The organism is Variovorax sp. 38R, assembly GCF_014843395.1.
GTDB classification, from domain to species: Bacteria; Pseudomonadota; Gammaproteobacteria; order Burkholderiales; family Burkholderiaceae_C; genus Variovorax; species Variovorax paradoxus_H.
Genome location: NZ_CP062121.1, coordinates 1709146 through 2168102, shown reverse-complemented (window position 1 = coordinate 2168102; position 458957 = coordinate 1709146). Strand labels below are relative to the sequence as shown.

At 66.8% G+C, this 458957-nt stretch carries 425 protein-coding genes, 1 other RNA gene and 3 pseudogenes (2 of these 429 only partly in view); 252 read left to right on the top strand and 177 right to left on the bottom strand.

Annotation, left to right across the window (positions count from 1 at the left end):
* The 3 genes from kdgD to IG196_RS09695 all read right to left on the bottom strand — a co-directional run.
* Window positions 1-332, bottom strand: the 5' portion of a protein-coding gene (gene kdgD / locus IG196_RS09705; protein ID WP_192195977.1) for a 5-dehydro-4-deoxyglucarate dehydratase. The gene continues 580 nt to the left of window position 1, outside the view; the window shows 332 of its 912 coding nt (coding positions 1-332); it begins with the start codon at window positions 330-332; its stop codon lies beyond the left edge, outside the window.
* A gap of 150 nt (window positions 333-482) precedes the next feature.
* Window positions 483-1472 (bottom strand): Bug family tripartite tricarboxylate transporter substrate binding protein, encoded by a 990-nt coding sequence (locus tag IG196_RS09700; RefSeq protein ID WP_192195976.1) that lies wholly within the window; start codon window positions 1470-1472, stop codon window positions 483-485.
* Window positions 1473-1597: 125 nt separating this feature from the next.
* On the bottom strand, window positions 1598-2458 hold the full coding sequence (locus IG196_RS09695) for a FadR/GntR family transcriptional regulator (RefSeq protein ID WP_225616995.1): 861 nt from the start codon (window positions 2456-2458) through the stop codon (window positions 1598-1600).
* A 109-nt stretch (window positions 2459-2567) separates the two neighbouring features.
* Here IG196_RS09695 and IG196_RS09690 point away from each other — a divergent pair, with 109 nt between their 5' ends.
* The 18 genes and pseudogenes from IG196_RS09690 (at window position 2568) to IG196_RS09605 (ending at window position 23552) form a co-directional block, all read left to right on the top strand.
* Window positions 2568-3392, top strand: a complete 825-nt coding sequence (locus IG196_RS09690) for an NAD-dependent epimerase/dehydratase family protein (RefSeq protein WP_192195975.1) — start codon at window positions 2568-2570, stop codon at window positions 3390-3392.
* A 14-nt stretch (window positions 3393-3406) separates the two neighbouring features.
* The gene (locus IG196_RS09685; protein ID WP_192195974.1) at window positions 3407-4294 is read left to right on the top strand and encodes an SMP-30/gluconolactonase/LRE family protein; all 888 of its coding nucleotides are present in this window, start codon (window positions 3407-3409) and stop codon (window positions 4292-4294) included.
* A gap of 44 nt (window positions 4295-4338) precedes the next feature.
* A complete protein-coding gene (locus tag IG196_RS09680; RefSeq protein ID WP_101492117.1) occupies window positions 4339-5316 on the top strand; it encodes a TRAP transporter substrate-binding protein in 978 nt (325 codons plus the stop codon).
* A gap of 136 nt (window positions 5317-5452) precedes the next feature.
* Window positions 5453-5941 carry a TRAP transporter small permease gene (locus tag IG196_RS09675; protein WP_192195973.1) on the top strand — a complete coding sequence of 163 codons (489 nt, stop codon included), beginning with the start codon at window positions 5453-5455 and terminating at the stop codon, window positions 5939-5941.
* 8 nt (window positions 5942-5949) lie between these two features.
* Entirely contained in the window at window positions 5950-7245 is a 1296-nt protein-coding gene (locus IG196_RS09670) for a TRAP transporter large permease (protein ID WP_192195972.1), read from the top strand.
* A gap of 22 nt (window positions 7246-7267) precedes the next feature.
* Entirely contained in the window at window positions 7268-8839 is a 1572-nt protein-coding gene (gene garD, locus IG196_RS09665) for a galactarate dehydratase (protein ID WP_192195971.1), read from the top strand.
* A gap of 26 nt (window positions 8840-8865) precedes the next feature.
* Window positions 8866-9627, top strand: coding sequence for an SDR family NAD(P)-dependent oxidoreductase (locus tag IG196_RS09660; protein ID WP_192195970.1), 762 nt, complete (start codon window positions 8866-8868; stop codon window positions 9625-9627).
* Window positions 9628-9682: 55 nt separating this feature from the next.
* Window positions 9683-10663: a tripartite tricarboxylate transporter substrate binding protein gene (locus tag IG196_RS09655; protein WP_192195969.1), complete on the top strand. Its 981-nt coding sequence runs from the start codon at window positions 9683-9685 to the stop codon at window positions 10661-10663.
* Window positions 10664-10689: 26 nt separating this feature from the next.
* Complete coding sequence (locus IG196_RS09650; protein WP_192195968.1) at window positions 10690-11682, top strand: Bug family tripartite tricarboxylate transporter substrate binding protein; 993 nt, start codon at window positions 10690-10692, stop codon at window positions 11680-11682.
* 349 nt (window positions 11683-12031) lie between these two features.
* Window positions 12032-12877, top strand: coding sequence for an archaetidylserine decarboxylase (gene asd / locus IG196_RS09645; protein WP_056582945.1), 846 nt, complete (start codon window positions 12032-12034; stop codon window positions 12875-12877).
* A 189-nt stretch (window positions 12878-13066) separates the two neighbouring features.
* A pseudogene (locus IG196_RS09640) lies at window positions 13067-13369 on the top strand (winged helix-turn-helix transcriptional regulator); the annotation flags it as partial.
* Between the two features lie 204 nt (window positions 13370-13573).
* Complete coding sequence (locus IG196_RS09635; protein ID WP_099796131.1) at window positions 13574-13924, top strand: FKBP-type peptidyl-prolyl cis-trans isomerase; 351 nt, start codon at window positions 13574-13576, stop codon at window positions 13922-13924.
* Between the two features lie 223 nt (window positions 13925-14147).
* Window positions 14148-14720 (top strand): nucleotide exchange factor GrpE, encoded by a 573-nt coding sequence (grpE, locus tag IG196_RS09630; RefSeq protein WP_101492110.1) that lies wholly within the window; start codon window positions 14148-14150, stop codon window positions 14718-14720.
* A 115-nt stretch (window positions 14721-14835) separates the two neighbouring features.
* Window positions 14836-16776 (top strand): molecular chaperone DnaK, encoded by a 1941-nt coding sequence (dnaK, locus tag IG196_RS09625; protein ID WP_192195966.1) that lies wholly within the window; start codon window positions 14836-14838, stop codon window positions 16774-16776.
* A gap of 99 nt (window positions 16777-16875) precedes the next feature.
* Window positions 16876-18015, top strand: a complete 1140-nt coding sequence (gene dnaJ / locus IG196_RS09620; RefSeq protein WP_101492108.1) for a molecular chaperone DnaJ — start codon at window positions 16876-16878, stop codon at window positions 18013-18015.
* Between the two features lie 658 nt (window positions 18016-18673).
* Window positions 18674-20596, top strand: coding sequence for a PrkA family serine protein kinase (locus IG196_RS09615; RefSeq protein ID WP_101492107.1), 1923 nt, complete (start codon window positions 18674-18676; stop codon window positions 20594-20596).
* 83 nt (window positions 20597-20679) lie between these two features.
* On the top strand, window positions 20680-21972 hold the full coding sequence (locus IG196_RS09610) for a YeaH/YhbH family protein (RefSeq protein WP_192195965.1): 1293 nt from the start codon (window positions 20680-20682) through the stop codon (window positions 21970-21972).
* On the top strand, window positions 21969-23552 hold the full coding sequence (locus IG196_RS09605) for a SpoVR family protein (RefSeq protein ID WP_225616994.1): 1584 nt from the start codon (window positions 21969-21971) through the stop codon (window positions 23550-23552). Before IG196_RS09610 ends, IG196_RS09605 begins: the two co-directional genes overlap by 4 nt.
* Before the next feature lie 7 nt (window positions 23553-23559).
* Here IG196_RS09605 and aroQ read toward each other — a convergent pair whose 3' ends face one another.
* Both aroQ and IG196_RS09595 read right to left on the bottom strand, forming a co-directional pair.
* Complete coding sequence (gene aroQ / locus IG196_RS09600; RefSeq protein ID WP_192195964.1) at window positions 23560-24000, bottom strand: type II 3-dehydroquinate dehydratase; 441 nt, start codon at window positions 23998-24000, stop codon at window positions 23560-23562.
* A gap of 46 nt (window positions 24001-24046) precedes the next feature.
* Window positions 24047-25045: a LysR family transcriptional regulator gene (locus IG196_RS09595; protein WP_192195963.1), complete on the bottom strand. Its 999-nt coding sequence runs from the start codon at window positions 25043-25045 to the stop codon at window positions 24047-24049.
* A gap of 171 nt (window positions 25046-25216) precedes the next feature.
* Between IG196_RS09595 and IG196_RS09590 the strand changes: the two genes are divergently transcribed.
* The 10 genes from IG196_RS09590 to IG196_RS09545 are packed head-to-tail and all read left to right on the top strand — an operon-like array spanning window position 25217 to window position 32380.
* Window positions 25217-25900, top strand: a complete 684-nt coding sequence (locus IG196_RS09590; protein ID WP_192195962.1) for a Rieske (2Fe-2S) protein — start codon at window positions 25217-25219, stop codon at window positions 25898-25900.
* Window positions 25901-25916: 16 nt separating this feature from the next.
* On the top strand, window positions 25917-26762 hold the full coding sequence (locus IG196_RS09585; protein WP_192195961.1) for an aromatic ring-hydroxylating oxygenase subunit alpha: 846 nt from the start codon (window positions 25917-25919) through the stop codon (window positions 26760-26762).
* A complete protein-coding gene (locus IG196_RS09580) occupies window positions 26759-27409 on the top strand; it encodes a glutathione S-transferase family protein (protein WP_192195960.1) in 651 nt (216 codons plus the stop codon). The genes IG196_RS09585 and IG196_RS09580 overlap by 4 nt, the downstream gene beginning before the upstream one ends.
* 52 nt (window positions 27410-27461) lie before the next feature.
* Window positions 27462-28568 carry an S-(hydroxymethyl)glutathione dehydrogenase/class III alcohol dehydrogenase gene (locus IG196_RS09575; RefSeq protein WP_101492101.1) on the top strand — a complete coding sequence of 369 codons (1107 nt, stop codon included), beginning with the start codon at window positions 27462-27464 and terminating at the stop codon, window positions 28566-28568.
* A gap of 19 nt (window positions 28569-28587) precedes the next feature.
* Complete coding sequence (locus IG196_RS09570; protein ID WP_192195959.1) at window positions 28588-29520, top strand: alpha/beta fold hydrolase; 933 nt, start codon at window positions 28588-28590, stop codon at window positions 29518-29520.
* Window positions 29517-30401 carry an S-formylglutathione hydrolase gene (fghA, locus tag IG196_RS09565; RefSeq protein ID WP_192195958.1) on the top strand — a complete coding sequence of 295 codons (885 nt, stop codon included), beginning with the start codon at window positions 29517-29519 and terminating at the stop codon, window positions 30399-30401. The genes IG196_RS09570 and fghA overlap by 4 nt, the downstream gene beginning before the upstream one ends.
* A gap of 45 nt (window positions 30402-30446) precedes the next feature.
* Window positions 30447-30941, top strand: a complete 495-nt coding sequence (locus tag IG196_RS09560) for a GNAT family N-acetyltransferase (protein WP_225616993.1) — start codon at window positions 30447-30449, stop codon at window positions 30939-30941.
* 25 nt (window positions 30942-30966) lie between these two features.
* On the top strand, window positions 30967-31362 hold the full coding sequence (locus IG196_RS09555; RefSeq protein ID WP_225616992.1) for a VOC family protein: 396 nt from the start codon (window positions 30967-30969) through the stop codon (window positions 31360-31362).
* Entirely contained in the window at window positions 31359-31751 is a 393-nt protein-coding gene (locus IG196_RS09550) for a TfoX/Sxy family protein (protein ID WP_192195956.1), read from the top strand. The genes IG196_RS09555 and IG196_RS09550 overlap by 4 nt, the downstream gene beginning before the upstream one ends.
* Window positions 31748-32380: a 3'-5' exonuclease gene (locus IG196_RS09545; protein WP_192195955.1), complete on the top strand. Its 633-nt coding sequence runs from the start codon at window positions 31748-31750 to the stop codon at window positions 32378-32380. Before IG196_RS09550 ends, IG196_RS09545 begins: the two co-directional genes overlap by 4 nt.
* An 18-nt stretch (window positions 32381-32398) precedes the next feature.
* Here IG196_RS09545 and IG196_RS09540 read toward each other — a convergent pair whose 3' ends face one another.
* Entirely contained in the window at window positions 32399-33127 is a 729-nt protein-coding gene (locus tag IG196_RS09540; protein WP_192195954.1) for an alpha/beta fold hydrolase, read from the bottom strand.
* A gap of 167 nt (window positions 33128-33294) precedes the next feature.
* On the opposite strand from IG196_RS09540, the gene IG196_RS09535 reads away from it, so the two are divergent.
* The 6 genes from IG196_RS09535 (at window position 33295) to IG196_RS09510 (ending at window position 38714) form a co-directional block, all read left to right on the top strand.
* Window positions 33295-33612, top strand: coding sequence for an ArsR/SmtB family transcription factor (locus tag IG196_RS09535; protein WP_192195953.1), 318 nt, complete (start codon window positions 33295-33297; stop codon window positions 33610-33612).
* A gap of 296 nt (window positions 33613-33908) precedes the next feature.
* On the top strand, window positions 33909-35195 hold the full coding sequence (locus IG196_RS09530) for an arsenic transporter (protein ID WP_192195952.1): 1287 nt from the start codon (window positions 33909-33911) through the stop codon (window positions 35193-35195).
* A gap of 35 nt (window positions 35196-35230) precedes the next feature.
* Window positions 35231-35662 (top strand): arsenate reductase (glutaredoxin), encoded by a 432-nt coding sequence (gene arsC, locus IG196_RS09525; protein ID WP_192195951.1) that lies wholly within the window; start codon window positions 35231-35233, stop codon window positions 35660-35662.
* Window positions 35646-36365: an arsenical resistance protein ArsH gene (gene arsH, locus IG196_RS09520; protein WP_192195950.1), complete on the top strand. Its 720-nt coding sequence runs from the start codon at window positions 35646-35648 to the stop codon at window positions 36363-36365. Before arsC ends, arsH begins: the two co-directional genes overlap by 17 nt.
* Before the next feature lie 148 nt (window positions 36366-36513).
* Entirely contained in the window at window positions 36514-37551 is a 1038-nt protein-coding gene (locus IG196_RS09515; RefSeq protein ID WP_192195949.1) for an AraC family transcriptional regulator, read from the top strand.
* Between the two features lie 71 nt (window positions 37552-37622).
* Window positions 37623-38714 carry a hypothetical protein gene (locus tag IG196_RS09510; RefSeq protein WP_192195948.1) on the top strand — a complete coding sequence of 364 codons (1092 nt, stop codon included), beginning with the start codon at window positions 37623-37625 and terminating at the stop codon, window positions 38712-38714.
* Between the two features lie 26 nt (window positions 38715-38740).
* Here IG196_RS09510 and IG196_RS09505 read toward each other — a convergent pair whose 3' ends face one another.
* A complete protein-coding gene (locus IG196_RS09505) occupies window positions 38741-39928 on the bottom strand; it encodes an ABC transporter substrate-binding protein (RefSeq protein WP_101492088.1) in 1188 nt (395 codons plus the stop codon).
* A gap of 187 nt (window positions 39929-40115) precedes the next feature.
* On the opposite strand from IG196_RS09505, the gene IG196_RS09500 reads away from it, so the two are divergent.
* From IG196_RS09500 to IG196_RS09475, 6 genes are read left to right on the top strand one after another with little or no spacing between them, the layout of a single operon-like run.
* Complete coding sequence (locus IG196_RS09500) at window positions 40116-41378, top strand: dienelactone hydrolase family protein (protein ID WP_192195947.1); 1263 nt, start codon at window positions 40116-40118, stop codon at window positions 41376-41378.
* On the top strand, window positions 41375-42244 hold the full coding sequence (locus tag IG196_RS09495) for a PDR/VanB family oxidoreductase (RefSeq protein ID WP_192195946.1): 870 nt from the start codon (window positions 41375-41377) through the stop codon (window positions 42242-42244). Before IG196_RS09500 ends, IG196_RS09495 begins: the two co-directional genes overlap by 4 nt.
* Before the next feature lie 23 nt (window positions 42245-42267).
* The gene (locus IG196_RS09490; RefSeq protein ID WP_192195945.1) at window positions 42268-43611 is read left to right on the top strand and encodes an aromatic ring-hydroxylating dioxygenase subunit alpha; all 1344 of its coding nucleotides are present in this window, start codon (window positions 42268-42270) and stop codon (window positions 43609-43611) included.
* Complete coding sequence (locus tag IG196_RS09485; protein WP_192195944.1) at window positions 43608-44096, top strand: aromatic-ring-hydroxylating dioxygenase subunit beta; 489 nt, start codon at window positions 43608-43610, stop codon at window positions 44094-44096. The genes IG196_RS09490 and IG196_RS09485 overlap by 4 nt, the downstream gene beginning before the upstream one ends.
* Window positions 44093-44686 carry a cysteine hydrolase family protein gene (locus tag IG196_RS09480; protein WP_192195943.1) on the top strand — a complete coding sequence of 198 codons (594 nt, stop codon included), beginning with the start codon at window positions 44093-44095 and terminating at the stop codon, window positions 44684-44686. The genes IG196_RS09485 and IG196_RS09480 overlap by 4 nt, the downstream gene beginning before the upstream one ends.
* A complete protein-coding gene (locus IG196_RS09475; RefSeq protein ID WP_192195942.1) occupies window positions 44683-45468 on the top strand; it encodes an SDR family oxidoreductase in 786 nt (261 codons plus the stop codon). Before IG196_RS09480 ends, IG196_RS09475 begins: the two co-directional genes overlap by 4 nt.
* A 7-nt stretch (window positions 45469-45475) precedes the next feature.
* On the opposite strand, the gene IG196_RS09470 is transcribed toward IG196_RS09475, so the two are convergent.
* The gene (locus IG196_RS09470) at window positions 45476-46471 is read right to left on the bottom strand and encodes a helix-turn-helix domain-containing protein (RefSeq protein WP_192195941.1); all 996 of its coding nucleotides are present in this window, start codon (window positions 46469-46471) and stop codon (window positions 45476-45478) included.
* Window positions 46472-46604: 133 nt separating this feature from the next.
* On the opposite strand from IG196_RS09470, the gene gnd reads away from it, so the two are divergent.
* Entirely contained in the window at window positions 46605-48026 is a 1422-nt protein-coding gene (gene gnd, locus IG196_RS09465) for a decarboxylating NADP(+)-dependent phosphogluconate dehydrogenase (RefSeq protein WP_192195940.1), read from the top strand.
* 13 nt (window positions 48027-48039) lie between these two features.
* On the opposite strand, the gene IG196_RS09460 is transcribed toward gnd, so the two are convergent.
* The gene (locus IG196_RS09460) at window positions 48040-49134 is read right to left on the bottom strand and encodes a PA0069 family radical SAM protein (RefSeq protein ID WP_192195939.1); all 1095 of its coding nucleotides are present in this window, start codon (window positions 49132-49134) and stop codon (window positions 48040-48042) included.
* Window positions 49135-49268: 134 nt separating this feature from the next.
* Between IG196_RS09460 and IG196_RS09455 the strand changes: the two genes are divergently transcribed.
* The 6 genes from IG196_RS09455 (at window position 49269) to IG196_RS09430 (ending at window position 53377) form a co-directional block, all read left to right on the top strand.
* Window positions 49269-49862: a GbsR/MarR family transcriptional regulator gene (locus IG196_RS09455; RefSeq protein WP_192195938.1), complete on the top strand. Its 594-nt coding sequence runs from the start codon at window positions 49269-49271 to the stop codon at window positions 49860-49862.
* 69 nt (window positions 49863-49931) lie between these two features.
* A complete protein-coding gene (locus tag IG196_RS09450; RefSeq protein ID WP_192195937.1) occupies window positions 49932-50363 on the top strand; it encodes a thiol-disulfide oxidoreductase DCC family protein in 432 nt (143 codons plus the stop codon).
* Window positions 50364-50392: 29 nt separating this feature from the next.
* Window positions 50393-51334, top strand: coding sequence for an SAM-dependent methyltransferase (locus tag IG196_RS09445; RefSeq protein ID WP_192195936.1), 942 nt, complete (start codon window positions 50393-50395; stop codon window positions 51332-51334).
* 30 nt (window positions 51335-51364) lie between these two features.
* The gene (locus IG196_RS09440) at window positions 51365-52405 is read left to right on the top strand and encodes an SRPBCC domain-containing protein (RefSeq protein ID WP_192195935.1); all 1041 of its coding nucleotides are present in this window, start codon (window positions 51365-51367) and stop codon (window positions 52403-52405) included.
* The gene (locus tag IG196_RS09435) at window positions 52402-53022 is read left to right on the top strand and encodes a DUF4166 domain-containing protein (protein ID WP_192195934.1); all 621 of its coding nucleotides are present in this window, start codon (window positions 52402-52404) and stop codon (window positions 53020-53022) included. Before IG196_RS09440 ends, IG196_RS09435 begins: the two co-directional genes overlap by 4 nt.
* Window positions 53023-53029: 7 nt before the next feature.
* Window positions 53030-53377 carry a DOPA 4,5-dioxygenase family protein gene (locus IG196_RS09430; protein ID WP_192195933.1) on the top strand — a complete coding sequence of 116 codons (348 nt, stop codon included), beginning with the start codon at window positions 53030-53032 and terminating at the stop codon, window positions 53375-53377.
* Here IG196_RS09430 and IG196_RS09425 read toward each other — a convergent pair.
* The 3 genes from IG196_RS09425 to IG196_RS09415 form a co-directional block, all read right to left on the bottom strand.
* Window positions 53374-54021 (bottom strand): phosphoribosyltransferase, encoded by a 648-nt coding sequence (locus tag IG196_RS09425; protein WP_192195932.1) that lies wholly within the window; start codon window positions 54019-54021, stop codon window positions 53374-53376. The two genes, IG196_RS09430 and IG196_RS09425, sit on opposite strands and share 4 nt — an antisense overlap.
* An 83-nt stretch (window positions 54022-54104) precedes the next feature.
* Complete coding sequence (locus tag IG196_RS09420; protein WP_192195931.1) at window positions 54105-55439, bottom strand: aromatic ring-hydroxylating dioxygenase subunit alpha; 1335 nt, start codon at window positions 55437-55439, stop codon at window positions 54105-54107.
* A 29-nt stretch (window positions 55440-55468) separates the two neighbouring features.
* Window positions 55469-56452 (bottom strand): Bug family tripartite tricarboxylate transporter substrate binding protein, encoded by a 984-nt coding sequence (locus IG196_RS09415; RefSeq protein WP_192195930.1) that lies wholly within the window; start codon window positions 56450-56452, stop codon window positions 55469-55471.
* A 115-nt stretch (window positions 56453-56567) separates the two neighbouring features.
* On the opposite strand from IG196_RS09415, the gene IG196_RS09410 reads away from it, so the two are divergent.
* Window positions 56568-57395, top strand: a complete 828-nt coding sequence (locus tag IG196_RS09410; protein ID WP_192195929.1) for a helix-turn-helix domain-containing protein — start codon at window positions 56568-56570, stop codon at window positions 57393-57395.
* Between the two features lie 10 nt (window positions 57396-57405).
* On the opposite strand, the gene IG196_RS09405 is transcribed toward IG196_RS09410, so the two are convergent.
* Window positions 57406-58062, bottom strand: a complete 657-nt coding sequence (locus tag IG196_RS09405) for a glutathione S-transferase (protein ID WP_192195928.1) — start codon at window positions 58060-58062, stop codon at window positions 57406-57408.
* A gap of 91 nt (window positions 58063-58153) precedes the next feature.
* Between IG196_RS09405 and IG196_RS09400 the strand changes: the two genes are divergently transcribed.
* The 3 genes from IG196_RS09400 (at window position 58154) to IG196_RS09395 (ending at window position 60475) form a co-directional block, all read left to right on the top strand.
* Window positions 58154-59374: a polyhydroxyalkanoate depolymerase gene (locus IG196_RS09400; RefSeq protein ID WP_192195927.1), complete on the top strand. Its 1221-nt coding sequence runs from the start codon at window positions 58154-58156 to the stop codon at window positions 59372-59374.
* A gap of 73 nt (window positions 59375-59447) precedes the next feature.
* On the top strand, window positions 59448-59573 hold the full coding sequence (locus tag IG196_RS32200) for a hypothetical protein (protein ID WP_257214726.1): 126 nt from the start codon (window positions 59448-59450) through the stop codon (window positions 59571-59573).
* Between the two features lie 212 nt (window positions 59574-59785).
* Window positions 59786-60475, top strand: a complete 690-nt coding sequence (locus IG196_RS09395; RefSeq protein ID WP_225616991.1) for a GNAT family N-acetyltransferase — start codon at window positions 59786-59788, stop codon at window positions 60473-60475.
* Here IG196_RS09395 and IG196_RS09390 read toward each other — a convergent pair.
* Window positions 60472-61374, bottom strand: a complete 903-nt coding sequence (locus IG196_RS09390; protein WP_192195926.1) for a LysR family transcriptional regulator — start codon at window positions 61372-61374, stop codon at window positions 60472-60474. The genes IG196_RS09395 and IG196_RS09390 overlap by 4 nt on opposite strands.
* Window positions 61375-61459: 85 nt before the next feature.
* Here IG196_RS09390 and IG196_RS09385 point away from each other — a divergent pair, with 85 nt between their 5' ends.
* Together IG196_RS09385 and IG196_RS09380 are read left to right on the top strand one after the other, a co-directional pair.
* Window positions 61460-62572: an adenosine deaminase family protein gene (locus tag IG196_RS09385; protein WP_225616990.1), complete on the top strand. Its 1113-nt coding sequence runs from the start codon at window positions 61460-61462 to the stop codon at window positions 62570-62572.
* 8 nt (window positions 62573-62580) lie between these two features.
* Window positions 62581-63564, top strand: a complete 984-nt coding sequence (locus tag IG196_RS09380) for a Bug family tripartite tricarboxylate transporter substrate binding protein (protein ID WP_192195925.1) — start codon at window positions 62581-62583, stop codon at window positions 63562-63564.
* 25 nt (window positions 63565-63589) lie between these two features.
* On the opposite strand, the gene IG196_RS09375 is transcribed toward IG196_RS09380, so the two are convergent.
* The gene (locus IG196_RS09375) at window positions 63590-64048 is read right to left on the bottom strand and encodes a CBS domain-containing protein (protein WP_099796075.1); all 459 of its coding nucleotides are present in this window, start codon (window positions 64046-64048) and stop codon (window positions 63590-63592) included.
* Between the two features lie 148 nt (window positions 64049-64196).
* Here IG196_RS09375 and IG196_RS09370 point away from each other — a divergent pair, with 148 nt between their 5' ends.
* Both IG196_RS09370 and IG196_RS09365 read left to right on the top strand, forming a co-directional pair.
* A complete protein-coding gene (locus tag IG196_RS09370; protein ID WP_099796074.1) occupies window positions 64197-65507 on the top strand; it encodes an O-acetylhomoserine aminocarboxypropyltransferase in 1311 nt (436 codons plus the stop codon).
* Window position 65508: 1 nt separating this feature from the next.
* Window positions 65509-66315 (top strand): alpha/beta fold hydrolase, encoded by an 807-nt coding sequence (locus IG196_RS09365; RefSeq protein WP_192195924.1) that lies wholly within the window; start codon window positions 65509-65511, stop codon window positions 66313-66315.
* A gap of 27 nt (window positions 66316-66342) precedes the next feature.
* Here the strand turns inward: IG196_RS09365 and IG196_RS09360 are convergent, their stop codons facing one another.
* The gene (locus IG196_RS09360; RefSeq protein WP_192195923.1) at window positions 66343-67008 is read right to left on the bottom strand and encodes an NmrA family NAD(P)-binding protein; all 666 of its coding nucleotides are present in this window, start codon (window positions 67006-67008) and stop codon (window positions 66343-66345) included.
* Between the two features lie 25 nt (window positions 67009-67033).
* Window positions 67034-67417, bottom strand: coding sequence for a thioredoxin family protein (locus IG196_RS09355; RefSeq protein ID WP_192196967.1), 384 nt, complete (start codon window positions 67415-67417; stop codon window positions 67034-67036).
* A 98-nt stretch (window positions 67418-67515) separates the two neighbouring features.
* Between IG196_RS09355 and IG196_RS09350 the strand changes: the two genes are divergently transcribed.
* Window positions 67516-67866, top strand: a complete 351-nt coding sequence (locus tag IG196_RS09350; protein WP_192195922.1) for an Mpo1-like protein — start codon at window positions 67516-67518, stop codon at window positions 67864-67866.
* A 5-nt stretch (window positions 67867-67871) separates the two neighbouring features.
* On the opposite strand, the gene IG196_RS09345 is transcribed toward IG196_RS09350, so the two are convergent.
* Window positions 67872-69083, bottom strand: coding sequence for a YihY family inner membrane protein (locus IG196_RS09345; protein ID WP_192195921.1), 1212 nt, complete (start codon window positions 69081-69083; stop codon window positions 67872-67874).
* A gap of 120 nt (window positions 69084-69203) precedes the next feature.
* Between IG196_RS09345 and IG196_RS09340 the strand changes: the two genes are divergently transcribed.
* Together IG196_RS09340 and IG196_RS09335 are read left to right on the top strand one after the other, a co-directional pair.
* Window positions 69204-69572, top strand: coding sequence for a DUF2069 domain-containing protein (locus IG196_RS09340; protein ID WP_263864233.1), 369 nt, complete (start codon window positions 69204-69206; stop codon window positions 69570-69572).
* Window positions 69569-71005: an FAD-binding oxidoreductase gene (locus IG196_RS09335; RefSeq protein WP_192195919.1), complete on the top strand. Its 1437-nt coding sequence runs from the start codon at window positions 69569-69571 to the stop codon at window positions 71003-71005. Before IG196_RS09340 ends, IG196_RS09335 begins: the two co-directional genes overlap by 4 nt.
* A gap of 142 nt (window positions 71006-71147) precedes the next feature.
* Here the strand turns inward: IG196_RS09335 and IG196_RS09330 are convergent, their stop codons facing one another.
* The 3 genes from IG196_RS09330 to nthA are packed head-to-tail and all read right to left on the bottom strand — an operon-like array spanning window position 71148 to window position 72822.
* Window positions 71148-71525 (bottom strand): nitrile hydratase accessory protein, encoded by a 378-nt coding sequence (locus IG196_RS09330; protein ID WP_192195918.1) that lies wholly within the window; start codon window positions 71523-71525, stop codon window positions 71148-71150.
* On the bottom strand, window positions 71522-72187 hold the full coding sequence (nthB, locus tag IG196_RS09325) for a nitrile hydratase subunit beta (protein WP_192195917.1): 666 nt from the start codon (window positions 72185-72187) through the stop codon (window positions 71522-71524). The genes IG196_RS09330 and nthB overlap by 4 nt, the downstream gene beginning before the upstream one ends.
* A complete protein-coding gene (gene nthA, locus IG196_RS09320; RefSeq protein ID WP_192195916.1) occupies window positions 72184-72822 on the bottom strand; it encodes a nitrile hydratase subunit alpha in 639 nt (212 codons plus the stop codon). The genes nthB and nthA overlap by 4 nt, the downstream gene beginning before the upstream one ends.
* Before the next feature lie 36 nt (window positions 72823-72858).
* Between nthA and IG196_RS09315 the strand changes: the two genes are divergently transcribed.
* From IG196_RS09315 to IG196_RS09300, 4 genes are all read left to right on the top strand, one after another.
* A complete protein-coding gene (locus tag IG196_RS09315) occupies window positions 72859-73698 on the top strand; it encodes a thymidylate synthase (protein WP_192195915.1) in 840 nt (279 codons plus the stop codon).
* A 5-nt stretch (window positions 73699-73703) separates the two neighbouring features.
* Window positions 73704-74222: a dihydrofolate reductase gene (locus IG196_RS09310; RefSeq protein WP_192195914.1), complete on the top strand. Its 519-nt coding sequence runs from the start codon at window positions 73704-73706 to the stop codon at window positions 74220-74222.
* Window positions 74219-75346: a phosphatidate phosphatase App1 family protein gene (locus IG196_RS09305; protein ID WP_192195913.1), complete on the top strand. Its 1128-nt coding sequence runs from the start codon at window positions 74219-74221 to the stop codon at window positions 75344-75346. The genes IG196_RS09310 and IG196_RS09305 overlap by 4 nt, the downstream gene beginning before the upstream one ends.
* 165 nt (window positions 75347-75511) lie before the next feature.
* The gene (locus IG196_RS09300) at window positions 75512-75751 is read left to right on the top strand and encodes a hypothetical protein (protein ID WP_192195912.1); all 240 of its coding nucleotides are present in this window, start codon (window positions 75512-75514) and stop codon (window positions 75749-75751) included.
* Here IG196_RS09300 and IG196_RS09295 read toward each other — a convergent pair.
* The 4 genes from IG196_RS09295 to IG196_RS09280 form a co-directional block, all read right to left on the bottom strand.
* Entirely contained in the window at window positions 75738-76085 is a 348-nt protein-coding gene (locus IG196_RS09295) for a hypothetical protein (RefSeq protein ID WP_192195911.1), read from the bottom strand. The two genes, IG196_RS09300 and IG196_RS09295, sit on opposite strands and share 14 nt — an antisense overlap.
* A 33-nt stretch (window positions 76086-76118) precedes the next feature.
* Window positions 76119-77462: an NADP-specific glutamate dehydrogenase gene (gdhA, locus tag IG196_RS09290; RefSeq protein ID WP_192195910.1), complete on the bottom strand. Its 1344-nt coding sequence runs from the start codon at window positions 77460-77462 to the stop codon at window positions 76119-76121.
* 209 nt (window positions 77463-77671) lie between these two features.
* A complete protein-coding gene (locus IG196_RS09285; RefSeq protein WP_192195909.1) occupies window positions 77672-78691 on the bottom strand; it encodes a TRAP transporter substrate-binding protein in 1020 nt (339 codons plus the stop codon).
* Between the two features lie 45 nt (window positions 78692-78736).
* Complete coding sequence (locus IG196_RS09280) at window positions 78737-79519, bottom strand: IclR family transcriptional regulator (protein ID WP_101492046.1); 783 nt, start codon at window positions 79517-79519, stop codon at window positions 78737-78739.
* A gap of 217 nt (window positions 79520-79736) precedes the next feature.
* Here IG196_RS09280 and IG196_RS09275 point away from each other — a divergent pair, with 217 nt between their 5' ends.
* The 5 genes from IG196_RS09275 to IG196_RS09255 are packed head-to-tail and all read left to right on the top strand — an operon-like array spanning window position 79737 to window position 84482.
* Window positions 79737-80720, top strand: a complete 984-nt coding sequence (locus IG196_RS09275) for a TRAP transporter substrate-binding protein (protein WP_192196966.1) — start codon at window positions 79737-79739, stop codon at window positions 80718-80720.
* 40 nt (window positions 80721-80760) lie between these two features.
* Window positions 80761-81222: a type II 3-dehydroquinate dehydratase gene (locus IG196_RS09270; protein WP_192195908.1), complete on the top strand. Its 462-nt coding sequence runs from the start codon at window positions 80761-80763 to the stop codon at window positions 81220-81222.
* The gene (locus IG196_RS09265; RefSeq protein WP_159275161.1) at window positions 81219-81785 is read left to right on the top strand and encodes a TRAP transporter small permease; all 567 of its coding nucleotides are present in this window, start codon (window positions 81219-81221) and stop codon (window positions 81783-81785) included. Before IG196_RS09270 ends, IG196_RS09265 begins: the two co-directional genes overlap by 4 nt.
* Complete coding sequence (locus IG196_RS09260; RefSeq protein WP_192195907.1) at window positions 81782-83062, top strand: TRAP transporter large permease; 1281 nt, start codon at window positions 81782-81784, stop codon at window positions 83060-83062. The genes IG196_RS09265 and IG196_RS09260 overlap by 4 nt, the downstream gene beginning before the upstream one ends.
* A gap of 25 nt (window positions 83063-83087) precedes the next feature.
* Window positions 83088-84482 carry an ELWxxDGT repeat protein gene (locus tag IG196_RS09255; protein ID WP_225616989.1) on the top strand — a complete coding sequence of 465 codons (1395 nt, stop codon included), beginning with the start codon at window positions 83088-83090 and terminating at the stop codon, window positions 84480-84482.
* Here the strand turns inward: IG196_RS09255 and IG196_RS09250 are convergent.
* The 9 genes from IG196_RS09250 to IG196_RS09210 form a co-directional block, all read right to left on the bottom strand.
* Entirely contained in the window at window positions 84463-85395 is a 933-nt protein-coding gene (locus IG196_RS09250) for an alpha/beta fold hydrolase (RefSeq protein ID WP_192195905.1), read from the bottom strand. The two genes, IG196_RS09255 and IG196_RS09250, sit on opposite strands and share 20 nt — an antisense overlap.
* Window positions 85396-85407: 12 nt before the next feature.
* A complete protein-coding gene (gene pqqE / locus IG196_RS09245; RefSeq protein WP_192195904.1) occupies window positions 85408-86586 on the bottom strand; it encodes a pyrroloquinoline quinone biosynthesis protein PqqE in 1179 nt (392 codons plus the stop codon).
* Window positions 86564-86833, bottom strand: a complete 270-nt coding sequence (gene pqqD / locus IG196_RS09240) for a pyrroloquinoline quinone biosynthesis peptide chaperone PqqD (protein WP_062481654.1) — start codon at window positions 86831-86833, stop codon at window positions 86564-86566. Before pqqD ends, pqqE begins: the two co-directional genes overlap by 23 nt.
* Complete coding sequence (pqqC, locus tag IG196_RS09235; protein ID WP_192196965.1) at window positions 86830-87576, bottom strand: pyrroloquinoline-quinone synthase PqqC; 747 nt, start codon at window positions 87574-87576, stop codon at window positions 86830-86832. The genes pqqD and pqqC overlap by 4 nt, the downstream gene beginning before the upstream one ends.
* A gap of 7 nt (window positions 87577-87583) precedes the next feature.
* On the bottom strand, window positions 87584-88504 hold the full coding sequence (gene pqqB, locus IG196_RS09230) for a pyrroloquinoline quinone biosynthesis protein PqqB (protein WP_192195903.1): 921 nt from the start codon (window positions 88502-88504) through the stop codon (window positions 87584-87586).
* Window positions 88505-88561: 57 nt separating this feature from the next.
* Window positions 88562-88636 carry a pyrroloquinoline quinone precursor peptide PqqA gene (gene pqqA, locus IG196_RS32350; protein ID WP_013539171.1) on the bottom strand — a complete coding sequence of 25 codons (75 nt, stop codon included), beginning with the start codon at window positions 88634-88636 and terminating at the stop codon, window positions 88562-88564.
* Between the two features lie 36 nt (window positions 88637-88672).
* Window positions 88673-90895: a PQQ-binding-like beta-propeller repeat protein gene (locus IG196_RS09220; RefSeq protein WP_192195902.1), complete on the bottom strand. Its 2223-nt coding sequence runs from the start codon at window positions 90893-90895 to the stop codon at window positions 88673-88675.
* 91 nt (window positions 90896-90986) lie between these two features.
* Window positions 90987-92048 (bottom strand): ThuA domain-containing protein, encoded by a 1062-nt coding sequence (locus tag IG196_RS09215; protein ID WP_192195901.1) that lies wholly within the window; start codon window positions 92046-92048, stop codon window positions 90987-90989.
* Between the two features lie 155 nt (window positions 92049-92203).
* On the bottom strand, window positions 92204-93211 hold the full coding sequence (locus tag IG196_RS09210; RefSeq protein ID WP_192195900.1) for a TRAP transporter substrate-binding protein: 1008 nt from the start codon (window positions 93209-93211) through the stop codon (window positions 92204-92206).
* Between the two features lie 141 nt (window positions 93212-93352).
* Between IG196_RS09210 and IG196_RS09205 the strand changes: the two genes are divergently transcribed.
* Window positions 93353-94135: an IclR family transcriptional regulator gene (locus IG196_RS09205; RefSeq protein WP_192195899.1), complete on the top strand. Its 783-nt coding sequence runs from the start codon at window positions 93353-93355 to the stop codon at window positions 94133-94135.
* Between the two features lie 16 nt (window positions 94136-94151).
* Here the strand turns inward: IG196_RS09205 and IG196_RS09200 are convergent, their stop codons facing one another.
* From IG196_RS09200 to IG196_RS09115, 18 genes are all read right to left on the bottom strand, one after another.
* The gene (locus IG196_RS09200; RefSeq protein WP_192195898.1) at window positions 94152-101318 is read right to left on the bottom strand and encodes a hypothetical protein; all 7167 of its coding nucleotides are present in this window, start codon (window positions 101316-101318) and stop codon (window positions 94152-94154) included.
* Window positions 101319-101329: 11 nt separating this feature from the next.
* The gene (locus IG196_RS09195) at window positions 101330-108889 is read right to left on the bottom strand and encodes an OmpA family protein (RefSeq protein WP_192196964.1); all 7560 of its coding nucleotides are present in this window, start codon (window positions 108887-108889) and stop codon (window positions 101330-101332) included.
* A 238-nt stretch (window positions 108890-109127) separates the two neighbouring features.
* Complete coding sequence (locus tag IG196_RS09190) at window positions 109128-112064, bottom strand: DUF11 domain-containing protein (protein ID WP_192195897.1); 2937 nt, start codon at window positions 112062-112064, stop codon at window positions 109128-109130.
* Window positions 112065-112238: 174 nt separating this feature from the next.
* Window positions 112239-112841, bottom strand: coding sequence for a DUF11 domain-containing protein (locus IG196_RS09185; protein ID WP_192195896.1), 603 nt, complete (start codon window positions 112839-112841; stop codon window positions 112239-112241).
* Between the two features lie 900 nt (window positions 112842-113741).
* Window positions 113742-114455, bottom strand: a complete 714-nt coding sequence (locus tag IG196_RS09180) for a response regulator transcription factor (protein WP_192195895.1) — start codon at window positions 114453-114455, stop codon at window positions 113742-113744.
* A gap of 237 nt (window positions 114456-114692) precedes the next feature.
* On the bottom strand, window positions 114693-114923 hold the full coding sequence (locus IG196_RS09175) for a hypothetical protein (protein WP_192195894.1): 231 nt from the start codon (window positions 114921-114923) through the stop codon (window positions 114693-114695).
* Between the two features lie 74 nt (window positions 114924-114997).
* Window positions 114998-115861, bottom strand: coding sequence for an intradiol ring-cleavage dioxygenase (locus IG196_RS09170; RefSeq protein WP_192195893.1), 864 nt, complete (start codon window positions 115859-115861; stop codon window positions 114998-115000).
* Window positions 115845-116894, bottom strand: a complete 1050-nt coding sequence (locus IG196_RS09165; protein WP_192195892.1) for a branched-chain amino acid ABC transporter permease — start codon at window positions 116892-116894, stop codon at window positions 115845-115847. The genes IG196_RS09170 and IG196_RS09165 overlap by 17 nt, the downstream gene beginning before the upstream one ends.
* A gap of 23 nt (window positions 116895-116917) precedes the next feature.
* Complete coding sequence (locus tag IG196_RS09160; RefSeq protein ID WP_192195891.1) at window positions 116918-117781, bottom strand: branched-chain amino acid ABC transporter permease; 864 nt, start codon at window positions 117779-117781, stop codon at window positions 116918-116920.
* Entirely contained in the window at window positions 117774-118490 is a 717-nt protein-coding gene (locus IG196_RS09155) for an ABC transporter ATP-binding protein (protein ID WP_192195890.1), read from the bottom strand. Before IG196_RS09155 ends, IG196_RS09160 begins: the two co-directional genes overlap by 8 nt.
* 145 nt (window positions 118491-118635) lie before the next feature.
* Window positions 118636-119355 (bottom strand): ABC transporter ATP-binding protein, encoded by a 720-nt coding sequence (locus IG196_RS09150; protein WP_101492394.1) that lies wholly within the window; start codon window positions 119353-119355, stop codon window positions 118636-118638.
* Between the two features lie 12 nt (window positions 119356-119367).
* Window positions 119368-120621, bottom strand: a complete 1254-nt coding sequence (locus IG196_RS09145) for an ABC transporter substrate-binding protein (RefSeq protein WP_192195889.1) — start codon at window positions 120619-120621, stop codon at window positions 119368-119370.
* Window positions 120622-120669: 48 nt separating this feature from the next.
* Window positions 120670-121737, bottom strand: coding sequence for a maleylacetate reductase (locus tag IG196_RS09140; RefSeq protein WP_192195888.1), 1068 nt, complete (start codon window positions 121735-121737; stop codon window positions 120670-120672).
* A 20-nt stretch (window positions 121738-121757) separates the two neighbouring features.
* On the bottom strand, window positions 121758-122732 hold the full coding sequence (locus IG196_RS09135) for a tripartite tricarboxylate transporter substrate binding protein (RefSeq protein ID WP_192195887.1): 975 nt from the start codon (window positions 122730-122732) through the stop codon (window positions 121758-121760).
* A 37-nt stretch (window positions 122733-122769) separates the two neighbouring features.
* Entirely contained in the window at window positions 122770-124233 is a 1464-nt protein-coding gene (locus IG196_RS09130; protein WP_192196963.1) for an aldehyde dehydrogenase family protein, read from the bottom strand.
* A gap of 92 nt (window positions 124234-124325) precedes the next feature.
* Window positions 124326-125333 (bottom strand): hydroxyquinol 1,2-dioxygenase, encoded by a 1008-nt coding sequence (locus IG196_RS09125; RefSeq protein WP_192195886.1) that lies wholly within the window; start codon window positions 125331-125333, stop codon window positions 124326-124328.
* 26 nt (window positions 125334-125359) lie between these two features.
* Window positions 125360-125869 (bottom strand): hydroxyquinol 1,2-dioxygenase, encoded by a 510-nt coding sequence (locus IG196_RS09120; RefSeq protein ID WP_192195885.1) that lies wholly within the window; start codon window positions 125867-125869, stop codon window positions 125360-125362.
* 156 nt (window positions 125870-126025) lie between these two features.
* Window positions 126026-126976 (bottom strand): LysR family transcriptional regulator, encoded by a 951-nt coding sequence (locus tag IG196_RS09115; RefSeq protein WP_192195884.1) that lies wholly within the window; start codon window positions 126974-126976, stop codon window positions 126026-126028.
* A gap of 204 nt (window positions 126977-127180) precedes the next feature.
* On the opposite strand from IG196_RS09115, the gene IG196_RS09110 reads away from it, so the two are divergent.
* Genes IG196_RS09110 through IG196_RS09100 form a run of 3 tightly spaced genes read left to right on the top strand, consistent with a single transcriptional unit; the run spans window position 127181 to window position 127865 of the window.
* The gene (locus IG196_RS09110; protein WP_180839010.1) at window positions 127181-127348 is read left to right on the top strand and encodes a hypothetical protein; all 168 of its coding nucleotides are present in this window, start codon (window positions 127181-127183) and stop codon (window positions 127346-127348) included.
* 9 nt (window positions 127349-127357) lie between these two features.
* Window positions 127358-127603 (top strand): hypothetical protein, encoded by a 246-nt coding sequence (locus IG196_RS09105; RefSeq protein WP_192195883.1) that lies wholly within the window; start codon window positions 127358-127360, stop codon window positions 127601-127603.
* 10 nt (window positions 127604-127613) lie between these two features.
* On the top strand, window positions 127614-127865 hold the full coding sequence (locus IG196_RS09100; protein ID WP_192195882.1) for a general secretion pathway protein GspL: 252 nt from the start codon (window positions 127614-127616) through the stop codon (window positions 127863-127865).
* Between the two features lie 12 nt (window positions 127866-127877).
* Here IG196_RS09100 and IG196_RS09095 read toward each other — a convergent pair whose 3' ends face one another.
* The 3 genes from IG196_RS09095 to IG196_RS09085 are packed head-to-tail and all read right to left on the bottom strand — an operon-like array spanning window position 127878 to window position 131489.
* Window positions 127878-129638, bottom strand: coding sequence for a cytochrome c biogenesis protein DipZ (locus IG196_RS09095; protein ID WP_192195881.1), 1761 nt, complete (start codon window positions 129636-129638; stop codon window positions 127878-127880).
* Window positions 129639-129662: 24 nt separating this feature from the next.
* The gene (locus IG196_RS09090) at window positions 129663-131021 is read right to left on the bottom strand and encodes an ATP-binding protein (RefSeq protein WP_192195880.1); all 1359 of its coding nucleotides are present in this window, start codon (window positions 131019-131021) and stop codon (window positions 129663-129665) included.
* A 48-nt stretch (window positions 131022-131069) separates the two neighbouring features.
* The gene (locus tag IG196_RS09085) at window positions 131070-131489 is read right to left on the bottom strand and encodes an organic hydroperoxide resistance protein (RefSeq protein ID WP_192195879.1); all 420 of its coding nucleotides are present in this window, start codon (window positions 131487-131489) and stop codon (window positions 131070-131072) included.
* A gap of 193 nt (window positions 131490-131682) precedes the next feature.
* Here IG196_RS09085 and IG196_RS09080 point away from each other — a divergent pair, with 193 nt between their 5' ends.
* Both IG196_RS09080 and IG196_RS09075 read left to right on the top strand, forming a co-directional pair.
* Window positions 131683-132423: a response regulator gene (locus IG196_RS09080; RefSeq protein ID WP_192195878.1), complete on the top strand. Its 741-nt coding sequence runs from the start codon at window positions 131683-131685 to the stop codon at window positions 132421-132423.
* Window positions 132424-132793: 370 nt separating this feature from the next.
* Window positions 132794-133816, top strand: a complete 1023-nt coding sequence (locus IG196_RS09075) for an alpha/beta fold hydrolase (protein WP_192195877.1) — start codon at window positions 132794-132796, stop codon at window positions 133814-133816.
* 14 nt (window positions 133817-133830) lie between these two features.
* Here the strand turns inward: IG196_RS09075 and IG196_RS09070 are convergent, their stop codons facing one another.
* The gene (locus IG196_RS09070) at window positions 133831-134763 is read right to left on the bottom strand and encodes a formate dehydrogenase accessory sulfurtransferase FdhD (RefSeq protein WP_192195876.1); all 933 of its coding nucleotides are present in this window, start codon (window positions 134761-134763) and stop codon (window positions 133831-133833) included.
* Window positions 134764-134869: 106 nt separating this feature from the next.
* Between IG196_RS09070 and IG196_RS09065 the strand changes: the two genes are divergently transcribed.
* The 16 genes from IG196_RS09065 to IG196_RS08990 all read left to right on the top strand — a co-directional run bounded on the left by IG196_RS09065 (window position 134870) and on the right by IG196_RS08990 (window position 151889).
* Entirely contained in the window at window positions 134870-135460 is a 591-nt protein-coding gene (locus IG196_RS09065) for a DUF3305 domain-containing protein (RefSeq protein ID WP_192195875.1), read from the top strand.
* Complete coding sequence (locus IG196_RS09060) at window positions 135453-136079, top strand: DUF3306 domain-containing protein (RefSeq protein ID WP_192195874.1); 627 nt, start codon at window positions 135453-135455, stop codon at window positions 136077-136079. Before IG196_RS09065 ends, IG196_RS09060 begins: the two co-directional genes overlap by 8 nt.
* Entirely contained in the window at window positions 136039-138117 is a 2079-nt protein-coding gene (locus IG196_RS09055) for a 4Fe-4S dicluster domain-containing protein (RefSeq protein WP_192196962.1), read from the top strand. Before IG196_RS09060 ends, IG196_RS09055 begins: the two co-directional genes overlap by 41 nt.
* Window positions 138114-138731 carry a molecular chaperone gene (locus tag IG196_RS09050; RefSeq protein WP_192195873.1) on the top strand — a complete coding sequence of 206 codons (618 nt, stop codon included), beginning with the start codon at window positions 138114-138116 and terminating at the stop codon, window positions 138729-138731. Before IG196_RS09055 ends, IG196_RS09050 begins: the two co-directional genes overlap by 4 nt.
* Window positions 138732-138845: 114 nt before the next feature.
* The gene (locus IG196_RS09045; protein ID WP_070059792.1) at window positions 138846-139070 is read left to right on the top strand and encodes a formate dehydrogenase; all 225 of its coding nucleotides are present in this window, start codon (window positions 138846-138848) and stop codon (window positions 139068-139070) included.
* A gap of 9 nt (window positions 139071-139079) precedes the next feature.
* Window positions 139080-142055 carry a formate dehydrogenase subunit alpha gene (locus IG196_RS09040; RefSeq protein WP_101492009.1) on the top strand — a complete coding sequence of 992 codons (2976 nt, stop codon included), beginning with the start codon at window positions 139080-139082 and terminating at the stop codon, window positions 142053-142055.
* A 9-nt stretch (window positions 142056-142064) separates the two neighbouring features.
* A complete protein-coding gene (gene fdh3B / locus IG196_RS09035; protein WP_062470938.1) occupies window positions 142065-142685 on the top strand; it encodes a formate dehydrogenase FDH3 subunit beta in 621 nt (206 codons plus the stop codon).
* Between the two features lie 14 nt (window positions 142686-142699).
* Complete coding sequence (locus tag IG196_RS09030) at window positions 142700-142933, top strand: hypothetical protein (RefSeq protein WP_192196961.1); 234 nt, start codon at window positions 142700-142702, stop codon at window positions 142931-142933.
* Window positions 142934-142945: 12 nt separating this feature from the next.
* Window positions 142946-144196, top strand: a complete 1251-nt coding sequence (locus IG196_RS09025) for a formate dehydrogenase subunit gamma (RefSeq protein ID WP_225616987.1) — start codon at window positions 142946-142948, stop codon at window positions 144194-144196.
* Window positions 144193-144579: a hypothetical protein gene (locus tag IG196_RS09020; RefSeq protein ID WP_101492006.1), complete on the top strand. Its 387-nt coding sequence runs from the start codon at window positions 144193-144195 to the stop codon at window positions 144577-144579. Before IG196_RS09025 ends, IG196_RS09020 begins: the two co-directional genes overlap by 4 nt.
* A 149-nt stretch (window positions 144580-144728) precedes the next feature.
* Window positions 144729-145982 (top strand): gephyrin-like molybdotransferase Glp, encoded by a 1254-nt coding sequence (gene glp / locus IG196_RS09015; protein WP_192195872.1) that lies wholly within the window; start codon window positions 144729-144731, stop codon window positions 145980-145982.
* On the top strand, window positions 145979-147898 hold the full coding sequence (locus IG196_RS09010; protein ID WP_192195871.1) for a molybdopterin biosynthesis protein: 1920 nt from the start codon (window positions 145979-145981) through the stop codon (window positions 147896-147898). The genes glp and IG196_RS09010 overlap by 4 nt, the downstream gene beginning before the upstream one ends.
* A gap of 44 nt (window positions 147899-147942) precedes the next feature.
* Window positions 147943-148773: a substrate-binding domain-containing protein gene (locus IG196_RS09005; protein WP_192195870.1), complete on the top strand. Its 831-nt coding sequence runs from the start codon at window positions 147943-147945 to the stop codon at window positions 148771-148773.
* 76 nt (window positions 148774-148849) lie between these two features.
* The gene (locus IG196_RS32275; protein WP_192195869.1) at window positions 148850-150343 is read left to right on the top strand and encodes an ABC transporter permease; all 1494 of its coding nucleotides are present in this window, start codon (window positions 148850-148852) and stop codon (window positions 150341-150343) included.
* 224 nt (window positions 150344-150567) lie between these two features.
* Window positions 150568-151353, top strand: coding sequence for an exodeoxyribonuclease III (xth, locus tag IG196_RS08995; RefSeq protein ID WP_192195868.1), 786 nt, complete (start codon window positions 150568-150570; stop codon window positions 151351-151353).
* A gap of 5 nt (window positions 151354-151358) precedes the next feature.
* Window positions 151359-151889 carry a hypothetical protein gene (locus IG196_RS08990; RefSeq protein ID WP_192195867.1) on the top strand — a complete coding sequence of 177 codons (531 nt, stop codon included), beginning with the start codon at window positions 151359-151361 and terminating at the stop codon, window positions 151887-151889.
* A 26-nt stretch (window positions 151890-151915) separates the two neighbouring features.
* Here the strand turns inward: IG196_RS08990 and ntrC are convergent, their stop codons facing one another.
* The 12 genes from ntrC to IG196_RS08930 all read right to left on the bottom strand — a co-directional run bounded on the left by ntrC (window position 151916) and on the right by IG196_RS08930 (window position 165653).
* Window positions 151916-153439, bottom strand: coding sequence for a nitrogen regulation protein NR(I) (gene ntrC, locus IG196_RS08985; RefSeq protein WP_192195866.1), 1524 nt, complete (start codon window positions 153437-153439; stop codon window positions 151916-151918).
* A gap of 26 nt (window positions 153440-153465) precedes the next feature.
* On the bottom strand, window positions 153466-154545 hold the full coding sequence (gene glnL, locus IG196_RS08980; protein WP_101491999.1) for a nitrogen regulation protein NR(II): 1080 nt from the start codon (window positions 154543-154545) through the stop codon (window positions 153466-153468).
* Between the two features lie 11 nt (window positions 154546-154556).
* Window positions 154557-155081: a hypothetical protein gene (locus tag IG196_RS08975; RefSeq protein ID WP_192195865.1), complete on the bottom strand. Its 525-nt coding sequence runs from the start codon at window positions 155079-155081 to the stop codon at window positions 154557-154559.
* Between the two features lie 146 nt (window positions 155082-155227).
* Window positions 155228-156643 (bottom strand): type I glutamate--ammonia ligase, encoded by a 1416-nt coding sequence (gene glnA, locus IG196_RS08970; RefSeq protein ID WP_101491997.1) that lies wholly within the window; start codon window positions 156641-156643, stop codon window positions 155228-155230.
* Between the two features lie 147 nt (window positions 156644-156790).
* Window positions 156791-157591: a competence/damage-inducible protein A gene (locus IG196_RS08965; RefSeq protein ID WP_192195864.1), complete on the bottom strand. Its 801-nt coding sequence runs from the start codon at window positions 157589-157591 to the stop codon at window positions 156791-156793.
* Entirely contained in the window at window positions 157588-158487 is a 900-nt protein-coding gene (locus IG196_RS08960; protein ID WP_192195863.1) for an EI24 domain-containing protein, read from the bottom strand. The genes IG196_RS08965 and IG196_RS08960 overlap by 4 nt, the downstream gene beginning before the upstream one ends.
* Window positions 158488-158541: 54 nt before the next feature.
* A complete protein-coding gene (locus IG196_RS08955; protein WP_192195862.1) occupies window positions 158542-159516 on the bottom strand; it encodes a sterol desaturase family protein in 975 nt (324 codons plus the stop codon).
* 16 nt (window positions 159517-159532) lie between these two features.
* Window positions 159533-160363, bottom strand: a complete 831-nt coding sequence (locus IG196_RS08950; RefSeq protein ID WP_192195861.1) for a polysaccharide deacetylase family protein — start codon at window positions 160361-160363, stop codon at window positions 159533-159535.
* The gene (locus tag IG196_RS08945) at window positions 160347-161354 is read right to left on the bottom strand and encodes a YncE family protein (RefSeq protein WP_101491992.1); all 1008 of its coding nucleotides are present in this window, start codon (window positions 161352-161354) and stop codon (window positions 160347-160349) included. Before IG196_RS08945 ends, IG196_RS08950 begins: the two co-directional genes overlap by 17 nt.
* A 105-nt stretch (window positions 161355-161459) precedes the next feature.
* A complete protein-coding gene (locus IG196_RS08940) occupies window positions 161460-162200 on the bottom strand; it encodes a pseudouridine synthase (RefSeq protein ID WP_192195860.1) in 741 nt (246 codons plus the stop codon).
* Window positions 162201-162261: 61 nt separating this feature from the next.
* Window positions 162262-163998 carry a gamma-glutamyltransferase gene (gene ggt, locus IG196_RS08935; RefSeq protein WP_192195859.1) on the bottom strand — a complete coding sequence of 579 codons (1737 nt, stop codon included), beginning with the start codon at window positions 163996-163998 and terminating at the stop codon, window positions 162262-162264.
* 59 nt (window positions 163999-164057) lie between these two features.
* Window positions 164058-165653, bottom strand: a complete 1596-nt coding sequence (locus IG196_RS08930) for a class I SAM-dependent methyltransferase (RefSeq protein WP_192195858.1) — start codon at window positions 165651-165653, stop codon at window positions 164058-164060.
* A gap of 145 nt (window positions 165654-165798) precedes the next feature.
* Between IG196_RS08930 and IG196_RS08925 the strand changes: the two genes are divergently transcribed.
* Window positions 165799-166005, top strand: coding sequence for a hypothetical protein (locus tag IG196_RS08925; protein ID WP_192195857.1), 207 nt, complete (start codon window positions 165799-165801; stop codon window positions 166003-166005).
* A gap of 39 nt (window positions 166006-166044) precedes the next feature.
* On the opposite strand, the gene IG196_RS08920 is transcribed toward IG196_RS08925, so the two are convergent.
* Together IG196_RS08920 and IG196_RS08915 are read right to left on the bottom strand one after the other, a co-directional pair.
* Window positions 166045-166482, bottom strand: coding sequence for a PPC domain-containing DNA-binding protein (locus tag IG196_RS08920; RefSeq protein WP_192195856.1), 438 nt, complete (start codon window positions 166480-166482; stop codon window positions 166045-166047).
* 71 nt (window positions 166483-166553) lie between these two features.
* A complete protein-coding gene (locus IG196_RS08915) occupies window positions 166554-166865 on the bottom strand; it encodes a hypothetical protein (protein WP_101491988.1) in 312 nt (103 codons plus the stop codon).
* A gap of 277 nt (window positions 166866-167142) precedes the next feature.
* Here IG196_RS08915 and IG196_RS08910 point away from each other — a divergent pair, with 277 nt between their 5' ends.
* A complete protein-coding gene (locus IG196_RS08910) occupies window positions 167143-167853 on the top strand; it encodes a DUF899 family protein (protein WP_192195855.1) in 711 nt (236 codons plus the stop codon).
* Window positions 167854-167859: 6 nt separating this feature from the next.
* Here the strand turns inward: IG196_RS08910 and IG196_RS08905 are convergent, their stop codons facing one another.
* Window positions 167860-168414 (bottom strand): ureidoglycolate lyase, encoded by a 555-nt coding sequence (locus IG196_RS08905; protein WP_225616986.1) that lies wholly within the window; start codon window positions 168412-168414, stop codon window positions 167860-167862.
* Between the two features lie 188 nt (window positions 168415-168602).
* Between IG196_RS08905 and IG196_RS08900 the strand changes: the two genes are divergently transcribed.
* The 19 genes and pseudogenes from IG196_RS08900 (at window position 168603) to IG196_RS08815 (ending at window position 201380) form a co-directional block, all read left to right on the top strand.
* Window positions 168603-169928: an MFS transporter gene (locus IG196_RS08900; RefSeq protein WP_192195854.1), complete on the top strand. Its 1326-nt coding sequence runs from the start codon at window positions 168603-168605 to the stop codon at window positions 169926-169928.
* A gap of 73 nt (window positions 169929-170001) precedes the next feature.
* On the top strand, window positions 170002-170709 hold the full coding sequence (locus IG196_RS08895; RefSeq protein ID WP_192195853.1) for a FadR/GntR family transcriptional regulator: 708 nt from the start codon (window positions 170002-170004) through the stop codon (window positions 170707-170709).
* Between the two features lie 261 nt (window positions 170710-170970).
* Window positions 170971-171804, top strand: a complete 834-nt coding sequence (locus IG196_RS08890; protein WP_192195852.1) for a DUF6502 family protein — start codon at window positions 170971-170973, stop codon at window positions 171802-171804.
* Window positions 171801-173144 (top strand): DUF5666 domain-containing protein, encoded by a 1344-nt coding sequence (locus tag IG196_RS08885; RefSeq protein ID WP_192195851.1) that lies wholly within the window; start codon window positions 171801-171803, stop codon window positions 173142-173144. Before IG196_RS08890 ends, IG196_RS08885 begins: the two co-directional genes overlap by 4 nt.
* A gap of 378 nt (window positions 173145-173522) precedes the next feature.
* On the top strand, window positions 173523-173993 hold the full coding sequence (locus tag IG196_RS08880; protein WP_192195850.1) for a hypothetical protein: 471 nt from the start codon (window positions 173523-173525) through the stop codon (window positions 173991-173993).
* 375 nt (window positions 173994-174368) lie between these two features.
* Window positions 174369-176054, top strand: coding sequence for a sensor histidine kinase (locus IG196_RS08875; protein ID WP_192195849.1), 1686 nt, complete (start codon window positions 174369-174371; stop codon window positions 176052-176054).
* Between the two features lie 34 nt (window positions 176055-176088).
* Window positions 176089-176775, top strand: a complete 687-nt coding sequence (locus IG196_RS08870) for a response regulator (protein WP_192195848.1) — start codon at window positions 176089-176091, stop codon at window positions 176773-176775.
* An 845-nt stretch (window positions 176776-177620) separates the two neighbouring features.
* Window positions 177621-178394 carry a response regulator transcription factor gene (locus IG196_RS08865; protein ID WP_192195847.1) on the top strand — a complete coding sequence of 258 codons (774 nt, stop codon included), beginning with the start codon at window positions 177621-177623 and terminating at the stop codon, window positions 178392-178394.
* A 14-nt stretch (window positions 178395-178408) separates the two neighbouring features.
* Window positions 178409-178846: a hypothetical protein gene (locus IG196_RS08860; protein ID WP_192195846.1), complete on the top strand. Its 438-nt coding sequence runs from the start codon at window positions 178409-178411 to the stop codon at window positions 178844-178846.
* 496 nt (window positions 178847-179342) lie between these two features.
* A pseudogene (locus tag IG196_RS32345) lies at window positions 179343-181256 on the top strand (peroxidase family protein); the annotation flags it as partial.
* A gap of 84 nt (window positions 181257-181340) precedes the next feature.
* Window positions 181341-190337 carry a peroxidase family protein gene (locus IG196_RS08855; RefSeq protein ID WP_412556387.1) on the top strand — a complete coding sequence of 2999 codons (8997 nt, stop codon included), beginning with the start codon at window positions 181341-181343 and terminating at the stop codon, window positions 190335-190337.
* A 41-nt stretch (window positions 190338-190378) separates the two neighbouring features.
* Window positions 190379-190648 carry a hypothetical protein gene (locus IG196_RS08850; RefSeq protein ID WP_192195844.1) on the top strand — a complete coding sequence of 90 codons (270 nt, stop codon included), beginning with the start codon at window positions 190379-190381 and terminating at the stop codon, window positions 190646-190648.
* A gap of 30 nt (window positions 190649-190678) precedes the next feature.
* The gene (locus tag IG196_RS08845) at window positions 190679-192361 is read left to right on the top strand and encodes a type I secretion system permease/ATPase (protein ID WP_192195843.1); all 1683 of its coding nucleotides are present in this window, start codon (window positions 190679-190681) and stop codon (window positions 192359-192361) included.
* Window positions 192362-192396: 35 nt separating this feature from the next.
* Entirely contained in the window at window positions 192397-193734 is a 1338-nt protein-coding gene (locus tag IG196_RS08840) for an HlyD family type I secretion periplasmic adaptor subunit (RefSeq protein ID WP_192195842.1), read from the top strand.
* A 34-nt stretch (window positions 193735-193768) separates the two neighbouring features.
* Window positions 193769-195553, top strand: a complete 1785-nt coding sequence (locus IG196_RS08835; RefSeq protein ID WP_225616985.1) for a multicopper oxidase family protein — start codon at window positions 193769-193771, stop codon at window positions 195551-195553.
* Window positions 195554-195582: 29 nt separating this feature from the next.
* Window positions 195583-196236: an SCO family protein gene (locus IG196_RS08830; RefSeq protein WP_192195841.1), complete on the top strand. Its 654-nt coding sequence runs from the start codon at window positions 195583-195585 to the stop codon at window positions 196234-196236.
* 86 nt (window positions 196237-196322) lie between these two features.
* The gene (locus IG196_RS08825) at window positions 196323-197684 is read left to right on the top strand and encodes a TolC family outer membrane protein (RefSeq protein WP_225616984.1); all 1362 of its coding nucleotides are present in this window, start codon (window positions 196323-196325) and stop codon (window positions 197682-197684) included.
* A gap of 111 nt (window positions 197685-197795) precedes the next feature.
* The gene (locus IG196_RS08820) at window positions 197796-198452 is read left to right on the top strand and encodes a response regulator transcription factor (protein WP_192195840.1); all 657 of its coding nucleotides are present in this window, start codon (window positions 197796-197798) and stop codon (window positions 198450-198452) included.
* 177 nt (window positions 198453-198629) lie between these two features.
* Window positions 198630-201380 carry an NAD(P)/FAD-dependent oxidoreductase gene (locus IG196_RS08815; protein ID WP_192195839.1) on the top strand — a complete coding sequence of 917 codons (2751 nt, stop codon included), beginning with the start codon at window positions 198630-198632 and terminating at the stop codon, window positions 201378-201380.
* An 86-nt stretch (window positions 201381-201466) separates the two neighbouring features.
* Here IG196_RS08815 and IG196_RS08810 read toward each other — a convergent pair whose 3' ends face one another.
* Both IG196_RS08810 and IG196_RS08805 read right to left on the bottom strand, forming a co-directional pair.
* Window positions 201467-202084, bottom strand: coding sequence for a DUF4337 domain-containing protein (locus IG196_RS08810; RefSeq protein WP_192195838.1), 618 nt, complete (start codon window positions 202082-202084; stop codon window positions 201467-201469).
* A gap of 125 nt (window positions 202085-202209) precedes the next feature.
* Window positions 202210-202536 carry a LysR substrate-binding domain-containing protein gene (locus IG196_RS08805; protein WP_225616983.1) on the bottom strand — a complete coding sequence of 109 codons (327 nt, stop codon included), beginning with the start codon at window positions 202534-202536 and terminating at the stop codon, window positions 202210-202212.
* Window positions 202537-202861: 325 nt separating this feature from the next.
* Here IG196_RS08805 and IG196_RS08800 point away from each other — a divergent pair, with 325 nt between their 5' ends.
* The 4 genes from IG196_RS08800 to IG196_RS08785 are packed head-to-tail and all read left to right on the top strand — an operon-like array spanning window position 202862 to window position 205756.
* Window positions 202862-203911 (top strand): SAM-dependent methyltransferase, encoded by a 1050-nt coding sequence (locus tag IG196_RS08800; protein WP_192195837.1) that lies wholly within the window; start codon window positions 202862-202864, stop codon window positions 203909-203911.
* Window positions 203911-204702 carry a DUF1295 domain-containing protein gene (locus IG196_RS08795; RefSeq protein ID WP_192195836.1) on the top strand — a complete coding sequence of 264 codons (792 nt, stop codon included), beginning with the start codon at window positions 203911-203913 and terminating at the stop codon, window positions 204700-204702. The genes IG196_RS08800 and IG196_RS08795 overlap by 1 nt, the downstream gene beginning before the upstream one ends.
* On the top strand, window positions 204699-205328 hold the full coding sequence (locus IG196_RS08790; protein WP_192195835.1) for a DUF6134 family protein: 630 nt from the start codon (window positions 204699-204701) through the stop codon (window positions 205326-205328). The genes IG196_RS08795 and IG196_RS08790 overlap by 4 nt, the downstream gene beginning before the upstream one ends.
* The gene (locus tag IG196_RS08785; protein WP_192195834.1) at window positions 205325-205756 is read left to right on the top strand and encodes a DUF2177 family protein; all 432 of its coding nucleotides are present in this window, start codon (window positions 205325-205327) and stop codon (window positions 205754-205756) included. Before IG196_RS08790 ends, IG196_RS08785 begins: the two co-directional genes overlap by 4 nt.
* On the opposite strand, the gene IG196_RS08780 is transcribed toward IG196_RS08785, so the two are convergent.
* On the bottom strand, window positions 205719-206378 hold the full coding sequence (locus IG196_RS08780; RefSeq protein WP_225616982.1) for a ChrR family anti-sigma-E factor: 660 nt from the start codon (window positions 206376-206378) through the stop codon (window positions 205719-205721). The two genes, IG196_RS08785 and IG196_RS08780, sit on opposite strands and share 38 nt — an antisense overlap.
* The gene (locus IG196_RS08775) at window positions 206378-206962 is read right to left on the bottom strand and encodes a sigma-70 family RNA polymerase sigma factor (RefSeq protein ID WP_192195833.1); all 585 of its coding nucleotides are present in this window, start codon (window positions 206960-206962) and stop codon (window positions 206378-206380) included. Before IG196_RS08775 ends, IG196_RS08780 begins: the two co-directional genes overlap by 1 nt.
* Before the next feature lie 224 nt (window positions 206963-207186).
* Between IG196_RS08775 and IG196_RS08770 the strand changes: the two genes are divergently transcribed.
* From IG196_RS08770 to IG196_RS08760, 3 genes are read left to right on the top strand one after another with little or no spacing between them, the layout of a single operon-like run.
* Entirely contained in the window at window positions 207187-208536 is a 1350-nt protein-coding gene (locus IG196_RS08770; RefSeq protein ID WP_192196955.1) for an NAD(P)/FAD-dependent oxidoreductase, read from the top strand.
* Window positions 208533-209321 (top strand): DUF1365 domain-containing protein, encoded by a 789-nt coding sequence (locus IG196_RS08765; protein WP_192195832.1) that lies wholly within the window; start codon window positions 208533-208535, stop codon window positions 209319-209321. Before IG196_RS08770 ends, IG196_RS08765 begins: the two co-directional genes overlap by 4 nt.
* Window positions 209318-210544, top strand: coding sequence for an SAM-dependent methyltransferase (locus tag IG196_RS08760; protein WP_192195831.1), 1227 nt, complete (start codon window positions 209318-209320; stop codon window positions 210542-210544). Before IG196_RS08765 ends, IG196_RS08760 begins: the two co-directional genes overlap by 4 nt.
* 121 nt (window positions 210545-210665) lie before the next feature.
* On the opposite strand, the gene mrdA is transcribed toward IG196_RS08760, so the two are convergent.
* Window positions 210666-212642: a penicillin-binding protein 2 gene (gene mrdA / locus IG196_RS08755; protein ID WP_192195830.1), complete on the bottom strand. Its 1977-nt coding sequence runs from the start codon at window positions 212640-212642 to the stop codon at window positions 210666-210668.
* 530 nt (window positions 212643-213172) lie between these two features.
* Here mrdA and IG196_RS08750 point away from each other — a divergent pair.
* The gene (locus IG196_RS08750; protein WP_192195829.1) at window positions 213173-214066 is read left to right on the top strand and encodes an arginase family protein; all 894 of its coding nucleotides are present in this window, start codon (window positions 213173-213175) and stop codon (window positions 214064-214066) included.
* A gap of 402 nt (window positions 214067-214468) precedes the next feature.
* Here IG196_RS08750 and IG196_RS08745 read toward each other — a convergent pair whose 3' ends face one another.
* The 6 genes from IG196_RS08745 to IG196_RS08720 all read right to left on the bottom strand — a co-directional run bounded on the left by IG196_RS08745 (window position 214469) and on the right by IG196_RS08720 (window position 222089).
* A complete protein-coding gene (locus IG196_RS08745) occupies window positions 214469-214645 on the bottom strand; it encodes a hypothetical protein (protein ID WP_192195828.1) in 177 nt (58 codons plus the stop codon).
* A 733-nt stretch (window positions 214646-215378) separates the two neighbouring features.
* A complete protein-coding gene (locus tag IG196_RS08740; protein WP_192195827.1) occupies window positions 215379-216293 on the bottom strand; it encodes a LysR family transcriptional regulator in 915 nt (304 codons plus the stop codon).
* Between the two features lie 57 nt (window positions 216294-216350).
* The gene (locus IG196_RS08735) at window positions 216351-217157 is read right to left on the bottom strand and encodes an oxidoreductase (protein WP_192195826.1); all 807 of its coding nucleotides are present in this window, start codon (window positions 217155-217157) and stop codon (window positions 216351-216353) included.
* Between the two features lie 40 nt (window positions 217158-217197).
* Window positions 217198-220275 (bottom strand): efflux RND transporter permease subunit, encoded by a 3078-nt coding sequence (locus tag IG196_RS08730; protein ID WP_192195825.1) that lies wholly within the window; start codon window positions 220273-220275, stop codon window positions 217198-217200.
* Entirely contained in the window at window positions 220272-221387 is a 1116-nt protein-coding gene (locus IG196_RS08725) for an efflux RND transporter periplasmic adaptor subunit (protein WP_192195824.1), read from the bottom strand. Before IG196_RS08725 ends, IG196_RS08730 begins: the two co-directional genes overlap by 4 nt.
* A gap of 84 nt (window positions 221388-221471) precedes the next feature.
* Window positions 221472-222089, bottom strand: a complete 618-nt coding sequence (locus tag IG196_RS08720; protein WP_192195823.1) for a TetR/AcrR family transcriptional regulator — start codon at window positions 222087-222089, stop codon at window positions 221472-221474.
* Between the two features lie 97 nt (window positions 222090-222186).
* Between IG196_RS08720 and IG196_RS08715 the strand changes: the two genes are divergently transcribed.
* Window positions 222187-223650 (top strand): efflux transporter outer membrane subunit, encoded by a 1464-nt coding sequence (locus IG196_RS08715; protein WP_192195822.1) that lies wholly within the window; start codon window positions 222187-222189, stop codon window positions 223648-223650.
* A 120-nt stretch (window positions 223651-223770) separates the two neighbouring features.
* On the opposite strand, the gene IG196_RS08710 is transcribed toward IG196_RS08715, so the two are convergent.
* The 5 genes and pseudogenes from IG196_RS08710 to IG196_RS08690 all read right to left on the bottom strand — a co-directional run bounded on the left by IG196_RS08710 (window position 223771) and on the right by IG196_RS08690 (window position 229483).
* Window positions 223771-225123, bottom strand: coding sequence for an MATE family efflux transporter (locus tag IG196_RS08710; RefSeq protein ID WP_192195821.1), 1353 nt, complete (start codon window positions 225121-225123; stop codon window positions 223771-223773).
* A 157-nt stretch (window positions 225124-225280) separates the two neighbouring features.
* Window positions 225281-225634 carry a DUF4148 domain-containing protein gene (locus tag IG196_RS08705; protein WP_192195820.1) on the bottom strand — a complete coding sequence of 118 codons (354 nt, stop codon included), beginning with the start codon at window positions 225632-225634 and terminating at the stop codon, window positions 225281-225283.
* A gap of 593 nt (window positions 225635-226227) precedes the next feature.
* Window positions 226228-226725, bottom strand: a pseudogene (locus IG196_RS08700) (class I SAM-dependent methyltransferase); the annotation flags it as partial.
* Between the two features lie 185 nt (window positions 226726-226910).
* The gene (locus tag IG196_RS08695) at window positions 226911-228692 is read right to left on the bottom strand and encodes an AAA family ATPase (protein ID WP_192195818.1); all 1782 of its coding nucleotides are present in this window, start codon (window positions 228690-228692) and stop codon (window positions 226911-226913) included.
* Between the two features lie 149 nt (window positions 228693-228841).
* A complete protein-coding gene (locus IG196_RS08690; RefSeq protein ID WP_192195817.1) occupies window positions 228842-229483 on the bottom strand; it encodes an SMI1/KNR4 family protein in 642 nt (213 codons plus the stop codon).
* A 396-nt stretch (window positions 229484-229879) separates the two neighbouring features.
* On the opposite strand from IG196_RS08690, the gene IG196_RS08685 reads away from it, so the two are divergent.
* On the top strand, window positions 229880-230281 hold the full coding sequence (locus IG196_RS08685; protein WP_192195816.1) for a hypothetical protein: 402 nt from the start codon (window positions 229880-229882) through the stop codon (window positions 230279-230281).
* Between the two features lie 104 nt (window positions 230282-230385).
* On the opposite strand, the gene IG196_RS08680 is transcribed toward IG196_RS08685, so the two are convergent.
* Window positions 230386-230748: a bleomycin resistance protein gene (locus IG196_RS08680; protein WP_192195815.1), complete on the bottom strand. Its 363-nt coding sequence runs from the start codon at window positions 230746-230748 to the stop codon at window positions 230386-230388.
* A gap of 238 nt (window positions 230749-230986) precedes the next feature.
* On the opposite strand from IG196_RS08680, the gene IG196_RS08675 reads away from it, so the two are divergent.
* Window positions 230987-231376: a DUF5071 domain-containing protein gene (locus IG196_RS08675; protein WP_192195814.1), complete on the top strand. Its 390-nt coding sequence runs from the start codon at window positions 230987-230989 to the stop codon at window positions 231374-231376.
* A gap of 260 nt (window positions 231377-231636) precedes the next feature.
* On the top strand, window positions 231637-233826 hold the full coding sequence (locus IG196_RS08670) for an FG-GAP repeat protein (RefSeq protein WP_192195813.1): 2190 nt from the start codon (window positions 231637-231639) through the stop codon (window positions 233824-233826).
* A 458-nt stretch (window positions 233827-234284) separates the two neighbouring features.
* Here IG196_RS08670 and IG196_RS08665 read toward each other — a convergent pair whose 3' ends face one another.
* The 8 genes from IG196_RS08665 to IG196_RS08630 form a co-directional block, all read right to left on the bottom strand.
* Window positions 234285-235913 carry a tannase/feruloyl esterase family alpha/beta hydrolase gene (locus tag IG196_RS08665; protein WP_225616981.1) on the bottom strand — a complete coding sequence of 543 codons (1629 nt, stop codon included), beginning with the start codon at window positions 235911-235913 and terminating at the stop codon, window positions 234285-234287.
* A 132-nt stretch (window positions 235914-236045) separates the two neighbouring features.
* Window positions 236046-237542, bottom strand: coding sequence for a M81 family metallopeptidase (locus IG196_RS08660; protein WP_192195812.1), 1497 nt, complete (start codon window positions 237540-237542; stop codon window positions 236046-236048).
* A gap of 66 nt (window positions 237543-237608) precedes the next feature.
* Complete coding sequence (locus tag IG196_RS08655) at window positions 237609-238598, bottom strand: P1 family peptidase (RefSeq protein WP_101492458.1); 990 nt, start codon at window positions 238596-238598, stop codon at window positions 237609-237611.
* Between the two features lie 19 nt (window positions 238599-238617).
* A complete protein-coding gene (locus tag IG196_RS08650; protein WP_192195811.1) occupies window positions 238618-239391 on the bottom strand; it encodes an ATP-binding cassette domain-containing protein in 774 nt (257 codons plus the stop codon).
* Window positions 239388-240365, bottom strand: a complete 978-nt coding sequence (locus IG196_RS08645) for an ABC transporter ATP-binding protein (RefSeq protein ID WP_192195810.1) — start codon at window positions 240363-240365, stop codon at window positions 239388-239390. Before IG196_RS08645 ends, IG196_RS08650 begins: the two co-directional genes overlap by 4 nt.
* Window positions 240365-241201, bottom strand: coding sequence for an ABC transporter permease (locus tag IG196_RS08640; protein ID WP_225616980.1), 837 nt, complete (start codon window positions 241199-241201; stop codon window positions 240365-240367). Before IG196_RS08640 ends, IG196_RS08645 begins: the two co-directional genes overlap by 1 nt.
* Window positions 241202-241221: 20 nt before the next feature.
* Entirely contained in the window at window positions 241222-242178 is a 957-nt protein-coding gene (locus IG196_RS08635; protein WP_192195809.1) for an ABC transporter permease, read from the bottom strand.
* Between the two features lie 16 nt (window positions 242179-242194).
* Window positions 242195-243775: an ABC transporter substrate-binding protein gene (locus IG196_RS08630; RefSeq protein WP_192195808.1), complete on the bottom strand. Its 1581-nt coding sequence runs from the start codon at window positions 243773-243775 to the stop codon at window positions 242195-242197.
* 99 nt (window positions 243776-243874) lie between these two features.
* Here IG196_RS08630 and IG196_RS08625 point away from each other — a divergent pair, with 99 nt between their 5' ends.
* The 3 genes from IG196_RS08625 to IG196_RS08615 all read left to right on the top strand — a co-directional run bounded on the left by IG196_RS08625 (window position 243875) and on the right by IG196_RS08615 (window position 246422).
* On the top strand, window positions 243875-244996 hold the full coding sequence (locus IG196_RS08625; protein ID WP_225616979.1) for a P1 family peptidase: 1122 nt from the start codon (window positions 243875-243877) through the stop codon (window positions 244994-244996).
* Window positions 244993-245859: a MurR/RpiR family transcriptional regulator gene (locus IG196_RS08620; RefSeq protein ID WP_101492463.1), complete on the top strand. Its 867-nt coding sequence runs from the start codon at window positions 244993-244995 to the stop codon at window positions 245857-245859. Before IG196_RS08625 ends, IG196_RS08620 begins: the two co-directional genes overlap by 4 nt.
* A gap of 368 nt (window positions 245860-246227) precedes the next feature.
* Window positions 246228-246422, top strand: a complete 195-nt coding sequence (locus IG196_RS08615; protein ID WP_192195807.1) for a hypothetical protein — start codon at window positions 246228-246230, stop codon at window positions 246420-246422.
* 147 nt (window positions 246423-246569) lie between these two features.
* Here the strand turns inward: IG196_RS08615 and IG196_RS08610 are convergent, their stop codons facing one another.
* A complete protein-coding gene (locus IG196_RS08610) occupies window positions 246570-248360 on the bottom strand; it encodes a SulP family inorganic anion transporter (protein WP_192195806.1) in 1791 nt (596 codons plus the stop codon).
* 173 nt (window positions 248361-248533) lie between these two features.
* Between IG196_RS08610 and IG196_RS08605 the strand changes: the two genes are divergently transcribed.
* The 7 genes from IG196_RS08605 to IG196_RS08575 all read left to right on the top strand — a co-directional run bounded on the left by IG196_RS08605 (window position 248534) and on the right by IG196_RS08575 (window position 253068).
* Window positions 248534-249310 carry a hypothetical protein gene (locus IG196_RS08605; protein WP_192195805.1) on the top strand — a complete coding sequence of 259 codons (777 nt, stop codon included), beginning with the start codon at window positions 248534-248536 and terminating at the stop codon, window positions 249308-249310.
* 49 nt (window positions 249311-249359) lie between these two features.
* Window positions 249360-250250, top strand: a complete 891-nt coding sequence (locus IG196_RS08600) for a DUF3616 domain-containing protein (RefSeq protein WP_225616978.1) — start codon at window positions 249360-249362, stop codon at window positions 250248-250250.
* A gap of 177 nt (window positions 250251-250427) precedes the next feature.
* Window positions 250428-251081, top strand: coding sequence for an arsenate reductase ArsC (locus IG196_RS08595; protein ID WP_412556373.1), 654 nt, complete (start codon window positions 250428-250430; stop codon window positions 251079-251081).
* 103 nt (window positions 251082-251184) lie between these two features.
* Window positions 251185-251397, top strand: coding sequence for a hypothetical protein (locus IG196_RS08590; protein WP_192195803.1), 213 nt, complete (start codon window positions 251185-251187; stop codon window positions 251395-251397).
* A gap of 362 nt (window positions 251398-251759) precedes the next feature.
* Window positions 251760-251939, top strand: a complete 180-nt coding sequence (locus IG196_RS08585; RefSeq protein WP_101492468.1) for a DUF3606 domain-containing protein — start codon at window positions 251760-251762, stop codon at window positions 251937-251939.
* Window positions 251939-252184 (top strand): hypothetical protein, encoded by a 246-nt coding sequence (locus IG196_RS08580; RefSeq protein ID WP_192195802.1) that lies wholly within the window; start codon window positions 251939-251941, stop codon window positions 252182-252184. The genes IG196_RS08585 and IG196_RS08580 overlap by 1 nt, the downstream gene beginning before the upstream one ends.
* Before the next feature lie 623 nt (window positions 252185-252807).
* Entirely contained in the window at window positions 252808-253068 is a 261-nt protein-coding gene (locus IG196_RS08575) for a DUF1488 family protein (RefSeq protein WP_192195801.1), read from the top strand.
* A gap of 19 nt (window positions 253069-253087) precedes the next feature.
* Here IG196_RS08575 and IG196_RS08570 read toward each other — a convergent pair whose 3' ends face one another.
* Window positions 253088-253795, bottom strand: a complete 708-nt coding sequence (locus IG196_RS08570; RefSeq protein WP_192195800.1) for a Crp/Fnr family transcriptional regulator — start codon at window positions 253793-253795, stop codon at window positions 253088-253090.
* Between the two features lie 115 nt (window positions 253796-253910).
* Window positions 253911-254651: a Crp/Fnr family transcriptional regulator gene (locus IG196_RS08565; protein ID WP_101492473.1), complete on the bottom strand. Its 741-nt coding sequence runs from the start codon at window positions 254649-254651 to the stop codon at window positions 253911-253913.
* 185 nt (window positions 254652-254836) lie between these two features.
* On the opposite strand from IG196_RS08565, the gene IG196_RS08560 reads away from it, so the two are divergent.
* The 4 genes from IG196_RS08560 to IG196_RS08545 all read left to right on the top strand — a co-directional run bounded on the left by IG196_RS08560 (window position 254837) and on the right by IG196_RS08545 (window position 257219).
* Window positions 254837-255271, top strand: a complete 435-nt coding sequence (locus IG196_RS08560; RefSeq protein WP_192195799.1) for a hypothetical protein — start codon at window positions 254837-254839, stop codon at window positions 255269-255271.
* 8 nt (window positions 255272-255279) lie between these two features.
* Window positions 255280-255501 (top strand): hypothetical protein, encoded by a 222-nt coding sequence (locus tag IG196_RS08555; protein ID WP_192195798.1) that lies wholly within the window; start codon window positions 255280-255282, stop codon window positions 255499-255501.
* A 323-nt stretch (window positions 255502-255824) separates the two neighbouring features.
* Window positions 255825-256949 (top strand): sensor histidine kinase, encoded by a 1125-nt coding sequence (locus IG196_RS08550; RefSeq protein ID WP_101492476.1) that lies wholly within the window; start codon window positions 255825-255827, stop codon window positions 256947-256949.
* Window positions 256950-256985: 36 nt separating this feature from the next.
* Entirely contained in the window at window positions 256986-257219 is a 234-nt protein-coding gene (locus tag IG196_RS08545; RefSeq protein WP_101492477.1) for a hypothetical protein, read from the top strand.
* A gap of 684 nt (window positions 257220-257903) precedes the next feature.
* Here IG196_RS08545 and IG196_RS32000 read toward each other — a convergent pair.
* Entirely contained in the window at window positions 257904-258374 is a 471-nt protein-coding gene (locus IG196_RS32000; RefSeq protein WP_225616977.1) for a hypothetical protein, read from the bottom strand.
* A 127-nt stretch (window positions 258375-258501) separates the two neighbouring features.
* On the opposite strand from IG196_RS32000, the gene IG196_RS08535 reads away from it, so the two are divergent.
* From IG196_RS08535 to IG196_RS08520, 4 genes are all read left to right on the top strand, one after another.
* Window positions 258502-259599 (top strand): acetate/propionate family kinase, encoded by a 1098-nt coding sequence (locus tag IG196_RS08535; RefSeq protein WP_101492479.1) that lies wholly within the window; start codon window positions 258502-258504, stop codon window positions 259597-259599.
* Window positions 259596-261983: a phosphoketolase gene (locus IG196_RS08530; protein WP_101492480.1), complete on the top strand. Its 2388-nt coding sequence runs from the start codon at window positions 259596-259598 to the stop codon at window positions 261981-261983. Before IG196_RS08535 ends, IG196_RS08530 begins: the two co-directional genes overlap by 4 nt.
* A 576-nt stretch (window positions 261984-262559) precedes the next feature.
* Complete coding sequence (locus IG196_RS08525) at window positions 262560-262796, top strand: hypothetical protein (protein WP_192195797.1); 237 nt, start codon at window positions 262560-262562, stop codon at window positions 262794-262796.
* A gap of 3 nt (window positions 262797-262799) precedes the next feature.
* Entirely contained in the window at window positions 262800-263594 is a 795-nt protein-coding gene (locus tag IG196_RS08520; RefSeq protein WP_192195796.1) for a DNA-binding response regulator, read from the top strand.
* 40 nt (window positions 263595-263634) lie between these two features.
* On the opposite strand, the gene IG196_RS08515 is transcribed toward IG196_RS08520, so the two are convergent.
* The 3 genes from IG196_RS08515 to IG196_RS08505 are packed head-to-tail and all read right to left on the bottom strand — an operon-like array spanning window position 263635 to window position 274744.
* Complete coding sequence (locus tag IG196_RS08515; protein ID WP_192195795.1) at window positions 263635-264072, bottom strand: hypothetical protein; 438 nt, start codon at window positions 264070-264072, stop codon at window positions 263635-263637.
* 2 nt (window positions 264073-264074) lie between these two features.
* Window positions 264075-264944: an OmpA family protein gene (locus IG196_RS08510; protein WP_318646646.1), complete on the bottom strand. Its 870-nt coding sequence runs from the start codon at window positions 264942-264944 to the stop codon at window positions 264075-264077.
* Between the two features lie 17 nt (window positions 264945-264961).
* Window positions 264962-274744 (bottom strand): ESPR-type extended signal peptide-containing protein, encoded by a 9783-nt coding sequence (locus tag IG196_RS08505; RefSeq protein WP_192195794.1) that lies wholly within the window; start codon window positions 274742-274744, stop codon window positions 264962-264964.
* Between the two features lie 301 nt (window positions 274745-275045).
* Between IG196_RS08505 and IG196_RS08500 the strand changes: the two genes are divergently transcribed.
* The 3 genes from IG196_RS08500 to IG196_RS08490 are packed head-to-tail and all read left to right on the top strand — an operon-like array spanning window position 275046 to window position 279451.
* Entirely contained in the window at window positions 275046-275795 is a 750-nt protein-coding gene (locus IG196_RS08500; RefSeq protein ID WP_192195793.1) for a response regulator transcription factor, read from the top strand.
* Complete coding sequence (locus IG196_RS08495; protein ID WP_192195792.1) at window positions 275795-277084, top strand: FecR domain-containing protein; 1290 nt, start codon at window positions 275795-275797, stop codon at window positions 277082-277084. The genes IG196_RS08500 and IG196_RS08495 overlap by 1 nt, the downstream gene beginning before the upstream one ends.
* A 15-nt stretch (window positions 277085-277099) precedes the next feature.
* Window positions 277100-279451 carry a CHASE2 domain-containing protein gene (locus tag IG196_RS08490; RefSeq protein WP_192195791.1) on the top strand — a complete coding sequence of 784 codons (2352 nt, stop codon included), beginning with the start codon at window positions 277100-277102 and terminating at the stop codon, window positions 279449-279451.
* Between the two features lie 579 nt (window positions 279452-280030).
* On the opposite strand, the gene IG196_RS08485 is transcribed toward IG196_RS08490, so the two are convergent.
* Window positions 280031-280876, bottom strand: a complete 846-nt coding sequence (locus tag IG196_RS08485; protein WP_192195790.1) for a transporter substrate-binding domain-containing protein — start codon at window positions 280874-280876, stop codon at window positions 280031-280033.
* Between the two features lie 123 nt (window positions 280877-280999).
* Window positions 281000-281953 carry a LysR substrate-binding domain-containing protein gene (locus tag IG196_RS08480; RefSeq protein ID WP_192195789.1) on the bottom strand — a complete coding sequence of 318 codons (954 nt, stop codon included), beginning with the start codon at window positions 281951-281953 and terminating at the stop codon, window positions 281000-281002.
* Window positions 281954-282061: 108 nt separating this feature from the next.
* On the opposite strand from IG196_RS08480, the gene metC reads away from it, so the two are divergent.
* The 10 genes from metC to IG196_RS08430 all read left to right on the top strand — a co-directional run bounded on the left by metC (window position 282062) and on the right by IG196_RS08430 (window position 293172).
* Complete coding sequence (gene metC, locus IG196_RS08475) at window positions 282062-283219, top strand: cystathionine beta-lyase (protein ID WP_192195788.1); 1158 nt, start codon at window positions 282062-282064, stop codon at window positions 283217-283219.
* Between the two features lie 10 nt (window positions 283220-283229).
* Entirely contained in the window at window positions 283230-283880 is a 651-nt protein-coding gene (locus IG196_RS08470; RefSeq protein WP_192195787.1) for an amino acid ABC transporter permease, read from the top strand.
* On the top strand, window positions 283877-284656 hold the full coding sequence (locus IG196_RS08465; RefSeq protein WP_192195786.1) for an amino acid ABC transporter ATP-binding protein: 780 nt from the start codon (window positions 283877-283879) through the stop codon (window positions 284654-284656). The genes IG196_RS08470 and IG196_RS08465 overlap by 4 nt, the downstream gene beginning before the upstream one ends.
* A 353-nt stretch (window positions 284657-285009) precedes the next feature.
* Entirely contained in the window at window positions 285010-285927 is a 918-nt protein-coding gene (locus IG196_RS08460) for an MBL fold metallo-hydrolase (RefSeq protein ID WP_192195785.1), read from the top strand.
* Window positions 285928-286053: 126 nt separating this feature from the next.
* On the top strand, window positions 286054-286533 hold the full coding sequence (locus tag IG196_RS08455; protein WP_192195784.1) for a carboxymuconolactone decarboxylase family protein: 480 nt from the start codon (window positions 286054-286056) through the stop codon (window positions 286531-286533).
* 362 nt (window positions 286534-286895) lie between these two features.
* Window positions 286896-287195, top strand: coding sequence for a hypothetical protein (locus IG196_RS08450; RefSeq protein ID WP_225616976.1), 300 nt, complete (start codon window positions 286896-286898; stop codon window positions 287193-287195).
* A 44-nt stretch (window positions 287196-287239) separates the two neighbouring features.
* Window positions 287240-287989 (top strand): gluconate 2-dehydrogenase subunit 3 family protein, encoded by a 750-nt coding sequence (locus IG196_RS08445; RefSeq protein WP_192195783.1) that lies wholly within the window; start codon window positions 287240-287242, stop codon window positions 287987-287989.
* A 12-nt stretch (window positions 287990-288001) separates the two neighbouring features.
* A complete protein-coding gene (locus IG196_RS08440) occupies window positions 288002-289762 on the top strand; it encodes a GMC family oxidoreductase (RefSeq protein ID WP_192195782.1) in 1761 nt (586 codons plus the stop codon).
* A gap of 10 nt (window positions 289763-289772) precedes the next feature.
* Window positions 289773-290129, top strand: a complete 357-nt coding sequence (locus IG196_RS08435; RefSeq protein WP_225616975.1) for a c-type cytochrome — start codon at window positions 289773-289775, stop codon at window positions 290127-290129.
* A gap of 319 nt (window positions 290130-290448) precedes the next feature.
* A complete protein-coding gene (locus IG196_RS08430; RefSeq protein ID WP_225616974.1) occupies window positions 290449-293172 on the top strand; it encodes an ATP-binding protein in 2724 nt (907 codons plus the stop codon).
* Here the strand turns inward: IG196_RS08430 and IG196_RS08425 are convergent.
* From IG196_RS08425 to IG196_RS08395, 7 genes are all read right to left on the bottom strand, one after another.
* Window positions 293163-295871 carry an ATP-binding protein gene (locus tag IG196_RS08425; RefSeq protein WP_192195781.1) on the bottom strand — a complete coding sequence of 903 codons (2709 nt, stop codon included), beginning with the start codon at window positions 295869-295871 and terminating at the stop codon, window positions 293163-293165. The genes IG196_RS08430 and IG196_RS08425 overlap by 10 nt on opposite strands.
* Complete coding sequence (locus tag IG196_RS08420) at window positions 295864-296544, bottom strand: LuxR C-terminal-related transcriptional regulator (protein WP_192195780.1); 681 nt, start codon at window positions 296542-296544, stop codon at window positions 295864-295866. The genes IG196_RS08425 and IG196_RS08420 overlap by 8 nt, the downstream gene beginning before the upstream one ends.
* Window positions 296541-297170 (bottom strand): response regulator transcription factor, encoded by a 630-nt coding sequence (locus IG196_RS08415; RefSeq protein WP_192195779.1) that lies wholly within the window; start codon window positions 297168-297170, stop codon window positions 296541-296543. The genes IG196_RS08420 and IG196_RS08415 overlap by 4 nt, the downstream gene beginning before the upstream one ends.
* An 83-nt stretch (window positions 297171-297253) precedes the next feature.
* Window positions 297254-297502, bottom strand: a complete 249-nt coding sequence (locus IG196_RS08410; protein WP_192195778.1) for a hypothetical protein — start codon at window positions 297500-297502, stop codon at window positions 297254-297256.
* 37 nt (window positions 297503-297539) lie between these two features.
* Window positions 297540-298358: an alpha/beta fold hydrolase gene (locus tag IG196_RS08405; protein ID WP_192195777.1), complete on the bottom strand. Its 819-nt coding sequence runs from the start codon at window positions 298356-298358 to the stop codon at window positions 297540-297542.
* A gap of 132 nt (window positions 298359-298490) precedes the next feature.
* Window positions 298491-298835 (bottom strand): hypothetical protein, encoded by a 345-nt coding sequence (locus IG196_RS31995; protein WP_225616973.1) that lies wholly within the window; start codon window positions 298833-298835, stop codon window positions 298491-298493.
* Window positions 298836-298997: 162 nt separating this feature from the next.
* Window positions 298998-299771 (bottom strand): sensor histidine kinase, encoded by a 774-nt coding sequence (locus IG196_RS08395; protein WP_192195776.1) that lies wholly within the window; start codon window positions 299769-299771, stop codon window positions 298998-299000.
* Between the two features lie 556 nt (window positions 299772-300327).
* Here IG196_RS08395 and IG196_RS08390 point away from each other — a divergent pair.
* From IG196_RS08390 to IG196_RS08310, 17 genes are all read left to right on the top strand, one after another.
* Entirely contained in the window at window positions 300328-303198 is a 2871-nt protein-coding gene (locus IG196_RS08390) for an ATP-binding protein (protein WP_192195775.1), read from the top strand.
* Window positions 303199-303363: 165 nt separating this feature from the next.
* On the top strand, window positions 303364-304407 hold the full coding sequence (locus IG196_RS08385) for a LysR family transcriptional regulator (protein ID WP_192195774.1): 1044 nt from the start codon (window positions 303364-303366) through the stop codon (window positions 304405-304407).
* A gap of 119 nt (window positions 304408-304526) precedes the next feature.
* Window positions 304527-305495: an alpha/beta fold hydrolase gene (locus IG196_RS08380; RefSeq protein ID WP_192195773.1), complete on the top strand. Its 969-nt coding sequence runs from the start codon at window positions 304527-304529 to the stop codon at window positions 305493-305495.
* 40 nt (window positions 305496-305535) lie between these two features.
* Complete coding sequence (locus tag IG196_RS08375; protein WP_192195772.1) at window positions 305536-306411, top strand: hypothetical protein; 876 nt, start codon at window positions 305536-305538, stop codon at window positions 306409-306411.
* Between the two features lie 10 nt (window positions 306412-306421).
* On the top strand, window positions 306422-307123 hold the full coding sequence (locus IG196_RS08370) for a dienelactone hydrolase family protein (protein WP_192195771.1): 702 nt from the start codon (window positions 306422-306424) through the stop codon (window positions 307121-307123).
* A gap of 89 nt (window positions 307124-307212) precedes the next feature.
* Complete coding sequence (locus tag IG196_RS08365) at window positions 307213-307836, top strand: glutathione S-transferase family protein (protein ID WP_192195770.1); 624 nt, start codon at window positions 307213-307215, stop codon at window positions 307834-307836.
* 174 nt (window positions 307837-308010) lie between these two features.
* Complete coding sequence (locus IG196_RS08360; protein WP_192195769.1) at window positions 308011-309060, top strand: glutathione S-transferase family protein; 1050 nt, start codon at window positions 308011-308013, stop codon at window positions 309058-309060.
* A 112-nt stretch (window positions 309061-309172) separates the two neighbouring features.
* Window positions 309173-310579, top strand: a complete 1407-nt coding sequence (locus IG196_RS08355) for an amidase (protein WP_192195768.1) — start codon at window positions 309173-309175, stop codon at window positions 310577-310579.
* Window positions 310576-311463, top strand: a complete 888-nt coding sequence (locus IG196_RS08350) for a tryptophan 2,3-dioxygenase (protein WP_192195767.1) — start codon at window positions 310576-310578, stop codon at window positions 311461-311463. The genes IG196_RS08355 and IG196_RS08350 overlap by 4 nt, the downstream gene beginning before the upstream one ends.
* 169 nt (window positions 311464-311632) lie before the next feature.
* Window positions 311633-312313 (top strand): nitroreductase, encoded by a 681-nt coding sequence (locus tag IG196_RS08345; protein WP_192196948.1) that lies wholly within the window; start codon window positions 311633-311635, stop codon window positions 312311-312313.
* A gap of 31 nt (window positions 312314-312344) precedes the next feature.
* A complete protein-coding gene (locus IG196_RS08340) occupies window positions 312345-313295 on the top strand; it encodes a ring-cleaving dioxygenase (RefSeq protein ID WP_192195766.1) in 951 nt (316 codons plus the stop codon).
* Between the two features lie 48 nt (window positions 313296-313343).
* Window positions 313344-313973: an NAD(P)H:quinone oxidoreductase gene (gene wrbA / locus IG196_RS08335; protein ID WP_192195765.1), complete on the top strand. Its 630-nt coding sequence runs from the start codon at window positions 313344-313346 to the stop codon at window positions 313971-313973.
* 100 nt (window positions 313974-314073) lie between these two features.
* Entirely contained in the window at window positions 314074-314997 is a 924-nt protein-coding gene (locus tag IG196_RS08330) for a LysR substrate-binding domain-containing protein (protein ID WP_192195764.1), read from the top strand.
* 123 nt (window positions 314998-315120) lie between these two features.
* Window positions 315121-316251, top strand: coding sequence for an iron-containing alcohol dehydrogenase (locus tag IG196_RS08325; RefSeq protein ID WP_192195763.1), 1131 nt, complete (start codon window positions 315121-315123; stop codon window positions 316249-316251).
* A gap of 134 nt (window positions 316252-316385) precedes the next feature.
* On the top strand, window positions 316386-317621 hold the full coding sequence (locus IG196_RS08320) for a hypothetical protein (RefSeq protein WP_192195762.1): 1236 nt from the start codon (window positions 316386-316388) through the stop codon (window positions 317619-317621).
* A 30-nt stretch (window positions 317622-317651) separates the two neighbouring features.
* Window positions 317652-318425 carry a hypothetical protein gene (locus tag IG196_RS08315; RefSeq protein ID WP_225616972.1) on the top strand — a complete coding sequence of 258 codons (774 nt, stop codon included), beginning with the start codon at window positions 317652-317654 and terminating at the stop codon, window positions 318423-318425.
* A gap of 135 nt (window positions 318426-318560) precedes the next feature.
* Entirely contained in the window at window positions 318561-319097 is a 537-nt protein-coding gene (locus IG196_RS08310) for an acyloxyacyl hydrolase (protein WP_225616971.1), read from the top strand.
* On the opposite strand, the gene IG196_RS08305 is transcribed toward IG196_RS08310, so the two are convergent.
* A complete protein-coding gene (locus IG196_RS08305; protein ID WP_225616970.1) occupies window positions 319094-319834 on the bottom strand; it encodes an AraC family transcriptional regulator in 741 nt (246 codons plus the stop codon). The two genes, IG196_RS08310 and IG196_RS08305, sit on opposite strands and share 4 nt — an antisense overlap.
* A gap of 152 nt (window positions 319835-319986) precedes the next feature.
* Between IG196_RS08305 and IG196_RS08300 the strand changes: the two genes are divergently transcribed.
* From IG196_RS08300 to IG196_RS08240, 13 genes are all read left to right on the top strand, one after another.
* Window positions 319987-321177 carry an MFS transporter gene (locus IG196_RS08300; RefSeq protein ID WP_192195758.1) on the top strand — a complete coding sequence of 397 codons (1191 nt, stop codon included), beginning with the start codon at window positions 319987-319989 and terminating at the stop codon, window positions 321175-321177.
* Window positions 321178-321570: 393 nt separating this feature from the next.
* On the top strand, window positions 321571-322203 hold the full coding sequence (locus IG196_RS08295; protein ID WP_192195757.1) for a glutathione S-transferase family protein: 633 nt from the start codon (window positions 321571-321573) through the stop codon (window positions 322201-322203).
* Window positions 322200-322559 (top strand): hypothetical protein, encoded by a 360-nt coding sequence (locus IG196_RS08290; RefSeq protein WP_225616969.1) that lies wholly within the window; start codon window positions 322200-322202, stop codon window positions 322557-322559. The genes IG196_RS08295 and IG196_RS08290 overlap by 4 nt, the downstream gene beginning before the upstream one ends.
* Window positions 322560-322600: 41 nt before the next feature.
* Window positions 322601-323203 (top strand): NAD(P)H:quinone oxidoreductase, encoded by a 603-nt coding sequence (wrbA, locus tag IG196_RS08285; protein ID WP_192195756.1) that lies wholly within the window; start codon window positions 322601-322603, stop codon window positions 323201-323203.
* A 7-nt stretch (window positions 323204-323210) separates the two neighbouring features.
* Entirely contained in the window at window positions 323211-324137 is a 927-nt protein-coding gene (locus tag IG196_RS08280; RefSeq protein ID WP_192195755.1) for a pirin family protein, read from the top strand.
* A 16-nt stretch (window positions 324138-324153) separates the two neighbouring features.
* Window positions 324154-324540 (top strand): OsmC family protein, encoded by a 387-nt coding sequence (locus tag IG196_RS08275; protein WP_192195754.1) that lies wholly within the window; start codon window positions 324154-324156, stop codon window positions 324538-324540.
* Window positions 324541-324620: 80 nt separating this feature from the next.
* A complete protein-coding gene (locus IG196_RS08270; RefSeq protein WP_192195753.1) occupies window positions 324621-325751 on the top strand; it encodes a bifunctional alpha/beta hydrolase/OsmC family protein in 1131 nt (376 codons plus the stop codon).
* A complete protein-coding gene (locus IG196_RS08265) occupies window positions 325682-326263 on the top strand; it encodes a carboxymuconolactone decarboxylase family protein (RefSeq protein ID WP_412556372.1) in 582 nt (193 codons plus the stop codon). Before IG196_RS08270 ends, IG196_RS08265 begins: the two co-directional genes overlap by 70 nt.
* A gap of 155 nt (window positions 326264-326418) precedes the next feature.
* Window positions 326419-326838 (top strand): cupin domain-containing protein, encoded by a 420-nt coding sequence (locus IG196_RS08260; protein WP_192195751.1) that lies wholly within the window; start codon window positions 326419-326421, stop codon window positions 326836-326838.
* Window positions 326839-327061: 223 nt separating this feature from the next.
* A complete protein-coding gene (locus IG196_RS08255) occupies window positions 327062-327961 on the top strand; it encodes a glutathione S-transferase family protein (RefSeq protein WP_192195750.1) in 900 nt (299 codons plus the stop codon).
* 8 nt (window positions 327962-327969) lie between these two features.
* Entirely contained in the window at window positions 327970-329652 is a 1683-nt protein-coding gene (locus IG196_RS08250; RefSeq protein ID WP_192195749.1) for an electron transfer flavoprotein-ubiquinone oxidoreductase, read from the top strand.
* 89 nt (window positions 329653-329741) lie between these two features.
* Entirely contained in the window at window positions 329742-329999 is a 258-nt protein-coding gene (locus IG196_RS08245) for a ubiquitin carboxyl-terminal hydrolase 14 (RefSeq protein WP_192195748.1), read from the top strand.
* A gap of 49 nt (window positions 330000-330048) precedes the next feature.
* A complete protein-coding gene (locus IG196_RS08240; RefSeq protein WP_192195747.1) occupies window positions 330049-330684 on the top strand; it encodes a peroxiredoxin-like family protein in 636 nt (211 codons plus the stop codon).
* A 76-nt stretch (window positions 330685-330760) separates the two neighbouring features.
* Here the strand turns inward: IG196_RS08240 and IG196_RS08235 are convergent, their stop codons facing one another.
* Window positions 330761-331057: a hypothetical protein gene (locus IG196_RS08235; RefSeq protein WP_192195746.1), complete on the bottom strand. Its 297-nt coding sequence runs from the start codon at window positions 331055-331057 to the stop codon at window positions 330761-330763.
* Between the two features lie 290 nt (window positions 331058-331347).
* On the opposite strand from IG196_RS08235, the gene IG196_RS08230 reads away from it, so the two are divergent.
* From IG196_RS08230 to IG196_RS08210, 5 genes are all read left to right on the top strand, one after another.
* Entirely contained in the window at window positions 331348-331827 is a 480-nt protein-coding gene (locus IG196_RS08230) for a carboxymuconolactone decarboxylase family protein (RefSeq protein ID WP_192195745.1), read from the top strand.
* Window positions 331828-331892: 65 nt separating this feature from the next.
* Window positions 331893-332648: an SDR family oxidoreductase gene (locus tag IG196_RS08225; protein WP_192195744.1), complete on the top strand. Its 756-nt coding sequence runs from the start codon at window positions 331893-331895 to the stop codon at window positions 332646-332648.
* Window positions 332649-332729: 81 nt separating this feature from the next.
* Window positions 332730-333311 (top strand): YceI family protein, encoded by a 582-nt coding sequence (locus IG196_RS08220; RefSeq protein ID WP_192195743.1) that lies wholly within the window; start codon window positions 332730-332732, stop codon window positions 333309-333311.
* Between the two features lie 39 nt (window positions 333312-333350).
* Window positions 333351-333896 carry an Ohr family peroxiredoxin gene (locus IG196_RS08215; RefSeq protein ID WP_192195742.1) on the top strand — a complete coding sequence of 182 codons (546 nt, stop codon included), beginning with the start codon at window positions 333351-333353 and terminating at the stop codon, window positions 333894-333896.
* Window positions 333897-333955: 59 nt separating this feature from the next.
* Entirely contained in the window at window positions 333956-335413 is a 1458-nt protein-coding gene (locus IG196_RS08210) for a catalase (protein ID WP_192195741.1), read from the top strand.
* Window positions 335414-335425: 12 nt separating this feature from the next.
* Here the strand turns inward: IG196_RS08210 and IG196_RS08205 are convergent, their stop codons facing one another.
* Entirely contained in the window at window positions 335426-336313 is an 888-nt protein-coding gene (locus IG196_RS08205; RefSeq protein WP_192195740.1) for a LysR family transcriptional regulator, read from the bottom strand.
* A gap of 104 nt (window positions 336314-336417) precedes the next feature.
* On the opposite strand from IG196_RS08205, the gene IG196_RS08200 reads away from it, so the two are divergent.
* Window positions 336418-337167 carry an SDR family NAD(P)-dependent oxidoreductase gene (locus tag IG196_RS08200; protein ID WP_192195739.1) on the top strand — a complete coding sequence of 250 codons (750 nt, stop codon included), beginning with the start codon at window positions 336418-336420 and terminating at the stop codon, window positions 337165-337167.
* A gap of 39 nt (window positions 337168-337206) precedes the next feature.
* Here IG196_RS08200 and IG196_RS08195 read toward each other — a convergent pair whose 3' ends face one another.
* The 3 genes from IG196_RS08195 to IG196_RS08185 form a co-directional block, all read right to left on the bottom strand.
* Window positions 337207-337473: a hypothetical protein gene (locus tag IG196_RS08195; protein ID WP_225616967.1), complete on the bottom strand. Its 267-nt coding sequence runs from the start codon at window positions 337471-337473 to the stop codon at window positions 337207-337209.
* Between the two features lie 219 nt (window positions 337474-337692).
* The gene (locus IG196_RS08190; protein WP_192195738.1) at window positions 337693-338694 is read right to left on the bottom strand and encodes an acyltransferase family protein; all 1002 of its coding nucleotides are present in this window, start codon (window positions 338692-338694) and stop codon (window positions 337693-337695) included.
* 10 nt (window positions 338695-338704) lie between these two features.
* Window positions 338705-340588: a CocE/NonD family hydrolase gene (locus IG196_RS08185; RefSeq protein WP_192195737.1), complete on the bottom strand. Its 1884-nt coding sequence runs from the start codon at window positions 340586-340588 to the stop codon at window positions 338705-338707.
* Window positions 340589-341008: 420 nt separating this feature from the next.
* Here IG196_RS08185 and IG196_RS08180 point away from each other — a divergent pair, with 420 nt between their 5' ends.
* The 6 genes from IG196_RS08180 to IG196_RS08155 all read left to right on the top strand — a co-directional run bounded on the left by IG196_RS08180 (window position 341009) and on the right by IG196_RS08155 (window position 346166).
* Window positions 341009-342052: an alpha/beta fold hydrolase gene (locus IG196_RS08180; RefSeq protein ID WP_192195736.1), complete on the top strand. Its 1044-nt coding sequence runs from the start codon at window positions 341009-341011 to the stop codon at window positions 342050-342052.
* An 88-nt stretch (window positions 342053-342140) separates the two neighbouring features.
* Window positions 342141-342830, top strand: coding sequence for a glutathione S-transferase family protein (locus IG196_RS08175; protein WP_192195735.1), 690 nt, complete (start codon window positions 342141-342143; stop codon window positions 342828-342830).
* A gap of 1 nt (window position 342831) precedes the next feature.
* Window positions 342832-343176: an ArsR/SmtB family transcription factor gene (locus IG196_RS08170; RefSeq protein WP_162587716.1), complete on the top strand. Its 345-nt coding sequence runs from the start codon at window positions 342832-342834 to the stop codon at window positions 343174-343176.
* Window positions 343173-343631, top strand: a complete 459-nt coding sequence (locus IG196_RS08165; protein ID WP_192195734.1) for an SRPBCC domain-containing protein — start codon at window positions 343173-343175, stop codon at window positions 343629-343631. Before IG196_RS08170 ends, IG196_RS08165 begins: the two co-directional genes overlap by 4 nt.
* Before the next feature lie 440 nt (window positions 343632-344071).
* On the top strand, window positions 344072-345040 hold the full coding sequence (locus IG196_RS08160) for an SDR family NAD(P)-dependent oxidoreductase (RefSeq protein ID WP_192196946.1): 969 nt from the start codon (window positions 344072-344074) through the stop codon (window positions 345038-345040).
* 100 nt (window positions 345041-345140) lie between these two features.
* On the top strand, window positions 345141-346166 hold the full coding sequence (locus IG196_RS08155) for an alpha/beta fold hydrolase (protein WP_192195733.1): 1026 nt from the start codon (window positions 345141-345143) through the stop codon (window positions 346164-346166).
* A gap of 289 nt (window positions 346167-346455) precedes the next feature.
* Here the strand turns inward: IG196_RS08155 and IG196_RS08150 are convergent, their stop codons facing one another.
* The 16 genes from IG196_RS08150 to IG196_RS08075 form a co-directional block, all read right to left on the bottom strand.
* Window positions 346456-346683, bottom strand: a complete 228-nt coding sequence (locus IG196_RS08150; protein WP_225617068.1) for a 2-hydroxymuconate tautomerase — start codon at window positions 346681-346683, stop codon at window positions 346456-346458.
* Window positions 346684-346688: 5 nt separating this feature from the next.
* The gene (gene dmpH / locus IG196_RS08145; RefSeq protein ID WP_192195732.1) at window positions 346689-347477 is read right to left on the bottom strand and encodes a 2-oxo-3-hexenedioate decarboxylase; all 789 of its coding nucleotides are present in this window, start codon (window positions 347475-347477) and stop codon (window positions 346689-346691) included.
* Window positions 347474-348544, bottom strand: a complete 1071-nt coding sequence (dmpG, locus tag IG196_RS08140; RefSeq protein ID WP_192195731.1) for a 4-hydroxy-2-oxovalerate aldolase — start codon at window positions 348542-348544, stop codon at window positions 347474-347476. Before dmpG ends, dmpH begins: the two co-directional genes overlap by 4 nt.
* A gap of 10 nt (window positions 348545-348554) precedes the next feature.
* Window positions 348555-349484 (bottom strand): acetaldehyde dehydrogenase (acetylating), encoded by a 930-nt coding sequence (locus IG196_RS08135; protein ID WP_192195730.1) that lies wholly within the window; start codon window positions 349482-349484, stop codon window positions 348555-348557.
* Window positions 349485-349497: 13 nt separating this feature from the next.
* The gene (dmpE, locus tag IG196_RS08130; protein WP_192195729.1) at window positions 349498-350280 is read right to left on the bottom strand and encodes a 2-oxopent-4-enoate hydratase; all 783 of its coding nucleotides are present in this window, start codon (window positions 350278-350280) and stop codon (window positions 349498-349500) included.
* 44 nt (window positions 350281-350324) lie between these two features.
* The gene (locus IG196_RS08125; protein WP_192196945.1) at window positions 350325-351155 is read right to left on the bottom strand and encodes an alpha/beta fold hydrolase; all 831 of its coding nucleotides are present in this window, start codon (window positions 351153-351155) and stop codon (window positions 350325-350327) included.
* Between the two features lie 4 nt (window positions 351156-351159).
* Window positions 351160-352614: a 2-hydroxymuconic semialdehyde dehydrogenase gene (locus IG196_RS08120; RefSeq protein WP_192195728.1), complete on the bottom strand. Its 1455-nt coding sequence runs from the start codon at window positions 352612-352614 to the stop codon at window positions 351160-351162.
* A 13-nt stretch (window positions 352615-352627) separates the two neighbouring features.
* Window positions 352628-353560 carry a catechol 2,3-dioxygenase gene (locus IG196_RS08115; protein ID WP_192195727.1) on the bottom strand — a complete coding sequence of 311 codons (933 nt, stop codon included), beginning with the start codon at window positions 353558-353560 and terminating at the stop codon, window positions 352628-352630.
* Between the two features lie 31 nt (window positions 353561-353591).
* Entirely contained in the window at window positions 353592-353942 is a 351-nt protein-coding gene (locus IG196_RS08110; RefSeq protein WP_192195726.1) for a 2Fe-2S iron-sulfur cluster binding domain-containing protein, read from the bottom strand.
* Between the two features lie 13 nt (window positions 353943-353955).
* Window positions 353956-355014 carry an NADH:ubiquinone reductase (Na(+)-transporting) subunit F gene (locus IG196_RS08105; protein WP_192195725.1) on the bottom strand — a complete coding sequence of 353 codons (1059 nt, stop codon included), beginning with the start codon at window positions 355012-355014 and terminating at the stop codon, window positions 353956-353958.
* Window positions 355015-355032: 18 nt separating this feature from the next.
* On the bottom strand, window positions 355033-355395 hold the full coding sequence (locus tag IG196_RS08100; protein ID WP_192195724.1) for a phenol hydroxylase subunit P4: 363 nt from the start codon (window positions 355393-355395) through the stop codon (window positions 355033-355035).
* A gap of 92 nt (window positions 355396-355487) precedes the next feature.
* Window positions 355488-357071: an aromatic/alkene/methane monooxygenase hydroxylase/oxygenase subunit alpha gene (locus IG196_RS08095; RefSeq protein WP_192195723.1), complete on the bottom strand. Its 1584-nt coding sequence runs from the start codon at window positions 357069-357071 to the stop codon at window positions 355488-355490.
* Window positions 357072-357108: 37 nt separating this feature from the next.
* Window positions 357109-357399, bottom strand: a complete 291-nt coding sequence (locus IG196_RS08090) for an MmoB/DmpM family protein (protein ID WP_192195722.1) — start codon at window positions 357397-357399, stop codon at window positions 357109-357111.
* 25 nt (window positions 357400-357424) lie between these two features.
* Window positions 357425-358429 carry an aromatic/alkene monooxygenase hydroxylase subunit beta gene (locus IG196_RS08085; protein ID WP_192195721.1) on the bottom strand — a complete coding sequence of 335 codons (1005 nt, stop codon included), beginning with the start codon at window positions 358427-358429 and terminating at the stop codon, window positions 357425-357427.
* A 40-nt stretch (window positions 358430-358469) separates the two neighbouring features.
* Window positions 358470-358739 (bottom strand): phenol hydroxylase subunit, encoded by a 270-nt coding sequence (locus IG196_RS08080; RefSeq protein ID WP_192195720.1) that lies wholly within the window; start codon window positions 358737-358739, stop codon window positions 358470-358472.
* A 229-nt stretch (window positions 358740-358968) separates the two neighbouring features.
* Complete coding sequence (locus IG196_RS08075; RefSeq protein WP_192195719.1) at window positions 358969-360639, bottom strand: sigma-54-dependent Fis family transcriptional regulator; 1671 nt, start codon at window positions 360637-360639, stop codon at window positions 358969-358971.
* A gap of 434 nt (window positions 360640-361073) precedes the next feature.
* Here IG196_RS08075 and IG196_RS08070 point away from each other — a divergent pair, with 434 nt between their 5' ends.
* From IG196_RS08070 to IG196_RS08060, 3 genes are all read left to right on the top strand, one after another.
* On the top strand, window positions 361074-361487 hold the full coding sequence (locus IG196_RS08070; protein ID WP_225616965.1) for a hypothetical protein: 414 nt from the start codon (window positions 361074-361076) through the stop codon (window positions 361485-361487).
* Between the two features lie 44 nt (window positions 361488-361531).
* Complete coding sequence (locus tag IG196_RS08065; RefSeq protein ID WP_192195718.1) at window positions 361532-362521, top strand: DUF932 domain-containing protein; 990 nt, start codon at window positions 361532-361534, stop codon at window positions 362519-362521.
* A gap of 111 nt (window positions 362522-362632) precedes the next feature.
* Window positions 362633-363349 carry a YqaJ viral recombinase family protein gene (locus IG196_RS08060; protein ID WP_192195717.1) on the top strand — a complete coding sequence of 239 codons (717 nt, stop codon included), beginning with the start codon at window positions 362633-362635 and terminating at the stop codon, window positions 363347-363349.
* 10 nt (window positions 363350-363359) lie between these two features.
* Here the strand turns inward: IG196_RS08060 and IG196_RS08055 are convergent, their stop codons facing one another.
* The gene (locus IG196_RS08055; protein ID WP_192195716.1) at window positions 363360-363605 is read right to left on the bottom strand and encodes a hypothetical protein; all 246 of its coding nucleotides are present in this window, start codon (window positions 363603-363605) and stop codon (window positions 363360-363362) included.
* A 267-nt stretch (window positions 363606-363872) separates the two neighbouring features.
* Here IG196_RS08055 and IG196_RS08050 point away from each other — a divergent pair, with 267 nt between their 5' ends.
* The 3 genes from IG196_RS08050 to IG196_RS08040 all read left to right on the top strand — a co-directional run bounded on the left by IG196_RS08050 (window position 363873) and on the right by IG196_RS08040 (window position 365435).
* On the top strand, window positions 363873-364430 hold the full coding sequence (locus tag IG196_RS08050; protein WP_192195715.1) for a hypothetical protein: 558 nt from the start codon (window positions 363873-363875) through the stop codon (window positions 364428-364430).
* Window positions 364427-364657 (top strand): hypothetical protein, encoded by a 231-nt coding sequence (locus tag IG196_RS08045; RefSeq protein ID WP_192195714.1) that lies wholly within the window; start codon window positions 364427-364429, stop codon window positions 364655-364657. Before IG196_RS08050 ends, IG196_RS08045 begins: the two co-directional genes overlap by 4 nt.
* 553 nt (window positions 364658-365210) lie before the next feature.
* On the top strand, window positions 365211-365435 hold the full coding sequence (locus IG196_RS08040) for a hypothetical protein (protein ID WP_192195713.1): 225 nt from the start codon (window positions 365211-365213) through the stop codon (window positions 365433-365435).
* A gap of 355 nt (window positions 365436-365790) precedes the next feature.
* Here the strand turns inward: IG196_RS08040 and IG196_RS08035 are convergent, their stop codons facing one another.
* The 7 genes from IG196_RS08035 to IG196_RS08005 form a co-directional block, all read right to left on the bottom strand.
* Window positions 365791-365970 (bottom strand): phage head-tail joining protein, encoded by a 180-nt coding sequence (locus IG196_RS08035; protein WP_192195712.1) that lies wholly within the window; start codon window positions 365968-365970, stop codon window positions 365791-365793.
* Window positions 365971-366017: 47 nt separating this feature from the next.
* Complete coding sequence (locus tag IG196_RS32340) at window positions 366018-366290, bottom strand: Mor transcription activator family protein (protein WP_225617067.1); 273 nt, start codon at window positions 366288-366290, stop codon at window positions 366018-366020.
* A 49-nt stretch (window positions 366291-366339) separates the two neighbouring features.
* Entirely contained in the window at window positions 366340-368262 is a 1923-nt protein-coding gene (locus IG196_RS08025; protein WP_225616964.1) for a phage terminase large subunit family protein, read from the bottom strand.
* Between the two features lie 4 nt (window positions 368263-368266).
* Window positions 368267-368872, bottom strand: coding sequence for a hypothetical protein (locus IG196_RS08020; protein ID WP_192195709.1), 606 nt, complete (start codon window positions 368870-368872; stop codon window positions 368267-368269).
* A complete protein-coding gene (locus tag IG196_RS08015) occupies window positions 368869-369648 on the bottom strand; it encodes a hypothetical protein (protein WP_192195708.1) in 780 nt (259 codons plus the stop codon). The genes IG196_RS08020 and IG196_RS08015 overlap by 4 nt, the downstream gene beginning before the upstream one ends.
* Window positions 369638-369886, bottom strand: a complete 249-nt coding sequence (locus IG196_RS08010; RefSeq protein ID WP_192195707.1) for a hypothetical protein — start codon at window positions 369884-369886, stop codon at window positions 369638-369640. Before IG196_RS08010 ends, IG196_RS08015 begins: the two co-directional genes overlap by 11 nt.
* Before the next feature lie 287 nt (window positions 369887-370173).
* Window positions 370174-371115: a DUF5906 domain-containing protein gene (locus tag IG196_RS08005; protein ID WP_225616963.1), complete on the bottom strand. Its 942-nt coding sequence runs from the start codon at window positions 371113-371115 to the stop codon at window positions 370174-370176.
* 17 nt (window positions 371116-371132) lie between these two features.
* Here IG196_RS08005 and IG196_RS08000 point away from each other — a divergent pair, with 17 nt between their 5' ends.
* From IG196_RS08000 to IG196_RS07985, 4 genes are read left to right on the top strand one after another with little or no spacing between them, the layout of a single operon-like run.
* Entirely contained in the window at window positions 371133-371825 is a 693-nt protein-coding gene (locus IG196_RS08000) for a hypothetical protein (protein ID WP_192195705.1), read from the top strand.
* A 2-nt stretch (window positions 371826-371827) separates the two neighbouring features.
* Entirely contained in the window at window positions 371828-372301 is a 474-nt protein-coding gene (locus tag IG196_RS31990) for a hypothetical protein (RefSeq protein WP_225616962.1), read from the top strand.
* The gene (locus IG196_RS07990; RefSeq protein WP_192195704.1) at window positions 372298-374661 is read left to right on the top strand and encodes a DNA cytosine methyltransferase; all 2364 of its coding nucleotides are present in this window, start codon (window positions 372298-372300) and stop codon (window positions 374659-374661) included. The genes IG196_RS31990 and IG196_RS07990 overlap by 4 nt, the downstream gene beginning before the upstream one ends.
* Window positions 374658-375098, top strand: coding sequence for a hypothetical protein (locus IG196_RS07985; RefSeq protein ID WP_192195703.1), 441 nt, complete (start codon window positions 374658-374660; stop codon window positions 375096-375098). The genes IG196_RS07990 and IG196_RS07985 overlap by 4 nt, the downstream gene beginning before the upstream one ends.
* 80 nt (window positions 375099-375178) lie before the next feature.
* On the opposite strand, the gene IG196_RS07980 is transcribed toward IG196_RS07985, so the two are convergent.
* From IG196_RS07980 to IG196_RS07970, 3 genes are all read right to left on the bottom strand, one after another.
* A complete protein-coding gene (locus tag IG196_RS07980; protein WP_192195702.1) occupies window positions 375179-375739 on the bottom strand; it encodes a hypothetical protein in 561 nt (186 codons plus the stop codon).
* A 147-nt stretch (window positions 375740-375886) separates the two neighbouring features.
* Window positions 375887-376039 (bottom strand): hypothetical protein, encoded by a 153-nt coding sequence (locus IG196_RS31985; RefSeq protein WP_225616961.1) that lies wholly within the window; start codon window positions 376037-376039, stop codon window positions 375887-375889.
* 3 nt (window positions 376040-376042) lie between these two features.
* Entirely contained in the window at window positions 376043-376273 is a 231-nt protein-coding gene (locus tag IG196_RS07970) for a hypothetical protein (RefSeq protein ID WP_192195701.1), read from the bottom strand.
* 26 nt (window positions 376274-376299) lie between these two features.
* On the opposite strand from IG196_RS07970, the gene IG196_RS07965 reads away from it, so the two are divergent.
* Genes IG196_RS07965 through IG196_RS07950 form a run of 4 tightly spaced genes read left to right on the top strand, consistent with a single transcriptional unit; the run spans window position 376300 to window position 378777 of the window.
* Window positions 376300-377025 carry a hypothetical protein gene (locus tag IG196_RS07965; protein WP_225616960.1) on the top strand — a complete coding sequence of 242 codons (726 nt, stop codon included), beginning with the start codon at window positions 376300-376302 and terminating at the stop codon, window positions 377023-377025.
* The gene (locus tag IG196_RS07960) at window positions 377022-377249 is read left to right on the top strand and encodes an excisionase (RefSeq protein ID WP_192195700.1); all 228 of its coding nucleotides are present in this window, start codon (window positions 377022-377024) and stop codon (window positions 377247-377249) included. The genes IG196_RS07965 and IG196_RS07960 overlap by 4 nt, the downstream gene beginning before the upstream one ends.
* Window positions 377246-378400 (top strand): site-specific integrase, encoded by a 1155-nt coding sequence (locus tag IG196_RS07955; RefSeq protein WP_263864231.1) that lies wholly within the window; start codon window positions 377246-377248, stop codon window positions 378398-378400. Before IG196_RS07960 ends, IG196_RS07955 begins: the two co-directional genes overlap by 4 nt.
* A gap of 5 nt (window positions 378401-378405) precedes the next feature.
* Window positions 378406-378777: a phage protein NinX family protein gene (locus IG196_RS07950; protein WP_192195698.1), complete on the top strand. Its 372-nt coding sequence runs from the start codon at window positions 378406-378408 to the stop codon at window positions 378775-378777.
* A 188-nt stretch (window positions 378778-378965) separates the two neighbouring features.
* Here the strand turns inward: IG196_RS07950 and ssrA are convergent.
* The 4 genes from ssrA to ompA form a co-directional block, all read right to left on the bottom strand.
* Window positions 378966-379352, bottom strand: a transfer-messenger RNA (tmRNA) gene (ssrA, locus tag IG196_RS07945).
* A 12-nt stretch (window positions 379353-379364) separates the two neighbouring features.
* Complete coding sequence (gph, locus tag IG196_RS07940) at window positions 379365-380021, bottom strand: phosphoglycolate phosphatase (protein WP_412556371.1); 657 nt, start codon at window positions 380019-380021, stop codon at window positions 379365-379367.
* A gap of 14 nt (window positions 380022-380035) precedes the next feature.
* Window positions 380036-380764, bottom strand: a complete 729-nt coding sequence (gene ubiG, locus IG196_RS07935; protein ID WP_101492497.1) for a bifunctional 2-polyprenyl-6-hydroxyphenol methylase/3-demethylubiquinol 3-O-methyltransferase UbiG — start codon at window positions 380762-380764, stop codon at window positions 380036-380038.
* Window positions 380765-380893: 129 nt separating this feature from the next.
* Window positions 380894-381544 carry an outer membrane protein OmpA gene (gene ompA / locus IG196_RS07930; RefSeq protein WP_101492498.1) on the bottom strand — a complete coding sequence of 217 codons (651 nt, stop codon included), beginning with the start codon at window positions 381542-381544 and terminating at the stop codon, window positions 380894-380896.
* Between the two features lie 224 nt (window positions 381545-381768).
* Here ompA and gyrA point away from each other — a divergent pair, with 224 nt between their 5' ends.
* The 21 genes from gyrA to mnhG all read left to right on the top strand — a co-directional run bounded on the left by gyrA (window position 381769) and on the right by mnhG (window position 404353).
* Window positions 381769-384414 (top strand): DNA gyrase subunit A, encoded by a 2646-nt coding sequence (gene gyrA, locus IG196_RS07925; RefSeq protein WP_192195697.1) that lies wholly within the window; start codon window positions 381769-381771, stop codon window positions 384412-384414.
* Window positions 384411-385004, top strand: coding sequence for a DUF2059 domain-containing protein (locus tag IG196_RS07920; protein ID WP_225616959.1), 594 nt, complete (start codon window positions 384411-384413; stop codon window positions 385002-385004). The genes gyrA and IG196_RS07920 overlap by 4 nt, the downstream gene beginning before the upstream one ends.
* Before the next feature lie 6 nt (window positions 385005-385010).
* Complete coding sequence (serC, locus tag IG196_RS07915; protein WP_192195696.1) at window positions 385011-386141, top strand: 3-phosphoserine/phosphohydroxythreonine transaminase; 1131 nt, start codon at window positions 385011-385013, stop codon at window positions 386139-386141.
* Between the two features lie 24 nt (window positions 386142-386165).
* Window positions 386166-387287, top strand: coding sequence for a prephenate dehydratase (gene pheA, locus IG196_RS07910; protein ID WP_192195695.1), 1122 nt, complete (start codon window positions 386166-386168; stop codon window positions 387285-387287).
* An 18-nt stretch (window positions 387288-387305) separates the two neighbouring features.
* Entirely contained in the window at window positions 387306-388199 is an 894-nt protein-coding gene (locus IG196_RS07905; RefSeq protein ID WP_192195694.1) for a prephenate dehydrogenase, read from the top strand.
* An 89-nt stretch (window positions 388200-388288) separates the two neighbouring features.
* Window positions 388289-390307: a bifunctional 3-phosphoshikimate 1-carboxyvinyltransferase/cytidylate kinase gene (locus IG196_RS07900; RefSeq protein ID WP_192195693.1), complete on the top strand. Its 2019-nt coding sequence runs from the start codon at window positions 388289-388291 to the stop codon at window positions 390305-390307.
* Window positions 390308-390505: 198 nt separating this feature from the next.
* Window positions 390506-392194, top strand: coding sequence for a 30S ribosomal protein S1 (rpsA, locus tag IG196_RS07895; RefSeq protein ID WP_056582667.1), 1689 nt, complete (start codon window positions 390506-390508; stop codon window positions 392192-392194).
* Window positions 392195-392275: 81 nt separating this feature from the next.
* A complete protein-coding gene (locus tag IG196_RS07890; RefSeq protein WP_070064000.1) occupies window positions 392276-392602 on the top strand; it encodes an integration host factor subunit beta in 327 nt (108 codons plus the stop codon).
* A gap of 142 nt (window positions 392603-392744) precedes the next feature.
* A complete protein-coding gene (locus IG196_RS07885; protein WP_101492504.1) occupies window positions 392745-393080 on the top strand; it encodes a lipopolysaccharide assembly LapA domain-containing protein in 336 nt (111 codons plus the stop codon).
* Complete coding sequence (gene lapB / locus IG196_RS07880; protein WP_192195692.1) at window positions 393070-394257, top strand: lipopolysaccharide assembly protein LapB; 1188 nt, start codon at window positions 393070-393072, stop codon at window positions 394255-394257. Before IG196_RS07885 ends, lapB begins: the two co-directional genes overlap by 11 nt.
* Window positions 394258-394394: 137 nt before the next feature.
* Window positions 394395-394727 carry a ComEA family DNA-binding protein gene (locus tag IG196_RS07875; protein ID WP_192195691.1) on the top strand — a complete coding sequence of 111 codons (333 nt, stop codon included), beginning with the start codon at window positions 394395-394397 and terminating at the stop codon, window positions 394725-394727.
* Between the two features lie 193 nt (window positions 394728-394920).
* Window positions 394921-395889: a TRAP transporter substrate-binding protein gene (locus IG196_RS07870; protein ID WP_101492507.1), complete on the top strand. Its 969-nt coding sequence runs from the start codon at window positions 394921-394923 to the stop codon at window positions 395887-395889.
* Window positions 395890-395914: 25 nt separating this feature from the next.
* Complete coding sequence (locus tag IG196_RS07865; RefSeq protein ID WP_101492508.1) at window positions 395915-396424, top strand: TRAP transporter small permease; 510 nt, start codon at window positions 395915-395917, stop codon at window positions 396422-396424.
* Complete coding sequence (locus IG196_RS07860) at window positions 396417-397718, top strand: TRAP transporter large permease (protein WP_192195690.1); 1302 nt, start codon at window positions 396417-396419, stop codon at window positions 397716-397718. Before IG196_RS07865 ends, IG196_RS07860 begins: the two co-directional genes overlap by 8 nt.
* A 38-nt stretch (window positions 397719-397756) precedes the next feature.
* Window positions 397757-398137 (top strand): fluoride efflux transporter CrcB, encoded by a 381-nt coding sequence (crcB, locus tag IG196_RS07855; protein WP_192195689.1) that lies wholly within the window; start codon window positions 397757-397759, stop codon window positions 398135-398137.
* 77 nt (window positions 398138-398214) lie between these two features.
* A complete protein-coding gene (locus IG196_RS07850) occupies window positions 398215-401190 on the top strand; it encodes a monovalent cation/H+ antiporter subunit A (protein ID WP_192195688.1) in 2976 nt (991 codons plus the stop codon).
* On the top strand, window positions 401190-401540 hold the full coding sequence (locus IG196_RS07845; RefSeq protein WP_056582686.1) for a Na+/H+ antiporter subunit C: 351 nt from the start codon (window positions 401190-401192) through the stop codon (window positions 401538-401540). Before IG196_RS07850 ends, IG196_RS07845 begins: the two co-directional genes overlap by 1 nt.
* Window positions 401537-403243: a monovalent cation/H+ antiporter subunit D gene (locus IG196_RS07840; RefSeq protein WP_192195687.1), complete on the top strand. Its 1707-nt coding sequence runs from the start codon at window positions 401537-401539 to the stop codon at window positions 403241-403243. The genes IG196_RS07845 and IG196_RS07840 overlap by 4 nt, the downstream gene beginning before the upstream one ends.
* Window positions 403240-403731 carry a Na+/H+ antiporter subunit E gene (locus IG196_RS07835; RefSeq protein WP_192195686.1) on the top strand — a complete coding sequence of 164 codons (492 nt, stop codon included), beginning with the start codon at window positions 403240-403242 and terminating at the stop codon, window positions 403729-403731. The genes IG196_RS07840 and IG196_RS07835 overlap by 4 nt, the downstream gene beginning before the upstream one ends.
* On the top strand, window positions 403728-404006 hold the full coding sequence (locus tag IG196_RS07830; protein WP_056582692.1) for a K+/H+ antiporter subunit F: 279 nt from the start codon (window positions 403728-403730) through the stop codon (window positions 404004-404006). Before IG196_RS07835 ends, IG196_RS07830 begins: the two co-directional genes overlap by 4 nt.
* A complete protein-coding gene (gene mnhG, locus IG196_RS07825) occupies window positions 404003-404353 on the top strand; it encodes a monovalent cation/H(+) antiporter subunit G (RefSeq protein ID WP_101492513.1) in 351 nt (116 codons plus the stop codon). Before IG196_RS07830 ends, mnhG begins: the two co-directional genes overlap by 4 nt.
* A gap of 15 nt (window positions 404354-404368) precedes the next feature.
* On the opposite strand, the gene IG196_RS07820 is transcribed toward mnhG, so the two are convergent.
* Window positions 404369-405364, bottom strand: a complete 996-nt coding sequence (locus IG196_RS07820; RefSeq protein ID WP_192195685.1) for an ABC transporter substrate-binding protein — start codon at window positions 405362-405364, stop codon at window positions 404369-404371.
* Between the two features lie 119 nt (window positions 405365-405483).
* Here IG196_RS07820 and IG196_RS07815 point away from each other — a divergent pair, with 119 nt between their 5' ends.
* The 6 genes from IG196_RS07815 to IG196_RS07790 all read left to right on the top strand — a co-directional run bounded on the left by IG196_RS07815 (window position 405484) and on the right by IG196_RS07790 (window position 410809).
* Entirely contained in the window at window positions 405484-406152 is a 669-nt protein-coding gene (locus IG196_RS07815; RefSeq protein WP_192195684.1) for a TetR family transcriptional regulator, read from the top strand.
* Between the two features lie 80 nt (window positions 406153-406232).
* The gene (locus tag IG196_RS07810) at window positions 406233-407045 is read left to right on the top strand and encodes an ABC transporter permease (RefSeq protein WP_099795910.1); all 813 of its coding nucleotides are present in this window, start codon (window positions 406233-406235) and stop codon (window positions 407043-407045) included.
* On the top strand, window positions 407042-408091 hold the full coding sequence (locus IG196_RS07805; RefSeq protein ID WP_192195683.1) for an NAD-dependent epimerase/dehydratase family protein: 1050 nt from the start codon (window positions 407042-407044) through the stop codon (window positions 408089-408091). The genes IG196_RS07810 and IG196_RS07805 overlap by 4 nt, the downstream gene beginning before the upstream one ends.
* Window positions 408092-408095: 4 nt before the next feature.
* Entirely contained in the window at window positions 408096-408941 is an 846-nt protein-coding gene (locus IG196_RS07800; RefSeq protein WP_192195682.1) for a GNAT family N-acetyltransferase, read from the top strand.
* Window positions 408942-408953: 12 nt separating this feature from the next.
* Entirely contained in the window at window positions 408954-410021 is a 1068-nt protein-coding gene (locus IG196_RS07795; RefSeq protein ID WP_192195681.1) for a dihydrodipicolinate synthase family protein, read from the top strand.
* Window positions 410018-410809: an ABC transporter ATP-binding protein gene (locus IG196_RS07790; RefSeq protein WP_192195680.1), complete on the top strand. Its 792-nt coding sequence runs from the start codon at window positions 410018-410020 to the stop codon at window positions 410807-410809. The genes IG196_RS07795 and IG196_RS07790 overlap by 4 nt, the downstream gene beginning before the upstream one ends.
* Before the next feature lie 20 nt (window positions 410810-410829).
* Here the strand turns inward: IG196_RS07790 and IG196_RS07785 are convergent, their stop codons facing one another.
* The 7 genes from IG196_RS07785 to IG196_RS07755 are packed head-to-tail and all read right to left on the bottom strand — an operon-like array spanning window position 410830 to window position 418524.
* Entirely contained in the window at window positions 410830-411852 is a 1023-nt protein-coding gene (locus IG196_RS07785; protein ID WP_192195679.1) for an XdhC family protein, read from the bottom strand.
* 22 nt (window positions 411853-411874) lie between these two features.
* On the bottom strand, window positions 411875-412570 hold the full coding sequence (locus IG196_RS07780; protein ID WP_192195678.1) for a CoxG family protein: 696 nt from the start codon (window positions 412568-412570) through the stop codon (window positions 411875-411877).
* A 34-nt stretch (window positions 412571-412604) separates the two neighbouring features.
* Complete coding sequence (locus IG196_RS07775) at window positions 412605-413819, bottom strand: vWA domain-containing protein (protein ID WP_192196940.1); 1215 nt, start codon at window positions 413817-413819, stop codon at window positions 412605-412607.
* 21 nt (window positions 413820-413840) lie between these two features.
* Complete coding sequence (locus tag IG196_RS07770) at window positions 413841-414743, bottom strand: AAA family ATPase (protein ID WP_192195677.1); 903 nt, start codon at window positions 414741-414743, stop codon at window positions 413841-413843.
* Between the two features lie 58 nt (window positions 414744-414801).
* Window positions 414802-415593, bottom strand: coding sequence for an FAD binding domain-containing protein (locus tag IG196_RS07765; RefSeq protein ID WP_192195676.1), 792 nt, complete (start codon window positions 415591-415593; stop codon window positions 414802-414804).
* A 35-nt stretch (window positions 415594-415628) separates the two neighbouring features.
* Window positions 415629-418013, bottom strand: a complete 2385-nt coding sequence (locus IG196_RS07760; protein WP_192195675.1) for a xanthine dehydrogenase family protein molybdopterin-binding subunit — start codon at window positions 418011-418013, stop codon at window positions 415629-415631.
* Window positions 418014-418026: 13 nt separating this feature from the next.
* Window positions 418027-418524, bottom strand: a complete 498-nt coding sequence (locus IG196_RS07755; RefSeq protein WP_099795899.1) for a (2Fe-2S)-binding protein — start codon at window positions 418522-418524, stop codon at window positions 418027-418029.
* A gap of 191 nt (window positions 418525-418715) precedes the next feature.
* Here IG196_RS07755 and IG196_RS07750 point away from each other — a divergent pair, with 191 nt between their 5' ends.
* Window positions 418716-419873 carry a helix-turn-helix domain-containing protein gene (locus IG196_RS07750; protein WP_192196939.1) on the top strand — a complete coding sequence of 386 codons (1158 nt, stop codon included), beginning with the start codon at window positions 418716-418718 and terminating at the stop codon, window positions 419871-419873.
* 10 nt (window positions 419874-419883) lie between these two features.
* On the opposite strand, the gene IG196_RS07745 is transcribed toward IG196_RS07750, so the two are convergent.
* From IG196_RS07745 to IG196_RS07705, 9 genes are all read right to left on the bottom strand, one after another.
* On the bottom strand, window positions 419884-420261 hold the full coding sequence (locus tag IG196_RS07745) for a nuclear transport factor 2 family protein (RefSeq protein WP_192195674.1): 378 nt from the start codon (window positions 420259-420261) through the stop codon (window positions 419884-419886).
* Between the two features lie 91 nt (window positions 420262-420352).
* On the bottom strand, window positions 420353-421846 hold the full coding sequence (locus IG196_RS07740) for a M81 family metallopeptidase (protein ID WP_192195673.1): 1494 nt from the start codon (window positions 421844-421846) through the stop codon (window positions 420353-420355).
* A complete protein-coding gene (locus IG196_RS07735) occupies window positions 421843-422979 on the bottom strand; it encodes an ABC transporter substrate-binding protein (RefSeq protein ID WP_192195672.1) in 1137 nt (378 codons plus the stop codon). Before IG196_RS07735 ends, IG196_RS07740 begins: the two co-directional genes overlap by 4 nt.
* A complete protein-coding gene (locus IG196_RS07730) occupies window positions 422976-424265 on the bottom strand; it encodes a Zn-dependent hydrolase (RefSeq protein ID WP_192195671.1) in 1290 nt (429 codons plus the stop codon). The genes IG196_RS07735 and IG196_RS07730 overlap by 4 nt, the downstream gene beginning before the upstream one ends.
* A gap of 26 nt (window positions 424266-424291) precedes the next feature.
* Entirely contained in the window at window positions 424292-425005 is a 714-nt protein-coding gene (locus IG196_RS07725) for an ABC transporter ATP-binding protein (protein ID WP_192195670.1), read from the bottom strand.
* Window positions 425002-425769 carry an ABC transporter ATP-binding protein gene (locus IG196_RS07720; protein WP_101492529.1) on the bottom strand — a complete coding sequence of 256 codons (768 nt, stop codon included), beginning with the start codon at window positions 425767-425769 and terminating at the stop codon, window positions 425002-425004. The genes IG196_RS07725 and IG196_RS07720 overlap by 4 nt, the downstream gene beginning before the upstream one ends.
* On the bottom strand, window positions 425766-426728 hold the full coding sequence (locus IG196_RS07715) for a branched-chain amino acid ABC transporter permease (protein ID WP_192195669.1): 963 nt from the start codon (window positions 426726-426728) through the stop codon (window positions 425766-425768). The genes IG196_RS07720 and IG196_RS07715 overlap by 4 nt, the downstream gene beginning before the upstream one ends.
* 7 nt (window positions 426729-426735) lie before the next feature.
* Window positions 426736-427596 (bottom strand): branched-chain amino acid ABC transporter permease, encoded by an 861-nt coding sequence (locus IG196_RS07710; RefSeq protein WP_099795893.1) that lies wholly within the window; start codon window positions 427594-427596, stop codon window positions 426736-426738.
* A gap of 96 nt (window positions 427597-427692) precedes the next feature.
* Window positions 427693-428898: an ABC transporter substrate-binding protein gene (locus IG196_RS07705; protein WP_192195668.1), complete on the bottom strand. Its 1206-nt coding sequence runs from the start codon at window positions 428896-428898 to the stop codon at window positions 427693-427695.
* Between the two features lie 217 nt (window positions 428899-429115).
* On the opposite strand from IG196_RS07705, the gene IG196_RS07700 reads away from it, so the two are divergent.
* A complete protein-coding gene (locus IG196_RS07700) occupies window positions 429116-429880 on the top strand; it encodes a FadR/GntR family transcriptional regulator (RefSeq protein WP_099795891.1) in 765 nt (254 codons plus the stop codon).
* 163 nt (window positions 429881-430043) lie between these two features.
* Here the strand turns inward: IG196_RS07700 and IG196_RS07695 are convergent, their stop codons facing one another.
* The gene (locus tag IG196_RS07695) at window positions 430044-431012 is read right to left on the bottom strand and encodes a LysR family transcriptional regulator (RefSeq protein ID WP_192195667.1); all 969 of its coding nucleotides are present in this window, start codon (window positions 431010-431012) and stop codon (window positions 430044-430046) included.
* 106 nt (window positions 431013-431118) lie between these two features.
* Here IG196_RS07695 and IG196_RS07690 point away from each other — a divergent pair, with 106 nt between their 5' ends.
* Both IG196_RS07690 and IG196_RS07685 read left to right on the top strand, forming a co-directional pair.
* On the top strand, window positions 431119-432474 hold the full coding sequence (locus IG196_RS07690; protein ID WP_192195666.1) for an aspartate aminotransferase family protein: 1356 nt from the start codon (window positions 431119-431121) through the stop codon (window positions 432472-432474).
* Window positions 432475-432496: 22 nt separating this feature from the next.
* On the top strand, window positions 432497-434014 hold the full coding sequence (locus IG196_RS07685) for a CoA-acylating methylmalonate-semialdehyde dehydrogenase (protein ID WP_192195665.1): 1518 nt from the start codon (window positions 432497-432499) through the stop codon (window positions 434012-434014).
* Between the two features lie 19 nt (window positions 434015-434033).
* On the opposite strand, the gene IG196_RS07680 is transcribed toward IG196_RS07685, so the two are convergent.
* The 5 genes from IG196_RS07680 to IG196_RS07660 are packed head-to-tail and all read right to left on the bottom strand — an operon-like array spanning window position 434034 to window position 439444.
* Entirely contained in the window at window positions 434034-435422 is a 1389-nt protein-coding gene (locus IG196_RS07680; protein WP_192195664.1) for an FAD-dependent oxidoreductase, read from the bottom strand.
* 9 nt (window positions 435423-435431) lie between these two features.
* The gene (locus tag IG196_RS07675; RefSeq protein WP_192195663.1) at window positions 435432-436001 is read right to left on the bottom strand and encodes a phosphonate degradation HD-domain oxygenase; all 570 of its coding nucleotides are present in this window, start codon (window positions 435999-436001) and stop codon (window positions 435432-435434) included.
* A 2-nt stretch (window positions 436002-436003) separates the two neighbouring features.
* Window positions 436004-437452, bottom strand: a complete 1449-nt coding sequence (gene phnY, locus IG196_RS07670) for a phosphonoacetaldehyde dehydrogenase (protein WP_192195662.1) — start codon at window positions 437450-437452, stop codon at window positions 436004-436006.
* A gap of 17 nt (window positions 437453-437469) precedes the next feature.
* The gene (gene phnA / locus IG196_RS07665; RefSeq protein WP_099795884.1) at window positions 437470-438696 is read right to left on the bottom strand and encodes a phosphonoacetate hydrolase; all 1227 of its coding nucleotides are present in this window, start codon (window positions 438694-438696) and stop codon (window positions 437470-437472) included.
* 1 nt (window position 438697) lies between these two features.
* Window positions 438698-439444, bottom strand: a complete 747-nt coding sequence (locus IG196_RS07660) for a phosphonate utilization associated transcriptional regulator (protein WP_101492539.1) — start codon at window positions 439442-439444, stop codon at window positions 438698-438700.
* Window positions 439445-439610: 166 nt separating this feature from the next.
* On the opposite strand from IG196_RS07660, the gene IG196_RS07655 reads away from it, so the two are divergent.
* From IG196_RS07655 to IG196_RS07635, 5 genes are all read left to right on the top strand, one after another.
* A complete protein-coding gene (locus IG196_RS07655; RefSeq protein WP_101492540.1) occupies window positions 439611-440648 on the top strand; it encodes a putative 2-aminoethylphosphonate ABC transporter substrate-binding protein in 1038 nt (345 codons plus the stop codon).
* Window positions 440649-440725: 77 nt separating this feature from the next.
* Window positions 440726-441868: a putative 2-aminoethylphosphonate ABC transporter ATP-binding protein gene (locus IG196_RS07650; RefSeq protein WP_192195661.1), complete on the top strand. Its 1143-nt coding sequence runs from the start codon at window positions 440726-440728 to the stop codon at window positions 441866-441868.
* A 52-nt stretch (window positions 441869-441920) separates the two neighbouring features.
* Window positions 441921-443645 (top strand): putative 2-aminoethylphosphonate ABC transporter permease subunit, encoded by a 1725-nt coding sequence (locus IG196_RS07645; RefSeq protein WP_192195660.1) that lies wholly within the window; start codon window positions 441921-441923, stop codon window positions 443643-443645.
* 61 nt (window positions 443646-443706) lie between these two features.
* Window positions 443707-444837: a 2-aminoethylphosphonate--pyruvate transaminase gene (locus tag IG196_RS07640; RefSeq protein WP_192195659.1), complete on the top strand. Its 1131-nt coding sequence runs from the start codon at window positions 443707-443709 to the stop codon at window positions 444835-444837.
* Between the two features lie 78 nt (window positions 444838-444915).
* Window positions 444916-446358, top strand: a complete 1443-nt coding sequence (locus IG196_RS07635) for an MFS transporter (protein ID WP_192195658.1) — start codon at window positions 444916-444918, stop codon at window positions 446356-446358.
* Between the two features lie 7 nt (window positions 446359-446365).
* On the opposite strand, the gene IG196_RS07630 is transcribed toward IG196_RS07635, so the two are convergent.
* Entirely contained in the window at window positions 446366-447655 is a 1290-nt protein-coding gene (locus IG196_RS07630) for an SUMF1/EgtB/PvdO family nonheme iron enzyme (protein WP_192195657.1), read from the bottom strand.
* A gap of 163 nt (window positions 447656-447818) precedes the next feature.
* Between IG196_RS07630 and IG196_RS07625 the strand changes: the two genes are divergently transcribed.
* Both IG196_RS07625 and IG196_RS07620 read left to right on the top strand, forming a co-directional pair.
* A complete protein-coding gene (locus tag IG196_RS07625) occupies window positions 447819-448430 on the top strand; it encodes a TRAP transporter small permease subunit (RefSeq protein ID WP_192195656.1) in 612 nt (203 codons plus the stop codon).
* A 23-nt stretch (window positions 448431-448453) separates the two neighbouring features.
* The gene (locus IG196_RS07620) at window positions 448454-450316 is read left to right on the top strand and encodes a TRAP transporter large permease (RefSeq protein ID WP_192195655.1); all 1863 of its coding nucleotides are present in this window, start codon (window positions 448454-448456) and stop codon (window positions 450314-450316) included.
* Between the two features lie 142 nt (window positions 450317-450458).
* Here the strand turns inward: IG196_RS07620 and IG196_RS07615 are convergent, their stop codons facing one another.
* The 4 genes from IG196_RS07615 to xseB all read right to left on the bottom strand — a co-directional run bounded on the left by IG196_RS07615 (window position 450459) and on the right by xseB (window position 454737).
* Window positions 450459-451541 carry a TRAP transporter substrate-binding protein gene (locus IG196_RS07615; RefSeq protein WP_192195654.1) on the bottom strand — a complete coding sequence of 361 codons (1083 nt, stop codon included), beginning with the start codon at window positions 451539-451541 and terminating at the stop codon, window positions 450459-450461.
* Window positions 451542-451671: 130 nt separating this feature from the next.
* Complete coding sequence (gene dxs / locus IG196_RS07610; RefSeq protein WP_192195653.1) at window positions 451672-453516, bottom strand: 1-deoxy-D-xylulose-5-phosphate synthase; 1845 nt, start codon at window positions 453514-453516, stop codon at window positions 451672-451674.
* Window positions 453517-453538: 22 nt separating this feature from the next.
* On the bottom strand, window positions 453539-454459 hold the full coding sequence (locus IG196_RS07605) for a polyprenyl synthetase family protein (RefSeq protein WP_225616958.1): 921 nt from the start codon (window positions 454457-454459) through the stop codon (window positions 453539-453541).
* Between the two features lie 11 nt (window positions 454460-454470).
* Window positions 454471-454737 carry an exodeoxyribonuclease VII small subunit gene (xseB, locus tag IG196_RS07600; RefSeq protein ID WP_062468817.1) on the bottom strand — a complete coding sequence of 89 codons (267 nt, stop codon included), beginning with the start codon at window positions 454735-454737 and terminating at the stop codon, window positions 454471-454473.
* 270 nt (window positions 454738-455007) lie between these two features.
* On the opposite strand from xseB, the gene IG196_RS07595 reads away from it, so the two are divergent.
* The 5 genes from IG196_RS07595 to IG196_RS07575 all read left to right on the top strand — a co-directional run.
* Window positions 455008-456153 (top strand): aromatic ring-hydroxylating oxygenase subunit alpha, encoded by a 1146-nt coding sequence (locus IG196_RS07595; RefSeq protein WP_153285383.1) that lies wholly within the window; start codon window positions 455008-455010, stop codon window positions 456151-456153.
* 61 nt (window positions 456154-456214) lie between these two features.
* The gene (locus tag IG196_RS07590) at window positions 456215-457147 is read left to right on the top strand and encodes a DMT family transporter (RefSeq protein ID WP_225616957.1); all 933 of its coding nucleotides are present in this window, start codon (window positions 456215-456217) and stop codon (window positions 457145-457147) included.
* Between the two features lie 53 nt (window positions 457148-457200).
* Window positions 457201-458109 carry a sulfurtransferase gene (locus IG196_RS07585; RefSeq protein ID WP_192195651.1) on the top strand — a complete coding sequence of 303 codons (909 nt, stop codon included), beginning with the start codon at window positions 457201-457203 and terminating at the stop codon, window positions 458107-458109.
* Window positions 458106-458705: a DUF2796 domain-containing protein gene (locus IG196_RS07580; RefSeq protein WP_225616956.1), complete on the top strand. Its 600-nt coding sequence runs from the start codon at window positions 458106-458108 to the stop codon at window positions 458703-458705. The genes IG196_RS07585 and IG196_RS07580 overlap by 4 nt, the downstream gene beginning before the upstream one ends.
* Before the next feature lie 4 nt (window positions 458706-458709).
* A protein-coding gene (locus IG196_RS07575) for an ABC transporter ATP-binding protein (protein WP_192195650.1) crosses the window boundary here: on the top strand, window positions 458710-458957 show its start. The gene runs 502 nt beyond the window's last position; only the first 248 of its 750 coding nucleotides appear in the window; the start codon lies at window positions 458710-458712; its stop codon lies off the right edge, out of view.

Here is a 458957-nt window from a genome sequence, read left to right as displayed (position 1 = left end):
AGCAGCAGGATGCCGTGCGCGCCGGCCTTCTCTGCCGCTTGCGCGCATTGGATGGCGAAGCGCGTCGGGCCGCCGGCGCCGGCAATGATCGGCACCACGCCGCGGCAGGTGTCGACCGCGGTCTGGATGATCTCGGGGTACTCCTCACCCGTCAGCGAGAAGAACTCGCCCGTGCCGCCCGCGGCGAACAGCGCGCTCGCACCGTAGGGCGCCAGCCATTCGAGGCGCTCGACGTAGCCCTTCTTGTGGAAGTCGCCGTTGCTGTCGAAGTCGGTCAGCGGGAACGAGAGCAGGCCGGAGCCCATGATGGTCTTGAGTTCTTGCGGGTTCATCGGAGATTCCAATAAAAAAGTAAAAGGAAAAGATTCAGGGAGCGGGGAGGCGGCCGCCGCCGGGCCGCCCCAAGGCGAGCCGCGCCTCCCCCTCGGGGGGTGGCGAATGACACGGAGCGAAGCGAGTGCAAAGCCGGGGGGCCCACATGACTAGTCGAGCTTGAGATTGGCCTGCTGGATCACTTGCGCCCAGCGCGCGCGCTCCTTGGCGAAGAACTGGTCCTGCTCGGGCGCGGTCATGGTCACGACCTCGGCGCCCTGCCCCGCAAGGCGCGCCCGGATGTCGGGCGTGCGGATGATGCGGACCAGTTCCTTGTTGAGCCGGGCGATCACCGCGTCAGGGGTGCCGCGCGCCGCGACCACGCCCTGCCATGTGCCCGACTCGTAGCCGGGAACGCCCTGCTCCGCGATGGTCGGCACGTTGCCGATCAGCGGCATGCGCGTCGACTTGGAAACAGCGATGAGCTTGAGCTTGCCGCTTTGCACATGCGGGTAGGTGGCCAGCATGCCGTTCATGAGCACCTGCGTCTGGCCCGCGACGGTGTCGAGCACAGCCTGCACGCCGCCCTTGTAAGGCACGTACTCCCACTTGGCGCCGCTCTTGCGCTGCAGCTCGACGCCGGCCAGGTGCGCGGTGCTGCCGCTGGCGGTGACGGCGAAGTTGAGGTCGCTCTTCTTCGACAGCTCGACGAGTTCCTTCAGCGTGCTGGCCTGCACCGACGGATGCACCACCAGCAAGTGCGGCGAGTACGCCAGCATGGCCACGCTGCGCAGGTCTTTCGTCGGGTCGAAGGGCAGCTTGGGGTACAGCGACGGGCTGATGGCCAGCGCGCCGAGGTCGCACAGCATGAGCGTGTGGCCGTCGCCGGGCGCCTTGGCGAGCATGTCGGCGCCGAGGTTGCCGTTGGCGCCCGCGCGGTTCTCGATGACCACGGGCTGGCCCAGCGCTTCGGACAGCGGCTGGCCGATGGCGCGCGCAATGATGTCCGACGAGCCGCCCGGCGGGTACGGCACGATCAAACGGATGGGCTTGGAAGGCCAGGTGCCGCCCGCCCCTTGCGCGAAAGCGTGCAAGGGCAGGCTGGCAGCCAGTGTGGTGGCGAGGGCGGCGCCGAGCGCGCCGCGTCGGTTGACGGTCATGGGTGCTGTCTCCTGAAGTTCGATGCGGGGGCATGCGTGGCCGCGATGGCGTCGCATGTTATCAGTCATCGTACAACTAGAAAATCAGCTTGTCCAGACTTGAGCCCTGAAAACTCAGGGCGAACTCAACGCGAAGGGGTGTGGTCGGACGAAGCGGCGCCGTTGCCGGCCGCCTCCGTCTTGGCTTTTTGCTGTTGCGCGGCTTCCTGCGCCATGCGCAGCCGCTCGCGGCTGTTGGTCAGGTGGATGCGCATCGCAGCGCGTGCCGACTCGGGGTCGCGGCGCGCAATGGCCGCATAGATTTCTTCGTGCTCGCGGTTCACGCGGCTCAGGTAGCTGCCGTCCTGCACGCGGATCGCGCTGATGCGCGTGCGCGGGATGATCGTCGTGCCCAGGTGCCGCATGATGTCGGCGAAGTAGGGGTTGCCCGTCGACTGCGCAATCTCCAGGTGGAAGGCGAAGTCGGGCGCCACGGTGTCGCCGCCCACCGTGACGTTCTGCTCGAACGCGTCGAGCGCCTGGCGCATGGCGACCAGTTGCTCGTCAGTGCGCCGGCTTGCGGCCAGCCCGGCGGATTCGGTCTCCAGGCTGATGCGCAGCTCGAGCACGGCGAGCACGTCGACCGAGGTCGCGATCTCACCGGGATCGAGGCGGAACACCCCGCCCATGCCACCCGGGCGCGGCTGCAGCACGAAGGTGCCCACGCCGTGCAGCGTCTCGACCAGCCCGCCCGCCTGCAGCTTCGACAGCGCCTCGCGCACCACGGTGCGGCTCACGCCATAGGCCTGCATGATGGCCGACTCGGTCGGCAGCTTGTCGCCCGGCCGCAGCGACTGGCTGCGGATCTTCTCGCCCAGGTCTTCCACCAGCCCGTGCGCCAAGCCGCGCGCGCGCTGGCGCGGCCGCCCGACGAAGGCGGCGCTTCCCGCCGGGTTGTCGGCGGTCGTTTTCTGAACCTCGGGATTACCCGCAGTCGTTTGGGCCATGGCGACGATCATAATCCCCTCACAGTTGTACGACAACAGATAACTTATCACCTAAAAACGGTGACGAAGTTGTCCACTCCCTCCGCTTCCCATCACACATCTCGAAGACATGTCGACGCCTGAAGCCCCCTCCTCCCCACTCGGCCGCTTGCTGCTGACCGGCGCCGCCGGCGGCCTGGGCCGCGTGCTGCGCGAGCGGCTCGCACCGTTTGCGAACGTGATCCGCCTCTCTGACATCGCCGACATCGCGCCGGCCACGGGTGCGCATGAAGAAGTCGTGCCCTGCGACCTGTCCGACAAGGCCGCGGTCGATGCGCTGGTGGCCGGCTGCGACGCCATCGCCCACTTCGGCGGCGTGTCGGTCGAGCGCCCGTTTGAAGAAGTGCTCGAAGCCAACATCAAGGGCGTGTTCAACCTGTACGAGGCTGCGCGCCGCCACGGCGTGAAGCGCGTGGTGTTCGCCAGCTCGAACCACGTGATCGGCTTCTACAAGCAAGACGAACACATCGACGCGCACGCCGCGCGCCGGCCCGACGGCTACTACGGCCTGTCGAAGTCCTTCGGCGAAGACATGGCGCAGTTCTACTTCGACCGCTGGGCCATCGAAACGGTGAGCATCCGCATCGGCTCGTCGTTCCCCGAGCCGCTCAACCGCCGCATGATGAGCACCTGGCTCAGCTACCGCGACCTGACGACGCTGATCGAAAAGTCGCTCTTCACGCCCGACGTGAAGCACACGGTGGTCTACGGCATGTCGGCCAACCGCGACCTGTGGTGGGACAACGCCGCCGCCGCGCACCTGGGCTTCGTGCCGCAAGACAGCTCCGAGGTGTTCCGCGACAAGGTCGAGGCGCAGCCGAAGGTGGCGCCCACCGACCCGAACGCCATCTACCAGGGCGGCGCGTTCACCGCACAAGGCCCGTTCGGCGACTGAACGCGCGGCACCCGATGCAAGCCGAACTCGTTCTCGACGCGCGCAACGGCACGGGCGAAAGCCCCGTGTGGCTGGCCACGGAGCAGGCGCTCTACTGGGTCGACATTCCCGCGCGCACGCTCAACCGCTGGCACGCCGCCGAAGGCCATGCGACGTGGCAGGCCGATGAAATGATCGCCTGCATCGCTCCCCGTGCCGGCCAGCCCGGCGAGTGGATCGCCGGCATGGAAAGCGGCCTGTTCTCGCTGCGCCCGCGCGCCGACGGCACGCTCGCGGCCACGCCGCTCGCCCCGGTGGCGCACGCCGCGCCGGGCATGCGCTTCAACGACGGCCGCTGCGACCGGCAGGGCCGTTTCTGGGCCGGCACGATGTTGCTCGACATGGCCGCCGGCGCACGCGTCGGCCGCCTGTACCGCTACGGCGCCGGCGACGACAGCGCGACGCTGCAACTGGACGACCTGATCGTGCCCAACGGCCTGGCCTTCAGCCCCGACGGCCGCACGATGTACCTGTCGGACTCGCACCCGAGCGTGCAGGCCGTCTGGGCCTTCGACTACGACACCGACACCGGCACGCCCCACAACAGGCGCCTGTTCATTGACATGCAGCCCCTGCCCGGCCGCCCCGATGGCGCGGCCATGGACGTCGACGGCTGCTACTGGATCTGCGGCAACGACGCCGGCCTGGTGCACCGCTTCACGCCCGACGGCCGGCTCGACCGCTCGCTCGCCGTGCCGGTGAAGAAGCCCGCCATGTGCGCCTTCGGCGGCCCAAACCTCGACACGCTGTTCGTCACCTCGATCCGCCCCGGCGGCATCGACCTGTCGGACCAGCCGCTGGCCGGCGGCGTGTTTGCGCTGCGACCCGGCGTGGCCGGTGTGCCCGAGCCGGCGTTCGGCTGACCCCTTTCTTTCTGTTTACGACAACCACCAAGAGGACGAGACAAATGAAGCTCTACAAGACACTCATCGCACTTGCTGCCGGCGCTGCAGCCGCGTTGACCACACTGGCTGCAGGCGCCACCGAGTTCCGCTCGGCCGACATCCACCCCGACGACTACCCCACCGTAACCGCCGTGAAGTTCATGAGCGAACGGCTCAAGGCGCTGTCCGGGGGCAAGCACAGCATCAAGGTCTTCAACAACAGCGCGCTCGGCAACGAGAAAGACACGATCGAGCAGACCAAGATCGGCGCGCTGCAGATGGTGCGCGTGAACATCGCGCCCATGAACAACATCTGCCCCGAGACGCAGGTGCCGACCATGCCCTTCCTGTTCCGCTCGGTCGACCACCTGCACAAGGTGCTCGACGGTCCGGTCGGTGAAGAAATTTTGAAGTCGTGCGAGAAGCAGGGCTTCGTGGGCCTGGCCTACTACGACAGCGGCGCGCGCTCGATGTTCACGGCCAAGAAGGCCGTTCGCAACTTCGCCGACATGAAGGGCCTGAAGGTCCGCGTGCAGCAGTCCGACCTGTGGGTGTCGATGCTCGAAGCCATGGGCGCCAACGCCACGCCGATGCCCATGGGCGAGGTGTACACCGGCCTGAAGACCGGCCTCATCGACGCCGCAGAAAACAACTACCCCACCTACGAAAGCGCACGCGCCTTCGAGGTCGCCAAGTACTACAGCAAGACCGAGCACTCGATGGCCCCCGAGATGCTGCTGTTCTCCAAGCGCGTGTGGGACAAGCTCTCCACCGAAGAGCAAGGCTGGCTGCGCCAGGCCGCCAAGGAATCCGTGCCCTACATGCGCAAGCAGTGGCAGGAGCGTGAAGTGAAGTCGCTGGCCACGGTGAAGGCCGGCGGCGCCGAGATCATCGACGTCGACAAGGCCCCGTTCCAGGCCGCGATGAAGCCGGTGTACGACAAGTTCATCACGGACGCGAAGCTCAAGGATCTCGTGAAGCGCGTCCAGGACACGAAGTAAGCCCCTCGCCGTATTGGCTCCTTCCCCCGCCGGGGGAAGGCCGGGATGGGGGCACGACAGCGCTCATGCATGCGCCGCGTGCCCCCACCCCAACCCTCCCCCAGAGGGGGAGGGAGGAAGACACAGAAGAACCTTCATGTACACCAAACTTTGCCGCACGCTCGCCCGTGCCTGCATGTGGATGGGCATCCTCGGTCTCGTCGCGGTGATCTGCGCCGTGAGCTGGCAGGTGTTCGGCCGCTACGTGCTCAACAACACCCCCACCTGGGCCGAGAGCCTCGCGCTGCTGCTGGTGCTCTACGTGACCATGCTGGGCGTGGCCGTGGGCGTGCGCGACGCGGGCCACATCGGGCTTGAATCTTTCCTCGTGCTCGCGCCCGACTGGCTGCGCCTGAAGATGGAATACCTCATCCACGTGCTGATCCTGATCTTCGGCCTCGCCATGGCCTGGAACTGCGCCTCGCTCGCCGAATCGGTGTGGGACTACAGATTGCCCACGCTGTGGATTTCCGAAGGCTGGAAGTACGTGCCCGCCGCCGTGTCGGGCGTCCTCATCGTGATGTTCTCGATCGAACACATCATCGCGCTCGCTCAAGGCCGCGAAGTCGAACCCGCCTGGGGCTGAACCTCATCATGACGACCCCTCTTCTCATTCTTTGCCTCTCGTTCACGCTGTTCCTGCTGCTCGGCGTGCCGGTGGCGTTCTCGATCGGCCTCTCGGCCCTGGCTACGCTTCTGTACGAAGGCCTGCCGCTCGCGGTGGGCTTCCAGCAGATGACCTCCGGCATGGGCATCTTCTCGTTCCTCGCGATTCCGTTCTTCATCTTCGCCGGCGAACTCATGCTCTACGGCGGCATCGCGGACCGCATCGTCAACTTTGCGCGCAACCTCGTAGGCCACGTGCGCGGCGGCCTCGGCATGTCGAACGTGGTGGCCTGCACCTTGTTCGGTGGCGTCTCGGGCTCGCCCGTGGCGGACGTCTCGGCCATGGGCGCCGTGATGATCCCGATGATGAAGAAGGAGGGCTACCACGCCGACTACGCCGTCAACGTGACAACGCACGCGGCACTGGTCGGTGCGCTCATGCCGACGAGCCACAACCTCATCATTTACTCGCTCGCAGCGGGCGGCAAGGTGTCGATCGCGGCGCTGATTCTGGCGGCGCTGCTGCCGGCGGCCGTGCTCACCATCAGCAACCTCGCGGCGGCCTACCTCGTGGCCGTGAAGCGCGGCTATCCGGCCGGCAAGTTCCCGGGCTGGGAGATCGTGGCGCGTTCGTTCGCAGCCGCCCTGCCGGGCCTGTTCATCGTGGTGCTGATCCTCGGCGGCATCCTGTCGGGCATCTTCACGGCGACCGAATCGGCGGCGGTGGCGGTGCTCTATGCGCTGGCGCTCACGATCTTCGTGTACCGCACGCTGAAGTGGGAGCACTTCATCAAGGCTGCTGCGAAGGCGGTGCGCACCACGGGCGTGATCCTGCTGCTCATCGGCATCTCGAGCACCTTCGGCTACCTCATCAGCCTGTACGGCGTGGCCCAGCTCACGGGCGAGATGCTGTCGCAGGTGACGACCACGCCGTGGATGATCTTCCTGCTCATCAACATCATCCTGTTCGTGCTGGGCACCTTCCTGGACATGGCCGCGACGATCCTGCTGTGCACGCCGATCTTCCTGCCCATTGCCCAGCACTACGGCATGACATCGGTGCAGTTCGGCGTGGTGATGCTCATCAACTGCGCGCTCGGCCTGAACACGCCGCCCGTGGGCACCACCCAGTTCGTCGGCTGCGCCATCGGCGGGGTGTCGGTGGGCACGGTGATGCGAACGATCTGGCCCTTCTATGGCGCATTGATCTTTGCGCTCGGGGTGGTTACCTTTGTTCCCGCGTTTTCCACCTGGCTCCCGGGCCTGTTCATGGTGGTGAAGTAAAGACAGAAGAAAGGGCCTCACGATGGCCGATGCGAACACCCGACCGCCGCTTTACATCCGCATCCACGCGGCCGACAACGTCGCCATTGTTGCGAACGACGGCGGCCTCAAGGCGGGCACGGCCTTCGACGACGGCCTCGTGCTGGTCGACACCGTGCCCCAAGGGCACAAGGTGGCGCTGACCGACCTGGCCGAAGGCGCGGCCATCGTGCGCTACAACGTGGTGATCGGCTACGCGCTCAAGGCGCTGCCGCGCGGCAGCTGGGTGCACGAGCGCGTGATGCGCATGCCGGTCGCGCCCGAGCTCGACGGCCTGCCTATTGCCACGGTCAAGCCCCCTGCCCTGCCGCCGCTCGAGGGCTACACCTTCGAGGGCTACCGCAACGCCGACGGCTCGGTGGGCACGCGCAACATCCTGGCCATCACGCAGACCGTGCAGTGCGTGGCCGGCGTGACCGAGTTCGCCGTGGCACGCATCAAGGCCGAGCTGCTGCCGAAGTACCCGCACGTCGATGACGTGGTGGCGCTGGAGCACACGTACGGCTGCGGCGTCGCCATCGACGCGCCCGACGCCATCGTGCCGATCCGCACCTTGCGCAACATCAGCCTCAACCCGAATTTCGGCGGCGAGGTGATGGTCGTGAGCCTGGGCTGCGAGAAGCTGCAGCCCGAGCGGTTGCTGCCGCCCGGCACCATCCCGATCACCGACCAGCGCGGTGCGCCTGCCGAAGATCTCGACGTGGTCTGCCTGCAGGACGATGCGCACGTCGGCTTCATGTCGATGATCGATTCGGTGATGCGCCAGGCCGACGTGCACCTCGCGCGCCTGAACCAACGCCGACGCGAGACCGTGCCCGCCAGCGAACTCGTCGTGGGCGTGCAGTGCGGCGGCAGCGACGCCTTCTCGGGCGTCACCGCCAACCCGGCCGTGGGCTTTTGCACCGACCTGCTGGTGCGCGCGGGCGCCACCGTGATGTTCTCGGAAGTGACCGAAGTGCGCGACGGCATCGACCAGCTCACCTCGCGCGCGTCCACGCCCGAAGTGGCCGACGCGATGATCCGCGAGATGGCCTGGTACGACGCCTACCTGCACCAGGGCCGCGTCGACCGCAGCGCCAACACCACGCCCGGCAACAAGAAGGGCGGGCTGTCGAACATCGTCGAGAAGGCGATGGGCTCGATCGTGAAGTCGGGCTCGTCGCCGATCACCGGCGTGCTCGCGCCCGGCGAGAAGGTGAAGCAGAAGGGCCTCATCTACGCCGCCACGCCCGCCAGCGACTTCATCTGCGGCACGCTGCAACTGGCGGCCGGCATGAACCTGCACGTGTTCACCACCGGCCGCGGCACGCCCTACGGGCTGGCCGAGGTGCCGGTGATCAAGGTCGCCACGCGCAGCGACCTCGCGCGTCGCTGGCACGACCTGATGGACGTGAACGCGGGCCGCATCGCCGACGGCGAAGCCAGCATCGAAGACATCGGCTGGGAAATGTTCCGCCTGATGCTCGAGGTGGCCAGCGGCCGCAAGAAGACCTGGGCCGAGCACTGGAAGCTGCACAACGCGCTGGTGCTGTTCAACCCGGCCCCGGTCACCTGATCGACTCACCCACACGGAGCACAGCCATGGAAGACCTCAAGGACAAGACCGCCCTCGTCACAGGCGCCAGCACCGGCATCGGTGCGGCAGTGGCCATCGCGTTTGCCGCGCGCGGCATGCGCGTGGCGGTGCACTACAACAGTTCGGCCGAGGCGGCGACCCGTGTCGTCGACACCATCCGTGCCGCCGGCGGCACGGCCTTCGCGCTGCAGGCCGACGTGCGCGACACGGCCGCGGTCCGCGCCTGCGTGCAGGCAACGACGGCACAGTTCGGCCGCATCGACGTGCTCGTGAACAACGCCGGCAGCCTGGTCAAGCGCATGCCCATTGCCGAGTTCGACGATGCGCTGTTCGACGAGGTGATGCACATCAACGCGCGCTCGGTGCTGGCCTTCTGCCGCGAGACGGTGCCGCAGATGCGCAAGCAAGGCAGCGGCGCCATCATCAACGTGACCTCGGTGGCCGCGCGCACCGGCGGCGGCCCCGGCGCCTACCTGTACGCGGGCGCCAAGGGCTTCGTGAGCACCGCGACGCACGGCCTGGCCCGGGAACTCGTGGGCGACCGCATCCGCGTGAACGCGGTGGCGCCGGGCGTGATCCAGACGCCGTTCCAGGACCGCTTCTCGACGCCCGCAATGCTCGAGACCTTCAAGACCGGCATCCCGATGGGGCGCCTGGGCACGGCCGACGAATGCGTGGGCGCCTTCCTGTACCTCGCGTCCGAACAGCTCTCGGGCTACGTGACGGGCCAGGTGCTCGAGGTGAACGGCGGGCAGTACATGCCCTGACGCCTGCGCCCTCCCCTGCGCCACACAACAGATCAACAACGGAGACAGAGACACCATGCAAAGAAGCCAGTTCGTCCGCGGCATTGCCGCACTTTCGGCCACCGCCGCCCTCTCGTTCGGCCTGGCCGCGCCCGCCGCGGCGCAAGCCAACGACTTCCCGAACCGCACCATCGAGCTGCTCGTGCCCTACCAGCCCGGCGGCGGCACCGACGGCCTGGCGCGCGCGTTTTCCGAGGCGAGCCGCAAGCACATCTCGCAGAGCATCGTGATCGTCAACCGCCCCGGCGCGGGCGGCGCCATCGGTTGGACCGAGGTGATCAACGCCAAGCCCGACGGCTACAAGCTCGCGGTGCTCACCGTGGAGCTGCTCACGCTGCCGCACCTGGGCCTGGCCAAGTTCAACTACGACGACTTCCAGCCGATTGCGCAGCTCAATGCCGACCCGGCCGCGATCACCGTGAAGGCCGATGCGCCGTGGAACACGATCGAAGAGTTCCTGGCTGCCGCAAAGAAGTCGCCCGAGGGCATCCGCGTGGGCAACTCGGGCAACGGCTCGATCTGGCACCTGGCCGCCGCCGCCCTCGAAGACAAGACGGGCACCAAGTTCGGCCACATCCCCTACCAGGGCGCCGCGCCCGCCGTGCTGGCGCTGCTGGGCGGTCACATCGAGGCCGTGGCCGTGAGCCCCGCCGAAGTCACGACGCACGTGCAGGGCGGCAAGCTCAAGGTGCTGATGGTGATGGCCGACAAGCGCGTGAAGGGCTTCGAGAAGATCCCGACCGCCAAGGAGCGCGGCATCGACCTGTCGATCGGCACGTGGCGCGGCCTGGGCGCGCCAAAAAACACGCCGCCTGAAGTGATGGCCAAGCTGCGCGAGATCACCGCCAAGACCGCGGCCGAGCCGCTCATGCACGAGGTGATGGACCGCCAGAACCTGGGCTACGTCTACACCGACGGCGCCGTGTTCAAGGACACGCTGGCCAAGGACAACGCCTACTTCAAGGCGCTGATCACCAAGCTCAACATCAAGCCGTGAACGCCCCACGACAAGGAGACACTGCCATGCAACGCCGCACACTCATCCAGTCCGCCCTCGCCGTTTCGCTCGCCGCGGCCCTGCCCGCCTTTGCGCAAGGCGGCACCACCTGGCCCACGGGCAAGGCCATCACCTACCTCGTGCCCTTCCCCGCGGGCGGCACCACCGACGTGCTGGGCCGCCTCATCGGCCAGAGGCTCGGCACCGCGCTCGGGACGAGCGTGATCATCGACAACAAGGGCGGCGCCGGCGGCAGCGTGGGCTCCGAGATCGGCGCGCGCGCCGCGCCCGACGGCTTCACGCTGGTGGGCGGCACGATCAGCTCGCACGCCATCAACGTGAGCCTGTACCCCAAGCTGGGCTACGACCCGCAGAAGTCGTTCGCGCCCGTGACGCTGATCGGCACCAACCCGGTCGTGCTGGTGGTGAACCAGGCCAGCCCCTACAAGACGCTGAAGGACGTGATCGCCGCGAGCAAGGCCAAGGCCGGCGGCCTCTCGTCGGCCTCGGCGGGCACGGGCACTTCGCAGCACCTGGCGCTGGAGCTGCTGGGCTTCAAGTCGGGCGTGAAGTTCACGCACATCCCGTACAAGGGCAGCGGCCCGGCGATCCAGGACGTGATCGGCGGCCAGGTCGACATGATGTTCGACACCACCGTGGTGGCCGGCCCGCACATCCAGAGCGGCAAGCTGCGCGCCATTGCCGTCACCTCGGCCAAGCGCCTGGCCTCGATGCCCGACGTGCCCACGGTCGCCGAGTCGGGCGTGCCCGGCCTGCAGGACTTCGAGGTGGTGTCGTGGCAGGCGATCTTCGTGCCCGCCGGCGCGCCCGCCCCCGTGGTCGAGCGCCTGCACACCGAGATCCGCAAGATCCTCGCGACGCCCGAGATGCAGGACAAGCTCAAGGGCTTCGGCATGGAGCCCGCCGACCTGACGACCGCACAGATCGCAGCGTTCCAGAAGGCCGAAGTCGAGAAGTGGGCGCAGGTGATCAAGGCAGCAGGCATCAAGGCCGACTGACCCGCCCCCTCAGCAGCGGCGCCCGACAGCCTCCACACCCCCACAAGCGCCCGGTGGGCGGTGTGGTGCGGGCGGCCCCTCTGTGCCGCCGAGGCGCGCAGCGTTTCGCGGATCAGGGCTCGCAGCTGTTTGAGCCGCAGGCGAGTTCTGCGAGACCCCGCGAAACGCGAGCACCGCAGGGCAGCCGCGCAGCGGCCGGCACAGTGGGGCCGACCGCGCCGCGCCGCCCGCCGGGCGCGTGCCCCACAAAGAGCGCCCGCCTCGCGAACCAAGGGAAGCTTCCTACGCTCCCCAAGGGAAGCGCTTTATAGAATGCCCGTCCGATTCCGCATTCCAGGCCTTTCACAACGTGTCCGATCGCTCCGCAGTTCTGCCCCAATACCTGTTCCCCAAGCAGGCCCTGACCAATTTCGCCGGCTGGGTCGCAGGCAAGGAACGAGGCGCGGTCACCACCTGGATCATTCGCCGCTTCGTTGCCAAGTACGGCGTCGACATGGGCGAAGCGCTCGAGTCCGATATTCATCACTACAAGAGCTTCAACCAGTTCTTCACGCGTGCCCTCAAGCCCGGCATGCGCCCGCTCGCACAGGCCGACCTCGTCTGCCCCGTGGACGGCGCCATCAGCCAGTTCGGCGCCATCGAGGGCGACCAGATCTTCCAGGCCAAGGGCCACAACTACACGACCACCGCGCTGGTCGGCGGCGACGCGGCGCTGGCCGCCAAGTTCGCGCACGGCAGCTTTGCCACGCTGTACCTGAGCCCCAAGGACTACCACCGCATCCACATGCCCTGCGACGGGCGGCTGGTGCGCATGATCCATGTGCCCGGCGACCTGTTCTCGGTCAACCCGACCACCGCGCGCGGCGTGCCCGGCCTGTTCGCGCGCAACGAGCGCGTGGTGTGCGTCTTCGAATCGGCCAACGGCCCCTTCGTGCTCGTGCTGGTGGGCGCCACCATCGTGGGCAGCATGGCCACCGTGTGGCACGGCGTGGTCAACCCGCCGCGCGTGGGCGAGCTGCGCGAGTGGCATTACAACGACCAGCAGATCGACATCCGCAAAGGCGACGAGATGGGCCGGTTCTTGCTGGGCTCGACCGTCGTCATGCTGTTCCCGGCGCCTGCGCTGGCCTTCAACCCGGACTGGTCGCCCACCCGCGCGATCCGCCTGGGCGAAGCCATGGCCAACTACGCCTGATTTGTGAAGCTTTGTCTCGAAACCCGCATGCTGCATGCCTGCACAGCTATAAAACCAGTAGCATCCTGATCCTTCGCGCTATAGTCGTCGGCCAGTCAGACGGTCCATGACGACCAATCACAAACAAGAGTGCGCCGCCCCGGCCCGCCCCCGGCCGACGGTCCGCCCAGCTTCGAGGAGATGATGTCGATGAGTACCAAGGAAAACGCAGCCATCAGCCAGTTGCTCGCCCTGCTCGAAGCCCGCTATGCGCTGCGTGTGCTGTGGGCCCTGCGCGACGGCCATGCCCAAACCTTCCGGCTGCTGCAGGACAGCGTCGGCGGCATCACTCCCAACACCCTCAACACCCGCATCAAAGAGTTGCGCGAAGCCGGCGTCGTGAGCCACGGCAGCGACGGCTACTGCCTCACGCTGAGCGGGCAAGACCTGCTCAAGCGCCTGTCCGACCTGCAGGCCTTCGCCGCCAAGTGGCAGCTGGGGCAGAGCAAGAAGGCCGCAGGGCCGGCCGCCGCCCAGCCGACCTCTGCCGAGGCGTCCACACCGGTGACGCCCGCGCCTTCCGCACCCGACGCAACGCCTCCCGCAACGACGCCGTCCGGCTCCGACAGCCAGGGCTGAAGCGGGGGCGCTCCGAGCCTCGGTAAACTCCGCGGCTCCGATTCCTCTCCCATTTCATCGACGCAAGGAGCGTTTCCCATGCCTACCACCCCCTCCGGCCTGCAATACGAAGACACCGAAGTCGGCACCGGCGCTGAAGCCAAGGCCGGCCACCACGTGCATGTGCACTACACCGGCTGGCTCTTCAACGACGGCGTGCAAGGCGCCAAGTTCGACTCCAGCCGCGACCGCAACGACCCCTTCGCGTTCTCGCTGGGCGCCGGCCAGGTCATCAAGGGCTGGGACGAAGGCGTCGCCGGCATGAAGATCGGCGGCAAGCGCACGCTGGTCATCCCCGCTGCGCTGGGCTACGGTGCCCGCGGCGCCGGTGGCGTGATCCCCCCGAACGCCACCCTGAAGTTCGACGTCGAGCTCCTCGACGCGCATTAAGGGCTCGCCCCCAGGCTGCGCGGCACTTCGTGTCCGCTGCGCCAACCCCCTACCGGGGGCGACACCAGCGGCCCGGCAAAGCCGGTTCCGCGGTGTCTCTCGCGAAAGTCACTTCGCCCCCTCTTGCGGCCGTTTTGGCCGCATTTTTACGCTTGAAAAGCCCTAGACCAGCCCCAAGTGGCTGGCTGTGTTTGTTTTCCGGCGCACGCCGGTTCTTTGAAAAATGTCTGACCCGCAACAATCCGCACAGAATTCTCAAATGCTGCAAGGCGAGCCCAGTCCCGAAGAACTGGAGGCCGCGCACGCCGCCAACGAAGCCGAGGCGCTCGACGCCCTGGCCGTGGCACAAGGCGAGTTGGCTGCCCTGCAGGCCAAGAACGTCGAACTGGCCGACCAGTACCTGCGCGCGCAAGCCGACGTGCAGAACGCCCGCCGCCGCGCCGACGACGAGATCACCAAGGCCCGCAAGTTCGCGGTCGAGGCCTTTGCCGAGAGCCTGCTGCCGGTGACCGACAGCCTCGAAGCCGGCTTGGCCATCAAGGACGCCACGCCCGAGCAGATCCGCGAAGGCGCCGAGGCCACGCTGCGCCAGCTCAAGAGCGCGCTCGAACGCAACAAGGTGATCGAAGTGGCCCCCGCCGCCGGCGACAAGTTCGACCCGCACCTGCACCAGGCCATCTCGATGGTGCCCGCCGACCAGGAAGCCAACACCGTGGTCGGCCTCCTGCAAAAGGGCTACACCATCAACGAGCGCGTGCTGCGCCCGGCGCTGGTCACCGTGGCCGCGCCCAAGTAAAAGCGGCATCGGCCCACAAGATTCCCACAGGAAATCCCCGCGTCATCCCTTGAATCACGCCGGGTTATCCACAAGTTCATAACAACATATTTTTCCGAATTTCAGGAGTAAGAACATGGCAAAGATCATCGGCATCGACCTCGGCACCACCAACTCGTGCGTGTCGATCATGGAAGGCAACACCACGCGTGTGATCGAGAACTCGGAAGGTGCCCGCACCACGCCGTCGATCGTCGCGTACCAGGAAGACGGTGAAGTCTTGGTCGGTGCCTCGGCCAAGCGCCAGGCCGTCACCAACCCCAAGAACACGCTGTACGCGATCAAGCGCCTGATCGGCCGCAAGTTCGAGGAAAAAGAAGTCCAGAAGGACATCGACCTGATGCCCTACACCATCGCCAAGGCCGACAACGGCGACGCATGGGTGGAAGTGCGCGGCAAGAAGATGGCCCCGCAGCAGGTCAGCGCCGACATCCTGCGCAAGATGAAGAAGACCGCCGAAGACTACCTCGGCGAAACCATCACCGAAGCCGTGATCACGGTGCCGGCGTACTTCAACGACGCACAGCGCCAGGCCACCAAGGACGCCGGCCGCATCGCGGGCCTGGACGTCAAGCGCATCATCAACGAACCCACCGCTGCAGCCCTGGCCTTCGGCCTGGACAAGCAGGACAAGGCCGACCGCAAGATCGCCGTGTATGACCTGGGCGGCGGTACCTTCGACGTGTCGATCATCGAAATCGCGGACGTCGACGGCGAGAAGCAGTTCGAAGTGCTGTCGACCAACGGCGACACCTTCCTGGGCGGCGAAGACTTCGACCAGCGCATCATCGACTACATCATCGGCGAGTTCAAAAAGGAACAAGGCGTCGACCTGGGCAAGGACGTGCTCGCCCTGCAACGCCTGAAGGAAGCCGCTGAAAAGGCCAAGATCGAGCTGTCGAACAGCGCGCAGACCGACATCAACCTGCCGTACATCACGGCCGATGCGTCGGGTCCGAAGCACCTGAACATCAAGCTCACCCGCGCCAAGCTGGAAAGCCTGGTCGACGAGCTGGTCGAGCGCACCATTGCGCCTTGCCGCCTGGCCATCAAGGACGCCGGCATCAGCGTGAACGACATCAACGACGTGATCCTGGTCGGCGGCATGACCCGCATGCCCAAGGTGCAGGAAAAGGTGAAGGCCTTCTTCGGCAAGGAACCGCGCAAGGACGTGAACCCCGACGAAGCCGTGGCTGTCGGCGCCGCCATCCAGGGCCAGGTGCTCTCGGGTGACCGCAAGGACGTGCTGCTGCTCGACGTGACCCCGCTGTCGCTGGGCATCGAGACCATGGGTGGCGTGATGACCAAGATGATCACGAAGAACACCACGATCCCGACGAAGTTCGCACAGACCTTCTCGACCGCCGAAGACAACCAGCCGGCCGTGACGATCAAGGTGTTCCAGGGCGAGCGCGAAATCGCTTCGGGCAACAAGGCCCTGGGCGAGTTCAACCTCGAAGGCATTCCGCCGGCATCGCGCGGCACGCCGCAGATCGAAGTGAGCTTCGACATCGACGCCAACGGCATCCTGCACGTCGGCGCCAAGGACAAGGGCACCGGCAAGGAAAACAAGATCACCATCAAGGCGAACTCGGGCTTGAGCGAAGACGAGATCCAGAAGATGGTCAAAGACGCCGAGCTCAACGCCGAAGACGACAAGAAGAAGCTCGAACTCGTGCAGGCGCGCAACCAGGGCGAAGCCATGGTGCACAGCGTGAAGAAGTCGCTCGGCGAGCACGGGGCCAGCCTCGAAGCCGCCGAGAAGGACGCGATCGAAGCCGCGATCAAGGACGTCGAAGAAGCCCTCAAGGGTGAAGACAAGGCCGTGATCGAGGAAAAGACCAACACGCTGATGACCGCGAGCCAGAAGCTCGGCGAAAAGATGTATGCCGAATCGCAGGCCGCCGCGGCCAGCGCCTCGGCAGCCAGCGGCCCGGCAGGTTCGGAAGCCTCCGCCAGCGCGCAGGCCGACGACAACGTGGTCGACGCCGAAGTCAAGGAAGTCAAGAAGGGCTGATCTTCAGTCCCTTGCACAAGGCTGGAACACCTGAACAGGTGCTCCAGCCTTTCTCGCTTCCAGTCCCCGAGTTCCCGCCGCCCGACCGAATCTGCTGCCATGGCCACCAAACGCGACTACTACGAAACCCTCGGCGTTCCCAAGAACGCCAACGAGGACGAAATCAAGAAGGCTTATCGCAAGCTTGCGATGAAGCACCACCCCGACCGCAACCACGGCGACACCAGCAAGGACGCCGAGGCCAAGTTCAAGGAGGTGAAGGAAGCCTACGAGATGCTGTCGGACGGCCAGAAGCGCGCCGCCTATGACCAGTACGGCCATGCCGGCGTCGACCCCAACATGCGCGGCGGCCCGGGCGCGGAAGGCTTCGGCGGTTTCGCGGAAGCCTTCGGCGACATCTTCGGCGACGTGTTCGGCGGTGGCGGCCGTGGCCGCACCAGCAGCGGACGCCAGGTGTTCCGCGGCAGCGACCTGAGCTACGCGATGGAAGTCACGCTCGAGGAAGCGGCTGAGGGCAAGGACGCCCAGATCCGCATCCCGAGCTGGGACGACTGCGGCACCTGCCACGGCTCCGGCGCCAAGCCCGGCACCAAGCCCATCACTTGCACCACCTGCCACGGCGCGGGCGCCGTGCAGATGCGCCAGGGCTTCTTCAGCGTGCAGCAGACCTGCCCGACCTGCCACGGCAGCGGCAAGATCGTTCCTGACCCGTGCACCGTGTGCCACGGCCAGGGCAAGATCAAGAACAACAAGACGCTCGAAGTGAAGATTCCGGCCGGCATCGACGACGGCATGCGCATCCGCAGCACCGGCAACGGCGAGCCCGGCACCAACGGCGGGCCGCCCGGCGACCTGTACATCGAGATCCGCCTCAAGAAGCACGACCTGTTCGAGCGCGACGGCGACGACCTGCACTGCGTGGTGCCCGTGAGCGTCACCACCGCGGCACTCGGCGGCGAGATCAACGTGCCCACGCTCAAGGGCGCGGCCGCCATCGACATTCCCGACGGCACGCAAAGCGGCAAGCAGTTCCGCCTGCGCGGCAAGGGCATCAAGGGCGTGCGTTCGAGCTACCCGGGCGACCTGTACTGCCACGTGCGCGTGGAAACGCCCGTGAAGCTCACCGAGCACCAGCGCAAGCTGCTCAAGGAGCTCGACGAATCGCTCAAGAAGGGTGGCGACAAGCACAGCCCGACCGACAAGGGCTGGTTCGACAAGGCCAAGGAATTCTTCAGCTGAAGATATTGCTGCTGACGCGCTGACGGCCTTCGTCAGCGCCGGGCCGACGCCCTGTCGGCCCGCTGCGTGCCCTCTTTCGGCCAGCGCCGCCCTTTGGCGGCGCGCCAGGCACGCGAACGGTGCTCCCCGCACCGTTGCGGAACGCCGCCGACCGGCGCCCGCGCTGTCTTCCCACGTTTGCATGCGCCAGCCACCCGCTGTGGAAGTGGCGCGGGGATTGCTTTAATGTTTTTTTGGATATGCAATAAACCAAACGACAGGTCGTGCGTTATTGATGAAAGGCATCGGCTTTATTGAACCCGGGTTCAATTAGGAAACCTGTTCGCCGGAGAATTGCAATGAGGACGATAGCCATTCGGCATAGTCATTTCATCCGGGGACAATTACGCGAGCGCGAGCTTTTCAATTTAGCAGAAACGCCAAAAGCAGTTGCTCATTTTTCGAGGAACTTTACTTGGCAGAGGGGTTCAGAATAAATAAAACATTTGCCTGGTTCTTTCTTTGCTTTATGCTGATTGAACCGATTGTGTAGATAGTGTGTAAGGGAGTTTTCCACGGCATACGGCCATGGGCGGGGCCCCTCTTCCAAGAGGAGCGACGCAGTCTCTGGCTGTAGGCATCGGGGTCAAAAGCCCCGCCGACCTAAGGAGGCGCGACCATGGACGTGATCAGCAACTTTGCAGCCCGCTACGAACGCACCCGCGAGGAAGTTCTCTCGCTGCAGGAATATCTGGATATCTGCAAACGCGATCCGACGGCATATGCAACGGCCTCCGAACGAATGCTTCAGGCCATTGGCGAGCCTGAACTGGTAGATACCCGCAATGACCCCCGTCTTTCGCGGATCTTCGCGAACAAGGTCATCAAGATCTATCCGGCGTTCAAGGAGTTCTATGGCATGGAAGATGCCATCGAGCAGGTGGTGTCCTATTTCCGCCACGCCGCGCAAGGCCTGGAAGAAAAGAAGCAAATCCTTTACCTGCTGGGCCCCGTCGGCGGCGGCAAGAGCTCGATCGCCGAGCGCCTGAAGCAGCTCATGGAGCACGTGCCCTTCTATGCGATCCACGGCTCCCCGGTGAACGAATCGCCCCTGGGGCTGTTCGACACCCTCGAAGACGGCGAGATCCTCGAGAAGGAGTTCGGCATTCCCGTGCGCTACCTGAACCGCATCCTGTCGCCCTGGGCCGTGAAGCGGCTCGAGGAGTACGGCGGCGACATTCGCCAGTTCAAGGTGGTCAAGCGCTACCCCTCGGTGCTGCGCCAGATCGCGGTCGCCAAGACCGAGCCCGGCGACGAGAACAACCAGGACATCTCCTCGCTGGTCGGCAAGGTCGACATCCGCAAGCTCGAAACCTACGCCCAGGACGACCCGGACGCCTACGCCTACTCCGGCGGCCTGTGCCTGGCCAACCAGGGCCTGCTCGAGTTCGTGGAAATGTTCAAGGCGCCCATCAAGGTGCTGCACCCGCTGCTCACGGCCACGCAGGAGAGCAACTTCAAGGGCACCGAAGGCTTCGGCGCCATTCCCTTCGACGGCATCGTGCTGGCCCACAGCAACGAGAGCGAGTGGAAGGCGTTCCGCAACAACAAGAACAACGAGGCTTTCCTCGACCGGATCTACATCGTCAAGGTGCCGTACTGCCTGCGTGCCTCCGAAGAGATCAAGATCTACGAGAAGCTGGTGCGCAACTCGTCGCTGGCCAAGGCCCCGTGCGCGCCCGGCACCTTGCGCATGATGGCGCAGCTGTCGGTGCTCACGCGCCTGAAGGAGCCCGAGAACTCGAGCACCTTCAGCAAGATGCAGGTGTACGACGGCGAGAACCTCAAGGACACCGACCCCAAGGCCAAGTCGATCCAGGAGTACCGCGACTACGCGGGCGTCGACGAGGGCATGAGCGGTGTGTCGACGCGCTTCGCCTTCAAGATCATCTCCAAGGTGTTCAATTTCGACAGCACCGAGGTGGCCGCCAACCCGGTGCACCTGATGTATGTGCTCGAGCAGCAGATCGAGCGCGAGCAGTTTCCGCCGGAAACCGAGCAGAAGTACATCAGCTACATCAAGGAGCTGCTGGCACCGCGCTATGCCGAGTTCATCGGCAAAGAGATTCAGACCGCCTACCTGGAGAGCTACAGCGAGTACGGCCAGAACATCTTCGACCGCTACGTGACCTACGCCGACTACTGGATCCAGGACCAGGAGTTCCGCGACGTGGACACCGGCGAAGTGTTCGACCGGGCCTCGCTCAACGGCGAGCTCGAGAAGATCGAGCGCCCCGCCGGCATCGGCAACCCGAAGGACTTCCGCAACGAGATCGTCAACTTCGTGCTGCGCGCACGGGCCGGCAACGCGGGGCGCAACCCGGCGTGGACCAGCTACGAGAAGCTGCGCGCAGTCATCGAGAAGAAGATGTTCTCCAACACCGAAGAGCTGCTGCCGGTGATCAGTTTCAACACCAAGAGCAGCGCCGACGAGCAGAAAAAGCACGAAGACTTCGTGACCCGCATGGTCGAGAAGGGCTACACGGCCAAGCAGGTCCGACTTCTGTGCGAGTGGTACCTGCGCGTGCGCAAGAGTTCATAGCGGACAGCGGGAACAACGGGCGCGTGCAACGGACCTAACAACCAACGCACCGCCCACCGTTTTGCAAGGAGCTTGAAAACATCGTGGCCATCCTGCAGCAGATCATCGATCGTCGGCTCTCGGGCAAGAACAAGTCCATCGGCAACCGCGAGCGCTTTCTTCGGCGCTACAAGGGGCAGATCCAGGAAGCGGTGCGGCGCGCGGTCAGCGGGCGCAACATCCGCGAACTGGAGCAAGGCGAAGACGTGACCCTGCCGCGCCACGATGTCTCCGAGCCGGTGTTCGGGCATGCGCGCGGCGGCGACCGCGAGTACGTGCACCCCGGCAACCAGGAATACCTCAAGGGCGACCGCATCGCGCGCCCCGAAGGCCAGGGCGGCGGCGGCTCGGGCAGCGGCGAGGCCAGCGACAGCGGCGAAGGCGAGGACGACTTCGTCTTCCGCCTCACGCGCGAGGAGTTCATGCGCGTCTTCTTCGACGACCTTGCGCTGCCGCACCTCATCCGCACCCAGATCGCCGAAGTGCCCGAGTGGAAGAGCCACCGCGCCGGCTTCACCAGCGACGGCTCGCCCAACAACCTGCACGTGGTGCGCTCCATGCGCGGCGCACTCGCGCGGCGCATCGCACTCGGCGGCGAACCGCGCAAGGAACTCAAGCGCCTGGAGGCGCACCTCCTGGTCCTGAAAGTGCATCCGCAGGCCGAGACGGCGCTGATCCAGAAGGAAATCCGCGAGACCGAGGATCTCATCGCCGAGCTGCGCCGCACGATGCGGCACGTGCCCTACATCGACCCGATCGACCTGCGCTACCGCAACCGCGTGAAGACGCCCGTGCCCAGCGCCAAGGCCGTGATGTTCTGTCTCATGGACGTGTCGGGCTCGATGGACGAGGCGCGCAAGGACATGGCCAAGCGCTTCTTCATGCTGCTGTACCTGTTTCTCACGCGGCACTACGAGCGCATCGACCTCGTGTTTTTGCGCCACCACACGCAGGCGCAGGAAGTGACTGAGGAAGAGTTCTTTCATGCCACCGAAACCGGGGGCACCGTGGTGTCGAGCGCGCTGGTGCTCATGGACGAGATCGTCAAGGCCCGCTACGCCAGCGGCGAATGGAACGTGTACGGCGCCCAGGCCAGCGATGGCGACAACTGGCACCAGGACAGCGGCCGGTGCCGCGAACTGCTGGTCGACAACATCCTGCCCGTGGTGCGCTACTACGCCTACGTGCAGGTGGCCGAGACCGAGCAGAACCTGTGGCAGGAGTACCAGCAGCTCGAAGGCGTGGCGCCCAACTTCGCGATGCGCAAGGTGTCGGACGCACAAGACATCTACCCGGTGTTCCGAGATCTGTTCAAGAAGGAAGGGGTGCCCGCATGATCACCACCACCGAACGCCCTCCCGGTGCCCCCGTCCTGCCGCGCAGCACCGACCTCCCCACCTCGCGCCTGGAGCGCCTGCCCAGCCCGTCCGACTGGACCTTCGAGCTCATCGAGACGTACCACACCGAGATCGCGAAGACCGCGAGGAGCTTCGGCCTGGACACCTATCCGAATCAGCTCGAGGTGATCACGGCCGAGCAGATGATGGACGCCTACGCCAGCGTGGGCATGCCCATGATCTACAGGCACTGGTCGTACGGCAAGCAGTTCATCTCCACCGAGAAGAACTACAAGCGCGGCCACATGGGGCTGGCCTACGAGATCGTCATCAACTCCGATCCGTGCATTGCCTACCTCATGGAAGAAAACACCATGGCCATGCAGGCCCTGGTGATCGCCCATGCGGCCTACGGGCACAACAGCTTCTTCAAGGGCAACTACCTGTTCCGCATGTGGACCGATGCGTCGTCGATCATCGACTACCTCGTCTACGCGCGGCACTACATCGCCGAGTGCGAGGAGCGCCATGGCCTCGATGCCGTGGAAGACCTGCTCGACTCCTGCCACGCGCTCATGAACTACGGCGTCGACCGCTATCGCCGTCCGCAGAAGCGCTCGCTGGCACAGGAAAGCGCACAGCGCGCCGACCGCGAGCGCCACATGCAGCAGCAGGTGAACGACCTCTGGCGCACGCTGCCGCGCAAGAGCGAGCAGGCCGCCGAGTCGGAAGCCGAAGCCGCACGCCGCTTTCCGTCGGAACCGCAGGAGAACCTGCTCTACTTCATCGAGAAGAACGCCGCCCTGCTCGAACCGTGGCAGCGCGAGGTGGTGCGCATCGTGCGCAAGATCGCGCAGTACTTCTACCCGCAGCGCCAGACCCAGGTCATGAACGAAGGCTGGGCCACCTTCTGGCACTACACGCTGCTCAACACCATGTACGACCGCGGCCAGCTGGACGACGGCTTCATGATGGAATGGCTCAGCTCGCACACCAGCGTGGTGTTCCAGCCGCCCGTGGGCCACCGCGCTTACAGCGGCATCAACCCCTATGCGCTGGGCTTCAAGATGTTCACCGACCTTCGGCGCGTCTGCGAAAAGCCGACCGAGGAAGACCGCCGCTGGTTCCCCGACTACGCGGGCACCGACTGGGTCAGGACGCTCGACTACGCGATGCGCAACTTCAAGGACGAGAGCTTCGTCGGCCAGTTCCTCAGCCCGAAGACGATGCGCGATTTTCGCCTGTTCGCCATCCGCGACTACCAGAGCGAATCAGAGCTCGAGGTGTCGGCCATCCACGACGACAGCGGCTACCAGGCGCTGCGCGAATCGCTGTCACGCCAGTACGACATCGGCAACCGCGAGCCCGACATCCAAGTCTGGAGCGTCGCCACGCGCGGCGATCGCTCGCTGACGCTGCGGCACACGCAGCGCAACAACCTGCCGCTGAACGACAGCGCCGAAGAAGTGCTGAAGCACGTCGCAAGGCTCTGGGGCTTCGACGTGCACCTGGAGAGCGTCGACAGCGGCGGCCGGGTCAGCCGCAGCTGGAAGGCTGCAGCGCCCAAGCAGAACTACTGAGGAAGGGTCAGGGCACCAGCGCGGCGATGGCCAGCGTGTAACCCTTCACCCCGAGCCCCACGATGATCCCGCGCGCTGCAGGCGAGATGTACGACTTGTGGCGGAACTCTTCGCGCGCATGCACGTTCGAGATGTGCAACTCGATCAGCGGCACGCTCGCCCCCTTGATGGCGTCGTGCAGCGCAATCGACGTGTGGGTGTAGGCGCCGGGGTTCATCACCACGCCCAGCATGTTGCCCGCGGCCACTTCGCGGCCCGCCTCCTGGACCCAGTCGATCAGCACGCCTTCGTGGTTCGACTGGCGGCATTCGATCTCCACGCCGAGCTTGACGCCTGTTTCCTTGCACATGCGTTCGACGTCGGCGAGCGTGTCGCGACCGTACTGTTCGGGCTCGCGCGTGCCGAGCAGGTTGAGGTTGGGGCCGTTGAGAACGAGGATTTTCTTCATGATGGATCGGTGAAGGAAGCAACCGGATGCCGGCAGATGGCCAAGATTATGGGCGCGCCGCCGACCGCGCCCGCCGTGCCGAAGGCGACACCGCAGCAGTCGATCCCACGTAGTGGTTGTACGACCCGATGTCCGCCACGCAGCGCGCCATCAGGTCGACGAACGCGCGCAGCTTCTGCCCCATGTAGCGCTGCCGCTGGTAGGCGCAGTACAGCCGCCGCGCCTCCGGCGGCCACTGCGGCAGCACCGGCACCAGCACGCCCTGCGCCACCTCAGGCCCGGCAAAGAACACCGGCAGCGGCGCGATGCCCAGGCCGTCGATGCAGAAGGTCTTCATCACCCAGTGGTCGTTGGTCTCGAAGGCCGGCTCGGTGCGCACCACATGGCGCCCCGAGGCCTGCTGCGACACCAGCCGCAGCGGCGACGGCGGCCCCGACGGCTCGCGCATCGCGATCATCCGGTGCTGCGCCAGCGCCTCGGGCGTCTGAGGCGTGCCGTGCCGCGCCAGGTACTGCGGGCTGGCGTACAGGCCGTAGGCCAGCCGGCCCAGCAACTTGGCGACCAGGTCCGGCAAGTCGGGCGGCGCCGAGCCGACGTAGCAATCGACCTCGCCGATCTGCGGCGCCTGCGCACCGTTCGCCACATCGAGCTGGCAGCGCACGTTCGGATGCGATTCGAGAAAGATCCGCACCACATGGCAGACGAAGGAGGTGCTGAACTGCGTGTCGGACAGCAGCGTGAGCCGCCCCGACACCCCGCCCGTGAGCTCCTGGACCTCGGTGCGCGCCGTTTCCAGCCGGCCGCTCACCTCGCCGAGCAGCCCTTCGCAGCGTGCGAAGAACGCACGCCCGGCCTCCGTGGGCGCGATGCGGCGCGAGCTGCGCAGCAACAGCTGGGCGCCCAGCAGTTCCTCCAGCCGCGTGAGCTGACGGCTCAGCGTGGCCTTCGACACGCCCGACAGGCTCTCGGCCTTGGTGAGGCTGCCGCTCTTCATCACGAGCACGAAGGCCTCGACCAGCGCGAGGTCGATGCGCCCGGCGCTCATGAAAGCCACCGCGGTGGGCGTCGTCGTTGCAGGAATGAAAAGGAGCGTCTTGGCATGGGGCTTTCATCGGTGCGGCGGACACGCTACGGTAGGCGGCACCGCCGACAAGGGCATGGCCGATGCTATGCCGGTTTGCGGCGCCCTTTTCCGCCGCCCCCACGATCAAGACCCATGAATCCCTCCGCCGCATCACAGGCCTGGCACCCCGTCGTCCCCTCCGCCGAGGTGCGCGCCGGCGCCAACATCGTCGCCGGCTTCGCGCAAGGCCAGGAGCTCGCGCTGTGGCGCGCAGCCGATGGCACGCCGCAAGCCTGGGAGAACCGCTGCCCCCACCGCAGCGTGCGCTTCACGCTCGGCCAGGTGACCGGCGGCGACCGCCTGGCCTGTGCGTACCACGGCTGGCAGTACGAGGCCGGCAGCGGCGCGTGCGTGCGCATCCCGGCGCACCCGGCCATGCAGGCGCCGCGCAACGTCTGCGCCAAGGTGTTCGCCACGGCGGATGCGGCGGGCATGCTGTGGGTGCGCCTCGCGGCCGATGGCCCGCCCGCGCCGGCCGAACTGGCCGATGTCGTTCCCGCCGGCTGGCACCTCGCCCGCACGCTGACGTTGCGCGTGGCCGCGTCCGAGGTGCGCGATGCGCTGGCGCACCACGGCTTCGCATCGACAGGAATGCCCGATGCATGGCAAGGCACGCTGGGCGAATCGCCCGTCGCCGCATTGCTGCTCGACGCCCAGCCGCAGCTGAGCTTCCTGCACCTGTGGACCGACGCAGCGCCCGGTTCCGATGCGATGGCCCGATTGCACTTCGCAGCGCGCCAGCTGCGCAGCGAGATCGAAGCTGCTTCATCGCACTGACAAGAAGAAAGAAAACATGCCCTTCGTCACCGACGATCCCAACATGCTCGACGACTGGCTCGTCGTCGGCCCCGCCAGCGGCTTGCCACGCACGACACGCCTGCTCGGCGAAACCCTGCACCTGCACGCCGATGCCGACGGCACGCCGCACGCCCTCCTCGGCACCAACGCGCTGACCGTGCAATCGCGCTACGGCTTCCTCTGGGTCTGCCCCAGCGGCCGCCCCGCGCGCCCGCTGTTCGCTTTCCCCGAGCACGAAGAACCCGGCCGCCGCCTCGTCGATTGCGGCGGGCTCGGCGTGGCCGTGTCGGGCCTGCGCGTGATCGAGAACTTCCTGGACATGGCGCACTTTCCCTTCGTGCATCCCGACTACCTCGGCAAAGTGCCGCACACCGAAGTCGCCAAGTACAACGTCGAGGTCGACGCCGCCACCGACGAGATCTGGGCCACCGACTGCCGCTTCTGGCAACCGCGCGCCTCGGCCGCCCACGACACTGGCAGCGAGGTGTTCTACAAGTACCGCGTGATGCAGCCCTTCTCGGCCATGCTCTACAAGTCGAGCCACCGGCCCGACAAGCTCGACGCCATCGGCCTGTTCCTGCAGCCGGTGGACGACGAGCACGTCATCGCCCACACGCTGCTGGCCTACTTCGACGACGTGTCGACCGACGCCGAGCTCATCGCCTTCCAGCACACGATCTTCGGGCAGGACAAGCCCATTCTGGAGAACCACGCCTTCAAGCGCATGCCGCTCGAAGGCCGCGCCGAGACACCGACGCGCGGCGACACCACCTCCGTCACTTACCGCCGCTGGCTGCGCGAGCGCGGCATGCGCTTCGGCACCGCGAGGGCCGCCGCATGACCGTCAAACTCTACGACTACCCGCTCTCGGGCAACTGCTTCAAGGTGCGCCAGATGCTGCTGTGGCTCGGCGTGGACCACGTGAGCGTGCCGGTCGACTTCCATCCGGGGCGCGAACACAAGTCCGCAAGATTTCTCGAGCACGTCAACCCGCTCGGCCAGCTCCCGGTGATCGACGACGAAGGCTTCGTGCTTCGCGATGCGCAAGCCATCCTCGTCTACCTCGCGAGCCGCTACGACGACGCATCGCAGCACTGGTATCCCGCCGACCCGAAGCTGCGCGGCCAGGTCGCGACGTGGCTCGCCATGGCCGACGAGATCACGCGCACCGCCTCGGCCGCCCGGCTGCACGACGCGCTGGGCTACACGCACCTGGACATCGACGCCTGCCGGCGCGGCGCGCGCGCGGCCTTCCGCGTGCTCGACGACCACCTCGCCGAGCAGCACGCCGCCACCGGCCTGCGCTGGCTTGCCGGTGCGACCGAGCCGACCATCGCCGACCTCGCCTGCTTTCCGTACGTGGCGCTGGCGGGCGAAGGCGGCCTCTCGCTCGACGAGTTTCCCGCGCTGCGCCGCTGGGTCTGGGATTTCCGTCACCTGCCCGGTTTTGTGGGCATGTCGGGTATCTTCCCCGCTGGCCCCGCCTGAAGGCGCGCCTGAGTATCCTTGACCCCTTCCGCTCTCTGAAGAACCGAATCCCATGAAAACCAAAGCCGCCGTCGCCTGGCAAGCAGGCCAACCCCTCACCATCGAAACCGTGGACCTCCAGGGCCCGAAGTTCGGTGAAGTGCTGGTCGAGATCAAGGCCACCGGCATCTGCCACACCGACTACTACACGCTCTCGGGCGCGGACCCCGAAGGCATCTTCCCCGCCATCCTCGGCCATGAAGGCGCGGGCATCGTGGTCGACGTCGGCCCCGGCGTCACCACGCTGAAAAAGGGCGATCACGTCATTCCGCTGTACACGCCCGAATGCCGCCAGTGCAAGTTCTGCCTGAGCCGCAAGACCAACCTGTGCCAGCTGATCCGCGGCACGCAGGGCAAGGGCCTCATGCCCGACGCCACCTCGCGCTTCAGCCTCGACGGCAAGCCCATCTTTCACTACATGGGCACCAGCACCTTCAGCAACTACACGGTCGCGCCCGAAATCTCGCTGGCCAAGATCCGTGAAGACGCGCCCTTCGACAAGGTCTGCTACATCGGCTGCGGCGTGACCACCGGCATCGGCGCGGTGCTCTTCACGGCCAAGGTCGAAGCCGGCGCGAATGTCGTGGTGTTCGGCCTGGGCGGCATCGGCCTGAACGTGATCCAGGGCGCCAAGATGGTGGGCGCCGACAAGATCATCGGCGTCGACCTGAACCCCGAGCGCGAAGCCATGGCCCGCAAGTTCGGCATGACGCACTTCATCAACCCCAAGACCACCGAGAACGTGGTCGACGCGATCGTGCAGCTGACCGACGGCGGCGCCGACTACAGCTTCGAGTGCATCGGCAACACGCAGGTGATGCGCCAGGCGTTGGAATGCACGCACAAGGGCTGGGGCCGCAGCATCATCATCGGCGTGGCCGAGGCCGGCGCCGAGATCAGCACGCGCCCGTTCCAGCTGGTCACGGGCCGCAAGTGGGAAGGCTCGGCCTTCGGCGGCGCGCGCGGCCGCACCGACGTGCCGAAGATCGTCGACTGGTACATGGAAGGCAAGATCAACATCGACGACCTGATCACGCACACCATGCCGCTGGAAGACATCAACAAGGGCTTCGACCTGATGAAGCGCGGCGAGTCCATTCGCGGCGTGGTGCTGTACTAAGCCCGAGGAGGCGCCCGCCATGAACCGCATGGAACCCCTGCGCAAAATTGAAGCGGGCGTCCTCGAAGTCGCCTATTCCGAAACCGGCCCGGCCGACGGCCCGCCCGTGCTGCTGATGCACGGCTTTCCGTACGACATCCACACGTACGCCGAAGTCGCGCCGATGCTGGCCGCGCAAGGCTGCCGCGTCGTCGTGCCGTACATGCGCGGCTACGGCGGCACGCGCTTCCTGAGCGATGCCACGCCGCGCTCGGGCGAACAGGCGGCGTTCGGCGCCGACCTGCTCGCGCTGCTCGACACCCTGAAGATCGACCGCGCGGTGCTCGCCGGCTACGACTGGGGCGGCCGCGCCGCCTGCGTGGTCGCGGCGCTGTGGCCCGAGCGCTGCGCAGGGCTGGTCTCGCTCAACAGCTACAACATCCAGAACATCGCCACGGCGATGGAGCCGGACACGGCCGAGAACGAGCACAGCCTCTGGTACCAGTACTACTTCCACAGCGAGCGCGGCCGCGCCGGTCTTGCGAAAGACCGCAACGCCATCGCGAAGCTGCTGTGGCAGCTGTGGTCGCCGACGTGGCAATTCGACGACGCCACCTTCGCGCGCAGCGCCACCGCCTTCGACCACCCCGACTTCGTCGACGTGGTGATCCATTCGTACCGCCACCGCTTCGGCCTCGTGCCCGGCGACCCGGCGTATGCCGACATCGAACACCGCCTTGCCGCGCAGCCAACGATCACCATGCCCGCCATCACCTTCGACGGCATCGACGACGGCGTGCGACCGCCCGCCGATGCCTCGGCCCAAGCGCACCGCTTCAGCGGGCCGCGTTCGCACCGCCTCGTGCCCGGCGCGGGCCACAACCTGCCGCAGGAAGCGCCGCGCACCTTCGCGGATGCCGTGCTCGAACTCGTGCCCGCACTGATGCGCAGCCAGACGACCTCTTCTTCATGACCGACACCACCCCGACACTTCTTTCCGAACACCACGCCTTCGGCGGCGTGCAGCGCTTCTTCGAGCACCGCTCGAACGAAATCGGCCTGCCGATGCGCTTCTCGGTGTATCTGCCGCCGCAGGCCGCGACCGCGGGCAAGCCCGTGCCCGCCCTGCTCTACCTCGCAGGCCTGACCTGCAACGAGGAAACCTTCGCGGTGAAGGCCGGCGCGCAGCGCATGGCCGCGAGCCTGGGCCTGGCGCTCATCGCGCCCGACACCAGCCCGCGCGGCGCCGGGCCCGAAAGCCTGCCGGGCGCGAAAGACAGCTGGGACTTCGGCATCGGCGCGGGCTTCTACCTCGACGCCACCGCCGAGCCCTGGGCCACGCACTGGCGCATGGAAAGCTGGATCGTCCACGAACTGCTGCCGCTCGTGGCCAAGCACCTGCCCATCGACGGCCAGCGCCTGGGCATCTTCGGCCACTCGATGGGCGGCCACGGCGCGCTCACGCTGGCGCTGCGGCACCCGGGGCGCTTCCTGTCGCTCTCGGCCTTCGCGCCGATCTGCGCGCCCACCCAGTGCCCCTGGGGCCAGAAGGCCTTCGCCGGCTACCTGGGTGAGCCCGGCGACGACCGCGCGCAGTGGCTCGCGCACGACGCCAGCGCGCTGATGCAGTCGCAGACCGTCGCGCCCTATCCGCAGGGCATCCTCATCGACCAGGGCCTGGCCGACAAATTCCTCGCCGAGCAGCTGCACCCCGAAGTCTTCGAGGCTGCCTGCTTCGCCGCCGGCCAGCCGCTCACGCTGCGCCGCCATGCGGGCTACGACCACGGCTACTACTTCATCCAGAGCTTCATCGCCGACCACATCGCGCACCACGCGCAGACGCTGAACGGCTGACCACAAAGGGTGCAGCTCGCACCCGGCGTGGCTATCATGGTCCGCATGTCTGCCGCCCAGATTCCCGCCTTCGAGTTGCGTTCGCGCGATGGCGGCGCCGAAGAGAACATGGTGCTCGCCGGCATCTGGCGCCGCGCCTGGGTGTCGGCCAACCGGGGCGCCGTCCACGTCGAGCCCATCGCCCACTGGCTGCGCCGCGTGCAGACCGAATTCATCCCGCCCGCCGACGTGGTGCTGGCCGAGCGCGACGGCCAGGTGCTGGCCTTCATGGTGCTGCTCACGGCGCGCGAGTACGTGGCCCAGCTGTTCGTCGAACCGCACCTGCGCAGCCAGGGCCTGGGCAAGGCGCTGCTCGACGAGGCCTGTGTGCGCATACCGCGCGGCTGGCGGCTGCACGTGGCCGTCAGCAACACCGAGGCGCAGCGCTTCTACGAACGCTACGGCCTCGTGCGCGGCGTGGTCGACCGGCACCCGGGCAGCGGGCGCGAACGCATCGCCTACCATTGGTCGCCTGCCCGCGCGCCCTGGCGCACGGGCTGACACCGCCCTCCCTTCTTCTTTCCCCATGCGCATCCGCATCGATCACATCGCCCTCTGGACCACCGACCTCGAACGCTGCAAGCGCTTCTACGTCGACTACTTCGGCGCCACCGCCGGCGCGGGGTATGTCAACCCGACCAAGGGCTTCGCCTCGTGCTTCCTGAGCCTGGGCGACGGCGCGCGCATCGAGGCCATGACCACGAGCACCCAGTCGCCCGTCGTCGCTGAGCCTGGCGCGCAACGCATGGGCTGGACGCACCTCGCGATCTCGGTCGGCTCAGACGCCGAGGTCGATGCGCTCACGCAGCGGCTGAAGGCCGACGGCTACCCGCTGCTCGACGGTCCGCGCCGCACCGGCGACGGCTACTACGAGAGCGTGGTGCTCGACCCGGACGGCAACCGCATCGAGATCACCGCATGAGCGCATTCGTCCAGAGCCTGCACGAGACCTTCGAACGCTTCGGCCGCATCGAGACCCGCCGCATGTTCGGCGGCCACGGCGTGTGGCACGAGGGCCGCATGATCGCGCTCGTCGCCAAGGACACGCTGTACCTCAAGTCCGATGCCGACAGCGCCGCGCACTTCGATGCGCTCAACCTGCCGCCCTTCACCTACGTGCGCGCGGGCAAGGAGATGCCGATGTCGTACCGGCAGGCGCCAGCCGACCTGTTCGAAGACCGCGAGGAAGCCGCCCGCTGGGGCCGCCTCGCCTACGAAGCCGCGCTGCGCTCGGGCCAGCCGCCGAAGCAGAAGAAGCCCAAGCCCCAACCCAAGACACCTTCCAAGGCCGCGAAAGCGAAGACCCGGTGAACGAACAGAACAACGACAGCAACAACCCCAGCCACCGGCTCCCTCCGCTGCCCGAGCGCGAACAGATCGCGCTGCTCGATCCCTTCGACAGCCTCGACCTGAAAGACATCGTGGTCGTCGCCTCGCTGGCCGAAGCCGAGCGCGCCGCAGACGAATTGCTCACGGCCGGCGTGGCCGGCTTCGACACCGAGTCGCGCCCCACTTTTGCAAAGAACGAGGTGTCGACCGGCCCGCACGTGGTGCAGTTCGCCACACGCGATACGGCCTGGCTGTTCCAGCTGCACCGCGACGAGTGCAACCACGTGGTCGCGGGCCTGCTCGCCTCCACCGAGCTGCGCAAGGTCGGCTTCGGTCTCTCGAGCGACCTGTCGATGATCCGCCTGCGCCTGGCCATTGCACCGCAGGCCGTGTTCGACATCGACGACGAGTTCCGCCGGCGCGGCTACCGCCGCTCGGTCGGCGTGAAGACGGCGGTGGCGCTGATGTTCAACCAGCGCTTCGCCAAGTCGCGCAAGGCGACCACGTCGAACTGGGCCCACAAGCAGCTCAGCGAATCGCAGATCCGCTACGCGGCCAACGACGCCTATGCGTCGCTGCGCGTGTTCGACGCGCTCTTTCCGAACGGCTGACCGAACGCGCGACTGCCGTCAGTCGCGCCCCGCTTCGAGGATCGCCTGCGCCAACCGCAGCGGGTTCGAGAAGAACATCTCGTGGCTGCCCGGGCATTCCACGAGCCGGAACAAGCCGAGCCGCTCCGACAGCCGCGGATGCCACGGCAGGCTGTGCGGCAGCGCCGTGTCCTGCAGGCAATTGACATACGACTTGCCCAGCGCCAGTGCCGCCAGCGGCTGCTTCAGCTGGATCTTGTCGGTGAAGGTGCGGTACGGGTGCGGGTTGAGCTGGTCGTAGGCGGACTGCGCCAGCGCCAGGTCGGCGTCGTTGATGAAGGCCTCGCGCCAGATCTCGAACGGCAGCGTCACCGCGTTGCCGTTGGCTGCCGCCACCGCGTCGAACATGCTCACGTAGTGCGGCGGCACCATGTCGTTGAGCGCCTCGCCATCGAGCGGCACGAAGGCGTTGATGTAGACCAGCCGCCGCAGCCGCGCCGCGATGCGGTCGGCCACGCCTGAGATCACCATGCCGCCGTAGCTGTGGCCCACGAGCCGCACCTGCGTGAGGTCTTTGCCCTCGATGTAGCGGACCACCGACGCGATGGCGTCGTCCAGCCCGGTGTTCGCACGGCTGTCGCCGGGGTTGTTGCCTGCCACGGTGGGGCAATGCACGGTGTGGCCGGCCGCGCGCAGGCCGTCGGCCACGGCCTCCATTTCGGCGCCGGTGTGCCAGGCGCCGTGAACCAGAACATAGGTGTCGGACATGGGTGTCTCCTTCGTTGGATGCGTCGTTGGGGGATAGACCGAGGCGACTGTAGAAAAAACGATGCGTCGCGGATGGCCGTTGCCTGCCAACCTGATGGCCGATTCGCGCCACCGGTCTTTTTGTTGCGTGGGTTGCCTCGATTCAATAATTCAAAGATACTTGAATAATGGAAGAAAACGATGTGGTCCGCGCCTTGGGCGCACTCGCGCAACCCGTGCGCCTGCGGGTGTTTCGTGCCCTGGTGGTTGCGGGGCCCGACGGGCTGACGCCGGGTGCGCTCACTGAAGCGCTGGCGGTGTCGGCCACGGGCCTGTCTTTTCATCTCAAGGAGCTGGTGAACGCGAGCCTGGTCTCTCAGGAGCGGCAAGGGCGCAACCTCATCTACCGCGCGTCGTTCGACCGGATGAACGGCCTGCTCGGCTACCTCACCGAGAACTGCTGCCAAGGGGAAGCCTGCCTTCCGGCGACCGCCTGCGACTGCTGACATATGAAAGCCTGTGCTGTTGCACGCCGCGTGCGTGCGCTCTGGCGTGCTCCCGCCGACGGGGCACCTTGCTCCGCGAATGTCCTCCGGGCTTCGCCCTCCCCCTTGATTTCGCTGCGCAAGGCACCCCATCGACGTGAGCGTTGGGCAGTGCGGTCGTTGATCGGCGAGCACCAGCAGCGTGCCCCAGTGCACAGGGCACTGGGTGCTTCCCGCAGCGAAATCAAGGAGGAGCCGAAGGCGGGGGACATTCGCGGAGGGAAGTACCCGGTGGCCTGTGCACGCGCCCTGAAAAAATGACCACAGCCCTTCTCATCTTTGCTTGCACGTTGGTGCTGGTCATCTGGCAGCCCCGCGGCCTGGGCATCGGCTGGAGCGCCATGCTGGGAGCAGTCGTCGCATTGATCTTCGGCGTGGTGCAGCTCGCCGACATCCCCGTCGTCTGGGCCATCGTCTGGAACGCCACTGCAACCTTCATCGCCGTGATCATCATCAGCCTGCTGCTCGACGAAGCCGGCTTCTTCGAATGGGCTGCCCTGCACGTGGCCCGCTGGGGGCGCGGCAATGGCCGGCGGCTGTTCGCCTTCATCGTGCTGCTGGGCGCCGCGGTGTCGGCCCTCTTTGCGAACGACGGCGCGGCGCTGATCCTCACGCCCATCGTGATGGCGATGCTCGTGGCGCTCGGCTTCCGGCCCGCCGCCACGCTCGCCTTCGTCATGGCGGCGGGCTTCATTGCCGACACGGCCAGCCTGCCACTCATCGTGTCGAACCTCGTGAACATCGTGTCGGCCGACTTCTTCAAGATCGGCTTCAACGACTACGCGGCCGTGATGATTCCGGTGAACCTCGCCGCGGTCGCGGCCAGCCTTCTGGTGCTGACGCTGTACTTCCGCCGCGACATTCCGGCGAGCTACGACGTGGCACAGCTCAAGAACCCCGTCGAAGCCATCCGTGACCCGGCCACCTTCCGGGCCGGCTGGGTCGTGCTGGTGCTGCTGCTCGTCGGCTTCTTCGGGCTGGAGCCGCTGGGCGTGCCGGTCAGCGCCGTGGCGGCCGTGGGTGCCGCCCTTCTTCTGGCCGTGGCCGCGCGCGGACACGTCATCAGCACGCGCAAGGTGCTGCATGGCGCACCCTGGCAGATCGTCGTCTTCTCGCTGGGCATGTACCTCGTGGTCTACGGGTTGCGCAATGCGGGGCTGACGGGCCAGATCTCGTCGCTGCTCGACGTGTTCGCGCAAGGCGGCGTGTGGGGTGCCGCCATCGGCACCGGCTTCCTCGCCGCAGGGCTGTCATCGGTCATGAACAACATGCCGACCGTGCTGGTGGGCGCGCTCTCCATCGACGCGTCGGGTGCCACGGGCCTCGTGAAGGAAGCCATGATCTACGCCAACGTCATCGGCTGCGACCTTGGCCCCAAGATCACGCCGATCGGCAGCCTGGCCACGCTGCTGTGGCTGCACGTCCTCGAGAAAAAGGGCACGACCATCGCCTGGGGCTACTACTTCAAGGTCGGCATCGCGATGACGCTTCCCGTGCTGGCCGTCACGCTGGCCGCGCTCGCATTGCGCCTCAGCGTCGGCTGATTCATTTCATTTTTCTTTCGTCCACCGAGATTCCCATGAGCGACATCACGATCTATCACAACCCCGCCTGCGGCACGTCGCGCAACGTGCTCGCGCTGATCCGCAACACGGGCGACGAACCCACCGTCGTCGAGTACCTGAAGACCCCGCCCGACCGCGCCACGCTCACACAGCTGATCGCCGCGATGGGCGTGCCCGTGCGCGATGTGCTGCGCCAAAAAGGCACGCCGTACGACGAACTGGGCCTTGGCGATCCGACCTGGAGCGACGAACAGCTCATCGACTTCATGCAGCAACACCCGATCCTCATCAACCGCCCCATCGTCGTCACGCCGCTCGGAACGCGCCTGTGCCGGCCGTCCGAAGAAGTGCTCGACATCCTGCCGAAGCCGCAGCAAGGCGCCTTCTCCAAGGAAGACGGTGAAGCCGTGATCGACGCGAAAGGCCAGCGTGTCGCCAAGCCCTGACCTCCCCCAGCTCGACGCCGGTGCGTTCCGCATCCCCAGCCTGCAGGAGCTGCTGCCCACGGCACGCGCCATGCATGCACCGCGCATCCTGCTGCTGTACGGTTCGCTGCGCGAGCGCTCCTACAGCCGCCTGCTGACCGAAGAGGCCGCGCGCCTACTGCGTGCCATGGGCGCCGAGCCCCGCATCTACGACCCGCGCGGCCTGCCCCTGCCCGACGGCGAGCCCGAAGACCATCCGAAGGTGCAGGAGCTGCGCGATCTCGCGCAGTGGGCCGAGGGCATGGTGTGGACCTCGCCCGAACGCCACGGCGCCATGACCGGCATCATGAAGGCGCAGATCGACTGGATTCCTCTGGCCGTCGGCTCCGTGCGGCCCACGCAGGGCAAGACGCTTGCGGTGATGGAGGTGTCGGGCGGCTCGCAGTCGTTCAACGCGGTGAACCAGCTGCGCGTGCTGGGTCGGTGGATGCGCATGATCACCATCCCCAACCAGTCGTCGGTGGCCAAGGCCTTTCTCGAATTCGACGACGCGGGCCGCATGAAGCCCTCGCCCTACTACGAGCGCGTGGTCGACGTGATGGAGGAGCTGATGAAGTTCACGCTGCTCACGCGCGACTGCGCGGACCACCTGGTCGACCGCTACAGCGAGCGGCGTGAGAGCGCGGAGGCACTGTCGAAGCGGGTCAACCTGCGCAGTATTTAGACACAAGTCGGGCAAGCTTCTTGCAACGGGGACGCCCGTTGCCCGGGCAATTCCCATGGCGGCGCGCGGCGCACCGACGTAGATTCCAGCGTAGAAAAAAGCGTCCGTTTCCGTCGCTTTCCCCCACTTTGGCCCCGCAGGAGTGTCCATGGACGCATGGTCGAGTCAGCAACTGTCCCCGCTGTACAGGCGCGAGGTCTTCCGCTCGCGCGAGGCCGAAGAGACCGACGCGCGCGTGGCGCGCGAACTGAAGCCGCACCGCAGCGCATGGGGCGCGGGCGATGTCGATGCCATCTTCTGCCGCGCAGAGATGAGCGCACTGTCGCTGTGCATCCTGCGCTACGGCTGCGACGTCGACATCGAGCCCGACGCGCTCGGCAACTTCGTGCTGGTGCAGATGCCGCTGCGCGGCCATGCCGACATCCACACCGGCGGGCAGACGCTGCAGATCCATCCCGGGCAAGGCGCCATCATTTCCGCCCACAAGCCGGTGCGCCTGCGCTGGCATGCCGACTGCGAACAGCTGATGCTGAAGATCGAACTCAGCCGCCTGCAAGAAGTCGCTCGCCATGCCTTTGCCCTGCGCGGCACCGACACCGTGGGCGAGATCGACTTCGACATGCCCCTTCGGCTCGACGACGCGGCGGGCACGCAGTGGTGCCGCATGGTCGCGAGCCTGGCCTCGCTGCTGCCGGCGAACGAGTTCGAGCGCTACGACCCGCGCTGGCTCGCGCACTGCGAAGACAACCTCATGCTCTACCTGCTGTGCCACCGGCCCAACTCGGTGCTGCAGCGGCATGCCGACGCGCAGCGCGGCACCGAAGAAACCAGCCTGCGGCAGCTGCGGCGCGCCGAGGAGTTCATGCGCGAGCGGCTCGACTCGCTGCTGTCGCTCGAAGACGTGGCACAGGCCGCGGGCGTCACGCGCCGCGGCCTCGCCCTGCTCTTCCGTCGCTACCGCGACCTCTCGCCCGGCGAGGTGCTGCGCAACATGCGCCTCGATGCCGCGCACGCGCAGCTCGCGCGGCACGACGGCGCCAGCGTCACCGAGGTGGCGCTGAACTGCGGCTTCTCGCACCTGAGCCGCTTTGCCGCCTGCTACCGCGAGCGCTTCGGGCAACTGCCGCGCGACACCTCGCGTGACACCGTGCAAGGCAATTCGCGCCTTTCTGTTTCGAGGCATTGAGCGCAGGCGGGTGGCTCGGGTCGCGCTGCAGTCCTGCATCGCTGGCGGCGCGATGTCTGGTAGAAAACGCCATGACCGTCTCACTCGCGGCTTCCCTCCTCAATCTCGCGCTCGGACTGGCGCTCTCAGCGGCAGACAAGGCCGACGGCAACCGCTTCACGCTGGAGGGCGCGACATGCAAGCCCGGACCCGACGGCGGGCTCGAAATCCGGATACAGCGCATCGAGGCCACCGCGCTGCAGCTTGCGTCCGGGCCATTCGTGCTGGAGATCGGCCGCATCGCTGTGCACGACCTGGTGGCGCAGATACGAACCGACGCCGGCGTGCCGCGCCTGGATGCCGTGCAGGCGCGCGAAGTCGAATGTGCAGGCTTGAAGCTGCAGGGCCCCCTCAACATGGCGTCGCACGTGCGCAAGGCAGGCGACGCCTCGCTGACGCCAGACGATGCGTGGCGCCTTGACCCGCTCGGCCAGGCCGAAGGCACGGTCCGCGCACAGATCACAGATGCGCACCTGCTGTTCGACGCCGACGTGACAGTGCCGATACGGCACGGCCAGATCGACTTCAACGATGCGACCGTCGAGCACGTCGGACCCGACTCGCGCATGGGCATCAGCCGACTGGGCCTGTATGTCGATGCGCCCAACGGGCGAAGCTACCTGTACCAGTTCGCGTCGGCACCGCTCGCCGGTGTGGAATTCGAGCACCGCGGCGCCCTGCTCGGTTCGTGGGTCTCCGGGCGCGGCAAGCTGCAACTGCAGGCCTTCGCAGAGTCGACGCTGCGACAAGGCCGCGACAACCTCGACCCCGGGCTGACCGCGCAGGCGCGCCTGTTGATGGCCCGCACCGGGCTGTCGGGCGAGGTCCGGCTCGGCGATGGGTTGCTCGCCATGCCAGGCCTGCAAGTGCATCTGCAGGGGCGCCATGAAGGGGCCAATGCCATCGCGCTGCACTCGAAGTCCGCCGGCCGCGGCTTGACCGCGGACATCGCCTCGCTGTCGGCGCGCGACGCTGCAGCGAGCTGGAAAGGCGCGCAACTCGGCGTCGACGCGTTGACGGCGAAGCTCAAGGTGCAGCTGCTGGTCGAAGGGCCCCCGATGCGCTTCGTGCTCGAACTGGAAAACGCCACGCTCACGACGCCGCGATTTGCGTCGTCGCGCTGAGCGGCAGGCCGCGTCGTCGGCGCACTTCAGGACTTCATCGCGCACTGCACGGCCGTGCGGTCCTGGTAGCGCTCCAGCACGGTGCCGATCACCTTGTTGGCGATGCGCCCGTTCGCGTCCTTGGCGATCACGCGCAGGTAGTAGTTCTGGATCGGGAAGTTGTTCGACCCGTAGCGGAAGTCGCCGCGCACCGACTTGTAGTTCGCCGCCTTGATTGCCTTGAGCAGTGCGGGCTTGTCGGCCACCTTGCCGCCGACGTCGCGCACGGCCGCGTCCATCGCCATCAGCACGTCGTAGGCCTGGCCGGCATAGAACGACGGGTTGCGCCCGTTGTTCTGCTGGCGGAACGCCGTCACGAAGCGCTGGTTGGCGGCGTTGTCGAGGTCGAACGACCAGTGCGCGGTGTTGAACAGGCCGAGCATCGGCTCGCCGACCGCGGGGATCATGTCTTCATCGGCCGAGAAAGCGGTGGAGATCAGCGCCACGTCTTTCGACAGCCCCGCGCCGACGAACTGCTTGATGAAGCTCACGCCCATTGCGCCGGGCAGAAAGAAGTACAGCGCATCGGGTTTCGACGCACGGATCTGCGCCAGCTCTGCCGAGTAGTCGAGCTGCCCGAGCTTGGTGTACAGCTCGTCGCCCACGCCGCCCTTGAAGGTGTGCTTGAAGCCGTTGATGGCGTCCTTGCCGCCGGGGTAGCTGGGCGCGATCATCGCGACCTTCTTGAAGCCCTTGTCCGAGGCGAACTTGCCGGCCGACTCGTAGTACGCGTCGTTCGGGTACGAGGCGCCGAAGAAGTACGGGTTGCAGCCCGCGCCCGAATAGCCGCTCGGGCCGGTGTTGCTCGACAGGTAGGGCACCTTGGCCGCGAAGAGCGGCGGGCCCACGGCCAGCGCGACCGACGAGCCGACGGGCCCGGTGAACAGGTCGATCTTGTCGCGCAGCAGCATGCGCTCGACCACCTGGCGCGCCATCTCGGGGTTGCCTGCCGTGTCGGCCTCGACGAACTCCACCGGCACGCCGCCGAGCTTGCCGCCCAGTTGCTTCATCGCGACGGCGAAGCCGGCCTTGGCCTCCGCGCCGCCGACGGCGAAGGGGCCGGACAGGTCCATCGCCAGACCGACCTTCACGGTCTGCGCCTGCGCGGGTAAAGCCAGCGCGCCCACCAGGACGGTGAGCGCGCACAAGACGGATCGGGGCGTGGCCTGCGACATGAAAGATCTCCTCGGGGTGAGTTCGTTGAACGTGGGGGAGCAGCAAATGCAGGCCGCAGTCTCTGTGCGGCGGCGGCGCCCCGCTATCCGTTTCGTGCGGCGCAAACCGCTGCACGAAATGGACAGACAACAGGCCGGCGCGCTCCCCAGAATCGCCGCCGACCCCACCACTTCGAGAGACGAACCGATGAGCGACACCATCGACATTCCCACCGGCGACGGCACCCAGACCTTTCGCGGCTACCTGGCCCTGCCGGCCTCGGGGCGCGGCCCCGGCATCGTGCTGTGCCAGGAAATCTTCGGCATCAACGACTACGTGCGCGAGGTGGCCGACCTCTACGCCGAAGAGGGCTACGTGGTGCTCGCGCCCGACCTGTTCTGGCGCATGGAGCCCGGTGTCGATCTGGGCTACTCGCCCGACGACTGGCAGCGCGCCTTCGGCTTCTTCCAGAAGTTCGACATCGAAGCCGGCGTGGCCGATGTCACGGCGAGCGTGAAGGCGCTGCGCGTGCACCCGGCCTGCACCGGCAAGGTCGGCGCGCTGGGCTTCTGCCTCGGCGGCAAGCTGGCCTACCTGGCCGCCGCGCGCTCGGGCGTGGACGCGGCCGTGGGCTACTACGGCGTGGGCATCGAGGGCGCGCTCGACCTCGTGCCGAAAATCGAATGCCCGATCGCCCTGCACTTTGCGGAGCTCGACCAGTTCTGCCCGCCCGAGGCCCGCGTCCAGGTGCTCGAAGCCTTCGCCGGCAAGGCCGATGCGCAGATGTACGTTTACCCCGGCGTCGACCATGCGTTTGCACGCACCGGCGGCGACCATTTCGACAAGCCCTCCACGCTGATGGCGCACCAGCGCTCGATGGCGCTGTTCAAGGACGCGATCGGCCCGGTGTACGACCTCTCGGCGCTGTGGGACAAGCACTGCGAGTACGAGTTCGCCACGCGCGACGTGGTCGCCACCATGGCCACGATGGTGAGCGAGCCCTACGTGAACCACATCCCGACCATGACCGGCGGCGTGGGCGCCAAGGAGCTGTCGCGCTTCTACAAGCACCACTTCATTCCGAGCACGCCGCCCGACACGCGGCTCACGCCCATTTCGCGCACGGTGGGCGCGACGCAGATCGTGGACGAGATGCTGTTCAGCTTCACCCACACGGTCGAGATCGACTGGCTGCTGCCGGGCATCGCGCCCACCGGCAAGCCGGTGGAAATTCCGCTTGTGGCCATCGTGAAGTTCCGCGGCGACAAGCTCTACCACGAGCACATCTACTGGGACCAGGCCAGCGTGCTGGTGCAGATCGGCCTGCTCGATCCCAAGGGCCTGCCCGTGGCCGGCGCCGAGACCGCGCGCAAGCTGGTCGACGAAACGCAGCCGTCGAACACGCTGATGCCGCGCTGGGAAAAATCGACCGGGCTCACCATCGCCGACCCGGCGCTGCCCTTGGGATGAGCGGCGCTTCCGACATGCTGGCGCTGGTCGTGGACGCGGTCACGCCGCTCACGCCGGCGGCTGCGTGCGCGCACGGCCGCGACCGGCCGTTCGTGCGGCACCGCGTGCCGGCGCACGGAACTCGCTGCTGGTGCGAGCCCCAGGGCGCGGGCGGCTCGACCTGGATGCACGCGCTGCAACCCGGCGCGGCGCTGACCGCGCACGCGCCGCGCAACGACTTCGCGCTGCACGCGGGCAGCACGCCGCCGCTGCTCCTTGCGGGCGGCATCGGCATCACGCCGCTGCTGTGCATGGCGCGCTCGCTGGCGGCCGAAGCGCGCCCCTTCGAATTCGTCTATGCCACGCGCTGCGAAGAAGCCACGGCCTACCTGCACGAGGTGCGCGCGCTCGGCGGCACCGTGGTGCACGACGGCGGCGACCCGGCACGCGGCCTCGACCTGCGCGCGCTGCTGGCCGCGCCCGTGCCCGGCCGCCACCTGCATGTGTGCGGCCCGCGCGGCATGGTGCAGGCCGTGATCGACACCGCCCGCGCGCTCGGCTGGCCCGACGACCACGTGCACTTCGAACTCTTCGCCGGTGCCATCGAGCAGGCGGGCGATGCGCCCTTCGAGGTGCGCACGCTGCGCTCGGGCAAGACGCTGACCGTGGCGCCGCACCAGAGCCTGCTCGACGTGCTCATCGCCGCGGGCCTGGACCCGCTCTACGACTGCCGCCAGGGCGACTGCGGCGTGTGCGTGGTCGACGTGATCGAGGGCGTGCCCGACCACCGCGACCACAACCTCAGTCCGCGCGAGAAGGCGGACGGCAAGACCCTGTGCACCTGCGTGTCGCGCGCCAAGACGCCGCACCTGGTGCTCGACATCTGATGACGTTTCAGGAGACCTACCCGATGAATCCCGTGATCCCCATCATCCCCATCGCGGCGACAAACCCGATCGACATCCAGTCGCTCGTGCAGCCCGACCGCGTGCACAAGCGCGTCTACACCGACCCCGCCATCTTCGAGCTGGAGATGGACCGCGTGTTCGGCCAGGCCTGGATCTACATCGGCCACGAAAGCCAGGTGCCCAAGCCCGGCGACTACTTCACCACCCGCCTGGGCCGCGAGCCCGTGGTGATGGTGCGGCACACCGACGGCCAGGTGCACGTGATGTTCAACCGCTGCCCGCACAAGGGCGCCAAGCTCGTGCCCGACGGCAGCGGCAGCGCCGGCAAGTTCCTGCGCTGCCTGTACCACGGCTGGACCTTCAAGTGCGACGGCAGCCTGCTGTCAGTGCCGCTGCGCAGCGGCTACGAATGCACCGCGCTCGACCTGAAAGACCCGCAGTACGGCGTGCGCAAGGTGGCACGCGTGGCCACGCACCGCGGCTTCGTGTTCGCCAGCCTGTCGGAAGACGGACCTGAGTTGAAGGAATTCCTGGGCGGCGTAGCCACGTCGCTCGACAACTTCTGCGACCGCGCGCCGGAAGGCGAAGTCGAGGTCGCCGGAGGAGTGCAGCGCGTGATTCAGCGCAACAACTGGAAGATCTTCTTCGAGAACCTGCACGACACCATCCACGCCGTGGCCACGCACGAGTCGTCGTGGCGCGCGGCCAAGGAAGAGCACGAATCGATGCCGGCCGGCACGCCCAAGCCCTTCGAGGTGGTGATCGTCGACGGCAACGGCGAACCGCTGGAGTTCTGGGAGAAGCTGGAGCTCAAGGGCTACGACCACGGCCACGGCTTCATGGAAGGCATCTTCGTGCCGCCGACCGACCCCGTGAGCCTGGCCTACGTGGCCTCGCTCGAAGCCGCAAAGGGCGCCGAGCGCACCGACGAGATCCTGCGCGTGAACCGGCACAACACCATCGTGTATCCGAGCTGCTCGCCGCACACCTCGTTCCAGCAGATCCGCGTGATTAGGCCGCTGTCGGTGGACCGCACGCTGGTCGAGATCTTCAGCTTCCGCCTCAAGGGGGCGCCCGAGGCCACCTTCCAGCGCACGCTCAAGTACACCAACATCGTCAACGCGCCCTCGTCGAACGTGATGTCCGACGACCTGGAGGCCTACAACCGCGTGCAGGAAGGCCTGGGCTCCGACGGCGGCGACTGGGTCAGCATGCACCGCGCCGCGGGGCGCGACCAGCCGCTGCCGGGCGGGCGCGCGTCCAACGGCAACAGCGAGATGCCCTCGCGCAACATGTTCGCGGCGTGGGCCGGGTACATGGGCGTGCAAACCGGGAGCGCCGAATGAATTTCCGCGACTGGAACGAACAGCAGGACCTCACGCAGTTCCTGCACCACGAGGCGCGCCTGCTCGACGAGCACCGCTGGGACGAATGGCAGAAGCTCTTCACGCCCGACGGCCTGTACTGGGTGCCGCTGGTGCACGGCCAGGTCGACCACCTCAACCATGCGTCGCTGTTCTGCGAGGACGCGCTGCTGCGCTCGATGCGCGCACGGCGGCTCGAGCAGGCGCGTGCCTATTCGCAGCAGCCGCCCACGCGCACCGTGCACGTGCTGGGCAACATCGCACTCGAATCACGCGACGACGACGCAATCTGCACCGTGCGCTCGACCTTCCTGCTGCTGGAGTGGCGCAAGACCGAACAGCGCACCTTCGGCGGCAGCGTGCTGCACACGCTGCGCCGCGCCGACGACGGCTGGCGCATCCAGACCAAGCGCATCGACCTCGTCAACTGCGACGCACCGCACGAAGCCCTGCAGGTGTTCCTGTGAAGGCCGCGCTGCTGGCGATGCACTACCAGAACGACGTGCTGCACGTCGACGGCAAGGTACGCGTGGGCGTGGCCGCCGACGACCCCGCGCGCCCACGCCTCATCGCCTCGGCCGCACGGCTCATCGCCGGTGCGCGCGCCAACGGCGTGCCGGTGATCTTCGTGCGCATCGCCTTCGCGCCCGACTACGCGGACTGCCTGCGCAACTGCACGCTGTTCCGGCGCGTGGCCGAGAGCGGCGCGGTGCAGGAAGGCAGCTGGGGCGCCGGGTTCTACGACGAACTCGCGCCGCTGCCGGGCGAGGCCGTCGTCACCCACAAGCGCAACAACCCCTTCTGGGCCAGCGGGCTCGAAGAGGCGGTGCGTGCCACCGGTGCCAGCCGCCTGTACGTGGCCGGCATCGCGACCAACCACGTGGTCGAGCACGGCGCGCGCCATGCGAGCGACCTGGGCTACGACGTGGCGGTGGTCGCCGACGCCTGCAGCACCGCGCAGGCGCACCTGCAGGCGGCGAGCCTCGAAACCCTGGCGATGCTCGCGGACGTGGTGCACGTGGACGATGCCGTCGCGGAGATGGGAGGCCGCGCATGACCCCGCTGCAAGGCAAGGTCGCGATCGTGACGGGCGCCGCCGCGCTGCTGGGCAGTGCCATCGTGCGCGCCTTCGTGCAGGCCGGCGCGCGCGTGGTGACGGTCGATATCGACACGTCGCGCGGAGAAGCGCTGGCGGCCGATGTGGGCGCGGGCTGCCGCTTCGTCGCCTGCGACATCGCATCGGACGATGCGCTCGATGCGCTCGTGGCCGGCACGCTGCGCACCGAGGGCCGCATCGATTGCCTCATCAACAACGCCGTGGTCTACGGCGACGCAGGGTTGAATGCCGCGCGTGCCGACTGGCTGGCCGCGCTGAACGTCAACCTCGTTTCCGGCGCGATGCTGGTGCAGAAGACCGCCGACGCGCTGGCCGCGCACGGCGGCGCCATCGTGAACATGGGCAGCGTCGGCGGCAAGTTCGGCGCGGCGGGTCGGGCGCTGTACCCGGCGGCCAAGGCCGCCATCCTGCAGCTCACGCGCAACCAGGCCGCCACGCTGGCGCCGCGGGGCGTGCGGGTGAACTCGGTGTCGCCGGGCTGGACCTGGTCGGACGCGCTCTCGCGCATGACGAACGGCGACCGTGCACGCGCTGACCGCGTCGGCGCGCCGATGCACCCGCTGGGCCGCGTGGGCGACGGCGACGACGTGGCGCAGGTGGTGCTGTTCCTGTGCTCGGACGCGGCGCGCTTCGTCACCGGTGCGGACATTCCGGTCGATGGCGGCTTCTCGATGCTGGGGCCGGACCAGGGGCGGTCGGCGCGGGACTGGTTCGAGGCGTAGCAGCCGTTCAGCCGCGTGACTGCCGCAGCGCGCCCGGCGTGCCGCCCAGATGGCGGCGGCACAGGCGCACGAAGTGCGAGGCATCGGCCAAGCCGACGCGCAGGCCGATCTGCGCCACGCTCAAGCGGTCGAAGCGCGCATCGGCCAGCATGCGTTGCGCCACCTGCATGCGGCAGGCGGCCAGCGCGTTCGCGAAGGTGGTCGCGCCCTCGCCCTCGCCCGCTTGCGCGAGGCAGCGGTGCAGGCTGCGCTCCGAGATGCCGAGCCCCTGCGCCACGGCCGCGGCCGTGAGTCCCGGCTCTGCATGGCGCTCGCGCGTGGCGTCGAGCACGCGCTGGCGCAAGGCGGCGCGGCCACACGCGTCGGGCACCGCCACGCCGTCCGCCGAGCCGAGCGCCAGTGCCAGCAACCCGCCGAGCTGGTCGGCCAGCAACGCCGCCGGCAGTGGTGGCCGCAGGGCCACTTCGGGCGACAGTGCCCGGGCAAAGGCGCTGAGCGCCGCGCCCCAGCCGCTGTGGCCGTCGATGCGGCGCGCCACGTGGTCGCCGGCATCGGGCAGCCACGACTCGACCCACGCGGTCGGCAGCTCGATCGACACCGTGTCGGCCGACTGCTGCAAGTGAAAGGCATAGCAGCGCCGCGAATCGACCAGCACCGCGTCGCCGGGCAGCAGGCGCGCCGAGCGTTCTTCCTGCACCGCGACCCAGGGCGAGTCGGCCTTGCACAGCAGGTAGTAGTAGTTCTGACGGCTGTGGGCGATGGCGCGGCGCGTGCGGTAGACGTCTTGGGCGCTGCCGCGCACGCGGTTCACGTGCAGTGGCCCGAGCGGCGCGGATTCGAGCGAGGCGCCGAAGCCGCCGCTCACCGGGCTGCGCACGTCCATCTCGAGAAAGCCCTCGCAGACCGCGCCGATCCAGTAGTCCAGCCGCTGCGGCGGCGGCACCGCATCGGTCGACCAGGTGTGGATGGCGGCAGCGGCTGCGGGCACGGCGGCAGAAGTCATCCCGCCAACATAGCCAGCCCCGACCCGTTTGCCAAGCGGGTATAGACGCCCTCCGACGCCGCGCCGCACAGGTGCCCGGCACAATGACCGGCTACTTTTTTCCAACCGCACACGCACGAAGGGCCCGGCACACATGAGCAAGCAAAGCGATTTCGGATTGATCGGCCTGGCCGTGATGGGACAGAACCTGGTGCTGAACGTGGAAAGCCGCGGCTTCCAGGTCAGCGTCTACAACCGCACCGAGGCCACCACCGAGGCCTTCATTGCCGCCAACCCCGGCAAGAAGCTGGTGGGCGCCAAGACGCTCGAAGAATTCGTTCAAAGCCTGGCCAAGCCCCGCAAGATCCAGATCATGGTGAAGGCCGGTGCGCCGGTCGACCAGGTGATCGAACAGCTCATCCCCCTGCTCGACAAAGACGACATCGTCATCGACGGCGGCAACAGCCTGTACACCGACACCGAGCGCCGCGACGCCTACCTCGCGAGCAAGGGCCTGCGCTTCATCGGCGCGGGCGTGTCGGGCGGCGAGGAAGGCGCGCGCAAGGGGCCGTCGATCATGCCCGGCGGGCCGCTCTCGACCTGGGAGGTGATGAAGCCGATCTTCGAGAGCATCGCGGCCAAGGTGGACGGCGAGCCCTGCGTCATTCACATCGGCCCGGGCGGCGCGGGCCACTACGTGAAGATGGTGCACAACGGCATCGAGTACGGCGACATGCAGCTGATCTGCGAGGCCTACAGCCTGTTCAAGGCCGCCGGCTTCACGACCGACGAGATGGCCGCGATCTTCAACGAGTGGAACGAGGGCGAGCTGCAGAGCTACCTGATCCAGATCACCGCCAAGGCGCTCGAACAGAAAGACCCGGAAACCGGCCAGCCGGTGGTCGACCTCATCCTGGACAAGGCCGGCCAGAAAGGCACGGGCCAGTGGACGCTGCTGAACGCGGCCGAGAACGCGGTGGTCATCAGCACCATCAACGCCGCGGTCGAGGCGCGCGTGCTGTCGTCGCAGAAGAAGGCGCGCGTGGCGGCCAGCCAGCTGCTGCATGGGCCAGTGCCCGCGCTGTCGCTGGAGAAGCAGGCGCTGGTGGCCAAGGTGCACGACGCGCTCTATGCCTCGAAGGTGATCAGCTACACGCAGGGCTTCGACCTCATCCAGACGATGGGCGAGAAGAAAGGCTGGAAGCTCGACCTCGCGGGCATCGCGTCGATCTGGCGCGGCGGCTGCATCATCCGCGCGCGCTTCTTGAATCGCATCACCGACGCCTTCCGCACCGACCCGGCGCTGGACAACCTGATGCTCGACCCGTTCTTTCAAGACCTGCTGAACCGCACGCAGCAGAACTGGCGCGAGGTGGTGGCGCTGGCAGTGAGCAACGGCATTCCGGTGCCGGCCTTCAGCGCGTCGCTGGCCTACTACGACAGCTACCGCACGGCACGCCTGAGCGCGAACCTGCTGCAGGCGCAGCGCGACTTCTTCGGGGCGCACACGTACGAGCGGGTCGACAAACCCGAAGGCCAGTTCTTCCATACCGACTGGCCCGAGGTCATCGAGTAAGCGGCGTCCGGGCTCAGAACAGATTGCCCTGCCCTTGCGCGCCCGGCGGCCGGAAGGCCGAGGTGTCGAGCGCAATCCGCTCGCGATTGAAGCCCAGCCGGTTCGTCGCCTTCTGAAAGCGCTGATGAATCAGGTCGGCCCACAGGCCTGAGCCTTTCATGCGCGTCGCGAAGTCGGCGTCGTAGTCCTTGCCGCCGCGCATCTCGTGGATGCGCGCCATGACGCGATCGGCGCGCTGCGGGTAGTGCAGCTCGAGCCATTCCTTGAACAGCGGCGCCACCTCCCACGGCAGCCGCACCACGGTGTAGAAGGCGCTGCGCGCGCCGGCCTCCCAGGCGGCTTCGAGCACCTGCTCCATGTCTTCGGTGATGAACGGAATCTGCGGCGCCAGGCTCACGCCCACCGGCACGCCGGCCTCGGCCAGCGTGCGGATGGTGCGCAGCCGACGGTGCGGCGCAGCGGCGCGCGGCTCGAGCTTGCGCGCCAGCTCGCCGTCGAGCGTGGTGATCGTCACGTACACGGCCGCGAGCCGGTCGGCCGCCATCGGCGCGATCAGGTCGAGGTCGCGCTCCACGGCGCTCGACTTGGTGACGAGCGCGAACGGATGTCGCACTTCACTCAGCAGTTCGATCACGCCGCGCGTGAGCCGCAGCTCGCGCTCGATGGGCTGGTAGCAGTCGGTGGCGGTGCCGATGGCAAGGTTGCTGGGGCGGTAGCTCTTGCGGCCGAGTTCGGCGCGCAGCACCTCGACGAGGTTGCGCTTGGCGATGAGCTTGGTCTCGAAGTCGAGGCCGGGCGAGAGGTTCAGGTAGCTGTGCGTGGGCCGCGCAAAGCAGTAGATGCAGCCGTGCTCGCAGCCGCGGTACGGGTTGAGCGAACGGTCGAAAGGAATGTCGGGCGACTCGTTGCTGCTGAGCACCGACTTCACGTCTTCGAAGCGCACCTCGGTGGCCAGCGGCAGCAGCCCGGCGGCCTCAGCCTCGCCCTCTTCGAGCGTGCCCCAGCCGTCGTCGAAGGCGTCGCGCTCGTCTTTGGAGAACCGGTGCGCGAGCCGCGTGGCCGCGCCACGGCCCTTGATGATGTGGATGGGAACCTGGGCGGCGGGCATGGCGAGTCCTTGGAAGGAGGCAGGAAACAAGTCGAACAACTGTTTATTCATACAGTATTTCACTTTTAATCCTGCCGTGCAGTATTTTTTGTTTCTGTCTTGACAGAAATTCAGGAATTCCTAAACTCGACGCCATGGAACTCACCGACATTCAACGCAAGTTCGTCCTGCACTGGGGCGAGATGGGCTCCATGTGGGGCGTGAACCGCACGGTCTCGCAGATCCACGCCCTGCTGTTCGCCCATGGCAAGCCGATGCACGCCGAAGAGCTGTCGGAAACGCTGGGCGTGGCCCGCTCCAACGTCAGCAACAGCCTGAAGGAGTTGCAGGCCTGGAACCTCGTGCGCGTCACCCACACGCTGGGCGACCGGCGCGACTACTTCGAGACCAGCGTCGACGTGTGGGAACTGTTCCGCACCGTGGTGCGCGAGCGCAAGGAGCGCGAGTTCGACCCCACCATCCGCGTGCTGCGCGAGATCGTTTCCAGCCCCGATTTCCAGAAGGAGCCGCCCGATGCGCAAGACCGCATCCGCTCCACCATGGACCTCATGACCAAGCTCGCCACCTGGGCCGACGAGATGCTGCGGCTGTCGCCCGGCACGCTCGACAAGGTGCTCACGCTCGGCGCCAGCGTGCAGAAGTTCGTGCGCGGCGACAGCGCACCGCCACCGCCCCCAGACAAGGGCGACGACCCCGACGCGCACCACGCCAGCCTGCCGATGATCTGAGAAAGGCCGCGTCCTTTTTTTTGCCTTCTTATTTCTGTTTTGACTGAAATATCGAGAACCAAGAACGCCATGACCCGCTTCGCTCCCGCCACCTACCCGCTCACCGTCTATTTCGACGCCACCTGCCCGCTGTGCACGGCCGAGATGAGCGCCATGCAGGCGCGCGACAGCGCCGGTCGGCTGCACCTGGTCGACTGCTCGCCCACCGGTTTCGCGGACGGCCCGGCGCCGCGCGAGGCGCTGATGCGTTCGCTGCACGCGGTCGATGCCGCAGGCCGTCTGCGCGTGGGCGTCGACGCCATCCGCGCCTGCCGCGCCGCGGTGGGCTTGCCGGCCGGCGGCGCCGTGCTCGACCTGCCGGTGATCGGCCGGCTGGCCGACCGCGCCTACGCGGTGCTGGCCCGCAACCGCTACCGGCTGCCGCGCTGGCTGGTGCTGCGGCTCGCGGGGCACGGCGCGATCGCGCCAACCACCTGCGCCGACGACCACTGCAAGCTCTGAAAAAACTCACATCGCCTGAAGGAGTTTCGATGCCCGACGTCTTCCAGCCCGACTTCCGCCTCCCCGGCACCGCACGGCCTGCGCCGCCCGCGGTCGAAGGCCACGTGAGCCGCGAGGACACGCAGGACTATTTCACCGAGGTCGCCGACGACTATCGCGCCTGGAGCCCGAGCTACAACATGCACTTCGGCTTCTGGCGCCTGGGCCTGAACCCGCTGCGGCGCGAAGGCATGCTGATCGAGATGAACCGCACCGTCGGGCGGGCACTGCGGCTCGACAAGGCCACCACCGGCCCGCGTTGCGTGCTCGACCTCGGCTGCGGCGCCGGCGCCACCTCGCGCACGCTGGTCGGCGACGACCCTGCGCTGCATGCGGTCACCGTGACCAACGTGCCGGTGCAGAACGGCATCGCCGCGCGGCTCGACGCGCGGGCCGGCGTGGCCGATCGCGTCGCGCACGTCGAAGCCGACTACACCCGCACCGGCCTGCCCGCCGCCCAGGCCGATGGCGCCTGGGCGCTCGAAAGCGCCTGCTACGCCGAAGGCACCGCCAAGGCCGACTTCGTGCGCGAGTCCGCCCGGCTGCTCAAGCCCGGCGCGCGGCTGGTGGTGGTCGACGGCTTCCTGCTGCGCCACCAGCCGGGCCGCCTCGCGGGCTGGCTGCACCGCCTGTGGGCCGACAGCTGGGCCGTGCCCACGCTGGCCGTGCGCGAAGACTTCGTCGCCGCACTGCGCGCGCATGGCTTCGACGACATCGAAGTGAAGTCGCTGCGCTGGCGCGTCGCGCCCAGCGCGCTGCACATCCCGGTGCTGGCCACGCGCTTCACGCTGGCCGAACTCTGGAAGGCGCGCGGCAAGCTCAGCCCCTGGCGCCGCAAGCACATCGTGGCCAGCTACTGCGCGCTCGCGCTGGGCATGTTCTGGCGCGACTTCGACTACGCCATGGTGACGGCCCGGCGCAGCGCCGACTGAGACACCACAAGAAGAGGAGAAGAGATTTCCATGCGCACCGATCCCGAAGAAAGCAGGCTCGCCGACCTGGCCCTCAACGACGAAGTGCCGGCCAAGAAGCCCGTGCGCGGCATGCCCTTCGGCTGGTTCTGGCCCATGTTCGCCGGCGCGGCGATCGCGTTCGTGCTGCGCATCGTCTTCGGCGGCGGCCCCGGCGAGCCCTTCTCGGCCATGCTGGGCTCCTTCGTCTATCTCGCGCCCGCGGCGTGCGGCGCGGTCACGGTGTACATGGCCGAGCGCATCGAGCGGCGCAGCTGGGGCTACTACCTCTGGGCGCCGTGGGTGGCCACCGCGCTGTTCGTCGGCGGCACGCTGATGGTGTTCATCGAGGGCATCATCTGCGCCGCCTTCATCGTGCCGCTGTTCGCGGTGATGGGCAGCGTCGGCGGACTGGCCATGGGCATCGTGTGCCGCATCACCAACTGGCCCAAGCCCGCGCTCTACAGCTTTGCCCTGGTGCCGCTGCTGCTCGGCGGCATCGAGCCGCAATGGCCCAACCCGGACCAGTTCTCGAACACCTCGCGCACGCTCTTCATTGCAGCGCCGGCCGAGCGCGTGTGGCACGAGCTCAACGCCGCGCGCGACATCCGCCCCAGCGAAGTCGGCGACGCGTGGGCCTACCGCGTCGGCGTGCCGATGCCGGTGTCGGGCGTGACCGTCGACACACCCGAGGGCCGCGTGCGCCAGGTGCAGTGGCAGAAGAACGTGCACTTCGACGAGGTCGTCACCGAGTGGCAGCCCCACCGCCTGTTGAAGTGGCGCTTCCGCTTCACGCCCGACTCCTTCCCCGCCGGCGCACTCGACGACCACGTGATGATCGGCGGCCAGTATTTCGACCTGCGCGACGCCACCTACACCCTGACCCCGCGCGACGGTGGCACCGAGCTGCGCGTCGCGGTGTCGTGGCGGCTGAGCACACGCTTCAACTGGTATGCGGACCCGGTCATGCAGTTCCTGCTTGGCGATGCCTCCGAGAACATCCTGCGCTTCTACAAGGCGCGCAGCGAAACCACCGTGGCGGTGGCGGGATGAGCAGCGCGCCCCCCGTCTTCCAGCAGGCGCTCGGCCCCGCGTGGAACGAGCTCGGCGACGTCATCCGCCGCCACTACACGATGAGGCCGTTCTCCGACGACTACGTGTGCGTGCGCGGCACGATGAGCGAGGTCTGGCACGCCCCGTGGGCCGCGCTACTGATGCCCTTCGGCCGGCTGTTCGGCGCGCTGGTGCCGCACCAGGGCACCGACGTGCCGATCGAGGTGCACTACCGCTGCCACCCCGACGACGCCAATCTCTACTGGGACCGCGTCTTCCACTTCCCGGGCAAGCCGCCTTTCCATTTCCGCTCGCACATGGAGCACGACGCGGGGCAAGGCAGCGAGGTGATCGAATACGTGCGCTTCGGCATCGGCATGCGCCTGGCGGTGAGCGCGGAAGACGGCGCGGTGGTGTTCCGCGACAGGGGCTACATCTGGCGCATCGGCGGGCTGCGCATTCCGCTGCCGCTGGGCCTCTTTCTCGGCACCGCCTATGTCGAGGAGCGGCCCGACCCGACCGACCCCGATCACTTCACCATGAAGATGCTGCTGCGCCACCGCTGGTTCGGCGACGTGTTCCGCTACAGCGGACGCTTCCGCCTCGGTTCACAATGAGCGCACCATGCCACGCCGCCCCGAAAACCTCTACGCCCAGTACCACGCCCACATCTACTTCGCGCCCGATACGGTGGCACAGGCACGCGCCCTCTGCGAGCGGGCGGGCCACGAGCTGATGGTGGTGGTGGGCCGCGTGCACGAACGCCTCGTCGGCCCGCACCCGCACTGGAGTTGCCAGCTGGCCTTCGACGCCGCCGAGTTCGACGAGGTCATCGGCTGGCTCGACACGAACCGCAATGGTCTGGATGTGTTCGTGCACGGCGTGACCGGCGACGACTTCGCGGACCACACGACGCATGCGATGTGGCTGGGCGAAGAGAGCGCGCTCGATCTGCGGATGTTCCGACGCTAGACCGCTTCGCCGCGCGCCTGCGCCAGCAGCGCGCACACCTCGTCATCCGTCGTCTGCGAGAAATCGCCGTACCAGGCGCCAACCGCGCGAAACACCGTGGGGCAGCGCACGCACAACACATCGTCGGCTTCGCCCTGCAAGACCTCGCAGGCCTCGGGCGAGCCCACGGGCACGGCGGCGATCACGGTACCGGCGCCCTGCCGCCGCAGCCCGCGAACGGCCGCAAGCATCGTGGCGCCGGTGGCAAGCCCGTCGTCGATCACGAGCACCGTGCGGCCTTGCACATCACACACCGGGCGATCACCGCGGTAGACCCGCGTGCGGCGCGCCAGCTCCGCGCGTTCGGCGCGGACGACGGCATCGATCTCCGACGGACGCAGGTCCAGCGTGCGCACCAGGTGCTCATCGATCTCGGGCACGCCATCGCCCGCGAGCGCGCCGAAGGCGTACTCGGGTTGTTCAGGCAGGCCCAGCTTGCGGACCACCAGCACGTCGAGCGGCAAGCGCAACGCGCGCGCCACTTCGAAGGCCACCGGCACGCCGCCGCGCGGCAGCGCCAGCACCACGGCGTCCGGAAATCCACCGCGCCGCTGCAGCAACGCAGCGAGCTGGCGGCCGGCCTGTGCGCGATCACGAAACTTCACGGCGTGTGCTCCCGAGATGGGATGTTCACACGCTGTTCGCGACACCGCGAGCCCCGCCGCAAAGACCCGGATCGCAGCGTGCTTTACGCCGCCTCTTGCGCTTCCACCTCGGCGTCCGACGCGCCGCCGTGGACCTTGAAGAACTGCGCCCCTTCGACCTTCTGCCCAATGGCTTTCTCATACGCCGCGCGCACATCGTCGGGCTGCCCGGCCTGCCCGAAGAAGTCCTTCAGGTACGGCCCCAGCAGCGGATGCGCGGCCAGTTCCTCGCGCGGCAGGCCGTGCAGCATCTCGTCGCGGCAGGCCGACGGCAGGCACACGTCGCGGTTCTTCTCGGGGTCGCGGATGAGGCCCTTGGGCTCGTGCGACGGGTCGGACTGCATCGACTCGAGTTCTTCAAAAAAGCGCCGCCGCATCATCACGATGCCCTTGTCGCTCTGACCTAGCTTCTCGCGCGTGCGGTCGGTCACGGTGCCCTGCCCCACCCACACGACGAAGTCCTGGTTGGCGACATGGCTGGTGATCCAGCGGCCCGTGACCGAATCTTTGATGGGGCCGTACCACGAGGGAATGCGCTCCTGCACGTACGGTTCCTGTTCGGTGGGCACGCGGCTGAGCACCCACAGCACGCTCAGCGTGTGGTGGTCATCGATCGGCACGCGCCATTCGAAGTGGTGGCCGAGGAAGAAGCCGTTGGGCCACAGCGTGACGCGGCCGGTGGTCCACATGACGTTGTCTTCGCGCTCGCCGCCGCGCAGGCGCTTGTAGACGAAGCCGTGCTCGAACTCCTCGAAGGCCAGCTTCAGGTGCGTGGGCACATAAGGGCCTTCGTCGCCCTGCAGGCGTGTGGTCCAGTTGTTGTGCGTCCACTCGAAGTGCACGGGGTCGATGGAGTTCTCCTGGCACTGGAACCAGTTGCAGGGAATCTCGGCGAACACGGCCTGCGCAAAACCGTTCTTGCAATTGAAGAGTTCCCAGTCGGGCAGCAGCGGCGCGGGCTGCGGGCCCATGTAGGCCCACAGCAGGCCGGCCTTCTCCTGCACGGGGTAGGCCTTGATCTTCGTGTTCTTGCGCATGCGCGCATCGGGGTCCAGCGTTTCCTCAAAAGGCTGGTGGATGCACTGGCCGCTCGTGTCGTACTGCCAGCCGTGGTAGCTGCAGCGCAGGCCGCACTTCTCCACGTAGCCGTACGACATGTCGGCGTTGCGGTGCGGGCAGCGGCGATCGACGAGGCCGTAGTTGCCGCTCAGGTCCTTGTAGAGCACCAGGTCTTCGCCGAGGATGCGCAGCGGCTTCACGGCCTTGTCGTCGAACTCGCTGGCACCGGCGATCGGGTGCCAGTAGCGGCGCAGGTAGTCGCCCATGGGCTTGCCCGGACCCACTTCGGTCAGCAGGCGGTTCTTTTCTTCGCTCAACATGCATCGTCTCCTTGGGTGTCTGCTTGTCGTCAATCGGCGCGGATGCCGAACTCGCGCACCAGCTTGCCGAAGCGCTGGTCGTCGTCGCTGATCTGCTGCGCCAGCACGGCCGGCGCGCCGCCCACGGGCTCGATGCCGAGCGCGGCCATGCGGGCCTGCACGTCGGGCATCTTCAAAATCTCGTTGAAGTGGCGGTTGAGCGTCTGCACGACCTCGGCCGGCAGGGCCTTCGGCCCGAGCAGGCCCATCCAGGCGCTCACGTCCATGTCGCGGTAGCCCAGCTCGAGGAAGGTGGGCACGTGGGGCATCAGCTTCGTGCGCTGGCGCTCGGCCACGGCCAGCGGCACCAGCTTGCCGGCGGTGATGTGGGCCGCCACCGCACCGGGCGTGATCCAGCCCACGCTCACGTGGCCGCCCAGCGTGTCGTTGACCACCGGCGCCACGCCGCGGTACGGCGCATGCGCGACGGCAATGCCGGCGTCCTTGTTGAAGAGCTCGCCCGCGATGTGCATCGGCGAGCCCGCGCCCGGCGTGCCGTAGGTGAAGGCCTTGCCGGCCTTGGCACCGGCGACGAGCTGCGCCACGTTCTGGATGCCACTCGTGGGCGCCGTGACCATCAGCACCGGGATGTTGCCGGTCTTCACGATGGGGGTGAAGTCTTTCACCACGTCGTGCGCCACGCCGGGGCCGGCCTTCAGCACGTGCTGCGCGATGGGGAAGGTGCTGGGCGTGAAGAGCAGCGTGTAGCCGTCGGCCGGCGCCTTCGCGACCCAGGCGTTGCCGATCATGCCGCTCGCACCGGGGCGGTTGTCGATGAGCACCGGCTGGCCGACGCGCTGCGCGAGCTTCTCGGCATAGGCGCGTGCGATGGCGTCGGTGTCGCCGCCGGCCGGGTAGGCGACGACGATGGTGATCGGCTTCGCGGGCCACGACTGTGCCAGGGCCGCCGTGGCGGCACACAGCAAAAGAATGGCTCCTGCAGCGGCACGGAGCGCGTTTCGGTGGTGAAACATGATGTTGTTTTCCTTCTCGGTGGGACGACGTTGGGTGTCATCGGACTGTAGGAATGCCATCGCGCGGCCAGAAGATATAGTTTCACTGAGTGAACCTTTTTTCTTCGGAGGCGGCATGTCAGACACCACCGGCGCGCAGAGCGTGAAGTCGATCGACGCACTGCGCCGCGGGCTCGACGTGATGCTGGCGATCCAGCGCGCATCGGCCGTCACGCTGCAGGAGCTGCACCGGCAGACAGGCCTCTCGAAGGCCACGCTGCTGCGCATCCTGAAGACGCTGCAGCAGGCCGGATGGGTCGAGCGCAACGAGCTGGAGAAGCGCTACGTTCCCACCTCGGCCACCGGCCAGTCGGGCACCGCAGCGGCGTGGCGCACGCGGCTCACTGCCCTGGCGGCGTCGCCGCGCGCCACGCTGCAGCGGCTGGTGCCGTGGCCGATCGACCTCGGCGTGCGCGACGGCACGGCCATGCTGATCCTCGACACCGACCGGCCGCGCAACGGCCTCGCGGTGAACTACCGCGCGCTGGGCTTTCGCCCGCCAATGCTGTTGTCGTCGCTCGGGCGTTGCTACCTTGCGTTCTGCCCCGAAGACGAGCGCCGAGAAATCCTCGCCGCACTGGCGCGTTCACCGAACGACTTTGATCGCGGCGCGCGACGCCCCGACAGCATCCGCCGCATGGTGGCGCACGCGCGCGACCAGGGCTATGCGGCGCGCGACCCCACGTCCACCAGCCTCGATTCGCCCGACCGCTTCGGTGCGGTGTCGGTGCCGGTGCGGCTGGGCGATCAGGTGGTGGGTTGCCTCAGTTGCGCGTGGCTGCCGACGGTGAAGAGCGAGCGCGAGATCGTGACGGCGCACCTGGGCGAGCTGCAGCAGGCCGCGCAGAGCATCGAGCGACGGCTGCGGCAAGACGGCCTCGGCCTGCCGCCCGCGAGCCCCTGAAGAACAAGCGTCAGAACTCGGCCTCGAGCTCGTCGATCTCGTCGGGCTCCTGCAGCGCGGCGGCCACCCATTCCTTCATGGCGGGCAGTTCCATCACGCGCTTGCAGTAGGCGGCGCAGGCGCTGTCGAGCGCCACGTCGTAGCTCAGGAAGCGCGTGACCACGGGCGCGTACATCGCGTCGGCCATGCCGGGCTGCTTGCCGAACAGGAAGGGGCCGCCGTAGGCCTTGAGGCACTCGCGCCAGATGGCGACGATGCGGTCGATGTCGCCCTGCGCGCGCGACCACACCTTGAAGTTCTTGAAGCGGGCCTTGATGTTCATCGGCAGCGCGCCGCGCATCGAGGCAAAGCCCGAGTGCATCTCGCCGCAGATGGCGCGGCAGTGCGCGCGTGCCGCGGCGTCGGCGGGCAGCAGGCCGGCCTTGGGCTTGATCTCGTGCAGGTACTCGCCGATGGCGAGCGTGTCCCACACCTTGATGCCGCCGTGCTGCAGCGAGGGCACAAGCATCGACGACGACAGCAGCAGCATCTCGGCCTTCATGGCCGGATCGTCGGGCGGGATGACCTTCTCGCTGAAGTCCAGCCCCGCGAGCCTGCACATCAGCCAGCCGCGCAGCGACCACGCGCCGTAGTTCTTGCTGCTGATCGTGAGAACGGGTTTGGGCATCGCGACACTCCTTGGACGATGCCAAGTGTGTGCAAGCGCCGTGCCATGAGATGCCATGCGTGTTGGCCCGCAACTTGCCTGCACCCCCTGCATGCTGTACCGCGCTTACCAGAACCAGGCCGACCTGCTCTCGCCATGGCGACTCACCGCGCAGTACCTGGGCCGCGCACTCTGGCAGGACGGCGCCGATCGCACCGCGCTGCGGCGCATGGCCGCGCGCTGCGAGGTCTTCTCGCGCATGCGGCTCACCCACACGCGGCCCGACTACGGCATCGACTCGGTCATGGTCGACGGCACCGACGTGCCCGTGCATGAAGAGGTCGCGCTGGTCTCGCCTTTCGGCACCTTGCTGCACTTTCGCAAGGCGCACACCGATGCGGTGCACCCGCGCGTGCTGCTGGTCGCACCACTGTCGGGCCATTTCGCGACCTTGCTGCGCGAAACCGTGCGCACCCTGCTGCGCGACCACGACGTGTACCTGACCGACTGGCACAACGCGCGCGACGTGCCGCTGTGGCACGGCGGCTTCGGGCTCGACGACTACACGCTGCAGCTGGTGCGCTTCCTCGAGGCCATGGGCCCGGGCGCGCACATGGTGGCCGTGTGCCAGCCCTGCGTGGCCGCACTGGCCGCGACCGCGCTCATGGCCGAAGACGATCACCCGGCCACGCCGCGCAGCCTCACGCTGATGGCGGGGCCGGTCGATTGCCGCATCAACCCGACCGGCGTGAACGTGCTCGCAACCAGCAAGCCCATCGAGTGGTTCCGCCGCAACCTCATCAGCCACGTGCCGTGGCCGCATGCGGGCGCGATGCGGCGCGTGTACCCGGGCTTTTTGCAGCTCACGGCCTTCATGAGCATGAACCCCGAGCGCCACAAGAAGCAGTTCGAGGACATGGAGCGCCTGCTCGTCGAAGGCGAGCTCGACAAGGCCCGCACCATCGCCGACTTCTACGACGAGTACCTGGCGGTGAACGACCTGCCGGCCGAGTTCTACCTGGAGACCGTCGAGCGCGTGTTCCAGACCTACGACCTGCCGCGCGGCGTGCTCACCGTGGCCGGGCGCACCGTGAACCCTGCGGCCATCCGGCGCACCGCGCTGCTCACGGTGGAAGGCGAGCGCGACGACATCTGCGCGGTCGGCCAGACCGTCGCCGCGCAAGACCTGTGCACCGGCATCCGCCCGTACCTCAAGACGCACCACCTGCAGGCCGGCGTCGGGCACTACGGCGTGTTCAGCGGCAGCAAATGGAACACGCAGATCTACCCGCGCGTGCGCGAGACGATCCACGCGGCCGACGAACTTCATTGAACGCAACCCAATCTGGCAGAGACCGCGGGGGCTTTGGTTGCCCTGACACCTCCGGCCTCCTACAATCGACCCTATGAACGTCATGGTTTTCATTGCCGGTTTCGATCGCACGGCGGCCTGCGCGGCCCCGGGCGATGCGCGCGTGCGCGCGCCCGCCGCAATGACGGCGAGGTCGCAGCAGACCCTCGCACATCCCTGAGCCCGGCGGTCAGCCTCCTTTTTTCTTCAGCGCACATCGACCGTCGGGCACCTGCCCCGCGCGGTCGCGCGCCCTGGCCCTGATCGCTTGATCGATCGGCCCGGGCGACGCACCACTTCCCCAGCGTCCGACCTTCTTCCCGCCTTCGGCCCCGTGCCGCGTGGAAGAGCCTCGCCCGCTTCGTCGTCGTGTTTCGTCGTGAGGATTTCCCCGTGGTGGCTCTTGCCTGCTCCCCTTTCGTCCCTTCGCCTGCCCTGCCGCCCTGGCCCGCATGGCTGTCGTTCGACGCGCTGCGCCGCCGCTTCCTGCGGCCGGCCGAGCTGCGCATCGACGTCGATCCGAAGAAGGGTCGCCCGAGCGAGCCGCCGACGCCCGTGTACGAGCGCATGCGCGCCATGGGCGACCGCGTGCAGGACCTGCCCGCGCTGCGCCTGGACGACCCCGACCTGCGCGCGCGCTTTCGCGAGGCTGATGGCGAGACCTACGTGTACATCGAAGACGTGCGCCACCAGCGGCTGGTCGGCTACACCGTGTTCAACCGCCTCATCGAACTCGACCGCCGCGCCGACCGCCACATCCGTGCGCCGCATTCGCAGTACGACCCCGCCTACCAGCGGCGCGGGCTGGCCACGGCCGTGTACCGCTGGGCACTCGGCAGTGGCATGTGCCTGATGAGCGGCGCGCGCCAGTCGCCGGGCGCGCATGCGCTGTGGCTGCGCCTGGGGCGCGACTACACGACGGGTTTTGTCGACCTGCGCGAGAAGCGGCTGAGCTACCTCGGCGACGAGGTGGACGGCGACACGCTCTCGCAGCTGCACACGCGCATGTTCATGCTCGGCGAAGGCTGGACGCTGGAGCGTTTCAGTAGCGAAACGCGCATGGCGATGTTGGAAGTCGCCTAAGCCTGCGGCAACCGCTCGCGCAGGAACCCGATGAGCTCCTGCGCCGCCACATTGCGCATCGGCCCCGGCAGGTAGGCCAGCACCACGCGCCGCTCGATGCGCGGCGCCGACAGTGGCACCACGGACAGCTCGGGGTCGCGCAGCGACGAGGTGTACAGCTGCGGCATCAGCCCCAGCGCCTGCCCGCTGCGCACCAGCGCATAGAGCGTTTCGGAATAGCTCACGCGGTACGGCTGTGCGCCTTGCGCAAACTGCGCGCGCGCCGGATCACCCAGCGCCGGCATGCTGCCGCTTTCGAACAGCACGAGGCGCTCGCTGCCGATGGCCTCCCAGCGCGCCTCGCCGGCCGCCGCCAGCGCGTGGTCGCGGCGCACCACCAGCACCAGCGGGTCGCGGAACAGATCGATGCATGCCAGCCCGCCGGGCGGTTCGGTGATCGCGGCCACGGCCATGTCGAGCTGGCCGCTGCGCAGCTCGGCCAGCAGCACCGTGGAGGGCGCGTCGCGCCAGGCCAGCTCCACCTCGGCGCGCTGCTGCAGGAAGTCGGCCGCCGCCGCCGCGACGCGCGCGCTGGCCGAGGGGATCACGCCCACGCGCACGTAGGCCCGGCCGCGCTGCACCGTGCTTTCGATGTCGCGCAACGCCACCTCGAAGGTGTGGACCAGGAAATCGGTGCGCGCCAGCACCTCGGCGCCGACGGGCGTGAGCTCGAGCCGGTGGGTGGAGCGGGTCAGCAGCTCGGCGCCGAGCAGCTTTTCCATCTGCTTGATCGCGTTGCTCAGCGCGGGCTGCGTGATGGCAAGGCGACGCGCCGCGCGGCCGAAGTGCCCTTCCTCGACCAGCACCGAAAAACACTGCAGCTGGCGCAGCGTGAGCGCACGCAGGGGCAAGGCGGCCATGGGCGTCCTGGTTATCGATTCAATGAATCAAATTATAGAAATTCAAAATTTTCCTTATGAGCACGCACTGCCTAGACTGCGCCGCATGACCCTTGCCGCGCCCACGCCCACGTCCGCTCCTTTCGCGCTCGAAGCGATGCTGCGCGAGATTCCCAAGGTGGAGCTGCACTGCCACCTCTTCGGCACCGTGCGCCACGAGACCTTCCGCCAGCTCAACCAGCGCGCCGGCGCACCGCTGGCCGACGCGGAAATCGACGGCTTCTACACACGCGGCGAAAAGCCCGTGGGCGTGCTGCGCGTGCTGCGCGCGCTCGACGCCCAGCTGGTGCGCAGCGCCGACGACCTGTACCAGCTGACGCTCGAGTACCTGCAGGACGCGGCCTCGCACCAGGTGCGCTACGCGGAGTTCTTCTGGAACCCGACCGGCACGGTGCACGGCTCGAGCATTGCGTACCCGCTCGCGCAGGGCGCCATCGTCCGCGCAATCCACGATGCGCAGCAAGAGTTCGGCATCACCGGACGGCTCATTGCCGCCATCGACCGCGAGGCCAGCGCCGAAGCAGCCGTGGAGATGGTCGAGTGGGTAAAGGCCCAACGCTGCGACGAAGTGGTCGGCATCGGCATCGACTACCGCGAGAACGACCGGCCGCCCGAGCTGTTCGCGCGTGCGTACGCCGATGCGAAGAAGGCCGGCCTCAAGACCACCGCGCACGCCGGCGAGTTCGGCATGCCCTGGACCAACGTGCGCACGGCGCTCGAGCTGCTGCAGGTCGACCGCATCGACCACGGCTACACGGTGGTCGACCAGCCCGACTTTGCGCGCCAGTGCGCCGATCGCGGGGTGATCTTCACGGTCGTGCCGACCAACTCGTACTACCTACGCACGCTGCCGCCCGAACGTTGGGCTATTGACCACCCCATCCGCCGCATGCCCGGCCTGGGCCTGCGCATCCACCCCAACACCGACGACCCGACGCTGCACCAGGTCACGCCCACGGGCGCCTGGCTGATGATGGTGCGCGACTTCGGCTTCGGCCTGGACGACCTGCGCGGCTTCATGCACAACGGCCTGGACGGCGCGTGGATCGACGACACGCAGCGCCGCCAGTGGCGCGCCGAATGGAGCAACGCCTTCGACGCGCTGCGCGCCCGCCTGCCCTCCGAACCCACGCCTTCCGCCACACCCTTCCCCGGATGAACCCCGCCATGACCACGAACCGCCGATTGATCCTTGCCGCCGCCGCGCTCTGCGCCGCCCTGCCCGCGGGCGCCTTCGCCCAGCAGGCCTGGCCTGCTGCCAAGCCCCTCACGCTGATCGTTCCCTACACGGCCGGCGGCAGCGTGGACGTCAACGCCCGCCTCGTGGCGCAGCGCCTGGGCGAGCGGCTCAAGCAATCGGTCGTGATCGAGAACGTGAGCGGCGCGGGCGGCGCCATCGGCGTGGCCAAGGCCGTGAACGCGGCGCCCGACGGCTACACGCTGGTGGTCGGCCCCGACAGCGCCATCGCCATCGGTCGGCTGGTCAACCCCTCGGCCTTCCGCTTCGATCCGTTGAAAGATCTGGCGCCCGTCGGCCTGCTCAACACCGCGCCGATGGTGCTGGTGGCGCGCCCCGGCCTGGACGTGCGCAGCTACGCCGACTTCGTGAAGCTCGCCAAGGCCCAGCCCGGCCACTACAACTACGCCACCTCGGGCGTGGGCACCGTGCTGCAGCTGGCGATGGAACTGCTCAAGGAGCGCAGCGGCATCTTCGTGACGCACGTGCCCTACCGCGGCGGTGCGCAGATCGCCACCGACGTCATCGGTGACCAGGTCGACCTCGCGATGCTGGTGAGCACCAGCGCCATTCCGCATGTGAACGGCAAGCGCCTGAAGGCATTGGGCATCACCGGCAGCCAGCGCCTGCCGGCGCTGTCGCAGGTGCCGACCTTCAACGAGATGCCCGGCCTCAAGGGCTACGACATGGTGAGCTGGACCGGCATCTTCGCGCCCGCGAAAACGCCGCCGGCCGTGGTGGCGCGGCTCAACCAGGAACTGAATGCGGTGCTGCAGGAGGAAGGCGTGCGCGCCAAGCTGGCGGAGCAAGGCGCGTTGCCGGGCAGCGGAACGCCGGAGGCGTTCGGAAAGTTCGTGCAGGCCGAATACGCACGCAATCAAAAGATCGTGCAGACCGCCAACATCAAAGAGTAGCGGTCAGTCGGCCGGCCGGTCGGGCTCAGCCGGCCTTCTCGTTGCTCTCGTCTTCCGGCCAGTCGCGGATGTACGCCTTGAGCATCTTGTTCTCGAAGTTCTGCGCGTCGACCACGGCCTTGGCCACGTCGTAGAAGCTGATCACGCCCATGAGCATGCGCTTGTCCATCACGGGCATGTAGCGCGCGTGGCGCTCCAGCATGATGCGGCGGATTTCGTCGAGGTCGGTTTCGAGGGTGCAGGTGACCGGCGCGTCGTCCATGGCCTTGCGCACCAGCGTGGTCCCGACCTGGCCGCCGTTTTTGACGACTGCCATGATCACTTCACGGAACGTGAGCATGCCGACCAGGTCGCCGTGCTCCATGACCACCAGCGAACCGATGTCCTTGTCCGCCATGGTCTGGGCGGCTTCTGCCAGCGGGTCGTCGGGCGTGATGGTGAAGAGCGTGTTGCCCTTGACGCGAAGAATGTCGCTGACTTTCATGGTGGTGCTCCTCTCGGGGATTCGTCGTTCTCGGCGTCGTGCCAATTTGAATATAGCCCACAATCGACGCCGACCCGAACGCCCCTGTCGCCTGTGCATGCATTGCACGCGTAACGGGGCATTGCGAAGAGACAACAGAAAGGCCTTCATGCCCGGTTATTCCGACCCCGGTTTCGACACCCTCGCGCTGCACGCCGGCGCCGCCCCCGACCCCACCACCGGTGCGCGGGCCGTCCCCATCCACCTGACGACCTCCTTCGTCTTCGAATCCAGCGACCACGCGGCTGCGCTCTTCAACCTGGAGCGCGCGGGCCACGTGTATTCGCGCATCAGCAACCCGACCAACGCGGTGCTGGAGCAGCGCGTGTCGGCGCTCGAAGGCGGCATCGGCGCCATTGCCACGGCCAGCGGCCAGGCCGCGCTGCACCTGTCGGTGGCCACGCTGATGGGCGCGGGCTCGCACATCGTCGCCAGCACGGCGCTGTACGGCGGCTCGCAGAACCTGCTGCACTACACGATGCGCCGCTTCGGCATCGACACCACCTTCGTGAAGCCCGGCGACCTCGACGGCTGGCGCGCTGCAGTGCGCCCCGAGACCAAGCTGTTCTTCGGCGAGACCGTGGGCAACCCGGGCCTCGATGTGCTCGACATTCCCGCCGTGAGCGACATCGCCCACGAAGCCGGCGTGCCGCTGCTGGTCGACTCCACGCTCACCTCGCCTTACCTCATCAAGCCCTTCGACTGGGGCGCCGACCTGGTCTACCACTCGGCCACCAAGTTCCTGTCGGGCCACGGCACCGTCATTGGCGGCGTGGTGGTCGACGGCGGCAGCTTCGACTGGGAGAAGTCGGGCAAGTTCGCCGAGCTCACGCAGGCCTACGACGGCTTCCACAACATGGTGTTCAGCGAGGAAAGCACCGTGGGCGCCTTCCTGCTGCGCGCGCGCCGCGAAGGCCTGCGCGACTTCGGCGCCTCGATGAGCCCGCACACGGCGTGGCTGATATTGCAGGGCATCGAGACGCTGCCGCTGCGCATGGAGCGCCACATCGACAACACGCAGAAGGTGGTCGAGTTCTTGTCCACGCACCCGTTCGTGTCGCGCGTGGGCCATCCGCTGATCGAGTCACACCCCAGCCATGCGCTCGCGCAAAAGCTGCTGCGCCACGGCGCGCGCGGCGCCGGCGCGGTGTTCAGCTTCGACATCAAGGGCAGCCGCGCACAGGGCAAGGCCTTCATCGAGGCGCTCAAGCTGTTCAGCCACCTGGCCAACGTGGGCGACTGCCGCAGCCTGGTGATCCACCCGGCCAGCACCACGCACTTCCGCATGACCGACGAGGCGCTCGCGGGCGCGGGCATCTCGCAGGGCACGATCCGCCTGTCGATCGGCCTGGAAGACCCAGCCGACCTGATCGACGACCTCAAGCGCGCGCTGAAGGCTGCGGAAAAGGCGGGGGCCTGACATGCACTACACCGTCAACGGCCACGCCACCTACTGCTACACCGCCGGCAAGCCCTTCGATGCGGCCAAGCCCACGGTGGTGTTCATCCACGGCGTGCTCAACGACCACAGCGTGTGGATTTTGCAGAGCCGCTGGTTCGCCAACCACGGCTGGAACGTGCTGGCGGTCGACCTGCCGGGCCACTGCAAGAGCGCCGGCGCGCCGCCGGCCAGCGTGGAAGACGCCGCGCAGTTCGTCATTGCGCTGCTCGACGCGGCGGGCGTGCAGAAGGCCGCGCTCATCGGCCACAGCTTCGGCTCGCTGATCGCGCTCGAAACCGCGGCGCGCGCGCCCGAGCGCATCACGCAGCTCGCGATGGTCGGCACGGCCTACCCGATGGTGGTGTCGCCCGCGCTGCTCGAAAGCTCGGTGAGCGATCCGCAGCGTGCCATCGCGATGGTCAACACCTTCTCGCACTCGCTGCTGGCGCCGCCGCCTTCGTCGCTCGGCCCGGGCACGTGGCTGTACGGCAGCTCGCGCGCGCTGATGCGCCGCGTGCTCGCGAGCAACCGCGAGGCCAATGTGTTCCACATCGGCTTCAAGGCCTGCAACGACTACGCGAACGGCGAAGCGGCGATGGAGAAGGTGCAGTGCCCGGTGCTGTTCCTGCTCGGCGACGCCGACCAGATGACGCCGCCGCGCGCCACCAAGGCGCTGGTGAGCAAGGCGCGCAATGCCAAGGTGGTGACGGTGCACGCCGGCCATGCGCTGATGAGCGAGGCGCCGGACGAGGTGCTGTTCGCGCTGCGCGACTTCGTCGCGGGCTGAAAGAACGCGGGGCGGCTCAGCCGCTGCTCAGCTGCCCAGCGCGTTGATGTCCGCCGGGTCGAGCAGCACCTTGCGCGCGCCCTGGCGTGCCACCGTCAGCATCGCGCGGCCCAGTTTCTCGGTGGTGGTCACGCGGTCGGGCCACCAGCGGTGGGCCAGCCCGAGCACGGGCTTGAGCACGACGATCGCGGCGTCGTACAGCGGCGTCTTCGAGCGCACGCCGTGCAGCGGCTGGATCATCCCGGGCCGGAACATGTAGGACGCGCGAAACGGCAGGCGCATCAAAGCGTTCTCGGTCGCGCCCTTCACACGCGCCCACATGCGTTCGCCGCGCTCGCTGCTGTCGGTGCCCGCGCCCGTCACGTAGGTGAAGGTCATGCCCGGGTTGAGGCGCGCCAGCACGGTGGCCGCCGCCATCGTCAGGTCGTAGGTGACGCGCTTGTACTCGGGCTCCTTCATGCCGACCGACGACACGCCCATGCAGAAGAAGCAGGCATCGAAGCCCGTCAGCTGCGACTCGATGGCGCGGTAGTCATACATGTCCTTGTGGACCAGGTCCTGCAGCTTGGGATGCTGCTGCCCGGTGGCGCTGCGCCCCACGGCCACCACGCGTTCCACGTCGGGCGCCAGCAGGCACTCGCGCAGCACGCCCTGCCCCACCATGCCGGTGGCGCCAAAGATCAGGATGTTCATGGGAGGGAGACTCCGAAGGGGTCAGTCAGACCGCGAAGACCGCGGGCTTTTTCTCGAGCACGGCCAGCAGCAGGTCGACGTCGAGGCTGGAAGGCTGCGGCGGCTGCAGCGCGCCGAGCAGGCGCGACAGCGTCTCGATGTGCGGCAGCAGCGGACCCAGAAAGCGCGTGCCGTCGGCGCCCGCCACCAGCAGGGTCGGGAAGGTCTCGACGTCGAAGGCGTCGGCGATCTCGGCGTGGTCCTCGATGTCGACCCAGGCGAAGCGGAACTGCGGGTGCGTCTTTGCCAGCTCGACCAGCAACGGCCGGTAGTCGCGGCAGGTGCCGCACCATTCGGCGCACAGGCAGACGACCCACGGCGCGTTGGCATCGGAAGAAGAAGCGGCGGGGACGACGGGGACAGCGCTCAAAGTGGACACGGTGAAGGTGGGATGGCGAACCCGGGTGGTGCGTCCGCAGGCTCGTGGCTATTATCAACAAAGCCCCTGCGGGGCGCAGGAGACACACGATGAACACCTCCACCCCTGCCGCGCCGGACGCGCCGGCCACGGTCGATCCGCGCCGCTTCACGAGCTTTGCCGAGTTCTATCCCTTCTATCTGACCGAGCACGCCAACGTCACCTGCCGGCGGCTGCATTTCGCGGGCTCGACGATCTCGCTGCTGTGCCTCGTGGCCCTGGTGGTCACGCTGAACCCGTGGTGGCTGCTGGCCGGGCTGGTGGCCGGCTACGGCTTCGCCTGGGTCGGGCATTTCGGCTTCGAGAAGAACAGGCCGGCCTCGTTCAAGCGCCCGCTGTATTCCTTCATGGGCGACTGGACGATGTACCGGGACATCTGGGCCGGGCGCGTAAAAATCTGACGCTCCTAGATCAATAGCACGTCGCCCAGCCGCAGCGTGTGCAGCGGGCCCTTCTGCCACAGGTCTTCGAGCGGCTCGGCGCGCGGCATCAGCAGCTCGCGCAACAGCGGCTCGATGGGCGTCGACGGGTCGGCCAGCAGCACGTAGCGCGGGTCCTCGTTGGCGGGCTCCTCGGCCAGCGGCGCGATCCAGTCGAGCCGCACGAGCGTGTCGATCACCGGCACCAACTGCAGCCCGTCGACCCGCATGCGCGTCAGCAGCTCGCTCGCGCCCATGCCCTTGGCTGGCGTAGCCCGCGCGCGCGCCAGGTGCTGCAGCACCTCCATCGCGAGCTGCATCGGCCAGCCCGCCGCGCCGCCCCGGCGCGCCACGCCCACCAGCAGGCTCGGCAGGTAGGCCGCAATGACGGCGCCCAGCAGCACGATCACCCACGCCACGTAGATCCACACCAGCAGGATCGGAAAGGTGGCGAAGGCGCCGTACAGCACCGAGTAGGTCGGCACCAGGCTCAGGTAGTAGCCGAGCACGCGCTTGGCGATCTCGATGGCAGCCGCCACGAAGAGGCCGCCGGCCCAGGCATGCGACCAACGCACCGTGGTGTTCGGCACGTAGTGGTACAGCGCGGCCATGCCGGCCGCGAGCAGCACGAATTCGAAGGTGTCGAAAACCAGTTTCACGATGCTCACGCCCACCACGCCGCGCGAGGCGGTGAACACATACGAGGTGGTCGACAGGCTCACCGCCAGGATCAGCGGCCCCAGCGTGATGGTGGCCCAGTAGATGAGCACCCGCTGCGCCAACGGCCGCGGCGTGCGCACGCGCCAGATGCTGTTGAGCGTCTTGTCGACGGTGAGGATCAGCGCAATGGCGGTGATCAGCAGCACCACCAGGCCTGCGATGCCGAGGCCGCCGGCCTTGCTCGCGAACTGGTTCAGGTAGCCCAGCACCTGGCGCGCGATGTTGTCGGGAATCAGGCTCTCGATCAGCCAGCGCTGCAGGCGGCCCTGCATGGTGGCGAACATCGGGAACACGGTGAACAGCGCGAGCGCCACCGTGAAGAACGGCACCATCGCGATGGTCGTGGTGAAGGTCAGACTGCTGGCCGTGAGCCCGAGGCGGTCTTCGCGAAAACGCTCGCCCAGCACGGCTGCGGTGTTGCGCCAAGGAAAGCGCGAAAGATCCCTCCAAAGCTGCCGACGATTCATGCCCGGTATCATGCCATCCGCTCTTTCCAGAGGCGCCCCACACCCCGGTGCGCCCCCTCTTTCTCTTTCGCCGCCACTGTGTCCGACACCCCGCTTCCTCCCTCTTCCGTCCGCGCCACCCGATGGGCTGCCGTGGGCAGCCTCGTCGGCCTGATCGTGCTGGGCCTGGCCTGGGAGCTGTGGCTGGCGCCGCTGCGCCCGGGCGGCTCGCTGCTTGCGCTCAAGGTGCTGCCGCTGGTCATTCCGCTGGCGGGGCTCTACAAGAACCGCATGTACACCTACCGCTGGGTCAGCCTGATGATCTGGCTCTACTTCACCGAAGGCGTGGTGCGCGCCTGGAGCGACACCAACGGCGTGGGGCAGATCCTCGCGCTCATCGAGGTGCTGCTGTGCCTCGTGCTCTTCGCGGCCTGCGCGTGGCATGTGCGCCTTCGCCTGCGTCACGCCAAGGCCGCTGCTGCCGCTGCATCTGCCCGTCAACTGGAGGCTTCCGCCCAATGACTTCTTCTGCCACCCACACCGTATTGATCGACCAACTGCGCGCCATCGTCGGCGCCTCGCATGTGCTGAACGAGGGCGACCTCACCGCCTACGAGCAGGACTGGCGCAAGCGCGCGCGCGGCAAGTCGCTCGCCGTGGTGCGCCCGGCCAATGCACAGCAGGTGGCCGACGTGGTCAAGGCCTGCGCCGCGGCCGGCACGGCCGTCATTCCGCAGGGCGGCAACACCGGCCTGGCGGTCGGCTCCATTCCCGACGACAGCGGCACGCAGGTGGTGCTGAGCCTGCAGCGCCTGAACGCGATCCGCAGCATCGACGCCGCCAACCTCACGATGACCGTCGAGGCCGGCTGCATCCTGCAGACCCTGCAAGAGACGGCCGAGAAAGCCGGCTACCTGTTCCCGCTGAGCCTGGCGGCCGAGGGCAGCTGCACCATCGGCGGCAACCTGGCCACCAACGCGGGCGGCACGCAGGTCGTGCGCTACGGCAACACGCGCGACCTGTGCCTGGGCTTGGAAGTGGTCACGCCGCAGGGCGAAATCTGGGAAGGCACGAGCGGCCTGCGCAAGGACAACACCGGCTACGACCTGCGCGACCTGATCGTCGGCAGCGAAGGCACGCTGGGCGTCATCACCGCCGCGACCATGAAGCTGTACCCGCTGCCCGCCGCGCAGCTCACGGCCTGGGCGGCAGTGCCTTCGCTCGACCACGCGGTCACGCTGCTGGGCCTGGCGCACAAGCACCTGGGCTCGGGCCTCACGGGCTTCGAGGTGATGGGCAAGTTTGCGCTGAGCCTGGTCGACAAGCACATGCCGCAACTGCGCGTGCCCTTCATCCACGACGAGGCCGTGCCCTACTGCGTGCTGCTCGAGAACTCCGACAGCGAGTCCGAAGACCACGCCCGGGCGCGCTTCGAGGCGCTGCTCGAAACCGCGTTCGAAGACGGCTGCGTGAGCGACGCGGTCGTGGCCGAGAACCTCACGCAGGCGCACCAGCTCTGGCACATTCGCGAGAGCATTCCGCTCGCGCAGGCCGAAGAGGGGCTGAACATCAAGCACGACATCTCGATCCCGGTGTCGCGCATTCCCGCCTTCGTGGAAGCCACCGACGCGTTGCTCCAGCGCGAGATCGCCGGCGTGCGGCTCGTGAACTTCGGCCACCTGGGCGACGGCAACCTGCACTACAACGTGCAGGCGCCCGAGAACATCGACACCAAGGCCTTCCTGAAGAACGAGGAAGAGCGCATCAACACGCTGGTCTACGACGCGGTCGAGCAGTTCGGCGGCTCGTTCTCGGCCGAGCATGGCGTGGGTTCGCTCAAGGTCGACAAGCTCGAGAAGCACAAGTCGCCGGTGGCGCTGGAGATGATGCGGGCGATCAAGCGCGGTCTTGATCCGAAGAACATCCTGAACCCGGGGCGCGTCATTCGCGTTTAAGGCTCCCGGGTATTTCTCCCTCCCCTCCCGGGGGAGGGCCGGGGTGGGGGCACGCGGCGCTCGATGAAGCACTGCGCCGAACCAGCGCCGCTTTCCCCCATCCCAACCTTCCCCCAGCGGGGGAAGGAGCAACACCCAACACTCAGCCCGGAAAGTCTTCGCCCCGCAGCTCGATCGGCTGCCCATGCGGCGTGCGCTCCGCCGCATGGTCCCAGGCGTGGCGGTAGCGGGCCAGCTCGCCATCGGAACTCGCCCCCTTGCGGGCCACGAGCCCTTCGAGCGCCGCAAGCCAGTGGCGGTAGTAGGTGTCGCCCATGTCCGGGTCGCCCGCGGCTTGCGCGGCGGTGATCTGGCCGGCCAGCGCCTCGGCCCACTCGACCCAGCTGAACAGCCCGCGCTGGTGCAGTGCCAGCGTCATCGCGAAGGCCTGCGCCTCCCACGGCTCCCTGAACACCGGCCCGTCGGCGTCGCGCGGCATGCCCGGGGCGAGTGCGAGCGGTGGCATGTCGTTCGCCTTCATGCCGCGGCCTCCAGATAGCTTTCCCACGCATCGACCGACACGGCGAGGTTCTGGCGCGGCGCGTCGCAGCCCCACAGCTCGGCCTCGTCGAAGACCACGGTGTAGAGCCATTGCGGCTGCTCGCCCAGGCCCTGCGCATTCGCATCGGCGAACACGTGTGCGCCGTGGATGTGTTCGATGGTGCCGCGCTTGCCCTGCACATAGCCCGGCAGGCGCGTGTGGTGGTCGACGTGGCCGAGGTGCATGCGCACGGCCTGCCCGACCGCGAAGCGCGCGGGCGCCGGCGCGGGGCGTTCGGTGCCCGAGCCCTTGGCGAGCACGGCAGGCACGTTCGCGGCCTGCAGCACGCGGGCGACCGGCGCGGCCGGATGGCGCATCTCGCCAGACGCGATCTCGTCCGCAAAGACCTGGCCGCGCTGCAGCATCAGCTGCTCCAGCGCACCGAGCCAGATCTGGTAGTAGCTCAGGTCGCGGTAATCGGGCAGCGTCTCGCGCACGGCACGGCTCGCATCGATGTTCCAGGAGCCGGTCGCGCCCATGGCCAGCGTGAGCGCCAGCGCGCGCGACTCCCACGCGCCATGGAACAGCTCGCCCTCAGGCTCGGGCGTGACGGGGCCGAAACCAAGTTGCCCGCCGAGGTCGGCGTGGGTCGTGTAGGTCATGCGGCGCTCCTTGCCGAAGGGGCATCGACCACGCGCGTGCCGATCATCGAATCGCGCGAGACCAGCGCGGCCAGCGCGGCCTCGCTCCAGCCCTCGGTACCGGCGGGGCGCTGCGGGATCACGAGGTAGCGCACCTCGGCGGTCGAGTCCCAGACGCGGATGCGGGTGTTCTCGGGCAGCGTGGTGCCGAAGTCGGCCAGCACGCCGCGCGGATCTTTCACGGCGCGCGAGCGGTACGGCGCGCTCTTGTACCAGGTGGGCGGCAGGCCGAGCACGGGCCAGGGGTAGCAACTGCAGAGGGTGCAGACGACCATGTGGTGCTGGTCGTCGGTGTTCGCCACCGCGACCATGTGCTCGCCCTGGCGGCCCGTGTAGCCGAGCGAGGCGATGGCCGCCGTGGCATCGGTCATCAGCCAGTCGTGGAAGCTCTGGTCGACCCAGGCCCGCGCCACCACCCGTGCGCCGTTGCGCGGGCCGATGCGGGTCTGGTAGGTGTCGATCAGCGCGTCGAGCGCGGCGGGGTCGATGTAGCCCTTTTGGGTGAGCACGCTTTCGAGGGCGCGCACGCGCAGGTCCATCTCGCCGAGTTCGCTGTGGTCGTGGGAATGGTCGTGGGAGTGGTCATGGCCGGTCATCGGCCGATGCTAGCGCTGCCCCGTAAAATTCCCAACATGACCTCGTCCACCCGCCCCATCCGCTCCCAGTACGAAGACTTCATGCGCCATGTCGACACCCATGGCGTCTTCAAGAGCGACCGCACGGGCACGGGCACCAAGAGCGTGTTCGGCCACCAGATGCGCTTCGACCTGAACGAGGGCTTTCCGCTGGTGACCACGAAGAAGGTGCACCTGAAGTCCATCATCCAGGAACTGCTGTGGTTCCTGACCGGTTCGAGCAACAACAACTGGCTCAAGGAGCGCGGCGTCAGCATCTGGGACGAGTGGGCGCGCGAAGACGGCGACCTGGGCCCGGTGTACGGCGTGCAGTGGCGCAGCTGGCCCACGCCCGACGGCGGCCACATCGACCAGATTTCCGACGTCATCAAGACGCTCAAGACCAACCCCGATTCGCGCCGCATCATCGTGAGCGCCTGGAACGTGGCCGAGCTCTCGAAAATGGCGCTCATGCCCTGCCATGCGTTCTTCCAGTTCTACGTGGCGCCGCCACAGGCCGAAGGCGAGCGCGGCAAGCTCAGCTGCCAGCTCTACCAGCGCAGCGCCGACATCTTCCTCGGCGTGCCCTTCAACATCGCGAGCTACGCGCTCCTCACGCACATGGTCGCGCAGCAGTGCGACCTCGACGTCGGCGACTTCATCTGGACCGGCGGCGACTGCCACATCTACAGCAACCACGCCGAGCAGGTGAAGCTGCAGCTCAGCCGCGACCCGTACCCCTACCCCACGCTGAACATCAAGCGCAAGCCGGATTCGATCTTCGACTACCAGTACGAAGACTTTGAAGTGCTCGACTACAAGCACGGCGATCCGATCAAGGCGCCGGTGGCGGTGTGAACGCCATGAGTGCCGCCACGCCCCGCATCCACCTGATCTTCGCGCGCGCCGCCAACGGCGTGATCGGCGCGAACAACACCATTCCCTGGCACCTGCCGGAGGACATGGCGCACTTCAAGCAGCAGACGCTGGGCGCGCCGGTGATCATGGGGCGCAAGACCTGGGATTCGCTGCCGCCGCGCTTTCGCCCGTTGCCGGGTCGCCAGAACATCGTGATCACGCGGCAGGCCGACTGGGCCGCCGATGGCGCGCAGCGTGTGGGGAGCGTGCAGGAAGCGATCGCGCTGTGCGAAGCACTGAAGCTGCCCGATGCCTGGGTGATCGGCGGCGCACAGATCTACGCCGAAGCCGAGCCCCTGGCCCAGCGCGCCGTGGTCACCGAGATCGCACGCGACTACGAGGGCGACGCGCACGCGCCCGTGCTCGACGCCGTCGTGTGGCGCGAGACGCAGCGCGAATCGCACGTCTCGGCCAAGGACGGCCTGCCCTTCAGCTTCGTGACCTACGAACGCATCACTGCATGACGATCAAGCACCGCGCGCCCGGTACCTCGCCCCAACTCTCGCGGCGCACCGTGCTGGCCGGTGCCGCCCTGCTCGCCGGCCTCGCGCCGCTGCAGGCCCTGCATGCCGCCGGGCCGCTGGAGTCGGACGAAGAGGCGCTCTTCATGCCCGGCACCGCGCGCCCCACCGCCGACGGCCGGATCGAGGTCGACGTGCATGCCTGGGTGTTCGAGCGCGAGCACCGCTGGGGCCTGGACGCTGCGCTTGCGCGCTACCTCGGCATGAACCTGAAGAAGCTCACGCCGGCCGCGCGGCTGCGCTTCAGCCAGCGCACCGCCCTGTTCCACGCCGAGTCGGAAGAAGACAAGGTGATCGACGTCGTCTTCGACGGTTCGGCCACGCGCCTCACGATGCCGCCCTCGGGTGCCGACGGCCGCAGCAACCTGCGCGCGGTGGTCGAGGCCTCGCACATTCCGGCGTCGCAGGAGTGGCTGCCGTTCCACGGCGTGACCGGTCCGGGCGAACTGCTGCCGCGCTTTCGCGGGCGCGCGCAGATCGTGCCGGCGCAGGGCGTGTCGGTCATCTCGGACATCGACGACACCATCAAGCGCACGCAGGTGCGCGACCGGCGCGAGATGCTGCTGAACACCTTCGCGCGCCGCTTCGAGGCCGCGCCAGGCATGGCGGCGTACTACCGCGCGCTGGCGCAGGCGCCCGGCACGCGCTTTCACTACCTCTCGGGCAGCCCGATCCAGCTGTACCCCGCGCTCACGGACTTCATTCGCGACGCCGACTTTCCCGCCGGCAGCATGCACCTGCGCGAGAGCACGACGTGGCGCACGCTGATCCCCAGCGGCGAAGAATCGCGCGCACACAAGCTCGGCGTGATCGAGCGGCTGCTGGCCGAATTTCCGCAGCGCCGCTTCGTGCTCGTGGGCGATTCGGGCGAGGCCGACCCGGAAATTTATGCGCAGGTGTTCCGCGCGCATGCGCAGCGCATCGACGGCATCGTGATCCGCGACGTGACCGACGAAAACCGGCTGTCCGATCGCTACCGCGCGACCTTCGACGGCATCGATCCGGTGGTCTGGCACCTGCTGCGGCCCGACACCACGGCATGGCCGATGCAGGCGGCCCTGCGGTAAGCGGACACCGCAGAAACAAAGCGGCACACCGGGGTCGTTTGCGCTTGCAAAAAGAACACTTCGGTACACGCGACAAAGGCATGCCCGGCGCAGGGTTTACACAGCGCTAATTGTTTGTGCGCACAATGTCCGAACCGCCCTCCCTTCAACCCAAGGAGACGACCCATGTCCATGGAATTTCTTCGGACCATCGCCGAGCAGAAATTGCCATACGTCCTCCACACGCCCGCAGACATCGACAGGCTGCGCGTGCTGCGTGCCGCCGAGCTCGTGACTGCATTCATTCCGCCGTCGGAGCGCACGCCCGACGAACGCGCGATCCGTCAGCTGGCCCAGGTGGAATCGATCACCGCGAAGGGCCGCCTGGCACTGAACAAGGCGACCTCTTCGTTCATCGAGCTGTGACGCGCAGGCGTTGCAACGCCTGGCTGATCGCCTGCGACTTGTCGCTGCTGTCGTTCGGCTCGCAACGCTGCGACACCACGCGCTCGGGTTCTCGCGGATCGGGCCTGTAGAACAGGCGCTCGCAATCGCAACGCAGCCGGGCCTTCAGCACCTTCGTTCGCACGCTGCGCACCTGCGCCACCCAGCACGCATCGGCACAGCCGCAGGCCCGGTATTCGAGCACTTCGCCGCGCGTGTGCCAGGGCAACACCTGCGTGCCGCCCGCCGCGTGAACGCCGGAGCCGAACGCAGCCCCGAGCAGGGCCCAGGCGAGATGCAGCTTTCGACGGGGCACGCGCAAAGAGAGGTCGCGTTCAGCGGTGCGGCGTCAGACCACGCCCTGCGCCAGCATCGCATCGGCCACTCGCACGAAGCCGGCGATGTTCGCGCCGTCCACGTAGCTCACGCTGCCGTCGGCGCGCGAACCGTAGTGCAGGCACGACTCGTGGATGCCCTGCATGATCTGCAGCAGGCGCGCATCGACCTCGTCGCGCGTCCATGACAGGCGCGCCGCGTTCTGGCTCATTTCCAGACCCGACGTCGCCACGCCGCCCGCGTTGCTCGCCTTGCCCGGCGCATACAGCACGCCGTGGCCTTCGAGCACCTTCACGGCTTCGATGGTCGAGGGCATGTTGGCGCCTTCGGCCACGCAGACCACACCGTTCTTCACCAGCGTGCGCGCGTCTTCCTCGTTGAGCTCGTTCTGCGTGGCGCTGGGCAGTGCCACGTCGACCGGCACATGCCACGGCGTCGCACCGGCCACGAAGCGGGTGCCGGTGCGCTCGGCGTAGTCGCTCACGCGGCCGTAGAGGTGGTTCTTCACGTCCATCAGCACGGCGAGTTTTTCGGGCGTGAAGCCTTCCTCGTCGACCACGGTGCCGCTCGAGTCCGACACCGTGACCACCTTGGCACCCAGCGCCATGGCCTTCTCGATGGTGTACTGCGCCACGTTGCCGGCGCCCGAGACGCTCACGCGCAGGCCGTCGAAGCTGCGGCCCTTGCGCTTAAGCATTTCCTGCGCGAAGTAGACGTTGCCGTAGCCGGTGGCTTCGGGGCGGATCAGCGAACCGCCGAAGCTCAGGCCCTTGCCCGTGAACACGCAGTCGGCGCGGTTGGTGAGCTTCTTGACCATGCCGGCCATGAAGCCGACCTCGCGCCCGCCCACACCCACGTCGCCAGCCGGCACGTCGGTGTCGGAGCCCACGTGGCGGAACAGCTCGGTCACGAGCGCCTGGCAGAAGCGCATCACCTCGCCCTGGCTCTTGCCCTTGGGGTCGAAGTCGGCACCGCCCTTGCCGCCGCCCATGGGCAGCGTGGTCAGCGCGTTCTTGAAGGTCTGCTCGAAGGCCAGGAACTTCAGGATCGACAGGTTCACCGAGGGGTGAAAGCGCATGCCACCCTTGTACGGACCGATGGCCAGGCTGTGCTGGATGCGAAAGCCCCGGTTGACCTGCACCTCGCCGTGGTCATCCACCCAGGAGATGCGGAACATGATCACGCGCTCGGGCTCGACCAGCCGCTCCAGCAGGCTGTGGCTCGTGTACTTCGGGTGCTTTTCGATGTACGGCCAGAGGCTTTCCATGACCTCGGTCACGGCCTGCAGGTACTCGGGCTGTCCGGGGTTGCGTTGTGCGACGTGTGCGAGGAACCCCCCGGCGGATGCGTGCTTCATTCCAATCCTCTGTTTTCCAAAACGGTGCATAACCTTATGCGAATCCTGCATTTTGCCGGATTGGAGAACCATATTGAGGCGAAAAGCCCTCAGAAGGTGCGTCGTTTGGGGTATCTGATGTGGCAGCGCCCCAACTTGAAACACGGCGGGGGCCGGGCAACACACATGTCACCCGGCCCCCGCGGCTGCGCTCGGTGCCTTTTTTCCTGCTACTTGCGCGCCTTCTCGATCTCCGCCATCAGTTCCTTGACCGTGGCCTCGCCGACCGACGCGGTGTACTTCTCGATCACCGGCTTCACCTTGGCGCGCAGCTTCGCCATCTCTTCGGGCGGCAGCTCGGAGACCGTCATGCCGGCCTTCTTGAGCGCGTCGAGTGCGCTGTCGGCGGCGCCGCGCGAGGCCTGGCGCTGGAACACGGTCGCTTCGGCGGCGGCTTCGTTGACGATCTTCTTTTCGTCGGCGCTCATGCCGTCCCAGGTCTTGCGGCTGATGAGCAGCGCCTGCGGGTTGTAGATGTGGCGGGTCTGGGTGATGTACTTCTGCACTTCCGCGAACTTGGACGACAGGATGGTCGTGTTCGGGTTCTCCTGGCCGTCGACCGCCTTCTGGTCGAGCGCGGGGTACAGCTCGGGGAACGGCAGCGGCGTGGCGTTGGCGCCCAGCGCGCTGAACATGTCGATGTAGATCGGCGACTGGATCACGCGGATCTTCAGGCCCGCGATGTCGTCGGCCTTGACGATCGGGCGCTTGCTGTTCGTGAGGTTGCGAAAGCCTAGGTCCCAGTAGCCCAGGCCGTGCAGCGCCTTGTCTTCCAGCTTGGCCATCATCTTCTGGCCGAAGGGCCCGTCGGTGACGACGTCGGCTTCCTTGCCGCTGTTGAAGAGGAACGGGAAGTCGTAGGCCGCGAACTCCTTCACCTGCGCCGACAGGATGCCGGCGTTGAGCACGGTCATCTCCACCGTGCCGCCCTGCAACGCCGACACGGTCTGCAGGTCGCCGCCGAGCGTGCCGCCGGGGAACAGCTTCACGGTGATCTTGCCGCCCGACTTCGCGGCCACGAGGTCGGCGAACTTCTGCGCGCCCTGTGCCTGCGGATGGCCGGCCTGGTTCTGGAACGCGAACTTGATGGTGCGCTCCTTGAGCTGCGCGAACGCGCCGGGGGCGGCGAACGCGAGGGTCGCCGCCACGGCGGCCAGCAGCAAGGTGCGCTTCGATTGCTTCGTCTTCATGGTGATGTCTCCTTCTCTTTTTGGGGGTGGTGAAACCGGCAGGGCTTACGCCCTCTTCTTGAACAGCGCCGAGGCCCCGCTGGCGCGCGCCACCTCTTCGGCGGCCTGGCACAGCGCCGGCCCGAGCGCTTCCATGCGTTGCGGCGTGAGCCGCACCGACGGGCCCGCGATGGTGACGACCCCGATCGCCGTGCCGTCGGCGCCGAACACGGGCGCAGCCATGGCGGTCATCGCGGGGGCGAACACCTCGTTGATCATGCTGAAGCCGCGCTGGCGCGCCGCCTTCACGAAAGCCATCACGGCCTTGAGTGACGTGGGCGCCTTGGGGCCAAAGTCTTCGGGCTTGCCCAGCCCCTTCTTGGCGACGAGCGCCATGGCGTCGTCTTCGCCCAGGGTCGACAGCCACGCATGCCCGGCCGCACTGCACGAGAGCGCCACCGACAGGCCCATGTCGGGGTCGTAGCGCAGGCCGTGTGTGGCGCCCTGCGCCTTGGCGACGAAGGTCAGGTCTTCGCCGTCGACCACCGCCAGGCGCACGAGCTCGCCCGAGGTCGAGGCCAGCTGGTCGAGCAGCGGCTGCGCGATGTCGACGATGCCCGATCGGCTGAGGAACGACAGGCTGATCGACACCAGCTTGATGGTCAGCACGTAGTGGCCGTCGCGCGCCTCCTGCCGCACGTAGCCGCAGCGGATGAGCTCCGCAAGCAATCGGTGCGATGCACTCAATGGAATCTGCAATTCGCTGGCCAACGCCGACAGCGCGCACCCCTCGGGATGCTCCGCCAGATGTTCCAGCACCTTGAAGCTGCGCTCCAGTATTCCGCTCATTTCGTCCTCCGGGTGTCGTCTCGTCAACACGGGCACTGAGGCCCGCGGCTCGTGGGTCGCCAGCGTAGCAGAACTCGGGGAAGGGATTTCCATTATGGAAATTCTTTCCAACAAAAATACGATCGCCTTCGTCCTGCATTTTTTCCTCGCCTCTGTTCCCTCTTTTCTCCCCTTTTTTCTCCTTCCCGCCTGAGGACCCTTCGTGAAACTTCTTCGTATGCTTGCCGTGGCCGGCCTGTGCGCCGGTCTCACCGCCCCGTCGTGGGCGCAGCAGGAGCGCGTGATCCGCTTCGGCCACCTGAACAACGCCGACCATCCCGTGAGCTTCGGCGTCAAGCGCTTTGCCGAGCTGCTCTCGGCCAAGAGCGGCGGCAAGATGAAGGTGCAGGAGTTCCCCGCCTCGCAACTGGGCAACGAGATGCAGCAGCAGTCGGCGCTGCAAGGCGGCGTGCAGCAGATGTCGGCGCCGGCGACCACATCGCTCGCGGGCATCGTCAAGGAGTTCGGCCTCGTCGACTTCCCCTTCTCGGTGAACAACTTCGCGCAGGCCGATGCACTGCTCGACGGGCCGCTGGGCCAGGCGCTGATTGCCAAGCTTCCCGAGAAGGGTCTCGTCGCGTTGGGCTACTGGGACCTGGGCTTTCGCAACGTCACCAACAGCAAGCGCCCGATCACCAAGCCTGAAGACCTCGAGGGTTTGAAGATCCGTGTGATCCCCAACCCGGTGTTCCTCGAAACCTTCAAGGCCTTCAAGGCCAACCCGGTGCCGATGCCGTTCGCCGAGCTCTACGGTGCCCTCGAAGCCAAGGCGGTCGACGGGCAGGAGAACCCGTATGCGGTGATCCTGTCGAACAAGTTCTACGAAGTGCAGAAGTTCGTGAGCGCCACGAACCACGTGTACGCCGCCAACATCGTGCTGGTGAGCAAGAAGTTCTGGGACTCGCTCACGCCCGCCGAGCAGAAGATGATGAACGACGCGGCCAACGAGGCACGCGGTTACCAGCGGCAGGTGAGCCGCGCTGCGGCACAGAAGTCCGTCGGCGAACTGCAGGCCAAGGGCGCGCAGTTCAACGAACTCAGTGCCTCCGAGCAGAAGCGCATGCGCGACATCGCCAAGCCCGTCATCGACAAGTTCGCCGCCCAGTACGACCCCGCCATCGTCAAGCTCTACAACGACGAGCTCGCACGCATCCGCAAGTAAACAAGTCAGCAAGCCAGTCAGTCCCTCACCGAAGCTCCCCATGAAGATCCTCGTTCTCCACGGCCCCAACCTCAACCTGTTCGGTCGCCGCGAACCCCACATCTACGGCAAGACCACGCTCGCCGAAATCAACGCGCAGCTGCAGGCGCTCGCCGTCGAACTCGGCGTGACGCTCGAAACCATCCAGTCGAACCACGAAGGCGACCTGATCGACTTCCTGCACACGCACATCGACGATGCGCAAGGCGCGCTGGTGAACCCCGCCGGCCTCACGCAGCACGGCGTGCCGCTGCACGACGCGATCAAGGCCATGCCGTTCCCGACCATCGAGGTCCACATGTCCAACATCGCAGCCCGCGAGGCATGGCGCGCGCATTCGATCATCTCGCCGGCGGTGAAGGGCACGGTCCAGGGCCTGGGCCCGCTGTCGTACCTGGCGGCGTTGCGCGCGCTGGTCGACATGCAGCGCCAGGCGCAGGCGCAAGCACAGGCCTCCGCATGACCCGCTGGCTCGACCGGTGCTGCACCGGCATCGAGGCGCTGATCGCGGCCGCGCTCGCGGTCATGGTCGTGCTCGTGTTCGGCAACGTGGTGCTGCGCTACGGCTTCAACTCGGGCATCACGGTGTCCGAGGAAATCTCGCGCTGGCTCTTCATCTGGATGACCTTCCTGGGCGCCGTGGTGGCGCTGAAGGAGCACGGCCACCTGGGTGTCGACATGGTGGTGCAGAAGCTGCCCCCCATCGGCAAGAAGATCTGCCTGGCCGTCGGCCATGCGGTCATGCTCTACATCGTCTGGCTGCTGCTGCAGGGCAGCATCGCGCAGGCGCGCATCAACTGGGACGTGACGGCGCCCGTCACCGGCGCGTCGATGGCCATCGTCTACGCCGCGGGCATCGTGTTCTCGGTGCTCGCCGGGCTCATCCTCGCGCTCGACCTGCTGCGCCTGCTCACGGGCCGCATCGCGGACCATGAGCTGGTGATGGTGCAGGAGTCGGAAGAAGCCGTGCAACTCCAGCAGATCCTGGGTTCGCAGGACGGCAAGGAACCGGGGGCACGGCCATGACCATCGTTGTTTTCGTCGGCTCGCTGCTGCTTGCCATGGCGATGGGCATTCCCATCGCCTTCTCGCTGCTGGCCAGCGGTGTCGCGCTGATGTGGCACCTCGACCTGTTCGACGCGCAGATCCTCACGCAGAACGTGATCGGCGGCGCCGACAGCTTTCCGCTGCTGGCCGTGCCCTTCTTCATGCTCGCGGGCGAGATCATGAACGTGGGCGGGCTGTCCAAGCGCATCGTCGACTTCGCGCTCGCGCTCGTCGGCCATGTGAAGGGCGGCCTGGGCTACGTGACCATCATGGCGGGCTGCCTGCTGTCGGCGCTCTCGGGCTCGGCCGTGGCCGACGCCGCCGCGCTCACCGCGCTGCTGCTGCCGATGATGGTGCGCGCGGGCCACGACAAACCGCGCGCGGCCGGCCTCATTGCGGCCACCGGCGTGATCGGCCCCGTGATCCCGCCGAGCATCGGCCTCGTGATCTTCGGCGTGGCGGCCAACGTGTCGATCTCCAAGCTGTTTCTCGCGGCCATCGTGCCCGGGCTGCTGATCGGCGGCGCGCTGTGGATCACCTGGGCCTGGCTGGTGCGGCGCGAAAAGATCGTGCCGCCGCCGCGCAAGTCGTCGGCCGAGATTGCCGCTGCCTTCCGCAACGCACTGTGGGCGCTGATGCTGCCGGTGATCATCCTCGTGGGCCTGCGCATGGGCGTGTTCACGCCCACCGAGGCCGCGGTGGTGGCCGCCGTGTACGCGCTCTTCGTGTCGACGGTGGTGTACCGCGAGATCACCTGGAGAGACCTGTATGCCATCTTCGTGAACGCGGCCAAGACCAGCGCCATCGTGATGTTCCTGATCGCCGCGGCCATGGTGAGCGCCTGGCTCATCACGGTGGCCGACCTGCCCTCCAAGATCGTGGGCATGCTGCAGCCGTTCATGGGCAACCAGATGCTGCTCATGATCGCGATCATGGTGCTCGTGATGGTGGTGGGCACGGCGATGGACATGACGCCGACCATCCTCATTCTCACGCCGGTGCTCATGCCCGTGGTGAAGGCGGCCGGCATCGACCCCGTGTACTTCGGCGTGCTGTTCATCATCAACAACTCGATCGGCCTCGTCACGCCGCCGGTGGGCACGGTGCTCAACGTGGTGGCGGGCGTCGGCAAGATCTCGATGGACGACGTCACGCGCGGCGTGGTGCCGTTCATGCTGGCCGAGTTCGCGATCCTTTTCGTGATGGTGGCGTTTCCGCAGCTGGTGATCGTGCCGGCGCGGTGGTTCGGGGGCTGAGCCGGTGCGCGCCATTTGCCTCGCCGTGCTCGCCCTGCTCGCGGCCCTGCCCGCCGCTGCACAAGACCCCGAACGCGAGGTGCTGCCCGAGCAGCGCCAGCGGCTGGCCTTCATCGCACCCTCCGGCCTCGCGCCGCTGGGCAGCGGCAAGATGGTGTTCAGCGCCTTCCACGTCACGACCGGCCAGGAGCTGTGGGTCACCGACGGCAGCAACGCCGGCACCACGCTGCTGAAGGACATCCGGCCGGGCTTCCGGGGGTCGTTCCCCGCCGGGCAGGTCGCATTCAAGGGGCACGTCTACACCACCGCCACCGACGGCGCGAGCGGGCTCGAACTGTGGCGCACCGACGGCACCGCCGCCGGCACGGCGCAGGTGATCGACCTGCGCCCCGGCGAGGAAGGCGCGATGCCCAACGAGCTGACCGTGTTCCGCGATGCGCTCTACTTCGTGGCCGACGACGGCCAGACCGGCTTCCAGGTGTGGAAGACCACGGGCGACGCGAAGGGCACCACGCGCGTGTCCGCCGTCGACGCCGGGCCGCGCGCCCTCACCCGCCAGCTCACCGTGGCCGGCCCGCGCCTGTTCTTCACGGCAACCACGCGCACGCAGGGCCACGAACTCTGGGTGACCGACGGCACGCCCGAGCACACGCGCCTCGTGAAAGACATCCGGCCGGGCCTCGAGGACGCAGGCATCCAGAACCTCACGGCCGTGGGCAACGACATTTACTTCACCGCGCACGACGGCGAACACGGCGCCGAGCTGTGGAAGAGCGACGGCACCGAACACGGCACGCAACTCGTGAAAGACCTGCGCCCCGGCGCCGCGCCCTCGCGGCCGACGCACCTGGCGGTGCTGGGCCGCACGCTGTACTTCTCGGCCGACGACGGCGTGCACGGCATCGAGCTGTGGAAGACCGACGGCACCGCGAAGGGCACGGCGCTGGTGAAGGACATCCGCCCGGGCCCGAGCGGCTCCGTGTCGAGCGCGATCGCCGTGATGGGCGGCAAGCTCTACTTCGCCGCGACCGACGGCGTGTCGGGTGCGGAGCTGTGGCGCAGCGACGGCACGGCGGCGGGCACGGTGCGCGTGAAAGACATCGCACCGGGCGCGGAGAACGGCTCGCCGGCGCGCTTCGCCGTCATCGGCACGCGCCTGTGGTTCGCGGCGAACGGCGGCGGTGGCCGGGGCGTCGAGCCGTGGACCAGTGACGGCACGCCGGCCGGCACGCGCGCCGTGGCCGACCTTGCCGCGGGCGAACGCCACGCGATGCCGCTGGGTTTTCGTGCGCTCGGCGACGCAGTGCTCTTCGTGGCCGACGACGGCCATGGCAACGACCGGCTGTGGTCCTATCGCAAGGACGGCAAGGATGGCCGGGTGACGCTGATCGGCGATCCGCTCAAGGCGCGGCTGCGCTGAAACCGAAGGCCTGCGTGGCCGCGTAGTCGCGCAAGGCCTGCTGCATGGCCGCGGCGATGGCCGGATGCGTCGGGTCGTGGCCCGCGCCCTGCGCCCACTGCAGCGGCGCTCCCAGCACCTGCGCCAATGCCTGCGCGCCCTCGGGCGGACACAGCGCGTCCTGCGTGCCGTGCACGATCAGCGTGGGAATGGCGGGCAATGCTGCGCAGCGCTGCAGCAGCGTGGGCGCATCGAGCCAGCAGCAATGTCGCAAGTAATGGCTCTGCACGCGGTAACGCGCCACGAGCCGCGGCAGCATCGCCTCGTCGATCGGCGGCGCAGCGCCGCCGGTGGCGAGGCGCTGTTCCCAGTCGAACCAGTGGCGCGTCAGCGCGCACTGCCGCGCCCAGGTGCCGTGCGCGAAGACCTCGGCGATCGGCACCGTCACCGGGCATTGCCCGCGCTCGGCCTCGTCCCACAGTGCGCGCCATGCAGGGCCGTCGTGCCGCAGGGCGCCGGCGAAGAGCGCGTGGATGTCGCTCTCGCGCGCGAGGAACACATTGCGCAGCAGCAGGCCCGCGACGGCCTCGGGCGCATCGAGCGCATGCATCAGCGCCAGCGTGGCGCCCCAAGAGCCGCCCACCACCAGCCATCGGTCGATGCGCAGGTGCGCGCGCAGGCAACGCAAGTCGGCCAGCAGATCGGCGAGCGTGTTGTGTTCGATCGATCCTGCAGGTGTGCTGAGGCCCGAACCGCGCTGATCGGGGCAGACGATGCGGTAGTGCGCCGGATCGAAGTCCCGGCGCAACAGCGGCGAGCAGCCCGAGCCCGGTCCGCCGTGCAGCACTACCACGGGCAGGCCCGCCGGGTTGCCGTGCTCCTCGACGTGCATCACATGCCCGCCGTCCAGCGGCAGGCGATGGGTGATCGTCATGAGGGCAGCCGCTCAACTCGACGCGTTCGCGTCGGTGCGAAAGACGAGTTCACCCGCACGCCGCGCGCCCGGCACGAAGCGGATCGGCGTGCCAAGGTCGCGCGGATCACCCGCCGCCTTGACCATCGCCTCGACCTCCTCATGCCGCGGACTCTTCGGACACACCGGGTCCGTGGCCGCCGCATCGCCCGTCAGCAGGAAGGCTTGGCAGCGGCAACCGCCGTGGTCCTTCTCCTTCTCGTCGCAGCTCTGGCACGTGCTGCTCATCCAGCCCGTGCCGCGGTAGGCGCCGAAGGCCGGGCTCTCCTGCCAGATGCTGCGGATGCTGTGCTCGCGCACATTGGGAAAGTCGAGCCCGGGCAGCATGCGCGCGCTGTGGCACGGCAGCGCCACGCCGTCGGGCGCGACCACGAGGAACACGCTGCCCCACCCCGCCATGCAGGGCTTGGGCTTGCCCTCGGCGTAGTCGGGCACCACCCAGAGGATCTTCATGCGGCCGTCCAGGCGCGGGCGATGGGTTTCCACCACCGCCTCGGCCGTGGCCAGCATGTCGCGCGAGGGCATCAGCATCTCGCGGTTGCGCCAGGCCCAGCCGTAGTACTGCACGTTGGCGAGTTCGAGAAAGTCGGCTTCCATCGCCTCGGCCATCTCGATGATGCGGCCCACGTGCGGCAGGTTGTAGCGGTGCATCACGCAGTTCAGCACCATCGGGTAGCCGAGGTCCTTGATGGTGCGGGCCACGCGCTGCTTGAGGTCGAAGGTCTTCGTGGAGCTGAGGAAGTCGTTGAGCTCGCGGCTCGAATCCTGGAACGACAGCTGGATGTGGTCCAGCCCTGCCCGCTTCAACGTCTCTGCGCGCTGCGGCGTGAGGCCCACGCCCGAGGTGATCAGGTTGGTATAGAAGCCGAGCTCGTGCGCCGCCGCAACCAGCTCGGGCAGGTCGTCGCGCAGCAGCGGCTCGCCGCCCGAGAAGCCCAGCTGCACCGCGCCCATCGCGCGTGCCTCGCGGAACACGCGAATCCATTCGGCGGTGTCCAGCTCTTCGCGGTAGCGCGTGTAGTCGACCGGGTTGGAGCAGAAGGCGCAGTGCAGCGGGCAGCGGTAGGTCAGCTCGGCCAGCAGCCACAGCGGCGGCTTGGCGACCGCGCGGGGTGCGCGGGCCTGCAGCTCAGCGGATCCAGTGGCGTCCACGGGCCTGCTCCAGAAATTCAAGCACGTCGGCATGCAGATCGCTCTCGCCGAAGGTGCGCTCCAGGTCGGCCACGAGCGCGGCCACCGAAGTCTTGCCGTCGCAGCGCTGCAGGATCTCGGCCGCCGGCCCGTTGAGCTTGATCATGCCCTCGGGGAACAGCAGCACGTGGCACTGCTGCGCCTCTTCCCACTGCATGCGGTAGATCGAGGTGAGCGCCGGCTGGGCATCGTCGGTCCATGCGGTCATGGCTGCTGTTCTTTCGGAAGGTCGTCGGGGTAGGCCTTCTCGATCGCGTCGAGCATGGCCCAGAGGATGTCGAGCTTGAAGCCCAGGATGTGCAGCGCGCGCTGCTGCCGCTCGCGCGTGGTGCACCACTGCATCGCCACTTCGAGGCCGTGCTCGACGTCGCGGTCGGCCAGCGGAATGCGGCTGCGAAAGTAGTCCAGGCCCGAGGTGTCGATCCACGGGTAATGCGTGGGCCAGCCCGCGAGCCGGTCTTTGTGGATGCGCGGTGCGAACATCTCGGTGAGCGACGAAATCACCGCCTCCTGCCACGGCGCCGTGCGCGCGAAATTGACGTACGCATCGACCGCGAAGCGCACACCGGGCACCACGAGCGCATGCGACTCGAGCACCTCGCGCGACAGGCCGGTGGCGATGCCCAGCCGGGTCCAGATCTCGATGCCGCCCGCGTTGGCGCCTTCATGGTCGCCATGTCCGTCGTGGTCGAGCATGCGCACCACCCAGCGCCGGCGCGTGGCGCGGTCGTCGCAGTTGGACAGAACGGCCGCGTCCTTCACCGGGATGCGGCACTGGTAGTAGAAGCGGTTCGCCACCCAGCCGCGCACCTGGAAAGGCTGCAGCTCGCCCGCATTGAGCCGGCGGTTGAAGGGATGGTGGCTGTGATAGCGCGACTCCATGGCGCGCAGCCTCGCTTCGAATTCCTGCAGGGACCATGGGTCTTGTGTCTCTTGCCGTTGCTGTTGCATCACGTGTTCAGATCTCCAGGGCCATGCCGTCGAACGCGACCTCGATGCCGCGACGCACGAGCTGCGCGCGCTCCGGGCCGTCTTCGTCGAGGATGGGATTGCTGTTGTTGATGTGGATGAGCACCTTGCGTTGTGCAGCGCAGGCGTCGAGTGCTTTCAGCATGCCGGGGCCGTGCGGCCCGTCGCACTGCGGCAGGTGGCCCATGTCGGCCGCATGCTTCTTGCCGAGGCCGGTCGCGACCATTTCGTCTTCGGTCCAGAAGGTGCCGTCGACGAGCACGCAGTCGCAGGCATCGAGGCTGCGGCGCTCGGCCTCGCCGACCTGCGCCAGGCCCGGCGCATAGAGCACGCGCTTGCCGGTGGCGGGGTCTTCGATGAGCACTGCAGCGTTCTCGCTGCGCGCCTCGGTCTGGCGGCGCGGCGAATACGGTGGTGCCTTGCCGGGCACCGGCAGTGCTTGCAGCCGCAGCCCGGCGATGTCGTGCCAGGCACCGCCGCCAGGCTCGAGCGACAACGGGTGCCAGGTCACGCCGCAGTAGCTGTCGAGCGTGCGCAGCAGCGGCAGGCTGCCGCTGAGGTCGTCATGGGCCTCGGGCGTGCAGTACAGCTGCAGCCGCTGCCCTTCACGCAGGCTCAGCAGGCCTGCGACGTGGTCGATCTGGGAATCCATCAGCACCACCGCCTCGATCGGCGAATGGCGCAGTCCGTGGCGCGGCCACAGGGCCGGCGAGGCGCGCAGTTGCGCGCCGAGGTCGGGGGAGGCATTCAGCAAGATCCAGCGTTCGCCGTCGGCCGACACCGCGATCGAACTCTGCGTGCGGGGCGTGGCCCGCACCTGCCCGCTTCGCTGGCCGGCGCACAGACGGCAATTGCAATTCCATTGAGGGAAGCCACCGCCCGCTCCCGAACCCAGCACCAGAATCTTCATGGGGGCCCAACAAAAAAACGGCACCGGCGCAAGGCCGGTGCCGTGTGGGGGCCGCGCTCAGCGCGCGGAAATGTACATCGTGATTTCGAAACCGAAACGCATTTCTTCAAACTCAGGCTTGCACCACTTCATCGCATTGCTCCTTCAGGGTTGGGGTTGAGGGACATATCAATAAACGACGATCTTTCCCGTCGGGCGCGGGCTATGGCAGTCGTTGTAAAAGTATTCGCCCGGCGTGTCAAAGGTGTGGGTCTGCGACTGGCCCGGGTTCAGCCTCAGATTGAAGCGGCCTTCGAAGAACTGCGTGGCGCAATGGGTGTTGACGTTGGTGGCCGGATTCGTGAAGGTCACGACGGTGTTCACCGGCACGCGCATGAAGGTCGGCGTCATGGCATTGACGGCCGTCGACTCGGTCGCGCCGGGCTCGTTCGCCGGCGTTTGCACGCGCGCCAGGAACACGGTGTTCGGCGTCGGCAGTGCCGAGCCCTCCACCGCCTGGCCCGACACGGGCCGCCGCACCACGGGCGGTGTCGGCGTGGCGGCCGCGGTCACCGCGCCGCCGACCTTGAAGGCCCACAGCCGGTCGCCGCGCGGTGCCGAGTCGCCGTACGGAATGCTGGTGCCGCCCGAGAACACCGCGATGTACTGCTCGCCGTCGATCTCGTAGGAGACCGGGCTCGCGCTGATCGCCGCGCCGGTCTGGAAGCGCCACAGCTCGGTGCCGTCCTGCGCATCGAGCGCCAGCAGGTTGCCGTCGGGCTGCCCGATGAACAGCAGGTCGGAGGCCGTGCTCAGGATGCCGTTGCCGTGCGCCACCGAGTACGGCAGCGGCTTCTTCCACTTGACGAGGTTGGTGCTCGGATCGACCGCCACGACCGCGCCGGTCATGTAGGTGCCCGGCGGACGCAGGCCGTTGCTCGACTCGCTGAGCGAGTGCGCCGCCGACACGTAGCCCATGCCCGTGTAGACCAGGCCCGTGCGCTGGCTGAACGACTGGTGGTTCCAGTTGGCGCCGCCGCCGTGGCCCGGAATGGACAGGATCGGCACGTCCCAGTGCGCGTCGTACAGGCAGCCCTTGGTGTAGTTGGGCACCGCGCGGTTCGGGTCGCCCGGAATCGCCGTGCCCAGCGGCTGGTCGACGATGCAGGTCTCGGTCCAGGCGCCCTGGCGCGGCAGCGGCTGCGTGGGCCAGCTGGCCTGGCGGGCGTCCTGCTTCACGGGCACTTCGTCGATGCCCAGCGGCGCGCTGCCGTCCTTGCGATCGAGGATGTAGTACATGCCCGTCTTGCTGCCGTAGATGACGACCTTGCGGTCCTTGCCGTCGATCTTCACGTCGGCGAGCACGGGCGACATCACGTTGTCCATGTCCCAGATGTCGTGGTGCACCGATTGAAAGTGCCACTTGTACTCGCCGCTCTTGAGGTCGAGCGCGACGATGGAGTTGGCGAACAGGTTCTGGCCCGGGCGCGAGGAACCGTCTTGCGACGAACCGCCGCGCACGTTGCCGAAGGTCCAGTACACCAGGCCCAGCTCTGGATCGACCGCGGGATGGATCCACGGCGTGGCACCGGTGCGTGCCGCGTCGGGCGCGCCGCCCCAGGTGTCGTAGCCCAGCTCGCCCGCACGGGGCACGCCCCAGAACGTGGTCAGCACCTTGCCGGTGAGCGCATCGGCAGAGAACGCGGCGCCGCGGTTGCCGTCGTTGGTGCCCAGGTAGAGGCGCTTGTCGTGGTAGACCAGCGCGACCTTCTGCAGCGCGCCCTTGTAGTCGGGGTCGGTGCTGCTGGTCGGGTACTGCTTGATCCACTCGACGGCGCCGGTGTCGGTGCGCAATGCCACGAGGCGGTTGCCGGTGGCGACGGTGAACACCAGGCCCAGGTCTTTGGCGACGGCCACGCCGCGGCGGGTGATGCCGCCGTAGGGCGTGGTCCACTTCCACTTCGTGACGCCGGTCTTGCCGTCCACCGCGACCACGTTGCCGGGCGCCGACTCGATGTAGAGCACGCCGTCGACGACGACGGTGGTGCTCTGGTTGTTGCCGGTGGTCATGCCGCCTTCGATCTGGTTGACCCAGGCGCCACCGAGTTGCGTGACGAGGCCCTTGTTGATCTTGCGCAGGCTCGAATAGTTCTGGTTGCCCAGGTTGCCGCCGACCTTCGGAAAGTCCTTGTCGCCGGCGGTGCAGCAGTCCGACAGGTCAGACGCAGGTGCGGCGGCTGCGGGTGGCGATGCAGGCGGTGCGCCGGCAGACGGCGGCGGCGCGGGGGCCGGCACCACGGGCAGCACGGGCGTGCCACCTCCGCCGCTGGAGCCGCCGCAGGCGGTGATCAGCAACGGCGATGCGAGCACGCCGCACGAGATCAGCAGCGTGACCAATGATTTTTTCTTCATGGATGTCTCTACTCGGTGAACGTTGGAACAGGAATGTTCGAAACGACCGGTGCGGCGCGCACAGCGCGGCACCGGCCCCGGGAGGTCGTGCTTATTCGGTGGTGCAGAAAGGTGTCAGCCCCATCGCCGACTTCACGCCTTGCACGACGAGCTTCTGGAATTCGATGGCGCCCACGCCCGACAGGTCGGCGGTGAACGAGTGCGCGTTGTGCCCGAGGGTCGAGAGCCAGGCGCGGCCGCCGTCGTAGTACTGGCACCACGCGACCGGATGGAAGTCGGCGTGGCCCGGATGCGGCGCGGAGGTGAGCGGCTTCAGCGTCGAGGTGTCGACCTTGGCCAGGAACTTCACCTTCGTCGGGAAGGGCATCAGGTTGTACCACTCGTCCTGGAACGAGAAGCGCTTGGGCACGTCCTTCGTCGAGGGGTCGTCCGAGACGATCTCCACGTCGCCCGCGCGGTTCGGCCCGTGGTTGTAGAAGTTCGCGTTGCCCAGCAGGCCTTCGTAGTACGGCCAGTTGTATTCGGCGCCGAAGGCGTTGTGCAGGCCCACGAAGCCGCCGCCGCGGCGCATGTAGTTGCGCAGCGCAGTGCGCGCAGCATCCTGGCTGGTGCTCACGGCGCCGTTCCACAAGGTGTCGCGGTTCGAGCTCGCGAAGATGATCGCCTTGTAGTTGTTGATGCGGCTGCTCAGCACCGACACGTCCTCGGTCCAGTCGACCGTGATGCCTTCGGCCGACAGCATGCGCAGCAGGCCGGCCTGCATCACGTTGTCGGGGTTCATCGCGGGGTTCAGGCCGGCCGCCATCGGCGTGCCGAGCACGGCATGGCGTGGGCCCGCGGTGCGCGAGTAGATCAGCACGCGGTCGGGCGTGGTGGCGAAGGCACCCCAGTCGTTGTAGCACTTGGGGTTGGTGCCGCGGCACACGTTGTAGTACTCGTCGAAGCTGTCGTCGACTTCGGCCACCGGGTCGGTGGGCGGCGGCACTTCGTCGGTCGGTGCGGGCGGCGGTGCCGATGCAGCGGGCGCGGGCGCCACGGGCAGGAACGGCAAGGCCGCGCCGCCGCCGCCGTCGCCTCCACCGCAGGCAGTCAATGCCAGCGCAAGCGCGGCGGCCGATGCAAGTCCGAAGGGAATGGATCTGGAATGTTTCAACGGAGTCTCCTCTTGGTGGTCAATGGCGGAATCGGACGGGCGCACGCGCCCAGCACGTGTCGCTGCGCCGCGGGTGGCGGCAGGCGCAGACGTGGGAGTGACGGAAATTGCCGGCGTGAACGAAGAAGGAATTCGTCGTCAGCCGTGGGGGCGCGCTACTTGCGGATGCGCACGAGCTCGTCGTTGTAGAGCTTGACGATGGCGGGGTCGTACTGGGCGGCGAACTTGTCGATGACGGGCTTGGCGATGTCTCGCATGCGCTTCTGCTCAGCGGGCGAGAGTTCGTTGAACTGCGCGCCCTTGGCCTGCAGTTCACCGACGGCCTTCTGTGCAGCAGCGCGACTCACTTGCCGTTGATAACCGCGCGCCTCGTTGGCCGCGTCGTTCATCATCTTCTGCTCGGCGGGCGTGAGCGAGTCCCAGAACTTCTTGCTCACGAGCACGATGTTGGCGGCGTACACGTGGTTCGTCGCACTCACGAACTTCTGCACTTCGTAGAACTTGTTCGACAGGATCACTGCATACGGGTTCTCCTGGCCATCGACCGCCTTGGCTTCGAGGGCGCCGTACAGCTCGGCAAAGGGCATCGGCACCGGATTGGCCTTGAAGGCCTTGAAGGTTTCGAGGAACACGGGGTTGGGGATCACGCGGATCTTCAAACCCTCGAGGTCTTCAGGCTTCGTGATCGGGCGCTTGCTGTTCGTCACGTTGCGAAAGCCCAGGTCCCAGTAGCCCAGGGCGACGAGGCCCTTCTCGGGGAGCTTGGCGATCAATGCCTGGCCGAGCGGACCATCGAGCAGCGCATCGGCCTGCGCGAAGTTGTTCACCGAGAACGGGAAGTCGACAAGGCCGAATTCCTTGACGATGCCGGCGAGCGACGTGGTGGCCGGCGCCGACATCTGCTGCACGCCACCCTGCAGTGCCGACTGCTGCTGCATCTCGTTGCCCAGCTGCGAGGCGGGGAACTCCTGCACCTTCATCTTGCCGCCGCTCTTGGCCGAGAGCAGTTCAGCGAAGCGCTTGACGCCGAAGCTCACGGGATGGTCGGCGTTGTTCAGGTGGCCGAAGCGGATCACGCGCTCCTGCTGCGCTTGCGCAACAGCAGGAACGACCAGGGCGAGGGCGAGGCCGGCGGTGGCCAGCGAGCGGTAAAGCGTTCTCAAAGTTGTTCTCCAGCTTGCGATGTGAGCGATCCATGCCGGGGCGCCAAGAAGCGCCTCCGACCCCAGACGGCGCGATCTTATCGATTTAGTGGAAAATCTTTCTACTAGTGAAAACACTTGGCAAAATGCTAGAGTCGTCTCATGACAGCCATACTCGAACGCAGCTTCAAGGTGCTCGAACACCTCTCCGGCCACCCCGAAGGCCGCGCGCTTTCCGCGTTGTCTGCCGAGCTGGAAATGCCATTGAGCGCCACCCATCGCCTGCTGAGTGAACTGGTGCGCTGCGGCTACGTGCGGCAAGACCAGAGCCATGGCGACTACATGCTGACCATCAAGCTGGTGTCGCTGGGCCTGAGCTTTTTAAGCAACAGCGGCATCGTCGATGTGGCGCAGCCGCTGCTCGATCGGCTCGCGGTCGAATCGGGCGAACTGGTGCGCTTGGCGGTGGTCGACGGCGACGAACTCACCTTCGTCGCGAAGGCGCAAGGCGCCACGCGCGGACTGCGCTACGACCCGGACATGGGCCTGTCGGTGAACCTCTCGTGCAGCTCCGCGGGCCACGCGTGGCTCTCGACCATGACGGACGAACAGGCGCTGCAACTCGTCGCGAAACAAGGCTTCGGCCAGCCGGAAGATTTCGGCCCCAAAGCACCGACCACCATGAAGGCGCTGCTCGTGTTCCTGCGCGCCACGCGCAAGCGCGGCTTCTCGATGATCAACGAGGTGTTCTCCCCCGCGATGACCGCCATGGCCGCGCCGGTGCGCGGTGCGCACGGCGGCGTGATCGGCGTCATCACCATCGCGGGGCCGCTGGTGCGGCTCACGGAGGAACGCATGCTCACGCTGGGCCCGCAGCTGCTGGCCGCGGCGGACGACGTGGCGCGGGCCAGCGGCGCGTCCGCGCTGTTCAAGCGCCGGGCCTGAAGGCCCCGCCGGGTCGTCAGTCGACCTTCACCTGGAACAGCACGAAGCCCGTGCCGCCCGGCTCGACCGTGCCGGTGAAGCGCCAGTCGATCGCGCCCGTACCGCCTACGGGTTGAACCGTGGTGCAGGCCACCGCGCCGGCCGGCGGCGCATTCGCAGGCGTGTTCTTCACACAGCCCGTCAGCGACGCCGGCGTGGTGCCCGTCGTTGCACTCACGAAGGTCGTGTAGCCCGGCGTCATGTCGTTCACGACCATGCTGCGAATGGGCGCATCGCCGTTGTTCGTGTAGGTGATACGGTACTCGAGCGTCTCGCCCGACTTGGCTTGGTTGTTCACGCCGAAGGTGCCGCTTTGCGTGATGTTGCGCACTTCCTTCTTCAATTCCAGCGCCACGCCCGACACCGTCGTGAGGTCGTCGAGCGTGAAGCTGCCGCTGAGCGATGGCGCCGCGTTGGTATAGGTGAAGTCGGCGCGGATCGTCGCCTTGTTGCTCGAACCCAGCGGTGCCGTGGCAGGAATGAACTCCTGCACGATCACGCAGACCTTGCCTGCGAACACCACGGGCGTGGCCGCCGCGCTTGGCGGGTACAGCTGCGCGGCGCCGGCCTGCAGGCTGCCGGTGCAACCCACGTCCGCGAAGATCTTCGTCGTCCAGCCGGTGATGGCCGGCGTGGCCGTCTCGCTCGCCACGCTCAAGCGCACCTGCCCAGCAGTGCCGGCCGTGAAGGTGTGGGCGTAGGTCACGGTGCTGCCCGGCAAGCCGGTCTTGGCGCCGTCGGTGGCGAACGCGCTGTTGTCGACGTCGCCGAAGTTCAGGTTGCTGTGGCCCGTGCCGTTCCAGCTGAAGGCGATGCGGTCGGGCGTGCCGGTGCGCGTGTAGGTGTAGGTACCACCCGCTGCAGCGACGGCCGAGCCTGACGGCAACGCAACGTTGCCCACCGATGCGCCCGTCGACACGCGCGTGCCCGGGTTCGTTTCTTCCACGCACATCGCCGAACCCGTGGCCGTGCCAGCCGACACGCTCAGGCTGTAGCCGCCCGACGCGTCCGTCAGCGCGCTCGCGTACACGGTCGCGCCGCAGTTGGTCAGTCGCACGCTCACGCCCGCGAGCGGGCCTTCACCGCCATTGACGATGCCATCGTTGGCCGTGCCGCCGCCGATGCCGTTGTCCAGGAACACGCGACCGCTCACGATGGCGGCGAGCGTGTTGGTGAAGGTACAGACCACGGCGGTGCCGTTCGTCAGCCCGGCCGCGGGCAGCGTGACGGTGCCCGCCACCAGATCGACAGCGGCCGTCGCCCCGCCCGCCAGGCCTGTGCAGGTCGCGCCCGAGAACGCGAAGCCCCCGGGCATCGAGGCCGCGACTTCGGTCAGCACGGTCTGCGTGTTCGCCGTCGTCAGCGTCTTGATCGTGCCCACCACCGTCGAGCCCGACACCGAGACGTTGATGCTGTCCGCGCCGAAGCCGTTGGTGCCGCTGAACGAGAAGGTGCCCGTGCCGCCCAGCGCCTGCTTGCGGATCTGCACCGTCGGCAGTCGGTTGTTGCTGTAGGTACAGACGATGGCCTTGCCGGCATCGCCCGCGCCGATCACCAGCGTGTTGCTGGCCTGGCCGTTGGTGCCGCTCAGCGCGTTGGCCGTGGCGCCGCCATCGGCGGTACACGACAGCACGGTCGTGTAGTTCGCCAGCGTGCCCGTGGTCATCGTTTCCGCGGGGAAGGTGATGGTGTTGCCGACCGCTGCCACCACCGCCGCGCCGCTGTTGCCGGCCGTGGGCGCGGTCGCGGTGAACAGCGCCGTGTTGTTGGCCCCGCCCGTGGTCGCGCCGATGCTCGCGACGTTGCCCGTCTCGCTGTTCGCGCCCCAGGCCTTGCGCACCTGCAGGGTGACGGTCTTCTTCGCGTTCGTGTAGGTACACACGATGGCCTTGTTGGCGTCGGCTGCGTCGATCGCGAGCGTGTTGCTCACCTGGCCGTTGGTGCCGCTCAGCGGGTTCGTCGTCGCACCGCCGTCGGCCGTACATGCAAGCGCGGTGCTGTAGCTGGCGATCGAGCCCGTGGTCATCGTCTCGGCGGGCAGCGTGAGCGTGCCGCCGACGACCATCGCCACCGCCGTGCCGCTGTTGCCGGCGGTGGGTGCGGTCGCGGTGAACAGGGTCGTGTTGCTGCTGCCGCCCGAGGTGGCACCGATGCTGGCCACATCGCCGCTCGTGCTGTCCGCGCTCCAGGCCTTGCGCAGTTGCACGGTGACGGTCTTCGGCGTGTTGGTGTAGGTGCAGACGATGGCCTTTCCGGCGTCGCCTGCGCCGACCAGCAGCGTGTTGCTCACCTGCCCGTTGGTGCCGCTCAGCGCGTTGGCCGCGGCACCGCCGCCGGCCGTACACGCGAGCACGGTGGTGTAGTTGGCGAGCGTGCCCGGCGCCATCGTCTCGGCCGGCAGCGTGATCGTGTTGCCTGCCTGCACGCTCACGGCGGTGCCGCTGTTCGCACCCGTGGGCGCCGTCGCGGTAAAGGCCGTGGTGTTGTTCGATCCGCCCGTGCTCGCGGCGATGCTTGCCACGTTGCCGGTGATGCTGTTGGGGTTCCAGGCCTTCGCCAATTGCAGCGTGGCGGTCTTAGGCGTGTTGGTGTAGGTACAGGCGATGGCCTTGCCCGCATCGCCCGCGCCGACCAACAGCGTGTTGCTCGCCTGGCCGTTGGTGCCGCTCAGCGTGTTCGCCGTGGCGCCGCCATCGGCCGTACACGACAGCACGGTGGTGTAGTTTGCGAGCGTGCCCGTGGTCATCGTCTCGGCCGGGAACGTGAGCGTGTCGCCCGCGCCCACCGACACCGCGGTGCCGCTGTTGCCGGCTGTCGGCGCCGTCGCCGTGAACGCGGTGGTGTTGCTCGCGCCGCCCGTGGTCGCGCCGATGCTCGCCACGTTGCCCGTGGTGCTGCCTGCGGTCCAGGCCTTGGCCAGCTGCAACGTCGCAGCCTTGCGCGTGTTGGTGTAGCCGCAGGTCACCGCGCTGTCCGACGGCATCGTGAAGGTGCGGCTCAGGCCGCTGCCGGTCACCGTCACCGTGCTGCCGTCCGACACCTTGGTACAGGCCAGCGTCGTGGTGTAGTTGGCCGCGCTGCCAACCGTGAAGGCTTCGGCCAGCGTCACCGTGGCGCCGCTGGCCGCGGTGGCCGTGGCGTTGGTGATGGTGGCCGGCGCGGTCGACGTGCCGGCGGTCGCGCCCGTCACTTCGGCGGCAGCGCCGCTGACCGTCAGGTTGACCTTGTCGCCGGCGATGGCACCGCTCCAGCTCTTGGACAGCGTCACCGCCGCCGTCTTGCGCGTGTTGACGTAGGTACAGACGATGGCCGTGTCGGCCGCGCCGACCGTCAGCGTGCTGCCCGACAGGCCGCTGGTGCCGGTACAGCTCAGCGCGCTCGTGTAGTTGGCGGCGCTGCCGGTGGTGAAGCTCTCGGCCAGCGTGATGACGCTGCCCACGGGAACGGCCAGCGCCGTGCCGGTGTCGGTCTCGGCAGCCGTGTTGGCGATGGAGGCCAGCGTGGTCAGGCCCGTGCCGGTGACGCTCACCGCGTCGTTGACGATCGCGCCCGACCAGGTCTTGGCCAGCGTGACGTTCGCCGTCTTCGCGGTGTTGGTGATCTCGCAGACGATCGGCAGGCCGGCATCGGCGTTGCCCAGGGTCAGCAGGTTGCCGCTGAGCGATCCGCCGCCGGTGCAGCTCCAGGCGCTGGCCGTGTACGAGCCCGCGTTGGTGCCGAACGGCGTCTCCGACAGGGTGACGGTGTCGCCCACGGCCACGCGTTGCGGGCCGCCGGTGTCGGTTTCGTTTGGCGTGTTGGCCGTCGCCTGCAGGTTGAAGGCATAGCCGATGTTGTGGTTCGGGTGAACCGTGCCCGAAGCGGTCAGCGTGAAGGCATCGTTGACCAGCGCGTTGACCCACTTCTTGCGCAGCGCCACCGTCGGCGCCTTGGCGTTGGTGACCGTACAGACGACGTTCGAACCCGCTGCCGTCGCAGCCGCATCCAGCGTGAACTGGTTCTTGTTTTGCGCGGTTCCGCGCGTCACCGTGCCGCCGCTGCCCATGCCCGTGCACGAGACATCGGTGATCACGTAGTCGGGCACGCCCGTGGCCGGCGTGTAGGTTTCGGTGACCGTGGTGGCCGTGCCCGGCGTGGTCAGCGTCTGCAACGGCCCGTTGACGGCCGTGCCGGCCACGGTGGTGGTAATGGTGTGCGCGGCCACGCCGTTCGTGCCCGTGAAGTCGAAGCCGGCCGTGCCGCCGAGCGAGCGCTTGGCGATGGTCAGGGTCGAGGGCTTGCCGGTGTTGGCGTAGGTACAGACGATGGCCTTGCCCGCATCGGCCGCGCCGATCAGCAGCGTGTTGCTTGCCTGCCCGTTGGTGCCGCTCGGCGCATTGGCCGTGGGCCCGCCATTGGCCGTACACGACAGCGCCGTGGTGTAGCTCGCGAGCGTGCCCGTGGGCATCGTCTCTGCGGGCAGCGTGATGGTGTTGCCCGCGACCACGTTCACTGCGGTGCCGCTGGTGCCGGCCGTCGGCGCCGTGGCAGTGAACGCCGTGGTGTTGCTCGCGCCGCCCGTGCTCGCGCCGATGCTCGCCACGTTGCCGCTGATGCTGCCGGCGCCCCAGGACTTCGCCAGCTGCAGCGTCGCCGGCTTCGCCGTGTTGGTGTAGGTACAGAGGATCAGCTTGCCCGTGTCGGCCGCGCCGATCAGCAAGGTGTTGGTGTTCTGCCCGTTGGTGCCGCTCAGCGTGTTGGCCGTGGCGCCGCCACCGGCCGTGCAGGCCAGCACCGTGTTGTAGTTGGCCAGCGTCCCCGTCGTCATCGTCTCCGCGGGGAAGGTGATGGTGTTGCCCGCGACCACGGTCACGGCCGTGCCGCTGTTGCCGGCCGTCGGCGCCGTTGCGGTGAAGGCGGCGGTGTTGTTCGCGCCGCCCGACGACACGCCGAGGCTCGCCACGTTGCCGGTGATGCTGTTCGCACCCCACGCCTTGGCGATCTGCAAGGTCGCCGGCTTCGGCGTGTTGGTGTAGGTACAGACGATCGCCTTGCCGGCGTCGGCTGCACCGACCACCAGCGTGTTGGTGGTCTGCCCGTTGGTGCCGCTCAGCGTGTTGGCCGTGGTGCCGCCATCCGCGGTACACGCCAGCACGGTGTTGTAGTTGGCCAGCGTGCCCGTGGTCAGGGTTTCGGCCGGCAGCGTGATCGTGTTGCCCGTGGCCACGGTCACGGCCGTGCCGCTGGTGGCCGCCGAGGGCGCCGTCGTCGTGAACGCCGCGGTGTTGTTCGTGCCGCCCGACGACACGCCGATGCTCGCCACGTTGCCCGTGAGGCTGTTCGCGCCCCACGCCTTGGCCAGTTGCAGCGTGGAGGTCTTCGGCGTGTTCTTGTAGGTACAGACGATGGCCTTGCCCTCGTCGGCCGCACCGATCACCAGCGAGTTGGTCGCTTGCCCGTTGGTGCCACTCAGCGTGTTGGCCGTCGGCCCGCCACCAGCGGTACACGACAACACGGTCGTGTAGTTCGCCAGTGCGCCCGAAGCCATGGTTTCTGCCGGGAACGTGATCGTGTTGCCCGCTGCGACGGTCACGGTCGTGCTGGTGTTCGCCGTCGGTGCCGTCGACGCGAACGCCGCGGTGTTGGCCGCCCCGCCCGTGGTGGCACCGATGTTCGCCACGTTGCCCGTCACGCTGGTGGGGTTCCAGGACTTGGCCAGTTGCAAGGTCGCGGTCTTGCGCGTGTTGGTGTAGGTACAGACGATGGCCTTGCCGATGTCGCCGAGGGCGATCGTCAGCGTGTTGCTCACCTGTCCGTTGGTGCCGCTGAGCGTGCTGGCCATGGTGCTGCCGTTGGCGGTACACGCCAGCACCGTGTTGTAGTTCGCCAGCGTGCCCGAGGTCAGTGTTTCGGCGGGCAGCGTGATGACGTTGCCGATGTTCACGCCCACCGCGGTGCCGCTGTTGCCGGCTGCGGGTGCTGTCGCGGTGAAGGTCGCGGTGTTGCTGGCGCCGAAGAAGTTGGTGCCGCCCGTGGTGGCGACGATGCGCGCCACGTCACCGGTGTTGCTGCCGGTCGACCAGGCCTTCGCGAGCTGCAGCGTGACCACGTTGAACTGGATGACCACGAGGCCGTTGCCGCCGGTGTCCCCGGTCAACGAACTGCGCGACCCGCCCACGCCGACACCCGACTGGTAGGGCGCACCCGTGTTGCCCGGATTGGAGTTCGCCGAGTAGCTCCCGTTGGCCCCTGCAGTGAGCACGCCGCCGGTGACCCCCGTGCCGATGAAGCCCGAGCCGCCACCGCCCGGTCCGTTGTAGGAACAACCGGCCGTGCTGGGGTTGGGCGTGTTGCTGCACTGGGCCATGCCACCGCCGCCGCCGAACCAGCCGCCGCCACCGCCGCCGCCGCCTTCGTACTGGACAGCCGTCCCCCCAGAAGCTGAACACCCGGTGCCGCCCTGCAAGGCACTGCCGGCGGAACCGCCCGGGCACGCCGTCCCCGCAGTCGTCGGGGTTCCGATCGCGCCGCCGGCGGACTGGGTACCGCCTCGCCCGCCCGTGCCGGTGGACGACCCGCCGTTGGTGCCACCGCCGCCGCCCGGCACCGGGCTGCCGACGTCAGTCCAGAAGGCGCTGCCACCGCCACCGCCCGCGACCAGTCGCGCGGCGGCTGCCGAAAACTCCGTGCTGCCGCTCCACAGCGCACTCATACCGCCGCCGGAAGAGCCGGCGACGCCTGCGTTCGCGCCTGCGCCGCCGCCACCGCCGCGGCCGTAGGTCGCGCCGGTGCCCCCGTTCCGCCCGCCCTGCCCCACCGTCACCGCCATGGCGGTGCCCGGTGTGAGCGACACGGTCCCGTCGGCGAAGCCACCGGCGCCACCGTTGGCCGAATTGCCGCCTGCCGTCAGCGAGCCACCACCGCCTGCGCCCCACATCGTGACGCGCGCCGACGACACGCCCGCCGGCACCGTGAAGGTCTGTGCCGCGCCCGAATGGGTGAAGGCCACGCAGGTGTTGAAGCCGGCCTGCGGCGTACATGAGGTGACTGCAGCCTGCGCGCCCGTCATGGCGAGCAGCCACAACGCCGCCGTGGCGAACACGCCTTTCAACATGCCGCCAAGCACCGCCATCCCGCCCGCGTCGTTTCTCGTTCTGCTTTGCATCATGGTCTCGTTCAGCGGGGTTCTTGCGCGGCGGCGGCGATCACGACCCAGCGGCTCTTGGCGCTGTGGTCATCGCCCGCGACGGGCGGTGTGTCTTCTTTGGTATCGGTGCGAAGGCGCAGCACATCCACGCCGTGCCCGATCAGGTAGCTGCGCACCGCGTTGGTCCGCTGCGCGATCAGCTGCAGTCGATCATCGGCACTGCCTTGCGCATCGGCATGGCTGATGTGGATCACCACTTCAGCCTCGGTCGCCTTGATCTGTGCAGCCAGCGTGTTCAGCGTGTCATGCGCCTGCGGCTTGATGAAGGACTTCGTGGGCTCGAAGAGCGCTTCGGCCTGCAGCACGGTGCGTGCCGGCAGCGGTGCGACTTCCACTGCTGCTACAGCCTTCTCGGTTTTGCCCGCCTTCGCATTCACCTCCGCGCCCGCCGAAGCAAACCCCAGATGCGTCTCATCGAACTTGAAGCGCAGGCGCACATAGGCGCCCTTGCTCGTGTACTCGTTGGCGGTCAGGTCGCGGTCGTTCAACCCCACGAAGTTGTAGCCCGCCGACACCCACATGTTCTTCTGCACCTGGTAGCCCAGCTCCACGCCCAGCGTCTTCTGCAGCCCGCCGCCCTTGCCGTACAGCACACCGGCCTGCACCCCGAAGTCCCAGTCCTGGTTGATGTCCTGCGTGTAGCGCGCCTGCACCAGGTGCGCCCAGTACTTGCTGGCGAGCGATCCGTCGTCCGCGCGGCTGAGCTTGAAGGCGTAGCGCGCCATCACCGCCTTGCCCGGCTCGGGGTTGTAGTTCAGATGCGCCGAGACGATGTCTGCGCTCGTCTTGCCCGGCAGGCTCGCACCGTTGTCGGCCCCGAAGACACTGCTGCCCTGCAGCGACCCTGCTGCATTGCCCGCACCGACCACGTTCTCCGAGCGACGCTCGTAGCGCGCCAGCGCATTCCAGGTGTCGTCGTCCACCGGCCGGTACGCGATGCCGATCTGGTGGCGCTGCAGGTGACGCTCGTTGCCCGCGTTCGTGCCCTGCCCCTCGCTGTCGCTCACGATGCTGCGCGCCAGCAGGCTCCAGGACGCATCGAGCTTGAAGCCGAATCCTGCGCTGAACAGGCGCGTGTTCGCGTCGTCCCCGCGGCGGGCTTCGTACACGCCCGAGGCCTTGACCCGGTCGGTGATGTACTCGACGCCGCTGGTGATCGCGGTGGATTCGCCCAGCCCACCGGCATAGCCCGTGCCGCTGTTCACGCTGTTGCTGTAGCCGCTCATGTCGCGCGTGTGCTCGATGCCCCCGGTCACGCGGATCTGCTCGTTGATCTTGACGGTGTTGCGCACCCCGATGGCCGCCTGCACCCCGCGCCCCTCGGCGCCGTCGGCGATGCGGTACTCGTTGTAGACGCGCCCGCCCTCCATGTAGTTGCTCTCGATGCCGACGATGCCCGTGTTGTTGCGCTGCGTGCTGTCCAGCTCGTAGGGACCGTTCAGGGTCGAGATCAGCTCGTAGCGGCCGTAGACGCGCGTCTTGTCGGTGATGGCGTAGTTGCCGCCGATGGCCAGCACGTGGCGCTTGCCGTCCTTGATGTCCTGCTCGCCTTCGACGAAGACCTGCGCACCGGCCACGCCGGGCACTTCGGTCGACAGGCGCGCGCGCACGGTCGTCTGGCTCTGGGTGTCCACACCCGCGGCTGCGGCGGCTGCGCCCAGGGTCGTCACGCTGTTGGCACCGATGCTGCTGCCCATCTGGCCGTTGTAGGTGGAGATCTGGCCGTAGTCGAAGCCCGAGCTCGAACCCAGCGCGTTGTTGCTCTGGCCGTGGCGCAGGCCCACCTCGGCCACGGTCTTGTCGCTGAGCTTCTTCTGCACGCTCACGGTGGCGCCCTTGCGCTCGTCACCTTGGGTCTGCAGGGCATCCTTGCTGTAGAGCACCTCGCCGCGCACGGCCAGGGTCGGGTCGACGCGGTACTCGGCACGGGCCGAGGCTTCGGTGTGGCCCGCCGAGAAGCTCGCGCCAGGGTTGTCGAAGCCGGTGCTGGTCTTGGCCGCCAGGGCCACCACGGCCAGCTTCTCGTCCTGGTAGCGCGCTTCCACGCGGGCCCCATGGCCGGTGCCCTTGTCGTCCGAATCCGTCTTGACCAGCTCGGCCGCCACGCTGGTGTTCTGGCCGATGCGCGCCACGCCCGTGAGCGCCATCAGCCTGCGCTTGTTCTGTGGGTTCTCGTCGGTGGAAGCCACCACGCCCAGCTGCAGACGGTCGTCAATCTTGACCTGCACGTCGGTGCCGGCCACGGTGAACTTGGGGCCGCCCGAATCAACTTCATAGGTGACGCGGATCGATTGCGGGTTCAGGTTCGCATCGATGGACGCGATGGCGTGCGTGAAGAGAACGCGGCGCGTGAGCGGCTCCACCGTGTAGTCCACGAAGCGCGCCACGGCCGTGCGCTGCAGCACGATGTTGGGCTGGTTGCGGTCGCGCACCACGATCTCGATCTGCTCGCTGTTGTCCACGAACTCGCCGTTGCTGGCGCTCAGGTAGTACGGGCCCGAGGTGCCCAGCGCGCGGAACTCTTCCACCTGTTGCGTTTGCGCGGTGCGCGAGACATAGCTGGTGGCGCGCACGTTCTCGTCTTCGTACACGTGCTTCAAGCCCGTGAGCGAGCGGTTGCTCTGGCTGAGGTTGCGCACCTCGGTGCTGCTGGCGGTGGTGAAGTCGCCGTACAGCAGGTACGAGCGGTTCTTGTCGATGCGCACGTAGAGTTTTTGCGTGCTCTGGGCGTCGAAGCCCTTGACGGCCGAGTCGCCGTAGATGGGATAGAACTCGTCGGGACGGATGTCGCGGAACAGGCGGTCCTTGCGGGTCTTGTCGGAGTCGAAGGCGGCGGTGAGCAGGTACTCGCCCTTGACGGTGCCCTTGAAGAAGAAGGCGGCGCGACCCGCAGCGCGGCTGTTGGTGCCCTCGTCCTTGAGGCCAGTCAGTTCAGCTTCGAACGCGGCACCGGCGGGCATGGCGCCGATGGGCAGCTTGCCGCGCTTGGTGAAGTCCAGCACGCCTTCGACGATGCCCACGCCGATCATGGGGCGCATCTCGGGCAGAAGCGCCAGGCGCACTTCCTTGACGAAGGTGCCGGCGCTCACGCGCAGGCGCGCATCGCCGGGTTCGCCCGGGGGCATCAACTGGAACTCGGCGCTTCCGCCGTCCATGAAGACCTGCGTGCCCGGTTCGGTGGGGTTCAGGTCTTCGGCCATCCAGCGGCCGCGGTCGCTCTCCAGCGTGAGCTGGGTGCGGGCGGTGACGGGCACGCCGGCTGCGTCGATCAGGCGCACCTTGACGACGACAGGCGTGCGCAGGTCGGCGCGGGCCACCTCGGGCAGGTCGACCTCGATGGCACCGAGCTTGTCGGGGGCGATGACGGTGATCTCGTCGGCCGAGGAACGCACGTTGCCGAAGCCGTCGACGGCTTCGAGCTTGAGGGTGTTCACACCGGGGCGCAGGGCGACGCCGATGTACTCCCAGGCCGCAATGTTCTTGGACGCCAGTTGCGTCTTCTTGCCGACGCGGCGCTCTTCCAATGCAGTGCCGTTGACGCTCAGGCGCAGGCTGGTGCCGGCTGTGCCCTTGACGCGCACGTTGATCGACTGGCCGGCGACGGTGTCGCGGTCCTTCAGGCCGATGAAGGCCAGGGTGTTGTTCTCGAGCTGGGGCAGCAGGGTCTCGAGTTCGATCGGGCTGGGAGCTGCTTGAGGGAGCAGCGGGTTGGTGCGCGGTTCCAGCATCGCGCCGCCCATGCCGATGGGACGCATGGTTTGAGAGCCGACACCGGTGGCGGAGCTGCCTGTCGGCGAGGACGCCAGGCCCGAGGTGGGCAGGCCGCTCAGCGGCGAGAACAGGCTGCCGGTCGGGATCGCAGGGACGGTTCCATCCAGCGGCGCCGCAGGTTGCACACCGAGCGTGCCGCCCATGCTGCCGCCACCGCCGCTCACGAAGCTGCTGGCGTTGGCCGGGGCCACGGGCAGTGCGATCAGCGGTGCAGAGGTGGTCTGCACTGCGCCGGTGCTGCCGCTGGCCAATGCCTGGCCCGTCGCCGGCAGACCGCGTACGTCGCCCACAGGCACAACCTTGCCTTCGGGGTCCAGGCGCAGGCGCACTTGCGCTTCGGCCTCGGTGTCGGGGCGCGCAGCGATGGCGGCGCGGCGAGCAGCCACCTCGGCGATCACGGCCTTGTCGTCGCAGTTCGTGATGATGAAGTTGGCCTTGTGGAACTCGCCCTTCTTCAGGTCGACGAAGCGGCTCTCGGGCGTGCCCGAGTTGCGGTTGTCGAGCACTTCGAGCCTGGCGCCCAGGGGCAGCGTGGTCTGGTCCAGGCGCAGCACGTGGGTCACGGGCTTCAGGCCATACAGGCTCCACTTGCCTTCGATGTCGGTGACGACGTGGGTGCCGTCTTCCATGTACAGGCGCACGCCCGGCACGCCGATCTCGTCGGCGCCTTCTTGCTTCCCATCACGCTTGCAGTCCAGATAGACCTTGCCGAAGGCGAAGGCGTCGTCGGAGAACACACCGCCCGTCACACGCACGGTCCAGTTGGCCAGGTTCGACTGGATCGGGCCCGAGGTGGCGCGGGCGCGGTTGATGGCGTCGCCATTGGTGGGCGCGCCCACGCCGATGCGCACGCGGTAGCGCACCATGGCCGACTGATCGGGCGCAATGACCAGCGCGGGGTAATTGAAGATCAATCCCGGGCCAGCGCCGCCTGCGGGGTTGGGCACCACTTGCCCATTGAGTCGCACGCTGTTGGCCACATACGCGAAGCCCGGGGGCAGCGTGTCGTTGAAGGTCACGCCGGTGACGGGGAAGCCGGTCTTGTTGGTGACCGTGAGTGCGTAGTCGATGAAGTCGCCGAACTCCACTTGGCGCTTGCTGCCGTCCTTGCGCAGCACCAGGCCCAGGATGTTGCCCGGGTCCAGCGGGATGTGGTTGTGCACAGCGTCGCAGGGCGAACCATCGGGCTTGGCACCGGCCTGCACCTGGAAGTAGTAGCTGGTCGGGTCGGCGTCCTTCGGGGGCACGGCGCTGGGAACGACGGCGCCGCAACTGGTGAAGGAACCGCCGGTCACGGGGATCAGTTGCGAGGGGTAGACGTAGCCGCTGCCTGCGGGGGGCGTGACCGAGATCGCGTAGGTGCACAGGCCCGTCACGGGCGGCGTCTGCAGATAGAACTGGTAGGCGCCATCGGCGCCCGTGGTCATGGAGATGCTGCCGTTGGGGTTGAGCGTGTAGGTGCCTGAATCGGCGCCGTAGATCTCTGCGACGGTGATGGGACCGGCCGTGCCGCTGCTGCACGACTGGCGCGTGTAGGTGACCAGCGCGCCGGCTACGGGTTGACGCGTCAATGCGTTGTAGACCGTGCCTTGGGGATCGACCAGCAGCGACTGCACCGAGGTGGCGGTGGCAGCCACCAGCATCGTGGGCGTGACGTTGACGGTGTTCTGCTCGAAGGCAGCAGCCCAGGCCTTGTTGGTGAGCGAGACGCGCCCGCCGATGGCCGATGCCTTCTCGGTGACGCGCACGCTCAAACGGATCTGCTCGCTCTGGCCGGGGGCCAATGCGCGGGCGCCGTCCGTCAGGCTCAGCGCCACTTCGGTGGGCAGCTGGAAGGGGTCGGCGCTGTCTTGCGTGCTTCTGTTGCAGGTGGCGCGGCCGGTGAAGCCGGTGGCGGCATTGAGGTTGCCGTTGGCGGCCTTCGGGGGGCCCAGCAGTTCCCAGGATGCAACCTGGCCACTGCTCTTGTCCATGTCGAAGGTGCAGTTCAGGTTGTCGATCACGCGCACGTTGGGTGCGGCGACGGCGCCGGTGTTGGTGACCTTGAAGGTGTAGTCCAGCTCGTAGACACCCGGAGACACGCGCCGTGCGATGGAGGCCTGCTTGGTCAGCGTGAGCGTGGGCAGCTGGGTCGACACCGGCGTGGGCGAGGTGTCGTTGTTGGGGTTGCCGTCGCCGTCGGCGTCGGGGTTGTCGCCGTTGACCGAATCGTCCAGGGCCACAGGCGGGCCGCCGGCATTCAATGCGCCCGAGGCCTTGACGGTGTTGAATAAGGTGCCGGTGCGGCCGGTGAAGTTGATGCGGGCATCGAACTGCACCGTCAGCTGTGCGCCCGCGGGCAGCACGGCGCCGTCGGCCAGCAGGTTCGAGGCGGCGGCGGTGCCTTTGAAGGCGGGGTTCGCTGCTGCGATGGTGCCGCCGCTCGGAGCCGGTGCGATGACGATCGAGCCGGGCACGATGGTGTACTGGTTGGCGCTGCGTGCATCGCCCGTGCTGTAGGCACCGAACTGCGTGGCGCCTGCGCCTTCCATCACGTCGACGGCCTGCACGCCGTACAGCCACGACGTGCCGTAGTTGCGCACGTTGACGCTGAAGCGCACGGTGGCGGTGCCATCGGTCTTGCCGTCGGCGCTGCGGTTCACACGCGGGGTCGAGGCCGACTTGGCCACGCCGATGCGCGCCTGGCTGGAGCTGATGACGATGGTGTTCGAAGGCACGGTGGCCGGGCCGGTGCCGTCGTTGTAGGCACTGTGCGCGGTGTTGCGGATCTCGCCGACCTGGTCGGCGTTGACCTTGACGGCGAACTGCATCGCGATGGACACGTTGCGCGCCACGGGCGTGGAGATGCCGATGGCCACTTCGACAGCGGAAGCATCTTCTGCCGTGCGGTAGCTGAACGCAGGGTCGGCGGCCAGGCGGTACAGCTTGACGGCGTTGGCCGCGGTCGTTCGCAGGGTGCCGGGCACGTACTGGGTGCCGGCGGGCACGGGGTCGCGCACGAGGACCAATGCGGTGGGTGCACCGTTGACCAACAAAGGCGTGTTGGTCGGGGCGATGACGTTGGACGGCTGCGCGTCCTGCGCGCCGATGTTGGTGCCCGAGACGGAGAAGTCGATGCGCGTCTGGCCGGGGATGACGTTGCCGGGGTAGCTGGCGGACTTGACGAGCTGCAGCGCGGCGGCGTTGCCGACGGTGACGGTGTCGCGGTTGGTGGCCACGAGCCCTTGCAGCGCGGTGGTAGCCGTCAGGCCCACGCAGGCCACGCCGGTCGCAGCCGTGGGGATCGTGCCCTGCACCAGCAGTGCAGCGGTCTCGCCGGGCTTGAGAGAGATGGCACCCGCCGCGTTGAGTTGCACCACCGGATCGGCCGGATCGACCACGCCGTTGTTGTTGGTGTCGCGCACCACGCGCAGTGCAGACAGGTCCAGCGTGTCAGCTGCGCAGCCGCCCGCGTTGTTGGCCAGCGTGAGGGTATAGGTGGAAGCGACGTTGCCGGTGTTGGTGAGCAGGTGGCTCAGCGTGACGATGCTTGCCGGCGGGCGCGACAGCGACTGGTCCTGCGTGAGCACCAGGGCCTCCACGGGCAACACCGTGGCGATCACTTCGTTGGACGAGATCGTCTCGGTCTGCGCCAGGCCGTTGGGTACGTACGTGCCCGTGGCGATGCTGCGGATCACGATGCCGGCGGGTGCCGGTGCGGCGTTCGCTTGCGTGGCAGCGCCGAGCAGCAGCGCAGCGCCCGCCACGAGTGCACCCATCCATCCGCGCCATGAGCGCAGGCGTGTGCCTTCGGGATTGAAAGTGAACTGCATGCCGCGAAACCCTTGATCGATCACCGCGTGGGGATCAGAAGAAACGAAAGAACTTTTTCGTTTGCGCCCTCGCCTCGAAAAGACAGAGGGAAGGCGCAAAGGAAAACGCACGGGCTTGTGTGCCCTGTGCGAGGGCGCCGACGGGCTGTCGCCCGTCGACTCCTCTGCTTCACTCAGGCGAAGCTCAGTTGTTGACCTTCACGGAGAACAGCAGCGTGGCGCTGCCGCCAGGCGCAACGGTGTTGCTTGTGCTGCCGCAGGCCACGGTGGTGGCGGTGCTGCTGTAGGCCAGGGCCGTACCGGTCACGCCGGTGGACGTGCACTGGGTGGCGGCCGGCGGCTGCGTTGCACCGGTGAAGGTGGTGTAGGCCGGCACGGCGTCGTTGATCGACATGTTGGTCACCGGAGCGGAACCTTCATTGGTCGCAACGACGCGGTACACGAGGCACTCACCGGGCTTGGCGACCAGCGGGGCCGACGAGGTCGGGACCTCGGTGCCATCGCAGTTCACGTCCAGCGCCTGCGTCTTCACGAGGCGCATCTGGCCGGTGATGACCGTGGTGATGTCGGTGGCCGTCGGCGTACCGCAGGCTGCAACGTCAGGGAAGGTCACCGTCACCGTGGCGGTGTCGGTGGCGCCTGCCGTGGCGCCGCCCGGTGCGAACACCTTGACGAGCAGCTTCTGGGTCTTGCCGCTGTCCAGCGCGGTGCCGGAGGACGGCGGGGTCGGTGTGACCGTGCCGTTCGTCACCAGCGTGTCGCCGCCGTCGATCTGGCCGTCGCCGTTCACGTCGACGTACAGCGCTGTGGTCCAGCCAGCCGTCACGTCGGCTGCGGGCAGCGTGGCCGTGACGTTGTACTTCGTGCCGCAGCTTTGCGCGCCGGTGATGGTCACCGTGTGGGCATACACCACCGAGCCGCCGGGAGCGACCTGGCCGTTGTTGTTCGGCGTGAGGGTCGCGCCGAAGGTGTTGGCCGTGGTCACGGTCACTGCGTCCATCTTCGTGTCGATGGCCACCACGCCCGTGGAGGTCGCGATGGTCGAACGCACCTGGAAGTAGATCGCCTGGCCGGTGACCGGCGTCTGCGAGGCAGGCGGCGTCACGCAGGCATCGACGGGCGCTTGCGCGTTGCCGGCGACAGCCACCGTGGTGAGCGCTGCGCCCGTGCAGGTCGTTCCCGCCGCCACGAACTTGACGGTCCAGCCCGCAGGCAGGCTGCCCGGGAAGCTGTTGCTCTGGCTGGCCGCCAGGCTGTAGGTATTGGCCGTCGAGTCGTTGTTCTTCACGAACAGCGTGAAGATCGTGCCCGTGCCGGCCGGCGTCGAGTTCACGGTCGTCGGCTGCACGCTCGGACCCGTGCCCAGGTCACCCTTGAGCGCGTCGTTGCTACCGCCGGTGGTGTTGGTCAGGTCGACCAGCACGCCCGTGACGTTCGTCAGCGTGTCGCGCGTCGATTCCGTCTTCGTGGCATCGCCCGTCGAGGTACCGGTGACGATCGCCGTGCCGCCCGCGCCCGGCGTTGCCGAGGCCGGCAGCGTGGCCGCCAGCACGAACTGAACGCTGCCGTTGGCCGCGATCGGACCGGTGTCGGGAACACCGTCGCTGTTGTTGTCGATCAACGGCGTGAGGCCGTCGGCGGCAAAGAACTTGAAGGTCGTGCCCGCCGGGAACGTGCTGCCTGCAGCCACCGTGAGGTTCACGACGTCCGTGGCATTGCCGGTGTTGAACGCGGTCTGCGTGAACTTCACCGTGGTGCCTGCCCCTGCACTGGCGACGGCCGTGGTGTCGGCCGCGCTCGTGTTGGGGTTGCCCACGCCGGTGTCCTTCGACGCCGTGACGCTGGCGCTGGCGTCAGCCGAGCCCAGGATGATGCCGAAGGTGCCGATGACGTTGTAGCTCGCCGGGTTGGTCGGCGAACCCGTCGTGCCCGGGGTCGTGGAGGTGGCACCCGGTGCGTCGACAGGGTTGTACTTGGCCGTGTTGGTCGTGGTCGACGTGCCGATGGCCGCCGTGTCATTGACCATCACCACGAAGCTCACCGTCTGCGTGACGTTCGGCTGCAGCGTGTTCACGACCACGGTCAGGGCGTTTCCAGCGGCGCTGAAATCGATCCCAGCCGTGTCGCCCGCTGCCGCATCCGTGAGCGCGACGCCGGGGGCGTTGCTCCAGACCGCGGAACCGGGCACGTACGTGAAGCCCGCAGGCAGCGCGTCGGTCAAGGCGAACCGGCCAGCCGCACCACCCGTGTTGTTGAACTTCAACGTGTAGGTGGTGTAGACGCAGCCTGCGGCCGGCGCGGTCGCGCCTGCCACGGTGGCGGCGCAACCGGCGACCGAGCGGGGACCGCTCACCGACGCCGCGGGCCAGGTGCCGCCGTTGGCGGACCAGCCGACCGACGGAACGCTCAGGCTCTTGGTGGCATTGAAGGCCGCCTTGTCCGTGAGGTTCACGTGGTCGACGTCGGCTGCCGTCAGGTTGGCAGCCGGGTACAGCGCCGGCGTGCCTGCGGTGGCCGTGATGGTCGCTGCGACCGGCGAGGTGAACGTGCCCGACGAAGCGGTGCTCGGGATCGAGTACGCGACGACGAACGGGAACGTGCCGTTGTTGCCGGCCACGGTCTGGGCCGGGACGGTACAGACCGCACCCGGAACGACCGAGCACAGCGCGGTCGTGCTGTCAGGCACGCCGTCGGCATTCGCGTCGGCGAACACCTCGACCTTTGTGAAACCGTTCGGGCTGGCCGGCGCGGTCACGGTGAACGTGAAGGTGTCGCTGCCGTTGCCGGTGTTGGTCAGCACGTGCGGTGCGTACACGGTCGTGCCTGCAGCGCCGGTCTTCGTGTTGACCACGTTGGTCGTCACGGAGGTGTAGGTGTCCAGGTTGAACGAGCCGACCTGTTGAACCGTCGTCTGCACGAGGTTGGAGGTGGCCAGTTGGCTGGCGCCGTTGGGGTCCAGGTAGGTGGCCGAAGCCTGGTTACCGATGATGGTGTTGGCGGGTGGAGCCGCAGCGAGCGCGCCGGAACTTCCAAACAGGAAGCTCAGCGCGAGGGCTGCTGCGCCCGCCCAGAGCGCGCGCGGCGCGGGGCCGGTGCGACGGGCAGACAAGGTTGGGGTCACTTGGGTTTCTCCTCGGGTTGGGGTCAAAAAGGTCAAAAAAAGGACGAACTCACCCCGGCCGGGGATTTCCGCGAACGGAAACCGGCAATGGAAAAACCAACGGGGTTTTGAAAAAAGAGAACCGGCCGTCAGGGCAGCTCAGTGCCGCCGACGACCGTGGTCAGCACGGGAAACTCAGGGCGCTGTGCGCGCGACCTTCAGCGGTGCGGCAGTTGCAGCAGCAGCCACGGGTGCGGGCGGCACAACCACCTCGACCTTGGCGCGTGCGGTCACCGCGGTCACGCCATTGGCGGGCAGCTGGCCCAGCGTCCATCGCAGCGAGCGGTACTCGTTGTACGGAACCGGCTCCGACTTGCCGTTGACGGTGCGCGCCAGCGGCTCGGCAGCGAACGCGCCGTCCTTGGTCGCAACCTTGACCAGCGTCGCGCCGGGCTTGGCCGTCTTCGGCAGGTACTCGAGGCCTTCAGGAATCGGCAGGTTGGCCACGAGCCCCGTCACGCTCTTGCCCGTGTGGTTGGTGTAGGTCGCCGTGTACTCCAGCACGTCACCCGGCTTGACCGAATCGGCCGCCACCAGTTGCTCCTTGCCCTGTGCGTCCTTGACGACCTTGGCTTGCGTGAGCACGACCGCCACGGTCTTCTTCTGCGCAGCCTCGGTGGGCGTGGGCGCGACCTGCGTGCCCTGCGCAGCGGCCAGGCCGCCCAACCCCAGGGTCAGGGCCACGCCGAGCCCCAGGCCGAGGCCGAGGCGAACGGTCAGCCGGACAGCCGGCGACATGAATGAATTCGAACTTCCGATAGACATAGACAACTCCTAAAAACAACTTCAAAGCCAGACCGAGGCAGCACAGAGATCAACCGACTTGACCTGTGGCCTCGCGAATTGGCGTCGACGCCATTTCCCAGCCACTTGCAGCACACCACTGACACATCGGCACCGGCGACGACTGCCTCCGATGCCCGCTCTTGACCTCACGCAAGTGAACTCTTTGCGAGCCACATTCATGAGCCATTTACCACGTTCATATTATTTTCCAAATGTTTACAAAACCAATCACGCCTCCGTGATCCGCCTCTTTCAATCGCCTTTGGTTCCGTGAAAATGTCACGGCAAGTCTTCCAAAGTTAACAATTGTGAATGCCGATGCAATCTGGGCGCGCCCATCAATTGTGAATAGAGCTGCAATTGACCTGTGACCTATTTCACAGGCGCATCGACTCCAAGTGGTTGATGTGTTTGAATAATTTCAGCTCGCCACCCACCTGGACCCAGTGATCCCCCAGGGCTTCGATGGCGAAGCAAGGCGCTTCTAGCGATCTCAAAAACGCCCTTCTCGGCATCTTCGAAACTGAATTTACAAATTCACAGCCTTGTGTAATCAGGCATCGTGAATTTCATTTCCATGACTCCAACCCTGTACGCCAATGGTTTCGGTGGCGATCTAAATGGAATTTAGTTTTGCTGGTTTTTCAAAATCCAATTCCATTCAAACGGACATGGCTGCGCCATTGACTTGAATTCAATTCAAGTCCGTCCGAACCGGCTCACCTCACCGGAATTAATTCACAGGTCTGTTGACGCCCGGCTTCAATCCAAAAGCGGATCGGCGGGCGTCTGTTTTTTTCAAGGTGACCTTGCGTCACCCCTTCGGATGCCGCGGGCAATGCCCGCGACGGCTCACTTGCCGTGCCGGTGGTGCGCGCGCTCCAGCGTGTAGCCCACGCCGTAGAGCGAGCGCACGCGGAATTCACCGCACACGATCAATTCCAGCTTCTTGCGCACGCGGGACACCAGCGCGTCGAGCGACCGGCTGGCCCCCAGCTCGCCATTGCATCGGGGCCCCTGGGGCAGTTGCTGCCGCGACACGGGCGTGTCGAGGTGGCGCACCAGCACCCGGGCAATCTCGAATTCGCTCGGCGTCATGATGGCTTCGCGGCTCGCGTACTCGACCGCGAGGCGGCTGCGCACGAGCTGGAAACCGTAGAGGCCGTGCGGCTTCGCGTTCCTGCGCAGCGACTTCGTGCCGCACAGCGACGACACGCGCGCCACGACCTCTTCCGCATTCCAGGGGTTCACCAGGAAATCGTCGACGTCGAACACCGACACGCGGGCCGTTTCCAGCACGCCGCGCGACCGGGTCAGCACGACCACCGGCGCCGTGGCCGAACGGCTGGCACCGATGCCGAACAGGATCTCCGGCAGCGCGCACTCCATCGCCTCACCCATCAGCAGGAACAACCCGACGCCCGGCATCGACGCAGCCTCGAGCAGGTCTTCCTCGTTGACCACACACAGCGGGCTGAAGCCGACGTCCTTCAACCGGCTTCGCAGCCAGTCGATCTCTTCGCCAGAGTCCGTCAGCACCACCACACGGCCGTTTTTCTGTTCCACCCTGTCCACCATCGGTTCCCTTTTCATCGCTCCCACATGCCTCTCACAATGGAGTGGAATGTATTAACGTTTATGAACAGTCGATAGGGAAAAGTGCCGATATTGACCAACGGAAACAAGTAGCTCCGTTCTTTTGTCATGCGGTGCAAACAAACTCACACTAAAGGGACGTCGACCCCTCGACCCGGGCCGATGGAATCCCGGATCAGCCTTCCATTTCGCGAAGGCCGAACGCTCTCAATCCCTCTGGGAAGTGGCCTCGGACGCCTTGATCGCCTTGCGCGCAGACAGCCTTTCGAGCAGCCCGACGAGCCAGCACATCGGGCAGCCGCGCAGCAGCAGCAAGGCGCCGACCAGGGCCGGCGGCACGGTCCAGGGATGCGCGGACGACAACAACACCGCCAGCGCGATGAGCGCCAGGGCGCCCGCGCCGCGAAGCAGATGCCAGGTGATCGAAACAGGACACATGGTGCAGGGCTCCTTGGGGATGGACACCTGACATAGAGGCGGCGAAACGACGAAACGGTTCGCGGGCCCCCTCATCAGCCCCCGGCCGGCTCAAGCACGAAAGCGAAGTCCAGCGTGTGGAACGGCCCCTCGTGCAGGCTGCCGTCGGGCGCGCGGCCCGGGGCATGCGCCGCGAAGTCGCCGATCAGCGAGCTGCGCACGCCGAACACCGCATCGCTGTCGAGGTACGGGTCGCCCTCGCGGAAGACGTGCGTAATGAGCGTCTCGTAGCCCGGCGCCTGCACCATGAAGTGCACATGCGCGGGCCGCCACGGATGCCGCCGGGTCGCACGCAGCATCGCGCCCACCGGCCCGTCGGTGGGAATCGGATAGGCCACCGGCGCCACGCCGCGAAACCACAGCCGGCCCTCGGCGTTCGTGCGGAAGACCGCCCGCCCCTGCGCGTGATCGCCGGGCCGCTGCACGTCGTAGAAGCCTTCGGCATCGGCCTCCCACACATCGACCACCGCATCGGCGATGGGCTCGCCGTCGCGCCCGCGCACGGTGGCCTCCACGAACAGCGGCTCGCCCACCGCGCCGGCCGCGATGTCGCTGCCCAGCGGCAGCCGCGGTGCGTCGGCCACGTGGAAGGGGCCGAACACGGTGGCCTCGGTGGCCTGCGGGCTCTTCGCGTGGTTCATCGCCACGGTGAGCATCGACAGGCCCAGGGTGTCCGACAGCAGGATGAACTCCTGGCGCTGCGCATCGCACTTCTGGCCCGTGGCGGTGAGGAAGTCGATGCCGGCGGCCCACTCGGCCTCGGTCAGCTTCACCTCGCGCGCAAAGTCGTGCAGGTGGCGCACGAGCGCCGACATCACTTCTTTCAGCCGCGCGTCCTCGCACCCCGCCATGCGGTCGAGCACGGCGGCGGTGATGGTGTGTTCATCGATGTTTCGCATGGGCGTCGGGCTCCAGGTCGGAAGAAGAAAGCGCATGCGGCGGCATCATCAGGCGCCGTTGCGTCGGGAACAGGGACCAGGCCCAGCGCTGCTGCGCCCAGCCCCACAACCCCTGCTTGAAGAAGAGTGTGACCACGATGGCCAGCAGCCCGAGCCCGAGCAGGTACCAGGTGCCGTAGTCGCTGAAGAACTTGTTCAGCGCCCAGAACACGAGCGCGCCCACCAGCGGCCCCTCGATGCGGCCGATGCCGCCGATCACGACCATGAAGATCGCGAAGGCGGTCCAGTTCGGCGCAAAGGCCGCGTCGGGGCTGATACGCAGGTTGCCGACAAAGTACAGCGCCCCCGCCAGCCCGGCGCCGAAGGCCGCCACGACGTACACGGCGAGCTTCATGCGCGCCACCGGAATGCCTTGCGATTCGGCGGCCATCTCGTTGTCGCGGATCGCCAGCAGCGCCAGCCCGAAGCGGCTGCGCAGGAACAGGTAGACCAGCGACACCGCCGCCACCACGCAGGCCAGCGCCATCCAGTAGGTGACGCTTTCGCGCGTCGCGCGCTCGATGCCGCGCAGCGCCGTGAGCGTGGTGCCCGAGCCGCCGCCCACCGCCGACACGTTGGCAAAGCTGAGCCGGAACACCTCGGCGATCACCCAGGTGCCGATGGCGAAGTAGCCGCCCGACAACCGGAACGCCACGAAGGACACCGGCACCGCGATCAGCGCGGCGGCCAGCGCGCCGAGCGGAATCGCCACGAACGGATTCACGCCCGCGAAGTTGCCGAGCATCAGCATCACGTAGCCGCCGAAGCCGAAGAAGGCCTGCTGCCCGATGCTGACCATGCCGCCGTAGCCGGCGAGCAGGTTCCACATCATCGCGAAGATGAAGTAGCAGGCGATCTCGACGAACTCGCGCATCCAGCTCGGCTCGCCCCAGAACGGAAGACTGGCCGCCAGAACCACGAGCGCGCTCGCCACCCACAACGCCCAGCGGCTCGCAGCGGTGCTGCATGTCACCTCGAAATATGTGTTCGCCATGATCGTTTCAATGGTTCCGGGCCTCAGCCACGTGTCTTCGGAAACAGTCCCTGCGGCCGCAGCACCAGCACCGCGAGGAACACGAGATGGCCGAACCAGATGCCCCAGCCCGGGTCGATGCGAAAACCGATCTGCTGCGCGATGCCCAGGATCATGGCGCCGGCCAGCGTGCCCCAGAACGAGCCCATGCCGCCGATGATCACGGCCTCGAAGGCGAACAGCAGTAGCAGCGGGCCGTCCGACGGCGACACTGTGGTGCGCATGCCCTGCAGCGCACCGGCGATGGCGATCAGCACGAAGGCGATGCCCGTGGCCAGCGCGTAGACCCGCTTGGCCTTCAGGCCCATCAGCTCGGCGATCTCGCGGTCGTCGGACACCGCGCGGAAGGTGCGGCCCAGCGGCGTGCGCGCGAACATCCACTGCATCACGGCCGTGGCCGCCACCGCGACCGCCAGGATCACCAGCGGCAGTGCGCCCAGCGCCAGTGCATCGCCCAGCGGCACCGACGCGGTGGCCAGCGCACCGACCTCGATCGCGCGCGGATCGGCCGAGAACAGCTCCAGCAGCAGGTTCTGGATCACGATCGACAGGCCGAAGGTCACGACCAGCGAAGGCAGCGGGTCCTTGCCCAGCGTGCCGTTGAGCACATGGCGCTGCAGCAGGTAGCCGAAACCGAAGGCCAGCGGCAGCACCGCGAGCACCACCAGCCATGGCACAGACGCGCCGGTCATCGAAACACCGGCGATCACCGCGAAGGCGCCCAGGATGATGAAGTCGCCCTGCGCCGTGTTGGTCAGTCGCATGACGCCGAACATCAGCGACTGGCCGAGCGCGAACAGCGTGTAGAGGCCGCCGAGCAGCACGCCTTGGAGCAGGGTTTCAAGCATGGGAGTTCTCGATGCCGAAGTAAGCCTGCGAAATCTGCTCGGGCGTGAGTTCGTCGGAGCGCCCCGTGAGCGACACGCGCCCGTCCTGGAAGCAGTACACGCGCTGCGACACCTGCCGCGCCATGCGCACGTCCTGCTCCACGATCACGACCGTCATGCCCTCCCCCGTGATGGCCGGCATGGCCGCATAGATCTCGCGGATGACGACCGGCGCCAAGCCGAGCGACAGTTCGTCGCACAGCAGCAGCTCGGGGTTGCTCATGAGCGCTCGGCCCAGCGCCACCATCTGCTGCTGCCCGCCTGACAGCGAGGTGGCAGGCTGGCGCCGCTTCTCGGCCAGGATCGGGAACAGGCCGTACAGCCGCTGCAGGTTCCACGGCCCCGCGCGGCGCGGCGTGGCGCCCATCAGCAGGTTCTCTTCCACGCTCAGGCTCGGGAACAGGCGCCGGCCTTCCGGCACCATCGCCAGGCCGCGCCGCACGATCTCGCCGGGCGGCAGGCCGCCGATGGGCGCGCCCTTGAAGCGGATCGCTTCGGACGGCGCGCGCAGCAGCCCCGTGAGGCTCTTGAGAAAGGTCGACTTGCCCGCGCCGTTGGCGCCGATGATCGCCACCAGCTCGCCGGCCGACAGCGTGAAGTCGATGCCGAACAGCGCCTGGGCATCGCCGTAGAAAGCCCGCAGGCCGTGGGTGTCGAGCAGTGCAGTCATGGTCTTTTCCCCCTCCCCTTCCGGGGGAGGGCTGGGGTGGGGGCCAGCGGCGTTCGATGAGGCGCCGCGGCGAAACCGGCGCCGTCGTGCCCCAATCCCAACCTTCCCCCGGAAGGGGAAGGAGCCATGCGAAGACAGGTCGCAGTCATGCCTCGATCCCCATGTACACGCGCCGCACCTCGGGGTCGTTCATTACCGCGCGCGGCGCGCCTTCCGCGAGCTGCTGCCCGAAGTTGATGACGAACAGCCGGTCGGCCAGCGACAGCAGCGCATGCACCACGTGCTCGATCCAGATCATGGTCACGCCGCGCGCCTTGATGCGCTTGAGTTCCGCCACCAGCACCGCCGCCTCGGGCTCGGTGAGCCCGCCCGCGATCTCGTCGAGCAGCAGCAGGCGCGGCTTGGTCGCGAGCGCGCGCGCCAGCTCGAGCCGCTTGCGGTCGAGCAGCGTGAGCCCGCCGGCCGGCTTGTTGGCGTGCGCCGCCAGGCCGGTCTGGCCCAGCACCTCGTGCGCTGTCTCCCACGCCTCGCGCTCGGCCTGCTGGCCGCCGAAGCAGGCGGCGGTGACCAGGTTCTCGAACACGCTCATGTGCCCGAAGGGCTGCGGCACCTGGTAGCTGCGGCCGATGCCGGCGCGGCAGCGCTGGTGCGGGCGCAGGCGCGTCACGTCGCGGCCGGCGTATTCCACGCGGCCGGCATCGACGCGCGCGTCGCCCGAGATCAGGTTGAACAGCGTGGTCTTGCCCGCGCCGTTGGGCCCGAGGATGCCCAGCGTCTCGCCCTCGGTCACCGACAGCGTGATGCCGTCCGTGACCTTGAGCGCCCCGAAGGACTTGCTCACCCCATGCAATGCCAGCAGCGTCATGGCAGCGGCCGCTCAGAGCAGGCGCAGCGCGCCGCTGGTGGGAATCGCTTTCGCGGCCTCGTTGTTCACCAGCGTCAGCTCCACCTTGCGCTGCTTGCCCTTGCCCCACTGGCCGAGCACCAGCGGCGTCTTGCTGACGTTCTTGAACGGCCCCTGGCCGCCCCACTTCACGGGGCCGACCACGGAGTTGATCGAGGTCGCGGCCACGGCGTCACGCACGTCGCCCGACTTCAGCGACCTGGCACGCGACAGCGCGTTCGCCGCCACCTCGAACAGCGCATGCGCAAAGCCGATGGGCTGCGTCCACTGCTTCTTCGTGCCGGCCTCGTAGGCCTCGGCCAGCGCCTTGGCGCTTTGCTGCGTGAGGCTGGAGCTGAACGGATGCGACGGGCTCCACCACACCTCGGTCGAGAGACCGTCGCCCAGTTCGCCCAGTGCCTCGATGGCGCCCGGGAACAGCAGCGCCTTGCCCAGCGTGATCACCTTGGGCTTGAATCCCTGCTGCCGCGCCTGCGTGAGGAAGGTCTTGGCGTCGGGCGGGATCACCACGCCGGTGACGATCTCGACGTTGTCGCGCTTGAAGGCCGCGATCTGCGCGCTGAAGTCCTGCGTGCCGTTCTGGAAACGGCCGGGGTCGGTGAGCGTGAAGCCCATCTGTGCGAGAGGCTTCGGAAAGCCCAGCTCCTTGTCGCCCCAGGCGTTGCCGTCGCCGTCGTTGGGGAACAGGCCGCCGACCTTCTTGTTGGTGGCCACGGTCTTCCAGCCGGCAGTGAAGGTGGCGATGACGTCCTCGAGCCCCCAGAACACGTGGTAGGTCCAGTTGAAGCCCTTCGCCGGATCGCCCTTGCGGCCGAAGAACCACGGCTGCCACGGCACCACGCTGGAAATGCACGGCACCTCGTTGAGTTCGCAGGCGTCGCTCACCGGGTTGGCGGTCTCGGGCGTGCCGGCGGTGAGCACGAGCGCGACCTTGTCCTTCAGGATCAGGTCGTTCGCCACCTCGCCCGCGCGGTTGGGGTTCGACTGGCTGTCCTTCAGCACGATCTGCACGGCGTACTTCTTGCCGCCGACGGAGATGCCGTCCTTGAAGGCAACCTTCATCTGCTCGATCACCCATTTGTCGGCCTCGCCGAAGGGCGCGAGCGGCCCGGTCTGCGGCGACACGTAGCCGATCTTGAGCGTGTCGGCGGCGAACGCCAGCGGTGTGGCGCCCGAGGCCACGAGTGCGGCGGTGGCCTGCGTGAACTGTCTGCGGTTGAATGTCATGGCTGTCTCCTTCGTTGTTCGTGTGTGTGTCCGTGCCCGCGCCGTGGGCTAACCCGGCGGCTCGCCGTCGAAGGCGCGCTGCAGCAGCGCGCGGATCGCGTCGCGCTCGGCCGGGCCGAAGGGCCGCGGGTTCCAGTAGGGGTTGGCGACGGCGATGTCGGCCGCGCGATCGAGGTCGGCGGCGCGCATGCCGATGTCCTTCAGCGCCACCGGCGCGCCGTTGTCGCGTGCCAGCGCATAGACCGCCGCCGGTGCCGACACGCCGCCGAGCGCGCGCGCGATGCGCGCCATGGCACGCGGCGCGGCCTGCGCGTTGAACGCGAGCGCATGCGGCAGCACCACCGTGTGCACCTCGGCGTGCGGCAGGTTGAAGCTGCCGCCCAGCGTGTGGCACAGCTTGTGGTGCAAGGCCATGCCCACCGCGCCGAGCACGCCGCCGCAGAGCCAGACGCCGTAGAGCGCGTCGGAGCGTGCGGCCAGGCCGTCGGGCTGGACGCGGATCGCCGGCAGTGCGCGTGCAAGTGCGGCGATGCCCTCCTCGGCCATCAGGTCCATCACCGGGTTGCTGTCTTGCGCGTACAGGCCTTCGGCCGCGTGCGCGATGGCGTTGATGCCGCTCGTCACGCTCAGGCCCACGGGCAGCGTGCGCGACAGCTCGGGGTCGTAGATCACGGTGCGCGGCAGCACGCGCGGGTCCTTGCCGGTCTTCTTCAGGCCGTTCTCGGTGAGGCCGTAGATCGGCGTCATCTCGCTGCCCGCGTAGGTGGTGGGAATGGCGACGATCGGCAGCCCGGACTCCAGTGCGATGGCCTTGCCCAGCCCCGTGGTGGAACCGCCGCCCAGCGCCACGGCGCAGTCGACGCCGAGCTGGCGCGCTAGGTCACGCGCCTCGCGCGCCGTCTCGACGGGCACGTGCATCACGGCACGGTCGAACAGACCGGCCGCCTGCGCACCGAGCGACGCCGCCACGCGCTCGGCCTGCGGGCGCTGCTCGGGCGTGCAGAGCACCAGCGCCCGCTTCGCGCCCAGCGCATCGATCTCCCGCGCCAGGTGGCGCAGCGAACCGGCACCGAACACCACGCGCTGCGGATGGGTGGTGTGGATGAAGTCGTACATGGCGTGCTTTCGCTTTCCGGCTACTCGAGGCTCAGGCGGCGCTCGCGCACCAGCCGGGTCCACTTGTCCTGCTCGGTGCGCAGCACGGCGGCGAACTGCTCGGGCGTGTTAGCGATGCCCGTCAGGCCCTGTTCGCGCAGCCGCTGCTGGAAGGCGGGCTCGGTCACGATCTTGCGCACCTCGGCCTGCAGCCGGTCGACCACGGCGCGCGGCGTGCCGGCCGGGGCCAGCAGGCCGACCCAGGAGTTCACCTCGAAGCCGGAGTAGCCGCTCTCGGCCACGGTCGGCACGTCGGCATAGGCGGGCACGCGCTGCGCGCCCGTCTGTGCCAGGGCGCGCAGCCGGCCCGCGTTGACATGCGGCTGGGCCAGCACGGCGGAGAGGAACATCATCTCGACCTGTCCACCCAGCAGGTCCTGCTGGGCCGGGCCACCGCCGCGGTAAGGGATGTGCGTGACGAAGGTGCCGCTCACGGCCTTGAAGTACTCGGCCGTGAGGTGGTTGCTCGATCCCGGTCCGACGCTGGCGTAGTTGAGGCGCCCCGGCTGCGCCTTGAGCTGGCCGACGAAGCGCACGAAGTCCTTGGCCTCGACCTTCGGATTGACCACCAGCACCAGCGGGTTGCTCGCGACCTGTGTCACGGGCTGCAGGTCTTTCGCGATGTCGAAGCTCAGCTTCGGATAGACCAGCGGGTAGGTCGCGTAGCTGTCGAACACCATCAGCAGCGTGTGGCCGTCGGGCGCCGCGCGGGCCACCTCGGCGCCTGCCAGCGTGCCGCCGGCGCCGCTGCGGTTGTCGACGATCACCGTCTGGCCGAGCGCGGCCTGCAGGCGCGGCTGCAACTGCCGCGCGACGGTGTCGACGATGCCGCCCGGCGGAAAGCCGACGACCAGTCGCACGGGCTTGGAAGGCCAGGCCGGCGTCTGCGCTTGTGCAGCCATTCCGAACAGCAAGGTGCAGGCGACCAGGGCCCGGGAAAGGATCGAGAAGGACATCGTGTGCGCCCGTGGGTTGAGGAAGAACAGGAAAGCGTCAGCGCACGAAGTGCGGCGGAATCTGCGCGTCGACGTTGACCCACACGCTCTTGACCTGCGTGTACTCGCGCATCGCGTCGAAGCCCATCTCGCGGCCGTAGCCGCTCTGGCCCACGCCGCCGAAGGGCGAGCCGGGGTTCACGCGCTTGTAGCTGTTGATCCAGACCATGCCGGCGTGCAGGTCGCGCGCCACCTTGTGGGCGCGCTGCAGGTTGTTGGTCCACAGGCCGCTGCCCAGGCCGTAGTCGGTGCCGTTGGCGATCTGCATCGCTTCTTCGTCGCTCTTGAAGGTGAGCACGGTGACGAAGGGGCCGAACACTTCTTCCTGCGCCACGCGGTCCTGGTATGACTTCGCACGCACCACGGTCGGCTCGACGTAGCAGCCTTGTGCCAGATCGCCGCCGGGCGAGGTACCACCGGCCAGCACCTCGCCGCCCTGCGCCTTCGCCACCTCGACATAGCTCAGCACGCGGTCGCGGTGCTGGGCGCTGGTGAGCGGGCCCATCTCGGTGTTCTCGTCGAGCGGATTGCCCAGGCGGATGGACTGCGCGAGCGGAATGAACTGTTCGAGGAAGGCGTCGGCGATCTTCTCGTGCAGCATCAGGCGCGAACCCGCGATGCAGGCCTGCCCCTGGTTGTGGAAGATGGCCCAGGCGCTGCCGTTCACGGCGGCCCGCAGGTTCGCGTCCTCGAACACGATGTTGGGGCCCTTGCCGCCGAGCTCGAGCTGCACCTTCTTCAGGTTGCCCGCGCTGGCCTGCACGATGCGCCGGCCGGTGGCGGTGCTGCCGGTGAAAGCGATCTTCGCGATCTCGGGATGCTCCGCGATGTACTGGCCCGCCACGCTGCCCAGGCCCGGCAGCATGTTGACCACGCCGGGCGGCACGCCGGCCTCGGCCATCAGCTCGGCGATGCGCAGCGACGTGAGCGGCGTGATCTCGGCCGGCTTCATCACGATGCAGTTGCCGGCCGCGAGCGCGGGCGCCATCTTCCAGCTCGTGAACATGAGCGGAAAGTTCCACGGCACGATCTGCCCGACGATGCCGACGGGCTCGCGCAGGGTGTAGTTGAGAAAGCCCTCTTCCACCGGAATGGTTTCGCCCTGGAACTTGTCGGCCATGCCGCCGAAGTAGCGGAAGCACGCGGCGGTGCGCGGCACGTCGAGCCGGCGCGAATCGCGGATCGGGTGGCCGGTGTCGAGCGATTCGAGCCGCGCGAGTTCTTCGCCGTTGGCCTCGATGAGGTCGGCCAGCTTCAGCAGGATGCGGCCACGGTCGGCGGCGGCCATGCGGCTCCACTTGGGGAACGCGCGCTTCGCGGCGGCCACGGCCTTGTCGACGTCGGCCTTGCCGGCCAGCGCGACCTGGGCGATGGGCGTGTTGTCGTGCGGGTTCAGCGTGGCGAGCGTCTCACCGGATTCGGCATCGACAAAACGGCCGTCGATGAAAAGCTGGTGGCGGATGGAAAGAGCAGGCATGGGTTCTCCTCGCCCTCCCGCGCGGGGAGGGTTGGATGGATGGGTGGCGGAGGGAAAAAAGGAGGCGGGCCGGCCGGTCAGAACTCGACCGGAATTTCGGGCGACTCGCCCTTCTGGATCTCGAAGACCAGGCTCGGCGAGCCGTTCTCCCACACCAGCAGCATCGAGCGCTTGGGGCTGAAGCCCTGGTGGCGGCAGTAGGCGGGCATGGCGGCCATGTCGCCGGCCTTCATGATCACGCGGGCCATGGGCTTGCCGGTGTTCTTGTCGCCGCAGTCCCAGTGGATCTCGTCGGTCATCTGGAAGAACCACTCGACGCGGTCGTTGCCATGGATGATCGGCAGGATGTGCTCTTCGGTCGTCGGGCACATGTAGCTGTGCTTCACCACCGAGGTGAAGCTCGGGTTCCACGTCACCTGCGAACGGCTCAGGAAGCCGAAGAGGTTGAAGGCGTGCACCTCGTTCTCGAAGCCGGGCTCGGGGTGCAGCTCGGGCTGGGCCTGCGGCACGTCGGCAAAAGCACGGTTGATCGGCGCGCCGCGTTCGTCGCTGCGCAGGTCGAGGTCGCCCTTCAGGCCCACGCAGCGCTTGGCCAGCTCGCGCGCCCGGGTGATCTTGGCGGTGTTGTTGCCGCTCTTGCGGCCGTAGGCCGAGCCGGTTTCCTGCGGCGCGGCGAAAGGGTCGAAGCTCTCGTTGGTCCAGTCGTCGAGCATGGCCTCGAAGGTGGCGCGGATCTGCGCGGTGGGGAAGTTCTCGAGCAGGTCGATGCCCGCGTCCTTCATGGTGCCGTTGAAGCTGCCGGCGTACAGGTCGACCGAGTCGTAGTGGTTGATGGTGCCAAAAACGTTGTCGAAGTTGACCCAGCCGTAGAAGAAGCCCCAGGCCACGTCGCGCATCAGCGCACGCAGGTAGCTGCCGGCGTCCATGGTGTGGCTCATGGGACGGCCGTCACGGGTCTTCCAGGTGATGTGGGCAAAGTACTCGTCGCGGCGGAAGCCGAAGCTGCCGAGCGAAAAATCCTTGTAGCCGAGCGTGGCGTGGGGCTGCGATGCGAGGACCTTGGCGAGTTCTGCGGGTGCGTTCATGGTGTGGCTCCTGGATTCGGGTGCGTTCAGTGCGTCTGGCAGATGTCGGCCCACTTCTCTACGGAGAGGTCGCCTTTGCAGGTCTGCAGCACGATCACGCCGGGGTCGCCGGCCACGCGGAACTGGTAGGCGGTGTTCTTCGGCAGCAGGCCCTGGTGGCCGCGCGAGAGCTTCATCCAGCCCATCTTCTTGCCCTGGGGTTCGCCCTTCACGCGCACGGCGCCGTTCTTCTCGGTGTCGGCCACGGTCTGGGCCGCATCGAGCTGCACGAGGTGCACTTCGACCTCGCCGTCCATCACCAGCGCGAACTCGTCGTGCGCGCTCGTGTACCAGGGCGAGGTGCCTTCGGCGCGCAGCGTTTCCAGCACATAGATCTGGTTCTGGCCGAACACGACCTTCTCGTACGGTGCGCTGATGCTGGCGATCTCGAAGCAGTTGGAGAACGCGTAGTGGCGCACGTCGTCGTCGATGGGCTCGACGTGGCCTTTCTCGAAATGCTTGAGGGACCCGAAGCGGGTCTGGTATGCGACGGTCATGGTGTCTCCTGAGGTGCCGGACGATGCAGCGTGGCGGCTGCGATGTCTGCACTGTAGGAAACGAAGGGCCACAGCGGTAGGCCCGAAACGCGGGCCGCATTGTTCGGCAAATCCGTTCAATGCACAGGGTTTACCCCGGAACGGACGGCGTTCGCGTCAGGCGTCCGAGATCAGGCCCGGCGGCAGCAGGCCCCGTTCGATCATGGCCGCGTCCCACGGCGGCACCTTCGAGAACGCCTGGGTCAGGTGCTCGATGAAGAGCCGCAACTTGAACGCATTGCGCGAGGTGCCCGCGTACACCGCGCTGAGCGAGAACGACGACAGCTGGTGCGCCGGCAGCACCACTTCCAGGTCGCCGCGCAGGATCGCCTCGCCGGCCACCAGCGTCGGCAGGCAGACGATGCCGGCGTGCTCCATGGCGTATTCGCGCAGCAGGTGGACGCTGTTGGTGAGCAGCGCGGCGCTCATGTACAGCGTGACCTGTTCACCCGCATGATGAAAGGTCCAGCGGTCGCGCGTGGGGTAGCCCGAGTACAGGCCGAGCGTGTGCTTGTGCAGCTCGCGCGGGCTCGCGGGCCGGCCGTGCGCGGCCAGGTACTCGGGGGTGGCGCAGAACACGCGGCGCACCGGGAACAGCGGGCGCGACACCAGCTCGGTCGACGCCGCCGGAAAAATCTGCAGCGCACAGTCGACGCCCGCCTTCACCGGATCGACCACCGCGTCGCTCACGATGAGCTCGAGGTGGATGTCCGGAAAGCTCACCTGGAAGGCCCGCAGCAGCGTCGCGAAATGCCCCAGCACGAAGCCGGTGAGCGCATGCACGCGCAGCGTGCCGGTGGGCCCGTCCTTGGCGTCGCGCATCTGGTCCATGATGTTGTTGGCCCGGCCGACCAGCTCGACGCAGTCGCGCAGGAAGGCCTGCCCCACGTCGCTGAGCCGGACCACGCGCGTGCTGCGGTGGAACAGCGGCGCGCCGACATGGTCTTCGAGCTGCTTCACGCGGCTGGTCACCACCGACTTCGACACCCGCATCTGACGCGCGGCCTCGGCAAAGCTCTGGGTCTGTGCGACCCGCACGAAGGTCTCTATGTTCTCGAGGCGGTCCATGGGGCATGCAATGTAGCGGTTCTTCGGCGGCGACCGGTCGGTCGCACAGGTGTGAAGTACTGCGCAATCCCGCACGGAGATTGACCGCACCCCCTTCAATTCGCTCACAAATGTGAGCATTTCCCTGTGGGATTGTTAATGAGACAACTATTGTCCAGCCCTCAAGCACCCTAGGTGCACAAGAAATCAAAGCAGGGAGTTCCCATGACCCAATCCACCAAATCCACGATCACCGTGATGCTCGCGCTGGCGGCATCCGTTCTCATGAGCGCCTGTGTGCACCACCACGCGCCGCCGCGTGCAGAGCCCGCACCCGCGCACAAGGGCGGCAACTTCTGCCCGCCGGGCCAGGCCAAGAAGGGCAACTGCTGATCGCCCGCGATGCTGAACCCGTTTCTGCGTGACATGACGCCCGACGAACTGCCGGCCGGCACCTCGCGGCCGACCTACATCGCGCTGCTGCCCGTGCTGGCCTACGTGCTCGTGGCCATCACGTTCCTGAGCATGTCGGTGGTCGTGCCGAGCTTGGTGGTGGCCTGCCTGTTCGCGACCGCGGCGGCCATGTCGCTCGGCGCGGGCGTGGTGCTCGGCATGAGCCTCTGGATCTTTCCGCAGCTGTCGCGCTGAGGGTCAAGACATGAGCACGTCCAACGCTTCCGTCTTCCGCGTCCAGAGTTGGCGCACGACCTTGCTCGCTGCATCCGTGGTGCTGCTGGTCGTGATGGCGCTGCTCATGAAGTGGCTCGTCGAGCTGCAGGTGGAAACCGCGCAGGAACGCCAGCTGCGCGAAGCCGTTGCACGCGAGGCGGACGCGCGCTGCTTTGCGCTGCCCACGCGACTGGAAGTCGACACCTGCCGGGCCGTCAACGCAGCGCGCGTTGCGCCCTGACGTCAGCCGCCCTCACCCGAAGGTGAACGCGTAGGCCTGCGCGCCGGCGTCGAGAAACTCGATCTCGAACAGCCGCTCCCTGCCACCGCCCGCTGATTGGCGCACCAGCTGGTACAGCTTCTGCGCATCGACCACGCCGTGGCCCTGGGCATCGGTGTCCGCGCCGTGGTCCGCCAGCGGCGGCTGGCCGTCGACCCGCACCGTGAAACGCACCGGCTTGCCGTCGGCCATCGGCCCCAGCACCAGGTGCAGGTCGCGCGCCTTGAAGCGGTAGGCGATGCGGCCGTCGGCACGGTTCAGCACGGCACGCTCGGCCTCCACAGTCCAGTCGCCGCCCAACGCCCACTGGTTGGTGCGCAGCGATGAAGCCGCGGGCTCGTAGGCCTTCGCACGGTCGCGCGCGATGCCGCCGGGCGACGCAAAGCCGTGCGCACGGGCATGGCCCAGGTAGGTTTCGCCGGACTGCGCCGGCTCGGCGGCGGGCGCGGCCTGGGTGCCCTGCCCCAGCGGCGCCACCAATCCAGCGGCCACTTGGGCCTGCCCGGCCTCGGCCAGCAGTTGCTGGATGACCTGCTCGGCCTTGTCGTAGCGGTTCTCACCGAACTGGTGATGGCGGATGCGCCCCTGCGCATCGACGAAGTAGAACGCCGGCCAGGCCTGGTTGTCGAAGCCACGCCAGATGGCGAAGTCGTTGTCCAGCGCCACCGGGAACCCGATGCCCAGGTCCTTCACGGCCTTGCGCACGTTGGCCGGGTTTTTTTCGAACGCGAACTCCGGCGCATGCACGCCGAGGACGACCAGGCCCGCGTCCTTGTACTTGTCGGCCCACGCGCGCACGTAGGGCAGCGTGCGCAGGCAGTTGATGCACGAGTAGGTCCAGAAGTCGATCAGCACCACCTTGCCGCGCAAGGCCTCGGGCGTGAGCGGCGGCGAGTTGATCCATTCGGTCGCACCAGCCAGCGACGGCAGGCGGCCTTCGACGCGGAGGTTGTGCGCGGGCACCGGGGCCGGACGGGGGTCCGAGACGCGCAGGAAGCCGGCGTCTGCGCGTTGCGCCTGCGGCGTGTCTTTGCGGAGCGAGTCCACTAGCGCCTGCTCCAGTGCCGACGTCGTGCCCAGCGACAGGCGCGCGAGCAATCCAGTGTCCAGCCCCAGCGCGATGGCGCCCACGCCCGCCAGCACCGCCGCGCCGGCGATGCGCCGCACCCCTTCGCCGGTCGGCAACGTGCGCTTCAGCGCCGCGAGCAACCGGCCACCCGACAGCAGCGCCGCCGCGAGCGACGTGCACGCGCCGGCGGCATAGGCGAGCAGCAGCAGCGAGGTGCCGACGCTCGCACCGTTGAGCGCCGCGCCCGTCAGGATCAGCCCGAGGATCGGCCCCGCGCACGGCGCCCAGAGCAGGCCCGTGCCCACGCCCAGCCACAGCGGTGAAAACGCCGAGCCCTGCGCGTCGGACATGCGCAAGCCCAGCGCCACGAGCGGCCGGCTCAGGCGATCGGCCACGCGCGGGAACAGCAGCGTCGCACCGAACAGCGCAAGCATTGCCATGGCCGCATAGCGCCCGTATTCGTTGAGCGTGACGATCCAGCCGCCGCCCACCGCGGCCAGCGTGGCGACCCCGGCAAAGGCCAGCGCCATGCCCGCGAGCATCGGCAGGCCGTGCGAGCGGAACGGCCGGTCGGCGCGCGCGAACACGAAGGGCAGCACCGGCAGGATGCAGGGGCTCAGGATCGTGAGCACCCCGCCCAGGTAGGCGATGAAGAGGATGAGCATGGTGTGAAAGGTGTTGGATTGGCTTCAGCGAGCGGGCGCGGCGGCCAACGCCAGCCGCGCCTCGAGCCCGCCTTCGGCGCGGTTGTGCAGCGTGAGTTCGGCGCCCATGGCCATGGCCAGCTGGTGCGCGATGGCCAGGCCCAGGCCGGTGCCGCCGGTGCTGCGGTTGCGCGAACTTTCGACGCGGTAGAAGGGCTTGAGCACTGCGTCGAGCTCGTCGGGGGGAATGCCCGGGCCGTTGTCGAGCACGCTCACCACGAGGCGGCCATCTCTGGTTTGCACACGAAGCGTCACGTCGGTGCCGAACTTCAGCGCGTTGTCGATCAGGTTCATGAGGATGCGGCGCAGCGCATTCGGGCGGCTCACGATCGGCGCGCCGGCCCGGCCGTCGAGCCGCACCTGCTGGCCCACGTCTTCGTAGTCGGCCACCATGCTTTCGAACAGCGCATCGGCGTCGATGCGCAGCGGCGGCTCGGTGGCGCCGTGGAGCGTGCGCGCATAGGTCACGCCTTCGCGCACCAGCGCGTTCATCGCGTCCAGGTCCTGGCGGAATTTCTCGCGGTCGTGCGTGTCGTCCATCAGGTCGGTGCGCAGGCGCATCCGCGTGATGGGCGTCTGCAGGTCGTGCGAAATGGCCGCCAGGATCTCGACGCGCTCCGACATGTAGCCCGCGATGCGCTGCTGCATGGCATTGAAGGCGCGCGCCGCGTGCGCCACTTCGGTGGGGCCCTCTTCCGCCAGCGTGCGGCTCTTCAGGTCGGGGCCGAGCTGGTCGGCCGCGGCGGACAGCTGCGCGAGCGGCCGTGTCACCAGCCGCACCGCGACCCAGGCGCACACGGCCAGCACCAGCAGTTGCCCCACCAGCAGCCACATCACCCAGCCCGACACCGGCATGCCCACGCGCATGGCATGCACGACCACGGACGACCCGTCGCCCAGCCGCACCTCGATCTGCAGGCCCTCGGGCGGCCAGGCCACCTCGCCGACCTTGACGACGGGGAACGGGCGCATCGCATCGACGATGGCCACGGCAAACTGCCGCGAAGCCTCCGAGGCGGGCGCGTCGCCCTGTGCAGTGCCGCCCAGCACGAAGCGGTAGTTGCGCCGCTCGAGCTTGTCGAGCCAGCCGGCGCGCTCCGCCGCAGGGAGCCGGTCGAGGATGGCGACCGAGCTCGCGATGTCGCGCTCGATGCCGATCATCATCAGCTCGCGAAGCGCCATGTTCCGCTCGTAGCGGATCGCCGCGAAGGTGAGCAGCTGCGCGATCGCCAGGCCCACCACGATGATCAGCGTCACGCGGGCATACAGCGAGCCGGGCAGCAGCCGGCGCCAGCGCGGCGCGGTACCGGATGAGTTCGCAACGGGACTCGCGGGAGTGGACATGAACACCTTCGTCGGTAGGCGGCGTGGCGATGCGTCAGCGCAGCGGGCTCACACCAGGTGGATGGCAACGTCGATGTTGCCTCGGGTCGCCTTGGAATAGGGGCAGGTCTGGTGCGCGGCCTCCGTGAGGGCCTGCGCCACCTCGCGGTCCAGGCCCGGCAGGCTCACGTTCAGGCGTGCCTGCAAAAAGTACTCGCCGCCCGCCGTGCCCAGGTCGACCTCGGCATCGACGGTCAGGTCGGGCGGCAGTGCGACCTTCATCTTGCCGGCCGCCTTGCCCATCGCGCCGATGAAGCAGGCCGACCAGCCGGCGGCGAACAGCTGCTCGGGGTTGGTGCCGGTGCCGGCGCTGCCGGGCGACGAGAGCTTGATGTCCAGGCGGCCGTCCGAGCTGCGCGCCTCGCCGTCGCGACCTCCCGAAGAGGTGCGGGTCTTGCCGGTGTAGAGGACTTTGTCGATGCGGGTCATGGGGGTTCCTTGGGTGCAGGGTGGTGGAGAAACGGACGGATTGTTGGGCCGCCCTCCCCCTGCCGGATCGCCTTCTGTATGCCTGTGTATCTGCGCCGGAAACCCACACACTACGTTTCAACAGCCGCTGCCGGCGCGCCGCCGGAACGCTACATTGCGGCTGCGGCGCCGTGCCGCCACTGTCCATCCCGCCATGACGCCCAAGACCTCCGACCACATCCTCATCGTCGACGACGACCGGGACATCCGCGAACTGCTCACCACCTACCTGGTGAAGAACGGCTTGCGCGTGGTCGCGGTGCCCACCGGGCGCCACATGCGCGCTGCGCTCGAGGCGTCGGGGCCCTTCGACCTGATCATCCTGGACCTGATGCTGCCCGGCGAAGACGGGCTCACGCTGTGCCGCGACCTGCGCACCGGCAAGTACAAGGCCACGCCCATCCTCATGCTCACCGCGCGCAGCGAGGAAGCCGACCGCATCCTGGGCCTGGAGATGGGCGCCGACGACTACCTGGCCAAGCCCTTTTCCGCGCGCGAGCTGCTGGCTCGCATCCGCGCCGTGATGCGGCGCACGCGCATGCTGCCGCCGAACATGGGCGCCGTCGAGCCCTCGCAGAAGCTGGGGTTCGGCGAGTGGCAGGTCGACACAGTCGCGCGCCACCTGATCGACGACGCGGGCGTGATGGTGGCGCTGAGCGGCGCCGAGTACCGGCTGCTGCGCGTGTTCCTCGACCACCCGCAGAAGGTGCTCAGCCGCGACCAGCTGCTCAGCCTGACCCAAGGCCGCGAAGCCGAGCTTTTCGAGCGCTCCATCGACCTGCTCGTGAGCCGGCTGCGCCAGCGCCTGCGCGACGATGCGCGCGAGCCCCGCTACATCAAGACCGTGCGCAGCGAAGGCTACGTGCTCGCTTCGGCGGTCGAAGCGAGAGACTGACCGACGCCACGCTCTGGCACTGGGTCGGGTGGCGCAGCTCGTGCGCGAACCCGCCTGCAAAGAACAGCAGTGCGAACCAGAGCTTCTTGAATCCGCGGGAGCGCGTCATGGGGATGTCCTTCGGGCGATGAGTGGATGACGGGCGGATTGTTGGCCGCCTGCTCCCCGCACAACGGGCATTGCGTATGCCTGTGTATCTCCACCTGAAATCGACACACCACGTTGCGTTGAGGCGGCCTCGCGCGCGCCTGCGATTGAAATTTAGTGTGGCCGAAACCGGCGCAGATACAGAGGCATACAGATGCCGGTCAGCAGGCGGACTTCGCGCCGAACAATCGCGCCGTCATCCTCTTCGAACCCAGGAATTTCCATGACTACATCCCCCTTTCTGCTGCGCCGTTCGTTCCTCGGCAAGGCCGCACTCGGCCTCGCCGCCACGCAGCTCACGTCGATCGTTCCCGCCTTCGCCCAATCCGCCAGCACCGGCAGCACCCGGCGCCTCGAGCCCCTCAAGAGCATCGAAGCCGGCAGCCTGCGCATCGGCTATTACGAAGCCGGCCCGGCCGACGGCGCGCCGGTGATTCTTCTGCACGGCTGGCCCTACGACATCCACATGTTCGTCGACGTCGCACCGCAGCTTGCCGCCGCGGGCTTTCGCGTCATCGTGCCGTACCTGCGCGGCTACGGCACCACGCGCTTCCTGTCGGCCGACACGCCGCGCAACGGGCAGCAGTCGGCGGTGGCCGTCGACATCGTCGCGCTGATGGATGCGCTGAAGATCCCCGTCGCCACCGTGGCCGGCTGCGACTGGGGCGCGCGCACCGCCTGCATCATGGCCGCGCTGTGGCCCGAGCGCGTGAAGGCGCTGGTGTCGGTCAGCGGCTACCTCATCGGCAGCCAGGAAGCCGGCAAGGCGCCGCTGCCGCCGCAGGCCGAGCTGCAGTGGTGGTACCAGTACTACTTCGCGACCGAGCGCGGCCGCGCGGGCTACGAGAAGAACCGCCACGACTTCGCCAAGCTCATCTGGCAACTCGCCTCGCCGAAGTGGAACTTCGATGCCGCCACCTTCGAGCGCAGCGCCGTGGCCTTCGAGAACCCCGACCACGTGGCGATCACGGTGCACAACTACCGCTGGCGCCTCGGCCTGGCCGAGGGCGAGGCGAAGTACCAGGCGCTGGAGAACCGGCTCGCCCAGGCGCCGGTGATCGGCGTGCCGACGATCACGCTCGAAGGCGACGCCAACGGCGCGCCGCACCCGGAGCCCAGTGCGTATGCGAAGAAGTTCTCGGGGCGTTACGCGCACCGGTTGGTCAGCGGCGGCATCGGCCACAACCTGCCGCAGGAAGCGCCCGAGGCGTTTGCGAAGGCGGTGATCGACGTGGCGCGCGGGTAAGCCGCGCACGCCCCTCAGTCGGCAGTGAGTGCCTGAGGCTGCGCGGTCACCGGCAGCTCGGCGTCGAAGCGCTCGAACCCGCAGTAGCACAGGAAGTGGCGGTTGGCGGCGCGGCCGAACAAGGTCATGCCGAGCTTGCTGGCCAGCTCGTGCCCCATCGCGGTGACGCCGTTGCGCGACACGATGATCGGCACGCCCATGTGGGCCGACTTCATCACCATCTCGCTGGTCAACCGGCCCGTGGTGTAGAAAACCTTGTCGCCGCCGTCGATGCCATGCACGGCCATCCAGCCGGCGATGGAATCGATGGCGTTGTGCCGGCCGACGTCTTCCACGAACACCAGCATCTCGGTGCCGCGGAACAACGCACACCCATGCACCGAGCCCGCATGCCGGTGCACGCTGTGGCGCGATTTCATGAGTTCGAGAATGCGCAGCAGCGTGCCCTGCGCGATGCGCGCCGTCTGCGCGGTCGGCAGCCGCACGGCGCCGATCTGCGCCATCGCATCGCCGAACACGGTGCCTTGTCCGCAGCCCGTGGTCACGACCCGGTGCGCGGTTTTTTCCGTAAGGTTGGTGATGCCCGCGTGCGTCTTCACGGCGGCGGCCTCGACGCTCCAGTCGACGTCGATGCTCTCGACGTCGCTGGCGCGCTGCACCAGGTTCTGGTTGAGCAGGTAGCCCAGCACCAGCAGTTCGGGCGCAGCGCCCAGGGTCATGAGCGTCACGAGTTCGCGCTTGTCGACAAAGACGGTCAACGGCCGCTCCGCCGGGATGTCGATGTCGCGGCGCTCGCCGTGCTGGTCGACGATTTCGATGCGGCGCAGCAGCGGGCCGCGCGCCGGGTTCAGGCGCGGCGCATCGGCGCGCCGGGGCAGCGCCACGGCGTCGAAAGCCAGCGGCTCTTCTTCTGCGCCGTCTGCGTCGTCTTCATCAAGTGGGGCCATGCAGGAATGCTACGCCACCGCGCTGGCGCGGCATGCCCGGGTTTGCGCGTCGGCGATCGAGGGGTACTGCGCGCAGACCCGCGTGCCATCGGCTATGGTTCGGCCAATGCTTTCCTCGGACACCCCTGCGACCGCGCCCACCGGCCGCCCGACGCTCGACGTCGCGGTGGTCATGCGCCGCGAGCGCCTGCATGGCCCGTCGAGCCACTGGCAGCCCTGGCGCTGGACGCTCGACAGCGTGCAGCCCGACGAGCCCGGCTTCGGCACCGAACCGCGCCTGCTGCGCGACGACGGCGGCGAGCAGCAGTGGCTGCACCCCGGCTTCAAGGTCGAGCTGTTCCGCGACGAGGCCGAGGGCTATCACCTCAACGCGATCACGCCGACACCGTGCTGGTTCGTGCTGTGGCGCATGGACGAGGAAGCGACGCTGTCCACGGAACCCATTCCGCGCCCGGTCGTGGTCACGCTGAGCTACTACGAGGCCGGGCGCTGGCTCGATGCGCAGGAAACCGTCGAGCAGGTGCCGGCCCCCGCGGAGGTGGTCGACTGGGTGCGCGCCTTCGTCGACGAGCACTACGTGATCGAGCCCAAGCGCCGCCGGCGGCCCGAGAGTTTCCGGTCGCTGGTCGATCGTTTCGGCAACGCCGCGAGCGTGTCGACCGAGAAAAAGCGCGGACGGGGTGCGGGCGATGTCTGAGGGTTTTCTCGGACGCTGGTCGCGCCGCAAGCAGGAAGTGCGCGCGGCCGAGACGGTCGTGGAAGAGAAAGAGAAGGCGCCGCCGGCAGATGAGCCTGTTCCGGCGCCCGGCCTCGTTGCGGCGCCGGCCGCCCTGCCGCCCGAAGCCGACCCGGACGCCGCGCCGCCGTTGACCCTTGCGGACGTGGACGCGCTGGGCATCGAGTCCGACTACACGCCCTTCCTCACGAAGCAGGTGGCGCCCGAGGTCAAGAACGCGGCCTTCCGCAAGCTCTTTACCGATCCGCATTTCAATGTGATGGACGGCCTCGACACCTACGTCGACGACTACTCCCAGTCCACCCCCGTGCCCGAGAGCGTGCTGCGCCAGATGGCCAGCGCCAAGTTCCTCAAGCTCTTCGACGAAGAGCCCGAAGACGCCGAAGACATTCCCCCTGAAACCCCCGACGCCGCCGAGGCGACGGACGTGGCACAGTCCCAGGATCCCGCAACGCTTCCCAGCCCGCCGGTTGCCCCGATGCAACCCGCCAGCCAAGAAACCGATGACCACCACGCTGATTTGCGACTGCAACCAGACGATGCCGCTCGAGCCGAAGACGCTCGGCGCGGCACTGGCTGAAACCCTTCCGCTGCATTCGTCGCTGTGCCGCCGCGAGGCGACCTCTTTCCAGCGCGCCATCCAGTCCGGCGACGACGTCGTGGTCGCCTGCACCCAGGAAAAACGGCTGTTCGGCGAACTCGCCACGCAGACGCCCAACGCCACCTCGCCGATCCGCTTCATCAACATCCGCGAGACGGGCGGCTGGAGCCGCGACGCCAAAAGCGCGATGCCGAAGATCGCCGCGCTGCTGGCCGCCGCCAGCCTGCCAGAGCCCGACCCCGTCTCGACCGTGACCTACACCAGCCAGGGCCGGCTGCTGATCATCGGACCGCTCGATGCGGCCGAGCGCGCCGCGGCGCTGGTCGGCGACACGCTCGACGTCACCCTGCTCGCGCAGGGCCCCGGCGCCACCGGTGGCGCCCAGGCGCGCCGCTGGCCGGTGATTGCCGGGCGCATCGATTCGCTCCAGGGCTGGCTCGGCGCCTTCACGCTGCGCTGGACGCGCGACAACGCGATCGACCTCGACCTGTGCACCCGCTGCAACGCCTGCGTGGTCGCCTGCCCCGAGCAGGCGATCGGGCTGGACTACCAGATCGACAACGCGCGCTGCACCTCGCACCGCGACTGCGAGCGCGCCTGCAGCGTGGCCGGCGCCATCAACTTCAGCCGCGAGGCCCAGGCGCTCGACGCGGCCTTCGACCTCGTGCTCGACCTCGGCACCGCGCCGCAGATCGACTGGCACGCGCCGCCGCAAGGCTACTTCCACCTGCCCGGCGGCGTCGCGCAGGCCGAGGGCCTGCAGACCTTGCTGCGCCTGCGCGAGCTGGTCGGCGAATTCGAAAAGCCAAAGTTCTTCGACTACAAGCAGAAGCTCTGCGCGCACAGCCGCAACGAGGTGGTCGGCTGCAACGCCTGCGTCGATGTGTGCTCAGCCCATGCCGTGAGCAGCGACCCGCAACGCCAGCGCATCGTGGTCAACCCGAACCTGTGCGTCGGCTGCGGCGCCTGCACCACGGTGTGCCCGACGGGCGCGCTGGGCTACACCTACCCGCGCGCGCCCGACCAGGGCTTGAAGCTGCGCAAGCTGCTCGGCACCTACGCCGCGGCGGGCGGGCGCGATGCCGCGCTGCTGCTGCACAGCCAGGAAGGCGGCCAGGCGCTGCTCGAACAACTCGGGCGCCAGGCGCAGCTCGGCAAGGCCCAGGGCGTGCCGGCGCGCGTGATTCCGGTCGACCTCTTTCATGCGGCCAGCACCGGCATCGACCTGTGGCTCAGCGCGATTTCCTTCGGCGCCTCGCAGGTCGCGGTGCTGTGCACCGGCGAAGAGGCGCCGCAGTACCTCGCGGCGCTCAAGCAGCAGATGAACGTCGCGCAGGCGCTGTTGCTGGGCCTGGGCTACACCGGCACGCACTTTCACGTGATCGAGGCCGACGCGCCCGCCGTTCTGGACGCCGCGCTGGCCGGCTTGCGCACGACCACGCAGCGCGTGCCGGCCGCGGCCGCCCGCTTCGCCGTCGGCGCCGACAAGCGCGACCGGCTCGAGATGACGCTCGACCACCTGATGGGCGCGGCCCCGGCCCTGCAGACGCCTGGCGATGCACCGCTGGCTTTCGCGCTGCCGACCGGATCGCCGCTGGGCGCCATCGCGGTCGACAAGGACAAGTGCACGCTGTGCCTGGCCTGCGTGAGCGCGTGCCCGTCGGGTGCGCTGCTGGACAGCCAGAGCGCGCCGCAGCTGCGCTTCATCGAGAAGAACTGCGTGCAGTGCGGCCTGTGCGAAATCACCTGCCCCGAAGACGCCGTCTCGCTCGTGCCGCGCCTGCTGGCCGCGCCCGAGCGCAAGCAGCACGTGCTGCTGAACGAGGCCAGGCCCTGGGCCTGCATCCGCTGCAGCAAACCCTTCGGCACAGAGAAAGCCATCGAGGCCATGCTCGGCAAGCTGGCCGGGCATGCGATGTTCCAGGGCGAAGCGCTGGAGCGCCTCAAGATGTGCAGCGACTGCCGCGTCATCGACCTGTACAGCGCCACCAACGAAGTGAAGATCGCCCCGCTATGAGCCAGACCTTTCCCGCCACGTCCGCACTCGACGAGGAGGTGGCGCGGGCCGAGCTCTACGGCCTGCTGGCGCGGCTCTGGTACGCCGCGCCCGACGTCGAACTGCTCGAAGCCTTCCAGGTCGCGCCCACCGAGGCGCCGGCCGCGGGCGCTTTTCTGGAAGAACCGTGGCGCCAGCTGGTCGGCATCGCGCGCGACACCAGCGCGACCGCCGCGCACGAGGAATACGACGCGCTCTTCGGCGGCATCGGCAAGCCCGAGGTCCTTCTGTTCGGCTCGCACTACCTGAGCGGTTTTCTCAACGACAAGCCGCTCGTGCAGCTGCGCAACGACCTCGACCGGCTGGGCCTGGCGCGCACCGAGACCACCTACGAAACCGAGGACCACATCGCCTGCCTGTTCGAGGTCATGCGCTACCTGATCGCCGGCGAGGACGTGGCGGTGGCCAACCTCACGCAGCAGCAGGCCCTGTTCTCCAAACACATCCAGCCCTGGCTGCCCGCCTTGTGCGATGCTGTGTTGCAGCATCCGAAGGCGCGGTTCTACGCGGCGCTCGCCGCCTTCACGCGCGCGTTCGGCGACGTCGAGACGCAGGCCTTCGACATGCTGGACTGAAGCGAACGAATGCGAGGGGTATTCAGGTTGCTCACACCTTGTTGCTGGTCTAGTATCCACAAGGCCGACCGGGTTTCCCCTCTCTCGTCGCGCCCAGCCACTCCTGGAGTCAATATGCAGGACAGCCAAAACACCGGCATCAAGCCGGCCTCCCGCCGCGGATTCTTCATCGGTGCCGCCACCGCCGGCGCCGCCGCGGTGGCCGTCACGTCGCTGCCAAACATGGCCGAGACGCCCGTCGCCGCCGTCGCCCCCTCTTTGCCGCCCCCGCCCGAAAACGGCGGCGGCTATTCCCTGAGCGAACACGTCAAGCGCTACTACGCCACCACGTCAGCCTGAGGAGACCCCGTGCTTCTGACCAGAAAATCCCCAGGCACCGCGAGCCAGCGGGCCTCCGACACCTCGCCTTTCGTTCACAGCTTGCGGCGCGGCCTCGCGAACGCCTTGCCGACGATGGACCGCCGCGCCTTCCTGCGGCGCTCCGGCCTCGGCGTCGGGGTGGGCCTGGCGGCCAGCCAGCTCACGCTGATCCAGAAGGCCAAGGCCGCCGACGGCCGGCCCACCGCCATCGGCGCCGGCAAGATCGAAGTGAAGCGCACCGTGTGCTCGCACTGCTCGGTCGGCTGCGCGTCCGACGCGGTGGTCGAGAACGGCGTGTGGGTTCGGCAGGAGCCCGTGTTCGACTCGCCCATCAACCTGGGCGCCCACTGCGCCAAGGGCGCCGCGCTGCGCGAGCACGGCCATGGCGAATACCGCCTGCGCTACCCGATGAAGCTCGTCAACGGCAAGTACGAGCGCATCAGCTGGGACACCGCCCTCGACGAGATCACCGCCAAGCTCAAGGAACTCACCAAGGCCAGCGGGCCCGACGCGATCTACTGGATCGGCTCGAGCAAGCACAGCAACGAGCAGGCCTACCTGCTGCGCAAATTCGTGAGCTTCTTCGGCAGCAACAACTGCGACCACCAGGCGCGCATCTGCCACTCGACCACGGTCGCGGGCGTGGCGAACACATGGGGCTACGGCGCCATGACCAATTCGTACAACGACATGCGCAATTCGAAGATTGCGATGTACATCGGCTCGAACGCGGCCGAGGCGCACCCGGTGAGCATGCTGCACATGCTGCACGCCAAGGAAAACGGCTGCAAGATGATCGTGGTCGACCCACGCTTCACGCGCACCGCGGCCAAGGCCCACGAGTACGTGCGCATCCGCTCGGGCTCGGACATCGCGTTCCTGTTCGGCATCCTGCACCACATCTTCAAGAACGGCTGGGAAGACAAGCGCTACATCAACGACCGCGTCTACGGCATGGAAGAAGTGCGTGCCGACGTCATGAGCAAGTGGACGCCCGACAAGGTCGAAGAGGCCTGCGGCGTGAGCGAAGCGCAGGTGCTGAAGGTCGCGACGATGCTGCACGAGCACCGCCCCGGCACCGTGGTCTGGTGCATGGGCCAGACGCAGCACAGCATCGGCAACGCGATCGTGCGGGCCTCGTGCATCCTGCAGCTGGCGCTGGGCAACGTGGGCAAGTCGGGCGGCGGCACCAACATCTTCCGCGGCCACGACAACGTGCAGGGCGCCACCGACGTCGGCCCCAACCCCGATTCACTGCCGGGCTACTACGGCCTGGTCGAAGGCTCGTGGAAGCACTTCGCCGCCACCTGGGGCGTCGACTTCGAATGGATCAAGGGCCGCTTTGCATCGCCCGCGATGATGAGCAAGCCCGGCATCACGGTGTCGCGCTGGATCGACGGCGTGCTCGAGAAGAACGAGCTCATCGACCAGGACTCGAACCTGCGCGGCGTCTTCTACTGGGGCCATGCGCCCAACTCGCAGACGCGCGGCCTCGAGATGAAGCGGGCCATGGACAAGCTCGACCTGCTCGTCGTGGTCGACCCGTACCCGTCGGCCACGGCCGCCATGGCCGCAATGCCGGGCCGGCCCGAAGACGCCAACGCGAATCGCGCGGTGTACCTGCTGCCCGCGTGCACGCAGTTCGAAACCAGCGGATCGGTCACGGCATCGAACCGGTCGGTCCAATGGCGCGAGAAGGTCATCGAGCCGCTGTGGGAAAGCCGCACCGACCACATGATCATGCAGCAGTTCGCCGACCGTCTGGGCTTCGGCAAGGAGCTCAGCAAGAACTACAAGATGCAGAAGGTCAAGGGCATGGACGAGCCCGTGCCGGAAGACATCCTGCGAGAAATCAACAAGTCGTGCTGGGCCGTCGGCTACTCGGGCCAGAGCCCCGAGCGGCTGCAGGCGCACATGCGCAACATGGCCGCCTTCGACGTGCGCACGCTCAAGGCCAAGGGCTCCGTCAAGGACAAGGTCAACGGCTACGACATCTCGGGCGATTACTTCGGACTGCCCTGGCCCTGCTACGGAACGCCCGAACTCAAGCACCCCGGCTCGCCGAACCTGTACGACCCGTCCAAGCACGTGATGGACGGCGGCGGCAACTTCCGCGCGAACTTCGGCGTGGAGCGCAACGGCAAGAACCTGCTGGCCGAAGACGGTTCCTACTCGAAGGGCGCCGACATCACCACCGGCTACCCCGAACTCGACCACCTGCTGCTCAAGAAGCTCGGCTGGTGGGACGAACTCACCGAGGCCGAGAAGCCCAAGGCCGAAGGCAAGAACTGGAAGACCGACAGCTCGGGCGGCATGATCCGCGTGTTCATGAAGAACCACGGCTGCCACCCCTTCGGCAATGCCAAGGCGCGTGCGGTGGTGTGGAACTTTCCCGATGCGATTCCGCAGCACCGCGAGCCGCTCTACGGCACGCGCCCCGACCTCGTCGCCAAGTACCCGACCCACGACGACAAGATGGCCTTCTGGCGCCTGCCCACGCTCTACAAGACCGTGCAGCAGAAGAACATCGCAGACAAGATCGCCGAAAAATTCCCGTACATCATGACCTCGGGCCGGCTCGTGGAATACGAAGGCGGCGGCGAGGAAACGCGCTCCAACCCCTGGCTGGCCGAGCTGCAGCAAGAGATGTTCATCGAGATCAACCCGAAGGTGGCGGCCGAGAAGAACATCCGCAACGGCGAGCGCGCCTGGGTGCACACGCCCACCGGCGCCAAGCTCAATGTGCAGGCGCTCGTCACCGAGCGCGTCGGGCCCGACACGGTGTTCATGCCCTTCCACTTCTCGGGCCGCTGGCAGGGCGAAGACCTGCTGGCCTACTACCCGAAGGGCGCGGCGCCCATCGTGCGCGGCGAGGCCATCAACACCGGCACCACCTACGGCTACGACAGCGTCACCATGATGCAAGAGACCAAGACCACGGTCTGCAACATCGAGAAAGCATAAGGAATCACCATGGCAAGAATGAAGTTCGTCTGCGATTCCGAGCGCTGCATCGAGTGCAACGGTTGCGTCACGGCCTGCAAGAACGAGAACGAGGTGCCCTGGGGCGTGAACCGCCGCCGCGTGGTCACGCTCAATGACGGCCTGCCGGGCGAGAAATCGATCTCGGTGGCCTGCATGCACTGCTCCGACGCGCCCTGCATGGCGGTGTGCCCCGTGCAATGTTTCTACCGCACCGACGAAGGCGTGGTGCTGCACGACAAGGACGTGTGCATCGGCTGCGGCTACTGCTCGTACGCCTGCCCCTTCGGCGCACCGCAGTTTCCGTCGCAAGGCACCTTCGGTGCGCGCGGCAAGATGGACAAGTGCACCTTCTGCGCCGGCGGCCCCGAAGCCAACGGCTCCGAAGCCGAGTTCGAAAAGTACGGCCGCAACCGTCTGGCCGAAGGCAAGCTGCCGGCCTGCGCCGAGATGTGCTCGACCAAGGCGCTCCTGGCCGGCGACGGCGACGTGGTGGCCGACATCTTCCGCACCCGCGTCGTGCATCGCGGCACGGGCGCCGAAGTCTGGGGCTGGGGCACGGCCTACGGCTCGCAACAGGCCGGCACGCCGCCCACCGGAGGCACCAAGTGACGCGCGCGGTCGTGATGCTCGTCGCGCTCGCTTCGGGCGCGATGCTGCTGGCGGCCTGCAGCGAGAAGCCGCAGACGAACGCCGAGGGCGTCAAGTACGACGCCGTGCCCTGGAGCGGCACCGGCACGCAGGCCAACACCGGCACGGTCTTCACCGCGCCCGGCTGGAAGGTGGGCGACAAGGCGTCGTGGGAGCAGCAGATCAAGACGCGCTCCAACGGCCAGAACGAGTACACCCGAACGAACTGAACCGGAGGCCGCATGAGCGTCACCATTCGCACGAGGCACGCGTTCCACGCGCTGCTGGCGACCGCGCTCCTGGGCTGTGCAGCCGGGGCGCTGGCCCAGGAGGCCAACCCGGCCGCGAGCGGCGCCGTCACCGGCTCGCCCGCGCCCGCGTCGCCTGCTGCGGCCACACCGGCACCGAAGGCCGAGGGCGGCATCCGCAGCCAGAACATCTTCGACGTCAAGCCCGAAGCCAGCGCCGACCCGAACTACCTCAACCAGACCAACGGCGAGCGCAACAAGGTGCAGCCCGGCAACAACGCGCCGATGTGGCGCCAGGTGAGCGGCGGCGTCACCGGCTACAGCAGTCTGCCCGTGAGCGAAGCGCCCGAGGCCGGCAACCTGATCCAGCGCTTCGTGCAGTACCCGGGCTCGCGCTTCACCAACGCCGGCGAAGCCTGGCGGCAGGTGCGCAACAACTGGATCATTCCGTACGGGGCGGCGCTGCTCTTCGTCACGCTGCTGGCGCTGGCGATTTTCTATTTCACGCGCGGACCGATCCGCCTGCATGGCAAGGAAACGGGCCGCAAGATCGAGCGCTTCACGCCGTTCGAACGCGCCACGCACTGGTCGAACGCCCTGGCCTTCGTCACGCTCGCGATCTCGGGCATCGTGATGGCCTTTGGCAAGTTCTTCCTGCTGCCGGTGCTCGGCAGTGCGCTGTTCGGCTGGCTCGCCTACGTGCTCAAGACCGTGCACAACTTCGTGGGGCCGCTGTTCGTGGTGACCACGCTGTTCATGGTCTTCACCTTCATCCGCAGCAACTGGCCAAGCAAGGACGACTTCACCTGGCTGCGGCAAGGCGGCGGCCTGTTCGGCGGCAAGGAGCCCGCGTCGCACCGCTTCAACGCGGGCGAGAAGGCGGTGTTCTGGGGCGGCGTGCTGTTCCTGGGCAGCATCGTCATCGCCTCGGGCCTGTTCCTCGACAAGCTGCTGCCCGGCTTCGTCTACACGCGCGGCGAGATGCAGGTCGCGCACATGGTGCATGCCGTGGCCACGCTGCTCATGATGGCGATGATCATGGGCCACATCTACATCGGCACGCTGGGCATGACCGGCGCCTACAAGGCGATGCGCGAAGGCTATGTCGACGAGACCTGGGCGCGCGAGCACCACCGCCTCTGGTACGACGACATCGAGGCCGGCAAGATCCCCGCGCAGCGCTCGCAGCCCGCCGGCGCCCCGGAGCCTGCACGGCCGGTGACGGCGCAAGGAACCTCCGTATGAAGCACACGTTGACCCTTCTGTGCACGCTGGCTGCAGCGTCCGCGTTCGCCAAGCTCCCGCCGCTCGGGCCGGAAGCCCAGGCCAAGGCCGCCGAGACCGCGGCCCGCACCGCGTGGAGCGCCAAGACCGACGGCTACCTGCTGTGCAAGTCGCAGGACCAGGTCGCTGCCAAGTACCGCGCCAGCGCCGAGGCCGCGGGCAAGCCGGCACCGGCCGCGGTGGCCACGCCGCCCTGCGTGGACCCCGGCCCCTACGCCGCGGCCCCCAAGCCCGAGGTCAAGCCCATCGAGGCATCGGGCGCTCACTCCCCGGCCCCCACGGCCGCGTCGCCGCCGAGTTCGAACCAGACCTCGGCGCAGACGAATCCCGCGCCCAAAAAGTAGGTCGGCAGCGCGCCACACCTGCGCGGGCGCGACCAAAGAAAGAAAGCCTGAAATGGCTCGCCGGCCAGCGCCGGCGTGGCCGCTTTCGGCGTGCGACCGGGTGTTGTGCCTGACAACGCTGGCCACATCCAACTTCTATACTGGCCCCGATGCCTCCACCCGAACGAACTGCCTCGACCGATGTGCGCATGCGCGGCTTCACGCAGCGCGCCGAGGTGCCCACCGCCCTCGCCTGGATCGATGCCCATACGCCCCTGCTGCCCGGTGAATCCGTGGCGGTCGACGAGGCCACGGGGCGGGTGCTAATGGATGAGGTGATCGCCCCCATCGCGGTGCCCGAGTTCGATCGCGCGGCCATGGACGGCTATGCACTGCGCGGCGGCGACACCACCGGCGCCGGTGAATACAACCCGCTGGAATTTCCGATCGTGGGCCACGCCTGGCCCGGTCGGCCTTTCGAGGGCGACGTGCCCGCAGGCGCTGCGGTCCGCATCATGACCGGCGCCCCGGTGCCGCAAGGGATCGACGCCGTGGTGCCCGCCGAATACGCGAGCGAGCAGGACGGGCGCCTGGCCATCACGCGCGCCGTCGCGCCGGGCCAGCACGTAGGCCACATCGGCGAAGACATCGCGCGCGGCAGCACGGCGCTGCCCGCGGGCCGCCGGCTGCGTCCACAGGATGCAGGGCTGGTGGCGTCGCTGGGCCTGGCGCAGTTGCAGGTGGTGCGCCGGCCGCGTGTGCGGCTGCTCGTCACGGGCAACGAAGTGCGCGCGCCCGGCACGCCCAAGGGGCCTTTCGAAATCTACGACGCCAACTCCGTGACCCTGCGCGGCCTGGTCGCTCGCGACGGCGGCGTGCTCGAGTCGCACCAGCGATTGGGCGACGACCCGCAGGTCATCGCGCAGGCGCTCGCAGCGCCGGGCGCCGACGTGGTACTCATCTCCGGCGGCTCCAGCGTGGGTGCCGAGGACCACGCGCCACGCCTGCTGGCGGAACTGGGCGAGCTCGCCATCCACGGCATCGCGATGCGGCCCTCCAGCCCGGCCGGCATGGGGCGCATCGGCGACACGCTGGTCTTCCTGCTGCCGGGCAACCCCGTGTCCTGCCTGTGCGCCTACGACTTCTTTGCCGGACGTGCGATCCGCCTACTCGGCGGCCGGCCCGCCGACTGGCCCTACCCGCGCACGCGCGCCACCGTCGCACGCAAGATCGTCTCGCAGGTCGGGCGCGTCGACTACGTGCGCGTGAAGATCGGCAGCGACGGCGTGGAACCGCTTGCGCTCTCGGGTGCGTCGGTGCTGAGCTCGACCACGCGGGCCGACGGCTTCGTGATCGCCCCCGCCGAAAGCGAAGGCTTCGGGCCCGGGACCGACGTCACTGTTCATCTGTACGAGTGCCCGTGAAAGCCCAATCGCAATTTCTCGATGTCGTCACGCGGGACGAGGCCGAGCGCCGCTTCCGCGAACACCTGACCCTCGCGCCACTGGGCCGAGAGACCGTTCCCCTGCACGCGGTGCTGGGCCGTGTGCTGGCCGACGACGTGGTCGCCGCCATCGACGTGCCCGGCTTCGACCGCTCCAACGTCGACGGCTTTGCCGTGCAGGCCGCCGACACCTGGGGCGCGATGGAAGAACAGGTGCGCGCGCTGGCCCTCGTGGGCGAGACGCTCGCGCCCGGGATCGTGCCGCAGCGCGAGGTGACGCCCGGCCACGCGACCGCGATCGCCACCGGCGGCATGCTGCCGCGCGGCGCCGATGCGGTCGTGATGGTGGAACACACCGACCTCGACCATGGCGACGTGCAGGTTCGCCGCGCCGCCACGGCGGGCGAGAACGTCAGCTACGCCGGCACCGACATCGCACGCGGCGAAACCGTGCTGCGCGCCGGCCAGCCGCTGAGCTCGCGAGAAATCGGCGTGCTCGCGGCACTGGGCCTGGCTGAGGTCAGCGTGTACCGCAAACCGCGCGTCGCCATTTTTTCCACGGGCAACGAGATCGTCGCGCCCGGTGCGCCGCTGCCCACGGGCGCCGTGTACGACTCCAACGCCGCCATCATCGGCGCCGCGGTCGAGGAACTGGGCGGCGAGCCCGTGCGGCTGGGCGTGATTCCGGACGACGAGGCCCTGCTGTCGGCCGCGCTCGCACGCGGGCTGGAATGCGATGCCGTGGTCTTTTCGGGCGGCACCTCCAAGGGCGAAGGCGACCTGTCGTACCGCGTGGTGGCGGCCCTCGGCGACCCGGGCGTCGTGGCGCACGGCGTGGCGCTCAAGCCCGGCAAGCCGGTGTGCCTGGCGGTCACGGGCGGCAAGCCGGTCGTGATCCTGCCGGGCTTTCCGACCTCGGCGGTCTTCACCTTCCATGAGTTCCTTGCGCCCGTGATCCGCGCCTTTGCAGGCCAGCCGCCCGAGCGGCGCGAGCACGTGGCGGCCACGCTGCCCATGCGCGTGAACTCCGAGCGCGGCCGCACCGAATATTTGCTCGTGGGCCTGGTGCCCACCGACGACGGCATGGCCGCCTACCCGATGGGCAAGGGCTCGGGTTCGGTCACCACATTCAGCAGCGCGGACGGCTTCATCACCATCGGCCAGCACACCGAGATCCTCGATGCCGGCGCGCCCGTTCAGGTGCAGCGGCTGGGCCAGGGGCTGGACGCCGCCGACCTGATCTTCATCGGCAGCCATTGCGTGGGCCTGGACTGGCTGGCCGGCGAACTGATGCGCCAGGGCCTGCGCATCAAGGCCATGAACGTGGGCAGCACGGGCGGGCTGATGGCCGCGAAGCGTGGCGAATGCGACGTGGCGGGCATCCACCTGATGGACCCGGCGACGGGCGTCTACAACCTGCCGCTGCTCACGCCGGCGCTCGAGCTGGTGCCGGGCTACGGCCGCATGCAGGGCATCGTCTACCGCCCGGGCGACGCGCGCTTCGACGGGCTCGACGCTGCCGCGGCCATCGCCGCCGCGACCACGCAGCCCGGCTGCACCATGGTCAACCGCAACGCCGGCAGCGGCACGCGCATCCTCATCGACCGCCTGCTCGCCGGCGCGAAGCCGTCCGGCTACGGCGTGCAGACCAAGTCGCACAACGCGGTGGCGGTGGCCGTGGCGCAAGCGCGTGCCGACTGGGGCCTGGCCATCGACACGGTCGCACGGCAGTACGGGCTGGGCTTCATTCCGGTGCAGGAAGAACGCTACGACTTCGCCGTGCCCAAGGCGCGGCTGGCGCGCGCGCCCGTGCAGGCCTTCGTTGCGTTGCTGCAGTCTGCGGCGGCGCGAGAGGCGCTGGGCCGGTTGGGCTTTCGCGTCGATCCTGCAGCTTGACACCAGGAACGCTTCTTCCACTCTCCATCCAAAGGACCTCCACGATGGCTTCGCGCAGACGCTTCACCCTTCTCGCCTTCGCTGCTGCCCTCGCCGGCACGTTGCTCGCGCCGATCGCGCAGGCGCGGGACAAGTTCATCGTGCTGGCGTCGACCACCTCGACGGAGCAGTCGGGCCTGTTCAAGCACCTGCTGCCGCAGTTCACCAAAGCGACGGGCACCGAGGTGCGCGTGGTGGCCGTGGGCACGGGCCAGGCGCTGGACATGGCGCGCCGTGGCGACGCTGACGCACTGTTCGTGCACGACCAGCCCGCCGAAGAGAAGTTCGTCGCCGAAGGTTTCGGCCTCGCGCGCCAGGCGGTCATGTACAACGACTTCGTGCTGATCGGACCGAAGTCCGACCCGGCCGGCGTGCGCGGCAAGGACATCGCGGTGGCGCTCAAGCGCCTGGGCAGCACGGGCACGGCCTTCGTCTCGCGCGGCGACAAGAGCGGCACCCACTCGGCCGAGTTGCGCCAGTGGAAGCTCGCCGGCATCGACCTCGCCAGCGCCAAGCCCGCCGGCTACAAGGAATGCGGCTGCGGCATGGGCCAGGCGCTCAACATCGCGGCGTCGACCAATGCCTATGTGCTGTCCGACCGCGGCACCTGGCTCAACTTCAAGAACCGCGCCGACCTGGGCATCGTGGTCGAGGGCGACAAGCAGCTGTTCAACCAGTACGGCGTGATCGTCGTGAACCCGGCCAAGCACCCGCACGTGAAGAAAGACCTGGCGCAAGGTTTCTCCGACTGGGTGGTGTCGCGCGACGGGCAAGCCGCCATTGCCTCCTACAAGATCGGCGGCGAGCAGCTCTTCTTCCCGAACGCGAGCCAGTGAGCGAAGGTCCGGTCGATGGCGGGGCCGGTCCGCGTGATGCGCATGGCCTCGCAGTGGCGATGAAAGCCGTCCTTCGATGAACACCATGACCGAAGGCTGGGCGCTGGCCTGGCGACTCATCGCCGCCGCCGACCCCGAACTCGTGCGCATCACGGCGCTCTCGCTGCAGGTGAGCGCGACGGCCTGCGTGATCGGTGCGGTGTTCGGCCTGCTGCTGGGCGCCTGGCTGGCGGTTGCGCGGTTCCCGGGTCATGCGCTGGCCGTGTGGCTGGTGAACACGCTGCTCGCCCTGCCCGCCGTGGTGGTGGGCCTGCTGGTGTACCTGCTGCTCTCGCGCTCGGGGCCGCTGGGCGAATTGGGCATCTTGTTCACGCCGTCGGCGATGGTGGTGGCGCAGGCCGTGCTCGTCACGCCGCTGATCGCCGCGCTGTCGCGCCGACTCGTGATGGCGGCGCTGGCCGATGGCGGCGACCAACTTCGCTCGCTGGGCGCCGGGCCGCTCGCCACGTCGCTGTTGATGCTGGTGCACGACCGGATGGGCGTGGCCACCGTGCTGCTCACGGCGTTTGCGCGCGCCATCGCCGAGGTCGGCGCCGTGATGATCGTGGGCGGCAACATCGCCGGCGTGACGCGCGTGATGACCACCACCATCGCGCTGGAAACCAGCAAGGGCGATCTCGCGCTGGCCCTGGCGCTGGGCATCGTGCTGCTGGCGGTGGTCGGCGCGGTCAACGGCGCCATCGGGCTGTTGCAGTGGCTGGCCACGCGCCCGCTGGGCGCCACCGCGACAGCCAAACCCCCTGCGGCGCCGCGGACGCCCGCCCCTCGCACGCGGGTGGCCGCCGAAGCGACGCCGCTGATCCGCGCCGAGAAGGTCACGGTGCGCTTCGGCCAGGTGATTGCGCTGAACGAGGCATCGCTGACCTTGCACCGGGGCGACCGGCTCGTGCTCGTCGGCGCCAACGGCTCGGGCAAGACCACGCTGCTGCGGCTGCTGCATGGCCTGCTGCCTTGCGAAGGCCGCTGCGAGCGCCTGCCGCTGCAGCCCCAGGGCCGCCTTCCGCGTGCGGCCATGCTGTTCCAGCGCCCCTTCCTGTTGAGCCTCTCGGTGTGGCGCAATGTCTGGATCGGCCTGTGGCTGTCCGGCGTGCCGGCCGCCGAACGCAGCGAGCGCTGCGGCCTGGCGCTGGCACGCGTGGGCCTGCTCGACCATGCGGCGCGATCGGCGCGGTCGCTGTCGGGCGGGCAGCAACAGCGCCTCGGCCTGGCACGGGCCTGGGCACTGCAGCCGGACATCCTGTTCCTGGACGAACCGACCGCCAGCCTGGACCCCGGCGCCAAGAACGAGATCGAGGCGCTCATCGAAGAGGTCGCCAACAGCGGCGTGACGATCGTGATGAGCACCCACAACCTCGGGCAGGCCAAGCGCCTGGCCACGCGCGTGGCGTACCTGCATGCGGGACGCATCGTCGTCGAGCGGCCCGTGGCGAATTTCTTCGACGCAGAAGACCTGCCGCCCGAGGCCGCCCAGTTCCTGCAGGGGGAACTGGGATGGCACCTTCGGCCCTAGCGTCGGCGGGCTTTGGGCGGTTCTGTGCGCCTCGCTTTCGCTTACATGGCCTCCCCCTCCAGCGAGGCAAAATGCTGCGATGGAAATCACTGTCGCGGTGTCACTGCCGACATTCCTTCCGGGCCTGCAGAACGGCCACCGGCCACTGCGTGCGCCTGCCCAGCCACACCGCCGACCGGCCGCGAAGCGCGCGGCCCCGACGCCACAAATAACCTAGAGCCCTCATGAAAATAGCCACCTGGAACGTCAACTCCCTCACGGCGCGCCTGCAGCACGTGCTCGACTGGCTCATCGCCAACCCGGTCGATGTGCTGTGCCTGCAAGAGCTCAAGATGACCGACGACAAGTTTCCGCTCGAGGTGCTGAAGTCGGCCGGCTACGAGGCGGCGGTGTTCGGCCAGAAGACCTACAACGGCGTCGCCATCCTCAGCCTCGCACCGATGCGCGACGTGGTGAAGAACATCGAGAACTTCGCCGACGAGCAGTCGCGCGTGATCGCCGCCACCATCGACACGCCCTCGGGCCCGCTGCGCGTGCTGAACGGCTACTTCGTGAACGGCCAGGAGCCGGGCAGCGAGAAGTTCGCCTACAAGATGAAGTGGCTCGACGCACTGCACAACTATGTGGCCCGCGAGCTCGCGGCGCACCCCAACCTTGTGCTGCTGGGCGACTTCAACGTCACGCCCGAAGACCGCGACAGCTTCGACCCCGTGGGCCTGAAGGAAACGATCCACCACACGACCGAAGAGCGCGACCACTTCAAGGCGCTGCTCGGCCTGGGCCTGACCGACAGCTTCCGCCTGTTCGAGCAGCCCGAAAAGAGCTATTCGTGGTGGGACTACCGCATGCTGGGCTACCAGAAGAACCGCGGCCTGCGCATCGACCACATCCTCGTGAGCGAGCCGCTGCTGCCACGCGTGAAGGGCTGCGTCATCGACCGCGTGCCGCGCAAGTGGGAAAAGCCGAGCGACCACGCCCCGGTGGTGCTCGAACTCGGCCCGGGCGCCTGACGGCCATGACGACGCCGATCGCCGCCCGCCTGGCCCGCTCCGCCGCGATCGCCGCTGCGGCGCTCGCGCTGGCCGCCTGCTCGGTGCTCAAGCCGGGTGGCGGGTCTGAAAGCGGCACGGGCAGCACATCGCCCGGCGGCGCAACCGCCACGGAAGGCAGCCGCGACGTGCCGACCGTGCGGCTCATCACCGCGCAGACGCCCGCGATCCGCACCTACCGCAAGACCGGCGCGCGCCACATCTACAAGGCCTACGCCAGCCGCATCTACAAGGGCAAGATCCCGCCGCTGGTGTACGCCGTGGTGGTGGTCGAAACGGAGATCGATGCGAACGGCAAGATCACCAACGTGACCTTCAGCCGCGTGCCCAGCCATGCGCCTGAGGTGCCGCCGATGATCGCGGACCTGATCAAGGCGACCTCGCCCTTGCCCAGCCCCGGCAAGCTGGGCGGCCACACCTACGTCGACACCTGGCTCTGGGACAAGAGCGGCAATTTCCAGCTGGATTCACTGACCTTGGGCCAGCGCAGCCGGTAATAAAAAAAGGCCCTGAGAGGGCCTTTTCATTCGATACCGAGTTCCTGGATTTTCCGGGTGATGGTGTTGCGCCCGATGCCCAGCTTCTGGGCCGCCTCGATGCGCCGTCCGCGCGTGTTGGCCAGCGCGGTGAGGATCAGCCGCGATTCGAAGCGGCGCGTGAGCACGTCCCACACGTCGGTGCGGCCTGCGGCGAGCAAGGCTTGGGCTTCAGCTTCAAGGCCGCTTTCCCAGGCGCTGGGGCCGGTCGGTGCGCCTGACACCGCCTCGGGGACGGCGGCAACCGGTGCAGAAGCGTCGCGCTCGACAGCCAACGGCGCTGCCGCCTGCACGGGCGCCGCAACCTCGGCCACCACGACCGCATGCACGTCCGCCCCACCGACCGCCATCACTTCGGGCGGCAGGTCCTTCGACTCGATCAGTTGCGCCGGCGCCATCACGGTCAGCCAGTGGCAGATGTTCTCAAGCTGGCGCACATTGCCCGGGAAGCCGAAGGTCGCAAGCTTGGCGAGTGCGGCGTCGGAAATGCGCTTGGGCTCGACGCCGAGCTGGCGCGCGCTCTGCTGCAAGAAGTGCCTTGTGAGCGCGGGCACGTCTTCACCGCGTTCGCGCAACGCGGGCAGGCGCAGGCGGATCACGTTGAGGCGGTGGAACAGGTCTTCGCGGAAGCCGCCGAGCTTCACGCGCTGCTCCAAGTCCTGGTGGGTGGCAGCGATGACGCGCACGTTGGCCTTGACCGAGTTGTGGCCGCCCACGCGGTAGAAGTGGCCATCGCTGAGCACGCGCAGCAGGCGCGTCTGCAGGTCGAAGGGCATGTCGCCGATTTCGTCGAGGAACAGCGTGCCGCCCTCGGCCTGTTCGAAGCGGCCGCGGCGCATGGTCTGCGCGCCGGTGAAGGCGCCGCGCTCGTGACCGAAGAGTTCGCTCTCGAGCAGGTCTTTCGGAATGGCGGCGGTGTTGATCGCCACGAAGGGGCCGTTGGCGCGCGGCGAGTGCTTGTGCAGCGCGCGTGCCACGAGTTCCTTGCCCGAGCCCGATTCGCCGGTGATGAGCACCGTGACGTTGCTCTGCGACAGCCGTCCGATGGCGCGGAACACGTCCTGCATCGCGGGTGCCTGGCCGAGCATTTCGGGCGCGGCGACCATGCGCTCCTCGGACACTTCTTCGCGCTGGCTTTCGTCGACGGCGCGGCGGATCAGTTCCACGGCGCGCGGCAGGTCGAAGGGCTTGGGCAGGTACTCGAAGGCGCCGCCCTGGAAGGCCGAGACCGCGCTGTCGAGGTCGGAGAAGGCCGTCATGATGATGACCGGCAGGCCGGGGTGCTTGGCCTTGATCTTGTCGAGCAGGTCGAGCCCCGAGCCGCCCGGCATGCGGATGTCGCTCACCAGGACCTGCGGGCCCTGCTGCTCGTCACCCTCGGCCTGTTCGAGTGCGGCCAGCACTTCGCGTGTGTTCGTGAAGCTGCGCGTGGGCATGTCTTCGCGCAGCAGGGCCTTCTCGAGCACGAAGCGTATCGATTGGTCGTCATCAACTATCCAGATCGGCTTCATGCATCTCCTCTGTTGCCGGGGCTGCCCTAGGGCAGCGGAATCAATATCTTGAAATCGGTTCGGCCCGGGACGCTGTCGCACTCGATCACGCCGTGATGCTGCTGCACAAAAGTCTGCGCAAGCGTCAGTCCCAGCCCGGTTCCGCCTTCCCTGCCCGAAACGAGCGGATAGAAGATGCGGTCCTTGATCGTGTCCGGCACACCCGGTCCATTGTCGATGACATGCAATTCCAGTGCCAATCGATACCACTGCTTGTTGAAGATCACTTGTCGGGCCACGCGCGTCTTGAAAGTGATCTGCGCATCGCCCGCCGCGCGGCGCTCGGCCAGGGCCTGCGCCGCGTTGTGCGCGATGTTGAGCGTGGCCTGGATGAGCTGCTCGCGGTCGCCGCGGAACTCGGGAATGGAGACGTCGAAGTCGCGCTCGATGTGCAGGTCGCGCGAGAACTCCGCCAGGATGACCGAGCGCACGCGCTCGCACACCTCGTGGATGTTCACGTCGCCCACCACGTGCGGGCGACGGTGCGGCGCCAGCAGCCGGTCGACCAGCGTCTGCAGCCGGTCAGCCTCATGAATGATGACCTGGGTGTATTCGATGAGGTCGCGCGACTCGACCTCCATCTGCAGCAGCTGCGCCGCGCCGCGAATGCCGCCCAGCGGGTTCTTGATCTCGTGCGCGAGGTTGCGGATGAGTTCCTTGTTGGCCTGCGCCTGGTCGATGAGGCGTTCTTCGCGGTCCTGGCGCACCTGCTGCTCCAGCGGCGACATCTCGATGATGAGTTCGCCCTTCTTGTCGCCGTGCGCCAGCGTGACCTGCACGGGCATCAGCTCGTGGTTCACACGCCGCAGAAAAGCCTCGTAGCGCAGCGTGGCGAAGTCGTTGCTGCTGGCACCGTCGAGCGCCGTGCGCAGCACCTGCGGCTCATGGAAACAGGCACCGAACTGCGAGCCCTCGAGCGTGCGCCGCGAGGTGCCCAGTGCATCCTCGAGGCCTGCGTTGGCAAACAGCACCGAGCCGTCGCTGTTGACCACCGCGATCAGCGTGGACAAGAGGTCGAAGGCGCGAAAGCGCGGAGTGGCGCCAGTCGCCTTCTTCCCGAACACCATGGTGACGCCGTTTACTGCGCTTGCGGCTTGCCGGGCAGGCGGCCGATTTCGCGGCGGATGCCGGCGATGTCGCTCTCGTTGCGCGCGAGTTCGGCCTTCATTTCAGCCACGCGGTCGAGGTACTTCTGGTAGTTGCGGCCTTCGCTGCCCTGCTTCTCGGGCTCGCCGTTGTTGTATTCCTTCTTGAGCTCGGTCTGGCGCGCCTCGGCCTTGCGCAGCTCGGTTTCGAGCACCGAACGCGCCTCGCCGTCGCGGGCACGCTGGTCGACGCCTTCGACGCGCGGACTGCCTGCCGGCGCGCGCGCGGCCGACGAACCCGAGCCCGACGACGCGCTGCCGCCACCTCCACCGGAAGGCTTCGTGCCCTGCACGACGGTGACGTTGCCGCCTTCCATGACCTTGCAGCCCTTTTGCTGGGCCACGGTCGCGTTGTTGGTGTACTCGTTGCCGCAGCGCCAGACGCGCTCTTGCGCGAGCGCCGCCGTGGCGGTGGCGAACGAGGCGGCGGCCAGGAAAATCAGGGAGGCAGTCTTCATTTGATTCTGGAGAGGGCGCGACAAACGCGCATTTTGATGCAATTCGGGCCCTCTCACGATGGGATGTTCCGCACCAAGGAAAAAGGACGGCCGGGGCCGTCCTTTTGTCTTACCTGCCCGCGAGGGCAGGTTTTCTACAGCGCTTCTTACAGCGAGTAGTACATGTCGAATTCCACCGGGTGCGTCGCCATGCGGAAGCGCGTGACTTCCTGCATCTTGAGGTCGATGTACGCGTCGATGTACGAGTCGGTGAACACGCCGCCCTTGGTCAGGAACGCACGGTCCTTGTCCAGGTGCTCCAGGGCCTGGTCCAGGCTGTGGCAGACGGTCGGGATCAGCGCGTCTTCTTCCGGCGGCAGGTGGTACAGGTCCTTGCTGGCGGCTTCGCCCGGATGGATCTTGTTTTCCACGCCGTCCAGGCCGGCCATCAGCAGCGCGGCAAAGCCCAGGTACGGGTTCATCAGCGGATCGGGGAAGCGCGCTTCGACGCGGCGGCCCTTCGGGTTGGCCACGAACGGGATGCGGATCGAGGCCGAGCGGTTCTTGGCCGAGTAGGCCAGCTTCACCGGGGCTTCGAAGCCGGGCACCAGGCGCTTGTAGCTGTTGGTGCCGGGGTTCGTGATGGCGTTCAGGGCACGGGCGTGCTTGATGATGCCGCCGATGTAGTGCAGCGCGAAGTCAGACAGGCCTGCGTAGCCGTCGCCGGCGAACAGGTTCTTGCCGTCCTTCCAGACCGACTGGTGCACGTGCATGCCGGAGCCGTTGTCGCCGACGATGGGCTTGGGCATGAAGGTGGCGGTCTTGCCGTAGGCGTGGGCCACGTTGTGGATCACGTACTTCTGCAGCTGAACCCAGTCGGCGCGCTGGACCAGCGTGCTGAACTTGGTGCCGATTTCGAGCTGGCCGGCGTTGGCCACTTCGTGGTGATGCACTTCGACCGGGATGCCCAGCGATTCGAGCACCAGGCACATTTCCGAGCGCATGTCGTGCAGGCTGTCGACCGGGGGCACGGGGAAGTAGCCGCCCTTGACTGCGGGACGGTGGCCGCTGTTGCCGTGCTCGTATTCCTTGTCGGTGTTCCACGAAGCTTCTTCGGAATCGATCTTCACGAAGCAGCCCGACATGTCGTTCTTCCAGCGCACGCCGTCGAACACGAAGAATTCGGGTTCCGGACCGAAGAAGGCGGTGTCGCCCAGACCGGAAGCCTTCATGTACGCCTCGGCGCGCTTGGCGAGCGAGCGCGGGTCGCGCTCGTAGGCCTTGCCGTCGGCCGGATCGATCACGTCGCAGGTCAGGATCAGCGTCGTTTCTTCGAAGAAGGGGTCGATGTTGGCGGTGTTCGGGTCGGGCATGAGCTGCATGTCCGAGGCTTCGATGCCCTTCCAACCGGCGATGGACGAACCGTCGAACGCGTGGCCCGAGGTGAATTTGTCTTCATCGAAATGCGACACGGGCACGGTGACGTGCTGTTCCTTGCCGCGGGTGTCGGTGAAGCGCAAGTCGACGAACTTGACCTCGTTTTCCTTGACGAGCTTGAGTACATCGGCGACGGTCTTTGCCATCAGTTTCTCCTGAGTTGGATGGTGGTTAGGAATACGGGAACGGAAGGATGCAGTTTCTGTGCCATTGTCACCCCGCCGGATGAGGCCCGGGTGACGGCCCAGGGGCTGCCGGAAAAGGAATTAATCACCAAACTGGTGCAATACGAATTAACGCACCAATTCGGGGCCAAGCTTCGCATCAAAGGTGTGCAGACCTTCGATCAGCTGGCCATAGGCGGCATCGAGCCGCGCGGGTTCGCCCTTGACGCCCAGCTCAATGTGACGCCCGTACTGCGGGTGATCCACGCTGGGGAGGCTGAACACCTTGATGCCGGCGTGGGCCTGCTCGATGGCCTGCATCAGGGGCGTGAGGGTGGCTTCCATCGCACCGAAAACGATCACGGACTTCTCGGCGATGGCGTTGCGGGTGAACAGATCGGCATAACGGCTGTCGAGCACCGACTCGATCATCGGCCAGGCCATGACCGGAAAGCCCGGCACGAAATGCACGTGCTCGACGCTGAAACCCGGGATCTTGTTGTACGGGTTGCGGATGATCGACGCGCCCTGCGGAAACACGCCCATGTTCAGGCGGTGGATGTTGTCGGGCCGGTCGGGCTCGTAGGGCACGCCCTGCTCCTTCGCGGTGTCCTGCATCCGCTCGCGGATCAGCACTTCGGCTTCGGGGTGCAGCGCCAGCGGCACGCGCAGGGCCTGGGCGGCGCATTGGCGGGTGTGGTCGTCGGGCGTGGCGCCGATGCCGCCGGTCGAGAACACGATGTCGCCGGAGGCAAAGGCGCGCATCAGGGCCGCGGTGATCCGCGTGGGCTCGTCGCCCACGTACTCGGCCCAGCCCAGCTGCAGGCCGCGCGCGGCCAACAGCTCGATGACCTTGGCCATGTGCTTGTCGGCCCGCTTGCCGGAAAGGATCTCGTCGCCGACGACGATGAGACCGAATGCGCGTGTCATGGTGAACCCCATTGAGAAAGAGCGGCCTTGTTGGCCTCGGTGGCTTCGGCCGCCTCGAGGGCCGGTGCCTCGCCGCTGCCGGTTGCGGGCTGCAGCGCGGCGCGCTGGGCGCGCATCTGGGCCAGCGCGTCCAGGCAGTAGTGGGCGAACCAGAGCGCAGAGAAAGCGAAGACCAGCGTGTAGATCCAGATGGCGATCGGCACCAGCACGAAGAAGGCGGCGGCGAACAGCAGGCCCGAGGCCCAGACGATGCTCGGCGCGGCGCCCAGGTAGCCGCACAGCACGCCGATGCACAGCAACGGCAACCGGTGGGCACGCAGCAGCGCGGCGCGTTCTTCAGGGCTGGCGTGCTCGGCCAGCGCGTCGAAGCTCATCACCCGGTAGGTGAGCCAGCCCCAGATCAGCGGCGGCAGGATCAGCACCAGCGGCGGAATGAGCCACAGCGGCATCGACACCACGAGGGCGATCAGCGCCAGCACGGTGGCGGCGAGCGAGCGCATCACGCTGCCGAAGAACGAGGCGCCCTTCTTCTGTTCGAGCGTCGGAAAGCGCCGTTCGGCCGCGAGCTTGGTGAGCGCCGGCGCCATGAAGCCGGCCACGATCAGCAGCGACAGCACCACGATGAGCGGCGTGACACCGAACACCACCACCAGCGGCGCCAGCGCGGCCGTGACGTCGCTCGAGAAGAGGCGCCCGATCCAGGCCCAGAAGCTGGACAGCAACGGCCAGGCGTCGAGGGCTTCGCGCGTCCAGACGACGGCTGCGTCCCAGTAGAAGTAACCGAGCCCCGCGGCCAGCAGCACCATGAGCGCCAACGGCAGGAGCGACAGCACGATCACGCGCGGGAGCATGCAATAGGCGACCGCGCGCCAGAAGGAGTCGAGGAGCAGGCGCATGAGGTTCGAGGATAACGTAAGGCCTCTGCGCCCTGGCCGTGCCTCGCAGCGCGCTCAGGCGCGGCCGAACAGCCGCTTCAACCCCAGCCACTGCTGCGACCAGAAGCCCTGGCCGTAGTCGCGCGGCCGGCCGTCGGCGCCGGGCTCGACCTGGTCGCGGATGCCGGTCGGGTCGTAGCGGTTCTCGAAGTTGGCGGTGCGAAAGAGCATGTCCCACCAGGGCAGCAGCACGCCGAAGTTGTGGCCGCCGAGCGTGCTCTTGCCGTGCGACTCATGGCCCAGCCCGATGCTGTGGTGCAGCCGGTGAAAGCGCGGGCTGACCCACAGCCGCTCGCCGATGGCGCCGAAGCTCAGCCGCAGGTTGGCGTGCTGCAGGCTCTCGCTGAGCTGGGTGAAGGCCACGACGGCAATGAACTGGCCCGGCGCCACACCGATCAGCTGCGCCACGATGACGATGAGCGTGTCGTGGATCACGTCGTCGAGCAGGTGGTTGCGGTCGTCGCTCCACATCGTCATCTGGCGCTGCGAGTGGTGCAGCGAATGCAGGCTCCACCACGCGTTGAAGTGATGCTGGCCGCGGTGAATCCAGTAGCCGACAAAGTCGAGCACCACGAGGTAGATGGCAAAGGCCACCCACGGCACGTCGGTCACGCCGGGCCAGACCTCGTCCAGGTGGAAGGTGCCCCACCCCGCCATGCGCAGGTTGCCGAGCAGGTCGTCGAACAGCGGCTGCAGCGTGAAGAACAGCGCCAGCCGGAACAGGCCCAGCCGGTGGATCAGCGTGTAGAGCACGTCGATGCGAATGGCGCGGCGGTCGGTCACGGGCTCGACCGCGCGCCAGCGCTGCAGCGGGCCGATCACGGCCAGCAGCACGAGGATCTGGATCACGCCGACCAGCAGCCAGCCGGTGGCGTCGAAGGCGTCCTCGGCCCAGCCGCCCAGGCCGATGGCGTACACCAGCGGCTGCACGGCGGTCTCGAAGAGCCAGCCCTGCATGGCGGAAAAAACGTCGGTCAACCAATCGATCACGGCGAAAACTCAGGATTCAAGGGTGGGAGGCGATCCAGGCGCGGTAGTCCGGGTGCTGGCGCAGCGTGCGAAAGCAGAAGCCCTTGGCCTTCAGCCCGACGATCAGCGGTTCGAGGTTGGCGGGCGCCCACGGGTCCTTGCGCGACCAGATGCCCAGGTGCGCCAGCAGGATGTCGCCGGGGCGGATGCCCGCGAGCGCCTGGGCGAGCAGCTTCTGGTTGCTGAAGGTTTCGCTCGGCAGCTCGTCGCCGAGGAAGCCGGCGGGCGACCAGCCCACATGCGCGTAGCCGCAGTCCTTGGCGGCCGCCAGCAGCGCGGGCGAGGTCTTGCCGCCCGGCGCGCGGTACAGCGGCAGCGGCTTCTTGCCGGTGATGGCGGCCAGCCGGTCGGACGACTTGCGGATGTCGGCGCAGTACTGGGCCGCGCTCCAGACCGACTCTTTCCCGGTCTGCGGGCCGGCCGACGGCTTGATGCGAAAGCTGGGCGGCGTGCCCTTGACGTCGCCGCGCCAGTAGGCGTGGTCGTAGGTGTGCGATCCGAACTCGTGGCCTTCGGCCGCCCTCGCCTTCCACCACGGCGCCCAGTGATCGTCCAGGCTGTCGCCGTCGGTCTGGGTGCGCTCGGCGGCGGCAAAGAAAGTGACGCGCACGTCCTGGCGCTTGAGCACGTCGGCCACCAGCGGCGCGATGCCCATGTGGCCGGTGTCCAGCGTCAGGTAGACCGGTTTGTCGCAGGCCACAGCTTCTTGCGCCCCGGCCGCCGGCACGGTGGCGCAGGCGAGCACCGCGACGGCACAGGCGACCCCGGCGGTGCGCAAACCGCGCACCCGCTCAGGTCCGCTTCGCATGGTCCAGCGTCCAGACGCCGTGCGGCGAGCGGCCGACGTTGACCTGCCGCACGACCTTCTGGCTCGCCAGATCGACCACCGTGAGCTTCTTGGCCCAGCGCGAGGTCACGTACAGCGTCTTGCCGTCGGCCGACACGTCCATGCAGTCGGGGCCGCCCGGCACGTTGTAGGTGGCGACGACCTTCAGCGTGGTCAGGTCGATGCGGCTGATGGTGTTGGCCACCCGGTTGCTCACGAACACGGTCTTGCCGTCGCCGGCCGAGCGGAAAGCGTGGGCGCCCTTGCCGGTGGGAATCTTGCCGACCAGCTTGGGCTGGGGGCCGGCCACGTCGAACACCTGCACGCCGTCGCTGCCGGTGAGGCCCACGAGCAGCGTCTTGTCGTTGTGGGCGCCGAAGATGTCGGCCGGCATGGCGCCGGTGGCCATGCGCCAGCGGACGGTCTGCGTCGGCAGGTCGACTGCAATGAGCTCGTCGCTGTCCTGCATGGTGACGTAGGCCACCGTGCTGGTGTTGTCGATCCAGATGTGGCTGGGCGTCTTGCCGGTGGCGATGCGCTTGGCCAGCTTCAGGTCCTTGCCGTCCCAGCGGTACACGTCGACGTGGTTCAGGCGGTTGGCCGCCGTGACGAACCACTTCATGTCGCGCGAGAACTGCAGCTGGTACGGGTCGATGATCCCGTACACCACGCGCTGCACTTCGGCCGTGCGCGGGTCCAGGAACGTGAGCGAGTCGCCTGCCGAATTGGCCACGATGACCGACTTCTCGTCGGGCGTCATGTAGATGTGGTGCGGCTCCTTGCCGGTGGGAATGCGCTGCTTCTCGGTCCAGTCGACCGGGTTGATCACGCTCACGCTGGCGTCCAGCGAATTGAGCACGAAGACCGGTGGGGGGGCCGGCGGCGCCGCCGCGGCGGGGAGGGTCACCAGGGCTGTCAGGCAGGAGAAAAGGAAGGCCGCAATGCGGCCGTTCGGGCAGGCAGGAAGTCGCAAGGGAAGGTTCCGGGAGAGAGTTAACAATCTTAACGGTCGAACCCGACGAACAGCTGACCGCCGGCGCCCTCTCCCCCGCTGTCGGGCCCGGCGCCTTGACCTATGTCAAGCGGCCCGGGGCACCGGCGCCCGCAATTGGGCCACCTGTTCGGCCGTGAGCCAGCGCCATTGCCCCGGCGCCAGGTCGTCCGGCAGCGCCAGGCCGCCGATGCGCGAGCGGTGCAGGCCCTCGACCCGGTTGCCGACCGCCGCCAGCATGCGCTTGACCTGGTGGTACTTGCCCTCGGTGAGCGTGAGCCGCAGGTGCAGCGGGCTGTCCGATTCGCAGGCGGCCGCGCGCACGGGCTTCGGATCGTCGTCGAGCACCACGCCGGCCAGCAGCTTGGCGATCTGCGTCTCGTCGATCGGGTGCTTGGCCGTCACCTCGTAGACCTTGGGCACGTGGTGCTTGGGCGAGCCCATCTTGTGGATGAACTGGCCGTCGTCGGTCAGGAGCAGCAGGCCGGTCGTGTCCTGGTCGAGCCGGCCGATGGCCTGCACGCCCTGCACCGCGCCCTTGTTGGGCCGAAGGCGCAGCGGCGACGGCAGCAGCGTGTAGATGCTCGGGTAGGTCGAGGGCTTCTGCGAGCACTCGGTGCCGGCCGGCTTGTGCAGCATCAGGTAGGCCTTGTCGTGGTACGCCCACTCGGTGCCCTGCACGGTGAACAGCAAGCCTTCGGGGTCGAGGTCGGCAAAGGGATCGGTCACGGCCGCGCCGGCAATGCTCACGTGGCCTTGCTGGACCAGGCCCGCGCACACGCGGCGCGTGCCGAAGCCCTGGGTATAGAGGATGTCTTGCAGGTGCATGAAAAATGAAAAAAGCGGCCGTGCCGACAGGGGCACGACCGCCTTCAAGTGTGCCGCAGGTTCAGTACCCGGCGGCCAAGCCCGTGTTGCGGCGCGGATCGTTGGCGCCGTAGAAGCGATTCGCGCCCACCGGCTTGCCGCCCAGCGAGGGCGCGCCGACGATGATCGCCGCCAGGTGGTTGGCCGGCTGCGGCACGCCCAGGTTGTGGCCCATGTCGGTCAGGATCTTGCGCGTGTCGGGGCTGATCGCGAAGGTCTCGACGTTGGTCACGTCGGGCAGCCACTGCTGGTGGAAGCGCGGCGCATCCACCGCCTCCTGCACGTTCATGCCGTAGTCGACCACGTTCAGGATGGTGTGCAGCACGGCCGTGATGATGCGGCTGCCACCGGGCGTGCCGACCACGAACACCGGCTTGCCGTCCTTCGACACGATGGTCGGGCTCATCGAGCTCAGCGGACGCTTGCCGGGGGCGATGGCATTGGCCTCGCCCTGCACCAGGCCGTACATGTTGGGCACGCCGATCTTGGAGGTGAAGTCGTCCATCTCGTTGTTCAGCAGCACGCCCGTCTTGTCGGCCGTGACCTTGGCGCCGAACCAGTCGTTCAGCGTGTAGGTGACCGAGACGGCATTGCCCCACTTGTCGGTGATCGAGTAGTGGGTGGTGTTGCTGCCCTCATGCGGCGCCACGCCGGGCTTGATGTCCTTCGACACGCCGGCCTTCTTGGGGTCGATGGCGGCGCGGATCTTTGCGGCGTAGCCCTTGTCGAGCAGGCGGTCGAGCGGGTTCTTCACGAAGTCGGGGTCGCCGAGGTAGCTGTTGCGGTCCACGTAGGAATGGCGCATGGCTTCGATCTGGTAGTGCACCGACTCGGCCGAGCGGTAGCCCAGGTCCTTCAGCGGGTAGCCCTCGAGAATGTTGAGCATCTCGCAGATGATCACGCCGCCCGAGCTCGGCGGCGGTGCCGACACCACGCGGTAGCCGCGGTAGTCGCACTCGACCGGCGCAAGTTCGCGCGTCTTGTACTGGTCGAGGTCGGCCTGCGTGATGATGCCCTTGCCGGCCTGGCTCGACGCCACGATGGCCTTGCCGACCCAGCCCTTGTAGAAGCCGTCGGTGCCCTTGGCACTGATTTCCTTCAGCGTCTTGGCCAGGTCTTTCTGCACCAGCTTCTGGCCGACCGCGAAGGGCTCGCCCTTGTTCAGGAAGATGGCGCCGGAGACCGGGTCTTTCTTGAAGTCGTTGGTGGCGGTGAGCAGCATGTCGATGTCGCCCTGCTCCAGCGCGAAGCCCTTGTCGGCCAGCTGGACCGACGGGGCGATGAGGTCGGCGCGCTTCATCGTGCCGTACTTCTCGCGCGCGTATTCCATGCCCGACACCGAGCCCGGCACGCCGACGGCGAGGTGGCCGTTGGTGCTCAGGCCCTTGACGACGTTGCCGTCCTTGTCGAGGTACATGTTGGCCGTGGCAGCCAGCGGGGCCTTTTCGCGGAAGTCGAGAAAAGTCTTGCGGCCGTCGGCCAGCTGCACGGTCATGAAGCCGCCGCCGCCGAGGTTGCCGGCGGCCGGGTACACCACCGCCAGCGCGTAGCCCACGGCCACGGCCGCATCGACCGCGTTGCCGCCGCGCTTGAGCACATCGACGCCGACCTTGCTGGCCAGGTGCTGCGCGCTCACGACCATGCCGTGCTCGGCCGCGACCGGCGCCTGCGACGCGGCCTGCGAGCCGCCGGCCGCCGCCAAGGTGAGCGCGGCCGCGACGGCGGCGCGCAGTGTGGGGGTCCACTTGAAATGCTGCATGGAAAAGTCTCCTCTGTGCGTTGGATGAAGAATGAGGGAGGGGTGAATGGTGCGGGCCTTCAGGCCGTGAGCAGCGCCTTGCGCCGCAGACTCTGCAGCGCCTGCGCGACCTGCTCCTGCGAAAAAGCGTGGAGCGCCGACGGGTCGGTCAGCGGCTGCTCGTCCTTGAGGAAGCGCAGGCGTTCGGCGCGCACCTCGTCGAGCAGGAAAGCGGCCAGCGTCTCGTGCGTGTGCGCCCCGTCGAGCAGCGGCAGCAGGCTGCGCTCGAGCACCGAGAGCGACACCGGCTCGTGCCACTGGTTGCAGACCACGGCCGACGTTTGCGACGCGGGCACGCCGGCCAACGCGCGGCGCACGGGCGCCAGCACCTGCGGCAGCGCGGACACGGCAGACGCCGCCGGCACCGGCGTGCGCCGGATGCGCAGCGCGCCAAGAATCAGCAGCTCTTCGAGCATGGCGAGCACGATGGACTCGACCGCTTCGCGCGGCTCGCCGGTGAGGGTCACCACGGCGGCCAGCAGCGCTTCGGTCGACATCGAACACGGATAGCTCGCATCGAGCGCCTGCGCCACCGCCTTGTGCGCCGGCAGCCGCAACGTGACCTTCAGGTCGCGCAGCGCGGTGCAGGGCTGCTCGCGCGTGTCCATGGTGAGCGCATCACCGCCGTCCACGCGGAAGAGGCCGGCGAATTCCAGCGCGCGCAGGCGGGGCACCTCGAGCCGGTAGCGGATGTTCGCGGCGTTGCCCTGCTTCACCAGCAGCGTCTGGCGGAAGGTGCGGTTGACGAGAAAGTCGAGGTACTGCTCCATCATCACCTGGCTGCCGCCGCATTCGCGCAGCAGCGGGTCGCGCACCTTCTCGCCGTAGTTCTGCACGAACATGGTCGAGGGCTCGGCATCGCACAGGTAGGCCAGCCCGCGTGCCTCGGCACGGGCGACGAACTCCTTGAAATAGCAGGGCTCGTTGCAGGGCTCGAGGAACTCGTGCAGCAGGTAGTAGTTGCCGGCGTTGCGCACGATCGGCATCGTCTCTTCGAGCGTCTTCTTGAGCACGCTGTCGGCCCGGGCCGACTGCTCGAGAAACTCGAGCATGCCGCGCACGTACGAGAGCTTTTCTTCGGGCGAGTCGCGCGGGCCGCCGCGCAAAATCATCGCGTCGCGCACGATCTCGCGCGCCTTCCAGCCCGGGTACACGTTGTAGCTCACGTACACCACGCCGTTGGGCGCCAGGTTCTCGGCGCACACGCGCAGGATGGCGTCCTGCACCGGCCCCGGCACCCAGCTGTAGACGCCGTGGCAGACGATGTAGTCGAACTCGCCGAACGAGGCGTCGATGTCGGCGATGTTGAAGGTCTTGAGCTCGATGTTCGACAGCCCCGCCTGGTCGAGCGCCGCGGCGCCCTGGGCCACCTGCACGCGCGACAGGTCGACCCCGACCGCGCGCGCCTCGGGGTGGCGCACCGCGAACGGAATCAGGTTGCCGCCGGCGGCGCAGCCCAGCTCCAGCACGCGCGCGGTCTGGGGCGGCGGCGCATCGAGGCCGAACAGGAAAGCCAGGGCTTCCAGGTGCTCCACGGCCGACTGGGGAAACGGGTGCGAGTCGTAGGGCACCGCATCGTAGTAACTGGTGAGCGTGGAAGTCAGAGAGTCCGGCACGAACGTCCTTTGGGGATCGGAAGGGGCTGCGGCAGTGCTCGCAGACTATAGCCCCGTGCCCTCGCAAAAAGAAGCCGGCGCAGGTCGACCCGCCCTCCCCTGACCACGGACTCGTGCGCTTGCGCGACCTCCTTAGAATGGCCCGATGAACTGGCGCATCACTCTGTTTCCCCTGGCTTTGGTCATTGCCGGCTGCTCGTCGCCGCCCAACCAGATCGTTCCCTTCCGCGACGGTGTGCTGCGTGCCATGACCTACACCCAGGCCTCGGACTACTGCAGCGCCAAGAGCCAGGAGCCCAAGTGGCTCGGCAAGGCGCCCGCCGAATCGGGCGTGCTGTTCCAGTGCCAGTAAGCCGCTGCACCACGCAGCGCTGACGCCCGGTCCCGCAGATCAGGCGTCGATGTCGATGAGCGCCAGGCCGCTCTCGCGGTCGCAGGTCTTGCGCAGGTAACCGGGCGACTCAATCAATAGCACCTCGAGCGTCGGCTGCACGGTGGCCTGCAGCAGATGGCCGCCGATCGTGCTGCCATCGCGCCGGCCCAGCACGACATGCGCATGCACCGCGGGCTGGTCGCCGTCGAGCGCGACGTCGCCGTTGAGGGACAGCACCTCGACCTGCTCCCCGACGGGAATGCGCTCGTACTCTTTGCGCTCCCAATCGAAGTAACCCAGCACCGCCCCGCGCAGCGCGCCGATCGCGCTGAAGCGGCTGGCCGACAGGCTCTGCGCCTTCGCGAACTCTTCAAGCAGCGGAACGACCTCGTCGCCCGTGTCGAACACCAGCGCGATGGTGCGTTCCGGGCCGGCGTTGAGAACCTTGAATTTCATGGCGAGGCGTGTCCTTCCTGTCGTGTCGTGTCGTGTCGTCGAAGCGTTTCGATGAAAGCGCGCCGGGGTCGTCAGCGCGGGGAGTTCTGCTTGCAGTCTTCGGCGGTGCCCCGGCAGTCGTCCTGGCGCGAAGGCGCCTTGCCCTCGTCCGGCTTCGCGTCCTTGGTGTCCTTCGCGTCTTTGGCATCGGTCGGCGGCTTCTTCACCAGACCGGGGTCCCGGTCGGGCGGGGCCGGCTTCAGCAGCCGCGGATTGCCATGGGCGGGCGGCTTCACGATGAACTCGGGGTCGGGCTGCGCTTGCGGCGCGGGCGCCTTGTCGGTCGGCTGCGCCGCAACCGGCGCGGCAAAGAGCACCGCGATGGCGAGGCTTCCGATACACATGAATGTCGTTGGATTGCGCATGGCGTTCACCCATGGCCCGAAGGTTTCACCGAGATGGACTTGACGGTGTAGGCCTCGTTCGCCAACGGCCGCAAGTCAGCGACGCGGTGCCCGGGCATTCCGTCAGGCGGAGATGACATCGTCCGAGGCAAGCCCGCAGCTGCTGTCGTCGTTCATTGCCTTCGCGATGTGCGCTGTGGATGCTCGCGGCACAAACGCCAGAGCATGCGGCTTTCAGGCACAACCTTCAGGCACAAGGATGCACAAGGAGCCACCCATGCAAGATTCACGCATTCCGGCCGCCCTGCTTGCGGCCCAGGGCAAGACCTCTTTTCCCGGTGCCTCGGCGGCGTACGCGGCCGCCCGGCAGGCGCTGCTGGCGGAAGAAATCGAATTTCGCCGGCACATGACACGGCTGGGCGAGCAGCGCCGCGCGCTGCCGCCGGGGCCTGTCATCCAGAAAGACTACCGCTTCAAGGATGAGCAGGCCTTCGAGGTCGGCCTGGCCGATCTCTTCGGCGACAAGGACACGCTGGTCACGTACTTCTGGATGTACGGGCCGCAGCGCGAGCGCCCGTGCCCGATGTGCACCAACTGGCTTGGCGCGGTGAACGGCAACGCGGCCGACATCAAGCAGCGCGTGGCGCTGAAGATCCTCGGGCGCTCGCCGGTGGAGCGGCAGTACGCCTTCGCGCAGGAGCGCGGCTGGCACGACTTGAACTTCGTGCAGACGGTCGGCGACGACTACGCCAAGGATTTGGGCGTGCTGCTCGCGGACGGCAGCGAGTACCCGGCGCTGGTCGTGTTCAAGCGCGACGGCGAGAAGGTGCGGCTGTTCTGGGCCAGTGAGATGAGCCGCGAGATGGCCGACCCGGGGCAGGACCCGCGCGATGCGCCCGACATTGCCTCGCTGTGGTCGGTGCTCGACCTCACGCCCGACGGACGCGGCACCGACTGGTACCCCAGCTGCAATATTGAGCGCTATTGAGCGCGCTCAGTCCGCAAGACTGACGCGCACCTCACACCCCGGCGGCACAAAGATCTCGTCGCAGTTCGGCCCCACCCCGCCGCGGTCGATCACCACGAAGCTCGCCGGCTGCTGCGTGACCACCAGCGGGTGGTGCCAGACGCCGCGCGCGTAGTTCACGCCCTGCTTCCCGTCGGTGACGAAGGCGCGGATGTCTTCCACGCGCACCGCCTCGCCCGCCGGTGCCACCACCACGAGAAAGCGGCTGCCGTCCATCGGCACGAAGGCCTGGCTGCCCAGCGGGTGGCGCTCCAGCATGCCGACCTGCAACGGCATCGCATAGGGCTGCGTCTCGAAGATGTTCACCAACACGCGGCTGTCGCCGGGGCCCGGGTCCACGCGCGCCAAGTCATGAAAGCGCGTGGTCATGCCCGCGTTGATCGACATCGACCGGCTGTGCGCGCTCTCGATGACGTCGCCGAACGCGGCGAAGGCCTCGCGCGTCAGCGGCTGCGCAACGAGCGCGAGCGACGCGGGCGTGCCCGGCGCGGGGGGCAGGAAAGTGGGGCTGGCAATCGTCAACGGAAACTCCTCGGCATTTGGTCCAACTGGTACTACCAGTATCCTTGCGATGCATCCGAGCAGTCAATCGCCTGGCGTCAGGGAAATCGCTAGTGCCCAATGGCGCGTGAGGCCTTAAGGTCTCGGTCGCGTTAAATCATACCGGTAATACCAGTTAATCCACCCCATCGACGCCTTCGAGGACCGCCATGTCAACCACCACCCTTCATGCGCCGCTGCAGCCGGCCACCACCTCTGCTGCAGCGGAGAACGCGCTCTACAAGAAAGTGGCATGGCGGCTCATGCCGTTCCTGATGCTTTGCTACGTGGCCGCCTACCTGGACCGCGTGAACGTCGGCTTCGCCAAGCTGAACATGCTCAGCGACCTGCAGTTCAGCGAAACGATGTACGGGCTGGGCGCGGGGCTGTTCTTCATCGGCTACTTCTTCTTCGAAGTGCCGAGCAACCTGCTGATGCACCGCATCGGCGCCAAGGCCACCATCTCGCGCATCATGATCACGTGGAGCCTGATCTCGGCCGCGATGATGTTCGTGACCACGCCCACGCAGTTCTACGTGCTGCGCTTCCTGCTCGGGGCGGCCGAGGCCGGCTTCTACCCGGGGATGATCCTGTACCTCACCTACTGGTTTCCCTCGCACCGCCGCGCCAAGATGGTGGCGGTGTTCATGTGCGCGATTCCGGTGTCGGGCGTGCTGGGCGGGCCGCTGTCGGGCCTGATCATGGAGGCCATGCACGGCATGGGCGGGCTGCGCGGCTGGCAGTGGCTGTTCCTCGTCGAGGCGCTGCCGTCGCTGGTGATCGGCCTGCTGGTCATCGTGTACCTCGACAACAGCATCCAGGGCGCACGCTGGCTCACGGCCGAAGAAAAGGCCGTGCTCGCACGCAACATCGCCGCCGAGAACGCCACCAAGGGCGGCACCAGCCACATGACGCTGCGCGCGCTGTTCGCCGACCGCCGCATCGTGAAGATGGCGCTGATCTGCTTCTGCACGGTGATGGGCCAGTACGGCCTGACCTTCTGGCTGCCCACGCTGGTGCGCCAGTCGGGCGTGTCGGGCGCGTTCAACATCGGCCTGCTCACGGCCATTCCGTTTGCCGTGGCCATCGTCTCGATGCTGCTGGTGAGCCGCAGCTCCGACCGCATGCGCGAACGCCGCTGGCACCTGATCGTGCCTTTCTGCTGCGGCGCGCTGGGCCTCACGCTGAGCGCGATCTTCAGCAACAACGTGTACCTGTCGCTGGCCGCACTGGCCCTGGCCGCAGGCGGCAGCCTGGCGACGTCGCCGCTGTTCTGGAGCCTGCCGACGGCCATCCTGTCGAGCGCGGGCGCAGCAGCCGGCATTGCGCTCATCAACTCGTTTGCCAACCTGGCGGGCTTCGTGAGCCCCTACATGATCGGCCTGATCAAGGACGCCACGAAGAGCACCGACATCGCCCTGTTCGTGCTGGCCGGCGTGCTGCTGTTCGGCGCTTTCCTCACCTACACGGTGCCGGCGAAGCTGGTCAACAAGTAGGGAAGGCCCGGGGTGCGGCCACAGTAAGATTTCCAGCTCCCGCCACTGCCGCACTCCGAACCGAAAACCGCCCATGCTCGCCTCCCCCGCCGTTGCCGCCACTGCCGCCCGCCTCATCCAGCAGCGGATTGCGGACGGCACCTACGTGGCCGGCGGGCTGCTGCCTTCACAGCGCGACCTGGCCGAGCAGCTCGGCATCAGCCGCACCTCGCTGCGCGAGGCGCTGTCGACGCTGCAGGGCACGGGCCTCGTCATTCCGCGTCCCGGCAAGGGCATGTACGTGGCCGAAGACGGCGGACAGGCGGCACCCGCGGCCTCCCCGGCCTGGAAGTTCGCCACCTCGCATTCGCTGCAGGACGTCTACCAGCTGCGCTTCGCGGTCGAGAACTTCACCGCGCGGCTGGCCTGCCTGGTCATCGAGGCGGACGACCTGGCCGCGCTGCGCGCCAATGCACAGGCGATGCGCACGTGCATCGACGCCGGCGATTTCACGCAGGCCACGCAGCTCGACTTCGACTTCCACATGCAGATCATCGGCATCGCGGGCAACCAGGCCATCGCCGAGATCCTGCGCAACAGCGCCGAAGTGATGCAGGAGAGCCAGCGCCTGCCCTTCTACAAGCGCGGCGCGCGCCATGCCACCTACGACGAGCACATGGCGATCATCGAAGCGCTCGCGCAAGGCAACCCGGCGCTGGCGCAGCAGGCGATGACGCAGCACATCGTGCAGGCCGCGCAGCGCGCGGGCGTGCACTTTCCGACCGGGCTCGAAGCGGCCTGACGCTCAGGCCCGCGCATCGACACGCTCGCTGCCGGCATCGACATAGACAGCCTGGCCAGTCGATCAGCCGATCGGCACCCGCATCACCGGCCGGACGGCCGCCCAGTGCCTGAACAATGAAACTTTGGCCCACTGGCCGACAAACCGTGGTCCAAAGCTTTCACTCCAGCGCAGTGCGCAGGACAATGCGGCGTTGATGGTGGTCGGAGGCGCCGCCTCCGATCCTGTCGGCATTGCACTTTCAGGACTACACGTCGCGTCATGGAACAACGGCTGGACTGGGCCCTCGCGGCCTGCTCACGCATCCTCAGACCCGTGGTCAGGCTCGCCCTCGCGATGGGGGTCAAGCATCCCCACCTGGAGGAGTTGCTGCGCGACCTGCTGATCGAGGAAGCGCAGCACTCCTGGCGTACGCAGGGCGTTCCCAAGCCCAATCTGAGCCAACTGTCGGTCACCACGGGCCTGAACCGCAAGGCGGTGACCGCCAAGGTCCGCGCCACCGTCGATCCCCTGCCACACACCGAGCTGTCGGCCGCGGCCAAGACGTTCACGCTGTGGCTGCAGATGCTGACCGAAGACGCTTCGTTCCGGCGCCTGCCCGTCACGGCGGGCCACACGGCAGCGTCCTTCGAGGCGGTCGCGCGCCTGAGCAGCCGCGGCAACGTTCACCACCGCACCATCCTCGATGAACTGATCCGGTTGAACATGGTGACCGAAAACGAAGGCGTGGCCGAACTCACCACCGATGGTTTCGTGCCCGTGGAAGACCTGCAATCCATGCTGGCTTTTCTGGGCGACAACGGACGGGACCACCTGCTGGCGGCCGTGTCCAACACGCTGGGCGAGCAGCCCCGCATGCTCGAGCGCGCGGTGTACGCGCGCGGGCTGTCGCTGCACGATTGCGAACAGATCCATCGCCTGGTGCGCGAACGCTGGTCCGCCCTGCACCACGAGCTCGCGCAGGAAATGGCGCAGGCGGTCGACCGCGCGTCAGCCCGTGCCAAAGGGCGAATCCGGGTCGGCATCTACACGTACTACGAAGACGAGGGCACACCGCCCCCGCCCACGTCCTCTGAAAGTGAGCGCACATCATGAGCACGATGAAGACACCTCGCCGGCTCATGCTCGGCTTGCTATCGGCCGGCCTCATGGCCCTGTTGATGTCCTGCGGAGGCGGCGGTGGTGGCTCGGCATCGAACCTGGGCCTGGGTACGGGCACCGCGATCGGTGACGGCCCGAGCGGCACGGGCACGGGCTCAGGCGGGGATTCAACCGGGTCCGGTACGGGCACGGGCACAGGCGGCTCTGGCGACACCGCCAGCAACGGCAACACCGACGGCTCCGGTGTCGGCTCGGGCGGCACCGGCGTCACTGCGGACGCGGCTGGCATCGGCGCGGCGGACGGCTTGGGCAGCATCATCCTGAACGGCCTGCGCTACGACACAGACACGGCCACGATCACCATCGAGGACGCCACCGCACTCCAGATCGGCATGAGCGCACGGGTCGCCGGCAAGGTCGACCCCGACTTCACGCGCGGCATTGCGACGCAGGTCGTGTCGGCCGCCGAACTGCGCGGGGCCGTCTCGCGCATCGATGTGGGAACCGGCAGCTTTGTCGTGATGGGCATCAGCGTGAGCATCGATGCGGCCACGGTCTGGGCCGACGCGAACGGGCTCGCCAGCGTGGTCGATGGCAGCCTCATTCAGGTGTGGGGCCTGCCCGGTGCGCCGGGCACGCTGCGCGCCACCCGCGTGCAGACTGCCCCCACGCTGACCGCCCCGCTGGTCACGGGCGCCATCCAGAACCTCGATGCGACGAACCGGACCTTCATGCTCGGCCAGCTGACGGTCAGCTATGGCGGCGCCAGCTTCGCGGGCATCGACGCCTCGTCGCTGGCCAACGGCGTCATCGTGCGCGCCCGTGGCACCGCCGCACCGCTCGGCAGCGCGTTCACGGCGACCAAGGTGGAGGGGTGGTACGCGATCCCTGTGAGCAACGGCATCGCACTGCAGCTCGCGGGGGTCATCACCGATTTCGCCTCGCGCGGCGCCTTCGAGGTGCTGGGCACGCCGGTGGACGCCACCAACGCACAGATCACGGGCGGCCCCGTCGGTTCGCTCGGCAACGGCGTGAAGGTCGAGGTCGACGGCTTCATGTCCGGCGGGGTGCTGGTCGTCAAGAAGCTGCGCATCCGCCATGTGCCGGGCACGGGCGGGCCGGCATCGTTCACGCTCATTGGTGCCATCGGCAGCTACCAGTCGCCCGCCTACTTCCGGGTCCAGGGCCAGCCGGTGGACGCCAGCGGACCGGGTACCGTGTTCGAGAACGGCACCGCCGCGAACCTGGCCAACGGCCAGCGCGTGACCGTCGTGGGAGACCGGGTGCTCGACGGCGTTCTGATCGCCCAACGGGTGACATTCACCACCCCTTGACCTGAGGTCGCAGCGCAGCGCCCTGCCGCTATCCGGTCGCATCGCCCGCCCCTCCCGGCGGCAGGCGAAGCCGGGACGTTCCCATTCAGTTCGACATCGCCGCACCGCGGCGGGTCTGCGCGCACGCGGGCCAGATAACACCTTCGGCCATCTGTCTCCAAATCCGTGGCGAAAGTACGAAAAAGGGACTAAAGTGAAAAAATCACATTTTTTACATTGGTGGCTTCCGTGTCTGTCCCAGCGAGTTCAGTGCGACCGTTGCTCCCCCTTGGCATCGCAGGCCCACGCCTGACGGATGCCACCCCTTGCGGGGCTGCGCATCGGATGCCTGTTCGCTGCCGGGCCAGCCGGCGCTGCTGACACTCCGAGGAGCACCGCATGCCGCTCGTCCTTCTTCTTCGGCTTCTGAACAAGCGTTTTCCGGTCATGCTCACTGCGGAAGCAGACATCCGGCATGCATCGGTGCTGGTCGCGACCGGACTCATCGAAGCCGAGTTCCATGTCGACAACTTCGGTTACCAGCGGTACGAAAGCGCCCAGGTCTTCGCCATCACGGACGAGGGGCATGCGGAGGCCGCCGCGCTCTGCGGCGGCGGCACTTCGGTTCATGAAGAGCGCCCCCAATGGAGCGTCATGCCGCTCGATTACCTGCGCAGGATCGGCAACTCGACCTTTCCCCTCCACACCGAGGACCCGTCGGAGATCAACTCCGTGGCGGTCCTTGAAGCGGCCGGCATGGTGGAGGCCACCCTCCCCCCCATCTGCCGCGCACGGCAGAAGCTGCGCCAAGCCACCGTCTTGCGGGTCACGCCCCTGGGACGGACGGCACTGGTGCCACGGCGAACCTGAATCCGAGCCCGGGTCGCTCGGCGTGCCAGACCTGGCGCGCTGATGGATTTCTGCGTCCGGCGCACACGCCCATCGCCCCCTCGCATCCCCTCCCCCACACCTCCATGAAACGGGTACCCGTTTGCCCTGCAGCAGCCCTTGGCCGAGGCGAGCGCTCCTCGTGCAGCGATGAAAAAAGCCTGTCGGCGACGCAACTGCAACCAGGCGCAACAGACGTCACAGATCACTCACAAGGTTCCTTTCGAAAACCAAAGCAGTAATGTGAAACCTTCACATACACCACGTCATTCGCCAGAAGAAATGAACGCCACGCTGTTACAGCTGAGTTTCGGGCCCTGCGGCGCATGAATCGGTCCATGCGAAGGAAGCCATTTCATGCGCGCCCCCGTCTCTGCCCCAAGCCTCGACAGCAGCCTGTCGACGGATGCCCTCATGGCCGCCCGGATGCGGCTCGTGCTGTCGATTTCGGCCGTGCTGGCCATGGCGGTCGATGCGGGTCCGGCCCGGCAACCGGTGGCGAGCGCGGTCTGGCTGGCCTTTTGCGGGTACCTCCTGCATAGCGTGCTGGTGCACGCCTGCACGCAGGGGGGCTGGCGTCATGTGCAGGGCAAGGCCGTCCACTGGTCCGACGTGATGTGGTTCACGCTGATCGTCTTCGTGTCGGGCGGCGTGCACAGCCTGTTCTTCCTGTTCTACTTCTTCGCCATCCTGACCTCCTCGTTCCGCTGGGGCTTCGAGGAAGGCGCCCGCGTCACGGTCGTCTCGGTCGCGTCGTTCGCCGCCTGCGGGCTCGGCACGAGCACGGGTGACGACGCCCCGCAGCTGCTGATGCGCACGACCTTCCTGCTGGCACTGGGGCACATGATCGTGCACTGGGGCGGCTCCAAGCTCATCCTGCAGCGGCGCCTGGCCCTCCTGGGCGACATCAGCCAGCTGTCGAACCCGCGCTTCGGCGCGGGCCGCACCATCGCCCGCACGATGGAAAAGACGCTGGCCTTCTTCAGGGCCAGCCATTGCATCCTCATGATGCGCGACACCGCCACCGGCAACTGGACCCTGCGCACGCTGCGCAAGGACGACACGTGCGAGCACGTCGGTGTCGAGACACTCGGAGGCATCGCCGAGTCGCCGCTGATGGCGCTGGAGCATCCGCACACCGTGCTGAGCAACCGCCTGCCTTGGCCTTTGAATCTGCTTTTTGCACGCAGCCACATGCACGGCCCCGGCACGACCGGCTGGCGCCCCGAGGGCCGCGACGGCGCCAGGCGCAGTGCCGCGGTGGCCGCCATGCTCGAGGCCCGCGCGTTCATCAGCGCCGCGCTGCCATTGCGCCTGGGCGAGGGGCGCGTGTTCATCTCGTCGCGCAACGGCCACTTCAGCAAGTCCGATGCGCTGTTTCTCGCGCACCTCATGGAACAGATCTTCCCGGTCATCGAGACCATCGAGGTGCTCGACCGCATGGCCTCCGAAGCGGCCGCGACCGAGCGCCTGAAGATCTCGCTGGACCTGCACGACACGGCCGTGCAGCCCTACATCGGGCTGCGCATGGGCTTGTGCGCCCTGCGCAAGAAGGCCGCCGCAGACAACCCTCTGCTCGAAGACCTCGACAAGCTCGCCGAGGTGGCGAACGGCGTGATCGCCGACCTGCGGCGCTTTGCGGGCACGGTCAAGGACGGCGCAGAGAGTTCGTGCGGGCTCGTGCTGCCCCAGCTGTACCGCCAGGCCGCCCGCATCCAGGGCATCTACGGCATCGAGATTTCGGTGAACGTCGAAGGCCAGATGCGCCTTGACGACCGGATGACCGCGGAGGTCCTGCAGATGGTGGGCGAAGGCCTCAACAACATCTGCAAGCACACGCAGGCGCGGCACGGCAGCGTGCGCATCGGCTGCCGGAACGGCTGCTTGCACCTGCGCATCGAGAACGAAGGCGGCGAAGACGAGAACTTCGCGGATTTCCGGCCCCGCTCCCTCAGCGACCGCGCCGCGGCGCTCGGAGGCCGCGCGCAGGTCAGCCGGTGCAGGGGCGGCGGCACCGAGGTGCTGATCGAAATCCCCATCTGAGAAAAAAGCACGACGACACCCCGAGGAGCTCCTCATGCAAACCGAAGCCCATCCCATCGGCGTCCTGCTGGTGGACGATCACCAGACCATGCTGTGGGGACTGTCCCGGCTCATCGACGGCGAACAGCCGCGCATGAAAGTCGTCGGCACTGCCAGTTGCTGCGAAGAAGCTGTGGCGCACACGCAGAGCCTGGTCCCCGACGTCATCGTACTCGACCTCGACCTGGACGGCCAATGCGCGCTCAACATCCTGCCGCAGCTGCTGTCGAACGAGGTGTCGCGCGTCGTCGTGCTGACCGGCGAACGCGAGCAGCGCACCCTGGACCTCGCGGTGCTGCGCGGCGCGCGCGGCGTGATGCGCAAGGACGCCTCGGCTGAGCAGGTGCTCGATGCGATCGAGCGCGTGCACCACGGCGAGCTCTGCGTCGACGCCCAGACCATGGGCCGGGTTCTCTCGGAACTCACCTCGGTGAAAAAGCCGCCGAAAGCTGACCCCGAGTCTGCAAAGCAGGCCAGCCTGACCCAGAAGGAACGCGACATCGTCCGCACCGTGGTGCACGGCAGCGGCGCCTCCAACAAGACCCTGGCCGGGCAGACCTTCGTCACCGAACACACGCTGCGCAACCATCTCACATCGATCTACCAGAAGCTCGGCGTGACGAACCGGCTCGAGCTGTACATCTACGCCGTCAAGCACCGCCTCGACGCGATGGCGCACTGACACGCGCCAAGCCCGCGCCCTGGGGGTACTCACTGCGGGCCGACCAACGCCGGCTTGCCCCTTCGGGATCAACCAATTCCCCGTTTTTCCAATCTCCAATTACGGCGATCCGGTGGCGTGCGGGAGCGCACCGGTGTGGCAGAGGGGAAAAGACCCGGCACCGCATCTCGTGTAATTTCAGAAACAAATTGATCCCAATTGAATTGAAGAATCAAAACCAAAAAAGCCCGCCGGGAAAATGGATGCAAATTAATTAATTCAGCCAGCAATATCAAGTTAAGAAGTTGGATTTCTTGACTAAAATCAAATAATTTCCATTATTTCAAATGGTTTTTCGAATATCTTCAATTTTTCGAATGTGAAAATATTCCACTTGCCGCGCATTCGGTATTTGATTAATTTCATTTTCTTCAAAATTCCCCATGATAAATTCAAACATTCCGCCTTCAGGCCGGAATTGCTCGCATGGCTGATAATGCGTCGATTTTTTTCCTCACCCTCGAAAACAGGGCAATTGGGTATATCGAACGTCATGGTTCAGGTAGTTCCATTTTGAAACACTCATGTCTTTCCACAAACAGGAGCAAAAGACCCGCGCAACCTCTGTGCCAACTTCATAGGATTGCGTGAGCCTCGGTCCGAATTGAATTTCAATTAAAACTCAAAGAAAAACATCCAGTTCGGCATTTGCCTCTCATTTTCTTTTGAAAAATGTATGAAACCCCACACTGCCTCGCCGCCGATTGGGGGAGTGGCCCCGGAGCCCTCGCCGGACGACCTTTTCGTCTGCCCGCCCGCGCCCGAAACGACCGGCCTGCGTCACTCACGCCAACCGGGGAAAGAACATGCTTGACCACAGGCTCATCAGCTCGGGCGAAAAGGCCTCCGCCGGCATCTGCGCGCCCGCCGCGAGGCTGTGGCCGGACTTCCTGATCGGCCAGGAAAAATCGCCGGTGCGCGTGCTGCTCATCGACGACGACGAGTACATGCGCCGGGTGATCGCCCAGGAGCTGTTGTCGGACCTGCGCATCCAACTCGAGGGCCAGGCTGACAGCGTTCGCGAGGGGCGCAGGCTGCTGGCCACGCACACGTTCGATGTGCTGATGCTCGAATTGCAGCTGGGTGACGAGATGGGCTTCGAGCTGATCACCGAGGCACGCCGTCTGCACCGCAGCAGCGAGGTCATCGTGATCTCTTCGCTCGAGGACGATGCCCACGTGCTGCGCGCCTTCGAACTGGGCGCGATGGGGTACCTCCTGAAGAACGCCTGGTTGCAAAGCTTCGCCGATGCCGTGCTGCACGTGGTGAACGGCGGCGCCGCGATCACGCCTCGACTCACGCGGCGCCTGCTGCATCGCCTGGACTACCACCCCCGCGCACCGGCCGCCGACCCGGCGTCACCGCCGCCGAGACCGCCGTCGCGCGACATGACGCTGACACCGCGCGAGAGCGAGGTCCTGCGTTGCGTGGCCTCGGGCTACGTCTCCGCGGAGATCGGCGCCAAGCTCGGCATCACCGGCCAGACAGTCAACGTGCACATCAAGAGCATCTACAAGAAGCTGCATGTGCATTCGCGCGCCCAGGCGGTGAACTTCGCCGTTCACACGGGCCTGATCTGAGAGGCTGCGACCCCATGACCCCGATCGATTTCCCCGACCGTCCTCGCCGCGCTCTCGACAAGCGGCCCTTCGTTCAGGCACTGCTTGTCGCGGCCTGTGCAACGCAGGGCTTGTGCGCGAACCTGGCGATCGCGTCGGAAGCCGCGTCTGCAGCCGATGCTGCGCAAGAGAACCCCGATGGCGGCGTTCCAGACGGAGAAGTCGCAAATGACGCGGCCGTGGTGACGGCCTCTCCCGACGCGCCGACGGCTTCAGGAAGCGGTGACCCGGACCGTCCCGGCTCAGCCGTCTACAGCCCCTTCGCGAGCCCGCAACACGGCAATGAAAGCCCTCCCCCTTCCGCTCCGGTGTCCCCCAAAAACAATGGGGCAGATGCGGAAATGGCGCTGGTCGCCCTGATTGCGGCCGGTGTCGCGGCGTTTGCAGTTTTTTTTTGGCTCGGACGCTCCTAGTCAGGCGCCAGTCAGTTAATTTGTATGTGAGAAAGTTGCATTTCTGAAGATGGACTCTCATAATTAGCACCTTCGTTTACGAAGACAACCAATCGACCACCGGTTGCCGACCGCTTATCAGCGGCAACGACTCTCGGCGTGCCGACCCAGATTCTTGTTACCAAGATCAATGGTGGGGGTATCGCATGAACAAGTGTCGAATCAAGGTCCGCCTGAGATGCGGGCCTCATCTCCCTGTCGGAATTGCGTCCAGCCGACTTCGCGCAATGCATGTCCTCGACACCGCCCCGTTGCGGTGCCTGAGTGGCCGACGACGAACGTAACAGTTCCTCAGGCGTGACCGCCACCAAGTCACGCACTGCCCCAATCCCTCGCAAAACCCGCGGCTGGTAATTCCAGGCGCGCGGTCACTCCTGAGCCACGCTACATGAGCCTTTTTGCCATGTAGGCGGGATCGGGGCTGCATTGAAAGTCGTTCGTCTTGAGGAGAATAGAAATGGCCACGCTGATCAGATCCGATCTCGAATTCATTCTTCAACAAATTCTCATTGCGGAAGCACAAGCCGCGGGCGCGGACCCCGCGAGCCTGGTCCCGAACACCTTTGCGCCCTTCGGCCTGAGGACGGTCGACGGGTCGTACAACAACCTGATGCCGGGCCAGACCGACTACGGCTCGGCCGACAACCCGTTTCCCCAGCTGGTGCCGCAGACCTACAGCAACGAGCAGGACGACGCCTTCGCGGGGATCACCAACACCGACTACGGCAGCGCCGGGAATGTGGTCGATGCCGACCCGCGGCTGATCAGCAACCTGGTCGCCGACATGACCAGCAACAACCCCGCGGCAGTGAGCGCCTTCGTGGCCGCGGGCCTCGGAACGCTCGACGGGGCCGGCGTCCTGTACGACCTGCAGGGCGTCGTCATTCCCCCCGGCACGCTGCTGGAGGTTCCGAACGTCACGCCCGACGAAGGCCTCTCGGCGCCCTTCAACTCATGGTTCACCTTCTTCGGCCAGTTCTTCGACCACGGCCTCGACCTGGTCAACAAGAGCAGCACCGAGATGATCTTCATGCCGCTGCAGCCGGACGACCCATTGTTCAGTACGGCCCCAGGCGCCCCGAATTTCATGATCCTGTCGCGCGCCATACGCGACGAGAACGGCGACCAGACCAACCAGACGACGCCCTTCGTCGACCAGAACCAGACCTACACCTCGCATCCTTCGCACCAGGTGTTCCTGCGCGAGTACGCGCTCGACGCCAACGGCCATCCGGTGGCCACGGGCAGTCTCCTGGACGGCACGGACGGCGGCCTCGCCAACTGGGCCCAGGTCAAGGCGCAGGCGCTGATGCTCGGCATCCAGCTCGACGATGCCGACGTGCTGGACCTGCCCCTGCTGGCAACGGACCAGTTCGGCAAGTTCATTCCTGACCCGGTGACCGGCTTCGCGCAGATCGTGCTGCGAGCCGCCGACGTCGGCGGGCCGCTGGACCTGGACGGCAACGGGCTGGCCTCGGGCACGCCCGGCGCGCCCATCGACGCGAGCGTGGGCGTTCGCACAGGCCACGCCTTCCTCAACGACATCGCGCATGCCGCGGCGCCTGTGTTCGTGGGCGGCGTGCTGGCGCCGGACAGCGACTCGGCTGTCGGCCTCTCGGAACCCGGCACCTATGACGACGAACTGCTCGATCGCCACTTCATCACCGGCGACGGTCGCGGCAACGAGAACATCGCCCTGACCTCCGTCCACCACGTCTTCCACTCCGAGCACAACCGGCAGGCGGAAGAGATCAAGGCGACAGTGCTGGCAAGCGGCGACGCCGCGTTCATTGCCTCGTGGCAGCTGCCCGACGGCTCGTGGAACGGTGAGCGCATCTTCCAGGCCGCGCGCTTCGCGACGGAGATGCAGTACCAGCACCTGGTGTTCGAAGAGTTCGCACGCAAGATGCAGCCGAACGTCGATGCCTTCCTGGCCGAAACCAACTACCAGACGACGATCAACCCGGCGATCGTCGCCGAGTTTGCGCATGCCGTCTTCCGCGTCGGCCACACGATGCTGACCGAGACCGTGGACCGGCTGGACCCCAATTTCCTGTCGAGCGATCTCGCGCTCGTCGATGCCTTCCTCAACCCGCTCGGGTTCAACAACGACGGTGCATTGACACCGGAGGAAGCGGCTGGCGCCATCGTGCGCGGCATGACCCGGCAGGTGGGCAACGAGATCGACGAGTTCGTCACCGACGCGGTGCGCAACCAGCTCCTGGGCCTGCCGCTGGACCTCGCTGCCATCAACATCGCGCGCGGCCGGGACACCGGCATTCCGACGCTCAATGAAGCACGCCGGGAGTTCTACGCCTCGACCGCCGACCCACAGCTGCGGCCCTACACGAGCTGGGTCGATCTCACCCAGCACCTCAAGCACGAGGCCTCCGTCCTCAACTTCATTGCGGCGTACGGCACGCATGCCGCGCTGACAGCCGTCGACGTCGACACGATGGCCGAGAAGCGGGCCGTGGCGGGCTCACTCGTCTTCGGCGGCAGCGTCGTCCTCAACGCAGGGACGGCCAGCGAGCGGACCTTCACCGCGGACGAGGCGGACCGTCTCGCCTTCCTGAACAGCACGGGCATCTACGCGATGGTCAACGGCATCACCACCACCGGTGTGGATGACATCGACCTGTGGATCGGCGGCCTGGCAGAAGAGCAGATGCCCTTCGGCGGCCTGCTCGGTTCGACCTTCAACTTCGTCTTCGAGTCGCAGATGGAGGCGCTGCAGAACGGCGACCGCTTCTACTACCTCTCGCGTCTGGCCGGCATGAACTTCCTCACCGAGCTGGAGAACAACACGTTCGCCAAGCTGGTGATGCTCAACACCGACGCCACGCACCTTCCGGCCGACATCTTCTCGACGCCGGGCCTGATTCTCGAAGTCGATACGCTGCGCCAGTTCACCGGGATCGGCCTGGACGGCCACGGCGACCCGACCGAGGGCGGCACCGAACTCACCCCGCTGGTGATCCGTGACGACCCCACGACCGCGGCCGTGGAAACCACCTACCTGCGCTACACGGGCGACGAACACGTGGTGCTCGGCGGCACCGATAGCAACGACACCCTCATTGCCAGCATCGGCGACGACACGATCTACGGCGATGGCGGCAATGATCGCATCGAGTCCGGCGACGGCAACGACCAGGTCGAAGGCGGCGCGGGCGACGACATCATCACGGACCGCGGCGGCGACGATGTGCTCAAGGGCAACGAGGGCAACGACGTCATCCACGGCGGCAACGGCGCGAACCTCATCATCGGCGGAGACGGCAGCGACTTCATCGTCACCGGCGAGGACGTTTCCGAAGTCTTCGCCGGCCAGGGCAACGACTTCGTCCTGGGCAGCAAGGGCAACCTGCCGACCTTGGGCAACGAGGGCCACGACTGGATCGAGCTGGGAACCCAGGACGGCACCACCGGCGACAGCGCCGATCCGTTCGTGAAAGACAGCGTCATCGGCAATGACGTCCTGATCTCCGGCGGCGGCTTCGACGAGCTGATCGGCGAAGGCGGCGACGACATCTTCACCGGCTCCGACGGCGAAGACCACTTCGACGGCGGCTCCGGTTTCGACTGGGCCAGCTACAAGTTCGACAAGTACGGCGTGACCGCCGACATGATCGTCAACGACTTCGTGGTGCCCCCGGTGGTCAACTCGAACGCCGCGATGATGGACCGCTTCGCCTTCACCGAAGGCCTGTCGGGATCGGCCTTCGCCGACTTCCTGCGCGGCGACGACGCCGACGCCGTCGAGATCCTGCAGGCCGGCTGGACCGGCAGCGTGCTCACCAACATCGCGCTGATCGACGGCCTGCAAGACATTCTGCCCGCGGGCATGACCTCGTTCGGCGAAGGCAACATCATCCTCGGCGGCGACGGCAGCGACCTCATCGAGGGCCGCGGCGGCAACGACATCATCGACGGCGACGCCTGGCTCAACGTGCGCATCGCCGTCTCGGGCGTGCCTGGCCTGACCAGCGTCGACAGCCTGAAGGAGCTGGTGCCGCGCATGCTCTCGGGCGAGATCAACCCGGGCCAGCTCAGCATCGTGCGCGAGATTCTGATGTCCGACGGGACCGACTACGACACCGCGATGTTCTCCGGGCCGCGCGCCAACTACACCATCACCACCGGCGCCGACGGCCGCACCATCGTGACCGACAACGTCGGCACCGACGGCACCGACACCCTGCGCAACATCGAGCGGCTGCAGTTCTCGGACGCGGTCGAGTTGCTGTCCGGCAGCAACAACGCACCGGGCGGCTCGGTCACGATCAGCGACGACACGCCGCAGATCAACCAGCTCCTGAGCGTGTCGGCCGCCCTCACCGATGCGGACAACCCTGGCGGCACGGTCACCGGACCGATCAGCTACACGTGGCAGTACGAGGCCGACCCGGTGCGTGCGCCGGGCGTGTTCCGCGACATCATCGACCTGGGCGGCGGCCAGCCCGCCACGGTGAACGGCACGACCTTCCGGGTCACCGCGCCCTTCGACGGCCTGGCCATCCGGGTGCGGGCCGTCTACCGCGATGCCGACGGCGTGCTGGAAACCGTGTACTCCACGCCCACCGCCGCCGTCTCCGGCGTGGCCACCGTCGTGCCACCGGCGCCACCGCCCTCCTCCGCGCTGGTCGACAGCACGGGCGTGCGCTTCCTCCAGTCCGACCTCCAGTTCATCCTGGAGCAGATCAAGATCTCGGAGCGACACGCCAGCGGTGAGGCACTGACCGACATCCTGGACAACGCGCGCGCGCCGCTCGGCCTGCGCACGGTGGACGGCTCCTACAACAACCTGGTGCAGGGCCAGTCCGGATTCGGCGCCGCGGACCAGTTGTTCCCGCGCCTGGTCGATCCGGTGTTCCTCAACGACCAGGACGGCGACACCATCAACCTCGGCCCGGGGACCACGCTCACCAACACCGACTACGGCACCAGCGGCCATGTGGTTGATGCCGACCCTCGCGTCATCAGCAACCTGATCGTCGACATGACGAGCAGCAACCCGGCGGCGGTGAGCGCGTTCGTCGACGCGGGCCTGGGCACGCTGGTGGACGGCGTTCTGTACGACCTGGACGGCGTGGCGATTCCTGTCGGCACCCTGCTGGTCATTCCGAACACGGCGCCGGACGAAGGCCTGTCGGCGCCGTTCAACGCCTTCATGACCTTCTTCGGCCAGTTCTTCGACCACGGCCTCGACCTCGTGGCCAAGGGCGGTAACGGCACCATCTTCGTCCCGCTGCAGCCCGACGACCCGCTCTACGTGCCGGGCGGCAACAGCAACTTCCTGGTGCTGACGCGCGCCACCCAGGTGGCCGGCCCCGGTGAAGACGGCGTCATGGGCACCGCGGACGACACCACGCACGAGGCCAGGAGCCTCACGACACCGTTCATCGACCAGAACCAGACCTACAGTTCGCATCCCTCGCACCAGGTCTTCCTGCGCGCCTATGAGCTCAACGCCGAAGGCAAGCCGGTGGCCACCGGACGGCTGATCACCAACCGCGACCTCGGCGCCGACGGCCTCTTCGGCACGGCCGACGACATCGAACTGGGTGGCATGGCCACCTGGGCGGTGGTCAAGGCGCAGGCGCGCGACCTGCTGGGCATTGCGCTGGACAATGCCGACGCGCTCAACCTGCCGCTGCTGGCGGCCGACGAGTACGGCAACTTCATCCCCGACCCGGTGACCGGCTTCGCGCAGATCGTGCTGCAGGCTGGCGGCACCCTGGCATCGGGCTCGCCGGGCACGCCGATCGATGCGAGCCTGGCCGTGCGCACGGGCCATGTGTTCCTGGCCGACATCGCCCACACCGCCAACCCGGTGAGCAGCCAGGGCGTCGCGCTGACGGCCGATGCCGATGACGTGGTCGGCGGCACGCCGGCCGCGGGCTTCTACGACGACGAGCTGCTCGACGCGCACTTCATCGCCGGCGACGGGCGGGTCAACGAGAACATTGCGCTGACCGGCATGCACCATGTGTTCCATGCCGAGCACAACCGGCTGGTCGAGCACACCAAGGCCGTGATCATGGCCTCGGGCGACGCGGCCTTCATTGCCGAATGGCACCTGCCCGATGGCTCGTGGGACGGCGAACGCCTGTTCCAGGCGGCCCGCTTCGGCACCGAGATGCAGTACCAGCACCTGGTGTTCGAGGAATTCGCGCGCAAGGTGCAGCCGCAGATCGACATCTTCTTTGCCGCCACCCAGGTCTACGACACCGAGATCGATCCGTCGATCGTCGCCGAGTTCGCCCACACGGTGTACCGCTTCGGCCACTCGATGCTGACGGAAACGGTCGACCGCTTCGACGTCGACTTCAACGTGATCGGCGGCACAGCCGACCCGACCCAGCAGCTCGGGCTGATCGAGGCCTTCCTCAACCCGCTCGCGTTCGCTGCAGGCGGCATCACGGCCGACGAGGCCGCCGGTGCCCTGGCGCGTGGCCTCACGCGCCAGCAAGGCAACGAGATCGACGAGTTCGTGACCGAGGCCTTGCGCAACAACCTGCTGGGCCTGCCGCTCGACCTGGCGACGATCAACATCGTGCGCGGGCGCGACACCGGCGTGCCGACACTCAACGCCGCGCGGCGCGACTTCTATGGCGTGACCGGAGACAGCCAACTCAAGCCCTACGCGAACTGGGTCGACTTCATGGAGCACATCAAGCATGAAGCCTCGGTGGTCAACTTCATTGCAGCCTACGGCGTGCACGCCAGCCTGGCCGCCGCCGACACCCTGGCCGAGAAGCGCGCGGCGGCGGTGGCGCTGGTCTACGGCGGCATCGGTGCGCCGGAAGACCGGCTCGACTTCCTGTTCGGGCGCAATGCCTACGCCGACCAGGCCGGCATCACGACCACCGGCGTCGACGACATCGACCTGTGGATCGGCGGCCTGGCCGAAAAGCAGATGCCGTTCGGCGGGCTGCTCGGCTCGACCTTCAACTTCGTCTTCGAGGAGCAGATGGAGAAGCTCCAGGACGGTGACCGCTTCTACTACCTGGAGCGCACGCAGGGCCTGAACTTCCTCACCGAGCTGGAGAACAACTCTTTCGCCCGGATGGTGATGGCCAACACCGATGCCGAGCACCTGCCAGGCGACATCTTCACGACGCCGGGATACACGCTGGAAGTGGATTCGTCCCGGCAGTTCACGGGCCTCGGGCTCGGCGGGCGCGACGATCCGACGGGCGAAGGCAGCCTCACGCCGGTGGTGCTGCGCAACAACCCGGGCACCGAAGCGGCCGACGCCAACTACCTGCAGTACAGCGGCGAGGACCACGTCGTGCTGGGCGGCACCGCGGGCAACGACACCATCATCTCCAGCCTGGGCGACGACACGCTCTGGGGCGACGCCGGCAATGACCGGCTCGAAGGCGGCGATGGCAACGACTTCGTCTTCGGCGGGGCCGGCGACGACATCATGACGGACCTGGGTGGCGACGACAACATGCAGGGCGGCGACGGCAACGACGCCATCCACGGCGGCAACGGCCTCAACCTGATCCTGGGCGGCCACGGCAACGACTTCATCGTCACCGGCGAAGATCCGTCCGAGGCGTTCGGCGGAACGGGCAACGACTTCATCCTCGGGGCCCGGGCCAACGAGTTCGTCTTCGGCAACGAGGGTGACGACTGGATCGAGCACGGCATGGCCGACGGCAGCGCCGGCGAGAACTTCGACGCCTTCGCCCGCGACCAGGTGGTGGGCCACGACGTCTTCATCGGCAACTCGATCTCCGACCGGATGGACGGCGAAGGTGGCGACGACATCATGTTCGGCAACGGTGGGCAGGTGGACCGCTACGAAGGGGGCTCCGGCTTCGACTGGGCCGGATTCAAGGACGATGCCTTCGGCGTCACGGCCGACCTGTTCCTTCGCGCCTTCGACGAAACGCCCGTGCCGCTCTCGAACGCGACCGTGCTGGCGCGGTTCACCTCGGTCGAGGGCATGTCGGGCTCGGCGCATGCCGACGTCCTGCGCGGCGACGACAACAATCCGGCCGAGATGGCGCTGTCGGGCACCACCGGCAGCGTGCTGACCCACATCGAACTCATCGACGGCCTGCAGGAGCTTCTGGACGAGGTGCTCGGGGTCGGCATGGAGATGGACGGGCCGGTGACTTCGTTCGCCGGCAACATCATCCTGGGCGGCGGTGGCAGCGACCTGCTGGAGGGCCGCGGCGGCAACGACATCATCGAGGGCGATGCCTGGCTGAACGCGCGCATCAGCGTGCGGGAGAACGCCGACGGAACCGGTGCCGAGATCGCAAGCTACGACACCATGACCGACCTGGCGCTGCAGCGGCTGGTCTTCAACGGCACCTACAACCCGGGGCAACTCACCATTGCCCGCGAGATCCTGATGTCGGATGGGCCGGACTTCGACACGGCCGTTTTCTCGGACGTGTTCGGCAACTACGAGATCACCTTCCTCGAGAACGATGTCTGGCGCATCAGCCATGTCGTGGACGGCGTGGCCGGTTCCGACGGCATCGACGTGGTGCGCAACATCGAGCGCCTGCAGTTCTCCGACGGTGCGGCGTTCATTGCGGAAGAAGGCTTCAACTTCGACCCCGAAGGCCAGCTGACGATCAGCGACACCACGCCCACCCTGGGCGCGACGCTCACCGTGTCGGCCCTGGGCGTGACCGACCCGGACAACGTCAGCGAAACCAATCCCGACGGTGCGATCACCGGCCCCATCGCCTACTACTGGCAGGCCGAGGTTCGCCCCGGCATCTTCGAGGACATCCTGATCGAGAACGCCGGCGGCGAGGTGGCCCGGGCCACCGGCACGAGCTTCACGCCGCGCACCTTCGAGTTCGGCCTGGCACTGCGCGTGCGGGCGGTCTACAAGGATGCCAACGACGTGCTGGAGAACGTGTACTCCGCCGCCACCGCGCCGCTCGCCCTCAACGCCGCGGCCACCGGACAGCCGACGATCAGCGACACCACGCCGACCGAAGGCCAGACCCTCACGGCATCGACCCTCGGCATCAGCGACGTGGACGGGCTGACGGGGGCCGTCTTCAGCTACCAGTGGGAACAGGCCGTCAACACGGGCGTCGGCGGCGGCGGCGCCGGGTTCACGCCCATCGCGGGCGCCACCCTGGCGACCTTCACGCCGGGCGCCGACCAGGTCAACCGAGAACTGCGCCTGACGGTGAGCTTCACGGACGATGCGGGCGCGCTCGAAACGGTGAGCTCCGCAGCCACCGTGGTCACGGGCGACTTCATCGCGGCCAACAACGCCGCCCAGGTCCTCACGGGCACTGAAGGCCAGGACGTGATCTTCGGCGGCGGCGGCGCGGATGCCATCAACGGCCTCGGCCAGGACGACCTCATCGACGGCGGCGCAGGCAGCGACAGCATCGTGGCCGGCGCCGGCAACGACACCATCAACTACACGATGGGCGAAGGCACGGACACCGTCGACGGCGGCGCGGGGCTGGACACCCTGAACGTCATCGGAACGGCCGGGGCCGACGCGCTCGCGGTGAGCTACAACGCCACCTCGCTCACGGTGGTGGCCGGGGGCACGGTGAGCAATGTCGAATCGGTCACGGCCGATCTGCTGGCCGGCGTGGACACCCTGACCTACACCAGTGCCGCCGCCATCTCGGTGAACCTCACGGCCGGAACGGCCTCGGGCTTCACCTCGATCGCCGGCATCGAGAACGTGACGACAGGCGATGGCGCCGACGTGCTCGTGGGCAATGCGTTGGCCAACGTGCTCAACGGCAGTGGCGGCAACGACCGCTTCGTCGCGACGGTGAACGACGGCAACGACAGCTACGCCGGCGGCGGCGGCGTCGATACGCTCGACCTGTCCGCGATCTCCGCAGGCGTGACGATCACCCCGACGACCGCCACGGGCGCGCAGACGGGCACCGATGCGCTCTCCGCCATCGAGAACTTCATCGGCAGCCAGGGCGCTGACAGCATCGTCGTCAATGGCGGTGCGAACGTGATCGACGGCCAGGGCGGGAACGATGTCATCGACGCCGGCGGCGGCAACGACACCGTGACCGGTGGCGAGGGCAACGACACGCTCACCGGCGGCGCCGGCAACGACACGGTCGACGGCGGTGCGGGAGACGACCTCTTCCACTACATCGTCGGCGATGGCGCGGACACGATCAACGGCGGCGCGGGCGCCAACGACCGGCTGACCATCGCCGGCACGGCGCTGGGCCAGACGCTCGCAGTGGTCCTGGCGGGCACGGCGATCGCGTCCCTGGCGGGCGGCACCGTCACCGGCATCGAGGCGGTCACGGCCGACCTCCAGGGCGGCGCCGATACCCTGACTTACGGCGCCACGACCACGGCCGTCACCGTGAACCTGGCCACCGGCACGGCCACGGGATTCGAATCGGTGGCGAACATCGAGAACGTGACCGGAGGCGCCGGCAACGACACGCTGACGGGCAACACCGGTGCCAACGCGATGAATGGCGGCGGCGGCAACGACCGCTTCGTCGCGACGATCGGCGACGGCAACGACAGCTATGTCGGCGGGGCCGGCGTGGACACCTACGACCTGTCGGCCACCACGGCCGGCGCGACGGTGACGGTCAACCTCGCCACGAGCGCGCAGATCGGCACCGACACGCTCAACACGATGGAGAACATCATCGGCAGCCAGGGCAACGACACCATCGTCGTCAACGGCGGCGCGAACTTCATCGACGGCCAGGGCGGCAACGACACCATCAGCGCCGGCGGCGGCGCCGACATCGTGCTGGGTGGATCGGGCAACGACACCATCGACGGCCAGGCAGGCGACGACAGGCTCACCGGCGGGCTGGACAGCGACACGGTGGACGGCGGTGCGGGCGCAGACACCTTCATCGCCACGGTGGGCGACGGCAACGACAGCTATTCCGGCGGCATCGGCACCGACACCTACGACCTGTCCGCCACCTCGGCCGGTGCGACGGTCACGCCCACCTCTGCCACCAGCGCCGAGACCGGCACCGACACGCTGAACTCGGTGGAGAACGTGATCGGCAGCCAGGGCAACGACAGCATCACCTTCGCGCCCGTGGCCCTCCTGAATGCCGCGAACGTGGTGGATGGCGCCGGCGGCAACGACACCCTCAACACCGGGGCGGGCGCGGACCGGCTGACCGGCGGCACGGGCAACGACACCATGGACGGCGGAACGGGGAACGACGTCTTCGTGTTCGCGGCGGGGTTCGGCAACGACACGATCCTCGGCTTCGATGCCAGCGGGAACCTGCTCAACGGGCAGGACCGGCTCGACATCTCCGCGATGGGGATCAACGCGGGCAACTTTGCTGCCAACGTGTCCATCACCGACCTGGGCGCCAACACGCTGATCGAGTTCGACGGCCTGGAAAGCATCCTGATGATGGGCGTGAACGGGGTCGGCACGAACACCATCACGCAGGCCGATTTCGTGCTGTCGGCATGAGCACCGCCGACGTTTCAACAACCTCGATCACGGAGAAAGACATGAACGAAAAAAACAACGCAAGCCCGCAGCAGGCCCCTCGTTCCATCTCCGACCCGCGCGAGGTCGCGACGTTGGTCATGTCGCGCATCGGCATGGTCAACGCCAAGAAGGACGAGCTGAGCGTCGCCATCCAGAGCCTGTGCGATGCGACGCAGCAGCTCTCGCGCGCCTACTCGGCGCAGATGGTGACCATCGAGCGGCTGGTGCGGCGGGTGAAGTCGCTGGAAGCCGCGGCGCAGGCCGCGGCGCAAGACCAGCAGGTCAACTGAGCACGCCCCATAGAACCACAGGAGACGCACATGAAAACCCTGTGGATGGAACTGCGACCGCTGCTGCTCTACATCGCGGCGTTCTCCTTCTTCATCAACCTGCTGTTCCTGGTGCCCGCGTTCTTCACCCTGCAGGTGTTCGACCGCGTCATCTCGACCAGCAGCCATGAAACGCTGCTGGTGCTGCTCGCCGGGACCGGCGTGGCGCTGCTGATCCTGTTGCTGCTGGACTACGTGCGGACCCGGCTGCAGAACGTGGTGGGCATCATGGTGGACGAGCGGCTCTCCCCGCCGGTGGTCTGCGCCATCGTGGAGCGCGCCGCCCGCACCCCGACCGGCATGCGCACGGAAGGCATCCGCGACGTGGCGGCGCTGCGCGCCGTGTTTTCCGCCAACGGCCTGATCGCGGTGTTCGATGCGCCGTGGGTGTTCGTGTACGTGTTCGTGATCTGGATGTTCCACCCCGCGCTCGGCGTGGGCGCGGCGTTCTCCGCGGCCCTCATGCTGGGCCTGGCCTGGCTCAACGACCGCATCAGCCGCAGGTCGCTGGAGAACCTGCAGAACGAAGGGCGCCGCGCGGCGCAATACGTCGAGAGTTCGCTGCGCAACGCCGAAGTGCTGCAGGCGCTGGGAATGACCAAGCGCCTGCTGGTGCGCTGGAGGGCCTTGCAGGACCAGATCGCCGCCATGCAGACCAGCGCCAGCCGCAGCACCGTGGCGTTCACCGCCGGGACCAAGGCCGCGCGCCAGGCCATCCAGATCCTCATGCTGGCCCTGGGCGCGTACCTGGTGCTGAGCCAGCAGGCTTCCGCCGGCGTGATGATCGCCACCAGCATCCTGCTGGGCCGCGCGGTGCAGCCGGTGGAGCAGCTCGTGGGCAGCTGGCGCACGCTGATCGAAGCGCGGGCGGCCTACGGGCGCCTGCAGGAACTGTCGCAGGACTTCGAGCGCAGCGAGCCGCATGTCGCCATGCCGCGCCCCGAAGGACGCCTGAGCGCAGAGAACATCTCGTACCGTGCGGCCGGCTCGGACACCCTGGTGCTCTCGAACATCGTCTTCTCCCTGGCGCCGGGCGAGGCCCTGGCCATCGTCGGCCCGAGCGCGGCCGGCAAGTCCACCCTCGCGCGCGTGCTCACGGGCGTGTGGCGTCCCAGCAGCGGCAAAGTCCGCCTGGACGGCGCCGACGTGTCGTACTGGCCGCGCGAAGAACTGGGCCCCTACATCGGCTACGTGCCCCAGGACGTCGAGCTGTTCGACGGCAGCGTGGCGGACAACATCGCGCGCCTGGACAAGGTGGACTCCGAAGCGGTGGTTGCCGCCGCCCTGCGCGCCAACGCGCACGAGATGATCCTGACCCTCCCGAAGGGCTACGACACGCCGGTGGGCGAACACGGCTCGCGGCTGTCTCCGGGCCAGCGCCAGCGCATCGCGCTCGCCCGCGCGCTGTACGGCAACCCGCAGCTGGTGATCCTGGACGAGCCGAACTCCAACCTGGACGGCGCGGGAGAAGTCGCGCTCGCCCAGGCGATGAGCGGCCTGCGCCAAGCGGGCGTGACCTCGGTCGTGGTCACCCACCGCCCCTCGCTGATCGCCCACGTGGACAAGATCCTGGTGCTCGCCGCGGGCCGCATCCAGCAGTTCGGCCCGGCGAGCGAGGTGATGCGGGACATGCAGCGCCAGGCCCAGGCGATCGTGGACCAGAAGGCCGCCTGAGCGCCGCGCCGCCGTTGCGAACAAGGACATGCACCATGAGCACCGCCACACTTCCGATGCCTCCCGTTGCCGCCACGCGCAGCAGCCGGGAACATGCGCGACGCCTCGCGCGAAGCGGATGCTGGGTCATCCTCGGCGCGATCCTGCCCCTGGGCCTGTGGATGGGATTCGCCCCGCTCTCGATGGCGGTGGTGGCCCCCGCATTCGTCAAAGTAGACCTCAATCGCCGTCCGGTGCAGCACCTGGAAGGCGGCACCGTGCGCGAAGTCATGGTGCGCGACGGCCAGCATGTGAAAGCCGGCGATCCGATCCTGGTCCTGGGCGACGTGCGGGTGGACGCCGACCGCAACCGCCTGAGCTATCGCGTTCATCTGGAGCGTGCCATGCTGGTGCGCCTGGAGGCTGAGCAGGCCGTCGCCAAGACGCTCGCCTTCCCCGAAGACCTGCTGCGCGCGGCCAAGCAGGACGATCGCATCGGTCAGGCCCTGCTCAAGGAAACGGCGTTGTTCCAGGCCCAGCGCCATTCGCTGGACAGCGCGGCGACGCTCATGAGAACGCAGCGCGATCGCGTGCACCAGGAAATCGTCGCCGTGCACGCGCAGATCGCGCAGGCGCAGAACTCGCTCGCCCTGCAGCGGCAAGACCTGGAGGCCAACCGCGGGTTGATCCAGGAAGGGTTCATTTCGTCGAGCCGGATCTCCCAGCTCGAATCGGTGGTGATGGAGTACGCGGCCAAGCTCGAAGAGCGGCGCACGGAACTGGCGCGTGCCGCCCAGCGGCTGGTGGAAATCGACCTGAAGATCCAGTCGATCCGCAACGACTACGTGAAGGCCGCGAGCGACCAGCTCAAGGCCACCACGCAGCGCCTGGGCGAGATCGAACAGGAGCAGCGCAAGTCGAACGACGCGGCGCAGCGGCAGGTTGTCGTGGCTCCGGCCAGCGGCGAAGTGATCGATCTGAAGTTCACCTCGCCCGGCGCGGTGGTCGGGCCCGGAGAGGCGATTGCGGACATCGTGCCCAGCGACGCCCAGCTGATGATCGAGGCGCGCATTCGCCCGGAAGACATCAGCAACGTGCACCTCAACCAGCATGCGCGGGTGAAGTTCACCGCCTTCAAGTACCGCAACACGTCGATGGTCACGGGCAAGGTGACCTATGTCGCCGGCGACCGGCTGATCGAACGCCAGACCAACCTGCCCTACTACAGCGTGATGATCCTGGCCGACGCCGAGTCGCTCAGGGCCATCGGCGACTTCAAGCTCCAGGCGGGCATGCCCGCCGAGGTCTACATCGCGGGCGTCTCGCAGACCGCGCTCCAGTACGTCGTCGAACCCATTACCTCCACGATCCGCCGATCGGGACGGCAGATGTAGCGGGTCTGTTCTTTGTCAACGAGGGGAATACATCATGCGCAAGGATTCCAATCACCACGACCCCGTGACGCCCGTCGCCTACAGCAAGAGACGCACGTTCCTGAAGGCCTCGCTGGCAGCCACGGCGGCCCCCATGGTCCTGACCTCGGGCAAGGCCAGCGCACAGCCCACGCCGCTGCCGCCCAGCCCGCCGACGACGCCGTGGGTCGAAGACCTGCCCAACCAGATCACGCCGCTCGCGCCGCTCGCCACGCTGACCCCGGCCCCGACCCTCAACGCGAACATCGCAGGCGGCGAGTGCGGGCGTGCGCCGCACCAGCGCTACGCGGAACTGACCGTGCCCGGCAAGGCCGGCACGCCGCTGCTGTTCCAGCTGACGGCCAAGGAGAACCCGGCCTGGCTGTTCAACGGCAACAACCCCTACTACCCCCCGCAGCCCATCTGGGGCTATGAAGGCAACACGCCGGGGGCGACCACGCCGGGCCCCACGATCCATGCGCGCTACGGGCAGTCGGTCATCTGCCGCATCCGCAACCAGCTGCCGCAGAACCACACGGGATTCGGCTCGCCCGAGATCAGCACGCACCTGCACAACATGCACACGCCGTCGGAGAGCGATGGCTACGCGAGCGATTTCTACAGCGCCGTCCAGGGCGGCGTGACGCTGACCGCGCCGGGGACCTTCAACGATCACTTCTATCCCAACCTCTACGCCGGCTTCGACGAGTTCGGAGGCCTCGGCGATTCGCGCGAAGCCCTGGGGTCGCTCTTCTATCACGACCACACGGAAGGCGTGACGGCACCGAACGTGCTGAAGGGCATGTTCGGGCGCTACATGGTCTTCGACGCGCTCGACACCGGCGACGAGACCACGGGGCTGCGCTTGCCCAGCGGCGCATACGACTACCCCTTGAGTTTTTCGGACAAGCGATTCGACTCGGGCGGCCGGCTGACCTTCGACGAGCTCAATCCCGAGGGTGTGCTGGGCGACAAGGTGGTGGTCAACGGCAAGATCGAACCGGTGCTGCGCGTCGCACGCCGCAAGTACCGGCTGCGGCTGCTGAACGTCGGGCCTTCGCGCTTCTACGAGTTCGTGTTGCAGAACACGGGCGGCACCATCGTGTACCCGTACACCCAGATCGCCAATGACGGCAACCTGCTGCCGGCACCGATCGTGAACCAGCTGAGGGTGCGGATCGCCCCGGCCGAGCGCGCGGACATCGTGGTGGACTTCTCGCGATTCCCGTTGAACACCACGCTCTACCTGGTCAACCAGCTGACGCAGGTCGACACCCGCCGGCCCGGCGTGGTGCAGTCGCCGGGCACGCGCGTGCTCAAGTTCATCATCGATCGCCAGCCCCCGACGCCCGACCTGAGCGTGGTGCCGAGCGTGCTGCGCCCGCTGCGCGACCTGCCCAGTGCCAGCGCACTCGCCGCCCTGCCGGTTCGCACCTGGGTGTTCCAGCGCAACAGCGGCATGTGGAACGTCAACGGGCTGTTCTTCGATTCGCTCACGGCCAGAGCCAGGATCACCAAGGGCGCGACCGAGATCTGGGAGTTCATCAATCCCGACAACGGCTGGCAGCACCCGATCCACGTGCACTTCGAAGAAGCACGGGTTCTCAGCAAGAGCGTCAACGGCGTGAGCCTGCCCATTCCCGTGAACGAGCGCGGACGCAAGGATGTCTTCGTCGTCGGCGAACTCATGACCGTGCGGGTGCTCGTGCGCTTCCGCGATTTCTCGGGCAAGTACCTGATGCACTGCCACAACCTCACCCACGAGGACCACGCGATGATGGTTCGCTTCGACATCGTGTGAAGAACGCCGATGACTTTCAGGAGATTCTCATGAACCACCGCAGACACTTGTTCGCCGGATTGGGCGTCGCTTCCTTGTACGCGTTCGGCCTGCCCGCCTCCGCCGAGGCTCCGGCAACGGCTGCACGCCGGGGGCGTCGCATGCCGAACGTCGAACTGAAGACCCACACCGGGGCAACGGTGAACTTCTACGACGACCTGGTACGCGGAAAGATCGTCGCCATCAACATGATGTACGCGGACTGCGAAGGCATCTGTCCGCTCATGACCAACAACCTCCTGCGCGTGCAGGAGCGCCTGGCCCATCGGGTGGGCAAGGACATCTTCATGTACTCGATCACCATCCGTCCGGAGATCGACACCGTGGAGCACCTGGCCGACTACGCCGAGATGCACAGCGTGAACCCGGGTTGGCTTTTCCTGACCGGGAGCCGCCGGAACATCGACCTCGTGCGTTTTGCCCTGGGCTTCTACGACCCGGACCCGAAGATCGACAAGGAGCTCAATCGCCATACCGGCATGGTGCGCATCGGCAACGACGCCTATGACCGCTGGTCGATGGCGCCGGCACTGGCGGCGCCCGAGCAGATCGTGAGTTCCATCCTGCATGTCGATCGCAGCCCGGCCGCGATTCGCCGCGCGGGCAGCACCACTTCGCCGGCCGACCATCGGAGCACGGTCTGAACCAGCGCCTGCGCCGACCCCCACCCGGTGGACGGTACGCGCAAGCGTCATTCACCGGGAAGCGTCTCGTCCTGGCATGCGGTGCCGTGTTCGCAGCGGTCCTCGCGTTCCCCGTCCATGGCCAGAGCCTGGTCGAGATCTACGCATCGGCACGCGGCTACGACGCCACCTACCAGGGCGCGCGGGCCCAGTACGAGGCCAACCTGGCGCGTGCCGCGCAGGCCAAGGCCGGCATCCTGCCCTCGGTCGGGCTCTCGGCCGCTGCCTCGCACACCCGGCAGGACCTCTCGACGGAAGGCAGTGCGACGACGCGCGGGTTCAACACCCAGAACGTCGGCATCAACGCCACGCAGCCGCTGTACCGCCCCGCCAACTGGGCCACCTACGAGCAGGGCCAGCGCCAGGCCGAAGTGGCGCAGGCCGTGCTCACCATTGCCGAGCAAGACCTCATCGTGCGCGTGAGCCAGGCTTACTTCGACGTGCTCGCCAGCCAGGACAGCCTGTCCCTCGTGCGCGCGCAGAAGGTCGCCGTGGCCGAACAGCTGGCCTCGGCCAAGCGCAACTTCGAGGTCGGCACCACCACCATCACCGACGCACGCGAGGCCCAGGCCCGCTACGACCTGGTGATTGCGCAGGAGATCGCCGCCGAGAACGACCTGCAGGTGAAGAAGATCGTGCTCGACCAGCTCGTCGGCAACACCGGCAGCGTGCCCGTGCCGCTGGCGGCGCCCGTGGTTCTGCCCCCGCTCGCGCCCGCCGACATCGAGGTCTGGACCTCGCACGCGGATGCCGCACACCCTGCGATCCAGCAGGCCCGGCTGGGCCTGGACGTGGCCGGGCTCGAGGTGCAGAAGGCGCAGGCCGGTCACCTGCCCACGCTCGATGCGACCCTGGGCTACAACGTCACGAACAACCCCCAGGGCACCAGCACCACGCCGGGCCGCTCGCGGATCAAGGCCCTCACCGTGGGCGTCGCGCTCAACCTGCCCTTGTTTGCCGGCTACGCAATTGAGAACCGCGTCCGGGAAACGCTGGCGCTCGAAGACCAGTCCCGCTCGGTGCTCGAGGCCACGCGCCGCAGCGTCGCGCAGGCCACCCGGGCCACCTACCTGGGACTGGTGTCAGCAGCCGGCCAGGTGAAAGCGCTGGAAGCCGCCGAAGTCTCCAGCCAGATCGCACTGGAGGCCAATCGCATGGGCTACCAGGTGGGCGTGCGCATCAACATCGACGTGCTCAATGCGCAGAGCCAGCTCTTCCAGACCAAGCGCGACCTGGCGGTGGCGCGCTATTCGGTGCTGCTCGGCAATCTCAAGCTGCGGCAGGCCAACGGCACGCTGCTGCCCGAGGACCTGAACGCCATCGATGCCGCGCTTGCGACCCACGGTCGCACCCCGGTCGACAGTGCGGCGCCCGTCTCCGTGTCCAAGAGAACGCCGGCTCGCCCATGACGAAGCGAATGCTCTTCCGAAAGACCGGCTGAAAGGGGCATGCCATGGCACGTACCGACCGCACCAGTGACTGCTTGCGGCCATGACGATGCCGAACATGCAGGTGACGCCATGCGACTGCTTCTGGTTCAGGATCGCGCACGGGTCGACGACGGCCTGTTCACCCACTTGCGCAAGGACGGCTTCCTGATCGACAGCGTCGATTGCCTCGGCGACATCGATATGCTGGAGAACGAGTCCTACGACGTGCTGCTCGTCTGCTCGCAGTTGCCCGACGGATCGGGACTCGACTGGGTCCGGTCGTTGCGGCTGCAGCACATCACGACACCGGTCCTGATGCTGATGGTGGGAGCACCTCGCCCGACCGCACCCGCCGAGGCCCTCGGCGCGGGCGCGAACGACTTCGTGCTGATGCCGTGCCGCCCCGAGCTGGTGGCCGAACGGGTGCGGGCCCTGCGTTGCCGCGCCGCCGGCCTGGCAACACCGCGTGTGCGCTGCGGCGACGTCGAGTTCGACCTGGGCAACCGGACGACGGTCCGCTGCGGCATGCCTGTCGCGCTGACCGAGCGGGAATGGAACCTGGTGGAGGCACTCGCGCTGCGATTCGATCACACGGTCCCCAAGGCCCAGGTGGAATTGCTGGTGCAGGGGATTCATGGCGCCCCGACAAGCAACGCCCTGGAAGTGCACCTGTCCAACGTGCGGCGCAAGCTCGGGCGACAGATCATCCGGACGATCCGCGGGGTCGGCTACCGCCTGAATACCTGAGCCCGGCGTCTTCAGACTCGTAAGCGTGCCGCACACAAGATAGCAACCTTAAGACGTGCGGCTGGCCAGAATCCGATCACTCGCAGAGCCCCATCACCCACCGATGGCGCCACCACTGTCGCAGCGTCCCCCCGGGGCATGAATGGCGACACCTTCTCACGCAGGTACCACCGACCCATGTTCAAGCCCTCTCCCGCCATTGTTTTCGCCAATTTCATGCAGCTGCCGACCATCGTGCCGAAAGCGGTGTGGCGCGCACTGCGCGTGGTGAGCATCCTCTCGGCCCTGGCCCTCGCCGTGATGCTGGCACTTCGACCCGCCACGACCATGCCCTTGTTCTGGGGGCTGATCGTGCCCTCGCTGCCGCTCGTCTTCATGCTGGCGCCCGGGCTGTGGCGCAACATCTGCCCGCTGGCCGCCATCAACCAGATCCCCCGCAGGCTCGGCATCACGCGGGCACTCACGAGCCGCCGCCTGTCGCAGGGCGCAGCGTTTCCGATCGGCATCGGCCTGCTGATCTCCGCGGTCGTCGCACGCAAGCTGCTCTTCAACGGCAACGGCATGGCCACCGCCGGCCTGCTGGCTGCAGCCATGGGCGCAGCGCTCATCGGCGGGTTGCTGTTCAAGGGCAAGAGCGGCTGGTGCAGCAGCATCTGTCCCCTGCTGCCGGTGCAGCGGCTGTACGGCCAGACACCGTTCATCCGCATCGCCAACACGCACTGCGAACCGTGCGTGGGCTGCGCCAAGAACTGCTACGACCTCAACCCCGGCGCGGCGTATCTGGCCGACCAGTACGACCCGAACCCGGCGTACCGAAACTTCCGCAGCTTCTTCGCAGGCCTCTTTCCGGGCCTGATCCTCGGCTACTACCTCGTGCCGTCACCCAGCGAGATCGGCCCGGTCTCCACGGTCATGCAGATGCTGGTCTACATGGCCGCCAGCCTGACGCTCTTCAACCTCATCGAGATGCTGGGCAGCAAGACGCGCAATGTCTCGCCGGTGCTCTTCGCGGCGGCCGCGTTCTCGCTGTATTACTGGTTCACCGCCCCGCTGATCGTCAGCACCTTGAGCAGCCTGAGTGGAATGTCCATCGCCCCCGAAGTCGTCGCCACGCTGCGCGGCCTGACCATCATCGCGAGCCTGACGTGGATCGCGCGGTCGCTGCAGGTCGAGCGCCTGTTCCTGCGCCGTGAATTGCGCAAGGGCGTCAGGGACGGTGCCCGGCTGGCACCGATCTTCATCGAGACGATGCGGCTGCACCGCAGCCCGAACGATCCCGCGCGCAAGGCACCGGCCGCCGCCCTGCCGGCGAACGAGGCCGGTCCGGCCGCGCTGGCGGATGCGTCCCCGCAGCCTGCAGAACTCTGCATCGACCCCGCCGGCACGAAGACCCCCCTGCGCAAGGGCCAGACACTGCTCGAAGCCCTCGAAGACTGCGGCGCTCCCATCAATGCCGGCTGCCGTTCCGGCGTGTGCGGCGCCGACCCGATCGCCGTCGTGGCGGGCGGCGAGCGGCTCGCCCCCATGGGCAGCGACGAACGGGCGACGCTGGCCCGGCTCGGCTGCGCCGACGGCACCCGCCTGGCCTGCATGGCGCGTGTCCGCAATGCCGGGCCCATCCGCATCGACCTGAAGCGGGAGGCGGCCCCGGCGGCGCGCGAAACACGCAAGACCGAGGTCGTGCCCTTCGACCCGTCGATCCGCCGCGTCGTGATCGTGGGCAACGGCGTGGCCGGCCTCACGGCAGCCGACCATGTGCGGCGTCGCCACCCCGACTGCGAGATCCATCTCATCGGCCGCGAAAACCACAACGCCTACAACCGGATGGCCATCGCCAAGCTGATCAGCATGCCGACGGGCGTCCAGGGCCTGCACCTGCTCCCCGACCAGTGGTATGCCGAGCACCGTGTCACCGCGTGGCTCAACACGCATGTATCGAGCGTCGACACGCAGCGCCGCGAGCTCACGCTGGCCACGCGAGACACGCTGGGCTACGACCGGCTCATCCTGTGCTCGGGCAGTTCGGCGTGGGTCCCGCCGCTCGACGGCTACGGCATCGAAGGCAGCTTTGTCCTGCGCGACGCCGACGACGCGATGGCCATCCGCGACTACATGCAGCGCTTTCACGGCACCTCCGCGGTGGTTCTGGGCGCAGGCCTGCTCGGCCTGGAGGCGGCGCAGGCCCTGGCGCAACTCGGAGCGCAGGTCCAGGTGCTGTCGAACAGCGGCCAGATCCTGGACCGGCAGATCGACACGCCGGCCAGCGCCTTGCTGGAAGCGCATCTGGCGACCCAGGGCATCCATGTCATCACCGAGGCCGACGCCGCGCAACTGGAGCCGGGCAGCGAGGGCCGCGTGGCGCAGATCGTGCTGAAGGACGGACGCCGACTCCCCGCCGATGTGGTCGTGGTGTGCACCGGCGTGCGCGCCAATGTCGACATCGCGGAGTCGGCCGGCCTGACGCTCGGCCGCGGCATCGTCGTCGACGCACAGATGCGCACCAGTGCCGCCCATGTCTACGCCGCAGGCGACGTGGCCGAGTTCGAGGGCCACTCGATCCCCTTGTGGGCAGTGGCTGCCGAGCAGGGAGAGATCGCGGCCATCAATGCGCTCGGCGGCAAGCGCGTCTATCGTGGCCATGTTCCCGTGACCGCGCTGAAGGTCTCGGGCATCGACGTCCGCTCTGCGGGCTCCGTGCACGCCACGCGGCCCGGCGAGTTCGAGCTGACCCAGTCCGACCCCGCGCAGGGCATCTATCGCAAGCTGGTGGTCGCCGAGGGTCATCTCGTCGGCGCGGTGCTCGTCGGGTCACCGGACGAGGCGGACGAGATCATTCCGGCCGTGCGCGAACACGCGCCGGTCTCTTCGATCACCGCCTTGCTGGAGCGCGGGGACTGGGAACAGCATTCGGTGGCGTTGGCGGCCTAAGCTGTTCTGCAGATCGCTGAAACGACCGCGGCATCCCTGCCCCCGCTCGGTGTGGGAGACCGGTTGCCTGCATGGGGCGCAAAGCCCTAGATGTGCAGCGCTGCCAGTGCGCCGATCACCACGCCCGCAGCCGCCACACCGTACATGGCGCGCTCCACCCACTTCTTCCGCGTGAGCAGCGCAATGGCCGCCAGTGCGATCGACACCTGCAACACCGTGGTGGCCTGCGCCCAGCGATGGTGCTGGTGCATCTGCTCCTCGGATTGCACGTCCCAGCGGCTGGCTTCGTCCTCCAGCTTCTTTGCGTCGGCCTGGATGTCGGTCTTCTCTTGCTCGTAGCGCGCGACCTTCTTCTCCCACCCTTGCCGGCGGCCGTCGTCGGTGGCGGTGTCGCGTGCGAACTCGGCCAGCGCCTGCTTGGTGCTCTTCGACTGGAAGTAATTCCACTGGTTCGAAGCCTCGGTCTTCTTGATGGCCGCGTTGTTCTTGTAGAGGCCGGCGTTGGCCTGCGTGGCCCCGCCCATGTACGAAAAGATCGCACCCGCGGTCGCGATGGCCGCGGTGATCACGGCGATCTTTCCTGTCGTGCTCATGCCCTCGGCGGGAGAAGCCGCTGCGTCATGGCCGTGGCCGTGACCACTGGAAGCGGCGTGTTCGAGTTCGTGGTCGTGCGGGCCGTGCACGTGAAAGCCGTGTCCTGACATGAAGTTCTTTTCTTGGCGTTGTGATGGGAATTTGAGGGGCGCGCGAGTATGCCCGGCCTTCATGACGAGGTGCCTCGGGGAAAGTCCCGTCGGCCCTCATGCATTGGATGCGCGCGTGCCTGGCGTCAGGCGCAAAGCACTTCGCGCAGGTGTTCGACGAAAGCGCGCGCCGCATCGGGAAGGCGCCGACCGGCCATGCTCTGCACCTCGAAATGCCGCTCGTTCATCTCGCGGTCGCGCAAGGGGAGCGCAACGATCGTCTGGTTCTCCAGTTGCTGGCGCAGTGCGAGCTCGCCGCAGAACGTCACCGCCTGGCCGTGGGCTGCGTAGTGCACCAGCGGGTAGAGATGGTCGCTGGTCAAGGCCGCCTCGAGCGGCAGGCGCTGGCGGGCGCAGCTGATGTTGAGCAGCTGGCGCAGCCCGTGCAGCCGCCTCGGTGACCGAGCCGACACGCGCCGAGAACAGTGCGACGGCCGTATCGACGAAGACCGGCTCACCGAAATCACCTGCTGGGGTCATGTGCCCCACCCGGTTCGCTGGATAGCTCCCGGATGGTTGCACCCACCTTGACCAGCACAACTACGTCCGCTTCGCAGCTGTCGCTGTGCATGTCCAGTGTGTCCAGAGATAGTGGGTCTGGCCTGTGACGCCGCCAGGTGTTCGACCGCCGTACTTCGCACCATCGACTCATTCCCCATGCGCTGAAGCCGACGCACAGTGATCCATTGCGGCCGGCGTGGCGTAGGAAGAGGAGACCCTCCTCCTGCACCCACCGCCATGCCCCAAGCCTCCAGCACCTCGACTGCCATCCATTGGGTTGAACAAGGCCTGGTGCCCGACGGCGCCGTTCGGCTGGGCGTGCGGCGGCTGTTGCGCCAGCGCCTCGTCGAGCTGGACAGCGGCAACCCGGAAGCCGTCGCCCTGCGTTCGGAGGCATTTTTCGATGGGCTGCGGGAGGCGCCGTTGGCCCTGCTGCCCGAGAAAGCCAACGAGCAGCACTACGAACTGCCCGCCGCGTTCTTCACCGGCGTGCTGGGCCCCCACCGCAAGTACAGCTGCTGCTGGTGGCCTGAAGGGGTGCAGACGCTCGAGCAGGCGGAGGCGGCAGCCTTGGCCGAGACCTGCGCACGTGCCGGCCTGGCGGATGGGCAGCGCATCCTGGAGCTGGGCTGCGGCTGGGGTTCGCTGAGCCTGTGGATGGCCGAACACTTTCCGCGCGCCCACATCACAGCGGTCTCCAATTCGCACTCGCAGCGGCTGTTCATCACGGCCGAGGCCGCCGCACGCGGCCTGGGCAACCTCGAGGTGATCACCTGCGACTTCAACGATTTCGAGACCGGCGAGCGCTTCGACCGGGTGGTGTCGGTGGAGATGTTCGAGCACCTGCGCAACTGGCCGCGCGCCTTTTCGCTCGTGGCCCGCTGGTTGAAACCGCAGGGACGGTTCTTCATGCACGTCTTCGTTCACCGCGAAGCGCCCTACCCGTTCGAGGCACGCGATGCCAGCGACTGGATGAGCCGCCACTTTTTCTCCGGCGGCATGATGCCGAGCGACGATCTCGCCCTGCGCTGCCAGGACGACTTGCGCCTGCTGCAGCGCTGGCGCTGGGAGGGCCGCCACTACGCGCGGACCTCGGCCGCCTGGCTGGCGCGCATGGACGCCCGGCGGGCCACCCTCATGCCGCTGCTGGCCGCCGTCTACGGAGAGCGCGACGCGCCGGTGTGGTGGACCCGCTGGCGACTTTTCTTCATGTCGGTGGAAGAACTGTTCGGCTATGCCGAGGGCGGCCAGTGGTGGGTCGGTCACTACCTGTTCGAGAAACGGTGATGCTGTCGCTCGCAGCCCTGGGTCTCGCAATTGCCCTCGGCGTGGCGTTGCCGGTCTGGGTGTTCAGCATCGGGGTGCGCGATGCCAGCCTGGCGGACCGGATCTGGTCCCTGATGATCGCGGCGCCGGCGCTGGCCTACGCTGGCGCCCACGCCCGCGTGCTCGACGCCCGCAGCGCCTGGATGCTCGCGCTGCTGCTGCTGTGGGCTTGCCGACTGGCGCTGCACATCGGGCGTCGCAACTGGGGCCACGGCGAAGACCGCCGCTACCAGGCCATGCGTGCGCGCAACGAACCGCACTTCGGCCTGAAGAGCCTCTACCTCGTGTTCGGGCTCCAGGCGGTGCTGGCATGGATCGTCGGCTGGCCGCTGCTGGCCGCGTTCGCGCACCCGTCGCCGCTGTCCTGGCTGGATGTGCTGGCCCTGCTGCTGGCCGGCGGCGGCGTGGTTTTCGAGGCCGTGGCCGACGCCCAGCTCGCCCGCTTTCTGCGCGGCCCGCGCCGCGAAGATGCGGTGATGGACCGCGGCCTCTGGGCCTGGTCGCGCCACCCCAATTACTTCGGCGAGGCCTGCGTCTGGTGGGGCCTGGGGTTGGCCGCGCTGTCGGCGGGCGGATGGGCGGTGGCGTGGTGCCTGACGTCTCCGCTGCTGATGACCGGCCTGCTGCTCAAGGTGTCGGGCGTGGCGCTGCTGGAGCACGACATTGCCGAGCGCCGGCCTGCCTACCGCAGCTACGCGGCACGCACCAGCGCCTTCATTCCCTGGCCGCCACGGCGCGGCGCCCGGCCATGAAGCACCGCGCCGTGGGGCTGATGCTGGGACTGATGCTGGCGCAGGCGACCTGCCTGGCCGTGGCACAGGAAGGTGACGAGGAAGCGGGCGAATGGCACTTCACCGCCACGCTCGATGGCAAGCCGATCGGGACCCATCGCTTTGTCGTCGGCGGCACGGCGGCGGCGCGCAGCGTCGACAGCCGCGCCCTGTTCACCGTGCGCGTGCTCGGCATCCTTGTGTATCGCTATCGGCACCAGGCCGAGGAGCGCTGGGCCGGCGACTGCCTGCGTGAGCTGCGCACAGAGACCGACGACGACGGCACCCGCCAGCAGGTCGCGCGGCGCTTCGACGGCGACTGCCCGATGAGCTTTGCCTACTGGAATCCCCGGCTGGTGAAACAGCAGCGGCTGATCGACCCGCAGACGGGCAAGGTCGAGCCGGTGCGCTTCGAGCCGCTGCCCGATGCGACCCTCGAGGTCCGCGGTCAGCCCGTGCGTGCACGCGGGTGGCGACTGCAGGCGGCGCAGCAGCGCATCCGCATCTGGTACGCCGCCGACAGCAAACGCTGGATCGGGCTCGACGCCGACACCAAGGGCGACCACCAGCTGAGCTACCGACTGACCTCTTCCCGGAGCACCCCATGAAGCCATCCCCGCGTACCTTGCTTGCCGCCTACCTCGGGGCGCTCGTGTGTTTTCTGGTGCTCGATGCCGTCTGGCTGTCGGTCATGGGGCCGCGCCTGTACCAGCCCGCGCTCGGCTCGCTGATGGCACCGCAGATCGACTGGACGGCGGCGGCGCTGTTCTACGCCCTCTACCTGCTCGGCCTGGTCGTCCTGGCGATCGCGCCGGCACTGGAGGCAGGCGAGCCCGCCGTCGCGTTGCGTCGCGGCGCGCTGCTCGGTCTCGTGGCCTACGCGACCTATGACCTGACGAACCAGGCCACGCTGCGCGACTGGCCCTGGGCCGTCACGGCCGCCGACCTGGCCTGGGGCACGGCCGTGAGCGGCGTGTCGGCGTGGGTCGCGACGCGCCTCACATCCCGACCAGCGCGCCGAAGAAACGCGCAATAGCCCCGTCGAAGCGCAGCCGGCCGTCCAGCGAGGCGAGGCAGATGCACTCGCTGCCGTCCTGGACCACCGGCTGGTGGTTGATCTCGGCATCGGCCGCATCGAAATCGCCCGCGCCGAACAAGGCCCGGCCATCGTGGAAGCGGCCATGCAGCACCTGGGTGAACTCCTGCCCCTGGTGCGTGTGCTGCGGCAGGTACTTGCCGGCCGCGATGCGCAGCAGAAAGACGTTGGCTTCCGGGGCCTCGGGCACTGTCACGCGGCTCCAGCGCATGCCGGGGCCGATCCAGCGCCAGGGCGTGGCGCTGCAGTGCGCGAGCGCGCGCGGCCAGCGCGCGCCGGGCGGCAGCGGTGGGGGCGCACTGACTCGCACGGGCGCGGGTTCAGCGCCTTCGTGCGCATCGATCCGCGCCCAGGTGCGCGCCAGTGCGTCGTCGGCCAGGGGGGCCGGCGCCAGGTCGTCGAGCAGGATGCCGCCCACGGCATCGAGTGCGCGCGCGCGCTCGCGGCACAGCGGGCACAGTTCGAGGTGGCTGGCCAGGACCAGTCGCATGCCGGCCTGCATGTGGCCGGAGGACCGGGCCAGCAGCAGGTCGTCGTCGGGGTGGTGTCGGATATCCATCATCAATGTTCCAGCAGGCGGCGCAGCTGCGCGACCGCCAGGCGCACGCGCGACTTCACCGTGCCCAGCGGAATGCGCAGCTGGGCTGCGATGCGGGCATGCGGCGCGTCTTCAAAATAGGAAAGATGCAGCACCTGCTGCTGCTCGGGCGGAAGCAGGCGCAGCGCGCCGCGCAGGCGTTCGTTCAGGCGCGCGTCGTGCAGCTGGTCTTCGACGGCCGGGTCGTCGCAGGGGAGCAGGTCGAAGTCGAACGTGTCTTCAGACGACTGCACACCCTGGCGCCGCCGCAGCGCGTCCACGCGCAGGTTCCGCGCGATGGCGAAGATCCAGGTCGTGGCGGCCGCCCGGGCCGGATCGAACAGCGCGGCCTTGCGCCAGACCGTGACCAGCGCTTCCTGGGCGAGTTCTTCGGCCTGGATGGCCGGACTGCCGCTGTGCATCAGGTAGTGCTTGATGCGCGGCGCGAAATGCGAGAACAGCTGCGCGAACGCGTCCCGGTCTTGCTGCTGCGCCACGGCCACCATCGCCTGGGCCCAGAGATCGTCGGGGCGGGGAGACGGCTGTGAATCGGGGGAGACAACGGTCAAGAGGGACGCTCGTCGACTGCGGGGCACCGGAGTGCCCGCAGAGGGGTTGGACGGATCGGGGGCGGCGGCCATGTCCTGTCATACGCAAAGGAGCGGCGTTCGGATCATCGCAGCGACACGCGGGTAATCCAAATGACCATTTCCTGCGTACAGGCAGCAAGACTCGCCAAAGGCTCTCCATGCTGCCTCCTCTTGCCCCGCTTGCCCCGCCTGCCGCCTTGCCGATGCCTGCTTCGGTGTCCTCCGGCCAGCGCATCGCCGTCGTCGGCACCGGCATCGCGGGCCTGTCCTGCGCCTGGTTGCTGTCCCAGCGCCACGAGGTCACGGTGTTCGAGAGCGAGCCCCGGCTGGGCGGCCACAGCCATACCGTGGACGCGCCGGGCAGGGACGGCAGCGTGCCGGTGGACACCGGCTTCATCGTCTACAACGAGCCCGCGTACCCGAACCTCACCGCGTTGTTCCAGCACCTGGCCGTGCCGACCGCGGCCTCGGACATGTCGTTCGCCGTGAGCCTGGACGCCGGGGGGCTCGAATACGCCGGCACCGACCTGCGCGGCTTGTTCGCGCAAAAGCGCAACCTGGCGCGCCCCCGCTTCTGGGCCATGCTGCGCGACCTGCTGCGGTTCTACCGCGAGGCACCGCGCGATGCGCAGGTTGCAGGCGACCAGGCGCTCGACGACTACCTCGACACCCACGGCTATGGCCGCGCATTTCGCGACGACCACCTCTACCCGATGGCTGCGGCCATCTGGTCCACGCCGGCGGCGCAGGTGGGCCGCTATCCGATCGCGGCCTTTGTGCGGTTCTGCGAGAACCATGGGCTGCTGCAGGTCAGCGACCGCCCCACATGGCGCACCGTGGTGGGCGGCAGCCGCGAATACGTGCGGCGCCTCAGCCAGCCTTTCGCCGACCGCCTCCAGCTGGACCGGGCCGTGCTCGAACTGCATCGCGAGCCGGCGGGTGTGCGGCTTCGCACCAACGCCGGCTGGTGGCCCGAGCGCTTCGACCAGGTCGTGCTGGCCACCCATGCGGACCGCTCGCTCGCACTGCTCGACGCACCCACCGCTGCCGAGCAGGCCCTGCTCGGTGCCCTTCCCTACAGCCGCAACCTGGCCGTGCTGCACCGCGACCCCGCCCTGATGCCGGCGCGGCGCGCCGTGTGGTCGAGCTGGAACTACCTCGGCACGCGCGGCAGCGGAGCCGCCCCGACGGTGACCTACTGGATGAACCGGCTGCAGCCCCACCTGCCGCAGGGCGCGGCGGCCGAGCCGCTGTTCCTGACCCTGAACCCCGCGATCGCCCCGCGGCCCGAGCACCTGATCCGCACCGAGGTCTACGACCACCCGCTGTTCGATGCCGCGGCCATGGCCGCGCAGCGCCAGCTGTGGCAGCTGCAGGGCCAGCGCCGCACCTGGTTCTGCGGCGCCTACTTCGGCGCCGGCTTCCACGAAGACGGATTGCAGGCCGGCCTGGCCGTCGCCGAAGCGCTCGGCGGTGTGCGCCGGCCCTGGCGCGTGGCGCAGGAGTCCGGGCGCATCCACCTGCCGCAACGCGCGCAGGCCGTCGCCTCATGAACGCGCACGAAGGCTCGGCGCTCTACATCGGGCGTGTCATGCACCAGCGGCTGCGGCCGAAGCGGCATCGGCTGAGCTACCGGGTCTACAACCTGCTGATCGACATCGACGAACTGCCGCAGCTGCACGCCCGGTTGCGCTGCTTCTCGGTGGACCGGTTCAACCTGTTCAGCTTTCATGCCGCCGACCACGGCGACGGCTCGGGCCGCGACCTGCGGGCCCAGGTGGAGGCGCGGCTGCGCGAGGCCGGCCTTCCGACCGGCGGCACGATCCGGCTGCTGGCCATGCCGCGGCTGCTCGGCCATGTGTTCAACCCACTCAGCGTCTGGTTCTGCCATGCACCCGGCGGCGCGCTGCAGGCGCTGGTGTACGAGGTCAACAACACCTTCGGGCAGCGGCACAGCTACCTGATCCCGGTCGCTGACGACGGCGTGCCCCTCATCGAGCAGCACTGCGACAAGCAGATGTACGTCTCTCCCTTCAACGGCATGGACCTGCACTACCGGTTCCGCATCGCGCCGCCGGGCGAGGCGGTCTCGGTCGGCATCAGCGTGCACGACGCGGCCGGCGCCGTGCTTCACGCGCGGCTCGACGGCCGACGTGCGCCCTTGAGCGACCTGGCTCTGCTGCGCGTGTTCATCACCCATCCGTTGCTGACCCTCAAGGTGGTGGCCGCCATCCACTGGCAGGCCCTGCGCCTGTGGATCAAGCGCGTGCCGCTGCACCCGCGACCAGCGGCCCCCGAGCGCGACCTCACCATCGTTTCTTCGAACAAGACCCCATGAGCCTGACCACACCTTCCGCCCCCGCCCTCGGTGCCGCGCCGTTCTTCTCGCCGCTGCGCCGGCTGGTGGCCCACACGCGTTTCGGCCGGCTGACCTTGAGCCTGCCGGGCGGCCGGTGCATCGAAGTGGCCGGCCGCGAACCCGGGCCGCACGCGAGCCTGCGCCTGCTGAGCTGGCGCCCGCTGCTGCGCCTGGCGCTGCAAGGCGATCTGGGCCTGGCCCTGTCGTTCCGCGATGGCGAGTGGGAAAGCCCGGACCTGCTGGCCCTGTTCGAATTCGGCCTGGCCAACGAGTCGGCCTGGGGATCGCTGCTCAAGGGGCGCGCGCTGACGCGCTGGGCTGCGCGGCTGCGGCACCTGACCCGCAGCAACAGCCGGCGCGGAAGCCGGCACAACATCGCCTTCCACTACGACCTGGGCAACACGTTCTACCGGCACTGGCTGGACGACAGCATGCTGTATTCGAGCGCGATGTTCAGCGAGGCCGACGACGACACGCTGGAGGCCGCACAGGTGCGTCGCCTCGACGCCATCGCCGACATGCTCGACACCCCGCAAGGGGCCGACGTGCTCGAGATCGGCTGCGGCTGGGGCACACTGGCCGCGAGCCTCGCCCGCCGACACGCAGCGCGCGTCACCGGCGTCACGCTGTCGAGCGAGCAACTGGCCTTCGCCCGCGAACGCGCGCAAGTCTGGGGCGTGGCCGACCGCGTCGACCTGCGGCTGCAGGACTACCGCGACGTGCAAGGCCGCTTCGACCGCATCGTGTCCATCGAGATGATCGAGGCCGTCGGCGAGGCCTACTGGCCCACCTACTTCGCCACCTTGCGCGAGCGCCTCAAGCCCGGTGGCATCGTGGTGCTGCAGGCGATCACGATCGCCGACACGCAGTTCGACAGCTACCGCCAGGGGGCCGATTTCATCCAGCACTGCATCTTTCCCGGCGGCATGCTGCCCAGCCCGCGCGTGCTGCGGGAACAGGCGCAGCGCGCAGGGTTGGTGATCGAGGCGTCCCATTGCTTCGGCAAGGACTACGCACGAACCCTGGCGGAGTGGCGTCGCCGGTTCCTCACCGCCTGGCCGCAGATCGAGCCACTCGGCTTCGACGCCGCATTCAAGCGCTTGTGGACCTACTACCTCTCCTACTGCGAGGCCGGCTTCCGCGCGGGCCTCGTCGACGTCGGCCTCTACCGGTTGCGCGCGGCTGAAGCCGGACCCGCCTGATTGGTCGGCGCAGCCTGAACCGAGCCGACTGTCGGCATCCGGGACACAACGATGCCAATGGGCGGTCGCGTCAGCTTTGCGCGCCGAAAAACCCCATGTCATTGCACATTCGCCCGGCCTCTTAAAGCACTGAAGCTTCGCCGGCCTGCGCATCGGCGTCCAGCATCGGCACCTCACTGGCCGCCAACGGCTTGCCGATGGGCGCCCCGGCCTTCCCCACCTGGACCGCCGCCATGTCGGCGTCGTTCGGGTACTGCCCCGCAATCCAGTAGTCGAACACCCGGCGCACGATCGGCGCCGCATGCGCCGCACCGAAGCCCGCGTTCTCGACGACGGCCGCCACAGCGATGGTCGGGTCTTCGGCCGGGGCGAACGCCACGTACAGCGCGTGATCGCGCTGGCGCGCATCGAGCGCCTTGCCACTCGCCCGCGCCTTCGGACTCAGGCCCACAGCCTGCGAGGTGCCCGTCTTGCCGGCCGAGGTGTACGCCGCGCCGGCAAACACGCGCGTGCCGGTGCCGCCCTTGGTCACCGCCACCATCGCGTCGCGCACCACCTCGACGTGCTTGCGCGCATAGCCCAGGTCCTGGGCCGGGGGCTGCACCTGCCGCACTACCGCGCCGCTCGCCGTGTCGCGAATGGCGCGCACCAGGTGCGGCTGGTAGCGCACGCCGCCGTTCGCCAGCGTGGCGTTGGCCGACGCCAGCTGCAGCATCGTGAAGTTGTTGTAGCCCTGCCCGATGCCCAGTGAAATCGTCTCTCCCGGGTGCCAGCCCTTCATGTCGGCGCGCCGGTAGGCCGCGCGCTTCCATGCCTTGCTCGGCAGCACGCCGCGCGACTCGCCTTGCAGGTCGATGCCCGTGTACTGCCCGAAACCCAGCGGCGCCATGAAGTCGTGAATGAGGTCGACGCCCATCTCGCTGGCCAGCGAATAGAAATACGTGTTGCTCGAAAACTGGATGGCGCGGTGCATGTCGACGCCGCCCAACCCGCCCCGATGGCTGCGAAACGTACGCCCACCGAAGTTGTAGAAGCCCGGGTCGTTCTCCACCTTGTCCGCCGCGCGCTTGCCGGTCTGCAGCGCCGCCATCGCCATGAAGGGCTTGTAGGTCGAACCGGGCGGATACGTGCCGCGCAGCGCGCGGTTCAGCAGCGGGTTGTCGGGCGACTCGATCAGCGCCTTCCAGCTCTCCGTGTCGATGCCCTCGACGAACAGGTTGGGGTCGAACGTCGGCTTGCTCACGAAGGCCAGCACCTCGCCGGTCTTCGGGTCGATGGCCACCAGCGCGCCCCGGCGCTCGCCGAACATGTCTTCGACCAGCTTCTGCAGCTTGATGTCGAGCGACAGCATCACCGTGTCGCCGGGTTTGGCGGGGTGACGGGCCAGCCGGCGGACCGCGTGCCCGCCGGCTGAGGTTTCCATCTGCTCGACCCCGGTCTGGCCGTGCAGCGCCTGTTCGTAGCTCTGCTCGATGCCGACCTTGCCGATGTAGTCGGTGCCCCGGTAGTTGGCACGCTCGTCTTCGGCCCAGTCGTCCATCGCGGTTTTCTCGCGCTGGTTGATGCGGCCGATGTAGCCGATCACGTGCGCGCCCACCTCGCCATACGGATAGGTGCGAAACAGCCGCGCCTTGATTTCCACGCCCGGGAAGCGGTAGCGCTGCGCCGCGAAGCGCGCCACCTCTTCATCGCTCAGGCGCGTGCGGATGGGCAGCGAGTCGAAGCTGCGCGAATCTTCGCGCAGGCGCTGAAAGCGGCGGCGGTCCTTGGGCGTCACTTCGACCAGGCCACCCAACTCGTCGATGACGGTCGTGATGTCGCCCACCTTCGACGGCGTGATCTCCAACGTGTAGGCCGCGTAGTTGGACGCCAGCACCACGCCGTTGCGGTCCAGGATCTGTCCGCGGTTGGGCACCACCGGAACGATCGCCGTGCGATTGTTCTCGGCCCGCCCTGACAGCTCGTCGTGCCGCACCACCTGCAGGAAAACCAGCCGTGCGCCGATCAGTCCGAACCCGAACAACACCGCGCAGCCGACCACCACCACACGGCGGCGAAAAAGTGCGAGCTCGGCGGCGGCATTGCGGATTTCATTCATCTAGCGAAAGGGGATGGGGGGATGGGGAACAGAAGAAGAGGCGTAAAGCCCGATAGGAGGCCCTGTGCGCCCGAAGGTTCCGCGACCCGACTGTCATTCGACGAATGAACGCGCAGGAAAAAGTCAGCCAATGCGGCCGACGGCGGTTTGCGAAGTTTTCAAGTCACCGGACCGCGCTCCCACGCGTGCCACAGATGCATTCACCGTCCGGCCTGTGCAAGCTGATTCCGGGAGCAGCCAAGAAGCATGCGCAAAGGCGGACGATGACCAACGCACCTGCATGTGGCCCGGCCGCCGCAGCGACTGCAGGACGAAAAAGCAGGTTGGCAACCCGTCCGAGTCGACCAAATATTCAGGTGGACGTCATGGACTTTGCACAGCACAACGAAAAGGGTGTGACAGCGACGAAAGTACTCCAGAGTTGCGTCTGACCTGAGATGCCAGTTATGGTGGAGCGCTCGTCCGCGAGCCGGAGCCACAAAGATACAGGCAGTGACCCGCTCCGCAAACGGTCTCTCACAGAGGCGCCTATGCCGACCCTTCGCTATGCAATTCTCGAAGCCCCTTCCACGTTGGGCCTGGCGACGGACGACGTAGAGCGCTTGCCCGACCAGCTCCTCGCCCTCGGCCTTGCGCAGCGCATCCGTGCACGCCACGCCGGGCGGCTCGCTGTGCCTCCAAAGGACCCCACGCCCGACGCCGAGACGGCCACCCTGAATGCCAGGGCCATTGCGGCGTGGTCGCCCCAGCTCGCCGACGCGGTGGAAGCGGTGCTCGACGCGGGCGAGTTTCCGATCGTTCTGGGCGGTGATTGCACGATCGTGCTGGGCTCGATGCTCGCGCTTCGACGGCGCGGCCGCTACGGCCTGCTCTTCATCGACGGCAACGCCGATTTCTTCCAGCCCGAGGCGGAACCGAATGGAGAAGGCGCCTCGATGGACCTGGCCTTCGTCACCGGCCACGGGCCGTCGCGGCTGACCGACATCGAGGGTCGCGGTCCTCTGGTCCGTCCCGAAGACACTGTCGCGTTCGCGTATCGCGATCACAAGGATCAGGAAGCATACGGAAGCCAGCCGCTCCCTAAAGCGCTCAAGGCGATTGACCTTCCTGCCGTATACGCGATGGGCATCGAGGCCGCCGCGAGCGAAGCGGTCGCGCACTTGACGCGAGAAGAACTCGATGGCTTCTTCATCCATCTCGATGCCGATTGCCTCGACGACGCGATCATGCCGGCCGTCGATTTCCGCGTGCCGGGCGGGTTGTCGTGGGACGAGCTGGGGGCCGCGCTTCGGATTGCCCTTGCGAGCGGCAAGGCCGTCGGCCTCGAGGTCACGATCTACAACCCGCGCCTTGATGAGAACGGCAGCGCCGGGCGCGGCCTGGCTGACGTACTGGCCGCCGCGCTCGGAACAGCAGCGTCTTGAACACAGCGAGCAGCGCCTGCTTGCTGGCGCAGTTGGGCGCACGCTGAACGACAGACTTTGGGTCGTTTGCCGACTGGCTGCTTCAGATCGCGCCGAATTCCGATTCAGGGCTTCCCCAATCTAGCTTTGGATGCCATCCAATCTCATCGGACGTCCTTGCACGACAGATGGCCGATCTCCCAATGAAAAAGGGCGTTCACTGAACTTCAGTGAACGCCCTTGGTCGTTGTGATGGGCTGGGGTCTACTGAATGATGTCCTGGAACGCCTACATCTACTGGGAATTTGGATCTCTTTCTTTGGTTTGTTCCCCGCTTTGTTCCCCGGTCTTCGTCTGGCAATAGCCTACGGCCCACGTCAGGGTACTTGCCCGTCCCTAGCCCCAAAGCGCTCCGCGATGACATCAGCGACGGCCTTGCTCGGCGAACGTCGTCAACATTGTTGCAAAATGTTCTCCAACCCTATTCGAAGGTTTCGGAGGGGAATCAATGGCGAGACGGCGCAAGTCCAGCACGGCCGATGAACTCATGGATCTGGTGGCCTTGATGCCCTGGTGGGCGGGCGTGGTGTTGGCACTCATCAGCTACTGGGTGTTGCATGCCATTGCCACGCGTCCCCTGCCCGTGGCGCAGCCCTCGGCCTCACCGTCGTCAATGACGACCGGCTCGATCCTGCCGGCCACAAGAAGTACCTTGAAGCCGAAAAGGCGCGGTGGTCGAAGGTGATCAAGGACGCTGGCGAATACGCCGATTGATGCGACGAGGACATCGGGCTGATAGCGCCCGAGCTTTTCCGTTTGACGGTATGGCAGGTCGGTCGGACCCGCCGAACCCACGGCCCCATCGAGGCATCCAAATGGAGCAGCGCGCGCTCCATTCCGTCCTGATTCGAAAAATCGCGAACCCCGTTCAGGGGTTGCCGCCCTGCGACCAGCCGCCTTGCCCTTGCGATAGGCCGAGGAGAAGCTGCCGGCACAGCGGTTCATCCATCGACGCGTGGACCTACATTTTCGCTGACGCTTGAACCGCCTGTATTCCAACGCGCACGCCTGTGGTTCTGCGCATCGGTGCGCAGAAGCGGGTCAGCGTTCGATGGAAAAGTGGGGCCAATGCGCGTGGAAATCCGCATCACAGGCTTTCCGCGGAAACGCGGAGTTCGAAACCTTCGAGATCCCGAAGGATTTGGACCACGACGTGGCCGTCCCGGCGGGCGACGTCAGGGCGCCTAGTCACGCCGCAGCAAGCTGGTTGCGCGATCCCGCTCGCTTCAGTGACAACCCGCAGAGAAGCGCGCATCCTTCGCACGTTGCCAGCTCACTGCGCGTCGATGCTCGTCCGCGAGCCTGTCGGCTTCAACCGGCTCGCGAGAAAATCCAGCAGTGCCCGATGCACCGCCGTGCTGTGCCGGCGCTCCAGGTACACGGCAGACAGCCACATGTCGCTGCGAACGAACTCCGACAGCACGGGCACCAGACGCCCGCTCTCGACGTAGGGCTCGAGCATCACCGAGGGCAGGTAGACGACGCCTGCGCCAAGCAGCGCCGCCTGGATAAGCGGACTGGCTTCCGTCGCATCCAACGGTCCACGGACCGCGACCTCGAGTGGCTGACCGTCGACTTCGAAGCGCCACTTGGGCAGCGGATTCAAATGGCTGCTGAACAGCGCGATGTGATGCGCAAGTTCGTCTGGATGCACAGGCACACCATGCTTGCGCCAGTAGACGGGAGCCGCGCAGACAGTGAGCTGCATCGACACCAGTTTTCGAACGATCAAGTTCTCGTTGGCTGAAGCGCCGAAGCGAAGCGCGATGTCGACGCCCTCCTCTGCAAGATCGACCATGCGGTTCGTGAGCACGAGACTGATGCTGACCTCCGGATAGTGGCCAAGAAAGGCGTTGATCAGTGCCGGCAGTTCCGTCAGTTCCATGCCGTACGGCGCCGAGATGCGCACACGGCCGCTGGGAATCCGCGCGCGATCCTGGAGTTCGGCTTGCGTGACGTCGGCCAGTTCGAGCATGGGCCTGCTTCTTTCGAGCAGCAAGGCGCCGGCGTCGGTCAGGCTGACGGCATGGCTGGTCCGGTTCAGCAATCTGACGCCGAAGCGGCTCTCGAGTGCCGCGATGTATTTGCTGACGGTGCCCTTGGACAGCGAAAGATGCTTGGCCGTGCGGGAGAAGCTCCCCGAAGTGGCGACCTCGCTGAATGTGCGCAGGAGATCCAGGCTGTCCACGATGTTCTCCTTCTTGTTGGTCAGGGCGATGCTGGTGCGAGCATCTCGGACAGGTGCTCAGGCGAGTCCCAGCTTTTTTCTCAGGCTCGCATCCACCGGTCCTGCCGGCATGAAGCGGCGCAATTTCGTCAGCAGAGACGCCTCCCCCGGCGGCGTGCAACGCATTCGCCACGGGCCCAACGCCGCCTCGACGATGGTGCCCGCCACACCGTGCGGCTCGGGCGCACTGCTCACGCTCTCGGCCACGGAAAGCGTCACCAGTTCGCGTTCGCGGTCATAGCCCGCGATCCGCGCCTTGACACGGGGCGCATTGGCATCGAGGTGGGTCCGGGTGAAGGCCGGTTGCACCAGCGTGGCGCGAATGCCGAACTGGCGCACTTCGTGGTCCAGCGACTCCGACAGCCCTTCCACCGCATGCTTGGTGGCCGCATAGAGTCCCATGTACGGGGCGGGAAGCACACCGAGCACGGAGCTCACGTTGACGATTCGCCCACGTTTTTGCTGACGCATGTACGGGAGCACCTCGCGCGTTACGCGCAGCATGCCGAAGACGTTGGTGTCGAACAGCTCCGCGGCCTCGGCCGTCGAGGTTTCCTCGACCGCGCCGATCATCATCATTCCCGCGTTGTTGACCAGCACGTCGATGCGCGTGGCCCTGTCGATGACGGATTCGATGCACCTCTGGACAGAGCCTTCGTCCCGGACGTCCATCTCGACGAACTCGACACCAGGCAGAGAAGGTGCCTTGCGCAGGTCACGCACGGTGCCGAACACCCGGCAGCCTCGCGCCACGAACATTTCTGCGGCAGCGCGTCCGATGCCCGAGGACGCGCCGGTCACGACAACGACTGATGAACTCGACATGACTGGTTCCTTCGATCTTGATGAATGGTGACGAAGCGCATCAGTGCGCGGGCTGGGTCGCGTTGCCGGGTTTGATCCGGAACCAGATCGCATACATCGCCGGCAGGAACACCAGCGTCAGGATCGTTCCCGCGAAGGTGCCGCCGATCAGCGTGTACGCCAATGCGCCCCAGAACACCGAATGCGTCAGCGGAATGAACGCGAGGATGGCCGCGAGCGCCGTCAGGATCACGGGCCGGGCGCGCTGCACGGTCGCCTCGATAACCGCATGGAACGGGTCGAGCCCCTCCTTCTGGTTGTGGTGGATCTGCCCGAGCAGGATCAGCGTGTTGCGCATCAGGATGCCCGACAGCGCGATGAGTCCCACGAGCGCATTGATGCCGAAGGGCTGCTGGAACAGCAGCAAGGTCGGCACGACGCCGATCAGCCCGAGCGGGCTCGTGAGGAACACCATGACCATCGCGGAGATTGAGCGCACCTGGAAGATGATGATGAGGAGCGTGATCGCCAGCATGATGGGGAACAGCGGCAGCATCGCCGCGGTCGCCTTCTCCGACTCCTCGATGGAGCCGGCCTCGGCGATGCGGTAGCCGGCCGGCAGCTTCTGCATCAGGGGCTGCAATTGCGCGGTGATCGCGGTCGATACGTCGGGGGGCTGCAGCCCGTCGGCGATGTCGCCCTGCACCGTGATCGTGGGCATGCGGTCGCGTCGCCGCATGACGGGCTCTTCCATGCGCACCTCGACCTCGCCGACCTGCGACAGCGGAATGCGTTGGCCGCCGGCACCGGCGAGCGTGAAGTCCACGAGCTTCGCGGGATCGAGCCGGGTGCTGCCGGCCGAACGGGCCACCACCTGCACGGTGCGGATGTCCTCGCGCACGGTCGTCACAGGCACGCCGCTCAGGAGGAACTGCAGTTGCTGCGCCACAGCGCTGGAGCTCAGCCCGACAGCCTGCAGGCGGTCCTGTTTCAGGGTGAAGTGCAGCGTGGGCGTGCGGGTGCCCCAGTCGGTGCTGACGGTGCGCATCATCGGGCTGGCGTCCATCACCTGCCGCACCTCGGCCCCAATCCTGCGCAGCTCGTTCGCATCGGGCCCGGAGACACGGTAGGCCACGGGGAACGGCGAGTACGGCCCGAACACGAGCTGGGTCACGCGCACCCGCGCCTCGGACGCGAGGCCATCGGCAATGGCCTGACGCAACCGGTGCTTCAAGGCTTCGCGCTCCTCCTGGCTGGCCGTGCGCACCACGATCTTGGCGAACGACGGATCGGGCAGTTCGGGCCCCATCGCGAAGTAGAAGCGGGGCGCGCCCTGTCCGATGTAGGACGTGACGATCTGCGCCTCCGGCTGCGTGGACAGCCAGGCCTCGACCTTGGCCGTTGCGTCGCTGGTCTGCGTGATCGACGTGCCGTAGGGCATCTGCACCTCGACCAGGACCTCGGGGCGGTCGGAGATCGGGAAAAACTGCTTCTTGACCACACCCATGCCGAGGATCGACACCACAAAGAGCGCGACGACCGCGCCCGCCACCCACCACTTGCGCGCGATGACACGTCCCAGCACATGACGGAGTCGGTTGTAGCGCGGCGTGCCGTAGATCGCGGCATGGCCGCCTTCGATCTTCTTGAAGTTCGGCAGCAGCTTCACGCCCAGGTAAGGCGTGAACACCACGGCGACCACCCACGATGCGATCAGCGCGATGCCGACGATCCAGAACATGTTGCTGGTGTACTCGCCCGCTGTCGACGGCGCAAAGCCGTTGGGCATGAAACCGACGGCGGTGACCAGCGTGCCCGAGAGCATCGGAGCCGCCGTGTGGCTCCAGGCATAGGCGGACGCGGCCACATGGCTATAACCCTCCTCGATCTTCACGACCATCATTTCGATGGCGATGATGGCGTCGTCCACCAGCAAGCCAAGCGCGAGGATGAGCGAGCCGAGCGTTATGCGGTCGAAGTTCTTGCCGGTCGCGGCCATCACCACGAAGACCACGGCCAGCGTCAGCGGCACTGCGGCGGCCACCACGAGGCCCGCACGCCAGCCCATGCTCAGGAAGCTCACCAGCATGACGACCAGCAAGGCCGCGAAGAACTTGACCATGAACTCGTCGACCGACGCGGCGATGTTCACCGACTGGTCCGTGACCTTGGTCAGGCTCAGGCCCAGGGGCAGCTCGGCGTTGATGGCGCGGGCTTCCACGTCCAGGGCCTTGCCCAGGTCGAGCCCGTTCCATCCCTCCCGCATGACCACGCCGATCAGCAAGGCCGGCTCGCCACCGTTGCGGATCATGAAGGTGGCCGGGTCTTCGTAGCCACGCCTGACCGTGGCCACATCCGACAACTTCAAGGTGCGGCCCTGCGCGACCAAGGGCGTGTCGCGGATCTTCTGCAGCGTGTCGAACGCGCCGTCCAGCCGAATGAAGACCTGCGGGCCCTTGGTTTCCACGGACCCGGCCGGGCTCAGCGCGTTCTGGCTGTTGAGTGCGGCGAACACGTCTTGCGGCCCGATGCCCAAGGTGGCCAGCCGGTCGTGCGCGAACTCGACGTAGATGCGCTCGGACTGCTCACCGGCGATGTTGACCTTCTTCACGCCCGGCACATGCAGCAGCCGTTGGCGCAGCGTCTCGGCGTCGCGCACCAGCACGCGCTGCGGTTCTCCCTTGGCCTTGAGCGCGAACAGGGCGAAGGTGACGTCCGCGTACTCGTCATTGATCATCGGCCCGATCACGCCAGCCGGCAGATTGCCCGCCTCATCGCCGAGCTTCTTGCGCGCCTGATAGAACTGTTCCTGCACCAGTGCCGGGGGCGTGCTGTCGAGCAGCGTCAGGGTCGTGAATGCCAGGCCGGGCCGCGTGTAGGTCTCTGCGCGGTCGTAGTAGCGCAGCTCCTGCAGGCGCTTCTCGAGCTTCTCGGCGACCTGGTCCTGCATCTCCTGCGCCGTGGCGCCGGGCCAGGCCGTGATGATGGTCATCACCTTGACGGTAAAGGCGGGATCTTCCGCGCGGCCCAGCTTGAAGAATGCGACCAGCCCCGCCAGCGAGATCAGGCAGATCAGGAACAACGTGATGGATCGCTCGCGTACGGCCAGTGCCGACAGGTTGAAGCGGCCTTCGCTCATGGGTGGGCTCCGCCCACCGCTGGCGTTGCGGCCGATGTCGCGACACGCACCTTCTCGCCTTCGCGCAGCAGGTGAGCGCCGAGCGCGACCACCTGGTCTCCCTGCTTGAGCTGGCCGGTGATCCGGGCGCGGTCGTCGTCCAGATGCTCGACGACCACCGGCTGCCAGCGCACCGTCGATGGATCGCCACCGATGACCCAGACGCCCGTCGCCTTGCCCGTATCGAACAGGGCTGCGATGGGCACCTGGACGCCTCCTGCCTTGCCGGACTTGCCGTCCGCGATGTCAACCGTGACCGTGGCGCCCAGGGGCGCGTTGGCGAGCTCGCCATCGAGCACGTAGCGCGCCTCGAAGGTACGCGTGAGCTTGTCGGCCGCATCGGAGAGCTGCCTGAGCTTGACGGGCACCGCAGCACCTTCCTTGCCGAACAGCGTGGCCCGTCCGCCGGAGCCGACGGCCGGACGCAGCGTCTCGGGCAGCTGGACCACAGCCTCCCTGCGCCCGGCCTGCGCCACGCGGACCACCGGCTGCCCGGCGTTGACGACCTGGCCAGGCTCGGCCAGCGTCTCGAGCACCGTGCCGTCCGCATCGGCCGTGAGTTCCGAATAACGATTGGAATTGCGAGCAACCTCGGATTGCGCTTCGGCCGCACCGAGCTGGGCCTGGGCCGCATCCGCTGCAGCCTTGACCTGGTCGTACGCCGAAGCGGAAATGGCGCCGGTGCCGCGCAGATCGCGGTAGCGCGCTTCTTCGTCGCTGGCCTGCTTCGCACGTGCCCATGCGGCACTGACCGCCTCCTGCTGCGCACGCGCCGCCAACCTCAGGTCGACCGGGTCGATGCGCATGAGCAACTGCCCACGCTTGACCGTCTGACCCGCGTCCACGAAGCGCTCCAGCACCTTTCCGGAGACGCGAAAACCCAGGTCGCTTTGAACCCGCGCGGCCACGGTGCCGGTGAACGAGCGCGATGCCGCCGTGGCTGTCTGGACCGTGGCTGCGCGCACCAGCGGTGTCTGCGTGCGCGGATCGGGCGGAGCCTTGTCGTCGCAGGCGACCAGCGCGAACGGCAAGGCGCAGACGAAAGCGGATGTGAGGAAGCGGCGCGAGTGCATGAGGGGCCCATAGACGAATCGATCAGGGCCCCGATTCTGATAACAGTGACCATTTTAGTCAATGGTCACAATCAATTTAGATTCTCAAGGAGACAAACTGCGCAGCACCAGACCCGACAGCTGAGCCGGCGCCTGGTCCGTGTAGTGAGCACTGAGCTGCAGGATCACGGGGTTGATATAGGGGTGCATGACCAGATAAATGGCCGCCGCCGTCTCGTCGATCGGCGTCTTGCGCTCGAAGTCGCCCGTCTCGCGGCCCTGCTTCAGCAGCTCGACGAGCATCTGCCGGATGCACTCTTCATGGGCAATGGCCGACGGCCAGCGCTCGCTGGCCGCCGAGATGGCGATCTCATAGAGCTTGCGGTCCTGGAAGAACAGGCGCAGGCCCGAATCGACAATGGCCTTGAACATACGGCGCAGCTTCTCGGGCGGGCTTTCGACCCCGTCGACCGCCACGCGGATGCCCTCCTGGATCTCGCGCAGGCAGTTCGAGCAGATCATTTCGCCGATCGCCTGCTTGGACTCGAAGAACTTGTAGATGTACGCCTTGGAGAAGCCGATGGCCTTGGCCAGGTCGGAAACCGTGGTCTTCTCGTACCCGTACTGGCTGAAGTGTTCGGTGGCCGCGATGACGATCTGCGCGCGCACGTCGTGATCGGCCGGCCCTCGCGCGGCAGGCGGCGAAGAAGTTGCATTGCTCATGACCAGAGCTTACCGCTCGGACAAACAAACGACAACAAGTGACCATATTGAATTATAGTCACACACCTTTTACCCGTCCGCCGTCCCGGAGCAACCCATGTCCCAACGTACGCTTGCCCTGCCCCTGCTGTTCAGCCTCCTCGCAGGCTGCGCTGTCGGGCCTGACTATGTCCGACCTGCCCCGACCTTGTCGGACCGATTCATCGGCGAGACCGCCCTCGACCAGCGATCGGCCACCGCCAACGCCGAGCGGGTGGCGTGGTGGACCGGCTTCGGCGATGCACACCTGGCCCGCTATGTCGAACTCGCGCTGACACAGAATCTTGACCTTGCGCAGGCATCCGCCCGCGTGGCGCAGGCTAGGGCCGGGCTCGGTGCGGCGAATGCGGCGCTGCTGCCTTCGGGCAATCTCGGCGGACAAGCCGCCCGGGCCTACCAGTCGGTGGAGACGCCGCTGGGCCAGGTGCTGAACGCGCAGCCAGGTTTCGATCGCTACGGCAACGCCTACGAAGCGAACCTCGGCGCCAGCTGGGAGCTGGACCTCTTCGGCGGCCTGCGTCGGGGACGCGAGGCTGCGCTGGCCGACTACCAGGCATCGGAGGCCGGCGCGGCCGCCACGCGCCTGACCGTGGCCGCGCAGACCGCCGACATCTACATCACGCTGCGCGGCCTGCAGGCCCGCCTCGACGTGGCACGGCGGCAAGTCGCCACGCAGCAGGACCTGCTGTCGAAGATCAACCTGCTCCACGGCAAGGGGCTGGCCGCCGAACTCCAACTGAGGCAAGCCGAAGGCGCTCTGGCGCAGGTTCGTGCATCCGTGCCCGTGCTGGAGGCGGGTGAGGCCGCGGCCATGAACGCGCTCGACGTGATGCTGGGCGCGGCGCCGGGCGCGCACCGCTCCGAATTGACGGCGACGGGCGTCATTCCTGTCGCACCGCGCATCGGCGCCACCGGATCACCCGGTGATTTGCTGCGGCGACGTCCCGACCTGATCGCTGCCGAGCGGCGCCTTGCGGCATCGAACGCACGCATCGGCGTGGCCATGGCCGAGTACTACCCGAAACTCTCGCTGGGGGGAACGATCAGCAGCGCCACGTCCGTGGCCAGCGGCAATCTGTTCACCGGCGGCGCCAGCCAGGCTGCGGCCCTGCTCGGCCTGCGCTGGCGGCTGTTCGACTTCGGGCGCATCGACGCGCAGATTGCACTCGCCAAGGGGCAGGACGCGGAGTTGCTCGCGGCCTACCGGCTCGCTGCACTGCGTGCGACCGAAGACGTGGAGAACGCCTTCTCCGCCTTGGTTAAGCGTGAGGAACAAACCACCTTGCTCGCGCAGGGCGAGGCATCGCTCGGTCGCGCGCGAGGGGCATCGTTCGCGGCTTATCAGCGAGGTGTCGTCAGCCTGATCGAAGTGTTGCAGGCGGACGAGAGCCTGCTGCGCGTGGCCGATGCGAGAGCGCAGGCGCAAACGGAGTCGGCGCGCGCGGCGGTCAGTGCCTTCAAGGCGCTGGGCGGCGGCTGGCAGGCTGAGCCCCTCGAAGCGGTGGCAATCCGCTCGCATTGAGACACTGGATACGCCCCGGCAACCCGGGCGGTCCAACAGACCTGCTTCTTGCGCTCAGAAACGGCGGTCAGCCGGTCTCCAGGTCGAAGGACTGAGGGCCGCAGCACTGCGCGTGTGACTCTAGCGTCTTCCCCAATCTACCCGGGCGAAGCCCCACACCGTCACTGCGGCGCCGACGATGGCGCCCCCAGCCACCAGCAGGAAGGCAGACTCGAGGCTGAGCCTCCCCGCGAACACCAGCGCCGCTGCGGACAGCGCGCACACGAAGCGCAAGACACCGGCCGCGAGCGGCCAGCCGACGCGCCGCGCGCCCTGCCCCGCGAAATACAGCGACAACGCGACGGCAATGAAGCCGAACACCGGGCCCATCACCCTCAGGTACTGGCCCCCGACGGCCAATACGTCGGGGGCGCTCGCGAAGTGAGACATCCAGAGTCCAGGAAAGAATGCCACGCCGAGGCCCAGTACTTCGAGCAAGCCAGCGACGAACAATGCGTTCACCAGCGCAGCGCGCCGCGCACGCACCACATCGCCGGCGCCAATGCAGGTTCCGACTACGGTGACGGCGGCGGTGCCGAAGCCGAACATCACGGGAACCAGCAACATTTCCAGTCGAGACGCGATACCGTAGCCCGCGATCGTCGACACGTTGAAGGTGCCTGCAGCCGCAGTGATCGCGGCAATTGAAAGCGTCGTCATCGCCGCGTTGAGGGTCGACAGCAAACCAACGCCAAGGATGGCACCAAAGTGATCACGCCGTAGCGGGTGCCGACGAAGTCGAAGCCTCGAGCCCGCGGATCGCATGGAGGCAACGATCGCCATGAGCGAGCCTGCACTGCATAGCACCTGCGCCACGCCCGCACCGGCGACGCCCATCCGCGGAAACCCCAGCCAACCCAGGATCAGGACAGGAGAAATAATGAGCCCGACGCCAACGCCGCCGAGCATGATCAGTGCTGGAGTTCTGACGTTGCCCGCACCTCGCAAGGCTGACTGCAGCAACGTCGGAATCCAGAACAGGACCGCGCCGCCAAAGAGAATGTTCGAGTATCGAATCGCCTGCTGCAAGGACGCGCCTGTTCCACCCAGTTCGCGGTAGAGCATCGGACCCGCGGCGATCGCAGCCAAGGCGAACAGTCCGCCTGCGATGATCGCGATCACGACGCTGTGCCACACGAGACTTTCGGCTTCGTCTTGCCGCCCTCCGCCGAGAGCGCGCGCAACCGCCGAAGAAACCCCGCCTCCGACGCCGCCGTTGGAGACCATGGTCATCAGCAGCATGACAGGCACGACCAGCGAGGCCGCTGCGATAGCGTCGACACCCAGCCCGCTCACGAAGTAGGTTTCTGCCACGCTCAGTACCGTCTGCATGAGCATCACGGCCACCGTGGGCACCGCGAGGCGAATCAACAGCGGCAGCAGCGGCGCGTGCAACAAAGGGTTGGGGACGCCCGAGATGACCTTGGTGGGCAAAGGGGCTGGCTCCGAGGCTCTGGCGGCGTCAGGAGTAAGGGAAGTTGTCATCAGGTGTCCACCCTTGGCGGGCATGTGTGCGATGGTCACCCGCAACTCTGGGCGCTCCTGCCGACCGTTTTTTCTTACCGCACGCGGAGCGTGAAGCAGTCGTTGCTCAATTGGCCTTGGCGCGCAGATCGGCCGGGTGCGGCATCGTCGAAATAACTTTGCTGTTCACACGAGAGCCGGAGCCGACATTCTGGTCGGGCCGCAGGTTGTAGTGAACAGCCTCGGCTTCAACGAGAGAACGCGCCGTCGAAACAGCCATGGTCTCGGGACCGCGAGAACCGCGAACCACGTTCTGGTCCGGCGCCGTGGCGGTGCGCACGGCTTCGGCATTCACCTCATCGCGCGTCTTGGTGGAGAAGGCTTTGTGCACACCGTCGTACGCCTCTGCGTGGGCGCCGGCTGCGACCAGGAGGGTCAGAACAGGGACCGATACGATCTTCATGGCTTTCGCGAGTTTCATGGAGGTTCCAAAGAAAAAGGTTGGAGCAAAACGCTTGCAGGTCTCATCTCGAGAACCTGCAGATCAAGTCTTGCGCCAAATTCGACTTCGGCAGTCATGCGATCAGGACACGCCACGTTTCCGTAGCCGAAACCTTCTGCATTGCAGCAACGGGCCTTCCAGCATGCCCGTCCCGGCGGGCTTTGAGAATCAAGTCACACGCCCGAACGTCTGGAGCGCGCGTTCCAGTCGTTCGTCCTGAGATTGATCGCCAGAGAAAAATCGGAAAGGCCGCACTCGTAGGATCGGCATGCGCATGTGATGCGCGGATCGGAAAACTAGTTCGCACATCACATTGCGATCAAACCCCTTACGTTTGTCTGCCGGAATGAGAGCTTCGAGTCGCCCGGGTGCACCCATCCGCTCGTAGATATCAACGCCGCGGCGCCATGCTAATGCTCATTCGCACATTGACTCTCTAGAGCAGTGGACTGCCAGCACCGGAGCCCGAAGCCGAACGCCGCGGACCTAACCGACGATAACCAAAGGCACGTCAATGCCCCCTTATCGGCGGCTGAGAACGCACCGAAAACGGTAGGAACATGCTGCACCTAGGCCTGCAATGCGACCACCGAAAACGCGCAGGTGTAAGCAAACAGGTTGAGCACCTTGACGCGCGACCGGGCGTCTGGGCGCGCCTTCACAAACGCACGAACCCAGCGCCGTCCTTCGGCCATGTCGAGAAACAGCCCGTGGTTCTGGCCCCGGCCCACGTTAACGCGATAGCGAGCGCCCTCCTCGGTGACCCAATGCGGGTCGGGCACCGAACCGCCCATAAGTTGTGTGCTGCTCCGGCCTTCATGCCGGCACTGAAACACCCATTGCAGCGTTTCCCCTGGTGCCAACTGTGACCAGCGACGCTCCAGTGCGGCGCCAATTGCAGCCAGTTCGCCGTCGGTCGCAGGCTTGAAGCTGGTCAACACCCAAACCGGCGGGAAAAAGTCGAGCGACAAGTGAGCGCACTCGGGATGAAGCCCACCGCGGCCGTGGAAGATGCGCTGCGCATCCACCGGCGCGGACATTGAAGCGATTGCGTCGAACAGGGGCTGCATAGGCATAGGCTCCCATTCTGACCGGATATCGCGGTGGTCCTGGCCAAGACTTCACTGGGCGAACTGGACCGCCAACGCAGCCGCCGGCTGCAGCAGACCTAGCCGGCTGCGGCACCCGACCCACTGCCTGATAGGGCAACGTCAAAGCCGCGTCGATGGCGTTCGGAAACACGGCGACATGAACTCTATTCGCGTGATGTCCTGATCAACCCCACAACGGCTTCGATCCGCGTTCGAAGATCGAGTACATCCAGGTTGGCTGGATGGCGGCAGACAGCCCTCGCTACCGCAACCTTGTCGACATCCTTGAGCGTCAATCCATCGGCCTTTACGAATGGCAATACGTGCTCAAACTGACCGCTTCGCAGCCGACGTCCGAATCGAGCTCCGTAGACCTCTCTCAGCGCCAGCGTCATTGCATCTTTTCCGATGTAATTCTCAATCTCTCGGCCGTCCGTAACCCAGCCGATTCCTCCATACTGGCCTAGTTCCGCGATCACCCTTTGCTTGGTCGCGTTGATCGGTGCCTCACGGCGCACTCGGTCGCTATCAATGATCACACACAGATGCCGGTTCAACTGACGTACTTCGATGAGCGCCTCAACGTCTCGATCTCCCTCGTGCGCCCCGTCACCATCCGCGGCTGTCAGATGACTGAGCAAGCGCCCACCATAAAACATGATCGAGTAGTCCGTCCCCTCATGAAGTGACGCATCAATCGCAGCAATCCAATGATTCAGGTAGATGCGATCCGAAGGCCCCTCGACCCACACGATGCAGTTCGTCTGCAGAATGTCCGACGCTCGGTAGCCAAGATCGCGGCATATCTCGAATTTCGACGCAGAGGTCAGCGCAAGTTCGATATGTGTTGTTCCTGTCCTGTCCGATACGTGAAAGACCGCCGCCTCGGTCGCATCAATGATGCTCGCCGAGTGCGTTGCAATGAAGTACTGATTCGATGTGTGATCTGCGAGATATTGCATCAGCCTTCGCTGTAGCAGAGGGTGCAGATGAATTTCTGGTTCCTCGATGCACACAATCTGGTTCTCCAGGAGTGTGCAGAACGCCGCCAGCATGATGACTTCGTGGATTCCAGTCCCCAAGGATTGAAGGGGAAGAACCTTGTCGTCCATGTGAACCAAAATGTGTTGACGGTCATATGGGATCTCGATCCTCGCCGATGAGTTGTCGATCACGACTCTCAAAAAGCTATTCACAGCTTCAAACTTTGCGCTTTTCGAGCGCTCGGAATAGTCGGGATTCTGGTGCCTGGCCAGCTCCTCAATCAATCCTTTGCCAGACCAATCCGAAAATTCCTGCCCCTTTTCGGAGATCTGCCGAATCGCCGGAATCAGCGCAATAGCTGGAAGAGATATGTCGATCGCGCCGAGCAGACGATTGATAGACTGCCCGACCCAATCGGATGGGCCACCGCCGCTGGCACCCGTCAGCTTGTTCCAGAGTGCTTGAATGTTGGCGTTCCCTGCACGCACTATGGTATCGGGGGCCGGCCACCGGTTCGTCGGAATCGGCGCTAGTGGCTTGGAAGCTTCGGGGGTACGTTGAAACCAAAGGAAGCCATCATCTTCAATGAAGTGAAATATCTGTTTGATGGCGTCGAAGTACACCTTGCGGTGGTGACCGCTAACGGTCGCGTCAAACAAAGAGTCGAACCCGTCAAGTGCTTTGGAGATCGGGAGGCCGATGCCCATGAGTACCTGAGAGTTTGTGCTCATGTTCTTGTCTAAAGCACTCAACTCAACGGGGGCCGCTCTCGAACCCCATGGCGGTGACGCAACATATGAGGTCAGATGGCGCGCGATGAAGTTAAGGACCGTCGATTTTCCCGAGTTGTTCGGTCCAACAAAGAAGTTAAACCTCTGGAACGCCCCGATTCGCACGACGCGATCACCCACCCCCCGGTAGTTTGCAAGGGCGACTCCGTGCAGAAACACTGAATCTGGCATCTGATCTCCTCCTCGATTTGTGAGAAGAAGATAACCGTTTTACTAAGGCGAAAGGTGCGCGATCTTGAGAGCCTGAACTCAGAAAGTCGCCGTCACCGGCACAATCCGGCTAGAACCCGTCTCCCGAGAGCAGACAGTCAGACACACTCTCAGAAGCTTCCCACCTGGTCGCGGTCCGGATCGAGTGCGCGCGCCAGCCATAGTTCGTACCAGTCCAGAAAGCTCAACGGCTTGCGGGTTTCGGCGTGAAGAATCGGCGCCGGGCAGGCATGCTCGTGGCTGTACCACCAGACCTGCTCGGAGGCGGCACCTCGAAGAATCTGGAGGTTGAACATGCCATGCCCTTCGTTCGCGAGGAAGGTCATGCCGCGGTAAATTCGAGCGATGTTCCGCAACCGCTCTGCATCCGCGCCCTCGGGGACAGCCGCGCAGGGGTTCTCGGCGGTGAACGGGAAATCGGCAGCGTAGTCGATCGCAGCGTTTTCGGCCTCCTTGGCCAGTGGAAACACGCCGAGCATGGGACCGGCGCCGCCGTCGCTCACCAAAGTCAGCCATTCGCGGTGTTCCAATGGCAGACGGGTGCCGAGCTGGCGCTCGAATGCAGCGAGCTCGTCGGGATTCACGGGCGCGGCTAGCGCGTAGCGATGCACGGCTGCACCGTGAATCCTGCACCGGTATCCGACCACCTCGCGATCCCCGAGGTCGATGATGGTGGTCTTCAGGTCCGCCGCCCTCAGCCGGTCAAGTTCAGAGCGGATCTTGGCGATCCGATTTGCCAACGAGGAGTCCATGTCTGCATCCTGGTGATGGCGCCGTTCAAGACGGTATCGAGGGTGGGTTTTAGCCCATTAGTGACGGCGATGCGACCGGCTACAGTCGGCCGATTCTGTTGAAAAACTCGGTCGCTGCGTTCACCACTGCACCGTGGCGAAAATCGACCTCTCAGATCGATCCAGGATCGACGATCGCGGCCCAGGGAATGGTTTAACCACTCCTGCAAATGTGCCCAAGAGAGCACCACTCGAGTTTTTCAACAGAATCGGCCATAACCAGCCGTTCACCGCTCCAGCAGAACCCGGCCAAGAGAGGCTTTTCGACCCTGTGGCAGACCCATCAAGAGGTGCCCGCCCACCGAGCACTACAAGACCATAAAACGCTGGCCCAACGCAAAGGATTGACGGATAGGGATGCCGATTTCTGCACGAAAACTCCGCGCCGCCGAGTCGCTGACTCCAACTCTCCTCCAGTCTTTGATGAGGAAGATTTTTCCGAAGAAGAACGACTACGTAGAGGCATCGTTTGAAGAACTCTTGCCTGAACTCGCGAGATTCAACATCAAGACACGAGGCCAGTTTTTGGCGCTCATGACTCATCATCGAAAGCGACTCCTGCGAATCGACAATGAGCCGCTTGATGCATGGCATGAACGTTACTACCGCGCAGAACTGGGTGATCAGTTTGTGAGCAATGCCCTTCGCCGTCAGTACTGGTTCGCTTATCCTGCGCTGATTCGCATCGCGCTCGAATTGAAGTTTGGTGACGAGGCCGTCACTTACGAGCGCGTTGAATCATCGCCAACGACGGTTTAGCGACCGAAGCTCCGGCGGTCGCAACCGGCTACAGTCGGCCAGGACCGGCTGTTCTTGGCAGACACCCGATCTGACCTCCGACGCTATTCAGCCGGTGCTATGCGCTACTGCGCCGACGACTCCTGCCCGAACTTAATGAGGTTGCCGTCCGGGTCGATGACATAGAGTTCATCCATGCCCCATGCCGTGCGGACCACGGCCTGCAGCGAGGGGAGCCTTGGACTGAGTTCCCGATGCACATCCCCGACGTCCTTCACGCGGATGTAGCACGAGGTGTTTTCGGCGATGTGCTTGTCATTGCAGGCCCAGAAGTGCAGCTCCGTGTCGCCGCGCACCGCCATGCCATAGGAAAATCCCTCAAAGTGCTCCGTCCGAAAACCAAGCACGTTTCGGTAGAAATCGAGAGTGCGCTTCATATCGAGTGAAGCGAGGATGGGAATTGCCTTGCCGAAGGTTGCTTGATTCATCGCGATTTCCGGTTTCCTTGAGAAAGCCATTTTGCAGCGGCGGGCTACTGCTCTTGCAAACGTCTTACGACGCCGGCATCGGACCCGAGGATGAACGCCCGCTTCAGAGAAATTTGTACAGCCGGTACGGGCCCGTTCACGACGGCGGCACGACCGGCTAAAGTCGGCCACAAGCTGCCGCTCGCCGCGCCGGGCTGAATTTGGTCAGTAGTGGCCGTTGAACATGCGGGAGTACTCATTGCCTGAAATTGCGCACCTTTTGCCAGTCGACAAGCACGACCTGCCGAGGGCAGAAGCGATCGTCGCTCTAGGCTATCCGGCCGTCGACGCGCTTCTTCCTGAGTTAATCGCTTGGGTGCAAGACATCAACTGGCCTGTCGCAAACGTCTTGATTCCCTTTCTGGCTAGCATCGGTGAACCGCTGGCACCTCATCTGCGGATGATCTTCGAGTCCGAAGATCACGTCTGGAAGTATTGGGTGCTCGACAAACTTGTTGCTCCATCACCCAGGCTCGCAGTGGCCGTCGAGCCGTATCTTTTGCGCATGGCCTCGGACCCGAGCCCTGGTGAAAGTGACGAAGGGGTCGATGAGATCGCTCGAAGGATCCTGGTTAAGAAAGCAGCCTGAGTAGGCCGTGACAACGTCTTTCGGGTGTCTGCCATCGAGGATCGGGGACGTCTCTTTTGGGCCCTGAGTCGACCTCGGCAGTGCTTCAAAGCCGACGCTTTCTCGAGAGCCAAGGAAATTCTTGAGCGGGCGAGCATCCCCAGGTAAGGCTTCACTATTGGCGAGCGGGCAAAAACGGCGGCAGGCATGGGACTTTAGTCCAATGCGCTCCCACCACAGCGTGCCTAGGATCGTGCCGGTCTGCATCCATCAAGGCCCCCATGCGCTCGTCCCTTTCTTCTCTTCACCGCCTTGCGCTGTCCAGTATCTGGAACGAGGCGCTGGCAGCGTCCACCCTTTCCACCCATTGCTCACGCCGCCTCTGGACCTTCCGGCAAGGTCGGTGCTCGGCGGCGGCCTCGGCCGTGCTGCTGACGGCGACGCTGCTCGCCGGCTGCGGCGGTGGGGACGATCACGGTTCAGCCATCGGGGTCGTACCTCCTTCGGCTGCAGGCACTGCACCGACAGCGCCGACAGCACCGCCCACTGCAACCTATGCCGTCGGCGGCACGGTCAGCGGCTTGGCGGCACCCGGCCTCGTGCTGCAGAACAACGCGGGCGACGACCTGGCCATCGCGGCCGACGGCGCCTTCCGCTTCGCCACGCCGGTGGCCAGCGGCGCGCGCTACCAGGTCACTGTCTTCGCCCAACCGGCGGGCCAGCTGTGCGCGGTGGTCAACGATCAGGGCCGGGCCGATGCGCCGGTGAGCGACATCGCCGTGAGCTGCCAGGGCGTGGCGGTGCCCGTGCCGGCCAACGCGCCGGCCGACCTGGCCGTGGCCTATGCGGCCCAGCGCTACGACTTCAGCTGGAGCCCGGTGGCAGGGGCAAGCCACTACCAACTGCAGGAAGACCCCGACGGCGCCGGTGCGGCGGATGCCCGCCAGGTCGGCGCCAACGTGGGCGTGACCGCGCTGCAGTACACCGTGGCGCTGCACCTGCGCCTGAACGCCAGCTACACCGTGCGGGCGTGCAACGCGTCGGGCTGCGGGCCGGCCTCCCCCGCGCTCGTGCCCGAGCCGGTCAAGGCCATCGGCCACGTCAAGGCGTCCAACGCCGGCGTCTACGATCAATTCGGCACCAGCATGGCCTTGTCGGCCGATGGCACCACGCTCGCCGTCGGCGCGCTCCAAGAGGACAGCAACGCCACCGGCATTGGCGGCGACCAGTCCAACGACAGCGCACAGAGGTCCGGCGCGGTGTACGTGTACACCCGCACGAACGGCGCCTGGGTCCAGCAGGCCTATGTGAAAGCCTCGAACACGGAAGCCGGCGACCAATTCGGCGCCAGCGTGGCCCTGTCGGCAGATGGCGCGACGCTGGCGGTCGGTGCGCCCGCCGAGGACAGTAGCGCCTACGGCATCGATGTCGGCCAAGCGGACAACAGCGCGACCGACACCGGCGCGGTGTACGTCTATACCCGTCGGGATGGCGCTTGGGCCCAGCAGGCCTATGTGAAAGGCGCGAGGACGGCGGGCAGCCGCTTCGGCAACAGCGTGGCGTTCTCTGCCGATGGCGCGACGCTGGCGGTCGGGGCGCTCTATGAAGCGAGCGGCGCGACCGGCATTGACGGCGACCAGTTCAACAACAGCGCGCCCTACGCAGGCGCGGTGTACCTGTACGCCCACCGCAACGGCACGTGGGTCCAGCAGGCCTACGTGAAGGCCTCGAACACCCATGCAGGGGACAACTTCGGAATGAGCGTGGCGCTCTCCCCCGATGGCGCCACGCTGGCGGTCGGGGCCCCGTTCGAGGACGGCGGCACCTCGGGCGTCAAGGCCGGCGGGTACGCAGACCCGGACAACAGCACGCCCCCCGCTGGTGCGGTGTACGTGTACGCCCGCACGAACGGCACCTGGGCTCAGCGGGCTTATGTGAAGGCGTCCAACCCTGCCAGCGCGGTTTTTGGCGTGAGTGTTGCCCTCTCGGCTGACGGCACCATGCTGGCGGTCGCGGCACCCTTCGAGTTCAGCAGCGCCACCGGCATCGATGGCAACCAGGGGAACACCAGCGTGCGTCTGGCTGGCACGGTGTATGTGTACAGCCGAACAGATGGCAGCTGGGTTCAGCAGGGCTATGTCAAGCCCCCGGCCACGAGTGCCGAACAGTGCTTCGGCCTGGGCGGCGTGGCCCTGTCGGCGGATGGCGCCACGATGGCCGTCGGGGAGAACTGCGCACGCGCCGGGTCCTTGACCTTCAGTCTCCCAGGTGCGGCGTACATGTACACGCGCACGAGCGGGGCTTGGGCCCAACAGGCCCGCCTGGAGGGCCCGGACGCGAGCGCTGGCAGTGTCGGGTTCGCCGTCTCCCTGGCGCTTTCGGCCGACGGCGGCACGCTGGCGGTCTCGCAGCCTGCAGAACCCAACCCGGGCAACACCGACGGCGGCGGCTACCCGGTTCATTTGTACTGAGAGCAGAGCGCTCACTGCGTTCTCGCGTTCCGGATGTTGTTGCACATCTATCGCACTAATCTGACGCAGATGGACGCGGCCGGGTCAGATTCCGAAGGGCCGCTTCGGAGAAAGACATACAGCCGCTTCGGGCGCATAGCCGTCCGACGCTCTTCCCAAAACCGGTCCTTCAACTTGCGCATGTTGAACGGCTGCTCGTCGAGGACCTGAACGACGCAACGGGCCCTCTTCCGACTTTCACTGGCGCCCTGGCGGATGTCCGTTTTGCAGCGTATTTCCGACTTTGAGATCGAAACCTTCGATGCCGCGATGAGGCTGATGCTCGACACCCGGAAAGGTACTTTCAGCTTCATGCCCCACGGTGCAACGCGGCCGCTCGAAGGCTCGTGTTCTCGCGATAAACCAGCGCAGCTGGGCTCGCCGGGAAATTTAGTGTGCTGTTCAAATCTGCGGGTTGCCTAGGAGGTGCAGATGTAGCTAGCGGCCGACTTTGGCCCTGCTGCATCGTTGACGGGCCCCGTGTATCGCGGATATTTCGGGTACTGGCATAGAGGCCGAACAAAGACAACCGTTCCTTCTGTGTCGCGTTTCTCAGCAAGCAATGTCGAAGGTGCTGCGCTTCGTGTCACCCATTGGTCGAGGGCTGCCAGCAGGTCCGACGAGTCTGCCCCCGGGCCACCGCTGCAGTGGTTCACTCCTGGCGCGACGTAGAAGCGCGTGGATGCTTCGGTGGCTGCGGCGCCTACCGAGGCCCGCAAGGTTGCGTAGTACTCGGCGGTCGATTTCACGCTGAGGGCGGAATCACTTCCGCCGTGCCACAGGATCAGCTTGCCGCCGCTGTTGAGAAACGGACGTATGTCAGCGTTGGTCGCGTCATTGAGCGCTGCCATGGCATAGAGCGCATTCTGGTTCTGATCCCAAGGCGCGTAGGTCAGTGAATTGGTGGATCTATCGCGGGCAAGATAGTTCTTGACCGTCGTATCCTGAAAAAGAAACTGCTGCGCGCCGGCGAGATTGCCGTCGCCCGTGACCCACGCGCGCCATGCACCGGGGTTGTCCTCGTTCCCTGTCAGGTTCCAGCCCGCGTTACGGAAGGTGGCACTGCCCGTGAATGTCGCTTCGGTGGTCCACGACGTCACCACGTCAAGCTGTGCGTCCGACAGGCAGCTGTCCCCGGAGTCGGTGCCGCCAGCGCAGCGCAATGCGGCCACGTTGATGAGCGCCGGCGTGCATGCGGCCTGGTTCGACACGACCCCGTCGACGATCCCATCGAGTCCATCGCAGGCGTCTCGCACATGTTTGCTCAGAAGCGCAGTCTTCGCGGCGGTGAATGTGCCTCCAGGTGCCGCCAGTGCCCTGGCATTCCGATTGAACGCGCCCATGAACCCGACCCAGTTGTAGGCGGGGGCGCGCGCGATGACGCCATCGAAAAGGTTCGGTGACCGTTGCACCGCCATCAATGCTTCTCGTCCGCCGTTCGAGCAACCTTCGAAGTACGACTTCGTCGGTTGCGCTCCATAGGCCAGTGTTAGCGCTTCGGTGGTCGTCGACATCACAGTGGGCACGGAGAGGCTGCCGAACAACTGGGCGGCAAAGGTGTCGGTCAAGGCGAAGTCGGCGCTCAATGCATTGGCTTGGTGTCCCGAATCACTCGCGACCATGGCGTAGCCCTGGCTCAGGACCTGGGGCTGCAACGGCAAGATGGTGCCGTTGTAGCCGCCTCCGCCTTGGTAGTAAAGCTTGCCGTTCCACACCTCCGGCAGCGCGATCTGAAAGTTCAGGGCAGGAGGGATCGTCCCGCTGACCCTGCAATGCATCGCCATGGTTTTTGTCGCGGGGATCATGACGGCGGTGAGCGACGCGCCTGCAACGGTTTGGCCGTTCAGATTTCCGCACGCTTTCTGAACCGTTACGACCGGCGTGGGGGGAGGACTGTCCGGCTGTGCAGCCGGAGCGCCGGGAAACAGCACGGGCAAAACACCATGGTTGTCGGAGCCGCCGCCGCAAGCAGCCAGCATTGCCACGCTGGCCGCTGCAACCTGGAGCCTTGCGCGCGCTGACGAATGTTTCGAGAAGAGGACGTGCATGTTTGATTCCTTGATCGGTTTTCGAGCCCGCGCCGCGACGAGATCGAGCGATGCGCATCGGGATGACGGAGGCCGCTTCAGCTTGCGGGTGCGGCCGACCCATCGGGCTGCCAGGAGTGCGCCGATGGGCTCTTAGAGTTCGTCGAGCGGATAGATCGGACGCCGCACGCGTTCGAAGCGCAGCTTCGAATAGTCCGACGTCGTCACGCCGATGCTGTCGCATTCGATGACGTCTTGTGCCAGGCTGCCGAAGCCGGCCCGCCAATGCACCCGGCTCTTCAAGATCAGGTATCTGACGCGATCAAGGTCGATGCCGAGCGACATCAAGTACGCGAGATCGTGTGGCTCAGTCGCCAGGGAAGTCACAACGACTCGAACGCCTCCGACTTGAAGCACGACGGTCTTTCCCGCAATGACAGCCACACCAGCCATCATGGGACCTCGCAGCCGGAACGCGCCATCGCTGATGGTGCGCACGCGCGCTGAAACAGTGATCGGCGCATTGACGTCGCCGGTGGCCTTCAGCTCGCTCAGGCCGCCGAGAGAAAGCGTGAGTTCGTTTCCGACGCCGGCGGCGATCGCCCGCTCCACCGCCTGCGGATCGCGGATGGCATAGAACACCGCGTCCTGAAGGTCCTGGCGCAGTACCTCGGCAAGCACACCCGTGGTGTCCATGGTGCCCCCCGATGCGCTGTTGTCGCAGTGATCGAGAAGGACGACTGGTCGCCCCGTCGAAGACTTCGCTCGCGCCACCGACTCCGCCAGCGGCTGCCCCTCGTACAGGAAGGCCGAACGGTTTTCCCATGCCTGGTCCAGCAGCGCATCGCGCATTTGCCTGGCCTGTTCTGCGTTCGCATCCGTGCACACCACGGCCGAGAGGCCGGCGTTGCGGATGTCTGCATGGGGGAACCCGGTAAACACGGAGGCGGCGAGCACGGTCCCGGACTGCTCGAGTTCGATGCAACGCGCTTGCAGCGACCGATTGGGCTCCGCATGCGTGCCCTGGCGCATGACGTGCGGCAGCATCGGCCGGTTGTCCCATGCGAGGACGGGATGGATTTCTCCACGGATTGTGCGCACCAGCAGTTCTGCGGCCCGTTGACCTGCGGCAGCCATGTCGATGTGCGGATAGGTGTGATACCCGCTGAGAACAGTCAGGCGTGCGACCATCTCGGGATAGAGATTGCCGTGCATATCGAATGCCGCACCGATCGGAACTGTCGGCTGCAGTTCGCGCAGCCGGCGCAAGAGCTCCCCTTCGCCGTCTTCATGTTCGGCCGTGACCATCGCCCCATGCAGATCGAGCAATATCCCGTCGAAGACCTTGCCGCGGGCAGCGTCAAGGATCAGCCCCACGATCCGCTCGTAAGCCTCGGTTTCGACCAACCCACTCGGGCTCGCCTCGGCGACCACGGCGATGGTGATCTCGCAGCCCTCGCGGTCGGTGACTTCAAGGAAGCCGCCCATTCCTGTCCCCGTACCTCGCCGCGCTGTCGCTGCGGCGTCGCCAACGAGCGGCGTGTCGCTGTCGCGGAAGAATCGCCGCAGCGGCGTTGGCGCGGGAGAGAAGGTGTTCGTTTCGTGCTTGAAGCAAGCCAGAAGCAAGCGGAGGGGAGCTTCACGATTCATGGTGTCCTCGGAGTCGGTTGCGCAATGGGGTTCGGAGAGGTCGAAGTCGGGTGAGATTCGCAGCGATCACAAGTCCACCGCTTGAAGGACCGCATCCCACGCCAAGTCCGACGCCGCTTCGGCCAGCACGAAAGGATCGACCGACGCAGTGCCTGTTCCCGTGGAGAGCGCGAAGAGGATGTCGCCGTCGTGCGGTGTGTGAAACGGCTGGATGGCGCGGGCCATCGACGAATGCACTTGCCTGCCAAGTTGCCGCAGGAACAGCGGCGGCATGGGCTGGTCGGTCACGAGGACAGTGAGCGTGGTGTTCTCCGTCGTGGCGACGGTGTTCCCCGGTGTGACGGGCGCTTCGGCTGTGGCCGAGGCGGTGGGCACCAGCACCTCGCGCGGGTGATGACGCACGCCCGTACGCCGGTGACGCAGGCCGCGCACCACCCGGCCTTGACGGTCGACGATCACGCCCAACGCGTTGACTACGGTGGCCACGAACACGCGCGTTCCGCCGACCATCGCGAACGCGGCGCCCTGGCCGCCGGCTTCTCGCTCGTAGTCCGGATAGGCTGCGAACTTGCCCACCGCAGCCGAGCGTCCCGCGCCACGCGCGCCCAGCGGAAATGTTCCTGCCTGCGCCGACCTGTAGGCGGCTGCGCCGAGCGCCTTGTCCGGATAAATCGAATTGGTGCGTCCGCCGAAGTCGTAGATGATGGCGCCGGACACCAGCGCGATCTTTCCCCACCCCACGGCGCCATCGCGCTCGGCCAACATGTGCGATGCCACCCCCGTGGCCGCTTCCAGCCCGTACAGGGAACCGCCCGCAAGGCTGATCGCATCCACGCGCGGATAGCCGCCAAGAAGGCCCGGTGCGCCACCGCGCACATCGACCTCGCAGTCGGCACCGCCTTCGACATGAAGGACCGTGCAACCGGTCGGCCCCTCTTCGTACTCCGCAATGCCGATCTTCAGCTGAGGAAAGTCGAAGGACAGCGCCCGGCCGTCCGACGGCCCCTGCCACAGCCGCGGAACCAGGTCTTGCGCGGCGTTCACATCGTTTTTCATTTGTTTGACTCTTTCGTATTTACGCTGCAGCCTGCCAAAGGGCCTGGCTGTACTCGTGGTGCGGTTTCTCGTAGAAACGCGCGGCGTCGCCGATCTCGACCACTTCGCCCGCGCGCATCACCGCGATCCGGCTGCATACGTAGCGCGTGGCGGCCAGATCGTGGGAGATGAAGAGGGCCGCAAAGCCGTGACGCTGCTGCAGGTCGCGGATCAGATTGAGGATCTGCACCTGCACGGAAACGTCGAGCGCACTGACCGCTTCATCGAACACCAGAAACCGGGGCTGCGTGATCAACGCCCGGGCGATCGCCACCCGTTGACGCTGCCCGCCAGAGAGCTCATGCGGGAACCGTTCGGCAAACCCCGGGTTGAGGCCCACCAGCGCGAGCGTTTGCGCGACGCGCTCGCGGCGCTCCTGCGGCGTTCCCGCACCGGTGACCGCAAGCGGCTCTGCCACCGACACGCCGAGACGAAGCCGCGGGTTGAGGGCCCACTCCGGCTGCTGCAACACCACCGACATGCGTCCCGCAAGCAGAAGTTGCCGGGCTCGACGCGAGGCGGGAACGACATCGCCAAGGAAGCGCACCGCCCCTTGCGTGGGAGCCTGCAAGCCCAGCAGCAGCCGGCCCATTGTTGTTTTCCCGGAGCCGCTTTCTCCGACGACCCCGAGCGTTTCACCGGCGCGGATGCTCAAGCTCACGTCGCGCACGGCGTCGACGCGGCGCCGGTTCCAGACCGGCCCCGCAGTGAAGGTCACGCCCACGCGCTCGAGCGACACCACAGGCTCCGTCATGCGGCCTCCTTGAATTGAACCAACTCGCCGGCGCGGTGACATGCCACCGAACGCCCCTCGACCTCGCGCAGCTCGGGTCGCAGCGAGCGACAGTCGGCGCCGGCATACCCGCACCGATCGGCAAAGGCGCAGTGTTCGCTGCGACCGCTGAGCGCCGGCGGCGCGCCGGGAATCGAAGCCAGAACCTCGCCCAGTTTTTCCCTTCCAGGCGCCACGGCAAGCAGCGCCTGCGTGTAGGGATGCGCAGGCCGCGTGAAGACCACGGACGCCGGTCCGTACTCGACCACACGGCCGGCATACATCACCGCGACCGTGTCGCAATGACGGGCCACGGCGCGCAGTTCATGGCTCAGCAGCACAACGCCTGTTTCCATTGAGTCGCGCAACGACACGAGCAACGCAAAGATCTGCTCGCGCAGGGTTGCGTCCAGGGAGGCCGTTGGCTCGTCGGCCACCAGCAACATCGGCCCGCGCGCAATGGCCATTGCGATCACGACGCGCTGCGCCATGCCGCCCGACAGCTGGTGCGGGAAGCTGCGCTCGACGCGCTCGATGTCGCGCAGCCCGACACGTGCCAGCAGATCGCGCACCGGCGCCTTGCTGCCGGCCGCCAGCGCGACTTGCTTGCCGACGCGCATGGTCGGGTCCAGCGCGACCATGGGGTTCTGAAAAACGAAGCCGAGCGTGCGACGTCGCAGTTCGCGCATGGCAGCATCGTCCAGCTCGAAGACCGACCGGCCATTCACTTTCAGATCGCCGCCGGGTCGACCGGCGTTGTCCGCCAGCAGCCGCCCCACCGCCAGGCCCAGCGTGCTTTTTCCTGAGCCGCTTTCCCCGACCAGCCCCAGTACTTCGCCGGCACGCACCGACAGCGTCGCGCCGTCCAGCGCGCGATGTGCGGCCCCCGATGCGTCGCCGAACTCGATGACAAGGTCCGTGACTTCCAGCAACGGCGGTGTTGTCGTTCTGTTCATCAAAGTCGCCTCCCACGCAGAGGTTCAAGAGCGTCACGCAGCCCGTCGCCCAGAAGATTCACGGCCACGATCGACAGTGCCAGCACCACACCTGCCGACAGTGCGAGCCAGGGCGCGATCGTCAGATACACCGAGCCCAGACGCAGCAAAGCGCCGAGCGAAGACTCCGGCGGCTGGGAGCCGAGCCCCAGAAAACTCAACCCGCTTTCGATCAGGATGCCGATCGACACTGCGTAGGTGAACTGCACCAGCACCGCGCCCAGCACATTGGGCAGCAGGTGCACCAGCATCACGCGCAGGCGCGAGGCCCCCGCCACCTCGGCGGCCGTCACGAAGCCGCGCCCCACCATGCTGAGCGTGACCGAGCGCACCACCCGCACGAACAGAGGCAGCGTGGCGAACAGGATCACCGCGAGTGCAGAAATGCTTCCCGGACCGATCACGGCTGCGACCAGGAGGCCGAGCATCAGCGCCGGAAACGCGAACATGATGTCCATGACCCGCGCAATCACGGTGTCGACCCAGCGCCCCACATAGGCGGCGTACAGCCCGATGAGTGTTCCGAGAATGGCGGTCCCGCAGACCGATGCCAGCGCCAGAACGAAGGTCGCACGGATTCCACGCACGATGCGTGGCAGCAGGTCGCGGCCCAGCTCATCGGTCCCGAAAGGCATCGCCCATGACGGCGCAGCGAAGCGCGGACCGGCGCCGATCTGATCCGGGTCGCCCAACGGCAGCCAGGGACCGAGGGCGCCCAGCAACAGCAGCGTGAGAAGGACCAGTCCGCCGACAGCGGCCAGATGGTCGCGGCGTGCGAAGCGCACGGCGGTTTGCATGACTTGCATCATTCGCCCTTTCACCCGTGGCGCCTGGCATCGATGCGCGGATCGAGCACGGCATAGCCCAGGTCGGCCAGGGTGTTCACGGCGATGAATACAGCAGCCGCCAGCAACACGCCAGCCTGCACGACCGCGTAGTCCCGGTTGCCCAGCGCGCTGTAAACGTACAGGCCAATCCCGGGCACGGAGAAGAGGATCTCGGCGATCAGTGCGCCACCGAGCAGGTAGCCGATGTAGGTGGCCGTCACGGTCAGCACCGGAATCGACGCATTGCGCAGAACGTGGTGGCGCACGATCTGCCAACGGCTTCGCCCTTGCGAGATCGCAGTGAGCACATGGCCATCGGTCAGCACGCGCTGAACCGAATCGCGCGTCGTGCGAACCAGCAGCGCGATGCCGAAGATGCCCAGGCTCATGCCCGGCAAGAGCGTGGCGCGCACGCTGACACCCGGGTCTTCGGTGAACGGCACATAGCCACCCACTGTCGCACCCAGGCTCCACCTGGAAAACACGTACACCAGCACGCTGCCCAGGACGACCTCGGGCACGCTGGCCCCCAGGGCGCCCACTATGCGGCCGACGGAGCGCCATCTGCCAATGCCCAGGCCAGCCAGCAAGCCCAGCGGCAAGCCGACCGCCAGGGCCGTGGCCGTCGCGATCAAGGCGACCTGGATCGTCGCAGGCGCGCGGCGCACCATTTCGTCGGCCACCGGTTTGCTGGTCGCCATCGAAACCCCGAAATCGCCGGTCGCTGCGGTGCCCAGCCATTTCACGTACTGCGCCGGCCCCGACCGATCGAGCCCGAACTTCGCGACCAGTTCGGCGCGCGCTTCCACGGAGGCATCCGGACCCAGCACCATCTGCTCGAAGCCCCCGGGCAGCAAACGCAAGCCGGCGAAAACGAGGATCGACACGCCCACAAGGGTCAACGTGGCAATCCCCAGGCGCAGGGCGAGGTAGTAGACGATTCGCATCTTTCGGCCCTGTGACTCAACGGCGCTTGAAATCTGCGACGTACTTGAAGACGTCGAAGTTGCCTTCGAGCGTGCCGAAGCGCGCGTCGAGCTGGTCGCGTCGGAAGCCGATGTAGTCCGGCTTGCCGACCAACGGGATCATGTTGGCCGAGCTCTCGATCAATCCGCACGCGCGCGTCATCAGCTTGTCGCGCTCGGGCCCGTTGGGTGTCTGCCGAATCTGCGCCATCAGTTCGCCGTACTCGGGCACGGGCTCCAGGAAGGTGGTGAAGACCGGCGAAAAGCCGGAGGTCCACCAGTTCAGGACGATGCCGGGATCGGAGAAGCCCGCGAACCAGGTCAGCGACGCATCGAAGTTCGAGTCCTTCGGGTTCGTCGTCAGAACGCGCTTGTACCAATCGGCCACGGGCACTTGCTGCACCTGAACGCTGAACCCAGCTTCCTGCAGTTGGGGCTGCAGCACCTGGGCGATCAGCGGATAGGTCACCAGCACCGACGAGGCGATGAGATTGATGCGCGGATTGGGGTTGCCCGCCTCCTTCAGCAAAGCCTTGGCCTTGGCCACCCGCTCCTTGCGTGGCAGCGTGTAGCTCGGCAGTCCTTCGCAAAGCTTCTTCCCGAAGGCACTGGGAACGGCGTACTCCACGGCCGACTCGCCGCCGAAAACCGCGTTGACGATCGCAGGTCGATCAACGACCAACGCCGCCGCCTGGCGCACACGACGGTCCTTGAAGACCGAGTTGCCGCTCAGACCACTCAGGTCCAAGTGGAAGTAGTTGGGCGTTTTCTGAACCACCGGCTGCACGCTCGGGATGGCGGCCAGCAGGCGCGGCGTGTCCGGGTTCTCGAATGTCGCCACGTCGATGCTGCCGTCACGCAATCCGGCAAGACGCGCCGCGTCGTCGGGCATGACCCGGATCGTCATCTTGTCCATGAGCGGCTTGCCGCTTTGCCAATAGTGCGGATTTCGCTCGAGCAACCAAGCCTCGTCCTGGCGGTGTTGCGCGACCTTGTAGGGACCTGAGCCGAGCATTCCCTTGGCAGGATCGAAGTTGCCAGCCTCGATTTCCTTCATCGGCAGGATCGAGGTGGTCGCCACGGAAAGGATGGACAGCAGCGAGGTGTTGGGCTTGGCCAGATCGATGCGCACGGTATGGGCGTCGATCGCGACCACGTTCACACCACCGATCTGCTTGCCCCAGCCGCGCGCCTTCTGCGGATCTGTCAGCCGCTTCAGGCTGCCCACCACATCGGCCGAGGTCAGCGGCCGACCGTTGGAAAACGCTGCGTTCTTGCGCAGCTTGAAGACATAGGACGTGGGCGAAACCTGTTCCCACGATTCAGCCAGCTTGGGCGTGATGTTGAGCTTGTCATCCGTGCTCAGCAGCTGGTCGTAGATCAGATAGAAGACCGTCCACGACGAGCCATCGCCCGACGAATGCGGGTCGGTGGAAAGCACCTCCGAGGGCTTGCCCCAGATGAGGGGCTTCGGGTTCTGCGCGAAGGCAAGCCCTGGCAGGACCAGGAGAGACGCCGCCGCAACCACTGCCGGCAGCCAGGCCCGGCCACGTCCGAACGCACACGAGATTCCAGTCATTTGAACTATCCGTCCTTCCGATTGATGACACACAAATGTTATTTGACTAACATTACACAGGTCAATGCAATATTGATACCAACACATAGGAGTAATCCCTTGCCCCACCCCACTACACAGACAAGAGCGAGAGATCTCGGATTGCGCTTTTCCGGAAAGACAGGCCCTGCCAACGCGATCACCGACGTGCCCGGCGTCGAAATCGGGCAGACGACGCTCATTCATGGGGACGGCTCGCCACATGTTGGTGCGCCTGCCGTGCGCACCGGGGTGACGATCGTTCTGCCGCGAGGCAGATCGGGCGTGCTGCAGCCGGTCAAGGCTGGCGTGCACGCACTCAACGGCAATGGCGAGATGACCGGCACGCATTGGATCGAAGAGGCCGGGATCTTTCGCGGCCCGATCGGCGTGACGAACACGCACAGCGTCGGCGTGGTCCATCACGCGCTGGTGCGGTGGCTCTCCCGCGTCGACGGTGATCGCGGTGCCTATCCATGGCTGATGCCGGTGGTCGCGGAAACCTGCGATGCCGTGCTCAACGACATGGACGGGCTGCACGTCGAGGAGTCTCATGTTTTCGAAGCCATCGCCGCAGCCGCGCCCGGCGCCGTCGCGGAAGGCAACGTCGGCGGAGGCACCGGCATGGTCTGCTACGGCTTCAAGGGCGGAACCGGCACGGCGTCGCGCGTCGTGAACGTCGCGGGCCAGGACTACCGCGTCGGCGTGCTGGTCCAGGCGAACATGGGCATCCGCCCCTGGTTGAACGTGCTGGGCGTGCCCGTCGGTGAACTCATGCCCAGTTCAAGCAGCCGCCAAGGCGAGCCGGCTGCGCGCGAGCAAGGCTCGATCATCGTGATCGTGGGAACAGATGCCCCGCTTCTGTCCAGTCAGCTCAAGCGGCTTGCAAGGCGCGCCGCACTTGGCGTGGGCAGAACCGGCACGCCGGGAGGAGACGGCTCCGGCGACATCATGCTGGCATTCACCACCCACGCCGACCAGGCGCCCGGGGCGCTGGGCGTCTGCCGGACCGAGTATCTGGCTCAGCACACCCTCGACCCGCTCTTCCTCGGCGTGGTGCAAGCCGTGGAGGAAAGCATCCTGAACGCGCTGATTGCCGCCCAGACCATGGTGGGCCGGAACAACACGCGCGTGGAGGCGCTGGATCACAGTATGCTGATCGACCTGATGCGCCGCCATGGCCGCATCGCCGACACCCGATGAAATCTTCCCTGTCCCTTTTTGAACGCATCGAAGCGGCATCCTCCGAGATGACGCGCTCGGAGCGGCTTCTGGCGGCCTACCTGACCGCCAACGCGCGCGAGCTGACGCTGGAGAACGCGGCGTCCGTGGCGCGAAAATCCGGCGTGAGCCCGATGACCGTCGGACGCTTTCTTCGCACGCTCGGTTACGACAGCTTCGACGAGGTTCGTCGCGAAGCCAGTCGCTTGAGCGCACCTGCGGAGCTTCGCATCGCCGGCCGCTTCGAGCAATTCAGTCGCAGCCAAGGTCCCGTGTCCGACGTGCGCAGTGCGCAACTCACGCAGCAAATCGACGCATTGGTGGCCGCACACGATCTGGCGACCGGAGAGCACTGGAACGCCATGGTGCGGCAGGTTGCGACATCCCAACGTGTTTTCGTCGCGGGCTACCAAACCGTACGCGGTGTTGCCTCCGACTTTGCGGCGCGCCTCGAATATGTGCGCGAGGGCGTGAAGTTTCTCGATGGTGCAGACGGCACCTACGCCGAACTTCTAGGCGCCCTGAAGAGCCAGACACGCTGCCTTGTTCTTGTCGACATCCGTCGCTATGCGAAGCAAGCCGAAGCGTTGGCTTCGGCGGCCACGGAAGCCGGCATTCCGGTCTTTGTCATCACCGATGCCTACTGCCACTGGGCTCGAACCTACACCCCGCATGTTTTTCATGTGCAGACGGATGTCGGATTTTTCTGGGACTCCACCGTTGCGATCGTGAGCTTCATCAACCTCCTGATGAACGGCGTGATCGAGCAACTCGGGAAGAAGGTGGGTGAACGTGTCAGCCGTCTCGAGAAGCTGCAAGACCGTTTCGGCGCATTCCTCGATTGACATTCGTCATCGGGCACCGCCCCGGCCTGCCTGGCAGCACGTGCGGGTGCGTGCCCTCGGTTCTTCGCCGCGACCAATAAATTCGCAAGGGACAGTCACTTTCGGTAGTGTGAGCGTCGATTGAAAGACCCGACGAAGTTGCTAGTCGATCAACGCCGAGCGGCAGCAACCGGTCCTGAAGCGGACATTTAACTTCAACCGTTCAGAAGACGGACCTCAAGAGCTTCGGTCTTGCGATGGATATCTTGAATGAGTGGCGCCTCAACCGCTACTACGCGCGAAAAGGAAAGCTCTTGGATGTGTCCTACCGGGTAGACATCCAGTCGGCACACTAAAGACACCGAATACTCTCGGCTGAGCGAGGAATCATGATTCCGCTGAGCCAGTTGCGTGTGATCGTCGAAGAGACCAGCAAGGGACAGTTTTCGTGGGCACTGCTGGAGCGCAAAGAGGCTTGCATCGTCGACGACTGCGTGGCCCAGTCTGACGAGGGTTTCGCGGAGTTTGATCTCGCCTTGGAAGCCGGTTTCGCGGACCTGAAGGTTTTGGCCAGCAAGGCATAGCGATCGGCGCATTGCCCCCCAGTTGGTCCAGAAGCTGGATTGGATTGTGCCCTTGTTAAGACGCGGAGCCGAGCCCAATCGGCTGCTTCCGCAACGAAAGACACGACCTGGCACGGGAAGCCGTGTTCGATGGCTCGCCATACGAACTCAGCGCCCTTTGTCCTCCCAGTCAACCCAATCCACCGGATGGGTCTGAAGATATCGGCTGACGGCGGCACCGATGGTCGGAAAGAACGCGGCGTCCCCGAGCCGCTCGAAAAGCCCGAATCGCTTGAGCTTGTCCTTGACCGGGTCCTTCATCTCGGCAAAGCACAACTGAATGCCGGCTGCCCGCAAGGCTTCGATCAACTCGGCCAGCATATCGGCGGCGGTCACGTCCACGCTGGTGACGGGTTCCGCCGCAACGACCAGCCAGCGCACCGGTGTGGGCGACGCAGCCATGGCGTCGGCCACCCGGTCGTGGAACAGCTCGGCATTGGCGAAGAACAGCGGGGCATCCCAGCGAAACAGCACCAGCCCAGGGATGAGCCGCGCGTCGGGATACCGCGTGATGTCGTGGTATCCCTTGACGCCGTCGGCGCGCCCCAGGACGGCGGAATAGGGGCGCCAGGCATCCCACAGGAATTCGATGACCGCAATCACGATGGCCAGGCCGATGCCCTCGATCGCGCCCAGCACGACTACGCCGACGGTACAGGCGATCGACAACCAGAACTCCCAGCGCTGGATGCGATAGATCCGACGCAGGTCGGCAACCTCGATCAAGCCGATGGCGGATGCAATCACGACCGCGGCCAGTGCGCTGGTGGGCAGGTTCTTCAGCAGGTCAGGCACAGCGACCAGCAGCAGGGCAACCGCCAGCGCGCCGACGACGCCGGTCAGTTGGGTCTTGGCGCCTGCGGCCTCGGCCACGGGGGTGCGCGACGAACTGCTGCTGACAGCAAAGCCCTGAAAAAGTCCGGCCGCCAGGTTGGCGACGCCGAGCGCCACCATCTCCTGGTTCGGGTCGACGTGGGTGCGAGTCCGCGCCGCATAGACACGAGAGAGCACGCTGGTGTCGGCGAACGAGACGAGCGCGACGGCACACCCGCCGATCAGGACGGGGACGATGTCGGCGGTCGTGATCCACGGGATGGCGAACGCGGGCAGGCCTTGTGGGAGGGCGCCGAGGACCGACACCCCGGCGTGTGTCCCAAGGTCCAGCACGCCAACGACGACGGTCGCTCCCACCACGGCGATCAGGATGCCCGGCAAGCGCTTGCTACCCTTGAGCAGCAGGATGACCGCCAGGGTGCCTGCGCCGACCATGAACGTGGTCCAGTGGGTCTTGCCATCCATCACCGCAGTCGCGATGGCCCTCAGGTTTCCCAACGGTCCGTCGCTCTCGATCGAAAAACCGAACAGCTTGGGCAGTTGGCTGATCAATACCGTCAGCGCGATGCCGTTCATGTAGCCGTAGCGAATCGGCTTGGAGAGCAGCTCGGTGACGAAGCCCAGGCGCACGACGCCGGCCAGGATGCACACTGCTCCCGACACGATCGCCATCATGCCCGCCAGGGCGACCGCGCGATGCGGGTCGCCGCCAGACAGCGGAAGGACGACGGCCAGGATGAGTGCAGCCAACGAGGAATCCGGGCCCAGCACCAGAATCCGGCTGGGTCCGAACACGGCGTACGCGAGCAACGGAACGATGGTCGCGTAGAGGCCATAGATGCCGGGCACGCCCGACGCCTGCGCGTAGGCGATGCCGACGGGCACCAGCATTGTGGTCAGCACCAGTCCGGCAACGATGTCGTGTCGCAACCAGGCCAACTGGTACCTGCGCAGCGTGCGCAGTCCCGGCAGCCAGCGGCGCCACCCGGCCTGATCGGCGGCATTCGCCCGCCGCGCAATACGGCCCGGTTCCGGGAGAGGGGGCGAAGGATCCAGATTGTTCATAAGCCGCAGGACGCGTGGTGGAGAGTGCAGATGCGCATAGAGAAAGGCAAGAGGAAAGATGCGGGTGCTGATGCCCGCCGCTTCACCGGATCGCACAGAGGCCCTTGATGCAGACTCCCGTTGCATTCAGAATAATGGTGTAAATCATTTACACCATATTTTTTAAATCCTCAATGACTGACTCCGGCCTTCCCAACAACGAAATGACTTCCGCGCCCAGCGACGCAGCAGACCCGGCAGTGGTTGCCTCCGCGGCCCAGCCGTCAGCAGCGTCCACAACTCCTGCCGCAACGCAGTTGCCATCGAACTCTCCAGCTGCGGAGCCGGTTGCACGCAAAAGGCCGTCGGTCAAGAAGGCACCGGTGCGCCAGCCCAAAGTAGCCGCGACCAAAAAGGCGGCCGCCAAGAAGGTCTCGCCTCGAAAGGCCAAGCCGGCACAACCCGTGGCCACGAAGTCCTCGGCAAAAAAAGCAGCGGTGACCGAGAAGGCGGCGTCGGCCAAGGTCGGCGCCAAGACCCCCTCATCCAAAAAGATGACGTCGGTGAAGAAGGCATCAGCGAAAAAGGCAACAACGAAGACGACAGCGGCAAAAAAGACGGGGCCATTGAAGACCAAGGGGGTGAAGGCCTTGGCCGTGCCGCCTCAGGTCGCAAAGCCTGCGGCTCCCCGCAAGGAACGGGCGACGTCTGTCCAGGCCGCATCATCCGAGTCCGTGCGCGATGCAGCCAAAACCAAAGCCAAGCTTGTGCGAGACAGCTTCACGATGCCCCAGCAGGACTTCGGTCTGATTGCCGTTCTCAAGGACCGCGCGCTGGGTTTCAAGCGCCCCGCCAAGAAGAGCGAGCTTCTACGAGCCGGGCTGCACGCGCTCCAACAGCTCACCGATGCCCAACTGCGCGGTGCGCTGGATTCGCTGGCGCCGCTGAAGGCTGGGCGCCCGAAGAAGTAGGCCAGACAATGCGGCCGTGATGCACGACAGACTTCCCGCTTTCCAGCCCTTGACCGGCATCTATGAGCCGTCGGCGATACAGCAGTTGCCGGACGGGCGCTTCCTTGTGGTCGAGGACGAAAAAAGCCACCCCTTCAGTTTGGTGGTGATCGGCGCCGACGGAAGTGTCGACAGTACCGAACTCACCGCCGGGCTGTTTCAGATCTTCAGTGACTTCTGGAAACTCGATGATCTCGAAGGCCTTGCTTTGGACCGCGCAGGCTTTGTCTACGCCATCACTTCGCATTCCCGAGACGACGAAGGCCGCGAAAAGAAGTCCCGCGAACGACTGGTTCGGTTCCGGGTCGAGGGGAGTCGGGTGGCGGAGGCCAAGGTCGTCGACGGATTGAAGCGCGCCCTGACGTCGACGCATCCTGAACTGGCCTCGGCAGCCACGATCCGGGATGTCAAGGCCGGCGGTGGGCTCAACATCGAAGCGTTGGAGATCAGCCCAGACCAGCAACGATTGCTGATCGGCTTTCGCAGCCCGTTGCGCGATGGCCGCGCGATCATCGCCAGCGTCGAGAATCCGCATGGCGTCTTCGAGGCGGACGAGGTACCCCGGGTGGCGGCTGATCTCAATGAGCTGGACCTGGGCGGCCACGGAATTCGCGGGTTGTCCTACGTCTCCTCCATCGGCGAATACTTGGTCATCAGCGGGCCGGTTTCTCGCGAGCCAGGCCAGTTCGCCCTCTGGCTCTGGAATGGACAGCCAGGTGGCGCAGCGCGCCGTGTCACGGTCCCGGGTCTTCAGGGCCTGGAGCGCGCAGAAGGCGTGAGCCCGGCCGTCATCGACGGCGTCGCCCGAATCGTCATCGTCAGCGATGACGGGAATCGGAAGGCAGAACGATCTGCGAAGTATCTTCTGCTGGCCCCCGATCAACTGCAAGCTGCGCATTGAATCGGTCGGCCCGGGGGGCTGCCCCGTGACCAAGTGATTCGGGCAATCTGATTTGCATCGTTGCTGCCTGAACACGTGAAGTCACGTGCGTGTCAGAGTGCAATGCGAGGATATGCAGTGACGGCCGTGGGACGCTGGTAGGGAATGCAAATTGCGCCTCGAATCCCGAGGTTCCCGATGTCCGCGACCGTCTCTATAACCAACCTGCGCCCTGGCCCGCGCCCGCCAGGCATGCTGCCCGGTCGGAAAACAGGGGCGCATCGCTATGCGCGGTGTCATGCGCAGGTAATCGTGGAAGGGGTCAATCGGTCGGGTCCGTCACTTCGTTTCGCTATGACTTCAAGCCACACCACCAATGTGCTGTTCATCTGCAACAGCAACGCCGCCCGAAGCCTCATGGCTGAGGCACTCCTCAACCAACTGGCTGGCGAGCGGTTCCACGCCTACTCCGCCGGCAGCACTCCGGCACCTGATGGCCAGCCTGACCCACGTACCCTGAAGGTCCTTCAGGAGGGAGGTATTGCCACAGAGGGGCTGCGCAGCAAAAGCTGGGGCGAGTTCGCCTCTGCATCCGCGCCTTCGATGGACCTGATCGTCACGCTTTGCGACGAAGCCGCAGGTGAAACATGCCCTGTCTGGCCTGGCCGCCCTGCGACCGCGCATTGGTCGCATCCTGATCCACGCGCATTGGATGCGCAAAGGGATCCCGATGCTTTCGTTCATGCGATGTATGCGATCCGCCGGCACATCGACCTTCTGGTCGCACTGCCGGACGCACGAATTGAACACCTCGTCCTCGAATCTGAAGCTGCCCGCATCGGCAAGAGCTAGGGCAGATATTTTCTTGCCGGGCCGCAGCTGATTGCGAGCAACCGAGATAGCGCCGGATGCTCGTGTGGGCCACTTGCCCCCGACACTGAAGACAATAGCGCGCATGAAAACAAGCGCGGCGGAGCTGGCCGCGCTGATCGCCTGCGCAGCCGTCGTCGGATCGGTGGCACCCGCCGCCAGCAAGGGCACGAAGCTGTTGACGTACGCCGTGCTGCCGGCGTTCTCCCCCGCGCCCGCGGCGGACGCGGTCAACGCGGTCAGTTCGAACAGCACGTCGTTGCCGCCGGCATCATCAGAACTATGTCGTCTGCCTTGAATTGGCCGCAGGAGATGGCCAGATGGTTGGCGATCCGCGTGGCGACCGGCATGGTCAACGCGCCCAGCGCGCTGCCGGTCAGCTTGTTGCTCCGCCCCACCGGATGGGTGACGCGCACACCGCCCTGGCCGTACCCAAGGCAGCCCGCATGCTTTTCCACCGGTACCGCAAAGACTGATGTGGCGTCGCCGTCCAGTCCGGTCTGCGCAGCACAGGGAGTGATTCGAAGGCCAGCTCTGGAAGGTGACACGCGTAGGCGATCCGCCGTCAGAAGAAGGCGGTAAACGGACACGCGCCCCTGCCCGCAATCCTGTCATCTTGACCACGCGACGGGCCTTTCCTCGCGCGAACTGGAGAACGACATGGCTGACGACACCAACAAAACCAGAATAGACCCCAAGCTGATCTCGCTAGAGGAGCCGCACGAAGTGCGCTCGTGGATGGAATCACTCAGGTGCACAGAGATGCAATTGCGAGATGCAATGAAGGCCGTTGGAAATTCGGCCAACGCTGTGCGCGAGTACCTCGAGGAGAAACGCTGATGCCCCCCATTCGGCGGATCGCCGTCCACGTTGACGAGCCGGCCCCCGGCCAGTTCTACTGGGTGCTCATGGAAAAAAGCGACGCCGCCAGGCGCTGGGACAAACTTGTATCCTCCGAAGAACCCTGCAGTCTGTGGCTCGACGCCCTAGAAGCCGGTGTGCGCGCACTCACGGGCTACGCGCCGGACGAGCGCGTCGGGCCGCGCGAGACCGCGGAAGACGAAGACGCCGACCCGGTCGGCTGATCTAAGCACACGCGTCAATACACGGAGGTTCCAAACACTCTGTGGCTTGGACGACTCGCGCTCGCATGCGTTGTGACTTCAACCTCGTCTGAGCGACGACGCAGTAGGACGCATACGGTCGGTCGCTCAGATCGCTCTACCGCGTGGTTGTCGATGTCTGCTCGCAGCGTCTCATCGAGCGTCGGCGTATCGCCTCTGGCCAGCCGAACCTCGATCGCCCACACCACTGCGTCACGAAGGATCTTCGGCATGCTGCGCCCACTGAGGTAAGTCCGAAGCAGCGACTCGGCAGTGAACTGGGACGGCGTCATGGCATCCCTCCGTTGAGGAAGTTGAAGCCGCCACATTACTTCGCAGGAGGTGTTTCGACCGTGCGCTGTCGCACAGACCGAAAACAAAAGCCGGACCATGATCTGGTGGACGGCCATCCGGCGCTGGTAGAGGAAGCTTAAGCACCCGCCCATCAAGAGCGGCCCTCGATGCCGGCGGGCCGTCACCTCGCCGGCGTTCACGGCAAAGCGCCAAGCGCGCGGGCCTGTGGAGCGATCAACGCCCGTTATCGCACAGACACGACGTGCAATCCCTGTGATAGTGGGCAGCCGCCCCCAAGAAAGACTCCCGCAATGTCCGACGCTCCCTATTTTCATGATGCCTCCGGCTCCATCCGCTTCTGGGTGAACATGGAAGGCACCCAGTTCGTGAGTGCCAGCATCGGGAGAGAAGCACTGCGTTATCACTTTCGCACAACCGAGAACGCCGACCCACTTGAAACGTTCAGCCACCATGTCGAAGAGATCGAAGCTGCGGTGCGGCGTCGTCTCTTACAAGGGGCGATGGAACCGGTGATGCTTCGTGAAAACGATCTTCATGCCCCCGCACTTTGAACTGCGGGAAACTCACCCGCTATGAGATCAGCCGCGCGTAGTTGCGCCGGTTGGCTCGATAGCAATCGCACGCCGCATTTTCCAGTCCCTGGCGATCCGTGATCGTGATGGCGCCACGGCGGTAGTCAATCAGTCGACGCTCGTGCAGCGCGGTCGCGGCATTGGTGATGCCGACCCGGCGCACCCCCAGCATACGGCCCAGCACTTCATGAGTCAGTGCGAGGTGTGTGGAGTGCGCGCAGTCCTGTGTCGTCAATAACCAGCGCGCCAGGCGTTCCTCGATCAAATGGAAGCGGTTGCACAGGCCCGACCGCCCCAGCTCCATCAGCAGCACACAGACGTAGCGATTGAGAACCGGCTGGAGCAGCGTGTTCTGCTCCAGCTCCTGAGCAAACGACTGCGCTGTCAGGCGCCAGGCCAAGCCGCCGCCCTGTACGAACGCTCGCAATGGTGCGCTTTGCACGCCCAACGACAGTTCGTAGCCCACAGCTCCCTCGTTGCCCACCAGACCTGTTTGCAGGCCGTCGTGACCATCTGCAGTAGAAACCAGCGAGACGAAGGCACTCGTGGGAAAGTGGATGTGGCGGATGGCATCACCCGGCTCATACAAGGTCTGTGCCGCGGTCAACAGGACACTCTCGCATTTTTCGAGTAGGCGCGCCCTGACCATCGGCGGCAGCACTTCGAGCAGACGGTTGTGGATGGGGCGGGTCGAGTGGGATGTCACAGAGCCGCTTGTTGAGAAGAGCTAGCGCGGAAATGCGCTACCGGGCGCATTGTTGCTGATGCGATCGTTCACGTCTGTGCGGCGGCGCACCGAGACTGGCTATCGCCGCGACGGATCAGGTCGCCACTGGGCGAGGCAGCAGTCGATCCGTTTCGCGCTTCACGACTTCATAGCATTCGCAGACCTGCTGTTCGAGGCCCGGGCGGTCAAGTACCGTGATGTGACCTCGCGCATACTTGATCAGGTTCAGACGCTGAAGTTTGCCTGCCGCCTCCGTGACGCCTTCGCGTCGCACGCCGAGCATGTTGGCGATCAGCTCCTGCGTCATGATCAGTTCATTGCCCGGCAATCTGTCAAGGCTCAACAATAGCCAGCGGCACAGTTGCTGTTCGAGCGAATGGTGCCGGTTGCACACCGCCGTTTGCGACATCTGGGTGATGAGCGACTGCGTGTAGCGCAGCAAGAGGTGAAGCAGCGGCCCCCCCTTTTCTGTCAACTCCTGAATGTGGGTGGCACTCAGTCTGAAGGCGTTGCCTGCGCTTTGCACCACGGCACGATTGGGGGTGCTACCTCCGCCCATCAAGAGCGACACGCCCACCATGCCTTCGAAGCCGACGACCGCGATCTCCGCCGATTGCCCGTTCTCCAGCACATACAGCAGCGAGACGATGCAATCGACCGGAAAAAAGACGTGCCGCTGCACCACACCCGATTCGTAGAGAACCTCCCCGAGACGCAGCGGCACAACCTCGAGGAACGGCTCCATTCGGGCCATCACCTCAAGAGGGATGGCATCCAGAAGTTCGTTGTGTGCGGAGGCCCGACGCAACGAGGACGAACGCGGAGGCAATGCCATGGATGGGATCAGCTTCCAAAATTCTCATCATTCTGAGGCTGAAATCCGGCGTCTGTGCGCTGCCGCACCAATCATCGAGACTTTATTTGGGGAGCGTCGGTGCGCTAGCGAACGGTGACGGACTCACTTTCTGGTTAGCGTGGGGCACCCAGAGTCCCGCTTTGGAGAGCAACCCAACGTACGCCATGAACCCCGCGGATATCGACACCGAGAACCTGGCACGCACCTATCTGTACGGCCGTCAGTTTCGACGAATCCTGAACCGGGCGGCGGCGTGGGTGTCGGGCACACGGTTGGGTGGCCCCAAGTTCGTGACAGCCAGCGCCGCCCTGCGTTCCGGCATCGACTATCAAACCACCTCACCGGCGTCGCCGGTCGACGCCAACCCGGGAGATCCAATGCCCATGCATCTGCTGAGTCGCCTTTGCTGCTCGCGACTGCCCCTGCTGATCGATAATCAGGCGGAGATTCAAATGTGCGACGTGCTGCGCAGCGAGGGCTTGATCGAGGCTGAGCTTCCGCCCTTGCTGCACCAGCGTGGGCGAGTCGTCTATTCAGGCCAGGCCACCGTGATGCGCGTGACGCCCAAAGGGCATGACGCATCCGGACAAGCGCATTGAGCCGCAGCATGGCCAAGCTTCCCATGCACATGGCGACGGTGACCCTCTGCTTGCCCTTTGACATTGACTCGGAAGCCGAAGTCACAGCCCTTCGCTGCGCGGGAATCCCCGTTGATGCGCTCGGCAACGCAGAGTCTGGCTACCTGTTCGTGAGGCTCGCCAACAACCGCTGCGACAACATCTTCCGATGGTTTTCCAACAGGTTGGAGCAGAAGTCTTCGGAGCCCTGAGAGGCGACGTTGACCTCTACGCCGGGGTCGAATGGCACCAGTGGTTTCCAGATGGCGCAGATTTTTCTGCCACTGGCAGGCTACCCCCCGGCCCTGCACTGAAGCCCCGAGCTCGTCCCAAAGCTCAGTGACGAATGCACCAAGCATCACTCGCGGCCTCAAGCTTCCCGCTGCCTCGCAAAACGATCCTGGCGCTCGATCGTCACTACGTTCGCTACCGCACAGACTGGGCTTTTCGCATCAATGACGATTGAGCAATGCGTCTCGAAAACACCGCCGACGGCGCTCATTAATAACCAGGCGAACGCCATCGAGGTCTGAACATGCGCAACTTCTTGACCAATAACCGTGATGAACTGATCTCACGGTGCAAGTCAAAAGTTGCGCGAAGGCCCCGGCGCGCAGCAACTGAACAGCAGTTGGCCAACGGCATTCCGCTGTTCCTTGATCAATTGATCCAGACGTTTGCCGCGGAAGAAGATGACAAGCCGGCGGACAGCATCCGAATTTCGGGCCCCTCAGGCGGAGATTCACAGGCCTTGTCGGAGATGGGGGTAGCCGCCACGGCCCACGGCAAGGAGTTGCTCAAACTGGGGTACACGGTAGATCAAGTCGTCCACGACTATGGCGACCTTTGCCAAGCGATCACGGACATGGCCTTCGAGCGCGATGCCCCCTTTGCTGTCGGGGAGTTCCGCACATTGAATCGATGCCTGGACAACGCCATTGCTGATGCCGTCACGGAATTCAGCTATCAGCGCGATACACAGATCGCCCGCCAGCAGAGCCTTGACTCCACCGAGCGTGTCGGTTTCCTCGCTCACGAGTTACGCAACTGTCTGGGCACGGCGACTCTTGCCATCCATGCCCTCGAACTCGGCAACATGACAGTGGGAGGTGCCACGGGAAGCGTATTGAAGCGCAGCCTTGCGGCGATGGTCACCCTGATCGATCGGGCGCTCGCCGAGGTGCGCGCCAGCGTGCAGGAACAGCGCCAGACGTTTTCCGTCGCCGCGTTCATCAAGGATGCCGAAACCGCCGCGCAGCTCGTCGCTGGCGCTGCACGCTGTTCCTTCGAAACGGCCTCGGTCGACCCTTTGCTGGCCATCCATGGCAATCGCGAGCTGCTGCTTGCCGCCTTACAGAATCTCTTGCAAAACGCGTTCAAGTTCACGCACCCGCACACCACTGTCGCCTTGAAAGCTCATGCGCTCGACGACCATGTCTTGATTGATGTCGAAGACCACTGTGGAGGGCTGCCGCCCGGAAGCGCTTCCAGGATGTTCGAGCCCTTCAATCAACACAGTCATGACAAATCCGGTCTCGGCCTGGGCCTTTCCATCGCACGCCAAAGCGTTGAGGCCGATCTCGGCACGTTGACTGCTCGAGATGTTCCGGGAACAGGTTGTGTTTTCACCATTCGCTTGCCATTGCACGTCCTCGAATGACAAGCACCTAGGCTTTCTCCATCCCAAGGACTCATCATGGACATCCAATTGCTGATGCGGATCGGCCGCATGCCACCACCTCGGTGGCTCACTTTGTCGGCGGATGTTTCAGCCGCGAAGCGGCTGGCTGCCGACGGCATGATCGAGATGACTCTGGAGTTGCCGGGCAACGCAAAGACATTTGGACGCGAATCAGTGCATGTTCGCACGATCACACGAAATGGTGCCTCGGCTATCGCTGACGAAAAAACTCGCTCGCAGCGGAAATGAACTTGCTCTTCGTTTTGGATGCATTGCGCCGGCGGCGCAATTCCCCCTCCCCGGCGCCGTACCTGCCCGCCTTCGTCCGGGCTTTTCGTTCCTGCTTTCGCACAACTGCTTAAGGTCGCCCATCTCAACGGAGTGATCCGCGCCACCACGCCGAACGTGCCTCGCTCCCCTTCTTCTCCCGCGCTGTAGTCCATCGACCCGCATCCCGCGTTGTGGATGTCCCAGCGACCGCGAAAGAAGCCAAGAATGCCCGGCACGAAGCTCCCCAAGAGTTTTCAGCAGATCAGGACGCAGTTTGGTCGAACGTTCCACCGAGGCGATCGAGTCGCCTCCGAAGGTCGGCTTGGCTCCATCACAGGAGCGACCTACTCCCACATCCGGGTGCGCTTCGACGGACAACAGATTTCCGTACCGTGCGACCCCCTGGAGCTTCAGCTTGACCGGCCGAATCCGGCGAAACGAATCCTCGCCCCGACTCTTTCGTAGGAGGCTGCCTGCTACAATTCAGGCTCGCTCATGCATTCTTGAGCGTTGCCTGGCCAGGCAAGCTGAATCTCATACCAGCGCGTCGAAGTCACTACGACGAGAAAAACAACAATGACTTCCGCAAACGAACATTTGCCGTAGCGTGGACCGCGTAAGAGTTCACGACCAAATATCAAAGCCCGCCTCAAGCGGGCTTTTTCAATGGCGCACGAACGGCGGCACCCAATGCGGGTCGTGCGCCCCATCTGGCCCGCTGGAGAGATTCCAGATGGTCGCGCCGACCTTCACCAGCGCCGCGACGTCTGTTTCATAGCTGCCGCTGTGCATGTCCAGCTTGTCGATCATCGATGCCAGCATGCACATCGCCTCTTCGGGTGGCAAAGCGCCACCCAACTTGGCCATCGCTACGATCTGAAGCAGTACGTCGGCTTGGTTCATTTCAGCACTGTGCGCGCGAGTCGCGGCACGCGCAAGATCGTAGCCTCGCTGAAAACCAACGAGGCGGTCTACAACGGCTTCGGCCCGGTCAAGATTCGCACCGTCAAAAATCATCGACGCAAGTGAGCCTGCGGCGGCGGCAGCCCAGGCGCCATCTTTGCAAGTACCACAACAGCTTGGAAGCACGCATTGATGGCTCAAGCCGACCGGGGCCAGCGTGACTTCGGACACCGACCCTTGGCGAGGCCTTGCAAGCCGCACAGCCCGCCCGCCCGCCCAAGTATTCGACACGCAGGCACTTGCGCGAGCGAGACCATTCATGACACCTTGGACGGGGTAAGCGGCGCATGATGGTCGCATGACAGGCGATGTGATGCTCACCTTCAACCCCGGCTCTTCGTCGATCAAGCTCGGGCTGTTCGTGATCGACGCAGGCGCGACGCGCGCCCTCGCCCGCCGCACGGTCGATGCAACGCCCGATGCCTTGTCCGGCGTGATCGCGAAGGCCCTGGATTGGGTGAGCGACGCAGCGCCGGGCGCACGGCTCGTGGCGGTGGGTCACCGCGTCGTGCACGGCGGGGACGAGTTCAGCGGCCCGGTGGCGATTACGGAAGACACGCTCATCGCCATCGAGGCACTGGCACCGCTCGCGCCGCTGCACCAGCTGCAAAGCCTGCGACTGATCCATGCGGTGCGGCACGCCGCACCAGCGCTGCCGCAGTCGGCCTCGTTCGACACGGCCTTCCACCGCAGCCAGAGCGCTGCATCGCGCCGCTACGCGCTCCCACGCGTGCTGTTCGACCAAGGCATCAAGCGCTACGGCTTTCATGGCCTGTCGTACAAATTCATCGCGTCGCAACTGCGCCAGCAGCACCCCGAGATTGCCGCGGGCCGCGTGGTGGTCGCGCACCTGGGCAGTGGCGCCAGCCTCTGCGGCTTGCTGCATGGCACCAGCCGCGAGACCAGCATGGGCTTCTCCACGCTCGACGGCATTCCGATGGCCACGCGCAGCGGCGCGCTGGACCCCGGCGCGCTGCTCTATCTGCTCAAGCAACCGGGTCAGTCCATCGACACGGTCGAAGACATGCTCTATCACCGCTCAGGCTTGCTCGGCCTCTCCGGCGTTTCGGGCGACGTGCGCAAACTGCTCACGAGTGATGCGCCCGAGGCACGCGAAGCGCTGGCGCTGTATGCACTGCGGATCGCGCGCGAAGTGGCCGCCATCGCCACCACGCTCGGCGGGCTCGACGCGCTCGTTTTCACCGCCGGCATCGGAGAGAACCAGCCGGCTGTGCGCGACGCCGTGTGTCGCCACCTCGCCTGGCTCGGCGTGACGCCCGATCCCGCAGCCAGTCAGGTCGCCGTGCTCGTCATGCACACCGACGAAGAGCAGGTGATCGCCGACGAGGCCTGCCAAGTTCTTTCCCTTTATCAAACCACCGGAGCCGCCCCATGACCCGCCCACTTGAACGCGCCCCGCCCGAAGACTTCAACCTGCTCGACGCCTGGTGGCGCGCCGCCAACTACCTGTCGGTCGGCCAGATCTACCTGATGGACAACCCGCTGCTCCATCGGAAGCTGGAACTTGCGCACATCAAACCGCGGCTGCTCGGCCACTGGGGAACGACACCGGGCCTGAACTTCGTCTACGCCCACATGAACCGCGCGATCGTCGCACGCGACCTCGATGCGCTCTTCATCGCCGGCCCCGGCCACGGCGGTCCCGGCGTGGTCGCCAACACCTGGCTCGAAGGTACTTACAGCGAGGTCTACCCGGACGTCGCTCTCAACACGGCCGGCATGCAGCGGCTCTTCACCCAGTTCTCTTTTCCCGGCGGCATCCCAAGCCATGTCGCGCCTGAAACGCCGGGCTCGATCCACGAAGGCGGCGAGCTGGGCTACTCGCTGCTGCACGCCTACGGCGCCGTGTTCGACAACCCCGAGCTCATCGCGTGCTGCGTGATCGGTGACGGCGAAGCCGAGACCGGCGCGCTCGCGGCGAGTTGGCACTCCAACAAGTTTCTCAATCCCACGCGCGACGGCGCTGTGCTGCCCATCCTGCACCTCAACGGCTTCAAAATCGCCGGCCCCACGGTGCTGGCGCGCATCGGCGACGAAGAGCTGACGCAGCTGATGCGCGGCTACGGCCACGAGCCGCATTTCGTTTCCGGTGACGACCCCGAAACGATGCACCGTGCGATGGCGCTGGCGCTCGACACGGTACTCGACGTCATCCGCGCGATCCAGACCGAAGCGCGCGCAGACGGGTTCACCCGCCGACACCGCTGGCCGATGATCGTGTTGCGTTCGCCCAAGGGCTGGACCGGGCCCAAGGTGGTGGACGGTGTGCCGATCGAAGGCACGCAGCGCGCGCACCAGGTGCCGCTGACCGGCTTTGCGCAGCATCCGGCGCACATCGGCCTGCTCGAAGACTGGATGCGCAGCTACCGGCCCGAGGAGCTGTTCGATGCCCACGGCACCCTGCACGCCCATATCGCGGCCATCGCGCCGCGGGGCCTGCGCCGCATGAGCGCAAACCCGCACGCCAACGGCGGCGCCTTACTTCGCGATCTCAAGCTGCCGGACTTCCGCGACCATGCCGTGGCAGTCGAGTCTCCCGGCGCCTTGCAAGGCGAAGCCACACGCGTGCTCGGCGGTTTTGTGCGCGACGTGATGTGGCGCAACGACGAACAACAAAACTTCCGGGTGATGGGCCCGGACGAGACCGTGTCGAACCGTCTGGGTGCGCTCTTCGAAGTGACCAACCGAACTTCGACGGCACGCGTCGAGCCGACCGACGACCACGTTGCACCCGACGGCCGCGTGATGGAAGTGCTCAGTGAACACCTCTGCCAGGGCTGGCTCGAGGGCTATTTGCTGACCGGGCGCCACGGCTTCTTCTCGTGCTACGAAGCCTTCATCCACATCATCGATTCGATGTTCAACCAGCACGCCAAATGGTTGAAAGTGACGCGCAAGATCGGCTGGCGGCGCCCGATCGCCTCGCTCAACTACCTCTTGACCAGCCATGTCTGGCAGCAGGATCACAACGGCTTCAGCCACCAGGACCCGGGCTTCATCGACCATGTGGTCAACAAGAAGGCCGAGGTGGTGCGGGTCTATCTGCCGCCGGACGCGAACACGCTGCTGTCGGTGGCAGACCATTGCCTGCGCAGCCGCGACTACGTGAATGTGATCGTCGCCGGCAAGGCACCTGCGCCGCAGTGGCTCGACATCGAGGCCGCCGTGCGGCATTGCAGTGTCGGCCTGGGCATCTGGGACTGGGCCAGCAACGATGCCGGTGTCGCGCCCGATGTGGTGATGGCTTGCGCCGGCGACGTGCCCACGCTCGAAACCATGGCGGCGGTCGATCTGCTGCGCACGCACCTGCCCGATCTCAAGGTGCGGGTCGTGAACGTGGTCGACCTGATGGCGCTGGAATCGCCGTCAGCGCATCCGCATGGCCTGGCGGACGCGGTGTTCGATTCGATCTTCACGATCGACAAGCCGGTGATCTTCGCGTTCCACGGCTATCCGGCGTTGATCCACCGACTGACGTACAAGCGTGCCAACCACCGGGGCTTCCATGTGCACGGCTACCAGGAAGAAGGCACCACCACCACCCCCTTCGACATGACGGTGCTGAACCATCTCGACCGCTTCCACCTCGCCGCCGATGCGATCGACCGCGTGCCACGCATGACCAACAGCGCCGCGCATGTGCAGCAGTACCTGCGCGACCGGTTGCTGGCGCATCGGGCTTACATCACCACGAAGGGCGAGGACATGCCTGAGATCTCGGGGTGGCGGTGGCGCGCCCAGAAGGTTGCAAGGGCCTGATCGCTTCAAGTTCGATTTCAGAGCCTTTGGGGCCATCTTGTTGTGCCATCAACTGCTCCGGCTACCGCTTGAGGCTGATCTGGAGCGCGTGCTGCCAAAGCGTGTCGATGCTTTGCGTTGCCGTGCCGCACTCGGCGCTCGGCTACCGTGCACCCAACGAATTCGAATCCCAATTCGCTCAGCAGGCGGTTTAGTTCTGATGACCCCATTGGTCCAGTCGATCGGGTTCAGTCCAATCCAGAGTCAATGGCCGACGAAATCCAACAGTAGAAGCCAAGGCCGCTTTGCAGCGATTGCCGTCGTCGGGCTCAGAGCCACGGGTGTCTGCATTGAGGCCCATACCCGACACCTGCGAAAGAGGAAGTGAAGGTAAAAAGGCAGGGGGAACATTCTCCGGACCATTTCCGACCGATTAGTGGCCGATGTCCGGCCCGTCGATACCGGTGCGGCCACTCCATCGCCCGGCGTGCGGCGCTGAAAGAATTCATCAGATTCCTCCCTCGAAGCCCCCTCTAGCATCGCAAGACCCGGGCAGCCAGCCTGCGCTGCGCCGGGGGAAAAAGGGAGCAAAACATCGTGAAGTGGATCGTGGCTGGCTTTGTGGCACTGGTGTTCGCCGTGCTGTCGTTCAACGCATTCATTGCCAACGACCTGAGCCGCCAGTCCAGCGGCAACCGGCTCATCGCCATGCTGACCGACCTGCACGGCTGGCTGCTGGGCACCCTCGGTGCCACGCCGACGAGCATCTTGTTCGCGGTGTGCGCCGTGGGCATCGTCGTGCTGGCGGTCCGGGACGGCAAGAAGGCGTCCTGAGCCATGCCGATCATCACGCGCGTGGCCCTGCTCGACGAGCACGGCACCACCGAGCCGCAGCTGCTGCACAGCCTGCCCCGCCTGGGCTGCGACACCCTCCACTTCTCGAGCCCGGGCGACTTCTTTGCGTCGCTGGACAGCGGCCAGCACATCGACCTGCTGCTCCTGGTGGTCGAGAACGAGCTGGCTTCGCGCAGCCTCTTCGCCGCCTGCCGGGCACTGAACATTCCAACGCTGCTCATCGTGCGCGACAAGCGCTGGGAACAGTTCATGCCCTGGAGCGACGCGCCGGGCTGGGACGATTTCATCGAGCCGCACGGCGCCGGTATCGACGACGCCATCAACGAGCTGGCCTGGCGCATGCGCACCCTGCTGCTGCGCGCCCGACACGCCGCGCAGACCGCCGGACTCGGCACGGCAAGCTGGGGCCCCTACCGTTTTCTCGACATGGCCCACACGGTGGTGCTGCGTGACCGGCGCATCCGCTTGCAGCCGCGCCAGTACGCCTTCGCCGTCACGCTGTTCCGCAACATAGGGCAGGTGATCACGCGCGAGTGGCTGTGGCAATCGATCTGGGACAAGACTACACCGTATGAAGGCACGCGCGTGCTCGACGTGTGCGCGGCCAACATCCGCAAGCGCCTGAACCTGTGCGCCGAGAACGGCTACGAGCTGCGCGCGGTCTACAAGCAGGGCTACCGGCTGGTGCCGGTGTCGCCCATGTTCGAACTGCCCAAGGAGAGGGAGTTCACGCGACGAGGCCGGCCGCGCCATGCCGCTCTTGCCGTGAATTTCTGACAGGCCCGGCCCCGCAGCGGGCCGGGCCCCGGGGCACGCGTCAGGCGTCTGCACCCACGCGAATCAGCCGCACCGGCTTCAGCCGGCCGTCCAGCGACGCCAGCCAGGCGCTCAGGTCCTCGTTCGCCACGGGCGTCAGCAGCAGCTCGAAAGAACGCTGCACGCGCACCGCGACGGGCACCGACTCCACGCTCTCCAACTCCGAGCGGTGCGTGAGGTACAGCAGCGGCAACATCCAGTCGGCCGCCTGGTGCATGGCGGGCACGCGCGCCACCGTCTTCTGCGCGTCAGCGTGCAGCCCCACAATGACCCCATCGAAGCGCTGCCCCACCTCCAGCGCCCGGATCAGGTCGCCGATGCGCACGAAGGGGATGAAGTCGGCCCCGAGCGCCGTCAGCGAGTTACCGGTGCAGGCGCGCTGCAGGGCGTCGGAGTCGACCAGCGCGATCCGGTACCCCGAGGGGGCGGACGCGTTCATGCTCACTGCTCCCCTGCGATGTCGAGCTCGACGCGCCGGTTGGGTTGCAGGCACTGCAGCAGCGCCGGCGTGCGTTGGGTGCCTTCGCAATCGGACACCACCGGCTGGCGCTTGCCTATGCCCGCGGTGCGGATCAGCTTGCGGTCCAAGCCCTGTTGCACCAGCAGATCGCGCACGGTGTTCGCGCGCTCAAGCGACAGCGCCTCGTTGTAAGCGTCGCCGCCCAGCCGGTCGGTGTGGCCCGTGACCACGATGTAGTGCAGCGACCTGAAATTGTTGCGCAGCTCGTCACCCAGGTGTTCCAGCCGCGTGCGTCCTGCAGGCAGCAGGTCCGTGAGCGAGGCGCCGTCGAAACGGAACAGCCCGTCCGCATTGAGCGTGACCTTCTGCGGCGGTGCCAGCTTGGTGCTGACCGGGATCGGCGTGGCCATCGGCGGCTGTGCGAGCAAGGCGCAGTCGGGGTTCTTCCACCAGCCGCCGGTCATCAGCTCGTTGCCGTTGAAGCGCACCATGTACTGGCAGGTGATGTGCTCGCTGCCCTTTCCGGTATAGAAGTGGAAGATGTAGTTCCACTCGCGCACACCCCACAGGCCTTCGCTGAAGTGCGGCCAGCCCAGCAGCTCGCGCAGCTGGTCCTTGCCCATGCCGGGGCGCACGCGCTGGAACTTGTCGGTGCCCGGAAAGGCGCCCTGCTTCCACTTGGCGCTGCCCAGGTCGGGAAACTCCTCGGGCTTGGGCGCCGCCGGCTTCTCGGCCGCGGCGCGCACCTGCGCGTCCTTGTCGATGGCTGCGCCCGGGGAGGCACAGCCTTGAAGGGCCGCGAGCGATGCCGCCAGTGCGACGGCGGACAGGGTTCGGTTCATCTTGTTCATTTTTCTGCTCTCCCGCTTCAATTGAAGACCCACTCGGCGCCGACCGTGGCCGCGGCCCCGGCGCGGCTCATGCCAACGCCGCCGGTCATGCTCCAGCCGTTGTTCTCGGCCGTGCGACGGAAGCTGATGCCCACCGCGCTCTCGCCCTTGAAGGTGCCGTAGCCCACACGCATCACCGTCTTGCCCGGCACCGAGGTGCCCGGCATCTGCACGGCCATGGCGGCGGCCACGCCGGCATACGCGTTCTTCGCCACGTTGCGGATCTCGCTGCCCAGCGCGTTGGTGCGTGCGTCGGTGTAGGCCATGTTGGCGGCACCGGCCTGGTTGAGCTGCTGCACGTTCACGGCGTCGGTCGGTGCCACGCCCGGCGCCACGTTCTGCACCGTCACCGGGCCGGTGGAGGCGCCGTTGCCCATGGTCACGCTGTTGTAGTTGACGCTGCCGTCCACGTTCGTGTCGTAGCGCACCGCGCTTTGCTGCACGGCCTGCAGCTGGCGCACGTTCACCGCGTCGGTGGCCTGCGTGCCGCCGGCCACGTTGGTGATCTGGCGCTCGTTGCCGGTCGAGCCGACCGACACCGCGCCCTGCGCCGACTGCACGACGGTGTTCGAGAACATCTCGCGCTGCCCGTTCATGCCCACGCGGTTGGCAACCGCGCCATCACCCAATGCCACGCTGTTGGCGGTCGAGGCCGTGCTGTTGGCCCCCAGCGCGATGCTGCCGGCCGCCTTGGCCTGCGCGCCATTGCCGGTGGCGATGGCGTTGTTGCCCAGTGCGACGGCGTTCGGCCCGATGGCCACGCTCTCAGCGCCGGCCGCGTTCGAATCGGCCGCCTTCGAGTTGGCATGGAAGTACTTGATGCCGCCACCACCCGTGGTCATGTTGTTGATCGCCTGGTTGGTCGCGTTGAGCTGGCTGCCGTTCACTGCGTCGGTGCTGGTGGCGCTGATCTCGCCGGCCGCGACGTTGGTGAGCTGGCGCTCCGCGTCCTTCGAACCGACGCTGACCACGCCCACCGGCTTGGTGCCGGCGAACTGGTAGGTCGTGCCCTGGAGCGTGACGCTCTCGGTGGGCTTGGCGTCCGCCGTGGTCGCGTCGTTGCCCAGCGCGACGCTGTTCTTCGTGGTGACCACGGCACCGGTGCCGATCGCCACGCCCTGGTCGGCGTTGACGACCGCGCCCGAGCCCACCGCCGTGCTGTCGGTGCCCGTGGAGGTGGGCGCCACGTAGGTCGTCGGCGAACCGGTGATCCACTTGCTGCCCGCCGCCGCGGCCTGGCTCGCCACGGCCTGCAGCTGCGCCACGTTGACGGCGTCGCTCGGCGCGCTGCCGGCGGCCACGCCGGTGATCTGGCGGAACACGCCGTTGGCCACGTCGCCCACGCCCACCGCACCCGTGGTGCTGGTGGTGGCTGCGATGGCATCCGCTTGTGCAGCGGTCGCGCCCGCCGGCACATAGCCCTGCACGCCGGCCTCCTTGTCCGCCACCGAGCCTGCGCCCAGTGCAACGCCACCGGTCGCAGTGGCCGTGCTGCCAGCCCCCATCGCCACGCTCAGATCGCCGACAGCGGCGCTCACCGCGCCCATCGCGACACTCGCCACGCCCGAGGCGTTCGAGGCCACACCCGCGGCCACGCTGCCGTTGCCCGCAGCCCGCGCCCAGGCGCCGAAGGCCGCGCTGTCGATGCCGTCGGCGGTCGAGAAGTAGCCCACTGCCGTACTGCGGTCGCCCATCGCCCAGGCGGCGTTGCCGATCGACGTGGCGCTCATGCCCGCGGCCTGCGCGGCCGTGCCCATGGCCACCGCGTTGGCGGCCGTCGCTTGTGCGTCCTTGCCCGCGGCGATGGCGTCAGTGCCCGTCGCACCGTCGTTGTTCTCGTTGCCGCCGCCGGTCGAGTTCACGCTGTAGTACTTGGTCTTGCTCTCGGCGACCGTGTCGTTGAGCTGGCTGACGTTCACCGCGTCGGTGCCGGCCACGCCCGGTGCCACATTGGTGATCACCTTGCCTCCCGCATCGACGCCCGCCGTGGTCATGCTCGGACCGCCGACGATCGTCAGGCCGGTCGCACCGAGGGTGACGTTCGGGCCGACCGTCACGCCAGCGTTGTTCATCACCGTGTCGCCGGTGGTCACGCTGTCGAAGGTCACGTCCTTGGCGGTCGCCACGGTCAGCGTGTTGCCGTTGCGAGTGACCACCATGTTGTCGCCGTTGGCGAAGTTGGCCGTGCCGCCCGGTGCAATGTTCTGCGGAGTCGCCTCGCCGTTCGCGCTCAGGTTCCAGCCCTTGCTGGCCGTGGCGTCGACCAGCTTGAGCTGCTCTTCGGTGGCCGCGCGGCCCACGGTCGCAAAGCTCGGGTCGGTCAGCGTCTTGTTGCTCAGCCCCTTGATGTCGTTGCTGACACCGCTGAGGTTCACGCTGCCGCTGGTCACGCCGCCGGCTGCGACCACCGTGCTCGTCGTGCCGTTGGTCACCGTGGTGCCCGCCGCCGACGTCTTCGTGACGTTGCCCGTGCCGTCGTTCACCGTCAGGCCGGTGGTGTTGAGCACGCTCTGGCCCACGGTCACGCTGTTGTTGACCTTCACGTCGTCGGCCAGCTTGAAGTCCAGGTTGCTGCCTGTGCGGGTGATGGCGATGTTGCTGTCGGAGTTGCTGAAGTCGACCTTGCCGCCCGGTGCGACGTTGCCGCCCGTGGCTTCGCCGTTCGCTGCGACATTCCAGCCCGCGCTGGCGGTGTCGTTGACGATCTTGAGCTGCTCTTCGGTGGCCCCACGGCCCACGGTTGCGAAGCTCGGGTCGGTCAACGTCGTGTTGCTCAGGCCCTTGATGTCGTTGGTGACACCGCTGAGATTCACAGTGCCGCTGGTCACACCACCGGCTGCGACCGCCGTGGTGGTCGTGCCGTTGTTGACGGTCATTCCCGTGGTGTTGAGCACACTCTGGCCGACCGTCACGCTGTTGTTGACCTTCACGTCGTCGGCCAGCTTGAAGTCGAGGCTCGTGCCGCTGCGCGTGATCGCGATGTTGCTGTCCGAGTTGCTGAAGTCGACCTTGCCGCCCGGAGCGACATTGCCACCGGTGGCTTCGCCGTTGGCGGCCACATTCCAGCCCTTGCTGGCCGTGGTGTCGACCAGCTTGAGTTGCTCTTCAGTGGCCGCGCGGCCCACGGTTGCAAAGCTCGGATCGGTTAGCGTCGTGTTGCTCAGGCCCTGGATGTCATTGCTGACGCCACTGAGGTTCACGCTGCCGCTCGTCACGCCGCCGGCGGCCACCGCGGTGGTCGTCGTGCCGTTGTTGACCGTGAGGCCCGTGGTGTTGAGCACGCTCTGGCCCACCGTCACGCTGTTGTTGACCTTCACGTCGTCCGCCAGCTTGAAGTCGAGATCCGTGCCAGTGCGCGTGATCGCGATGTTGCTGTCCGAGTTGCTGAAGTCGACCTTGCCGCCCGGAGCGACATTGCCACCGGTGGCTTCGCCGTTGGCGGCCACATTCCAGCCCTTGCTGGCCGTGGTGTCGACCAGCTTGAGTTGCTCTTCAGTGGCCGCGCGGCCCACGGTTGCAAAGCTCGGATCGGTTAGCGTCGTGTTGCTCAGGCCCTGGATGTCATTGCTGACGCCACTGAGGTTCACGCTGCCGCTCGTCACGCCGCCGGCGGCCACCGCGGTGGTCGTCGTGCCGTTGTTGACCGTGAGGCCCGTGGTGTTGAGCACGCTCTGGCCCACCGTCACGCTGTTGTTGACCTTCACGTCGTCCGCCAGCTTGAAGTCGAGATCCGTGCCAGTGCGCGTGATCGCGATGTTGCTGTCCGAGTTGCTGAAGTCGACCTTGCTGCCCGGCGCGACATTGCCGCCCGTGGCTTCGCCGTTGGCCGCCACGTTCCAGCCTGCGCTGGCCGTGTCGTTGACCAGCTTGAGCTGCTCTTCGGTGGCCCCACGGCCCACGGTCGCGAACGTCGGATCGGTCAACGTGGTGTTGCTCAGGCCCTTGATGTCGTTGCTGACACCGCTGAGGTTCACGCTGCCGCTGGTCACGCCACCGGCGGCCACTGCGGTGGTCGTCGTGCCGTTGTTGACCGTGAGGCCCGTGGTGTTGAGCACGCTCTGGCCCACCGTCACGCTGTTGTTGACCTTCACGTCGTCGGCCAGCTTGAAGTCCAGATCCGTGCCAGTGCGCGTGATCGCGATGTTGCTGTCCGAGTTGCTGAAGTCGACCTTGCCGCCCGGCGCGACATTGCCGCCCGTGGCTTCGCCGTTGGCCGCCACGTTCCAGCCTGCGCTGGCCGTGTCGTTGACCAGCTTGAGCTGCTCTTCAGTGGCCGCGCGGCCCACGGTTGCAAAGCTCGGATCGGTTAGCGTCGTGTTGCTCAGGCCCTGGATGTCATTGCTGACGCCACTGAGGTTCACGCTGCCGCTCGTCACGCCGCCGGCGGCCACCGCGGTGGTCGTCGTGCCGTTGTTGACCGTGAGGCCCGTGGTGTTGAGCACGCTCTGGCCCACCGTCACGCTGTTGTTGACCTTCACGTCGTCGGCCAGCTTGAAGTCCAGATCCGTGCCAGTGCGCGTGATCGCGATGTTGCTGTCCGAGTTGCTGAAGTCGACCTTGCCGCCCGGCGCGACATTGCCGCCGGTGGCCTCGCCATTGGCAGCCACGTTCCAGCCCGCGTTGGCAGTCGCATCGACCGCCTTGAGCTGGCTCACATTCACCGCATCGGTGTCGTCCGAGCCGGCGGCCAGGTTGGTGATGCGTCGCTCCTTGCCCACGCTGCCCACCGACACTTCGCCCACCGGGGCGGTGCCGGCCACCGCGGCCGGCGTGCCGGCGGCGGTCAGCGGTGCGTAGGCCGCTTTGGCCTGCAAGGCCGCCGCGTCCTGCGTGGCCTGCGATTCCGCGCCCAGCGCCACGCTGTTGACTGCACTGGCCTGCGCCTGGCGGCCGATGGCAACGCCATCGTTCTTGCTGGCCACAGCGCTGTTGCCGATGCTCACCGTGTTGTCGGCGGTGATGCCGGCAAACGTCGTCGTATCGACGATGCCCGCGAAGGTGCCGATGGCGATGTTGCTGCTGCCTGTGGTGCCCGCGCCGGCCACCGCGCCGATGCCGATGTTCGTATCGCCTGAGACGGAGGCGCCCGACAGGTCGCCCATGGCGATGTTGTCGTTGCCGGTCACTGACTGGCCCGCGCTGCCGCCGATCGCGGTGTTGTAGGTGCCCTTGGTCCCGATGCCGCTGTAGACGCCCATTGCCAGGTTGTAGTCGCCCTGGACGCTCTGGCCCGCCGCGATGCCGAACGCCGCGTTCGAGCTGCCGATGACATCCTTGCCCGCTGCAGAACCGACGGCGGTGTTGGCGGCACCCACGACACCGCGACCCGCTTCGGTGCCGATGCCGACGTTGTTCTGGCCGGCCAGGCCGGCGCTGGCGCCCTCGCCAGCCCGATAGCCGATGGACACACTGCGCTCGCCGTTCGCCTGGGCACCCACGCCCGCCGCTAGGGCATTGACGCCGGTAGCGCCGTCGTTGGCGTAGTTGCCGCCCTGCGTGCCGTTGTCATTCACGCTGTAGTAGTGCGTCTGTGCCGCCTTGAGCTGGCTCACGTTCACGGCATCGGTGTCGTCCGAGCCCGCCGCCAGGTTGGTGATGCGTCGTTCCTTGCCCACGCTGCCCACCGACACTTCGCCCACCGGCGCGGCACCGGCCACCGACGCTGCGCTGGCCGGCTTGTACGCTTCCTTGAGCGCCAGTGCCGCGGCATCCTGGGTCGACGTCGAGCCCGCGCCCAGCGCCACGCCATTGGCCGCTGTGACTTCCGCGTCAGTGCCCAGGGCAACCCCCGCGGACACATCGGCCTTCGCGTTCTGGCCCAGGGCCGCACCGGCCACCGTGCCCGCGACGGTCGTACCGCCGAGGTAGGTCGCGATCGCGCCGTCGCCGAAGGCCGCGCCGCCATTACCGGCACGCGCCGAGGCACCCATGGCCACGGAACCGGTTGCAATGGCGTCATCGCCGATCGCGATACTCTTCTCGCCCAGTGCCTGCGCACCCGTGCCGATCGCGATGGCGTCGTCCGCGCTAGCGCGGCTGTTGGTGCCAATAGACACCGTGTTGTTGGCTTGCACGCTCGGCGCCATCGCTATGGGCCTACCTGTCGCGGGATCGATCTCAACGTCGGAATTGGCGCCGGCCCCCAAGGCCACGTTGCCCACGCCTTTCACGCTCGAGCCGGACCATCCGCCAACGGTCGTATTACTGTTGCCATCGACCCCTTGCCCCGCCCCCGTGCCCATGGCGATGTTATAGCTGCCCTTCAGACTCACACCTGCTCTGCTGCCGATCGCCGTGTTGCCGTCGCCTTCCAACTGGCTACCCGCACCATCCCCCAGGCCGACATTCGTGGCTCCAACCACCTGAGCACCCGCGCCCACTCCAAAGGCGGAGTTTCTGAAGTTCCTGCCACTCGCACCACTGCCCGCGCCCGAGCCCACAGCAGTGTTGCCGCCATCGCTCACAGCGCTACCCGCGCCGAAGCCGACGGAGACGTCTTCGGCACCACCAGCAACGGCACCCACGCCCGCCGCCAGTGCATTGACGCCGGTGGCGCCGTCGTTGGCGTAGTTGCCGCCCTGCGTGCCGTTGTCGTTCACGCTGTAGTAGTGTGTCTGCGCCGCCTTGAGCTGGCTCACGTTCACGGCATCGGTGTCGTCCGAACCGGCGGCCAGGTTGGTGATGCGTCGCTCCTTGCCCACGCTGCCCACCGACACTTCGCCCACCGGCACGGTGCCGGCCACCGTGGCCGGCGTGCCGTCCGTTTTCAGCGGTGCGTAAGCCTTCTTGAGCGCCAGTGCCGCGGCATCCTGCGTGGCCTGCGATTCCGCGCCCAGCGCCACGCTGTTGACTGCACTGGCTTGCGTTTCGCGACCGAGCGCAACCGCGCTGTCCTTGCTGGCCAACGCGCCGCCGCCGATGCTCACCGTGTCATTGGCCGTCACGCCGAACCCGGCAGCTGCACCGACCGCGACATTGTTGTTGCCTGTAACGCCGCCTCCGGCAAGTGCGCCGAACGCGGCGTTGGCATCGCCCGCGGTACCCGCGCCCGCCCCGGTCCCCGTCGCCGTGTTGAAGACACCGTTCGAGTCCGACAGAGCGCCATTGCCCACGGCCGTGGCGTGATCGCCCGAGGCATTCCTGCCGGCCCCGGCACCCAGGGCCGTGTTGTATTGGCCGGTGCCCGCCGAAAAGCCCGCTTCAGAGCCCAGAGAGACATCGGCAAAATTGGCTGCAATCGCGCGATCGCCCACCGCCACCGACGAGAAACCATTCGCGTTGGACTTCACGCCGACAGCCACGGTGCCGCCGGACGTCCCCCCGTTGGCGCCCGACGAGACTGCGCCCGCGCCGATGGCGACGGCATCAGTGCCGGTGGCCTGGGCTCCAACACCTGCGGCGAGGGCGCCCGCGCCCGTGGCGCCGTCGTTGTTGTAGTTACTGCCAGCGCCAGTCACAGTGGAGTTCACGCTGTAGTAGTGCGTCTGCGTTGCCTGCAGCTGCGCCACATTCACCGCGTCGGTGGCTTGCGTGCCTGCCGCCACGTTCGTGATCTGCCGCGTCTGGCCGTTCCCGCCCACGCTCACCGCGCCCAGCGTGCTCTTCCACGTGGCCGACGTGTCCGTCGAGGCCAGGCCCGTGGCCGGGTCGAAGCCCGCCACGCCCTTATCCGTGCTCGCTACCGACTTGCTGCCCAACGCCACACCGTCGGCCACGGTCACGCTGGTCGCATCGCCCAGCGCGGTGGCATTGGCCACGTTGACGTTGACGTTGTTGCCCAGCACAAAGGTGTTGGCTGCCGCTGCGCCCAGCGTGTTGTTGTTGCCCACGCTGTAGCTGTTGGCGGCGTCGATCACGCTCGGGTCGCCGATGGCGCCGCTGTTGTTGCCGTTGACGACGTTGCCGGTGCCGATGCTGATCGACTGCGCACCGACAGCCTTGGCGCCACTGCCGATGGCAATGGCATCCACAGCATTGGCCGTCGAGTCCTTGCCTATCGCGATCGTGCGATCAGCGTCCGTGATGGCCCTGTTTCCGATGGCCACGACATCGTTGAGCGCCATCGCGCTCGGAGTTGCCGTGATGGCATTGCCATTGCGATCGGTGAATGTGCGAGCCGTAGTGTCAACAACATAGCCGGTCCCCGCCGACTGTCCGATCGTCACGTTGTTGCTACCGGCAATCGCAACCCCCGCAGCACTGCCGGAGGCTACATTGTTGTTGCCTACGCTGTAGGCTCCTGCGACCGCACCCGAAGCGGTATTCTGGTTGCCCTGCACCGCGTACATCGCCCCGTAACCGCTGGCGGCGTTGGCATCTCCCTGGACACCGTAGCCGGCTTGGCGGCCGACCGCAGCGTTGTCGTCGCCCTTGGCCGACCGACCTGCCTCCCACCCGACATAGGCATTGCCGCTCCCTGTGGAGCCATAGCCAGAGAGGACGCCTGTATTGACGTTTTCATCGCCCGTCAATCCAACCCCTGCATGCCGGCCAACATTGACGTTGCCCTTGCCTTGCATCCGCGTCCCGGCCTGCGCACCAACCGAAACATTTTGGGAGCCAACAGCATCTGTCGCCGCCCCCTGCCCGATCGCGACGATCTCATCGCCTGACGAATTCGCTCCTGCTTGCAAGCCGATAAAAACCTGATTGATTCCAGCACCTGCGCCCTGGCCTGCATTCATCCCGATCGAGACCGCCCGATCATTGGAAGCCGTCGCTCCGCTGCCAATGGCTATGGCATCGTTGCCACTGACGGCGCTGGTGCCGATAGCGATCGAGTCGAACTTGCCCTGGGCGCCGGCCAGCGCCTCCTTACCAATGGCGATGCCGCGTTCGGCGCCGGCCACCGCGGCGCTGCCGATGCTCACCGTGTCGTTGGCTTCGACACCGAGGCCCGCCACGGAACCCAGCGCCACGTTGCTGTCGCCCTTGGTAAACGCGCCCGCAAACAAGCCGGAAGCGAGGTTCATCTGGCCCTCGACGCCAACGCCGGCGTAGTAGCCCTGCGCGGTGTTGTAGGCACCTTGCACGTCCCCACCCGCTCCTTCTCCCACGCCGAGATTGAAGTCACCGGTGACGCGGTTGCCCGCGTTACCGCCGAGAGCGACGTTGCTGGTGCCGGTCACGCTCCTTCCCGCCTGACTCCCGAACGCGGCGTTGAAGGCACCGCTCGAGCCCTGCCCGGCATTCGGCCCCACGCTGAGCGAGTTGAGGCCATTGGCCTGGGCGCCCACGCCCACAGCGACTGTGTTGGATCCATTGGTGGCGGCGTTCGCGCCTGCCGCCATGGCATTGAGGCCGGTGGCTTGCGTGCCCGTACCGATGGCCACCGCGCCGTCCGCACTGGCACCGGCATTGCTCCCGATGGCGATAGCATTCGCACCGCTGGCCTTCGTCCCCTGGGAACCCAGGGCAATGGCGTTGGCCCCCAGATTTGTCGACACCCAGGTCGCCAAGGCCGTGAAATCAGGATTGGGCCCCAGGTCCGGGACACCGCTCACCGTGGCAAAGCCGCCCGCAGCGTTGGGAACATTGCAGGTCCATGTGCCGGTGCCCGCGACGGGACGGCTGCACATCTGCCCGCTGAGCCCTTGCGAAAATTCCGCCTGTGCGACGCCCGAAATACCAGCCAGGACCAAGGAGACGGCGGCAAGCGTTCTCTTGCTCTTGGAGCTTTTGCCGCGGGCAGAAGAAATCTCAGACGCAGCAACCCAAGCGCCGAGCGACTCATTCCAGATTGATCGATAAGACTTGTTCATTTCCCCTGTTCCTCGGATTGAACCGGCCTCTGCTCTGGTAGTGAGCGGCGATAGCCGGAGATGTGGAGTGATCGGAGCGCCGGTTGGCGCTACAGGGGGCGGATGATGTCGAGGGCCTTCACGGGCCACAGCGCATGCGTGAGGTTTGGTCAGAATTGCAGCCAGCTTTTGTCTGCATTTGTGAATTTCTTTACTACTTCATAACCATCGCCAACAATGTGGCTTCCGTTCACGCTGCGGAATTCGTCAGATTTCGGGTTTGGATTCACTGTCAGAATTGCCCCCGCCACCTCTGGAGTCCATGCGCATCGCCATCCTTGAAGACGACCCGAACCAGCTCTCGCATCTCGTGCGGACACTCGAGCAGCTGTTAACAATTGGCGAGACGAATGTGACTTGCATCACGTTTTCAAATGGGTCGACCTTGCAGCAGGCGCTGCGGCGGGAAAGCTACGACCTGCTGGTGCTCGACTGGAACGTGCCCGGGCTGGCCGGCGTCGAATTGCTGCAGTGGTTGCGCAAGTGGCAAACCGACAAGGTGCCGGTGCTCATGCTGAGCTCGCGTGCTTCCGAGCATGACGTGGTGCAGGCCCTCACCCTCGGCGCCGACGACTACATCGTCAAACCTTTCCGACCGCTGGAATTGCGCGCACGCGTGCAGCGCCTGATGGCGCGGCGCGTGCCGGTGGCGGCGTCCGACGGCGAGCGCTTCGGGCGCTGGGAGTTCGAACGGGTGTCGCAAAGCGTGCTGATCCACCCCGCGCCGGGCGACGACGACGCAGCGCCGCAGCGGCATGCCCTCACCGACCGCGAGTTCAAGCTCGCTCTGACGTTGTTCCAGCACATGGGCGATGTGGTGTCGCGCGCGCACCTGCTCGAAAGCGCCGGCTATAGCACCGAAGAACTGCCGTCGCGCACGCTGGACAGCCACATCTACCGGCTGCGCAGCAAGCTCGGCCTCGACGCCGAGAGCGGGCTGAGCCTGCGCACGGTCTATGGGCGCGGCTATCGGCTCGAAGCCACGCAACAACCACTGCAGGCGGACGCCTGATGCCGACGAAAGACACCACGACCCACCTGCGCCGCCTGGTGGCATGTGCCGGACTTATCGTCGCCGCGGCGGCGAGCGCACAGTCGCCACATGTGGTGAAGCCCGGCGAAACCTTGTGGGGCATCTCGGGCCAGCAGTTGGCCACGCCGCTGCGCTGGCCCGAAGTGCAGCAGCGCAACCAGGTGGGCGAGCCCCGCCTGCTGCAGCCGGGCACGGTGCTGTACTTTGCCGACGGGCGACTCGTGCCCGAGGGCGCGGCGGTGGTCGCGGCAGTCGAAGGCCGGGCCTCGCGCAAGCGCGCGGGTGTCCCTGAACAGATCCTCACGCCCGGCATGCCGATCCAGGCCGGCGACACGCTCATCACCGGCACCGATGCCTTCGTGACCCTCGGGGTGGCGGGCGGCAGCCGCGTCGTGCTGCCCTCGCGCAGCGCGCTCGAGGTGCTGGCCATCGACGCGAACACGGTGCGGCTGCGGCTCATCGAGGGCCGTGTCGAATCGCAGGTGCACAAGCAGCAGCCGAACCAGCAGTTCGAGATCCGCGCACGGTCGATGGGCCTGGGCGTGCGGGGCACGCACTTCCGCGTGCGCGACGAAGACGGCGTTCTGACCGGCGAGGTCATCGTGGGCGAGGTGGTCGTGCAGCGCACTGCACAGTCCGACCCGCCGCTCGTGCTGCGCGAAGGTCGCGGCGCGGTGCTGCTGGAGAACGGCCCGTCGCAGGCCACAGGCCTGCTGCCGGCGCCCCAACTGGTGGCCGAAACGACGGCACGCAACGACCGCACGTTCCGCTTCACGCCCGTGCCGGGCGCACAGACCTACCGCTTGCAGCTGGCACGCGACGAGCGCTTTTTGCTACCGGTGCACGAACAACGCGGCCCGGGGCCTTCTTTCGCGGTGCCGGCAGAACTGGCATCGGGCCTCTACCAGCTGCGCCTCACGGCCTTCGATGCCGCGCGACTCGAAGGGCTGCCGGGCGACGGCACGGTCTACCTGCCCACGGTCGAAGGCGGCGCGGGCGGCCAGGGCACATCGTCCGTGCTGTCAGACGGGCGCGTGGAGGTCCGCTGGCCGGGCGTCTCCGGGCAACGCTACAGCTTCGAACTCTCGCGCAGCGCCGACTTCGCCGTGCTGCTGCTCAACGAGCCCTCGGTGTACGCCACCGGCATGACGGTCGGCCCCTTCGCGCTCGGCGGGCGCTACCACTGGCGCGCGCGCCAGGCCACCGCCGACGGCGCCACGCCCGCTGCAGCCGCTTTCGGCGGAAGCTTCGACATTCCGGTGCGCTGAGGCGGGGCCACGCGCATGCGGCTCCTCATCGAACGCCTGCTGATGGCGCTGCTGCTGCCGCTGGCGATGCTCGGCCTCGCGCAGCGCCCCGGCCTGCTGCAGATGGACGCCTACATCCACGACCGCCTGCTGATCCTGGCCTCGCACCGCGCGTCGCCCGACATCCTGATCATCGCCATCGACGAGCACAGCCTGCGCGAACTCGGGCGCTGGCCCTGGAGCCGGGAGACCCACGCGCGCCTGCTCGAAGGGCTCGCGCCAGCGGCGCCGCGCGGGGTGCTGCTCGACCTCTTCCTGACCGAGCCGAGCGCCGACCCGCGCGAAGACGCGCGCCTGGCACAAGCCATGGGGCTGCTGCCCGTGTACCTTCCGCTGCTGCATGCGAGCCCCCTGGCCTTCACGAGCCACGAGTGGCCGGGCTTCCTGCCCCCTCTGCCGGACTTTGCCGCGCAGGCCCGCGGCGTCGGGCACGCCGGTCTCGCGCCCGACACCGACGGCGTGGCGCGCACGCTGTACCTGCTCGAAGGCTACCCCGCCCATCTGCAACCCTACGTGGGCGCACTGATCGCGCAGCGAATCCCGCAGCCCGCGCCCGAGGCCTCGTCGACCGACTGGTTGCGCCAGAGCCCGCTGCGCCTGCTGTTCGCCGGCCCGCGCGGCAGCTACCGCACCGTGCCGTATGTGAGCGTGCTGCGCGGTGAAGTGCCCGCCGAGCTGCTGCGCGACAAGCTGCTGCTCGTGGGCGCCACCGCGCCCGGCCTCGGCGACCAGACACTCACGCCCAACGCCAGCATCCGCGGCGTGCTGCCCGGCGTGGAAGTACATGCCAATGCCATCGACAACCTGATGCACGGGCGCAACGTGAGCGTGTCGCCGCCGCTGTGGCATGCAGCCTGGACCGTGGTGCCGCTGTGGATCGCGCTGTGGCTGCTGGTCCGGCGGGGCCGGTACGCGCTGCCGATCGCCGTCGGCCTCGCGAGCACGTGCCTGCTGATCAGCGGCATCGCCATGCTGGCATGCCACTACTGGCTGCCGCCTGTCGCGCCGATGCTCGGCCTGGCCATCCTCTACCTGCTGTGGAGTTGGCGGCGCCTTGAATCGCAGTTCGTCTACCTGCGCCGGCGCGCGCAGGTGCTCGACGCCCTCCCCGGGGGCGCCTTCGAAGTGATGCCCGTGCGCGCACCGGCCCCCGCCGACCCGACGGCGCATCCCCAGCAGGCGCTCGACCGCGCCATTGCACGCCTGCGCCGCATGCAGCAGCTGATGGACAAGGCCATGCAGGCCATGCCCGTGGCCATGCTGATCTGCGATGAAGAGGGGCGCATCGGCTCGGGCAACGCCGCCGCTTTCCGTCTGCTGGGCGGTGGCGCGCTGCCATCGAACGACAACAACTCCGCCGCACTGCGCGGCGTGCGGCTGCCCGAGCTCATCGCGCCTTTGGCGGTGACGCCGGCGAGCGGCACAGACGTGGCCCACGCCGCCCACTGGACCGACCTGCTGCACGGCGAATACGTGACCTCCGACGCGCGCGTGTTCCGCCTCGAAGCCGCGGCTTTCAGCGGCGACGCGCCCGAAGACCGGGGCTGGGTCGTGATGCTGCCCGAGCTCACGGCCGAGCGCGAGGCGCAGCGCCAGCGCGACGAATGGCGGCAGTTCCTGTCGCACGACCTGCGCAGCCCGCAGGTCACGATCCTCAGCATCCTGTCGATGCACGAGACCACCGCCGATGCCGGCATGCGCAACGCGATCCGCCGCGAAGCCGAGCGCACCCTCGCGCTGGCCGAAGGCTTCATGGATTTCGCGCTCGCCGAATCGGACGACTACCGTTTTGCGGACACGCACATCGGCGCTGTGCTGCTCGATGCGAGAGATCAGGTCTGGCACTACGCGCGGGCCCACGGCGTGCGCATCGAAGCGCGCCTGGACGACGACGCTGGCGACACCATCCTCCGCGCCGACGGCGCACTGCTGACCCGCGCCATCGTCAATCTGCTCAACAACGCCATCCGCCACAGCCCGTCGGGGCGCAGCGTGGAACTGCGCATGACGCTCGAGCCTGGCAACGGAAGTGCGGACGCGTCCGGCGTGCGCATTTCCGTAGGCGACCAGGGCTCGGGCATGACGACCGAGCAGCTGGACGCTCTGCTCCACGCATCACGCGGCCGGCGCGTACCGTCCGAGCCTGACGCTGCCGCAAGCGAAACAAAAAACGCCGGCACGCGGCGCATGGGCCTGGGCTTTTCCGTCGTGCGCGCGGTGGTCCAGAAGCACCACGGCACCCTTGGTGCGGAGAGCACGCCCGGCGCCGGCACGACGGTCCGGTTGCTGTTGCCGCTGACCGATTCGCGGCCTAGCACATCGACGTGACGGGCTTTCCCAATCTGATGGGGACAATGTTGTGGAACCTGTACAGCGGCAAGTGGTCCAGTTACTTGTGGCGGGACCCGTACACAAGGTCGAGTTCACCGGCGCCGATGCTGCGACTTGGCAGCTAACGATGCCCGTCGTGCCCAAGTATGCGTTTGCTGGCCAGCAACTCGCGATCTGGTACGTCGTAGGCACCTTCGAGAATGCAAGCACGGTCGAAGGTGGCCTGTTCAACAACCGCCGATTGATGTAGCCGCAGGGCTACGTCCAGCCGGCCGAGTTAGAGGCCAACTAACATCGGCAACGCGGTGCTCAGGCCGTGACCTCCTGACTTAACCCAATAGGTCTTCGCGGGACCCGAGGTGGTTCAGTACCGCCAGTTCGCTGCCCGCGCGAGCAGTCGTTGACCGGCTCGGCGAGCTTGGCTCAGGTCGTCTTAAGTGCGAATGACCGTTGTCGCCCGCAGCGGCCATTGGGCAGCGAAGTCCTGGGGGACAGCAACCAGTCTGAAGTAGTCGTCTACGATCGCCCGCGCGGTATGGCCGAGCGTTCCCACCGCGAAGCTTCAATGAGCGGCCTTCACGGCCTTTCCGCCTTCGAGATTTCTGCGGACATCTGGTAGCTCACGCCCAGCCATCGGTTCGACAGCCGATCGATGGTGCCATCAGCGCGCATGTCCTTCACGGCTTTGCTCACGGCTTCACGCAAAGCTGGCTGATTCTTAGCCATGGCTGCGGCCGAGAGTTGATAGGTGAGGATCGGGCCAACCTCCTTGATTGGCAGCTTGTTCACGGTGGCGTACTTCATTCCCCCGAAATGCGAGCTGATAAGGGCGTCGACGCGGCCGATGGCGAGATCGTTGAACACGAGTCCACCGTTGTCGTAGGTGACGATCTCGGACCCCAGCAGATTTTCCCGAGACCACGATTCGTTGCTGGTGCCGGCGGTCACGCCAATGCGCTTGCCCTTCAGATCGGGTCGGTCCTTGATGTCGTTGTTGGCATTGCGCACGAAGATTCGGAAATCTTCCAGGCCGTATGCCGTGCTGAAGTCGACCTGTTTCTCGCGCTCGGCCGTTGGCGTGAGGTCGTTCATCACGAGGTCGTACTTGCCGGCCTTGAGCCCCTCGACGAAGTTCTTGAAAAGGTCGGCCACAAACTCGACCCGGGCCACGCCGATGCGCTTGGCCACTTCCTTCGCCACTTCGACGTCGTATCCCGCAGGCTGGTTCTTGTCGTCCAGCATGCTCCACGGCGGGCTGGCCTGTGTGTTCGCGATCCGGATCACGCCCGTTGCTCTCGCACTCGCGAGGATGTCACGCGGTTGCTGTTGTGCCCAAGCGGGCGTGGCCAGCACAGTGGCAATCGCCGAAGCGGCAACCAGTGTGCAGAGCAGTCTTCGATGCAGGGGGCGTGTTCGATTCATGTCGCGGTCCAGAGTTGTAGGTCGATCCAGTGGGTGCCATCTTGTCGCGCTGCACCGCCCTGCCGCAATCCGGCGTCGCTAGTTGCTCGATAAGCTGAACTTATGCACCAATCAGGGAAACTACTATCCCCTTTTAGGTGCCCTGCTGATCGCGGAGACCGGGGACCGACCGAGGACCTCGCGCAATCGCTTGAAGTCCGCATCCAGCTGGATACGCATGACGCGCAGCAGTTCTTTGGCGTTGTCCGACAGCGGCATGCCGGGCCGAAACACAAGCAGCGAAGTCGCGGGAATGTCGAAGGCCATCGGCTTGAGCAGCAGGCCGCGCGACAGGTAGTCCAGGGCCATGACCGGATGCGCCATTCCCATGCCGACACCGTTCAGCGCGAACTCGCACACCGAGTTCGAGTAAGGCGTCTCGATCACAGGCCGCAGGACCTTGCCCCGCGCCGCCAGCGCCTCCTCCAATGCGCGTCGTCCCACGTCTTCGGGATTGAGCGCGATGAACGGGTGGGCCGCCAGATCGTCGGCGTCGAGCACTTTTTTCCTGGCCAGCGGATGCTGCGCATTCATGACGATGACGCCGCACACCGATGCGAAGGGCGAATGCTCGAGGCCCGTTACCGACAACTCTTCCGCCATGAGGCCGAAGTCGAGTTGTCCGGCTGACACCTGCTGGTAGACCTCGCGCGAACTCATGACCTGGAACGACAGCTGGATCTGCCGCTTGTCGAGCCCGAATGCCGCGATGGCGCGCGGCATGAAGCCGGTGCCCAGCGCCGGGAGCGAGCCGATGGCCAGACGTCCGAGCCCGAACGACTTGAGGCTGCGGATGCGGTGCTCGATCATTTCCAGGCCGGTGAAGTAGCGGTCCACTTCCACCATCAGCGCCACGGCCTCCTGTGTCGGCACGAGCCGCCCCCGCACGCGCTCGAACAGGCGCAGCTCACAGGCCTGCTCGAACTTGCGCAGCGACTGGCTCACCGCCGGTTGCGACACGCCCAGCAGGTTCGCAGCCTGGCTGGTGGTGCCGGCGCGCATCACCGCGCGAAAGACCTCGATGTCGCGCTTTTCCATCCATAACCTCCGTTTATCGAGCGAGTAATCCGCGCTCTTGAGTTGATCGAACGCCTGACAAATACTCCAGCGCACCGAAAGACAACCTAACCTGGACGAATAGCATAGATGCAATCAATTGCCACAACTAATGACCAGTTCGAAAGCCTGTCGCCGCCCGTGATGCGCGCATCGACGGTCGTCTTCAAGACCTTCGACGACTTCGTCCAACGTAAAAGTCGGCAGCCCGACGGCTTCAGCTACGGCATCACCGGCACGCCGACGGCGCGAGGCCTCGAGAGAAAGATCGCGGCACTGGAGGGGGGGCGACATTGCGTCGTCACGCCTTCGGGGCAGTCGGCACTGATGACCACTGTCATGGGCTTCGTGCGCGGCGGAGACCACTTGCTGGTATCGGCCGCGTGCTACGGCGCGCTCAAGACCTTCGCGCTGAAGTGGCTCGCGCAAATGGATGTGGAGGTGGAGTTCTACCCGCCTGCCATCGGCGCGGAAATCGAATCGCTGATTCGTCCAACCACTCGCATGATCTGCATGGAGTCGCCCGGCACCGTGACCATGGAAATGCAGGACACGCCCGCCATCGCCGCGGTGGCGCGCCGCCGTGGCGTGCTCACGATGATGGACAACACCTGGGCCAGCCCACTGGGCTTCAGGCCGCTGGATCACGGCGTCGACTTCAGCATCGAGGCTGCGACCAAGTTCCTCGGCGGCCACTCCGACCTGCTGATGGGCAGCATCAGCATGAACGACCATGCGCACTACGAGGTGCTGCGCGAGACGCAAAGCATCCTCGGCCAGCAAGTGAGCCCGGACGACTGTTTCCTCGTGCTGCGCGGGCTGGAGACCCTCAAGTTGCGGCTCGAAGCCCAGAGCGCATCCACTCTGCGCGTGGCGCGGTGGCTGGCCGATCAACCCGAGGTGGAGCGGCTGCTGTACCCACCGCTTGAATCCGACCCCGGCCACGCCTTGTGGAAGCGCGATTTCCGCACCAACGGCTGCCTGTTCTCCCTGGTGCTCAAGCCCGGCCCCGAGCGCGCCTTCCATGGCTTCTTCGATTCGCTGAAGCAGTTCGTCATCGGCGCGAGCTGGGGCGGCGTGCACAGCTTGGCGGCCTACTATCCCGCGGCGTTGCAGGCCGAACGCGTGTTCCCTGCCACCGACCAGCCGGTGATTCGCCTGTCGATCGGGCTGGAGGACACCGACGACCTCATCGCCGACCTGGAGGCCGGGTTGGCGGGCTACGGCGCGCTGTTGCCCGCAGGTTGAGGAGGACAAGATGCTCGACCTGTTCCTCAGGGCACTGCCCTTGCTCGAGAAGGCGGTGCTGGTCACCCTCGGCCTCGGCCTGTCTGCATTCTTCTGTGGCTGCGTGCTGGGATTGCTGATAGCGCTGGCGCGGATCTCTCCGTTTCGGCCATTGCGCTGGTTCGCCTTTTCGTACGTTTCGATCTTTCGCGGCACGCCGCTTCTGATACAGATCCTGCTGATCTACTTCGGTCTGCCGAGCTACGGCATCGTGATCTCTCCGATTCCCTCTGCGCTGCTTGCGCTGAGCCTGTTCGCCGCGGCCTACCTCAGTGAAAACTTCCGCTCCGGAATCATGGCCGTGGAAAAGGGCCAGTGGGAGGCTGCGTGGGCCATGGGCATGGGCTACTGGAAGACGCTGTTTCGCATCGTGTTGCCGCAGGCCTTCCGCATCGCCCTGCCCCCGGTGGGCAGCAGGCTCATCGGTCTCATGAAGGACACATCGCTCGCATCGACCGTCACTGTCGTAGAGCTCACTCGCGTGGCCGAGCAGTTGGGCGCCACGACCTTTCGCTACATGGAGATGTTCCTCATCGTCGGAGCCATCTACTGGTTCATCAACCAGGTGCTCACCATCCTGCAGACCTGGCTCGAAAGCCATCTCTCGAAGCGCTACACATGAACACATCCTCCACTCACATCACTTCCCCGGTGCAGGTGCAAGGCCTGGCCAAGAGCTTCGGCGCGAACCACGTGCTTCGGCAGATCGATCTCACCGTGGCACGCGGCGAGGTCGTGGTCATCATGGGCCCCTCGGGTTCTGGCAAGACCACGCTGATCCGCTCGCTCAACTTTCTGGAGATGCCCGACCGCGGCACCATCCGCATGTGCGGCATCGAGATTGCCGACGCGGGCCCGAAGCCTTCGGGGGACACCCGTCGCAAGATGCGCGAGATCCGCAAGAAGACCGCGATGGTGTTCCAGTCGTTCAACCTGTTCGGACACATGACGGCAGTGGAGAACGTGATCGAGGGAATGGTGTCGGTACAGGGCATCCGCAAATCGGCGGCGCTGCCACGCGGGCTCGACCTGCTCGCGCAGGTCGGTCTCTTGGAGAAGGCCAACGAGTACCCGGGACGCCTTTCGGGCGGGCAGAAACAGCGCGTGGCCATCGCACGCGCCCTGGCCATGAACCCCGAAGTCATTCTCTTTGACGAGCCGACCTCCGCGCTCGATCCTGAACTGCGCGGCGAGGTGCTCAAGGTGATGCGCGATCTTGCGGAAAAAGGCATGACGATGCTGGTTGTGACACACGAGACGCGATTCGCGAAGGACGTCGCCGATCGCATCGTGTTCATGGAAGGCGGCGTGATCGCGGAAGACACGTCGCCCGATCATTTCTTCGGCCCGTCCGCAAGCCAGCGCTCGCGAGATTTCCTTGGGTTGATCGAAGACTGATTGCCACACGCAGCAGGGCTGGAACGACCCAGCTGCGAAGGAAACTCAAGGCCCTCGGTCTGCGCGTGTCGACGTTTCGCAGTCAACGCGGCTTCTCACAGTCTCGCCTCGAACGGGGTGACCGAAGACCGTCACCACCGATCAAGAGATTGACGTGTTTGTTGCGTATCAGGCACCACTGTGCGTCCGTTCACGAGCCTACCGGCGCGCGCACCCCCTCCCTACGATCAACGGCATGCGGCCTTCTGCCGTGACCCGTGCCTGACAACCCCTGGGAGTTGAACGGCAACTTGCTGCCAGTCGCCTGGCAGGTTAGGCCCGCGCAACCGGGCCGCCCTTTTGGAGATTCCGCCATGTCCCCCACAGATGACACCTTGCAACCCACGAGCGAGAAGCCCAAAGATCCGGTGCCCTCCCGTTACGCGCTGCGCATCGGCGATATCGACGCGCTGGTGGTCAGTGACGGCGTGCTGCCGCTGCCCACCTCGACCATGGCCACCAACGCCGACCCGGCAGATCTGGCGAGCTGGCTGGACCAGATGTTCATGCCGCCCGACAAGTACGACTGGCCGCTGAACGTGATGGTGGCCCGCAGCGGCGACCAGACCATCCTCATCGACGCCGGCCTGGGCGGCCAGTTCCCGGGATTTCCCCGCGCCGGGCAGTTTCCCCAGCGTCTGGCCGCGGCCGGGATCGAACTCGAGTCCGTCACCGACGTGATCTTCACCCACATGCACATGGACCACGTGGGCGGGCTGCTCGTTCCCGGCATCAAGGAACGCCTGCGCCCCGACGTGCGCATCCACGTGGCCAAGGCAGAGGTGGACTTCTGGATCTCGCCCGATTTCTCCCACACAGTGATGCCTAAGCCCGTGCCGGAGGTGCTGCGCTCGACTGCCAAGAGCTTCTACAACGAATACCGCGATCGCATCCAGACCTTCGAGGAGCGCCGCGAGGTCGCGCCGGGCGTGGTGGTCCGCCGTACCGGCGGCCACACACCAGGGCACAGCGTGGTCGACCTAGTGTCGGGCGGTGAGCGCCTGACGTTCGCCGGCGACGCCATGTTCCCGGTCGCGTTCGACCACCCTGACTGGCAGAACGGCTTCGAGCACGACCCGGAGAAAGCGGCCGAAGTTCGCATCGGCCTCCTGCGCGAAATGGCGCAGAACCGCGGGCTGCTGGTGGCCGCTCACCTGCCCTTCCCTTCCCTTGGCCGCGTGGCGATCGACGGTGACATCTTTCGCTGGGTTCCGATCATCTGGGACTACTGATCGCGGCCTGCGGCGCGCAAGCAGGCCGCCGGCCTGTTGCGCCGGATCGTCGATGCACAGAATTTTTCTTCTCTCTCGCGCTCTTCGCGAACGGGTACCTCAGCCGCACTGAGGGCGGAGCCACACATGACTCATCGCCTCAACTACATCAAGCAATCGCCCGAGCTCTTCAAGAAGCTGATCGAGTTCAGCACGCTGGTGGACAACGGCATCATCGAGCAGACGATTCGGGACCTCGTCGCCATCCGCGCCTCGCAGATCAACGGCTGCGCGTTCTGCCTCGACATGCACATCAAGGAAGCCAAGATCCATGGCGAACGCGAACTGCGCATTCACCATCTGGCCGCATGGCGTGAATCAACGCTGTTCGTTCCCCGCGAACGCGCGGCCCTGGCCTGGACCGAGGTGCTGACCAAGCTGCCCGAGCAGGGCGTGCCCGACGACATCTACGAGCGCGTGCGCACCCAGCTGTCGGAAAAAGAACTCTCGGAACTGACCTTCAGCGTCATGGCCATCAACGCATGGAACCGCGTGAACATCGCGTTCCAGACCGTGCCTGGATCGTCCGACAAGGCCTTCGGCCTGGACAAGGCCAACCTCTCCTGAGTTTCTTTCGCAGGCGTCGCCGCCGCTGGCGGTGCCGCTTGCTCTTCCTGCGCGATACACCCTTCGCGCCGAAGACCGATGGCGTCTCGGGAGCACAGCCTCCTTCGCCCTCGATGGCTGCGCCTCGCAGACCATTCCCTTTTTTCCCCGCTTCGAATTCCTTCTCTCGCCATCGCGGAGGCGCAGCCGTGCGTCTTTGAACAGCGCGCTTTCAATCGCACTCAAGCAGTGATACGGCGCCATTGATGCCACTGGCTCACTGCGGCGTTTCGCTCGACAGGGCTACCGCATCGAACTGTCGAAACCTAGATTTGAGTGCAACAGATGCAGAACGCGCGAACCCGTTTTCCTCATCGCACGCTATGCCTGTCCATCCGCCGTCAACGGTTTTTCCGCCCGATGGCTCCCTCAAATTTTTGGAGCAGTTGATGACGAAAAGAATTCTCCTCGCGGCGCTGCTGGCCGGCCTCGCCACATCGATATCGATCTATGCGATCCAGGCAGCCGGTGCTGTCGCGCCTGCGCCGGCGACGGTCGAGACTCCGGTCGCCAGCGCGTTCCACTCGCTCGATCAGTCGTATCCGGCGCCCCAGGAGCCTTTGGACCACACGCCGATCACGCCGACAGAAACAGTGGGCGCCGCGCCCTACGAGCCCTTCTGATCGATGTGTCTGCACGAACTCTGCCCCCACGAAGAAAGCCCCCCATGTCCCTGATTGACCAAGAGCCCCCCGCGCGACGTCTCTTTCTACGCCAGATCGGCGGCGCTTCCAGCGTCGCAGCGCTTGCGGCGCCCGCACTGCTGAGCGGCCTCGGCAGCCCGCTCGCTTCGGCGCAGGGCAGCGCAACGCAGTCGACCGGTACCGCTCGCTCCACTGGCTACCTGTCGCTGGGCCCTCAGGAAGCCGCCTGCGTCGAGGCCCTCGTCAACGTGATGTGCCCGGCCGATGCAATGACACCGAATGGGGTCGACTGCGGCTTGCATCTGTACATCGATCACCAGCTGGCCGGTGGCTGGGGGCGTGGTGACCAGCTCTACCGACAAGGCCCTTGGCGCCCCGGCAAGCCGCAGCATGGCTACCAGTCGCCCCTCACACCCGAGCAGCACTTCAAGGCCGGTCTTGCGGTGCTGCGCCGCGCGGCCGGTCAACGCACCGGCAAGCCCATCGAGCAGCTCGAAGCCGGGCGGCTCGACGCCCTGCTGCAGGAGGTCTCTGCCGGCCAGGTGGATGACGAGCGCTATGCGCTCGGTGCCTGGTTCAACGACTTCTTCTATCCGCTGTTCGTTCAGGCCTGCTTTGCCGACCCGATGTACGGCGGCAACCGCGACAAGGCCTTTTGGCGCGCCGTTGGCTTCCCCGGCCTGCCCGCTTTTCACGGCCGGAACGTGGTCCAGTACCGCGGCCTGCCCTTCCCTGGCGCGGCCAAGCCGCAGTCGATCGATGACTTCAGCTGAAGGTCTGTTCCCATGACTCACAAACTTCCCAAACGCGCCGTCGTCTTCGTTGGCGGCGGCCTCACCGCCGGCTTGGCGGCGCGGCAGATGATGGATTCCGGCATCGACGTGCTGGTGCTCGAGCGCGGTGGCGATCTCGCCGGCAGTGCGGCCGCCACGTTGCCCAATCAGCGTGACGAACTGCGCTGGGCCGTGCGCAACAGCCTCGTGCAGAACTGGGCCAACGAGACCTACACATTGCGTCATTCAATCGGCGAGAGCGCGCTGCCGGTACGCCGCATGGAAGCCTTCCTTCCCGGCGAAGGCATGGGCGGCGCGGCCAATCACTGGAACGGACAGACCTGGCGCTGGGCCGAGTACGACCCGGCCCTGCGCACCCGGCTCGAGACGCGCTACGGCAAGGCGGCGATACCGCGCGAGATGACGGTGCAGGACTGGGGCGTCAGCTACGCGGAGATGGAGCCGTACCACGACCTGTTCGAGCAGCTCTTCGGCATCGCGGGGCAGGCCGGCAATGTCGGCGGGCAGCTGATCGAAGGCGGCAACCCCTTCGAGGCCCCCCGAAAACGCGATTTCCCGCAGCCCCCGCTCGAAATTCTCGAGTCGGGTCGCATCTTCAAGGCGGCCGCTCAAAGCCTTGGCTACAAACCGTTCCCGTTGCCCGCCGCCAACTCGCCGCGCGCCTACTCCAACCCCGATGGTGCAAGTCTCGCGCCGTGCCAATACTGCGGCCATTGCGAGCGTTTCATCTGCGAGGCCAATGCAAAGGCCAGCCCGGCAGTGCTGCTGTATCCGCTGCTGCAGAAGCAACGCAATTTCGAGATCCGTCTTCACTCGCAGGTGACCGGGCTCGTCTACGACAAGCACGCCCGGCGCGTGACCGCCGTGCAGTTCATCGACCTGCAGACCGCGCAAACGTATGAGCAGCCGGCCGATGTCGTCGTGCTGTCCGGCTTCACCATGACCAACACCAAGCTTCTGCTCACGAGCGGCATCGGGCGCCCCTATGACCCGAAGACGGGCAAGGGCGTGGTCGGCAAGAACTTCTGCTACCAGGTGATGTCATCGGTACCGGTGTTCTTCAAGGATCGGTTCATCAATCCGTTCATGGCGTCGGGCGCCTCGCAGATGGTGGTGGACGAGTTCAACGGCGACAACTTCGACCACGCAGGGCTCGGTTTCTTCGGCGGCGGCTACATCTACTCGAACGTGACGAACGGCCGCCCCATCAATTCCCGGCTCCACCCGGCCGGAACGCCCCGCTGGGGATCGGCGTGGAAGCAAGCCAACGCCGACTGGTATGCGCACGCCTTCAACGTCGCGGTGCACGGCAGCAACTACCCGCACAGCCAGAACTACCTCGACCTCGATCCGACGTACCGCGACGCCTACGGCCTGCCCCTGCTGCGCATGACCTTCAACTTTCACGAGAACGATCACCGGATGAGCGAGTACGTCACGAACAAGGCCGCCGGGATCGCGCGCGCCATGGGTGCCACCACGGTCGGTGCACCGCAACCGCGGCAAGGCGACTTCGATACGCGCCAATACCAGACTACGCACACCACGGGTGGAACGATCATGGGCGCCGACCCCGCAACGAGCGTGGTGTCGCCGCGACTTCAGCACTGGGATGCGCAGAACCTCTTCGTGGTTGGCGCCTCTGTCTACGCGCACAACGCGGGATACAACCCCACGGGTCCGCTCGCGGCATTGGCGCTGCGCCTGGGCGATGACCTGGTGCGCTATGCAAAGCAGCCGCGCATGCTTTGAGGAGACTGAGATGCGAACACTCCTGCTCACCGCCTGCGCCGCAGCTTTCATGAACCTGGCGCATGGCCAAGCGGCCGTGCAGCCGCCCAAGACATGGACCACCTGTGCGGCATGCCATACAGCGCAAGGCGCGGCCGCCATCGGGCCGCCACTGGCCGGCGTGGTGGGCCGAAAGGCCGGCTCGTCGCCGGGGTTCGGCTACAGCCGAGCCATGAAGAACGCACAGATCACCTGGGACGACAAATCCTTGGCGGCCTTTCTCAGCGATCCGCAACAAGCCGTGCCGGGCAACCGGATGCCTTTTGCGGGCGTCCCCGATGCCGATGAGGTCGCGGAACTCGTCAGGTATTTGAAGACGCTGCGATAGCGAACAACTGCCCGGCGGCCGACGCCTTTCACGCCGGGCACACCTTCGGTCGGCTGTCACGGCGCCTTGATCGACGGGGTGGCGCGGGTCTGCGCAGTGCCAGAGCCGAATCCAAGCGGTCGCTTCGCACCGCATGCCCCTATGGCCCATGGGCAGCAGGGCCTAGGCCGATGCCGCGCAGCCTCCGGCTACGATCAAACGGATACTTGAGTCTCTGCCCATGGAAACCGTCGACCCGATCCGCCTTCCCAGTCAACCGCCTTGCGACGCGCGCGCCAAGCCGGCGACGACGTGAGGTGGCCCGTACCCCATCATTCAAATGAAGCCCGAGGAGTCACCTGACCTGGCGTCGGCAGAAGTCCGGTGGTACTTCGGCGTTTTCGTTCTCTGGGAGGCGCAGCGCCGACTTGAGCGCGCCGGCGAGGCCGTGCGACTGGGGCCGCGCTCTTTCGATCTGCTGCTGCAACTGATCAAGCGCGCCGGCGAATTCGTGAGCAAGGTCGACCTGCTTGCGGCAGTCTGGGCGGGCGTGGTGGTCGAAGAGGCCAGCGTGCGCGTCCACATGTCCACGCTGCGCAAGGCACTGGGAGAGCCGGGCGGGAGCGACGAATGCAAGGAGTGGATCTCCAACATTCCGCTGCGCGGCTACCGCTTCAATGGACGTGTCCGACGCGAGGCTAGCGGCATCTTGACCAGGCCCGCGGCACCACCGCCCGATCCCGGTTTCACACCGCTGCCGGTTCGGCTGACCGAACTTGTCGGTCGCGAAGCCGATGTGGCGAACGCTCTCGAATCGCTCGCAGCCCACCGGCTGGTCACGATCGCAGGCACGGGCGGCATCGGCAAGACCCGGCTCGCGATCCACGTGGCGCAGAACCATCAGCACCGGCACGGCACGGAGATCGCCTTCATCGATCTGTCGTCGCTGATTTCCCAGGATCACGTGCTCGGCACGTTGGCACGCGCCGTGGGGGTGCCGGCCGACCTGCCGAACATCGTCGAAGCCATCACACAGCGGCTGGCGGGGCGCGCCGTGCTGTTGTTGATCGACAACTGCGAGCACGTGGTGGATTCACTGGCGCCGCCGATCGACGGCCTGCTTTCCGTGCTCCCCGGCTTGCGCATCCTCGCGACCAGCCGTGAGGCGCTTCGCGTAGCGGGCGAGTATGTCTTCCGATTGCCCGCGCTCGCAATTCCGGACGTCGAGCAGATTTCGCTCTCGCAGGCGCTGCACTGGCCCTCCGTCGAATTGCTTGTCGAGCGGGCCAAGGCCGCAGGTGCGGGTGCGTTCGACGAATCGCACGGTCCCCTGTTGGCCCAGATCACCAGGCAGGTCGACGGCATTCCCCTGGCAATCGAACTGGTGGCCGCGCGCCTGGGCGTCCAACCGGTCGCCGATCTGGCGCGCAGGCTCGACGACCACATGCGCCTCTATGCCTTCAGCCGCGCCGCGCTTGCACGACACCGAACGCTCGCCGCTGCCCTGGACTGGAGCATCGCGCTGCTCAGCGATACCGAACTGCGGCTCTTTCGCTGGCTGTCGGTGTTCCGCGGCCGTTTCGATGTCGAGTCCGCGCTCGGCGTGAGCGCCGGCGGCATGGACACCGAGGTGGCATTCGACGCACTGATCTCGCTGGTCAACAAGTCGCTGGTCTTCTTCGACAGCAGCGACGCTGTCGCGCCCTACCGGCTGCTGGACACGACGCGAAGCTATGCCGCCGCGCTGCTCGCGCAGAGCGACGAACGGCCGGCGTTGCTGCGGCGCCATGCGATGCTCATGCGCGATCTCATGAAGGCCGCGGCGGCGGAACTTTCGGACCTGACCGAAGAGGCCTGGGCCGATCGTTATGCGCACCGCCTGGACGACGTGCGTTTTGCACTCGAAGTCTGCCTCACGCAGCAACCCGACGCGAAGATGGCCGCCTCGCTGGTGACGGCTTCCGCGCCCTTGTGGTTTCACCTGGCCCAGGTTGTGGAGTACCGCGACCGGGTCTCGGCAGCGCTAGCGCTGGTCGATCGGCAACCCACGCGCGACACGGAAACGGCGACCTGGTTGAACACGGCGCTGGTCAGTGCCCTGCTCCATACCGGCAGGTCCTCACCCGAGCTGGAGGCTGCCGCGGACCAGGCCCTGGCCGGCGCGCTTGCCGTCAAGATCCCCGTGCTGGAACTGCAAGCTCGTTGGGGCCGGTGCACGCACGACATGTTCCGCGGGGAGTATTCGGCGGCCCTGGATCAGGCCCACACTCTCATGGCGGCCGCGCAATCCTGGTCCGACCCTGCGGCGCTCAATCTCGCTCACCGCGTGATGGCCATGGCGAACCACTTTTGCGGCCACTTTGGTGTGGCAAGACTGCACAGCGAAGCCTCCGTGCGCGTGGGCGGCGGCCTCGGCCATGCCCGGGCCAACATGGTGGGAGTGAACGCCATCGTTGCCGCAAAAGCCATGCTGAGCCGAACGCTCTGGGTGCAAGGGGAAACGGCCAAGGCCCTCGAAGAGGCCAGCGACGCGGTGGACCGCGCGCAAGCGGCCGGAAAGTCCGTCTCTTTGTGCTCCGCGCTGTATGGCGCCTGCCCGGTTGCGCTGTGGGCCGGTGAACTCGAGCTTGCCGCTCAATGGATTCAATTGATGACGGACGAAGCACAGCGCAAGGGCTTGGTGGGCTGGCTGCGCTATGCCGAGTGGTTCTCCCAGGGGCTGCAGTTGGGCATCGCGCCGGACCGGGACCTGTACGTGCGCGAGGTGGCCGGCCAGCTCGCGACCTATGACGCGCCCCACCGGGAGATGCTCGCGACCTTCTGCGTCGACTGGGTCGACGACGAGATGATCGAGCGCGTCTCGCGCGGAGGCAGTCCATGGGTCGCCGCGGAAGTCTGGCGCGCTGCCGGGTGGCGCGCGGCGCACAACGCTGCGCCCGACGAGGCCGAGGTCTTCTACCTGCGGGCCATCGAAACCGCCAGGCGACAGGGCGCCGTCGCCTGGGAACAGCGCGCCTCACTGGCACGGACCCGCCCGCCGGAGGCGCGATCCGTTCAACGCTGACACGTCCGGGCGCGAAATGCTTCCAGCGTCTGCGCCGCACGCAACTCCCAGGCAAGTGCGCCTTGCGAACGTGCAAGGGCATGGGCCTGTAGATAAAGCGTCTCGGCTTCGGCATCGTTGCCCTGCAGTTCCATGCGCCGCCCGGCAGCACGGCAAACCTCGGCAGCACTCCACTGGCCTTCGCCCTGCTCTGCGCGAGCCACCAATCGATCGTCCACCCACCGGTCGCAGAACGTGACCATCATTTCCCTGCGGGGCTCGTCCATGGCCAGGACCTTTGCCGCAACGGCATCGATGTGCGCGCCGACGTCGTCGACCTCGCCGAGCTTCATGGCGTCGGCGTAGCAAAGGGCCCAGTCGTGCCAGTAGGCGAAGCCCTTGGAACGGGTCTGCTGCAGCATCGTGTCGACCCAGGCGCGCGCTGCCCGCCATTCGCCGGCCCATATGGCCATCGGACAGATCCAGAAGAGCGCAACGCACAGGGACAGCGCGTGCTCCAGCGCCTGCGCCTCCTGCACACACCGGATGGCAGTGGCCATGGCAAGACGGCTCTCGCCCTGGATCCACAGCGTCCTGGCAAGAATGGCCAAGGCGGTGGTGCGTGCGTCGGGCTGGAACGCGTTGACATGGTTGCGCCGGATCGCGTCGTCCGCGTCCGCCGCCGCTTCCGCGTGCATCCTGGCCTGGGCGAACACGCCGCAGAAGTGACTGGCGAGCGCCAGCATGCGGTGCGAGAGATTGCGTGTCACCGCGTTGGTCGAGTGGCTCGCGAACTCGCTCAGGATCTGCGCATGCTGCAACGCCGGCGGGTACGCGCCGCGCGTGACGTTCAGCGCACAAAGGCCCCACCGAGCCTGGAATTCGAGCGTCTTCATCTGGAATTCCAGCGCGCAACCCAGCGCCCGCTCGCACGCCTGCGTCATCTCCGACACCGTGCCGCCGGTGTGCCACAGCGCGTTGTAGAGCGCGATCTCCAGCCGCCCGGCCGTCAGGCGGTCAGGTACCTTCAGCGCATCGACGTGATCCAGTGCCGCGCGAACCCGATCCCGGTATTCACTGACCTCAGACAGGCGGAACCACAGCGGTGCGGACGCGACGGTGAGCGCTCCGGCGATCGTCATGTCGTCATGGTGGCCGATACACGCATCCAGCGCCGCACGAACGTCGTCCAGGGAGCCGCGGTAGCGCTGCGTCCAGGCATCGGCGTCCAGCGACGCGAGCTCCGCGGTGGCAATGCCCATGAGGTCCAGCATGAAAAGGGCGTGGCTTTTCGACACCGCGTCTTTCTCGCCCGCCCGCACGAGCAGCGCGTGCGCGTAGCTGCGGGTGGTGTCAAGCAGGCGGTAGGGCGAGTCCGCGGCCTGATCGGTGTCGTAGACGACGAGCGACTTGCTGGCCAGGCTCAGCAACGCGTCGGACGCCACGTCCGGGTCCAGCGCACTGGCTGCCACGCTCAGCGCCGCCGCGACGCCGAAGTAAGCACGAAACACGGACAACCTGCGAAACAGGAGCAGCTCGGCATCGCCCAGCAGGCCGATGCTCCAGTCCAGCGTCGCAGCCAGCGTGCGTTGTCTTGCCAGCACAGCCCGCCCGGCCGTCGAATGCAAGCGCATGTGATCGTCGAGCCTGAATGCCAGCTCGCTCACGGGTTGTGAGCCCAGGCGGGCCGCGACCAACTCGATCGCCAGTGGGATGCCGTCCACCTGCTGGCAGATCCGGATCAACGGACCGCTGCTCGCGTCGTCGAATCCGCGCGCGCCCGCGGCCTCCGCCCTTTCGATGAGCAACTGCACCGCCGGCGAGCGCAACGCATGCGCCAGGGAAATGGGCGGGGACTGCTCGACCGCCAGGGGCATCAAGCGAAAGACATGTTCGCCCCCCACGCGAAGCACCTCGCGGCTGGTGGCAAGAACCTGCAACCCGGGCAACGCGGCGAGGAATCTGCCCAGGAGCGGCGACAGCCTCTCGATGACATGTTCGCAGTTGTCCACGAGCAGCAGCGTCGCCCGCCCTTCGAGGCGTCGGACCATGGCTTCCTCGATGTCCGGCACATCGCCTCGCACGCCGATGGCGCGCGCCATGGTCGTCAGCACGTGGTCCTGCGAAGTCAGCGGCGCGAGATCGACGAAGCAGACCTGGGCGTGCGGCGGCCTTTCCGGATAACGCGCGGCCACGCAGATGGCAACGCTGGTCTTGCCCACGCCGCCGGGTCCGGCGACCGTGACCAGCCTGCTCGCCGCAAGCATGCCGAGCAGGCGCTCGACCTCCGCCTCGCGTCCCACGAGCCTGGGGAAGCGAGTGGGCAACCCGGCCGACGCTTCCCCCAGCGACGCGTGGGCTACTTGCGTCACGGCAGCGGACGGCACGAACTCGCCGTGCACCCGCCCCAGGAAGCGATAGCCGCGCAATGGGATGTTGGCGATCCATTCCAGGCACCCGTCCTGAGCACCGGGCCGACCCAGGGCCTTGCGCAGGATCGACATATGGACGCGAACGCTCGCCTCCTCGACCACCGTGTCAGGCCAGACCGCCGCGAGCAGCTCATCCTTGCTGATCACTTCCCCGGCGCGACCCACGAGCGCGACCAGCAGTCCGAGGGCACGCGATCCGAGCCGCACTGGCTGGCCGTCGCGCTCGAGCCTTGGCTCGGCTTCCGACAGTGCGAAGGCACCGAAGCGCCACCGGCGATTCTCAGACACAGACCAGCCCGCGCTGTGTCGCCTTCACGGCCACCTGCACCCTCGAGCCGACATGCAGCTTCTCGCAGATTCTGGAGACGTGTGCCTTGACGGTGGTGGCGGAAATGTCCAGCTTGCGAGCGATGCGCTTGTTGCAATCGCCGTTCACCAGGAAGCGCAGCACGTCTTCCTCCCGGGCGGTGAAGCCCGTGCGCGGGGCGCCGTGCCTGAAAAGCGTCTTCGTGCGCTTGCACAGGTAGAGAGGACCTCCTCGCGCCACTTGGCGGATGGCCTCCATCAGCTCGGCCGGGTCCGCGTCCTGGCGCAGATAGCCGCGCGCCCCGCGGGCGAGCGCCTGCATGACCTGCCCTTCCTTGTCCAGCTGCGTCACGACGATGACGCGCGGCGCATGCAAGCCGCCGGCCACGCCCGTCGGATCCGATGCCGATGCCGATGCCGATGCCGATGCCGATGCCGATGCCGACGCCGACGCCGAGGCCGACGCCGAGGCCGAAGCAAGCAGGCTCAGTGCGCAGGCGTGGTCGGCCACGACCACGTCCACAACGCGCTCGTCGGGCCTGCCCCCCGCCGGCACGTGCAACCCCGGTTCCTGGTCGATGAGCGCGACGAGCCCGGCCATGACGAGCGGATCACCATGGGACACACGCACAGACAGATCGATGGAGCGGATCATGGCGATGCCTCCAGCAGCAGGCCGCGGCGAAAGGCTTCGCCGATCGCGGCGATCCGCGTCGGCTTCTGGAGCTTGCGCAGGATCGCCTTCACATGGGTCTTGACGGTGCCTTCGCCGATGCTCAGGCGCCGGCCGATGTCCTTGTTGGCCAGGCCCTGCGCCATGAGATGGAGCACCTCGAATTCACGGGCGGTCGGTGCGGCGGACGAGAAGTTGTCCAGCAACTGGTCGGCCACCGGGCAGGACAGGTACCTGCGTCCCCCTGCAACGCAGCGCACCGCGTCCGAGAGTTCCTCGACCGAGCAATCATGCAGAAGGTAGCCGCGCACGCCGGCGTCCACGGCGCGGCGAATCTGCCATCCGGTGCTCTGGTCCGTGACCACGAGGAAAGACCTCGGCCCGGAGCCGCCCCGGCCAGGAGGGACATTCGTTGCCCTGTGAACGCCGGTTGCGTGATCCGTGACGAGCACGTCGACGGCGTCGCCGCCGCTGTCGAGGTCGGAGAGGCCCGATTGAACGACGAAGTCGGCACGGGAGCGCAGCAGCGATGCGATGCCGGCGGCCACGTAGGGGTCGCGGTGCGCAACCGCCACATGGATCGGCCTGGCCTGGGTAGGCGCGGTCATGGGCTTCAAGTCCTTCTGGAAGTCATGGGTGAAAGTCTGTGCAGTTGGCAGTCGCGCCGCCAGTTAAACCGTGTCAAGCCTTGTTAAGGGTCCGGATGCGCCAGGGCCTGCGCGACGGCGCCCCGGGTGACGGGAGCCTGCGGTTGCAGCGCGCCCCGGCAGCGCCCGAGCGCACCGCAGAGCAAGGCGACAGCACTCCCGCTCGTTGGCTGCTGCGACTCGGAGGCGGCGATCACCGCACCTGCGGCGACCGCGACCGTCACGATCACGGCGCTGGCAACGTTCTTGAGCCATTCCAACCAGACGCGGCGAGGAGGCAGCGAGACCTTCATTGGTATGCAAGCGCCAGGACACGAGCGGCGCGCAGCCTCAGGGCTGTGCCTTAGCGACCGCGTCTGCGGCTTCGGCGATCAGCCGGGTCACGAGCTTCGGCCGCGAAATCATGACCACGTGGGAAGCACCCTTGACCACGACCGTCTTCATCGACTTCGCACGCTCGGCCATGAAGGCCTGCGCGGCAGCCGGAATGTTCTTGTCTTGGTCGCCGTAGATGAACCAGGAGGGCAGGTTCTTCCACGCGGCAGCAGGCGACGCTTCGCCCAGGGCGCCCTCTGTGATGGGGCGTTGCGACACAGCCATCAACCGGGCAAGCGCCGGTGGCACGTCTTCGGCGAATTGCTTGCTGAACTTCTCCTGCTGGATGTAGAGGTCCTTGGCGCCGTCCGGCAGGAGCACCGGTGCAGCCAGCGCCGAGCCGAGCGTGCTGCCGGGAAACTTGCCCGACAAGTCGGCCGCCGATTCACCAACCTCGGGGGCGAATGCAGCGACGAAGACCAGGCCCTGGACATTGGGCTTTCCCACCGCCGCAGCGGAAATCACCAACCCGCCATACGAATGTCCGACCAGCACGACGGGCCCAGGGATCGACCCCACGAGGGCTGCAACGTAGTCCGCGTCGGACTTCACGCCGCGAAGCGGATTGGCGACCGCGACAACGGGAAAGCTGCGCGCACGAAGGTCGCGTGCCACGTCGTTCCAGCTGGCCGATTCGGCGAAGGCGCCGTGGACCAGCACGACAGTGGGTTTTGCCGGCGCGCCCGATGTGGCCGCGCTTGCAGGTGCCGACAGGTGCAGCGACAGGATGCCGATGGCTGTGAATGCGCTTGCGAGTTTGGAAAAATTCTTCATGCTGATGTCCTTTGATGAATGAATGGCCTGACTTGAAAAAAAGCGCACCCCTTGCGGGATGCATCGCGAGCGACAGGTCCAGGCGTTGGCCTTCGTTCGTTCTGAAAATCGGGTAGTGGCAATGAGCGGGGCTCAACATGCGCCGAAAAAGTGGCTTCTGTGCGCATGGGCGCTGGCGCACGCCGGCGCAGGGTTGGCCTGGCGGGCGGCGGCTGCGGAGCAGATGTCATGCACGGGCGGTGTGGCACCGATGGCCGCGGTCGCAAATCGCAGTTCCGCGTGCGCCGCCTCACCGGCGGCGACCGCGCAGGCGGCCACGATGGCCAGCAGCGAGATACTCATGTACCCCGCGCTCCAGATTCGGTCGATCGCGCCTCGCGGCGCAGCCTCCGCGGCCGCCTGCAGGGACTGCGCTCGCGCCTTGAGCGTGCGGCGTGTCGCGCCTGATGGCGCGCAGGAATGAACGCGCTGCGTCATGGTGACTCCTCAAGGGCGTGATTGCCCTGACCTCAGGACGGCTGGGCTCCGGTTCGCGAACATCGCGGCACGGCTCAAATGCTAGTTTTCGCATCTCGGTTGCGGTAGGCATGCCGCAGGTACTGCCGTGTTGCATGCCCGGCATCAATGTGCGGCGCACCGTCAGGCGCGTCGATGAAGAGGAAGCCACACGTTGAACTCGGCGCCGCGTCCGGGTCCCGCGGACGTCGCCTTCACGAAACCACCATGGGCGACCGCCAGACCGTGAACCAGCGCCAGACCGATGCCCAGCCCACCGCGCGAGCCGCCGTCCCCCGTGCCGGCTTGGCTGAACAGGCCGAAGACATGCGGAAGGAACTCACGCGCGATGCCGCAACCACTGTCCGCCACCGCGAGACGGGCGAAGCCATCTTCGGAAGAAAGGCGCACCTGAACCTCCGCGCCCTCGGGTGAGAACTTCATCGCGTTGTCCAGCAGGTTGCCCACGACCTGCTCCAGCCGCACCGGGTCGGCATGGCAGATCAACGGATCGGCCGTCTGCATCTGCGCGCGCAAGCAACCGGAGGACCAGCGCGCACCGAAGGCGGTGACAAGGTCCAGCGCGAGGGCGCCGAAGTCGACCTCCGCGCGGCGCAGCGCCAGCTTGCCCGTTCGCAGGCGCGAGAAATCGAGCAGGTCGTCGATGAGCCGCGTCTGGCTCTCGATGGCGCGCTGCATCGCCTGGGCGATGCGCTGCAGTTGCGAGGGCTCCGCGGATGCGGGCAGGCGCTGCAGCAGGCTGGCGTTCATCTGAATGACATTCAGAGGCTGCCTGAGTTCGTGCGAGATGACGGCCAGCGCCCGGTCCCGGATCGTGCAGCGCAAGCTCGTTGCGGCTCGAACGTCGTGCGGGGTCTGAAGGGCGGATTGCGCGCCCTCGGTGTGATAAAGGTTCACGAGAAATCCGTGCTTCTTGATGCGGCCGCCCCGGATTCATCGCGGCGGGGGGCCTCTGTGATGAACGATGTTGTTCTCTGGTTTTTCGCGATGACACCGATCGTAGGCAGCCGCATCTCCTTGCAGAAGGGCGCTGCGGTGGCGCACCGTGTTGCCGGCGGAACACCAATCGGCGAGAGCCGGCGCGGTACATCGTTCGCGATCTCAGGACGCTTCGTTCACCCGAACCGGGTTCCTGAACGGCCCCTCATCGCATCCAATCGCTCGACATCGCCGACAGTGGTGATTGCTGCCCATGCAAAGCGCACATCGCGATTCCTGTCACAAAACCTCGGGCCTGGCCGTCTTGCATATCGAAGGGGGCTCGTCCCCGCCGCCAGCCAGTTCATCCCGCACCGTGGGGCCGAACGGCTGCGGCCTTCATCTTGACTGGATCATCGAATGAAAAAATCTGCGCTCGAGGCATTTCCCATCGCGCACTGGCGAGTCGCCGCCGTCCGACGCCGCGCGGGCCTGCCCGCAGCGCAGGCATTGCGAGGGCTCGCGAGTGGGTGACATGTACGACATTGCGGCGCGCTCGACGCCAGAGGAGACGCATGCCGGCGCGGCGCAGGGGCCGGGCGAAGTTCGCTGGCGCTTTGGCGCATTCATTCTCTGGGAGTCCCAGCGCCGGCTGGAAAGACTCGGGGCCAGCGTGCGCCTGGGCTCGCGCTCGTTCGAGCTGTTGCTGCAACTGCTCAGACGTGTGGGCGAAGTCGTGGGCAAGGACGAGCTGCTCGCCACCGTCTGGGCCGGGGTGGTGGTCGAGGAGTCCAGTGTGCGGGTCCACATCTCCGCGCTTCGCAAGGCGTTGGGTGAGCCTCAAGACGGGGACCACTGCAAGGAATGGATTTCGAACATTCCCCTGCGCGGCTATCGGTTCAATGGCACGGTTTTTCGCGAACAGGTCGGCATGCCGACCGAGGATCGGCCGCGGACGGCGGCTCTGCCCGCGCTGTCTTTCGCCAAGCTGCCGGAGCGCCTCACCCGGCTGGTCGGCCGCGACGCCGACATGGAGCGCGTGCTGGCATCACTCGCCACGTGCCGGCTGGTCACCCTCGTCGGCACCGGCGGTATCGGGAAGACCCGTGTCGCCATCCATGCGGCCGAATGCCACGCAGAACGCACGGCCATGCAGCTGGCTTTCATCGACCTTTCATCGCTGGTCTCGCAGGCCCATTTGGTGAGCACGGTGGCCCGCGCGCTCGGCGCACCGGCGGACACCCCCGACACGACGCGGGCGATCCTGCAGCGCCTGGAGGACCGCGACGTGCTCCTGCTGATCGACAACTGCGAGCACATGCTCGACGCGCTGGCGCTTCTTGTCACCGAACTGCTCGGCGCCCTGCCCGGCTTGCGCATTCTCGCAACCAGCCGGGAGGCGATTCGCATCGAGGGAGAACACGTCGAACGGCTGTCGCCGCTCGCGCTGCCCGGCGCGCAGTGTGCCGATCTGGCCGAAGCCATGGCGTCGCCGGCGGTAGAACTGCTGGTCGAGCGTGCGAAGGCCGTGGGTGCCCGCGCGTTCGAGGATTCCGACGGCCGGTTGCTCGCCGCAGTCGCGCGGCAGGTCGATGGCATCCCGCTGGCCATCGAACTGGTGGCGGCACGCCTGGGCGTCCAGCCGATCGGCGACCTTGCTTTCCGGCTGAATGACCACATGCGGCTTTACTCCTCGGGCAGTCGGGCCGTTCTGCCTCGGCACAGCACGCTCGCGGCCGCCCTGGATTGGAGCATTGCACTGCTCGACGACGCGGAACTGCGACTCTTTCGGCGGCTCTCGGTCTTTCGCGGGCGCTTCGATGTCGAGTCGGCGCTGAGTGTCACCCGGGCGGACATGGATTCCGAAGTGGCGTTCGATGCACTGATCTCGCTGGCGAACAAGTCGCTGGTGTCGTTCGACAACAGCGACAGCATCGCGCCCTACCGGCTGCTCGATACGACGCGCAGCTACGCCGCCGCACTGCTCGCGCAGACCGATGAAGGCCCGGCGTTGCGGCGGCGCCATGCGCTCTTCATGCGCGAGCTGATGAGCGCCGCGACGTCGGATTCGGGCGAACTCACGGTACAGGCCTGGAACGCACGCTACGCGCACCGGCTGGACGACGTGCGCAGCGCGCTGGACGCCTGCTTGGCGCAGCAGGACGACTGGGAAACCGGCGCCGCGCTCACCATCGCTTCGGCGCCCTTGTGGTTTCACGTCTCGCAGGTCGAGGAGTATCGCGACCGGGTCATCGCCGCGCTCGCATGCCTCGCGCAACCGCCTGATGGGGGCACAGAGACAGAGGCATGGCTGCAGATCGCCCTGGGCAATGCGCTGTGGCACACCCGCGGACCGGTCCCCGAAATGAGCGCCGCCTACGATCGGGCGCTTGCCGTGGCCATGTTGGTCCGGTCGGTCGTGCTGGAAGTCCAGGCCCGCTGGGGTATCTGCGTGCTGCATGCGATTCGCGGCGAATACGCGGCCGCGCTGCACCACTCGCAGGTGCTGTTCGAATTCGCGCAATCGACCCCCGATCCCGCCGCACTCAACCTGGCACATCGCATGACCGCGCTGGCGAGTCACTTCTGCGGCAACTTTTCTGCGGCCAGTGCCGGCGCCCAGGCGGCGATCATTGTGGGCGGCACCGTGCGCCAGACACCCGTCAATCTGTTCCAGGTCGATGCCGCCGTCGCATCGAACGCTTTTCTGGCCCGTACGCTCTGGCTCCAGGGCGATGCGGCGAAGGCCATGGCCACCGCCACCCACGCGGTGGCTCTTGCCGAGGCCGGAGGCAATGCGCTGTCGCTGTGTTTCGCGCTGTTCGGCGCATGTCCGGTCGCCCTGTGGTCGGGCGAGCTGGAACTGGCGCGCAAATGGGTGCGCATGCTGCTGGACGAGGCCCGGCGCAGAGGTCTGGCGTACTGGCACCAGTGGGCGCATTGCTATGCACTGGGCCTGCAGGCGCTTACCGCGCACGAGCCCCACCGGCATATACGCCAAGTCGTGCGGCAACTCGACGAATTTGACGCGCCACGCAAGGAAATGCTCGTGACCTTCTGCGCCGACTGGATCGACGACGACACGATCGCGCGCGCCGGCGCCGGACACGGCCAATGGAGCGCGGCCGAGACTTGGCGCGCTGCGGGCAGGCGCTGCGAGCAGCGCGGCCTTGATGACGAAGCCGAGGTGTTCTACCTGCGTGCCATCGGCACCGCCAGGCAGCAAGGCGCCCTGGGATGGGAGTTTCGTGCGGCGATCAGCACCGCCCGGCTGTGGGATCGCCGAGGCAAGAGGAAGGATGCCCTCGAATTGCTGGACGAGATCTGCGCGCGCGCGGCGCCGCACGGCGAGCACCCCGGCCTTGCGCAAGCCCGCGCACTGCGCAGCGCGCTCTCCCGGACCTGACAGACTTTGCGCCGCATCGGGCTCACGGGGACAGTGCCTGAAGGCCAGGCATAACAAACATTGACAGGGCTTAACTGGCCCCGTCACGGCTTTGCGCGCAGAGTGACCGCTTCGCTTTCATGGGGGGATCAGGACACCCGATCCCTCGAACCGAGAAGCCGACTCATGACAACCTCTGCCCTTCCTTCGCCCTCTTCCCTCCCCCTCGCGCCACGCGCGGACCCGCTGGCCTCCAGCTTCGCCACCAGCTATGCCGGAGTGGTTGCCTTCATTGCCGTTGTCACGGAAGGCAGCTTCGCACGGGCCGCCGATCGGCTGGGCATCGGCCGCTCCGCCGTGAGCCGCAGCGTCCAGAAGCTGGAAGACCAGCTGAACGTGCGGCTCTTCCTGCGCACCACGCGAAGCACCACGCTCACACGCGAAGGCGACCTCTTCTACGCCAATTGCCACACCGGCGTCGACCGGATCGTGCAGGCCGTCGAAGAAATGCGAGACCTGCGGCAAGGCCCGCCCCGCGGGCACCTGCGCATCAACGCCGCAGTCGGGTTCGGCCGCCGGGTCGTCGCGCCGCTGCTGGGCGAATTTCGCGCAACCTACCCGGAGGTCACCATCGACCTGTTGCTGAACGACAAGCCGACCGACTTCACCTCCGACCGCGTGGACATCGCGTTTCGCAACGGCCGCATGGAAGACGCCCAGATCATCGCCAAGCAGATCATCCCCATGCAGTTGCTGCTGTGCGCCTCACCCGCCTACCAGGCAGCCCACGGACTGCCCGACAGCGTGGAAGCCCTGGCCGGGCACGAGTGCATCAACTTCCGCTATTCATCCGGCCGGATCTTCGAGTGGGAGTTCAAGGTCGGGGGTCAGCCACGCAAGCTCGTTCCGCAGGCCAAGCTCACCTACAACGATGCGGACCTGGTGCTGCAGGCCGTGCTCGACGGGCACGGCATCGCCCAGCTGCCAGGCTACCTGGCCTGCGAGGCGCTCAGGACCGGTGCGCTTGTCGCGTGCCTGACCCAGTACGCGCCCGACGACAGCGGCCACTACATCTGCTATCTGAGCCGCCAGCACCTGCCTTCGCGCATGCGCGTGTTCATCGACTTCATGACCTCGAAGATCCGGGCGGCCGACCTGGCTTGCCTCACCGACCTCAGCCCGAAGCTGCAGGCCGAGGCCGGGATTGGTGCCGACGCGACAACAGCGTGAGTCCCTGCGCAGGCCTACTCGCTCGCCCTCGGCGAACCTAGCATTTCAATCGTTCCACGGCCTCTTTCCCAGCACTCGCGCACCGTGGTGCGACGTTTCAATTTCAACCGCAGGAAACCATGAAGACCACACAGAATCCTTCGCGCCGACACCTGATCGCGACCGGCGCTGCCGTCGCCACCGGCACCCTCGCCTTCGGCATGCAAGAAGCAGCCGGCGCAGCAACCCGCACTCGGCCCCTCCAGCCTTCGAGCCCTTCGCGGACGAGCAACACCATCACCACCCCCGATGGCACGCAGATCTACTACAAGGACTGGGGAGAAGGTCCCGTCGTGACCTTTTCTCACGGATGGCCGCTCAACGCCGATGCATGGGACGGACAGATGCTCTTCTTGGCGCGCAACGGCTTCCGCGTCATCGCGCACGACCGGCGCGGGCACGGCCGCTCGAGCCAGTCTTCGTCGGGCAATGACATGAACGGCTACGCCGACGACCTCGCGGTTCTCTTCGAGGCACTCGACCTGAAGAAGGCCACGATGGTCGGCCATTCCACGGGCGGCGGCGAGGTGGCGCGCTACATCGGACGCCATGGCAGCAAGCGCGTAGCCAAGGCCGTGCTCATTGGCGCTGTCCCGCCTGTCATGTTGAAGTCGGCGGCAAACCCCGAAGGCCTCCCGATCGAGGTGTTCGACGGCCTTCGCGCCGGGGTCGCCGGCGATCGCTCGCAGTTCTACAAGGAATTCGCTCTCCCGTTCTTCGGCGCCAACCGCCCGGGCGCGAAGGTGTCGCAGGGCATCCTGGACCAGTTCTGGCTCTGGAGCATGCAATGCGGCCAGAAGAACTCCTACGAGTGCATCAAGGCCTTCTCCGAAACCGACTTCACCGAAGACCTGAAAAAGATCGATGTGCCCACGCTGATCATGCACGGCGAGGACGACCAGATCGTGCCCATCCACGACTCGGCAAAGAAGTCCGTTCAGCTCGTTAAAGGCGCCAAGGCGATCTACTACCCAGGCGCTCCGCACGGGCTCACCGCCACGATGCAAGACAAGATCAATGCAGACCTGCTTGCCTTCCTCAAGAGCTGAACCACGCCCACGACCGACCGACCGACCTCGAACCTGCACCATGCTGAATCTTTTGCTGCAAACCACGATCGAAGGAGACCCGGACGACTGGAACATTTCGCGATTCAGTCGCCTGGGTTCGTTTCTCTCGCAGCTTCAGGACGACAACGGTCGCCCCGCCTTCCAGGTGACTGCGCGCGACCGTTCGTCGCGCACTGCTCCCGACCCCGTGCTGTCGACGCTGGATGAATCGGACTTTGACCAGCTCTGGCTCTTTGCCGTCGATACCGGCGACGGCCTGACACCGGAGGACTGCGCGAGCATCAGCCGATTCCGCCGTCGCGGCGGTGGCCTCATGGTCACGCGTGACCACATGGACCTGGGCAGTTCGATCTGCAACCTCAGTGGCGTCGGCGCCGCACACCACTTCCACAGCCGCAACTGCGAGCCCGATACGAACCGCCAGTGCGTCGACAACCCATTCTCGGGCGCCATCTCGTGGCCCAACTACCACTCGGGCGCAAACGGCGACTATCAGCGCATCCGGTCGGTCGGCAGCATTCACCCGGTGATGCGCGACAGGCGCTCGGCCACGGGCGTGATCCAGTACCTTCCCGCGCACCCGCATGAAGGCACGGTCGGCGTACCGCCCGGTGATTCGAGCTGCCGCGTCGTCATGGAAGGGCAGAGCTCGCTGTCCGGCAGGCGCTTCAACATCGCGGTCGCGTTCGAGCACTCCGAGCACGGTGGTCGGGCCATCGCGCAGTCGACCTTTCATCATTTCGCCGACTACAACTGGGACCCTTCGGCCGGTTGTCCTTCCTTCGTGGCTGAACCGGCCGGCGATGGAATCATCCGCTTTTCCGAAGCGCTTCGCTCGACGAAACAATACGTGCGCAACGTTGCCTTCTGGCTCAGCGCCGACCAGCCCGCCTGAGGAGAAAACCATGCACGCGCCCTTTCGGATCGCCACCACGGGGGGCAGCTTCAACGCGTACGTCGCCCGTCCGCAGAAACTCCCCGCGCCGGCCATCGTCGTCATCCACGAAGTCTTTGGCGTCAACGCCGACATGCGCCAGACCTGTGATGAACTCGCGGCGCAAGGTTACCTGGCTGTCTGCCCCGATCTGTTCTGGCGGATCGCGCCGGGCCTCGACCTCTCCGACCGCACGCAAGCGGAGCTCGCGCAAGCCCAGGTCCTGTACAACGCCTTCGATCTCGATGCGGGTGTGAGCGACATCGCCGCCACCGTACAGGCCACCCGTGCGATGCCGGAGGTCACGGGCAAGATCGGTGTGGTCGGTTACTGCCTGGGCGGCCTGCTGGCCTTCCTCACGGCCGCGCGTGCGAGACCCGACGCAACGGTGGCGTACTACCCCGGCAACGCGGACAAGCATGTCCGCGAAGCGGACCGGATCGCCAACCCACTGATCGTTCACCTCGCGCAGAAGGACGAGTACATTCCCGCCGATGCGCAGCGGCAGATCGCATCTGCGTTGAACGGACAGTCGCAGGTGCAGGTCTACAGCTATCCCGGATGTGGCCACGCGTTTGCACGGCACCGCGGCACGGCCTACAACGCGGAAGCTGCGGCCCTGGCCAACCGCAGGACCGCGGATTTCCTGGCCCTTCATCTGCAGCCGCACTGAAACGCCTGACGCACCCGTAGCAGCAACGGCTTTCTCCAGCGAAAATCGCGGCACGGCCTTTCGCGGGCCATCACTTGATGGAGTCAACCATGCTGCGTCTCTACGACAGCCGTCTGTCGGGCAACTCCTGGAAGATCCGCATCCTGCTGAGCCAATTGGGCCTGGCGTACGAACGCGTCACGCTGGATCTGCAGAAGGGCGAGACGCGCGAACCCGCGTTTGGCCAGATCAGCCGGTTCTCACGCGTGCCGGTCCTGGTGCTCGACGACGGGCGCCCGATCGTCGAATCGGGCGCGATCCTTCTGCATCTTGCCCGAGGAACGCCCTACCTTCCCGACGACCCGTACCTGCAGGCGGAGGTCATGAGCTGGCTCTTCTTCGAACAGGCCGACCTCCAGAAAGCCATTGCCATCCCGCGCGTGCTTCACCTGCACGGCCTTGCCCAGGAAAGGCAGCAGGACATCGAACGGCTGCGCGTCGACGGGTACGCAGGCCTCGAAAAACTCGACCAGTGGCTGCGCGGCCGCACATGGCTCGTGGACACGCACTACACCGTCGCCGACCTGGCACTTTCCGCGTATGTGTCACTGGCCGACCAGGGCGGCTACGACATGGCCCGCTTTGCCGGCATCCGGGACTGGCTGGTGCGCGTGCGCGGCCAGCGCGGGTGGGTACCCTTGATTCCCGAAGCCGGCCAGGCATCCGAAAGCTGAACCTCGCCCTCGATCGTTCGACATTCCGGAACCGTGCGTACAAGGTCCGACGCCTTCTCAATCACCGGCCGCCTCCCTACGATTTGCCTGCGTTCATCCACAGATGGATCGAACGAAAAGCTGCTCATTGATTGTTGGTTGGTGTGCCTGCCGCGCAGGCAGATGAGGAATGTGATGACGAGTCGTGCCTTGCTGATCGAAATGGCCGCCGCCGCGCGCGCCGCCGTTGCGGACCCCGCCCGCATCACCACCGTGGGCGCTGGCTCGCAACCGCGCTTCGAACTCTTCCATGCGGCAAGCTCGCTGTGCTCGCAGAAAGTGCGCACGGTGCTGCACGAGAAGGCGTTGCCGTACCGCTCCAACGACATGCGCATCCTGAGCACCATGGAAGACGGTGCACTGGTCCCGGCCGAACACTACAGCCCTGCCTACATCCGCCTGCGCCTGGTCGCTGCGCGTGAACTGAACCGCGAGTACGTCAGCGGCTACAGCGGGCGGACCTCGGTCGACTCGGAAGGCTTCGATCCCTGTGTCGTGCCATTGCTCGTCGACTACGACACCGGCCGCGTGATTGCTGATTCGCAACGCATCTGCATCTATCTCGACGGCGTCTCGCGCACCCCGGTCCAGCTCGTTCCCGATGCACCCGATGCACGTGTGCAAGTCCTGCGTCAGGCCGGCATCGTCGACCGGATCGCCAACGGCGCCCTGCTCTACGGTTTTCATCCGGATGCGGATCTGCGGCCCGACGCACTCAAGGCTTCGATGCAGACGGTGTATGACTACAAGGTCATGGCGCTGGAGCGGTTGATTGCCGACAACGCGGACCAGCCCGAGCTGGTGGCGGCTTACCGCGCCAAGATCGTGAAGGAAAGCGGCGGCAAGAAGGTATCGCGCGATCCCGTCTTCCAACGCACGGCGCGCGAGCAGACGAAGCAGCTGCTCCTCGACCTGGAGCGCGACCTGGCTGCGGGGTCGTTCGCTTTCGTGAACGGCCACCCCTTCTCCCTGGCCGACGTGTTCTGGGGCGTCAACCTCGTGCGGCTGAACTACCTCGGCCTGCCGTCGATGTGGGAGGCGCTGCCTCACGTCGCGCGCTACGCCGATGCACTGGCCAGGCGCCTGTCCCTGTGCAAGGAAGCGGTCCAGGCATCGATCGGGTCGATGCCGCACTCCCGCTACATGGATGCCCTGGCTGACTGCCGGGCCGCCGCCACGGCCTGAAGTCTCGCCGAGCAGCCCAGCCGCTGTTTTTTCCACCCTCGTTCCCTTCCACCCGTCGCTTCGTAATGGCGGGTGCGGTCGTCCCACGCCTACCTGAGCACGGAGAAAAACCTTGACCGCTGATCGCACGCCATCCCCCGTGATCCCTCGCGCACCCGGTGCGCGCCTTGCGCTCGAAGCACTGGCCGCACGGCGCATCACGACCGTGGCGCTGGTCGCGCAGGCGCTCGACGCCGCACAGGCCAGCAAGCGAGAACTGCGCGCGTTCGCCGCCATCGACCGGGAAGGCGCGCTGGCGGCTGCGGCACAAAGCGACGCGCGCTATGCGCAAGGTCGGCCACGACCGCTGGAAGGTTTGCCCATAGGCATCAAGGACCTGATCGACACCCATGGCATAGAAACCAGCTACGGCTCGGCCGCCTGGCTCGGACACGTGCCGACTGCCGATGCCGACGTCGTGCGTGCGCTGGTCGAACGCGGCGCCATTCCCATCGGCAAGACGGCCACGCACGAGTTCGCGTGGGGCGTGACCACGGCCAGCGCCAGTTTCGGCGACACCTTGAATCCGTGGGACCGCACACGCATTCCCGGCGGTTCGAGCGGCGGCGCGGCGGCGGCCATCGCCTGCGGCGCCGTCGCGGCCGGCCTCGGCACGGACACCGGCGGATCGGTGCGGATCCCGGCTGCGCTGTGCGGGGTCGTCGGCTTCAAGCCGACCTTCGGCGCGCTGCCCACGCGCGGCATCTTTCCGCTGGCGCCGACGCTGGATCATCCCGGCATCCTAGGGGCGCGCGTCGACGATGTCGCGCTGCTGGCGAGTGCCTTCGGCATCGACACGTCGCATCGCGCTGCATCGGCCCCCTTGCGCCTGGGCGTGGTGCGCGAGGTTGCACCCGTGCCGTTGGGCGCCGATGTCGCGGACGCCTTCGACGCCGCCGTGGCGAGACTCGGCCAGGCCTTTGCGTGCACGCCGCTCGACGCGCCGGAGCTGCTCGACGGCGTCTTCGAGGCCTTTGCGCACATCGTCCTCACCGAAGGCGGAGTCGAGCACTTCCGGCGCTACGACGCTGAACGCATCGCAGCCCACTACGGCCGCGAGACCATCGAGCGGCTCGAGCGCGCCCGAACTCTCACGCTGGGCGACTACGCGCGCGCGCAGCAGACGCGGCGTGACTTCACTGCCCGGCTGCATCGGGCCATGTCGGTGCTCGACTACCTCGTGCTCCCGACCTGCCCCTGCACCGCGCCGCGCGTGGGCCAGGCATCGATCGACATCGGTCTCTGGTCCGGCACGGTGCGCGAGGCGCTCATGACCTACACGGCGCCGTTCAATGTCGCCGGATTCCCCGCCCTCTCGATCCCGCTGCCCGCACGCGACGCCCGGCTGCCCATCGGGTTGCAGATCGTGGCGAAGCCGGGTCACGACGGCGCCCTGCTGCACATCGCACAGCAGATCGAACGCCTGCTGCACGCCGGCGCATCGACGACCTATCCCCCCACCACCAGGAGCACACCGTGAGCGACACCCCCACCCCTCAGACCATCGACCGTCCTGCGGGCGGCCAGACACCCTACAGCGCATGGATGCAGACTGACACCTTGCACTCGCTGCAGCGCACGGTCAGCGACCATCCGGGCGAGCACGCCTGGATCGTGCATGTGCAGGTGTCGGAGCTCTACTGGATGCTCATCATCAAGGAGATCCAGTCGGCCCAGGCGTTCCTGCGGGCCGACGATCTGCCGCAGGCCTGGCGCACGTTGCAGCGCGTCGTGGCACACCACGCGCCGCTGGACGCCATCTGGCGCTCGATCGACTGGATGACGCCGAACGACCTGCTCGCCATCCTTTCGCGCGCGGTTGCCACGCACGGCAAGGACACGGCGCTCCAAGGCTGGACCTACCGGCAGATGGTCTATCTGCTGGGCATCAAGCAGGCCGAGCACCTGCAGCATTTCGAGCCGCAACCCCATCGCTGGGAACAGCTCAATCAGGCGCTGGGCGAACCGAGCCTTTATGACGACGTGCTCGCGTTCCTCCGGCGTCGTGGACTGAACGTGCCGGCCGAGGTGCTCGCGCGCGACCTGCGAGCCCCTTACAGCCCCAGTCGCGACGTCGAACAGGTCTGGCGCCAGATCTATGCCGACCCGCACGCGAACATCGAGCTCCAACAGCTCGGCGAGACCCTGGCCGACATCGCAGAAGGCTTCTGCAACTGGAAATTTCGCCACCTGATGGCGACGCGGCGAACCTTCGGTGCGCGACCGGCGTACTTCGGCACTGAAGGCGTCGCATGGCTCGCGCCCACGATGGACGAGATTCCGTTCCCCGAACTCTGGTCGGCGCGCACCTTCATTGGTGATCCGCCGCCCGTGTGCCCTCACATGGTGCGGCAGGGGAAATGAAACGCCCCGATCGTTCGCGATTGTCGGACCGTGCGTGCAAGAAGCAATGTCTTCTCAGGCGCCACCCGTCTGCCTACGATTTCCCCAGCCTTCAAGAGATCGCGTGAATTCAATAACAACACCGCAAGAGACACCCATGTCAGCCAACCTACTGATGGAGATTCTGGAAATGAATTCGGCACCGTTCATCGATAACCTCATCCGGGATCGACGCAGCAAGCGTGGCTTCCTCGACCGGCCCGTTCCCGTCGACACAGTGAAGGACATCCTGTCGGCCGCGAGCCATGCGCCCAGCTCAAGCAACACGCAACCGTGGCGCTGCTATGTCGTGACCGGGGAAGCCCGCGACCGTGTCACCCGGGCCGCCGTGGCGGAGTTCCGCGCCAACCATGCCACGCTGGCCCCGGAGTACCCCTTCTTCCCCCAACCGCTGCACGAACCGTACGGCACGCGCTTCAACACCTTTCGCGGGCAGCTCGGCGATGCACAAGGCGTGCATCGCAGCGACAAGGTGGGACGCATGCGCGACGTGGAACGCCAGTTCCTGTTCTTTGATGCGCCGGTCGGGATCATCTTCACGATGGATCGGCGTCTCGAATGGGCCAGCTTCCTGTGCTACGGCTGCTTCCTGCAGAACATCATGCTGGCCGCCAGGGGCCGGGGCCTGGACACCTGCCCGCAGCAGATCTGGTCACTGCAACACCATGTCCTGCGGGCGGAGCTGGGCATTCCGGCCGACGAGATGGTGATCGCCGGCATGTCGCTGGGCTGGGCCAACAACGGCATGCCGGAGAACCGCATGACCTTGCACAAAACACCGGTCGAGCAATTCGCCTCGTTCACCCACTAGCCACCCACCACACTCAAAGAAGGGCACTCACATGTCGATCATCAAGGGCTTTCATCACCTGACCGCGTGCGTCAGCGGCGCGCAAGAAGACGTGGATTTCTACGTCAAGCTGCTGGGCCAGAGCCTCGTCAAGAAGACGGTGCTGCTGGACGGCGACGAGCCGGTCTATCACCTCTACTACGGCAACGCACAGGGCGACGCCGGCACGCTGGTCACGTCGTTCCCCTTCAAGCAGAAGGGCGTGAAGGGGCGCCGCGGCTCGGGCCAGATCAAGGTCATCAACTATTCGGTGCCAGCCGGCTCGCTGGATTTCTGGCGCGACCGCTTCAGCGCCCATGGCGTCACCTTCGACAAGGCCGTCGTCGAGCGCTTCGGCGAGCAGCGCCAGCGCTTCCAGCACCCCTGCGGCATCGAGTTCGATCTCGTGGCCTCCGACAACGACACACGCCCGCCCTGCATCGCGCACGACATTCCGGCCGAGGTCGCGATCCGCGGCGTGCACAGCATCACGCTGTCGCTGCGCGAGGTCGATGAATCCATCATCTTCATGAAGGAGGCGCTGGACTTCCACTACGCCGGCCAATCGGGCCCGCACCACCGCTTCGAAACCGCGGACGGCAAGCCCGGCACCATCGTCGAATTCGTGCACGAACCCGACCGCCTGCAAGGCTCGTCGATCTACGGCGAGGGCACGATCCACCACGTGGCCTTTGCGGTGGACAACGTCGAGCAGCAGATGCAGATCAAGGACAAGCTGATGTCGATGGGGCACATCGACACCTCCGAATCGGTCAACCGCAACTACTTCCGCTCGATGTATTTCAAGATGCCCGGCGGCGTGATGTTCGAGGCCGCAACCACCGACATCGGCTTTGCCATCGACGAAGAACCCGGCCACTTCGGTGCGGAGTTCCAACTGCCGCCATGGCTGCGCGAGCGCAAGGACGAACTGCTCGCGCGCCTGGAACCCATTGCCGTCTGACGGCGCACAAGACCCTTCTTTTTTTCAGATTCCCACACAGGTCAACCCATGTCCAAACCCAAGGTTCTCATCGCTTTCTATTCCCGCAACAGTTCCACCGAGCTTCTGGCCAAGGCCGTCGCACAAGGCGCCATGGCCGAGGGCGCCGAAGTGCGCCTTCGCCGCGCGCGGGAGTTCGTCGCACCGGAGGTCATGCGCCAGGTGCCCGAATGGTCCGAGCGGGCCAGCGAGATGAACGCCAAGTACGAAGCCCCGACCGAGGCCGACGCCGACTGGGCGGATGCCATCGTCTTCGGCACGCCGACGCGCTTCGGCTCCATTGCCGCCGAGCTCAAGGCCTACATCGACTCACTCGGCGGCCTCTGGTTCCAGGGCAAGCTCAACGGCAAGGCCGGTTCGGTCTTCGGCTCGACCTCTTCCAAACACGGCGGCAACGAGGCGACGCTGCTGTCCCTGTACGGCCCGATGGCGCACTTGGGCCTGATCATCGTGCCGCTGGGCTATGCCGACCCGGCCATGTTCGCGGCTGGCACCCCGTACGGCGCGACCCACGTCTCCAACCGCGACGCGGTGATGCCCGGCGCCGAAGACCTCGCCGTTGCGACCTACCAAGGCCGGCGCGTCGCCTCGGTGGCGCGCTCGCTGCGCGTGGCGCAGCCGGTGGTCGAGGCCGCCTGACGCTGGGGGATAGCGGGCAGGCAGCAGCGGCGCTATCCTCGGCGCCAGCGCTGTCGCTGCACATGCTGCGCGGCCTGCCTGCTCTCTCACCAGGATTGCGATGCTGGATCTGAAGGATGTCTTCTATTTCGTCCAAGTCGTCGACCGCGGAGGCTTCACGGCCGCCGGGTCGGCGCTTCGCCTGCCGAAGTCGACGCTGAGCCATCGCGTCCAGGAACTCGAGGGCTACCTGGGCGTGCGCCTGCTCAACCGGACCTCGCGCCAGTTCGGCATGACCGACATCGGCAAGGAGTTCTACCAGTACGCGGTCGCGATGCTGCACAGCTCCGACGTCGCCGAAGAGGCGGTGCGCCAGCGCCTGGCCGAACCCAGCGGCGTGATCCGACTGACCACCGCTGTAGAGATTGCGCAGTTTGCGCTGCGCGAGATTCTTCCCGTCTTCCTGAACCGGTACCCGAAGGTGCGCATCGTTGAGATCGCGACCGACCGGTACGTGGACATCGTGGGCGAAGGCTTCGACCTTGCGATACGCGGGCACACGGCCTCGCTGCAGAACTCCACACTGGTGCAGCGCGCGCTGGCCGATGTGCCCTGGTACCTGTTCGCCAGTCCGGCCTACCTTGCGCAACACGGTGTACCCGAGAGCCCCGCGGAACTTGCACGACACGCCAGCGTCGCGATGGTGCGCAATGGGCCGCTGGAGTGGCAACTGAAGGGGCCAAACAACGAAGAACTCGTCATGCCCATCGACCCGCGCTTTCAGAGCAACAACATGGTCGCGCTGAAGGAGGCGGCGTGCGCCAACCTGGGCATTGCGGCGCTGCCGGGCTACATCTGCAGGACGGAGCTGCGGGACGGGACGCTGCAGCAACTGCTGCCCGATTGGTCGGCAGCGGATGCGCGCATCTCGGCACTGATTCCGTTTCGCACCGGACTGCTTCCCGCGGTGCGTTCGCTGGTCGATTTCCTCGCCGTGGAAATGCCGGTCGTCACGGCCTTCGACCATCCGCGCAACTTCGAGTGAAGCGCCCGCGCGGCGCGGCGTCGTCGTCCACGAACATGGACGCTGCGTCTGGCAAAGAGTGGCTTGTGAGCGATCGGTGAAGGACCTATCTTTTCGGCCCTGACTTCCACAAGGCCGATCGAGATGAATCATTTGAATTGCTTGCCGCAAGACGGCATTTTCTGGGGCCAGCACATCCTGCAGGGCGCGGTGGCACGGCTCGGCGAGCACGGCATCCATCGGCCGATGGCGTTCACCGTCGAACCATTGACGAAGCTCTACCAGGAGTGCGTACGCCCCAACCTGAAGCAGTCCGTGGGCAGCTTCATGGAACTGCCAGCGCACGTGCCGGACGTGGCGGTGCAGGCCGGCCTCGACGCCTGCCTGCAGGCCGGTGCCGAATCGATCGTGGCGCTGGGCGGCGGCTCGGTGCTCGATGCGGCCAAGGCTGTTTCGCACCTTCACCAAGAAAAGACCGGTCGCTACCTGCCCATCGCGGCCCTGCCTACAACGCTCTCGGGCTCCGAGTTCTCTCACTACTTCGGCATCACCGAGACAGACGGTCCAGAGAAATTCAAACGCAGCTACGCGGTACGCGAAACGGTGCCTAAGGTGGTCGTGATCGATCCTGTGCTCGTGTCCGACACGCCGCGCGCATTGCTGCTGTCGTCCGCCATCAAGGGCATGGACCATGCGGTTGAGGGCATGCGCAAAGTGACGAAGGAACACCCCCACGCAATCATGGCGGCCAGCGGGCTGGAGCGGTTCCTGAAGGTGCTGCAGAAGTGGCCGCAGGCCATGAACACGCGCGAGGCACTGGACAAGGGGCTGGTGACCCCTGACGACCTGCTGCAGCTGCAGCTGGCGGCCTGGCAGTGCTACTTCTCGCCGGCTTCGGTCATCTACGGGCTGAGCCATCGCATCGGCCATATCTTGGGCGGCACCTTCGGGCTGCCGCACAGTGCGACGTCTTGCATCACGCTGGCACCGGTGATTCGCGCCTGCGCGGATTTCTACGGCGACAAGCTCGGCATCTTCATCGCGGGCAATGCCGGCGCTTCGCGCGACGTGGATGCCCCCGCTCGCTTGGCCGACAGCATCTCGCAGGTGGTGCGGTCTCTCGGCTTGCCCGATCGCATCGGCGCCTTCGATCTCGACCGGGCCAAACTCCCCGAGGTCGCTCGGCTGCTGAAGAAGAACTATCCCAACGAAGTCGCCGACCTGGGCAACAACGCGAGCGTCAAGCTCGACGCGCTGCTCGAGAGCCTCTGGTAAGTCCATGGTGAGCGCCCGGCCGCGAACGCATTGGTGCCTTGCAGACAACGCCGTGCTCCCTCTCGCATACCTACCGCTGAGGGCCGGCCGTTCCTAGGATCGATGGGTCCATCCCACCCTTCAAGGAGCTCCCCATGCGTCTGCGCACCATCGTCACCGCCCTCGCCTGCTGCCTCGGTGCCTCCCTCAACGCCGTCGCGGCGGACGTGAAGTCCATTTCCCGCCTTGCCGCGGGTCCCGGCAACATCCTGTTCATCGCCGACTGGAAAGCCGCCCGCGTCCACGCGCTCTCGCTACCTGCGGCACATCAGCAGCCGGCAGGCACGGCGTTCAACATCCTTGACCTGGAGAGCCTGCTCTCCGCCCAGGTCGGCGGCGCCAAGGTCACCGTCGAGGACATGGTCGTGCGGCCTGGCACCGCGCAGGTGTACGTCGCTGTGAGCTACGGCGCCGCGAAGACGCCGGCGCTCATCATGGTCACCAGCGACAAGAAGGCGCGCCGCGTCGACTTGAAGGCGGCGGCCTCTACGTCGGTCGCACTGCGCGACGCGCCCACCTCGGACTACAGCTTCTGGAAGGAAACGCCTGAGCGCAGCTTCACCGTCACCGACATGAAGTGGCGCGAAGGCGAACTCTTCGTTGCCGGTCTCTCCAACCAGGACTTCGCCTCGACGCTGCGCCGGGTGAAGTACCCCTTCGACGCGAAGCAGTCGATCACCTCGGTGGAGATCTACCACGCGGGCCACAACCTGATCGAGACGCGCGCGCCGATCCGCGCGATGAGCTTTGCGAGCTGGGGCGGCAAGCCCTACCTGGTGGCCGCCTACACCTGCACGCCGCTGGTGACGATCCCACTGGATGAACTGAAGGACGGCGCGCATATCCGCGGCAAGACCGTCGCCGAACTCGGGTACGGCAACACGCCGGCTGACATGATTGCCTATTCGCGCACCGAGCAAGGCAAGACCGAAGACTTCCTGCTGCTGGCGAACTTCGACCGTGTGTCGAACGTCATTCCCGTGTCGCAACTGGAGGCGACGGGTTCGCGTCCTGGCATCGAGAAGCAGGTGCCTTTCGGCCAGCTCGCAGGTGTCGAAGTCATGCAGGCCCCGCTGGCCGGTACGCTGCGGCTGGACAATCTCGACGAGAAATCGTTCGTCGTCGTGCGTCGCCGGCTCGAGAAGGACGCGCTGCAGCTCGTTTCCATCGGCAAGGAACTGAGTTTTCGGCTGACCGACCACGTCTCGGAGTACGCCTTCGCAGAGTACAGCTTCAAGGGCGATAACTTCCAGCTGCAGAACATCAAACCCCGGCAGGACATCCTGCTAAAGGACGAAGGCTTCCCGGACCTGATCAAGGCATCGGAGTAAGCCGTGCGTCTTCGCCGACTATGCGGTGCCGTGGCGCTCGCCGTGACGCTGGGCGCGTCGCACGCCGGACCAGCCGCGCCATCCCCCGCAGTTGCGCAAATGGTGCGCGTTCAGCCGTCCGCTGGCCAGGTGCCGGCCAACCTGCTGCGCCTGTCCATCGAGTTCGCGACGCGGATCGAAGGCCCGGTGCTGCCGAGGCTCGCACTGCTGCGCCCCGACGGAAAGTCGCTCACGCAACCGTTTCTCGAGCAGGAACTCTGGTCGCCCAGCGGTCGAGTCTTGACCGTGCTGATGCATCCAGGCCGCGTCAAGACCGGCTTGAACGCGCGTGACTCCCTGGGGCCGATCCTGGTCGACGGAGACGACGTGACCTTGACGCTTGACGACCATCCCATCCATCGCTGGCGCGTCGGCCCCCCGGACACGAGCGGTCCCGTGGTGTCGGCATGGCGCCTGTCGTCCGTGCGCGCCGCATCGAAACAAGCACTGGTCGTGACGCTGGACGATGCCATCGATGGCCGGGAAGCCGACTACATCGCGATCGCAGACCCACACGGCCGGCGCGTAAGCGGCCAAGCCCTGCTGAAAAACGGCGAGCGCACTTGGTCGTTCACGCCATACACCGCATGGCGCACAGGCGAATACCGATTGATCGCCCGCGGCACCCTCGAAGACCCGGCCGGCAATCGCCTTGGCGGACGCTTCGAAACGCCCGCAGATGCGCCGGCGGCTGCACCCGCCGATGCCGCACTTGCATTCACCGTGGGCTCGACCTCGTCATTGGCCAGCGCGCGTCGCCCTTGAACTGCCGAGCCTCATGCATTCGACGACACCGCGAGACCCGCGCTGCTCGAAGCACCCGCAAATCAAATGTCCGACCCTACTTTCCACTTCAAACTCCGGCTACCGCAACTGCGTCGCAAGCGACATGGCGCGGCGATGGTCCTTCTCGGTATCGTCGCTTGCATTTCGCTGGTGGCGCGCGCTGACACGCCTGCGCACCACCCCTCTTCCCTCTTCACTCAGTTCGGCTCGGCGCACGGTACCCGTACGCTGACCGCGGGGCTGACCTGGGACCTGCCCTATCGATGGCAACTGGGGCCGGGCGAGCTGAGCAGCTATCTGGAGACCTCTTACGCGTACTGGCGGATCCAGGCGGCAGACCGCGCCGGGCTGTCGCACCTGTCGCAGCTCGCGCTGGTTCCCGTGCTGCGCTACCGCCCTGACGAAGGCTCCTCGCCGTGGTTCTTCGAAACCGGCGTCGGGTTGACCGCCACCTCGTCGCGCTACAGGACCCGGCAAAAGAGCTTCTCGACCAGCTTCAACTTCAGCACGCACCTGGCGGTCGGCCGCAGCTTCGGCGCGCAGCGCGAACACGAGATCGCGCTGCGCCTGGAGCATTTCTCGAACGCAGGCATCAAGCACCCCAACCCCGGTGAGAACTTCCTGCAGCTGCGCTACGCACGCAGGTTCTAGCGGCGCTGCGCGAGATAGCGCGCCGGTGGCTGGCCCATGGCCTTCCTGAACATGGCGATGAAGGCACTCACCGAGTCGTAGCCCAGGTCATTGGCCACCTGCTGCACCGAAAGGCCTGAGGTCAGCCATTGCAGAGCCACGATCAGGCGCAGGCGTTGGCTCCAGCGGCCGAAGGACATGCCCGTTTCGAGCTGCACCAGGCGGGTCAGCGTCCGCTCGCTCATGGCCAGGCGCGACGCCCACTGCGCTGCGGTGGTCCGGTCCGACGGGTCGCGCATCAACGCATCGAGGAGCCGACGCAGGCGCGGCTCCTCCGACACCGGCAGGTACAGGGCCTCGGTCGGCATGCGCACCAGCTCGTCCAGCAGCACGGCATGCAGCCGCTGCGCCCGCGGTTCGCACTGTGGGTCCCCGGCCACGACGACCAGGCGAAGAATGAGTTCGCGAAGCAAGGGGCTGATGCCCAGCGCGCAGCAGGTCGGCGGCATGACCGCGGCAGCGTCTTCAACGAACAGAAAACAGACATTCCCGCCCCGCGACACACGCAGGCTGTGGGGCACGCCGCCGGGAATCCAGAAGCCACCGTGCAGCGGCGCCATCCACAGCGCGCCCGGCACCTCGCAGGTCACGGTGCCGCGCAGCACCATCGCCAACTGTCCTTGCCGATGCTGGTGCGTCGGCAGCTCTTCGGCCAGTGCATGGGCGTGAATGCGCACGGCGGCCACGCGGGCCTGCATCTTGTCGAACTCGAAGGACCAGGGGCCTTGCTCATGCGCATCCCCTGAGTCATGTTGACCGGATTTGCGCATATTCAGTCGGACCACAGGCATTCGAATTGGCGCATCGTCACTAGATTCGACCGTGGCATCCCGCATTTCCTCGGACCTCCATGCATTCTTCTCAACCCGCTGACTCCTCGCCCCGTGCCGCGCTTCTCATCGCCGGCATCCTGCTCATCGCGGCCAGCCTTCGGGCACCGATCACCACGCTCGGGCCCTTGCTCGAACCCGTGCGCGAGAGTTTCGCGCTGAACGCCTCGCAGGCCGGCCTGTTGACGACGCTTCCGCTCCTCGCGTTCGCGCTGGTGTCTCCACTCGCTGCGTCCCTTGCGCACCGGTTCGGCCTGGAGCGCGTGCTCTTCGCGTCGCTGGCGTTTCTGCTTGCCGGTATCGCCGTGCGCTCGGCCGGCACCGTGTCGGCGCTCTATGCGGGGACCTGCGTGATCGGCGGCGCGATCGCCATCGCCAACGTGCTGTTGCCCAGCTTGCTGAAAAGAGACTTTCCTCACCATGTGGCGAAGCTCACGGCCTGCTATGCGCTGGCGATGATCGCCGCCGCTGGCATCGCGTCGGCCGTGGCCGTGCCGCTGGACCATGCGCTGGGCGCCGGGTGGCCCGCCTCGCTGGGCACGGTCGCCGTGCTGCCGCTCGCCGCCGCGTTGCTGTGGTTGCCGCAACTGCGCTTTCGCACCGTCTCGGCTCCGGGCCTTGCCAAGGGGGCGCGGGGCGCATCGGTGTGGAAGGCCTCTCTGGCCTGGCAGGTGGCGGGGTACCTGGGTCTCACCTGCTTCATCTACTTCGCGGCGATTGCATGGCTGCCTTCGATCCTGCAGGAGGCCGGCTTCTCGAGCGCGCGCGCTGGCACGCTGCACGGATGGATGCAACTGGCGGGGGCCGTGCCCGCGCTGTTGTTGATGCCGCTGCTGCATCGCATGCCTGACCAACGCTGGCTCGCCTTCGCCTCGCCCGCGCTGAGTGCCTTTGGCTTGGCGGGCCTGCTGGTCCTGCCTGCACTGACGCCGCTGTGGATCTTCGCCTTCGGCATGGGCATGGGATCGGCACTGATCCTGAGCCTGGCCTTCGTCGGACTGCGCGCCGGCAGCCAGCAAATTGCCGCATCGCTCTCGGGCATGTCGCAGTGCATCGGCTACCTGCTGGCGGCCGTCGGCCCGACCTTGATCGGCTTCCTGCATGAAGCCGCGGGCAACTGGACGATGCCGCTGGCGGTCTGCCTGGTGCTGTGCCTGGCGATGTGCGGACTCGGGCTGTCGGTGGGCCGAGCCGTGCACATCGGCCATTGATACGGCTGCGCCCGAAGCCACACAGCCCGCGGGCTGCATGTGCGCCACGGCCCGCTGCGCGCCGCTCAGGACCTTCACGTCGCTGTCCGATTCGCCGGGCTCGATGGGCGGCATGCGTGCTCCAGGTGTCGGGGTTCACAGGGATCGTAGAAGCACCTCGTCGACCGCGGTAGGTGCCATGGCGTGACCGCGGTGTTGCCCTGCGCGCACCAATGCGCCGCGCACCGTCACCGCGATTGGTGCGCCCGCGACAACACGGTGCACCCCGGCAAATGCCTACCGCCTCTGCGCACGCCTGCCTAGCATCGACTCGTTCGCCAGCCCCTCCTTCACGACGCGAGGCCGACCGCCCCGCCGAAAGCGAAGAACTCACTTCAAACCAACGGATTCCTCATGAAGCTCTATCACATGCCCGGCGCATGCTCCCTCGCCGACCTGATCGTTCTCCAGTGGATCGGCGCAGACCACGAGCCCGTGCGCATGAGCCTGGAAAGCATCAAGTCGCCCGACTACCTTGCCATCAACGCGGGCGGCACCGTGCCGCTGCTGGCACACGGCGACCTGACGCTCACCGAGAACGTCGCCATCCTCGGCTACCTGGCGGACCTGTACCCCGAGGCGCGCCTGCTGGGCGACGGCTCGCCGCGCGCCCGCGCCGAGGTCATGCGCTGGCTGGGCTTTCTCAACTCGGATGTGCACAAGGCCTTCAAGCCGATCTTCGTGCCCCAGCGTTTCCTGAAGGACGCGGCGATGGCGCCCGTGCTGGCCGACAACGCGCGCGGCCATGTGCGCGACTATCTCGCGCGACTCGATGACCAACTCGAAGGGCGCGACTGGCTCACCGGCGAACGTTCCATCGCCGACCCGTACCTCTTCGTGCTCTCGCGCTGGTCGGCCGCCAAGAAGGTCGACATGCAGGGACTGGACAACCTCGCACGCTTCGTCCGCATGATGGACGGCGACGCCGGCGTGCAAGCCGCGCTGGACGCAGAGCGCGATATGCCGCAGCAAGCCGGAACGCCATGAGACTTTCGCTGGCCGCTCCCCCCCAATCCTGCGAACCGCGTTGCGCCACCTCGGGCGCGCTCGCCCGCTGGTACGCCGAACAGCCTGCCGTGCGGCGGCTGTGGGCCGTCCAGGCGACCGACGAGCCCATGCTGCGCGTCATCGTCATGCTGGAACCCTCGCTGGACGGCGACGAGATCAGCCCCGCCTGGATGGCGCACGGCAGCCGTTGGGCGCGCGATCTGCGCGAACGGCTGGCCGGCACCGTGCAACTGGAACGCATCGACGGGCCGTTGCCCGACGAGTTCGAGATCGAAGGCGAAGGTGCCGTACTTGCGGCGCTGTGCTGGCGCGATTCGACCGCGCCCGACGCCTGAACCCTTTCCCTTTTCCCTCACACCACACCCGGACCTTCACCATGAGCAAAGTTCTCGTTCTCTACTACAGCATGTACGGCCACCTCGAAACGATGGCCCACGCGATCGCCGATGGCGCGCGATCGGTCGAAGGCTGCGAAGTAGCCCTCAAGCGCGTGCCCGAGACCATGCCGGCCGACGCGTTCCGCCAGGCCGGCGGCAAGGCCGATCAAGCGGCACCGATTGCCACGGTGGCGGAGTTGCCGGACTACGACGCGATCATCTTTGGCGCACCCACGCGCTTCGGCAACATCGCCGGGCAGATGCGCACCTTCCTCGACCAGACCGGTGGCCTGTGGGCCTCGGGCGCGCTCATCAACAAGATCGGCAGCGCCTTCACCTCGACAGGCACGCAGCATGGCGGACAGGAAACTACCCTCGTGTCGCTGCATTCGACGCTGCTGCATCACGGCATGTTGGTCGCTGGCGTGCCGTACTCGTGCACAGGCCTGACGAACATGGCCGAGATCACCGGCGGTTCGCCCTACGGCGCCGCCACGCTGGCCGGCTCCGACGGCAAGCGCACGCCCTCGGACAACGAGCTGTCGATCGCCCGCTTCCAGGGTGAACACGTGGCGCGGCTCGCGGCGCGCCTGGCAGGCTGAGACTGCCATGTCCACTCGCCAGAGTGAAGTCGCTGGTGTCGAGGCCGTCATCCTGCCGCCAGTGCGCGATCTCGGAGACGGGTTCAAGGTTCGGCGTGCCTTGCCGTCGGCGCACCGGCGGATGGTCGGGCCGTTCATCTTCTTCGACCACATGGGACCTGCGACCTTCGCCGCTGGCCAGGCCTTCGACGTGCGACCGCACCCACACATCGGTCTGGCCACGGTCACGTACCTGATCGCGGGCGAGATCACGCACCGCGACGGCCTGGGCAACGTGCAGGTCATCCGCCCGGGCGAGGTCAACTGGATGACCGCGGGTTCAGGCATCGTCCACTCCGAGCGCACGCCCCCCACGCAGCGCCGGGCCGGCGCGTCGCTCTTCGGCATCCAGGCCTGGGTGGCGCTTCCGACAGCGCACGAGGAGGCCGAGCCGGGCTTCTTTCATCACGCCGCCACGACCATTCCCCGCACGGCATCGGAGGGCGCCACATTGACGCTGATCGCCGGACGCAGCGATGGTCTGGTATCACCGGTGCGCACGTACTCCGACATGGTGTACGCCGACATCGTGCTCGAGGACGCCGCGCGCTACCAGGTGAAGGCAGAGCACATGGAGCGCGCGGTCTATGTGGTGTCAGGCGCCCTCGAGGTCATTGGCCAAGCCGGCCGCTTCGAAGCCGGAGAACTCGTGGTTTTCAAGGCCGACGCCGAACTCGTGTTGCGCGCGGCCGGCGCTGCGCGGCTGATGCTGATTGGTGGGGAGCCGTTTGCCGAGCCACGGCACATCGAGTGGAACTTTGTCTCTTCTCGCGCCGAGCGCATCGCACAGGCCAAGGACGACTGGCGTGCACAGCGCTTTGCGGGCGTACCCGGCGACAGCGAATTCATCCCCCTGCCTGCGGACACGCCGCCCGCAGGCTCCGCTTCGGCGTGAAGAAAGAGGCTCGATCATGGCCCAAGGCACAGCGCGCATCGGACGCGACCACTACCGCACGCAGATCGACCTGGCCAGCGGCCAAACGCTCGTCTCGGACGAGCCCTCCGTTCTTGGCGGCGAAGGCGCCGGAGCCACGCCCTACGAACTGGTGATCGCCGGCCTGGGGGCATGCACCGCCATCACGCTGCGCATGTATGCCGATCTCAGGAGCTGGCCCCTCGAATCGGTGCAGGTCGACCTGCACCTGTCCCGGGTAGACAACGCCATGGCGATCGAAAGATCGCTGCGCCTGCTCGGTGTGGACGACGCCCAGAAGGCGCGCCTGGTCGACATCGCCGAGCGAACCCCGGTGACCCTGACGCTCAAGGCCGGCATCCCGATCCGAACGCATCTGCTCTAGACACAGGAACTCGCCCCGTGCCAACACGCCCCTTCGAAGTCATCAATGCCCAGGGACACCGCCTGTCAGGCAGCCTCGAAATGCCCGAGGGCATTCAGCGGGGTTGGGCGCTTTTCGCGCACTGTTTCACCTGCGGCAAGAACAACCTCGCGGCCGTGCGCATCGCTCGCGCGCTGGCCAGCGCGGGTATCGGCGTACTTCGCTTCGATTTCACCGGGCTGGGTGACAGCGAGGGCAGCTTCGCCGATGCGAGCTTCTCGCTGAACGTGCAGGACCTCGTGTGCGCCGCCGATGCCATGAAAGCCGCCGGCATGCCGGCGCGCCTGCTCATCGGTCACAGCCTGGGCGGCTCCGCCGTGCTCGCCGCGGCAGGCCGCATCGCGACCGCGCGAGCGATTGCGACCATTGCCGCGCCGTTCGATGTGGCCCAGGTGCTGCACCTGCTGGACCCGGCGGGTCTTGCGCGCCTGGAGACCGAGGGGCATGCGCTGGTCCAGGTGGTCGGACGGCCCATGGCGGTGGGCAGGGCCTTCGTGGACGACTTGCGCGCACACGACCCGGGTGCGCGCATCGCGGCACTGCATCGGCCGCTGCTGCTGCTGCACGCGCCGCAGGACCGGACGGTCGACATCGAGAACGCCACGCGCATCTTTCTGGCAGCAAGGCACCCGAAGAGTTTCGTCTCGCTCGATGATGCGGACCATCTGCTGTCCAAGCGCGAAGACGCCGAACAGGTCGCGCACCTCATCGCGACCTGGGCGGCCCCCTACCTGCCCGAGCCGCCCGCCGGGCACCCCATCGCGGCGGATGCCGAGGCCGAAGAAACGGGCTTAGGCAAATTCCAACTCGCGCTGCGCTCGGGCGGCTCGCGCTGGCTCGCCGACGAACCCGCCACGGTGGGCGGGCTCGGTTCAGGACCGACACCCTACAACCTCCTGTCGTCCGCGCTCGCCGCCTGCACGACCATGACGCTGCGCCACTACGCCGACAGCAAGGGCTGGCCGGTCGCGCGCATCCGCACCGCGGTGAGCCACCGAAAGGACAAGTCGGCCGCCCCGCCCGATGTCTTCAGCCGCCGGGTGTCCATCGAGGGCACCCTCACGCAAGCGCAACGCGAGGAGCTTCTTGAAATGGCGCAGCGATGCCCCGTACACCGAACGCTCGAAGCGGGCGCGCGTTTCGAGCCTGTGGAAGGGGAGCCCCCGGCATGAGCGAGGCGCCGCGCCAAGCAAGCACACACCGCCTTGCGACACCCGAAGGTCCCCTGCGGAGCCCGCCTTCCTCCCACGAAGCGGCCGCAGATCTCATTCATCGGTGCGTCGAACGCAGCGGCCTATGCATGGGCTTGGTCGGGCTGGCCAAGCTGCGTGTCGCCCAGGTTCATGGATGCGACGCGCGCATCGACGCCCACTTCCTGTCGCTGATCGATGCGGGCTTTTCGATCGACAAGCTCGTGCTGGTGGCCGATTGGCGCGAAGCGGGCACGGGGCTGCGGCCGCAGGAGCAGACCGCGCTCGCATGGGCGGAGGCGCTGGCGCGGCGAGGCACGACACCCGCTCACGATGCGCTCTGCCAGGAAGTCCTCGCGCTGATAGGGCAAGAAGCGCTGGTAGGCCTGAGCCTTGCCATCGCGCTGGAGAACGCACTGAGCCAGCCGAACCGCAAGCCTGCACAAGGCGACCGACGCCAGCGACCGCTGCATCAGGGAAAGGACCAACGATGACTGCACTCGTCGCTGCGGCTGGTGCCGGGGCACCAGGACGTGCTGCCAACGCCCGATTGGTGCCTTGCAGACAACACCGTGATCCATCGCACAGGCCTACCGCACCCCAGGACCCGATCCTACGATTCATCCATCGCATCAACAAAGGCAAGACCATGACCAAGATCGCAAGAAGCCTCGGGCTCACATTCCTGCTCGCCGCAGGCGCTGCCCTGTCACAGCACGCCGCCGCGCACGGCGGGCCCAAGGACGCCAAGGTGACGCCGCTGCTGACCCAGGAGATGAAGGACATCCCCGGCAAGGAAGTGCTGATGATCACGGTGGACTATCCGCCCGGCGCCGCCGACCCCGTGCATCGTCATGACGCCCACAGCTACGTGTACGTGCTCGAAGGCTCGATCGTGATGGGCGTCAAAGGCGACAAGGAAGTCACACTCAAGCCCGGCGACACTTTCTACGAAGGCCCCGACGACATCCACACCGTCGGGCGCAACGCAAGCAAGACCAAACCTGCGAAGTTCGTCGTCATGCTCGTGAAGAACAAGGGCGCCGAGTTCTTTATTCCAGTGAAATAACCCACCGGTTGCATTCCACCCGCCGCAACGAAGATGACGGGTGTCAGATCGCCGAGGCGGCTGTAATGAGGCGTGCACTTTCCACCCGTTCGTGCACGGGACAGACTCACGTCGGCGCGGTGTCCCCGCGTAAATCCGACCAGCAACACGGCGACGCGGCGGGTGGAAGGCATCCCTTGCTTCCTGCAACAGGAAGCCGGCACACGCATACAGGACCCCCGCCATGAAACTCTTCTACATGCCAGGCGCCAGTGCGCTGGCCGATCACATCGTGCTCGAGTGGTCCGGCCAGCCGTACGAGACGGTGCGCATGGACCGCCACAGCATCAAGACGCCGGAGTACCTGGCGCTCAACCCGACGGGCACAGTACCGCTGCTTGTGGATGGCGACTTCACGCTGACCGAGAACGTCGCCATCCTTGGCTACCTTGCGGACCTGCATCCGCAGCTGCAGCTGGCTGGCGACGGTTCGCCGCGCGCGCGGGCGGAGGTGATGCGCTGGCTCGGTTTCCTGAACTCCGATGTGCACAAGGCGTTCAGGCCGATCTTCTTTCCCGAGCGCTACCTGCCGGACGACGGCCAGGCGGCGCGACTGGCTGCCACTGCGCGCAGCCACGTGCGCGAGTACCTCGCGCGGCTCGATGCGCAACTCGCCGGACGCGCATGGCTCACGGGCCAGCGCTCCATCGCCGATGCCTATCACTTCGTGATGCTGCGCTGGGCCATCGGCACGAAGGTCGGCTTGCACGGCTTGGACCACCTGACGGCCTTCGTTCGCCGCATGCATGCCGATGAAGGCGTGCATGCGGCGCTCGTGATGGAGGAAGGGCTGGCGCCGCGTACCCAACATGCGGGCAGCGCCCCGGATCAGCTGATGCGCCTGAACGAACGAATCCGCGACAACCTGGCCACCACACTGGCTGCCGAAGTGGTCGGCGTGGTCGAGTACAGCGAAGGCGACGGCCCCGAGCTCGAAGTGCGCCGTGGTCTCGTGCAGGTCGAAGTCGCCCGGATGGACACAGTCTTCAGCTGGCAGGACGAGAACTACCGCGCGCAGGCGGCCATTCCGTTCCAGAACTTCTCGCGTTACGTCAGCAATGGCGCGATCCGGCTCGACCTCTAGGCCCCTCCATGACCCCAGCCCCGGCCCCCTCCGAGCCGTCCGTGCCCGTACCACGTGAGTCGATGGACTACGACGTCGTCATCGTGGGCGGTGGACCCGCCGGCATGGCGGCGGCCATCCGAATCAAGCAGATCGATGCAGGCCTCTCGGTCGCGGTGCTCGAAAAAGGCAGCGAGCCCGGTGCGCACACGCTCTCAGGCGCCGTGATGGACCCTCGCGCCATCGACGAGCTGCTGCCCGACTGGCGCACCCTGGGCGCGCCCCTGAGTCAACCGGTCACGCGCGACGAGTTCCTGTTCCTTGGCAAGCAACGTGCGATGCGCACGCCCCGTTTCCTGACACCGCAGTGCTTTCGCAACGAAGGCAACTTCGTCGTGCGCCTCGGCCTGCTGGTCAAGTGGCTGGCTGCGCACGCGGAGAGCCTTGGCGTCGAGATCTTCGCGGGCTTTGCGGCGACTGAGATCCTCTACGACCCGCAAGGACGCGTGGCGGGCGTGGCTACCGGAAACATGGGTGTAGGCCGCGACGGCGAGCCGACGGCCGCGTTCCAGCCCGGCGTCGAGCTTCGGGGCAAGTACACGATCTTTGCCGAGGGCGCGCGCGGACAGCTCGGACGGCAATTGATCGCCAGGTTCGGGCTGGACGCAGGGCGGGATGCGCCCAGCTACGCCATCGGCCTGAAGGAGCTGTGGGAAGTCGCCCCTTCCCGCGCCGAACCGGGCCTGGTCGTGCACACCGCAGGCTGGCCCATGGACCGCGAAACGTTCGGCGGCGGCTTTCTCTATCACCTCGACGGCAACCAGCTGGCGCTGGGCTTTGTCCTCGGGCTCGACTATCGCAACCCCTGGCTGAGCCCGTTCGAAGAGTTCCAGCGCTGGAAGACGCACCCAGCAATCCGCCGGCATCTCGATGGCGGCAAGCGCATCGGCTACGGCGCACGGGCCATCAACAACGGCTTGCCGCAGAGCCTGCCGCGCACCGTGTTTCCCGGTGGTGCGCTGGTCGGTTGCGAGGCGGGCTATCTGAACGCCGCGCGCATCAAGGGCAGCCATGCGGCCCTCAAGACCGGCATGCTGGCAGCGGAAGCCGCCTGCGCGGCGCTGCACGCCGGGCGTTCGGGCGACGAACTTGCGGACTATCCGCGCGCCTTCGAAGGCAGCTGGCTGCGCACGGAGCTGCACCAGTCCCGCAACTTCAAGCTGTGGTTCAAGAAGGGCTCGCTCGCCGGCACGCTGATGACCGGCGTCGAGCAGTGGCTCATGCCCAAGCTGGGCATTGCCGCGCCGCCCTGGACGCTGCACAACACGCGCCCGGACCACGCGAGCCTGCGGCCTGCGGACCAATGCGAGCCCATCGCGTATCCGAAGCCGGACGGCGTGCGCAGCTTCGACCGCCTGAGCTCGGTCTATCTGAGCAACACGCACCATGCGGAAGACCAGCCGGTACACCTGACGCTGCGCGATGCGGCGGTGCCGGTCGACGTCAACTTGCGCATGTACGCCGGCCCCGAAAGCCGCTACTGCCCCGCCGGCGTCTACGAGTTCCTGCAGAACGACAAGGGCGAGGACCGGCTGCAGATCAATGCGCAGAACTGCATCCATTGCAAGACCTGCGACATCAAGGACCCGACCCAGAACATCGTGTGGATCGCGCCCGAAGGGGGCGACGGTCCCACCTATGCATCCATGTAGATCGACCTGTTCGCCGCCGGCGAACGCCAAGGAGCCCATGCCATGAAGATCCCCCTCCCCTTGCCATCGTCCCAGCCGCAGGTGCGCGCATGACCGCCGGCTGCACGCACTTGGCCCAGATCCGCCCCGTCACGCCGAACACCAATGGATGCGAGGAATGCCTGCGCACCGGCGGCCGCTGGGTTCACTTGCGCATGTGCCTGACCTGCGGGCACGTCGGGTGTTGCGACTCGTCCCAGGGAAAGCACGCGACCGAACATTTCCACGAGACCGGCCATCCGGTCGTGCAGTCTGTAGAGCCCGGCGAATCCTGGCGATGGTGCTATGTCGACAAGCAGCTTGTCTGAGCCTCGGCTGCGATGCGATCGATCTCCACCTACTTTTCAGAGCCTTCCCATGAGCCCGCAACTTTCCGATTTTGATCACAACGACACCGCCGATGCGGTGTTCGACGCCACGGGCATCGCTGCCCGCGCCAAGCGCGCCGGCGACCTGGCGGCTGACGCGACTCTGCCGGACGGCTCTGGCCGCCTGGTTCGTCTGTCGGACGTGTGGCGCAAGGGACCGCTCGTGCTGGTCTTCTACCGCGGCGGCTGGTGCGGCTACTGCAGCCTCCAGCTGCGGGCCTGGCATCAGCGCGCAGACGAGCTGGCACGACTCGGTGCCACGCTGCTGGCGATCTCGCCGCAGACGCCCGACCACTCGATGCGCACGGCCGAGGACAACCAGCTCGCGTTTACCGTGCTCAGCGATTCGAACCTCGAGGCCGCCAATGGCTTCGAGCTGGCCTTCACGCTGCCGCCCGAGCTTGTGAACTTCTACGGTTCGGTGGGCACCGACATTCCCGTGCTGAACGGCAATGGCTTGTGGGTTCTGCCAGTTCCGGCGACCTATGTGATTGACGAGGAAGGCCGCATCCGTTTCGCCCACATCGAGGAAGACATTCGAAAGCGCGCGGAGCCGGCCGATGTGCTGCACGTCATCGCAGACATGGTGAACGCCCGTGCTCTTTCGGTGGCGACCGGCAGCTGACCGCTGCAGCGCCCCAATGCGATGAAGCCCGCCAAGGACTGGCAGGCTTCCTTCGCTCGGACCCAACGTGCGTGGCTCAGTTGGGCGTGCCGCCGGGGACGGGCTTGCGGCGATTCGGCTTGCGCGCGTCGCGCGTCTGGTGGCGCTTCTCACCGGCGACGGCGGCCCTGTCCGTTCCGATCGCGCCTCCTTCGGCGGTCTTGTCCGTGTCGCCCGTGGGTGGGGCGATCTTGCCCTGCGTCTTGGCCGCCACCCTGGCCTGCGCGCGTACCTGTGGCTTGCTGTCGGTGATGGGCTGGTTCTCCGCCGATTGTGCGAAGACGCTCGCCGCGGCCAGGAAGGCGGCGGTCATGACGGTGATGTGCTTGAACATGGGATTGGCTTTCCGAAAGTGAATGGGATGACGCCGCGTTGGCCCGGGCGCCCCAAAAAATTCTAGGACGCGGTCTCGCCGCTTTTCACTTTCGACTGGTGCCATTTCGGAAACATGCCGAGTCCCCCGCGGGATTGTTGCGCGTGGGGCAACACCGTGAGGCCTCGCGCGTGGCTACCGGTCGCGACCTCCCGAACCTACGCTACGTCCCTGTCTAAGCGATCTTCGCAAACGGACGACTCAGCCGATTCTGAGTCCAGGCATGCGCCACCCATTCCCAGGAGCCAGTCATGACCCAACGTGTCAACTATGTCGAGCAGTCGCCCGAACTCTTCAAGAAGTTCGTCGAGTTCCTCAATGCCATCAAGGAGGGCGCGATCGAAGAGCCGCTTCGCAACCTCGTGTCGATCCGCACGTCGCAGCTCAACGGCTGCACCTTCTGCCTGGACATGCACGTCAAGCAGGCCAAGATCCAGGGCGAGCGCGAGCTGCGCCTGTACCACCTGGCCGCATGGCGCGAATCGACGCTGTTCATCCCGCGCGAGCGTGCGGCGCTGGCCTGGACCGAAGTGCTGACCAAGCTGCCCGAGCAAGGCGTGCCCGACGACATCTACGAGCGCGTGCGCACACAGCTGTCGGAAAAGGAAATCTCCGATCTCACCTTCCTCGTCATGTCGACGAACGCCTGGAGCCGTCTGAACATCGCCTTCAAGAGCGTGCCCGGCGCCTCCGACAAGGTCTTCGGCCTGGACAAGGCGAAGCTCGCCTGAGCCCCGCTGGCAGGAACCGTTTCCCATCAACCACCCTGCCCCTTGCGGGCTACAAGGAAATCATCATGAAGATCGTTGTCATCGGCGGCTCGGGCCTCATCGGTTCGAAGGTCGTCAGCAAGCTGCGCGACGCCGGCCATGAGGTCGTCGCCGCATCGCCTGCCTCGGGCGTGAACACCATCACCGGCGAAGGCCTGGCCGAGGCCCTGCAAGGCACGCAGGTGGTGCTGGACGTGGCGAACTCGCCTTCGTTTGAGGACAAGGCCGTGCTCGAGTTCTTCGAAACCTCGGGACGCAACCTGCTGGCCGCGGAAGCCGTGGCCGGCGTGAAGCACCATGTGGCGCTGTCGGTGGTCGGCACCGATCGCCTTTCCGAGAGTGGCTACTTCCGCGGCAAGATCGCGCAGGAGAAGCTGATCCGCGAATCGAAGATTCCGTACACCATCGTCCATTCGACCCAGTTCTTCGAGTTCCTCGGCGGCATCGCTCAGTCGGGCACCGACGGCGACATCGTGCACCTCTCGCCGGCCTTCGTGCAACCGATCGCATCGGATGACGTCGCCGCCGCCGTCGCGGACTACACCCTCGGCAACCCCGTGAACGGTGTGGTCGAGATTGCGGGCCCAGAGCGTGTTCGCTTGTCCGATCTGGTGCAGCGTTTTCTCGCCAAGACCAACGATCCGCGCAAGGTCGTCCAGGACGTGCACGCGCGTTACTTCGGCGCGGAACTGAAGGACGACACGCTCGTGCCGGGCCCCAACCCGCGCATCGGTGCGCTCAACTTCGAAGCCTGGTACGCGCTGCCCAAGCCCGCACGCTGACACGAAGCCCGCCCTCGGCCGCGCCCCGACGCGACCGGGGGCTGCTGCCCCAAGGCTCCCCTCCCCCTCCTGGTGAACCCCATGCCCGACAGCCCCCAGCGCTCCACATTCGCCTCATCGAACCTGGCTGACGTCAGCCGCGGGCGCTATGTCATCGATCCCGTCCATTCGCATGTGCTGTTCAGCGTGTCGCACTTCGGCATCTCGACCTACCACGGCGAATTCATCGCGCCTGCCGGCACACTCGACATTCCACTGTCAGCAAATGGCAGCCAGACACGCCTGGCGGTGTCCGTACCGGTCGCCAACGTGAGAACGACGAGCCGGATCCTCGACGACGAACTCAGAAGCCGCGAGTGGCTCGATGGTGAGCGGTTTCCATCGATCGCGTTCGATTTCGCTGCGCCTCTTTCCCTGTCCGAAAATTCGTTTCAGGTGGCTGGCGCACTCACCTTGCACGGCGTGACGCGCAACGTCACGTTCGACGTGAGCTTTGTCGGCGCCGGCATGAATCCGGTTAAGCAGGTTTACACGATCGGGTTCGACATCCGGGGGCGCATTCGCCGCAGCGAGTACGGCGTCACCACCGCGCTTCCGATGATTGGCGACGAACTCGGCCTCGTCATCAGCGCGGCCTTCGAACTCGAAGTTTCGGCGGCCTGAGCGCAGCGCTCCTCTCCTCGAATTGAACGGAAGCCTGGAATGCCCACGCAGAAAGAAAAAGCCGGCGCCGTCGCAGCGAAAGCGGCGCAACGCGGCCGATTGCACCCGCCTCCTGTCGCGCTGCTCGACAGGTACAAGGGGCAGGAATTCGACCCGATCTATTCGACGGTCGTCACAGTGAGCGGCGGCGAAGCCGAACACGGACGGGCTTCGGGCGTGGCGCGCTCTGACGACGGCAACCTGAACGTGCAGCTTCGCCTTCCCACCGCCCTGGGCGGCAACGGCGACGGCACCAACCCGGAGCAGCTGTTTGCAGCAGCGTACGCCGCGTGCTTCCATGGAGCCTTGAACCTGCTGGCCGCGAAAAGAAGGATTCCGGTTCACGACGCCAACGTGCAGATGTCCGTCGCTTTCGGTCGCGACCCCGTCGACGGGCTGTTCATGCTCACGGCCGATGTCCGGATTCACTTGCCCGACGTCGAAAAAAGCGTCGCCGAGGAACTGGTGCGCAGCACCGAGAGGTTCTGTCCGTACGCCAAGATGGCGCGCAACGGCATCACCACCATCGTGGCACTGGCGACCTAGGAGTCTCCCCTCCGCGCCCCCTCGACGGCGCATCCATACCTTGCCTCGAGAAGTACTTCATGAGCAATCCCTCCGACACGCCGCGCAAGACGCCGCTGACCACTGCCTTCGGCGCCCCCGTGGTCGACAACCAGAACAGCCTCACCGCCGGCCCGCGAGGTCCCCTGCTGATGCAGGACGTGTGGCTGCTCGAGAAGCTCGCCAACTTCAATCGCGAGGTCATCCCCGAGCGCCGCATGCATGCCAAGGGCTCGGGCGCCTTCGGCACCTTCACCGTCACGCACGACATCACGAGGTTCACGCGCGCCAAACTCTTCAGCGCCGTGGGCAAGAAGACCGAGATGTTCGCCCGCTTCACCACCGTGGCCGGCGAACGCGGCGCGGCCGATGCCGAGCGCGACATCCGCGGTTTCGCGCTCAAGTTCTACACCGAAGAAGGCAACTGGGACCTGGTGGGCAACAACACGCCCGTGTTCTTCCTGCGTGACCCGCGCAAGTTTCCGGACCTGAACAAGGCCGTGAAGCGCGACCCCAAGACCAACCTGCGCAGCGCCACCAACAACTGGGACTTCTGGACCCTGCTGCCCGAGGCGCTGCACCAGGTCACCATCGTGATGAGCGACCGCGGCATTCCCGCGAGCTACCGGCACATGCACGGCTTCGGCTCGCACACCTACAGCTTCATCAATGCGGCCAACGAGCGCTTCTGGGTCAAGTTCCACTTCAGGACGCAGCAGGGCATCAAGAACCTCACCGATGCCGAGGCTTCGGCCCTCGTGGGCGGCGACCGCGAAAGCCACCAGCGCGACCTGTTCGATTCGATCGGCCGCGGCGACTTTCCCAAGTGGACTTTGTACGTGCAGGTCATGGCCGAAGCTGATGCACAGAAGGTGCCCTACCACCCCTTCGACCTCACTAAGGTCTGGCCCAAGAAGGACTACCCGCTGATCGAAGTGGGCGTCATGGAGCTCAACCGCAACCCCGAGAACTTCTTCGCCGACGTGGAGCAGAGCGCCTTCGCGCCGGGCAACCTGGTGCCGGGCATCGGCGTGTCGCCCGACAAGATGCTGCAGGCGCGCCTGTTCGCATACTCGGACGCGCAGCGCTACCGCCTGGGCGTGAACCATCACCAGATTCCGGTGAATGCAGCGCGCTGCCCGGTGCACAGCAACCACCGTGACGGCACCATGCGCGTCGATGGCAACTATGGCGGCACGCCCCACTACGAGCCCAACAGCTTCGGCCAGTGGCAGGAACAACCCGACCACCGCGAGCCGCCGCTGAAGTTGCGCGGTGACGCGGACTTCTGGAACTTCCGCGAGGACGATGCCGACTACTACAAGCAGCCCGGCGACCTGTTCCGCCTGATGAGCCCCGCGCAGCAACACGTGCTGTTCGACAACACGGCGCGCGCAATGGGCGATGCCCCGGAGTTCATCAAGCGTCGCCACATCGACAACTGCACCCGGGCCGATCCGGCCTACGGCGCGGGCGTGGCAAAGGCGCTGGGTCTGTAAGGCCGCGCTGCCTCAGGACAGACGCTCGAGCTGCGCCGCGAGGAACTCGATGAACAGCCGCGCGCGCGCCGGTGCCTGGCGCCCGAAGGCATGCAGGGCCGAGATCGTCACACGCGGCAACGGCTGCGATGGCAGCACGGGCACCAGTCGACCGGCATCGATGTCGTCCTGCACGAACAGGCGCAGGATCTGCACGATGCCCAGGTCGCCGAGCGCCGCGATGCGCAGTGCGACGCTGTTGTCCGTATCGAACACGCCGGGCGGGTTCAACACGGTGCCATCGGCAAAGCGGATCGGAAAGGCCTTGCCGCCCAGCATGTAGCGCACATGCGCGTGGCTGTGCAGAGCCTCGATCGACGCGGGCGTGCCGCGACGCGCCAGGTAGCCGGGCGACGCCACCAGCACGAGCGACAGGTCAGCGAGGCGTCGCGCGGTGAGGTCGGAGTCCGCCACATCCCCTGCGCGGATGGCGATGTCGTAACCCTCGCGGATCAGGTCAACGTGGCGATCGGCCAGGCTCATTTCCAGCTTCAACTCCGGGTGCCCGGGCAGGAACTTGCCGACCACGGGTTCCAGCAAGATGCGCCCCAGGTCACCGGGTGCGGTGATGCGCAACAAGCCCCGCGCCATGCCGACTGGCTGCATCACGTCACTGGCCTCGTCGAGCGCGCGCAGCAACGGCGCGATGCGTTCGTAGTACGCGGCCCCCTCCTGCGTGAGCGACAACAGCCGCGTCGAGCGCTGGAAAAGGCGAACGCCGAAGCGCTGCTCCAACCGCGCCACGCCCTTGGAAACCGCCGATGGTGAGGTGCCCAGCACCCGCGCGGCCGCACTGAACGAGCCGGCCTCGACAGCAGTGGCAAAGGCCATCAATCCGGGTGCGTGAGCTAGAACATTCATTGAAGACTCCGAGGCACAAGTCTTTCCATTTTTGCCCACTACTGGAGTTCGCGTGGAGACCCTAGATTGAAGACTTCTCTCTTCGTTGAACAAGGAAACGCATCATGCAAAAACTCACTGGCAAGGTGGCCGTGATCACCGGCGGCAACAGCGGCATCGGCCTGGCCTACGCCCAGACTTTCGCGGCGGAGGGCGCCCACGTCGTCATCGTGGGGCGCCGCCAGGACGCAGTGGACACAGCGCTGGCCAGCATCGGCCCGGACGCGATGGGCTTCGTCGGCGACGTGGCCGACCTGGCGATGCACGACCGCCTGCTCGCAGCGGTGAAGGCACGCTTCGGCGCCATCGACATCTATGTGGCGAATGCAGGAACGGCCATCCTCGAGCCATCGTCTGCCGTCACCATCGACACCTACGACGTGCAGTTCGCGACCAACACGCGCGCGGTGTTCTTCGGCGTGACCAAGGCACTGCCGTTCATGCGCGATGGCGGATCGATCATCCTCACGAGCTCAATCGCCGGCAACAAGGTGATGGACAACCACGCGGTTTACGCCGGCAGCAAGGCAGCCATCGAAGCCTTCGCACGCAACTGGGCGCTCGAGCTCAAGGAGCGCCGCATCCGCGTCAACGTACTGAGCCCGGGTCCCGTCGACACGCCGATCCTCGGGAAGCTGGGCATCACGGACGCTGCGCGGCCTGAGTTCGACAAGAGCATGGCGGCAGCGATCCCGTTGGGCCGCTTGGGCCAGCCGAACGATCTGGCGCAAGCGGCGCTGTTTCTGGCGGGCGACGACAGCGTGTTCGTCACGGGCGTCAACCTGAGCGTCGACGGCGGCATGGCGCTGACCTGACAGGCCGCGCGCCATGCCTGAAAACACGGCGCTCGGTTGTCAGGCCGGAGCCACGGTGCGCGGAGGGAGAAATCCCTTCGCATGGGCCAGGTCGGGCCACGGCATCACGGTTTCGCCGGCGACCAGCCACTTGCCGCCCGTGCGCCGAAGCCGCAGCTCGTAGAGCGCCGGATCGGCGTTCCGGCTCATGCGCCGAAAGAGGATCGCGGTGGCCTCATCGCCCTGCTCCTCGATGTGCAGGATGCGTTTTTCCGTCGACAGCGGTGCCTCGCCCGCATCGCGACGGCTTCTGAATTCGGCCATCATCTCCGACTTGGAAAAACGGGCGATCTCTCCCTGGGGCGTCAGTACCAGGAAGCCGAGGTCTTAGGTGTAGAGCGCTTCCATTTCATCCATCCGGTAGTGGCTTCCGGTGTCGGCGAGCACGTCGATGCTCGAGGCTTTCATCGTAGGAAGGGCTGCGTCGCTGCGGTAGGTCCGCGCAGGGACGCGCGCTGGTCCCGTTGCGGGATCAATGCCGGACGATCACGCGGTGCTCCGGACCTGCGGCCATGCCTTCTGGCGCCATCGCTTCAGAGGCGTGTCCACCAGATGCAGGCAGACGGCGGCCATCGTGAACGAGAACGCAAGGGTCGCGCTCAGCGTGATCCACAACGGCTGCGTATCGCGCAGCAGCAGCGCCAACGGGAAATGCCAGAGGTAGATACCGTAGGACAGCCGGCCGATGTAGACCATGGGCGCCGAGGCGAGAAACTTCGCTCTTCCGTGCTCAGCGGCGTAGCAGATCAGCACGAACGCGGACAACTCGGCCAACGTGATGCTCAGCGTGACCGCCTCGGTCTGGTGACTCGTCGGCAGCGAAGGCAGGGCCATGAGGACCAGCAGCGCCACGCTAGCCATCGCAAGCACATGCTTCGATACCTTGAAATGGGTCAGCGCCGCAATGGCTCCGAGCAGGATTCCGCTCATCCGCGTGTCGAAGCGGAAATACGCCTGCGACCAAGTCCAGTTCATGGCCACGAAGTACCGCCATGCTGTCACGGCAAGGAATGCAAACACAAGCCATCGGACAGGATGCCGCGTTCGCAGAAGCAGCGGCAGTACCAGCGGCCACAGCAGGTAGAACTTCTCCTCCACGCCGAGGGACCACGTGTGCCCGATGGTGTAGGCAAGCTCCCAGAAGGCCAGCGCGTAGTCGTAGACGTAGAGTGCGGCCAGCACGGCGGACAGCCAGCGATCTTCCGCCGGCCAGAGGATGGGGGCCAGCCCCACGTAGACCGCCACCATGAGCAGCAGCGTCGGATAGAGCCGCAACGCCCGGCGCGCGTAGAAGCGGCCGATCTCGATGCCGCCGTGGCGGTGCTCCGCCGTCAGCAGCGAAGTGATGAGATAGCCCGACAGGACGAAGAAGACGTCCAGCCCGATGAAGCCGCCATGCGCACCGGGGACCTCGCAGTGGAACAGGACCACCGAGAGGATGGACAGCGCGCGAATGCCGTCGAGCGCGGGGTTGTAGGGCAAGGACATCTGTCCGCGCTCAGCGAGTGGCCAGCGGGTCCGGCCTGCACGGCTGCAGGATCGTGGCACCGCACGCCGGATAGCTTGCCGGCCCCTTGACGTCCTTCAGTACGCCGAGCCGCACCACGGAGTCGTACGTCGCGTTGTGCAGCACATGAAGGCGCTGCTTCTGCGTGAAGGTGTCGAACACCAGGCCCCCGGTTTGGGCGGGCGTGTCGATCCAGATCCGCAGTCGCGAGCCCTTGCGAAAGTAGTGGCCCATCTTTTGGATCTCGACACGGGCAAGGACCGGCCGGCCCGGCAGCAGCGGCATTGGCTGCTCGGGGCGTTCAAGCCGGATGGGCAACAACGGCGTCGAGCGCGCAGTGTCCAGGGCGCGGTTCGACAAGCGCAACCAGCCCCGCTGGACATACGTCTCCTGTCCATCGGGCCGCAGTTCGGTGACGGTGACCTGCAGGTCGGCGTCGCCGGCACCGGCCGTGACCCAGAGGTCGGCACTGCCCGGTCCGTAGACCATCATGTCTTCACCCAACGGTGTAGAGGTGTAGGCCACGCCCGTGGTCTTCCAGTCGGCGGACAGCGGCCCCCAGAAGCTTCTTCCCGCAATGTCGTTGACGACCACACCGGCACCGGGATAGTCGAAGCCGTCGGCGGCTCCGGAACCAGGCGCATCGGCGAGGGCTTGGCCCGCAGCCAGGTGGAACGCCTTGACGGACAGGTCATCGCTGCGGATCGGCCCCCGTTGCACCACCCAGCGCGGCTTGGGAGAGACGCGTCGCTCCAGCGCATTGGCGCTCGCGCTTGCTTCGGCGGTCTCCATCCACACGGTGGTGCGCGGCGTGTCGCGTTCGAATCCGTTGTTCTCGCCCTTGACGAATCGGTCGAGAAATCGCACGGCCATCGCCTGGAAATCCGAGGCCAGGTACATGTCATGCCGGCCGTTGGTCTGCACCGACCACAGCATGGCCGGATCGAGCCGGGACTGGTAGTAGCCGCTGCGCGGCGTGATGGCCTGGTCCTGGAACGCTTCGAGCGACAGCACGGGAACCTGCACGCGGTCGGCATGCGGTGCCAGGTCGAAGCTCTTCATGTGGTCGTCCCGCAGGGGATGCGCCAGGAACAGGTGCATCACGGAGTTCGCATCCTCGGCCGCGAGGTTCTTCGGGATCTGCCCCAGGCAGGCCGCATCGCCCTCTTCCGTGGCCGTCTGCGCAACCACCTTCTCCCAGTACGCGCGCATGGAGCCACGCAAGGGTGTGATGAAACCGGGCGCCGGCACGCCGCCGGGCATCAGTGCATCGCGAAAGTCCGTCAGCACCATGCCGGGCACGATGGCCCGAAGGTGCGGCGGGCGTTGCTGCGCCGTCGCCAGTTGGGACGCCCCACCGTACGACCAGTTGACCATGCCGACCTTGGTGTCGGACCAGGGTTGCGACGCCGCGAATTCGACGGCTTCGGCGCCATGTCTTCCGAGTTGCGGACGCGTGTACTCGAGCGGGCCTGTGGAACAGCCACTGCCCGCGGCGTTGACGCCCATCACCGCATAGCCGGCCTCGACGAGGCGCTGGTCGAGCTCGACGGACATCGACGTCTTGTAGTGGAGGTAGGGCGTGCCGCCGATCGATCCGGCGTCGTAGCCGTTGATGCTCAGGATGACCGGGAACCTTCCCGATGCCTTCGGCAGCAGCACGCTGTAGCGCAGCCTGACGCCGTCGGAGGTCGTGAAGTAGCCGGCAATGCGCTTCGCCCAGAACGGTGCGGCCGGCCCCTGCGCGGGGAAATCGAAAGGCCGCGACGCCGGCAGGCCCGTGTCGGGATCCAGCAGGACATCCTGCCCATGTGCTGCGAGCGACGTGACGAACGCCGTGGTGAGCGTGATGGCGGCGACGATGAACTTCTTCATGGTTCGTGTACTCAGGGGCTTGCTGGATCGGCGGCGGGTGGCGATGTTAGGGCATTGCTGCGTCACCGACAGTCCTTCACACGACAAACGTTGTGGGCAGGAAAGTACACCCGGGCCGACGCTGTCTTGTGACTGCGTTTGGCGAATGCGTACCGCACCACCGAACCAATTGATGTCCGTCGCTCAACACGGTGCGGCCTCTCGCGTGGCTAGTGACAGGCCTCGCCGGAACCTACGATCGACGCGGCCTTCAATATCCCCACACACGCACCCTATCGAAGGTCCAGGCCATCGACTTCATGTGCGACCCGACGACGGAAAGATTCAGATGATGGATTCAGTGACCCCATTGAAAGGCGCATGCCGGAAGGCCGGACGCGCCGCCGCGTTTCGCTGCGACAGCGACGGGATGAATCCGGCATGAACGATCGCGTGGACTTCCTGCGACGCGGCCTGCTGCGCAGCGCCGTGGCGGGCACCGGCATCGCCGGGCTGAACCTCGCCTTCGGTGGCAAGGTGGCATTCGCGAGGGGCATCGGATCACCGGCCCTGGCCCTGGCGCACCTGAAGAACGTCGATGCTGGCGTCCTGAACATCGCCTACTACGAAGCAGGGCCGGCGGACGGCCCCGCGGTGGTGCTTCTGCACGGCTTCCCGTATGACATCGAGGCCTACGCAGAAGTCGCCCCCATCCTGGCGGCCGCGGGTTGCCGGGTGATCGTCCCCTATCTGCGCGGCTTCGGCCCCACACGCTTCCTTGACGCAAGCACACTTCGTTCGGGCGAATTCGCAGCGTTCGGCGCAGACCTGCTGGCGCTGCTCGACGCATTGGCGTTGCCGCGCGCCGTGCTGGCGGGATACGACTGGGGCGGCAAGGCGGCCAGTGCCGTCGCCGCCCTCTGGCCCGAGCGCTGCGCAGGGTTGGTGTCGGGCAACGGTTATGCATTCGCGGATCCGGCTACGGCATTGATCCCCGCGAAGCCCGACAGCGAAATTCCACTCTGGTGGCAGTTCTATTTCCAGACCGAAAGAGGACGCGCCGGCTACGCGAAGTACCGCCGCGAACTCAACCGGATCTTCTGGAAGCAATGGTCGCCGACGTGGCGCTTCGACGACGCGACCTTCGCCCGCACCGCCGCATCGTTCGACAACCCCGATCACGTCGAGATCTCAATCCATTCATTCCGTCACCGCTTCGGCGCAGTCAAAGGAGACCCGGCCTATGCCGAGATCGATCGCAAGCTGGCCTTGCTGCCTGCGATACCGGTGCGCACGGTGACGCTGGACGGCGGCGACGATGGCGCCCATGCACCGACCGACGGTTCGGCCCAGGCGGCGAAGTTCACGGGGCCACGCACACATCGCGTGATACCGGGGGCGGGGCACAACCTGCCGCAAGAGGCGCCGAGCGCGTTTGCGGACGCGGTGCTCGAGCTCGTGCGCGCGGACCGTCGCACGCGTTGAGCTTGGGCATCATCGCGCCTCGAGGCGGTGCTTGATTCGGTGCGCCGCCGATCCTATACTTTCCAAAACAGGAAAGTATTAACTCCTCATGAACGCACTCACACTGCACTACCACCCGCTCTCGTCCTACTGCCACAAGGTGCTGATCGCGGTCGACGCGCTGGGGATCGACGTAGAGAAGCGGTTGCTCAACCTGGGTGACCCCGAAGAACGTGCCGCGCACCTCGCGCTGTGGCCCACAGGCAAGATGCCGCTGCTGGTGGACCGGCTTCGGCCGGTGCCCGAATCGAGCATCATCATCGAGTACCTCCAGCGTCACCATGCAGCCTCGGGCCGCACCCTCATTCCGGAAGACCCGGACGTCGCGCTCGACGTGCGCTTGTGGGATCGCCTGTTCGACCTGCAGGTGATGACGCCAATGCAGGCGCTGACCGCCGACCTTCTGCGGCCCGAAGGCGAACGTGATGCACGCGGGGTAGCCAAGGCGCGAGAAGGCTTGTCGTCGGCCTACGCGTTCATCGACCGCCACCTGAAAGGGCGAACCTGGGTTGCCGGCGATGCCTTCAGCATGGCCGACTGCGCTGCGGCGCCCGCTTTGTTCTATGCAGTGACCTACGTGCCGCTGCCGGCGCAGCATGTGCAGCTGGCCGCCTACTTTGAGCGGTTGATGGACCACCCCTCGGTGGCAGCCACCATTGATGCGGCGCGCCCCTGGTTCGAGTTCTATCCCGGGCGCGCCGGCCTGTCGCGCCGCTTCTTCGATCCGGCGAGCGCCTGAGATGCGAGCAGCGATCGCCGAGCCCGCGCAGCTCGACCGCATGTTCTTCGCACTTGCCGACGCATACCGCCGCGGCATGCTCGATCGCCTGAGCCGCGGACCGGCCTCGGTGTCCGAGCTGGCCGCAACGCTCGGCATGGCGCTCCCCTCGGCCGTCAAGCACCTCGCCGTGCTTGTTGAAGGCGGGTTCGTCGCCTCCCAAAAGAGCGGCCGTGTGCGCACCTACACGGCCGAACCTGAGGCGTTCGATGCCATGGAATCGTGGGTCGCGAAGCGCAAGACGCTGCTCCACGCGCAATTCGACCAACTCGATGCCTATCTGGCCGAGCAAAAAGGCAAGTCATGAAGCACATCCCCGCCGCACACACCGACTTCGCCATCAAACGCGAACTCGACGCCTCGCCCGAGGACGTTTTTCAGGCCTGGGCCGATCCCGAGGCAAAGCGCCGCTGGTCCGACTGCCACGCCGAGTACACAACCGAGTACCGCTTGGACTTCAGGCCGTTCGGCCATGAAACGCATAGAGTCGCCTATCCCGATGGCCGCATCCAGCAGATCGAGAAGGTCTTTTTCGATATCGAACCCGCACAGCGCATCGTCTTCGCCTACGACATCCAGCTCGACGCACGCCGACTGTCGGTGTCGCTCGTAACGGTCGAGTTCTTGGCGCACAAGCATGGGACTCGCATGGTCTACAAGGAACAGCTCACGTACCTGGACGGTCATGAAGATCGCGCCGAGCGCATCCGTGGAACGGAAGAAGGCTTGGACCGGCTTCTGCTGGAGATGGCACGGCGCTAGAACAGGTGCCCAGCCGTCTCTGCGCACTGCGCAGCGTCAGGTTCATCGCCACGACAGGGGGTTGCGCACCACCGATACCCTCATCGAGGTTTGCGGCACGGCGTGCACGTCAGAAGGTGCCAAACGTTGTTAAGGCGCTCGACGACAAACGCGGGATTGCGCCCGCGTCTTCCTCCGTGAGATTCGCTCCAAGCCACAAGGGCGTCGAACTCAGAGCCAAACCGCAGAGGCTCTTCTCTCCTTCCTCGCATCTTTGGTGTCTACGAGACAACAGGGTGATGCACTCTGGCCATCTACCGGCGTGCGAGTCTCGTCAATAGCATCGAGTGCACTGAGTCAGTGACCCGCAGCTCCTTGCAGGCAACACCTGGAACTACTCACATGCACGGTTTCATTGAGCGCCAACCTCCATGGATCGAAATCATTTCAAGGGTGACTTGATGAATCAAACTTTCAATGCGAGTTCTACGGCTGACGACGTTCTTGATAGCGTTGACCTTCGAGGCAAAAGAGTCCTCCTGACGGGGGTTTCATCCGGCCTCGGCGTCGAAACGGCACGCTCACTGGTGGCGCATGGCGCGCACGTGATTGGAACGGCGCGTGATCTGCACAACGCTCCGGCGGTCAGAAATGCCGTCCTTTCGGGTGCGGCGAATGGCGGAGGCTTCGACTTGGTGGAACTCGACCTGTCGTCTCTGGAGAGCGTGCGCAGATGTGCGGACGGTATCGGAAAGGACCACTCGTTTTTCGACGTGATCATCGCCAATGCGGGAGTCATGGCCACGCCCGCCGGGCGCACACGCGACGGCTTCGAAACGCAGTTCGGTACGAACCATCTCGGTCACTTCCTCCTCGTGAACCGCTTGGAAGCACGAATCGCTGACGGCGGCAGGGTCGTGGTCGTGGCGTCCGCGTCCCATCGCTCCGCCCCTTTCAGCCTCGACGACCTGAACTTCGAACACACCGCCTACGAGCCTCAACTTGCGTATGTGCGATCAAAGACGGCGAACATCCTGTTCGCAGTGGAATTCGACCGCCGTCATCGCGGGCGTGGTGTCCGGGCCGTCGCTGTCCATCCCGGAACTATTCGCACCGGACTCGGACGGCACATGGGGCAGGAAGCCATGGAAACGGCTATCGCGCAAATCAGCGCGTCGCTCGTGGCCGAGGGGCAAGCGCCATTCCAGTGGAAAAGTGTGGCGCAAGGGGCTGCGACCACCCTATGGGCCGGCCTGGTCGCCGCGCCGGCGGAGGTGGGAGGACGCTATTGCGAGAACTGCCACGTCTCCGAAGTGAACGACGGGCCTCTCAGCCCTTTTGCCGAAGGCGTTCGCTCCTACGCGTTGGACCCCGAGACAGCCACGCTGCTTTGGCGTCGCAGCGAGGACATGGTCGGCGAGACCTTCTGATTCGTGTACTCGGCAAACGCCATGGAGCGAAGCCCAGACCGTTCACGGCACCGCACTCCCGCTCCCGGGAGAAGCATTCTTCACTGAGCAGGATTTCCCGATGTCCGATCCCAACAATTTGCCTCGCCGCTCATTTCTGGAAAAGGCAGCAGTCGGTGTCGTTGCCTCCCAACTCGCAGCAGGCGTTCCAGCTTTTTCGCAGACGCGTGTCGCGTCGACGCCGCTCAGCCGCCTCGGGCCGCTCAAGAGCATCGAGGCCGGCGTGCTGAACGTCGGCTACGCGGAACTGGGGCCTGCCAACGGCGCGCCGATCCTTCTTTTGCATGGCTGGCCCTACGACATCCATACCTATGCCGAGGTTGCGCCAGTCCTGGCCTCACAAGGGTACAGAGTCATCGTCCCGTATGTGCGCGGGTACGGCATGACGCAGTTCATTTCCAGCGACACGCCTCGCAACGGCCAACAGGCGGTGCTCGCCGTTGACATCATTGCGTTGATGGATGCGTTGAAGATCCAGAAGGCCACTGTCGGCGGCTGCGACTGGGGCGCTCGGACGGCCTGCATCCTCGCAGCCTTGTGGCCGGAGCGCGTCAAGGCTCTGGTCTCCGTCAGTGGTTATCTGATCGGCAACAGGGAGTCGGGCAAAGCTCCTTTGTCACCAAAAGCCGAGCTTCAGTGGTGGTACCAGTACTACTTCGCCACCGAGCGCGGCCGTGCCGGCTACGAGAAGAATCGGCACGACTTCTCGAAGCTGATCTGGCAGATTGCTTCTCCCAAATGGGCTTTCGATGATGCCACCTTCGACCGCAGCTCTGCTGCCCTGGAGAATCCCGACCATGTCGCGGTAGTGATCCACAACTATCGCTGGCGACTCGGCTTGGCCGAAGGCGAATCGAAGTACGACGACTTGGAGAACCGACTCGCCAAGGCCCCAGTCATCACCGTTCCCACGATCACTTTCGAAGGCGATGCCAACGGTGCGCCGCACCCGGAGGCGAGCGCCTATGCCGGGAAGTTCTCAGGCAGATACGAACATCGCGTGGCCAACGGCGGGATCGGTCACAACCTGCCCCAAGAGGCGCCCCAGGCGTTCGCGGCTGCCGTGGCGGAACTCGCCCGCCTCTGATCCATTTTTTGCACGCCCCCGTTTCCAGGGACCGATACCAAAGCGGGGGATGGGCGTGAATTTCGGCGATTCAAAGAAAATCCTTCGCCTTCTGCCGCCGAGCCTCACCCAGGTCGTCATCGCTAGCAGATCGCCGGAGGAGGCTTTCGTACACGCGTAGTCCCAACCGTCCACGATGCTGGCAATTTGGTGATATCAATGGCAGCCCGTTGAGAGCCCGGGTTCATGTGGTGTGAGGAGATCCCGAGCGGGGCGAACCGATCCTGATCGACGCGCCGGCGCGAGCCACTCAGCGTCCGAGGTCTTTGGCGGACACGCCACCGATGCCCCAGTTTTCCTTGGGCATGTCGTGCAGCCACACGCGCACGTTTTCTCTCGGCGCGTCGACGGCCTCAACGATGGCGCGGGTCACTTTCTCGATCAGCGCGCGCTTCTGCTCTTCGGTGCGGCCTTCGATGAGGTAGATCTGTGCAAAGGGCATTCGTGTACTCCTGTGGTGTGCGCTTCTGGGGTTGATGCCGGTCAGACGAAGCGCAGGCCCACGCTGCCCATGCCCTGCACCTTCAGCGTGATCGCATCGCCGGCCTGCACGGCGACGGCCTCGGTGATGCCGCCCGAGAGAATCAACGTGCCCGCCGGGATCTCTTCGCCGCGCGCGCCCAGGTGATTGGCCAGCATCGCAACGGCCGCGGCCGGGTGGCCGAGCACGGCAGCGCCCGCACCGAACGCCACGGGCTGGCCGTTCTTCTCGAGCACGATGCCGACGGTGCGCAGGTCGACCTCGCTCGCGGGCACGGCGCGACCGCCCACCACGAAGCGCGAGGCCGAGGTGTTGTCGGCCACCACGCTCTTGAGATCGAACTTGAAGTCGCGGTAGCGGCTGTCGATCACCTCGATACCTGGCAGCACAAAGTCGGTGGCCGCAAGCACAGAACCGATGTGACAGCCCGGGCCGCTGAGCGCGCGCTTGGTGATGAACGCGATCTCGGGCTCGACCTTGGGGTGGATAAGCTCGCTCACCTTGCATTCGCCGCCTTCGGGCACGGCATAGTTGTCGGCCATGAAGCCGAAGACCGGCGTGGTCACGCCCATCTGCTTCATCTTCGCGTGCGAGGTGAGCCCGGCCTTCAGTCCGATGATGCGATGCCCACGTGCGAGCTTGCGGCGGCGAATCTCGTTCTGGATCGCGTAGGCGTCGTCCCAGTCCATCTCGGGATACTCGTCGGTGATCTTGGGCGTGTCGCGTGCCTCCAGCTCGCAGGTTTCCAGGTGCTCGGCGAGCGCGGCGATGGTGTTCTTGTCGAGCTTCATGCGGTCACTCCTTCTTGTTGCTGTACGGCCTTGCGTGCACGGGCCAGCGTGATGGCCGTGTCTTCGATCATGTCTTCCTGGCCGCCGACCATCCCGCGCCGGCCCAGTTCCACCAATATTTCTCGCGCAGGCACGCCGTACTTTTTCTCGGCGCGCTTGGCGAACAGCAGGAAGCTCGAGTACACGCCCGCGTATCCCAGCGTGAGTGAGTCGCGGTCGACGCGGATCACGTGGTCCATGATGGGGACGACGCGGTCCTCGGCCACGTCCTGGATGCGGAACACATCGACGCCGGTCTCGATGCCCATGCGGTCGCACACCGCCACGAACACCTCCATCGGCGTGTTGCCCGCGCCCGCGCCTAGACCTGCGGCAGCGGCATCGATGCGGTTGGCGCCGGCCGCAACGGCCGCGACCGAGTTGGCCACGCCCATCGCGAGATTGTGGTGGCCATGGAAGCCCAGCTCGGTGTCGGCCTTGAGTGCCGCGCGCACCGCGCCGATGCGTGCCGTGACGTCGTCCGGCAGCATGTAGCCCGCCGAGTCGGTGACGTAGATGCAGTTAGCGCCGTAGCCTTCCATGAGCAGCGCCTGGCGCACGAGCATTTCGGGCGAGGCCATGTGGGCCATCATGAGAAAGCCCACCGTGTCCATGTCGAGCCGGCGCGCCATGGCGATGTGCTGCTCGGACACGTCGGCTTCAGTGCAGTGCGTGGCCACACGCACGGTGTGCACGCCCAGCCCGTGTGCCATGCGCAGGTGGTCCACGGTGCCGATACCAGGAATCAGCAGGGCCGACACCTTGGCCTGCTTCATCAGCGGGATCACGGCGCCCAAGTATTCCTCGTCGGAGTGTGCGGGAAAGCCGTAGTTGACCGAGCTGCCGCCCAGGCCGTCGCCGTGTGTCACTTCGATCAGCGGCACGCCCGCTTCGTCGAGCCCGCTGGCGATGTGCTTCATCTGTTCGAGCGTCACCAGGTGGCGCTTGGGGTGCATGCCGTCGCGCAGCGTCATGTCGTGCAGGGTGACGCGGCGGCCCTTCAGGTTCGTGTGCGTTGGGGTGGTCATGGGTGTGCTCCTAGGCCACGGCGGGCTCGGGTTGCGGGAGGCTGGCGAGCATCGCTTCGGCGAACATTTCGGCCGTGCGCGCCGCGGCGGCGGTCATGATGTCGAGGTTGCCGGCGTACTTGGGCAGGTAGTCGCCCAGGCCTTCCACCTCTAGGTAGATCGACACGCGGTTGCCGTCGAACACGGGCCCGTTCACGAGCCTGTAGCCCGGCACGTACTTGCGCACCTCGGCCATCATCTCGTGCACCGAGGCCGTGATGCGCGCCTCGTCGGGCGGGCCTTCGGTGAGGCAGTGCACCGTGTCGCGCATGATCAGCGGCGGCTCGGCCGGATTGACGATGATGACCGCCTTGCCCTTGGCCGCACCGCCCACGCGCTCGACCGCACCGGCCGTGGTGCGCGTGAACTCGTCGATGTTCTTGCGCGTGCCCGGGCCGACCGAGCGGCTGGACACGGTGGCCACGATCTCGCCGTAGGCCACGGGTTGCACGCGCGACACCGCCGCCACCATCGGGATGGTGGCCTGCCCGCCGCAGGTGACCATGTTGACGTTGGCCGGCCGCGCACCGCCCGCCATGAGCAGGCTCTTGAGGTTGACCGGCGGCACGCAGAACGGGCCGATGGCTGCAGGCGTCAGGTCGATCATGAGCACGCCCAGGGCATTGAGCTTGGCGCTGTTCTCCGCATGCACGTAGGCGCTGGTGGCGTCGAAAGCGATCTGCACGCCATCGGCCTTCACATGCGGCAGCAGGCCGTCCACGCCCTCGGCCGTGGTCTTCAGGCCCATCTCGCGGGCACGCTTCAGGCCGTCGGACTCGGGGTCGATGCCCACCATCCACACGGGTTCGAGCACCGGGCTGCGCTGCAGCTTGGCGAGCAGGTCGGTGCCGATGTTGCCGGGGCCGATCAGCGCGCACTTGATCTTGGTTGGGTTCGTCATGGGGTTGTCTCCTTCAATGGAAGCGCACCGAGCAGCCGCCCAGGCCGCCGATCGAGACGCGGAAGTTGTCGCCGGCCTTGGCGGGGAACATCGCGGCGAGCGCGCCCGACAGGATCACCTCGCCCGCCTTGAGCCCGATGCCCAGCGCGCCCAGCGTGTTGGCCAGCCACGCGACCGCGTTCACCGGCGAGCCGAGCGCGGCGGCGCCCGCGCCGGTGGCGATGATTTCGCCGTTCTTCTCGAGCACCATGCCGCAGGTCGCCAGGTCGATGCGGCGTGGATCGATCGCGTGGTCGCCTAGCACGAACACGCCGCACGAGGCGTTGTCGGCCACGGTGTCGGCGATCTGGATCTTCCAGTCGCGAATGCGCGAATCGACGATCTCGAAGCAGGGCATCACGCACTCGGTGGCGGCCAGCACGTCGGCGTTGCCGATGCCGGGGCCCATGAGGTCGCGCTTGAGCAAAAAGGCGATCTCGCCCTCGGCCTTGGGCTGGATGAGCGTGCTGCTGTCGATCGACTCGCCCTCTCCGACGATCATGCCGTCGAGCAGGTAGCCGAAGTCGGGCTGGAACACGCCCAGCATGTTCATCACGGCGCGCGAGGTCACGCCGATCTTCTTGCCGACGATGCGCTCGCCGGCGTCGAGGCGGCGCGCGATCATGCGCTGCTGGATGCCGTAGGCGTCGGCGATGGTGATGCCTTCATGCCGGCTGGTGAGCGGGTCCACGACGCTGCGCTCGCGCAGCGCGTCGTAGAGCTCGTCGCCGAGCCGCTGGATGAGGGTGGGGTCCATGGGGGTCTTTTCCTTTGCTCTCTCTCGGGGGGTGAATCAATCAATCAATCGGCTTCGTTGAGGAAGTCGCCGACCAGGCGGGCGAAGCGCGCGCTGTGCTCGATCTGCGTCCAGTGGCCGCAGCGGCCGAACACATGCAGCTGGCTGTTGGGAATCCACTGGCTCAGCGTGAGCGAGGTGGCCAGCGGAATCACCTGGTCTTCGCGGCCGTGGATCAGCAGCGTCTCGTTCGGCAGTGCACGAATAGCGGCCTCCGGGCTCGCCATTGCATCGACCCAGCGCTGGTGCGGCGCCGGGAACATCGCGCCGAAGGTCTCCTGGAAACCGGGCCGCATGCTGGCTTCGTAACGCAGCTGCGCGAGCTCGTCGGTGACGAGGGCACGGTCGAACGCGAACACGTCCATGATCCGGCGCATGTTCGCGAACGAGGGTGTGTAGCCCCAGACGGCATCGAGTCCGGGCGTGATCGCGAAGGGCACGCCCACGCTGCCCATGAGCACCAGCCGGCGCACGCGGTGCGGCGCTCGGATGGCCAGCGCCAGCGCCAGCGCTCCGCCGAAGGAGTTGCCCACCACGTCGGCGCGTTCGATGTCCAGTGCGTCAAGCAGGTCGAGTGCCTGCTGCACCCAGGTGTCCATCGTGTAGGTCGCGCCGGGCACGCGCTGCGTGAAGCCGAAGCCAGCCATATCGGGTGCGATCACACGGCGCGAGCGAGCAAGCACCGGAAGCACCAGCCGCCAGTTGGCCCACGCACTCACGCCCGGGCCCGAGCCATGCAGGAAGAGCACCGGTGCGCCCTCCCCCAGGTCATGCACGTTGGTGTGGAATGCACCCGTGCGGATGCTGTTCGCGATTTCGGGGTTGCTCACCGTCAGGTCCTCACAGCTTGATGCAGACGTTGCGCAACTCGGTATAGAACTCGAGCGAATGCACCCCGCCCTCGCGCCCGATGCCCGACGACTTGGCGCCGCCGAACGCCGTGCGCAGGTCGCGCAAGAACCAGCTGTTGACCCAGCAGATGCCGACCTGCACCTGCCTGGCCACGCGGTGCGCGCGGCCCAGGTTCTCGGTCCAGACGGTGGTCGCCAGGCCGTAGTCGGTGGCGTTGGCGAGCGCGATGGCTTCTTCCTCGGTGTCGAAGGGCGCGATGTGGCAGCAGGGGCCGAAGATTTCCTCGCGGATCACCGAGGCCGTCTCGGGCAGGCCGCTCCAGATGGTGGGCTGCACCCAGTGGCCCTCGGCCAGCGCGCCTTGCATCGCCGGCACGCCGCCGCCGGTGACGACGGTGGCGCCCTCGTCTTTCGCCTTGCGGTAGTACGACAGCACCTTCTGCTGGTGCTCGCGCGAGATCAGCGGGCCGATGCCCACGCCGGCCTCTTCCGACGGACCCGGTTTGAGCGCTTCGGCCTTGGCCTTGAGCGCCGCGACGAACCTGTCGAAGATGGGTCGCTGCACGTAGACACGCTCGGTGCCCAGGCACACCTGGCCGCAGTTCTCGAAGGCCGAACGCGTGATGCCGGCGACGGCCTTGTCGAAATCGGCGTCGGCGAACACGATGCCGGCGTTCTTGCCGCCGAGCTCGAAGGACACGGGCCGCACGCCCTTGGCGGCGGCACCCATGATGGCCTCGCCGGTGCGCGTCTCGCCCGTGAAGGTGATGCCGTCCACGCCCGGGTGCGTGGTGAGGAACTCGCCGGCCGAATCGGGTCCGAAGCCATGCACCACGTTGTAGACGCCCGGCGGAATGCCGACCGCATTCATCACCTCGCCCAGCAGCGTGGCGGTGGCGGGCGTTTCTTCCGAGGGCTTGACCACCACGGTGTTGCCGCAGGCGAGCGCCGGGCCGACCTTCCAGGTCATGAGCAGCAGGGGCAGGTTCCACGGGCACACGACGCCGATCACGCCCAGCGGCGAGCGCACGGCGTAGTTCAGCGCCTGCCCGCCGTCGGGCGTGGTCATCTCGAAGCTCTCGGTGGGCACGTTCTTCACGATGTCGGCAAACACCTTGAAGTTGGCCGCGCCGCGCGGAATGTCGACGTGCGAGGCCAGCGCGTGCGGCTTGCCGGTGTCGGCCATCTCGGCCGCCAGGAAGTCGTCGAAGCGCCGGTTGATCTCGTCGGCCACGGCATGCAGCAGCTCGACGCGGCGGGCAACGCTCATGCGGCCCCACTCGCCGTTGAGCGCCCCGCGTGCGGCGCGCACGGCCGCATCGACCTCGCTGCGGCCGGCCTCGTGCACCTTGCCGAGGACACGGTTGTCCACCGGTGCGCGGTTGTCGAAGGTCTTCGGAGTGGCGACGAACTCGCCGCCGATGAAGTTCATGAACTGTTTCATCGCAGCGTCTCCTTCAGGTCACCACGCTCAGGAAGTTCTCATTGAGCTTGCGGTCGTGATAGAAGATCGCGCGCCCGAGTTCGTCGTCGGTCCACACCAGCGGCGGCTTGTCGGGATAGAAGATGTAGCCGCCCGAGAACACCTCGTTGCGGTTTCCGCTCGGGTCGAAGAAGTAGATGGTTTCGCCGCGCGTGATGCCGTGGCGCGTGGGGCCGATGTCGAGCGACACGCGCCGCTTGGTGATGAGGTCGGCCGCCTTGAGCACCTCGCCCCAGTTATCGAGCAGGAACGAGGCGTGGTGGAACTTGTTCTTCTCGGGGTGGCGGATGAACGCGATGTCGTGCGGCTTGGTCGAGCAGGTGAGGAAGGCCGCGATATACATGCGCTCAGGGCCGGCCACCACGCTCTCGGCCAGGTGAAAGCCCAACACCTCGGTGAACAGCTTCATGGTGCCGTCGAGGTCGTCGCCGTACAACAGGCAGTGGTCGAAGCGCGAGGGCGCCATGCCCTTGAGGTCGTCGGGGTAGACCTCGGGGTTTTCGTAGGGCATGCCGTTGCCGACCTTTTCCTTCTCGGCGAAGAGTTCGATGGCGTGGCCGGTGGGCACGGTGAAGCGGAAGCGCGGGCCAGTGCGCAGGTGCTCGCCGGCTTCGATCCACTGCATGTCGGTAGCCAGGCCGCTGGCCTTCAGGTCAGCGGCGAGCTTGTCAAGCGTGGCGGGCGAATCGACGCGAAAGCCCATGAAATCCATGCCGGCCTCGTCGGCCTCGCGCAGCACGACGCTGTGGTGATCGTGCTCGTCCCAGGCCTTGAGGTAGATGCGGCCCTGCGCATCGCGGCCGGTTTCGATCAGGCCCAGCACGTCGCGGTAGTGCGTGAGGGCAGCCCCGAGGTCGAGCACGCGCAGTTGCACGTGTCCGGGGCGAATGACGCCAGTGAGTGCCATGGAAGTCTCCTTTGGTTGGTGATGGGAAAGTTCAGGTGGGGAAACGGGAATCGGAGGACGGCGATGCCGATGCGACCAGACGGCGCTCGATGCAGCGCGCCAGCTTCTCGACCGCACGCAAGGCCAGGTCGCTTTGCGGGTAGGCGCGGCAGGCCAGCACGTAGCCCTGGGCTTCTTCTTCGACGCTGACGTGGCAGCGGCTCATGCGTTCGCGGCGCACGGCACCCGACTCGATGCGCACCTTGCAGACACCGCAGCCGCCGCCGCGGCAGCCCACCGGGATGCCCTTGCGGCCGAGCTGCTCCATGCCGCTGAGCAGCGTCTGGTCGGCGCGACAGCTGTAGCGCTCGTGGGTGTTGCCGATGACGACAGAAAAGCTCATGGCCGGCTCCTCCTCACAGCGCCTTGAACAGCGGGCTGCGCGGCGCCGCGGAAGCGGCATCGGCGGCGGTGAAGAACTTCTCGGTGTAGATGTCGCGCTCGAACAGGCGGCCCTGCATCAGCGTGGCGATGCAGGCTTCGGTCATCGGCGGCGGCCCGCACAGGTAGGCCTTGTGGCCGCGGAAGTCGTTCGCGAAGTGGGCCTTCAACGCCTCGTGCGCAAAGCCGCGCGCGCCACGCCAGTCGCTGTCGGCCGGCAGGTCGGACAGCACAGGCACGTAGGTGAAGTTGGGGTGCTGGTCTGCGAGCTGTTCGAAGAGCTCTCGAAAGTACAGCTCTTCGGCATTGCGCGCGCCCTGCACCAGCGTGATCGGCAAGGTGCAACCTTCGGTGAGCAAGTCGAGCACCATCGACTTCGGGCTCGACAGGCCCGAGCCGCCGGCCACGAAGATCATCGGCAGCCCCGCCGACTTGCGCACGAAGAAGCGGCCGTTGGGCGCGGTGAAGCGCAGGCGCTGGCCCACCTGCAGCTCGTCGTGCAGCCAGCCCGTCGCGCGGCCGTTGGGCACGCGGCGGATGTGCAGCTCGACGAGTTGGTCGTCGGGTGCATTGGCGATCGAGAAGGCGCGTTCGCCCTCCACGCCTGGCACGTGCAGCATCACGTACTGGCCGGCCTGGAACGGTGCCGGCCGATCGGTGCGCAGCCACAGGCCACGGATGGTGGGCGTGAGCATGCGGGCCTCGACCAGCTCGGCATCGAAGTCTTCCAGCGGCAGGAACTGCGCGTCGGGGTCTTCGTCGATCTCGGCTTCGATGACCAGGTCGGCCTGCGCCGTCGCGCAGCACGCGAGGATCTTGCCGTCGTCGCGCTCGAAGTCCATGAGCGCGAAGTTGGAGGCGTCGCCGTGCTCGCATTCGCCTTCGAGCACCTGCACCTTGCAGGTGCCGCACACGCCGTGGCCGCAGGCGTGAGGCAGCCACACGCCGGCGCGCAGGCAGGCATCGAGCACGGTCTGGCCGTCGCGCACCGCGACGGCCTGGCCGAGCGGCTCGATCATGATCTGGAAGCTCATGGCAAGGCCCTCCCGCGCTCAGCTGAAGGAGCCGCCGATGCCCGTGAGCCCGGGCGTGCGAAACCGCAGCGCCGACTTGTGGACCAGGCCGTTGTCGGCCAGCGACTTCGACGCGTCGGGCGTGAAGGGCTTGCCGGAATCGAACCATTCGGCGCGCGACCAGTCGACCCTGTCGAAGTCGGGGTGGCTGCCGTACACGCCGGGCAGCACGTCGCTGATGAGCGCGCCGAAGGGCATGGCCGCGGGCAGCGGCAGGCACACGGGGGAGCAGAAGAGCAGGTGGTCTTCCCATCCGATGTAGAGCAGGCGGTTGCCGTGGAAGCGGTCTTCGCTGTCCATGACGGTGCCGGTGTAGCCCGGGGCGAGTGCAACAACAGACATGTCGGTCTCCTTCTTTGGGGTGAGCGCTGCCCGCGCCGTGCGTAGGGCACGGCGGGAGCGCGGGGGTCGATGGGGTGGTGAGGCCGGGCTGGTCAAGCCACCTTGGGCTCGGCCGCCGACAGGTCCTGCCCTGTCCAGCGTTCCCAGTTGGCTTTGTCGGGCGAAGTGTTGAACTCGCCGTTGTCGGCGCCGGCTTTGATGTGGTAGTAGTCGAGCACGGCCGCCAGTGGGTTGAAGCCTTCCACCGTCGGGTCGGTGCCCTCAGGGAAGCAGTTGCCCTGGTAGATCTGGTGCACCGGCAGCCAGGCCTGCACGTACTTCTCGGGCTCGCCGTCGAACACGTCCTTGCAGCCGTCAGAGCAGAAGTGGTACTTCATGCCGTGGTAGCTGCTCTCTCGGTAGCAGATCTTGGTGGGGTCGTCAGGCTCGGTGAAGGCCATCGGGATCTGGCAGGTCTGGCACAGCATCGGCAGCGTGTTGTTGAACCAGCGCTTGCCCTGCTTCTCCTGCTCGGCCAGCCACTCGAAGCGCGGGCGGTACAGGCTGTCGAAGGTCTCAGGGTACTTTTCGGCTAGCCACGTCATCTCGTCGGGCTTGGGCACCCAGACGTTGAAGTTGGCGGCGTGGCCGTAGTTGTTGAAGATGGCCCAGGCCTCGTGCGAGATTCGGCTCTTTTCCTTCGAGGCGACCTCGTGGTACTTGGGCATGCGGATGCCGTAGCGCGCGAGATCTTCGAACAGCGCACCGCCGTTCTTCTCGAAGTACATCTCCCACGCCTCGGACCAGCTCATGACGCGCTTGGGCAGCATGTAGTCCATCATCATCGCGACCAACGTCAGAAGGCGGTAGCCGCGCCAGAACCACTTGTCGACCCACTTCTGCACGATGGGCACGTTGTCCGGGTCCTGCTCGAGGATGAACTTCACCACCTCCAGGCCCAGCGTCATGTGGCGCGACTCGTCGCTCTGCGCCGAGAAGCCGAAGGTGACGGTGGCCATGTCGCCGTTGTAGGCCGCGCCGCTCATGAAGGGCATGAACAGCAGGTTGGTCAGCACGTACTCGAACGAGAACGAGATGGCAGTGATGAACTCGAAAGGGCCCGCGCTCATCGCGTCTTCGAAGTAGCTCTTGGGCACGGACAGGTACCACACGCGGTCGTGCATGTGCTGCGGGTCGTGCAGGCCGTTGAAGTACTTGTTGAAGTGGCTGATGGTGTGGAACTGCGTCTGCGCATGGCGCAACTCGTCGATCGACTGCATCTGGCAGGCGACGCGCGCGCCCACGCCGCGCAGCGAACGCCCGGCCATGGCATAGCCGCGGTGCGCCGCGTACTCCAGCGGCGAGACGCCGGTGAGGAACAGCTTGAGCGTGTTCAGGTAGCGCGGGTCGCTGATGTTGAACTGGCCGTTGTTCTGCTGGAACGCATCGATGATGGCGTAGAGCTTCTTCTCCTTCTCGCCCTGGAACTTCCAGTAGGCGTCCATCGTCAGGCGGAACGGGTCTTCCCACTTGTCCCAGTCGTGGATCTTGATGCCCTCGAACTTGTCGAACGGGAACACGTCGTCCATCGACTGGTAGGTGGTCTCCCAGCCGAGGCCGCGCGTCATCATGGCGTAGCGCTCCTTCAGGCCGAGGCGCGGGGTCGCGGAGGTCTTTGCTGCTGCTTGGGTGGTCATGGCGTTGTCCTTGGTCGTGATCCGGTGAGGCCTGTACTCAGGCGCCCCAGTGAAGGGTGAATTCGTCGTCGGTCTCTTCGATGCTTCCGGACAGCGAGATCAGGCTCAGGTGCAGCTCCTGCAGGTCCCAGCGGCGGCCGACCAGGGCTTCGACGCTCTCGCGGCGGATCACGAGGCGGCCGGGCGCATCGATCTTCACCATCGCGGGGTACTCGGTGACGGTGGCCTCGGGGTTGTCGGTGACGATGGCTTCGACGATGGCGCGCGCGGCTTCGCCGGTTTGCAGCGCGATGAAGACGGGCGGTCCGGACAAGGTGGCGGTGATCATGGTTGGTCTCCTTGGTTCGATCGGTTCAGGCGGCAGCGCCCGTGCGCACCAGCCGGGCCACGCGCGCATCGAGCGCGGTGTGCAGCGTCTTCAGCACCTCGGCGCCCTGCGCACCGAGCGCCAGCGCGGCCAGCGGTGTCAGCGCCTGCACAGCCTGGTCACGCCAGGTTGCGTACCACTGCGCGAGCAGCGCGGCGTTGGCGGGCGACTCCTCGGCGGCGGTCTTCAGCGTGGCGTCGACCCAGCGCACGTTCTCGTCGAACCATTCGTTCATGAACTCGGTCAGCATCGCCAGCGCGTTGCCGGTGGCGGCGCTGTTCGCGTTCACGTAGTGGCGGTAGATCAGGGGGTACAGCAGGCCGTCGAGCACGAGGTTCTGGGCCACGAACACCTCGAACCAGTCTTTCGTGACGAACAGGTTTTCCATCAGGCGGCGCACGCCCTGCCAGGCCGGGTGCGCGAGCCAGGCTTCCTTGCCGGCGTCCAGCGCGCGGCCCGAGTTGCCGTCGATCTGCAGGCCGACACGCGAGAGGTACTGCGCGATGCCCAGCCGGTCCATGGCCGCATAGATGAAGGGCTGCGTGATCGCCGTGCCGTAGCCGTAGCCGCAGCAGTAGCTGTGGTTCATGTTGGCGCCCCACTCGTAGTGGCGCAGCGGCACCAGCACCTGCTGCAGCGACTCGCGCACGCCCGCATCGGCCTGGGCCAGCAGCTGGCGCTTCTCGGCGAACTCGAACTGGCGGTCGGCGCCTTCCCCCTGGCGCGCGCGGGTCATCGTGTACACGCCGTAGTAATAGTGGCGCGGGTCCTTGAAGCTGTACCAGTCGGCCATCACGAGGGCCGTGCGGCGCTTGTCGTACAGCGCGTGCTGCGGGTCCCACAGCGGCCGGTAGTGGAAGTTGGCCGTGGGCTGCATGTCGAGCGTGGCCTCTTGGTAACGCGAAGCCGGCTTGTCGCCGAGGCGCCGCGCCACATGCGAGAAGGTCTGCCGGATCGGCCGGACGTCGGAAGTTTTGATGTCGACTTGCACGTGGTGTCTCCTTGGTTATCGCGGGAAAAATACGGGGTCGTCAGTGGTCGATACCGGGCGCGCCGAAGCGCCACTTCATGCGCTCGAAGTCCAGTCGCGCGCCCTCTTCGGTGCTCAGGTGGCGCACCTCGTGGCGCGCGCAGAACTCGCGGAACTGGTCGAACTGCAGCACCAGCTCCACGGCCAACTCGGGGTCGCCGATGGCGAACTCGAACTCCACGAAGCGGGCGTTGCGCGTGCCGGTGACGCGCACGAAACACGGCTGGCCGGTCATCTGTCCGGCACTGCCGCTGCGAGAGTCGGGCTGCATCGAGCGCATCACTTGTTCAATCCATCAACAGGTGGACGGCACCAGCGCCGCCCGGCCTGATAAGGGCAACGGGCGTGCCAGCGCGGCTAAGTGATTGATTTACATGGACCCGCTGCGCCTGCGGGCCAGAAGCACCGGGAAGTCCCGGATGCTGGTTTGATCATTTGCTGCAGTGCAGCTTGATCAAATGGTGAAAACCGGAAAAACACCGGGCGCCGCCTGCGCCCGTTCAGGACGTCGGCAGGCCTTCCTTCTTGAGCCGGTAGGCCAGCTGCGGGCGCGTGATGCCCAACAGGCGCGCGGCCTGCGACAGGTTACCCTTGGCACGCTGCATCGCGGTCTGCATGAGGCGCTGCTCGAGCGAGGCGATGTCGATGTTCTGCTCGAGGACGCGCTGGCACAGCGCGTCGAGCTCGCTCGCGTCAGCACCTGAAGCAGCGGTCCCAGTGGCGACCTTGCCGCTGGCGTCGAGCTGGTCGCCGGGCATCGCGCCCGGCGGGTGCATCCACAGGTGACAGGCCTCGATGTCACCGTGGTCGGGCGCCAGCAGCACCGCGCGCTCGATCACATTCTCGAGTTCACGGATGTTGCCGGGCCAGGCGTGCTTGTGCACGTCGAGTGCGGCCTTGTCGGTGAGGCCGCGCAGCTTCTTGCCGTACAGCGCGCTGTACTTCTCGACGAAGCGCGCCACCAGCGCCGGAATGTCGGCGGTGCGCTCGCGCAGCGGCGGAATCTGGATCGGGAAGGTGTTGAGCCGGTAGAACAGGTCGGTGCGAAACTTGCCCGCCTGCATGGCCTGCTGCAGGTTGACGTTGGTGGCGGCCACGATGCGTACATCGACCTTGGTCGGCTGCTCGGCGCCCAGGCGCTCGACCTCGCCGGTCTGCAGCACGCGCAGCAGCTTGACCTGCGCGGCCAGCGGCAGGTCGCCCACCTCGTCCAGGAACAGGGTGCCGCCGTGGGCGCGCTCGAAGCGCCCGGCGCGCGCATGGTGGGCGCCGGTGTAGGCACCCTTCTCCACGCCGAACAGTTCGGCCTCGATCAGGTCGGCCGGGATCGCCGCGCAGTTGACGGCAATGAAGGGCTGCTTGCCGCGCGGCCCGTTGTCATGCAGCCAGCGAGCGAACACTTCCTTGCCGACGCCGGTCTCGCCGAGCAGCAACACGGTGATAGCGCTGTCGACCGCGCTGCGCATGAGTTCGAAGGCGGCACGGAAACCCGGCGACACGCCGACCAGCTTCTGGTCGTACTCGCGGCGCGGTTGCAGGCGGCGCAGGTGCTGCAGGCCGAGGTTGAAGTCGATGAGCTTCTCAGCCACATGGTGCTGGCGGAAGTACTCGAGGTAGTGCTCGTCGTTCCACGCCTCGGCCGGTTGGCCGACGATGCGGCAGCGGCTGTCGCCCATGCTGGTGCATTCGACTTCCTTGAACACCACGAGCCGCCCCATGAAGGCGGTGGTGTAGCCCGAGGCATAGCCGATCTGCGACCAGCACTGCGGGTCTTCCCCGTAGCCGAAGTCGGCCACGTGGGCTTCGCATTCCCAGGAGTTCTCCCAGAGGAATTCGCCGTAGAAATGCTTGGTGGCCACGTCGAGGTCGACCTGGACCTTCTGCACCGAGACGATGCCCTCGATGGAATGCAGGCGCGGTCCGAGCATGAAGGCGTCTTCGGCGCGCATGCCGGCAAGGCGCTCGCGCACGGCCACCTCACCGTCGCGCAGGCCCGAAGCAAAGCCCATGCGCACCAACAGCCCGCGCGCGCGCTCGATGCCCAGGGAGTCGAGCAGTTCGCGGCGCAGTTCAGCGAAGGCACGGGCATGCATGAGCAGCATGCGCTGCTCGTCCAGCCAAATATGGCCCGAGCCGGCGCTGAAGCGCAGGAGAGAAAGAAGTTCTCCCACCGTGTCCCCTTTACTTGTCTGGATCGTTCCTTCTACATTCTCCCGCAAGGACGGAACGATAAGACTGGGATAGTCCCGGACGCCGGATCGATAGCCGTCTAGTTAGAGTCGCGACCGGCTTACGCGCGCCACGAGCTATACGACATCGAGCCCAAAGTCGTCGATCAGGACCGCTTCTGGCCAACAGTGCACTTCCCCTAAGTCCCTTCGAACGGCAGCAACCGATCTGAATCGGATAGCTTCGAATCGCCGAGGCGTCCCGGCGAATGCAGAAATTTTCAGCCACATATGACTACCGCGGATAGACAGTAGAAAGTCCGTCCGCCTCCAACAAAGCCCAGCCCGGTCTCCGCCGCGCTGGGCTTTGTGCCGTCTGGCTCAGCCAGACGTGTGTTCTGTCCCTTCCGGGGATGCCCCCGTGTATCCCGAGCCCCATGGACCACGACTTCACATCCACTACTTTCGAAGATGAACCTTTTCCCGACCATGAGCCCCTCACACAGTCATCCAACTTCGCCTGCCCCGCGTGCCAGTCGCGACGCACCATTCCCCGCGACACCGGCAAGAAGGCCGGTGCGGCCATCGGCACCGTAGCAGGCGCTGCCGGCGGCATCTCCGGAGCGCTGTCCGGTGTCATCACAGGCGCCGAGATCGGCATGGCGATGGCTGCGACCGCGACGGCCAGCACGTCACTTGGCATCGTCGCCGGCGCCATCCTCGGCGGCCTGAGCGGAGCCATTGCCGGCTGCGCCGTCGGCGCGGCGTTGGGCGAGGCTGTCGACGACGCGATCTTGCGCAATCGCCGCTGCTTGGCCTGCGGCCAGACCTTTTCGGCCTCGCGCCGCTGACCACGCTTCTCACCTCACCTCTTCCCCAAGAAGGAAACCTCCACATGGCACATCTCATCGAAACAATGGCCTACACCGGCGATACCCCTTGGCACCGCCTCGGTCATCGCCTTCAACCCAACCAACCCATCGAAGTCTGGGCTCAGACCGCCGGCATGGACTGGAACATCCAGGAAACGCCAGTGCGCTTCATGGCTCAACCCGAGGGCGATTCCCTGCAGGCCCTGGAATCCTTCTGCGAGCAGAAGGTGCTCTACCGCAGCGACTCACGCGCACCGCTATCGGTCGTCAGCAGCCGCTACCAAGTCGTGCAGCCGCGCGCTGTTCTCGAGTTCTACCGGGACCTCACCGAGATCGGCGGCTATGAGATGGAGACGGCTGGCGTCCTCAAGGGCGGTCGCAAGGTCTGGGCGCTCGCGCGCACCGGCAAGCAGGCCGTGCTCAAGGGCAATGACACAGTCAACGGCTACCTGCTGTTGGCGACCTCCTGCGACGGCACGCTGGCCACCAGCGTCACGCCGACGACCGTGCGGGTCGTGTGCAACAACACCCTGGCCATCGCGCTGGACAGCACCAGCAACGTCATCCGTGTGCCCCACAGCACCAGCTTCGATGCCCATGCCGTCAAGCGCCAACTCGGCATTGCCATCGGGCAGTGGGACGACTTCATGTACCGCATGAAGGTCCTGGCCGGCCGCAAAGTCAAAAGCAAAGAGGTCGAGGCCTACATCCAGCATGTGCTCTACGGGCCAAACGAACCGGATGGGCCCTCAGCCGCAATGCCCAACACCTCGTCCATTCCACGTGCATGGGCGGCCCGGAAGGTCCTTGAGCTGTACGAGGGCAAAGGCCGCGGTGCTGAACTCGCGGCTGCCCGGGGGACGACCTGGGGCTTGCTGAGCGCAATGACCGAATTCGTCGATCACGAGCGCCGAGCTCGCAGCCGCGAGTACCGCCTGGACAGCGCCTGGTTCGGCCAGGGCGCCGCACTGAAGCAGCGGGCTCTCGCACATGCGCTGGAACTCGCACGATGAACCCTCGAACGACATCCCTCACCCCCTCCCCCATCGAAGCCCCGCCTCTGCATTCAGAGAGCGGGGCTTTTTGCTGGATGGAGGTCGATTCCAACTCTTCAAGGAGAAACCATGATGAACCTGAACCCTGATACGGGCAGCTCGAAGCGCGCCCCGACAATCCCCTCGCATTCGCGCGCCCCGGCGTTGCGACTGGTCCAGGCCACTCGCGCACATGCTCCATTCTCCGAGCGCTGGTCGAACGTGTACGAGGCTGGCATCGGAAGCTTGGATGCCGCTGCGGCCGTAGGTCGCGATCCCTTCAAGTCTCCGGTTCGGCTCTGGATGGAGAAGACCGAACGCGCAGAGCTGCTACAGCCGAGACCGGGAGCTGCGTCGATGCCCGATGATGCTGCCTACTGGGGCCGACTGCTCGACCCCATCGTGGCAGCGCACTACACGTTGCGCACTGGGCGTCAGGTGCGGCGCACCAGCACCTTGCTACGGCACCCGCAGCACCCTTGGATGTTTGCCCATCCCGGCCGCGAAGTGGTCGGCGCTCCCGAGGTCCAGCTTCTGGAATGCCGATGCGTCGGCATGGATGCGGCCGCGCTGTGGGTCGAAGGTCTTCCCGCCTACGTTCGGATCCAGATGCTGCATCAACTGGCCGTCACCGGCGCCCAGGCCGTCGATGTCGTGGCGCTGATCTGCGGGCAGGATCTGCAGATTCATCGCGTTGAACGCGACGAGGTCGAGATCTCCCGGCTCATCGCCGCCGAAAGTGAGTTCTGGCATTGCGTCGAGCTTGATCAGGCGCCGCCTGCTCAAGGTGAGCAGGCCATGCCCTGATCTTCAATCTCTAGCGGTGCGTGGTCGAAGCCCGCGACCCCTCGGCTCGCCAGAACCGCCACCACCGGGGCTGCGCTGCTGTCCGTAGTTCCAGAGGCCGCAGATCCAAGGTGTCGTAATTCGTGGACGGCGCACCAACACGGCGGCGCATCTCTGTTTCGAACTCGTGAGCAATGCCGCGCGCGTGGAGGTCTCCCTGCAGCGCCTTCTTGCGCCACTCACTCGCAAGGGCTCCCAGCTCCTCGTCGGTCAGCATCTCAGCGGTCTTCATGGGCCAATTGTGCCGCCCCCGTCGCCCTTGCGTGACAACGCGCGCGACAACCCACCTCCGATGGCCGACGGCCATGCCCGGAATTTCCCTATTCAACCCACGAGCCCGCTTTACGCGGGCTTTTTTACGTCTGCCTCATGCCTAACCACATCTATCTCACGACAACCAACGCCGGGCTTGCGCCCGGCCCCTCCTTCCGCCGACTTTCTGCCAGGGTCGCCAAGCTTCGCCCAGCCAACAGGAGCGACTGATATGGGAAGCATCTTCTACCGAGCCTCCAAAGAGCAGGCCGTCCATGACGAGCTGCAGAACGTGGAGGGCTTCGCCGTGGTGCTCGCTCACCGCTCGATCGGCAACCGCCTGTGGTTTCTTGCGCAGACCCGCTCGGGTGAACACACCGGACGGATCTGGATCGGCCTGACCCTCATCGATTGCAGAAATGGCCAAGCAGCTGTGAAGAACATGGACGAGAGCTGCGGTCCGTACTACTTCGATTGCCCATTGGCCTTTCTCGATCATGCCGATCCCCCAGTCGGGCCCCACGCGGGCTCCTGGCGCGAAAAGGTGCGCGAGTTTCATGCGAATCGAGCAGCCAAGCGAGCCGCCATAAGGCAAGGCCTGCGCGTGTCGTACGACGGATGCATCTACGAGCTGCAGCACAGTCTGGGCCGCCGTGGATGGGAAGTGCAACGCGAGGATGGGCTGATCTTTCGGATGAAGGCCAGGCAGCTGCGGCAGGCAACGGTGTTGGCAGCGGCGGCTGTGGCGCCTGCGATCGCCATGGCGGCGAAGCAGGAGGCGCCGGCATGAAGCAAGTCCGCCATCAGACCAACGTCGAGTTCGTCGTGGACTTGATGGAGTTCAGCGCGCATGGAGCGTTGATCCAGGCCTTCGTACTGCAGGCATTGACTCAGTTCGCGCAGAGGGTGGCAGCCACCGATCCCGAATCGCTGGATACCAGCCTGGTCAGCGGGCACGCCTGGCATGGCTGTGCCATCGAGGTGCAGCAAAAGCTCAAGCAACGCTTCGACGAATAAACCCGCCAGGGTTTCCCTGGGCTCTCAAAGCCATCCACTTCCGCGCGCCACGCCCCTCTGAGCCCATGGGGGCTATGCGGGAAAGGCTGCGCGCCTCGTGCTCGCGATGGCAGCACCTACCCCTCGAAGGAGAACAACTTGATCACCACGATTTCGCGCGGTGTTTCGACCTCGCACGCCGCGTCGGCAACATCCTCGGAACCACTCTCAGCACCTTTCACGTATCACTTCACGCGCGTCAGCCGCAACGCCAAGACCGGCCCGATGGCGGTCACGACGACGAGCGCGAACTCCTGTCCGCCGGATTGTGGGTTTCAACGCAACGGCTGCTATGCGGAGAGCGGACCGCTGGCGTTGCATTGGCGCGCCGTGTCTGCCGGCGTCCGAGGCAGCACCTTCGATGAGCTGCTGGCGCAGATTCGCACGCTGCGGCGCCGGGCGCTGTGGCGGCACAACCAGGCAGGTGACCTGACACCTTGCGCATCGTGGGCTTCCCGGCCCACGGGGCAGGTGCCAGGCGCGTGCAGACGATTTTCTTCGAGGGGAGTCCCTCATGAGAAGACTGCCGGACGAAGCTACAGCACCGGTCACGACCAGCCATATAGAGGTGCTCGCGCTCGACGAGGAGTTTTTTCAACGGGTGGATCGCGTGATGCTGGAGCGCAAGCAAACCGATCCGTTTCGACGGGACGCGGTGTGGCGCGCGACCGCAGAGGAGGCGCGGTTGCGACAACTTCAGTCGCCACATGAAGACCCTATTCGAAGCAAGCCACGCTAAATGCGGCGAACCGTTCGCGGTCGGCCACCTCCCATTGCTTCCTCCAGACGGCACAAGCCCCGGCTCCTCTCAAGGGGCCGGGGCTTGTGCTTCTGGGGCTCAAAGACCTGAACTACGAACCACTAAGAAAGAGAAAGGACATTGCCATGGGCATTTTCTACGGGCCTATCGAGTACTTGAGGGCTTTCGCGCTGGTACTAGCCACCGGGATCTTCTTCGGCTTCGGGCTGGGGTGGCATTTCTGCGGGCACTTTCGAAGGCACTCATCACACGCGGACCACTGAGGCCGAGTGCCATTGCGAGTACGACCAAGGCTACTTCCCGGATTTCACCAAGTAGCTGGCATAGCGCTGGTCTACATGCGCTGCGCAGAACCGCTGGCGTCAGCGATGCCATTCGTGACGACTTCGCGAGCCTGCAGCAGCTCGGCCACGCTGCGCATGGTGACCTGGCGCCCATCGGCGGCGCGGATGGTGAGCTCGCCGCTACTGATGGCAGCGTCGATGGCGGCGAGATCTTGTGCGGTGAATGCCATCGGGCAAGCGTGCCCGGGGCCTTGTGCAAAATCTCAAAAATCCTGCACTATTCAACAGCCGGCCGACGCCTCCGCGCGAGGATGGAATACAGGAGCCGTCGGGAAATTCCGAACTGGCGTCTCACGTCCTCGAAGTTCCTGCCCGTGAACGCCGCCCACACTGCGGCGTCGCGGGCGGCACGCTCGTCGCGCTTCGGCACGTAGCGTCCACCAATGCGCGGTCCCAGACGCCTGGCCACGGCATCGGCAAGGGCGTCAATGGCTTCACGTGGAACGTCATCGCGGAAGACCGCGAGCCCTCTTTCTCGGTGGCACTCCACCAAGATGCACAGCACATCGTGGCGTAGCGTTGCGCCCTCATCACGGGGTTCAATCACGGCGTTCAAAGCTCCATTCGGATGAGTCGGTGCGCGAGGCGCGCGGTGTTACTGGGCGGCTTTGATCAGGCGGAGCCGGGGATGCTGGCTGCGCCGCCTGGTCGGCGGTACCGGCACGCTCGTGCAGACGATCTGCTGCTCTTTGCCAGTCCACACCGGTCCAGCGGTGGAGGCGCAGCTCCTGGTGGTGCGCGGCCGCATAGGCGTAGCCCCACGTGTCCAGGGGTTCGTTGCGCGCTCCACGCCGCTTGACGAAGGCGTTCTTGCGCGGGTCGTAGGTCTCGCTCACGAGCCCTGCGAAATACATCGGGTCCAGTTCATCGCTGAAATGGGTAAGTCGCTGCTCGGACGTGCGATCGGCGTCCGTGGAGAGGCGACCGAAAAGCCAGTGCTTAATCGCCACCGTGCCCACCTGGTAGGTCATGACACCGCGCTTGTCGCTGCGACCACGCCAGTCGACATCGGAGAGCTTTCCCTTGCCGATGGTGGGCGCGTTGTTGTGCTTCGCGCCATAGATTGCCATGGGCCTCCGCGTGAGCCGGCGACGCGCATAGTCCTTCACCGCCTCGGTGCGGTGGCCCATCATGTCGATGGCCACGGCCTCGACACGCAGCGTGGCGCCGCAATCGTGTGCGATGGGTTTGTTGAGTAGCTCGGTGAGGCTGACCCACACGGCATCGTCTGCGGGGTCGCCCATCAATTCGATGTAGTCGATCACCCAGAACGCCATGCCGCGCCCCCAGCCGACAAGCTGCACGGCGAGGCGGTTGTCCTGCGTGTCCACGCCCGCGGTGACCACCAGCACGCCGGCCGGCGCGTGACGCAAGCGATACGGCTCGGCGCGCTCAGCGATCGCGTTCTGTTTGACCGCGCGCATGGCCGGGTCTTCCCACGCTTCGGCACGTCGATCGTTGACGAAGGTCTTGATCGCGGCGATGTCGCCCTGCGCGTCAACCCACACCTGGGCCATCTCTGCCCAGCGGGGGCCCAGGGCAAAACGGTAGTACAGAAAATTGGCGCGATAACCGCGGATGCTGCGCTCAGGGTAGCGCGCGACCCACTCGCCGCGATCCACCATCCGGTCCTTGTGGTGTTCCTCGATGTCCGCGCCGCACTCGGGGCAGGTGCACCAGGCGCGCGTCACGCGGCCATCCGGGCCCACCGACCAATGGAATGCCTCCCAAGTGAGCGGGTGCATGTGCTCGCAGTTCGGGCACGGCACGTGATACAGGCGCTGGTCGGACTTCTCGTACTTCGCTTCGAGCCGGGACAGCCCCTTGAATTCGGGGGTGCCGACCGATGCCCGCTTTGAGTTCGCCGGGAACGCGCTGTTGCGCCCATCGAGCAAGGCGTCGGGGTCGTCGCCCGTCGGCAGGCTCGACGCGACGCTGTCGTATTCATCGACCAGCACCATCTTGGCGCTGGTCGACTTGAGCCGCTTCGCGTTGCCGGTGTGCTCCATGTAGAGCTGGCCGCCGGCGAAGTCCTTGAAGCCGCGCGTGTTGCTCGAGTTGCGCGATGCCGTCGACGTCAGCGCGTCCGCGCACGCGGGCGTTTCCTCCAGCAACGGGTTGAGCTTCTGGTTGATGAACTTGTTCATCGAGACCTCACCCGGCAGCACGACCATGATCGGACCCGGGTCCTCGCACATCGTGTAGCCGATGATGTTGGTCTCGATCTCGCTCTTGCCGAACTGGATCGGCAGCACGGAAACCATCTCGCGCACCGGGCTGCTGGCGCTCATGCAGTCCATCGGCTCGCGCAGCATCGGACTGCGTGCCGTGACCCAAGGGCCGGGCAACGAGCTCGCCTTGCTGCTGAGGATGCGATGCTCATCTGCCCACTGCGAGACGGTCTTCGGCCGCCGCGGCTGGATCGCGCGTGCGGCGGTTTGGTAGAGGCTCTGTGCTTCCACCTGCCTAGCGCCCCAGCTTCGAGAGACCGCTGGACGCCGTCTCCAGCGCATGTCGGATCTCGGCGTTCAGAGTCGAGCGCACGACCGCCTCATCCACTTCCGCCGCCAGCGCGGGCGCAACACGGTGCGCGATGCCCTCGATGGAAGTCCGCAGCACGGTCATCACTTCGTTGATCACGGCGCGCACTTCGCTCGCCTCGAGCAGCTCTTTCACCCGCGCGCGATAGGAGGCCTCCGCCTCAAGCGCCGCGAAGTGTTCCCGCTTCGCCTTCGACCCCTGAAAGTCGAAGCCAGGCGGCACCGGCCCGTCTCCGCCTGGCGCCGCAGGCTCGCGGTCATCGTCGAGCGCTGGTCGCGAAGATGGCGACGATACCGGCGCGGATTCAGCTCGCTCGCGTCGTGCCTGGGCGTGGCGGCCCGCCACGCCCTGCTTGCTCGGGTCTTCGGTGGCGCGCACGCGCTCGATGCTCTCGGCGACCAGCACGCGCTTGCCGTCCTCCGCCATCACGAGACGCCCTTCTTTCTGCAGCTGGTAGCCATAGGTCCGGCCATAGCCCAAGTGCACCGAGAACGCGGAGACGGTCATCAGGTTGGATTCCGCCACGTTCATTCCCCCGCCACCTGCCGGATGCGATAACGCAGGCGTCGCTGCAGGTACTCATCGGTGCCGGCCTTCCTGGACACGTTGTCCATGCTGAGTCGCATGCGATATGCACTTGCTCGGACGAACATGAGCACAGGTCGGACATCCACGCCGCCGGTGCCGCTCGCCGCCCAGATGCCCGGCGCAAGGTGCGCCGTCTTGCCGCTGCGCAGTCGACCCGACGCCACGAAGTAGCGGCGCCCAGCCTGCCGCGCGCTGCCAGCATGAATCGCAGCCTTTCGGCTTGCCCGCATATTGGCCCGGTACCCCTGCTCGCCGAAGGCCTGGAAGTAGCTGATGAGCTGGACGATGAACGCGCCACGCAGATTGCCCCGGCCATCGTCGCTGCCCGGGTACGGGTTGCGGGGAATGGCCGTCTGGTAGCCCGACGGCAAGATGCCAGCGCGCCGCAACGCCACCTCGCTGCGCTTATCGCGGCGCGTGCCGCCGAACGACTGCGCCTGCAGGATGCGCTGCGGGTCGATGCCCTTGCCCCCGTAGTAGGTCGGTTCGATGGTCGCTTCGAGCCGCTCCGGCGTGGCTTGGCGGACGTACACGCTGTTGACAACGTAGGGTGTCGGGCGGTCGAAAACGCTCAGCATCTCGTTGCGCATGACGCGACGCACCTGGTAGGCGGCATCGTTCAGCGCTGCTGCGTAGGCCTGGCGCGCCTGTGGGCCGCTCAGCCGATCCAGGGTTTTGCGAGTGGCGCCGAGCCCGTCGAGCTTGAGGTCAATGCGCATGCTCGTCTCCCCCCGGCCTATCCGCATCATCGGATCCGACTGCAGCTGGGCCTTGCGCCACCCATTCCGGCGCACCAGTGAGCGTCACCTGCAGGCCGCGCAAGCCCAGGAACAGGCCCTCATCGCGCAGGCTGCGCACCAGCGCCTTCAGCTCCGGCCACCCATTGACCAAGGCGACGAACTCCGCCGCATTCGCCTCCGTGCAGCGGATCACCTTCGAAATCACTTCTCCGTCCATCTCATCCTTTTTTGTGAGGCATGTGGGGGGTGGTGTGGGGCATGGGTGCGCACGTAAGTGCCTGTCGGCATTGGCGTGTGGGGTATGTGAGGTATGTGAGGCATGCAGGCGGGTGCACGTGCATGCGGGTGTGCGCACGCACCCATGCATGCGCACACATGGGCGGGTGAGGCTCGGATGCCTCACATACCTCACAAGCGTTGATTTCATTGAGTTTTCTTGCCTCACACCATGGCTCACAGATGGCTCACATGCCTCACCGAATTGGACGAACGACGCCTGCGACATCAATGCCCCCCTTCGCGGAACGCCTTGAGCGAGTCCTTGAAGGCGCGCGCTCTGTCACCGATCCACGTCGGCTCGTGCTCGCCGACCGGACACTCAGCGCCACCGGGCAGGAACGTGACGCCGGACGGGCCCTTCACGCCCACGCCGAGGTCGTAGCGCTTCGACAAGGTCTTGGCGCCGTGCTTGCGCATCAGCTCGCTCGCGAACCGCGGTTGATGCAGCGCCTTGAGGCCCACGCGATGGCACCAGGCCCCGTACAAGGCGTAGAGGTCGAGGGGCAGCATCGGGCTCAGCAGCTTCGGCGCGTTCTTCGCGGGAAAGCCGTCGATCTCGCCCGACTCGAACGCCTTGAAGAAGCGGCTCGGGCTGTCCATGCTGAGGTCGATCAACTCGCGCTTGGCCTCGGTCATCGGTGGCAGCGTGCCTTCGGTGAAGTCGCCCAGGTCGACATGCAGCAGGTAGTCGTGCAGCGCCGCGGCGCCGCCGTTGTCCAGCTCCACGAGCAGGTCGCGGTAGAACTCGCGGCTCAGCTTCTCGGGCGTCCAGATGACGGCGTGCCGCCGGTCGTCCTGCTCGAGCACCACCGGCATCGTCTCGTTGCTCAAGAACACCAGGTTGACGTGGTTGCGTTCGTCATAGGCCGAGAAATTCTTCGGGTTGATGCGGATCCAGTCCCCGGTGATGAACGCCTTGAGTTTGTTTTTGACGTGGTAGAGGTCGGACCGCGCCACCACTTCGTCAGCGATGAGGAACAGCTTGCGGCTGGCCCAGTCGTTGAACTTGTCTTCGATCGCACTCTGGTCGATGACGCGGCCGTAGCGCCCGTAGATCGCCATCAGCGCTTCGAAGAACATGTTCTTGCCGGTGCCCTGCGGCCCGTGCAGCACGAGCGTCGTTTTCATCTTCGCGCCGGGGTGCTGGATCGGGTACACGGTCCTCATCGGCAAGGCCTGACGCGATGCAGCACATCCTCGGCCTCACCGGCTTCGCAGGCGCCGGAAAAGACACGGTCGCAGACCTGCTGGTTGCGCACGCGCGCTTTCGCAAGCTGGCATTCGCCGACGCGCTGCGCGCCGAGGTGGCCGAGGGCTTCGGCGTGCTGGCCAGCGACCTGGCTGACCCGGCAGCCAAGCACCGGCCCACGATGGCGCTGTGCATGCGCCGCGCGCCGCGCGACTTCCTCGCCGCCGTGGTGCTGTCACTCAGCGTTGCGGCACCCGACCACCGCACGCCGCTCAGCAATGAGTGGCTGGACGAACCGCGCGCACCGCGGCAGATCCTGCAATGGTGGGGCACGGAGTACCGCCGCGCCCAGCACGACCGCTACTGGACCCGCATCATGGCCTCGCGCGTGGTCGGCTACCAACGCGACGGCGAGTCGCGCTTCGTCATCACCGATGTCCGCTTCGACAACGAGGCCGACACGCTGCGCGCCGCGGGCGGCAAGCTCTGGCAGGTGACCCGTCCGGGCTGCAACGGCAGCGCCGAAGGCGCGCACATCAGCGCCACCGACGGCGGACGCTTCAAACCCGACGCGGTGATAGCGAACAGCCACGACGTGCGCCACCTGCAGGGCGTGGTGCTCACCGAGTTCGTCGCGCGCGAGTGCGGGCTGGACCCGGCGCACGTATCTCTGACTGTGAGCGCCTGACCATGATGCCGTCCGTCCTCACCGAAGAACTGGCGGCCGTGCTGCGCACGGTGGCTCAAGCCGACCTCTGCGAGCCCTCGACCATTGCAAAGGCCCACGGCCGCGCGGTGGCCGAGCAGCTCGACCAATTGCACGCCGCCGGCCTGATCATGCGCCAAGCCGCGCGCCGCCTCGATCGCACGCGCACCACGCTCTACAGCATCAGCGCGACCGGCCGCGAGCGCCTGAATGCCTACGACGGTGGCTTCAGGCATCGCCTGACCGGTAGCAGCCACGTACCGCCCATCGCGGCGCCGCGCACCGCTCATCTGACGACCAAGGGCCTCTACACGGGCACCGAGCTGCGGCCCTACAACGGCCGCCCGGGCGCCATGGACGCCTTCGCTCTGCCGAGCCGCATGGGTGGCCGCCTGCACTATCGCAACGGTGCGGTGGTGGCGTTCGACTCAGCACTCGCATGGAGCGAACCCGCATGAAGCGCGACGACTTCACTCTGCAGCTCGACTTCCCGCACGAGCTGATCATCGACAACTTCGCTGGCGGTGGCGGCACGTCCACCGGCCTCGAAGCCGCGTTCGGCCGTCCGGTGGACATTGCCATCAACCACGACCCCGAGGCGCTGGCGATGCACGCCATGAACCACCCGCTGACCCAGCACCTGCTGGAGAGCGTGTGGGAGGTAGACCCGATCAAGGTCACGCGCAACCAGCCAGTGGCACTGGTCTGGCTCTCGCCCGACTGCAAGCATTTCAGCAAGGCCAAGGGCGGCACGCCAGTGGCGAAGCACATCCGCGGCTTGGCATGGGTCGGAATGCGCTGGGTGGCGCTGACCAAGCCGCGCGTGCTGATGCTGGAGAACGTCGAAGAATTCACGACGTGGGGCCCGCTGCTGGTGGGTGCCGACGGCACCGCCCGGCCTGACCCCGCACGCAAGGGCAAGACCTTTGAGAGCTTCGTCCGCCAGCTGCGTGCGCACGGCTACAAGGTCGAATGGCGCGAGCTGCGCGCCTGCGACCACGGTGCACCCACCATCCGCAAGCGCCTATTCCTGGTGGCCCGCCGCGACGGCCTGCCGATCTGCTGGCCCGACGCGACTCACGGCAACCCGGTCAGCCCCGAGGTGCTCGCAGGCAAGCTGCTGCCATGGCGCTCGGCCGCCGAGTGCATCGACTTCAATCTGCCGGCGCGCAGCATCTTCGGCCGCGATCGCGAACTGGCCGTGAACACCCTGCGCCGCGTGGCAAAGGGGCTGTGGCGGCATGTGCTGACCAGCCCGAAGCCGTTCATCGTCGGCGTGGGCGGTCGCATGGGTCAGTCTCCCGCGCGCTCGACCGGCGCGCCGTTGCAGACCATCACCGCGAAGGCCGACTCGTGCGTGGCGCAGCCTGTGCTCGCCCCGTTCGTAAGCGAGCACGCCAACGCCAGCAATCAGCGCAACATGGCCGCCGACGAGCCGCTGCGCACGATCTGCGCGCAGGTGAAGGGCGGCCACTTCTCGGTGGTGGCACCGACTCTGTCGCCCATGGTGATGACCAACACGACCGGCCACCCCGGCGCACCCGCATCGGCGCCGCTGGCGACCGTCACGACCGGCACGCACCACGCAGTAGTTGCACCGGTGCTCACTCCGCTGCGCGGCACAGAGGAAAGCCACCTGCAGGGTGACGACGTTGCGCAGCCGCTTTCGACCGTGTCGGCTGGCGGCACGCACCACGCGATGGCCAGCGCCAGCTTGGTGACCATCGGCTATGGCGAGCGCGCCGGCCAAGAGCCGCGCGCGTTGGACATTCACCAGCCGCTCGGCACCGTGGTGGCTGGCGGCGTGAAGCATGCCGTGGTTGAAGGCGCGTTCATCACGAAGTTTCGCTCGAACAGCGTGGGCCACGACATTCAGGAGCCGCTGCACACGGTGACGGCGAACAGCTTCATCAAGCGCCCGGGCGGCAGCGTACCGCTTGGCATCGTGGCCGCGCACCTGGTCGACGCAGGCCATGGGGAAGGCAAGGACGGCACGAAGCGATTCAGCCACGGCGTGCGCAGCGTCGAGCAGCCGCTCAACACCGTGACGGCCAGCGGCGCGACCAGCGCGGTCGCAGCGGTCCACCTCACGCACCTGACGCACCACGGCGAACGCGCGGGCAACGACGCGGCCGAGCCGCTGCGCACCATCACCGGCGCCCACCGCGGCGAGCAGGCGCTCGTAGCGGCTTGCCTTGAGCAAGCCTACGGCGGCTTCTACGAGGGGGACGGGCGCACCGTCGACGCCCCGATGTCCACCATCACTGCATCGGTCAGCCACCAGCGCCTAATCGCCGCCTACTGCGTGAAGTACTACAGCAACGGTGGCCAGTGGCAAGGCCTCGCCGAGCCGATGCACACGCTGCCAACGAAGGGGCGCATGGGCCTGGTCGAGGTCGAGCAGGTGCCCGCCGACTGCTTGGCGCCGGAGCTACGCGAGCGCGCCAAGCAGTGCGCCGCCCTGCTGCACGAGCACCTGCCCGAGCAGTTCTCGGAGCCGGCCGATCTGGTGCTGATGCTGCACGACGGCCAGTGGTGGGTGCTGGTGGACATCACGCTGCGCATGCTCAAGGCGCCCGAGCTTTTCCTCGCGCAGAGCTTCCCGGCCGACTACGTCATTCACGAGATTCCCGACCCGGCGCTGCTGTTCAAGGGCGGCGTGCAGGCGGCTGACCCGCTGGCCGTGCCGCGCATCAAGCTCAGCGCCACCGCGCAGGTACGTATGTGCGGCAACAGCGTGGCGCCGGCGCAGGCCGAGGCGTTGGTACGAGCCAACTTCGCGCACGAGTCGCGCATCTATGGGCGGGTCGCGGCATGAAGCGGCGCAGCGCGAATCCCACCAACTGGGCCGAGACCATCGCCGCGCGCCAGCCCATGGCGCGGTCCGTGGCCGATGACGTGATGGCGAAGCTCTACAGCGCCTTCGGCGACCTGAAGGCCGGCAGCACCGACGACGATCTGTTCGACCGATTGGCGGCCGCGATCAACGTCGGCGTGGTGCGAGCCGAGCAGATTGACCAGGCGTGCGTCGCGCCCATGCTGGCCGCACGCGACGCGCTCATCCGATGCGACGACATCCGAGGCCGCCATGGCCGGTATGGATTCGACGGCCCAGGCCTGCTGGCGATGGCCGTAGGCCTCGAGGTCTACGAGGAAATGGTGCGCAACAGCACCCCACAACAGATGCGCGAGGCCATGACGGCATCGATCGCACGCATGCGTCGTCAAGGCGCTGCCGAAGGAGCACAGCAATGAGTGTCAGGCTGAAGAATGACAGCCGCCACATGATCCGCGTCACTGCGCAGGTCACTCCGGTGACGGAAGCACCGCTGGCTTTACCTCAACTCCGCCGCTCGCTTCTTGCAATTTTTCTCGAGGTGATCGAGACCTTCCAGTACGAGTGCGAAGGGCTGCCGGGCTATCAAAAAGTCGCCCAGGCTGGAGTTGAGTTCCTTTGCAATACCGGAATGCACGTCTCTCGCTGTGCTCACGAGCTTGCGCAGAGCGAAGACGAGGCGCACTTGTGCCTCTTCTGGCTGTTCATGCAACGGGATTGCGTAGGCGGCAGCGAAAATGTCAACGAATGGATCACCGGACAGGAAAGCGTCGCGCGCAGTTTCATCCATGCTGTTGTCCAGCCGCGATGCCCTTGCCTCGATTTCCAGAGACAGGAGACGCGCCAAGGTCGCAACAACGGAGACCAACGAAAGCATGCTGTCTCTCCGTGCATCGAGTTGATCCTGCCGCGCGGCGCGAATAGGCAGCATTGCGAAAGCACCGGCTGCAGCGATCGCCGCGACCGAGAAGATCGCTTGCATCCAACCAGACCATTCAGCCTTGGTCATACACAACGGCCACCAGTCGATCCACAGGAAGCAATACTCGGGCGCAGGCATATCAGTTCTCCTCGTTTGGCGCGCATCGTAGCGCGCGGCGAGGCCGCGCCCGCTTCAATCCTCGAGGTCGAATTGCCCCTGCATCTGGCGAATAATTGGCCCGATGTCGGCACGATGCGTGACACGGTCAGTCAGCACCGGCACCGTTCAGTTTGGGCCGCCGACCTCGTTGTCGCTGCCCGTGCCCAGCACGCAGCCTCGGCGCACGTCCGCCCCCTGGACCTTCAGATCAGGAACCGCCTCGATGCGCTCGACCAGCATCCGGTGCAGCTGCACGGCGGTGCAGGCCGGCTTGCCCAAACCTCACTCCTTGTGCGGGTCGAACTCGTACATCTCATGCACGATGCGCTCCGCATCGCGATAGGTGTCGCTCTCGGTGTAGGGCGTGCTCGTGTCGGTTCCCCAAATCCCGACGCCGCTACTGCCAGGCGGCGACGCGAGGAACTCCATCTCGGGGCGGTAGCCCTTCTGCTCGCGCAGCACCTCGTTGAGCAGTTCCAACATCTTTTGAGCCGTGACCTGTTCTCTCGACATGGCGATCCCTTTGCAGTGAGCCCCACATGATGCCACCGACCATTTACAGCACCCAACTGTGCCCACTGCACAGGGCGCCCGCGAGTGCAACGCCGCGTGAACGCCCGATTCTTTTTTCCGCACCCATGGTGCGTGCGTTACTTGACGGCACGAAGACGCAGACGCGGCGCGTGGTCAAGCCTCGCAAGGATCGCCGCTGGGGCTGCGACCTGGTGCCGCACGAATTGGCCGGCGAGATCAATAGCGGCGACTTCACGAACACCGTTTACGGCCAGCCCAGCGACCGGCTGTGGGTGCGCGAAGCGTGGCAAGGTCCACTCGTGGATGGAGACGTTTACGAACGCCAGGGCGGAAACATGCTCCCCTTCCAGAAGCCCGAGTACTGCCGCTATGCGGCCGACGGCGGCCCGCGGCCGGAATACCTGGACGCCGACGACAACATGCGGCAGGGCTGGAAGCCGGGCATCCACATGTACCGCTGGGCCAGCCGCATCACCCTGGAGGTGACCGACGTGCGTGTTGAGCGTCTGCAGGACATCTGCGCGGCCGATGCCAAGGCCGAGGGTATTGAAGGCCAGTTTGAGAACGGCCCGTGGCGCAACTACGGTCGCGACGGCTACTGGTTTCCCGAGGGCAAGGACACGGCCCCAGTGCTGAGCTATCGAAGCCTGTGGGAGCAGATCAACGGCGCCGGCAGCTGGGCGGCGAACCCGTGGGTGTGGGTTATCGAATTCAGGAGGATCGCATCGTGAGCACCGGCACCGCCCCGAAGACCTATCGTTGGGTCAAGCTGTCAAAGCACTGCGAAGAGACGGGCGACACGCCCGACGCGGTGCACGCCAGGCGTAGGAAGCGCGTGTGGACCGATGGCGTACAGTGCCGCCTCGGACCCGACGGCAACCTGTACATCAACCCGGAGGAGTACAACACATGGGTGGAAAGTCAGCCCCAGCAATTGCATGCCCACGCGGCGTGAGCATCCGCACCTTCGCGCATGAAGAGCGGATCCAGATTGCTTTCAGCTACCGCGGCACCGAGTGCCGCGAGCTGCTGTCCCCTGGCCCGATCAACAAGAGCGCACTGAACTACGCGTCGGGCCTGCGCTCTGAGATTCAGCGGAAGATCAAGGACGACACGTTCCGCTACGCCGACTACTTCCCCGACAGCCCGCGCGCGAAACAGTTCGTCGGCAATGCCGGTCGCATTCTGATCGGCAAGCTGCTGCAGGCCCAGCTCGAAATCTACGAGCGCCAGGTGGAGAACAAGCAGCTGTCGCCCAGCACCCTCGACGGCTACAGAAAGGCGATCAACAGCGAGCGCATGAAGCATTGGGAGGACAAGCCACTCAGCGCCGCCACGCCGAGCGCCCTGCGCACGTGGATCGGTGAAATGGAAGTGACGGCCAAGTTTGCGCGCAACCTGCTGACGCCCCTGCGAAGCGTGTTCGAAGACGCGCTAAACGACGACCTGATCACGTTCAACCCGTTCGACCGGATCGCCTTGTCCAAGCTGCTCAAGCAGACCTCGAAGTCGAGCGAGTACGAGATTGACCCCTTCACCGCCGAAGAGCGCGCCACGCTCATCAAGCACGCGCGCGCCGACGAACGCCCGATGGTGCAATTCTGGTTCGCAACGGGCCTCCGGCCTGGCGAGCTGCAAGCACTGCGGTGGGCGAAGATCGACTTCAAAGCGGCCACCGCCCGCATCGACGTAAACCAGGTGGCGCACACTGAAAAGGCGCCGAAGACCGAAGCCGGGATCCGGGACGTCGACCTGAATGCTGACGCGATCGCCGCGCTTGAGGCGCAGAAGCCCGCCAGCCTGCTGGCCGGCGAGCACGTGTGGCTCAACCCCCGCAGCGGCAAGGCCTGGACGACCGACGCGCAGGTACGCAAGACGCTTTGGCAACCGCTGTGCACCCGCGCCGGCGTGCGCTATCGCAACCCGTACCAGGCCCGGCACACCTACGCGAGCGCACTCTTGACGGCCGGCACCAATCCTTGGTATGTCGCCCAGCAGCTCGGGCACACCGACGTGACCATGGTGTTCCAGATTTACGGGAAATTCATTTCCGAGGACTACCAGAAGCCCAAGGCGCCCAAGCTGCGCGTCGTCGGGCAGGATTGATGACCATGACAGAAGCATCCAAACCGATCGAAACAAGCAAGCTGGCGGGCTTGGCACTGGACTACTGGGTGGCCGTCGCGGATGGGCAGCGCGCGGAGAAGTTCTCTCACGAGGGCCGCGGCTGGGTTCGCCTGGTCGGTGTTGGCGTGCCGTACGCCCCGTCCACGCTTTGGGCTCAGGCCGGCCCGATCATCGAGCGCGAGCACATCAACCTGACGTGCGTGTGGGACCCATCCCCCCTACACGGCCCGGGGCCGCGGTGGCTCGCTAGGCACCCCGGTCCTGACGGGAATGGAGTGCTTGCGATGGCTGACACCCCGCTGATTGCGGCCATGCGCGCCTTCGTAGCGGCCAAACTGGGGCCGTCCGTGAGCTGAAGCGAAAAGAGCCGAGCACACCGCCGGGCGCCGCCCGGCTTTTTTTCGTCCGGCGGCGCCGTCGACCGGCCTCTTGCGTGCGAATTTACGTGCGAAACACGTGCGAACCCAACGCCAATAAGGGACGGTTCAGGACGGTTTGGGAGGTCCGCCCCCAATGGTCTTTCATTGGCGGCGGTTGTTTGTGATGGTGGAGCTGGGGGGATTTGAACCCCCGTCCGCAAGCCTTCATCGCGCAGTTCTACATGTTTAGTGATCTGATTTGAGTCTCGCTTCCGGAGTCGCGCAGTCACACGCTAAACCGGACGCCAGCACCCTATTTTCTCGCCCCGACCCAAGGTACCCGGATCGGAGCCAGCCCATGTAATTATCTTTGCAGCCGGGAGGATTCAGATTGCTCTGTCACCCCCTTGCCCAGCCCATCGGCCTGCTGTTGCAAAGCTCACTGGCAATTAAGCAGCGAGTGCGAAACGTTCGTCGTTTGCAGTTAGTTTGTTTGAATCTGTTTTACGAGCGCATTCAGCTCGACATGCCCCGCTGCGACTCCGAACCCACGTCGAAACCAGTGCAGCCCCAAGCAACCCATTTTAGGCGCTATTGAGTAACTTCAAGAGCTCAAGGGGTGAAGAGATTGAAGCATCGGCCCGCCACAGGGTCGAATCGGCCTCTGATGAACCCATGTAGCCATAGGTGGCGGCGACCGTCCGCATGCCTGCGGCACGGCCCGCGATGATGTCGCGTTCGTCGTCCCCCACGTAGATGCAGGCCTCCGACGCCACGCCAAGGCGGCGCGCCGCCTCGTGCAGCGGCTCGGGGTGCGGCTTAGAGAACGGTGTGGTGTCGCCGCTGACGATGGCACCCGCGCTCGCGAAGAGCGGCATCGCGCCGGTCAGCGGGTCGGTGAAGCGGGCCGACTTGTTGGTCACCACGCCCCAGCGCAAACCGCGCTCGCGCAGCGCCTCGATCAGCGGTGCCACGCCGTCGAACACGAGCGTGTTGAGCAGCATGCGGCGCTCGTAGGCGACGTAGAACTCTTCGCGCAGCGCGTCGAACTCGGGGGCGTCGGGGGTGATGTCGAACGCCACGCCCAGCATGCCGCGGGCGCCGGCACCGGCCAGCGGGCGGTAGCGCTCCAGCGGGTACGGGGCCAGGCCGCGGTCGGTGCGCATCTTGTCGGCGGCGGCGCCGAGATCGGGTGCGCTGTCGATCAGCGTACCGTCGAGATCGAACAGGACTGCCTGCATCTTTTCTCCCCCCATCATCGGTGCGCCTCCGGCAGCGCGGGCCTCTGGGTCGCGAAGAGGTAGTTGACGCTGGTGTCGGCGCTGAGCCAGTAGCGCCGGGTCAGCGGGTTGTGTTCCATGCCCCGTGTGTGGCGCAGGTCCAGACGGGCAGCGCGGCAGTAGCCGGCCAGCTCACTGGGACGGATCAGCTTGGGGTACTCGTGCGTGCCGCGTGGCAGCATGCCCAGGACGTACTCGGCGCCCACGATCGCCAGCATGAAGGACTTCAGATTGCGATTGATGGTCGAGAAGAACACCCAGCCACCCGGCTTCACGAGGGTCGCGCAGGCCTGGATCACCGAGGCCGGATCGGGCACATGCTCCAGCATTTCCATGCAGGTGACGACATCGAAGCTGCCGGGCTGCTCGGCCGCCAGCGCTTCGGCACTGACTTCGCGGTACTTGACGCCACGCGTCCCAGCTTCAAGCGCATGTAGTTGGGCGACCTTGAGCGCCTTGGTCGCCAGGTCGATGCCGAGCACGTCGGCACCCTTACGCGCCATCGAATCGGCCAGGATGCCGCCGCCACAGCCGATATCGACTACACGTTGGCCCGAAATAGGCGCAATACCGTCAATCCAATCGAGTCGCAATGGATTGATTTCGTGCAACGGGCGGAATTCGCTCTCCAAATCCCACCACCGATGCGCAAGCTCCGAAAACTTGGCCAGTTCGGCCGGGTCTGCATTCACATGTTCTGTCATACGGCAATTATGAAGCGAGCAAAGCCCGACTCGAAAGCAATGGGCTTGCGTCAGGCCCGACTGCAATTTCGTCAGGCATAAAAAAACCCCGCCGAGGCGGGGTTTTCATTCGTCGATGGAATCGATCGATCAGTTGGCGCGGGTGCCAACCACTTCGATTTCCACGCGACGGTTCTTGGCGCGGCCTTCCTTGGTGCGGTTGTCAGCCACTGGCTGCTTCTCGCCCTTGCCTTCGGTGTAGACGCGGTTGCGTTCGATGCCCTTCGAGACCAGGAAGGCCTTGACGGCTTCGGCGCGACGCACCGACAGACGCTGGTTGTATGCGTCGGTACCGATGGAGTCGGTGTGACCCACAGCGATGATGACTTCGAGGTTCACACCACGGATCTTCTCGACCAGGTCGGTCAGCTTGGCGCGACCTTCAGGCTTCAGAACCGACTTGTCGAAGTCGAAGAAGGCGTCAGCAGCGAAGGTGACCTTCGAAGCAGCGACTTGTGCGGGAGGCGGAGCAACCGGAGCGCCAGGCGTAGGAGCCACAGCAGCCGGGCCAGCCGGAACCAGAGCACCGTCGCAACCGGCGGCAGCCGTTGCGGGCGTCCAGTTGGCATCGCGCCAGCACAGTTCGTTCGTGCCGTTCTTCCAGACGAGTTCGCCGGTGCCGTTTTGCCAGTTGTCGATCGTAGGACCGCCGTTCGCAGCGGTGACACGGGTCTGCGCGCCGGCGGCAGTGGCGAGCGCAGCGACTGCAAACATCATCGCCACTTTATTCAGTTTCTTCATGGTTCTCCTCTTGGGGAAAAAGCCGCAGCCGCGCTGCGAATCAAGGACGCTTTAAGTGACCACCACCCAAAACGTTGAGACGATTGTGCCATAGGGTCTTTGGCAAACAGGCCGCTGGACGCCCCCGAAGCGTAGGACGGAGGCGGAATAGAGCCCTTGTGTTGCGGCGGTGCGACACCCCTCACAGCGTAAAATTTCGCCTTCCTGCCGCCAGCCTCTAGCTCATGACCTCCTTCGCCAAAGAAACCCTGCCCATCAGTCTCGAAGAGGAAATGCGCAGCAGCTACCTCGATTACGCCATGAGCGTGATCGTTGGCCGGGCCCTTCCCGACGCCCGCGACGGCCTCAAGCCGGTGCACCGGCGCGTGCTGTACGCGATGCACGAGCTCAACAACGACTGGAACCGGCCGTACAAGAAGTCGGCCCGTATCGTTGGTGACGTGATCGGCAAGTACCACCCGCACGGCGACCAGTCGGTCTACGACACCATCGTCCGGCTGGCCCAGGACTTCTCGATGCGCCACATGCTGGTCGACGGCCAGGGCAACTTCGGGTCGGTCGACGGCGACAACGCAGCCGCAATGCGTTATACGGAAATCCGGCTGGCCAAAATTGCGCATGAAATGCTGGCCGATATCGACAAGGAAACTGTCGACTTTCAGGACAATTACGACGGCTCTGAAAGAGAACCGAAAGTTTTACCGAGTCAGCTGCCCAATTTGCTGGTCAATGGCTCCGGCGGTATTGCGGTCGGCATGGCCACGAATATCCCGCCGCACAACCTCAATGAAGTGGTCGATGCCTGCCTGCACCTGCTTCGCAACCCTGAAGCCAGCATCGACGAGCTGATGGAGATCGTGCCGGCGCCCGACTTCCCCACCGCCGGCATCATCTACGGTATCAACGGCGTGAAGGACGGCTACCGCACCGGCCGCGGCAAGGTCGTGATGCGCGCCAAGTGCCACTTCGAGGACATCGACCGCGGCCAGCGCCAGGCGATCATCGTTGACGAGCTGCCCTATCAGGTCAACAAGAAGACGCTGCAGGAGCGCATGGCCGAGCTGGTGCACGAGAAAAAAATCGAAGGCATCAGCCACATCCAGGACGAGTCCGACAAGTCGGGCATGCGCCTGGTGATCGAGCTCAAGCGCGGTGAAGTGCCCGAGGTGGTGCTCAACAACCTCTACAAGCAGACGCAGCTGCAGGACACCTTCGGCATCAACATGGTGGCGCTGGTCGACGGCCAGCCCAAGCTGTGCAACCTGAAGGACCTGATCCAGGTCTTCCTGCAGCACCGCCGCGAAGTGGTCACGCGCCGCACGGTCTTCACGCTGCGCAAGGCCCGCGAACGCGGCCACGTGCTCGAAGGCCTGGCGGTGGCGCTGGCCAACATCGACGAGTTCATTCGCATCATCCGCGAATCGCCCACACCGCCGGTCGCCAAGGCCGAACTGATGACCCGCGCCTGGGACAGCAAGCTGGTGCGCGAGATGCTCACGCGCTCGCGCGCCGACGGCGGCGTGATCAACGCCGACGACTACCGCCCCGAAGGCCTCGAGCGCGAGTTCGGCATGGGCGGCGACGGCCTCTACCGCCTGTCGGAAACGCAAGCGCAAGAAATCCTGCAGATGCGTCTGCAGCGCCTGACCGGCCTTGAGCAAGACAAGATCGTCGCCGAGTACAAGGAAGTCATGGCCGAGATTGACGACCTGCTCGACATCCTGGCCAAGCCCGAACGCGTCTCCATCATCATTGGCGACGAGCTCGGCGAGATCAAGCAGGAGTTCGGTCAGAGCAAGCTCGGCGCCCGCCGCAGCCTGGTCGAGCACAGTGCCTACGACCTCTCGACCGAAGACCTGATCACGCCGACCGACATGGTCGTCACGCTCTCGCACAGCGGCTACATCAAGAGCCAGCCCTTGGGCGAATACCGCGCACAAAAACGCGGCGGGCGCGGCAAGCAGGCCACGGCGACGAAGGAAGACGACTGGATCGACCAGCTCTTCATTGCCAACACGCACGACTACATCCTGTGCTTCTCGAACCGCGGCCGGCTGTACTGGCTCAAGGTGTGGGAAGTGCCGGCGGGTTCGCGCGGCTCGCGCGGACGCCCCATCGTCAACATGTTCCCGCTGCAAGAAGGCGAAAAGATCAACGTCGCCCTCGCCCTCACCGGCGAGAAGCGCAACTTCCCGGCCGACCAGTACGTGTTCATGTCGACCTCGATGGGCACGGTCAAGAAGACGGCGCTCGACGAATTCAGCAACCCGCGCAAGGGCGGCATCATTGCCGTGAACCTCGATGAAGGCGACTACCTCATCGGCGCGGCACTCACCGACGGCAAGCACGACGTGATGCTGTTCAGCGACAACGGCAAGGCCGTGCGCTTCGACGAAGAAGACGTCCGTCCGCTGGGCCGCAACGCCCGCGGCGTGCGCGGCATGTCGCTGGAACCGGGCCAGGGCGTGATCGCCATGCTGGTGGCCGAGGACGAGCAGCAGAGCGTGCTCACCGCCACCGAAAATGGTTACGGAAAACGCACAAGCATTACCGAATACACGCGTCATGGCCGCGGAACCAAAGGCATGATCGCGATTCAACAGAGTGAGCGCAACGGCAAGGTCGTTGCCGCCACGCTCGTTCATGCGGACGATGAGATCATGCTCATCACCGACAAGGGTGTGCTCGTGCGCACCCGTGTGGCCGAGATTCGCGAACTGGGTCGGGCGACGCAAGGCGTCACGCTGATCGGGCTCGACGAAGGCGCCAAACTCAGCGGGCTTCAACGCATCGTCGAAAACGACGCGGTCGGCGAAAGCGAGCCGGACGCAGACGACACTTCCACATCTTCAACGGAGAATCCTCAGTGAAAAAACAACTCAAGCTCGCACTCCTGACCGCTGCTCTCGCCGGCTCGTCCATGGCCGCCATGGCCCAGGACAAGGCCACGCTGATCAAGCAGTTCATCGAGATCCAGCGCCCCGGCATCGAGTCGCTGGCACGCGGCCTGATCGAGCAGTCGAGCGCCCCCATCGCGCAAGCCGGTTCGCAGTACCTGCAGACGCAAGTGCCTGAAGCCAAGCGCGAATCCGCCGCCAAGGCCGCTGACGCCGAACTGAAGAAGTACTTCGACGACGCCTACCCGGTCGTGCGCGACAAGGCCGTGCAGATCGCCCCTGGCGCCCTGACGCCCATCCTCGAGCAGAACTTCACCGAAGAAGAGCTCAAGCAGCTGCTGGCCTGGATCAACTCGCCCCTGAGCAAGAAGTACCAGGAACTGAACCCGAAGATGCAGACTGCTCTGACGGAAAAGCTGGTGACCGACACCCGCGCCACCATCGAACCCAAGATGCGCGCACTCGACACCAACGTCGCCAAGGCCCTCGGTGCTCCGACCGACGGCGCCGCCGCAGCTCCCGCCAAGGCGCCCGCCGCCAAGGCTCCCGCCAAGACAAAGTAAAGCACCGTGACCCAGCAGCAGACGCCGGCCGGCAAGCGCCCCTACAACTTTTCGGCCGGTCCGGCTGCCATGCCGGAGGCGGTGCTGCAACGCGCCGCCTCCGAGATGCTCGATTGGCAGGGCAGCGGCATGAGCGTGATGGAGATGAGCCATCGCGGCAAGGAATTCGGTGCCATCTGCACCCAAGCCGAAGCCGACATCCGCACGCTGCTGGCCATCCCCTCGCACTTTCACATCCTGTTCATGCAGGGTGGCGGACTTGGCGAGAACGCCATCGTGCCGTTGAACCTGTCGCGCGGCGCTGCCGCCGACTTCGTTGTCACCGGCAGCTGGAGCGCCAAGTCGCTCAAGGAAGCGCAGCGCTACTGCACGGCCCGCGTGGCCGCGAGCAACGCTGACAACCAACACACCAAGCTGCCCGATCCCGCAAGCTGGCAGCTGTCCGGCGATGCCTCGTATGTGCACGTGTGCAGCAACGAGACCATCAACGGCATCGAGTTCCAGCAACTCCCCGACCTGGCCGCGCTCGGCAGCAAGGCGCCGCTGGTCATCGATTTTTCTTCCCATGTCGCTTCGCGCAGCGTCGACTGGAGCCGCGTCGGCCTGGCCTTCGGCGGCGCCCAGAAGAACCTCGGCCCCGCCGGCCTGACCATCGTGGTCGTGCGCGACGACCTGCTGGGCCACGCCCTCGAGATCTGCCCGAGCGCGTTCAATTACAAGACCGTGGCCGACAACCACTCCATGTACAACACCCCGCCGACCTGGGGCATCTACATGGCGGGGCTCACGTTCCAATGGCTGCTGCAGCAGACCGAAGGCGAGCTCACCGGCATCGCCGCCATGGAGCAGCGCAACCTCGAGAAGGCCACGCTGCTGTACGGGTACATCGACGGCTCCGACTTCTACGCCAACCGCATCGACACAAGCTGCCGTTCGCGCATGAACGTGCCGTTCTTCCTGGCCGACGAAAGCCGCAACGAGGCCTTCCTGGCCGGTGCGCGCGAAGCCGGACTGCTGCAGCTCAAGGGCCACAAGTCGGTCGGCGGAATGCGTGCGAGCATCTACAACGCCATGCCGCTGGCAGGGGTGCAGGCCTTGGTGGCCTACATGAGAGAATTCGAGCGATCGCATGCGTAGGCGCATGCCCTGTTGCTCGCACCGATGACCGCCTCTGCCCCCACACCACCCACCTCCCCCGACAGCTCCGAAAGCCTGACCGATCTGCGCGTGCAGATCGACTCCCTCGACCAACGGCTTCTGAGCCTGCTCAATGAGCGGGCCCATGTGGCCGAGTTGGTCGGCGAGGTCAAGAAGCGCGAAGGCACGCCGTTCTTCCGCCCCGACCGCGTTGCAGCGGTCATCGACAAGATGCAGAAAAGCAATGGCGGTCCGCTCAAGGACCTCCATGTCGCGGCCATCTGGCGCGAGATCATGTCGGCCTGCCTGGCACTCGAATCGCCCCAACGCGTGGCCGTGCTCGGGCCCGAAGGCACCTTCTGCGAACAGGCCGCCATCGAGTACTTCGGCGGTGCCGCCGACCTGATCTACTGCGCCAGCTTCGACGAGGTGTTCCACGCCACGGCCGCGGGCAGCGCCCAGTACGGCGTGGTCGGCGTCGAGAACTCGACCGAAGGCGTGGTCACGCGCTCGCTCGACCTGTTCCTGCACTCGCCCACCCATGTCGTCGGCGAAGTCAGCCTGCTGGTGCGCCATCACCTGATGCGCAGCAGCAACTCGCTCGAAGGCGTCGAGGCCGTGCTGGCCCACCCGCAGGCACTGGCGCAGTGCCAGACCTGGCTGTCCAAGCACCTGCCCAACGCCGAGCGGCGCGCCGTGTCGAGCAACGCCGAGGGCGCGCGGCTCGCGGCCACGAATCCGGCCTGGGCCGCGCTGGCCGGCGAACGCGCCGCCACCCGCTTCGGCCTGCACATCGTGGCGCACGCCATCCAGGACGACTCGTACAACCGCACCCGCTTCTCGGTGATCTGCCTGCCGCAAACGCTGGCCATGCCGCCGGCTTCGGGCAAGGACTGCACGAGCCTCATCGTCTCGGTGCCGAACCGGCCAGGCGCAGTGCACGACCTGCTGGTGCCGCTGAAGGCCAACAACGTCTCGATGACGCGCTTCGAGTCGCGCCCCGCGCGCACCGGCCAGTGGGAGTACTACTTCTACATTGACCTCGACGGCCACCCCTCGCAGCCCAACGTGGCGGCGGCGCTGGCCGACCTGCGTGGCCTCTGCGCCTTCTACAAGGTGCTCGGCGCCTACCCGATCAAAGCCTGAGCCGAACGGACCGACGCGATGTTCGAGCAACTGGGATTGATCGGCTGCGGCCTCATGGGCGGCTCCTTTGCGCTCGCGCTCAAACGCGCGAAGCTGGTGAAACGCGTGGTCGGCTACAGCAAGTCGCCCTCCACTACCGAGCGCGCACGCCAGCTCGGCGTGATCGACGTGGCGGCGCCGTCGGCGCTGCTGGCGGTGTCGGGCGCCGACCTCGTGCTGCTGGCCGTGCCGGTGGCCGCCTCGGAAGCCACCTTCAAGGCGATTCGCCACGGCATTTCCGCCGACACGCTGGTGATGGACGTCGGCTCGACCAAGGGCGACGTGATCGAAGCCGCGCGCAACGGCCTGCAAAAGCAATTCGCGAACTTCGTGCCGGCCCACCCGATCGCCGGCAAGGAAGTCTCCGGCATCGAACATGCCGAAGCCTCGCTCTTCACCGGCCGCCAGGTCGTGCTGACCCCCGTCAAGACCACGCTGCGCTCGAACGTGCAACGCGCGTCGCAGGTGTGGAGCGGCATCGGCGCCAACGTCATCACCATGACGTACGAAGAGCACGACGCCGCCTTCGCCGCCGTGAGCCATCTGCCGCACCTGCTGGCCTTTGCGTACACCAACGCCCTCACCGGCCAGCCGCAGGGCGACCGCTTCCTGAGCCTCGCGGGCCCGGGCTTTCGCGATTTCTCGCGCATCGCCGCCAGCGACCCGGTCATGTGGCGCGACGTGCTGCTCGCCAACCGCGAGCAGGTGCTGCAACAGTCGCAGGCCTTCCGCAAGGCGCTCGAAGACCTCGAGGTGCTGATGACCGCCGGCGACCTGCAAGGCCTGGAGCAATCCATCGCCGCCGCCAGCAAGGCGCGCGCCGCCTGGAGGCCGAATTCAAGCACTGACGCTCTGGCCCAGCAGGACAGCTGACATGACTTGCCCCCACGCTCATCACTTCGTGTATCGCTGCCCCCCGAGGGGGCGCTCAATGCCCTTCGGGCGGCCGGGCGGGCATTGATATGTTCTCGACCGCCTTCCTCGACCTTCCGCCCCTCGTGGGCGCCGCCGGCACGGTCCGGCTGCCGGGCTCCAAGAGCATCTCCAACCGCGTGCTGCTGCTGGCTGCGCTCGCCAGCGGCACCACCACGATCCACGACCTGCTCGATTCCGACGACACGCGCGTGATGCTCGACGCCTTGCGCGCGCTGGGCTGCGGCATCGAACCGGCCGACGGTTCGCTGCGCATCACGGGCTTGGGCGGCCAGTTGCCGCCGTCGCTGGGCGCGACGCTGCTACCACTGTTCCTTGGCAACGCCGGCACGGCGATGCGTCCGCTGACCGCGGCGCTGTCGCTGCTCGGCGGCGAGTTCGAACTCAGCGGCGTGCCGCGCATGCACGAGCGCCCGATCGGCGACCTGGTCGACGCGCTCACGCAGTTGGGCTGCCGCATCGACTACCTCGGCAACCCTGGCTATCCGCCGCTGCGCATCCACCCGGTGTCGCACGACGAACTGGCGCTCGGCGCGCCGATCCGCGTGCGCGGCGACGTGTCGAGTCAGTTCCTCACCGCCCTGCTGCTGGCGCTGCCGCTCGCAGCGGCCCACGACATCGTGATCGAGGTCGTCGGCGAGCTGATTTCCAAGCCCTACATCGAGATCACGCTGAACCTGCTGGCGCGCTTCGGCATCACGGTGCACCGCGACGGCTGGGAGCGCTTCACCATTCCCGCCGGCAGCCGCTACAGCTCGCCAGGCGAGATCCACGTCGAGGCGGACGCCTCGTCCGCTAGCTATTTCATAGCACTTGGCGCCATTGCGGCGGGCGTTTCGGGCCAGAACGGCATCCGCATCGAAGGCGTCGGCGCAGCCTCGATCCAGGGCGACATCCGCTTCATCGACGCCGCCCAACAGATGGGCGCGCTGGTCGACAGCGGCCCGAACTGGCTCGAAATCCGCCGTGGCGCCTGGCCCCTCAAGGCCATCGACCTCGACGCGAACCACATCCCCGATGCCGCCATGACGCTGGCCGTCATGGCGCTGTACGCCGACGGCCCGAGCACGCTGCGCAACATCGCGAGCTGGCGCGTGAAGGAAACCGACCGCATCGACGCCATGGCGAACGAGCTGCAAAAGCTCGGCGCGACGGTCGAGGCCGGGCCGGACTTCATCCGCGTCCACCCGCTGACCGCCGCCGGGTGGCTGCCTGCCAGCATTCGCACGTACGACGACCACCGGGTTGCCATGTGCTTCTCGCTCGCGGCCTTCAATCCGGCCGGCGTGCCGGTGCGCATCCTCGAGCCCCACTGCGTCGCCAAGACCTTCCCCGACTACTTCGAAACCCTGTTCTCGGTGGCCGAGGCTGCCGAGGTGCCGGTGATCTGCATCGACGGCCCGACCGCCTCGGGCAAGGGCACGCTGGCCGCCGAGGTGGCGCGCCTGCTGGGCTACCACTACCTCGATTCGGGCTCGCTCTACCGCGTGACCGGGCTCGCCGCCCGCCGCGCCGGCCTGGAGGCCACCGCCGCCAACGAAGCGCAGATTGCCGCCCTCGCCGCCGCCCTGCCCCTGCAGTTCACCGAGGGCAAGGTGCTGCTGGCCGGCGACGACGTGAGCGACGACATCCGCACCGAAGCCGCCGGCATGGATGCCTCCCGCGTTTCCGCGCTGCCGGCCGTGCGCGAGGCGCTGCAAGACCTGCAACATCGCTTTCGCCGCCTGCCCGGCCTCGTGGCCGACGGGCGCGACATGGGCACCGTGATCTTCCCCGACGCGGCACTCAAGGTGTTCCTCACGGCGGGTGCCGCCCAGCGCGCCGAACGGCGGCATAAGCAGTTGATTTCAAAGGGTATTTCGACTACACTCGACAGTCTTCGCTCCGACTTGGAAGCACGTGACGCCCGGGACTCTTCCCGCAGCGTCGCCCCTCTGAAGCCGGCGCAGGACGCTCGCCACCTCGACAACTCCCAGCTGTCCATCGAACACTCGATCGACACGGTGTTGAACTGGTGGCAGCAAGTGCAGCCTTTCAAGTCCGCTTGAAAGGCTTGCGTTCCCCGGGTGTTCCGGGCGACGCCTACCGCTCCAGCAGGCTCCTTCCGCGCGACAGCGCACTGGCCTGCTGGTTGTTCAACCAACCGGGCTCACGCCCACAACCTAACCGCCGTCTACAGACCTCCAGCAGCCGCACGCAATTTCGCAAGAGCGCCTGCCAACCCTGCCTGACGGAAGGAACCATAAATGTCTGAATCTTTTGCCGACCTATTCGAAGAGTCCCTGAAGCGTTCCGAAATGCGCAGCGGCGAGGTCATCACGGCCGAAGTCGTGCGCGTCGAACACAACCACGTCGTCGTCAACGCCGGTCTGAAGTCCGAAGCGTATGTGCCGATCGAAGAGTTCAAGAACGACAAGGGCGAACTCGAAGTCCAGGCCGGCGATTTCGTTTCCGTTGCCATCGGCAGCGTTGAAAACGGCTACGGCGACACCATCCTCTCGCGCGACACCGCCAAGCGTCTGGCTTCGTGGCTCGCCCTCGAGAAGGCCCTGGAATCGGGCGACTTCGTCACCGGCACCACCAGCGGCAAGGTCAAGGGCGGTCTGACCGTTCTGGTCAACGGCATCCGCGCATTCCTGCCGGGCTCGCTGATCGACACGCGTCCGATCAAGGACCTGACCCCGTACGAAAACAAGACCCTCGAATTCAAGGTCATCAAGCTCGATCGCAAGCGCAACAACGTCGTGCTGTCGCGCCGTGCCGTGGTCGAAGCCAGCATGGGCGAAGAGCGCGCCAAGCTGATGGAAACCCTGAAGGAAGGCGCCGTTGTCCGCGGCGTGGTCAAGAACATCACCGAATACGGTGCGTTCGTGGACCTCGGCGGCATCGACGGCCTGCTGCACATCACCGACATGGCATGGCGCCGTGTTCGCCACCCGAGCGAAGTCGTTCAGGCCGGCCAGGAAATCACCGCCAAGATCCTCAAGTTCGACACCGAAAAGAACCGTGTCTCGCTGGGTCTCAAGCAAATGGGTGACGACCCGTGGATGGGCGTTTCGCGCCGCTACCCGCAATCGACCCGCCTGTTCGGCAAGGTCACGAACATTGCCGACTACGGCGCGTTCGTCGAACTCGAACCCGGCATCGAAGGCCTGGTGCACGTCTCCGAAATGGACTGGACCAACAAGAACATCGCTCCGAACAAGATCGTCTCGCTGGGCGACGAAGTCGAAGTCATGGTCCTGGAAATCGACGAAGACAAGCGCCGCATCAGCCTGGGCATGAAGCAGTGCAAGGCCAACCCGTGGCAAGAGTTCGCTCAGAACACGAAGCGTGGCGACCGCGTCAAGGGCCCGATCAAGTCGATCACCGACTTCGGCGTGTTCGTGGGTCTGGCTGCCGGCATCGACGGCTTGGTTCACCTCTCGGACCTCTCGTGGAACGAAACCGGCGAAACCGCCGTTCGCAACTACAAGAAGGGCCAGGAAGTCGAAGCGATCGTGTTGGCTGTCGACGTCGACCGCGAACGCATCTCGCTGGGCATCAAGCAGCTCGACAGCGATCCGTTCACCACGTTCACGACCGTGAACGACAAGGGCCAGATCGTGACCGGCAAGGTCAAGACCGTGGACGCCCGCGGCGCTGAAATCGACCTCGGCGAAGACATCATCGGCTACCTGCGTGCTTCGGAAATCTCGCGCGACCGCGTTGAAGATGCCCGCAACGTGCTCAAGGAAGGCGACGAAGTCACGGCCATCGTGGTGAATGTGGATCGCAAGACCCGCAACATCCAGCTGTCGATCAAGCAGAAGGACATGGTTGACGAACAAGGCGCCATGGCCAACCTGAGCCAGCAGTCGGCACGCGAAAACGCGGGCACGACCAGCCTGGGCGCCCTGCTGCGCGCCAAGCTCGACAACAGCGACAACAAGTAAGCTGAGTCCGAAGACAGAGGCAGGCCCCCCGGGGCCGCTCTGTCTTTTTTTTCGTCCACGTTTTTCGTTTATGTTTGGCCTATGACCCGTTCAGACCTCGTCGAAGAACTCGCCGCCCGTTTCGCGCAGCTCACGCACCGCGATGCCGAATACGCCGTCAAGACCATCCTGGACGCGATGAGCGACGCGCTGGTACGCGGCCACCGCATCGAGATCCGTGGCTTCGGCAGCTTCTCGGTCAACCGCCGTCCGCCGCGCATCGGCCGCAACCCGCGTTCGGGCGAGAGCGTGCAGATCCCCGAGAAGCGCGTGCCGCACTTCAAGCCGGGCAAGGCGCTGCGCGAAGCCGTCGACGCAAAGACCGCCGAGCTCGATGCAGGCAAGGAAGCCCAAGGCCAACTCCGGTGACAATCGCCCCGGCCCCTTCCAAGGGGCCGCCGCGCACGGCCGCCCGAAGCGGCCGGCCCGCCCCCGGTAGGGGGTTGGCGAAGCGACACGAAGTGCGCGCAGCCTGGGGGCGAGCAATAATCCACCGGCAACGGGAACAGCTATGAAATACCTCCTGTGGCTGCTCAAGGCAGCCATTTTTTTTACGCTCTTCGCCTTCGCGCTGAACAACCAGCACGACGCGACCGTCTACTTCTTCTTCGGAACCCATTGGCGCGCGCCGCTGGTGCTCGTCGTGCTCGCGGCCTTCGCCGGCGGGCTCGTGGTCGGCGCGCTGGGCATGCTGCCCGGCTGGTGGAAGCACCGCGCCGCAGCAGCCCAAGTGCCCGCGGTTTCCGAAACCCCTTCGCCCGCGCCGCTGGCTGCCGCCACCGCCTCCGCGACCGTGCCGTCCATCTCGGCCACCGACCTTCCCGCCGTACGTCAACATGGACTTTGATCCCAGCTGGCTGCTGATCGGCCTGCCCGTCGCCTTCGTGCTGGGCTGGCTCGCATCGCGCTTCGACATCCGCCAGCTCAAGCTCGAGAACCGGCAGGCGCCCAAGGCCTACTTTCGCGGCCTGAACTTCCTGCTCAACGAGCAGCAGGACCAGGCCATCGACGCCTTCATCGAGGCCGTGCAGAACGACCCCGACACGCAGGAACTGCACTTCGCGCTCGGCAACCTGTTCCGCCGCCGCGGCGAGTACCAGCGCGCCGTGCGCGTGCACGAGCACCTGCTGGGCCGTGGCGACCTGAGCCGTGTCGACCGCGAGCGTGCGCAGCATGCGCTGGCGCAAGACTTCCTGCGCGCCGGCCTGCTCGACCGCGCCGAAGCGGCACTGCAGAAACTCGAAGGCACGCGCTACGAGAACGAAGCGCGTCTTTCGCTGCTGGCCATCTACGAACGCTCGCGTGAATGGGCCCAAGCCGCCGATGTGGCGCAGAAGCTCGACGAGTCCGACCAGGCCAGCTACGCCACGCGCCGCGCCCATCACCTGTGCGAGCAGGCCAACGAACGCGTCGCAGCGGGCGACCCGACGGGCGCCGGCGACCTGCTCACGCAGGCCCGTGCCCTGGCGCCGCAGGCCCCGCGGCCGGCCATCGACACCGCCACCTTGCAGCTGCGCAACGGCGAAGCCGCCGCGGCCTTCGACACGCTCGAAGGGCTCAGCGACACAGCGCCGCTGGCGCTGCCGCTCTACGCTGCCGCACTGCAAAAAGCCGCTGTGGCCGCGCACCGCGAAGGCGAGGCGCTGGCGCTGCTGCAGCGGCGCTATGCCGAATCGCCGTCGATCGACGTGCTCGAAGCGATGATCGCGCTCGGCGGCACACCCGATGCCACGCCATCGGACACGACCGACACGCCCACCGAAGCCCCCACGCCGCGCGACAGCTACATCGCCCACCTCGCGCACCAGCCCTCGCTGGTCGCCGCCTCGCGCTGGCTCGCCGGCGAGCGCTTCGAGCACGAGCAGTTCCATCCGCAGGTGCAACGCGCGCTCGACCAGGCCACGCGCCCGCTCATGCGCTACCGCTGCGCGGCCTGCGGCTTCGAGGCGCACCAGTACTTCTGGCACTGCCCCGGCTGCCAGGCCTGGGACAGCTATCCACCGCGCCGCGTGGAAGAACTCTGACCACGGTTCTGAACAATGGTCACACGGGGCCCTGGGCCCCGTTTTCACGTCAACTGCCGCGCGCGCCCTCTCGTTGAGCCGAAGCCGATATTCCTGTCGGCTTAGCCATACCAACAATTGAAGAGGGAGTTTTCATCATGTTCAAGAAAATCATCGCCACGCTCGCCATGTGCTTCGCGGCCGTCTCGTTCGCTGCCGTCGACGCCAACAAGGGCAGCGCCGCCGACCTCGACGGCCTCAAGGGCGTCGGCCCCTCGCTGTCCAAGCGCATCCTCGATGCCCGCAAGGAAGGCGAGTTCAAGGACTGGCCCGACCTCATGCAGCGCGTGAAGGGTGTGAAGGAAAAGAGCGCGGCCAAGCTGTCGGCCGAGGGGCTGACGGTCAACGGCCAGAGCTTCAACGGTGCGGCGGCCCCGGCCAAGTCGGGCAAGACGGCCAAGGTGGCCGAAGCCAAACCCGCCAAGCAGTGACGCCAACCTGAAGCGCCCGCCACCGCCCGCGGGCCGCGGCGCTCCCTAAGAAACCGCCCCGAGGCGGTTTTTTTACGCCCGCATTTTGTGCCGCATCGACACCACATGGCAGGGAAATGCCTCAGCGAATGGCCCGGAATTTGCACGTATGCTTTTCTTTCATCCAGCTTTAACCACATTCCGGAGCGCGTCCATGAATCACAAGTTCGGCATTGCCCTGGCGGGCCTCACCCTTGGCGCCGCCGCCTTCGCGCAAACCAAGTGGGACCTGCCCACCGCCTACCCGACGACCAATTTCCACACGGAGAACATCACGCAGTTCGCGAGCGATGTGGACAAGGGCAGCGGCGGCAAGCTCAAGATCACGGTGCATGCCAACGCGTCGCTCTTCAAGGCGCCCGAGATCAAGCGTGCGGTGCAGGGTGGCCAGGCGCAGCTCGGCGAGATCCTGCTGGTGAACTACCAGAACGAATGGCAGATGTTCGGTGCCGACGGCATCCCCTTCCTGGCCGACAGCTACGACGCCGCCTGGAAGCTCTACCAGGCACAGAAGCCCGCGCTCGAGAAGAAGCTGGGCGAACAGGGCATCCAGCTGCTCTACGCCGTGGCATGGCCGCCGCAAGGCATCTTCGTGAAGAAGGAAATCGCCTCGGCCGCCGACCTGAAGGGCGTGAAGTGGCGCGCCTACAGCCCCGCCACCGCGCGCATCGGCGAACTCGTGGGAGCGCAACCGGTCACCGTGCAGCAGGCCGAGCTGTCGCAGGCCATGGCCACGGGCGTGATCGAGTCGTACATGTCCTCCGGCTCCACCGGCTACGACACCAAGACCTACGAGTACATCAAGAACTTCTACGACACCCAGGCCTGGCTGCCGAAGAACGCGGTGCTCATGAACAAGAAGGCCTTCGACGCGCTCGACAAGCCCGTGCAGCAGGCGCTGCTCAAGGCCGCGGCCGATGCCGAGAAGCGCGGCTGGGACACCTCGAAGAAGAAGAACGTCGAGTACCTCGACCTGCTCAAGAAAAACGGCATGACGGTGCACGTGCCCTCGGCGCAGCTCAAGGCCGACATGAAGAAGGTCGGCGACACCATGATCAAGGAGTGGACCGAGAAGGCCGGCCCCGAAGGCCAGGCCGTCGTCGACGCCTACAAGAAGATGTGACCCGGCTTCGCACGCACGGCACCCGATGCGCAAGACGCTGGACTTTCTCTACCTGAGCGCCGCCGCCCTGGCGGCGCTTTTCATGATCGGCCTGCTGGCGATGGTGCTGCTCTCCATCCTCGGGCGGCAGCTGCACTTCAACATTCCCGGTATCGACGCCTATGCCGGCTACCTGATGGCCGGCGCGGGCTTCCTGGCGCTGGCGCACACACTCAAGCGTGGCGAGCACATCCGCGTGACGCTGGTGATGCAGAACCTGCCGCCTGCGGCACAGCGCTGGCTCGAACGCTGGGCCATGGGCGCCGCGGCGCTGCTGGCCCTGCTCTTCGCCTGGTACAGCGTGCGCCTGGTCTGGCAATCGCTCGACTACCACGACATCTCCACCGGCAACGACGCCACGCCGCTGTGGATTCCCCAGCTGTCGATGGCGCTCGGCGCCATCGTCTTCGCGATCGCGTCGCTCGACGAGTTCGTGATCGAGTGGCGCGGCCGCCCGGCCAAGGCTGCCGAAACGGAGGCGCTGCGCCATGAGTGACATCGCCATTGCCGGCCTGCTGATCGCCGCGCTGTTCCTCATCCTGGGCAGCGGCGTGTGGATCGGCCTCACGCTCTCCGGCGTGGCGTGGATCGCCATGCAGATCTTCTCGTCGCGCGCCGCCGGCGACGCCATGGCCGTAACCATCTGGGGATCGGCCTCGAGCTGGACGCTCACCGCGCTGCCGCTGTTCGTGTGGATGGGCGAGATCCTGTTCCGCACGCGGCTGTCGCAGGACATGTTCAAGGGCCTCGCGCCCTGGATGCAGGCCCTGCCCGGCCGGCTGCTGCATACCAACGTGGTGGGCTGCGCGGTGTTCGCGGCGGTGTCGGGCTCGAGCGCGGCCACCTGCGCCACCATCGGCAAGATGAGCCTGCCCGAGCTCAAGCGCCGCGGCTACCCCGACGACATGGTCATCGGCACGCTGGCCGGCGCCGGCACGCTGGGCCTGCTGATCCCGCCCTCGATCATCATGATCGTGTACGGGGTGAGCGCCGACGTGTCGATTGCACGCCTCTTCATCGCGGGCGTCATCCCCGGCATCCTGCTGGCGCTGCTGTTCTCGGGCTACATCGTGGTCTGGGCGCTGCGCAACCCCGACAAGGTGCCGCCCGCCGACGCGAAGCTGCCCTTCGTCGAGAAGCTGTGGGCTTCGATGTCGCTGATCCCGGTGGCGCTGCTGATCCTGTCGGTGCTGGGCTCCATCTATGCGGGCATCGCCACGGCCACCGAGGCGGCGGCCGTGGGCGTGGTCGGCGCCATGGTCATCTCGGCCGCGCAGGGCTCGCTCACCTGGCACAGCTTCAAGGAAGCGCTGCTGGGCGCCACACGCCTGTACTGCATGATGGCGCTGATCCTCGCGGGCGCGGCCTTCCTCACGCTGGCCATGGGCTACATCGGGCTGCCACGTCACCTGGCCGAGTGGATCGGCTCGCTGGGGCTGTCGAAGTTCCAGCTGATCCTGATGCTCGCCGCGTTCTACATCGTGCTGGGCTGCTTCCTGGACGGCATCTCGATGGTGGTGCTCACCATGGGCGTGATCATGCCGACCGTCACCGCGGCCGGCATCGACCCGGTGTGGTTCGGCATCTTCATCGTGCTGGTGGTCGAGATGGCGCAGATCACGCCGCCGGTGGGCTTCAACCTGTTCGTGCTGCAGGGCATGACCGGGAGAGACCTGCTCTACATCGCACGCGTCACGCTGCCGATGTTCTTCCTGATGGTGGCCGCGGTGCTGCTCATCTACTTCGTGCCGCAGCTGGTCACCTGGCTCCCGCAACAGATGGCGCCCTGAATCCGCGGAGCAGCGACAGACCGATCGACAATAGGCCCATGCTGCTTCCGGCTCTCGCGATCTGTCTCGGCGCCTCGTGCGGCGCCCTTGCCCGATGGGGCCTCGGCCTCTGGCTCAACACCGGCGGCCCCGTGCCCTACGGCACGCTGGCCGCCAACCTGGTCGGCGGCTACCTCGTCGGCGTGGCCGTGGCCGTCTTCCAGGCGATGCCGCAGCTCGACCCGGTGTGGCGGCTGCTGCTCATCACCGGCTTCCTCGGCGGGCTCACGACCTTCTCGAGCTTCTCGGCCGAAGTGGTCGCGCTGCTGCTCGGCGGACGCCCCTTGCTGGCCCTGGGCACCGGCCTGCTGCACCTGTGCGGTTCGCTGGTGCTGACCTGGCTGGGCATTCGCAGCGTGCAGCTCGTGCTGGCTTCGTGACAGCGAAAAAACTGCCCGTCCTCCTGCGGTTATAGCCAGGGGCTTCGCAGAGGGTCGGTCGATAGAATCGACCCCCAATGCCCCTCGCCCTTCTCGTCGCACTCCCCTTTCTTGCCAGCGTGCTGGCCGCGTTGATGCCGTCCAACGCGCGCAACCGGGAGTCGACCCTTGCGGGCCTCGTCGCATTGGGCTGCGCCATCCAGGTCGCATGGCTCTTTCCGCAGATCGCGCACGGCAACGTGCTGAGGCAAGAGATCGAGTGGCTCCCCGCCCTCGGCCTGAACCTCGTGTTCCGCCTCGACGGCTTCGCGTGGCTCTTCTGCATGCTGGTGCTGGGCATCGGCGCGCTGGTGGTGCTCTATGCGCGCTACTACATGTCGGCCTCCGACCCGGTGCCGCGCTTCTTCTCGTTCTTCCTCGCGTTCATGGGCGCGATGATGGGTGTGGTGCTCTCGGGCAACCTCATCCAGATGGTGCTGTTCTGGGAGCTCACCAGCCTCTTCTCCTTCTTGCTGATCGGCTACTGGCACCACCGGCGCGACGCGCGACGCGGTGCGCGCATGGCGCTCACCGTCACTGGCGCGGGCGGGCTGTGCCTGCTGGCCGGCGTGCTGGTGCTGGGCCGCATCGTGGGCAGCTACGAGCTCGACATCGTGCTGGTCTCGGGCGACATCATCCGCGCGCATGCGCTGTACCCGGTGGCGCTAGTGCTGATCCTGCTCGGCGCGTTCACCAAGAGCGCGCAGTTCCCGTTCCACTTCTGGCTGCCGCGCGCCATGGCTGCGCCCACGCCGGTGTCGGCCTACCTGCACTCGGCCACCATGGTGAAGCTGGGCGTGTTCCTCATGGCGCGCCTGTGGCCCGTGCTCTCGGGCACCGAGCAGTGGTTCTGGATGGTCGGCGGCGCCGGCGCGATCACGCTGCTGCTCGGCGGCTTCGCGGCCATGTTCCAGCGCGACCTGAAGGCGCTGCTGGCCTACTCGACCATCTCGCACCTGGGCCTCATCACACTGCTGCTGGGCCTGAACAGCCCGCTCGCGGCCGTCGCTGCAGTCTTCCACGTGATGAACCACGCGACCTTCAAGGCCTCGCTGTTCATGGCGGCCGGCATCATCGACCACGAGACCGGCACGCGCGACATCCGCAAGCTCAGCGGCCTGATGCGGCTCATGCCCATCACGGGCACGCTGGCCATCATCGCCAGCGCCTCGATGGCCGGCGTGCCATTGCTCAACGGCTTTCTCTCGAAGGAAATGTTCTTCGCCGAGACGGTCTTCATCCAGGCCACGCCCTGGATCGACTTCAGCCTGCCGGTCATCGCCACGCTCGCGGGCATCTTCAGCGTGGCGTACTCGGCGCGCTTCGTGTTCGACGTGTTCTTCGGTCCGCCCTGCGGCCCCGACGTGCCCAAGCCCCCGCACGAGCCGCCGCACTGGATGCGCGTGCCGGTCGAGTTTCTGGTGCTGCTGTGCCTGGTGGTGGGCGTGGCGCCGGCCTGGTCGGTCGGCCCGATGCTCGCGGCGGCGGCCACGCCGGTGGTCGGCGGCACGCTGCCCGCCTACAGCCTGGCTGTGTGGCACGGCTTCAACCTGCCGCTGATGATGAGCTTCGTCGCGCTCGCGGGCGGCGCCGTGCTCTACCTGCTGCTGCGCCGCCCGCTGGGCAGCGGCCGCCTCGAGCGCACACCGCTGCTGCACCGCTTCGACGGGCAGCTCATATTCGAACACCTGATCGCGCTGCTGAGCGAAGCCGGCCGGCGCAGCCGCCGCCTGTTTGGCACGCGCCGCCTGCAGTGGCAGCTGCTGTGGCTGGTGGTGGTGGCCGTGGCGGGCGCTACAGCCTCGCTGTGGGCCACGCCGGCCGAACGCGGCACGCGCGAGCTGCTGCCGTTCTCGCCGATGTTCGCGATGACCTGGCTCATCGGCTGCACCTGCGCCGTGGCCGCCGCGTGGCAGGCCAAGTTCCACCGGCTCGCCGCGCTCATGCTGGCCGCAGGCGCCGGGCTGGTCTCGTGCGTCACGTACATCTGGTTCTCGGCGCCCGACCTCGCGCTCACGCAGCTGGTGGTCGAGGCCGTGACCACGGTGCTCATCCTGCTGGGCCTGCGCTGGCTGCCGATGCGCAGCAAGGACGTGGTGCAGCCCGCGCGCATGCGGCTGCGGCCCTGGGGCCGCCGCGGGCGCGACCTGCTGGTGGCCACCGTCGCCGGCTGCGGCATGGCGGCTCTGGCCTGGGCCCTGATGACGCGCACCTTCCCGCAGAGCATCTCGCCCTTCTTCCTCGAACGCGCGCTCTCCGAAGGCGGTGGCACCAACGTGGTCAACGTGATGCTGGTCGACTTCCGCGGCTTCGACACCTTCGGCGAGATCACCGTGCTGGGCATCGTGGCGCTCACCGTGTATGCGCTGCTGCGGCGCTTCCGGCCCGCCATCGAATCGATGGCGCTGCCCATCCAGCAACGCCTGCAGGTCGACGACGGCAGCAGCGACCTGCTGAACCCGCGCCGCGCCGCCGACTCCGCCATCGGCTACCTGATGGTGCCGGCCGTGCTGGTGCGCCTGGTGCTGCCGGTGGCCGTGCTGGTGTCGGTGTACTTCTTCATGCGCGGCCACAACGCGCCCGGCGGCGGCTTCGTTGCGGGGCTGGTGATGTCGGTCGCGCTGGTGCTGCAGTTCATCGTCTCGGGCACCGAGTGGGTGGAAGAGCACCTGCGCATCTACCCGCGCCGCTGGATCGCCATCGGCCTGCTGTTCGCGCTTGCCACCGGCGGCGGCGCCATCGCGTTCGGCTACCCCTTCCTGACCACGCACACCGCGCACCTGCACGTGCCGCTGCTGGGCGACATGCACGTGCCCAGCGCCCTCTTCTTCGACATCGGCGTGTTCGCGCTGGTGCTCGGCGCCACCATGCTGATCCTCACCGCGCTGGCCCACCAGTCCGTCCGAAGCCACCGCTGGGCCGACGAACAAGAAGAGAAAGAAGCGGAGGCCCGCGCCGCCGCCGAAGCCGAAGAAGCGGCTGCTGCCGCTGCAATCACCGGGGGGGCCCGCTGATGGAAATCGTGCTGGCCATCGCCATCGGCGTGCTCACCGGTTCGGGCGTGTACCTGCTGCTGCGCCCGCGGACCTTCCAGGTCATCATGGGCCTGACGCTCATCTCGTACGCGGTCAACCTGTTCATCTTCAGCATGGGCCGGCTCAAGGTCGACAGCGAGCCGGTGCTGGTCGAAGGCTTCAAGGCCACGCTGGCCAATACGGCCGACCCGATGCCGCAAGCGCTCGTGCTCACGGCCATCGTGATCGGCTTCGCGATGACGGCCCTGTTCCTGGTCGTGATGCTCGCCTCGCGCGGCCTGTCGGGCACCGACCACGTGGACGGTGAAGAGCGGGAGGCCGTGGAATGAACGACCTCTTGCGCCTGCTCGACCGCTTCCTCGAGTTCAGCATGCCGCACCTGGTGGCGGTGCCGATCCTCGTGCCCATGCTCACGGCGGCGCTGATGCTGCTGATGAACGAGAACCGCAGGCGCACCAAGTCGTTCCTCAGCGTGGTCTCGGGCCTGATCGGCCTGCTCGCCGCGCTCGCGCTGCTGCGCTGGGTGAACGCGGCCGACACCGGCGGTGGCCCGGGCTCCATCGGCGTGTACCTGCCGGGCAACTGGCGCGCGCCCTTCGGCATCGTGCTGGTGGCCGACCGGCTCTCGACCATGATGGTCGCGCTGACGGGCGTGGTCGCTTTCGCGGCGTCGATCTATTCGACCTCACGCTGGGACCGCGCGGGCGTGCACTTTCATCCGCTGCTGCAGCTGCAGCTCATGGGCCTGAACGGCGCCTTCCTCACGGGCGACCTGTTCAACCTGTTCGTGTTCTTCGAGGTGATGCTCGCGGCGTCGTACGGCCTGCTGCTGCACGGCTCGGGCCAGCTGCGCGTGCGCGCCGGGCTGCACTACATCGCGATCAACCTCGCGGCCTCGTCGCTGTTCCTGATCGGCGCGGCCATTCTGTACGGCGTGACCGGCACGCTCAACATGGCCGACCTGGGCGCACGCATCGCCGAGCTGGCACCGGGCGACCGCGGCCTCGTGCATGCGGCCGCGGCCATCCTGGCCACCGCGTTCTTCGCCAAGGCGGGCGCGTGGCCGCTCAACTTCTGGCTGGTGCCGGCGTACAGCGCGGCCGTGTCGCCGGTGGGCGCGGTGTTTGCGCTGCTCACCAAGCTCGGCGTGTACACCGTGCTGCGCCTGTGGACCGTGCTGTTCGCGCCCGACACCGGCGCCTCGGCCGCCTTCGGGCAGGCCGCGCTGGTGAGCGTCGGGCTGGCCACGCTGTTCGTCGGTGCCATCGGCATCGTCGGCACGCAGCGGCTGTCGAACCTCGCGGGCTTCAGCGTGCTGGTGTCGGCGGGCACGCTGCTGGCCGCCGTCGGGCTGGGCGAGCCGGCCGTGTGGGCGGGCGCGCTCTACTACATGGTGAATTCCACGGTCGCGGTGGCGGCGTTCTTCCTGCTGATCGACATGATCGAACGCTGGCGCAACGCGGGCATGAGCGTCGCGCCGCACGAAGCGGCGGGCAACGCCCCCTTCCTGGCCGAAGACCTGCGTGCGCTCAACGACGTGAACCTCGACGACGACGCGCAGGCGCTCTACGGCCGCGCCATTCCGGCCGGCGTGGCCTTCCTGGGCCTGAGCTTCATGCTCTGCACGCTGCTGCTGGCAGGCCTGCCGCCGCTGTCGGGCTTTGTCGGCAAGTTCGCGATGCTCTCGGGCCTGCTCGACAGCAAGGTCGTCACCACGGCCGGCTGGACCTTCTTCGGTCTGCTGATCGTCGCGGGCTTTCTCTCGCTGATTGCGCTGAGCCGCACCGGCATCCGCCATTTCTGGACGCAGCCCCACGCCACCATGCCCTCGCTGCCCGCGCTCGAGGTGCTGCCGGTCGCCGCCCTGCTCGCAGCCTGCGTCGCGCTGACGGTCTGGGCCGAGCCCGTGATGCAGCACGCGCAAGCCACTGCCGACGGGCTGCGCACGCCCACGGCGTACCGCGACGCCGTGCTCGGCGCGAAGCAGAAGCCCAACCCGGTGCCCGCGAAGAAAGAGGAGGCCAAGCCATGAAGCGCTTGATGCCTTCCCCACCGCTGTCACTCGCGCTGTTCGTCATCTGGCTGCTGCTCAACCAGTCGCTCGAAGCGGCCACGCTGCTGTCGGCCGCGGTGCTCGCCATTGCCGTGCCGCTGATCACCCAGGGCCTGCGGCCTGCCAGGGTGCGCATGCGCCGGCCCGGCGTGGCGCTGCGGCTGTCGTTCCTCGTCACCTTCGACATGCTGAAGTCGGCGTACGACGTGGCTCGGCTGCTGCTCACGCGCCGCACCGTCGACATCTCGGCGCGCTTCGTGCAGATTCCACTCGACATGCGCGACCCCAACGGCCTCGCCGTGCTCGCGATGATCATGTGCCTCACGCCCGGCACCGCCTGGGGCGAAGTCTCGTTCGATCGCACCACGCTGCTGATCCACGTGTTCGACCTCGAGGACGACGCGGCCTTCATCGCCCTGATCAAGACCCGCTACGAACGTCCGCTGATGGAGATTTTCGAATCATGACGCCTGTTCTTTTCTGGGCCCTGAAGGCCGCGCTCTTCCTGCTGGCCGTGGCCATGCTGTGCGCCCTGTTCCGCCTGCTGGCCGGCCCGTCCGCGCAAGACCGCGTGATGGCGCTGGATTGCCTCTACATCAACGGCATGCTGATGATGCTGGTGCTCGGCATCAACTACGCGAGCAGCGTGTACTTCGAGGCGGCGATGCTGGTGGCGCTGTTCGGCTTCGTGGGGTCGACCTCGCTGGCCAAGTTTTTGCTGCGCGGGGAGGTGATCGAATGAGCGCTACGGCCTTGCCCCTCTGGGCCGAGATCATCACTGCGGTGTTCGCGGTGCTGGGCGCGGCCTTCGCAGCCATCGGCTCCTTCGGCCTGGTGCGCCTGCCGACCTTCTTCCGTCGCATCCATGCGCCCACGCTGGGTGCCACGGTGGGCGCCTGGTGCCTGACGGTGGCCACCATCGCCTACTTCTCGGTGCAGGGCTTCAGCCTGTTCCTGCACGCGATGCTGATCGTGCTGTTCATCGTGCTGACAGCGCCGATCACCACCATCTTCCTGATGCGTGCCGCCCTCTTCCGCGAACGGCAGAAGGGCAACCCGAAGGTGCCGCCCGCCGCCAAGTCGGGCTGAGGCAACCTCCTCCGTTCAGTTGGGCGCCATGCGCACGCCCTTGTCGAGGAACTCGTTGGTGAACAGCGTCGCGGGGTCGTAGGCCTTGTCGATGCCGATCAGCGAGGACACCAGTTCGTAGTCGGCCTTCACGCGCGCACCGTCGAAGGCGCCGAGCGCCACCTTGGTGGTGGTGTCGTCGCGCATCAACTGCTTGATTCGCATCCATTGGTCGCGCTGGTTGTCGGGCGTGAGGCCGCTCACGCTGGCTTGCAGCGCCTGCAGGCAGGGCTCGAAGCTCTTCACGCAGGCGTCGTAGGCACGCTGCGTCACGGCCACGAACTTCTTCACCTGGCCCGGGTTCTTCGCGAGGTAGGGGCCATTCACGATCAGTGAGTTGCCGTACACATTCACGCCCGCGTCGCGCCACGGCTGAAAGCCCAGGTCGGCGCCGAACTCGCGCGCCTTCAGGTCGTGCTCGTTGTAAAAGTCGCTGATGATGTCGACCGACTTGCTCTTCAGCGCCGCCACCTTGGCCTGCGGGCTCACGTTGACGAAGGTCACGCTGGCCGGGTCGAGCCCCACCTTCTTCGCGAAGGCCGGCCACATGAGGCGCGCGGCATCGCCCGGCGGGTTGCCGATCTTGCGGCCCGCGAAGTCCTTCGGGCCGTTGATGCCCGACGACTTGAGCCAGTAGAAGCCCTGCGGGCTGTTGGCATAGATGACCATCACGGCCTTCACGTCGGCGCCCTTGCCCTTGGCCTGGATGGTCGTGGGCAAGTCGGAAATTCCCAGGTCGCTGCCGCTCGTGCCCACGCGTTGCGCCGACACGGCCGAGCCCTTGCCGGCCTCGATGTTCAGGTCGATGCCCGCCTCGGTGTACCAGCCCTTGGCCTTCGCAAAATAGATCGGCGCATGATCGGCCGTGGGTGTCCAGTTGAGCATCAGGCTCATGGCATCGGCCGCGAACACGGCAGGGGCCGAGGCCATCAGCAAGGCGGTGGCGCCGGCGGCCGACAACAGCTTTTTCATGCGGATCACTCCAAAAGAAGGTAAAAACAGGTCCTGGAATTTATATTACCAACTGTTTGGTTGACAAGCAATCCAGATCATCCAGACCGCGTTGCCCCTGCCGGGAGAATCAAAACACCATGACCGCCACCAGCCCTACTCGCACCGTCGCCACCAAGCGCGAGCGCGACCCCGTCGCCGCCAAGCAGGCGCTCATCTCTGCCGCGGTGGCCGAGTTCGCCACCAAGGGCTTCGCAGGCGCGCGCGTCGACGAGATCGCTGCCAACGCCGGGGTCAACAAGCAGCTCGTGTACCACTACTTCGACAGCAAGCAGGGGCTGTACCTGGTCGCGCTCGAATCGGTCTATGCCGAGATCCGCGAGAAGGAACAGAAGCTCACGCTCGACGAGCTCGAGCCGCTCGAGGCCATGAAGCAGCTGGTGGCCTTCTCGTTCGACTACCTGGCCGAGCACCCCGAATTCATCGCGCTGCTGGCCGACGAGAACCGCAACCACGGCGCGCACCTGCGCGAGTCGGAGCGGCTGCAGAAGATGCACTCGCCCTTCATCGAGATGCTGGAGGCCACGCTCAAGCGCGGCGTGGCGGCGGGCGTGTTCCGGCCCGACTTCGACGCGATCAACCTCTACATCTCAATCGCCGGCATCTCGTATTTCTTCTTCTCCAACAACCACACGCTGTCGGCCATCTTCGGCAAGCCGCTCGATGCACGCGGCGCACTGCTGCAGCGCCGCCGGCACGTGATCGAGTTCGCGCTCAATGCCTTGCGGCCCGACAAAGCCACCGCATGAAAATTATCAACTAGTTGGTTGACACGGGTCGTGGCGACTCCTATGATTCGCCGCATTGCTTCCTAGACCCAGGAATTGAGATGACGGCACCTGACGGCGCTCTGGCGCCCCCCGCACCTGCGCCCTTGTCGGGCGAGCGCCCCGAATGGCAGCGCTGGGCCCTCGTGGTCGCGGTGCATCTGGCGGGCATCGCGCTGTGGGAGCTGGCGGTGCGGGTCTTCGCGATCCAGCCCTTCATCCTGCCGGCGCCCTCGAAGGTGCTGGCCACGCTGGCCAACCCGAACTACAGCTGGCTCAAGAACACCGGCGTCACCGCGCTCGAAGTGTTCGGCGGCTACGCACTGGGGCTGGTGCTCGGCATTCTTTGCGCGCTGCTCTTCATCACCAGCAAGCGGCTGATGCTGGTGGTGTTCCCGCTGCTGGTCACGCTCAACATGATTCCGAAGGTGGCGATGGGGCCGCTGGTGATCGTGTGGTTCAGCTACGGCATCGGGCCGAACATCCTGATCACGTTCAGCCTGTGCTTCTTCCCCATCCTGCTGACCACCATCCGCGGCCTGAACGAGACCGAGCCCGAGCTGCTCGACCTCGTGCGCGCGCTCAAGGGCTCGCGCTGGCAACTGTTCCGCTACATCCAGCTGCCGGGCTCGCTGCCGTACGTGTTCTCGGGCATGAAGGTCGCCACCATCCTCGCCGTGGCGGGCGCGGTGGTGGGCGAGTTCATCGCCTCGGAACGCGGCCTGGGCTATCTGATGATCCAGGTCCAGGCCTCGCTGGACACGCCCGCGGTCTTCATGGCCGTGCTGCTCATCACGGGCCTGGGCGTGCTGCTCTATCTGCTGGTGCTTCTGCTGGAGCGCCTCTTCATCACCCAGGACGCAAGAATCCAATGACCTCCACGCCTGTCCTCGACGACCTGCCCTTTCCCGAGCGCTTCGAGAGCGAAGCCGCGCTTGAAGACTACCTGGCCACGCCCTCGCGCGACCTCCTGCGCGACATGGCCCGCCTCGACGGCGACCTGATGATCCTCGGCGTGGGCGGCAAGATGGGCCCCACGCTGGCCCGCCTCGCGAAGAACGTCATGCCAGGTCGCCGCGTGATCGCCGTCGCCCGCTTCAGCGAAGCCGGCGTGCGCGAAGCCCTCGAAGCGCACGGCATCGAGACCATCGCCTGCGACCTGCTCGACCGCGCCGCCATTGCCGCGTTGCCGCCCTGCGCCAATGTGGTGTTCATGGCCGGTCGCAAGTTCGGCGCCGACGCCGACAACCCGCTGACCTGGGCCATGAACGCGCACGTGCCCGCGCTGGTGGCCGAGCACTTCCGTGCCTCGCGCATCGTCGCCTTCTCGACCGCCTGCGTGTACCCCTTCGTGCCCGTGACCAGCCAGGGCGCGAGCGAGAGCGACGCGCCCAACCCGCCCGGCGAATACGCCAACTCGTGCGTGGGCCGCGAGCGCATGTTCGAGTACTTCTCGCAGCGCCACAGCACACCCGGCCGCCTGTTCCGCCTGAGCTACGCCATCGACCTGCGCTACGGCGTGCTGGCCGACGTGGCGCTCAAGGTGTGGCGCGGTGAGCCGGTCGACGTGACCATGGGCCACGTCAACGTGATCTGGCAGGGCGACGCGAACGCGCAGGCGCTGCGCTGCCTCGCCGCGGCCACCGTGCCGACCTCGCCGCTCAATGTGAGCGGCCCCGAGACCACGTCGATCCGCTGGCTCGCGCAAGAGTTCGCGCGCGAGTTCGACAAGCCCGTGACCATCAGCGGGCAAGAAGCGCCGACTGCCTGGCTCATGAACACCGGCGAGGCCGAGCGGCTGTTCGGTTACCCACGCGTGCCGTTGGCGCAGCAGATCCGTTGGGTGGCTGACTGGATCTCGCGCGAGCAACGCCAGTACGGCAAGCCCACGAAGTTCGAATCGCGCGACGGCAAGTACTGAGCCCATGACCATGCCCGCCGTCGAAGCCCTGTCGCCGATCACGCCCGACATCGCCCCGATGCTCGACGCGCTGGTCGCCGCGAGCGGCTGGAACCAGACTGCGCACGACTGGCAGCTGTTCGAGCGGCTCGGCACGGTGCATGGCGTGCGTGACGTGCGTGACGGCGAGGGCCAGCTCATCGCCAGTGGCGCGGTGCTGCCGATGGACGGCGTGGCCTGGATCAGCATGATCCTCGTGATGCCTGCTGCGCGCGGGCAAGGCCTGGGCCGCGCGGTGTTCGCGCGCTGCCTCGACCAGGTGAAGGCCGCCGGCCTCGTCGCGATGCTCGACGCCACGCCGCAGGGCGAGCCGCTCTATGCGAGCTTCGGCTTCATGCCGCTGTGGCGCCTCACGCGCTGGCGGCGCGAAGCCGCAGCAGCCACGGCATCGCTCGCCACTGACGAACCGGCCCTCGACAGCCTCGCCGCGCTCGACGCGCAGGCGCTGGGCTTTGCGCGCCCCGCCGTGCTCGCCGACCTGCTCGGCCGCGACGACAGCCGCTGCGTGCGCAACGGCCTGGGCTTCGGCCTCGTGCGCGCGGGCCGCACTGCGCATCACGTCGGCCCGCTGCTGTCGTCCGACGAAGCTGTCGCCGCCGCACTGCTGACGCAGGCCGCACGCGGCATCGATGGCCGCATCTACATCGACGTGCCCGACGACCGCCCAGTCATGACTGCCGCGCTGCGCGCCGCCGGCTTCACGCCCCAACGCAGCTTCACGCGCATGGCGCTGGCCACGCGCGACGGCGCGCAGCCGCCCATCGGACACCCCGCCTTCATCCACGCCATCGCCGGCCCCGAGTTCGCCTGAGGACCTTCGCCCATGTCACTGAACCGCTCCGACCTTCCCGCCGACGTGCTTGCGCTGCTGTCGCAAGGCACCGTCATTCCGGCGCATCCGCTCGCACTCGACGCGCATCGCCAGCTCGATCGCCAGCGTCAGCGCGCGCTGACCCGCTACTACGTCGATGCCGGCGTGGGCGGCCTCGCGGTGGGCGTGCACACCACGCAGTTCGCGATCCGCGAGCGCGGGCTCTACGCCACCGTGCTCGAAGCCGCGATGCAAGATCGGCTGGCCTGGAACGATCGTCCGATGGCGATGATCGCGGGCCTGTGCGGCCCGACCGCGCAGGCGCAGGCCGAAGCGCGCACCGCAGTCTCTCTGGGTTATCACGCTGGGCTGCTGAGCCTCGCGGCCCTGGCCGGCTCGTCGGAAGACGCGCTCATCGCCCACTGCGAGGCGGTGGCGCAGGAGATTCCGTTGATCGGCTTCTACCTGCAGACCGTGGTCGGCGGCCCGATCCTCTCGAGCGACTTCTGGCGCCGCTTCGCGCTCATTCCGAACGCGCTGGCCATCAAGGTCGCGCCCTTCAACCGCTACCGCAGCATCGACGTGGTGCGCGGGCTGGTCGATGCGCGCGCCGAGGAGCGCGTGTTCCTCTACACCGGCAACGACGACCACATCGTGCTCGACCTGGCGCTGCCCTTTGCCGCGATGCGCGACGGCGCGCCCGTGCAGGTGCGCTTTCGCGGCGGCCTGCTGGGCCACTGGTCGGTGTGGACGTCGAGCGCGGTGCACCAGCTGCAGCAGATCAAGGCCGAGCTGGCCGCCAGCGGCGGTGCGCTGAGCCCCGCCCTGCTCGCGCTCGATTCGCGCGTGACCGACTGCAATGCCGCCTTCTTCGACGTGGCGAACAACTTCCACGGCTGCATCGCGGGCTGCCACGAGGTGCTGAGGCGCCAGGGCCTGCTCGAAGGCATCTGGTGCCTCGATCCGGAAGAAGGCCTGGGCCACGGGCAGTCAGCAGAAATCGACCGTGTCTACCGCCAGCACGGCGACCTGGCCGACGACGCATTTGTGCGCGACAACCTGGCTCGGTGGCTCGCATGAGCGCGGTACTCGCGACCGCACAGGAAGCGCCGCTGATCCGCATGCGGCAGCTGCGCAAGGTCTACCGCAAACGCAACGAAGAATTTCTCGCCGTCTCCGACGTCACGATGGACGTGCATGCGGGCGACATGATCTCGCTGGTCGGTCCCTCGGGCTGCGGCAAGTCGACGCTGCTGAAGATCCTGTCGGGCCTGCATGGCCATGACGGCGGCACGCTGGAAATCGGCGGACCCGGCGGCACAGGCTTCAACGCGGGCCGCGATGTCGGCATGGTGTTCCAGCAACCGCTGCTGCTCAAGTGGCGCACCATTCTCGAGAACGTGCTGCTGCCCGCCGACATCCTCGGGCTGGACCGCAAGGCTGCCAAGGCACGCGCACACGAGCTGCTCGACATGGTCGGCCTCACGGGCTTCGCCGACAAGCTGCCCTACGAACTCTCGGGCGGCATGCAGCAGCGCGCCGCCATCGCACGCGCGCTCATCCATGACCCGAAGCTGGTGCTCATGGACGAGCCCTTCGGCGCGCTCGATGCGCTCACGCGCGAGAAGATGAACTTGGAGATGCTGCGCATCTGGGAGCGCAGCCGCAAGACCTTCATCGTGGTCACGCACAGCATCCAGGAGGCGGTGTTCCTCGGCTCGCACTGCGCCGTGCTCACGGCGGGCCCGGCACGCATGGCCGACTTCTTCCGCATCGAGCTGCCCGAGCCGCGCAAGCTGCACGTGAAGACCAGCCCGGAGTTCGGCGAGTACGTGCGCCGCATCTACGACCTGCTGGGCGTGGACTGAGCCTCGCCCCGCAGTTCGGCTCAGCTGGGTTGCAGCTGCTGGATTTCCTTGGCGCGCGCCACTTCCACTTCGCGCGGCAAGGTGACGGCGTTCTTCACCGCCAAAATTTCGGCCATCACGCTCACCGCGATCTCGGGCGGCGTCTTGCTGCCGATGAAGATGCCGATGGGCCCGCGCAGGCGCGCGAGCGATGCGGTCGTCTGGTCGAAGTGCTCGATCATGCGGTCGCGCCGCGCGTCGGCGTTGCGGCGCGAGCCGATCGCGCCCACATAGAAGGCCTCGCTCTGCAGCGCTTCGAGCAGCGCAAGGTCGTCGAGCTTGGGGTCGTGCGTGAGCGCGACCACGCAGCTGCGGCGGTCGGGCTTGAAGGCCAGCACGGCGTCGTCGGGCATCTCGGTGGTGATCGTCACGCCGGACAGCGTCCACGCGGTGCGGTACTCGGCGCGCGGGTCGCACAGCGTCACAGCGAAGCCGCTGAACTTGGCCATGGTCGCGAGGTATTCGGCGAGCTGGCCAGCGCCGATCAGCAGCATGCGGTACTCGGGGCCGAAGGTGTTGGTGAGCTCGCTGTCGTTCACCGTGAGCTCGTCGGGCGCGGTCGCCTCGGCCAGCCGCACCGCGCCGGTGGCCAACGTCACCGTGCGGCGCATGAGCTTGCCGCGTTCGAGTTCGGCGACCAGGGTGTCGAGCGTGTCGGCGTCGGGCGCGTATTCGAGCAGCAGCTCGAGCGTGCCGCCGCAGGGCAGGCCGAAGCGGTGCGCCTCGTCGGCCGTGATGCCGTACTTGACGAGCGCGGGCGGCGCGCCCAGCGGCACGTCTTCGCCCTTGCCGTGGGCATGGCTGTAGCGCGCGATGAGGTCGTCTTCGATGCAGCCGCCCGAGACCGAACCGACCACGGCACCGTCTTCGGCCAGCGCCATGATCGAGCCCACGGGCCGCGGCGACGAGCCCCAGGTGCGCACCACGGTGGTCAGCAGCGCGCGCTTGCCGGCACGCCGCCAGTCGCGCAGCGTGCGCAGCACCATGACGTCGAGGTTTTCCATGGCGAAGCCTTGTGCGTGGTTGTCAGGCGGCGTCGCCCGGAGTGGCGGCGTCGTCGCCGTCCTTCTTGCCGAAGCCCATCTTCTTCATGAGGCCCGACATCACGCCGGCCTTCTCGGCGGGCGCCTCGTCAGCCGATGCCTCCACGGGCGGTGCGGGCGGCGGGCCGTAGCGGCTTTGCATCTCGGCCTCGAAGCGCTTGAAGAAATCGTCGGCCGTGGATTTGGCTGCGCCGTCGATCAGGCGCTGGCCGAGCTGGGCGATCTTGCCGCCGACCTGGGCCTGCACGGTGTAGTCGAGCTCGCAGCCGGCGGGCGCTGCTGCGGCTTCGGCTGGCACAGCGGCCACGGTTTCAGCAGCGGGTGCGCCCTCTGCGGCAGGTGCACCGTCGGCCACAACTGGCACCGTTTCCGACGCCCCGGCCAGCGGCTTGAGCGACACGCTCGACGAGCCCTTGGCGAACCCCGCCACGCCGCCCTGCCCCTCGAAGGTGAGCTTGTAGCCGTCGGGCGCGACGATGTCCGACAGCATCACCTTGCCGCTGAACTTGGCCGACACCGGGCCGATCTTCACGGCCAGCGCCACGCTGTAGGTGTTGTCGCCCGTGAGCTCGAACTTGTCGCAGCCGGGGATGCACTTCTTGAGCGTCTCGGGGTCGTTGAGCGCTTCCCAGGCCTGTTGTTGGGTGACGCCGAGGCGGCGGTTTCCGAGCATTTCCATGGTGGGTTTCCTTTGTTCTTTCCCGAGTCCCGCTTTACCGGCCGGACCGCATCAGCGCGGCCAGGCTGGCGGCCAGCTGTTCGAGTGCATTCAGATTGTGGACCGCCAGCATCGCGTCCGCATGGCGGTGCAGCACGGCGGCCCCACGCGCCAGAGGGGCGTAGCCCTCGAAGCGCAGCAGCGGGTTGAGCCACAGCAGGCGGCGCGAATGGCGCTTCAGCCACTGCAGCTCGGTCTCGAGCTCGGCGGGCTCGCCGGTGTCGAGGCCGTCGCTGATCACCAGCACCAGCGTGCGGCGACCGATGAGCCGGCGCGCGTGCGACTGGCGCAGCTCGGCCAGCGAGCCGCCCAGCCGCGTGCCGCCCGCGAAGTCGTCGATGGCCAGGCTGGCCGCCCCCAGCATGGCGTCGGTGTCGGCGAGCCGGAAGGCCGGCGTGAGGTCGGTCAGCCGCGTGCCGAAGGCGAACACGTCGCGCCGGCCGGCCCGCCGCGTGGCGGCATGCAGAAAGGCCAGCAGCAGGCGCGCGTAGCGCTCCATCGAACCCGACACATCGACCAGCACCAGCAGCGGCAAGGGCTGCTCGCGCCGCGACAGCCGGGGCAGGCGCAGGATCTCGCCGCCAGTGCGGGCCGCCTCGTGCAGCACGCCGGGCCAGTGCATGCGGGCATGCGCGCTGCCTGCGTCACCGGCCGGGCGCAGGCGGCGCGTGGGCAGCCGGGGCACCGGCAGCGTGACGTCGCGCGCCAGCCGCTCGACCAGCCGGTACTCGGCCGCGCCGAGCGCGTTGAAGTCGGCATGCTGCAGCCGCTGGCGGTCGCTGGCCGTCATGGCGGCATCGAACTTGATCTCTTCGTCGGGCTTGGTCGGCGCGGCGGGCTTGACAGCATCGCGCGGCGGACTCAGCGCCTCGCGCACGCGCGGGCGGCGCTTGGAGGGCTCGGCCTTGCCTTCGGCGCTGGGCAGCATCTGGGCCAACAGCTTGTTGGCCAGCTCGGGGTCGCGGAACCACGCGTCGAAGAGCTCGCGAAACACCAGCCGGTCTTGTTCGCGGCTGACCATCACGGCTTCCATCGCGGCGCTCAGGTCGAGCTTGTCTTCGACGCCGACCAGGGTGACCGCCTCGGTCGCGAGCGCAATGCGCATGGCATCGGTGCGCACGCCGGCGCGGCGCAATGCGCGACCGAAGGCGGCGATGTTGCCCGCCAGCTTGCCGCTGCGGACGTCGCCGAGTTGCTGGATGCCGGCCATGGCGGGTTCGTTCACACCTTCTCAGCTCGCGAGCGGTTCCTCGGGCCTCAGCAGGTCGGAGGCCAGCTCGTGCGTCAGCGCCGCCACGTCGTCGCGCTGCTTGAAGAGGATGCCGGCGGTGTCGACGACCACCTCGGGGTCGAGTTCGACGGTGTCGAGCGCGATGAGCGCCCGCGCCCACTCGACGCTTTCGGCGATGCCGGGTGCGCGCTGGAAGGCGTTGACGAACGGCGCCGAGCGCAGCCGCGCGACGAAGGCCGCCACCTGCGCCGACAGCGTTTCGCCGGCCTGCGGCACCTGCGCGCGCACGATGGCGAGCTCGCGCTCGCGCTCGGGGTAGTCGAGCCAGTGATAAAGACAGCGCCGCTTCACCGCATCGTTCAGCTCGCGCGTGCGGTTGCTCGTGAGCAGCGTCACCGGCGGCACCACGGCGCGCACAGTACCCAGCTCGGGAATGCTGACCTGGTACTCGCCCAAATACTCGAGCAGGAAGGCTTCGAAGGGCTCGTCGGCGCGGTCCACCTCGTCGATCAGCAGCACCGCACCGGGTGCGGGCGTCTGCAGCGCCTGCAGCAGCGGGCGACGGATCAGGTAGTGCGGCTGGTAGACCTCGGCTTCCACGTCGCGCGCCGCGCCCGTGGCTTCGGCGGCGCGCATGTGCAGCAGCTGCGCGGCGTAGTTCCATTCGTACAGCGCCTCGCGCTGCTCCATGCCGTCGTAGCACTGCAGGCGCAGCAGCTGGCGGTTGAGGGCGATCGACAGCGCCTTGGCCAACTCGGTCTTGCCGACACCGGGTTCGCCTTCGAGCAGCAGCGGGCGCTGCAGCTTGAGCGCGAGGAACACCGCGGTGGCCAGGCGGCGGTCGGCAAAGTAGCCGGCCTGCATCAAACCGTCGGAAAGGGCGTCGATGGTCGGAAAAGTCATGGCGAAGCGTAGCGGAAGACGCGAGAGGGTCGCGCCTTCCGGTGGGCGGCGGGCTGCTTCAGCCGAGCGCCCTGGTCACGGCGCGCTGCGTGAGCACGCTGATCAGGTTCGCGCGGTAGGCGGCCGAGGCGTGCAGGTCGCTGTTCAGGTCGCTCGCGTCGATCTTCACGGCCGCAGCAGCCGCGGCGGTGAAGCTCTTGTTGAGCGCGTCTTCGAGCCCGGCATGGCGGAACACGCCGTTGCCCGCGCCGGTGACGGCCACGCGCACGCCGCTGTCGTACTGCGCCAGGAAGATGCCGACCAGCGGGAAGTTGGAGGCCTTCTGGCGCAGCTTCTCGTACACGGCGCGCTTCGGAATCGGGAAGCGGATGGCGGTGATCAGCTCGTCTTCTTCGAGCGCCGTGGTGAACAGGCCCTGGAAGAAGTCGTCGGCCGCAATTTCGCGCTTCGAGGTGACGATGGTCGCGCCCGACGCCAGCACCGCGCTCGGATAGCACGCCGCCGGATCGTTGTTGGCCACCGAGCCGCCGACCGTGCCCATCGCGCGCACCTGCCGGTCGCCGATGCGCGCTGCAAGGTCGGCCAGCGCGGGGAACGCGGCCTTCACGTCGGCATTGTTCGCCACGTCGAGGTGGCGCGACATGGCGCCGATGGTGACCGTGCCGGCGTCTTTCTTGATGCCGGTGAGTTCCTTGATGCCGCTGAGGTCAACCAGCTGTTCAGGCGCCGACAGCCGCAGCTTCATCGAGGCCAGCAGGGTCTGTCCGCCGGCCAGTGGCTTGCCGCCCGCGGCGATCAGCCGGGTGGCATCTGCCACGCTGGCGGGCCGTTCGAGTGTGAAGGCATACATGGGGTGATTCCTTCTCTGTTATTTCTTATGTCGGTTCAGGGCTTGGCGGCGGCTTGCATCGCTTCCCAGACGCGGCTGGACGAAGCGGGCATGTCGAAATCCTTGACGCCCAGCGGCGCCAGCGCATCGAGCACGGCGTTGATGACCGCCGGCGGCGAACCGATGGCGCCCGCCTCGCCGCAGCCCTTGGTGCCCAGCGGGTTGTGGGTGCACGGGGTGCAGACGGTGTCGAGCTTGAACTGCGGAAAGTCGGCGGCGCGCGGCATGGCGTAGTCCATGAAGCTGCCGGTGAGCAGCTGGCCGGTTTCGTTGTCGTACACGCAGTTTTCGAGCAGTGCCTGGCCGATGCCCTGCACCAGCCCGCCGTGCACCTGGCCCTCGACGATCATCGGGTTGATGATGGTGCCGAAGTCGTCCACCGCGGTGAAGCGGTCGACCTTCACTTCGCCGGTCTCCTTGTCGATCTCGACCTCGCAGATGTAGGTGCCGCCCGGGAAGGTGAAGTTGGTCGGGTCGTAGAAGGCGGTTTCGTTCAGGCCCGGCTCGAGCTTGTCGAGCGGGTAGTTGTGCGGCACGTAGGCCGTGAGCGCCACCTGGCCGAACGGGATCTTCTTGTCGGTGCCCTTGACCGTGAACTCGCCGTTGGCGAACTCGATGTCGGCGTCGCTCGCCTCCATGAGGTGCGCGGCAATCTTCTTGGCCTTGGTCTCGATCTTGTCGAGCGCCTTCATGATGGCCGCGCCGCCCACCGAGATGGAGCGCGAGCCGTACGTGCCCATGCCGAAGGGCACGCGGCCGGTGTCGCCGTGCACCACGTCGACGTTGTCGACCGGGATGCCGAGCCGCGCCGCCACGACCTGCGCGAAGGTGGTTTCATGGCCCTGGCCGTGGCTGTGCGAGCCGGTGAACACCGTCACGCTGCCGGTCGGGTGCACGCGAATCTCGCCGCACTCGAACAGGCCCGCGCGCGCACCGAGCGCGCCCGCGATGTTCGACGGCGCGATGCCGCAGGCCTCGATGTAGCTCGAATAGCCCATGCCGCGCAGCTTGCCCTTGGCCTCGGTCGCAGCTTTGCGCGCAGCGTAGCCGTCAACCTCGGCCAGCACCCGCGCCTTGTCCATGCAGGCATGGAAGTCGCCGGTGTCGTACTGCAGCGCCACGGGCGTCTGGTACGGGAAGCTGGTGATGAAGTTGCGCTTGCGGATCTCGTCCTGGCCCAGGTTCATTTCCCAGGCGCAGCGCGACACGAGGCGTTCCAGCAGGTAGGTGGCCTCGGGCCGCCCGGCCCCGCGGTACGCATCGACCGGCGAGGTGTTGGTGAACCAGGCATCGACCTCGACGTAGATCTGCGGCGTCGTGTACTGGCCCGCGAGCAGCGTGGCGTACAGGATGGTCGGCACCGCCGTCGAGAAGGTCGACAGGTACGCGCCGAGGTTGGCGTCGGTGTGCACGCGCATGGCCAGGAACTTGCCGTCCTTGTCCATCGCCATTTCGGCGTGGCTCACGTGGTCGCGACCGTGCGCGTCGGACAGGAAGCACTCCGAGCGTTCCGCCGTCCACTTGATGTTGCGGTTGAGCTGCTTGGCCGCCCAGGTCAGGCACACGTCTTCCGCATACAGGAAGATCTTGGAGCCGAAGCCACCACCCACGTCGGGTGCGATCACGCGCACCTTGTGTTCGGGCAGGCCCAGCACGAAGGCCGTCATCAAGAGCCGTTCGACGTGCGGGTTCTGGTTCGACACGTAGAGCGTGTAGTCGTCGGTGCCGCGGCTGTAGCTGCCGATGGCCACGCGCGGCTCGATCGGGTTGGGAATCAGCCGGTTGTTGACGAGGTCCAGCTTGGTGACGTGCGCCGCCGTGGTGAACACGTTGTCGACCGCCGCCTTGTCGCCCAGCACCCACTTGTAGCACTGGTTGTCGGGCGCTTCGTCGTGCAGCGTGGTGCTGCCGGTCTTCTTCGCGGCATCGGCCACGCTCACCAAGGCAGGCAGCACGTCGTAGTCGACCACCACGGCTTCGGCCGCATTCTTGGCCTGCTCGACCGTCTCGGCCACCACCATGGCCACGTGGTCGCCCACGTAGCGCACCTTCTTGATCGCGAGGATCGGGTGCATCGGCTCCTTCATGGGGGTGCCGTCGGGGTTGTTGATGAGCCAGCCGCAGGGCAGCCCGCCCATCTTTCCTTCGATGTCCTTGCCGCTGAAGATGCCGACCACGCCGGGCATCTTCGAAGCCTCGGTGATGTCGATCGACTTGATCGTGGCGTGGGCGTGCGGCGAGCGCACGAAGACCGCATGGCTCTGGTTGGCCAGCGTGATGTCGTCGGTGTAGTTGCCCGCGCCGGTCAGGAAGCGATAGTCTTCCTTGCGCCGCAGGGCCTCGCCGATGTGCGGCAGGTTGGAGAAGTCGGAAGCACCCATGATGCGGCTCCCTTCAGGCTGCGACGGTGGTCTTGACCGGGGTGCCCGAGGCCATGGCCTCGCCACCCATCTTCACGGCCTTCACGATGTTCTGGTAGCCCGTGCAGCGGCACAGGTTGCCCTCGAGCAGCTCGCGGATTTCCGATTCGCTCGATTTGGGGTGGTGGGTGCACAGGTCGATGGCGCTCATGACCATGCCGGGCGTGCAGAAACCGCACTGCAGGCCGTGGCATTCCTTGAAGGCCGCCTGCATGGGGTGCATGGTGCCGTCGGCTTCGGCAATGCCCTCGATGGTGGTGACGTCGGCGCCAGCCGCCTGCGCGACCAGGATGTTGCACGACTTGACCGCGCGGCCGTTCAGGTGGACCGTGCAGGCGCCGCACTGGGCGGTGTCGCAGCCGACGTGGGTTCCGGTGAGGTGGAGGTGCTCGCGGATCGCGTGCACAAGGAAGGTGTTCGGTGGGGCGTCGACCGTGACCGGGCGGCCGTTGACCTTGAAAGCGACCTGCATGTGGCTGTCTCCGTGGAAGGTGATGGCTGGTTCAGCGGGTCATCTTGGATGCCGCTCTTTCGCACTATCCTAGGCAAAAACCCTTGACACTTGCACAGACTGCGGGAAATTCTCAAAATGAAACAGCTTGTCGTCCGGCGAGCCCGGAAAAGCCACCCGCCCTCCCCGCGCGAAGAAGAATCCTCACGATGATGTCCGCTTCCGCCGCCCCGCCTCCCATCGAGCGTTCATTGGCCATTGCGCAGGCGCGCCGTGAGCTGATCGAAGGCGACGGCCCGCGTCCGCGCGCCGCGGCGCGGGTCGATCCGGGCATCACCCGCTCGTGGCAGCGCTGCCTCGAAGCCGGCCGCCGGCCTCAGCAGCACGTGAGTTTCGACCCCGTGAGCCGCACCGCCAGCCGTGATGTCACGGAATGCAACAGGGCCCTGGTCACGGCGGCGCGTCCGGTGATCGAACGGCTCTCGCGTGCCATTGCCGACACCCGCTACTTCGCCATCCTGACCGACGCCCGCGGCATCGTGGTCGACGTGGGCACCCTGCCCGACGGCACCGACCCCGCCGCCCGCTACGCGCGCGACATCGGGCGCATCGGCGTCGACCTGTCCGAAAACGCCATCGGCACCAGCGCTATCGGCACGGCGCTGGCCGAACAGGAATCGGTGTGGCTGCACCGGGGTGAACACTTCTTTGACGACACCAGCGTGTACAGCTGCGCCGGCGCCCCGCTCTTCGGCCCCCGCGGCGACTGCATCGGCATGCTGGACCTCACGGGCGTGCAGGTGGTCGAGCGGCCCGAGCTGCGCCACCTGGCCACCATGTCGGCGCGCAGCATCGAGAACCTGCTGGTGCAGCGCGAACCCTGCGAGCTGCTGCTGCGGCTGCTCTGGCCCGGCTGCCCGAGCAGCGAGACCACCGAAGGCCTGCTGTGCATCGACGCGGCCGGCCATGTCACCGGCGCCAACGCCGCGGCGCGGCAGATGCTGCATCAGCCGCTGGCCTGCCATGCCGGTGGCCTGCATTTCAACGACCTGTTCGCGCTGCCGCTGCACATGATGTTCGACGCCGCCCGGCGCGGCGACGCGACGCTCGAGGTGCCGCTGTGGTCGGGCCTGCGGGTGCAGGTGCGGGCCCAGCGCGGCGGCAGCGAGCATGGCGGTGTGCCGGGCGTGCCCGACATGACGGGCACAGCGACCGATGGCCGCCCCCGCCTGCGCGACGTGGAAACCGCGCTGATCCGCAAGGCGGTGAACGACGCGCGCGGCAATGTGGCCGAAGCGGCGCGCACGCTGGGCATCAGCCGTGCCACGGTCTACCGCAAGCTCTGGCGCGGTCGACCCACGGGCGACTGACCCCACCCTTTCACGCGCCGACGGGCACCTTGTCGAGAAAGCCCGTCACCGCGCGCAGCTTGCCTGCGTCGACCTGCGCGAAGTCGGTGCCCTGGATCAGGTCGTCGGCGCCGCTCGGGCCCAGGGTCCACGAGAAGCGCAGGTTGTCGCCATGCGCCTCGGCCTTGCCGAGCAGATGGAAGCGAAAGCCCGGATAGCGCTGGTGCACCGCGCCGACCAGCGCGCTGATCTGCTCGCGGCCGCTGGCCTGCGCCATCGGGTCGACATAGCGGGCGTCGGCGGTCCAGCTGGCTTCGATGAGTGCGGCGCGGCGCGCGGCGTCGGTCTCGTTCCAGACGGCGATGTAGCCGGTGGCGATGGCATGGGCGTCGGAGGCGGCGGTGTTCATGGCGACTGTTCCTTTCGAGGGTTCGACCCGCAACAGCGCGGGGTGAAGGAATGGTCGCGGGGCACGCGCCACGCGTCGATGACGTGGCAGGTTATGCGGGCACGTCCATCGTCGCGTTCGCATCGAGCGGAAACACCGGCCGGCGCACCTGGCTGAACGGGAACAGGCTGTAGTCCGAACTGGTCACGCCCGGGCTGTCGCACTCCACCAGCGCCGCCGACAGCGGCTCGAACACCGGCCGGCAGTACATGCGCGACTTCAGCAGCAGGAAGCGCTCTTTGCGCGGGTCGAGCCCGGCGCACTCGAACACGCCGATGTCCCACGGCTCCTGCGTGCGCTCGGTAACCACGATGCGCGCCGCGCCGATGTCGAACAGCACGGTGCGGCCCATGCTGCTGCGCTGGCCGGTGTAGGTGGGGCCGGTGATCACGTACTCGCCGTCGCTGATCGTTCGCACGAGGCCGGTCAGTTGCACCGGCGTCTTCGCGAGGCCGATGCCTTCCAGCGACACCTTGTTGCCCAGTGCCACCGTCACCTCGGCGCCCTCTCCCGCCGCGACCAGCGCGGCCACTGCCTCGGGGTCGCACAGCGGCCCGACGCCGATGCCGTCCAGGCCCTGCGCCAGTGCTTCCTGCAGCACGTCCATCGTGTCGCAGCTGCCGCCCGACATGCAGTTGTCGCCGTGGTCGAGCAGCAGCACCGGGCGCGTCGCGCCGCCGGCGATGAGCTTGGCGCGCGCGACCGATGCGGCCAGCGGCTCGCTGCGGTAGATGAAGGCTTCGCGCTCGGCCCACATCTGCGCCGCGATGCGGTCGGCCGTGGCCTGCGCGCGCGCGGGCGATTGGGCATCGACCACAATCACGCTCATGCACGGCGCCGTGATGTCCGACAGCGAGAAGCCCGCGAGGATCGACACCGCCAGCGACTCGGATTTTTCCGCCGCGCGCGCTGCCTCGATGGCCCGCTGCATCGCGCCCGTGAACGAGGCGCTGCGCAGCGTGTGCGCCATCAGCGGCAGCTGTCGCCAGCGCATGTGCGGCTGGCTGCGCTTGGCCAGCAGGTCGAACAGCAGGCGGCCGGCGTGTTCGCCGGTCTCGTACATGTCGACGTGCGGGTAGGTCTTGAAGCCGACGATCACGTCGGCGTTCTCCACCATCGCGGGCGTCACGTTCGCATGCAGGTCCAGCGCCACGCCGATGGGCACGCCGGGCGCTGCGGCGCGCAGGCGCACCAGCAGGTCGCCTTCGCCGTCGGTGCTGTTCTGCGCCACCATCGCGCCGTGCAGGTCGAGCAAGATGGCGTCGCAGCCCGGCGCCGCATCGACGATGCACTGCGTGAGCGTGGTGTAGGCCTGCGCATCGACCGGCCCGCTCGGGTTGGCCGAAGCCGACACCGGCGTCACGACCTCGGCGCCTGCCGCTTCGGCCAGGTCGATGAAGGCCGACATCGCGGTGCGCATGCCCTTGTTGTCGGTGTAGGCCTGCGCACCGAAGGTCGGGCCGTCGGGCCCGAAGGCCGCGAGCGGCGTGGGCACGGGCGAGAAGGTGTTGGTCTCGTGGTTGAGACGTGCGATCAGTACTTTCATTGGGCAAACTTTCCGGCACTTCCCAGCATGGTGATGTCGCCGAAGCTGGAGCCGTTGCGGTTGTCGGGACGGAACGCGACCGTGAAGCCATTCAGGTTCATGGGCGGCGAGTTCTCGATGCTGCGGCGCAGCGATTCGGTGGTGATCGGCCCCTTCACGCGCTGCAGCGATTCCGCAAAGGCCTTGGCCGTGATGTAGCCCTCCAGCCCCAGGTAGGAGCCTTCGCCTTCGCTGCCCGCGGCTTTCCTCGCGCGCTGGTATTCGTCGACGATGGGAAAGCGTGTCTTCCAGAACGGCGGCACCACCTGCGACAGCACGATGCCGCGGCTCTTGTCGCCGAGTTCCTTGTACAGAAGGAACGAGCTCGCCACCGAGTTCGTGTAGATCTGCGGATGGATGGGCGCCGCCACCAGCGAACGAATGATGTTGATGGCCGGCGTACCGGCCGCGATGACGTACACCGCCTGCGCCCCGCTCGCGATCACCTGCTGCGCGATGGCGGGATGGTCCTTTTCCTTCGGATCGAAGCGCAGCGACAGCAGCGCAGGCTGCTTGCTTTTCTCGAGCGCGGCCAACGCATCCTTCTCGATGCCCTTGCCGTAGGCGTCGTCGCTGGAGACGATGGCGATGCGCGTCAGGCCCACGGTCGTCAGGTGCTTCATCACACGCGAGACCTCGTCGGCATACGACTCCCGCACGTGGTAGATCGGCACCTTCGGCCCGCGCAGCACCGCCGCGCCGGTCAGCCCGCCGAAAATGAAGCTGTCGTACTTCGCCGCCACCGGCACCATGGCCGCGCCGATGCCGGTGCCCATGGTTCCGAACAGGCAGACGACGCGGTCCGTGCCGAGCAGCTTCTCGGCATTGGCCGCCGCCTTCTCGGGGATGTAGGCGTCGTCGTAGGTGATCATCCTGACGGGCCGGCCACCGACGCCGCCCGCCTTGTTCAACTGGTCGAGGAACAGCGTCTGGCCTTCCATGAACGCGAGGCTGTTCGGCGTGAACGGGCCGGTGAGCACCGCAGACTGGCCGACCAGGATCGGCTCTCCAGCCGCCAGGGCCGCCGTCGACGCCACGACCACGCCCATCGCCAGGACGCAGCGAAGGCCGACGCGGCGAAGCGTCGCCTTCACGCGGCCACTCCCGCCACGCCCGCGCTCTGCAGCATCGCCTGCAGCAGCACGTTGCAGCCCGCTTCGAGGTGGTCGGGCTGCGCGTCTTCGATCTCGTTGTGGCTGATGCCGTCCAGGCAGGGCACGAAGATCATCGCCGCGGGGCACACGCGCGCGAGGTACACGGCGTCGTGGCCGGCGCCGCTGATCACGTTCATCCACGTCATGCCCTGGTCCTGTGCGGCCTCGCGCACGGCCGACACCAGCGCGGGCGTGAAGGGCTGCGGCGGGAAGTACACGACCTGCTCGAGCGTCGCCTCGACCTTGCCCTTGGTCGCGATGCGCTGCACGGATTCTTTCAGCGCCGCGTCCATGGCCGACAGCACCACGTCGTCGGCCGCACGCAGGTCGACACTGAGCTTCACGCGACCCGGGATCACGTTGCGCGAGTTCGGGTAGTTGTCGATCCAGCCGACCGTGCCGCGCCCGTGCGGCGCATGCGCGAGTGCGATGCGGTTCACCTCGACCACGAGTTCGGAGGCGACGAGCAGCGCGTCTTTTCGCAGTTCCATCGGCGTGGGACCGGCATGGGCTTCCATGCCCTGCACCACCACGTCGTACCAGCGCTGGCCCAGCGCGCCCTCGACCACGCCGATGACGCGTTCGTTGGCTTCGAGCACCGGGCCCTGTTCGATGTGCGCTTCGAAGTACGCACCGACCGGCGATGACACCGCCGAGGCGGGCACGGCGCCCGCATAGCCGATGGCCGAGAGCGCGTCGGCCACGCTCACACCTTCGGTGTCGCGCTGCGCGAGTGCGTGTTCGAGCGTGAAGGCGCCCGCGAACACGCCGGAGCCCATCATCACGGGCACGAAGCGCGAGCCTTCCTCGTTGGTCCACACCGCCACTTCGAGCGGTGCTTCGGTTTCGATGCCCGCATCGTTCAGCGCGCGCAGCACCTCGAGCCCCGCGAGCACGCCGTAGTTGCCGTCGAACTTGCCGCCCGTGGGCTGCGTGTCGATGTGGCTGCCAGTGGTGATGGGTGGCAGCGCGTTGTTGCGGCCCGCGCGGCGCGCGAAGATGTTGCCGATGGCGTCCACGCGCACTTCGCAGCCGGCCTCGCGCGCCCAGCGCGTGAAGAGGTCGCGGCCCTGTCGATCGAGGTCGGTGAGCGCGATGCGGCACACGCCGCCCTTCTCGGTGGCGCCGAGCTGCGCGAGCTGCATCAGCGAGTCCCAGAGGCGCTGGCCGTTCACGCGCATGGCGCGCACGCCCGGCGCGGTGGAAAGTTCGTTCGTTGTGTTCATGATTTTTGCGACGAATGGAGGACGGATCAGGCAAGCCCGACGCCGAGATAGCGGTCTTTCACGTCGTGATCGGCCATGAAGGCGGCATTGCCGGCTTCGTGCACGATCACGCCCTGCTCCACGATGTAGTGGCGGTCGGCCAGCTGCACGCAGACCTCGAGGTTCTGTTCGACCAGCAGGATGGCCACGCCCGCGGCCTTGATGGTCTTGAGCTGCGCGACGATCTCTTCCACGATCACCGGCGCCAGCCCTTCGACGGGCTCATCGAGGATCAGCAGGCGCGGATGGTTCATGAGCGCGCGGCCGATGGCCAGCATCTGCTGCTCGCCGCCCGACAGCTGCCCGCCGCCGTTGCGCCGGCGCTCCTTCAGGCGCGGAAAGATGCGGTAGATGTCGGCCAGCTGCCAGGGCGAATCGCGCCGCAGGCCGAGCAGCAGGTTCTCTTCCACCGTGAGCAGCTTGAAGATGCCGCGATGCTCCGGCACCAGGCACACGCCGCGCGTGGCGATGCGGTGCGGCGGCAGGCCCGCGATGTCCGCGCCCTGGAAGCGCACGCGCCCGCCCGTCGGTGTGACGGCACCCGCAATGCTCTTGAGCGTGGTCGACTTGCCCGCGCCGTTGCGGCCCAGCAGCGTGACGAGTTCGGCCTCGCCCACCGTGAACGACACGCCCTGCAGCACATGGCTCTTGCCGTAGTGCGCGTGCAGGCCGTCGACTTCGAGGATGTTCGCCGCGCTCATGCCTTGCCTCCCGTGATCATGTTGCCCAGATACGCCGTTCGCACGCGCGCATCGGACCGGATGTCGCCCGGCAGCCCCTCGGCCAGCACGCGGCCCAGTTGCATGACGGTCACGGTGTCGGAGATGTCCATCACGATGTTCATGTTGTGCTCGATCAGCACCACGGTGTGCGCATCGCGCAGGCTGCGGATGAGGTGCTTCATCTCGTCGAGGTCGTCGATGCCCATGCCCGAGGTCGGCTCGTCCAGGAAGATGGCCTTGGGTTTTGCGGCCAGCGCCATGCCCACTTCGAGCCGGCGCTGCTGGCCGTGCGAGAGCACGCTGGCGGCCGTGTCGGCCAGCCGTTCGAGGCCGACGCGCGCGAGCACCTCGGCCACCGTGTCGGCACACGCGCGCTCGCCGATGGGTGCGCGCCAGCAGTTCATGGCCTGGCGCGGCGCGATGCCCTGCGCCGCCACGCGCAGGTTCTCGCGCACGGACAGGCTGGGGAACAGGCTCGTGACCTGGAACGAACGCGCCATGCCGCGCTGCACGCGCTTGTGGTCGGGCTCGCGCGTCACGTCGTGGCCGTCGAACACGATGCGCCCGCCCGTGGTGGTGCCGGTGCCCGTGAGCATGTGGAACAGCGTGGTCTTGCCCGCGCCGTTGGGCCCGATCACCGAGTGCACGGTGTTGCGCTTGATCTTCAGGTCGACGCCGCCGAGCGCGGCGAACTTGCCGTAGTGCTTGGTGACGCCGATGGCCTCAATAAGGATGTCGCTCATGCTTGTTCTCCTTGCACGGCCGGCGCCTTGGTGCCGGCCGGCGGTGTCTTTCGGAACACGCGACGCCAAATGCTTTCGCCCAGGCCCCAGAGGCCGCGTTGCATGCCTATGCTCACGCCGATCAGCAGCAGGCCCAGCAGCAGCAGCCAGCGCGGCCACAGCGTGGAGAGCCAGTCGGCCAGCAGCACGTAGAAGGCCGAGCCCAGCACCGAGGCAAAGAGGTTGCCGGTGCCGCCGATCACGGTGATGACCAGGATCATCTCGCTCGTGTGGTACTCGGCGTTCGACAGCGGCGCGATGCCGGTCATCATGGCGTGCAGGCCGCCGGCCAGGCCGGTGACGGCGCCCGAGATCACGAAGGCCAGCAGCTTGAAGCGCTTGAGGTCGTAGCCCACGGCAGCGGCGCGATCCTCGTTGTCGCGAATGGCGAGCAGTGTGCGGCCGAAGACCGAATCGGTCACCTTGAGCAGCAGCGCGAACGCGATGAGGAAGATCACCGCCACGAAGGCGTAGTACTTCCACGGCGTGTCCATGAAGGCCGGGCGCGGCACATCGAGCAGGCCGTTGTCGCCGCCCGTGAGCCCCGAGGCCGTGTAGGCCACGAAATAGAACATCTGCGCAAAGGCCAGCGTGAGCATCACGAAGTAGGTGCCGCGCTGGCGGATGGCGACCCAGCCGACCACTGCCGCGCCCAGTGCGCCCATGCCGATGGCGGCAAGCAATGCCAAAGGCATCGGCAGTTGCAGCCGCGTGAGCAGGATCGCGATGGTGTAGCTGCCCAGCCCGAAGAAGATGCCCTGGCCGAACGAGAGCAACCCCGTGTAGCCCAGCAGCAGGTTGCAGCCCAGGGCCGCGAGCGCGTAGATGAGCACTTCGCTCGCGAGCGAACCGGAGCGCATGAACAGCGGCAGCGCGAGCGCGACGATCAGCGCGAGCAGGAAGGTGTATTTCTTTGGCATGGCGCGTTCATCCTCTGCGGCCGAGCAGGCCATGCGGACGCAGCAGCAGCACGGCGCCCATCGCGATGTAGATCATCAGGCTCGCCCCCGGCGGCCAGATGGTGCTCATGAGGCTTTGCACGATGCCGATCAGCACGCCGCCGACCAGCGCCCCGCTGAAGCTGCCGAGCCCGCCGATCACCACGACCACGAAGGCCACGCCCAGCGCCTCGACGCCCATGAAGGGCTCGGCCCCGCGGATGGGCGCGGCCAGCACGCCGGCCAGCGCCGCCGTGGCCGCGCCGAGCGCGAACACCAGGCTGAACACGCGGAACACGTTGATGCCCAGCAGCGAGACCATCTCGGTCGATTCGCTGCCCGCACGCACCGCGCTGCCCAGGCGCGTGCCTTCGAGCACCCACCACAGCAGCACCGCGAGCACGGCGGTGAAGCCGATCACGAAGAGCCGGTACTTCGGGTAGATGAAGCTGCCCCACATCACCACGCCCTGCAGCAGGTCGGGCGTGGGCACGCTGTTGCCCAGCGGGCCCCAGAACACGATGACGATCTCCTGCACCGCGAGCGCCAGGCCCACGGTCACGAGGATGTGGAACTCGTGCGGCTTGGCGTACACGCGGCGCAGCAGCAGCTTCTCGGCCAGCCAGCCGAGCGCGCCGACGAACAGCGGCACCAGCACGAGCGCGGCCCAGAAATTGAGCCCCCACTGCATGGCCTGGAAGCACAGGTAGGCGCCCAACAGATAGAAAGCGCCGTGCGCGAAGTTCACGAAGCGCAGCAGGCCGAACACGATGGACAAGCCAACGGCCAGCAGGAAATACAGCATGCCGATGCCGATTCCGTTGATGGTCTGGAGCAGGTAGACGGACATAGGTGTCGTGGGGGAGATGGCAAACGTGCAGGCGGCCCACGCCCTGCCCGCGCCGCAAACGATGCGGGCGCGAGCGCGGCGCGAAGCCGGGCGGCGTCAGGCCAGCTTGCAGCCGGTCTTGTCGACGGGCAGGAAGGACTTGCCGGAACTGATCACGTCGACATAGTCGGCCGGGTTGGCCATCTTCGACTTCGCCTTGCCCTTGAGCAGGTAGTAGTCCTTGATGACCTGGTGGTCGGCCTTGCGAATTTCTTCCACGCCCGTGAGACCGTCGAACTTCATGCCTTCGAGCGCGGCGATCACGGCCTTCTGGTCGACCGTGCCAGCCTTGACGATCCCGTCGATGAGGATCTTGGTGCAGATGTACGAACCGGCCAGGCTGTAGTTGGGCACGATCTTGAGCTTGTCGGCGGTGCGCTTCACGAGGTCTTTGTTGAGCGGCGTGTCGACCGTGTGCCAGTACTGCGCACCGAAGTAGACGCCGTCGCACAGGTCGGCGCCCAGCTCGTCGAACTGCTCCAGGCCCGAGGCCCAGGCCATGAGGATCGTCATGTTCTTGTGCATGCCGAAGCTCACCGCCTGGCGCAGCGCGGCCGACGACTGTGCGCCGAAGTTCAGCAGCAGCAGCACGTCGGGCTTGGCGGCCATGGCGTTGGTGAGGTAGCCGCTGAACTCCTTGTCGTTGAGCGAGTGGTAGCTGTTGCCCACGTGCTCGATGCCCTTCTCCTGGAAGATGGTCTTGGCGGCGCTCAAGAGGCCGTCGCCGAACACGTACTGCGGCGTGATCGTGTACCAGCGCTTGGCCTTGGGCATCGACGCGATCAGCGGGCGCACCGTCTGCTCGATGGCACCGAAGGTGGGCACCGACCAGCGGAAGGTGGCGGGGTTGCAGTCTTTGCCGGTGATTTCATCGGCGCCCGCGGTGGTGATGAACAGGCCGCCGGCCTTCTCGGCCTCCTTGCCCATGGCCAGCGCTTCCGACGACAGGATGCCGCCCGCGAAGAACTTGGCACCCTGCTGCTGCGAGGCTTCCTGCACCTTGCGCACGGCGGTGGCCGGCTTGCCTTCGGTGTCGAGCAGCGTGTAGGCCAGCGGACGGTTCAGCACCTTGCCGTACTGCTCGATCGCCAGCTTCGTACCCAGGTCGGCGAACTTGCCGTTGGCCGCAAAGGCACCTGACATGGGCACCGGTGCACCGAAGCGGATCACGTCGGTGGCCTGGGCGATGGCCGAACGGCTCATCAGGAGCGAGGCCGGGGCGGCCGACAGGGCGGCGAGCTGAAGGAGTTGTCTGCGTTGCATGGGGTTCTCCGGTCGTGAGGTGTGGAAAGTGGGGGAAGAAAACACAGTGCCTGCGATCGCCGGCAATTTAAGCGGATAAATAGGATTAATATGCTGGTAAAAACCCGCTAGCAAGCCCCGTGCCCCAACCCAACCCGACCCTGCCGATGACGCCGTTAAGATCGCGCGCTGTTGCGCATCCCGCGCATCTCCCGATGTGCATGGATGGAGCGTTTTGATGAGAGTGGGGCACAACCCTCCGAAGCGGCAAAAGCTCTCGGACGTCATCGTCGAAGACGTCAAGCGATGGATCGTTGCCGAGCGCAAGCAGCCCGGCGACCGGCTACCGAACGAGAAGGAACTGATCGAGCTCTTCGGCTACTCGAAGAGCACGGTGCGCGAAGCGCTGAAGGCGCTCGAGGTGCGCGGGCTGATCTCGATCCGCACCGGCCCCGGCGGCGGCGCGTACCTGCAGCAGGTGTCGGTCGACCATGCGTCGGAGCCGCTGCGCAACTTCCTGCACTTTCATCACCTCGACGGCCACCACATCTACCAGCTTCGCAAGGCGCTGGAGCCCGAGCTGGCCGTGAGCGTGGTCGGGCGGCTCACGCCCGAACACTTCACAAGGCTCGAAGAGAACGTGCGCCTGTGCACCATTGAGCCCACGAACGAAGACGAGCTGCGCACGCAGCGCGAGGCCGAACTGGCCTTTCACACGATGCTGGCCGAGGCCTGCCCCAACCCGGTGCTGTCCTTCATGTGCCGCTTTCTCAACGACCTGCTGCGCGACCTCGTCGTCTACAAGAAGGCGCTGGACCACCACCACTTCGGCGAGACCAATGTGGACTACCACACGCAACTGCTGGCGGCGTATCGCAAGGAAGATGCGGACGAGGTGCGGCGGCTGATGGCGGAGCACATGGTGGATGCGGAACACCACATGCATGAGATGGAAGCGCACATCGGGGCGAAGCATCTGTTGCTGCCCAGCGGGCAGCGTTAAGCCCAGTCCGGGCACGGCCTTCTTGCTCCCTCCCCTTCCGGGGGAGGGTTGGGGTGGGGGCACTCGGTGTATCCATCGCCGCAGGCCTGTCGACCGCCCAGTGCCCCCATCCCAACCTTCCCCCAGAGGGGGAAGGAGCAAGACAGCAAACCCTGAACGCCTCCTACTTGTGCGCTTGCTCCAAACACGCCTGAAACGCCAGCACCGCCCGTGAAGGCTTCGGCGAGCGCCGCAGCAAGCTCACGAACCGGCACGCATAGTTGAAGCGCGCCGGCAGCACGGCCTTCATCAGCCCGCGCTGCTCGAACACCTGCGCGTAGTGGTCGGGCAAGAAGCCCAGGAAGCGCCCCGACAGGATCAGCGTTGCAATCGCCTCCTGGTCGAACCCGGTCGCCTTGCGAGACAACCTCGCGCGGTGGCTCAGCTCCATGTTCGGCGAGTGATACCCCAGCCCCGCGAAATGGTGCTCGCCGAGCTTCGACCACGTGAGCTTGCCGTGCGGGCTGTCGAACAGCGGGTGCCCTTTGCCGCAGTACAGCAGCATGGTCTCGTCGAACAGGTCGGCGTAGACCAGGCTCTTCGAGCTGCGGTGCGCCGGGATGATGCCGATCTGGAAGTTGCCCTCCAGCACGCCCTGCTCGATGGCGTTGATCGAGCCCACGTGCACCGCCAGGTTCACCTCGGGCGCGATCTCGGTGAAGCGCGCAATGGCCTCGCCGATGCGCGCCTTCGGGTTGGTCGCGGTCTTGTCGAACAGCGCCACCTCCAGCTGGCCGCCCATGCGGTTGTGGATGTCGTCGATGCTGCCGCGGAAGGCGTCGACCGAGGCCAGCAGCCGCAGCGTCTCGTCGTACACGCGCTGGCCCTCGGCCGTGAGCGCAAAGCCTGCCCGGCCGCGCCGGCACAGCACGAGGCCCAGGCGCGTTTCCAGGTCTTTCACGTGGCGGCTCACGGTGGAGGTGCCGATGTTCAGCTCCAGCTCGGCCGCCGCCATGCCGCCGCAGTCGACCACGCTCTTGAACACCTTGAGCAGGCGCAGGTCCATGTCGCTGAGCTGCCCCAGGACGGCGCGGTTGCGGGTGCCCTGGGCACTGGTTTCGGTGGCGGGCGAGGCCTTGGCCTTTACTTGCATGGATCGTCAAGTGAACATTGATATTGCGCCATTCTCCACACTGAAGGCTCTGCGAACAATCGGCACATCCATTCACCCCCGGAGCCCGCCCTGCGCGGGATGCGCCATGACCCTCGCCACACCCGCCATCGAACCCACGCCCACCGCGCGCACCGACGCCGCCTGGCTCGAGGCGCACTGGATGCCCTACACCGGCAACCGCAACTTCAAGGCCGATCCGCGGATCATCGTGGAGGCCAAGGGCGCCTACTTCACCGACAACGACGGCCGCAAGATCTTCGACGGCCTGTCGGGCCTGTGGTGCTCGGGCCTGGGCCACGGCCGCCCCGAGATCACCGAGGCGGTGAGCCGCCAGATCGCCAAGCTCGACTACTCGCCCGCCTTCCAGTTCGGCCACCCGCTCTCGTTCGAGCTGGCCAACAAGATCAAGGAACTGACGCCCGCCGGCCTGGACTATGTGTTCTTCACCGGCTCGGGCTCCGAAGCCGCCGACACCTCGCTGAAGATGGCGCGCGCCTACTGGCGCACCAAGGGCCAGGCGGGCAAGACGCGCCTCATCGGCCGCGAGAAGGGCTACCACGGCGTGAACTACGGCGGCATCTCGGTGGGCGGCATCGCGGCCAACCGCAAGCTGTTCGGCCAGGGCATCGAGGCCGACCACCTGCCGCACACGCAGCTGGCGGCCAACGCCTTCACGCGCGGCATGCCCGAGAACGGCGCCGAGCTGGCCGACCGCCTGCTCGACCTGATCGCACTGCACGACGCCTCGACCATCGCGGCCGTGATCGTGGAGCCCTTTGCCGGTTCGGCCGGCGTGGTGATTCCGCCGAAGGGCTACCTGAAGCGCCTGCGCGACATCTGCACGGCGCACAACATCCTGCTGATTTTTGACGAAGTGATCACCGGGTTCGGCCGCTGCGGCGCGCTCACGGGCGCCGATGCCTTCGGCGTCACGCCCGACATCATGAACATCGCCAAGCAGGTCACCAACGGCGCGCAGCCGCTGGGCGCGGTGGTGGCCAACAAGGACATCTACGACACCTTCATGGCCGCCGGCGGTCCCGAGTACATGCTCGAGTTCCCGCACGGCTACACCTACGGCGCGCACCCCGTGGCCTGCGCCGCCGGCATCGCCGCGCTCGACGTGCTGCAGAAGGAAGACATGATCGGCCGCGTGCAGGCGCTGGCCCCGCACTTCGAGAACGCCGTGCACAGCCTGAAGGGCAGCAAGCACGTCGCCGACATCCGCAACTACGGCCTCGCCGCCGGCATCACCATCGCCGCACTGCCGGGCGAGCCCGCACGCCGCCCCTACGAGATCGCGATGAACTGCTGGAAGAAGGGCTTCTACGTGCGCTACGGCGGCGACACGATCCAGCTCGCACCGCCGTTCATTTCCGAGAAGGCCGAGATCGACCGCATGGTCAACGCCCTTTCCGACGCACTCGCCGAAACCAACTGATCCCCTTTCGAGATACCCAGACATGCAACACGACAAGAACGTCACCGCCACCATTGGCCACTTCATCGACGGCAAGCACGTCGGCGGCGGCAGCCGCGTGCAGCCGGTGTTCGACCCCGCCACCGGCTTGTCGGCCAAGAGCGTCGCGCTCGCCGACAAGCTCACGGTCGAGCAGGCCATCGCCGCGGCGCAGGCCGCCTTCCCGGCCTGGCGCAACACGCCGCCGCTGAAGCGCGCCCGCGTGATGAGCCGCCTGAAGACGCTGCTCGAAGAAAACGCAGACACCATCGCCGCGCTGATCACCGCCGAGCACGGCAAGGTGCTGGCCGACGCGCACGGCGAGCTGCAGCGCGGCATCGAGAACGTCGAGTACGCCAGCTACGTGCCCGAGCTGCTCAAGGGCGAGCACAGCAAGAACGTCGGCCCGTCGATCGACTCGTGGAGCGAGTTCCAGGCGATGGGCGTGGCGGCCGGCATCACGCCGTTCAACTTCCCCGTCATGGTGCCGCTGTGGATGTGGCCGATGGCCGTGGCCTGCGGCAACACCTTCGTGCTGAAGCCCTCGGAGCGCACGCCCTCCTCCACGCTGTTCATGGCCGAACTCGCGCTGCAGGCCGGCCTGCCGCCGGGCGTGCTCAACGTGGTCAACGGCGACAAGGAAGCGGTCGACACGCTGCTGACCGACCGCCGCGTGAAGGCCGTGAGCTTCGTGGGCTCGACGCCCATCGCCGAATACATCTACACCACGGGCACGGCCCACGGCAAGCGCGTGCAGGCGCTCGGCGGCGCCAAGAACCACGCGGTGGTGATGCCCGATGCCGACATCGGCAACGCGGTGAGCGCGCTCATGGGTGCAGCCTACGGTTCGTGCGGCGAGCGCTGCATGGCGATCCCGCTGGTGGTGGCCGTGGGCGATGCCACGGCCGACGCGGTGGTCGAAGGCCTGAAGGTCGAGATCGCCAAGATGAAGGTCGGCCCCGGCACCGACAACGGCAACGACATGGGCCCGCTGGTCACGCAGCCGCACTTCGAGAAGGTCAAGGCCTTCGTCGACGCGGGCGTGGCTGCCGGCGCCAAGCTGGTGGTCGACGGCCGCGGCATCCGGGTCGAAGGCCACGAAGGCGGCTACTACCTGGGCGCCTGCCTGTTCGACCACGTGAAGCCCGGCATGACGATCTACCAGGAAGAGATCTTCGGCCCGGTGCTCGGCGTGGTGCGCGTGAAAACGCTGCAAGAGGCGATGGACCTGATCGACGCGCACGAGTACGGCAACGGCACCTGCATCTTCACGCGCGACGGCGAGGCCGCACGCTGGTTCAGCGACAACATCCAGGTCGGCATGGTCGGCATCAACGTGCCGCTGCCGGTGCCCGTGGCGTACCACTCGTTCGGCGGCTGGAAGCGCTCGCTGTTCGGCGACCTGCACGCCTACGGCCCCGACGCCGTGCGCTTCTACACCAAGCGCAAGACCATCACGCAGCGCTGGCCCTCGGCCGGCGTGCGCGAAGGGACGATGTTCTCGTTCCCGTCGAACCGCTGATGCAATCGATCGCCGTGGGTCAGGCTTTGTCGGCCTTGCCTGCGGCGTTCGCGAGCTTGCTGAGCATGCGGTCCACCAGCCATGGCTGGCGGTCCTCATCCTCAGCGCGTTCCTTGCGGCGGATCGCGTTGCGCACGACGATCGAGCCCACATAGCGCATCGGCTCCGGCGGAAAGTAGCCCAGCGGCCCTGCCGTGATCGGGCTGCGCGTCCATGCGTTGTCCTGATCGAGCACCAGCGACGACAGGATCTGCCCGCCCATGTAGGTCGGCCCCACCCCGTTGCCCGAGTAGCCGAAGCCGTAGTAGATGTGCGGCGCGCCATCGAGCTTGCCGAAGAACGGGAAGCCCGTCACCGAGCGGTCGGACGGACCGTTCCAGCTCGCGGTGATCGGCGTGTTGCTCAACGTGGGGAAGAAGGAATGCAGGGCCTGCGTGAGCTCGGCTTCGTACGGCGAACGCTCGTCGAACACCTTGGCCATGCGACCACCCCAGGCGAAGGTGTTGCCGCCCTTGCCCAGCATGATGCGACCGTCGACCGTGCTGCGGTAGTAGTACACGAAGGTGCGCGAGTCGAGCACCGACACGCCGTCGGTCAGCCCGATCTGCTGCAGCAGCTCGGGGCAGCGCTCGGTGATGATCATGTCGCTCGACACGATGGCGATGGTCCGCTCGAACTGCGGGAAGCGGCTGGCCATCCACGCGTTCATCGCGAGCACCAGCTTCTTCGCGCGCACGCGCCCGGTGGGCGTGCGCACCACCACGGGCTGGTCGGTGCTGAAGTCGAGCATCGGCGTGCGCTCGTGGATGCGGATGCCCATGGCCAGTGCCACTCGCCGCAGCCCGCGCACCAGCTTGCCCGGGTGCACGGTGGCGGCAATCGGCGAATACACGCCGGCCAGGTTGCGCGCCGAGCCCGAGCGCCGCGCCACTTCGTCGGGCGGCAGCGCGTGGTACGAATGAATGCCGCGCGCCTCCAGCGCCTGCATCATCGGATCGAGCGTGCCGATCTGCGCCTGCGAGGTCGCGGTGTAGAGCGTGCCGTCGCGCCGCAGCTCGGCGTCGATGCCGTGCGCCGCGCAGAAGTCGGCGATGTGCCCCACCGCTGCTTCCGACGCCTTCACGAGGCGCACGGCCTCGTCTTCGCCGAACAGCCGCCGCAGGGTCAGAAACTTGGCCGACCAGGTGAGCAGGCAGCCGCCGTTGCGCCCGCTGGCGCCGGCGCCGCACAGGTCGCTTTCGAGAATGACGATGTCGAGCGCGGGCGCCTGCAGCTTGGCCTGGATCGCTGTCCACAGGCCGGTGAAGCCGCCACCGACGATGCAGACGTCGGCGGTGGTTTCACCTTGCAGCGCCGGGGCCAGATCGCCGTCGTTGAAGAGCGCTTGTTCGATCCAGAAGGGGCGCATCCGTGTGCCTTAGGCGGTGAGGGCTTGCCGGTACTCGGCGGAACTGATTTCGAGATGGCGCACGAAGTGTGCGAGGTCGGGCATGTCGGCATCGGCCATCTTGGCCGTGTCGTCCCACTGCCGCAGGCGCACTGCATCCATCGCGTACGGCAGGGCCTCGAAAGCGCTGGCCTGCGCCGAGTCGAAAACGCCACCCTGCAGTTGCAGGCTGCGCTTCGAATCGGCCGACAGCGCTTCGAGGTAGCCGGGCACGCGCGCGCACAGAAAACGCTTGGCGTCCACATGCAGCCTGATCGGCTCCAGCGTGGCCGGGCCGAACAGCGCACGCAGGAACGGCAGGCAGCGGTACTGGTGCAGGTCGTCCAGCCCCTGCTGCGTCGGCGTGCCGCCGAAGTCGTGCAGCAGGTGACCCAGGTCGTGCAGCAGGGAGGCGGCGATCAGCGCGCTGTCCGCCCCCTCCTGCTCGGCCAGGTGCGCCGACTGCAGCGCATGCTCCAGCTGCGTGACCGGCTCGCCGTCGTACTGCGCATGGCCCTTGGTCTCGAAGAGGCCGACGATGTCGGGGATGCTGAGGCTCATGGTTACCAGGGCAGCGAGTAGGTCTTGGTGTTGGTGAAGCTCTTCATCGCCTCGAGCACGCCTTCCTTGTAGCCCAGGCCCGAGTCCTTGATGCCGCCGAAAGGCGTGAGCTCCAGGCGGTAGCCCGGCACCTCGCGCACATTGACACTGCCCACGTTCAGCTCGCGGATGAAGCGCGTGATGTAGTCCAGCCGGTTGGTGCAGATCGACGACGACAGTCCGTAGGCCGTGCCGTTCGAGATGCGGATCGCCTCGTCGATGTTCTTGAAGCGGATCACCGGCGACACAGGGCCGAAGGTCTCTTGCTTGGCGACGGTCATCTCGGGGTCGACGTGGTCGAGCACGGTGGGCGAGTACAGCGCACCGCGGCGTTCGTTGCCGTACAGCAGCTTCGCACCGGCTGCGATGGCTTCGTTCACGACGGCTTCGAACTGCTTGGCAGCCGCCTCGTCGATCACGGTGCCCATGTCGGTGTCGGGGTCCATCGGGTCGCCGTACTTCAGCGCGCGGGTCTTGGCGACCAGGAGTTCAACGAACTGATCCGCGACCGACTCGTGCACCAGCATCCGTTTCACGGCGGTGCAGCGCTGGCCCGAGTTCTTGTACGAACCATTGGCAGCCAGCGTCGCAGCTTCTTCGATGTCCGCGTCTTCCATCACGATGATCGGGTCGTTGCCGCCCAGCTCCAGGATCTGGCGCTTGTAGGTAGCCTTGCCCGCGATGTACTTGCCGATGGGCACGCCGCCCGTGAAGGTGACGAGGTCGACGTCGGCGTTGGTCAGCAGTTCGTCGGCGATCTCCTTGGGGTCGCCCGTGAGCACCGACAGCATCTGCGGCGGCAGGCCGGCCTCGTACAGGATGTCGGCCAGCAAGAAGGCCGTGAGCGGCGTCTTCTCGCTGGGTTTGAGCACGATGCGGTTGTTGGTCGCAATGGCCGGCGCCACCTTGTGGATCACCTGGTTCAACGGATGGTTGAACGGCGTGATGGCGGTGATGGCGCCCAAGAGCGGTTCGCGCATCGTGTAGACCTTGCGGCTCTTGCCGTGGTGCGTGAGGTCGCACGAGAACACCTGGCCGTCGTCCACCAGCGCCTGGTTGGCGGCGAACAGCAGCACGTCGGAGGCGCGGCCCACTTCGTACAGCGAGTCCTTGCGCGACAGGCCCGACTCGAGCGTGATGGTGCGCGACATTTCATCCAGGCGCGACGCGATGATCTCGCCGGCGCGCATGAGGATCTTGTAGCGCTCGTAGCGCGTGAGCGTGGGCTTGTAGTCGCGGGCGATGCGCAGGGCGTTGCGCACGTCGTCCAGCGTGGCCTTGGGCACGGTGGCGATCACTTCGCCGGTGTACGGGTAGGTGACGTCGATGGTGCGGTCGCGGTGGACTTTCTCCCCGGCGATGCGCAGCGCTTCGCGGTGGACAGTGCCTGGCTTCAGGATGGCTTGGCTCATGAATGCTCCGTGTGGTTTCAGCGTGCGTGGTTCAGGGCGAGGTCGAGCGCATCGAAGTTGCGCAGCCGGCGGCCGGCGGCAATGCCTTCGACCGGGCGGTTGCAGATCAGCGGCACCTTCTGCTCGGACACACCGCCGTGCGAGCGCAGCGGCACTTCGAGCGCCGAGAGGTCGTGGCGGCTGGCGGCGGTTCCGATGACGGTGCTCTGCTCGCTGACGACCACGATGTCGCCGATGCGGTCCGGCGGCAGCTCGAAGCGCTGTGCGGCTTCCTTGCGCGAGAGCACGAGTTCCATGCCCGGGATGCCTTTGATGCGTTCGATCCAGCCCGGCACACTGGCTTCGTCGGGGGCGTACACAGTGGCGAAGGAACCGAGCGCGCCGTGGTGCACCACGTACGGGTCGGTGATCGGCAGGATCACGCGGGCCGTTTCAGCGCCGTACCAGCCGTCGAGCACGTCCTGCAGATAGATGACGTTGGGCGAACCGTCGGCACCGTGCTTGTCGTTCATGCCGTGGTCGGCCGTGAGCACGATGGTGGCGCCGAGCGCATCGAGCTGCGCGAGGTAGCCGTCCATCATTTGGTAGAACGCGTTGGCGGCAGGGCTGCCCGGTGCGGCCTTGTGCTGCACGTAGTCGGTGGTCGACAGGTACATCAGGTCAGGACGCTGCGATTCCATGAGCTTCACGCCGGCGGCGAACACGAACTCCGACAGCTCGGCGCTGTACACCGAGGGCACGGGCATGCCGACCATGTCGAGCACGTTGTCGATGCCGTTCTCTTCCATCGTCACCTGGTCCGACTTCTCGGACGAGAAGCAGATGCCCTTCATCTTGTGACCCAGCAGCTTGCGCAGCTTGTCCTTGGCGGTGATCACTGCCAGCTTGGCGCCCGCGTCGGCAAAGGCCGCGAGCACGGTGCCGGCACGCAGGTACTTGGGGTCGTTCATCATCACTTCCTGACCCAGCTCGCGGTCGAAGAAGTAGTTGCCGCAGATGCCGTGCACCGCGGGCGGTGCGCCGGTCACGATCGACAGGTTGTTGGGGTTGGTGAACGAGGGCACGACGCAATCGGCCAGCAGGTCGGCGCCGTCCTTGCGCATGCGGGCGATGTACGGTGCCACGCCGGCTTCGATGGCCGCGTCGAGGTAGGCCGGCTCGCAGCCGTCCACGCACACGACCACGATCGGACGGGCCATCCAGCGATAGCTTCTGGCATTGACTTCAAGTGTCTCCGGTGTCATTTCAGACTTCCTTTTGGGGTGGGTGGTTCGGGGTAACGGGGGTGTTGCTGATGGCAGCCGCATCGCCGTCGATGCGGCCGAAGGCCTTGTGCATGCGCGCGCGGCTGTCGGCGACGTGCGTGCGCAGTGCGCGACCTGCCGTGTCGGCGTTGCCGCTGGCAATCGCATCGACGATGTGGCTGTGCTCGTCGGCCGAGACCCGCAGGCCGCCGCCGCTGTCGAGCGCGCGCATTCTGAAAAGGTGCAGCTCTTTCACGAGCCGCTTGTAGGTTTCGGTGAGCTTCTTGCTGCCGGCGGTGTCGAGCAGGATCTCGTGGAACTGCAGGTTGAGCTGCGCGTACTGCTCCACGTCCTGTGCCTGGGCTGCCGAGCGCATGGCGTCGACCATGGCGCGCAGGCGTTCCACCGCGTCGGGCTGGATGGCCAGCGCCACGCGCCGGCCGATGATTTCTTCGAGCGCCTCGCGCAGTTCGTAGATCTCGTCGGCCTCTTCGAACGCGATCTCGCGCACGAAGACACCGCGGTTCTTCTCGTTGCGCACCAGGCCGGCCTCTTCCAGCGCACGCAGCGCCTCGCGGATCGGACCGCGGCTGGTGTTGAAGCGCAGCGAGAGCTCGCTCTCGTTGATGCGGCTGCCCACGGGGAGCTCGCCCGTCATGATCAAACGCTCGATTTCTTCCTGCATCAGCATCGGCAGCGAGCTGGACTGGAGGAACGCGAGGGCGGCGGAGTGATTGCTGGTGACCATGGGGGCGTATTTTCCCGAAGGATCGTCAACTGTCAACAATTTTTTATTGACAGTCGGCAATCAGCAACCTACATTGCAAACACCGGACGGCGTTGGACACCTTCGCGCCGGCGCCAGCCCCTCACTCACCCTCTTCAGTGACAGCCAGCCTTTCAGGAGAAAACAGATGACGATGAAACAAAGCACGCGCCGTCTCACGGCCGCCCTGTGTGTTGCAGCCCTCGGCCTCATGTCCGGCAGTGCGTGGGCGCAAAAGACGCCCCTCCTGGTCTACACGGCGCTCGAAACCGACGCCATGAAGCTCTACAAGGACGCCTTCGAAAAGGCCAACCCCGACATCGAAGTGAAGTGGGTGCGCGACTCCACCGGCATCGTCACCGCCAAGCTGCTGGCCGAAAAAGCCAACCCGCAGGCCGACGTGGTGGCCGGCCTGGCCGCCAGCAGCCTGGCGCTGCTGCAGCAGGAAGGCATGCTGCTTCCTTATGAGCCCAAGGGCTTCAACGAACTGAACCCCGCGTACTCCGACGCCGCCCGCCCACCGGCCTGGGTCGGCATGGACGTGTGGGCCGCCACCATCTGCTTCAACCATGTCGAGGCCAAGAAGCTCGGCCTGCCCAAGCCCGAAAGCTGGAAGGACCTGACCAAGCCCATCTACAAGGGCACGATCTCCATGCCGCACCCCGCCTCCAGCGGCACCGGCTACCTCGATGTGTCGTACTGGCTGCAGAACCTGGGCGACGCCGAAGGCTGGAAGTACATGGACGCGCTGCACCAGAACATTGCCCAGTACGTGCACTCGGGCTCCAAGCCCTGCAAGCAGGCGGGCGCGGGCGAGTTCCCCATCGGCATCTCGTTCGAGTTCCGCGCGCACCAGGTGAAGAAGTCGGGCGCGCCGGTCGACCTGATCTTTCCGAAGGAAGGCCTGGGCTGGGACATCGAAGCCACCAGCCTGATGAAGACGAGCACCAAGCTGGCGCAAGGCAAGCGCTTTGCCGACTGGATGGCGAGCAAGGAAGCCAACCAGATCAGCGCACGCTGGTGGGCCGTGGTCGCCTACCCGGGCGTGGTCTCGAAGCTCGAAGGCATTCCTGAGAACTACGAGAAGCTGCTGGCCAAGAACGACCTGAACTGGGCTGCGAAAAACCGCGAACGCATCCTGGCCGAGTGGAGCAAGCGCTACGAAGGAAAAGCGGAGCCCAAGTAAGCCCGACGGCATCCCCCGGTTTTCAATTCAAGGGTGCCGCCGCAACTGGTGACGCCCTCCAACGACGAGTGCGAAAAATGGACATGACCGACACCCGCTTCATTGCCAGCCAGTTGACCCCCACCGCGGCCCCGCCCGCGGCCCTCGAAATCGTCGGCGTTCGCAAGGACTTCGAGACCTTCAGCGCGCTGCGCGACGTGCACCTGCGCGTGAACCCCGGCGAGATGCTGTGCTTTCTCGGCCCCTCGGGCTGCGGCAAGACCACGCTGCTGCGCATCATCGCGGGCCTGGAGACCCAGACCGCCGGGCAGATCCTGCAGAACGGCAAGGACGTCTCGTGGCTCTCGCCGGACAAGCGCGACTACGGCATCGTGTTCCAGTCGTATGCGCTCTTTCCCAACTTGTCGATCGCGGACAACGTGGGCTACGGCCTCGTCAACAGCCGCGCGAAACGGGGCGAGATCAAGGCCCGCGTCGACGAGCTGCTGAAGCTGGTCGGCCTGCCGACCTCGGGCGCCAAGTACCCGAGCCAACTCTCGGGCGGCCAGCAACAGCGCGTGGCCCTGGCCCGCGCGCTGGCCACGCGGCCCGGCCTGCTGCTGCTGGACGAACCGCTGTCGGCGCTCGACGCGCTGGAACGCATCCGCCTGCGCGGCGAGATCCGCCGGCTGCAGAAGCAGGTCGGCATCACGACCATCATGGTCACGCACGACCAGGAAGAAGCGCTCTCGATGGCCGACCGCATCGTGGTCATGAACCACGGCGTGATCGAGCAGGTCGGCACGCCGATGGAAATCTACGAACAGCCGGCCACGCCCTTCGTGGCCGACTTCGTGGGCAAGGTCAACGTGCTGCGCGCGGTGGCCCTGGGCAACCAGCGCTTCCAGGTCGGCGACATGGAGCTGCAGTGCGACGCCTGCGACGGCGCCTTCGAGCCCGGCGACGACGTCAACCTGTACCTGCGCCCCGAAGACCGCGCCGTCGAGCACCTGCAAGACGACACGCCCAACCGCCTGCAGGCCAAGGTCACGAAGGTCGAGTTCCTCGGCGGCCTGTGCATCGCCGAAGTGACGGCCGATGCGCTGCACGGCCAGGTGCTGGGCCTGCACTTCTCGCTGAACCAGCTGCACGACCTGGACATCCGCGAAGGCAACACGATCGACATCGCGCTGCGCGCCAACCGCATCCGCGCCTTTGCCGCGCGGCAGGCCAAATCATGAGCCGCCGGGCCGCTCCCAAGGCGAATACCGCAGCCGCAGGCGGAGGTACCGAATGAACACGCTGGCACATCCCCGCCCTGCGCTGGCCGCACGCCCGGCCTTGCGCTGGAGCCGCGACGAGACCATCGCGCGCGCCATCCTGTTCGTGGTGATGGCGATGCTGTTCGTGTTCCTGGTCGCGCCGCTGCTCACCATCCTCGCCCACGCGGTGCAGGACAAGAACGGCAACTTCGTCGGCCTGGCCCACTTCATCACCTACTTCCAGACACCGAGCCTGCTGCGCGCGGCGTGGAACTCGATCTGGGTGTCGGCCGCGGTGGTGATGATCTCGGTGCCCACGGCCTTCGTGTTCGCTTACGCGCTCACGCGCAGCCGCATGCCGGCGCCGCTGAAAGCGGTGTTCCGCCTCATCGCGCTCATTCCGCTGCTCGCACCTTCGCTGCTGTCGGCCATTTCCTTCGTGCAGTGGTTCGGCAACCAGGGCGCGCTCAAGTTCCTGCTGGGCGGCGCTTCGATCTACGGTGCGCCCGGCATCATCCTGGCCGAGGTCTACAACACCTTTCCGCACGCGCTGATGATCCTGGTCACCGCGCTGTCGCTGGCCGACGGCCGGCTGTACGAGGCGGCCACCGCGCTGCGCACGCGCCCGTTCCGCCAGTTCATGACGATCACCCTGCCCTCGTGCAAGTACGGCCTGATCAGCGCGGCCACCGTCGTCTTCACCTACGTGGTGAGCGACTTCGGCGCGCCCAAGGTCATCGGCGGCAACTTCAACGTGCTGTCGGTCGACGTGTTCAAGCAGGTGGTGGGCCAGCACAACTTCTCGATCGGCGCGGTGGTCGGCATGCTGCTGCTGCTGCCGTCGATCATCTCGTTCGTGATCGACTACGTGGTGCGGCGCAAGCTGAAGGCACAGCTCACGGCGCGCTCGGTGCCCTACACGCCCAAGCCCCGCAAGGTGGCCGATGCAATGCTCACGCTGTTCTGCACCGTGGTCTGCGGCCTGCTGCTGGCGACCATCGGCATGGCGGTCTACACCTCGGCGATCTCGCTGTGGCCGTACGACCTGTCGTTCACGCTCAAGCACTACCACTTCGTGCTCGTCGAGAGCGACATGGCGGCCGCCTACGGCAACAGCCTGCTGGTGGCGATGGTGACGGCGGTGGCCGGCTCGCTCATCGTGTTCGTGGGCGCCTACCTGATCGAGAAGACGCGCAACCTGGGCCTCATGCGCAAGGGCATGCACCTGATGGCGGTGCTGTCGATGGCGGTGCCGGGCCTGGTGCTCGGCCTGGGCTACGTGATGTTCTTCAACCATCCGTCCAACCCGCTGAACTTTCTCTACCAGACGATGGCGATCCTGATCATCTCGATGGTGGTGCACTACTACACCTCGAGCCACCTCACGGCGGTGACGGCGCTCAAGCAGATCGATAACGAGTTCGAAGCTGTGTCGGCCTCGCTCAAGGTGCCGTTCTTCAAGACCTTCCTGCGCGTGACGGTGCCGGTGTGCCTGCCGGCCATTCTCGACATCGGGCGCTACTTCTTCGTGGTGTCGATGGCCAGCCTGTCGTGCGCCATCTTCCTGTACACGCCGGAGACCATCCTCGCGTCGGTCGCGATCATGCACCTGGACGACGCCGGCGACATCGGCCCGGCCGCCGCGCTGGCCAGCCTGATCGTCGTCACCTCGACGCTGGTGTGCATTGCCTACGCCCTGCTCACGCGCGTGCTGCTCGCACGCACGCAGGCCTGGCGCAACCTCAGCCGCGGCTGAACGAACGCTTCACCCTTCGCCCCCTTTTGCCCCTCATTCCCTTTCCCTGCCTGGAGACATCATGAGTCAAGCCGCCCACCCCATCCTGCTCACGCCCGGCCCCCTGACCACCTCGGACCGCACACGCCAAGCGATGCTGCGCGACTGGGGTTCATGGGACGCCGACTTCAACCAGATCACGGCGCGCATCCGCAAGGAAGTGCTGAACATCGTGCACGGCACGGGCACGCACGAATGCGTTCCGTTGCAAGGCAGCGGCACCTTCTCGGTCGAAGCGGCCATCGGCACGATCGTGCCGCGCACCGGCCATGTGCTGGTGCCGAGCAACGGTGCCTACTGCCAGCGCCTCGCCAAGATCTGCAAGGTGCTGGGCCGCAAGCTCACCACCATCGACTACACCGAAGAGAAGCAGGTCTTGCCCGCCGACGTCGACCGCGCCCTCGCGGCCGACCCGAGCATCACCCACGTGGCCGTGGTGCACTGCGAAACCGGCGCCGGCGTGCTCAACCCGCTGCACGAGATTGCGCTGGTCGTCGCCAAGCACGGGCGCGGCCTGATCATCGATGCGATGAGCTCCTTCGGCGCGCTGGAGATCGACGCGCGCAAGACGCCGTTCGACGCCGTGGTCGCCGCCTCGGGCAAGTGCCTCGAAGGCGTGCCGGGCATGGGCTTCGTCATCGTCAAGCGCAGCACACTCGAAAAATGCGAAGGCAACTGCCACTCGCTGAGCATGGACCTGTACGACCAGTGGGTCTACATGGAGAAGACCACGCAGTGGCGCTTCACGCCGCCCACGCACGTGGTCGCCGCGCTCGACACCGCCATCGCGCAATACATCGAGGAAGGCGGCCTGCCCGCGCGCGGTGGACGCTATGCGCGCAACTGCAAGGCGCTCATCGACGGGCTGGCGACGCTGGGCTTCCGCAGCTTCCTCGACCCGGCGATCCAGGCGCCGATCATCGTCACCTTCCATGCGCCCGACGACGCCAACTACGACTTCAAGACCTTCTATCAAGAGGTGAAGAAGCGCGGCTACATCCTCTACCCCGGCAAGCTGACGCAGGTCGAGACCTTCCGCGTAGGCTGCATGGGTCACTTCGGCGACGCGGGCATTCCGGGCGCCGTGGCGGCCATTGCCGACACGCTGAAAGCCATGGGCATCCGGCAGGTGACAGCGGCCGTCGCGGCCTGAAGAAGCTTTGAGCAGACCGGCGCATTGCAGCGCCGGTCCTACACCGCGGGGGACGGTGCGCTTCGCATAATCCCCCGCATGACGGTTCTGCGCAGCGACATCCCTGCCCGCCTGGACCGCCTGCCGTGGTCGCGCTGGCATTGGCGCGTGGTGATCGCGCTGGGCGTGGCCTGGATTCTCGACGGCCTCGAGGTCACGCTGGTGGGTTCCATCGGCGCGGTGCTGGAGCGGCCCGACACGCTCGGGCTCACGGCCGGAGAGATCGGCTGGTCGGGCTCGATCTACATCGCGGGTGCGGTGATCGGCGCGCTGGTGTTCGGCCGGCTCACCGACCGGCTGGGGCGCAAGAAGCTCTTTCTGCTCACGCTGGTGGTCTACACGATCGGCACGCTGGCCACGGCCTTCTCGCCCAACTTCGCGTTCTTTGCGTTGTGCCGCTTCGTCACGGGGCTGGGCATCGGCGGCGAGTACGCGGCCATCAACTCGGCCATCGACGAGCTCATTCCGGCACGCGTGCGCGGGCGCGTCAACCTCGCGATCAACGGCAGCTTCTGGATCGGTGCGGCGCTCGGCGCCGCGCTGAGCCTGGTGCTGCTCGATGCGCGCGTGATCGGCCCGGTGTGGGGCTGGCGCGCGGGCTTTGCATTGGGTGCGGTGCTTGCGGTGGCGATCCTGCTGGTGCGGCGTCATGTGCCCGAGAGCCCGCGCTGGCTCATCGCGCACGGACGCGCCCATGAGGCCGAGCGCATCGTCGCGGACATCGAGCGCGAAGTCGAAGTGCAGCACGGCCCGCTGCCCGCCGCGCAGGGCCACGTGATGTACACCGCCGCGCGCCAGAACAGCCCGCCGATGCGCGAGGTGGCGCGCGTGCTGCTGCGGCGCTACCCGGCGCGCAGCGTGGTGGCGACGGCGCTGATGGTGTCGCAGGCCTTTTTCTACAACGCGATCTTCTTCACCTACGCGCTGGTACTCACGCGCTTCTACGGCGTGGCCGAAGGCCGCGTGGCGCTGTACATCTTTCCGTTTGCGCTTGGCAACGTGCTCGGGCCGCTGCTGCTGGGCCCGCTGTTCGACAGCGTGGGCCGGCGCAAGATGATCGCGCTGACCTATGTGCTGGCCGGCGTGGGCCTGGCGCTCACGGGCTGGGCCTTCATGCAGGGCTGGCTCGACGCGCGCAGCCAGGCGCTGTGCTGGTCGGCGGTGTTCTTCCTGGCGTCGGCGGCGGCCAGCTCGGCCTACCTGACGGTGAGCGAGGTGTTCCCGCTCGAGATGCGCGCCATGGCCATCGCGATCTTCTATGCCATCGGCATGGGCGCGGGCGGCTTCGCGGCGCCGGTGCTGTTCGGCCTGCTGATCGAGACCGGCAGCCGCGGCGCGGTGATGGTGGGCTACCTGATCGGCGCCGTGCTGGTCATCGTCGCGGGCCTGCTGGCGCTGCGCTATGCGGCCGATGCGGAACGCAAGCCGCTGGAGGAAGTGGCGCCGCCGCTGTCGTCGGAAGCGGGCGGCGAACGGCCCTGACGGCGCGCTACAGCGCGCAGGTGCGAAAGCCGAAGAAGCCGTCGTCGGCGTCGGGCAGCGCAAAGCCACGGCGGCGCGGCGAGCGCAGGCGCGCACGCGTCGCGAACGAGGCGCCGCGCAGCACGCGCGCCCGGCCGAAGGCGGCCACCGGGTCGAACTCGCCACCCGCGCTCCACGGATCGGCCCGGAAACCCGGCCAGGGCTGCAGCGTGCCTGCCGTCCACTCATGCACGTCGGCCCAGCGGAAGCCGCGTCGCGCGGCCGTGTGGGCCGCGATTTCCCATTCGACCTCGGTCGCGATGCGCCGGCCGGCCCAGCGCGCCCAGGCGTCGGCCTCCCACCAGCTCAGGTGCACGGCGCTGTGGTGCCCGGCCGCGCGCACGGTGACGCCGAAGCGCTGCTGCAGCACCGAGCCGCCCGTGCCATTGCGGGCCACGCCGATCTGCTCCACGTGGCGCGGGCCGCGCCGGCCTTCGGTCTGCGCGGCGAGCCAGCGCCAGCCGTCGCTGTGCCACAGCTCCTCGCGGTCGTAGCCGCCGTCGTCGACGAACTGGATGTACTGGTCCCAGGTGACGGGCTGGGCGTCGATCTCGAACTCGGGCACGTCGACGCGGTGCGCCGCGCCTTCCTGCGCGAACAGGAAGCCGCTGTGCTCGGGCAGGCCCAGCTCCCAGCGCGTGGCCGGCAGCAGCAGCGGCTCGTGCGTGACGGCGATGGGTGCCGGCTCGATGTTCAGCGGCAGGCCCAGCGTCTGCGCCAGCACCACGAGCTGTTCGCCGCGCAGGTCTTCATGGAACAGCGCGAGCCGGTAGAAGTACAGGCCGGCATCGGTCTCGGCGGCGTTCTCGAGCAGTTCGAGCGTGCTCTCGAGGGTTTCGAGCAGGTAGGCCTTGGTCTGGCCCAGGCCCGGCAGGTCGGGCGACCCGCTGCGCTCGGCGGCGCCCTGGGCGGGGTTCCACCAGTCGTCGGCGTCGGGGTCGATGGCGGCCAGCCGCGTGGGGCGCACGGGGCAGTCGATGCCGAAGGCGCGCTGGGTGTTGCGCCCGATCCACCATTCGGCGAACCAGCCGATGTGGCCCGCCAGCCAGACCGGCGGCAGCACGCCCGGCTGCTGCGCCACGCGCATGCTTTCGCCCAACGCCTCTTCGAACAGGGACAGCAGGTGCAGCGTGTGGTTGCGGGCGTCGATGAGGGCCAGCGAGAGCAGGTCGCGGCCGGCGCGGCGCATGTCGGGGGAGTCGATCGACAGCGGGCCCGCTGCCGCCGGGGCCGGTGGAGGGCGCGGAGTCTGGGCCATGTCGCATTATGGCCACCATGGCAGCCCTGGGTAGGACCCGAAAAGAACTTTCCCCGTACACCGATAGAATCCGAGCCGCCTCTTGCACCCGACCCGTTGGCACACAAAGCCAGTGCGTCGGGTGCCGTCGTATCGGGGCATCCAATACAAAAATGGAGATGTAATGCAAGGCTTGCTCAAGCTGTCCCGGGCCATTGACTGGCTCAATGCCCAGGTCGGCAAATACGCCATCTGGCTCATCCTGGCCGCCACGGTGATCAGCGCCCTCAACGCGATCGTCCGCAAGGTCTTCAACACCAGTTCCAACGCCTTCCTCGAAGTGCAGTGGTACCTGTTTGCCTGGTCGTTCCTGGTGGCCGCCGGCCTCACGCTGCTGCAGCGGGAACACGTGCGCATCGACGTGCTGAACAGCCGCCTGTCCAAACGCACGCAGGTGTGGATCGACATCGTCGGCTTTGCCCTCTTCCTGACGCCGCTGTGCCTCACGGTGCTGTGGCTGTCGACGCCGGTGGCGATCCAGATGTACCAGTCGGGCGAGATGTCCGGCAACTCGGGCGGCCTGATCCGCTGGCCGGTCTGGGCGGCACTGCCGGTGGGCTTCGTGCTGCTGATGCTGCAGGGCTGGTCGGAACTCATCAAGCGCATCGCGTTCCTGCGCGGCGAAGGTCCTGACCCGATGGGTCGCCTGACCGACAAGACCGCCGAAGACGAACTCATCGAGGCGCTGCGTCGCCAGGCCGAGGCGGACGCCGCCGCGGCCAAGCCCCAGCACTGAACGGCCAAGGCAGAAAAGACACCATGGAATTCATTGTTGCCAACTTCGCCCCGATCATGTTCGCGGGGCTGATCTGCTTCCTGCTATTGGGCTTTCCCGTCGCGTTCAGCCTCGGCGCCTGCGGCCTGTTCTTCGGACTCGTCGGTATCGAGCTGGGCGTGTTCCAGGCCTCCGTCATGGCCTGGCTGCCGCAGCGGCTCATCGGCATCATGGCCAACGACACGCTGCTCGCGGTGCCCTTCTTCACGCTGATGGGGCTCATCTTGGAGCGCAGCGGCATGGCGGAAGACCTGCTCGACACGGTCGGCCAGGTCTTCGGCCCGATGCGCGGCGGCCTCGCCCTGGCGGTGATCTTCGTCGGCGCGCTGCTGGCGGCCACCACCGGCGTGGTGGCGGCTTCGGTCATCTCGATGGGCCTGATCTCGCTGCCCATCATGCTGCGCTATGGCTACGACCGGCGCCTGGCCAGCGGCGTGATCGCCGCCTCGGGCACGCTCGCGCAGATCATCCCGCCCTCGCTGGTGCTGATCATCATGGCCGACCAGCTCGGCAAGAGCGTCGGCGACATGTACAAGGGCGCGTTCCTGCCCGGCTTCATGCTGATGGGCATGTACGTGCTGTACGTGGTGTTCCTGGCGATCTTCAAGCCCGCGCAGGTGCCCGCGCTGCCGCCCGAGGCACGCACCTTCCGCGAACCCAACGGCGGTGGCGGCTACGCCTCGCTGGTGGGCATCACCGCGCTGTCGGCCGTCGTGGCGGTGTTCCTGGCGCGCAACATGGAGACCGTGCACAGCTGGTTCCAGGGCGAGCCCGTGACCTTCGTGGCCACCGACGAGAAGGTCGTGGTTGCCATGTGCGGCGGCGTGTTCGTCGCGCTGGTGATTGCGCTGATCAACAAGGGCCTCAAGCTCAACCTGCTGTCGCGCCTGGCCGAACGGGTCACCTTCGTGCTGATCCCGCCGCTGCTGCTGATCTTCCTGGTGCTGGGCACCATCTTCCTGGGCGTGGCCACGCCGACCGAAGGCGGCGCGATGGGCGCCATGGGCGCGCTGATCATGGCCTGGGTGCGCCGTCGCATGAGCTTCTCGCTGCTCAAGCAGGCGCTGGGCTCGACCACGCGACTGTCCAGCTTCGTGATGTTCATCCTGATCGGCGCGACGGTCTTCAGCCTGGTGTTCCAGGCCGCCGACGGCCCGATCTGGGTCGAGCACCTGCTGACCTCGCTGCCCGGCGGCCCGGTGGGCTTCCTGATCGCGGTGAACGTGCTGATCTTCTTCCTGGCGTTCTTCCTGGATTACTTCGAGCTGTCGTTCATCGTGGTGCCGCTCCTGGCCCCGGTGGCGCACAAGATGGGCATCGACCTGATCTGGTTCGGCGTGCTGCTGGCGGTGAACATGCAAACGTCGTTCATGCACCCGCCCTTCGGCTTCGCGCTGTTCTTCCTGCGCTCGGTCGCCCCCGAGAAGCAGTACGTGGACCGCGTCACGCAGAAGGTCATGGAGCCCGTGACCACGATGCAGATCTACAAGGGCGCGATTCCCTTCGTGCTGATCCAGCTGACGATGGTGGGCGTGCTGATCGCGTTCCCGCAGATCGTGACGGGCAGCCTCGACAAGGAAGTGAAGGTCAACCTCGACGACATCGGTGCGCAGATGCGCGACAGCCTGAAGCCCGAAGAAGGCCAACCGCCGGCCGACCCGTACGGCGGCGCGGAAGAGTCCGAGCCGAAGGTCGAAGTGCCTGGCGCGGAAGGCACGGCACCTGCCGCACCTGCAGCACCTGCAGCGGCCCCGTCGTCGACGCCCGAGCCGGCGGCCGAGACCGGCGAGACCGATCCGATGAAGGCGATGCAGGACGCGTTGAAGACGCCGCCGCAGAAGCCCTGAGCGGCCTCCCCGCTCCAGCCACCAAGCCCCCGACCCCGGGGGCTTTTTTCATGCCCGCGCGAAAGCAGTGAACGGCGCACGCCAAAGAAAAAGGCCGGCCTGCTTGCGCAGACCGGCCTTTCGATGAAGCCTCAGCAGACCGTCAGATCTTGACCGAGTTCATGTACTGGTTGAACGGGTACTCCGAGAAGCGGTTCCACAGGATCTGGTCGCGCTGGAAGGCACGCATGTCCTGGTGGATCTTCTTGAACTCGGGCGACTTGCCTTCGTGCAGCGCGAACACTTCCATCGAGGCCTTGAAGCCGGCGTCCATCACGGCCTTCGGGAAGGCCTTGAGCTGCGTCTTGGCAGCCACGAGGCGCTTCAGGGCCACGGGGTTGTAGGCGTCGTACTTGGCGGTCATGTCGCGTGCGGCGACCTTGGTTGCGGCATCGAGGATGGCCTTGTTCTCGTCCGACAGCTTGGCGAACGCCTTGTTGTTGATGAAGAACTCGAGGTCGGCGCCGCCTTCCCACCAGCCGGGGTAGTAGTAGAACGGGGCGACCTTGTTGAAGCCCAGCTTTTCATCGTCGTGCGGGCCGACGAATTCGGCCGCGTCCAGCGTGCCCTTTTCGAGCGACTGGTACACGTCGCCGGCAGGCATGTTCTGCGACACCACGCCCAGCTTGGCCATGGCCTCGCCGAACACGCCGCCGCCCATGCGCATCTTCAGGCCCTTGAGGTCTTCGACGGTCTTGATTTCCTTGCGGTACCAGCCGCCCATCTGCGTGCCGGTGTTGCCGGCGCTGGCGGTGCGGAAGTTGTACTGCGCGAAGAAGGCGTCGAGCAGCTTGCGGCCGTTGCCGTACTCTTTCCACGAGTCGTTCTGGCGGGCCGTGAGGCCGAAGGGAACGGCGCAGCTGAACGCGAAGATCGGGTCCTTGCCGGTGAAGTAGTAGGCGGCGGATTGCGCCATTTCGAGCGTGTCGGCCTGCAGGGCATCGACCACGCCGAACGCGGGCATCAGCTCGCCGGCGGGGTGCACCGAGATTTCGAACTTGCCGCCGGACAGGGCCTTGACCGTCTTCGAGAGCATTTCAGCGCTGCCGAAGATGGTGTCCAGGGAGCGGGGGAAGCTCGAGGCCAGGCGCCAGCGAACCGCGGCCTGCGCATGGACGGCAGGGGCGATGCCAGCGGCCAAAACGCCGGCGATGCCCGCGTTTTTGATGAGGGAACGACGATCCATTGAATTCACTCCGAGTGCTTTGGAAAAAACAAAACGCGGCTTGTGACCGCGTCAGGGACTTTTGTGAGTCCTTTTGATTGTAAAAACGCGCTTACAGGCGGTCGGCGGGGGTTTACCCTGCGACCCCTTGTCAAACGAAGCGTTTCTTGATCGCGGCGGCAATGCCATCGGCATCGAGACCGATCGATGCGAGCAGCTTGGCCGGATCGCCGTGCTCGATGAAGCGGTCGGGCAGGCCCAGCTGCAGCACCGGCTTCTGAACGCCCGCAGCCTGCAGGGCCTCGACCACCGCACTGCCCGCGCCGCCCATGATGGCGCCCTCTTCGAGCGTGACGAGCGCGTCGTGCGTGCCCGCGACCTGCAGCAGCAATTCGACGTCCAGCGGCTTGGCCCAGCGCATGTTGACCACGGTGGCGTCGAGCGATTCGGCCGCGGTGAGCGCCGGGTACAGCAAGGTGCCGAAAGCGAGGATGGCGATGCGCTGGCCTTCGCGGCGAATCTCGCCCTTGCCGAAGGGCAATGCGTCGAGCGTGAGGTTCGGCGTGGTGCCGGCACCCGCGCCGCGCGGGTAGCGCACGGCCACCGGATGGCTCTGCTCGTAGGCGCTCGTCAGCAGCTGGCGGCACTCGCGCTCGTCGGCCGGGCAGGCGATGCTCATGTTGGGAATGCAGCGCAGGAACGGGATGTCGTAGGCGCCCGCGTGCGTCGCGCCGTCGGCACCCACCAAGCCCGCGCGGTCGAGCGCGAACACCACGGGCAGGTTCTGGATCGCCACGTCGTGGATCAGTTGGTCGTAGGCGCGCTGCAGGAAGGTCGAGTAGATCGCGACCACCGGCTTGAGGCCCTCGCAGGCCAGGCCGGCCGCGAACGTGACCGCGTGCTGCTCGGCAATGCCGACGTCGTAGTAGCGATCGGGGAAGCGTTTTTCGAACTCCACGAGCCCCGAGCCTTCGCGCATCGCGGGCGTGATGCCCACGAGCCGGCCGTCGTGCGCGGCCGTGTCGCACAGCCACTGGCCGAAGACCTGCGTGAAGGTCTGCTTGGCCGCCGTGGTCGACTTGACCAGCCCGACCTGCGGATCGAACTTGCCCGGGCCGTGGTAGGCCACGGGGTCGGCCTCGGCGAGCTTGTAGCCCTGCCCTTTTTTCGTGACCACGTGCAGGAACTGCGGGCCATCGAGGTGCTTGAGGTTCTCGAGCGTGGGCACCAGCGAGTCGATGTCGTGGCCGTCGATCGGGCCGACGTAGTTGAAGCCGAACTGCTCGAACAGCGTGGCCGGCACGACCATGCCCTTGGCATGCTGCTCCAGGCGTTTGGCCAGCTCGAACAGCGGCGGCGCGTTGCGCAGCATGCTCTTGCCGACGTTCTTGGCGGCGGCGTAGAAGTTGCCGCTCATGAGCTGCGCGAGGTAGCGGTTGAGCGCGCCCACCGGCGGGCTGATCGACATGTCGTTGTCGTTCAGGATGACCAGCAGCTTGCAGTCGCACACGCCCGCGTTGTTGAGCGCCTCGAAGGCCATGCCGGCCGTGAGCGCGCCGTCACCGATGATGGCCACGGCATGGCGCTTCTCGCCCTTCTGCTTGGCGGCCATGGCCATGCCGAGCGCGGCCGAGATGCTGGTCGACGAGTGGGCGGTGCCGAAGGTGTCGTACTCGCTCTCGCTCCTCTGCGGAAAGCCCGAGATACCGCCGAGCTGGCGCAGCGTGGGCATGCGCTCGCGCCGGCCCGTGAGGATCTTGTGCGGGTAGGTCTGGTGGCCCACGTCCCACACCAGCCGATCGTGCGGCGTGTTGAACACATGGTGCAGTGCCACCGTCAGCTCGACCGTGCCGAGGTTGGAGCTCAGGTGGCCGCCGGTGCGTGAGACGTTGTCGAGCACGCAGGCGCGCACCTCGTCGGACAGCTGCTTGAGCTGGGCCCGGTCGTACTGGCGGATCGGCGAAGGGTCGTGGAGAGTGGGAAGCAGCGGAGCCATGGAGGTGGGTTCTTTTTTCTTCTCAGCGGTCGCGGTCGACCACCATGTGGGCCAGGGCGCGCAGGGCGGCAGTGTCCGTCAGGCCGCTCTTGTTCAGTGCGGCGATGGCGTCGGCGAGCAGCTGGCTCGCCTGCGCGCGCGCGCCGTCCAGGCCGAGCAGCGACACGTAGGTGGGCTTGTCGGCCGCGGCGTCCTTGCCGGCGGTCTTGCCCAGGGTGTGCGAGTCGGCCGTGACGTCGAGGATGTCGTCGACCACCTGGAACGCCAGGCCGATGGCGGCGCCGTAGTCGCGCAGAGCCGCCAGCGCGGCCGGCGACACGGTGCCGCAGGCGGCGCCCATCTCGACGCTGCCCTGCAGCAGCGCGCCGGTCTTCAGGCGGTGCATTTCGCGCAGCTGGGTTTCGTTGAGTGCGATGCCGACGCTGGCCAGGTCGATGGCCTGGCCGCCGGCCATGCCCTGGCTGCCGGCCGCGCGCGCCAGCAGGCGGCACAGCAGGGCCTGCATCGCGGCGGGCACCTCGTCGCCCTCGGGCGCGAGCAGCTCGAAGGCCAGTGCCTGCAGCGCGTCGCCCGCGAGCAGCGCGTCGGCTTCGCCGAACTTCACGTGCACCGTGGGCTTGCCGCGGCGCAGCACGTCGTTGTCCATGCACGGCAGGTCGTCGTGCACCAGCGAATAGGCGTGGATGAGTTCGGTGGCGCAGGCCGCACGCAGCGCGGCGTGCGCGTTGCCGCCGACCGCTTCATTGGCCGCGAGCACCAGCAGCGGCCGCAGCCGCTTGCCGCCGTCGAGCACGGCATAGCGCATGGCGTCGCCCAGCAGCACCGGCGCATCGACGCCGACCCAGCGCGACAGCGCCGCTTCGACCGCGACCAGATGAGGCTCGGCCCAGTTGGCCAGCGTCTTCGCGTCCCAGGGGGTGGCGGTGGTGGGGGTGGAGGTCATCGGGACGGCGCTCATTCGGCCGTCCAGGGCTTGAGGCTGCCGGCGTCGAGCACCTTGATCTGGTCTTCGACCGCCTGCAGCTTGTCGCGGCAGAAGCCGAGCAGTGCGGCGCCGCGCTGGTAGCTGCCCAGCAGCTGGTCCAGTGGCAGCTGGCCCGATTCGAGTTCTGCAACCAGTTGTTCCAGTTCCTGGAGCCCGGCTTCGTAGCTGGCGGGCAGCGGCCCGGTGTCGGGCGTCGCCGCCGGGCTGGTCGTGGAAGGAGAAGGCACCTTGGGCATGCAACGAATCGTGGATGAAACGAAGCATTTTAGGGCGGGGTCGCAACAGACTGCCGGGCGGCGTGCACACGTGCGCGCAGCTTTGCAACACCCTGTATGACGCCCGGAGATGCGAGGCAAAAACCCCTCGGGCGCAAAAATGCCCCCCGGGTACAATCCGCGCTTCCCCCGCCGGTCGCCCGGCACACCTCTTCGGGCCGTCACCCATGCAGACGGCGCCTTCCGTTTTTTCCTTTTTTTCTCCCTGTGGGGAGCTTGGTCAGGTCCTCCATGTCTGATTTAAGTCTTCAACTGCAGCAGGCCGCGAGCCAACTTCCAGTTACCGCGTATTTCGACGAGGCTTTGTACGCCCGCGAAATGCAGAACCTTTTCGCGCGAGGGCCCCGCTACGTCGGGCACCGACTGGCCGTGCCCGAGCCGGGTGACTTCCACACCCTGCCGCAGGAACACCAGGGCCGCGCGCTGGTCCACACGCCCAAGGGCGTGGAGCTCATCTCGAACGTCTGCCGCCACCGCCAGGCCCTCATCCTGCAGGGCCGGGGCCAGCTCGACGCGCAGACCGGCGGCAACATCGTCTGCCCGCTGCACCGCTGGACCTACGCCGCGAAAGACGCGCGCACCACCGGCACGCTGATCGGCGCCCCGCATTTCGACCAGGACCCGTGCCTCAACCTGCACAACTACCCGCTCACCGAATGGAACGGCCTTCTGTTCGAGAAGAACGCCGACGGCAGTGGCCGTGACGTGGCGGCCGACATGGCGGGCCTGGGCCCGCAGGCCGACCTCGACTTCTCGGGCTACGCGCTCGACCGCGTCGAACTGCACGAGTGCAACTACAACTGGAAGACCTTCATCGAGGTCTACCTCGAGGACTACCACGTCGGCCCGTTCCACCCCGGCCTGGGCAGCTTCGTCACCTGCGACGACCTGCGCTGGGAGTTCAAGCCCGAGTTCTCGGTGCAGACGGTGGGCGTGGCCAACCGTCTGGGCCGCGCGGGCAGCCCGGTCTACCAGAAGTGGCAGGAGCAGTTGCTCAAGTACCGCGACGGCAAGCCGCCGAAGTACGGCGCGATCTGGCTCACCTACTACCCGCACGTGATGATCGAGTGGTACCCGCATGTGCTCACCGTGTCGACGCTGCACCCGGTGAGCCCGACCAAGACGCTCAACATGGTCGAGTTCTTCTACCCCGAGGAAATCGTCGCCTTCGAGCGCGAGTTCGTCGAGGCCCAGCAGGCCGCCTACATGGAAACCTGCGTGGAAGACGACGAAATCGCCGAGCGCATGGACGCCGGCCGCCGTGCACTCATGCTGCGCGGCGACAACGAAACGGGCCCTTACCAGAGCCCCATGGAAGACGGCATGCAGCAGTTCCACGAGTGGTACCGCAACGCCATGCAGCAACCACCCGTCTGACCCTCGCCTCCCCCGCCCCGCACCCGCCGGGGCTTTCTTTTTTCTGATCTGGATTCAATCGATGCAAGCGCTGTGGATGGTGCTCGGGGCCTTTCTGTTCGCCACCATGAGCGTGGTCGTGAAGATTGCCTCGGAATGGTTCAACAGCGGTGAGATGGTCCTGGGGCGCGGCCTCATCGGCATCGTGTTCCTCTGGCTGCTGGCGCGCAACCGCGGCACCTCGCTGGCCACCAAGTACCCCGGCATGCACGCCTGGCGCAGCACCATCGGCGTGGTATCGCTCGGTGCGTGGTTCTACGCCATCGCCCACATGCCGCTGGCCACCGCGGTCACGCTCAACTACATGAGCAGCGTGTGGGTCGCGGCCTTCCTGGTCGGCGGCGCGCTGCTGGCCTGGGTGCCGGTGCCCGGGCGCGACGGCCGCATCGAGCGCCCGCCGCTGCAGGGCCCGCTGGTGATGACGGTGCTCGCGGGCTTTGCCGGCGTGGTGCTCATGCTCAAGCCCACGGTGGGCGGCGGCGACGGCTTCGCGGGCATGCTGGGCCTGCTGTCGGGCGTCACGGCCGCCTTTGCCTACATGCAGGTGGTGGCGCTGTCGCGCATCGGCGAGCCCGAGCTGCGCACGGTCTTCTACTTTGCCGTCGGCTCCGCCGTGGCCGGCGCCTTCGCCACGGCCGCGACCGGGTTTTCGGGCGGCAGTTCGTGGACGTGGCAGCATGCGCTGTGGCTGCTGCCGATCGGCCTGTTGGCGGCTCTCGGACAGCTGTGCATGACCCGCGCCTACGCCACCGCAAAGACCCAGGCGGGCACACTGGTGGTCGCCAACCTGCAATATTCGGGCATCGTGTTCGCGGCTTTCTACAGCGTGGTGCTGTTCGACGACCGCATCGACGTCACCGGCTGGGCCGGCATGGCGCTGATCATCGCCAGCGGCATCGCAGCCACCGTGCTGCGGCAGCGGGCCGTGCCGAAGGCGCCGGCCGAGGAACACTGAACGCAGCAGCCACGGCACCCATCGCCGATCATTTTTTCGAAGGAGCTCTCGCCATGTACACCACCCTCATCTCCGTCGAACAACTGAGGCAGCTGCGGGAAGGCGACTCGCCCCTCATGGTGTTCGACTGCAGCTTCGACCTCATGAAGCCCGACGCCGGCGCGCAGCTGTATGCCGCCTCGCACATCCCGGGCGCGCAGTACGCCAACCTCGACACCGACCTCAGCGCCAAACATGGCCTGCCCGGCGCGCACGGCGACGTGGTGGTGGCACAGGACGACGGCGTGCCCGCCTCGGGCGGACGCCATCCGTTGCCCAGCCGCGAGAAGTTCGCGACCTGGCTGTCGTCGGTGGGTTTTTCCAACGAGATGCAGGCCGTGGTGTACGACCGCAACGGCGCCAACTACTGCGGGCGCCTGTGGTGGATGCTCAAGTGGATGGGCCACGACGCCGTGGCCGTGCTCGACGGCGGCCTGCAGGCCTGGCAGGCCGCGGGCGGCGAAGTGACCGACCGCGAGGAGCCCGCGCGCTTCCAGTCGAACTTCGTGCAGGGCGAGCCCTTGGCGAAGCTTGTGACTACCGACACCGTGTTGCGTCGGCTCGGCCAACCTGACCAGCAGCTGATCGACGCACGGGCCGGTGCACGATATCGCGGCGAGGTGGAACCTCTGGACCCGATCGCGGGTCACATCCCCGGGGCCCTGAACCGGCCCTTCGCCGACAACATCGGTCCCGACGGCAAGTTCAAGCCCGCCGCGCAACTGCGCGCCGAGTTCGAAGCGCTGCTCGCGGGGCGCGATGCGGCGACCGTCGTCCACCAGTGCGGCAGCGGCGTGAGCGCCGTGCCCAACCTGCTCGCGATGCAGATCGCGGGGCTCGGGACGACCGCGCTCTATGCCGGCAGCTGGAGCGAATGGAGCAACACGCCGGGGCTGCCGACCCGGCAAGGCGCTGAACCATGATGCACACCCTGCAGACCCTGCACACCCGATTCCGACGCATGTCCTCCGGCTTCGCACTGACCGCCGCCGCGCTGCTCGCGGCCGCCACCCTTCCTGTGCACGCCCAGCAACAGCACGCGCATGTGCACGGCCAGCTCAAGCTCGACGTGGCCATCGACGGGCCCACCATCGTGATTGCCATGGAATCGCCACTCGACAACATCGTCGGCTTCGAGCGTGCGCCCAAGACCGACGCCGAGAAGAAGACCGTCGAAGCCGCCATCGCCCAGCTGCGCGCGGCCGACAAGCTCTTCACCATCGACCCTGCCGCCAACTGCAAGCTCGGCCCCGTCGACCTTCGCTCCGGCGCGCTCGGCCTGGGCAACCCCGACCCCGCCGAATCGAGCGGGCACGCGGACCTCGACGCCTCTTTTTCCTTCAACTGCACCCAGGCCGCCGCCGCGAAGTTCATCGACGTGAACCTGTTCTCGGCCTTCAAGGGCGCACGCCAGATCGACGTGCAGATCGCCAGCGCGCAAGGCCAGTTCAAGCGCCAGCTGAAGCGCCCGAGCGGCGCGCAGGCCGCGCAGCCTTCGCGCCTGACGCTGGGCAAGTGACAGCGTGAGCACCGCCCCGCAGGCTGACACCACCGCGCCCTTGCGCGTCGTGCTCGCCGCCGAAGCCCTGCGCTTCACCTGGCCCGGCGTGAAGACACCGTGCATCGACATCGAGGCCCTGCGCATCACGGCGGGTGAATCCGTGTTTTTGCACGGCCCGAGCGGCTGCGGCAAGAGCACGCTGCTGTCGCTGCTGGCCGGCGTTCTGGTGGCCGACGAAGGCCGCGTCATGCTGCTGGGCCACGACTGGTC

Coding starts and splice junctions, on each gene's coding strand:
- IG196_RS09700 (WP_192195976.1), bottom strand. CDS start 1,472: ATGACCGTCAACCGACGCGGCGCGCTCGGCGCCGCCCTCGCCACCACA.
- IG196_RS09695 (WP_225616995.1), bottom strand. CDS start 2,458: ATGGCCCAAACGACTGCGGGTAATCCCGAGGTTCAGAAAACGACCGCC.
- IG196_RS09690 (WP_192195975.1), top strand. CDS start 2,568: ATGTCGACGCCTGAAGCCCCCTCCTCCCCACTCGGCCGCTTGCTGCTG.
- IG196_RS09685 (WP_192195974.1), top strand. CDS start 3,407: ATGCAAGCCGAACTCGTTCTCGACGCGCGCAACGGCACGGGCGAAAGC.
- IG196_RS09680 (WP_101492117.1), top strand. CDS start 4,339: ATGAAGCTCTACAAGACACTCATCGCACTTGCTGCCGGCGCTGCAGCC.
- IG196_RS09675 (WP_192195973.1), top strand. CDS start 5,453: ATGTACACCAAACTTTGCCGCACGCTCGCCCGTGCCTGCATGTGGATG.
- IG196_RS09670 (WP_192195972.1), top strand. CDS start 5,950: ATGACGACCCCTCTTCTCATTCTTTGCCTCTCGTTCACGCTGTTCCTG.
- garD (WP_192195971.1), top strand. CDS start 7,268: ATGGCCGATGCGAACACCCGACCGCCGCTTTACATCCGCATCCACGCG.
- IG196_RS09660 (WP_192195970.1), top strand. CDS start 8,866: ATGGAAGACCTCAAGGACAAGACCGCCCTCGTCACAGGCGCCAGCACC.
- IG196_RS09655 (WP_192195969.1), top strand. CDS start 9,683: ATGCAAAGAAGCCAGTTCGTCCGCGGCATTGCCGCACTTTCGGCCACC.
- IG196_RS09650 (WP_192195968.1), top strand. CDS start 10,690: ATGCAACGCCGCACACTCATCCAGTCCGCCCTCGCCGTTTCGCTCGCC.
- IG196_RS09635 (WP_099796131.1), top strand. CDS start 13,574: ATGCCTACCACCCCCTCCGGCCTGCAATACGAAGACACCGAAGTCGGC.
- grpE (WP_101492110.1), top strand. CDS start 14,148: ATGTCTGACCCGCAACAATCCGCACAGAATTCTCAAATGCTGCAAGGC.
- dnaK (WP_192195966.1), top strand. CDS start 14,836: ATGGCAAAGATCATCGGCATCGACCTCGGCACCACCAACTCGTGCGTG.
- dnaJ (WP_101492108.1), top strand. CDS start 16,876: ATGGCCACCAAACGCGACTACTACGAAACCCTCGGCGTTCCCAAGAAC.
- IG196_RS09615 (WP_101492107.1), top strand. CDS start 18,674: ATGGACGTGATCAGCAACTTTGCAGCCCGCTACGAACGCACCCGCGAG.
- IG196_RS09605 (WP_225616994.1), top strand. CDS start 21,969: ATGATCACCACCACCGAACGCCCTCCCGGTGCCCCCGTCCTGCCGCGC.
- aroQ (WP_192195964.1), bottom strand. CDS start 24,000: ATGAAGAAAATCCTCGTTCTCAACGGCCCCAACCTCAACCTGCTCGGC.
- IG196_RS09595 (WP_192195963.1), bottom strand. CDS start 25,045: ATGAGCGCCGGGCGCATCGACCTCGCGCTGGTCGAGGCCTTCGTGCTC.
- IG196_RS09590 (WP_192195962.1), top strand. CDS start 25,217: ATGAATCCCTCCGCCGCATCACAGGCCTGGCACCCCGTCGTCCCCTCC.
- IG196_RS09585 (WP_192195961.1), top strand. CDS start 25,917: ATGCCCTTCGTCACCGACGATCCCAACATGCTCGACGACTGGCTCGTC.
- IG196_RS09580 (WP_192195960.1), top strand. CDS start 26,759: ATGACCGTCAAACTCTACGACTACCCGCTCTCGGGCAACTGCTTCAAG.
- IG196_RS09575 (WP_101492101.1), top strand. CDS start 27,462: ATGAAAACCAAAGCCGCCGTCGCCTGGCAAGCAGGCCAACCCCTCACC.
- IG196_RS09570 (WP_192195959.1), top strand. CDS start 28,588: ATGAACCGCATGGAACCCCTGCGCAAAATTGAAGCGGGCGTCCTCGAA.
- fghA (WP_192195958.1), top strand. CDS start 29,517: ATGACCGACACCACCCCGACACTTCTTTCCGAACACCACGCCTTCGGC.
- IG196_RS09560 (WP_225616993.1), top strand. CDS start 30,447: ATGTCTGCCGCCCAGATTCCCGCCTTCGAGTTGCGTTCGCGCGATGGC.
- IG196_RS09555 (WP_225616992.1), top strand. CDS start 30,967: ATGCGCATCCGCATCGATCACATCGCCCTCTGGACCACCGACCTCGAA.
- IG196_RS09550 (WP_192195956.1), top strand. CDS start 31,359: ATGAGCGCATTCGTCCAGAGCCTGCACGAGACCTTCGAACGCTTCGGC.
- IG196_RS09540 (WP_192195954.1), bottom strand. CDS start 33,127: ATGTCCGACACCTATGTTCTGGTTCACGGCGCCTGGCACACCGGCGCC.
- IG196_RS09535 (WP_192195953.1), top strand. CDS start 33,295: ATGGAAGAAAACGATGTGGTCCGCGCCTTGGGCGCACTCGCGCAACCC.
- IG196_RS09530 (WP_192195952.1), top strand. CDS start 33,909: ATGACCACAGCCCTTCTCATCTTTGCTTGCACGTTGGTGCTGGTCATC.
- arsC (WP_192195951.1), top strand. CDS start 35,231: ATGAGCGACATCACGATCTATCACAACCCCGCCTGCGGCACGTCGCGC.
- IG196_RS09515 (WP_192195949.1), top strand. CDS start 36,514: ATGGACGCATGGTCGAGTCAGCAACTGTCCCCGCTGTACAGGCGCGAG.
- IG196_RS09510 (WP_192195948.1), top strand. CDS start 37,623: ATGACCGTCTCACTCGCGGCTTCCCTCCTCAATCTCGCGCTCGGACTG.
- IG196_RS09505 (WP_101492088.1), bottom strand. CDS start 39,928: ATGTCGCAGGCCACGCCCCGATCCGTCTTGTGCGCGCTCACCGTCCTG.
- IG196_RS09500 (WP_192195947.1), top strand. CDS start 40,116: ATGAGCGACACCATCGACATTCCCACCGGCGACGGCACCCAGACCTTT.
- IG196_RS09495 (WP_192195946.1), top strand. CDS start 41,375: ATGAGCGGCGCTTCCGACATGCTGGCGCTGGTCGTGGACGCGGTCACG.
- IG196_RS09490 (WP_192195945.1), top strand. CDS start 42,268: ATGAATCCCGTGATCCCCATCATCCCCATCGCGGCGACAAACCCGATC.
- IG196_RS09485 (WP_192195944.1), top strand. CDS start 43,608: ATGAATTTCCGCGACTGGAACGAACAGCAGGACCTCACGCAGTTCCTG.
- IG196_RS09475 (WP_192195942.1), top strand. CDS start 44,683: ATGACCCCGCTGCAAGGCAAGGTCGCGATCGTGACGGGCGCCGCCGCG.
- IG196_RS09470 (WP_192195941.1), bottom strand. CDS start 46,471: ATGACTTCTGCCGCCGTGCCCGCAGCCGCTGCCGCCATCCACACCTGG.
- gnd (WP_192195940.1), top strand. CDS start 46,605: ATGAGCAAGCAAAGCGATTTCGGATTGATCGGCCTGGCCGTGATGGGA.
- IG196_RS09460 (WP_192195939.1), bottom strand. CDS start 49,134: ATGCCCGCCGCCCAGGTTCCCATCCACATCATCAAGGGCCGTGGCGCG.
- IG196_RS09455 (WP_192195938.1), top strand. CDS start 49,269: ATGGAACTCACCGACATTCAACGCAAGTTCGTCCTGCACTGGGGCGAG.
- IG196_RS09450 (WP_192195937.1), top strand. CDS start 49,932: ATGACCCGCTTCGCTCCCGCCACCTACCCGCTCACCGTCTATTTCGAC.
- IG196_RS09445 (WP_192195936.1), top strand. CDS start 50,393: ATGCCCGACGTCTTCCAGCCCGACTTCCGCCTCCCCGGCACCGCACGG.
- IG196_RS09440 (WP_192195935.1), top strand. CDS start 51,365: ATGCGCACCGATCCCGAAGAAAGCAGGCTCGCCGACCTGGCCCTCAAC.
- IG196_RS09435 (WP_192195934.1), top strand. CDS start 52,402: ATGAGCAGCGCGCCCCCCGTCTTCCAGCAGGCGCTCGGCCCCGCGTGG.
- IG196_RS09430 (WP_192195933.1), top strand. CDS start 53,030: ATGCCACGCCGCCCCGAAAACCTCTACGCCCAGTACCACGCCCACATC.
- IG196_RS09420 (WP_192195931.1), bottom strand. CDS start 55,439: ATGTTGAGCGAAGAAAAGAACCGCCTGCTGACCGAAGTGGGTCCGGGC.
- IG196_RS09415 (WP_192195930.1), bottom strand. CDS start 56,452: ATGTTTCACCACCGAAACGCGCTCCGTGCCGCTGCAGGAGCCATTCTT.
- IG196_RS09410 (WP_192195929.1), top strand. CDS start 56,568: ATGTCAGACACCACCGGCGCGCAGAGCGTGAAGTCGATCGACGCACTG.
- IG196_RS09405 (WP_192195928.1), bottom strand. CDS start 58,062: ATGCCCAAACCCGTTCTCACGATCAGCAGCAAGAACTACGGCGCGTGG.
- IG196_RS09400 (WP_192195927.1), top strand. CDS start 58,154: ATGCTGTACCGCGCTTACCAGAACCAGGCCGACCTGCTCTCGCCATGG.
- IG196_RS32200 (WP_257214726.1), top strand. CDS start 59,448: ATGAACGTCATGGTTTTCATTGCCGGTTTCGATCGCACGGCGGCCTGC.
- IG196_RS09390 (WP_192195926.1), bottom strand. CDS start 61,374: ATGGCCGCCTTGCCCCTGCGTGCGCTCACGCTGCGCCAGCTGCAGTGT.
- IG196_RS09385 (WP_225616990.1), top strand. CDS start 61,460: ATGACCCTTGCCGCGCCCACGCCCACGTCCGCTCCTTTCGCGCTCGAA.
- IG196_RS09380 (WP_192195925.1), top strand. CDS start 62,581: ATGACCACGAACCGCCGATTGATCCTTGCCGCCGCCGCGCTCTGCGCC.
- IG196_RS09375 (WP_099796075.1), bottom strand. CDS start 64,048: ATGAAAGTCAGCGACATTCTTCGCGTCAAGGGCAACACGCTCTTCACC.
- IG196_RS09370 (WP_099796074.1), top strand. CDS start 64,197: ATGCCCGGTTATTCCGACCCCGGTTTCGACACCCTCGCGCTGCACGCC.
- IG196_RS09365 (WP_192195924.1), top strand. CDS start 65,509: ATGCACTACACCGTCAACGGCCACGCCACCTACTGCTACACCGCCGGC.
- IG196_RS09360 (WP_192195923.1), bottom strand. CDS start 67,008: ATGAACATCCTGATCTTTGGCGCCACCGGCATGGTGGGGCAGGGCGTG.
- IG196_RS09350 (WP_192195922.1), top strand. CDS start 67,516: ATGAACACCTCCACCCCTGCCGCGCCGGACGCGCCGGCCACGGTCGAT.
- IG196_RS09345 (WP_192195921.1), bottom strand. CDS start 69,083: ATGATACCGGGCATGAATCGTCGGCAGCTTTGGAGGGATCTTTCGCGC.
- IG196_RS09335 (WP_192195919.1), top strand. CDS start 69,569: ATGACTTCTTCTGCCACCCACACCGTATTGATCGACCAACTGCGCGCC.
- IG196_RS09330 (WP_192195918.1), bottom strand. CDS start 71,525: ATGAAGGCGAACGACATGCCACCGCTCGCACTCGCCCCGGGCATGCCG.
- nthB (WP_192195917.1), bottom strand. CDS start 72,187: ATGACCTACACGACCCACGCCGACCTCGGCGGGCAACTTGGTTTCGGC.
- nthA (WP_192195916.1), bottom strand. CDS start 72,822: ATGACCGGCCATGACCACTCCCACGACCATTCCCACGACCACAGCGAA.
- IG196_RS09315 (WP_192195915.1), top strand. CDS start 72,859: ATGACCTCGTCCACCCGCCCCATCCGCTCCCAGTACGAAGACTTCATG.
- IG196_RS09310 (WP_192195914.1), top strand. CDS start 73,704: ATGAGTGCCGCCACGCCCCGCATCCACCTGATCTTCGCGCGCGCCGCC.
- IG196_RS09305 (WP_192195913.1), top strand. CDS start 74,219: ATGACGATCAAGCACCGCGCGCCCGGTACCTCGCCCCAACTCTCGCGG.
- IG196_RS09300 (WP_192195912.1), top strand. CDS start 75,512: ATGTCCATGGAATTTCTTCGGACCATCGCCGAGCAGAAATTGCCATAC.
- gdhA (WP_192195910.1), bottom strand. CDS start 77,462: ATGAAGCACGCATCCGCCGGGGGGTTCCTCGCACACGTCGCACAACGC.
- IG196_RS09285 (WP_192195909.1), bottom strand. CDS start 78,691: ATGAAGACGAAGCAATCGAAGCGCACCTTGCTGCTGGCCGCCGTGGCG.
- IG196_RS09280 (WP_101492046.1), bottom strand. CDS start 79,519: ATGAGCGGAATACTGGAGCGCAGCTTCAAGGTGCTGGAACATCTGGCG.
- IG196_RS09275 (WP_192196966.1), top strand. CDS start 79,737: ATGCTTGCCGTGGCCGGCCTGTGCGCCGGTCTCACCGCCCCGTCGTGG.
- IG196_RS09270 (WP_192195908.1), top strand. CDS start 80,761: ATGAAGATCCTCGTTCTCCACGGCCCCAACCTCAACCTGTTCGGTCGC.
- IG196_RS09265 (WP_159275161.1), top strand. CDS start 81,219: ATGACCCGCTGGCTCGACCGGTGCTGCACCGGCATCGAGGCGCTGATC.
- IG196_RS09260 (WP_192195907.1), top strand. CDS start 81,782: ATGACCATCGTTGTTTTCGTCGGCTCGCTGCTGCTTGCCATGGCGATG.
- IG196_RS09250 (WP_192195905.1), bottom strand. CDS start 85,395: ATGACGATCACCCATCGCCTGCCGCTGGACGGCGGGCATGTGATGCAC.
- pqqD (WP_062481654.1), bottom strand. CDS start 86,833: ATGACCGCATGGACCGACGATGCCCAGCCGGCGCTCACCTCGATCTAC.
- pqqC (WP_192196965.1), bottom strand. CDS start 87,576: ATGCAACAGCAACGGCAAGAGACACAAGACCCATGGTCCCTGCAGGAA.
- pqqB (WP_192195903.1), bottom strand. CDS start 88,504: ATGAAGATTCTGGTGCTGGGTTCGGGAGCGGGCGGTGGCTTCCCTCAA.
- IG196_RS09220 (WP_192195902.1), bottom strand. CDS start 90,895: ATGAAGAAAAAATCATTGGTCACGCTGCTGATCTCGTGCGGCGTGCTC.
- IG196_RS09205 (WP_192195899.1), top strand. CDS start 93,353: ATGACAGCCATACTCGAACGCAGCTTCAAGGTGCTCGAACACCTCTCC.
- IG196_RS09200 (WP_192195898.1), bottom strand. CDS start 101,318: ATGCAAAGCAGAACGAGAAACGACGCGGGCGGGATGGCGGTGCTTGGC.
- IG196_RS09195 (WP_192196964.1), bottom strand. CDS start 108,889: ATGGGTGCACTCGTGGCGGGCGCTGCGCTGCTGCTCGGCGCTGCCACG.
- IG196_RS09185 (WP_192195896.1), bottom strand. CDS start 112,841: ATGTCGCCGGCTGTCCGGCTGACCGTTCGCCTCGGCCTCGGCCTGGGG.
- IG196_RS09175 (WP_192195894.1), bottom strand. CDS start 114,923: ATGTGTCCTGTTTCGATCACCTGGCATCTGCTTCGCGGCGCGGGCGCC.
- IG196_RS09170 (WP_192195893.1), bottom strand. CDS start 115,861: ATGCGAAACATCGATGAACACACCATCACCGCCGCCGTGCTCGACCGC.
- IG196_RS09165 (WP_192195892.1), bottom strand. CDS start 116,894: ATGGCGAACACATATTTCGAGGTGACATGCAGCACCGCTGCGAGCCGC.
- IG196_RS09160 (WP_192195891.1), bottom strand. CDS start 117,781: ATGCTTGAAACCCTGCTCCAAGGCGTGCTGCTCGGCGGCCTCTACACG.
- IG196_RS09155 (WP_192195890.1), bottom strand. CDS start 118,490: ATGACTGCACTGCTCGACACCCACGGCCTGCGGGCTTTCTACGGCGAT.
- IG196_RS09150 (WP_101492394.1), bottom strand. CDS start 119,355: ATGACGCTGCTGGCATTGCATGGGGTGAGCAAGTCCTTCGGGGCGCTC.
- IG196_RS09145 (WP_192195889.1), bottom strand. CDS start 120,621: ATGACATTCAACCGCAGACAGTTCACGCAGGCCACCGCCGCACTCGTG.
- IG196_RS09140 (WP_192195888.1), bottom strand. CDS start 121,737: ATGTACGACTTCATCCACACCACCCATCCGCAGCGCGTGGTGTTCGGT.
- IG196_RS09135 (WP_192195887.1), bottom strand. CDS start 122,732: ATGTCCTTCTCGATCCTTTCCCGGGCCCTGGTCGCCTGCACCTTGCTG.
- IG196_RS09125 (WP_192195886.1), bottom strand. CDS start 125,333: ATGAACGCACCCGCAGAACTCGCCAAGGTCCTCGCATCGCAGCCCCAC.
- IG196_RS09120 (WP_192195885.1), bottom strand. CDS start 125,869: ATGACCGTCGCATACCAGACCCGCTTCGGGTCCCTCAAGCATTTCGAG.
- IG196_RS09115 (WP_192195884.1), bottom strand. CDS start 126,976: ATGGACCGCCTCGAGAACATAGAGACCTTCGTGCGGGTCGCACAGACC.
- IG196_RS09110 (WP_180839010.1), top strand. CDS start 127,181: ATGACCCAATCCACCAAATCCACGATCACCGTGATGCTCGCGCTGGCG.
- IG196_RS09105 (WP_192195883.1), top strand. CDS start 127,358: ATGCTGAACCCGTTTCTGCGTGACATGACGCCCGACGAACTGCCGGCC.
- IG196_RS09100 (WP_192195882.1), top strand. CDS start 127,614: ATGAGCACGTCCAACGCTTCCGTCTTCCGCGTCCAGAGTTGGCGCACG.
- IG196_RS09095 (WP_192195881.1), bottom strand. CDS start 129,638: ATGCTCATCCTCTTCATCGCCTACCTGGGCGGGGTGCTCACGATCCTG.
- IG196_RS09090 (WP_192195880.1), bottom strand. CDS start 131,021: ATGTCCACTCCCGCGAGTCCCGTTGCGAACTCATCCGGTACCGCGCCG.
- IG196_RS09085 (WP_192195879.1), bottom strand. CDS start 131,489: ATGACCCGCATCGACAAAGTCCTCTACACCGGCAAGACCCGCACCTCT.
- IG196_RS09080 (WP_192195878.1), top strand. CDS start 131,683: ATGACGCCCAAGACCTCCGACCACATCCTCATCGTCGACGACGACCGG.
- IG196_RS09075 (WP_192195877.1), top strand. CDS start 132,794: ATGACTACATCCCCCTTTCTGCTGCGCCGTTCGTTCCTCGGCAAGGCC.
- IG196_RS09070 (WP_192195876.1), bottom strand. CDS start 134,763: ATGGCCCCACTTGATGAAGACGACGCAGACGGCGCAGAAGAAGAGCCG.
- IG196_RS09065 (WP_192195875.1), top strand. CDS start 134,870: ATGCTTTCCTCGGACACCCCTGCGACCGCGCCCACCGGCCGCCCGACG.
- IG196_RS09060 (WP_192195874.1), top strand. CDS start 135,453: ATGTCTGAGGGTTTTCTCGGACGCTGGTCGCGCCGCAAGCAGGAAGTG.
- IG196_RS09055 (WP_192196962.1), top strand. CDS start 136,039: ATGCCGCTCGAGCCGAAGACGCTCGGCGCGGCACTGGCTGAAACCCTT.
- IG196_RS09050 (WP_192195873.1), top strand. CDS start 138,114: ATGAGCCAGACCTTTCCCGCCACGTCCGCACTCGACGAGGAGGTGGCG.
- IG196_RS09045 (WP_070059792.1), top strand. CDS start 138,846: ATGCAGGACAGCCAAAACACCGGCATCAAGCCGGCCTCCCGCCGCGGA.
- fdh3B (WP_062470938.1), top strand. CDS start 142,065: ATGGCAAGAATGAAGTTCGTCTGCGATTCCGAGCGCTGCATCGAGTGC.
- IG196_RS09030 (WP_192196961.1), top strand. CDS start 142,700: ATGCTCGTCGCGCTCGCTTCGGGCGCGATGCTGCTGGCGGCCTGCAGC.
- IG196_RS09025 (WP_225616987.1), top strand. CDS start 142,946: ATGAGCGTCACCATTCGCACGAGGCACGCGTTCCACGCGCTGCTGGCG.
- IG196_RS09020 (WP_101492006.1), top strand. CDS start 144,193: ATGAAGCACACGTTGACCCTTCTGTGCACGCTGGCTGCAGCGTCCGCG.
- glp (WP_192195872.1), top strand. CDS start 144,729: ATGCCTCCACCCGAACGAACTGCCTCGACCGATGTGCGCATGCGCGGC.
- IG196_RS09005 (WP_192195870.1), top strand. CDS start 147,943: ATGGCTTCGCGCAGACGCTTCACCCTTCTCGCCTTCGCTGCTGCCCTC.
- IG196_RS32275 (WP_192195869.1), top strand. CDS start 148,850: ATGAACACCATGACCGAAGGCTGGGCGCTGGCCTGGCGACTCATCGCC.
- xth (WP_192195868.1), top strand. CDS start 150,568: ATGAAAATAGCCACCTGGAACGTCAACTCCCTCACGGCGCGCCTGCAG.
- IG196_RS08990 (WP_192195867.1), top strand. CDS start 151,359: ATGACGACGCCGATCGCCGCCCGCCTGGCCCGCTCCGCCGCGATCGCC.
- ntrC (WP_192195866.1), bottom strand. CDS start 153,439: ATGAAGCCGATCTGGATAGTTGATGACGACCAATCGATACGCTTCGTG.
- glnL (WP_101491999.1), bottom strand. CDS start 154,545: ATGGTGTTCGGGAAGAAGGCGACTGGCGCCACTCCGCGCTTTCGCGCC.
- IG196_RS08975 (WP_192195865.1), bottom strand. CDS start 155,081: ATGAAGACTGCCTCCCTGATTTTCCTGGCCGCCGCCTCGTTCGCCACC.
- glnA (WP_101491997.1), bottom strand. CDS start 156,643: ATGGCAAAGACCGTCGCCGATGTACTCAAGCTCGTCAAGGAAAACGAG.
- IG196_RS08965 (WP_192195864.1), bottom strand. CDS start 157,591: ATGACACGCGCATTCGGTCTCATCGTCGTCGGCGACGAGATCCTTTCC.
- IG196_RS08960 (WP_192195863.1), bottom strand. CDS start 158,487: ATGCGCCTGCTCCTCGACTCCTTCTGGCGCGCGGTCGCCTATTGCATG.
- IG196_RS08950 (WP_192195861.1), bottom strand. CDS start 160,363: ATGCGAAGCGGACCTGAGCGGGTGCGCGGTTTGCGCACCGCCGGGGTC.
- IG196_RS08940 (WP_192195860.1), bottom strand. CDS start 162,200: ATGCACCTGCAAGACATCCTCTATACCCAGGGCTTCGGCACGCGCCGC.
- ggt (WP_192195859.1), bottom strand. CDS start 163,998: ATGCAGCATTTCAAGTGGACCCCCACACTGCGCGCCGCCGTCGCGGCC.
- IG196_RS08925 (WP_192195857.1), top strand. CDS start 165,799: ATGAACTGGCGCATCACTCTGTTTCCCCTGGCTTTGGTCATTGCCGGC.
- IG196_RS08920 (WP_192195856.1), bottom strand. CDS start 166,482: ATGAAATTCAAGGTTCTCAACGCCGGCCCGGAACGCACCATCGCGCTG.
- IG196_RS08915 (WP_101491988.1), bottom strand. CDS start 166,865: ATGTGTATCGGAAGCCTCGCCATCGCGGTGCTCTTTGCCGCGCCGGTT.
- IG196_RS08910 (WP_192195855.1), top strand. CDS start 167,143: ATGCAAGATTCACGCATTCCGGCCGCCCTGCTTGCGGCCCAGGGCAAG.
- IG196_RS08900 (WP_192195854.1), top strand. CDS start 168,603: ATGTCAACCACCACCCTTCATGCGCCGCTGCAGCCGGCCACCACCTCT.
- IG196_RS08895 (WP_192195853.1), top strand. CDS start 170,002: ATGCTCGCCTCCCCCGCCGTTGCCGCCACTGCCGCCCGCCTCATCCAG.
- IG196_RS08890 (WP_192195852.1), top strand. CDS start 170,971: ATGGAACAACGGCTGGACTGGGCCCTCGCGGCCTGCTCACGCATCCTC.
- IG196_RS08885 (WP_192195851.1), top strand. CDS start 171,801: ATGAGCACGATGAAGACACCTCGCCGGCTCATGCTCGGCTTGCTATCG.
- IG196_RS08880 (WP_192195850.1), top strand. CDS start 173,523: ATGCCGCTCGTCCTTCTTCTTCGGCTTCTGAACAAGCGTTTTCCGGTC.
- IG196_RS08875 (WP_192195849.1), top strand. CDS start 174,369: ATGCGCGCCCCCGTCTCTGCCCCAAGCCTCGACAGCAGCCTGTCGACG.
- IG196_RS08870 (WP_192195848.1), top strand. CDS start 176,089: ATGCAAACCGAAGCCCATCCCATCGGCGTCCTGCTGGTGGACGATCAC.
- IG196_RS08865 (WP_192195847.1), top strand. CDS start 177,621: ATGCTTGACCACAGGCTCATCAGCTCGGGCGAAAAGGCCTCCGCCGGC.
- IG196_RS08860 (WP_192195846.1), top strand. CDS start 178,409: ATGACCCCGATCGATTTCCCCGACCGTCCTCGCCGCGCTCTCGACAAG.
- IG196_RS08855 (WP_412556387.1), top strand. CDS start 181,341: ATGGCCGAGAAGCGGGCCGTGGCGGGCTCACTCGTCTTCGGCGGCAGC.
- IG196_RS08850 (WP_192195844.1), top strand. CDS start 190,379: ATGAACGAAAAAAACAACGCAAGCCCGCAGCAGGCCCCTCGTTCCATC.
- IG196_RS08845 (WP_192195843.1), top strand. CDS start 190,679: ATGAAAACCCTGTGGATGGAACTGCGACCGCTGCTGCTCTACATCGCG.
- IG196_RS08840 (WP_192195842.1), top strand. CDS start 192,397: ATGAGCACCGCCACACTTCCGATGCCTCCCGTTGCCGCCACGCGCAGC.
- IG196_RS08835 (WP_225616985.1), top strand. CDS start 193,769: ATGCGCAAGGATTCCAATCACCACGACCCCGTGACGCCCGTCGCCTAC.
- IG196_RS08830 (WP_192195841.1), top strand. CDS start 195,583: ATGAACCACCGCAGACACTTGTTCGCCGGATTGGGCGTCGCTTCCTTG.
- IG196_RS08820 (WP_192195840.1), top strand. CDS start 197,796: ATGCGACTGCTTCTGGTTCAGGATCGCGCACGGGTCGACGACGGCCTG.
- IG196_RS08815 (WP_192195839.1), top strand. CDS start 198,630: ATGTTCAAGCCCTCTCCCGCCATTGTTTTCGCCAATTTCATGCAGCTG.
- IG196_RS08810 (WP_192195838.1), bottom strand. CDS start 202,084: ATGTCAGGACACGGCTTTCACGTGCACGGCCCGCACGACCACGAACTC.
- IG196_RS08800 (WP_192195837.1), top strand. CDS start 202,862: ATGCCCCAAGCCTCCAGCACCTCGACTGCCATCCATTGGGTTGAACAA.
- IG196_RS08795 (WP_192195836.1), top strand. CDS start 203,911: ATGCTGTCGCTCGCAGCCCTGGGTCTCGCAATTGCCCTCGGCGTGGCG.
- IG196_RS08790 (WP_192195835.1), top strand. CDS start 204,699: ATGAAGCACCGCGCCGTGGGGCTGATGCTGGGACTGATGCTGGCGCAG.
- IG196_RS08785 (WP_192195834.1), top strand. CDS start 205,325: ATGAAGCCATCCCCGCGTACCTTGCTTGCCGCCTACCTCGGGGCGCTC.
- IG196_RS08780 (WP_225616982.1), bottom strand. CDS start 206,378: ATGATGGATATCCGACACCACCCCGACGACGACCTGCTGCTGGCCCGG.
- IG196_RS08770 (WP_192196955.1), top strand. CDS start 207,187: ATGCCTGCTTCGGTGTCCTCCGGCCAGCGCATCGCCGTCGTCGGCACC.
- IG196_RS08765 (WP_192195832.1), top strand. CDS start 208,533: ATGAACGCGCACGAAGGCTCGGCGCTCTACATCGGGCGTGTCATGCAC.
- IG196_RS08760 (WP_192195831.1), top strand. CDS start 209,318: ATGAGCCTGACCACACCTTCCGCCCCCGCCCTCGGTGCCGCGCCGTTC.
- mrdA (WP_192195830.1), bottom strand. CDS start 212,642: ATGAATGAAATCCGCAATGCCGCCGCCGAGCTCGCACTTTTTCGCCGC.
- IG196_RS08750 (WP_192195829.1), top strand. CDS start 213,173: ATGCCGACCCTTCGCTATGCAATTCTCGAAGCCCCTTCCACGTTGGGC.
- IG196_RS08745 (WP_192195828.1), bottom strand. CDS start 214,645: ATGAGTGCCAACACCACGCCCGCCCACCAGGGCATCAAGGCCACCAGA.
- IG196_RS08735 (WP_192195826.1), bottom strand. CDS start 217,157: ATGTCGAGTTCATCAGTCGTTGTCGTGACCGGCGCGTCCTCGGGCATC.
- IG196_RS08730 (WP_192195825.1), bottom strand. CDS start 220,275: ATGAGCGAAGGCCGCTTCAACCTGTCGGCACTGGCCGTACGCGAGCGA.
- IG196_RS08725 (WP_192195824.1), bottom strand. CDS start 221,387: ATGCACTCGCGCCGCTTCCTCACATCCGCTTTCGTCTGCGCCTTGCCG.
- IG196_RS08720 (WP_192195823.1), bottom strand. CDS start 222,089: ATGAGCAATGCAACTTCTTCGCCGCCTGCCGCGCGAGGGCCGGCCGAT.
- IG196_RS08715 (WP_192195822.1), top strand. CDS start 222,187: ATGTCCCAACGTACGCTTGCCCTGCCCCTGCTGTTCAGCCTCCTCGCA.
- IG196_RS08705 (WP_192195820.1), bottom strand. CDS start 225,634: ATGAAACTCGCGAAAGCCATGAAGATCGTATCGGTCCCTGTTCTGACC.
- IG196_RS08695 (WP_192195818.1), bottom strand. CDS start 228,692: ATGCCAGATTCAGTGTTTCTGCACGGAGTCGCCCTTGCAAACTACCGG.
- IG196_RS08690 (WP_192195817.1), bottom strand. CDS start 229,483: ATGGACTCCTCGTTGGCAAATCGGATCGCCAAGATCCGCTCTGAACTT.
- IG196_RS08685 (WP_192195816.1), top strand. CDS start 229,880: ATGCCGATTTCTGCACGAAAACTCCGCGCCGCCGAGTCGCTGACTCCA.
- IG196_RS08680 (WP_192195815.1), bottom strand. CDS start 230,748: ATGAATCAAGCAACCTTCGGCAAGGCAATTCCCATCCTCGCTTCACTC.
- IG196_RS08670 (WP_192195813.1), top strand. CDS start 231,637: ATGCGCTCGTCCCTTTCTTCTCTTCACCGCCTTGCGCTGTCCAGTATC.
- IG196_RS08665 (WP_225616981.1), bottom strand. CDS start 235,913: ATGCACGTCCTCTTCTCGAAACATTCGTCAGCGCGCGCAAGGCTCCAG.
- IG196_RS08660 (WP_192195812.1), bottom strand. CDS start 237,542: ATGAATCGTGAAGCTCCCCTCCGCTTGCTTCTGGCTTGCTTCAAGCAC.
- IG196_RS08655 (WP_101492458.1), bottom strand. CDS start 238,598: ATGAAAAACGATGTGAACGCCGCGCAAGACCTGGTTCCGCGGCTGTGG.
- IG196_RS08650 (WP_192195811.1), bottom strand. CDS start 239,391: ATGACGGAGCCTGTGGTGTCGCTCGAGCGCGTGGGCGTGACCTTCACT.
- IG196_RS08645 (WP_192195810.1), bottom strand. CDS start 240,365: ATGAACAGAACGACAACACCGCCGTTGCTGGAAGTCACGGACCTTGTC.
- IG196_RS08640 (WP_225616980.1), bottom strand. CDS start 241,201: ATGCAAACCGCCGTGCGCTTCGCACGCCGCGACCATCTGGCCGCTGTC.
- IG196_RS08635 (WP_192195809.1), bottom strand. CDS start 242,178: ATGCGAATCGTCTACTACCTCGCCCTGCGCCTGGGGATTGCCACGTTG.
- IG196_RS08630 (WP_192195808.1), bottom strand. CDS start 243,775: ATGACTGGAATCTCGTGTGCGTTCGGACGTGGCCGGGCCTGGCTGCCG.
- IG196_RS08620 (WP_101492463.1), top strand. CDS start 244,993: ATGAAATCTTCCCTGTCCCTTTTTGAACGCATCGAAGCGGCATCCTCC.
- IG196_RS08615 (WP_192195807.1), top strand. CDS start 246,228: ATGATTCCGCTGAGCCAGTTGCGTGTGATCGTCGAAGAGACCAGCAAG.
- IG196_RS08610 (WP_192195806.1), bottom strand. CDS start 248,360: ATGAACAATCTGGATCCTTCGCCCCCTCTCCCGGAACCGGGCCGTATT.
- IG196_RS08605 (WP_192195805.1), top strand. CDS start 248,534: ATGACTGACTCCGGCCTTCCCAACAACGAAATGACTTCCGCGCCCAGC.
- IG196_RS08595 (WP_412556373.1), top strand. CDS start 250,428: ATGTCCGCGACCGTCTCTATAACCAACCTGCGCCCTGGCCCGCGCCCG.
- IG196_RS08590 (WP_192195803.1), top strand. CDS start 251,185: ATGAAAACAAGCGCGGCGGAGCTGGCCGCGCTGATCGCCTGCGCAGCC.
- IG196_RS08585 (WP_101492468.1), top strand. CDS start 251,760: ATGGCTGACGACACCAACAAAACCAGAATAGACCCCAAGCTGATCTCG.
- IG196_RS08580 (WP_192195802.1), top strand. CDS start 251,939: ATGCCCCCCATTCGGCGGATCGCCGTCCACGTTGACGAGCCGGCCCCC.
- IG196_RS08575 (WP_192195801.1), top strand. CDS start 252,808: ATGTCCGACGCTCCCTATTTTCATGATGCCTCCGGCTCCATCCGCTTC.
- IG196_RS08565 (WP_101492473.1), bottom strand. CDS start 254,651: ATGGCATTGCCTCCGCGTTCGTCCTCGTTGCGTCGGGCCTCCGCACAC.
- IG196_RS08560 (WP_192195799.1), top strand. CDS start 254,837: ATGAACCCCGCGGATATCGACACCGAGAACCTGGCACGCACCTATCTG.
- IG196_RS08555 (WP_192195798.1), top strand. CDS start 255,280: ATGGCCAAGCTTCCCATGCACATGGCGACGGTGACCCTCTGCTTGCCC.
- IG196_RS08550 (WP_101492476.1), top strand. CDS start 255,825: ATGCGCAACTTCTTGACCAATAACCGTGATGAACTGATCTCACGGTGC.
- IG196_RS08545 (WP_101492477.1), top strand. CDS start 256,986: ATGGACATCCAATTGCTGATGCGGATCGGCCGCATGCCACCACCTCGG.
- IG196_RS08535 (WP_101492479.1), top strand. CDS start 258,502: ATGACAGGCGATGTGATGCTCACCTTCAACCCCGGCTCTTCGTCGATC.
- IG196_RS08530 (WP_101492480.1), top strand. CDS start 259,596: ATGACCCGCCCACTTGAACGCGCCCCGCCCGAAGACTTCAACCTGCTC.
- IG196_RS08520 (WP_192195796.1), top strand. CDS start 262,800: ATGCCGATCATCACGCGCGTGGCCCTGCTCGACGAGCACGGCACCACC.
- IG196_RS08515 (WP_192195795.1), bottom strand. CDS start 264,072: ATGAACGCGTCCGCCCCCTCGGGGTACCGGATCGCGCTGGTCGACTCC.
- IG196_RS08510 (WP_318646646.1), bottom strand. CDS start 264,944: ATGAACAAGATGAACCGAACCCTGTCCGCCGTCGCACTGGCGGCATCG.
- IG196_RS08505 (WP_192195794.1), bottom strand. CDS start 274,744: ATGAACAAGTCTTATCGATCAATCTGGAATGAGTCGCTCGGCGCTTGG.
- IG196_RS08500 (WP_192195793.1), top strand. CDS start 275,046: ATGCGCATCGCCATCCTTGAAGACGACCCGAACCAGCTCTCGCATCTC.
- IG196_RS08495 (WP_192195792.1), top strand. CDS start 275,795: ATGCCGACGAAAGACACCACGACCCACCTGCGCCGCCTGGTGGCATGT.
- IG196_RS08490 (WP_192195791.1), top strand. CDS start 277,100: ATGCGGCTCCTCATCGAACGCCTGCTGATGGCGCTGCTGCTGCCGCTG.
- IG196_RS08485 (WP_192195790.1), bottom strand. CDS start 280,876: ATGAATCGAACACGCCCCCTGCATCGAAGACTGCTCTGCACACTGGTT.
- IG196_RS08480 (WP_192195789.1), bottom strand. CDS start 281,953: ATGGAAAAGCGCGACATCGAGGTCTTTCGCGCGGTGATGCGCGCCGGC.
- metC (WP_192195788.1), top strand. CDS start 282,062: ATGCAATCAATTGCCACAACTAATGACCAGTTCGAAAGCCTGTCGCCG.
- IG196_RS08470 (WP_192195787.1), top strand. CDS start 283,230: ATGCTCGACCTGTTCCTCAGGGCACTGCCCTTGCTCGAGAAGGCGGTG.
- IG196_RS08465 (WP_192195786.1), top strand. CDS start 283,877: ATGAACACATCCTCCACTCACATCACTTCCCCGGTGCAGGTGCAAGGC.
- IG196_RS08460 (WP_192195785.1), top strand. CDS start 285,010: ATGTCCCCCACAGATGACACCTTGCAACCCACGAGCGAGAAGCCCAAA.
- IG196_RS08455 (WP_192195784.1), top strand. CDS start 286,054: ATGACTCATCGCCTCAACTACATCAAGCAATCGCCCGAGCTCTTCAAG.
- IG196_RS08450 (WP_225616976.1), top strand. CDS start 286,896: ATGCCTGTCCATCCGCCGTCAACGGTTTTTCCGCCCGATGGCTCCCTC.
- IG196_RS08445 (WP_192195783.1), top strand. CDS start 287,240: ATGTCCCTGATTGACCAAGAGCCCCCCGCGCGACGTCTCTTTCTACGC.
- IG196_RS08440 (WP_192195782.1), top strand. CDS start 288,002: ATGACTCACAAACTTCCCAAACGCGCCGTCGTCTTCGTTGGCGGCGGC.
- IG196_RS08435 (WP_225616975.1), top strand. CDS start 289,773: ATGCGAACACTCCTGCTCACCGCCTGCGCCGCAGCTTTCATGAACCTG.
- IG196_RS08430 (WP_225616974.1), top strand. CDS start 290,449: ATGAAGCCCGAGGAGTCACCTGACCTGGCGTCGGCAGAAGTCCGGTGG.
- IG196_RS08420 (WP_192195780.1), bottom strand. CDS start 296,544: ATGATCCGCTCCATCGATCTGTCTGTGCGTGTGTCCCATGGTGATCCG.
- IG196_RS08415 (WP_192195779.1), bottom strand. CDS start 297,170: ATGACCGCGCCTACCCAGGCCAGGCCGATCCATGTGGCGGTTGCGCAC.
- IG196_RS08410 (WP_192195778.1), bottom strand. CDS start 297,502: ATGAAGGTCTCGCTGCCTCCTCGCCGCGTCTGGTTGGAATGGCTCAAG.
- IG196_RS08405 (WP_192195777.1), bottom strand. CDS start 298,358: ATGAAGAATTTTTCCAAACTCGCAAGCGCATTCACAGCCATCGGCATC.
- IG196_RS31995 (WP_225616973.1), bottom strand. CDS start 298,835: ATGACGCAGCGCGTTCATTCCTGCGCGCCATCAGGCGCGACACGCCGC.
- IG196_RS08390 (WP_192195775.1), top strand. CDS start 300,328: ATGTACGACATTGCGGCGCGCTCGACGCCAGAGGAGACGCATGCCGGC.
- IG196_RS08385 (WP_192195774.1), top strand. CDS start 303,364: ATGACAACCTCTGCCCTTCCTTCGCCCTCTTCCCTCCCCCTCGCGCCA.
- IG196_RS08380 (WP_192195773.1), top strand. CDS start 304,527: ATGAAGACCACACAGAATCCTTCGCGCCGACACCTGATCGCGACCGGC.
- IG196_RS08375 (WP_192195772.1), top strand. CDS start 305,536: ATGCTGAATCTTTTGCTGCAAACCACGATCGAAGGAGACCCGGACGAC.
- IG196_RS08370 (WP_192195771.1), top strand. CDS start 306,422: ATGCACGCGCCCTTTCGGATCGCCACCACGGGGGGCAGCTTCAACGCG.
- IG196_RS08365 (WP_192195770.1), top strand. CDS start 307,213: ATGCTGCGTCTCTACGACAGCCGTCTGTCGGGCAACTCCTGGAAGATC.
- IG196_RS08360 (WP_192195769.1), top strand. CDS start 308,011: ATGACGAGTCGTGCCTTGCTGATCGAAATGGCCGCCGCCGCGCGCGCC.
- IG196_RS08345 (WP_192196948.1), top strand. CDS start 311,633: ATGAATTCGGCACCGTTCATCGATAACCTCATCCGGGATCGACGCAGC.
- IG196_RS08340 (WP_192195766.1), top strand. CDS start 312,345: ATGTCGATCATCAAGGGCTTTCATCACCTGACCGCGTGCGTCAGCGGC.
- wrbA (WP_192195765.1), top strand. CDS start 313,344: ATGTCCAAACCCAAGGTTCTCATCGCTTTCTATTCCCGCAACAGTTCC.
- IG196_RS08330 (WP_192195764.1), top strand. CDS start 314,074: ATGCTGGATCTGAAGGATGTCTTCTATTTCGTCCAAGTCGTCGACCGC.
- IG196_RS08325 (WP_192195763.1), top strand. CDS start 315,121: ATGAATCATTTGAATTGCTTGCCGCAAGACGGCATTTTCTGGGGCCAG.
- IG196_RS08320 (WP_192195762.1), top strand. CDS start 316,386: ATGCGTCTGCGCACCATCGTCACCGCCCTCGCCTGCTGCCTCGGTGCC.
- IG196_RS08310 (WP_225616971.1), top strand. CDS start 318,561: ATGGTCCTTCTCGGTATCGTCGCTTGCATTTCGCTGGTGGCGCGCGCT.
- IG196_RS08305 (WP_225616970.1), bottom strand. CDS start 319,834: ATGCAGGCCCGCGTGGCCGCCGTGCGCATTCACGCCCATGCACTGGCC.
- IG196_RS08300 (WP_192195758.1), top strand. CDS start 319,987: ATGCATTCTTCTCAACCCGCTGACTCCTCGCCCCGTGCCGCGCTTCTC.
- IG196_RS08295 (WP_192195757.1), top strand. CDS start 321,571: ATGAAGCTCTATCACATGCCCGGCGCATGCTCCCTCGCCGACCTGATC.
- IG196_RS08290 (WP_225616969.1), top strand. CDS start 322,200: ATGAGACTTTCGCTGGCCGCTCCCCCCCAATCCTGCGAACCGCGTTGC.
- wrbA (WP_192195756.1), top strand. CDS start 322,601: ATGAGCAAAGTTCTCGTTCTCTACTACAGCATGTACGGCCACCTCGAA.
- IG196_RS08280 (WP_192195755.1), top strand. CDS start 323,211: ATGTCCACTCGCCAGAGTGAAGTCGCTGGTGTCGAGGCCGTCATCCTG.
- IG196_RS08275 (WP_192195754.1), top strand. CDS start 324,154: ATGGCCCAAGGCACAGCGCGCATCGGACGCGACCACTACCGCACGCAG.
- IG196_RS08270 (WP_192195753.1), top strand. CDS start 324,621: ATGCCCGAGGGCATTCAGCGGGGTTGGGCGCTTTTCGCGCACTGTTTC.
- IG196_RS08265 (WP_412556372.1), top strand. CDS start 325,682: ATGCCCCGTACACCGAACGCTCGAAGCGGGCGCGCGTTTCGAGCCTGT.
- IG196_RS08260 (WP_192195751.1), top strand. CDS start 326,419: ATGACCAAGATCGCAAGAAGCCTCGGGCTCACATTCCTGCTCGCCGCA.
- IG196_RS08255 (WP_192195750.1), top strand. CDS start 327,062: ATGAAACTCTTCTACATGCCAGGCGCCAGTGCGCTGGCCGATCACATC.
- IG196_RS08250 (WP_192195749.1), top strand. CDS start 327,970: ATGACCCCAGCCCCGGCCCCCTCCGAGCCGTCCGTGCCCGTACCACGT.
- IG196_RS08245 (WP_192195748.1), top strand. CDS start 329,742: ATGACCGCCGGCTGCACGCACTTGGCCCAGATCCGCCCCGTCACGCCG.
- IG196_RS08240 (WP_192195747.1), top strand. CDS start 330,049: ATGAGCCCGCAACTTTCCGATTTTGATCACAACGACACCGCCGATGCG.
- IG196_RS08235 (WP_192195746.1), bottom strand. CDS start 331,057: ATGTTCAAGCACATCACCGTCATGACCGCCGCCTTCCTGGCCGCGGCG.
- IG196_RS08230 (WP_192195745.1), top strand. CDS start 331,348: ATGACCCAACGTGTCAACTATGTCGAGCAGTCGCCCGAACTCTTCAAG.
- IG196_RS08225 (WP_192195744.1), top strand. CDS start 331,893: ATGAAGATCGTTGTCATCGGCGGCTCGGGCCTCATCGGTTCGAAGGTC.
- IG196_RS08220 (WP_192195743.1), top strand. CDS start 332,730: ATGCCCGACAGCCCCCAGCGCTCCACATTCGCCTCATCGAACCTGGCT.
- IG196_RS08215 (WP_192195742.1), top strand. CDS start 333,351: ATGCCCACGCAGAAAGAAAAAGCCGGCGCCGTCGCAGCGAAAGCGGCG.
- IG196_RS08210 (WP_192195741.1), top strand. CDS start 333,956: ATGAGCAATCCCTCCGACACGCCGCGCAAGACGCCGCTGACCACTGCC.
- IG196_RS08205 (WP_192195740.1), bottom strand. CDS start 336,313: ATGAATGTTCTAGCTCACGCACCCGGATTGATGGCCTTTGCCACTGCT.
- IG196_RS08200 (WP_192195739.1), top strand. CDS start 336,418: ATGCAAAAACTCACTGGCAAGGTGGCCGTGATCACCGGCGGCAACAGC.
- IG196_RS08195 (WP_225616967.1), bottom strand. CDS start 337,473: ATGATGGCCGAATTCAGAAGCCGTCGCGATGCGGGCGAGGCACCGCTG.
- IG196_RS08190 (WP_192195738.1), bottom strand. CDS start 338,694: ATGTCCTTGCCCTACAACCCCGCGCTCGACGGCATTCGCGCGCTGTCC.
- IG196_RS08185 (WP_192195737.1), bottom strand. CDS start 340,588: ATGAAGAAGTTCATCGTCGCCGCCATCACGCTCACCACGGCGTTCGTC.
- IG196_RS08180 (WP_192195736.1), top strand. CDS start 341,009: ATGAACGATCGCGTGGACTTCCTGCGACGCGGCCTGCTGCGCAGCGCC.
- IG196_RS08175 (WP_192195735.1), top strand. CDS start 342,141: ATGAACGCACTCACACTGCACTACCACCCGCTCTCGTCCTACTGCCAC.
- IG196_RS08170 (WP_162587716.1), top strand. CDS start 342,832: ATGCGAGCAGCGATCGCCGAGCCCGCGCAGCTCGACCGCATGTTCTTC.
- IG196_RS08165 (WP_192195734.1), top strand. CDS start 343,173: ATGAAGCACATCCCCGCCGCACACACCGACTTCGCCATCAAACGCGAA.
- IG196_RS08160 (WP_192196946.1), top strand. CDS start 344,072: ATGAATCAAACTTTCAATGCGAGTTCTACGGCTGACGACGTTCTTGAT.
- IG196_RS08155 (WP_192195733.1), top strand. CDS start 345,141: ATGTCCGATCCCAACAATTTGCCTCGCCGCTCATTTCTGGAAAAGGCA.
- dmpH (WP_192195732.1), bottom strand. CDS start 347,477: ATGAAGCTCGACAAGAACACCATCGCCGCGCTCGCCGAGCACCTGGAA.
- dmpG (WP_192195731.1), bottom strand. CDS start 348,544: ATGACCACCCCAACGCACACGAACCTGAAGGGCCGCCGCGTCACCCTG.
- IG196_RS08135 (WP_192195730.1), bottom strand. CDS start 349,484: ATGACGAACCCAACCAAGATCAAGTGCGCGCTGATCGGCCCCGGCAAC.
- dmpE (WP_192195729.1), bottom strand. CDS start 350,280: ATGGACCCCACCCTCATCCAGCGGCTCGGCGACGAGCTCTACGACGCG.
- IG196_RS08120 (WP_192195728.1), bottom strand. CDS start 352,614: ATGAAACAGTTCATGAACTTCATCGGCGGCGAGTTCGTCGCCACTCCG.
- IG196_RS08115 (WP_192195727.1), bottom strand. CDS start 353,560: ATGGCACTCACTGGCGTCATTCGCCCCGGACACGTGCAACTGCGCGTG.
- IG196_RS08110 (WP_192195726.1), bottom strand. CDS start 353,942: ATGAGCTTTTCTGTCGTCATCGGCAACACCCACGAGCGCTACAGCTGT.
- IG196_RS08105 (WP_192195725.1), bottom strand. CDS start 355,014: ATGAGCTTCCAGATCATGATCGAGCCGCTCGGCCAGGCCGTCGCGGTG.
- IG196_RS08100 (WP_192195724.1), bottom strand. CDS start 355,395: ATGTCTGTTGTTGCACTCGCCCCGGGCTACACCGGCACCGTCATGGAC.
- IG196_RS08095 (WP_192195723.1), bottom strand. CDS start 357,071: ATGACCACCCAAGCAGCAGCAAAGACCTCCGCGACCCCGCGCCTCGGC.
- IG196_RS08090 (WP_192195722.1), bottom strand. CDS start 357,399: ATGATCACCGCCACCTTGTCCGGACCGCCCGTCTTCATCGCGCTGCAA.
- IG196_RS08080 (WP_192195720.1), bottom strand. CDS start 358,739: ATGCAGCCCGACTCTCGCAGCGGCAGTGCCGGACAGATGACCGGCCAG.
- IG196_RS08070 (WP_225616965.1), top strand. CDS start 361,074: ATGGACCACGACTTCACATCCACTACTTTCGAAGATGAACCTTTTCCC.
- IG196_RS08065 (WP_192195718.1), top strand. CDS start 361,532: ATGGCACATCTCATCGAAACAATGGCCTACACCGGCGATACCCCTTGG.
- IG196_RS08060 (WP_192195717.1), top strand. CDS start 362,633: ATGATGAACCTGAACCCTGATACGGGCAGCTCGAAGCGCGCCCCGACA.
- IG196_RS08055 (WP_192195716.1), bottom strand. CDS start 363,605: ATGCTGACCGACGAGGAGCTGGGAGCCCTTGCGAGTGAGTGGCGCAAG.
- IG196_RS08050 (WP_192195715.1), top strand. CDS start 363,873: ATGGGAAGCATCTTCTACCGAGCCTCCAAAGAGCAGGCCGTCCATGAC.
- IG196_RS08045 (WP_192195714.1), top strand. CDS start 364,427: ATGAAGCAAGTCCGCCATCAGACCAACGTCGAGTTCGTCGTGGACTTG.
- IG196_RS08040 (WP_192195713.1), top strand. CDS start 365,211: ATGAGAAGACTGCCGGACGAAGCTACAGCACCGGTCACGACCAGCCAT.
- IG196_RS08035 (WP_192195712.1), bottom strand. CDS start 365,970: ATGGCATTCACCGCACAAGATCTCGCCGCCATCGACGCTGCCATCAGT.
- IG196_RS08020 (WP_192195709.1), bottom strand. CDS start 368,872: ATGAACGTGGCGGAATCCAACCTGATGACCGTCTCCGCGTTCTCGGTG.
- IG196_RS08015 (WP_192195708.1), bottom strand. CDS start 369,648: ATGCGCATTGACCTCAAGCTCGACGGGCTCGGCGCCACTCGCAAAACC.
- IG196_RS08010 (WP_192195707.1), bottom strand. CDS start 369,886: ATGGACGGAGAAGTGATTTCGAAGGTGATCCGCTGCACGGAGGCGAAT.
- IG196_RS08005 (WP_225616963.1), bottom strand. CDS start 371,115: ATGAGGACCGTGTACCCGATCCAGCACCCCGGCGCGAAGATGAAAACG.
- IG196_RS08000 (WP_192195705.1), top strand. CDS start 371,133: ATGCAGCACATCCTCGGCCTCACCGGCTTCGCAGGCGCCGGAAAAGAC.
- IG196_RS31990 (WP_225616962.1), top strand. CDS start 371,828: ATGATGCCGTCCGTCCTCACCGAAGAACTGGCGGCCGTGCTGCGCACG.
- IG196_RS07990 (WP_192195704.1), top strand. CDS start 372,298: ATGAAGCGCGACGACTTCACTCTGCAGCTCGACTTCCCGCACGAGCTG.
- IG196_RS07985 (WP_192195703.1), top strand. CDS start 374,658: ATGAAGCGGCGCAGCGCGAATCCCACCAACTGGGCCGAGACCATCGCC.
- IG196_RS07980 (WP_192195702.1), bottom strand. CDS start 375,739: ATGCCTGCGCCCGAGTATTGCTTCCTGTGGATCGACTGGTGGCCGTTG.
- IG196_RS07970 (WP_192195701.1), bottom strand. CDS start 376,273: ATGTCGAGAGAACAGGTCACGGCTCAAAAGATGTTGGAACTGCTCAAC.
- IG196_RS07965 (WP_225616960.1), top strand. CDS start 376,300: ATGATGCCACCGACCATTTACAGCACCCAACTGTGCCCACTGCACAGG.
- IG196_RS07950 (WP_192195698.1), top strand. CDS start 378,406: ATGACAGAAGCATCCAAACCGATCGAAACAAGCAAGCTGGCGGGCTTG.
- gph (WP_412556371.1), bottom strand. CDS start 380,021: ATGCAGGCAGTCCTGTTCGATCTCGACGGTACGCTGATCGACAGCGCA.
- ubiG (WP_101492497.1), bottom strand. CDS start 380,764: ATGACAGAACATGTGAATGCAGACCCGGCCGAACTGGCCAAGTTTTCG.
- ompA (WP_101492498.1), bottom strand. CDS start 381,544: ATGAAGAAACTGAATAAAGTGGCGATGATGTTTGCAGTCGCTGCGCTC.
- gyrA (WP_192195697.1), top strand. CDS start 381,769: ATGACCTCCTTCGCCAAAGAAACCCTGCCCATCAGTCTCGAAGAGGAA.
- pheA (WP_192195695.1), top strand. CDS start 386,166: ATGACCGCCTCTGCCCCCACACCACCCACCTCCCCCGACAGCTCCGAA.
- IG196_RS07905 (WP_192195694.1), top strand. CDS start 387,306: ATGTTCGAGCAACTGGGATTGATCGGCTGCGGCCTCATGGGCGGCTCC.
- IG196_RS07900 (WP_192195693.1), top strand. CDS start 388,289: ATGTTCTCGACCGCCTTCCTCGACCTTCCGCCCCTCGTGGGCGCCGCC.
- rpsA (WP_056582667.1), top strand. CDS start 390,506: ATGTCTGAATCTTTTGCCGACCTATTCGAAGAGTCCCTGAAGCGTTCC.
- IG196_RS07890 (WP_070064000.1), top strand. CDS start 392,276: ATGACCCGTTCAGACCTCGTCGAAGAACTCGCCGCCCGTTTCGCGCAG.
- IG196_RS07885 (WP_101492504.1), top strand. CDS start 392,745: ATGAAATACCTCCTGTGGCTGCTCAAGGCAGCCATTTTTTTTACGCTC.
- lapB (WP_192195692.1), top strand. CDS start 393,070: ATGGACTTTGATCCCAGCTGGCTGCTGATCGGCCTGCCCGTCGCCTTC.
- IG196_RS07875 (WP_192195691.1), top strand. CDS start 394,395: ATGTTCAAGAAAATCATCGCCACGCTCGCCATGTGCTTCGCGGCCGTC.
- IG196_RS07870 (WP_101492507.1), top strand. CDS start 394,921: ATGAATCACAAGTTCGGCATTGCCCTGGCGGGCCTCACCCTTGGCGCC.
- IG196_RS07865 (WP_101492508.1), top strand. CDS start 395,915: ATGCGCAAGACGCTGGACTTTCTCTACCTGAGCGCCGCCGCCCTGGCG.
- IG196_RS07860 (WP_192195690.1), top strand. CDS start 396,417: ATGAGTGACATCGCCATTGCCGGCCTGCTGATCGCCGCGCTGTTCCTC.
- crcB (WP_192195689.1), top strand. CDS start 397,757: ATGCTGCTTCCGGCTCTCGCGATCTGTCTCGGCGCCTCGTGCGGCGCC.
- IG196_RS07850 (WP_192195688.1), top strand. CDS start 398,215: ATGCCCCTCGCCCTTCTCGTCGCACTCCCCTTTCTTGCCAGCGTGCTG.
- IG196_RS07845 (WP_056582686.1), top strand. CDS start 401,190: ATGGAAATCGTGCTGGCCATCGCCATCGGCGTGCTCACCGGTTCGGGC.
- IG196_RS07840 (WP_192195687.1), top strand. CDS start 401,537: ATGAACGACCTCTTGCGCCTGCTCGACCGCTTCCTCGAGTTCAGCATG.
- IG196_RS07835 (WP_192195686.1), top strand. CDS start 403,240: ATGAAGCGCTTGATGCCTTCCCCACCGCTGTCACTCGCGCTGTTCGTC.
- IG196_RS07830 (WP_056582692.1), top strand. CDS start 403,728: ATGACGCCTGTTCTTTTCTGGGCCCTGAAGGCCGCGCTCTTCCTGCTG.
- mnhG (WP_101492513.1), top strand. CDS start 404,003: ATGAGCGCTACGGCCTTGCCCCTCTGGGCCGAGATCATCACTGCGGTG.
- IG196_RS07820 (WP_192195685.1), bottom strand. CDS start 405,364: ATGAAAAAGCTGTTGTCGGCCGCCGGCGCCACCGCCTTGCTGATGGCC.
- IG196_RS07815 (WP_192195684.1), top strand. CDS start 405,484: ATGACCGCCACCAGCCCTACTCGCACCGTCGCCACCAAGCGCGAGCGC.
- IG196_RS07810 (WP_099795910.1), top strand. CDS start 406,233: ATGACGGCACCTGACGGCGCTCTGGCGCCCCCCGCACCTGCGCCCTTG.
- IG196_RS07805 (WP_192195683.1), top strand. CDS start 407,042: ATGACCTCCACGCCTGTCCTCGACGACCTGCCCTTTCCCGAGCGCTTC.
- IG196_RS07800 (WP_192195682.1), top strand. CDS start 408,096: ATGACCATGCCCGCCGTCGAAGCCCTGTCGCCGATCACGCCCGACATC.
- IG196_RS07795 (WP_192195681.1), top strand. CDS start 408,954: ATGTCACTGAACCGCTCCGACCTTCCCGCCGACGTGCTTGCGCTGCTG.
- IG196_RS07790 (WP_192195680.1), top strand. CDS start 410,018: ATGAGCGCGGTACTCGCGACCGCACAGGAAGCGCCGCTGATCCGCATG.
- IG196_RS07785 (WP_192195679.1), bottom strand. CDS start 411,852: ATGGAAAACCTCGACGTCATGGTGCTGCGCACGCTGCGCGACTGGCGG.
- IG196_RS07780 (WP_192195678.1), bottom strand. CDS start 412,570: ATGGAAATGCTCGGAAACCGCCGCCTCGGCGTCACCCAACAACAGGCC.
- IG196_RS07775 (WP_192196940.1), bottom strand. CDS start 413,819: ATGGCCGGCATCCAGCAACTCGGCGACGTCCGCAGCGGCAAGCTGGCG.
- IG196_RS07770 (WP_192195677.1), bottom strand. CDS start 414,743: ATGACTTTTCCGACCATCGACGCCCTTTCCGACGGTTTGATGCAGGCC.
- IG196_RS07765 (WP_192195676.1), bottom strand. CDS start 415,593: ATGTATGCCTTCACACTCGAACGGCCCGCCAGCGTGGCAGATGCCACC.
- IG196_RS07760 (WP_192195675.1), bottom strand. CDS start 418,013: ATGGGTGCTTCCGACTTCTCCAACCTGCCGCACATCGGCGAGGCCCTG.
- IG196_RS07755 (WP_099795899.1), bottom strand. CDS start 418,524: ATGCAGGTCGCTTTCAAGGTCAACGGCCGCCCGGTCACGGTCGACGCC.
- IG196_RS07750 (WP_192196939.1), top strand. CDS start 418,716: ATGTCCGCTTCCGCCGCCCCGCCTCCCATCGAGCGTTCATTGGCCATT.
- IG196_RS07745 (WP_192195674.1), bottom strand. CDS start 420,261: ATGAACACCGCCGCCTCCGACGCCCATGCCATCGCCACCGGCTACATC.
- IG196_RS07740 (WP_192195673.1), bottom strand. CDS start 421,846: ATGAAAGTACTGATCGCACGTCTCAACCACGAGACCAACACCTTCTCG.
- IG196_RS07730 (WP_192195671.1), bottom strand. CDS start 424,265: ATGAACACAACGAACGAACTTTCCACCGCGCCGGGCGTGCGCGCCATG.
- IG196_RS07725 (WP_192195670.1), bottom strand. CDS start 425,005: ATGAGCGCGGCGAACATCCTCGAAGTCGACGGCCTGCACGCGCACTAC.
- IG196_RS07720 (WP_101492529.1), bottom strand. CDS start 425,769: ATGAGCGACATCCTTATTGAGGCCATCGGCGTCACCAAGCACTACGGC.
- IG196_RS07715 (WP_192195669.1), bottom strand. CDS start 426,728: ATGCCAAAGAAATACACCTTCCTGCTCGCGCTGATCGTCGCGCTCGCG.
- IG196_RS07710 (WP_099795893.1), bottom strand. CDS start 427,596: ATGTCCGTCTACCTGCTCCAGACCATCAACGGAATCGGCATCGGCATG.
- IG196_RS07705 (WP_192195668.1), bottom strand. CDS start 428,898: ATGCAACGCAGACAACTCCTTCAGCTCGCCGCCCTGTCGGCCGCCCCG.
- IG196_RS07700 (WP_099795891.1), top strand. CDS start 429,116: ATGAGAGTGGGGCACAACCCTCCGAAGCGGCAAAAGCTCTCGGACGTC.
- IG196_RS07695 (WP_192195667.1), bottom strand. CDS start 431,012: ATGCAAGTAAAGGCCAAGGCCTCGCCCGCCACCGAAACCAGTGCCCAG.
- IG196_RS07690 (WP_192195666.1), top strand. CDS start 431,119: ATGACCCTCGCCACACCCGCCATCGAACCCACGCCCACCGCGCGCACC.
- IG196_RS07685 (WP_192195665.1), top strand. CDS start 432,497: ATGCAACACGACAAGAACGTCACCGCCACCATTGGCCACTTCATCGAC.
- IG196_RS07680 (WP_192195664.1), bottom strand. CDS start 435,422: ATGCGCCCCTTCTGGATCGAACAAGCGCTCTTCAACGACGGCGATCTG.
- IG196_RS07675 (WP_192195663.1), bottom strand. CDS start 436,001: ATGAGCCTCAGCATCCCCGACATCGTCGGCCTCTTCGAGACCAAGGGC.
- phnY (WP_192195662.1), bottom strand. CDS start 437,452: ATGAGCCAAGCCATCCTGAAGCCAGGCACTGTCCACCGCGAAGCGCTG.
- phnA (WP_099795884.1), bottom strand. CDS start 438,696: ATGACACCGGAGACACTTGAAGTCAATGCCAGAAGCTATCGCTGGATG.
- IG196_RS07660 (WP_101492539.1), bottom strand. CDS start 439,444: ATGGTCACCAGCAATCACTCCGCCGCCCTCGCGTTCCTCCAGTCCAGC.
- IG196_RS07655 (WP_101492540.1), top strand. CDS start 439,611: ATGACGATGAAACAAAGCACGCGCCGTCTCACGGCCGCCCTGTGTGTT.
- IG196_RS07650 (WP_192195661.1), top strand. CDS start 440,726: ATGGACATGACCGACACCCGCTTCATTGCCAGCCAGTTGACCCCCACC.
- IG196_RS07645 (WP_192195660.1), top strand. CDS start 441,921: ATGAACACGCTGGCACATCCCCGCCCTGCGCTGGCCGCACGCCCGGCC.
- IG196_RS07640 (WP_192195659.1), top strand. CDS start 443,707: ATGAGTCAAGCCGCCCACCCCATCCTGCTCACGCCCGGCCCCCTGACC.
- IG196_RS07635 (WP_192195658.1), top strand. CDS start 444,916: ATGACGGTTCTGCGCAGCGACATCCCTGCCCGCCTGGACCGCCTGCCG.
- IG196_RS07630 (WP_192195657.1), bottom strand. CDS start 447,655: ATGGCCCAGACTCCGCGCCCTCCACCGGCCCCGGCGGCAGCGGGCCCG.
- IG196_RS07625 (WP_192195656.1), top strand. CDS start 447,819: ATGCAAGGCTTGCTCAAGCTGTCCCGGGCCATTGACTGGCTCAATGCC.
- IG196_RS07620 (WP_192195655.1), top strand. CDS start 448,454: ATGGAATTCATTGTTGCCAACTTCGCCCCGATCATGTTCGCGGGGCTG.
- IG196_RS07615 (WP_192195654.1), bottom strand. CDS start 451,541: ATGGATCGTCGTTCCCTCATCAAAAACGCGGGCATCGCCGGCGTTTTG.
- dxs (WP_192195653.1), bottom strand. CDS start 453,516: ATGGCTCCGCTGCTTCCCACTCTCCACGACCCTTCGCCGATCCGCCAG.
- IG196_RS07605 (WP_225616958.1), bottom strand. CDS start 454,459: ATGACCTCCACCCCCACCACCGCCACCCCCTGGGACGCGAAGACGCTG.
- xseB (WP_062468817.1), bottom strand. CDS start 454,737: ATGCCCAAGGTGCCTTCTCCTTCCACGACCAGCCCGGCGGCGACGCCC.
- IG196_RS07595 (WP_153285383.1), top strand. CDS start 455,008: ATGTCTGATTTAAGTCTTCAACTGCAGCAGGCCGCGAGCCAACTTCCA.
- IG196_RS07590 (WP_225616957.1), top strand. CDS start 456,215: ATGCAAGCGCTGTGGATGGTGCTCGGGGCCTTTCTGTTCGCCACCATG.
- IG196_RS07585 (WP_192195651.1), top strand. CDS start 457,201: ATGTACACCACCCTCATCTCCGTCGAACAACTGAGGCAGCTGCGGGAA.
- IG196_RS07580 (WP_225616956.1), top strand. CDS start 458,106: ATGATGCACACCCTGCAGACCCTGCACACCCGATTCCGACGCATGTCC.